Here is a 461,373-nt window from a genome sequence, read left to right as displayed (position 1 = left end):
CGAGCAGGATCGCGAGGCCGGACTCCATGGCCCCGCAGTTGTTGGAGACCACGCCGAGCCCCGAGACGCCGCGCTCGTACAGAGCCTCGATCAGCACGTTCGGCACACCGCTCAGGCCGAATCCGCCGACCGCGAGTGTCGCGCCGTCCGGCACATCGGCCACCGCCTCCAGGGCTGTGGCGACCACCTTGTCCATCCGTGAAGCCCCATCTCTCCCGAGCGCCCAGTGCCTCAATTAGTCAGGGCACTGATTATTAATTCGAGGTTTCAAACACGCTGCCATCCGCCGCCTGGCCCGTCAAGACCTTGAGGGAATGCGCAGGTGAAAGTCTCGGCATACGAGGAGACAGCTCAGCTGGGGGGCGGGTATCGTTCAGTGCACCAACGAATATGACGACAGGAGCGCACATGGCCGCAGTGGACCTCTCCGCTCACCCCGGGCACCTGGCCCGGCGACTGCAGCAGGCCCACTACCTGCTGTGGAACACGATGGTCTCCGAGGAGATCACCTCGCCGCAGTTCGCGGTCCTGAACGCGCTCGTCGCGGAGCCGGGCCTGGACCAGCGCACGGTGGGGGAGCGGGTGGGACTCGACCGGTCCACCATCGCCGAGGTCATCAGCCGGCTCGACCGCCGCGGTCTGCTCGACAAGGTGCGCGACCCGCAGGACGGCCGACGCTTCCTGCTGCGCCTCACGGACGAGGGGACGCGTACGCACCGCAAGCTGACGGTGCGCACCGCGCGGATGAACCAGGTCTTCCTGGCCCCGCTCTCCGCCGAGGAGCAGGTCATGTTCTTCGACCTCATCCAGCGTGTCTCGGACGCCGCCGAGGGGCTCCGCAACCCGACGGAACCGCTGACCGCCCAGCGCTGAGCGCACGGCCGGGCGCCGGTCTCACGCGTCGAGGCGCTCCACCTTGTCGATGAGCAGGGCGTAGGCCAGGAATCCGGCCACCGAGAGCGCGGCGACGTAGACCAGGCCGCCCGCCATCGAGCCCGTACGATCGATGATCACGCCGATGACGAGCGGGGCGAGCGCGCCGCCCAGATTGGCCGCGAAGCTGAACGTGCCGCCCGCCAGGCCCATCAGGCGGACCGGCGCGATGTCGGACAGCGCCGCCCAGCCCAGCTGCATGAAGCCCTGGGCGAAGAACGCCGCCGACATGAAGAAGATGACCAGCGGTACGGAGTCGGTGAGGTTGGCGGCCACGATGACCGGCGCCAGGCACAGACCCGTCATCACGGGCAGCTTGCGCGCCCAGGTCCGCGACATGCCGCCGCGCAGCAGCCGGTCCGAACCCCAGCCCGCGACCACGACGCCCACCATGGCGGAGAGGTAGGGCAGCGAACCCCAGAAGCCCGCCTTGATGGTGTCCATGTGCTTCTCGTCGACGAGATAGCTGGGAAACCAGGTCAGGAAGAAGAACAGCACCGACGTGTTGGCGAACTGCGCGATGTACAGGCCCCACATCCGGCGGCTGCGCACCAGGATCGCCAGCCCCTGCCGGGTGGACTCGGTGCGCCCGGCCGCCTGCTCGGCGGGGGTGCTCTCGCCGTCCTGGCGGATGTACGCGAGTTCCCCGGTGCTCACCCGAGGGCTCTGCTCCGGGGCGTCGTGGACCCGCTTGAACCAGACCGCCGAGAAGAGCAGTCCGACGACGCCGGTCGCCAGGAAGATCGACGGCCAGCCGAAGCGCACGGCCAGCAGGGAGAGCAGCGGCACGGCGACCGCGAGGCCGACGTACTCGCCCGCCGTGTACCAGGCGGTGGCCCGGCCGCGCTCCCTGCTCGGGAACCAGTTGCTGACCAGCCGGTTGTTGGCCGGGAACGCCGGCGTCTCGAAGAAGCCGAGGCCGACCCGCAGCCCGATCACCACGCCGAAGGAGCGGGCGAAGAAGAACGCGACCGTGCACAGCGACCAGCCGATCATCGCGTAACCGAACGCCAGCTTCGGCCCGATCCTGTCGACCAGCCGGCCGCCGGGCACCTGGAGCGCCGCGTACACCCACGAGAAGGCCGACAGGATCAGGCCCGCCTCGGTGGCGGACAGCTGGAACTCGTCCGTGATGCGGGGGAGGGCGACCGCCATGTTCGTACGGTCGAGATAGTTGATCGCGGTGATCGTGAACAGGGCGACCAGCAGACCGTAGCGGGCCCTGCTGCTCGCCGGGCGGGCCGTCCGATCCGCCGGAGCGGACGAGGGTGGGACGGCAGTGCGCATGGCTGCTCCTTAGCGGCCGTTCCAGTATGGGACATGACTCAGGTCCGCCCAGCGGACCAACGCGGAGTACGGTGCGGGGGCAGAGCCGTCACGGAGACCGCACCGCGGTCCGGCGTCGAGGAGGAACAGATGACAGCCGAGTCCGAACAGGCGGGCATGCGGACCGTCCAGCGGGCGATCGACATCCTCGGGCTCTTCGACGAGAGCCGCCCCGCGATGTCCATCCGCGAGATCGTCACCGCCTCCGGGCTGCCCAAGACCACGGTCCTGCGGCTCCTGGGGACCCTGCGGATGAACGGCCTGCTGTGGGTCGACGAACACGGCCGCTACATCGCGGGTCCCGCCCTGCTGCGCTGGTCCCGCCTCGCCGAACAGGCCTGGCGGCTGCCGCCCGCGGCCGGCGTGATCCTGCGCGATCTCGCCGCCGAGCACAAGGAGACGGTGCACCTGTACGTACGCCGTGACATCCACCGTGTCTGCATCGCCCAGGAGGAAGGGCCGCAGACGCTCCGTCAGGTGGTCCGCGTCGGAGACGAACTCCCCCTGTGGGCGGGCGGCGTGGCCAAGGCCCTGCTGGTGGACGCGCCGGACGCGCTGCTGCGGAAGGTCGCGGAGGCCTCACCGCACGGGATCGCCCATCTGGACACCCTGCACTCCTGGATCGCGGAGGCGCGCGAGCACGGGTACGCCGTGAGCCACGGGGAGCGCGAGGAGGGGCTGTCGGCCGTGGCCGTTCCGGTCCGGGGGAGGGGCGGGGCCGTGGTGGCCGCGCTGTCGTTCGGCGGGCCGAGCACCCGGTTCACGGCGGAGCGGGTGGGGCGGTTCGCGGAGGGACTGACGGTGGCCGCGGGGGAGTTGGCGAAGGCGGGGCTGCCGTTCGAGGGGTGAGCGTTCGCGGGGCGCCTTGGCCCCGATCTGCTGGGCACGCTCGCCGAACTCGACCGGGCGCGCCGTGCGTCGACGGCCGCCGTCGGTGCCGCGGTCGAGGCACTGCTCACCGCGGGCGCCCACTGGGAGGACATCGCGGCCGCGGTCGGACTCGACTCGGCCGACGACGCCCGGCGCGCGCTCACCGCCGCCCGCCAGGAGGCGGGAGCGGCGATCGAGCGCCGAATCGGGCACCGCGCCTGAGGCCACCCCCGGCGGGCCTGACCGGTCAGGCCTTCGCGAACACCACCCACACCTGGCCCTGCGCGAAGTTCATCGGCGCACCGTCCGTCGTCGTGAACTCCGTGCCGTCCGTCGCCCCGGGACGCGACCAGTTCGCATGGAAGACACGGCCGTCGCGCAGTACCTTCGCCGTCCCCGAGCCCACCGTCTCTGTGTACGGCGTGTTGTTGCCCAGGAAGTCGTGGAACTGGGACTCGTGCACCTTCACGTACTGCACGACGACCGTCGCCGGAGCCACCTTCGTGCCCTCGGTCGTCACGGTCGGCGTGCCGTCCATGTCCACCAGCCAGCGCTGCCGGCTGTCCGACCAGGTGAAGGTGAAGCGGGCCGCCGGGAAGCGCACGGTGCTTGAGGTCGCCGGGCTGCCGCCCGCGGGTGCCGCGCCGAAGTGGAACCCGGTGGTGAGAGCGGCGCTGCCCGGTGCGGAACCCATCAGCTGCCGGGGGCGGAGATACAGATTGTGTGGCGCGGGCTTGTCCGTGCCCCGGTAGAAGGCGCCGGACACCTTTCCCGGCGGCCGCGCATGCAGTGGGGCCTTGTCGATCAGCGGCAGCAGCTTGTGCTGCGCCCCCGAGAAGGCGAGCGTCGGCTCGTCGAACTGGCGCAGCAGCTCCAGGTCCGACTCGCGGGCACTGCGCACCGGGCCGATGACCTTCGGGAACTTGCTCGCGTAGACCGCCATCAGCCGGCTCAGACCGCCCTCGACCTGCTCCGCGTACACGACGTCGGCCGCGTCCAGGCCCGTCTGCGGCCGGGCCGCGCGCACATTGTCGATCTTCACGGCGAGCACCGAACCGCCGCTCGCCGTGGGGTGGTTGCCGTCGGTCGGCCCTTGGGTCTGGCCGCGCCCGTCATCGATCGCGCCGCCGCCCGCGCCGCCGCCGGATGTGCAGCCCGTCATCAAGGAGCCCGTCAAAGTGGCGGCCAGCAGCGCCGCCGTCATCGCGCCGCGCCGCATTCGCGCCAACTGTCGCATGCCCACCGTGCGCCCCCGTTCTGTGCCATCGATTGTGCGCTTATAGGCTTATCGATGGCCATACCCGTTCGATTCTGATTACGTGCGCAAGCCGAGCCGATGGGTCGAGGGGGCGAGCGGTCTCCGCGGGAGACGGCATCGCGGGAGGGCGGGTCGGTGGCGGTCAGCCCTGTGGTCCGGAAACGTCTTCCCTGATGCTTGAGCGTGTTCAAGCATCAGGAGAGGTGTTCGTTGAGCGAGTGCCGTGTGGTGCGGGTGCCTGATCCGGGGCGGTGGGGGACGCTGCTCGCCGCGTGGATCCGCCGCCACTGGCACATCGAGAACCAGATCCACTGGGTCCGCGATGTCACTTACGACGAAGACCGCTCCCCAATCCGCACCGGCACCGGACCACAAGTCATGGCCGTCCTGCGCAATGCCGCCATCGGCGCACTCTGCATCACCCGCGTCACCGACATCGCCGCCAACCGCCACCACGCCCGCGACAGCACCCGACCACTGGCACTACTCGGCATCATCTAACGACTTTGCCGGGGCCCTGGGTGTCCATCGCACTACTCAAGGCAGTGGATGTGGTCTCTCGGGGATACGGGCGGCGGCTGCGGCGACGGTTGCCAGGTCTTCGCTCGAGAAGCCGGCGCGGCTCAGCACCGCAAGGGATTTGTTCGTTGCCAGCGTGCACAACGCCAGCTCTGCCGCCTCCTGATCACCGGCCCCCGCCGCCAGCAACGCCTGCTCCAGCATCGCCCGCAAACCGTCGATCATGGCGCGGACCATCGCCCGGCCCTCCGCGTCGAGGGCCGGGAACTGCGTTGCCGACACCGTGAGCAGGCAGCCATCCGGGACCGTCGGGTCGGCGATGCGGTTCAGGGTGACCTGCAGGTAGGCGGCCACAACGGCGCTCGGGCTCGGGTGGGGGCCGGACAGTGCCTGGTCGTACAGCGGGTGGTAGGTCTGCGCGTACCGTTGGAGGCTTTTCCGGAAGAGGGTGCTCTTGTCGCCGAAGGTGCCGTAGAGCGAGCTGCGGCCCAGGCCTGTGCCCTCGGTCAGGCGGTCGATCGAGGCCTCCGAATAGCCCCAGCGCCAGAAGACGTGCATCGCGCGTCGTAGCGCCTCGTTTACGTCGAATTGCTTGCGGCCCGCCATGGTTCGTCAGCCTACACATCTTGCACCGATCGTTTCAAGATGTGTATGGTCGCCAGCATGACAAGTTGCACCGATCGTTCCATGATGAGTATGGCCGACGGCACGACAAGCTTGAGTTCGCTGCGGCTGCCCGACGGGTTCACCGACGTCTTCACTGGCCGGCTCGTGGAGCTGAACGGGCTGCGGCTGCACGCGGTCACCGGCGGGGACGGCCCACCGCTGCTGCTGGTCGGCGGGTGGCCACAGACCTGGTACGCCTGGCGGGAAGTGATGCCCGCGCTCGCCCGCGAGCACACCGTCGTCGCCGTCGACTCGCGCGGGGCCGGGCTCTCCGACAAGCCCGACGACGGTTACGACGCCGGCACGCTGGCCGCCGATCTGGTCGCTCTGATGGCCGCGCTCGGGCACGACCGGTTCGACGTGGTCGGCCACGACATCGGCATGTGGACCGGATATGCCCTCGCTGCCGATCACCCCGAGCGGGTGGGCCGGCTCGCCGTCGTCGACGCCATCATCCCCGGTCTCACGCCGACCCCGTCGGTCTTGAGCCCGGCCGCGGTCAACCAGCGGCTCTGGCACTTCGGCTTCAACCGGCTCACCGACCTCAACGAGGAGCTGGTGCGGGGGCGGGAGCGGCTCTTCTTCGGCTACCAGTTCGCCAAGAAAGCAGCCACCCCGGACGCGATCCCCGCGTACGCCGTCGACGTCTACGTCGATGCGATCGTCGCGGATCCTCGCGGGCTACGGGCGAGCTTCGCGTACTACCGGGCGCTGGACGAGACGATCGCGCAGAACGAGCAGCGCAAGAAGACCCGGCTGACGCTGCCGGTGCTTGCCATCGGCGGCGCGCGGTACAGCGGCCCGTTGGCCGCCGAGACGATGCGGCTGGCGGCCGACGATGTCACCGGGGTGGTCCTCGACGATTGCGGCCATTACGTGGCCGAGGAGCAGCCGGCGCGGTTTACCGAGATCCTGGAGGACTTCCTCGGTGGCAAACCGATAGTAGGCGTGCCGCACGGCTGACACATTCGTGGCGGAGTTTCGCCATGTCTGTCTTGCGCCCGATTTGCGACCTCGTTTCGGCCGAAACGAGGTCGCCAGACTTCATTCCGTTCCGTACAAAGTCGGGGAGGCCGGCGCGCGACCCGCAGGTATCCGTCAGGCACGTGTGTCCGAGGGGCACTTGCCGTACTTGCCTGATGCTTCCGCAGAACCCGAGATAACTCTGGCCCCCGGAGCAGCCTGCGGAGCCGAACACACTCACTTGACAGAGAAGATCTCCGCGAGGTCGTACCCCACCGGCTCCTCCAACTGGCTGTACGTGCAGCTCTCGGCGGTGCGATCGGGGCGCCAGCGGCGGAAGCGGGCCGTGTGGCGGAACCGCACACCGTTCTCCATGTGGTCGTACGCCACCTCGGCCACCCGCTCGGGCCGCACCGGCACCCAGGACAGATCCTTCTTCGCCGACCACCGGCTGGGCGCCCCCGGCAACCGCGCCGTCTCGTGCGCCGCCTCGTCCGCCCAGGCCGCCCAGGGGTGCTGCCCGGGATCCTCCAACCGCAGCGGCTCCAGCTCCTCCACCAGCTCCGCACGCCGCTTCATCGGGAACGCGGCGCTCACGCCCACGTGTTGCAGGGTGCCCCCGTCGTCGTACAGGCCGAGCAGCAGGGAACCGACGATCGGCCCGCTCTTGTGGAAGCGGTAACCGGCGACGACGACGTCAGCCGTCCGCTCGTGCTTGATCTTGAACATGGCGCGCTCGTCCTGCAGATAGGGCAGCGCGAGCGGCTTGGCGATCACCCCGTCGAGGCCCGCGCCCTCGTACTGCTCGAACCACAGCTGGGCGACCTCGCGGTCCGTGGTCGCGGGCGCCACATGGACCGGTGCCGTCACTCCGGACAGCGCCGTCACCAGCAGCGCGCGCCGGTCACCCAGCGGGACGTCGAGCAGTGACTCGTCGGCGAGCGCCAGCAGATCGAAGGCGACGAAGGAGGCGGGGGTCTTCTCGGCCAGCATCCGCACCCGCGAGTCCGCCGGATGGATCCGCTCCGTGAGCGCGTCGAAGTCGAGCCGTCCCTCCCGGGCGATCACGATCTCGCCGTCCATCACGCAACGCTCCGGCAGCCGCTCCCGCAGCGCCTCGACCAGCTCGGGAAAGTACCTGGTGAGCGTCTTGCCGGTGCGGCTGCCGATCTCGACCTCGGAGCCGTCGCGGAACACGATCGCGCGGAAACCGTCCCACTTCGCCTCGTAGTGCATGTCCGGCGGGATCTTCGCCACGGACTTGGCGAGCATCGGCTTCACGGGCGGCATCACCGGCAGATCCATGCTCCGATTCTGCGCGGTGACGCGGCCTCCCGCCCGGTGTGCGAGGCATGCGCGGTGCGCCTACCGTGGCTCGCATGGGCGATGCGGTGGAACTCGAGGCAGCCGGAAGGACCGTACGTCTGTCCAGCCCGGACAAGATCTTCTTCCCGGAGCGCGGTTTCACGAAGCTGGACCTCGCCCGGTACTACCTCGCCGTCGGCGACGGCATCCTGCGCGCCCTCCGCAACCGCCCCACCACCCTGGAGCGGTACCCGGACGGTGTGGCCGGCGAGTCCTTCTTCCAGAAGAGGGCGCCGAAGAACATGCCCGACTGGATCCCGACCGCCCACATCACCTTCCCCAGCGGCCGCAGCGCCGACGAGATGTGCCCCACCGAGCCCGCCGCCGTCCTGTGGGCCGCCCAGTTCGGCACGCTCACCTTCCACCCCTGGCCGGTCCGCCGCGACGACGTCGACCGCCCCGACGAACTCCGGATCGACCTCGACCCGCAGCCCGGCACCGACTACGCCGACGCGGTGCGCGCCGCCCACGAACTGCGCGAGGTCCTGCACGAGTACGGCGATCTGCGCGGCTGGCCCAAGACCTCCGGCGGGCGAGGCCTGCACGTCTTCGTACCGATCCAGCCGCGCTGGACCTTCACCCAGGTGCGCCGGGCCGCCATTGCCGTCGGGCGCGAACTGGAGCGCCGTATGCCCGACCAGGTGACCACCGCCTGGTGGAAGGAGGAAAGGGGCGAAAAGATCTTCGTGGACTACAATCAGACCGCGAGAGACCGCACCATCGCCTCCGCCTACTCGGTACGCCCCCGCCCGCACGCCCCCGTCTCCGCGCCCCTGCGCTGGGACGAGGTGGACGACGCCCAGCCCCGCGACTTCGACCTGGCGACCATGCCGGGCCGCTTCGCCGAACTGGGTGACGTGCACGCCGACATGGACGACCACGCCTTCTCCCTGGAGGCCCTGCTGGAACTCGCCAGCCGCGACGAGCACGACCACGGCCTGGGCGACCTGCCATACCCACCCGAGTACCCGAAGATGCCGGGCGAGCCGAAGCGCGTACAGCCGAGCCGCGCCAAACACGAGGACGGCTAGCCGCTGAGCGGGGTCAGGACCGGAAGAGGCCCGCTAGTCGCCGAGCGCGGCCACGATGGTCCGGCAGTCCCTCAGCAGTGCCTCGTCCGAGGCCACGTCGTAGCGCATGTTCCCTGTTGAGTTGTCGTTGTTGTGGCGGCGGACGGACGCCAACTCCTCACGTATGAGGGGGAGGGCGGGGGTGGCCGCCGGGCCCATCTCGACCAGACAGGCCGCCGTGGCCGGGCGGCTCCTGGGCGTGGCCGTCCACTCGCTCAGCAGCACCGGGAGCACCTCCTCGGCGTCGCCGGTCACCTTCCACAGGGCGACGGCCTCGGGGGCGTTCGTGCCGTGGGCCGCGATCAGCTCCCGAAGCCGCGGGGCCAGCGGGGCGCCGGCAGGGCCGAGCGAGCGCAGGATCCGCAGGGCGGCCGACCGCCCGTACCAGTGGTCCGAGTCCAGGCCCTCGCGTACGACGGGCAGCACCGGCTCGACCTCCCCCGTCACCGCCCAGAGCGCCTCCGCCGCGTCCAGCCCGACCTCGGTCGAGGCGGTCTCGTCGGTCACCAACTCCCTTAGCCGCGGAGCTGCTTCGGCCGCCGCGCGGCCGTACTGGGTGAGGGCCCGAAGGGCCGACCAGACGGTCATCCTGCCCTGCTCGTCCTGGAGCAACCCGATGAGCAGCGGCAGCGCCTCGGCCGGCGCGAGCACGCCCAGCGTGTCGATCAGGCGCCCCTTGTCCTGGCTCCGGTCATCGGACGGGAGCGCGGCCAGCCGGCGGAGCAGCACCGGGCCCAGCGGCGCCGCCGCCTCGGGGCCGATCTCCTCCACCCACCTGGCCAGGTACTCCGGTATGTCGCCGCCCTCCGCCATGACGTCGACCAGTGCCGGCACGGCCCGCTCGTCTCCCTGGAGGGCAAGCGCCTCCAGCGCCCTGCCGTAGAGCGTCCGCTGCCAGCCGCCGGGCTCCCACTCCTCGTCCCATTCCTCGACGCATGCCACGAGGACGTCCGCGACGATGCCGGCGATCGGGGCCACGTAGGACAACTCGCCCAAGGCCCGTTCGGAAAGGTCGGGTTCCTCTTCCGCGAGTTGCCGTGCGACCAGGAACACGGACAGGTCGTTCGGCGCGCGCCAGCCCGTCAGCAGCAGGCCGCTCATGCGGACGGCTGCGACGCGCTGGCCCCAGTCCGGGCTGCGCAACTGTTCGTTGAGCAGGTCGAAGCGCTCCCCGGTGCGGTCCCCGAGGGCTCTGTGCAGCTCTTCCAGCAGATCGTCGGCCAGATCGGCGTCGACGCTCTTGCGGTGCCCGGCTTCGAGCTCCCGGAGATAGGACACCATCGTGTCCGTGCGCGGCCGCTCCGGCTCCGGTGCCTTCTCCTCCTCGGCTCCGTGCTTCGTCTCGTACGCGAGCCGCATGACGTCGACCGCCAGCTCCGCGGTGTTCGCCGGCAGCAGACTCGGCGCGCAGCGGGCCAGTTGGGCGAGCCCGGTCATGCGCAGCTCGGGGTCGGTCGTGTGGTCCACGACGTCCCGCAGGACCGGCCCCGCCTCGGTGCCGAGCGTCTCCGCGTGATCGACGGCGAGTCTGCCGATGGCGCGCGCGAGGGCCCGTACCGCCTCGGAGTCGGCCTCGACGGACAGCCGGTCGCGCAGCGTGGCGAACACCCGCGCGGGGTCGGAGTGCAGATGGGCCAGCGCACCCGGAAGCGCGGCGCGCAGCTCCGCGTCCGGATCGTCGAGCAGGTCGAGGAAGAAGTCCGCGCGCCCGCGGATCAGCGCGGAGGCGTCGAGGAAGGGCCGGATCCACTCGGCGTCCTCCTCCTCGTCCTCGAAGATGCCGCCCAGTTGCCCGGGATCGGGCTCCGTCTCGCCCGCGATGCTGCGCAGCAGACCGACGATCGCGTCCCGGTCGGCCACGGTGGGCGTCGCGATCAGTTCGAAGAGGAACGGTATGCACGCGACCGTGCTGTCGTACACATCTCCCTGGTGGTGCACCGCCCCGTACATCCCGTCCAGCGCGATGTCGCGCCTGGCCGGGTCGTCCGAGGCGAGGCCCCACAGCAGGTCGGGCACGTCCGTCGCCGACTCGGTGTAGGCGTGCCCCATCGACGCCCAGTCGACCTCTTCGATCCCCGTGAACACACAGACCTCCCCGTCCCCAGCGGCGTACGGCAGCCACCGATCACAGCATGCCGCACGCCACTGACAACGGCTCGGACAGGACGGACGCCCCCGAGCGCTTACCTGATGTCCAGTACGGCCCAGTCCGTGCACGGTTCTTCCTGCACGTAGATACGGGGGCCGCGGCAGACGACGCTGCGCAGGCCGAGATCGGCGCCGTCGGGGCGGACCAGGCGCCCGTACGCGACTGGCTCCACCGCGTTCAAGGTGATCCGGCAGTCGACGATCGCGCTGTGGTCGTCCCCGTAGGGGCTGAAGAACAGGACGCGATCGGCGTGGACGGCGAACCCGCTCGCTCCCTTGACCGGATTCTTGCGTGCGCGCACGACACGGTCGCCGCGGATCTCCAGCAGCGGGAAGTTCTGGTAGGGGCAGGCCCAGACGGCCCGGGTGTCGACGTTCAGGGCGTAGCAGTCGGAGATCGTGCCGTGCTCGGGCCCGGGCTTGTACTCCCACAGCGGGACGCCGGTGCTGCTCCAGCGGCGCAGGCCTGGCCAGCTCAACTCGTCGCTTCCGTATACGCCTTCGTCGAAGTAGCCGACCCAGAGGTCTCCGGCCGCGTCGGCCAGGAGATCTTCGATGCCGTCGCCCACGCGGAAGGTCGATGAGGACCGCCCCAGGGCGTCGAAGACCTGGACGTGCTCTTCATCGCGCCGGCTGCGGGCGCTCGCGAGGACGAAACCCCCGTCGGGCAGCGCGTCGAGCTTGGTGAACCGCGCTCGCACCGCGCTGAGATGCGTCTCGTACGTGCGGCCGTCCTCGACCGTCACGACCACGGCGTCGTAGGGCTCCTGGGCGCGAGGCTCGGGCGGACGCTCGGTCAGCAGCCAGTGGGCGCGCCCGAAGGCGTCCACCGTGCTGTGCAGGATGTGCAGGTCCCGATAGGCGCGCGGGAGATGGGCGTACCCGGCCAGCCGGGTCGCGGGGCGGTCAGGCCTCATGGGCCTTTCTCGTGGTCATACGGCGATCTTCGGCGTACCCGGCTCCCTGGCGCAAGCCGATTTCGATGATCCGGGAGCGCTCTCACGAAGTGACTGGTGGCGCGGCTATCCTGACCCGCAACCGCCGATGAGGAGCCCCGAGGTGACCGATACTGCGTCGCGCCCCACACTGGAGGCCGTGGCCGCCCGGGCCGGAGTCTCCCGGGCCACCGCGTCGCGCGTCGTCAACGGCGGTGACGGCGTGCGCGAACCCCTCGTCGAACGGGTCAGGCGGGCCGTCGAAGAGCTCGGTTATGTTCCCAACCAGGCTGCGCGCAGCCTCGTGACGCGGCGGCACGACGCCGTCGCCGTCGTGATCGCCGAACCGGAGACCAGGGTCTTCACCGACCCCTTCTTCGCCCTCCAACTCAGGGGTATCAGCAAGGAGTTGACGGCACACGACTCGCAACTCGTGCTGCTGCTCACGGAGGGCCGCGACGACCACGTACGCGTGGGCCGCTATCTCGCCGGCGGCCATGTCGACGGCGCCCTCGTCTTCTCGCTGCACCTCGATGATCCGTTGCCCGGACTGATCCACGGAGCGGGCGTGCCGACCGTGTTCGGCGGCCGGCCCGGCTGGGGCGACGGCGCCCGCAACTCCGTACCCACGGTGTATGTCGACTGCGACAACCGGGGCGGAGCCCGCGAGGCCGTACGTCACCTCGTCGGGCTCGGGCGTACGCGGATCGCGCACATCACCGGCGCCCTCGACCAGACGTCCGCGGTCGACCGGCTGGACGGGTTCGGGGACGTCATGGTCGACGGCGATCCAGCGCTCGTCGCCGAGGGTGACTTCACGCCCGCGGGCGGCGAGCGCGCGATGCGGGAGCTGCTGGAGCGCCGCCCCGACGTGGACGCGGTGTTCGCCGCGAACGATCTGTCGGCCTCGGGAGCCCTGCGCGTACTGCGCGAGCGGGGACGGCGCGTGCCCGACGACGTCGCCGTGATCGGGTTCGACGACATGCTGCCGATCGCCGAGCAGACGGACCCGCCCCTGACATCGGTCCGTCAGGACATAGAGGAAATGGGCCGGTTGATGGCTCGACTCCTGCTGCGCCGCCTCGACCGCGGGACCGGGGACGAGAGCCTGGGAGGCGATCCGTCCAGTGTGGTGTTGCCGACGACGCTCGTACGAAGGGTCTCCGCCTGAGCCTGGGGGCTCCTTCTCGTTCAGTCAGTTCCGGTGTGGCCCCAAGTTCCCCAGGACGTCGCCGAGTTGGGCCGCTGTGAGCGAGGGCTCGGGCAGCGGGGCGGCGGTCGGGGAGGCGCGCAGGCCGTCGAGGAGGAGGGCGAGCGGGCGGCGCCAGGCGTCCGGTGCCGTGGCGGTGAGCGCCGGGACGGCGCGGGAGAGCGCGGCCAGCGCGAAGAGGAGGTCCTCGGTGCTGAGATCGCCGCGCACCGTGCCCTGTTCGCGGCCTCGGCGCAGGAGTGCGTCCACCGTCTCCCGGTTGTGGGCGTGCACGGCCTCCAGCGTGGCGACGCCCTCCAGTCGCGTGGTCATCAGGTCGATCGCGCCGCGGTCGGCGGCCAGTCCGGTGAAGACCGTCTCCGTGTAGTCCAGTAGCGCCGTCCAGGCGTCCTCTGCCGTCCGGGCCCGCTCACCGACCGCCATGGTCCCCGTCAGGGTGTCCTGGAAGACCTCGTCGACGAGCGCGGCGCGGCTCGGGAAGTGCCGGTACAGCGTGGCGTTTCCCACGCCGGCCCGGCGGGCGATCACGTCCAGCGGCGCGTCAAGCCCTTGTTCCGCGAACACCTCGCGGGCCGCCTCGACCAGCAGCTCGCGGTTGCGCTGGGCGTCGCGCCGCCGTGGTGCCGCATCCGGCCCGTTCGCGCCGAGCGTCATGACCTCACCCTCCGGTAGTACCGGGGACCATTCCCCGTTATCGATGATATCGTTGGCTCAGGAAGTGGGGAGTACTCCCCACTTGAGGGGGAGGGGTGGATCGATGGGGGACACGGCGCTGGTACTCGGCGGTGGCGCGTGGGTCGGCGGGGCGTGGATGGCCGGAGTGCTCGCCGGACTCGCCGAGGCCGGTGTCGAGGTGGCGGCGGCCGATGTAGTGATCGGCACCTCCGCGGGCGCGATCTTCGGCGCCCGGCTCGCGTCCGGTGTCACCGCCGCCGAGCTGTACGAGGTTCAGCTCGGCGGTGTGGACCCCATCGGTCTCACCGTCACCCTGGGGCAGACGGCTCGCTTCCTGTGGGCGGCACTCGGCTCGCGGGACCCGAGGCGTTCCGTCCAGCGCCTCGGCCGCGCCGCGCTGGCCGCCCGAACCGCCCCCGAGTCGGAGGTCTTCGGCGCCGTCGGCACCTTGCTCGGCGGCGTACGGCAGTGGCCCGAGCGGGAGTTGCGGATCACGGCGGTCGACGCGCGGACCGGCAACCTTGAGGCGTTCGACTCGTCCTCGGGCCTGACCCTCCTCGAAGCGGTCGCCGCGAGCTGCGCGGTGCCCGTGATCTGGCCGCCCGTCAGCGCCGGGGGGCGCCGCTGGATGGACGGCGGCAGCCGCTCGACCAGCAACATCCATCTCGCTCGCGGCTACCGTCGCATCGTCGCGATCTCACCCATTCCGAAGGCGGTCGGCCCACACCCGAGTGCCCAGCGGCAGGCCGCCGAACTGGCCGCGGACGGGGCCCGCATCAGCCTCCTGACCCCGGATGACACCGCCCGCCGCGCGATGGGCCGCGACATGACGGACAACTCCCGCCGCCCGGCCGCCGCCCGCGCGGGTCACGCCCAGGCCACCGCCCTCGCGGAGTCCGTGGCCGAGGTGTGGCACGGCTGATGCCCTCACAGGCCCCTGACGCATAGGCCGTTGTCCGGGAAAGGGCCTGCCCGGCGGGGAGTTGGCGTGCACCAGGCGCGTCCGGTGACGGGTGCTCTCGCCCTCGTACCAGTCGGTCCGCGTCGACCCGTCGCCGTGCGCGGGAGTCGACGACGCATCGGTGGGGCCCCGGTGTACCAGGACCCCACCGATCCGGGCCTCAGCTCTGCTGCGGCGCGCTCTTGATCACCGCGAAGCGTGCCCCGTACGGGTCGGCGAGCTTCGCGATGCGGCCCACGCCCTCCATGTCCGTCGCCGGCATCCGGACGGTGCCGCCCAGCTCCTGGGTCTTGCTGACCACGGCGTCCGTGTCGCCGACCTCGAAGTACGGCAGCCAGTACGCGCCCGACTCGGCCTCTACAGGGTCGTCGGCCAGTGGGACGACGCCGCCGAACATGGCCTCGTCCTCCGTCCCCGCGGGGTTGATACAGGTGTAGGTCCCGCCCGGGAACGGCATCGCCGAGGTGTTCCAGCCGAAGACCGAGTCGTAGAACGCGGCGGCCGCGGCGATGTCCGGGGTGTACAGCTCGACCCAGCACAGCGAGCCGGGATCCCCCGCCACGTCCAGGCCCTTGGTGCGGGCCGGCTGCCAGATGCCGAAGGGCACGCCCGCCTCGTCGGCCAGGATCGCCATGTGGCCCTCGCCCATCACATCCATGGGCTGCATGAGCACGGCGCCCTTGGCCTGCTCCGCCGCCTTGGCCGTGGCCTCGGCGTCAGGGCTCTGGAAGTACACGGTCCAGGAGGGCGGGCCCTGCTCAGGAGTGGTCTGCATGCCGCCGGCCACGGTCTTTCCGTCGAGCTGGAAGAATCCGTAGCCTCCGGCGTCCGGTCCCGCCGACTGGAACTGCCAGCCGAAGAGGCCTCCGTAGAAGGAGATGGCGCCGTCGATGTCGGATGTGCCGACATCCAGCCAGTTCGGCGCGCCCGTGACAAAACGGGTGGTGAGCATCATTGCCCTCCTTTGAGGGGTCCCGTTGCCTGCACTGCCGAGTCTTGCACCGCCCACTGACAATCGCTGCCGGAGCGCGCGGGCGGCATGGGGCGACGACCACGATTACCCTGGGTGACCGAGAGAGTTCGCCTTGTTTTCACGCTCCCCGCGCGCCGCCGTGCGCTGTCCCCTTCGGCGGCGCCATCATCAGAGGCCGCCGGGCACATCGGAACGCGCCGTTGATCGCGCGTTGATCGAACGTTTTTCGCCCCGAGGCACGATCTTGCCATGCACCTGGAAACGATCACTCCGTCCGACATCGCCTGGCAGCAGCAGGCGCTGTGCGCGCAGACGGGGGCCGACTTCTTCTTTCCCGAGCCGGGCAGCTCGGTGCGCGAGGCGAAGCGCATCTGCGGGATGTGCGAGATGCGCTCCGCGTGCCTCGAATACGCGCTGAGCAACGACGAACGCTTCGGTGTCTGGGGTGGCCTCTCCGAGAAGGAGCGCCTCGGCCTCCGGCGCACCGACCACAACTGACCGGGTCCTTGTCGCCGTACGACACCAGCTACCCCCTCAGTCGTACGACACCGTGAACTGCCACGTCCCGGCCGGTATCTGTACGTCGTTCCCCGTCACCGTCAGCTGCCGTCCGTCCGCGGCCGCCGACCGCACCGCGCCGAACCGGCACGGATAGACGAACCGCACCCGCTCCGGCGCCTGCGTGATGTCCACCGTCACCGTCCGCGCGACCGGATCGTGCGTGAGCCGGTATCCGAACGGCTCCCCGAAGAGCGTGGGCGCCGCGTCCACCGCGACCCTTTCGCCCGCCGGCACCCAGTGCGGGCGTACGCCCGGCGCGATGTACACATGCGGATCGCGGTCCTCGTCGGCCTCGAAGAAGAGGATGTCGCGGATCAGCAGCAGATACTCGGCGGCTGCCCAGCCGTGCGGCATGTCGCCCATGTACCAGTGCCGGTACGGGACTTCGGCGAAGTCCGAGGCGATGGGGAAGGCGTGCTGCTCGTTCCACGCGCCCAGCGCGGCGGGCCGCCCCGCCGTCTGCGGGAAGCCCGCGCCGACCACCCAGCCGAGCAGCTCGTCCATCCGGGATGGGTCGCCGGCGAGGAGACAGGCGTGCGCCAACTGGAGGGTGAGATACGGCCCGTACGCGTTCCAGGCCGCCTCGTGACGGTAGCCGCCGGTCACGAAGTGGGCGTACATCGTGTCGAGCGTGCAGCGTGCCGCGCGGTCCACGTCGTCGCCCAGCTTGCTGCCCATGTGCAGGCGCAGCGGATGGAAGTACGCCGCCGCGCCGATCAGTGTCGAGTCGAGCCGTCCGACGTCGTCGGGGCCGGTCGGAATGTACGTCTCCCACGCGCCGCGCGAGCGCTGCTCGCCCAGCACCCAGCGGATCGCGTCGCCGGTGGCCCGCTTCAAGTCGTCGAAGGTGCCCCAGAGTTCGGGTACTTCGGGCGCGCCGATCCGCTCGGCGAGGCGGGCCGCCTCATAGAGCCCGGCCAGCGCCCAGAAGTCGTCCCAGAAGTGCCGCTTGTCGCGTTCACCGAGGTGTTCGGCGCTCCAGCCCTGGTGCAACAGCCCATATCCGTCACGGTTGTCACGGATCCAGCGGGCGGCATCGCGCACGTACGGCACATACAGCTTCGCCCCGAAAGCCGCGGCGGCCCCGCTCGTACGGTCGAAGCGGCCGATCGCCCACAGCGCCTGGCCGTTGCTGTCCCACTCGTGGTCGTCCTTCTCGTGCGGGCCGCCGTAGAAGCCGTACTCGGCGCAGGGCCCGACGCGCCCGCCGCCCAGGTTGAACTTCAGCGGATAGTGCGTGCCCAACTGGGTTTCCGCCAGGGCGGAGTCGCCGACGAGAGAGCACGCCGTAGCCTCCACCGACGAGTCGCGGATCCAGAACGAGTCGTACACCGTGGGGCCCGGATGGATCTCACCCCCGTCGGAGAGGATCAGCAGCTGCGAGCGCGCCTGCCGGAAGAGGTCGGTCAGATGACCCACCGGGCGCGGAAGTTGGGGTTGCAGGCCTTGGCCGAGAAGCTTGGCCGTCCAGAAGTCCCGGTTGGCGGACTCCAGTTCGGCCGCCGGGGTCGCCCGCAGCTCCGCCAGATCGGCCGGCCCGCTGAACAGGTCCACAGGCAGCCGTACGTCGATCTCGAAGACCTCGTCCTCCGCGACCCGGAACGGCCAGCCGAACACCGCGCTGCACAAGCCGGCCACCTGGTCCTGCGCCTCCACCGCGCCGTTCAGCTTCCCGCCCGTCACAAGGTCGTGGAACGGGCTGTGCGAGACATACGCGTCCGGGTCGAACGAGAAGTCCGGATTGCCGTACACCCCGTACTGGTCGGGCGCGGTGTCGAAGACCGGTCCCCAGCCCGAGTTGGTCTCCACGCGCTGTTCGTCCGGCAGATGGCGCAGATACGTGAGGCGGCGGTCGGTGATCTGCCGGCCGTTGCGGTCGTGCCGCTGGAAGCCGCTCGGCCCGGCCGGCATCAGCGCCGCGCAGAGCAGCCCCTCGCGCGGCTGCCCCGTCGGGCTGCCCACGGTAACCCGCGTGACGACGAGGTCGCGCTGACGCGGGCCCACGGTCGTGGCGAACGTCCGCTGGACGAACTCCACGTCCTCCGGCGTACGGAAGGTGGTCAGCACGACCGGCAGATGCGGGGCCTCCATACGCTGCTCGACGCTTCCGGTGTCCGGCAGTTGAGGCAGCCGCAGTGCGCCGGTCGCCGGGTCGTACAGGAAGAACGAGAGACAGTACTTGTCGTAGACCGGCTCGATCTCGCCCGCCTGCCCGATCAGGGACTCCTGGCGATGGTCCTTGACGCCGACCATGTTCCAGTAGCGGTACAGGGCATTGGAGGCGAAGGCCGCCTCCTTCGAGTCGTACGTACCGGCGTCGAAGTCGTCGCTCCAGCGCCGAAAGGCCTGCTGAGCCCACCAGGGCACGGGATACGGGACCTGCGCCCGCCCCGCCCAGCTGCGCCACATGACCTCGTAGAACATCCACTCATGGGTCTGGGCCATGGTGTTCACCCCCTGGGGGCACCGTTGCACCGCGGAGGCGGGCCGTAAATCGGTACGGCGGGTCAGTGTGCGTGCGGTTAAGATCCGGGAGCGCATCCGGGCGTAGCGCAGAGGCAGGCGCACCTGCATGGCATGCAGGATTACGCCGGTTCGAATCCGGCCGCCCGGACCCGCGCGCGTCGGTCCTGTAGAGCAGAGGCAGACTCGCCGCCTTGCTCAGGCGGATACGCCGGTTCGAATCCGGCCGGGACCACTTCAGCGCACAGTCGGGGCGGGGACACATGAGTGAGGGCGGCGGGATCACGGAGGACGAGCTGGCGGCCTTCCACCGTACGGTCGGAAAGCTGCGGGCGCTGTCCGTGGACGACCCGGTGCGGCTGCGGGCCGAGCAGGTCGCCGCGTCCTTCGCGCGTGACGGGCGGGTGCGCAGGCGCAAGGTGCGCGGCGCCGAGCTGTCCGCCGCCGACGCAGCCGCCATGGCGGCGACCGCGACGGGTGCGCTCGACCGGCGGGAGGACGCGCCGCTGGCCCACCATCACGGTGCGGCCCGTGCGGGAGGCGTCTTCAGCAAGCCGCGCACCTGCTATGTCTGCAAGGCGTCCTATCGACAGGTCGACTCCTTCTATCACCGGCTGTGCCCGGACTGCGCCGCCGACAACACCGCCCGGCGCGCCCTCGCCACCGACCTGAGCGGCCGCCGTGCGCTGCTCACCGGGGGCAGGGTCAAGATTGGCTTCCAGCTGGCCCTGATGATGCTGCGCGACGGCGCCGAACTGCTGGTCACCAGCCGTTTCCCGCACGACACCGTGCGCCGCTTCCGGGCCGAGCCGGGGAGCGCGAAGTGGCTGGACCGGCTGACGGTACTGGCCGTCGACCTGCGTGACCCACGGCAGGTCCTCGGGCTGTGCGAGCAGCTGCGGCAGGAGGGCGAGCCGCTCGACATCCTGGTGAACAACGCCGCGCAGACAGTGCGACGGCCCCCGGAGTCGTACGCGTTGCTGACCGCGGGGGAGTACGCCGGGCTGCCCGAGGGAGCCCGGCAGGCACCGGGGTTCACGCCGATGCGCGCGCTGGAGGGAGGCCCCTCGGCGCTGCCCGTCCTGCTGCGCGAGGCCGACGAGGCGGGCCTGCTGCCCGATCCCTCCCCGGACAACTCCTGGTCGGCCCGGCTCGGCGAACTCGACCCGGCCGAGGTGCTGGAGACCCAACTGGTCAACGCGCTCGCCCCGGCGCTGCTCTGCGACCGGCTGCTCCCGCTGCTCCTCGCCTCGCCCCACCCGCGCCGCTATGTCGTCAACGTGACGGCCGTCGAGGGCCGCTTCGCCGTCCGCAACAAGATGGCCGGCCATCCGCACACCAATATGGCGAAGGCCGCCCTCAACATGCTCACCCGCACGAGCGCCGCCGAACTGGCGCAGCAGGGCGTGCACATGTGCGCGGTCGACACCGGCTGGATCACCGACGAGAACCCCGCTCCCAAGAAGGAGCGGATGGCGGGTGCGGGGTTCCGTACGCCGCTGGACATCGTGGACGGGGCGGCCCGGGTGTACGACCCGATCGTGCGCGGTGAGGCGGGAGAGCCCCTGTCCGGCGTGTTCCTCAAGGACTACCGGGAGGCGGAGTGGTGAGCGAGCCCGATCCGGAGACAGAGCCGGAGTCCGGGGCGAAGTTCGCGGGCGTGCCGCCGGTCGTGCCCCGCCCGGTGGCCGAACTGGCACCGCTGCTCGACTGGTTGCGCGGTGGCCGTCCGGCCGGGGAGCGGCTGGACTTCACGGCGGGTACCGCGCTGCCCGACGGCCGGCTCGACCTGTGCAAGCAGGGGATCGGAGCGCAGGGTGCCGCGCTGGTCGCCGAGGCGCTGTCCGAGCGGTCCGAAGGGCCCTCCCCCGTAAGGCACTTGCTGCTCGGAACCGACGGGCTCGGCGACGAGGGCGCCGCCGCCGTGTCAGCGGGCGCGGACGTCGAGACGCTCTACCTCGGCTGCAACGGCATCACCGCGGGCGGCGCCTGCCGCATCGCCGACAACCTGCGCGCATCGCCACGCGTCGTCACCGGGGTGTGGCTCAAGCGCAACCCGCTCGACAGCGGGGGAGGGCAGGCCGCCGCCGAACTCATCGAAGCCGCACGGTCGTTGCGCACCCTCGACCTCGTCCAGACCGGGCTCGACGCGGCGGGCACGGTCGTCCTCGCCGACGCCCTCCTCGCCGCGGCGGAGAACGGCCGCCGCATCGAGCGGCTGTTCATCGGCGGCAACCCGTTGGGCGCGGACGGCGCCGTACCCCTCGCCGCGCTGATCGTCGCGGGCGCGATCGGCGAACTCTATGTGTCAGCGGCGCGGTTGGGCGACGGGGGCGCGCTCCGGCTCGCCGCCGCGCTGGAGCGGGCGCCGCACGGACGGCTCGGCCGGCTCTCCGTCGCCAGCAACGGCATCGGGCCGGGAGCCGCCGCCCGACTGGTGACAGCGGCGACCGCGGCCGGGGTCACGCTGCTCGACCTGGGGCGCGTACGGGCGGCTGCCGTCCTCGGCGCGGCCGACAACCGTGTCGACCTCACGGCCGCCGAGGCGATCGCGGACGCCCTCGCGAGCGCCGAACACCGCCTCACCCACCTGGTCCTCACCCACACCGGCATGCGCAGCCGCGAGGCCCACCGCCTCCTCGACACCGCACCGAGCGCCGTCACGGCCACCCGCTTCGTCCTCGGACAAGGCATCGCGACCAGCGTCAAGCGGCGCCTGGAGGCGCTGAGCGCGCACGTCCCGATGCCGTCGGTCCCGGCCGACGTCGCCGCCGTACGCAGCGTGCACCGCACGGCGCCCCCGGACGGCGACGACCACCGGTGATCAGCGCCGCATGCCCATGAATATCTCCGTCCAGAACCGCTGCTGCTCCTGCGTCGCCCCCACCAGATACGTCGCCCGCAGTTTCGGCGGCAGCAGCGGCACAAGGCGGGCCACCACCTTCCGGTGCTTCTTCAGCTGGGACAGCTCGGCGTTGGCAAGCACCTGGTGCACCACATCGCTGTCATTGGCACCCTCGTCGGAGTGCTCCGCCGCGCGCCGCAGCCGGGCCTCCCAGGCGTCCGCCTCGCGCGCGAGCTCGCGCAGACCGGTCACCGGGCGTCCGCTCAGGCGGTCGACGAGCGCCGTCAGCGGCACCGGGGCGTACTCGCCGTCGCCGAGATAGACCGTCGCCATCTCCAGTGGCAGCCCGCGCCGGTGCAGCTTGATGAGGCGCTCCAGGGTCCGCTTGGTGATCCAGGCGCGGCCGTCGTCGTCGATGTCGTGCTTCCACCACTCCAGGACGGTCTCGGCGTCCGAGCCGTACCGCGCGAGCAGCCACTCATTGGCCGGGATGTCCTCGGGCTCGACCGTCAGCGAGGCCGTGAAACGGGTCGCCTGAGCGATGTTGTTCCGCGAGACCAGGAGCTTGCGGCCCAGGTGGTAGGGCGGATTCTGCACGGCTATCTGCGCCCGCAGGTTCTCGATCCGGCGCCCCGCCAGCGACCACTCCTGGGTGATCTCCATCAGCTTGGCGAAGGCGGCCTTGTCCTTGGGGCGGTTGTACTCGTCCCAGACGATCGCCTTCGGCTCGGGCCCCGTGAAGCCCGCCGCGAGCAGGTTGTCCAGCGTGCCGTCCGCCGACGGGATCGGCGCGCACAGGTCCTCGACATTGGTCACCGGCAGCGAGAAGTACAGCGGCTCCCGGCCCAGCCCCTCGCGCACCGTCTCCCGTACGAGCTCCGTCTTCCCGCAGCCCGGCGGGCCCTGCAGCAGCACCGTCCAGCGATTGCGCAGCGCGGCCCGCAGGACCTGACGGACGGGATCGGGGATCGTCGACGGATTGGACACGCCCACGTGCTCGGCGATCCGGTCCAGGATCTCGGCCGTACGGTTCTGACCGGGCTTTCCGTCCGGGCGGGGCTCGACGAGCCGCAGCCGCTCGCCGCCCACCAGCGGCAGGGCCCAGCGCAGCGGGAAGCCCTCCCGGGCGTTGGCCAGGACATGGTCCAGCGTGCGCGGCGACAGCCGTTCGCGGAGCGTGGGGCTGAGGGACGCCCACAGGGAGAACACCGGATCCAGGTCCCATTCGCGGTACTTGGCCACGAGATGGCGCCGCCACGAGGTGTCGTTCGCGGTGATCCGCATCGTGACCATGCGGTCCAGGAGCGCCAGGTCGCTGCGCCGCGCGGAGGTCTCGCCCAGCGACTCGTTGTCGGTGAGGAAGACTCCGATGCAGCCCAGGGCGCGCAGATCGTGCTCGCCCAGCGTCCAGTTGCAGGCGATCTGCATCAGCTGCGACTGGATCGTCTCACCGGCCTGGAGCGAGTCGTCGATGAGCAGCACGAACGGCGTGCCGGGCTTGAGCTGGCTCATCACCAGCTGGCGCAGCACGAGTTCGCCGGTGCGCGGGTCCCGTACCGGCGCGTTGACGAGCAGGTCGTCCGGGGTGAGGTTCGCCGCGGGTACGTAGACCAGCGTGGCGTCGGGGTGGGCGCGCGCCACATGAGAGAAGAACGTCGCCGTCTTGCCGATGCCGTGCTCGCCGAAGATCTGGCCCGTCTGCCCCATGTCGATCAGCGCGTCGATGAACGACTCGAGGCGGGAGGGCGCGGGTGCGGTGCGGTCGGGGTGGGTGGGGTTGATGGCGGTAGTCATCCGTCCTGGTCCTGTGCTGTGGGGAGTCACTAGTGCGATCCGGTGCTCACGCGATGGCAGTCCATCGCCGGTATGTGGCTGTCGGGCCACTCATGGCCGCCCTCGGTGATCAGCCAGATCCATTTGTCGGGCTCGGCGGGCGTGATCGGCGGGGCGTATCCGTCGGTCAGCATCACCACGGCGTCCGGACTCACCTCGCAGCGGCGGCCGTTCACCTCCGTACGCCCCTCCACGTAGTCCGCGACGGCCTGGAAGCTCGTGCCGCCTCCGCCGTAGACCCGGCCGCCCGGCTCGAAGGGCATCACCACGGCATCGAAGGACAGCCAGTGCGCCTCGACCCCGTCGATCCGTCCGACGAGGTCGGTGAGCCAGTCGACCACCCGGTCGGGCATGGAGCCCGAGGTGTCGTACGCGATGACGAGGACCTTGTCGCGCACCGGGCCGCGCCGCGAGAGCATCGGGTCCTGGCCCAGCGCCGCGAGCAGCGCACCCCGCTTCTTCGGGTACACCAGCCGCTCGCCGTCACGCAGTTTCGAACCGAGCACGTCGACCAGCCAGCGCTGCCACCAGTCGACCGTCCGCGTCCGCGCGGTCTCGCCGCGCAGCTCACCGGCGCCCAGCTGCCCCCAGATCTTCGCGGCCCGCGCCGAGGCGTCCTCGGTGCGGCCCATCAGATCCAGCAGCTCCTGCTCGGCGCCCGCGTGCCCGCGGCGGGCCGCCAGCAGCGCGTTGAGCAGCGCGGAGGAGGAGACCTCGTCGACCGTCTCCTGGTCGGCGGGCACGTCGGACGTCAGATGCACACACAGCCGTCCGGCGGGAACCGGAGGATGCCGCATCCTCTTCAGCTCGCCGTACACCGTCATGTCGGTCTGGGTGAACTCGTCGTACGCGACCGGCTCAAGACCCTGCGCGAGCAGGTCCTCCCGGTACGCCTCGTGGATCTCGCGCGGATCGATGCCCGTCGGACGGCCGTCCAGCAGGGGCAGGCCGTCCCTGCCGAGCCGCACCAGCGCCACATGGTTGATGGACACCTCCGTGGCCACCTCGAAGACCGGGTCCGCGCGCAGCTCCGGGTCGGCGAACAGATGCCGCTGCACCAGATGCCGGGCCTCGTGGAACAGCACGAACTTCACGCCGTCCAGGCCGAGTCGTACGAAAAAGCCCGGATTGTAGAGAAGCAGACAGGAACCGTCGCCTGAGGCCACCACGGCAGCCGTGTCCACCGCTGTCGTCGCCAGCTGGTGGTGGCACTTCGCGTACAGCCAGGAGGCCACCGCCGACTCCGTCAGCCCGAAGTCCAGCAGCGCGGCCTCCTTGAGCCGCCGCGCCTGCTCGACGACCTCCGCGTCGGCCGGCCGGAACCGCTCCAGCGCCCTGCGGTCCGCCAGATCGACGACAGGCCGTCGCCCCCGCTCTCCGTACGCCATGCCCGCCCCCGTGTCCGATCTCCCCCATTGCCTCTTTGGTACCAGGCCGCACTGACATCGGGCCAAGGCATTACCCTCGGCGCCAAGGGCGGGGCCGTAGCGCAGAGGCAGGCGCACCGGTCTCCAAAACCAGAACACGCTGGTTCGAATCCAGCCGCCCCGCCCCCTCCCGCCCCCTCGCCACAACGAAGGTGCCGGTCAGGCGATCGCCCCCGCCGTGATCACCAGCTCCGGAACGCTCCCTTGGAACGTCCCGATCAGCTGGCCGAGCACCGCCCAGGCGTCCTCACGGTCTCCCAAATGGTCCCGTACGAGCGGCCGTAGCGCGTCCTCGGCCTCCCCGACGCGCGTCGGGAACAAGGTCACGCCCAGGAACAGCACCGTCAGCACGCGGCTCGCGGGACTCCATGCCGTCGCGTACTGCGCGGGACCGTCGATGACGCCCGCCTGCCGCACCCGGTGGGTGAACTTCGCGTGCGAGCCGAACCGGGCGCGCAGCGCGGGCGGGCAGTCGGGGCGCACGGTCAGCGCCCAGCGCGCGTAACCGGGCAGCGGACGCTCCCGGTCCGCGTCGGCGACCGCCTGCCATCCCCGCCGCCCCAGAACCATGGACGCGGCCGACCTGGCGGGCCCCATGGACGTCGACGCCCGCAGCGCACCGATGAGCCCGTACGTGCTGAAGTGCCGCGGCACCGGTAGCTCCGGCTCGTGGCGCAGCACCTTGTCGACCCGTACGGCATGGGTGCGGCCGGGGCCGTGGGGCACGCCCAGCATGACGGCCCGGCGCATCGCGTCGTCCGCCGACTTGTGCCCCCACACGACGACGTTCCGCTCCGGATCGTCCTCCTCCAGTGCCCACAGCAGAACGGAGGACGGCAGGGCGATCGACTTCCAAACGGAGTACAGCACGCGGCGGTTGTGCGTGCGCTCGTCGGCATCGGGCTCGGGCAGCCCGATCCGCCCCCTCACCCGCTCGGCGTCGTCGGACCCGATCAGACCCAGCAGGAACTCGATCGCGCGTCTCGACGTACTGATGTCATGCATGGGCGCATGATGCCCCGGCCGCCCGGCGGTCCGCACCGGGAAATCAGTACGCGGTACGGCTTCCAGCAGGCACAATCCCCGCATGGCCCGCACCCCGCGGCAGGATGCCGACAGTCTGCTGAACGCCCTCGATCCGCTCCCTCACCCGCAGCGCATGCGCGAACTCGCCCTGCGGGTGAGGGAGATGGTGCCGCTGCGGCCGGTGCTGGAGGAGCTCGAAGTGCGCGGACCCCACGAACGCGGGATCGCGGTCGTCGCGGCGTCCGTCGGCCGGGACGCCGAGTGGATCGCGGACCGCGTCGCCGACCCGGACGCCTTCGTGCGCGGCCACGCCCTGCGCGTCGCCGAAAGCCTGCACGTGCCCGACTCCGCCTACGAGTCGGCTCTCGACGACGCCCCCGAGGCGGTCCGCAGAGAGCTGCTGCGCGCCATCGTCGCGGGACGGCGCACCGCACTCGCCGACCGGCTCGTGGACGGCCTGCGGCGCGACTGGGGCGACGCGGAGGCGGCCCGACTGCTCCCCGGGTGCACGGCGGAGACGGTCGGCGGACTGCTTCCCGAACTCTTCCACGCGGTCACCGGCTGGAAGACCCTCGCCAAGCGGCATCCTGGCCTCCTTCTCGACGTCGCCGAACGGGAGTTGACGGCGCTGCCCGAGGCGACGCACGCCACCTGGTGGAGCCGGTACGCGCCGGGTGTGGCCGCCACGGTCGCGGCGGAGCCGCTGCGCGTGCTCGACCTGCTCGAACGCTTCGGGCCCGCCACCCTTCCGCACCAACTCCGTGAGCGCTTCGCGGAGTTCGCGGCAGCCGACCCGAGCCGGCTGCTGAGACTGCTGCTCACGCCGACCGGATTCGCCGCACGCCGCAGCCGGTCCCTGGGCCCCGCCGTGCTGCGCAGGCTGGCCCGCTCCGGAGCGCCCGAACTCGGGTCGTACGGGCGGGCCTTGGCCGACTGGGGTGATCTCGCACCGCTCGTGAAGGCGTTGCCGCCGGCGCGACGCCACGCCTTCTACCGGGCCGCGCAGGAAGGCCGCGGAGCCGGACACGTCACCATCGACGCGGCCATCCTCGAAGTGCTGCCGCGCAGTTGCGTCGCCGAGGAGGCCCGCCGCATGGCCGCCGCCGCGCGTGAGGGCGGCGCCCAGTGGAACTCCCTGCTGCTCGCCGATTCCTTCCTGCCCGTCGCCGAGGTACGCGACCGGCTCGTCGAGGCCACCCGCCGCCCGGCCGCCGAAGACCGCGCCGAGGCCTGGCCGTTGCTCATCCGCAACGCCGCCCGCTCCGGCGACTCGGCCGCCGTCACCTCCGTACTGCGGGAGATGGGGCGGCTGCGCAACGAACACGACCCGGTGCGCTCGGCCGCGCTCGGCGCGCTCTCCGGGGTGCGGCCCGCGCTGTTCACCGAGGACGCCGAGCCGCACCTCGACCGGATCGCCCTGGACGCTGTCGAGGCCCGCGACTCCTCGCCCGCCACCCGGCAGAACCTCAGCAGGCTCGCGGTGTCCGTCCTGCGCGAGCACGCGGCAAGCGGGCGCCGGGAGTTGGTGAACTGGGCGCTGCGCACCCTGGTCCGGATATCCGGCAACACCGGCGGCGCCGACCTCGGCCGGCTCGACGCGAGGCTGCGCCGCGGCCAGGAACACCAGGTGTACGAGGCCCTGCGCCCCTGGGTCGAGGCGGGCGCCGAGAAGGCCGACTACAGCCTCGCGTTCGCACTCGCCCGCGCGGTGGGCCGCCGCGCCGCCGGTATGCCCGAGCTGCAGGAACTCCTGTGGCAGGCCATCCGATACGGCAACGACGGGACCGTGCGCTCCGCCGTCGAACTGTGGCTGGAGTCGCCCGCGACACGGGACGAGCGCGTGGCGCGCGTTCTCGCGCTCGAACCGTCGGCCGGTGCGCTGTGGCCCGTCCTCGGGATCGTCACCCGGCGCCGCACCGATCTGCTCGACCCGCTGCTCGCCGAGGCCCCGCCGTACGGGCGCTTTCTGACCAAGGGCACCCCCTGGACCGTACCGGTGGACCGCGATGTACGCCGCTGGGTTCCGCGCCAACACCTCGCGGTGGCCCGGCAGCTGACGGCGGAGGCCGAGGACGCCGGGCTGCCGCTGTACCAGCGGGCCGCGGCCGTCGCGCGGGGCGCGCTGGTCCCGGGCAGCGGCGCCGATCTCGTACGCCGGTGGACGGATTCGCCGGACGTGGTGCTCGCCGAGGCGGCCCTCGCCGCGCTCGCCCGCACCGACCGGCCCGCCGACGCGCTGCCCGAGCTGCTGGCGCACGCGGGCGGGGAGCGGGCACGGGTCGCCGTGTACGCGGCCACGCAGGCGTCCCGGTACGCGGCGCCGTCGCGCCTCGCCGAGCAGCTGCGCGCCGTGCTGTTCGCGTCGCGCGCCAAGGTGACCAGCCGCAAGGAGGCCGCCCGGCTCGCCGCCGTACGGCTTCCGATGCCGCGGGCGGCGGCGCTGCTGACCGAGGTGTACGCGGCGCCGGGCGCCCACCTCGACGTCCGCGCCGCCATCGTGGCCTTCGCGGGCGGCCTGCTCGCCGAGGAACCGGTCTGGGACCTGCTGCGCGCCGCCGCCGGCGCCGAACCGGTGCTCCGCACCGCGGTCCTGCGTGTCACCCCGCTGGACCTGCCCGAGCCGCACCGCGAGCGCTACGCCCGGCTGATCCGCGACGTGTCCTCCACCGACGACGCGGAGACGGCGACCCTCGCCTTCGACGCCCTGGCCCGCTGGGCGCCCTGGTCCCCGGATGCCCCGACGGTTCTCGCCGACGCCGTCACCGATCTGACGGGACGCACGAGCTGGCGGGCGGCGGCGGGCGGTCTGGTGACCGCGGCGGCGGGTTCGCCACGGGGTGGCCTGGGGCTTGAGCAGGCGCTGAGGGCCTTGGCCGAGGTGGACACGGAGACCGGCAGCGCGGCGGAGGCCGATGCCGATGCGGACGAGCGGCGGGACCGGCCGGCCCGGCAGCGCGTCGACCACCTCGTCGCACGCCTGGCCCTGCAGGCCAGGACGGTCCCGGGACCCATCCGTCCCGCGGCTCTCGCCGCCGGTGAGCTGCTCGCCGGGTACGACGCCTTTGTACCGCAGGCGGCCGCGATCACGGCGTACCACCTGGACCTGGACGCCGACCTGGGGCGGCTGGAGCGGCTGGCCGCCCTCACCGAGGGCCGGCCCGCGCTCGCCGCCCGGACGGCCGGGGAGCTCGGGGAGCGGCTGCGGCGGCAGGCGCACGAGGGGGATCCCGAGGCACTGCTCGTCGCGGTACGGAGGCTGACCGCGCACGGCGGGCACGGCGAGGGGCTGCTCGCGGCGGCCGTCACCGGGGCGATCGGCAGCCGTACCGGCTGGGCCGCGCCCTGGCGGCAGCAGCTGAGAGCACTGCGCCGCCACCCGGTGGCCGACGTGCGGGACGCGGCGCTGGACCAGGTGACGGCGCAGGAGTGAGGTGACGCGGAGCGGGCGCCGGGGGCGTCAGCCGGCGGCGCGTGCCGCCATGCGCGCCTTGCGGGCGGCGAGCTTCTCGTCGAACTTGGAGGCCTCCGCGTCCAGACCGCCCATGAAGAAGCCGAGCTCCTCCTGGGCCTGCAGGCCCTCGGGTCCGAGGCCGTCGATCTCCAGGACCTTGAGGTGGCGCAGCACCGGCTGGAGCACGTCGTCGTGGTGGATGCGCATGTTGTAGACCTCGCCGATGGCCATCTGCGCGGCGGCGCGCTCGAAGCCGGGCATGCCGTGACCGGGCATCCGGAAGTTGACGATGACGTCACGCACGGCCTGCATGGTGAGGTCGGGGGCGAGCTCGAACGCGGCCTTCAGCAGGTTGCGGTAGAAGACCATGTGCAGGTTCTCGTCGGTCGCGATGCGCGCCAGCATGCGGTCGCAGACCGGGTCGCCCGACTGGTGGCCGGTGTTGCGGTGCGAGACGCGGGTCGCGAGCTCCTGGAAGGCGACGTAGGCGACCGAGTGGAGCATCGAGTGGCGGTTGTCCGACTCGAAGCCCTCGCTCATGTGCTGCATGCGGAACGCCTCGAGCTGGTCGGGGTCCACGGCGCGCGAGGCGAGCAGGTAGTCGCGCATCACGATGCCGTGCCGGCCCTCTTCCGCGGTCCAGCGGTGCACCCAGGTGCCCCAGGCGCCGTCACGGCCGAAGAGCGAGGCGATCTCGTGGTGGTAGCTGGGCAGGTTGTCCTCGGTGAGGAGGTTGACGACCAGCGCGATCCGGCCGAGTTCGGTGACCTTGGACTGCTCCTTGCCCCAGGCCTCGCCGTCCTCGAAGAAGCCGGGGAAGTTACGGGCGTCGCTCCACGGCACGTACTCGTGGGGCATCCAGTCCTTGGCCACCTTCAGGTGGCGGTTGAGCTCGGTCTCGACCACTTCTTCCAGCGCGTACAGCAGTCGAGCGTCGGTCCAGGCGGCGGACGGGCTGCCGAGGTGGGGAGAAGTGATCGTCACGGGTGCTCCAGGGGGACGTGTACAACAAGCGAGGACGCAACCTACGGCATCGTAGGCTACGTATCCGTAGGTTACGAAACCGTAGGTTAAGTGTGCTGTAAAGCCCCCCTGGTCAGCGGGGGTCCCCACGGGAGATCACGCACTCCCGGAGGCCCGCGGGCAGGGGCCCTGCAAGCCCAGGTCCCAGCACCGTACGAGCGCCCGACGGACGTCCCGATCACCCGTTCAGACGTACAGTTCCCGGAGCCGGACCGAGAGACATGTCACACAGCCTTCGAGTTTCTCGAACTCACTGATGTCCACGAGGACCGGCTCGTGGCCGAGGTCCGCGAGCAGCTCCGCCGTCTTCGGGGCGCTCTCGGCCATCAGAAGTTTTCCTCCGCCCAGGAGCACGACGTGCGCCCCGGACTCCTCCGGCACCGCCAGGAAGCGCGGGAACAGCGACGGCGTGTCGACCAGTGGCTCGTGGCCGATAACCGTCCCGTCGGGCAGCGCGGTGACCGCCGACTTCAGGTGCAGCACCTTGCTCACGGGTACGGCGACGACCCGCGCCCCGAGCGGTTCGAAGGCCGCCCGCAGCTGCTGGACCCCGGCCGCGTTCGTGCGCCCGCCGCGGCCCACGTACACCGTGTCGCCGACCTTCAGGATGTCACCGCCGTCGAGGGTGCCCGGCTCCCAGATCCAGTTCACCGAGCAGCCCAGCCGGGCCACGGCCTCCTCGACCCCGGCGGTCTCGCCGCGCCGGGACTCGGCGCCGGGGCGGGAGATCAGGGCGACATTGCGGAAGACGACCACGGTGTCCTCGACGAACACCGAGTCCGGACAGTCGTCGGCGGGGTCCACCTCGACGGTCTCCCAGCCGTGCGTACGCAGTGCCTCCGCGTACGCCTCCCACTGCTCGACCGCCAGGTCGACGTCCACCTTCGCGCGCTCGATGTGCGTCACCAGCCCTTCGGCGAGGCGGGGGCTGGGACGGCGTATCAGGGCTTTCTGGCTGGGCACGGATGGATCTCCGAATCGGCAGGGGGCGTCGGCGGACATCATGCAGCGCGGGTCCGCGCGCACGAAAGCCCCCGGCTCGACGCCGGGCAGCCCCCGAATCAGACGCTAGGCGTCCCCCAGGCCCAGCGCTATGAGGGATACCCGACAGCTTCCGGCGTGATTTCTTTCAGTTCTCCTCCTTCCAGCAGCAGCCACCGCGTGATTCCGATCGACTCCAGGAAGGGCACGTCGTGGCTGGCGACGATCAGTGCCCCCTCGTAGGAGTCCAAGGCCGTCGTGAGCTGCCGGACGCTCGCCATGTCGAGGTTGTTCGTCGGCTCGTCGAGCATCAGGAGCTGCGGCGCGGGCTCGGCCAGCAGTAGCGCCGCGAGCGCCGCCCTGAAGCGTTCGCCGCCGGAGAGCGTCGCCGCGCGCTGATCGGCCTTGGCCCCCTTGAACAGGAAGCGGGCCAGGCGCGCCCGGATCCGGTTGTTGGTGGCGGCCGGCGCGTACCGGGCCACGTTCTCGGCGACCGTCCGCTCGTCGTCGAGCACGTCGAGCCGCTGCGGCAGGAAACGCAACGGCACATGGGCCCGGGCGTCGCCGGACACCGCGTCCAGCTCCCCGTGGATCGTCCGCAGCAACGTGGTCTTGCCCGAGCCATTGCGCCCGATCAGCGCGATCCGCTCGGGCCCGCGCAGCTCGAACACGCCGTCCACACGCGCGCCGTACCGCAACTCAAGCTTCTCCAGGGTGAGTACGGTGCGGCCCGGCGGCACGGCCGTGTACGGCAGGTCGACGCGGATCTCGTCGTCGTCCCGTACGGCCTCCACCGCGTCGTCCAGACGCTCCTTCGCCTCGGTGAGCTTCTCTTCGTGCATGATGCGGTGCTTGCCCGCGGATTCCTGTGCCGTACGTTTGCGCATCCTCATCACGGCGCGGGGTTCGCGCTTAATGTCGAACATTTTCTGGCCGTACCGCTTGCGCCGGGCCAACTTGACCTGTGCGTCGACCAGTTCGCGCTTCTGCTTCTTCAGATCGGCCTCGGCGACGCGCACCATGCGCTCCGCCGCCTCCTGCTCGCCGGCGAGCGCCTCCTCGTACGCGGAGAAGTTGCCGCCGTACCAGGTGACCTCTCCGGAGCGCAGATCCGCGATCTGGTCGACCAGATCCAGGAGTTCGCGGTCGTGGCTGACCACGACCATGACCCCGGACCAGGCCTCGACGGCCGCGTAGAGCCGCCGCCGCGCGTACAGGTCGAGGTTGTTGGTCGGTTCGTCCAGCAGCAGTACGTCGGGTCGGCGCAGCAGGAGCGCGGCCAGGCGGAGCAGCACCGACTCGCCGCCGGAGACCTCACCGATCGTGCGGTCCAACCCGATGTGCCCGAGCCCGAGTTCGCCGAGCGTCGCCAGCGCCCGCTCCTCGACGTCCCAGTCGTCGCCGACGAGGTCGAAGTGCTCCTCGGCCACGTCGCCCGCCTCGATGGCGTGCAGCGCGGCGCGGGCGGCGGCGATGCCGAGCGCCTCGTCGACGCGCAGACCGGTGTCGAGGGTGACGTTCTGCGGCAGGTAACCGACCTCGCCCGCGACCCGGACCGTGCCGTCGACCGGGGTGAGTTCCCCGGCGATCAGCCTCAACAGGGTGGACTTTCCTGATCCGTTGACGCCGACGAGCCCGGTCCTGGCGGGACCGAAGGAGACCTGGAGGCCGTCGAAGACGGCGGTGCCGTCCGGCCAGGTGAAGGAGAGGTCGATACAGGTGATGGAGGTGGGAGAGGTTGACATGAAGGCCTCGCGGTTGCTGGATGCGGTCAGGGGCACGCGTTCGGGACACCGCGAGGTGACGACGATCCAGTCAGGAGGGCAGCAAGAAGGCCCCGCACCGGAGGACGGCTCATACGCCGAGGTCGCACGCTGCGCACACAGAGGCCAGAAAGCACTGGCTGTGTGTGACGCGGTGTCTCAGACCTCAGACGAGCAACGTCCTTCTCCAATCGACGGCAACAGGACTGATATACACCGTAGGAGCGGCCCTGGACCCTGTCAAAGGATTAACGCCCGCCGCCCGCGTTCCTCCCTCACGTACATGTCGATTTCCTGCCAGCCCCCCACCTCGCTCCATGCTTGGCTCACCCCCATGACGAACCCCGATTCCCTCCGCGTGAACCCCGATTCCCTGCGCGAAACCGCTCTCGCCTTCCATGCCCTGCACGTGCCCGGACGTCCGCTCGTCCTGCCGAACGCGTGGGACGCGGCCAGTGCCCGGATCGTCGAAGGGGCGGGCGCGGCCGCGGTGGCGACGACCAGTGCGGGGCTCGCGTGGGGGCTGGGTACGGCGGACGGGGACCGGCTCGACAGGGACGCGGCTCTCGGCGTGGTGGGGCGGATCGTCGCCGCGGTGCGGGTTCCCGTCAGCGCGGACATCGAGAGTGGTTACGCTCAGGACGCGCAGGGCGTCGCGGACACGGTCCGTGCGGTGCTCGCGGCGGGTGCGGTGGGCGTGAACATCGAGGACGCGCTCTACGGCGACGAAGGCGGTGGCGCGCCGCTGCGGCCGGTCGCCGAGCAGGCGGAGCGCATCGCGGCGGCCCGCGTGGCCGCCGACGCGGCCGGGGTGCCGCTGTACATCAACGCCCGCATCGACACGTATCTGCGCGGCGCGGGCAAGATCGAGGAGACCCTGGAGCGGGCGGCCGCCTTTCTGGCCGCCGGAGCCGACGGTGTCTTCGTCCCCGGGACCGTCGATCCGGTGACCGTCAAGACACTCGTCGAGGGCATCGAGGGCCCGCTGAACGTACTGGTGGGCCCCGGCGCACCGTCCGTCGCCGAGCTGGCCGCGCTAGGAGTGGCCCGGATCAGCGCGGGTTCGAGCATCGCGCAGGCCGCACACGCCCTGGTCCACCGTGCCGCGCGGGAGCTGCTGGACGCGGGGACCTACGACTCGCTGACCGACGGCCTCGACTACGGCGAGCTCAACACCCTGATGGGCAGGAGCAACTGAGGGCGGGGCGCCGCTCAGCAGATGCGCCGGCGGGTGCGCTCAGCACGTACCCCGCATGAGTTCGGCCAGATCGTGGTCCAGGTCCACCTGGAGGTGTTCAAGACCGACGGGCACCAGGTCCGTCGTGCGCTGCAGGAAGCGTCGCACCTCGCCCGAGCGCACATGCACCACGGCGGTGCCCTCGGGGGCGTGGAACTCCAGGACGGTGCGGTCGTAGCCGTACGGCCGCACCCGGACGTCGCCCCGGCCCACGGCCTCCTCCAGCCCGGACGTGAGCAGCTCGCGCGCGAAGGTCCAGCACACGTCGACGCCCTCCAGCGTGGCCGGGGCCGGGAAGGTCATACGGACGGCGAAGGGATCGCTCCGGTCGTAGTGGAGCGTTGCGGGAATGCTCGGCATCCGCGGCGCGGCGGCGACGAGGCGGGCCTCTACGGGCTGCTCGATGACGGTGGACAACGCCTTGCTCCCTTGTGACGGCTGGACGAACTCCGGGCGGATGAGGCCGGTCACATGAAGAGACGAAGAAATGGGCCACCGCGTGCACCTGAGACCCGAGTGACCTCTGTCACCGAGTCCCTTCACTGGGGTGATCCCTGTAGTGATCCATTTCCCGTCCCGTGCTCTCCGGACATCCGAGAGGACACTCAGTCGATGCCCCGAGGTTCCCGGAGGACGCCATCTGGACGGCGCCGGGGGAGTGGGCTAGCTTCGCCCGCCATGAGGGGCTTGGGGAAGACGAGACGTACGAGTCGGATGGTCGCCGTGGGACTGTGCGCTGCCGCGCTCGCCACCGCGCTGACGGCGGCATCACCCGCGCAGGCACACGAGGCGGGGAAGGCGGCCCACTGGCAGCTCAAGGACAGCGGCACGGACGTACGGTTCCGCGGACTCTCGGCCGTCAGCCGGGACACGGCCTGGGTGGCCGGCTCCAAGGGCACCGTGCTGCGCACCACCGACGGCGGCGCGAACTGGCGGAACGTCTCGCCGCCCGGGGCGGCGGACCTGGAATTCCGTGACATCGAGGCGTTCGACACGCGGCGCGCCGTGGTCCTCGCCATCGGTGAGGGCGAGGCCTCCCGTGTCTTCCGCACGGACGACGGCGGCGCCACCTGGACGGAGTCCTTCCGCAACACCGACGCGAAGGCCTTCTACGACTGCCTCACCTTCTTCGACCGGCGCCACGGACTGGCGATGAGCGACCCCGTGGACGGCAAGTTCCGCATCCTGTCGACCAGTGACGGCGGCCGCTCCTGGAAGGTGCTGCCCAGTGACGGGATGCCCGCCGCCCAGGACGGCGAGGCGGGCTTCGCGGCCAGCGGGCAGTGCCTGGTCAGCTCGGGGCCTCGTGACGTGTGGCTGGCCACCGGCGGGGGTGCACGCGCGCGCGTGCTGCACTCCTCGGATCGCGGACTGACCTGGACGGCCACCGACACGCCGATCCCGGCCGGCGACCCGGCGCGCGGCGTCTTCGGCGTCGCCTTCCGCGACCCCACTCACGGCCTCGCGGTCGGCGGCGACTACCGCGCCGACCAGGCCTCACCCCAGGCCGCGGCCCTCACCTCCGACGGCGGCCGCACCTGGACACCCGCCGCCCAGCCCCCGCCCGCCTACCGCTCCGGCGTCACCTGGCTCCCGCACAGCCGTACCGCCGCGCTCGCCGTCGGCCCCACCGGCACCGACCTGACGACGGACGGCGGTCGCACCTGGCGCACCCTCGACACCGGCTCGTACGACACCGTGGACTGCACCCCCGACCTGGGCTGCTGGGCCTCCGGCGAGAAGGGACGGGTGGCCCGCCTGGAGCGCTGACCCGCGGCCCGCTGTGCGGCGGGGAGACGGCTGTGGTTGCGTGGGAACCAGGTACCTGTCCGAGGCGGCGGCGTACCCGTTCCGTGCTGCGAAAGGAAGTGAGCCGTCATGCCCCGCGGTTCGAACCCCAAGCGGGAACGCCAGTACGAGCACGTCAAGGAGAGCGCGCTCGAGCGGGGAGAGAGCAGGAAGCGCGCCGAGGAGATCGCCGCGCGCACCGTCAACAAGGAGCGCGCCCGGTCCGGCGAGTCGAAAACCGCGAGCCGCACATCCACCGAGGACATCTCCTCCGGCAGGCGCGGCGGCCTGCGCTCCCACGAAGGTGCCCAGGGTCCCACTTACGACCAGCTGTACGAGGAGGCCAAGCGGCGCAACATCCATGGCCGATCGGGCATGGACAAGAGCGAGCTGAAGCGCGCGCTGGGCGACCGGTGAACCCATGCCCGGTTCAGCCGGGCGTCTCCCGGTAGCGCTCCAGGCCGGGCGCCGTCTTGGTCGCGATGAACTCGGTGATGCGGTAAGCGCACACGCCCGCCGCGACGAACGGGTCGCCCGCGGTGATCTGCTCGATCCTCGCCCGGTCCTCCGCGACGGCGAGGATCATGCCGCCGTCGCGGGGGTTCTTGCGCCCGGAGGCGACGAAGACACCGGCCGCGTACTGCTCGTCGAGCCAGGCGACGTGGGCTTCCAGAGCGGCGTCGACGGCTTCGAGCGGCGCGGTGTAGCTCAGCTCCAGTACGAACATGATCGCGAGCCTACCCCTGACCGCTCACCCTGCTCCGCGGGCCCCTAGGCTCGTCCTCACCATGACGACCGTAAGGATTCCCGCGGGCTGGCCCGCCACCGAAGAGCAAGCCCGTGCCGTACAGGACGAGTTGCGGGAGCGGGTGGTGCTCGATGAACCGGGGCCGCCGCCCGGCACCGGCCGGGTGACGGGGGTCGACGTCGCGTACGACGACGAGCGGGACGTCGTCGTGGCGGCGGCCGTCGTGCTCGACGCGGCGACCCTCGACGTCGTCGCCGAGGCCACCGCCGTCGGCCAGGTCTCCTTCCCGTACGTTCCCGGGCTGCTCGCCTTCCGTGAGATCCCGGCCGTCCTGGCCGCACTCGACGCCCTGCCCTGCGCCCCCGGCCTGGTCGTCTGCGACGGCTACGGCCTGGCACATCCGCGCCGCTTCGGCCTCGCCAGCCACCTCGGCGTCCTCACCGGGCTGCCCACGATCGGGGTCGCCAAGAACCCCTTCACCTTCTCGTACGAGGAGCCGGGCACCCGGCGCGGCAGCGCGTCCGCACTGGTCTCCGGGGAGGACGAGGTCGGCCGCGCGCTGCGCACCCAGGACGGCGTCAAGCCGGTGTTCGTCTCCGTCGGCCACCGGGTGAGCCTCGACAACGCGTGCGCGCACACGCTCGCGCTCGCCCCGAAGTACCGCCTCCCGGAGTCCACCCGACGTGCGGACTCCCTCTGCAGGCGGGCCCTCCAGGAGGCAACCCCGTGATGGTCCCCATCCGTTGACTGAGTACGTGTTCTGAGTACCTGTACGGATGTGGCTCCACCGTCATGATCGGCAGGCTGTGCCGCATGACGACGCACCGTGCCCCGAAGACCGCCGCCCACCCCGCCCAGCCCGTCGAGCGCGCCGTGATGGCCGCACTGGTCCTCGCCGTGATCGCCGGACTCGCCTGGATAGGCGGGATGATCTACACGGTCACGGGATGGTCGTCCTGAGCTACCACTGCCTCGACCATCCCGACCGCCCGGACCTTCCCGGCCGCCCGCACCACCCCGACTGTCCGGACTGCCCCGACTACAGGACAGCCGCCACCCGGAACGTGATCCCCGCCTCGCGCAGGCGCTCCATCAGCGCGTCTCCCATGGCCACCGCCGGCGTGACCTGCCCGGACGTCTTCGGCAGGTCGTCGAAGGCGAGGGACAGGGCCGACTCGGCGAGCATCTTGGCGGTCTCGTCGTAGCCCGGGTCGCCGCCCGCGACCTCGGTGAAGACGCGGCGTCCACCGCCCTCGCCCACGAACCGCACCGAGAACCAGCTCTTCGCCCGCCGCGAGGCACTCGGCCCGTCCCCGGGCTTGACCCGGTCGGACAGCCAGCGGCGCGCGGGCGGCAGTTGAGCCGCCGCGAAGACCGCGCTCACCGCCGCGACCCCGCCCACGGCGAACGGCAGCCGCTCGACGGCCGCGTAGTGGCGGTAGCGGAAGTCGGGCCCGTACCGTTCCAGGGCCCGCGCGGACCGCTGGACCACCTGAGCGTCGATCGTGGGCAGCGGCAGCGCCCACGCCCCGACCTCCTTGGCGAACCGCGGAGCGCCCAGCGGCGCTATGGCCCGCCGCCCCATCAGACGCGGCTCATGGCGTTTGCGGTCCCGCGCCGCGGCGAGCATGTGCCGCCCGCGCGCGAACTGGTTGAGCGCCGAGGCGAAGGTGCCGCCCGAGAACATCGCCTGGGAGCGTACGAATCCGTCGACCCTCAGCGGCACCCCCTCGGGAAGCTGCCGCACGGTGAAGTACGCGCCCAGGTCGTGCGGAATCGAGTCGAAGCCGCAGGCGTGCACGAGCCGCGCCCCCGTCTCCCGCGCGCGGGCGTCGTGCCGGACGTACATCAGGTCCACGAACTCGGGCTCACCGGTGAGGTCCACGTAGTCGGTCCCGGCGTCCGCGCAGGCGGCCACCAGCTCCTCGCCGTACGTGATGTACGGCCCGACCGTCGTGGCCACCACACGCGCGTGCCGGGCGAGTTCACGCAGTGACTCCGGATCGGCCACGTCCGCCCGGAGTACCCCGGGGGCGCCGGACAGCCGCTCGCGCAGCCGCTCCAGTTTCTCCGCGCTCCGCCCCGCGATCGCCCAGCGCAGCCCCTCGGGCGCGTGGGCGGCGAGATACTCCGCCGTGAGTTCCCCGACGAACCCAGTGGCTCCGAAGAGCACGATGTCGTACGCGCGATCCGTCCCGTTCAGCCTGCTCATGACACCTCTCAGCCGTGCGCGAAGCGCCGTTGTCGGTGGCTGAGGCTAGCGTGAGGTACGAGCAGCCGGACGATGAGGTCGGAGGTAGCGGTGGCCGTGCCGAAGAACGCCCTGAAAAAGTGGGAGAAGGTACGCGAGTTCGCCCTCGGCCTGCCCGGCGCCTCGGAGGAGTTCCCCTGGGGCGAGGCCGTCGCGAAGGTGAACAAGAAGGTGTTCGTCTTCCTCGGCGTCGACGACGGCAGCTATCCGCTGGGCGTCACCCTGAAGCTCAAGGACGACGCCGCGCATGCCCACGCCCTCACCTCGCCCGGCGCCGAGCCCGCCGGATACGGCCTCGGCACGTCCGGCTGGGTGCGCATACCCCTGGCGGAGCGGGGCGCTCCGGCCGCGGAGCTGCTGTGCGACTGGGTGGAGGAGAGCTACCGGACGATCGCGCCGAAGAAGCTGATCGCCGAGCTCGACGAGCGTTGACGCGGCCCGTTCTGGCCTGTTTCGTCATCATCCGCCGACCGGAATTTAACTAAGCGCTTGCTCGTCCAGGGCTTGCCCGATGTGGAACACGTTCTTAACATCGCTGATGTCACATCAGTAGTGTCACAGTGCTGGGGGCTTGATGGCAGTGGCAGGGACGCCAGGACACGGCCCGCTCGCCGGGGTGCGCGTGGTCGAGCTGGCGGGCATCGGTCCCGGCCCGTTCGCGGCCATGCTCCTCGCCGACCTCGGCGCGGATGTCGTCCGAGTGGACCGGCCCGGCGGCGCCGGGCTCGCGATCAACCCGGAGTACGACGTCACCAACCGCAACAAGCGGTCCGTGATCCTCGACCTGAAGACCGAGAACGGCCAGGAACGCGTCCTTGACCTGGTCGAACGCGCCGACATCCTCATCGAGGGCTACCGCCCCGGCGTCGCCGAGCGCCTCGGCGTGGGCCCCGGTGCCTGCCACGCCCGCAACCCGAAGCTCGTCTACGGGCGCATGACCGGCTGGGGCCAGGAAGGCCCGCTCGCCCAGCGCGCCGGGCACGACATCGCGTACATCGCCCTCACCGGCACCCTCGGCATGATCGGCCGGCCGGACGAGCCGCCCACGGTTCCCGCGAACCTGGTCGGTGACTACGCGGGCGGCTCGCTCTATCTCGTCGTCGGCGTCCTCGCCGCACTCCACCACGCACGCGCGACCGGAGCGGGACAGGTCGTGGACGCGGCCATCGTCGACGGCGCCGCACACCTCGCCGCGATGATCCACGGCATGCTCGCCGCCGGCGGCTGGCAGGACCGGCGCGGCGCCAACCTGCTGGACGGCGGCTGCCCGTACTACGGGACGTACGAGACGGCCGACGGGCAGTACATGGCGGTCGGCGCCCTGGAGCAGCAGTTCTACGCCGAGTTCGCCGAACTGCTCGGCATCGCCGAACTGGCCTCGGCCCGCAAGGACCTGGCCCGCTGGGGCGAGCTGCGCGAGGCGGTCGCCGCCCGCTTCAAGACCCGTACGAGAGACGAGTGGACCGCGGTCTTCGAGGGCTCCGACGCCTGCGTGGCCCCCGTCCTGTCGCTGCGCGAGGCGCCCGCCCACCCCCATCTCGCCGCCCGCGGCACCTTCGTCGACCACGGCGGCATCACCCAGCCGGCCCCCGCGCCCCGCTTCTCCGTCACCCACACCGCCGTCCGCACCGGCCCCGCTCAGCCGGGCGCCGACACGGTGGACGTGGCCCGCGACTGGGGCGTACCCCACCTTCTGAAGGACAGCGACCCGATGAAAGACAGCGACCCGAGGAAGGACGGCGCCTGATGCAGCTCTCCCTTCCGCTCGACTACGCGGGCGACCCGCGCCGCGCCGCCGATGACGTCGCCGCCCTTGAGTCCGCGGGCCTGGACGCCGTCTGGGTCGCCGAGGCCTACGGCTTCGACGCGCCGACGATCATGGGCTATCTGGCCGCCCGCACCGAGCGCATGACGATCGGCGCCGCGATCCTCAACGTCTACTCGCGCACCCCCGCCCTGATCGCGCAGACCGCCGCCGGGCTCGACGCGATCTCCGGAGGCCGCGCCATCATCGGCCTGGGCGCCTCCGGCCCACAGGTCGTCGAGGGCTGGCACGGGAAGGCGTACGACAAGCCCCTGGGCCGGACACGCGAGGTCATCGAACTGACCCGTCGTATCCTGCGCCGCGAGGTCATCGACCACCACGGCATCACCGACATGCCCCGCCCCGGCGGCCTGGGCAAACCCCTGAAGATCCTCACCAAGCCCGTACGCCCCGAAGTACCCCTCTACGTCGCCTCGCTGGGCCCCGCGAACGTCCGGATGACCGCCGAACTCGCCGACGGCTGGCTGCCCACCCTGTTCATCCCGGAGAAGGCCCACCAGGTCTGGGGTGCGCCGCTCGCGGAGGGCGCCGCGCGCCGGGACCCCGAACTCGGCCCGCTCCGGACCGTCGCCGGCGGACTGCTCGCCATAGGCGAGGACGCGGCGGCCGTACGCGACCTCGCGCGACCCAAGATCGCCCTCTACGTAGGGGGCATGGGCGCGCCCGGCAAGAACTTCTACAACGACCTCGCGGTGGCGTACGGCTACGCGAAGGAAGCCCGGCTGATCCAGGAGCTGTATCTGTCCGGCCGGAAGAAGGAGGCCGAGGCCGCCGTGCCGGACGAGTTCTGCGAGCTCATGTCGCTGTGCGGGCCGGAGGGGTACGTCCGCGAGCGTGTCGAGGCCTTCCGCGCGGCCGGAGTGACGATGCTCAACGTCATTCCCGTCGGACCGGAACCGGCCAGGCTGATCGAAACCGTCAAGGGCTGGCTCTGAGAGGGGCTCGCCCGTATATGAACTCCAGGAAGGCGTTTCCCGCATGAAGCGGCAGATCTTCACCGCCGAGCACGACGCGTTCCGCGAGACCGTGCGCACCTTCCTCGCCAAGGAAGTACTGCCCCACTACGAGCAGTGGGAGAAGGACGGCATCGTCTCGCGCGACGCCTGGCGGGCGGCAGGGAAGCAGGGGCTGCTCGGGCTCGCCGTGCCCGAGGAGTACGGAGGCGGTGGCAACGCCGACTTCCGCTACAGCGCCGTACTCGCCGAGGAGTTCACGCGCGCGGGCGCCGCCGGGCTCGCCCTCGGGCTCCACAACGACATCATCGGGCCGTATCTGACGGACCTGGCGACCGAGGAACAGAAGCGGCGCTGGCTGCCCGGATTCTGCGACGGCTCCCTGATCACGGCGATCGCCATGACCGAGCCCGGCGCCGGATCCGACCTCCAGGGCATCAAGACACATGCCGAGGACCAGGGCGACCACTGGCTGCTCAACGGCTCGAAGACCTTCATCTCGAACGGCATCCTCGCCGACCTCGTGATCGTGGTCGCGAAGACGACACCCGAAGGCGGCGCTCACGGGCTCTCCCTGCTCGTCGTCGAGCGCGGCACGGAGGGCTTCGAGCGCGGCCGCAACCTCGACAAGATCGGCCAGAAGTCGCAGGACACCGCCGAGCTGTTCTTCAACGACGTACGCGTGCCCAAGGAGAACCTCCTCGGCGAGCTGAACGGCGCCTTCGGCCACCTCATGACGAACCTCGCGCAGGAGCGCATGGGCATCGCCGTCGCCGGGATCGCCGCCGCCGAGTACCTGCTGGAGATCACGACCGAGTACGTCAAGGAGCGCGAGGCCTTCGGACGGCCGCTCTCCAAGCTCCAGCACATCCGCTTCGAGATAGCCGAGATGGCCACCGAGTGCGCCGTCACCCGGACGTTCCTCGACCGCTGCATCGTCGATCACTCGAACGGCGAACTCGACGCAGTGCACGCCTCGATGGCCAAGTGGTGGTCCACCGAGCTGCAGAAGCGGGTAGCTGACCGTTGTCTCCAACTGCACGGAGGCTACGGCTATATGACGGAGTACCGCGTCGCCAGGGCCTTCACCGACGGCCGTATCCAGACCATCTACGGCGGGACCACCGAGATCATGAAGGAGATCATCGGCCGTTCCCTGCTGGGCTGACCCTCCCGGCCCGGCTCAGCCCTCCCAGCTCTCCTGAAAGGCATACCAGTGAGCACCGAAGCGTACGTGTACGACGCGATCCGCACCCCGCGCGGCCGCGGCAAGGCGAACGGCGCCCTGCACGGCACGAAGCCCATCGACCTGGTCGTCGGACTCATCCACGAGATCCAGCGCCGCTTCCCCGGGCTCGACCCGGCGGCCATCGACGACATCGTGCTCGGCGTCGTGGGCCCGGTCGGCGACCAGGGCTCCGACATCGCCCGGATCGCCGCGATCGCCGCCGGACTGCCCGACACGGTCGCGGGAGTCCAGGAGAACCGCTTCTGTGCCTCGGGCCTGGAAGCCGTCAACATGGCGGCGATGAAGGTCCGTTCGGGCTGGGAGGACCTGGTGCTCGCGGGCGGCGTCGAGTCGATGTCCCGGGTGCCGATGGCCTCGGACGGCGGCGCCTGGTTCGCCGACCCGATGACCAACATCGCCACCAACTTCGCACCGCAGGGCATCGGCGCCGACCTCATCGCCACCATCGAGGGCTTCTCCCGGCGTGACGTCGACGAGTACGCGGCCCTGTCCCAGGAGCGCGCTGCCGCCGCCTGGAAGGACGGGCGTTTCGAGAAGTCCGTCGTCCCCGTGAAGGACCGCAGCGGACTCGTCGTCCTCGACCACGACGAGCACATGCGCCCCGGCACGACCGCCGACTCGCTCGCCAAGCTGAAGCCGTCGTTCGCCGACATCGGCGAGCTGGGCGGCTTCGACGCCGTGGCCCTGCAGAAGTACCACTGGGTCGAGGAGATCGACCACGTCCACCACGCGGGCAACTCGTCCGGCATCGTGGACGGCGCGTCACTCGTTGCCATCGGCTCGAAGGAGGTCGGCGAGCGCTACGGCCTCACTCCGCGCGCGCGGATCGTCTCCGCGGCCGTCTCCGGCTCCGAGCCCACCATCATGCTCACCGGCCCCGCGCCCGCGACTCGCAAGGCGCTCGCCAAGGCCGGGCTGACCATCGACGACATCGACCTCGTCGAGATCAACGAAGCCTTCGCGGCCGTCGTCCTGCGCTACGCGCGGGACATGGGCCTGTCCCTGGACAAGGTCAACGTCAACGGCGGCGCCATCGCGCTCGGCCACCCGCTCGGCGCCACCGGCGCGATGATCCTCGGCTCCCTCATCGACGAACTGGAGCGCCAGGACAAGCGCTACGGCCTCGCCACGCTGTGCGTGGGCGGCGGCATGGGCATCGCGACCATCGTCGAGCGCCTGTAACTCCCCAGCGGACCATCAGACTTCAACGGAGACCGGAGACCCTCCTCATGACCGAGAGCACCACCATCCGCTGGGAACAGGACGAGACGGGCGTCGTCACCCTCGTCCTCGACGACCCCAACCAGTCCGCCAACACCATGAACCAGGCCTTCAAGGACTCGATCGCGGCGATCGCCGACCGCGCCGAGGCCGAGAAGGACTCCATCCGCGGCATCATCTACGCCTCCGCCAAGAAGACCTTCTTCGCGGGCGGCGACCTCAAGGACATGATCAAGGCCGGCCCGGAGGACGCCCAGCAGGCCTTCGAGTTCGGTACGGACATCAAGTCCTGCCTGCGCCGCATCGAGACCCTCGGCAAGCCGGTCGTCGCCGCCATCAACGGCGCGGCGCTCGGCGGCGGTTACGAGATCGCCCTCGCCTCCCACCACCGCGTGGCCCTCGACGCGCCCGGCTCCAAGATCGGCCTGCCCGAGGTCACCCTCGGCCTGCTGCCCGCCGGCGGCGGCGTCACCCGCACCGTCCGCCTGATGGGCATCACGGACGCCCTCCTGAAGGTGCTGCTCCAGGGCACCCAGTACTCGCCGCAGCGGGCCCTGGAGAACGGTCTCGTCCACGAAGTGGCGGCCACCCCCGAGGAGATGCTCGCCAAGGCGCGCGCCTTCATCGACGCCAACCCCGAGTCGCAGCAGCCCTGGGACAAGCCGGGCTACCGGATCCCGGGCGGTACGCCGTCGAACCCGAAGTTCGCCGCCAACCTCCCCGCCTTCCCGGCCAACCTGAGGAAGCAGCTGAACGGCGCGCCCTACCCGGCCCCGCGCAACATCATGGCGGCGGCCGTCGAAGGCTCCCAGGTCGACTTCGAGACCGCGCTGATCATCGAGGCGCGCTACTTCACCGAGCTGGTCACCGGGCAGACCTCGAAGAACATGATCCAGGCGTTCTTCTTCGACCTCCAGGCGGTCAACTCCGGCGCCAACCGGCCCCAGGGCATCGAGCCGCGCCAGGTCCGCAAGGTCGCCGTCCTCGGCGCCGGGATGATGGGCGCGGGCATCGCCTACTCGTGCGCCCACGGGGGCCTCGAGGTCGTCCTGAAGGATGTGTCGGCCGACGCGGCGGCCACGGGCAAGGCCTACTCCGAGAAGCTCTGCGCCAAGCACGTCTCCCAGGGCCGTGTGACCCGGGAGAAGGCCGACGCGCTGCTCGCCCGCATCACGCCCACCGCCGACCCGAACGACCTGGCCGGCTGCGACGCCGTGATCGAGGCCGTCTTCGAGGACACGGCCCTCAAGCACAAGGTGTTCCAGGAGATCCAGAGCATCGTCGAGCCGGACGCGCTGCTGTGCTCCAACACCTCGACCCTGCCGATCACCGCGCTCGCCGAGGGCGTGGAGCGGCAGAACGACTTCATCGGGCTGCACTTCTTCTCGCCCGTCGACAAGATGCCGCTCGTCGAGATCATCAAGGGCGAGCGCACCGGCGACGAGGCACTGGCGCGCGCTTTCGACCTGGTACGGCAGATCAAGAAGACCCCGATCGTCGTCAACGACTCGCGCGGCTTCTTCACCTCCCGTGTCATCGGGCACTTCATCAACGAGGGCGTCGCCATGGTCGGCGAGGGCATCGAGCCCGCGTCCGTCGAGCAGGCCGCCGCCCAGGCCGGCTACCCCGCCAAGGTCCTCTCCCTGATGGACGAGCTCACGCTCACCCTGCCGCGCAAGATCCGCAAGGAGTCCAAGCAGGCCGTCGAGGAGGCGGGCGGCACCTGGAAGACGCACCCGGCGGAGGCGGTCATCGACCGCATGGTCGACGAGTTCGGCCGCACCGGCCGCAGCGGAGGCGCGGGCTTCTACGAGTACGGCGAGGACGGCAAGCGCGGCAAGCTGTGGCCGGGCCTGCGCGAGCACTTCACGAAGCCGGGCCAGGAGATCCCCTTCACGGACATGCAGGAGCGCATGCTCTTCTCCGAGGCGCTGGACACCGTCCGGCTCCTGGAGGAAGGCGTGCTGACCTCCGTCGCCGACGCCAACATCGGATCCATCTTCGGCATCGGCTTCCCCGGCTGGACCGGCGGTGTCCTCCAGTACATCAACGGGTACGACGGCGGCGCCGGGGCAGGTGCTGGGCTGCCCGGGTTCGTGGCACGCGCGCGTGAACTCGCCGAGCGCTACGGGGAGCGGTTCACGCCGCCCGCGCTGCTCGTGGAGAAGGCGGAGAAGGGCGAGAAGTTCAGCGACAAGTAGGGCGCGACGCCCAGCGACGCGAAGTGACCCGGTCGGCGGACTGCCGCTGAACCGTATGGGGTCACGTATCGCTGAGTGACATGCAGGGCTTGCTCCTCGGGGGGCGGGACCGGACGCTGACCCGCGAACCGGTTCTCGTCCCCATCGAGGAGCTCCCATGGGTCGCCGCCCCGCCCTCGCCCTGCTGGACATCCTGCGCGGCGAGGGCGTGGACCGCGTCTTCGGCAACCCCGGCACCACCGAACTGCCGTTCCTGGCAGCCCTCGTGGATGCCGAGGACGCGCCCGAGTACGTCCTCGGCATCCACGAGGGCGCCGTCGTCTCCATGGCCGACGGATACGCCCGCGCGACCGGGCGGCCCGCCTTCGTCAGCCTGCACATCGCGGCCGGGCTCGCCAACGGGCTCATCGGCCTGCTCAACGCCCGCCGTTCACGCACCCCCTTGGTGGTGATGGCGGGCCAGCAGGACCGCCGCCACCTCCAGCAGGACCCCATGCTGTCGGGCGACCTCCTCGGGCTGGCCCGTCCGGCGGTCAAGGCGGCCGTCGATGTCCAGCACGCCCGTGACCTGCCGCTCGCCGTCCGCCGCGCCTTCGCCCTCGCCGTACGGCCGCCCGCGGGCCCGGTGTTCCTCTCCGTACCGATGGACCTGCTGACCGAGGACACCGAGGTCGAGGTTCCGCCTCCTACGCCAACACCGCGTACGGGGCCGGCCGTTGGTCTGGAGCGCGCCGCCTTCCTGCTCGGCGGGGCCGCCCGGCCCGTCATCGTCGCCGGGGACGGAGTGGGCCGCGACAACGCTGTCCCGGCGCTGGCGCGCGTGGCGGAGGCCTGTGGCGCCCCCGTGCACCACCAGCCGATGGCCGACTGCCTGAACTTCCCGACCACGCACCCCCTGTACGCCGGCATGCTGCCGCCGCGCCACGACGCGATCCGTACCGCGCTCGCCCCGTACGACACCGTGCTGATCGCGGGCGCACACGCGTTCACCCCGCACCACTACAGCCCTGGCCCCGCGCTGCCGCCCGGCCTCACCGTCGTCCAGCTCGACTCGGACCCCGACGAGATCGGCCGCAACTTCCCCGCCGACACCGGACTCGTCGGCGCCCTCGCCCCCTCGCTCGACCGGCTCGCCGAGCTGCTGCGCGAACGCGTGCCCGCGCACACCGCGAAAGCGCGGGTGCTGCGCGCGGGCGAGCGGCACACGGCCGAACGCGGCCGTACCGAGGCCGCCGCCCGGGCCGCGTACTCCGCGGCGCCGCTCGCACCCTGGGCCGCAGCCCACGCCGTGGCGCGCGGACTACCGCGGAACGCCGCGGTTGTCGAAGAGGCCATCACCGTCGGCCTGTTGCTGCGCCGGCTCGTACACCTCGACCGGCCCGGCAGCTATACGCACACAGTCGGCGGCGGTCTCGGCTGGGGGATCGGGGCAGCCGTCGGCCGTGCGCTCGCCGAGCCCGGGCGGCCGGTGGTCGCCGTCCTCGGGGACGGGTGCGCGCTCTTCGGCCTCCAGGGACTGTGGAGTGCGGCGCGCTGCGCGGTGCCGGTGCTGTTCGCGGTGATGAGCAACGGCGCCTACCGCACACTTCAGGACACCTACGAGGCGATGGGGGGCCACGGACCCTGTCCCGGCACGGAGCTCGGCGCACTCGACTTCACTCAGGCGGCGCGGTTCTTCGGGATCGACGCGGTGCGGGCGGGGAGCGCGGACCATGTGCGTGAACTCGTCTCCGGAGCAGCGGAGTTGACGCGCCCCCTGCTGCTCGACATACCACTTCGGCAGCGGTGACCGACTCGCAGTGACCGGCACCTTGTCAACCGTCGTCAGGCACCCGACCATCGGTCCATGACGGACGGTCCGGCGCCGAAGTCGGTGCTCGCGCGCGGGGCGGCGCTGCTGCGTGCCTGCGGGGAGTCCGAGGGTGCGCTGAGCCTTGCCGAGCTTGCACTGCGCACCGGGCTGCCCAAACCGAGCGCGCACCGCCTGATCGGCGAGCTGGTCCGGCTCGGGCTCGTCGAGCGCACGCCCGAAGGCCACTACCGGATCGGGCTCGCCCTCTTCGTCCTCGGTCAATCGGCGCCGTCCGCACGGGAGTTGCGGGACGCCGCGCTGCCCTACCTCGGCGATCTGCACGAGGAGACCCACGAGAACGTGCACCTCGCCGTGCCCGACGGGTCCGACACCCTCTTCCTGGAGAAGATCACGGGCCGTCGCGCCACCCCGATCGTCTCGCGCGCCGGGGGCCGGCTTCCCGCGCACTGCACGGCCACCGGCAAGGTCTTCCTCGCCCACGATCCCCGGCCACCGCATCTCACCCTGCCCCGCCTCACCCCGCGGACCCTCGTGCTGCCGGGGCAGCTCGCTCGCGACCTTGCCGCGACGCGCGCCCGCGGGTACGGGGTGAATCTGGAGGAGGCCGAGGTGGGTGTCTCGGCCGTCGCCGCGGCCGTGTACGAACGGGGGCGTGGGCCGCGGCCGGTCGCCGCGATCTCGGTCACCGGTGGTACGCGTCGTCTGGATGTGGACCGCATCGGTGCGAGGGTGTGTGCGGCGGCTCGGGCTCTGACCCGCGCGCTGTCGGCATAACAGACCTTCCTCGCCCCCGCCGCCCCTACCCGTCCCATCCCTGGGGGCTGCGCCCCCAGACCCCCGCTAAAAAGATTGCGCAGTTCCCCGCGCCCCTTTTAGGGGCGCGGGGAACTGCGCAATCTTTTGCACCAGCCCCCACCCACCCGCAGCCGAAGCACAAGCTCCCGGGGTCGAAGGGGCGGAGCCCCTGGGGATGGGACGGGTAGGGGCGGCGGGGGCGAAAACCCCTTCGTCAGCCCCGTCGCGTCAGTCCCGACTGCACCGCCACCGCCAACGCATGCTCGGTGAGCCGCTCCCCGTGCACCTCACCCACGATCCGCCCCCGCACGAACACCAGCACCCGATCGCACACCTCGGTCAGCTCGGCGAGGTCGGTCGAGGCGATGAGGACCGCCGCGCCGCCCGCGGCCAACTCGCCGACGATGCGATGCATTTCGGCGCGGACGCCGACGTCGACGCCCCGGGTCGGATCGTCGAGGACGACGATGCGCGGCTCGGTGGCGAGCCACTTGGCGAAGACGACCTTCTGCTGGTTGCCGCCGGAGAGGCGGGCCACGATGTCGTAGGGCCCGCCGCGCAGCCGCAGCCGGTCGGTCAAGTCGGCGGTTCGGCGCACCAGTTCGGTGCGTGAGGGCAGCACGCCGCCGCGCCCCAGGGCCAGCCAGCTCACCGCGGTCGCGTTCTCCCACACCATGCGCTCGGCCATCAGCCCGTACCGTTTGCGATCGCTGGGGACGAACGCGACGCCCGCGCGGACGGCGGCGCGCAGGGAGCGCGGCAGCCCCCGCCCGCCCACGTCGACGCGCCCCGCCGAGATCGCCGTACGCCCGCACACCACCTCCAACGCGGCGAGATGGCCCGCCCCTTGGAGCCCGGCGACCCCGACCACCTCGCCGGCGCGCACGGTGAAGGTGACGTCGGCGAGCCGCCCGGGCACGCTCACCTCGGACAGCACCACCGGCGGTGGGCCTTCCGCGACGGCGCGTGCACGGCGTACGGGCTGCGGAGGCCGGCCGCCCAGCATCGCCGTGACCAGCTCCGGCACGTCGACGTCCTCCCGTCGCGCCCCGGCCAGCGCGACCCGCCCGTCCCGCAGCACGGTCACCCGCTGCGCGAAGCGCATCACCTCCTCCAGGAAGTGGGTGACGTACAGAACGGCGATGCCCTGCCCGGTGAGGGTGCGCAGCACCTGTTCGAGGCGGTCCACGGCGGCGCCCGGCAGCGCGGAGGTCGGCTCGTCGAGCACCAGGATCTTGGGCCGCCGCAGCAGCGCCCGCGCGATCTCCGTCAACTGCTGGTCGGCCAAGGGGAGTTCGCCGAGGAGCGTGCCGGGGTCGACGTCGAGGCCGAGTTCGGCGAGGACCGGGCGGGCGGCGCGGTCCATGGCGCCCCGGTCGAGCAGGCCGAAGCGGCGTGGCGGGCGGTAGGGGTAGAGGTTCTCGCGGACGGTGAGGTCGGGGAAGAGGCTCAACTCCTGGGAGACGACAGCGATTCCATCTGCCCGCGCCTCCTTCGCGAGCAGTACCGTGCCGTCGTCGGGAGCCACCGTGCCCGACAGGATCCGTACGAGCGTCGACTTGCCCGCGCCGTTCTCGCCGACCAGCGCGTGGACCTCGCCGCCGCGCAGACTGATGCCCGCTCCGTCCAGGGCCCTGACCCCGCCGTACGACTTGACCAGGCCCCGTGCCGCGAGCATGTCGCCGTCACTCATCTCAGCGTGCGTCCTTCAAGGGCTTGAGCTGGGCCTTCTGGTCTCCGAGCAGCTTGTCGAGGGTCGGTTTGTACCAGTCGTACGCCGCTTTCGGGGACTTCTGCCGGGTGATGATCTCGTCGATGTTGGACTGGTCCACGACTCCGCCCGGGGACAGGAACCAGCCCTTGAGCAGCTTGCCGTCGTTGTCGCGTACGGCCTCGATCAGCATCGCCGTGGAGAGATAGCCCTTGAGGAAGTGCTGGGGGTCGATGGTGACGAAGTTCGAGCCGTCCTTGACCGCGTCGAGGGTCTTCGGGTCGACGTCGAAGCCGGCCGTGAGCCAGGTGCCCTTCTCGGCCTTCTTGATCTTCGCGAGGTTGTAGCTGTCGGCGTCACCGACACCGAGGAAGGCGAGCGCCTTGGGGTGCGCGTTCACCTGCGCCGACCAGGAGCTGTAGTTCTGTCCGGGATCGCTGTACGTCTGGAAGGGGCCGAGGACCTCGACGTTCGGGGCCTGCTTCTTGAAGGTGTCCGCGATGCCCTTGGCCCGGTTGTCCAGCACCGGCGTCCCGGGGTTGGGTACGCCGATGACGATCTGTCCCTTCGGGACGCTGCCCAGCCGCTTCAGCGCCTCCTTCGCCATCAGCTCGCCGAGCGCGTAGTTGTCGTTGCCCACGTAGAAGCCGACCTTGCTGCCGTCGGTCGGCGAGGTGTCCAGGGCGACGATGGGGATGCCCTGGTCGACGGCGCGTGCGGCGGGCCGGGTGAAGATCGGCGGGTCGAGGTTCTCCAGGACGATGCCGTCCTTGGCGCGGGCGGTCAGGTTCTGGAAGAGCTGCACCTCGGCAGGTCCGTCCGTGTTGGGCGGGCCGACCGCCTTGAAGTTCACGTTCCCCTCGTGGCTCGCGGCGCTCTCGGCGCCGAGGACCATCTCGTGGGCGAAGTTCAGGCTGATGTTGGCCACGGCGATACCCATGTCGAGCTTGCCGTTCTTGCCGTCGGAGCCGTTGCCGCTGCCGCAGCCGGCGGCAGCGAGGAGGGCCAGCGCGGCGGGCACGGCCAGCAGCGTACGCAATCGGGGGTGCATCACGGCCTCCAAACAGGCTCTGAACAGCTGAACAGGCTGCGGTCCAAGGGGACTTCAGTGGCGTCGGCGCCCCGTACGGCGCAGCGCGCTGTCCGCCGCGACCGCGACGAGGATCACCCCGCCCGTCGCGAACGACGTCCAGTTGATGGGTACTTCGAAGAACACGAGCCCGGAGGCGACCACGGACAGGATCATCGCTCCGGCCACCGCCCCGACCACCGAGCCGCGTCCGCCCGCGAGCGGGGTGCCGCCGATGATGCACGCGGCGATGGCCTGCAACTCGTAGCCCTGGCCCAGCGTCGGGTCACCGGCCCCGTAGAAGGCGAGCGCGAGCGCCGCCGCGCAGGCCGTGGTCAGTCCGGACAGGGCGAGCGCCTGGACACGGGTGCGGACGACGGGGATGCCGCTGAACGCGGCGGCGTCGGGGTTGGACCCGATCGCCCGCACCCGCGCCCCGAAACGCGTCCGGGTCAGCACGACCGCCAGCACCACGACCACGGCCAGCAGCACCCACAGCGCGAACGGAACCCCCGCCGCGTCGCCGCCCGCGAAGGTGAAGAACGAGTCGTCGAGCGGCAGATCGGTGATCTGCTTGCCGTCGGCGAGCGCGAGCCCGACGCCCCGGAAGAGCATCAGCGTGCCCAGCGTCACGATGAACGACGGCAGCGCGAGCAACGTCGTGACCAGCGCGTTGAAGACACCGAGGACGATCCCGGTGACCAGCATCACCGGGACCGCCAGCCAGGGCGGCGTACCGTCCCGCACCAGCAGGGCCCCGACGACCAGACACATCGCGTAGGTGCCGCCGACGGACAGATCGACCTCGCGCATGGCGAGCGCGAAGACCATCCCGCACGCCATCAGCGAGATGTAGACGGAGTTGTGGGCGGTGGTGAGCAGGTTGTCGCTGTCGAGGAAGTCGGGGTACGGGATGCCGATGCCGGCGATCAGCAGCCCGAGCACGATCAGCACGCCCAGCTCGTCCCTGATCAGCCGCCGCGCGAGCACCATATGGGTCAGCCGCCTCGGGATCGACCCGAACTGCCGTCGTCCGCCGCCCTGTTCGCGGGCGCGCTCGGTGTCGTCCACGGCACGCTCGGTCTCGGTCATCGGGCACGGCTCCCGGTACGGCTGACGCTGGGCGGTCGCCCCGCAGCGTGGGCCTCGCGAACGCCCACGGCAACAGGCCCGTTCCAGCGAGTGAAATGCGCTCTTGCCGGGCGACTGGCGGGTCCTCACACTCGGCCCATGGAGACACGTACCGCCCTGGTGACCGGAGCGGCACAGGGCCTCGGGCAGGAATTCGCCGTCGCGCTCGCCGGGCGCGGCTACCGGGTCGCCGGGATCGATCTCGTCCCGCAGCCCGAGACGGCCAAGCGGGTGCTGGACTATGTGGAGTTGATCGCCGACGTCACCGACGAGGAACAGATCGGGGCGGCACTGCAGCGCGTCATCGACCGGTTCGGGACCCTGCACGTGCTCGTCAACAACGCCGGTGTCTACCCGGAGTTGCCCTTCGAGGACACCACTCCCGAGGACTGGCGGCGGATCATGCGCGTAAACCTGGAAGCGCCGTTCCTGGTGACCCGCGCCGTCCTGCCGTATCTCAAGGCGGCCGGCTGGGGGCGGATCGTGAACATCACCTCGGCGGCCGTCCTCACCGCCCCGCCCACGATGGTCGCCTACGTCTCCTCGAAGGCGGGCCTGATCGGCTTCACGCGCGCACTGGCGTCCGCGCTGGGGCCGTACGACATCACCGTCAACGCCATCGCGCCGAGCATGGTGCGCACCGCCACCGCCGAGCGGACCGTCGGCGCGGACGGCGGCTTCGAGCACGTCCGCGACCAGCAGGCCGTACCGAGGACCCAGGAGCCGTCCGACCTCGTCTCCACCCTCCTGTACGTGGTGGACCCGGGCAGCGGTTTCCTGACCGGTCAGACCCTCAACGTGGCGGGCGGATCGGCCTACTTGTGAGGGTTTCCTGTACATACCGCGGCGACGCAACCGGATGAGCCCCTCCCACGTCCTACGCTGCCGTAGATCATGATCACGCCAACGGAGGGGCCGTACGTGCGGTGCACCACCAAGCGAGTGCTGCGAGGAGCCGGAGTCGGTGTTCTCGTCCTGTCGCTCGCGCTCACGGGATGCCAGGGCAAGAAGAGCAAGAAGAAGAGCCGGGGGAAGTCATCCACCTCCCGCAGCCGCACCGTCGGCGGGACGAGCGGCGGATCGGGCAACAAGAGCGGCGGCTCGCTGAGCGGCGCCCGGCAGGCGCAGTCCGTGCTGCCGCCCACCGACAGCATGCCCACCGCGCTGCGCACCGTCACCTCACCGCTCTCCAGCCGCGCCAAGGCCCCCACGAGCTGCAAGGAACCGTCCTCGAAGTGCAAGAACACCGTGGCGCACGGTGACGTCGGGTACAGAGGCACCGACATCACCAGCTTCGAGGTCATCGTGTACAGCAACGCGCGGGCCGCGAAGAAGGCCTTCGGTTCCTGGGACAACCACATCCGCAACAGCGCGAGCAAGTACCAGGTGCTCGACGCGGCGACCTACGACGCCGGAAGCGTCACGTTCCAGTTCAAGTCCGCCTCCGACGCGAACGTCCGGGAGACGGTGATCCTCCAGGGGAAGTTCATCGGCACCCTGGACTACCGTGACGACACCGACTTCGCGAACGCGGGCGCCTCCGACGCGCTGGCCGGTCTCGCGCGCATGTACGCCGAGCGGCTGAGGCAGGTCGTGGCCGGCGAGACGCCCACGGCGTCGGCGGCGGGGCTCAAGGTCTCCTAGGACGTGATGGCGTAGGGCGGGTGGAGTGGCTCAGGACTCCTTGAGCCACTCCCGCAGTTCCTCCTTGAGCGAGCGCTGGAACGTGGTCAGCAGCGCCTGCACCACCAGCGGCTGCATGTGCGCCGACAGCGACTTCACCGCCGCCACGGACTCCCGCCCGCCCACCGCGTCACGCAGCAGCGTGGACAACTCGTGGGCCGCCGCGCGCGAGTGCTCCAGCAGCACGGTCCGCGCCGCGAGGATCGTCTCGTGCGCGAGCGGTACGTCGAGGAGCTGTACGCCGAGCCGCAGCAGCCCCGGGTCCACACGGAAGGAGTCCGCGGTCCGCTCGATGACGTTCATCGCGGCCAGCCGTTCCAGATCCTCATCGCCCAGGGAGCGCCCGGCCCGCCGCTCCAGCTCCTCGCGCGTCACGTCCTGGGCCGCGTCGGGCGCCCAGGAGGCCACGACGGCACGGTGGATGGCGAGGTCGTGGGCGCTCAGGCCGGGCGGCAGCTGCGTCAGATGGCGCTCGATCGCGGCGAGCGTCATGCCCTGGTGCTGCAACTCCTCGATGAGCGCGAGCCGGGCCAGGTGCTCCTGGCTGTAGTGGCCGACGCGCCGGGGACCGATGACGGGCGGCGGCAGCAGGCCCCTGGCGCTGTAGAAGCGGACCGTACGGACCGTGACACCCGCCCGCGCGGCCAGCTCGTCGACCGTGAGCGTCGGCTCCTCGGTGTCCGTCGTCATGGCAGGTCCTCGCCTCTCCGGGTCGTGCCGCGTCCGCCCTCCGGGCCCGGTGGCGACGCGGTGCAACAGTATTGCTGTCCCACCGGAGTTGTGAAAGCGTCCGCCCAGCAGGTCACAGGCAACTGTCAGTGGCAGCGCCTACCGTGGCGTCATGTCGGAGATCACGTACGTCCGGGGTGACGCCACCGTTCCGTTGGGCAAGGGCGTCAAGGTGATCGCCCATGTCTGCAACGACATCGGGGGATGGGGGAAGGGCTTCGTGCTCGCCGTCTCCCGCCGCTGGCCGGAGCCGGAGGCGGCGTACCGCGCCTGGCACCGGGACCGCGCGCACAACGACTTCGGCCTGGGCGCCGCCCAGTTCGTCCAGGTCGACCGGTACGTGTGGGTGGCGAACCTGGTGGGGCAGCGAGGCATACGCACGGGCAGCAAGGGGGTTCCCGTGCGCTATGAGGCCATCGACACGGCACTCGGACGGCTCGCCGACAAGGCCGCCGAGCTCGGCGCCTCCGTCCATATGCCCCGCATCGGCTGCGGCCTCGCGGGCGGCAAGTGGTCACGCGTGGAGCCGCTCATCATCGAGCGGCTGGTGAAGCGGGGGGTGGCGGTCACGGTGTACGACCACGGGGACTGACCTGCGGCCGCAGTACGCGCACCGCAGGAGGCGTCGCGGCCCAACGGGCAGGCGGATGAAAGGACTTGCGGAAAATTCCGCAAGTCCTTGCGGTGACCGGCGGAGCCTGCTTGACTCACGGCTCGCATCCGAGGGGATCCGAGAGGACCGGAGACGGGCCGAGAGGAAGAGCCATGAGCCGCGATATCGACGTCCTCGTACTCGGCGGCGCGGGCGTGGACACGATCGTCCACGTCCCCGAACTGCCGCTCCCGTTCGCCGACAGCTACATGATCAGGCCCGGGATCGAGACCCGCGCGGGCCAGACCGGGGACTTCGTCGCGCTCGGCGTGCACGCTCTCGGCCTGCGCACCCACCACCTCGACCTGATCGGCGACGACCACGAGGGCGAGCTGGTCCGCGCACTGCACCGCGACCGGGGCATCGCGCTCACCGACGTCCTCCAGCCCGGCGGCACCAAGCGCGCGGTCAACCTCGTGGGCCCCGACGGGCGCCGGTTGTCGCTGTACGACGAGAGCCGCTCGCGGGAATCGGACCGGCTGCCCGAGGAGAAGGTCCGGGCGCTGGCCAGGGCAAGCCGCCATGCGCACGTCTCCATCACCTACCCCTGCGCCTTCGCCCTGCCGGCGCTGCGGGAGGCCGGGGTGACCCTCTCGACCGACCTGCACGACTGGGACGGCGCCAACCCCTATCACGAGCCGTTCGCCCACGCCGCCGACGTCGTGTTCCTGTCCGCCACCGCCCTGACGGACCCGGAGCGGACGATGCGCCGGATCGTCGAGCGGGGCCGGGCCGAGGTGGTCGTCGCCACGGCCGGAGCCGACGGCGCGTACCTGCTGGCCGACGACGAGATGACCCACATCCCGGCGGTCGTGCCCCGCACGCCGGTGGTGGACACGAACGGGGCCGGCGACGCCTTCGCGGCCGGCTTCCTCCTCGGCCGGCTGAACGGTGAGCCGCCGAAGCGCTGCGCCCTCTACGGCACGGTGGCCGGTGCCCATGCCTGCACCGTGCCGTCGACGCGGACCGACGCGATCGGCAGGGAGGAACTCCTCACCCGGGTAGCCGAGTTGGAGTCGGCGTCCGTGACGCACTAGGCGGCCCGGGGTGGTCGTACCCCCGGGCCGCCCTGCCGTCCTCTACCCGGCGTGCAGGTCGTTCGTCGCCTCGATCTTCTTCCACGACTTCGGCCGGGAAGGAGCCCCCGCCTTCGCCGAGCTCCGAGCGATCGACGCGCCCTGCGCCGCGGGTGCCGCCGGCTTCGACGGCTGGAACAGCCAGGTGTCGAAGAGCGAGGCGAGCGACGTGCCGGACACCTGCTCGGCGTACTTCTGGAAGTCGCCGACCGACGCGTTCCCGTACGCGTGATCCTTCGGCCACCCCTTCAGGATGGCGAAGAACGCGTCGTCCCCGACCGCGTTGCGCAGCGCCTGGACCGCCAGCGCGCCCCGGTCGTAGACCGCGATGTCGAACTGGTCGTCCGGACCGGGGTCGCCGGGCTTCACCGTCCAGAAGGTGTCGTCGGCCGGATGCGACGCGTACACGTAGTCCGCGAGCTCCTGCGTCGTCCCCTCGCCCTCGTGCTCCGACCAGAGCCACTGCGCGTACCGCGCGAAGCCCTCATTGATCCAGATGTCCTTCCAGCCCTTCAACGACACGTCGTCGCCGTACCACTGATGCGTCAACTCATGAACCACGACCGAGGTGTTGGAGCCGTTCGCGAACTGCCGCGGGCTGTAGAACACCCGGGTCTGCGTCTCCAGCGCGTACCCGGTGGTGGTGTTCGGGACGTATCCGCCGACCGAGTCGAAGGGGTAGGGGCCGAAGTACCCGGTCAGCCAGTCGACGATCTCCCCGGTCCGCTCGACGCTCGCCCGCGCCGCCCCGTCGTTGTCGCCCAGGTCCTTGCTGTACGCGTTGATGACCGGGACGCCGTCGGACGTCTGCCCGGTCGTGATGTCGAACTTGCCGACCGCGAGCGTGGCGAGATACGTGGCCTGCGGCTTGTTGGAGCGCCAGTTGTAGCGGGTCCAGCCGAGCCGTGAACTCGTCGACTGGAGCGTGCCGTTGGAGATGGCCTGGGTGCCGTCCGGGACGGCCACCGACACGTCGTACGTGGCCTTGTCGAGCGGATGGTCATTGCTCGGGAACCACCACCACGCCGCCTCGGGCTCGTCCGCCGCGACCGCCCCGTCCGGAGTGCGGTGCCAGGTCGAGAAGCCGTACGCGCTCTTCGTGGACGGCACCCCGCTGTAGCGGACGACGACCGTGATCGGTGTGCCCTTGGGCAGCGGGTTCGCCGGAGTGATCTCCAGCTCGTGCTGACCCGAGGTCGCGAACGACGCCTTCGCGCCATTGACCCGCACCTCGCTCACATCGAGCAGGAAGTCCAGATCGAACCGCGAAAGATCCTGCGTGGTGGTGGCCAGGAGGGTCGCCGTGCCCTCCAACTCGTCCGTCTGCGGCTGGTACTTGAGCCGCAGATCGTAGTGCGAGACGTCGTAGCCGCCGTTTCCGTAGGCCGGGTAGTAAGGGTCGCCGATGCCCGGCGCCCCGGGGGAGTAACTGGCCGCCGATGCCGGGATCGCCAGCAGGAGGGAGGCCGCGAGCGCGCCCGGGGCGATGAGTCTGCGGTGCACGTCAAGCTCCAAGTGGTAGGGGCATGAAGTCTGTCCGGAGCCTATTCAGTCCCTGTGGCCCCGGTCATGTCCACGGCCACCCCTGTCACACGATCGCCATTCGGCCGACATGAGTGATCGAGCCCCACAGTCCTTTCACAGACCCTCTTTTGTGCGGGAGTTGACCGGGGTACCTTCCGCGCATGCCGATACCATCGCGCCGCAGGCGCTTCACGACCTGGAGATCGCTCGCGACGGCGGCCACAGCCGCCCTGATGGCCGCCTTCCTCACCCCTGTCGCCGCACACGGCGCCCCACGGGAGAGCACCCCGGTCTACTCGTACGAGAACGCGATCCGTGAATCCGTCTGGGTGGACACCGGCCTCGACGGCGACGGCGACGGAAAGACCGACCGTGTGGCCGTCGACATCGTCCGGCCCCGCGAACTCGCCCAGCAGGGCCGCAAAATACCCGTGATCATGGACGCCAGCCCCTACTACTCCTGCTGTGGACGTGGCAACGAAGGCCAGAAGAAGACGTACGACGCGAACGGCGACGTCGTCCAGATGCCGCTGTTCTACGACAACTACTTCGTGCCGCGCGGCTACGCCTTCGTCGGCGTCGACCTGGCCGGAACCAGCCGCTCCGACGGCTGCGTGGACGTGGGCGGCCGCTCCGACGTCCAGTCCGCGAAGGCGGTCGTCGACTGGCTGAACGGCCGGGCCAAGGGCTACACCACCCGCACCGGCGGCGCCGCGGCCAAGGCGACCTGGACCAACGGCAAGACCGGCATGATCGGCAAGAGCTGGGACGGCACCATCGCCAACGGCGTCGCGGCCACCGGGGTCAAGGGCCTGAAGACCATCGTGCCCATCAGCGCCATCTCCTCCTGGTACGACTACTACTTCGCCAAGGGCGCCCCGCTCTACGACTCCGGCCCCGACTGGCTCTCCGACTACGTCGACAGCCCGGACGCCCGCGCCAAGTGCGCCGCCGTCCAGCGGAAGCTCGTCGACGAGGCGCCGCGCACCGGCGACTGGACGTCGCTGTGGACCGAGCGCGACTACGTGAAGGACGCGAGCAAGGTCAAGGCCAGCGTCTTCCTCGTCCACGGCACGCAGGACCTCAACGTCCGCACCAAGAACTTCGGCCAGTGGTGGAGCGCCCTCGCCAAGAACGGCGTCGAGCGCAAGATCTGGCTCTCCCAGACCGGCCACGTCGACCCCTTCGACTTCCGCCGCGCCGCATGGGTCGACACCCTGCACCGCTGGTTCGACCACGAACTCCTCGGCTACGACAACGGCATCGACGACGAGCCCATGGCCGACATCGAGCGCCACCCCGACCAGTGGGTCACCTCCAGCGTCTGGCCGCCCCGCACCACCGCGACGACGACCCTCCGCCCGGGCACGGGCACCGCAGCCGGCGTCGGCACCCTCGGCCTCCGTACCGGCTCCGGCACCGAGACGTTCACCGACGACCCGCAGCTGAGCGAGACCGACTGGGCCGCGCACATCGACCGGTCGACCCCCGACAAGGCGGGCTTCGTCACCAAGCCGCTCGCGCACGACCTGCGGCTGTCCGGCTCCTCCAAGGTGACCGTCACCGCCACCCCGACGACCTCGACGGCCCATCTCTCCGCGGTACTCGTCGACCTCGGCCCGGACACCATCCGCGACTACGCCGCCTCCGGCGAGGGCATCACCACGCTCACCGACCGCACCTGCTGGGGCGCGAGCACGACCGGCGACAGCCCCTGCTTCAAGGAGACGCAGGCGAACAAGACCGACGTCGACTACAACGTCTTCAGCCGCGGCTGGGCCGACCTCGGCACCTACGCCTCGGACCTGAAGGGCGTCCCGCTCACCCCCGGCACGGCGTACACCATCACCCTCGACCTGGCCGCCACCGACCACGTCGTCCCCAAGGGCCACCGGCTCGCGCTGATCGTCGCGGGCACCGACAAGGACCTCATCGATCCTCCGTCGAGCACGCCGACCCTGACGCTCGACCTGTCCCGTACGTCGGCCCGCGTCCCGCTGGTCGGCGGCGCCGACTCCTTCACGAGGGCGACGGCGGGCTCGGCCGCGACGCCGACCGCCTCCGTCCTCGACGGCGTACGCGATCCGCGCACCGCCGTCCGGGTCCCGGGGGAGACCCGTTGATCCCCTTACGCATCCGCGCCCTGGCCGTGGCGGTCTCCGCCACGGCCTTGGCCGCGCCCCTGACGACAGCACCGGCGTACGCGACACAGACCCCGCCGCGCACCGGATTCGAGCGGACCGACGGCGCACGCTGGACCAGCGAGCCCGAAGAACAGGACTTCCTGGCCGCCGTCGACAAGGCGAGCGACCAGGTGTCCGTGGCCCGGATCGGCATCACGAAGCAGGGCCGCCCCCTCCAGCTCGTCCGGATCGGCACCCACCGCACGGCCACCACCGTGCTCCTTGTGTGCAGCCAGCACGGCGACGAGCCGTCCGGCCGCGAAGCCTGTCTCACGACCATCCGCGACCTGGCGTACGCGAAGGACCGGCGCACCCGGCACCTGCTGAAGAGCACCACCGTGCTCGTCGTCCCCACCGCCAACCCCGACGGCCGCGCCGCCGACACCCGGGAGAACGGCGACGGCGTCGACATCAACCGCGACCACCTCGCCCTCAGGACGGCCGAGGCCCGCGCGATGGCCACGGTCCTGCGCGACCGTGAGCCCGACGTCGTCTACGACCTGCACGAGTACGGCGCCACACCCAAGTACTACGACAAGGACCTCTTCGACCTCTGGCCGCGCAACCTCAACACGGACACGGCCGTGCACGACGAGGCGGAGACCCTGTCGAGGGACTACGTACGGCCCGCCGCCCAGGAGTCGGGGTACTCGACGGGCACGTACGGCATCTGGACCGACCCCGTGACCGGCGACCCGGTCAAACAGACGGCCGGCGACGGGCAGGAGCGCATCCTGCGGAACATGTCAGGCGTCAAACACGCGGCCGGACTGCTCATCGAGAGCCGCGTCGATCCGATGACGGACGCCGAGAAGGCCGATCAGACGCTCAACAACCGGCGTCGCGTCCATTCCCAACTGGCCGCGCTGGGCGGCCTGTTCGGCTTCGCGGGCGAACGCGGCGGACAGGTCGCGGCCGCCACGAGCGCGGCCCGGCTCGCGGGCTACCGCGACATCGGCCCGGTCTACCTCGGCGGCGCCGACAACGACCCCGCCGAACCCGCCGAGGTGATCCAGGACCCGCCCTGCGGCTACCGGCTCACGGCGGACCAGTACGCGGACGTGAGCGACGAACTCGCCCTGCACGGCGTGCGCGTACGACCGGACGGCGACGGTGACGGCGTTCTCGTACCCCTGCGTCAGTCCCTGCGCGCCCTCGTCCCGCTGCTCCTCGACGAGCGCGCGCCGTACCACCTCACGGCCGGGGAGCCCGAGAGTGCCTGCTGAGGACGGTTACTCAGGCGGAGGTGGCCGGGCGGGCGAGCTCGGCCGCCTCCCGCGCGCACCCCCATGCCACCGTGACGCCCGCACCGCCATGACCGTAGTTGTGCACCAGCACCCGTCCGTCCGGCAGCACTTCGCGCTCCAGCCGGACCGTGTCGCGCACCGGCCGCAGCCCCACGCGGTGGTCGAGCACGCGCGCCCCGGCGATCTCCGGACAGAGCGCCGCGCATCGCTTGACGATCTCCGCCGCCACCGCCGGGTCGGGTGTCAGCGACCATGCGCCGTCGTCGGTCGTGCCGCCCAGGACCAGCCGGTCCGGATGCGGGAAGACGTATGTGGTCGTCCCGGCGTCCGAGTCCGTCGTGACGAGCCAGGTGCGGATCCCGGGGTTCTCCACGATCACGAGCTGTCCGCGCACGGGCCGTACGGCCGGATCGGGTATGAGCTCGCGGGCGCCCAGCCCAGTGCAGTTGACCACGACCGGCGCCTCGGCCTCCGCGAGGTCCGTCACCGTGCGCTCCTCGATCGTCGCCCCTGCCCGCAGGAGGCGCTCGCGCAGCCACCGCAGATGCACCGGCATGTCGATCAGTGGCAGCCGCGCCCACAGACCCGTTCCCGCGTACTCCTCGTCCGTCGCCGCTCGCAGCCCCGGCGCCCGGGCGGCCCACGGGCCCAGCGCGTCCAGCCGTGTCTCGCCCTGTACGCCCTCGACCACGCGTACGCCCGTCTCGTCGGGCCGGGCCGCCAACTCCTCGTACACGGAGAGTGATTGGATGGCCCATTCTCCGGCCAGCGCCTCGGGCTCGATGTGGTACGGCCACCACAGCGCGCCGGCAACCGCCGAGGTGGTCCGCTCGGCGGGCTCCCGCGCCCACACGCGTACCCGCCTTCCCGCCTCGGCCAGGACAACGGCCGTTGTCAGGCCGATGACACCGCTGCCGACCACGATCACTTCACCGCCGCGAGAGCTCTTCACGCGTGGACGGTAGCGGAATATGTCATGCCGTGCTCACATCACTCCCAGTCTGGGGATACTCACAGCATGTCTGCCGAGTACGCGACCTTCGGCCTGGCACCGGCGATGCGTGCCGGTGGAGTCCTCGCCAACGGTGACTACCAGGTGCACCGGGATTTCGTCGACTTCATCGTCGACGGGCGCCCGCTGCTGTTCCAGCTCTCCGACCTCGACGCGGTGTCCCCGCTCGCCTCCGACGTGCCACCCGCGATCTTCACCGCGCAGGTGCGCAGCCTCCTCCTGGAGGCCGACGCTCCGCTCGACGGCGGCCGGTACGTCATCTACGGCTGCCCAGAGTGCCAGGGCCTCGAATGCGGTGCCGTCACGGCGGTCATCGAGAAGGACGGTGACGACTATGTGTGGCGCGACTTCGCCTGGCAGACCGACGAATGGGCCGACCTGGAGCTCAACGGCTACCACGGCATAGGACCGTTCCGCTTCCATGGCGCCGAGTACCGCAGTGCGCTGAACTCCCTCCTCGACGGCGATACGGGACCCCGCCGCCGTGTCCTGCTCATCGGTGCCCGCGTCGCGCTGCTCGCCAAGCTCGCCGCCGCCCTGCGCACCATCGGCATCGGCGCCGACATCGCCCACGACGCCACGGACGTCCCGGCCGACGAACTCCGTGCGTACGGTGCGGTGGCCTTCGGCCGGGCCATCAGCGAGGAGCATCGTGCCGCCGTACGGGAATCCTTCCGGCGCGCGGACGTCGATGTCGCGTACGTCGAGGGCCTCGCCCCGATCATTCCGCTCCTGGTCGCCCAGATCGAGCACGCCCTGGACCGCAGCCCGCGGGAGCTGCGCCGGCTCACCCGGCTCGTCGCCACCGACGGCGAGGCGGGCATCGAGGTCACCTCCACATGCCGGGTCCAGCTGACCGCGTACCGGCTCGACCGCCTGTACCGCACCCACGCGCACGAGGTCTTCGACGGAATCCTGGAGGCGGGCCGGCACCGGGTCGCGCTGGATGCCAAGGCGGTGAAGGGGGAGTCGTTCATCGTGGCACGGACATCGGGGAGTGTGCTGGTGGAGGCCATGGCACGGTGATCGCCAGGGATGGGGCGGGTGGAAACCGCGGCGCGGCCCAGGGCGCCGGGCCGTTAGGATCGGCCTCCTGATGACTGCCACTCTCGTCGCCAAGAATCTCGCCGCCGGACACGGCGACCGCTCGCTCTTCTCCGGGCTCGACCTCGTCGTCGCACCCGGCGATGTGATCGGACTCGTCGGTGCCAACGGCGCGGGCAAGTCCACGCTGCTGCGGCTCCTCGCCGGCCTCCTCACGCCGGAGCAGGGGGAGCTGCGGCTGTCCCCGCCGTCCGCGACCGTCGGGCATCTGCCGCAGGAGCCGGAGCGGCGGGAGGACGAGACCGTACGGGAGTTTCTCGCGCGCCGCACGGGCGTCGCCGAGGCCCAGCGGGTGATGGACGAGGCGACACAGGCGCTCGTCGACGGGGCGCCGGGCGCGGACGACGCGTACGCGACCAGCCTGGAGCGCTGGCTCGACCTCGGCGGCGCCGACCTCGACGAGCGTGCCGAGGAGGTCACCGACTCCCTGGGACTCGCCGTCGACCTGGACCAGCCGATGACCTCCCTGTCCGGCGGCCAGGCGGCTCGCGCCGGACTCGCTTCGCTGCTCCTCTCCCGCTACGACGTCTTCCTGCTCGACGAGCCCACGAACGATCTGGACCTGGACGGCCTGGAGCGCCTTGAGCGTTTCGTGTCCGGCCTGCGCGCCGGGACCGTCGTCGTCAGCCACGACCGCGAGTTCCTGACCCGCACGGTGACGAAGGTGCTCGAACTCGACCTCGCACAGCAGCAGATCACGCTGTACGGCGGCGGATACGAGGCGTATCTGGAGGAACGCGACACCGCGCGCCGGCACGCCCGCGAGGACTACGAGGAGTACGCCGACAAGCGGTCCGCGCTCGAAGGCCGCGCCCAGATGCAGCGCTCCTGGATGGACAAGGGTGTCAAGAACGCCCGGCGCAAGGCGAACAACGACAACGACAAGATCGGCCGCAAGTTCCGCAGCGAGGCCAGTGAGAAGCAGGCCGCGAAGGCCCGGCAGACCCAGCGCATGATCGAGCGCCTCGACACCGTCGACGAGCCGCGCAAGGAGTGGGAGCTGCGCATGGAGATCGCGGCGGCCCCGCGCTCCGGTGCGGTCGTCGCCACGTTGCGGGACGCGGAGGTGCGGCGCGGCGAGTACACCTTCGGCCCGGCGACACTGCAGATCGACTGGGCGGACCGGGTCGCGGTCACCGGCGCGAACGGCGCCGGCAAGTCGACCCTGCTGGGCGCGCTGCTCGGGCGCGTCCCCCTGGACGCCGGGCACGCCACCCTCGGCTCCGGCGTGGTCGTCGGCGAGGTCGACCAGGCCCGCCGGCTCTTCCACGGTTCGGAGTCCCTGCTGGACGCGTTCTGCGCGGCGGTCCCGGACACGGAACCCGCTGAAGTCCGCACGCTGCTGGCCAAGTTCGGCCTGAAGGCGGACCACGTCCTGCGCCCGGCGGCCACGCTCTCCCCGGGCGAGCGCACCCGGTCGGCCCTCGCCCTTCTTCAGGGCCGAGGCGTCAACCTTCTCGTGCTCGACGAGCCGACCAACCACCTCGACCTCCCCGCGATCGAGCAGCTGGAATCGGCCCTCGACTCGTACGAGGGCACGCTGCTCCTCGTCACCCACGACCGCCGCATGCTGGACGCGGTACGGACGACCCGCCGCCTGGAGGTCGCGGACGGCAAGGTGACGGAACTGCCGTAACCGTCCTCGCTGTGGGCATGCGTGCCGCCAGGGGCGGCGTCCGTCCCCAAGAGAGCGGCACCCGGTAAGCGCCGGGGCTGCGCGACCCACCCCGAGCTCAGCCCCGGCGCCGGGTGCCCTGTCACCAGGGCACCCGGCGCCGAACGTCAGCGCCGACCCCGCTTGGGGTCGACCAACCCGGCCTTGCGCAACGCATCCGCCATCGCGCTGTTGGCGGGCGGCGGCGCAGCCTGACGCGACCCGCCACCGGCGCCGCCACGGCCCTGCCCTTGCCCCTGGCCCTGCCGCTGTCCCTGCCCTTGGCCCTGCCGCTGTCCCCGCTGCTGCGGCGGCCGCCCCCCACGCTGAGGCCGCCCCCCGCCTTCCTGGGCCGGAGCCGCGGCCTCATCGTCCAGCCGCAGCGTCAACGAGACCCGCTTGCGCGGAATGTCGATGTCCAGCACCTTCACCTTGACGATGTCGCCCGGCTTCACGACGTCCCGCGGGTCCTTGACGAAGGTCTTGGACATCGCGGAGACATGCACGAGCCCGTCCTGGTGGACACCGATGTCCACGAACGCCCCGAACGCGGCCACATTCGTGACGACACCCTCCAGCACCATTCCGGAGGCCAGATCGGAGATCTTCTCCACGCCCTCCTTGAAGGTGGCCGTCTTGAACGCGGGCCGGGGGTCGCGCCCGGGCTTCTCCAGCTCCTTCAGAATGTCCGTGACCGTCGGCAGGCCGAACGTCTCGTCGACGAAGTCGTTCGGCTTCAGCGAGCGCAGCACACCGGTGTTGCCGATCAGGGACGCGACCTCGCTCCCCGCCGTCTTCACCATGCGCCGCACCACGGGGTACGCCTCGGGGTGCACGCTGGACGCGTCCAGCGGATCGTCCCCGCCCCGGATCCGCAGGAAGCCCGCGCACTGCTCGTACGCTTTCGGGCCGAGCCGGGCCACGCCCTTGAGGGCGGTACGGGACGTGAAGGGACCGTTGGCGTCGCGGTGCGACACGATGTTCTCCGCGAGCCCGGAGGTGATGCCGGAGACGCGGGCGAGCAGCGGGGCGGAGGCCGTGTTGACGTCCACGCCCACGCCGTTCACACAGTCCTCGACCACGGCGTCCAGCGACCGGGACAGCTTCACCTCGGACAGGTCGTGCTGGTACTGCCCGACACCGATGGACTTCGGGTCGATCTTCACCAGCTCGGCCAGCGGGTCCTGGAGCCGGCGCGCGATGGACACGGCGCCGCGCAGCGACACGTCCATGTCGGGCAGCTCCTGCGAGGCGAACGCGGACGCCGAGTACACCGACGCCCCCGCCTCGGACACCATCACCTTGGTGAGGTTCAACTCCGGGTGCTTGGTGATGAGTTCACCGGCGAGCTTGTCGGTCTCGCGGGACGCCGTGCCGTTGCCGATCGCGACCAGCTCGACCGCGTGTTCCTTGGCGAGCCGCGCGAGCTTGGCGATGGCCTCGTCCCACTTGTTCGCCGGGACGTGCGGGTAGATGACGTCCGTCGCGACGACCTTGCCGGTGGCGTCGACCACGGCGACCTTCACACCCGTACGGAACCCGGGGTCGAGGCCCAGCGTCGAGCGGGTGCCCGCCGGGGCGGCGAGCAGCAGGTCCCGCAGGTTCGCCGCGAAGACGTTGACCGCCTCGTCCTCGGCGGTCGTCCGCAGCCGCAGCCGCAGGTCGATGCCGAGGTGCACGAGAATGCGGGTCCGCCAGGCCCAACGGACCGTGTCCGTGAGCCACTTGTCGGCCGGGCGGCCGCGGTCGGCGATCTGGAAGCGGTGGGCGACGATCCCCTCGTACGAGGAAGGGCCGGGCTGCTCGGAGGGCTCCTCGGGCTCCAGGACGAGGTCGAGGACGTCCTCCTTCTCGCCGCGCAGCATCGCGAGGATGCGGTGCGAGGGCAGCTCCTTGAAGGGCTCGGCGAAGTCGAAGTAGTCGGCGAACTTGGCGCCCGCCTCCTCCTTGCCGTCCTTCACCTTGGCGGCCAGCCGGCCCCGCACCCACATGCGCTCGCGCAGCTCGCCGATGAGGTCGGCGTCCTCCGAGAACCGCTCGGTGAGGATCGACCGGGCGCCGTCCAGCGCGGCCTGTGGATCGGCCACTCCCTTGTCGGCGTCGACGAAGGCCAGCGCCGCGGCGAGCGGGTCGACCGACGGGTCGCCGAGCAGGCCCTCGGCCAGCGGCTCCAGGCCCGCCTCGCGCGCGATCTGCGCCTTCGTACGCCGCTTCGGCTTGAACGGCAGATAGATGTCCTCAAGCCGCGCCTTCGTCTCGGCGCCCCGGATCTGCGCCTCGATCTCTTCGGTGAGCTTGCCCTGCTCGCGCACCGAGTCGAGGATCGCGGCGCGCCGCTCCTCCAGCTCCCGCAGATAGCGCAGCCGCTCCTCGAGGGTGCGCAGCTGCGCATCGTCGAGCATCTCGGTCGCTTCCTTGCGGTAGCGGGCGATGAAGGGCACCGTCGAACCGCCGTCGAGCAAGTCGACGGCGGCCTTGACCTGCCGTTCCCGTACGCCGAGTTCCTCGGCGATCCTGCCTTCGATGGACCCTACGAGGGGTGTCGTCACGATCCCGTACCGCCTTCTCCACTGGGGTTGCGCGCCAATTGTGGCAGGTGGCACCGACAACGGGGGATCAGGGCACCGCTCGGCGGTGTCAGCCCTTGCCGGTCATGCCCTCGGGGAAGGCGCCGGCCGCGAGGGCCGTCATGAGGATGCCCTTGGCCAGTTCGGTGAGGCGTTCGACACCCGCGGCGCCCAGATGCTCGTACGGGGCGCGGTCCAGCCGGTCCGTCCGCGCCTCGATCTCGCCCCGCAGGGCCACCCCCGCCTCCGTCAACTCGCCCTCGGCGTCGAGCAGTCCACGCTCCCGCAGCCGCCCGGCCGCCGCCTCCCAGTCCGCCCGGGACCAGCCGCGCGTGCCCAGCGCCCACTTCGGGGCCATGCCCTTGCCGGTCGCGGTGTGGCTCACCAGGGCCTCCACCGGGTCGAGTTCCGCGTCCAGCAGCACCGCGAGGTGACCGTCGCCGCGGTGCTCACGCAGCAGGGTGGCCGCGTGCCACAGCGCGAGGTGCGGCGCGTCGGGCACGGGGAGGTCGGCGTGGGCGGCGTACAGCGGGCGCGCGGTCCTGCCGCAGGCCTCGGCCGCCCGCAGGGCGAGCTCCGCCGCCTCCGCCATCTCCTTGGAGGCGATGACGTCCTCGCCGAGCAGCCGCCGCAGCGTCGCGTCGACGGCACGCGCGCGTGCCGCGAGCACGGCCTCCGGGGAAGCCGTCCGCCACACCTCGGGCAGGTGCTTGGCCACCAGTTCGTGGCGGAAGTTGTAGAACGTCGCCGTCACCGTGCCCGGGCCCACCGCTCCCATGGCCGCGGCCCGCACCGCGAAGTACGCGGCCCTGCTGTCCTCGATCCCGACCGCGGCCAGCTCCCGCCCCAGATCGGGCGAGAAGTAGTGCGTCGAGTGCAGCGGATTGAGGACGTTGTGGCAGCGCCGCCCGGCGCGCTCCGGCAGTGGAGTGGTCATGCCCGGCACATTACCGACTGGTCGGTACGGTGGGAACGGCAGCTCCTGGGATGGCAGGAAAGGTGGGGTATTCGGCGTTGCGGTCATCCCCGGGCCCGCGAAGAATCGAGGACATGCGAACCGTCCTGATCGTCCTCTTCGACGGGGTGCAGAGCCTCGACGTGACAGGTCCCCTCGAGGTCTTCGCGGGCGCCGAGGCCCAGCACGCCGGCTCGTACCGCATCCGCACCGCCTCCCTGGACGGCGCGCCGGTGCGCACCTCCAGCGGCCTCACGATCGTCCCGGACCACGCGCTCGCCGACGTACCCGATCCGCACACCCTGCTCGTGCCCGGGGGGCAGGGCACCCGGGTCCCCGACCCGCGCCTGACCGACTGGCTGCGCGAGCACGGCCCGCGCGCCGAACGTCTCGTGTCCGTGTGCACCGGCGCCATCCTGCTCGCCGAAGCGGGCCTCCTGGACGGCCACCGCGCCACGACCCACTGGGCCTACTGCGACAAGCTCGCCCGCGACCACCCGGCCGTCGAGGTCGCCCCGGACCCCATCTACGTCCGGGACGGCCAGGTCTCCACCTCGGCGGGTGTCACCTCCGGAATCGACCTGGCCCTCGCGCTGGTCGAGGAGGACCTGGGCCGCGAGACCGCCCTTCTGATCGCCCGCTACCTGGTCGTCTTCCTGCGACGCCCCGGCAACCAAGCTCAGTTCAGCGCCCAGCTGGCCGCCCAGACCGCGCAGCGCGAACCCCTGCGCGAGGTCCAGCAGTGGATCACCGAGCACCCCGGCGACGACCTGAGCGTCGAGTCGCTCGCCTCCCGCGCCCGGCTCTCGCCCCGCCACTTCGCCCGCGCCTTCCAGACCGAGACCGGCATGACGCCCGGCCGCTACGTCGACCGCGTCCGCCTCGAACACGCCCGGCGCCTCCTGGAGGACACCGCCGACGGCATCGAGGAGATCTCCCGCGCCTGCGGCTACGGCACGCCCGAGGCGATGCGCCGCGCCTTCGTCAGGACGCTCGGCTCGGCGCCGGCCGAGTACCGGCGCCGTTTCCGCCCGGCGCCCCTGGGCCCGATCCGCCCCGAACCCACCCACTGACCCTCTGGAATCCCACCCACTGATCCCCTGAAAGGAACCCCGATGCAGATCGCCATCGTCCTTTTCGACCGCTTCACCGCCCTGGACGCCGTGGGCCCCTACGAGACCCTCGGCCGGCTGCCCGACGCGGAGACCGTCTTCGTCGCCGAGCACACCGGCCCCGTACGCGCGGACACCGGCTACCTGGCGATCACCGCCGACAAGACGCTGGCGGAGGTGCCGAACCCCGATATCGTCCTGGTCCCGGGAGGCCCGGGCCAGACCCCGCAGATGGAGAACGAGGTCCTGCTGGACTGGCTGCGCGCCGCCGACGCCACGAGCACCTGGACGACCTCCGTGTGCACCGGCTCGCTGCTGCTCGCCGCCGCGGGGCTCCTGGAGGGCCGCCGCGCCACCTCCCACTGGCTGGCGCTCGACATGCTCAAGCAGTTCGGCGCCGAGCCGACGGGGGAGCGGGTCGTGTTCGACGGCAAGTACGTGACGGCGGCCGGTGTGTCGTCCGGGATCGACATGGGGCTCACCCTGCTCGGCCGGATCGCGGGCGACGAACACGCCCAGGCCGTACAACTGCTGACCGAGTACGACCCGCAGCCGCCCTACGACGCCGGATCCCCGCAGAAGGCGCCCGCGCACCTCGTCGAGGAGTTCCGCGCGAAGAGCCGCTTCATCCTGACGTAGTCCAGGTGAAGCGCGGCTGCCGGCGCTCCAGGAAGGCGGCGACCCCCTCAGCGGTGTCGCCGCTGCCCCGCGCCCGCTCCGCCCAGTACGCGTCCCGGTCCGTGCGCCCGTTCGCGAACTCCTTGGCCGCCGCCTGGGTCAGCAGGGAGCGCGTGGTCAGTACGCGAGTGAACTCCACGACACGCTTGTCGAGTTCGCCCCCGGGCAGCACCTCGTCCACCAGACCGGTGCGCAGCGCACGCTCCGCGTCGATCAACTCGCCCGAGAACAAGAGGTATTTGGCGGCGCCCGGCCCCACCAGGGACACCAGCCGCCGTGTGGAGGAGGCCGAATAGACGATCCCGAGGTTCGCCGGAGTCACCCCGAACAGCGCCCCTTCCTCGGCGAACCGCAGATCGCAGGCCGCCGCGAGCTGCGACCCGCCGCCCACGCAGTACCCGCGAATCGCGGCCAGCGTCGGCTTCGGGAACGCGGCGAGCGCCTCCTCGGCGAGCACGGCGAGGCTCTGCGCCTCGTCCGGGGAGCCCCGCAGCGTCGAGATGTCGGCCCCCGCGCAGAAGGTGTCGCCCTCGCCCTTGAGTACAAGTGCGCGCACGGTGGGGTCGGCGGCCAGCGCGTCGAGCAGCGGTGGCAGCGCCCGCCACATGCCGGCCGTCATGGCGTTGCGCTTGGCCGGGTGGTGGATGACGACGGTGGCGACCCCGTCGCCGGTGCTGTGCAGCAGCTGAGGCTCCATATGCCGGATGCTATCCGCACCCGCCGAACGAACGATCAAGAAGGGGGCAGGCGGACGACGAGACCCGGGGAACGAATCGGGCGAGCCCGGTGCCAAACCCGTACAACCCGAATAGTTCGCGAAGCGGGCACAACAGGGACAGGAGCAGTCTCACAACTGACCGTGTCATACGCCGACGATCAGAAGGCGTCGATACCAGCTGACTTGTGTTCAGTCATCCGGTCCGGACCAGCGCATTGTCAACACTCGACGTGTGGTGACAATCGAGCGCAAGGGTGGCGACCGGACGATGGAGAACCTCGGGCGGGGGTCCGACCCGAGCCCTGAAGGCAGCGGAGAGATGGCTCCCGAGCGGAGACCGCCGGGCCCGCTGCCGTACGAGGGGGTGTGGCGGTTCACCGCTCCCGCCATCGATGCCTCGGTGCCGCAGGCGCGGCACGCCGTCCGTGATCTGCTGGTCCGCCAGGGGGTGCCCGTCTCGGACGACCTCGTCCAGGGACTCCTGCTGATCGTCTCCGAACTCGTGACGAACGCGGTCCGGCACGCGGCCCTGCTGTCCCCGATGCTCGCCGTGGAGGTCGCCGTCGGCGCCGAGTGGGTGCGCGTCTCCGTGGAGGACAACCATCCCTACCGCCCGACCGCCCTGGAGGCCGACCACGGGCAGACCGGCGGCCGGGGCCTGCTGCTGGTCCGGGAGGTCACCAGGGAATCGGGCGGAGTGTGCGACGTCGAGCACACCGCGAGCGGCGGCAAGGTGATCTGGGCAGCCCTGCCGCTCACTCCGAGCGTCGTGTAGGGGACGCGCTACCAGCCCGCGGACGGACCCGTCAGCTCCCTGATCGCCGGACGGGCCGCGTCCAGCACGGTCATGAACCACGAAGAGAAGGTGTCCTTCGCGTGCCGCTCCGTCAGCTCGGCGGCGGTTACGAAGGCCGTCGAGCCGACCTCGTCAGGGTCGGGGCCGAGCGGCGACTGCACCATCCCGACGAAGAGGTGGTTGTACTCCTGCTCCACCAGGCCCGAGTCCGGGTCCGGGTGGTTGTAGCGGACCGTCCCCGCCTCGGCGAGCAGCGACGGGGAGACCCCGAGCTCCTCGTACGTCCGCCGGGCCGCCGCCGCGAAGGGTGCCTCGCCCGGGTAGGGGTGGCCGCAGCAGGTGTTCGACCAGACCCCGGGGGAGTGGTACTTGCCGAGGGCGCGCTGCTGGAGCAGCAGCCGCCCGCGCTCGTCGAAGAGGAACACCGAGAACGCTCTGTGCAACTGTCCCGGCGCCTGGTGCGCGGCGAGCTTCTCCGCCGTGCCGATCGTATTGCCGTCCTCGTCGACCAGCTCCAGCAAGATCGCTTCAACGGTGCCGTTCGACGAACTGTGCGTCGCGGTGGCAGGTGTGATCGGCATACCCATCCTTCGCATCGGTCTTCGAGCCCCAAGTCTGCCGTACGAAACCGGCACTCCCGGCACTTCGCGACTCCCGCATGTCCCGCCCCGGAACCCCGGAGCGGGACGTACGGCCGACGTGCGTCAGACGCCGAAAGCGGCCGGATACCTGATCGTGCCCGGTGCCACGGACAGGGAATCGCTCAGGACAAGGGCCATCAAATGTTCGGACGGCACGTCGAATCCGGGCCGGATGCCGTACTCCGCAGCGGGCCGGAATCCGAACCTCGGGTAGTACCCGGGATGCCCGAGTACGAGGACCAGCCGCTCCCCACGCGCGCGTGCCGCCTCCAGCACCGCGCGTACGACGGCCGATCCCGCGCCCCGGCGCTGCTGCTCCGGTCGTACGGCGACGGGGGCCAGCGCGGCCGCGGGGGCGCCGTCGACATGGCAGCGGGTGATCAGCGCGTACGCCGCGATCGTGCCGTCCGGCGCCTCGGCGACGTACGACAGGTCCGGGAACCACGCCCCGGCATCGGCGCGCAGAGCGTCGACCAGATCGGCTTCCGCCGCCCTCTCGAAGGCGGCGGCGGTCACGGCGTACACCTCGGCGCGATCGGCGGAGGTCTCCCGGCGGGTGCGCCAGGCAGTGATGTGTTCAGCGTTGTCGGTCAACGTGGAAACCCTTGGGTGAGGGGCCCGGCCGACGCACGGATGAGCTGCGGGTCAGCCTCGGGCCCGGGAAACGGGGACGACTGTGTCGCTGCGCGCGGCAGCGCCGAAAGCGACCGTCATCAACCCACCTCCTCCAATCGCCGGCCACGTTAGCAACACGACCGGCTGTCCCGCCCCCGAATTGGGCGGCTCCCCGCCTCCGTCAGTGGCACAGCTTCGCCTCGTGCTCCGCGTGCCCGCTCGGCTCCAGCTGGAACGTGCAGTGCTCGACGTCGAAGTGCACGCCGAGGCAGCCCTGGAGTTCGTGGAGCATCTTCTCGTGACCGATCGCGTTCAGGACGTCGGAACTGACGACCACATGCACGGAGAGCACGGGCATGCCGGAGGTGATGGTCCAGGCGTGCAGGTCGTGGATGTCCTCGACGCCCGGCAGCGCCAGGATGTGGGCGCGCACCTCCGCCATGTCGACGTTCTTGGGGGCGGCCTCCAGGAGCACGTTGAGCGTCTCCTGGAGCAGCTTCCAGGTGCGCGGGACGATCATCAGGCTGATCAGGATCGAGGCGATCGGGTCGGCGGCCTGCCAGCCGGTGGTCATGATCACCGCCGCGGCGATGATGACCGCCACCGAACCCAGCGCGTCCGCCACCACCTCCAGGAAGGCGCCGCGCACGTTCAGGCTGTCCTTCTGGCCGCGCATGAGCAGCGTGAGCGAGATCGTGTTCGCGACCAGGCCGATCAGACCGAACACGATGGCCTGAGCGCCGTCGGTGTCGGCGGGCGTCACGAAGCGCTGGATCGCCTCGTACATGACGTACCCGCCGACGACGAGCAGCAGCAGGCAGTTGGCGAGCGCGGCGAGGATCTCGGCCCGCGCGTACCCGAACGTGCGGGTCTCGCTCGGCGGGCGGCTCGCGAAGTGGATGGCCAGCAGCGCCATGACCAGGCCCAGCGCGTCCGTCGCCATGTGTGCCGCGTCGGCGATGAGCGCGAGCGAATCGGCGACGAGACCGCCGACGATCTCGACCACCATGACGGTGAGCGTGATCGACAGCGCGACGCGCAGCCTCCCGCGGTACGCCGCTGTCGCCGTACCCGTGGCGGGAGCGCCGTGCGCATGCCCGTGGTCGTGCCCAGCCCCCATGGAAGCCGCCTCCTGTGTTCTGCTCGGGCTCACAGTGAACTACGGGCGGGGGGTATCGGGCAATGCGGCACTGAACACCGTTGTCATGTGCCCTGACCTGCGGAAACGATCCGCAGGTCAGGGCATGGGGAAGATCGCTAATCCTGTGTCCGGGGGCGGTGCAGCCGCCAGCCCTCCCACGCCGACCCGACCATCTCGCGCACCCCGCGCCGCGCGCTCCAGCCGAGCTCCCGCGCGGCCAGCTCGGCCGAGGCGACCGCGCGCGGGGCGTCGCCGGGGCGGCGCGGTTCGACGAGCGGCTCCCGGGTGTCCCCGCTGACCTCGCCGATGAGGGTGATGAGTTCGCGGACCGAAACGCCTTCGCCGCGGCCGATGTTCACCGTCAGATCGCCCGTCGCGCCGTCGGCCAGCCGCCGGGCCGCCGCGAGATGCGCCTCGGCGAGGTCGGCGACGTGGATGTAGTCACGGACGCAGGTGCCGTCCGGCGTCGGATAGTCGTCGCCGAAGATCCGCGGGGCCTCGTCGCGCGTGAGGCGGTCGAAGACCATCGGGATCACGTTGAACACCCCGGTGTCGGCGAGCTCGGGCGTGGCCGCGCCCGCCACGTTGAAGTAGCGCAGGCACACGGTCGCGATGCCGTGCGCCCGGCCCGCCGCCCGCACCAGCCACTCCCCGGCGAGCTTCGTCTCGCCGTACGGGCTCATCGGGGCGCAGGGGGTGTCCTCCGTGATGAGGTCCACATCAGGGTTGCCGTAGACGGCCGCCGACGAGGAGAAGACGAACCGCTTGACGCCCGCCCCGGCGGCCGCCTCCAGGAGCGTCGCGAGCCCGCCCACGTTCTCCTGGTAGTAGCGCGTCGGCTGGGCCACGGACTCGCCGACCTGCTTGCGTGCGGCGAGGTGCACCACACCCGTCACCGCGTGCTCCGCGAAGACCCGCTTCAGCAGATCTCCGTCCAGTGACGAGCCCTGCACGAGGGGAATGCTCTCCGGAAGCCGCTTCGGCACCCCTGACGAGAGGTCGTCGAGGGCGACGACGCGCTCCCCGGCCTCCGCCATCGCCCGCGCCACGTGGGCCCCGATGTATCCGGCTCCGCCTGTGATCAGCCATGTCATGGACGCCCACCCTATGCCGGTCCCGCGCGGTGTCCGTCCTGTCCCGCTCCGGGCGGAGCGCCGGGTGCCGTGTGCGATGCCGAGAATGCGCCGGTCTGAGGGCACGGTTTGTGGCGCGGGCCCCGGATCCCTGATGATGATCTCGGCGGAGGCCATGCAAAACCGGGTGGATCGGGCCGTGAACGGGTGGTGAACGCCCGCTGCCGTCCATCCGATAACCTCTGCCGACATGCCGCCCGGACAGGCCCTGTCGCCTGGCGCGGGGCCATCCCACCACGCACTTGCCCGGCGCGGACGCGTCGGCACCCAGGGAGTGAGTTCGCTGTCGACCGCCATCCTCACCGGCCAGCCGGTTCCCGGATCGTCGCTTGAGGGCGATCTGCGGTCGCTCGGCTTCGACGTACGGCTCGCCGCCGACGCCGGTGACGCCGAGACGCTCCTTGCCGCCGTCCCCCTGGACCAGCGGGTCGCCGTCGTCGACGCCCGCTTCGTGGGGCACCCGCACGCGCTGCGCCTCGGCCTCACGGACCCCCGGTTCGCGGCCTCCGCGCTGCCCGGAGCCATATCGGTGCAGCCCGAGGCCCGCAAGGCCCTGACCCGGGCCGTGGCCCGCGAGAGCTCCGCCTCCGGCGGCCTCGCCGTCGCCACGGACCACCTCGCCGAACGCCTCACCGCGTCGCTCGACGCGGACGGCGTCGCCGTGTACCGCCCCGAGCTCGGCACGCTGGTCGCGGCCGTACCGGCCGACCCGCAGGAGCGCAACGAGGCCCGGCAGGCCGTCTCGGCCGTGGACGACGAGGCCGTACGACTGCGCAGCGCCGTGAAGGCCCGCGACGGCTTCTTCACCACGTACTGCATCAGCCCGTACTCGCGCTACATCGCCCGCTGGTGCGCCCGCCGCGGCCTGACTCCGAACCAGGTCACCACCGCCTCACTGATCACCGCGCTGATCGCAGCGGGCTGCGCCGCCACCGGCACCCGCGCCGGGTTCGTCGCGGCCGGTCTGCTGCTCATGTTCTCCTTCGTCCTGGACTGCGTGGACGGTCAGATCGCCCGCTACGCCCTGCAGTACTCGACGCTCGGCGCCTGGCTGGACGCGACCTTCGACCGCGCCAAGGAGTACGCCTACTACGCGGGCCTCGCCCTCGGAGCGGCCCGTGGCGGCGACGACGTGTGGGCGCTCGCCCTCGGCGCGATGATCCTGCAGACCTGCCGGCATGTCGTCGACTTCTCCTTCAACGAGGCGAACCACGACGCCACCGCCAACACCAGCCCCACCGCGGCCCTCTCGGACAAGCTCGACAGCGTCGGCTGGACGGTCTGGGTGCGCCGGATGATAGTCCTGCCCATCGGCGAACGCTGGGCGATGATCGCCGTGCTCACGGCGCTGACCACCCCGCGCATCACCTTCTACGCGCTGATCATCGGCTGCGCCTTCGCGGCGACGTACACCACGGCGGGCCGCGTACTGCGCTCCCTGACCCGCAAGGCGCGACGCACGGACCGCGCGGCGCAGGCGCTGGCCGACCTCACGGACAGCGGACCGCTCGCCGAGCTGCTGACGCGCTTCGCGCGCCGCGTGCCCCTGCGGGCACCGGCGGTCACCGCGCTGGCCGGCGGCGCCGTCGTCGTCCTCGCGGCCTGGCTCGCCCCTTACGGCAGCTGGTGGCCCGTGCTGGGCGCCGTGTTCTACGTACTGCTGTCGCCGCTGGCCGTCGTCCGCCCCCTCAAGGGCGCCCTCGACTGGCTGGTCCCGCCGTTCTTCCGCGCGGCCGAATACCTCACCGTTCTGGTACTGGCGGCCAACGCCGACGTGAACGGAGCGCTTCCTGCGGCTTTCGGCCTGGTGGCCGCCGTCGCCTACCATCACTACGACACGGTGTACCGCATCCGCGGCAACGCCGGAGCCCCCCCGCACTGGCTGGTGCGGGCGATCGGCGGGCACGAAGGCAGGACGCTGCTGGTCACCGTCCTGGCCGCGCTGCTCACCGCCGAACAGTTCAAGGTCGCGCTCACGGTGCTCGCCGTGGCCGTGGCGCTGCTGGTGCTCGTCGAGAGCATCCGCTTCTGGGTGTCCTCCGGGGCGCCCGCCGTACACGATGAAGGAGAACCCGCATGATCGGCCTCGTGCTGGCGGCCGGCGCCGGACGGCGTCTGCGTCCCTACACCGACAGCCTCCCCAAGGCTCTCGTGCCGGTGGGGCCCGCGGGCATAGAGGACAGCATCACGGTCCTGGACCTGACCCTCGGCAACTTCGCCGAGATCGGTCTGACCGAGGTCGGCATCATCGTGGGCTACCGCAAGGAAGCCGTGTACGACCGCAAGGCGGCCCTTGAGGAGAAGTACGGCCTCAAGATCACCCTCATCGACAACGACAAGGCCGAGGAGTGGAACAACGCCTACTCCCTGTGGTGCGGCCGTGACGCCCTCAAGGACGGTGTGATCCTCGCCAATGGCGACACCGTGCACCCGGTCTCCGTCGAGAAGACGCTGCTCGCCGCCCGCGGCGACGGCAAGAAGATCATCCTCGCCCTCGATACGGTGAAGAACCTCGCGGACGAGGAGATGAAGGTCGTCGTGGACCCCGCCAAGGGCGTCCAGAAGATCACCAAGCTGATGGAGCCGTCCGAGGCCACCGGTGAGTACATCGGTGTCACCCTCATCGAGGGCGACGCCGCCGCCGACCTGACCGACGCTCTGAAGACGGTGTGGGAGACCGACCCGCAGCAGTTCTACGAGCACGGCTACCAGGAACTCGTCAACCGCGGCTTCCGGATCGATGTCGCGCCGATCGGTGACGTCAAGTGGGTCGAGATCGACAACCACGACGACCTCGCCAAGGGACGTGAGATCGCGTGCCTGTACTGACGAGGCTCATCCCCTCGCCGGTCGTCGTCGACATCCGGCCGGGTGCCCTGGACGACCTGGCGAGTGTGCTCTCCGACCAGCGGATCTCGCATTCGGGCAAGCTCGCCGTCGCGGTGAGCGGCGGCTCCGGCGCCAGGCTGCGCGAGCGGATCGCCCCTGCCCTGCCGGGCGCCACCTGGTACGAGGTCGGCGGCGGCACCCTCGACGACGCGATCCGGCTGGCCGGTGCCATAAAGGCCGGGCACTACGACGCGGTCGTGGGCCTGGGCGGCGGCAAGATCATCGACTGCGCGAAGTTCGCCGCGGCACGCGTCGGCCTCCCGCTGGTCGCCGTGCCCACGAACCTCGCGCACGACGGCCTCTGCTCGCCCGTCGCGACCCTCGACAACGACGCGGGCCGCGGTTCGTACGGTGTGCCGAACCCCATCGCGGTCGTCATCGACCTCGATGTGATCCGCGAGGCCCCCGTACGGTTCGTGCGCGCCGGCATCGGCGACGCCGTCTCCAACATCTCCGCGATCGCGGACTGGGAGCTGGCGAACCGCGTCAACGGCGAGAAGATCGACGGTCTCGCCGCCGCGATGGCCCGCCAGGCCGGTGAGGCCGTGCTGCGGCACCCGGGCGGCATCGGTGACAACGCCTTCCTCCAGGTGCTCGCCGAGGCGCTGGTCCTCAGCGGGATCGCCATGTCGGTGTCCGGTGACTCACGGCCCTCGTCCGGTGCCTGCCACGAGATCAACCACGCCTTCGACCTCCTCTTCCCCAAGCGCGCGGCGAGCCACGGCGAGCAGTGCGGTCTGGGCGCGGCCTTCGCGATGTATCTGCGGGGGGCACACGAGGAGTCGGCGTACATGGCCGAGGTGCTGCACCGGCACGGACTGCCGGTGCTGCCGGAGGAGATCGGCTTCACCGTGGACGAGTTCGTGCAGGTCGTGGAGTTCGCTCCGCAGACCCGGCCCGGCCGCTACACGATCCTCGAACACCTCGACCTGAAAACCAACCAGATCAAGGACATCTACACCGACTATGCCAAGGCCATCGGTAGCTGAACTCCGCCCCGTCGTTCACCCCCCGGGGGTGAAGGACCGGCGCAGCGGTGAGCACTGGATGGGACGCCTCTACATGCGTGAGGTGTCCCTGCGGGTCGACCGCTACCTGGTGAACACCAGGGTTTCGCCCAACCAGCTCACGTACCTGATGACCGTCTTCGGCGTGCTCGCGGCCCCGGCCCTGCTGGTGCCGGGGATCGCGGGCGCCGTGCTCGGCGTGGTGTGCGTCCAGCTGTATCTGCTGCTGGACTGCGTCGACGGCGAGATCGCCCGCTGGAGGCAGCAGTTCTCGCTCAGCGGCGTCTACCTGGACCGGGTCGGCGCCTATCTGACCGACGCGGCGGTGCTCGTCGGCTTCGGCCTGCGCGCCGCCGATCTGTGGGGCTCCGGGCGGATCGACTGGCTCTGGGCCTTCCTCGGCACGCTGGCGGCCCTCGGCGCGATCCTGATCAAGGCCGAGACCGACCTCGTCGGCGTCGCCCGCCACCAGGGCGGGCTGCCGCCGGTCAAGGAGGCGGCGTCCGAGCCGCGCTCGTCCGGCATGGCGCTGGCCCGCAAGGCCGCCGCGGCGCTGAAGTTCCACCGGCTGGTGCTCGGGATCGAGGCGTCCCTGCTGATCCTGGTCCTGGCGATCCTGGACCAGGTGCGCGGGGACCTGTTCTTCACCCGGCTCGGCGTCGCCGTACTGGCCGCCATCGCGCTCCTGCAGACCCTGCTGCACCTCGTGTCCATCCTCGTCTCCAGCAGGCTGAAGTGAGTGCCGCGATGAAGGTCGGCGCGGTGATCATCACCATGGGCAACCGACCCGAGGAACTCCGGGCCCTGCTGGACTCCGTCGCCAAGCAGGACGGCGACCGCGTCGAGGTGGTCGTGGTCGGCAACGGCTCGCCCGTCCCGGACGTCCCCGCCGGAGTGCGGACCGTCGAGCTGCCCGAGAACCTCGGCATACCCGGCGGCCGCAACGTCGGCATCGAGGCCTTCGGCCCCGGCGGCACCGACGTGGACGTCCTTCTCTTCCTGGACGACGACGGCCTCCTCGCCACGCACGACACCGCCGAGCTGTGCCGCCGGGCCTTCACGGCAGACCCGAAGCTCGGCATCGTCAGCTTCCGCATCGCCGACCCGGACACGGGCGAGACCCAGCGCCGTCACGTTCCGCGGCTGCGCGCCTCCGACCCGATGCGCTCCTCGCGGGTCACCACCTTCCTCGGCGGCGCCAACGCCGTCCGTACGGAGGTCTTCGCCGAGGTCGGCGGGCTCCCGGACGAGTTCTTCTACGCCCATGAGGAAACCGACCTCGCGTGGCGGGCCCTCGACGCGGGCTGGATGATCGACTACCGGTCCGACATGGTGCTGTACCACCCGACCACCGCGCCCTCGCGGCACGCGGTCTACCACCGCATGGTGGCCCGCAACCGCGTCTGGCTCGCGCGCCGAAACCTTCCGGCGCCGCTCGTTCCGGTCTACCTCGGTGTCTGGATGCTCCTGACGCTGCTGCGCCGCCCCTCGAAACCGGCGCTCAAGGCCTGGTTCGGCGGCTTCAAGGAGGGCTGGACCACTCCGTGCGGGCCCCGGCGTCCCATGAAGTGGCGTACGGTGTGGCGGCTGACTCGACTGGGCCGACCTCCTGTGATCTGACAAGCTCGTTTCTGAGAGCATTCGTGGCCGTACCCCGGTCCCCGGCTCATGCCTACGCCCGTCCTGGCTGTGCGCATCTTGAAGACGAAAGTTTCCACTGTGAGTGAGACAACGCATGACGGCGGAGTCGCGGTGAGCGACCGACCGTCGCCCGATGACGGGCTCTCCGCGGCCGACTTGGCCACCAAGTACGGGCTCGCGGTCAGCGGCGCCCGGCCCGGACTCGCCGAATACGTTCGTCAGCTGTGGGGGCGGCGGCACTTCATCCTCGCCTTCTCGCAGGCGAAGCTCACCGCCCAGTACAGCCAGGCCAAGCTGGGCCAGCTGTGGCAGGTGGCGACCCCGCTGCTCAACGCGGGCGTCTACTACCTGATCTTCGGCCTGATCCTGAAGGCCAACCGCGGTATGTCGCACGACGTGTACATCCCGTTCCTGGTGACGGGTGTCTTCGTCTTCACCTTCACACAGAGCTCGATCATGGCGGGCGTCCGTGCGATCTCCGGGAACCTGGGGCTGGTGCGCGCGCTGCACTTCCCGCGCGCCTCGCTGCCCATCTCCTTCGCGCTCCAGCAGCTCCAGCAGCTGCTCTTCTCGATGATCGTGCTGTTCGTCGTGGCGATCGGCTTCGGCAGCTACCCGAGCGCGTCCTGGCTGCTGATCGTGCCGGTGCTCGTGCTGCAGTTCCTCTTCAACGTGGGACTCTCGCTGATCGTGGCCCGGATGGGCGCCAAGACCCCGGACCTCGCCCAGCTGATGCCGTTCATCCTGCGGACCTGGATGTACGCGTCCGGCGTCATGTTCTCCATCAGCACCATGCTCGCCGGCCGCCCGGAGTGGATCGCCCGCGCACTGCAGGCGAACCCGGCCGCCGTCTACATGGACCTGATGCGCTACGCCCTCATCGACGGCTACGGCTCCTCCAACCTGCCCCCGCATGTGTGGGCCATCGCCGTCTTCTGGGCCGTGGTCGTCGCCCTCGGCGGGTTCGTGTACTTCTGGAAGGCAGAGGAGAGGTACGGCCGTGGCTGAGCAGAGGACCGACTCCCACATCCCCACCGTCATCGCGGACGAGCTGCACATCGTCTACCGCGTCAACGGCGCCAAGACCGGCAAGGGCAGCGCGACCGCCGCCCTCAGCCGCATCATCAAGCGCGGCGAGTCGCCCGGCGTACGCAAGGTGCACGCCGTCCGGGGCGTCTCCTTCACCGCGTACCGCGGCGAGGCCATCGGCCTGATCGGCTCGAACGGCTCCGGCAAGTCCACGCTCCTGCGTGCCATCGCCGGCCTGCTCCCCGCCGAGAAGGGCAAGGTCTACACCGACGGCCAGCCCTCGCTGCTCGGCGTGAACGCGGCCCTGATGAACGATCTGACGGGCGAGCGGAACGTCATATTGGGCGGGCTCGCGATGGGTATGACCCGCGAGCAGATCAAGGAGCGCTACCAGGAGATCGTCGACTTCTCCGGCATCAACGAGAAGGGCGACTTCATCACCCTCCCGATGCGCACCTACTCGTCCGGCATGGCGGCCCGCCTGCGCTTCTCCATCGCGGCCGCCAAGGACCACGACGTCCTGATGATCGACGAGGCCCTCGCCACCGGCGACCGCTCCTTCCAGAAGCGCTCCGAGGCCCGCATCCGCGAGCTGCGCAAGAGCGCGGGCACGGTGTTTCTGGTCAGTCACAACAACAAGTCGATCCGCGACACCTGCGACCGCGTGCTCTGGCTGGAGCGCGGTGAGCTGCGCATGGACGGCCCGACCGAAGAGGTCCTCAAGGAGTACGAGAAGTTCACGGGCAAGTAGCCCATTTCGACCAGGGCCCCGCCGGAACTCTTCGGCGGGGCCCTGCGTCTGCAAAGGAAACGCCAACTCCGCCTGGCCTTAGGAATCTTGACATCAATCGGTGTGTTGTTGTGATGTGCAGGACACCCCGACGGAGCGTGCCGCGTTGTACAACGTAAGCTGTACCGGTGCTGATTCGCGGCAAGTAGGGCGATAATGCGCGACACCCGGCACCGCGCGCCGCGCGGACCTCCGGGCGGCGTGTCCGAAAAGGGCACTATTGGGTCGGCAGTGTAGAACGGGAGATGTGACGGCAATGGCTACGGAATCTCTCCAGCTCCGCGACGCGTGTGCCGTCCCCGCGCCGGGCGGCGAGCGGTGACCGAAGCCGGCACGGCGCGTACTGGTGATCCGGAGCGCGGCACCCTCGACAAGGCCGCGGACGAGAACTTTCCCGTGGCACCCTTCTTCCTGCCCAAGGCCTGGCGCGACGATCTGATGGCCGTGTACGGCTTTGCCCGTCTCGTCGACGACATCGGTGACGGCGACCTCGCCCCGGGTGGCGCGGACGCCCGCCTGCTCGGCGCGTCGCCCGAGGAGGCCGAGGACCGTCTCCTCCTCCTTGACGCCTTCGAAGCCGATCTTCACCGTGTGTTCGACTCGACACCGCGCCACCCGCTGCTGCGCCGGCTCCAGCCCACTGTCCGCCGCGCGGGCCTCACCCCCGAGCCCTTCCTCGGCCTGATCGCGGCCAACCGCCAGGACCAGCTGGTCAAGCGGTACGAGACCTATGACGACCTGCTCGCCTACTGTGAGCTGTCCGCCAATCCCGTCGGCCGTCTGGTCCTCTCCGTCACCGGAACCTCCACGCCCGATCGCGTCCGCCGCTCCGACGCGGTGTGCACGGCGCTGCAGATCGTCGAACACCTCCAAGACGTCGCCGAGGACCTCGGCCGCGACCGTATCTACCTGCCTGCCGAGGACATGAAACGCTTCCACGTCCAGGAGGCGGATCTCGCCGCCGCCACAGCAGGCGCATCGATGCGAGCACTGGTTGCATACGAAGCAGAACACGCCTTGAACCTCCTGAATGAAGGCACCCCCCTCGTGGGTAGCGTCCACGGCAGGCTGAAGCTGCTGCTCGCGGGGTTCGTTGCGGGAGGAAGGGCGGCAATCCGTGCGATTGCCGCCGCCGAATACGACGTACTTCCCGGCCCGCCCAAGCCCGGCAAGCTCCAGTTGCTGCGCGAGGTGGGAGTGACTCTGCGAGGAGAGGGGTGATCCGGACCGTGGAGTCGGAACAACACGTGCCCGCACCGGTACTCGCCGCGTACAGCTACTGCGAGGCAGTGACCGGTCAGCAGGCCCGTAATTTCGCGTACGGCATCAGACTTCTGCCGACGCCCAAGCGCCGCGCCATGTCGGCGCTCTACGCGTTCTCCCGGCGTGTCGACGACATCGGCGACGGCACGCTCGCAGCGGACGTCAAGTCGGCCCGCCTGGAGGACACCCGGGCACTGCTCGCCCGGGTCCGTGCCGGGTCCGTCGACGAGGACGACACCGACCCGGTCGCGGTCGCCCTCAGCCACACCGCCGAGTACTTCCCGGTGCCCCTCGCAGGCCTCGACGAACTCATCGACGGCGTCCTCATGGACGTACGCGGAGAGACGTACGAGACCTGGGACGACCTGAAGGTCTACTGCCGTTGCGTGGCCGGGGCGATCGGGCGGCTCTCGCTCGGCGTGTTCGGTACGGAACCGGGGGCGCGCGGCGCCGAGCGCGCGCCGGAGTATGCCGACACGCTCGGGCTCGCGCTCCAACTCACCAACATCCTGCGGGATGTACGCGAGGACGCCGAGGGCGGGCGCACGTATCTGCCCGCCGACGATCTGGCCAAGTTCGGCTGCTCGGCCGGGTTCAACGGACCGACTCCACCGCCCGGCTCCGATTTCGCGGGCCTCGTGCACTTCGAAGTGCGTCGGGCCCGCGCTCTTTTCGCCGAGGGCTACCGGCTGCTGCCCATGCTCGACCGGCGCAGCGGCGCGTGTGTCGCGGCGATGGCCGGCATCTACCGCCGCCTGCTCGACCGCATCGAGCGCGAGCCGGAGGCCGTGCTGCGCGGCCGGGTCTCGCTGCCCGGACGTGAGAAGGCGTACGTCGCCGTGCGCGGCCTCTCCGGCCTCGATGCCCGGCATGTGTCCCGCCGTACCGTCAGGAGGCGCGCCTGATGGACAATCCGGTCCAAGGTGATTCAACCGGCGAAAAGCGGCACGCAACCCTCCGGGGCCGGGTGGCGTCCCTGACTGCAACGGCCTGCCGTGCACCGTTCAAGCACCGCGGCACGGCCGCAGGGGAGGGTGCACGATGAGCGAGGTCACGCAGCCCGCGGGGGCTTCGGGCCGCCCGGACGGGGCGGCTGCCGTGGTGGTCGGTGGAGGGCTCGCCGGGATCACCGCGGCGCTCGCGCTCGCCGACGCCGGGGTGCGGGTCACCCTGCTCGAAGGGCGGCCGCGGCTCGGCGGTCTCGCGTTCTCCTTCCAGCGCGGCGAGCTGACGGTCGACAACGGCCAGCATGTCTATCTGCGCTGCTGCACCGCCTACCGCTGGTTCCTCGACCGCGTCGACGGAGCCTTGCTGGCGCCCCTGCAGGATCGTCTCGACGTGCCCGTTCTCGACGCCGAGGGCACACCGGGACGACGGCTCGGCAGAATCGGCCGCACGGCACTGCCCGTACCGCTGCATCTCGCGCGCAGCCTCGCCACGTACCAGCATCTGTCGCTCGCCGAGCGCGCCAAGGTCGGCCGTGCCGCGCTGGCGCTCAAGGGCCTGGATCTCTCCGATCTGGCGCTCGATGCGCAGAACTTCGGCGACTGGCTCGCCGCGCACGGTCAGTCGGAGCGTGCCGTCGAAGCACTGTGGGACCTCGTGGGGGTCGCCACCCTCAACGCGGTGGCCGGCGACTCGTCGCTGGCGCTCGCCGCGATGGTGTTCAAGACCGGTCTGCTGTCCGACCCGGGCGCGGCCGACATCGGCTGGGCGCGCGTCCCGCTGGGCGAACTGCACGACACCCTGGCCCGCAAGGCGCTCGACTCCGCGGGCGTCCGTACCGAAGTCCGTACACGCGTCACCTCCATCTCCCCCAACGAAAACGGGCGTTGGAGCGTTCAGGTTCCCGGCGAGACACTCGAAGCCGACACGGTCGTGCTCGCCGTACCCCAGCGCGAGGCCCACGATCTGCTGCCCGAGGGGGCGCTCGACGCCCCTGAGCGGCTCCTGGAGATCGGCACCGCGCCGATCCTCAACATCCATGTCGTCTACGACCGCAAGGTGCTCGCCCGGCCGTTCTTCGCGGCGCTGGGCTCCCCGGTGCAGTGGGTGTTCGACCGGACCGAGGCGTCCGGTCTGCGCGAGGGCCAGTACCTCGCGCTGTCGCAGTCGGCCGCGCAGGACGAGATCGACGAGCCCGTCGCCGTACTGCGCGAGCGCTATCTGCCGGAGCTGGAACGGCTGCTGCCCGCCGCGCGCGGCGCCGGAGTGAAGGACTTCTTCGTGACCCGGGAGCGCACGGCGACGTTCGCCCCCACCCCGGGCGTCGGGCGGCTGCGGCCCGGCGCCCGCACCAAGGCACCCGGCCTGTACCTGGCCGGATCGTGGACCGCCACCGGGTGGCCCGCGACCATGGAGAGTGCGGTCCGCAGTGGCATCAGTGCGGCGGGAGCCGCGCTGGGCGCCCTGGGCCGGCCTCGCGATCACCTCTTCGACGTCTTTGAGGAGGCGGCCTGATGCTCGATCAGCGCGCGACCGACCCCCGCACCCCCGGTACCGCAACAAGAGGAGAGACTGTGCCCACTGTGCCCCCGGCCGAAACGGCTGCCGACGCGGTGGACGTGACCGCGCTCCTGGAGCGCGGCCGGACCCTGGCCACACCGGTGCTGAAGGCGGCCGTCGACCGGCTGGCAGCGCCCATGGACACCGTTGCCGCCTACCACTTCGGCTGGATCGACGCCAAGGGCAACCCCGCGGACGGCGACGGCGGCAAGGCTGTACGCCCCGCGCTCGCCGTCCTGTCCGCGCAGGCCGCCGGCGCCGCCCCCGCGGTGGGCGTGCCGGGTGCGGTCGCCGTTGAACTGGTGCACAACTTCTCGCTGCTGCACGACGACCTGATGGACGGCGACGAGCAGCGCCGCCACCGCGACACCGTCTGGAAGGTGCACGGCCCCGCGCAGGCCATCCTCGTCGGCGACGCCCTGTTCGCGCTGGCCAACGAGATCCTCCTGGAGCTCGGCACCGTGGAGGCGGGTCGCGCCACGCGCCGCCTCACCACAGCGACCCGTGCCCTGATCGACGGTCAGGCACAGGACATCTCCTACGAGCATCGCGACCGCGTCACCGTCGAGGAGTGCCTGGAGATGGAGGGCAACAAGACGGGCGCCCTGCTCGCCTGCGCCTGCTCCATCGGCGCGGTGCTCGGCGGTGCCGACGACTTCACGGCGGACACGCTGGAGAAGTACGGCTACCACCTGGGCCTGGCCTTCCAGGCCGTCGACGACCTCCTCGGCATCTGGGGCGACCCGGAGGCCACCGGAAAGCAGACCTGGAGCGATCTGCGCCAGCGCAAGAAGTCCCTGCCGGTCGTGGCCGCGCTCGCCGCGGGCGGGCCCGCCTCCGAGCGCCTCGGTGAACTGCTCGCCAAGGACGCCAAGGCCAGCGACTTCGAGAACTTCTCCGAGGAGGAGTTCGCCGTGCGCGCCGCGCTCATCGAGGAGGCGGGCGGCCGCGAGTGGACCGCCCAGGAGGCGCGCCGCCAGCACACCATCGCCATCGAGGCGCTGGACGCCGTCCAGATGCCCGACCAGGTGCGGGCCCAGTTCGTGGCGCTCGCCGACTTCGTCGTCGTACGGAAGAGATGATCACTATCGGTCGAATAAACCTCGCGTAGTCGCCGGCCGGTGCCGCGGGACAAGGACGCACCGGCCGACGGCGGACCCACAGCAGAGACGTACCACTGCACGAAGGGGAAGCCATGACAGCGACGACCGACGGAAGCACCGGGGCCCTGCCGCCCCGCGCTGCCTCGGCCAGCGAAATCCAGACACAGACGACTCCCGTGGCGGCCGGGACAGTCGAGACCCGAGATGTCGCCACGCACGCGATGCGGCGCGCCACCGACTTCCTGCTCTCGCGGCAGGACGCCGAGGGCTGGTGGAAGGGCGACCTCGAGACGAACGTCACGATGGACGCCGAGGACTTGCTTCTCCGTCAGTTCCTGGGCATCCGTGACGAGTCGACGACGCACGCCGCCGGGCTGTTCATCCGCGGCGAGCAGCGGGAGGACGGCGCCTGGGCCACGTTCTACGGCGGACCGGGTGAACTCTCCACCACCGTCGAGGCGTACGTCGCCCTGAGGCTGGCCGGGGACGCCCCGGACGAACCGCACATGGCACGGGCGTCCGCCTGGATCCGTGAGCGGGGCGGCATCGCCTCGGCCCGGGTCTTCACCCGGATCTGGCTCGCCCTGTTCGGCTGGTGGAAATGGGACGACCTGCCCGAACTCCCGCCGGAACTCATCTACTTCCCGAAGTGGATGCCGCTCAACATCTACGACTTCGGCTGCTGGGCGCGGCAGACGATCGTGCCGCTCACCGTCGTCTCGGCGAAGCGTCCGGTGCGGCCCGCGCCGTTCCCGCTCGACGAGCTGCACACCGACGCAAACCATCCCAACCCGGTCAAGCCCCTCGCTCCGGTGGCGAGTTGGGACGGTGTCTTCCAGCGTCTCGACAGGGCGCTGCACCAGTACCGCAAGGTCGCGCCGCGCCGGCTCCGCAGGGCGGCGATGAGCACGGCCGCCCGCTGGATCATCGAGCGGCAGGAGAACGACGGCTGCTGGGGAGGCATCCAGCCGCCTGCCGTGTACTCGGTCATCGCCCTGCATCTGCTCGGCTACGACCTCGAACACCCGGTGATGCGCGAGGGGTTGGCGTCGCTGGACCGTTTCGCCGTATGGCGCGAGGACGGCGCCCGGATGATCGAGGCCTGCCAGTCGCCGGTGTGGGACACCTGCCTGGCGACCATCGCGCTCGCCGACGCGGGCTTGCCCGCCGACCATCCGCAGCTGGTGAAGGCCGCGGACTGGATGCTCGGCGAGGAGATCGTCCGGCCGGGGGACTGGGCGGTCAAGCGCCCCCAACTGCCGCCGGGCGGCTGGGCGTTCGAGTTCCACAACGACAACTACCCCGACATCGACGACACCGCCGAGGTCGCCCTCGCGCTGCGCCGCGTCAAGCACCATGATCCGGAGCGTGTGGACAACGCCATCGGGCGCGGGATCCGCTGGAACCTCGGTATGCAGTCCAAGGACGGCGGCTGGGGGGCCTTCGACGTCGACAACACCAGCACCTTCCCCAACCGGCTGCCGTTCTGCGACTTCGGGGAGGTCATCGACCCGCCGTCCGCGGACGTCACCGCACACGTCGTGGAGATGCTCGCGGTCGAGGGACTCGCGCACGACCCGCGCACCCGCCGGGGCATCCAGTGGCTGCTCGCCCACCAGGAACCGAACGGCTCGTGGTTCGGCCGCTGGGGCGTCAACTACGTATACGGCACAGGGTCGGTGGTCCCGGCGCTCATGGCCGCGGGGCTGCCCGCCTCGCATCCGGCGATCCGCCGGGCGGTGGCCTGGCTGGAGACCGTGCAGAACGACGACGGCGGCTGGGGCGAGGATCTGCGCTCCTACCGCGACGTCGCCGAGTGGAGCGGGCGTGGCGCCTCGACCGCCTCCCAGACCGGGTGGGCCCTGCTCGCGCTGCTCGCCGCGGGGGAGCGCGACTCCAAGGCCGTGGAGCGCGGGGTCGAATGGCTCGCGGAGACCCAGCTGGCGGACGGCTCCTGGGACGAGCCGTACTTCACCGGCACCGGGTTCCCGTGGGACTTCTCGATCAACTACCACCTCTACCGGCAGGTCTTCCCGCTCACCGCGCTCGGCCGGTACGTCCACGGCGAGCCGTTCGCCGAGGCCAAGGGGGGTTGATGAGCACCAAGCCCGACCCGGTCCCGCTTCTGATCGCCTGCGCGCTCGGCATCGAGCACCTCGCCCTGCGCAGCGGCGACCGGACCGGGGCCGACGGGCCCGTCACCGTGCTGCGCACCGGCATGGGGCCCAAGGCCGCGGAGCGCTCGGTCACCCGGGTCCTCGCCGATCCGGCGCTGTGCGAGGCCGCCGTCTTGGCCACGGGCTTCTGTGCCGGGCTCGCCCCGGGCATGCACCCCGGTGACCTGGTGGTCGCCGAGGAGACCCGGGACCCGCGCGGCACCACGCCGTGCGTGGGCACCGAGCTGCTGGTCAAGGAACTCGTACGGGTCCTGCCGGGGCGCACTGTCCACACGGGGCCGCTCACCGGCTCCGATCACGTCGTCCGCGGTCACGAACGGTCGGATCTGCTCGCGACCGGCGCAATCGCGGTCGACATGGAGTCGGCGTCCACACTCCACAGCGCCGTCCGCACGGGCACGCGCCCGGTTGCGGCCGTACGGGTGGTCGTGGACGCTCCAGAACATGAACTCGTCCGTATCGGCACAGTCCGCGGTGGAATATCAGCTTTCCGTGTTCTTCGTGCCGTGCTTCCCGCTTTTTTTGAATGGCACCGTTCTTTGCTGCTCCCTCGGAGGTGAGCCAGATGGCCATGCCCCTTCGGCAGACCATGAAGGTCGCTGCGTACCTGTTTGAACAGAAGCTCAGGAAGCGGGACAAGTTCGCGCTGCTGGTCGAGTTGGAACCGCTCTTCGCGTGCAACCTCGCCTGCGAGGGCTGCGGCAAGATCCAGCACCCGGCGGGTGTGCTCAAGCAGCGCATGCCCGTGGCCCAGGCGGTGGGCGCGGTGCTCGAGTCCGGTGCGCCGATGGTGTCCATCGCCGGCGGCGAGCCGCTGATGCACCCGCAGATCGACGAGATCGTGCGGCAGTTGGTGGCCAAGAAGAAGTTCGTCTTCCTGTGCACCAACGCGATGCTGATGCGCAAGAAGATGGACAAGTTCAAGCCCTCGCCGTACTTCGCGTGGGCCGTCCACATCGACGGGCTGCGTGAGCGGCACGACGAATCCGTCGCCAAGGAAGGCGTCTTCGACGAGGCGGTCGAGGCCATCAAGGAGGCCAAGCGGCGCGGCTTCCGGGTCACCACCAACTCGACGTTCTTCAACACCGACACCCCGCAGACCATCATCGAGGTCCTCAACTACCTCAACGACGACCTGAAGGTCGACGAGATGATGCTCTCGCCCGCCTACGCCTACGAGAAGGCGCCCGACCAGGAACACTTCCTCGGCGTCCAGCAGACGCGGGAACTGTTCAAGAAGGCCTTCGCGGGCGGCAACCGGCGCCGCTGGCGGCTCAACCAGAGCCCGCTCTTCCTGGACTTCCTGGAGGGCAAGGTCGACTTCCCGTGCACCGCGTGGGCGATCCCGAGCTATTCGCTCTTCGGCTGGCAGAAGCCCTGCTATCTGATGAGCGACGGGTACGTGCAGACGTACAAGCAGCTGCTGGAGGAGACCGACTGGGACTCCTACGGCCGCGGCAAGGACGACCGGTGTGCCAACTGCATGGCGCACTGCGGCTATGAGCCGACCGCGGTCCTCGCCACCATGGGCTCCCTCAAGGAGTCCCTGCGCGCCGCCCGTGAGACCTTCACGGAAAGCCGCGGGTGACGTCATGACCGCCGTTTCCTTGGGCCTCCCCGAGGTGCCGGTCCGACCGATCGCGGAGCGCCGTGTGTCGCGGCAGATCCACGTCGGACCGGTGGCGGTCGGGGGCGGCGCACCCGTGTCGGTGCAGTCGATGACGACGACGCGTACGTCGGACATCGGCGCCACCTTGCAGCAGATCGCGGAACTCACCGCGTCCGGCTGCCAGATCGTCCGTGTCGCCTGCCCCACGCAGGACGACGCGGACGCGCTCGCGACCATCGCCCGCAAGTCGCAGATCCCGGTGATCGCGGACATCCACTTCCAGCCGAAGTACGTCTTCGCGGCGATCGACGCGGGCTGCGCGGCGGTCCGGGTGAACCCGGGCAACATCAAGCAGTTCGACGACAAGGTGAAGGAGATCGCGCGGGCCGCCAGGGACGCGGGCACCCCGATCCGGATCGGGGTGAACGCCGGGTCGCTCGACCGGCGGCTGCTGCAGAAGTACGGCAAGGCGACGCCCGAGGCGCTCGTCGAGTCGGCGCTGTGGGAGGCGTCGCTCTTCGAGGAGCACGGGTTCCGGGACATCAAGATCTCGGTGAAGCACAACGACCCGGTGGTGATGGTCAACGCCTACCGGCAGCTCGCCGCCCAGTGCGACTACCCGCTGCACCTCGGCGTGACGGAAGCCGGTCCGGCGTTCCAGGGGACCATCAAGTCGGCCGTCGCCTTCGGGGCGTTGCTGAGCGAGGGCATCGGGGACACGATCCGGGTGTCCCTGTCGGCCCCGCCCGCCGAGGAGTGCAAGGTCGGCATCCAGATCCTGGAGTCGCTCGGGCTGCGTCAGCGGCGCCTGGAGATCGTCTCGTGCCCGTCCTGCGGGCGCGCCCAGGTCGATGTGTACAAGCTGGCCGACGAGGTCACGGCCGGTCTGGAGGGGATGGAGGTCCCGTTGCGCGTCGCGGTCATGGGCTGCGTCGTCAACGGCCCCGGAGAGGCGCGGGAGGCGGACCTGGGGGTCGCCTCCGGCAACGGCAAGGGGCAGATCTTCGTCAAGGGCGAGGTCATCAAGACCGTACCCGAGTCGAAGATCGTCGAGACCCTCATCGACGAGGCGATGAAGATCGCCGAACAGATGGAGCACGACGGCGTCGCGTCCGGAGAACCGGCCGTCACCGTGAGTTGATCAGCACGGACCGAGAGGGGGCCCGACGTGACGATTCTGGAGAACATCCGGGGACCACGCGACCTGAAGGCGCTGTCCGAGGCGGAGATCGGTGAACTGGCCGACGAGATACGGGAGTTCCTGGTGCACGCGGTCGCCAGGACCGGCGGTCACCTCGGGCCCAACCTGGGAGTGGTGGAACTGTCCATCGCGCTCCACCGGGCCTTCGAGTCACCCGACGACCGGATCCTGTGGGACACCGGCCATCAGAGCTATGTGCACAAGCTGCTGACGGGACGTCAGGACTTCTCCAAGCTGCGCGGCAAGGGCGGCCTGTCCGGCTACCCGTCGCGCGAGGAGTCCGAGCACGACATCATCGAGAACAGCCACGCCTCCACGGCGCTCGGCTGGGCGGACGGGCTCGCCAAGGCCCGTCAGGTGCAGGGCGAGAAGGGCCATGTCGTCGCGGTCATCGGCGACGGCGCGCTGACCGGCGGCATGGCGTGGGAGGCGCTGAACAACATCGCCGCGGCCAAGGACCGTCCGCTGATCATCGTCGTCAACGACAACGAACGCTCGTACGCGCCGACCATCGGCGGTCTCGCCAATCACCTCGCGACGCTTCGTACGACGGACAGTTACGAGCAGGTCCTCGCCTGGGGCAAGGACGTACTGCTGCGCACACCTGTCGTCGGACACACCCTCTACGAGTCGCTGCACGGCGCGAAGAAGGGGTTCAAGGACGCGTTCGCGCCGCAGGGCATGTTCGAGGACCTCGGGCTCAAGTACGTCGGGCCGATCGACGGACACGACGTGGGGGCCGTCGAGTCCGCGCTGCGGCGCGCGAAACGCTTCCACGGGCCCGTGGTCATTCACTGTCTGACGGAGAAGGGCCGGGGGTACGAGCCCGCGCTCGCGCACGAGGAGGACCACTTCCACACGGTCGGCGTGATGGACCCGCTCACCTGCGAGCCGCTCGCGCCCTCCAACGGGCCTTCCTGGACCTCGGTGTTCGGCGACGAGATCGTCAGGATCGGTGAGGAGCGCGCGGACGTCGTGGCGATCACGGCGGCGATGCTGCATCCGGTGGGGCTCGGAAAGTTCGCCGAGCGGTTCCCCGACCGGGTGTGGGACGTCGGCATCGCCGAGCAGCACGCCACCGTCTCGGCGGCCGGGCTCGCCACCGGCGGCCTGCACCCCGTCGTCGCCGTCTACGCCACCTTCCTCAACCGGGCCTTCGACCAGCTCCTGATGGACGTCGCGCTGCACCGCTGCGGTGTGACCTTCGTGCTGGACCGGGCCGGCGTCACCGGTGTCGACGGGGCCTCCCACAACGGCATGTGGGACATGTCGATCCTCCAGGTCGTGCCGGGCCTCAGGATCGCCGCGCCGCGCGACGCCGATCAACTGCGGGCCCAGCTGCGGGAGGCCGTCGCCGTCGACGACGCGCCGACGCTCGTCCGCTTCCCGAAGGAGTCGGTGGGGCCCGTGATTCCCGCGGTCGGCCATGTGGGCGGGCTCGACGTCCTGCACCGTTCCCCGGAGACACCGCAGGTCCTCCTGGTCGCCGTCGGCGTCATGGCGCCCGTCTGCCTCCAGGCCGCCGAGCTGCTCGAAGCCCGCGGCATCGGCTGCACCGTCGTCGACCCGCGCTGGGTCAAGCCCGTCGATCCGTCGCTGCCCGGCCTGGCCGCCGAGCACCGGCTCGTCGCGGTCGTCGAGGACAACAGCCGGGCGGCCGGTGTCGGCGCGGCGGTCGAGCTGGCGCTCGGGGACGCCGAAGTCGACGTACCCGTACGGCGGTTCGGCATCCCGGAGCAGTTCCTCGCGCACGCCAAGCGCGGTGAGGTGCTGGCCGACATAGGTCTCACGCCCGTCGAGATCGCCGGGCGGATCGGTGCCGGCCTGGCCGTCAAGGACGCGCTGTCGAAGGGCGCGCTGTCCGAGGATGAGTTGTCCAAGGAGAAACAGGAATGAGCGACCCTGCTGAGAAGGGGGAGTTCGACCTCGGCGCGCTCCTCGCCGAGCGTGGAGCCGAGCGCTACGAGCTGCACACCAAGTACCTGAACCACCAGCTCCCGCGCATGCTGCACACCATCGGCTTCGACAAGGTGTACGAGCGGGCCGAGGGTGCGCACTTCTGGGACGCGGACGGCAACGACTACCTGGACATGCTCGCGGGGTTCGGGGTGATGGGCCTGGGCCGCCACCACCCGGTCGTCCGCAAGGCGCTGCACGATGTCCTGGACGCCTCGCTCGCCGACCTCACCCGCTTCGACTGCCAGCCCCTGCCCGGCCTGCTCGCGGAGAAGCTGCTCGCCCACAGCCCGCATCTGGACCGGGTCTTCTTCGGCAACAGCGGTACGGAGGCGGTCGAGACCGCGCTGAAGTTCGCCCGGTACGCCACCGGGAAGCCGCGGATCCTGTACTGCTCGCACGCCTTCCACGGGCTGACCACCGGCTCCCTGTCCGTGAACGGCGAGGACGGCTTCCGAGACGGCTTCGCCCCGCTGCTGCCCGACACCGCCGTGCCGCTCGGCGATCTCGACGTCCTGGCCCGGGAGCTGAAGAAGGGCGACGTCGCCGCGCTCATCGTCGAGCCCGTCCAGGGCAAGGGCGTGCACGAGGCCCCGCCCGGATATCTGCGCGCCGCCCAGGAGCTGCTGCGCAAGCACAAGGCGCTGCTCATCGCCGACGAGGTGCAGACCGGCCTCGGGCGGACCGGGGACTTCTACGCCTACCAGCACGAGGACGGAGTCGAGCCCGACCTGGTGTGCGTGGCCAAGGCGCTCTCCGGCGGCTATGTGCCGGTCGGCGCGACCCTCGGCAAGGACTGGATCTTCAAGAAGGTCTACTCGTCGATGGACCGGGTCCTCGTCCACTCGGCGAGCTTCGGGTCGAACGCGCAGGCCATGGCGGCCGGTCTGGCCGTGCTCTCCGTGATGGAGAACGAGCAGGTCGTGGCCAACGCCCGGGCCACCGGGGAGCAGCTGAAGTCCCGGCTGGCGGCCCTCGTGGACAAGTACGAGCTGCTCAGTGACGTACGCGGCCGGGGCCTGATGATCGGCATCGAGTTCGGGCGGCCCACCTCACTGAAGCTGCGCAGCCGCTGGACGATGCTGCAGGCCGCACGCAAGGGCCTGTTCGCGCAGATGGTGGTCGTACCGCTGCTGCAACGGCACCGCATCCTCACCCAGGTCTCCGGCGACCACCTGGAGGTGATCAAGCTGATCCCGCCGCTGATCATCGGCGAGCGGGACGTGGACCGCTTCGTCGAGGCCTTCACCGCGGTGATGGACGACGCGCACAACGGGGGCGGGCTGATGTGGGACTTCGGGAAGACCCTCGTGAAGCAGGCGGTGGCGAACCGCTGAGCGAATTTTTGCCTCTGGGGCAAGAAAATTGCCCCAGAGGCAAGCGTCGGGCTCAATGAACACATGAGCCCTGCCGAGCCGGGGGCGGTCGAAGAGCCGTCCGTCGAGCTTCCCGCCGTCGCACCACAACTGCGTGAGCTGCGCCGCCGCGCCTCCCTGACCCTGGAGGCCGCCTCCCGTGCCGCCGGGCTCTCGCCCGCCCACCTCTCCCGTCTGGAGACCGGGCAGCGCCAGCCGTCGTTGCCCATGCTGCTCGCGCTGGCCCGTATCTACGGTACGACGGTCTCCGAACTGCTGGGTGAGACGGTCGCCGACCGGGACGCGATCGTGCGCGCCGCCGACATGGACCCGACCCCCGCGGGCGGCTGGACCTACTGGCAGGCGGGCGCGCCCGGTCGCGGCATGCAGGCGCTGCGCGTACACGTTCCCTACGGCTCGCAGGGCGACATCGTGCGCGTCCACCCCGGCGAGGAGTGGCTGTACGTCCTCCAGGGGCGGCTGCGGCTGCGCCTCGGGGACACCGCGCACCAGCTCGCGCCGGGCGACAGCGCGCACTTCGACTCACTCACCCCGCACCGCATCGCCGCCGCCGATCGCGGCGGTGCGGAGCTCCTGTTCGTCCACACCCTGCTGCAGAGCCCCACCGCCGCGCTGTGCCTCGGCCCGGCGACGGGGCACCCGACCTCGGGAGAGACGTCATGACCGAACCCACGGAACCTGGCACGCGACGGTCCATGGAGGAGCGGTTCCCCCGCTCCCTCTGGGTGCGACTGATCATCTACATCGCTGTCGGCCACCTCTTCGCGGCCTTCATCTTCCTGCTGTTCACGCTGGGCGCGCACAACCAGTAGATCCCTCTCGGGCAGTGGATCCCCTTCGGAGCCGGCTCAGTCCAGCAGCCGCTCGCGCAGCCGTTCCCGCAGCTCCGGGGTGATCCGCAGCGCCCGCTCCAGGTAGGGGTCGACCCCGCCCCAGGTCTCCTCGATCGTCTCGAAGGCCGCCGTCAGGTACTCGGCGCGCGCGTCGAACAGCGGGCTCAGCAGCTCCATGACCTCGGGGGAGTACGCGGAGGCGGAGCTGCCGTTGCGATGCACCTTGTAGCGGCGGTGCTTCGCGTTCGACTCCAGGTAGTCGGCCACGATCGCGTCGCGCTCGACGCCGACGGCGAGGAGCGTCACGGCTATCGACAGGCCCGCGCGGTCCTTGCCCGCCGCACAGTGCATCAGCGCCGGCACGCTGTCCTCGGCCATCGCGTGCAGCACCTGGGAGTGCTCGGCCGTGCGCTCCTTGATGATCGTGCGGTACGAGGTGATCATGCGGTTCGCGGCCTTGCCGTCCGCGAGGATCGAGCGGAGCTGGTCGATCTCGCCGTCGCGGACCATCTTCCAGAACTCGGAGCCGTCGGCCGGGTCGGTCAGCGGAAGATTCATGTTCCGCACGCCCGGCAGCTCGACGTCCGGGCCTTCCAGCTTCTGGTCGGAGGCATTGCGGAAGTCGAAGATCGTGTGCAGGCCCAGGGAGGAGAGGAACGCGGCGTCCTCCTCGGTGGCGTGCGCCAGGTGGCCGCTGCGGAACAGCTGCCCGTGCTTCACCCGCCGACCGTCCGTGGTGGGCAGGCCGCCCACGTCCCGGAAGTTGCGCACTCCTGCCAGCTCGGGCTCGGTCGACGGGACCTGCTGCGTCACTGGGGCTCCTCCCCTTCGGCCGTCGGCGCTGCTCGGCGTTGCCTGCCGACGGAGGTTGCGCTCTCGACGATACGACATGGGTTCCTGGGGCAATGAGTTGTCCACAGGCGTTGCCTCCAGGGCGCCGAGCCCATGATGATGTTGGGGCCTGATCGCACCTGTTCGAATCTGTGGGGGACTGATGATCGAGGTCGGCACGGACGGTCGTACCTGGCTTCTTTCGGGGCCGACGAGCAGCTACGCGCTACGGCTCACCGACCTCGACGAGCTGCTGCATCTGCACTGGGGCCCACGGATCGCGCTCGCCGACGCCGAGGCATTCGCCGCCCTGCCCGCGCCGCAGTACTGGCCCTTCGAGTCCCCGCTCGACGGGCGCGAGGAATACCCGGTCGAGGGCGGCCCCCGCTTCGTCCGCCCCGCCCTCTCCGTGCGGACGGACGAGCGGCGCGGCACCGAGTGGCGCTTCGAGGAGCACGAGGCGGACGGCGACGAGCTGCGGCTGCGCTTCTCGGACGCCGGGCTCGGCATCACCCTGCACTACCGGATGCGCGGCGATGTCGTCGAACGCTGGGTGACCCTCGCCAACCAGGGCCCCGCCCTGGAGCTGCTGCGCGCCGACTCCGCGACCTGGACACTGCCCGAGCGCGACGGCTGGCGGCTGTCCCAGCTGCACGGGCGCTGGGCTGCCGAGTCCCGGCTCGTGCGTTCCCCCCTCACCTACGGTGAGAAGGTCATCGGCAGCCGGCGCGGACACACCGGTCACCAGCACCTGCCCTGGGTCGCCCTCGACAGCGAGGCGACCGAGGAGAGCGGCGAGGTGTACGGGTGCGCGCTCGGCTGGTCCGGCTCGTGGCGGATCGCCGTGGCCCAGCTCCCCGACGCGCGCGTACAGATCTCCGGCGGCGCAGGGTACGACGATTCCGGGCTGCTGCGACTGGAGCCGGGGGAGTCGTTCACCACCCCCGTCTTCGCCGGACTGTGGAGCGACGGCGGCTTCGGCGGGGCGAGCCGGGCCTGGCACGCGTACCAGCGCGCGTACGTCATCCCGGACGCGGACCAGGACCGGCCGGTGCTGTTCAACTCCTGGGAGGCCACCACCTTCGACATCTCCGAGGACCAGCAGGGGGTGCTGGCGCGGCGGGCCGCCGCGATGGGCGTCGAGCTCTTCGTGGTCGACGACGGCTGGTTCGGGACGCGGACCAGCGACCGGGCCGGGCTCGGCGACTGGACCCCCAACCCGGACCGCTTTCCGGCGGGGCTCAAGCCGCTCGGCGACTACGTGCACGCGCTCGGGATGCAGTTCGGCATCTGGGTCGAGCCGGAGATGGTCAATCCGGACAGCGAGCTGTACCGCGCCCACCCGGACTGGGTGCAGTTCCAGCCGGGGCGAACCAGGACGGAGTACCGCAATCAGCTCGTACTGAACCTCGCCCGCCCGGACGTCCAGGAGTACCTGTGGGGGCAGCTCGACGGCCTGCTCTCCAGTGCGCCGATCGACTATGTGAAGTGGGACTTCAACCGTTGCTTCACGGACGCCGGCTGGCCCGGCGAGCGCTACCCGCAGAAGCTGTGGGTCGAGCACGTGGAGGCCCTGTACGCCCTTCTCGACCGGTTGCGGGCCGCGCACCCCAAGGTCGCCTTCGAGTCGTGCTCGGGCGGTGGCGGCCGCATCGACCTCGGCGTCATGGCGCGTACGGACCAGGTGTGGACCTCCGACAACACCGACCCGCTCGACCGGCTCGCCATCCAGCACGGCTTCGGTCAGATCCACCCGGCCCGGATCATGGCCGCCTGGGTCACGGACAGCCCGAACACGCAGCTCAATGGGCGGGTCAGCTCGCTGCGCTTCCGCTTTGTGAGCGCCATGGCCGGGGTGCTCGGCGTCGGCGGAGACCTGGCCGAGTGGAGCGAGGAGGAGCTCGCCGAGGCGCGGGACTGGGTGGATCTCTACAAGGAGATCCGGCCCGTCGTCCAGCGCGGCGACCTCTACCGGCTGCGGCCCCCGGAGGGCGGGCTGAGTGCGGTGCAGTACGTCCACGGCGACGAGACCGTCGTCCTCGCCTGGCTCCAGGCCCAGCGGTACGGCGAGCCGGTCGCCCCGCTGCGGCTGCGCGGGCTCGACCCGACACAAGCGTATGAGTGCCGCGAAACGGGCGAAGTGCACCGAGGTGCGGTGCTGCTGCATCACGGGGTGCGGACGGGGCTGCGCGGGGATCTCGATGCGGCAGTTATCCGGCTGCGTCGCATGTGACTGTTCTGTCCGAATTAGGGGCTTCATTCCAACTGGCCCTGGAATAAAGCATCGTGGGCCGAGGTGCGTGAGCAGCGTCATATTCGTGACGATGTGTTGCGACCCCTATTTCGCAACATGCCCGAATTCCCGGGCGGGTTGCGGGGCCGGAAAGATCGTCGATCCACGGAGGGTGACCGGAATTCCGGCGTGGATCAAGAAGGGCGGACGCGCAGAAAAGGCACATGGTTGTCGCCGCGCTCTCATCTCGCCTACGTTCGGCCCCAATCCGGACGGACGCCCAATCCTGCCGCCGCCCGGAACCCGCACACTCACCCGCACACGGCAGGAGCGGGGGACCCACAGGTTCCGTGCCTGTTCCGGTCTCCGGAACGGCTAGGGGTACAGCCGCGCACCAGCGCGGCCGGGCATCTCCAGTCCGCACCCGACAGCTCACCCCGCAGGCGCCGGAGAGGAACTCGTCATGCCCGCGAAGGGTAAGCACCGCCGTCCCAAGTCCCAGCGTTTCACCCGCTCGATCGCCGTGGCCGGAACCGGCGGCGCCGCGCTCGCGCTGCCTCTGATGGGGGCCACCGGCGCCCATGCCGCGACCCCGACGGCCACCGTCGCGAAGGCCGCCGAGAAGGCCGCGGAAAAGACCGCCACCGCCGCTCCCGCGGCCGCCAAGAAGGCGGCCGGGACGAAGACCTACGCGGTGAAGGCCGGCGACTGGCTCTCGAAGATCGCCGACGAGCAGAACGTGAGCGGCGGCTGGAAGAAGCTCTACTCCGACAACCGCTCGGCCGTCGGCAGCGACCCGTCGCTGATCCACCCCGGTCTGAAGCTGACGATCGGCAAGAAGGCCGCGTCCGGCAGCGTCACCCGGTCGTCCGCCAAGACGACGCCTTCGTCCACCAAGTCGACGACGTCGGCCGCGGACACCGCCACGGCCACCACGGCCGCCAACACCGCCTCCACCAGCAGCAGTTCCGGCTACACCCTGCCGGTCGAGGGCGCCACCGTCGGCACCGGCTACAAGGTGGCGGGCAGCATGTGGTCCAGCGGCTACCACACCGGCGTGGACTTCGTGGTCCCGACCGGCACCACGATCAAGGCCATCGCCGCGGGCACCGTCGTCTCGGCCGGCTGGGGCGGCGCGTACGGCAACCAGGTCGTCATCCAGCACGCCGACGGCCAGTACTCCCAGTACGCCCACATGTCCGCGCTCTCCGTCTCGGCGGGCCAGACGGTGACCGCGGGCCAGCAGATCGGCCTCTCCGGCGCGACCGGCAACGTCACCGGACCGCACCTGCACTTCGAGATCCGCACCACCCCGAACTACGGCTCGGACGTGGACCCGGTCGCGTACCTGCGCTCGCACGGTGTCGCCGTCGGCTGACGCCTTCCCCCTGCCGCCCCCCAAGGCGGACCACGTGCCTCCAGGGCGCGACACCCTGCCCCCCACGGCAGACTCCGTGCCCCCCAAGGCACGACCCCTGCTCCCCACAGCAGGACTCCCTGCTCCCCAAGGCAGGACAGCAGCCAAAGGCCGGACCCCACGATCCCCGGGGTTCGGCCTTTGGTCTTTCGTGAGCGATTCATGATCGGCACATTGCGGTCCTGTGGCATGCCTGCACGAGGTATCGACAGGCGTGCGACAGTGGCCCCACAGTGATCTCCGCAAGCGCTTTCTATGCCTTCGGAGGTCCCCGTGCCCGGCGTCTACCGACGCACCGTCATCAAGGGCGCCGCAGCCGCGGCCGCCACCGCTCCGTTCTCCTGGGCGCTCTCCCGAAGCGCCGCCGCCGCGCCGCCGGCCGGGGGCGACACCGCACTGCGCTGGCTGGAGGGCACGGCGCCCGACACCCACGCGGGCACCGTCTGGGGCGTGCCCTGGTCCCGCGGCACCCACCAGCCCGGCCAGACGTTCCGGCTGGCCACCGCCTCCGGCGACGAGGTGCCCGTGCAGAGCTGGGTCACCGGCCACTGGCCCGACGGCTCGGTGAAGTGGACCGCGCACGCCATCGCGCCGGGCGCGCCCAAGGCCGAGACGTACACACTCTCCGCGGGTACCCCGGCCGCTCCCTCGCAGCAGCTGAGAGTCACCCGCTCCGGCGGCCGGATCGAGGTGTCGACCGGTGTCATCACGGTGGCCTTCGGCGCGAAGGGCTCCGACACCGTCGTACGCAGTGTCCGACGCGGCGCGGCCGAGATCGCCCGGGACGGACGGCTGGTCGCCCTGCGCCAGGGTTCGCTGCGCGACGGCGTCGCGACGGAGGACTTCACGGGCCGGATCGAGAGGGCCGAGGTCGAGCAGGACGGGCCGGTCCGCGCCGTCATCCGGGTCGAGGGCAGGCACCGGCACGGCGGCCGGGGCTGGCTGCCCTTCGTGCTGCGCTTCTCCTTCCACGCCGGCGCCGAGTCCTTCCGGCTGGTGCACTCCTTCGTCTGGGACGGCGAGCAGGAGCCGGGCAAGGCGGACGGCGACTTCCTGCGAGGCCTCGGTGTCCGCTTCTCCGTGCCGCTGAGCGATCAGCCGTACGACCGCCACATCCGCCTCGCAGACTCCGGCGGGGGTCTCTTCAGCGAGGCGGTCCAGGGCGTCACAGGACTGCGCAGGGATCCCGGCGAGGCGGTGCGCACCGCGCAGATCGCCGGCGAGAAGCTGCCCGACACCTCGACCTGGGACACCCGCGTGTCGAGCCGCCTCGCGTACATCCCGCGGTGGGGCGACTTCACGCTCACCCAGCCGACGGCCGACGGCTATGTGATCCGCAAGCGCACCAAGGACGGACACGGCTGGATCCAGGCCGCGGCCGGACGGCGGGCCGGTGGCTTCGGCCATGTCGGTGGCCCGAGCGGCGGACTCTCCTTCGGGCTGCGGGACTTCTGGCAACGGCACCCCACGCAGCTCGACATCAGGGGCGCCGCCACGGACACGGCCGAGGTCACCCTCTGGCTCTACTCGCCCGAGGCACAACCGCTCGACCTGCGCTTCTACCACGACGGCCTCGGCCAGGACACATACGAGAAGCAGGCCGAGGGCCTGGAGATCACATACGAGGACTACGAGCCGGGCTTCGGGACCCCGTACGGGATCGCCCGGACCAGTGAACTGACCTTCTGGGCCCACGAGTCGACCCCGAGCGCGGCGGATCTCGCGGCGCAGGCCGCCGCCGTCGCCACCCCGCCGCTGCTCACCGCCACCCCCGAACGCCTGCACTCCGCGGGGATCTTCGGCGACTGGGCGCCGGTCGACCGCTCGAACGCGGCCCGCGAGGTCATCGAGGACCACCTCGACGACCTCTTCGCCTACTACCGCGACCAGCGCGAGGACCGCCGCTGGTACGGCTTCCTCGACTACGGCGACGTGCAGCACACCTACGACAACGACCGGCACGTCTGGCGCTACGACGTCGGCGGTTTCGCCTGGGACAACTCCGAGCTGGGCACCGACCTGTGGCTCTGGTACCACTTCCTGCGCACCGGCTCCGCCGAGGTGTTCCGCTTCGCGGAGGCCATGACGCGGCACACCGGTGAGGTCGACGTGTACCACCTGGGGAAGCGGGCCGGGCTCGGCACCCGGCACGGGGTGCAGCACTACGCGGACAGTGCCAAGCAGGTCCGTATCTCCACGGCCGCCAACCGCCGCTTCTACTACTTCCTCACGGGCGACGAGCGCACCGGCGACCTGCTGCGCGAACTCGTCGACGTGGAGCTGACGTTCCTGGAGGTCGACCCGCAGCGCAAGGTCCGTAACGACGGCTACGCGCCCGGCGACCGGCACGCCCTGTCCGTCGGATTCGGCACCGACTGGGGCGGGTTGTCGGCGGCCTGGCTCACCGAGTGGGAGCGACGCGGCCCGCACGCGGACAAGGCCCGTACGAAACTGGTGAACTCCCTGCGGACGATCGCCGCCCAGCCCAACGGCTTCTTCACCGGCACCGGTCTTCTCGACGCCGACACCGGCGAGTTCGCGGTCACGACGGACAAGGCGGTGAACGTCTCGCATCTGTCCGCCGTCTTCGGACTCGTCGAGACCAACAGCGAGATCGTGTCGCTGCTCGGCGACGACGAGCCCGAATTCGCCGCCGCCTGGCTGGACTACGCGCAGTACTACAACGCCACGAACGCCGAGAAGACCGCGCTGACCGGCTCGACCTGGAAGTCCGCGCTGCCCGCCGCGCACTCCCGGATCACGGCCTACGCGGCACGGCACAAGGACGATCCGACGCTCGCCAAGCGCGCGTGGAACGAGTTCTACACCGGCACCGACACGTACTTCCCGTCCAACGACTGGTCGCGCGTGACCATCAGGACCCCGGCCGTGCTCCGTACCACCGAGGAGATTCCCTGGATCTCCACCAACTCCTCGGCGCAGTGGGCCCTCGCGGCGATCCAGAACCTGGCGCTCATCGGCGATCGGATCCCGTCATGAGTCGTACGTTCCTGATCGGGGCGGTGACGGCCGGTGTGCTGTGCGCGCTGACTCCTGCGGTGTCCGCATCGCCCGTCTCTGTGTCTGGCACGTCGAACGTCGTACGCCCCGATGACCGGCGTCTTGCCTACGAAGGGCACTGGGGGAGGACGGCGACGTCCGCGACGACCGTCAACTCCGGCTCGCGGCTGCGCTTACGCTTCACCGGCGGCACCCTGCACGCCCTCTTCGACGTCTCGTCGATCACCGTGCCGGCACAGATCTATGTGTCGGTGGACGGTGGGCCGAAGCGGCTGTACGCCGTCGACCGGGACGACCTCGACATCGCCCTGCCGGGCCGGGGGACGCACACCGCCGAGATCTCCGTGAAGGACGTCTCCTCGCGGGCCAACCGCTGGACTCCGCCTCTGGAGACCGGAGTCGTCCTCACCGGATTGCGGCTGGACGAGGGCGCGCGCCTGCTTCCCCAACACGCCCTGCCAGGGCCCCGGTTGGCCTTCTACGGCGACTCCATCACCCAAGGCGTCATGGCGCTGTGCGAGGTGAACACCTCCGACTGCGCCGACGGCACGGCCGCCTATCCGACCCTGGTCGCCGACGATCTGCACGCCTCCCTCACCCAGGTCGGCTTCGGCAGACAGGGCGTCCTCCGGACCGGCAACGGGGGAGTCCCGGCCGCCGGGGACGCGTACGGCTGGAACTACGCGGATTCCAGGGCGGATTCGGACCGCCGCGCCGATGTGATCGTCGTGAACCAGGGGACGAACGACGCGGCGTACGGCACGGAGGAGTTCCGGGCCGCCTATCGGGCGTACCTGGACCGGCTGCGGTCGGCCGCCCCGCACGCCCGCATCCTCGCGCTGCGCCCCTTCGGCGGTGAGCACGCCGACGACATCGCCGCCGTCGTCCGTGAACTCGCCGACCCGCACGCCGAGTTCGTCGACACCACGGGCTGGATCTCCCCGGAGGACGGGGACTTCAACGGGACCGTCCACCCGAATGCCCAGGGTCACCGCAAGGTGGCCGACCGGCTCGCTTCACTGATCAAGAGCAAGGAGCACTGACATCGTGAGACCTCGAAGACTCGGAGCGATCGCCGCCGTCACGCTGCTGGCCGGCCTCGTCGCCACCCCGTCTCAGGGTGCCGAGGCCTCCACGCGCCGCGTCGTGGAGAACCTGGACCGCGGCCTGGTCGCCGTCCCCTCGGGCCAAGGCACCTTCCTGAGCTGGCGGTTGCTCGGCACGGAGTACGCCCGCTACGGGAACGCCATCGCGTTCAACGTCTACAAGGGCGGCCGACGGCTCAACCACGAACCGGTCACCAAGTCGACCACCTACCAGGACAACAGCCCCGGCACGGGCACGTACACCGTGCGCGCCGTCGTCAACGGTCATGAGCAGAAACCGAGTTCAGCGGCGCTCGGCTTCGCCGAGGGGTACGCGGAAATCCCGCTGGCCACTGCCGACGGCTACACCGTGCAGCACGCCTGGCCCGGGGACCTCGACGGGGACGGGCGGTACGAGCTCGTCGTCAGCCGCCTCGCCACCGACCGGACCAAGCCCGACCTCCTGGAGGCGTACACGCTCACCGGTGAACGCCTGTGGCGCGTCGACCTCGGGCCCGGCTCGTACACCCAGGTGTCCGGGAACGGCGCCAACGACCCGGCGCCCGCCGCGATCAGCGGCTCGACGGCGATCGGCGGCTATCGCAACGACGACAACGTCACCGTCTACGACCTCGACAGCGACGGGAAGGCCGAGGTGCTGGTGCACACGGCCGACGGGACCACCTTCGCGGACGGCTCGAAGGTGACGGCCGACTCGCCCGCGAACCAGTTCATCTCGGTGATCGACGGCGAGAGGGGCACCGAACGCACCCGGCAGCCCGTGCCCGACGACCTCGTGGCCGACGGCCCCTCCGGCGGCCACTTCGGGATCGCGTACCTCGACGGCGAACACCCCAGCCTGGTCACGAAGTTGGTCACGCGGGTCGGCGCCAGGCGTGGCTCCTTCCGGATCCTCTTCCAGACATGGGACTTCAACGGGACCGATCTGACCCGGCGTTGGAAGTACGTCGTCCCGTCCGACAGCGGCGCCACCAGCTTCCACCAGATCCGGACCGTCGACGTCGACCAGGATGGCAAGGACGAGATCGCCGACGGCAACTACGTCGTCAACAGTGACGGCACGCTGCGGTACGTGGTCGACGGCGCCGGACACGGCGACCGCTTCGACATCGCGGACCTGGACCCCGACCGGCCGGGCCTGGAGGGCTTCGCCATCCAGCAGTCCGAACTGGGCGTCGTATCGAAGTTCCCCTGGTACTACTACGACGCCGACACCGGGGAGCGCCTGGTGACCGGCGAACACCCGGCGAACCCGACCAGCGACGCCGACCTCGACGTCGGCCGGGGCAGCGCCGCCGACATCGACCCGTCCCACCCCGGCTACGAGTACTGGACCTCCACGGCCGACGTCACCCGGCCCGGCGCCGGCGTCTTCAACGTCCAGGACGGCAAGGTCTCCACGACCACCCCCAGCGTCAACTTCCGCATCTGGTGGGACGGCGACAAGGGCGCCGAACTCCTCGACTCCACGCACGTCGACGAGTGGGACCCGAAGACCGAGACCAGCGCCAGGCTCTTCGACCCGGACGGCGTCGTCTCCGGCGCCCGCAACGCGACCCCGTTCTACGGCGACCTGCTCGGCGACTGGCGCGAGGAGATCCTCGCCGAGACCGGCGACCACACCGCGCTGCGCCTCTACACCACCACCGAACCGACGAAGACCCGCCTCTACACGCTCGCCCAGAACCCTGAGTACCGCCTCGGCTGGACCGTACGCGGCTATCTCCAGTCGACGTACACGGACTACTACCTGGGCACCGGGACCCGGCGGGTGCCGAAGCCCGCGATCACCACCACCTCGACTGAAGGAGACGCCTCTCATGACAACCACTCGTAGAGCCTTCGGCGCACTCGCCGCCGGTGCCGCGCTGGCCGCGCTCGTCCCGGTCCAGGAGGCGAGCGCCTCGCCCCGTCACCGTCACGGACGGCTGCTCGCCGCCGACGACTTCCGGCACGGACTCGGACAGTGGGCCACCGAACTCCAGGACGGCGGCACGGTCACCGCCTCGCGCGGCGTCCTGGAGATCGACGTACCCAGCGGCGCGACGGTCTGGTTCAAGCGGAAGCTCGAAGGGCCGTACGCCATCGAGTACACCGCCACACCCGTCTCCGAGGGCGGCGTCAACGACCGGGTCTCCGACCTGAACAACTTCTGGAACGCCGTCGACGTGCGCTCCCCGGACGACCTCTTCGCCACACCCCGGGCAGGTGCCCTCGCGGAGTACGACTATCTGAAGACCTACTACGTGGGATACGGCGCCAACACCAACACCACGACACGGCTGCGCCGGTACGTCGGCGAGGCGGGCGTCCGTCCGCTGATCTACGACTACACGCAACCGCTGCTCACGGCGAACGAGCCGAACCGCGTGCGGATCGTCTCGGACGGCTCCCTCGTGCAATGGTGGAACAACGGGCAACTGGTCTTCGACTACACCGACCCGGAGCCTTACGCGAGCGGGCACTTCGCGTTCCGTACCGTGTGGAGCCACTTCCGGATTACGGACTTCCGTGTGTGGCGGCTGTCTCAACGCCCCTGATCAGAGGCTTATTCCGAGTTTGGACAACACTTGACGAGTGGTTTATCTCACCATCCGTCAACCCTTCCTTACGGTCGCGTAGCTCACATCGAAAGGTGAATCATGGGCCGATGTGGCAGACGATTCGAAGAGTGACAACAGATCAGTGATCGGGTCGTACGTGGCGGTGGGGGACAGCTTCACCGAAGGCGTCGGCGACCCCGGCCCTGACGGGGCATTTGTCGGTTGGGCCGACCGGTTCGCGGTACTTCTCGCGGACCGGCGGCCCGAAGGCGACTTCAATTACACCAATCTCGCCGTGCGCGGCAAACTGCTCGACCAGATCGTCGAGGACCAGCTCCAGCGGGCCAAGGAACTCGCCCCGGATCTGGTCTCGTTCTGTGCGGGCGGCAACGACATCATCCGGCCCGGCACCGACCCCGACGAGGTCGCGGAGCGCTTCGAGCGGGCGATCGCCGACCTCACCGCCGCCGTCGGCACCGTCCTGGTGACCACCGGCTTCGACACCCGTGGCGTCCCCGTGCTCAAGCATCTGCGCGGCAAGATCGCCACGTACAACGGACATGTGCGGGCCATCGCGGACCGGTACGGCTGTCCCGTCCTCGACCTGTGGTCGCTCAAGACGATCCAGGACCGCCGTGCCTGGGACGGTGACCGCCTGCACCTCTCACCCGAGGGCCACACCAGGGTCGCGCTCCGCGCCGGCCAGGTCCTCGGCCTCGAAGTGCCCGCCGACCCGGACCAGCCCTGGCCGCCGCTGCCTCCGCGCGGCACGCTCGAAATGCGGCGCGACAACATCCACTGGGCGCGCGAGTACCTGGTTCCGTGGATCGGGCGGCGGTTGCGCGGGGAGTCGTCGGGGGACCACGTGGCGGCCAAGGGGGCCCTTTCGCCCGACGACATCAAGATGCGGATCGAATCGGTCGCCTGAGCGGCAGAAGCGGCGGCGGGACGGGCCGCCGGTGGCTCGACCGGTGAGGTGACAGCGCGGGAGTGGCGTGGGGCGGGGCGCGGTCGGCGGTGCTGGGATGACCGCGAACCGCCCCGACGTCCCGAGGGGCGGCGCCGAAGGAGACTTCCGTATGCCCGCCCTCCGCGCGTCCACCGCACTCGCCGTGACCCTCCTCGCCCTCACCCTTCCGCAGACCGCGGCGGCACCCGCGTTCGCGCTGCCCAGCCGGCCCGGGCTCACCGCCGAGCCCAGCCCCTCGACGGTCACCGTCACCGGCCAGGGCAGCGCCACCGCCGCGCCGGACATCGCCGTCATCGGCGCGGGTGTCGACGTCATCGCCAAGACGTCGAAGGAGGCGCTCGCCGCGCAGAGCGTCGCGTCGAACGCCCTGCTCGACGCCGTACGCGCCCAAGGCATCGAAGAGCGGGACATCCGTACCGAGGGCATCTCGCTGTCCCCGGTCTACGAGGACCAGAACGGCGTCTCCCAGCTGAAGGGCTACGAGGCCACGCAGTCGTTCTCGGTGAAGGTCCGTGCCATCGGTACGACGGGTGCGGTCCTCCAGGCCGTCACCGACGCGACCGGCGACGCGGGCCGCATCCACTCCGTCGCCTTCGACATCGCCGACCCGGCCCCGCTGCACTCCCGCGCCCGCGAGGCCGCGCACGACGACGCCCATACGAAGGCTCTGGACTACGCCCGCCTCAGTGGACGGCGCCTCGCCCGACTCGTCTCCCTCACCGAGAGCGGCAGCGGCGACCTCCGTCCCGTGCCCATCGCGGCGGCCGCCTTCGACCAGGGCGGGTCGGGCGTACCGGTGGCTCCCGGGGAGATCCGGGACACGATCACGGTGACGGTGGTGTACGAGCTGGACTGAGGGGGACGGACGGTGGTGAAGGGGCGCGGGGCTGTGACATCACGCGGCTCCGCCGCGTGGGCGAGACCAGCCACGACGAACCCGCACCCGGCGCACCGGACTGCCGGCGGAGCGCTTGGGCACGCGTCAGCGCACCGCCGCCACCAACGCAGCCCGCTCAAGTCCCAGTTCGCGAGCGAGCGCCTCGTCCACCCATTCGTGGGTCCGCGCCCGTGACACCGCGCCCGCGTACGCCGTCATCTGGACGGCCAGTCCGTCCAGCAGCGCGGTGAGCCGCAGGGCCGTACCCGTGGGATCCGGACAGTGGAACTCGCCCGCGGCCACACCCTCCGCGATGACCTCGATGATCGCGGCCTTCCACTGCCGGTCGAGATCACGGGTGACCTCCCGCAGCGCGGGCTCGCGCAGCGCCGCCGCCCAGCCCTCGATCCACAGCCGCCAGCCCTTGGCCTGCCCGGTCGGCGCGTACCAGCGCACGGCCGCCCGCAGCCGCCGCAGCGCCGTCGTACGGCGGCCGAGCAGCTTGCGCAGATGGGCGAGGTCGTCCTCGGCCGCGTAGGTGAACGCGGCGGCGACCAGCTTCTCCTTCGTCGAGAAGTGGTACAGCACCAGCGCGTTGCTCACCCCGAGCGAGGAGGCCACGTCGGCGATCCGCACCGCCGCCACACCCCGCGCCTCGATCTGCTCGACGGCAGCCCGCAGCAATTCCTCGCGCCGCTCCGCCACGCTCAACCGCACTCTCGCCACGCGGCAACCCTATCCTCCGCCGGGGACAGCGCCGGAGGAGGCCGCTTCCTCCGGTCTCCCCGGCTGGACGGGACCGCGGCGCCCGCGCGCGGATCAGTCCACGAACTGGTAGTCGACCTTGATGCGACCGTCCTCGCCGACGACGAGGAACTCCAGGCCACCGCCCGTCGCTTGTCCCTCCCCGGTGTGGAAGGACTCCCAGCGGAACGTGATCACGTCACGCAGTTGCCGGGCGGCCTCCTGGATCCTGAACACATTCGTCCCTGGGGCGACGAACTCCTCGTAGGCGCGCGTCACGCGTGCGTGCAGCTCGTCGTGGCCGCGGGCCTCCAGCGCGGCGGTGGCGAAGCCGAGGCCCACCGCCCGCTCGTGCATCTCCTGGGGCGGCCGCAGGATGTGCAGACCGTCGTCCGCCCACAGTTCGTGGACGGTCTTGCGGCGGATCTCGGGGTCGGGCTCGTTCCACACGCCTATGTAGCGCTCGATCAGGTCCTGTGCGTCGATGGCGGACATGGTGCTCCTTGCGCGGGTCGGTACGCGAGGTCTGACGTCACCTCGGGATGGGGTTTCCGACGTCACCTCGGTTGCGGTTTCTGACACCACCGACTCTGCTTCCGCACGGCCCGCGCCTCAATTCCCCGCAGGGTATGGCTGCCCTGTGCCAGGACTCCGTGGTCGGAGCGCCCACCACGGCCACCGAGCGCGGGCCGGCACGGGCGGTCAGGCCCGCCCGTGGCGGCCCGTCCGTCATCTGTACCACCCGAACCGCTCCGCGATCACCGGCAGCCGGTCGGTGACGATGGCGTGTGCGGCGGCCCGCGCGGTGGTCCCGTCGGCCTCCGCGCGGGCCAGCATCTGGTCGATCAGGGCGCGCATGGAGCGCCGCGTGTACGCGAACGCCTCGTCCGCGTCGGCGCCGATGTCGCCGAACAGCGTCCACCACCACCAGGCGTTCGTCCCGGAGTTGACGACCACGTCCGGCAGGACGGTGACCCCGCGCGCGGCGAGCAGCTCCTCCGCCTCCGCCAGGACGGGCATGTTGGCCGCCTCGACGATCCAGCGGGCGCTGATCCGCCGCTGGTTCACGGCGTCGATCGCGTACGAGACCGCCGCGGGCACCAGCACCTCCGCGTCGACGGACAGCCAGGCGTCGCCGGGGAGTTCACGGTCCGCGGCGCGCAGGGCCGAGCGGTCGACCGTCCCGTACGCGTCACGCGCCGCGAGCAGCGCCTCGACATCGAGGCCACCGGGGTTCGCGATCGTGCCCTTGATGTCGGCGACGGCCACGACGTCGAGCCCCGCGCGCGCGAGGAAGCGGGCCGTGGCTCCGCCCATGGTGCCCAGGCCCTGGACGGCGACGCGCGTCCCCGCGTAGGCCACCGCGGCGCGGTCCAGGGCCGCGAGCACCGACTCGGCGACACCGCAGCCGCCGACCAGCTCGTCGAGGCCGATACCGTCCACCTCGACCGCGAAGGCGTCGGCGAGCCGCTGCCGGGCCGTCGCCTCGTCGTCGAGCAGCGGGTACACGGCCTGGATGGACGAGACGAGCCCCGCCTCCTCGGCGGCCCGGTCGACCAGGTCCTGGGTGAGGCCGAGGTCCTCGCCGGTGGTCCAGAAGTTCTCGATGTGCGGGCGCATGGCGCGCAGATAGCGCACCAGAAGGCCGTACGCCGCCGGGTCCTGGGGATCGCAGTCGATGCCGCCCTTGGCGCCGCCCAGCGGGATATAGCGGCCCTCGGGGTTGTAGTGCAGGGCCTCTTTCATGGTCATGCCGCGGGCGAGCCCGGCGACCTCCTCCAGCGTGCAGCCGGGACGCATCCGCAGACCGCCGCTGGAGACACCTCGCACCAGCCGGTCGACGACGAGGAAGCCCTGGCGGCCGGTGACATGGTCCGTCCAGGTGAGCGTCATCAGGGGGGCGGTCATCGGTTCTCCTCGGGGATGGCGATCAGGGTGGGGCCGGGGGTACGCAGTGCCTCGGTGAGCGCGGCGGCCGGCTCGTCCGCGCCGCGCGCGCGTGCCCTGCCCTCCGTAGGCGCGGGCCAGGGCGGGCAGGTCGACCGGCGCGTGGCCGGCCGCCGTGGGGGTGTCGCCCCGGGCGGCCATCTCGGCGCGGTTCTCGCGGTAGCCGCCGTTGTCGAACACCAAGACGGGCGGCGCGTGGCCGAGCGTGCCGAAGCCGGTCGGGTGAAGATAGCGGCCTTCGGCACCGAGCGGGAGGTACGGGATCCAGCGCGCGTCGCGTTCGGCGGTCCCGGCATCACGGGCGGCCCGCAAGGCGCGCGCCTGCGAAAGCGTCCTTGTCAGCCTCCACACGGGTCACCGGAGCGGTTACTGAATCATTGGTCAGTATCGGAACTGGCGCGGGGTCCTGTCAACGTACTGAATGGATCATCAGTAGAGGGCGGCTGGGGCGGCGCGGGCCCGGTCCGTCGGACGCACCCCTCCGAGGGGGGTCAGTGAGGGAGCGGAGCGGGTCCGCCCGGCGACTTCAGGTTGTACTCGCCTCCGTCACCGGTGAGCACCCCTGTGCCCGGGGTGCTCGAGTACGGTTCCCTGGCGCGGAAGAAGTGCGGGCGCGGTGGGGTTGAGGAGAGACAGACCCAGGGCCACGGACATCGTGCTGTGACAGGGGCGACCCGGCGCTGTCAGAGGCGACGACCATAATGAAAGCCTGACCGACTCCATATGGAGGTATCCGTGACCGGTTTCCGTACCTTGAGCTCCGGGCTCCGCTCGCTGCGGCCCGCCGCCTTCGGCGCGGATCCGGGTGGTGAGCGCATGGAGCGCATCCGCAGGTCGCCGAACTTCGCGGACGGTGTCTTCCAGAATCCGGAGAGTGCCCGGACCCGCCCCGACGGTTCCATGGTCGAGTTCGCGAAGGTCTACTTCCGCAGCGAGGAGCGCGCCCACCGCGCCCCGACTGGGACGGTGCCGGTGCACGCGACGACGCTCGCCGACCTGGCCAGGCCCGCGGCGAGCGGCCTGCGGATCACCTGGATGGGGCACTCCAGCGTCCTCGCGGAGATCGACGGGCACCGCGTGCTCTTCGACCCGGTCTGGGGCGAGCGCTGCTCCCCGTTCAACTTCGCCGGGCCCAAGCGGCTGCATCCGGCGCCCCTGCCGCTGGCGGCGCTCGGTCCGGTCGACGTCGTCGTCATCTCGCACGACCACTACGACCATCTCGACCTGCCCAGCATCAAGGCCCTGGCCGACACGGACACGGTGTTCGCGGTGCCGCTCGGCGTCGGCGCCCACCTCGAGCACTGGGGTGTCTCGGCGGACCGGCTGCGCGAGCTGGACTGGAACGAGACGACGAAGATCGGCGGAATCTCCCTGACCGCCACACCGGCGCGTCACTTCTGCGGCCGCGGTCTGCGCAACACACAGCACACACTGTGGGCCTCCTGGGCCGTCGCGGGCGACGAGCATCGGATCTACCACAGCGGCGACACCGGCTATTTCCAGGGCTTCAAGGACATCGGCGCCGAGCACGGCCCGTTCGACGCCACGATGATCCAGATCGGCGCGTACAGCGAGTTCTGGCCCGACATCCACATGACGCCCGAGGAGGGTATGCGCGCGCACCTGGACCTCCAGAGCGGGCGGCCCTCCGGAGTGATGCTGCCGATCCACTGGGCGACGTTCAACCTGGCGACGCACCCCTGGGCGGAGCCCGGCGAGGGCACGATGGCCGCCGCGCACGCGGTCGGCGCGCGCGTCGCGCTGCCGCGCCCCGGCGAGCCCTTCGAACCCACGGCCGAGACCATCCCGTCCGAACCCTGGTGGCGCGGCGTGTCCCTCCCGCCGGCGGGCGGATGGCCGGCCGTCGAGAAGGCCGTCGCCGCCACACCGGGTGACGTCGCCGCCGACGCGACCGAGGGCACCGGGGAGCCGGAGACGGTGCCCGCGGGCTGAATTTCCTGAATTTCCGATGGACGGCGAGGGCCGGGGAGCGAACTGCTCCCCGGCCCTCGCTGCCTGTTTATGACCACTCCTGACCAGCTCCGATCGGATCGACGCCCCGCTGGAACGCGTGTCCGATGGAGTTATCGGTCTGTCGTACGAGGCCTCATACCAGAGCGGGACGCTGACCGTGGGACTTTGTCAACTGCCCACCGCACATGATGCGTTGCCGACTACTGTGAGTTGCCGTCGGGCGACGCAGGGCCGATTTTTTCGGCACTCTCGACCGACACCGCGATGGCGCACGCCCGAGTCGCGCAGACCGCGGGAGCCCCCGCGCTTCCGACGCCACAGTACGAGGACACCGATGTCTCACCTTCGCGCACCGGCCGCACGCGCAGACCGCCGTGAGGGCGGACGGCACGGGCGACCGGTCGCCCATACCGCCCCCTCGCTGCCCGAGACCCACCTGCGGCCCCAGCTGCTGCGTCTGGCGGTCCTGCCACCGATCGCGGTGGCCCTCAGCGCGTGCGCGGCCGTACTGTTCACCGTCCGCTCCACCGGCGCCCGGCCCGGCCTCATCCTGTGGGCCGTACTCGCCGGAGCCGTGGGCGTGGCCCTGGCCGGCATCCTGATCGCCGCCGTGGCCGCCGACCGTGCCGCCAAGTCCGTACGGGACCGCATCGGCGCTCTGCGCCGCACCAGCGCGCGGACGGAGGACGACCTGCGCGGCCTCGTCGAGGGACTGCGCCGGGGCGAGACCCCGCCCGCGCGCAAGGCCCGTCGCCAACCCCCGGCGGACGCCGACGACTTCGAGCTGCTCGCCGCCGACCTCTCGCGGGCGCACGACGGTGCCGTCGTGGCCGTCGTGCAGGCCTCGCAGCTCTCCAGCCAGGCGGGCAGCGAACAGAAGGTCGAGGTCTTCGTCAACCTGGCCCGCCGCCTGCAGTCCCTCGTGCACCGCGAGATCTCCATCCTGGACGAGCTGGAGAACGAGATCGAGGACCCGGACCTGCTCAAGGGCCTGTTCCACGTCGACCACCTCGCCACCCGCATCCGCCGCCACGCCGAGAACCTCGCCGTCCTCGGCGGCGCCGTCTCGCGCCGTCAGTGGAGCAACCCCGTCTCCATGACCGAGGTGCTGCGCTCCGCGATCGCCGAGGTCGAGCAGTACTCGCGGGTCAAGCTGGTGCCCCCGATCGACGGCACCCTGCGCGGGCACGCGGTCGCCGACGTCATCCACCTGCTGGCCGAACTCGTCGAGAACGCCACGGTGTTCTCGGCCCCGCACACCCAAGTGCTGCTCCGCGTCAACCTGGTCACCTCCGGACTCGCCGTCGAGGTGGAGGACCGGGGCCTCGGCATGCCGCTCGGCGAGCAGAACAAGATGAACGCCCTGCTCGCCGACCCCGACCAGGTCAATGTCGCCAGCCTGCTGCAGGACGGGCGCATCGGCCTGTTCGTGGTCTCGCAGCTCGCCCGGCGGCACGGTATCCATGTCCGGCTGCAGACCAACATCTACGGCGGTGTCCAGGCGGTACTCGTCGTGCCGCAGGCGTTGCTGGGTACCCCGCCGGGCACCCCCGGGGACGTCACGCAGGGGCAGCCGCAGGAGGTGCCCGGGGGAGGGCGCCCGCCCGCGAGACCGCAGGTCACGCAGCCGGTGCCGGCACCCGCGTCGCCCGGCGGCCGCGCGGTGTCCCCCATGCCGCGGCAGTCCCGGCGGGACCAGGCACCACCGCCCGCCGTACCGGGCACGCCGCTCGCACCGGTCGTGGGCGGCAGTGGTCCCGCGCCGCTCCCCGTGCGAGGTACCCACAGGGAACGGCCCAACCCGGCGGAGGCCCTGCCCGGCATCCGCCCCGAAGACCGGCGCACCGCGGCGGAGAACGCGGCCGTGCCGCCCACGCCGCGCGGCGGCGCCGTCCGCGGCACCATGGGCAAGCCCCAACTGCCCAGGCGACGTGCCCAGGAGCACATCGCGCCCCAACTGCGCGACGGGCCCGCACCCCGCCAGGAGACGGAGTACGTCGCCGGCCACGACCCGGGCCTGATGGCGGCGTTCCAGCGGGGGATCGGTCTCGCGGAGGCGGCTCACGCGGAGACGGAGCGCATGGGGGCATCGCCCGTGCAGTCATCGTCCAAGAGCCGGGCGCACCTGGACCTGGTGCACACGGATCCGCTGCCGCCTCTGGAGGTGGTCCGGGTGGACGTGCCGCCGGTGGGCGCGGCCCACCTGGATGGTGCGCACATGGACCACGCCCACGTGACGCGCGCGCACATGGACGACTCGCACATGGACGACGCCCACATGGAGCGACCGCACCTGGATGTATTGCACATGGATGGCGTGGCCCAGATGGACGGGTCGTCCTCCGCCGCCGACACCCCCAACGTCGGTGCCCTCAGGGACGTACCGCTGATGGACGCGACACCCGCGCCCACGGCGCAGATAGCCGAAGCGCACGCGCCGGCGCCGCACGACGCGCAGGGGACGCGGGACACCGCGCCCACGCCCGGACATGACCTCACTGCCCGGCACGACGGGAGCACACCGGCCGGATGACGACGCCCCTCACCACCCCCACCCCCACTTCCTCCGCTCCCGCAGACCTTCGTACCCCAAGGAGTCGATCCACCATGGCGAGCGATGCGCCGACCGGCCATGTATCCGATCTCGACTGGCTGATGAGCGGTCTCGTACAGCGCGTACCCCACACCACCAGCGCGGTACTGCTGTCCTGCGACGGGCTCGTGAAGTCGGTCCACGGCCTCGACCCGGACAGCGCCGACCACATGGCGGCGCTGGCCTCCGGCCTCTACTCCCTCGGCCGCAGCGCGGGCGTCCGCTTCGGGGACGGCGGCGACGTACGGCAGGTCGTCGTCGAACTCGACTCGACCCTGCTGTTCGTCTCCACCGCGGGCTCCGGAACCTGTCTCGCCGTGCTCGCCGGACGCGAGGCGGACGCGGCGGTGCTCGGCTACGAGATGGCGATGCTCGTCAAGAGCGTCCGGCCGTATCTGATGACCGCGCCCCGGCAGCCCGCCGTCGGCCCCTCGGCGATGAGGCCTTGAGCGTGGCCGCGGCCGGCGACGGGCCCTGGCTCGACGACGCGGCCGGACGGCTGGTGCGCCCTTACACGGTCAGCAACGGCCGGACCCGGCCCACGACCGCGCTCGACCTCCTGTCCCAGGTCATGGCCACCGGAGCCACCCCCCTCGGCTACCTCGGCCCCGAGCACAGCCAGGCACTCGAACTGTGCCGGATGCCCGTCTCGGTCGCGGAGATCGCCGCCCATCTGAAGCTCCCGGCGGTGGTCACCAAGGTCCTGCTGTCCGACCTCGTCGACTGCGGGGCGCTCACCACGAAGCCCCCGTCCTTCCACCACAACCCCACTGACCGGTCTCTTCTGGAGGCAGTGCTCGATGGACTACGACGACAGCTCTGATCCCTTCCCCACCGCATTGAAGATCTTGGTGGCGGGAGGGTTCGGAGTCGGCAAGACAACCTTCGTCGGCGCGGTGAGCGAGATCGCGCCGCTCAGCACGGAGGAGCTGCTCACCACGGTCAGCGCAGCGACCGACAGTCTCGACGGCATCGAGAACAAGGTCGAGACCACCGTGGCGATGGACTTCGGCCGCATCACCCTCGATCCGGAACACGTTCTCTATCTGTTCGGCACACCCGGGCAGGAGCGGTTCTGGTTCATGTGGGACGAGCTCTCCGAAGGCGCGTTGGGCGCGGTGATCCTTGCCGACACCCGCCGACTGGAGGACTGTTTCGCGGCCGTGGACTTCTTCGAGCAGCGCGGCCTCGGATTCATCGTCGCGATCAACGAGTTCGACGGCTCGTACCGCTACGACCCCGCGGAGGTGCGCGCGGCCATCGACCTCGACCCCGGGATCCCCGTCGTGCGCTGCGACGCCCGGATCTCCAGCTCGGGCGTGCAGACCCTGCTCACCCTGGTCCGCCACCTGCTCGCCCACGCGCCCGCACACGCCCCGAGCCACGGAGCCCACACATGACACCCACCCCGAGCCAGGGAGCCCGCACATGAGTTACGACCCGCCGCGTACGGCCGGTCGTCTGCTGCTCACCCCTGAGGACAAGGACGCCCCGGCCCGGGTGCGGCGGCTGCGCCGACTGGGGCTGGGGGAGCGCACGGAACCGGCCTTCGACGCCTTCGCGGACCGGCTCGCCGAGGTCGCCGCGGTTCCCTACTCGATGGTCAACTTCATCGATGAGAACCGGCAGTTCTTCGCCGGTCTGCACACCCCGGACGCAGGCGGCCCGGGCGTCCTGCCCGCAGGCGGCACCGAGGACAACGCCGCCCCCCAGGTGGGCCGCTACATGACCCGCGACTACGGCTTCTGCCCCCATGTGGTGGTCCGCCGCAAGGCGCTGGTCCTGGAGGACGTCTGCGACTATCCGCGCTTTGCCGGGAACCCGGTCGTCGACGACTTCGGCGTCCGCTCCTACCTGGGCGCCCCGCTGATCGACCACACGGGCATCGCCCTCGGCACGGTCTGCGTCGTCGACGTCGAGCCGCGCCCCTGGGGGAAGGCAGGGCTGGAGACCATCAAGTCGCTGGCGGCGGAACTGGTCGAGCTGCTGGCACGGCGGGAGGGCGGCCTGGGGTTCTGACGAGGGGCCGGGCAGTCGGCGCCCGGCGTTGGTGTGTGTGATGCGCCCACATGGGATGTACGTACGGCATGTCTCCGTAGTCGCATGTCGGCAGTCGTATGTCGGTGCCCAGGAGAGGTTGACCCGCCCGGTACGGAGGAACGCTGCGCACCGAGCCTCTTCGACACCGCATGGAAAGGCACACCATGACCGACCTGCGTCTCGGTGCCCTCGGCTTCGGCCTGCGCGGTTCCCTCGCGCGCATCGCCCACCGTCCCGGCCGGGGCTCCCGCGTGACCGTCGTCGCCGAACACGACCCGGTGCTGCGGGACCGCGCCGCCGACCGCATCCCCGGCGCCCGGACCGTCGACGACCACCACAAGGTCATCGGCGACCCCGAAGTCGACGCCGTGCTCGTCCTCACCCCGGACCACACACACGCCGACATCGCGTGCGAGGCGCTGCGCGCGGGCAAGGCCGTCTTCGTCGAGAAGCCTCTGGACATCACCATCGAGCGCTGCGACCGGATCCTGCGCACCGCCTTCGAGACCGGAAGCCGGCTGTATGTGGGCCACAACATGCGCCACATGCCGGTGATCCGGCTGATGCGCGACATCATCGAGCGCGGCGACATCGGCACGGTCAAAACAGTGTGGGTGCGCCACTTCGTCGGCTACGGCGGAGACTGGTACTTCAAGGACTGGCACGCCGAACGCCGGTACACCACCGGCCTGTTGCTGCAGAAGGGCGCCCACGACATCGACGTACTGCACTGGTTGGCCGGTGGCTACACCCGGCAGGTGCAGGCGCTCGGCGACCTCATGGTGTACGGGGACATTCCGCACAGGCGGGCGCCGGGAGAGCCCAAGACGGCCGACTGGTACACGAAGGACGGCCACTGGCCCCCGCACACCCAGCGGGCGCTGAACCCTGTGATCGACGTCGAGGACGTGTCGCTCGTCAACATGCGCCTGGACAACGGGGTCCTGGCGGCCTACCAGCAGTGTCACTTCGCCCCCGACTACTGGCGCAACTACACCGTCATCGGTGACGCGGGCCGCCTGGAGAACTTCGGGGACGGGCCCGGCGGCGTGGTGAAGGTGTGGAACAGCCGCCGCTCGGGGCAGCGGGACCGGGCCGACGCCGAGTACCCGGTGCCGCAGGCCGACGAGGACACCGCGCACGGGGGTGCCGACCCGCTGCTGATCGACGAATTCCTGCGGTTCGTGCGGGAGGGCGGGCGCACCGACACCTCCCCGGTCGCCGCGCGTATGGCGGTGGCGGCCGGATTCCGGGCCACCGAGTCACTGCGGGACGGCGGCAGCGCGCGCGAGGTGCCGCCGCTCGCCGCGGAACTGGTCGCCTACTTCGAGCGGGGGCAGGTCCGCGGGGAGGCGTGAAAGAAGCCGCGGCCGCTGCTCAGGGAACAGGCGTGAAGGAAAGCTGCGGCCGCGCTTAAGAAAACCTCGATGGACCAAGAGCACCGGCGTACGGCAGATTCCTACGGGAATTCACCCCTCTCCCCGGTACGGGCTCCTTCGGCGTGCCCTGCCCCGGGACCTCACCCACAGGAGCCGTAGCGTGAAGGCGCTGGTCAAGGAGAAGGCGGAGCCCGGGCTCTGGCTCGCGGACGTTCCGGAGCCGCAGGCCGGCCCCGGCGACGTACTGATCAAGGTCCTCAGGACCGGGATCTGCGGCACCGACCTGCACATCCGCAACTGGGACGGCTGGGCGCAGCAGGCCATCGACACGCCGCTGGTGCTCGGGCACGAGTTCGTCGGCGAGGTCGTCGAGACCGGCCGTGACGTCCCCGACATCAAGGTCGGCGACCGCGTCAGCGGCGAGGGTCACCTGGTCTGCGGCAAGTGCCGCAACTGTCTGGCCGGGCGCCGCCACCTCTGCCGCGCCACGGTCGGCCTGGGCGTCGGCCGCGACGGCGCGTTCGCCGAGTACGTGGTCCTGCCCGCCGCCAACGTGTGGGTGCACCGCGTCCCCGTCGACCTCGACGTCGCCGCGATCTTCGACCCGTTCGGCAACGCCGTGCACACGGCGCTGTCCTTCCCGCTGGTCGGCGAGGACGTCCTGATCACCGGCGCGGGCCCGATCGGCCTGATGGCCGCGGCCGTGGCCCGCCATGCGGGTGCCCGCAACGTCGTCATCACCGACGTCAGCGAGGAGCGCCTGGAGCTGGCCCGCAAGATCGGCGTGAGCCTCGCGCTGAACGTCGCGCACGGGACGATCGCCGACGGTCAGCGCGAACTGGGTCTGCGCGAGGGCTTCGACATCGGCCTGGAGATGTCTGGCCGCCCCGAAGCGATGCGCGACATGATCGCCAACATGACACACGGCGGCCGTATCGCGATGCTGGGCCTGCCCGCCCAGGAGTTCCCGGTCGACTGGTCCCGGATCGTCACCTCCATGATCACGATCAAGGGCATCTACGGCCGCGAGATGTTCGAGACCTGGTACGCCATGTCGGTCCTCCTCGAAGGCGGCCTCGACCTCGCGCCCGTCATCACCGGCCGGTACGGCTACCGCGACCACGAGGCGGCCTTCGCGGACGCGGCCGGCGGCCGCGGCGGCAAGGTCATCCTCGACTGGACTGTCTGAGACCTCCACGATCTCCACGGAACTCTCTAAGGAACTGATGATGTTCGATTCCGTACGCGACGACCTGCGCACCACCCTCGACGAGATCCGCGCCGCCGGACTGCACAAGCCCGAGCGCGTCATCGGCACCCCGCAGTCCGCGACCGTGAACGTCACCGCGGGCGGCCGCCCCGGCGAGGTCCTCAACTTCTGCGCGAACAACTACCTCGGCCTCGCCGACCACCCCGAGGTCGTCGCCGCCGCCCACGAGGCGCTCGACCGCTGGGGCTACGGCATGGCGTCCGTGCGCTTCATCTGCGGTACGCAGGAGGTGCACAAGGAGCTGGAGGCGCGGCTGTCCGCGTTCCTCGGCCAGGAGGACACGATCCTCTACTCCTCCTGCTTCGACGCCAACGGCGGTGTCTTCGAGACCCTTCTCGGAGCCGAGGACGCGGTCATCTCCGACGCCCTCAACCACGCCTCGATCATCGACGGCATCCGGCTGTCCAAGGCGCGCCGCTTCCGGTACGCCAACCGTGACATGGCCGATCTGGAGGCCCAGCTCAAGGAGGCCTCCGACGCCCGTCGCCGGCTGATCGTCACCGACGGCGTGTTCTCGATGGACGGCTATGTCGCGCCCCTGAAGGAGATCTGCGACCTCGCCGACCGCTACGACGCCATGGTCATGGTCGACGACTCGCACGCCGTCGGCTTCGTCGGCCCCGGCGGCCGCGGCACCCCCGAGCTGCACGGCGTGATGGACCGCGTCGACATCATCACGGGCACCCTGGGCAAGGCGCTCGGCGGGGCGTCCGGCGGTTACGTCGCCGCCCGCGCCGAGATCGTCGCCCTGCTGCGCCAGCGGTCGCGTCCGTACCTCTTCTCGAACACGCTCGCCCCGGTGATCGCGGCGGCCTCCCTGAAGGTCCTCGACCTGCTGGAGTCGGCCGACGACCTGCGCGTCCGGCTCGCCGAGAACACCGCGCTCTTCCGCTCCCGGATGACCGAGGAGGGCTTCGACATCCTCCCCGGCGACCATGCGATCGCCCCCGTCATGATCGGCGACGCGTCCGTCGCCGGGCGCATGGCGGAGCTGCTCCTGGAGCGCGGGGTGTACGTGATCGGCTTCTCGTACCCGGTGGTTCCGCAGGGGCAGGCCCGTATCCGGGTGCAGCTGTCCGCGGGGCACTCGACGGAGGATGTGAACCGGGCGGTGGACGCGTTCGTGGCCGCACGCGCGGAGCTGGAGAGCTGAAAGGCGCGCGTGACCTGAGAGAATCGGTCACATGATCGAAGCGCGGCGGCTCCACATCCTCCGTGCGGTGGCCGACCACCGCACGGTGACGGCGGCTGCCGCCGCGCTCTATCTCACGCCCTCGGCCGTCTCCCAGCAGCTGGCCGCGCTGGAACAGGAGACGGGGCACCGGCTCGTCGAGCGCGGTGCCAAGGGTGTACGGCTGACGCCCGCCGGCGAGATCCTGCTCAGCCACACCAACGCCGTGCTCGCCCAACTGGAGCGCGCCGAAGCCGAGCTGGCCGCGTACAGCTCGGGCTCCGCGGGTACCGTCACCGTCGCCTCCTTCGCGACCGGCATCGGCCTGGTCGTCGCCCCCGCGCTGGCCCGCCTCGCCACCACGGCGCCCGGTATCCACATCCGCGTCCAGGACGCCGAGGGTGACGCCAGCCTGCCGATGGTGCTCGACCGGCAGGTCGACATCGCGGTCGCCGTCGAATACCGGGGCGGCCCGGACGCGGACGACCCGCGCCTCACGCACGTGCCCCTGTACGCCGAGCCCTTCGACGCGGTCGTCCCGGTCACCCATCGCCTGGCCGGTGCCGACGAGGTCCCGCTCGCCGAGTTGGCCAAGGACCCGTGGATCGGCCCGTACCCGGGCAACCCGTGCCACGACGTGGTCGTCCTGGCCTGCGAGAACGCCGGATTCCAGCCGCGCCTCGAACACTCCTCGGACGACTTCCGCGCCGTCGTCGCCCTCGCCTCGGCCGACGCGGGCGTGGCTCTGGTGCCCCGCTCGGCGTTGCGCGGCATGGATCTCACGGGGGTCCTCGTACGCCCGGTCGACGGCGTCGCGCCCACCCGCCGCGTCTTCGCCGCCGTACGCCGCGGAGCGGAGGGGCACCCGCTGATCCGGCCGGTACTGGAGGCACTGGCGGAGGCCGCGACCGTGGAATGACGGGCATGCCTCCCCTGTCGTGTGTTTCGCATCTGGGATAGCATCCCGGATATGGGAAACGATGTTGAGGATGCCGTCGACGTCCGGCTCGGGGCCCGGCTGGCCGAGCTGCGGGCCGAACGCAGCTGGTCTTTGGGAGAGCTGGCGGAGCGCAGCGGGGTCAGCCGCTCGACCCTGTCCCGTGCCGAGCGCGCGGAGATCAGCCCCACGGCCTCGCTGCTGAACCGCCTGTGCGGGGTGTACGGGCGGACCATGTCGCAGCTGCTCAGCGAGATCGAGGCGGAACCCGCGCTGTTGGTGAGGGCGGCCGACCAGGTGATCTGGGAGGACAAGGCCTCCGGTTTCGTACGGCGATCGGTGTCGCCGCCGCACGCCGGGCTGCGCGGCGAACTCGTCGAGGGACGGCTCGCGGCCGGCGCCGACATCGCGTACGACCGTCCTCCCGTGCCCGGCCTGGAACAGCACATCTGGGTCCTCGACGGAACGCTGGACGTGACGGCGCAGGATGTCGACCACCGCCTCGCCGCCGGCGACTGCCTCCGGCTGCGGGTGTGGGGCCCGACGCGTTTTCGCTGCCCCGGCCCCGAGGACGTGCGGTACGCGCTGGCGGTGGTGCTGCCGTGACCACCGTCTCCCGGCTCAGTGCGGCCGAACTCATCGCGTCCGCCGAGGAGTTGGCCGACGTCTTGACGGACACCGTGGCCGGCGGGGCCTCGGTCGGTTTCCTCTGGCCGCTCGACCGCGCGGCGGCCGTCGCCTGGTGGGAGGGGCGCGCGGCCGCGGTGTCGGCCGGTCATCTCGCCGTGTGGGTGGCTCTTGACGAGGCCCGGCTGCTCGGCACCGTCAGCCTCGCCTTCCCGGACAAGCCCAACAGCCGCCACCGTGCCGAACTCGTGAAGCTGATGGTGCACCGGGACGGCCGCGGACAAGGCCTCGGCCGTACGCTCCTGGCGGCCGCCGAGACCGAGGCGGCCGCCGCGGGAGTGACCCTCCTGCATCTGGACACCGAGACCGACAGCCCCGCCGAGTCCCTCTATCACTCGGCGGGCTGGACCCGGCTCGGGGCGATACCCGACTACGCGGCTTCGCCGTCGGGCGAGTTGCGCCCGACGACGATCTTCTACAAGCACGTGGGGGCCGGAGAGGGGGCAGGAGCGGGAGGAGAAGCCGGGGCGGAAGCGGCGGCCGTCGGCAGGTGACGACCTCAGCTCTTGACGGCCTCTGCGATCCGCAGGGCGGCCTGGGCGGGCGTGAGGTGCGTGGTGTCGACGACCTCGGCCTCGCCGTGGAGCCACGTGCGGGCCGCCTCGGCGTAGGGCTCAAGGTATGTGAGGCGGAACGGGGAGGGGCCAAGAAGAGCGTCCCCCTCGATACGCCCGCGGAGGGTGTCCTGGTCGGCGTGGAGGACGAAGTGCCGTACCGGAATGGCATGTTGGGCGAGGCCCGTGCTGATCTCGCGCCAGTACTCCTCGACCAGGACAGTCATGGGCATCACCAGGGTGCCGCCGGTGTAGTCGAGTACGCGGCGGGCGGTCTCGACCACGAGCTGCCGCCACGGCGGCCAGTGCTGGAAGTTGTCCGTTCTGGGCAGCCCCGGCGTGATGTCCATGAGTGTCTCGCCGACCTTCTCGGCGTCGAACACCCGTGAATCCGGGATCAGCTGCTGCACGAGTGGACTGGTCGTCGTCTTGCCCGCACCGTGGGTGCCGTTGAGCCATACGATCACGGGACCCGACGCTAGTGCAGTGCGGACCGCGGAAACGGGCACAGCGGAAATCAGGTACGGCTTCGGCGTTTCTCAGGGTGGTGCCAACCACCAGGATCAGGTGTCACCTGTCTCGAAGACCCGCACCGGGTCCGGCGCGAGCTCCGAGCAGCCGCGATGTCAGTGCCATTGGCTACGGTGCGTCTCATGCCGGATGCCGAAGACGTACGCCGTATCGCCCTCTCTTTGCCGGACACGACGGAGAAGATCGCCTGGAGCATGCCCACGTTCCGGGTGGCGGGAAAGATGTTCGCCACGCTGCCCGAGGAGGAGACCTCCATCGCCGTGCGCTGCCCGAAGGAGGAGCGCGACGAACTCGTCCTGGCCGAGCCGGGGAAGTTCTGGATCGCCGACCACGAGGCGGTTTTCGCCTGGGTCCGGGTCCGGCTCGCCTCCCTGGAGGACGACGACGAACTCCGCGACATCCTCGCCGACTCCTGGCGCCAGGCGGCCCCGCCCCGACTGCTCGACTCCTACCCGGAGTTGGGCCTCCCGTCCGGCGACTGAAATTCTTCCGGCGTTGTCAGTGCCCCGTGGCATGATCCGGCAGCAGGAGTGGAGAGCGGGACGCTCCACTCCGCGGGGGAGTGGTGGGGCATCGGCAGGACAGGGCGCGACAGGGGAGGGGTGCGAGCGGGATGGCCGGCACGTCATCGGGCGAGAAGCCGTCATGTGCTTCCGAGACACGGAGCGGAGCCTCGGAGAATCGACGCGGAGCTTCTGAGGGGCGACGCGTTGCTTCCGGAGCACCGCACGAAGACTTCGCGACGCTGCCCGGAACTACCGAGACGTCGCACGAACGTCCCGGCCGCCCTGACATCGTTGCCGAGGACGGGCCCCGTCGGCCCGTCTGGTCACGGGACTTCGCCCTGTTCTTCGTCGCGCGGGCCCTCGCCCGGCTCGGCGACACCATGCTGCCGGTGGCGCTCGCCGCGGGACTGCTGCAGTACGGGTACGGGGTGGGCGCGGTCGGCCTCGCCATGGCCGCGTCGGCCGCCTCCTTCGCCGGCCTGGTGATCTTCGGCGGGGTCATCGCCGACCGGTTCAGCACGCGCAAGCTGATGATCGGTGCCGACCTGGTGCGGCTGGCCACCCAGTCCCTCGCCGCCGTGCTGTTCTTCGCCGACCATGTGGTCCTCTGGCAGATCTGCGCGATCGGCGCCGTCAACGGAGTGGCGGGCGCGGTCTTCCAGCCCGGCGTCGCGAGCACGGTGCCGCGCCTCGCCACCGACGTACAGGGGGCCAACGGAGCCATAAGGATCGCCGAGTCCGCCGCCCAGCTCGTGGGCCCCGCCCTCGCGGGTCTGCTGGTCGCCTTCGCCTCGGCCGGCGGAGTCTTCGCGGCCCACGCGGCCACGTACGCGCTGAGCGCCCTGTGCCTGCTGCTGCTCCGGCTGCCCCCGGTCGCGCCGGGAAGCCAGGCGCACGGCGGCAGCTTCAAGGCCGATCTCGCCGAGGGCTGGCGGGAGTTCAGATCCCGGACCTGGCTATGGGGCGTCATCGTCATCTGGTGCGTCTACATGATCTCCATCTGGGGCCCGACCGTCCCACTGGTGGCGACGGAGGTGGTCCAGCAGCACGGCCCGCGCGCCTACGGCCTGGTCAACTCGGCCCTCGGCGCGGGCACCGTCATCGGCGGACTGATCGCACTGCGGCTGTGCCCCCGCCGTATGCTGCGGGCCGGCTCGTTCGCCCTCTTCGCCTTCGCCTGCTTCCCCGCGTCCGTCGGGGCGGGGCTCGGTGTGGCGGCCATGTCGGCCGGAGCGGTGATAGCGGGGGCGGGGATGTCGCTCTGGGGCGTGATGTGGGCGACCAGCGTGCAGACGCAGGTCGCGCCGGACGTCCTCAACCGCATCCACGCCTACGACGTCGCCGGCTCCCTCGCGATGATGCCCGTCGGCCAGGCCCTGGCGGGACCGGCCGCCACGGCCCTAGGCGCGGACCATGTCCTCCTCATCGCAGGCGTCATGACCCTCGTCGTCTCGACGGCCCTGCTGTCGGTGCCCGCGATACGCAACCTGGTGCGCGTCGATACCCCTATACCCCCGTCGCGTACGACCGCGGTGATGCCTGAAGCGGCTCACACGGCCCGGCGGGACGACCGTCGAGCCGTGTGAGGGACCGGGCGCGGGGATCAGACGCCGACCCGTGCCCCCAGGAAGCCGTCGATCCGCTCCCGCAGGGACCTCGCGCCGAGGCCGTGCGCGGCGACGTGTTCCTCGATGGTGCCGTACCGGCGCAGCTCACGACGGCCCACGCCGAGACCGAGGACGCGGTGGGGTACGTCGACGAGCGCGTCGTTCGCGGCCGTCGTGGACGTACCGGCCAGGTACGGCTCCACAAGGACGACATCGGTGCCCGCGGTCTCCGTCGCGCGGCGCAGCGCGGCCGTGTCGAACGGGCGCACGGTGGTGGCGTACAGCACGGTGACGTCGAGCCCTTCCGTGGCGGCCAGTACGGCGTCGAGCATCGGCCCGACGGCGACCACGACACCGGCACGGCCTTCGCGGACGGTGAGGAAGCGTGTCCCGTCGACCGCGTGCCCGTGCGTGTTGGACTGCGCGGACAGCCGCACGTACACCTTGTCGTCCCCGGCGGCGACGGCATGGCGCAGCAGTGTCTCGGCCTCGTCGGGGTGGCCGGGGACATGCACGGTCCAGCCGTCCAGCGTGTCGAGCAGGGCCACATCACCGGGCGCCATGTGCGTGAAGCCGCCGGCGGGCCAGTCGAAGGAGGCGGCGGCGCTCACCAGCACCGCGCCCACGTCCTGGTGCCCGAGGTCGAGCTTGACCTGCTCGAAGGGGCGCTCGACGAGGAAGCTGGCGAAGGTGTGGACCACGGGGCGCAGCCCGGTCAGGGCCAGTCCCGCGCCCGCCCCGATCAGGAGCTGTTCGCGAATCCCGACGTTGATCACCCGATCCGGGTGCCGGCGCTGTGCCTCCGTGAATCCGTCCTTGCCGATCTCGGCGAGGACGACCGCGACGCGCGGGTCCTCGTCGAGCAGCCGTGAGACGACAGGGGCGAATCGGTCACGCATGGTGTCCATGAGATGTCGTGTCCTTCCAGAAGGCGTACGAGAGGGGCGGGCGCGGCTCAGGCGGATTTCGGCTCGACCTGGGCGACGACCACGCGCGGGAGGCCCGGATGAGGGGCGGTGAAGGCGTCGTACAGCGCCTCGTGGTCCCGGCCGTCGACCGTCGCGGCGGACCAGCCGGCCGCCTCGAACCGGGCGGCGATCCCGCCGGGCCGGGCATGGCTGGCGGAGGAGTTGTCGATCACGACGGTGTGCAGCTGTTCGAGACCGGCGGGCCCGGCGTATGCGATCGCCTCGTGATTGCTGCCCTCGTCCAGCTCCGCGTCACCGATCAGCACCCACACATGCGGCTCGTCGAGCCCCTGCGCCCGCAGCCCGAGCGCCGTGCCCACGGCGATCGGCAGCCCGTGCCCGAGGGATCCACTGCCGATCTCGGCACCCGGCACCAGCACCCGGTCCGGGTGGTGCCCCAGCGGCGAGTCGTACGAGCCGAAGCCGGGCAGCCACTCGACGGGCACAAAACCCTTGGCCGCGAGCACCGCGTAGTACGCCATCGGCCCGTGCCCCTTGGACAGCAGGAACCGGTCGCGCCCCGGATCCTCCATCCGCCCGGGCCCGAGCCGCAGCACCCGGTCATAGAGCACCCACAGCGCGTCCATGGTGGACGTCGCCGCCGGTCCGTGCTTCTCGTCGCCCGTCATCAGCCCCATCAGCCGGGGCAGGTCCGTGTACGCGTAGCTCCGCTGAGCCGTGATCTTCATGCTGACGATCGTGCAACCTCAACCAAACTTGAGGTCAACATCGAACCGTAGCGCCGAACCCGTAGGGCGCGTTCGCCCCGAATAAAGGAGTGCGCGACCACCGGCACGAGTGCGGTATTGTTTCGGTGCACGTTCGGCCAGGGAAAACACCAGGTCAGACGGGCACCGGGACGTGGCGCAGCTTGGTAGCGCACTTGACTGGGGGTCAAGGGGTCGCAGGTTCAAATCCTGTCGTCCCGACGGTGCGAAGGGTCTTCGCGGGCGAGAGCCTGCGGAGGCCCTTTTTGCGCGGGTCGTGACCGCTCGCCGTCGCGGTCAGTGGGTGCCGGTCACTTTGAAGTCCTTGGGCACGAGGGCGACCGTGAGGACGGCGGCGACCGCCACGAGGGCGGCGGAGACGTACGCGGTTGTGGTGAGCGCGCTGTCGAAGGCGTCACTCGCCGCCCTCAGTACGGCCGCGCCCTGGGCGCCGCCGATGTCCTGGGCGACATCATGGGCGCCGCCCGCGGACTCCCTGGCGGTGCGGAGCTGTTCGCCCTCCAGGGGGAGAGGGCCGAGCCTCGCGTGATAGACGGCGGCATGGATGGAGCCGAGCAGAGCGACGCCCGGGCCCACCCCCAGCTCGTAGCTCGTCTCCGAGACCGCGCCGGCCTGCCCGGCCCGTTCGGCGGGAACCGCGGAGACCAGCACGGCCGCGGACGTGGTGATGGCCAGGCCGTCACCCAGGCCGAGCGAGGTCAGTACGACGGCGATCACGCCGTAGCCGGTGGGCTCCGGCCAGAGGGCGAGCAGCGCGAAACCCGCGGTCAGGGCGCCCAGGCCGATCGCCATCAGGGCGCGCCCCTGACGTTAGTTCGCATATGGGTGATATTGACGCATTTTGGGCCAGTTCAATCGGCGCACTGCCACTGCCGGGCACTCCTCGTATGCGCGGCGGGACACCATCACGTGCAATGGCCGTCTGCCTGCCGTCGGCCGAATGCACCAGTCCCGGCGCGCCTTGGCCAGGGCGACGTACCCGTGCGGCGGTACCGGTCGGCGCGTTCCGTGAAGGGGGGCGCGATCAGAGAAGGGAGCGCGATCGGAGAAGGGGGTGCGATCAGCGGCCGTGGCGCCGCGTCGAGTCCCGTACGACGATGTGGGTGCCGAGCACGTGGTGCTGGCTCTCCGGGAACTCCTCGCGGTGCAGCGCCAACCGGACGGCCGCACGGCCCAGCGCCTCGGCCGGTACGTGGACGGTGGTCAGCGTCGGGTACACGTCGATGGCGGTCGGGATGTCGTCGTAGCCGGCCAGCGCGACGTCCTCGGGAACGCGCACTCCGGCCTCCCTCAGCGCCTGCAGGGCTCCCGCCGCGACCATGTCGGTGCCCGCGAAGACGGCGCTGAACTCGGCGCCGGATATGAGGAGTTCACGCATTCCCTGGTAGCCGAAGCCGCGGCTGAAGGTGCCGTCGATGATCAGCTTGGGGTCGGGCTCGACGTCGAGCATCTCGTGTGCCCGGGTGAAGCCGCTGATGCGCTGGCCGCTGGTGGACAGGCCCGGCACCCGGCCGAGATAGGCGACCCGGCGGTGGCCCGCGCTCAGCAGATGGGTCGTCATGGCGAAGGCGCCGCCCTCGTTGTCGTAGTCCACGACGGTCGCGGGCACTCCCGGGCCTAGCGGCGGCCGACCGACGAGGACGAGCCGCGAGCCCGCCCGGTCGAGGGCGTGCGCGAAGTGGGTCATGCGGTCCTGGTAGGCCTGGTCGTCCCAGGCGCCGCCGACCACGATGACGGCGTCGGCGCGCTGTTCACGCATCGTCTCGACCACCGCGAGAACGCGCTGCGGGTCGTTGTGCGTGGTGCACAGCATGCACAGCCGGCCCTCGGCGGACGCCTGCTCCTCCACACCGCGAGCGATATGGGCGTAGAACGATCCGGTGACGTCGTCTACGACGAACGCCACCGTGTTGTTGGTGGAGCCGCCCAGCGCCCGGGCGTGTGCGTTGACCACATAGTCGAGCTCGCGTATGGCCTTGAGGACCTTGGCGCGGGTGGCCTTGGCCACGGGGTAGGTGCCGCCGAGCACACGGGAGACGGTGGACGCCGACACGCCCGCCCGGGCCGCGACGTCCCTGACCGTCGAGGTATCGCCCTGGGGCGAGGTCACCGCCTTCTTGCCCACCGCTCGCTTCCCTCCGCCCCGCGCACCCGCGTAGACGCTCACCCTAGTGGAGTAGTTCGGCGTGGCAGCGGGGGAGGACGGCCGGGACGGGCGCGGTGTCAGGACGCCTGGCGGGTGAAGCGCGCGGTGATCGTGACGAACGTCAGCGGCTTCAGCATGCCGGCCTGGTTCCAGGTCATGCCGAACTGCGCGCGCTCCACGGGGATCTCGGCGGTGAGGGTGACCGCGTCGGCCGATATCTCGGACGCCTCGGCGGTGAAGGACAGCTCGCGGCTCACGCCCGTCACGGTCAGTTCGCCGGTGACCTGGGCGCTGCCGTTGCCGGTCGCGGTGACCTCGTTGGCGGTGAAGACGAGCGAGGGGTGCTTGTCGACGTCGAAGAAGTCCGCGGAGCGCAGGTGCTTGTCGCGCTTGGCGTTCTTGGTGTCCAGGGAAGCGGCGTCGATCGTCACGCTGCCGTGCGCGCCGCCGCCGGCGAGCACCTCGCCGTCGCCGCTGACCTCGGTGAAGACGCCCTTGACGTTGACCAGGCCCCAGAACGTCTTGTGCTGGACACGGACCGTCGTGCCCGCCGGGTCGAGAGTCCAGCGACCGGCGGCGACCTCCGCGAGCGAACCGGACTGGGGGGAGTGCGAAGTGGTGTGGGACATGGTCGTTCATGCCTTTCGGGGGACGGGTGCGGGTTGCTTGAAGGATCAATACACCGCTAGCTATTACCTAGGCAGCTATTAGGTAGTTGGCGAGATAATAGCTGTGCGAGGTATCCTCGGCAAGCGGGTCGGGCCCCGGAATCAAGAACGGGGCAGGCCTTGGGATCAAGAACGGGGCAGGCCTTGGGATTGGACGACGGGAGTCAGCGCATGGGGGAGTCCCAGCAGTCAGCCGAAGAGGTCGAGTGCCCCGGCGCTGCCGACGAGGCGTGCCCGAGCGCCGAGTTGACCGAGCTGCTGCAGCGCTGGAATGCGTTGGCGTCGGGATTCCGTGACCTCACCGACGAACTGCTCGCCGAGGCGCAGCGCGAGGTCGGTCTGCCGCCCTCGTCGCTCGAAGTGCTCTGCTTCCTGGTCACCGCGCCCGATCAGGCCGCCCCCATGCGGCTCCTCGCCCAGACGCTCGGCTTCTCCACCGCCGGGACGACCGGAGTCGTCGACCGGCTGGCCGACGCCGGATTCGTCGAGCGCCGCCCGTCCAGCTCCGACCGCAGGGTGACGTACGCCGCGCTGACACCGCTCGGCCGGGAGACCGCCACGACTGCGGCCAAGGTGTTCGCCGAGGCGGTCCGCCGACGTGTGGTGGAGCCCCTGGGCGAGGAGGGCTTCATGTCGTTCACCCGCGCCTTTGTCACGCTCGGGATCGTGGACGAGTCGTGCGCCGGGGCGGAGGAGTCCTGCTGACACTGCTGTCCGACTCGCGCGTACCACTGCTGTCCGCTCGCGCAGCCCGTCAGCCGTACGGTTCTCACCGTCAGCCGTACCGTCTTCGCCGTGATCCGGCCGGGCGCGGCCCGCGGGCCCGCCATCAGGCAGCTGATCGGGGTGCTCCAGGAGATCGAGATGCTCCAGGAGGCTGTCGCCGTCCGTGCGGCACAGCGTTTTTGGACCCCGACATCGGGGACCTGCCCCAGGGCGACGTCCTCACCGAGGACGGGAGGATCGCGGCGATGGAGCGCGAGATCACCGCCGATGCCGAGGTGCTCGACATGACGGGCCGCACCGTCGTCCCGGGATTCGCCCCCGTGCCGCCTTGGGGCCGAGGGCCCTGCTAGGCCTTGAAACCGACTCCGCCGTACAAGGAGACAGGCGCGTCGCCGATCGGGGTCTCGCCCTCCCCGAGTTCCGGATGCCAGTCCTTCACGGACACGATTCCCGGCTCGACCAGGTCAAGTCCCTTGAAGAAGCGGCTCACTTCGGTGCGCGAGCGGCCCACGAGGGTCACGCCTCCCTTCGCATACGTCTCGATGCCCCGCCGCACGTTCTCGGGCTCGAAGTCGGCGGTCATCGCGGACAGAACCAGACAACTGCCCGGCGCCAGCGCCTCCACGAGGGTCTCCACCAGCTCGTACGCGCCGCTCTCGTCGGCGATGAAGTGCATCAGGGCGATGAGCGACAGGGCTACGGGACGGTCGAAGTCGAGTACGCGCCCCGCCTCTTCGAGGATCTTCCGCGGCTCGCGCGCGTCGGCCTGGACGTACTCCGTCACTCCCTCCGGGGTTCCGCGCAACAGGGCCTCGGCGTGCGCAAGGACGATCGGGTCGTTGTCGACGTACACGACCCGTGCGTCCGGAGCGGTGAACTGGGCGATCTGGTGCAGGTTGGGTTCCGTGGGAATGCCGGTGCCGACGTCGAGGAACTGGCGGATGCCCGCCGCGCGGACCAGGTGGCGGGTGGCCCGCTGCATGAACCAGCGGTTGCTGTGCGCGGCACGCTTGGCGCCCGGATCGAGCGACATGATGTGCTGCCCGAGCTGCTCGTCGACCGGGTAGTTGTCCTTGCCGCCCAGGTACCAGTCGTACACCCGCGCCGGATGCGGCTTGCTGGTGTCGATCTGGTGGGCGGCGGGCTCGGTCCCCGTCATGCGTCAACTCCTCTGCTCGGCTGTCCAGTTCGCCCTGCCGACCCGCGTTCGACACGACGTGCGAGCAGTCTGCCACCCCCGGGCGACTCGCGGCCGCCCGGCTGACCGCGAGGGCATGCGGAACCAGAGCCGCAGCAAGGAACGGAGACATCCGACCCGACGACATGGCGCTCGGCGCGCTGCCGCAGTTCCACGCCTTCGGCCGAGCCGCACGGAGAGGAGGCGTGCGCGGTCGTCGTACGCGCCCCGGGAACCACTTCGGACGCGGCGGAGATCACCGACTGGTCCAAGGAGCACCTGGGCCGCCACACGTACCCGCGCCGCGTGGAGTCCACCGACGCGCTGCCGCTGGGCCCGAGCGCGAAGGTCCTCAAGCGGGAGCCGCGGGCGCGCCACGGGAGCTGACGCGGGGGCACCAGGCGTCGGCGGGACGGTCCGTCGGCGGGACCGCCGCGACGTGCCGCGGAGGTCACCTGGCGAGACGCTGCTTACGCGGTGAGATGCGTGCGCATAGCATCGGTCCCCGCATGAACACGATGACGCTCTGGCACATATCCATCTGGGAGTTCGCCGCTCTCGCCGCCGCGGCCCTGCTCGTCGGTTTCTCGAAGACCGCCGTGAGCGGGGCCAACACGGTCAGCCTGGCGATCTTCGCCGCCGTGCTGCCCGCCCGCGCCTCGACCGGGGTGCTCCTGCCCATCCTGATCGTCGGGGACGTGCTCGCCGTACTCACCTACCGGCGGCACGCCCACTGGCCGACGCTCTGGCGGCTGTTCCCGGCGGTCGCCGCGGGCGTCGTCCTCGGCACGCTGTTCCTGGTGTGGGCCGACGACGGGGTCGTGCGGACCTCGATCGGCGCGATCCTGCTGCTGATGGCGGCGGTCACCATGTGGCGTCGCCGGGCTGCCGCCCAGGACGACGAACCCGACTCGGTGGCGACCCGCACCGGCCGGATCAAGGCGCGTTCGTACGGGGTGCTCGGCGGCTTCACGACGATGGTCGCCAACGCGGGCGGCCCGGTGATGTCGATGTATCTCCTCTCGGCGGGCTTCCGCAAGCTGGGCTTCCTCGGCACCTCCGCCTTCTTCTTCCTGATCGTCAACGTCTCCAAGGTGCCCTTCAGCGTGGGCCTCGGGCTGATCGACGGCCACTCGCTGCTGCTGGACGCGGCGTTGGCGGCGTTCGTCGTGCCGGGGGCGTTCATCGGCAAATGGGCTGTGAACCGGATCAACCAGCTGCTGTTCGAACGGCTGGTGATCGCGGCGACGGTGGTGGGCGGAGTGCAGCTGCTGCTGCGCTGACCGCTACCGGCCGGCGGCGGCGTTCAGCAGGGCGGGGAGATCCGCGAAGGAGTCCAGCACGTGGTCGGGCTCGCCGCTCGCCGCGCGATGGCTCTCCGGCAGGTACTTGCCGGTCTTGACCAGGACACCCGTGATGCCGGTGCGCTGCGCCGCGAGTACGTCCGACTCGATGTCGTCGCCGACCATCAGCGCCTCCCCGGGACCGACCCCGAGACGTGCCAGCGCCGTCTCGAAGAACGCGGGCGCCGGTTTGCCGGTGATCTCCGCCTCGGTGCGGGCCGCCCGCTCCAGACCGAGCAGGAACGCACCACTGTCGAGCTGTAGCCCGCGGTCCGTCCGCCAGTACAGATTGCGATGCATGGCGACCAGCCGGGCGCCCCGCTGGAGGTGCCCGAAGGCCCGGTTGAGCGCGGCATAGCCGAACTCGGGACCCGCGCCGCCCACGACGACCACATCCGGCACGGTGTCGGTGTCGGAGTCGGCGCCCGTGTCTGTGTCGTCGAGCAGCGTGACGCCCGCCAGGTCCTCGGCGATGTCACCGCTGTTCAGCAGGGTGCACCGGGCGCCCGGATGGCGCTCGGCGAGATACGCGGCGGTGACGGCGGGTGCGGTGAGGATGTCCTCGGCGTCCACGGGGAAGCCGGCTCCGGCCAGGGTCGCGGCGATCGACGCGCGTGTACGGGACGTCGTGTTGGTGACCAGGGCGACACCGAGCCCGGACGCCCGGATCCGCCGTAGCGCCTCGACCGCACCGGGCAGCGGCTCCCACGAGACCGTGAGCACACCGTCGATGTCGATCAGGACCGCGCGTACCGACTCCATGTCCGGACGATACCGATCAGCGACCGCGACGCACGTGCACGCAGGCGCCCTGCGCCGCCGACTCACTCCGCCGGACCCGCCGGACCCGCCGGACGCCCGCACCTACTAGTCCACCCGAACCTCCGCTCCCCACCCCACCCCCGTACGCTCGACCCCATGTCCCCCCACGTCCTGGTCCTCGGCGGCACCACCGAGGCGCGCGAGCTCGCCGCCGGGCTGGCGGCGCGTCCCGGGGTGCGGGTGACGACCTCCCTCGCGGGACGGGTGTCCCGGCCCGGGGCGCTCGAAGGGGACGTACGGATCGGGGGATTCGGCGGGTCGGAAGGGCTGGCGGAGTGGCTGCGCGAGCACGGCGTGGCTGCCGTGGTGGACGCGACGCACCCGTTCGCCTCCGGCATCACGGCGAACGCCGCGCGGGCCGCTGCGGTCACCGGAGTTCCGGCCGTGGTGCTGCGCCGCCCGGGCTGGCGCCCCGGCCCCGGCGACCGGTGGCACTCGGCGGCCTCCCTCACCGAAGCCGCCGCACTGCTCCCGGCGTTGGGCCGCCGCGTCTTCCTCACCACGGGCCGGCTGGGCCTGGCGGCCTTCGCACATCTCGCCGGACTCCACTTCCTCGTACGTTCGGTGGAGGCGCCCGAGCCGCCGCTGCCCCCCGACGCCGAAGTGCTGCTGGCGCGCGGCCCGTTCACGCCGGACGGAGAGAAGGCCTTGCTCCGCGAGCACCGCATCGACGTCCTGGTCACCAAGGACAGCGGAGGCGATGCCACGGCGGCCAAACTCACCGCCGCCCGTGACCTCGGCCTCCCCGTGGTCGTCGTACGCCGCCCACCACTCCCGGAGGGTGTGACGGCGGTACCGGACGTGGCATCGGCCCTGGCCCGGCTGGACCTCAGCCCGCGCTGACGGACCCCCGGATCCGCTCGACGGCCCGCAGCACCTCGTCCCGGTTCTTCGCACTCTTGATCCACACCGGCAGCCGGGCGACCACCGTCATCTTCTGGCCCGTGTCGTACCAGGGCGCCCGCTCCCGCAGCGAGGCCGCGACGAACTGCCGGAGGAATGTGAGGTGTTCGAGGTTGTAGGCCCACAGCCAGCCGTGCCGGGTCTCGGTCTGGAGCCAGAGGGGGGTGCCGAAGTAGGGGTCCAGGGCGGGCCCGGCGGAACTCCGCCACAGAGCGATGCGATTGCTGTCCGTCTGCCGTGAGAGCCCGCAGCCCCGGCAGATCAGGCGCCGCGGCGCGAAAACCCCGCCGGGTCTGCCCTGTCGCTCCTCGTCCGGCGCCGGCTGTACGTGAGCGATCCGCTCGCACCGCGGACACCGGACCAGGATCGACTCGGTGAAGTCGTACTTGGTGCGCCGCGGGTCGCGGAAACGGACGGGAGCGGAGGACTGGGGCCTGGCCATCGCACGAGTATGGCGACCGCGGGCGGCGGGAAGCACGTCGTTTTCCTGCGGTGGCGGTGGCGGTGGCGGTGGCGGTGGCTCCGCCCGTCAGCTCGTCGTGATGGAGGCCGGCTCCCGGGTCTGGGTCGGCAGGCCGTTCGTCAGGTCCTCGACGAGGAGACGCTTGGCGATGGTGTCGACGGCGGCGCGGAGGTCCTTGCCGGAGGGGCGCCCGATGTCCTGTTCCACGCACTCGGCCAGCCAGGTGCCCCAGGCGTCGCTGAGGACCCGGGCCTCGCGCTCGCCCGCCTCGGTGTGCGAGAAGAGCGAGCCGTGGCGGGTGAGATAGCCCTCCTCGACCATGCGGTCGAAGACCGGCACGAGGACCTCCGGCGGCAGATGGCGGCGAGTGGCGATCAACCCGAGGTTGGCGTGGCCGACCAGCCGCGTGAGCAGCTCCACCTGCATCACGGCCCAGGCGCCCGCCATGTCGAGACGGGTGTTGGAGCCGGTGACGATACGGCGCGCGGTGTCCATTTCGGTGGTGCCGATGATCTTTCCGACCGAGGCCTCCAGAAGCCGCTGCGAATCGGCGGTGGACGGGGAGGCGAAGCCCTCGCCCATGTCGGTCGAGCCCATCCGCGCGCTGTCGCGCAGCTGCACCTGCTTGAGGAAGAGCGCCACGACGAAGCCGAGGAGCGCGACCGGCACCGTCCAGAGGAAGACCGTCTGGAGCGTGTCTGCGTACGCCTCGATGATGGGCTGGGCCGCGGCCGACGGCAGTTGGTGCAGCGCCTCCGGGCTCTGCGCGGCCTGGGTGATCGTGGCCACGTCCGCCGCGCCCGTCGCCGCGGCCTCCTTGACCCCGTCGGCGAGGTTCGGCTTCAGCGTGTTGGTGTAGATCGTGCCGAAGACGGCCGTGCCGAACGAACTGCCCAGCGTACGGAAGAAGGTGACGCCGGACGTCGCGGTGCCGAGGTCGACGTATTCGACGGTGTTCTGCACGGCGATCGTCAGCACCTGCATGCACAGGCCGATCCCGGTACCGAGCACGAACATGTACAGCGACGCCAGCCAGGCACCCGTGTCCGGACCCATGAGCGAGAGCAGGTACAGCCCGACGGCCATCACCAGCGAGCCGATGATCGGGAAGATGCGGTACTGCCCGGTCTTGCTGACCACGTTGCCGCTGAAGACGGACGCGATGAGCAGACCGATGACCATGGGGAGCGTGCGGACACCGGAGACGGTGGCCGAGTCCCCGTCGACGTACTGCAGATACGTCGGCAGAAACGTCATCGCGCCGAGCATCGCGAAGCCCACGATGAAGCTGAGGATCGAGCAGACCGTGAAGACCGGGTTGCTGAACAGCCGCATCGGCAGCATCGGCTGGGCCGCGCGCGTCTCGACCCAGCAGAACAGCCCGAGCGCGAGCACACCGCCCACGAACAGGCCGATGATGGTGGCCGACCCCCACGCGTACTCGTTGCCACCCCAACTCGTCGCCAGGATCAGTGAGCTGGCGCCGACCGCGACGAGCGCGATGCCCAGATAGTCGATGACGGGGCGGACCGCCGACTTCACCACGGGGATGGTGCGGGCCGCGGCGAAGACCACGAGGATCGCGATGGGCACGTTGATGTAGAACGCCCAGCGCCAGGACAGATGGTCGGTGAAGAGCCCGCCGAGCAGCGGCCCGATGACGGTGGCCACGCCGAAGACGGCACCGATCGCACCCTGGTACTTGCCCCGCTCCCGCAGCGGAATGACATCGGCGATCAGCGCCATGGCGGTCACCATCAGACCGCCCGCGCCGATGCCCTGCATGGCCCGCCAGGCGATCAGCAGCGACATGTTCGTGGCGAGGCCGCACAGGAAGGAACCGGTGATGAAGATGATCGCCGACGCCTGGAAGACCACCTTGCGGCCGAACAGATCACCGAACTTGCCGACCAGCACCGTCGCCACGGTCTCGGCCAGCAGGTACGACGTCACCACCCACGACATATGTGCCGCGCCGCCCAGATCCGACACGATCGTCGGCAGGGCGGTGCCCACGATCGTCTGGTCCAGCGCGGCGAGGAGCATGCCCAGCATGATCGTCACGAAGACGACGTTGCGGCGCCGTTTGTCCAGCAAGGGCGGCCCGGGTGCCTCCGCCGCGGGCGGCGCGGTTTCCTCGATGGTCGTCACATTCGCCACCATCACACCGGCGGACGCCCGCTGCATGCGGGGTCACCCGCCCGGCGTACCGTCGCCGGGGCGTGCGCTACCCCCGCGGATGCCTGCGCAGCAGATACGTGTCCATGATCCAGCCCTTGCGTTCCCGGGCCTCGGCCCGCAGGCGCTCGATACGGGGAGCCGCCTCGGCTATGGGGCCGGAGGCGAGGATCTCGTCGGGCGTGCCGATGTAGGCGCCCCAGTAGATGTCGATGTCCTCGTCGGCGTACTGCCGGAACGTCTGGTGGGCGTCCAGCATGACGACCACGTCGTCGACGCCGTCGGGGAAGCCCTCCGCGAGGCGGCGGCCCGTGGTGATCTGGACGGGGCGGGCGACCCGGTTCAGCCCCGTGCGGTGCCGGGCGACGAGTGCGGAGACGCTGCTGATGCCGGGCACGACGTCGTAGGTGAACGCCACCGCGCCCCGGTCCAGGATCTCCTCCAGGATGCCGAGCGTGCTGTCGTACAGCGCGGGATCGCCCCACACCAGGAACGCGCCGCTCTCGTCCTCGCCCAGCTCCTCGGCGATCAGCTGCTCGTAGATGTCCGCGCGGGCGCTGCGCCAGTCCCCGACGGCCGGCGAGTACGCCGCGCCCCCCGCGGAACGGTCGCGGTCCGGGTCGCGGGCCTCGACCAGGCGGTACGCCCCCTCCGGTATGTGCGCGTCGAGGATGTCACGGCGAAGCTGGACGAGGTCGGACTTCACCTCGCCCTTGTCGAGGATGAAGAACACGTCCGTGCCCTTGAGCGCTTTGACCGCCTGCAGCGTGAGCTGATCGGGGTCGCCCGCCCCGATGCCGATGACATGAATCTTTCGCACACCGAGAGTCTGCCGCACGCCACTGACAGTGGACGCACCGCACCCGGGATCGGACCGGTGACCCGGCACGGGGATTCCTGGTCAGACGCCCCGCCCGCGCAGCCGTGGCGCCCACTCCCGCGCGCTGACCGCCGTGCCGTCCCGTTCCACGACCCCCGCCAACTCCCGTGCCCAGGCGCCCAGTTCCGCGAGATCCAGCCCATACGGCCGCTCGCGGCCGTTACCCGACGCCCATTCCTCGACCGCCCCGGCGCCGCGCCGCAGCAGCCGGGCGCCGCCCGTCGTGTTCCCGCGGGCCGCGTGCGTGAGCCCCACCGCGAGCTGGGCCAGCCCCTTCCAGAGCGCCCGCTCGTCCTCGGGGCCGGTCTTCCAGGCGTCCTCGAAGACCTCGTGCGCGTGGAACGGTTTCCCCGCCTCCAGCAGCGCCTGCGCCTCGGTGACCGTCTCCTCGGGGCCGCGTACGACACCTTCCGGCTGCCGTTCCACCCCGTCCGCTCCGTACGGCAGGGGGCGCCCCAGCCCGTCGCGCGGCCGGGCGCTCCGCGCCCGCCCCTGCGTGTCTCGATCGCGCCCGTCGCCCTGCCGCGCCTCAGATGTCCCGCTCATACGCCGATTGTCGCGCGTCCCGCGCCCCCTTCGGAGCAGCCCCCGACGTGGGGTAAAGTTCTGTTCGCACGATCACGCGGGGCACCGCGGGTGAAACGCATCGGGACGTGGCGCAGCTTGGTAGCGCACTTGACTGGGGGTCAAGGGGTCGCAGGTTCAAATCCTGTCGTCCCGACCAGCTTTTGAGCAGGTCGGAGGCCGTTTTCTCAGCGATGAGAAGACGGCCTTTCCGCATGCCCCCGTTCAGGACAGGCAGCCGACATGTGCCAGGGCCTGCTTCAGCAGCACGCCCTGCCCGCCGGGCATCTCGTCGATGACCATCGGTGACGAGGCCTCCTCGGGGCTGAACCAGACCAGGTCGAGCGCGTCCTGCCGGGGGCGGCAGTCGCCGGTCACCGGGACGATGTACGCGAGGGACACGGCGTGCTGGCGGGGGTCGTGGAAGGGCGTGACTCCCAGCGTCGGGAAGTACTCGGCGACGGTGAAGGGCTGCAGGGAGGCCGGGACCCGCGGCAGTGCCACCGGGCCGAGGTCCTTCTCCAAGTGGCGCAGGAGGGCGTCCCGGACCCGCTCGTGGTGCAGCACTCGGCCGGAGACGAGGGCGCGGGTGACCGTCCCGTCCGGCCCGATGCGCAGCAGGAGTCCGATGTGGGTGACTTCGCCGTTGTCGTCGACGCGTACGGGTACCGCTTCGACGTACAGGATCGGCATGCGTTCGCGGGCCATTCCCAGCTCGTCGGGAGACAGCCAGCCGGGCGTGGTTTCGGTCATGTCAGACATTGGTTGATCATACTTTCCGTGTCTCCTGCCGTGCGCGTGCCGCTCCAGGTCAACCGTTCCCCACGGAAGCCGTCACCGAACACCCCTTGCTTTGAGCCAGTCGCTGTCCGACCACTCCACTGTCTTCGGAATCCGGTTCGCGTAGTCCGGGTCCTTCTCGATGCGGGCACGGACACTCGCGTGCACGTGTGAACCCTGCGGCGGTCTGCGGCGCCGGTAGGTGAGCAGGGACCAGATCCAGCCCATCCGGTGCACCTTCCCCAGGGCGTCCTCGGGTACGAGGGTGACCTCGCGCGCGTAGGCCCCGGGCTTCAGCAGCAGGTGCTCGTCGAGAGCGGCGTCCACGATCCACTTGAGGGTGATGGTGGGGAGCCGGGGATCGTCCTCGAAGGTCCCGCCGACGTCGGAGTGCACCCCGGCGAACCACACCTGCTCGACCGAGCCGGGCGCGGGGTGCTTCTTGTCGGGTGTGACCAGGTACTCGCGGTAGGGTCTGCGTTTCTCGTCGAGGGACACGGCGTGGCGGACGCGGCGGACGTTCGGGAGCTGACGGGTGTACGGCCACCGAAGGTTCCAGCGCAGCACGCCGGCCGCCTTCACGGAGTCCCAGATCCCCAGGTAGGTGACGGAGATGCCGACGCGCCCCTCGACCGCGTTGCTGAAGGCGCCCGCGAAATGGTGGAGTTGGTCCCAGTCCTGCCGGGTCCAGTCCTTGTTCTTGGCGTAGACGGACACGGCGTACGGGACGAGGTTCTCCATACCGGGCCGCATCAGGCCGACCGCCTTGAGCATGCCCACGAGTGCGCGGGCCGTGTACGCGCCGCGGCTGAAACCGAAGACGTAGATCTGGTCGCCGGGCTCGTAATGCCCCATCAGATACGTGTACGCCTCGGCGAGGTTCTCCCTCATGCCGGAGCCGACGGCGAGGCCGAGGAGCTTCGACAGGCGCCGGGCGAGGGGTGTCCAGGCGCCCGCGGTGGAGAAGGTGCCGACGCCGGGGTCGTAGTAGGCGATCTGCCGGGCGGGATCGGAGAGGTCCAGCATTTCGTAGAGCCGGACGACGTTGGTGTTCCCTTTCGCCTTCAACTGATTGCCCGTGCCGTCCAGACAGACGACGAGATTCTTGGCCATGCCGGGCCTCACGTTCACTGACAGACCAGGACGCTGATGGGTCGGGACATACCAGGACATACAGGACTTACAGAAATATAATAAGGGAAATGCTGCTCGTGGGCGTCTCCGTCCTTCCGGGCAGCGTCCGGCGCAGTCGGGTTCCGGAGGATCCATGGCCGGTTCCATAGTTCACCTCGAAGAGGACACCGGCCTTCCGCGTACCCACGCGCTGGTCATCGGCGTCGGAAAGTACCCGCATCTCGCCGGTGGCGAGGCGCCGGTGGCGGACTCCGACGGGATGCGGCAGCTCAGCTCGCCCCCCGTCTCCGCCCGGGCCCTGGCGACCTGGCTGCTGGCCGAGTACAACGATCCGCAGCGACCGCTCGGCAGTGTGGCCCTGTTGCTGAGCGAGGAGCAGCCGGCCCCGTTCAAGGACCCCCGCACCCAGACCGCCCACGACGTCGACGTCGCCACCATCGACAACATCCTCGCCGCGATCACGGAGTGGTACGACCGCGGTGACAGCAACGTCGACAACCGGCTCGTCTTCTACTTCTGCGGACACGGCGTCTCGCAGGGTGACGACATGGCGCTCCTTGCGGCCGACATCTTCGCCGACGAGCACAACCCCCTCAACGGAGCACTGGACTTCGGGGGGCTGATGAACGGGCTCAAGCGGTGCAAGGCCACCCAGCAGGTGTTCTTCGTCGATGCCTGCCGGTCCAACTCCGATGTGTTGATCCAGAGTTCGGGCACACGGTTCGCCGGACGGACACCGCTCGGGGCCGGTGCGCGCCCCCTCGATCTCCCCAGACGGTTCCACATTCCGTACTACGCCACGCTGGCCGGGGACCGTTCGCACGCGCGGCCCGGACAGGTGAGCGTGTTCACCGAGGCCCTGCTCAAGAGCCTCGCCGGGGCGGCGAGCGACGATCCCGAGGGCGACTGGCGGGTCAACACCTCCCATCTCCTCGAAGCCATCGACCACTTCATGCACCAGCCGCAGTTCGCCGGAGCGGTCGCGGGTGTCCAGGTCCCCTCGGTCGGTGAACTGCCCGTGTTCGTCCTCCACGAGCTGCCCGGGCCACCGGTCGTCCCCGTGTACGTGAGCTGCGAGCGCGCGGAGGAGAACGCCGACGCCGAATTCGTCTGCCGCGAGGACGGCCACGAGCGCCTGCGGCGGGCACCCGGTGACGTCAACGGGTCGGATCCGCAGAGCGAATGGGCCATCGAACTCCGCTTCGGCAACTACGACTTCGAGGCGAGACTCGGTGAGAGGGACGTGCGGACCAAGTCCATCACCGTACGACCGGTCTTCCGGCGTGTGCATCTGGTGAAGCCATGAGCGCCGCCCTGCGCGTGCGGGTCGCCCTGAGCCTCGACGAAACCGATGTCTCCGACGGGGCCAAGGTCGTCGGCAACATCTACCCGGCCGGCGGCACCGGTGTCGCGCACCGCAACGTCCTGTTCCCCTGCGGGGCTTCGGCCACACCGGCACGCTTCGAGGTCGAACCCGGCCCCCACATCGTGACCGCAACGCTGCCCTCCGGGGTCGTGCTCTCCAAGGACGCCGAGGTGCGGGAAGGCGCGGACACGAACGTGACGCTCCGCACTGCGCGCTCGCCCTATGAGTCGCACTCCTGGCAGTACCTCATGGGAAACATCGAGTCGTACGGGGCCTACCACGACGGCGAGGCGATTCCGGTGCCCCGCTCCCAGGGGTCGAGCTCCGGGGTCTGGGAGTGGAACTCGGTCGTCGAACCCGGCCACGCGGCCTGGGTCGGCGATCCGAAGCCGTCGAGCTGGCAGTTCGCCTCCATGCTCAAGCTGGCCGAGGAGCCCCCGGAGCGACCGGTCGTGTTCGAGATCGCCCACTCCGCGCCGCACTCCATCCCCAGCCTCGATCTGGGCGACGCGGCCGCGCGGCTCTACCGCTTCGGCCCGAACGGCCCGGTCGACGAGCACGGCGAGCCCACGCACGACGGACCCACCGGCCCCCGGCAGTTCCTGGTCGTCTCGCTGGCAGGCAGCGACTATGTCGTCACCCTCCCAGCACCGTGGGGCACCGCGCAGATCGAGGCCCTCGTCAACGAACGCCAGAGCCCCACCGGCAGTGCCGTCTCGGTGACCGTGCGCGACAGCCGGGTGGGACCCGCCCTGGGCTACATGGTCCGCGGCGCCTTCGACTCGGCGGCGACCCTCGTCAAGGACGCGGAGAGCATGCTCTACGGCAAGATGACGAACCCGCTCGCGGCGGTGGCCGGTGCGTACGTCCTGGTCGGCAGCGAGCTGTCCGAGCGGCCGCACCGCTGGGACCCGTGGCTGTCCCGGCTGCGGCACGAGTTCGACTGGATGAGCGACGGATCCCTGCTGTGGGCGATGCGCCATCTGCGCCGGGCGCACAGCGAGGCGGAGCGGGAGGCGGCGCGCGACGCGCTCCTGGAGGCCTTCGACCGCGGCGTACCGGTCTTCACCCTGGGCCTGAGCCGCCTCATCCACGGCCTCTCCGAGTTCCCCGACGACCCGGAGTGCGCCGCCCGGCTCGACCAGGCCCGCCGGCTGTCGTGGCGCGTCGACACGCGCGAGCCGTTCGTGATTGTCACTCTGCGCGGGAGGACGCCATGACCGCTCGGCACCGGGGACGCGATGACCGCTCCGCACGGGAGGCCATGATGACCGGCGTGTCCGGGAGGCCGCGATGATCAGGTTCACCATGATGCCCGGCGAGGACGGCGACTGCCTGCTCCTGGAGTACGGCGACGACACCTTCGTACGCCGAATCCTCGTCGACGGCGGCCGTTCGGGCACGTACCCGCTCATCAGGCCGACGCTCGCCGGGCTCGACGGCCTGGTCGACCTCCTCGTCGTCACCCATGTCGACCAGGACCACATCCTCGGGGTGCTCGCCCTGATGGACGACCCCGACAGGTCGGTGGAGTTCGCGGACGTGTGGTTCAACGGCTTCGACCAACTCCTCGACAGCGAGGGGTTCGGCGCCGTGGACGGCGAGAAGCTCACCAGTGCCCTGCTGGCCCAGAAGGTGCCGTGGAACGACGCGTTCGGTGGGCGCAGCGTCGAAGTCGGGCGGGAGCTCGCCTGGTTCGACGACGGCTCCACGATGGAGGTGCTCTCGCCCGACCGCGGGCAACTGGAGCGGCTGGCCCCGCTCTGGAGCGCGGAATGCGCCAAGAACGGGCTGATCCCGGGCCGGGATCCCGACGAACTCCCGCCGGTGGAGGGCTTCGAGCACTTCGGCGCCCCCAACGTGGAGCAGCTCGCCGCGTCACCCTTCAAGCCGGACACCTCGAAGACGAACCTCACCAGCATCGGCCTGCTCTTCGAGTTCGAGGACAAGCGCATCGTGCTCACCGGCGACGCGGACGACCGCAGACTGGTGGCGTCGATACGGCCGCTGGCCGAGGCGGCGGGCGGTCGGCTCCACCTCGACGTCCTCAAGGTCGCCCACCACGGCAGCGACCACAACCTCTCGAACGAGCTGCTCGGCCTGATCGACTGCGACCGCTATCTGATCTCCACCAGCGGCGCACGGCACGACCACCCCAACGAGATCGCCGTCGCCCGCATCCTCCAGCACGGCGGAGACGAGAAGGAGATCGTCTTCAACTACCGTGACCGCGCGGCGATATGGGACGTCACCGCCCTCAAGAACCGCTTCAACTACACCGTGACGGCGCCGGAGCCGGACGCGGAGGACGGGTTCGTCAGCTTCGAACTATGAGTTCCGACAGCCTCGTAGCCTGAGGCGCATGCCTGGCAGGATGATCTGTGGGACCAGGGGAGCGGCATGACCACGGAATTCACGACGGACATCACCGGCGCGGTCGTCGACAGCCTCAAGGGCACGGCCGATCCGCGGCTGCGCGAGCTGCTCGGCGCGCTCACCCGTCACCTGCACGACTTCGTCCGCGAGACGGAGCCGACGACGGAGGAATGGGAGCGCGCCATCGGCTTCCTGACGGCGACCGGGCAGAAGTGCACCGACACCCGGCAGGAGTTCATCCTGCTGTCGGACGTGCTCGGCGTCTCGATGCTCGTGGAGACCCTCAACGGCCACCGCGATCCGGCTGCCACCGAGTCGACCGTCCTCGGTCCCTTCCACATGACCGAGTCACCGGTACGCGCACTCGGCGCCGACATCGACCTGGTGGGCAGCGGCGAGCCGTGCGTGATCAGCGGCCGGGTGCTGTCCCGCGACGGCACTCCGCTGCCCGGCGCCGTCCTCGACGTCTGGCAGGCCGACGCCGAGGGCTACTACGACGTGCAGCGGCCGGACGTCCAGCCACCCGGCAACGGACGCGGGCTCTTCACGGCGGACGCCGAGGGCCGCTTCTGGTTCCGCACCTGCGTGCCGAGCCCGTACCCGATCCCCACGGACGGCCCGGTCGGCGACCTGCTCCGGGCCACCGGCCGCCACCCGTACCGCCCCGCGCACATCCACTTCATCGCCACGGCCGACGGCCACACCCCCATCACCACACACATCTTCGTGGCGGGCAGCGACTACCTCGGCTCCGACGCGGTGTTCGCGGTCAAGAAGAGCCTGGTCCACGACTTCGCCGAGACCGACGATCCTTCCCTGGCACGGGAGTTCGGCATCCCCAACCCCTTCCGGCACGCACGCTTCGACCTCGTACTGGAGCCGCAATGACTGGACTGGCTGGAGGAACCGGGATGAGCACCCCCCTCGACTTCTCGTACGAGACCCGGCCCGCGCGTGTCGTCTTCCGTCCCGGTGCCTCGGTGTCCGCGACGCCGGGCGAGGCCGCGCGCCTCGGTCTGCGCAGGGTGTTGGTGGTGTGCGGCAGCCGGGGCGAGGCCACCGCGCGGGCGGTCGCGGACGCGCTCGGCGACCACTGCGCGGGGCTGCACGCCGAGGCCCGTATGCATGTGCCCGTGGAGGTCGCCGACCGGGCCGTCGAGGTGGCGCGCGAGATCGGTGCCGACGGCTGTGTCGCGGTCGGCGGCGGCTCCGCGATCGGCCTCGGCAAGGCGATCGCCCTGCGCACCCGCCTGCCGCTGATCGCCGTACCGTCCACCTACTCCGGCTCCGAGATGACCCCCGTCTGGGGCCTCACCGAGCACGGCGCGAAGCGCACCGGACGCGACGCCGCCGTCCAGCCCCGCAGTGTCGTCTACGACCCCGAGCTCACCCTCACGCTCCCGGTCCCGCTCGCCGTGACCAGCGGCATCAATGCGCTCGCGCACGCGGCCGAGGCCCTCTACGCGCCCGACGCCTCGCCCCTCGTCTCCCTGATGGCCGAGGAAGGCGTACGGGCCATGGCCGGGGCCCTTTCCCGGGTGGCCGCCGCGCCCGACGACCTCGACGCCCGCAGCCGTGCCCTGTATGCCGCGTGGCTCTGCGGTGCCTGCCTCGGTGCCACCACCATGGGCCTGCACCACAAGCTCTGCCATGTTCTCGGCGGCACCTTCGGCCTGCCGCACGCCGAGACCCACACCGTGGTCCTCCCGTACGCCCTCGCCTACAACGCGTCCGCCGCACCCGGGGCGATCACCGCCCTGTCCCGCGCCCTGGAGACCGACGACGTCCCGCACGCCCTCCGCGCGCTGGCCCTGGGTCTCGGCGCTCCCCGTTCCCTCGCCGAACTCGGCCTGAAAGAGGCCGACTTGACGGTCGCGGCCGCCCAGGCCGCCACCGAGGCGTATCCCAACCCCCGCGAGGTCACCGCGAACGGTGTGCTCGGCCTGCTGACAGCCGCGTACGAGGGCTGGGAGCCCCGAAGCGACACCCTGTAGGCGTGGCGCACATCACCCGGGAAGTGTGCGGAAACGTGAAGCGGAACTTCACAGGTTCATGACACGCTCGCCACTGGTTACCCGCTGGTAATCCATAGCCACCCCCCACCCCCCTCAGGACTGATCTTGCGTATCCGCAAGCGGCCCTTGCGCGCCGTCATGCCCGCGCTCGCCGCAACCGCCCTCTTTCTCGCCGCCGGTTGCTCCGCAGACCCCGGAACACACTCCTCCTCCGGCGCCGAACGCGCCCGGAACGCCGACGCCTCCGCCGCCGCGACCGCGGACGCCGGCCAGTCGCTCGCCGTCGCCGCCGCCCCCGAGGCGGCAGCCACCTCGACCGCCGTCGCGCGGCCGGGCGCGGCGGGCGGCAAGGCCCGTAAGGCCGCGCTGAAGGTCTCGTCGTACGACAGTCGCACCCGACGGGCCGTCATATCCCCTGTCAGTAAGGGGACTTCATCCCAGCCCCCGTCCCAGTCCCCGTCCCCGTCCGCCGCCAGTACGGCGAAGCCGCACGGCACCGCCGTCGGCGACGTCATCGCCAGCGCCCCCGCGCCCGGCGCCCCGGACGGACTTCTCGCCAAGGTCACCAAGGTGATCGGCGAGAGCGGTGACGGCACCGAGGTCCAGACCGCGCCGACGACCCTGGACACGCTCCTCGGTGACGACGACGCGAAGGGCTCCGTCCCCGTCGACCCCTCGTCCTTCGACGTGGAGCGGCTGCTGCCCGATGTGAAGGTCTCCTGGGCGAAGACGGGAGACATCCACTCCGGACCCGAGGGCACGAAGGTCCCGCTCGGCAGCCTGCGGATCGATGTCGGCGCGAAGGTCGGCACCGCCGAGGGGGCACCCGCCTCCGCGACGGCGTCCGTGTCCGGCTTCGTGCAGGTCGCACCCGAGGTCGACTTCTCCTACGGCGGTGACGCGGCCGACTCCGGGCCGGGGGCCGCCTACCTCGGTCTCTCCGGCGACTGGACCTCGCAGTGGGCGGTCAAGGGCCGCGCCGCCGCCTCCGCCCAGCCGGTGCGGCTGCCGTTCGCGAAGCTGCACGCCGACCCGGTGCTCCAGGTCGGCCCGATTCCCGTCGTGGTGAACCTCGATCTGACCTGCTACTTCCAGATCAGCGCCGACGGAAGCGTCACCGTCGACATCGAGCAGGATCTCAAGGGTGACTTCAAGGCCGGCGGCACCTTCGGCCAGGCCAAGGGCTGGTCGCCGGTCAACGAGTCGCACATGTCGAGCACGCCGGTCCGCACCTCGGTCACCACGGCCGGAAGCGTGAAGGCGTCCCTCGGCGCGGAGGCCACCGTCGGTCTGTACGGCACGGTCGGTGTCACCGCAGACCTGGCCCCGTATCTGCGCGGTGAGGCCGCGGGCTCGGCCGACGCCACGTCCGCGTCCGGCTCCACGGCGAAGACCGGGGCCGGCGCGACAGGTTCCTGGGCCGTCTACGGCGGAGTCGACCTGACCGGCACCCTGCGCATCCAGCTGTCCATCTTCGGCACACCCGTCCTCGAACACGGCATTCCCCTGGGCACATTGCACCGGGAGTGGAAGCTGGCAGACGGCAAGGTGTAGCCGTACGAGCAGGCCCTTCCGTGTCCGGTGGCAACCAGGCCACCGGACACGGGAGTTGAGCGACGAGCGCGCGTCCTGGGCGCCCAACGGGCGGTGCCGCTCACCTCATTGGTTGATCCTTCATCACTAGGACACCTCCAGACACTGGCGTTTTCCGCACCGCCCCGGAAAGCTGAGCTGGGCATGCCAACGCGACCCTGGTCTGCCCCGCCCCCACACCGCGGTCGATCAGGAGGACGCAGTGAAGAAAAGCTCGCGGATCCGCAAGGTCTCACTCATACTCGGCAGCGCCGTCGCGCTGGTCGTCGCCTTCCCCGGCAGCGCCCTCGCCGACCCGCCGAAGGCCTTGCCCGCGAACGCGGACGGACTGGAGCAGACGTTCCAGCCGGCCTACGACTACGACACGGACGGCTGCTACCCGACCCCCGCCATCGGCCCCGACGGCACCATCAACGGCGGCCTCAAGCCCTCCGGGGCCCTGAACGGCCAGTGCCACGACTCCTGGGACCTCGACAACACGAACGGCTACTCGCGCGAGAAGTGCAACAACGGCTGGTGCGCCATCATGTACGGCCTGTACTTCGAGAAGGACCAGGCTGTGGCCGGCAGCGGCCTCGGCGGACACCGCAACGACTGGGAACACGTCGTGGTGTGGGTGCAGGACAACGAGGCCAAGTACGTGTCCACTTCGGCCCACGGCAACTTCAACATCTACGGCCGTGACCAGATCCGCTGGGACGGCACACACCCCAAGGTCGTCTACCACAAGGACGGCATCAGCACGCACTGCTTCCGCCCGGCCAACTCCAACGACGAACCGCCGGAGAACGACTACCACACCTGGCAGTTCCCCAGCCTGGTCGGCTGGGACGGCTACCCCGCGGGTCTGCGCGACAAGCTGAGCGCCTACGACTTCGGCAGTGCCGTCTTCGGACTCAAGGACGGCAACTTCAACTACCACCTGGAGAAGGCCAAGCCGGCCGGAATCGCGTTCGACCCCAACGCCTGATCGGCGGGTACGGGGTGGGTGGCGCGTGCGTCGCCGCCCACCCCGACCGACCGGCACTCCTGATCACTCGGCGAGGAGTCGTTCTTGGTGGCCAGGCGGCCGTCCCTCCTGCCAGGGCACGACCTCCCCGAAGCGCACGAGTTCCCCGTACGCCGTCGCGTCGGCCTTCTCGGAGAGCAGCAGGTCGAGTACGGCCACCGCGGCCCGCCCCGGGGTCTGCGCCTGGCTGAAGTCGGGGAACCACGGCCGGGACAGCGGTGTGTCCACGAGCCCGGGGCAGACCGCCGCGACCAGGGTGTTCCGGTCCAGGTCGGTGGCCCGGCGCTCGGCGGCGACCGCCCGCACCGCGGCGACCTGGGCCACCTTGGAGGGCACGTTGATCCAGTGGGGCCAGCCGAGTTCCTCCGAGGTGCCGGCACGGACGGCCGCGCGCCAGGACTCGACCGCCTCCTCGACCTCGTCGAGCGAGGCGCCGTCGAACAGGTGGTGGAAGCGAGGATCCAGGTGGCCGAGCGTGCCCAGGGAGCTGGCCACGACGATCAGCCGTCCACCGGGACGCAGCACCGGGCCGAACGAGCGCAGCACCGCGTGCGCGCCCCCGTTGGCGACGTCGATGAACTCGTCCGCCTGCTCGGCCTGCGACCGGTCCGGGGTGAGCAGGGCGCTCGCGTTGGAGACCACGATGTCCACCCCGCCGTACCGGGTGCGGAGTTCGGTGGCGAGCCGGTCCACGGCCGGCGCGTCGGTGACATCGAGCACCCGGCCCTCCACCCGGCTCCTGGTGCCGGGGGCCTTGGCGACGAGCGAGACGGCATCCGAGACGCGCTGGGTGTCGCGCCCGGTGAGCAGGACCAGGTCGTCGGGCTCCATCCGGGCGGCGAGCCCCTCGACGAGAGCGAATCCCAGCCCCTGGTTGGCGCCGGTGACGAGAGCGATACGTGCAACTGTCATGCCCACCACGCTAGGAACACCTGTGCCATGCGTCCAACGAAAGTTGCTCACGTCTGGTATGCGTAAACGTCATGGACTTCACGGATGTCTCTCTCGTCGGGCTCCGCGTCTTCCGCGAGGTGGCCGAGCGGTCCACGCTCACCTCGGCGGCCGCGGCGCTCGGCTACACCCAGTCCGCGGTGTCCCGGCAGATCGCCTCGCTCGAACGGGCGGCGGGGGCGCCGCTGTTGGAACGGCGCCGGGACGGGGTACGGCTGACCGCCGCCGGGCACATCGTGCTGCGCCGGGCCGTGACGGTGCTCGACCAGATCGACGCGACGGCGCGCGAACTCGCCGGGCTGCCCGCCGAGGCCGGGACCGTGCGCCTGGGCTGGTTCGCCAGCGCGGGCTCCGTGCTGCTGCCCCGGGCCATCGCCGCGCTGCGCCGCAGCCACCCCGCGATCACGGTGAGCACCCGGGAGGGCAGCACCCCCGCCCTGGTCCGCGCGCTGCGGGCCGGCACCCTGGACCTGGCGCTGCTCGCCTCGATGCCGCCGTTCCGCCCCTTCGACACGGAGTCGCCACCGCTCACCGTGCGGACGCTCAGTGAACGCAGCCTCCGTCTTGCGGTGCCCGCCACGCATCCGCTCGCCGCCGGCGACTCAGTCGACGTCGCCGACCTGCGCGGACAGCGCTGGATCGCCGGTTCCTCCTCGGGCGACGAGAAGCTGATGGGCGTCTGGCCCGGCCTGGACGAGCGCCCCGTGATCGCGCACACCGCCCGTGACTGGCTGGCCAAGCTGCACCTCGTCGCCGCGGGCTGCGGCCTGACCACCGTTCCCGCCTCGCTCGCCCCCGCCGCACCACCCGGCGTACGGATCCTGTCCGTGCACGGCGGCCCCGAGGAGCGGCGCCGCCTGGTGCTGGCCCGTCTCCCGCGCCCCCTGCCGGAACCGGCCGCCCGCCTGGCCGACGCGCTCCGCGCCGCCGCCGCCGAATGGAACACTCCGGCCTGACGATGTCCCCGCGCACCAGGGACGATGACCGCCCGTGCACGGCCATCCACCCATGTGCGGTAGGGTTTACCTGCACGATCACGCGGGCGACCGCGAGTGAAACGCATCGGGACGTGGCGCAGCTTGGTAGCGCACTTGACTGGGGGTCAAGGGGTCGCAGGTTCAAATCCTGTCGTCCCGACGGTGCGAAGGGCCCCCGCAGGCGAGAGCCTGCGGGGGCCCTTTCCGTTGTCCGTCAGGCCTTGCCGAGCAGGCGCCAGATCTGGTTCTTCTTGGTGCCGAGCACGCTCGCGGCATCGCAGGTCCATTGGTGGACCTTCGCGCCGGCCGTGGTCGAGACGTCGCTGACGTCGACGCACTTGCCGCTGTGGACCGCGGTCAGCTGGTAGTCGTGGCTGTTGCCGAGCGCGGTGACAGGGGTGAGGGTGAACTGCTGGTTGGTGGCGCCGTTGCAGGTGTACTGGATGACGGCGGCGCCGTCGGCGGTGGACGCGCCCGAGACGTCCAGGCACTTGCCGCTGAGCTCGTCGACCACGGCGTACGTGTTGCTCTTGCCGCTCACCGGCTTGAGGTCGAGCATCTGCTGGTAGCCGCCCTCGCAGTAGTACTGCTGATACTGCGTGCCGTTGGCGGTACTGACGTTGGTGTCGTCCAGGCACTGGCCGCTGTTCTGGCTCACGGCCACCGTGGAGACGGTGGTGTTGGACGGCGGCAGCAGGGTGACGGTGTAGCCGTCCTTCGCGCTCGTCCAGGGAAGGCTCACCGAGGCGGCGTTGCCGCTCACCGTCAACGTGGTGTCGGAGACGGTCTCCGGGCCGGTGACAGCGCCTCCGCTGTTGTAGGGGATGCGCTGTACGACGGCCCGGACCTGGCCGCTCTCCACCACCGATGTGGTGTTCAGGCCGGTGAGGTTGACGGTGACGGTCCCGGTGTTGCCGCTGCTGCCGAGCAGCACCTTGGCGTTGCCCGCGGAGTTGTCCTTGGTGGCCAGGCCGTCGGTGCCGGTACCCGGGGTGAGCTTGACGATGTTGCCGGTCTGGGAACCGTAGTAGCGGTACATGAACCACTCGCCGAGCGGCAGGTACTGGCCCGCGCTGTTCTTGGTGAGCAGATTGGCCTCGTTGTCGTGCAGCGCGGTGCCCGAGGCCCAGTTGCCGCGCAGGCCGTCGGCGCCGGCCCGTTCCAGCCGGCCGATGAACCAGGCGCCGCCGCCCGGGGACTGCATGGACAAAGTGGCGTACTCGTTGATCTGGTAGGCCCGGGTGTTGGTCAGACCCGCGGCGGAGAGGGTGGAGTTGGCGCGGCCGACATCGGTGGCGGGGTCGCCCGGTTCGTCGTGCCAGCTGTAGATGTCGGGGGCGACGTTGTTCGCCTTGACGTAGGTCAGGTATGTCGTCCACCAGCTGTTGGAGGAGTTCGGCTGGCCGGCGATGCTGGGGCCGACGATGAGCTGGGAGGGGAAGGCGGTACGCACCTTGGCGTAGAAGCGCGACCACATCTCCAGGTACTGCGTCTGCGACGCGCCCCAGAAGCCGCTTCCGTCGGGCTCGTTCCACAGATCCCACTGGACGGTCATGTTGTTGGCCTTGACGTCGCTGATGAGCTGGGTGACGAAGGCGTCGAACTGCGTCCAGTCACCGTTGTCGCCGGGCCAGCCCTGGCTGGTGGTGCCGTCCGCGCCCCAGAGGTCGTGCGGCAGCAGGACGAAGGTGCCGCCGAGGGCCGCGGTGCGCTGGTACTGGGCCAGGGTGGAGGCCCATCGGGTCTGGTAGTCGGCCAGGCTGGTGGCGTAGCCGCCGCTGTTGAGCTGGGCGCCTCCCGCCCGCATGAAGTGCCACTTGATGTCTTTGAAGAAGTGGTCCTGGGGCAGCGAGCCGTCCGGAGTCATCCCGTAGATCATGCCCGAGGCGTGGTACGTCGGGGCGCCTCCGGCGGTGGAGAAGTCGACGGTGACACTGGTGTCGGCAGCCTGCGAGGGAGTGGTCGGCAGCAGGGTCCCGGCCAGTGCGGCCAGCAGGACGGAGACGGCTGAGACCGCTCGGCGTCCGGGTCGGGTTCTGCGGCGGGGAAGTGGGCGTGGCGCGTGCATGTGCGGCTCCCGATGAGGTGGGGTGGGCCGGGTCCGTGCTCGTACGGGCCCGGGCTGTGGGGAACGCGGCCGGCCGGTTCGGTCAGTGGTCACCGCCGCGTACGTGCGCTTCGGCCAGCAGGAGATAGCTGCTGGCGGTCCAGGTGTAGGCGCGGTCGCGCAGGCCCGTGCCGGTCAGGGCGTCGAAGTTCTCGGCGAAGCCATGTGTTTCGCACAGGGCGCGGAAGCGTGCGCTGATGTCGTCCGCCAGCCGGTGGTGGCCGGCGCGGCGCAGGCCGTCCTCGATGAGGACGGTGGCGGGCGCCCAGATCGGCCCGCGCCAGTAGCCGTCGGCGAGGTAGTGCGGTGAGGTGGGCAGTTCGGTGGCGAGGCCGTACGGGGTCAGATGGGTCTCGATGCGGTCGGCCAGCACGCCGGCGATGTCCTCCGGCAGGTGCTCGCCCAGCGCGATGGGCATCAGGTCGAGCAGGCTGGAACTGCTCCAGGTGTTCTCGTCGCCGACTCCCCGGGCGACGAACCGGTCGCCGGTCCAGAGCCGGTCGAGCAGGGTGGCCTGGGTCGCGTCGGCGGTGCGCGTCCAGCGGAGGACGTCGTCCGTACGCCCCAACTCGGCTGCCAGGTCGGCGAGTTCCCTCAGCTGGAGGATGAGGAAGGACGCCAGGTCGGCGGTGACGACCACTCGCTCGGGGTCGAAGGTCGTGGCGTTGTCCCAGCCGCTGTCGTTGCCGTGCTGGTAGTGGGGCAGGGCGGCACCGGGCGCGCACCGCATGGTGAGCCAGAAGTCCGTCCAGCGCTCCAACCTGTCGTACGCCACGGCCAGTTCCGCCTGACGGAGAGGCTCGGGCAGGCGCCCGCGCAGGCGGCGCAGGGCCCAGCCGTGGATGGGTGGTTTGACGAAGTTGTGAAGGACCTCGGAGTGGGTGACCGAGTCGGGCAGCGCCCCGCCCCCGTCCTGGTGGTCGAAGGGCAACGCGAACTGGTCCCAGGCCAGCTCCGGACAACCAGGCGCCAGAGCAAGGGCGTTGAAGCAGTGGTCCCAGCTCCAGACCTTGTCCATCCAGTGCTTCGACATCAGCACCGCGGGCCGGGTGACCAGGCCCGCCGGGCGTACGGTCGCGGACCACACCACATACGCGGCGAGTTCGGCGGCCGGAGTGGCCGACGAGCGCCAGGGCGCGACCGCGTCGACGAAGTCGGCGAAGGAGTTCCGCGCGGCCTCCGCGACCTTGCCGAACGCCGCGGACGGGACATAGGGGCGACGTCCGGTCTCGTACTCCTCGACGGCGATCTCCCAGACTCCGCCGTCTTCGGCGGTGACCGTGACACCGCGGTCCCCGGTGCCCAGCGCCTGGGCACCGGTCACGTCGGACACGGTCCCGGACAGCACGGTGATCCCGTAACGGCGCCCGGTCTCGTACGAGGTGAACACGTACCCGCCGCTGACGGGCTCGGGGAAGAAGTACGTGCCGCTGAACGGTGTCAGAGCCTGTGCCGCGGCGGCCACGCGCAGGCCGATCCCGGTGCCGCGCAGGCGCACGGTGTCCGGCGACTCGTAGGCGAGGTCGATGCGTCCGCCCGGGTGGATCCAGCTGAGCAGGCCGGGGGTCGCCTCCACGCGGGCGGCGGCCCGGTCGCCGGTCGCGGTGTCCAGCGGGACCAGACGCAGCACGGCGTGCATGCCGTTCTGGTGGGAGACCAGATGGAGGTCCTCCGCGTATGTCTGCTCCGCCACCACGGGGGAGATGCCGAACCAGGATCCGTGCGTGCTGAACGGGATGTCGTGGACGGAGAAGGCCGGGCCGGGTGAGGCGGCGGTCATGAAGTGTGACTCGTTTCTTCAACGGGGGGCGCACAGCGGAAAGGTGACGGAGTGTCAGTCCTTCACGGCTCCGGCGGTCACGCCGGCGGCGACGTAGCGCTGGGCGAGGACGAGGATGATCGCGGCCGGCAGCGAGGCCACGACGGCGGTGGCCATGATGGCGTTCCACTGCTGGTTGTTGTTGCCGATGTAGTGGTAGATGCCGAGGGTGATCGGCTCGTGGGCGCCACCGTTGACGAGCGTGCCGGCGAAGACGAAGTCGGACCAGGACCACAGGAACGCGAACAGGGACACCGTGACGACCGCGTTGCGGCTCATCGGCAGGACGATCGACCGGAAGGTACGCCACGGGCCGGCGCCGTCGGTCTTCGCGGCCTGGAGCAGTTCGCCGGGGATGCCGGACATGAACGCGGTGAAGATGAGCACGCCGAAGGGGACGGCGAGCGTGGAGTCGGCGACGATCAGGCCGGGCACGGACTGCAGCAGGCCGAGGCTCAGATAGATGGCGTAGAAGCCCATCGCCATGATGATTCCGGGGATCATCTGGGCGGCCAGGAGGACGAAGTTCAAGATGCCGCCGCCGCGTGGCCGCAGCTTGGCCAGCGCGTATCCGGCGGGTGCGGACAGGGCCACGGTCAGGGCGACGGTGCCGAGGCCGATGACGAGGCTGGTACCGAGATACGGCAACTGCTGGTCCACGACGGCCCGATAGCCCTCCAAGGTGCCGTGGACCGGGAACAGGTCCGGCGGCGACTTGCGCATGTCCTGGTCGCGGGTGAAGGACACGTTGAGCATCCAGTAGACCGGGAAGAGCATGATCGCGGTCAGCAGGACGCCGAGGACCGCCTTCCAGCCCGTACGGCTGTGCCGGTTCATGAGGACGCCTGCTTTCTCTGGGCCCGCACATGGACCAGGCCGAACATCAGGGCGGCGACGACGAGCAGGTTTCCGACGGCCGCGCCGGGGCCGAAGGCGGGGAGCAGGTTGCCGAAGCCGAGTTGGTAGGACCAGGTGGCGAAGGTGGTGGACGAGTCCGCGGGACCGCCCTTGGTCATGATCCAGATGATGTCGAAGACCTTGAGCGTGTAGACCAGGCCCAGCAGCAGAGTGATCGCGGAGACCGGGCGCAGCAGGGGGAAGGTGATGCGCCAGAACCGCTGCCAGGCGTTCGCGCCGTCGAGGGCGGCGGCCTCGTACAGGCTGGCGGGGATCGACTGCAGACCGCTGTAGAGGACCACCAGGTTGAAGGGGACACCGATCCAGATATTCGCGATGATCACCGATGCCAGCGACCAGGACGGTGAGGTCAGCCAGTTCACCGGGCCGATACCGACCGCGTGCAGGGCGGCGTTGACGACACCGGAGTCGCTGTTGAGCATCCACGACCAGGTGGAGGCCGACACGATCAGCGGCAGCAGCCAGGGCACCAGGAACAGGGCGCGCAAGGTCGCCGACAGCCGGAAGTGCTGGTTGAAGAAGACCGCGAGGGCCAGACCGATGGCGTACTGGAAGAGCAGGCACACGGCCGTGAACACCACGGTGTGGAGCAGCGCCGGGGCGAACGTGGGGTCGTCGAAGACGGTCAGGTAGTTCTTGAGGCCCGTGAACGGCGCGTTGCCCTGGACGAAGGAGCGCACCGTGTAGTCGCGCAGGCTCAGGTCGATGTTGCGGTAGAGCGGATAGGCGTAGAAGAGGGCGAGATAGACGGTCACCGGGGCGAGGAACCCCCAGGCGGCCCACTGCTGGGAAGCGGGACGGCGTCGCGGCCGGGGTGGCGGTGCCGTGTCGGCCGCACCGCTGTGGTGGCGTACGGCCCGGCGGGCTTCGGTCGTCGGGCTCATCAACGGGCCTCGGCTACCGGTCACTTGACCGCGGACTGGGCCGCGGTAAGCGCGTCCCCCGGCGACTTGGAGCCGCTGAGGGCGGACTGCATCGCCTTCCACAACTGCTCGGAAATCTTGGGGTACTTGGTGCCCAGGTCGTCACTGGTACGCCCCTTGGCGGCCTTGACCGCGTCGACCCACGGCTTCAACTGGGCGTCGGCCGATACCTGCTTGTCCTGGACCTCGCCGGTGGGCGCCACGTAGGAGAGGGTGGTGTCGGTGTCGTACAGGTTCTTGGTGCTGGTGAGGCAGGTCGCCAGCTTCTGCGAGGTGGTGTAACGGCCGGTGGAGCCCTGGACCGGGAGGGTGACGAACTCGCCGCCCGTCGGGGCCGCGGCGTTGCCTCCCGAGGCGCCGGGGACGGGGATGACGCCGTAGTCGAAGCCCGCCTTGGCGGCGTTCGCGAGCTGCCAGGTGCCGTTCTCGCTGAACGCGTAGTCGCCGGTCGCGAACTCCTGCCAACTGGTCGTCTGGGTGTTGTTGAGCACGGAGTTCGGGGCGTAGCCCTTGGCCAGCCAGCCCTTCCACAGCGACAGCGCGGAGACGGCCTGGTCCGAGTCGAGAGCGGTGAGCTTCGCGCCCGAGCCCCAGAACCACGGCAGGAACTGGAAGCTGCCCTCCTCCGTCCCGATCGCGGAGAACGTGATGCCCTTCTTGCCGGCCTTCTTGACCTTCGCCAGTGCCGCGGTGAGTGACGTCCAGTCCTTGACCGAGGTGACGTCCACCCCGGCCGCCTTCAGTACCTTCTTGTTGTAGTAGAGGGCGAGCGTGTTGGCGCCGATCGGCGTGCCGTACGTCTTGCCGCCCGACTGGCCGGCCGCGAGGAGGTTGGGGTCCACGGCCGAGGTGTCCAGCTTGCTGTCGTCGGTCGTGGTGAGCACGCCGGCCTCGGCCAGGGTCGACACCACCGGGTTGTCGACGATGAGGAGGTCGGGGGAGTTGTCCTGCTGCGCCGCGAGCAGCGCCTTGTTCGGCAGGTCGCTGGTGTCGAAGGCGGTCCGCTTGATCTTCACGCCTGCCTGGGTGCCGCAGGCGTCCAGCAGCTTCGCCCAGGCCGAGCTCTTGTCGAACTGGGGATACGGGTCCCAGATCGTGTAAGTGCCGCTGTTCGAGGACGAGTTGGAGGTGCTGCCCGAGCCGGAGGAGCAGGCGGTCGCGGTGGTGGCGACGGCGACGACGGCCACGGCTGCGGCGGTGAGACGGCGTCGTCTTGAGGAGCTGTTCATGGCGGGTCCCTCTTGGTTCTGGGCACAGCTGTGCCGTAGGAGAGGCGATGGGGGTGATCCGGGCATGCCGAGGGCCCCGATGGGCGGTTCGGCGGCCGGTGTTGGGGAGGCGCCGGGGACGGGGTGTCCGTCTTCCGTGGCCGGGCGGTCGTTCCGGGGAGGAGCGGGGAAGGCCGGGGAGAGGCGTCAGACGGTCGTGTCGGCGGCGCGCGGAGCGACGCCGGCGGGCCCGGTGCTGGCCCGCAAGGAGATCGGTGGCGCGAGAAGGTGGTGCCGACCGGGCGCGTCGGGATGGTCGAGCCGCTCGACCAGCAGGTCGACGGCGCGGCGGCCCATCTCCTCGGCGGGTACGTCCGCCGCCGTGAGCTGCGGGGTCACTGTCTCCGCCCACCGGCTGGCCACCACGCCGGTCACGGAGAAGTCGCGTGGCACATGGCGGCCGGCCTGGGCCAGCCCTCGGTAGAGGCCGCCGAGCGCGGCCTCGTTCAGTGTGACCAGGGCTGTGGTGGCCGGATCGTCGTACAGGATCCGCTCCACGCAGGCCTGGCCCGAAGAGGCGTCGTCCCCGCAGCAGTACGTCCGGACGGTCAGCCCGCGCTCGGCGGCGGCTTTGGTGAATCCGTCCAGACCCCGGTGGGCCGACTCGTACCCGGCCCGCAGCAGCTGCTCGGGCCGGTTGACGAAGGCGACCCGGCGATGGCCCAGGTCAGCGAGGTGATGGACGCACGCCTCCACCAGCGCGGTGTGGTCCAGGCCGACCCACCAGCCGTCCTCCGGATGCGCGGTGCGGCCGATGGCGACGGAGGGGAAGCCCAGCGAGGTGAGGTGGTCCACCCGGTCGTCCTCCAGCCGGATCTCCATCAGGATCGCGCCGTCGACCCGGCGTTCTCCCAGCAGCCGCTGGAACGAGCGGTCGCTGTCCACGCCGCTGGGCGAGAGCAGCACGTCGTAGTCGTAGGCCGCGGCGGCCTCCACGACACTGCCGATGAAGTCGAGCTGCATGCCGGTGTAGTGGTTCCCGGCAGGCGGGAAGACGAGACCGATGGTGCTGGTCCGGCCGTTGGCCAGGGCACGCGCGCTGGCGTTGGGCCGGTAGCCCAGTTCGTCGATGACCTGCTGGATCTTCCGGCGGGTGTCGTCCGACACGGGGCGCTTGCCGCTCAGTGCGTAGGACACGGTGCTCCGCGAGACACCGGCCCGCTGGGCGATCTCTCCGATGTTCACGGGGGCTCCTAGCTCGGACCGGTTCGATGAGCCCCGGGAGGGCGTCATCGCCGGTCGCAGGATACGGGGGACGGCGGGCGGGTCACGATGGCGACCCGTTGTCGAACCGGTTCGCGTGAAGGGAAGGTAGGAGCAACGCGAACGACGTGTCAACGCCTTGCGCGGTACTTTCCGCAATGACGTGGAAACCGGCAGGTAAGGCGGCCGTGCGGAGCCGGGGGATCTGGGCCGTGCGTATTGCTGGCCGGTTTCCCCGGTGCTAGCTTCGTCGAACCGGTTCGATGTGGTGGGTCGGTGTGCGGGCGTTGGCGCAACGTCGGCACCCGCCACCCCGATGGGTGCCCGGACAGGCGGAGAGTTCAATGGGTGGTCGTGGCGCCGACGGCTTTTCGACTGCCGCCCGGGCCGACGCCGGCTTGATCACCGCGTTGAGCCGGAACCACGACCGAGAGGGACAACACCTGTGAGCGAGTGGCAGCTGACCCGGACATTCCGCAGCACCTCGGGTGACGTTCGCTGGGACGGCCTCGGACAACTCGGCCAGGATCCGGTGGTCCTTCTGCACGGCACACCGTTCTCTTCCTATGTGTGGCGCGCCGTCGCCCGCTCACTCGCCCGCCGGCACCAGGTGTTCGTGTGGGACATGCCCGGTTACGGAGCATCGGAGAAGTACGCCGGGCAGGACGTCTCCCTGGCCGCCCAGGGCAAGGTCTTCACCGAACTCCTGGCCCATTGGGGCCTGGACGAGCCATTGGTGGTCGCCCACGACTTCGGCGGTGCCGTCTCCTTGCGGGCGCATCTGCTGCACGGCGCCCACTACCGCGCACTCGCTCTGGTAGACCCCGTCGCACTGGCGCCCTGGGGGTCTCCGTTCTTCCGGCTCGTCGGCGAGCACTCCGAGGTGTTCGAGCAGCTGCCATCCGCGCTGCACCGCGCCCTGGTGCGCGAGTACATCAGCTCGGCCAGCAGCCCGGGCCTGCACCCCGCGGTGCTCGACGGACTCGTCCGGCCCTGGCTCGGCGACGTCGGCCAGGCGGCCTTCTACCGGCAGATCGCTCAGGCCGACCAGCTCTACACGGACGAGATTCAGGACCGGTACGGCGAGATCGGCATCCCCACGCTGGTGTGCTGGGGGCAGGACGACACCTGGATTCCCGCGGAGAAGGGACGGGAGCTCGTCGCCCGCATCCCGGGCGCGCGACTTGAGCCGATCAGCGGCGCGGGCCACCTGGTCCAAGAGGACGCGCCCGCCGAGCTCACCGCCGCTCTCATCGCCTTCCTCCAGCAGTCCCTCTGAAGGGTCCTGTCGCGGCGCTTGGCCGTACGGCGGGGTAGCCGCGCCCGCGGTGAGGAGAACCGCCCTGTGCGGTCGGCGTTCTCCGTGCCGAATCCTTGACCGCCGCCCGCCCCTCCACGATGCTGTGTTGCGGCACATGAGATGCGTGCCGTAATGAGCAACGTTCGACTCAGGTCTCGTACCAGCCGAGGAGTGGCCATGACTCACCAGGTCCGTGCTGTCGTCGCGCGGGGGAAGGGTGCCCCCGTCAGCCTGGAAACGATCATCGTGCCCGACCCCGGACCGGGCGAGGCGCTCGTGAAGATCGAGGCCTGCGGGGTCTGCCACACCGATCTGCACTATCGCGAGGGCGGTATCAACGACGACTTCCCGTTCCTGCTGGGTCATGAGGCCGCGGGTGTCGTGGAGTCGGTGGGGGAGGGCGTCACCGATGTCGCCCCCGGCGATTTCGTCATCCTCAACTGGCGTGCCGTGTGCGGGCAGTGCCGGGCCTGTCAGCGCGGACGGCCGCAGTACTGCTTCAACACCCACAACGCGAAGCAGAAGATGACCTTGCTCGACGGCACCGAGCTGTCCCCGGCCCTGGGAATCGGCGCGTTCGCGGAGAAGACGCTGGTGGCGGCGGGGCAGTGCACCAAGGTCGACCGTGCGGCATCGGCGGCCGCCGCCGGACTGCTGGGCTGCGGAGTGATGGCGGGCATCGGCGCGGCCATCAACACCGGCAACGTCGGACGCGGTGACACCGTGGCGGTCATCGGCTGCGGCGGGGTCGGCGACGCGGCGATCGCCGGTGCCCGGCTCGCGGGCGCGGCGAAGATCATCGCCGTTGACATCGACGAGCGGAAGCTCGACACCGCGAAGAAGATCGGCGCGACCCACACCGTCAACTCCAAGCACGGCGATCCCATCGAGGCCGTACGCGAGCTGACCGGCGGCTTCGGCGCCGACGTGGTGATCGAGGCGGTCGGCCGCCCCGAGACGTACAAGCAGGCCTTCTACGCCCGCGACCTGGCGGGCACCGTCGTCCTCGTCGGCGTGCCGACCCCGGAGATGAAGCTCGAACTGCCGCTGCTGGACGTCTTCGGGCGGGGCGGCGCACTGAAGTCGTCCTGGTACGGCGACTGCCTGCCCTCCCGCGACTTCCCGATGCTCATCGACCTGTACCTCCAGGGCCGACTGGACCTCGACGCGTTCGTCACGGAGACCATCGCGCTGGAGGATGTCGAGAAGGCCTTCGAGCGGATGCACGGCGGAGATGTGCTGCGCTCGGTGGTGGTGTTCTGATGACCGCGCGCATCGAGCATCTGGTCACCTCGGGGACGTTCTCCCTGGACGGCGGTACCTGGGACGTCGACAACAACGTCTGGATCGTCGGCGACGACACCGAGGCCGTCGTCATCGACGCCGCGCATGACGCCGCGGCGATCGCCGAAGCCCTCGGCGGACGTGCGCTGCGGGCCATCGTGTGCACCCACGCCCACAACGACCACATCGACGCGGCCCCCGAACTCGCCGACCGTACCGGCGCTCCGATCCTGCTCCACGGCGACGACCTGCCGCTGTGGAAGCAGACCCACCCGGAGCGGTCACCCGACGGCGAACTGGCCGACGGGCAGGTCGTCACGGTGGCCGGTGTCGAGCTGACCGTGCTGCACACCCCCGGGCACGCCCCCGGCGCGGTGTGCCTGTACGCGCCGGGCCTGAAGGCACTCTTCAGCGGTGACACGCTCTTCGCGGGCGGACCGGGGGCGACGGGAAGGTCGTACAGCCATTTCCCGACCATCGTCGACTCGATCCGGGTCCGGCTGCTGACGCTGCCGGGCGACACGGTCGTGCACACCGGCCACGGGGACACGACCACCGTCGACGCCGAGGCCCCGCATCTTCAGGAGTGGATCGACCGCGGGTTCTGACCGCTGCCGACCGTGCGGCGGCCTCGTCTCAGCACTCGATGGCGTTGACGGCGAGGCCGCCGCGCGAGGTCTCCTTGTCCTTCGCTCTCGCTATACGCGGCCTGCAGGCGCAGCCATGTGCAGCAGCCGTTCGGTGATCTCCCGGTACTGCTTGAGCGCGAGCCGTAGTTCCTCGGTCTGCGCATGGGTGTCCGGGTTGTGCCAGCCTGTGCGCAGGACGCGCCGGCGTTCTGCGAGGGTGTGGGTGAACTGGGTGGCGGCCTCGCCGAAGACGGCGTCGGCTTCTTCCACCGCCTGGCGCGGGCTGTCGACGAAGGTGCTGAGAACCTGCTGGAGGCGCAGGGTGAGCTTGTCCCGGTCGCCCTGCGGGATCAGGTCCGGGCCGAGTTCGCGATCGGGGCTGTCGGCGCTGGTGCCGGGCTCACGCGGTGCGTGAGCGGGTTCGGTGCGGGGTGCCTGCGGAGCGCGCTGCATCGCGGGATCCGGGGCCCCGGGCTGGGGGTGCGGTGCGTGTTCGGCGTTGTGCGACATCATGTGCTGCTTCCCTTCGCGTGGCGTCGGGTCAGTGCCCACGGCGCATGGCCCTGGTCGTCGCGGGACGACGCGTCGCGCCGGTCCGGGTCGGCCGGCTGTTCGCCGACCAGCGCCTCGAAGAGGCTTCGGGCTTCGACCATGGCCTCCCGCATTTCCTCGGTGCCGCTCTGGTCGCGGGCCGCTGCGTGCATGGCGCGGTAGCCCTGGACATAGTGGGCGTGGTGGACGGAGAGAGCGGCGATCTGTTCGTCGAACTGCTCGCCGTCGGGGAAGCCGCGGTCCCCTGCCAGGCGCGCCAGCAGCGCGTCCGCCTCGGTGACGGCCTTCTGCGGTGATTCGACGAACTGCTCCTGGACGGAGGCCCATTGCGTCACGTAGTGCTCGCGGACCTCGGGCGACAACGGCAGCTCCGTGAGGAAGCCGTGCTCCTTCAAGCGCTCGCCGAGTTCCCGCTCGGCAGCCTTGGTGTCGCCGTCGTGGTCGGCGACGGCACGGTCGTACTCGGGGCCGAAGCGCCGCTTCAGCCCGTGCCCGCCACCGCCCCGCACTCGTCCACGTCCGAGGTAGAGGAGGGCGGCCAGAGCGATGACGATCACAGCGATGATCACGACGGTGAACATGGCCGCCTTCTTTGACTCTCGGTTCGCACGTTGGTCTGCTTCATTGCCGTCAATTCCTGTCGGCTCATTGAGCGTTGAGGTCTGCCGGGTGGTGTCCACACGGTGTGGGAACGGCCCGGGGCACCTTCTGTCACAGCCTGGAGCCGCCCTTGGCGTTGTCGCCGGTTGCGGGTGGTCCGGCCGATGCGTTCGGTGACCAGGCCCTTGATGCCTGCGTCTTGTGCTTGATCGTCCGTCCGGCACTCATGGTCGGCGCCTCCTACTGGTGTGCCGAGTGGGCTCCCGCGTGTGATCGCCGTACAGGCCGCTGTTCCCGCGGGCGGGATCGAGCCTCGGAGCGGACTACCTGCGGCTGTACCGGCGCCTGCCACCGCCGCGCCCGCGCATCGCGAAGCCGGCGATCCAGACGATCAGCAGGACGGCGGCGACCCACCAAAGGACCTGCAGGGTGAAGCCGAACCCGAACACCACCAGGATCAGCAGAAGGAGAAGGATCCACAGGATCATTGCCGGGCCTCCAGATCGCGGGAATTTCCTGGTTCCGCGGGGTCCGGGCGAAGCGGGGGAGGTGGAATGCGTCACCCGAGTGATCCGGAGTGGCATAGCCCTACGCCGTGCTGTCAGTCAACGCCGGGCGACTTCCCTTGTCAACGGGGTGTCGACACTGAGGAGTTCTGTGAGCGGGGCAGGGGGCATCGGGGTGAGCGGAGCCTCGGCGGGGGCTTCGACCGGCTCGACCCGCTCGGCCGTCGGCAGGATGCGGTCCTCCCACCAGGACAGGCCCAGCACGGTGGCGAGCAGGACGAAGGGAGTCGAAGCCGGAACGATCAGCGCGTACATGTGTACCGCCTGCGGTGGGATGCGTGCGACGCGGCGGACAGCAGAAGGGTGCCCGCATGGGGCGCATCGATGCTGCGCCAGGATCGAGTGGCGACGGCGGATGCGGGAGCGGCCCGTTGATGACGGGACGGCTTCCGGCACTGATGCGCGAGGAGCGCCCCCGAAGGAGCACGAGAGGTGATCGACACTGCCGGGGGCTCGGGCTGTACCGCGTACGCTAACCGTCGCCGCACTCCCCGGACAGATGCCAAGTGGCCATTTGGTTCCCACCAGTTCCGCCGAAGCCGCGGACATGGTCGCTATCCGTAACCTCTGGGCAGGGCTACGCTGTTCGCACAGGCCCCGGCCCCCGGCAGTGATGTCTTGCTTCGTTCCGGGGAGGCCCGCCGTGTTCGTTCTGCTTCTCATCCTGATCGTGGTTCTGTTCGGCCTCGGTTTTCTCCATCCCCTCTGGTGGGTGGCCGCGGCCGTGATGGTCTTCGGTGCCACCCGCTACGGTCGCGATCGTGGGGGAGGCTGGATCCGTGGTGACGGTTCCGATTTCGGGGCGTACCGGGACTACGAGAACCGCTCGGACCGTCAGGACCGCTGGGACCGTCGCTACAGCCGTCAGTACCGGGCGCGCTGGAGGCGCGAGGACCGTCGGGACCGCGAACACCGCGGGTGACCGATGAACCGGCCTGGCATCGAGAGGTTCCGGGGCGGCTTCAGCCGCGCCGGACGCGCGGAAATCATGGAGAGGTAGATGCCATGCATCGCACAGCCATGCTTCCGAAGGACTGGTGGAATCCGCGGGCCGAGACCTCGGCGGAGGACCCGGCGGGTCAGGATGATGTCGTGGCGCTGCGCGCCGAGATCGATCAGCTGCGGCGGACGCTGGCCGGCCGTGCGGTCGTCGACCAGGCCTGCGGCATGGTGATGATCCTGGCCCCCTGCCGCCGTGAGCCGGCCAAGAACCTGCTGGTGGACATCTCGCGGCAGTGCAACACCAAACTTCCGGACGTGGCAGCGGCTCTGGTCGCCGCCTGGGAGGGGGAGCCGCTCTCGCGGGTGATGCAGCGGGGGCTGCGGCGTGCGCTGCGGCGGCTCTACGGGGAAGACCGAGGGTGTGACTCGCCACCGGTGGATGAGCCGTCCGGAAAGGGAAGGTCATGATTCACGCAGCGGATGTCCGAGAGTGGCCCAACTGCGACATCGTCGATACCTGAGGGCCACAAGATCGGTGCGCTCGCCGGGTTGTCTCAAGGTCGGTTATGTCAGAACGCTGGTGAAGCAGGCTCCTTCGATGCAGCCGGTAAGAGGCAACTCCTCGAACTGCGGGACAGGAATGAGCAGTTGAAGAGAGCGCCGGCACGTCGTGCAGTGATCGACCGGGCGTGCGGCATGGTGATGGCCATGGCGCCGTGTTCCAGCGAGCGGGCGTGGGACCTGCTGGTGGACGTGTCGCAGCACTGCAACGACAAGCTCCGGGACGTGGCCCTTTGCGCAGCCCGCCTCCTGGAACTCGAACACCGGCCTGGGCCCCCTCGCCCCCAAAGCCACGGACAGTAGGGTTGAGGAGGTTTCAACTCTGCTTTCAGGGCTAGTCGTTGGATATGTCCAGACGCTACGGCGGAAACCCCGCGGGGACGGTCATCTCCATCATCGCGGACATCGCGGCACTGATCCTGATCCTGTGGATCGCCCTCTACCTGTTCGACGCCAACACCGCCAACAGTACGGTTTCCTGGGTCCACGACGCGGCGAACTGGCTCTCGGGCTGGTCGCGCAATCTCTTCACCATCCACTCGGACAACTGGCGCACCGTGGTCAACTACGGTCTGCCCGCTGTCGTCTACCTGCTGATCGGTCACGCGGTGGCCGGCCGGGTCAACCAGACCTAGCCCTCTCCGCCGACGCGCAGCCGCGCGCACAGCCTTGGCTGTCCGCAAGGTGCGGGCGTCACCTCCTGCGACACCCTGGGCCTCGGGCTGCTCGTCGCCACGGCACGCAGGGGCCTAGGCGCACAGATGACCGATGGACATCCTCAACCGATGAGACGGCCGCGCCCAGGCAACCGCGTCAGGCGCCCGGTCCGTCGTCGTCAGCGGAGAGGACGCCGCCGAGCGCGCCGGGACAACCGCACGGCGAATACGGAAACATCGGCCACGAGAACCACGATGCCGATGATCAGCAGATAGCCCATACCTTCGGCTGTCGCGCCGATGATTCCCAGAACGACGGCAACGAGGACGAACAGGAGGAAGAACGCCACGACTCGGACACCTCCCTTGGGCCGTGCCGCCGCTCAGCGGCGTGCGAGCTTTCGTTCGCCGCCCGCGCCCGGCTGGTATGTCATGCCGTAGTACTGGAAGATCGCTTCCTCCTGCTCGGCGGGCAGGATGTCGTCCGTGCCGATCGAAGGAGCCTTCCTCACCAGGCTCCTGGTGTAGGAGATCTTTACGTAGTCCGGCCCCAGGAGTGCGTCGTCGAGGGGTACGAAGACCAGGCGTCGGCGAGCCGGCAGCCCGGTCCGTACGGTGATCACGGCTGGTTCGTCGGTGGTGGTGTCCACGTAGACCGCTTCGAGCACGCCGATCTTGTGCCCCTTCGGGTCGACCACGTCATAGGTGCGCCACTCGCGGATGTCGGCTGCCTGGATCATGCGCTGTCCCTCCTGAGCGGGACACCCGTCGATGCGGGCCGCGTCCCTTGGAAGGTCGCGGCCTGGCCGGAACCGCCAGTGCGGCTGTGACAACGACTCCGGCGCAAACACGCCGGAGTCGCCCTTCCGGGCGGCTGCACATGAGAGTGAGCCAACCCACGGTCCATGTTACTGCGGCTGGTGCGGCGCGCACTATTCCGAGCGTCGCATCCACCACGCTCTGCTACGGCTTCCGTGATCCGTCCGGCACCGCGTGCCGAAGGACGCGGCCCCACATGGACGCGTACTGGCGCCACAGCGGCCCGCTCGCGTACGTGATCTCGTGCCGGGCGCAGATCTCGCGCACCCGTGGCGCGAGTTCGGCGTAGCGGTTGCTGGGCAGGTCGGGGAAGACGTGGTGCTCGATCTGGTGGCTCAGGTTGCCGGTGAGTATGTGGAGGAGGGAGCCGCCCTCGATGTTCGCCGAGCCCTGGATCTGGCGCAGGTACCACTGGCTGCGGGTCTCTCCGTCAAGCTGTTCCTCCTCGTAGGAGAAGGTCTGGACGTCGCCCGGGAAGTGGCCGCAGAAGATCACGGTGTGCGCCCAGATGTTGCGAAGCCCGTTCGCGGTGACGTTGCCGGCCAGGCAGGGCAGCGCGGACGGGCCCGCGAGCAGGGGGAAGAGGACGTAGTCCTTGGCCGCCTGGCGCACGGCCTTGCGGGCCAGGCCGGCCAGGTCGCCGAGGAAGGCCCGCACGCTCTTGCGCCCTGACGGCAGGGCGTCGGCCTCCAGGTCGTAGACGGCGATGCCCCACTCGAAGACGGGGGCGAGCAGTGCGGTGTACAGCGGCTGGAGGAGGTGGACCGGATGCCAGGGCTGGTCCGGGCTCATGCGCAGGATCGTGTAGCCGAGATCCCGGTCGAGGCCGACGACGTTGGTGTAGGTGTGGTGCAGGTGGTTGTGAGTGTGCTTCCAGGCGTCGGCGGGGGTGAGGAAGTCCCACTCCCAGGTGGTGGAGTGGATCGCCGGGTCGCCCATCCAGTCCCACTGGCCGTGCAGGATGTTGTGGCCCAGCTCCATGTTCTCCAGGATCTTGGCGATGGTCAGCATCGCGGTGCCCACGAGCCAGGCGGGCGGAAAGAGGGATACGGCGAGGGCGGCGCGGCCGCCGGTCTCCAGGCCGCGCTGGACGGCGATCACCGTACGGATGTAGCGGGCGTCCTCCGCGCCGCGCGCCGCGACGATCTCGGCGCGGATCCGGTCGAGCTCCTCGCCGAGCGGCTCCATGTGATCTTCGAGCGACTCAAAGAGGGTGACTGGTACGGCAGTTGTGGACATCGCAGGCTCCTTGAGGGGCCTAGAGAGCGAGGGCGAGCGGACCTGCCGCAGCATTGACGCAGGTCTGGATCAACTCGCCTGGTTCACCGTGCAGTTCACCGGTCCGCAGATCGCGGACACGGCCGTGGACCAGCGGGACGAGGCAGCCGAAACAGATCCCCCGGCGGCAGCCGTACGGCATCGCCACACCCGCCGCCTCCCCGGTCTCCAGGAGGGGCACGGCCGCGGACGCTTCGACCTCGACGCCGCTGTGCTCGAACCGGACCCGGCCGCCGGTCGTGCCGACGCCCGGCGACAGCACGGGGGCCGGCCGGAAACGCTCCACGCGCAGCCGCTCACCGGCGCCGGCCGCCGCCCAGTGCCGCTCCAGTGCGTCGAGCAGTCCGTCCGGACCGCAGGCCCAGGTCTCCCGGTCGTACCAGTCCGGACAGAGCACGCCCATGTGCTCCGGAACCAGCCGGCCCGCGGTACGGGTGTACCGCGCGTGGACGCTCAGCCAGGGCAACCGTGCTGCCAGCCCGGCCAGTTCGGCACGGAAGAGGAACTCGTCCGGGCCGGGTGCGCAGTGCAGGAGTACGACGTCGGGGGCGGGCCCGGGGAAGCGGCGGCCCGCGAGGGCGCGCAGCATCCCGGCCACCGGGGTGATGCCGCTGCCCGCCGTCACCATCAGCATCCGCGGCGGCAGCGGATCCTCCGGCAGTGTGAACTCGCCCTGCGCGGGGCCGAGTCGGAGCACCGCGCCGGGACGGATCCGGTGCACGAGGTGCGGGGAGACCCGGCCGCCGGGTTCCTCCTTGACCGTGATCGTCAGCGCTCGGCCTGGCGCCTCGGGGGGTGAGGTGATCGAGTACGTACGCCAGTGCCGTACGCCGTCGATCTCCACTCCCACCGGCAGGTACTGCCCGGCCCGGTGCCCCGCCCAGCCGCGGCCGGGACGGATCTCCAGCGTGGCCGCGCCGGCGCACTCCGGCCGCACGGTGACCACCCGGCCCGCGGGATGGCGGGCGGACAGCAGCGGGTCGATCAGGCCGAGGTAGTCGTCCGGGGCCAGGGGACTCACCAGAGGGCTCATGAGAGCACCGGTGATCCGGCCCGCCACCGTCGGCACAAGGCCGCCGCCCCACTCGGCGAGCCTGTCGGCGAGACCGACGAGAGCAGCGAACAATCCGGCCGTCGTACCGGACACGGCCGACGGCGTCGGCGCGCGCAGAACCGGCATGGGAGGGAACCCTTCTCTCACCACAGGGCACACGCGGGGGCCGGGCGCGTCGGGCACGTCATCTCGTAGGGCGCATCACCGCATCACGTACTCGGGACCGCCTCGGTCACGTACGTCGGCCCCTGGGTGGCGGGCCGCGGCCGGCGTCCCGCCAGAGAACCACAACGACACGACGCGCGGCGGACGCGGAACGAGATTTGGCCAACCCACACGCCACTCCCTCCACTCGCGCCGAGCGACGCGGGTGATCCCGCCCGGCGCACGTGGAAGGACTTCGGAAGCAAGGCGTACGAATTCCGCGCCCGTCCGTCGCACCATGGCCGAATCCCGTTTGAGCGCACGCCGTGTCCGTGCACGTGCGGCCCGAATTGTTCCGCCGATGTGGTCCACGTACCGGCTCGCTGCGGCGACTCTGCTTCTTGCGGAGTGACAGCGTCACTGACCACCAGGCGCTGACATGTGCGGCCGTTCGGTGGTCTCCGGGTACTGCCTCAGCGCGAGCCGTAGTTCCTCGGTCTGCTCTGCGGTGTCCGGTTCCTGCCAACTCTCGCGGAGAACGCGCCGCTGTTCCGTCAGGGTGTGCCTCGCCGCGGTTCGTTCGCCGACGGGAAGGACCAGCACCCGGAGCAGTGTGGCGCTGACCGGCTTCCAGATCTCTCCCACGTCACGCCACCCCCCGGAATGGAGCGCGGTGAGGGCGGGGTGATCGGCCTGGTCCACCAGGGTGACGCCGAGTGATGCCTGGTGGTCGGTCAGCAGCCGCTCCTGTAACCGGCGGGCCACGTGCTCGTCCTGCAGGTGCGGGCGGACCAGGATGTCGGTGATCGCGAAGACGCCGCCGGACGCGGTGAGTTGCTCGATGCTGCGCGGTAGTGCCCCGCCGAACCCGAGCCGCCAGAAGCCGTCGCCGCGCACCGGGAATCCGAAAGCGCATCCCACCAGGCCGTCCGTCTCCGCGATCACCATGGCGAACCCCGGCCGCCGGATCTCGGCGGTGAGACGGTTCAGAAACTGCTGGCGGCTGGGACGGCGGTACGCCTCCGGAGGTGACGTCTCGCGGGAGTCCACGTACAGATCCACCACCTTCCCGCTCAGGCCCTGTGCCAGCTGGCGGTTTACCCGGCGTAACCGGACCGCGTCCATGGTGGACGAATCCCCGCCACGGGGCTTTCGTGGCTGCCCTCGCCCCGACCGGGCCGTCACCGCACTTCACCCGAGAGGAGGGAGGTGAGCGGAACAGTCCGGTGCGGCGGGGGTTGGGCGGTCGGGGCTGGGACACCCCCGAGAGGAGGTGACAGATGCCCGAACGGAACGCCGAGGAGCAGGAATCCCGAGCCGGTGGTGTCGAGGATCAGGCGCAGTGCCGGTGACGGGTGGTGCAGTCGCAGGGTTCCGTCGGCCTCGGTGGTCTTCTGCGCGGCGTGGAGGAAGGCGTTGAGGCCGCTGCAGTCGCAGAAGGTGACAGGGGTGAGGTCGACGTCGACGGTGCGGATGCCGTCGCTCAGACACCGCGCCAGTGCCATGTGCACCAGCGGGGCCGATTCCAGGTCGATCTCGCCGGCCAGGGTGATCAGCGCCCGTTGCCTTCGGTCATGGCGGTAGACGGTGAGCTGCGGGAGGGGCATGACGCCTCGGTTCAGAAGACCATTCGGCAGCGGACGTGGCGACGCCGGGTTTCCCGGCCCCCTGGGCGCGCTCCCGGGAGGGGCGTACGTTCGGCGGAGGCGGAGCAACGGCCGGTCCGACAGCCTGTGCGACAGGACAGCGGATCCACCCAGTTCCCTCCAGGGATGCGCCGGGTGACGGACGAAAGATCCGCTTCCCGCAGCCATCTGTGTTGAGCGACGACAAGCCGCCGGGGTCTGGGACGTCCTTACAGCAGCATAGTCCTCAACCGGTCCGACGGACGGCCGGAAGCGGTCCGTGCCTCGTATCCGGGCGACGCCAGGACTGATGCCGCGCGGGCATATCCGGTGCCCTGCACGGTACTTGGGCAGGCAACGCGAAACACGGTGACCGACGGGCGGCGGATTCACTCGCACCATGGGAGCCGTGCGCGACCGTGCCCCGGGCGGGCGCGCGGGCGCGGGGCGTGACGGGCGATGGCTTCGGTGGGCCGGGGGGGGGGCTCGGGGACTTTCAGCACTCGATGATGTTGACCGCCAGCCCGCCCCGAGCCGTCTCCTTGTACTTCACCTTCATATCGGCGCCGGTCTCGCGCATCGTCTTGATGACCTTGTCGAGCGAGACCACATGGGTGCCGTCGCCGCGCAGCGCCATCCGTGCCGCGTTGATCGCCTTGACGGAGGCGAGGGCGTTCCGCTCGATGCAGGGGATCTGGACCAGGCCTCCGACCGGGTCGCAGGTCAGCCCGAGATTGTGCTCCATGCCGATCTCCGCCGCGTTCTCGACCTGTTCCGGTGTGCCGCCGAGTGCCTCGGCGAGACCGGCGGCGGCCATGGAGCAGGCGGAGCCGACCTCGCCCTGGCAGCCGACCTCGGCGCCGGAGATCGACGCGTTCTCCTTGAACAGTGCACCCACCGCGCCGGCGGCGAGCAGAAAGCGGACGACGCCGTCCTCGTCGGCCCCGGGAACGAAGCGCGTGTAGTAGTGCAGCACCGCGGGCACGATCCCGGCCGCGCCGTTGGTGGGCGCGGTGACCACACGGCCGCCCGAGGCGTTCTCCTCGTTGACGGCCAGCGCGAAGAGGTTGACCCAGTCCAGGATGTGCAGCGGATCCACATCCTGGGAGTCGTCCTCGGCGAGGCTGCGCAGCAGTTGCGGGGCACGGCGTGGCACCCTCAGCCGCCCGGGCAGGGTGGTCTCGGTCCGGGAACAGCCGCGCTCCACGCACTGCTGCATCACCGCCCAGATCCGCAGCAGACCGGCGCGCACCTCGCTCTCGCTCCGCCGGGCCAGTTCGTTTGCGAGCATCACCCCGCTGATCGGCAGGCCGGTCTCGTAGGCGCGCAGCAGCAGTTCGGACGCGGAGCCGAAGGGGAGCGGTACGGGAGTGTCGTCGGGCTTGACGCGGTCGGCGCCCGTCGCGGTCTCGTCGACGACGAAGCCCCCGCCCACCGAGTAGTACGTGCGCGCCCTCAGCTCGCCGCCTTCGCCGTCCGTGGCGGTGAACCGCATGCCGTTGGGGTGGAACGGCAGCGCGCGGCGACGGTGCAGCACCAGGTGTTCGCGCTCGCGGAACTCCACCTCCCGGCGGCCCAGCAGCCGCAGCCGGCCGGTCGCATGGATCCGGTGCACCCGGTCGTCCACGGTGCCGGTGTCGACGGTTTCCGGATCCTCGCCTTCGAGGCCGAGGAGTACGGCCTTGCCGCTGCCGTGGCCGTGCCCGGTGGCGCCGAGCGATCCGAAGAGCTCTGCCCGGACCGAGGCGGTGCGGGGGAACAGGCCGTCCTCGTACAGTCCGGTGGCGAAGAGACGGGCGGCCTTCATTGGCCCCACGGTGTGGGAGCTGGACGGACCGATGCCCACCTTGAACAGGTCGAAGACGCTGATCGCCACGCCGGCTCCTTCATGCGATGTGTTGTTTATGGCGCAAAGCGTTGCGTAAAAAGCAACATTGAACAAGGGGTCGGCCTGTCCTCTGGATGCCTTGACAAGGGTTTGGGGCCGCCCTCAAACTGGCGTTGCGCTTACCGCAATCCGTTTCGCTATACGCACCGAGGTGTCATGATGATTCCCGCGTGCCTTCTCGTGGATCTGCCGCGAGGCGAGGCCTACCGGCTCGACATCGATCCGCCGGTTTCGGTGTTCCACACCGACGACGGCGAGGTCTTCGCCATCGATGACACCTGCACCCACCAGGACGCCTCGCTCGCCGACGGCTGGCTGGAGGGCTGTGAGGTGGAATGCCCGCTGCATGCTTCGAAGTTCGACCTCCGGACCGGAGCCGTCGACTCTCCGCCGGCCAAGCGCCCGGTCCGCACCCATGAGGTCATCGTCGCGGACGGCATGATCTACGTCCGGCCGTCCACGGAGGCCCCCAACCTGCCGCCGTGCGTCGCGTCCCGGCTCGCCGGAGGCGCCGCGTGAGGACAGTGGCCGTGGTGGGTGCCTCGCTGGCCGGACTGTCGGCGGCGCGCTCATTGCGGAAACAGGGGTACGACGGACGGCTCGTCATCATCGGCGACGAACCGCACCGCCCGTACGACAGGCCGCCGCTGTCCAAGGAGTTCCTGGCCGGCGGCATCGGCGAAGCCGATCTCGCGCTGGAGTCGGACGACGAGGACCTGCGAGCGGAGTGGCTGCTCGGCGCCCGTGCCACCGGGCTCGACACCGACGGCGCGGACCGTGTCGTCCGGCTCGCCGACGGCCGCGAGGTCCGGGCCGACGGCATCGTCATCGCGACCGGTGCGGTGGCGCGGACGCTGCCGGGCACCGACGGTCTGGCCGGGGTGCACACCCTGCGCACCCTCGACGACGCCCGCGCCCTGCGGGACGAACTGGCCCTGGGCGGGCGGCTGGTGGTGATCGGCGGCGGATTCATCGGTGCCGAGGTCGCCTCCACGGCGTACGCCCTGGGACTTGATGTGACGGTGGTCGAGGCGGCGCCCACGCCACTGGCCGGACCGCTCGGCGAGACCATGGGCGGGATCGTCTCCGCCCTCCACGCGGACCACGGCGTACGGCTGTTGTGCGGCGTGGGAGTCAAGGGGCTCAGCGGTGAGACCCGGGTCGACGCCGTCCTGCTGGACGACGGTCGCAGCATCCCCGCCGACATCGTCGTCGTCGGTGTGGGCGCGCGCCCGTGCGTCGAGTGGCTGGAGGGCTCCGGCGTCGTCCTCGACAACGGCGTCAAGTGCGGCGCGGACGGCCGCACCAGCCTGGCCGGTGTGGTCGCGGTCGGTGACTGCGCCTCCTGGTACGACCCGCACGCGGGGATCCACCGTCGCGTCGAGCACTGGACCGGTGCGCGGGAACGGCCCGACGCGGCCGTGGCCACGCTGCTGGCATGGGGTGCGACGGAACCGGGTGTGCCCCGGCCGCCGTACTTCTGGTCGGACCAGTACGGCGTGAAGATCCAGTTCGCCGGTCATTCGGCCGGTGCAGACAGTGTGACGGTCGAAGAAGGCGCCGCGGGCGACCGCAGCTTCCTGGCCGTCTACCGGCGTGCCGGGCAACCGGTCGCCGTGCTCGCGATGAACCAGCCGCGGCTGTTCATGCGCTGGCGCAAGCAGCTCTCCGCCGCGACATCTTGACACCGCCGACGCGGCATCTCATGCTGCGGTTGCGTATGGCACGCAGCGTTGCTCTATGCAAAACGCCCCATGTGAATCGCAAAATCGCTCCACCTAAAACGCCGTCCGGAGTCGCTCTTCCCGGCGCGTGAATGACCGATCCACGACGTTCTCCGAGGAGTGCACTGTGACCTCGACCAGCCTGCCGGACAGCCTGATCGCCACCCTGCCCGGCTCCTCCTACACGGATCCGGAGATCTTCGCCCAGGAGCAGGAGCGCATCTTCGAAACGATGTGGTTCTGCGCCGTGCGCTCCTCGGACCTGGCCAAGCCCGGCGCCTTCCGGACCGTCGAGGTGGGCCGCGAGAGCATCCTGATCACGCGCGCACGGGACAACTCCATACGCGCCTACTTCAACGTCTGCCGGCACCGCGGCGCCAAGCTCTGCACCGAGGAGGCCGGCGAGGTCAAACGCGCCTTCCAGTGCCCGTACCACGCCTGGACGTACGACCTGAACGGCAAGCTCGTCGCGGCGCCCAACCTCACGAAGATGCCCGACGTCGGCCGCACCGAGTTCGGCCTGGTGAGCGTGGCCGTCCGTGAATGGCTCGGCTACGTCTGGGTCTGCCTGGCGGAGAACCCGCCGTCCTTCGAGGAGGACGTCCTCAGTGAGGTCGTCACCCGTCTAGGCGACGTGGAGTCGCTGGAGCACTACGACGTCGACAACCTCTCGGTGGGCAAGCGCATCGTCTACGACGTCAAGGCGAACTGGAAGCTCATCATCGAGAACTTCATGGAGTGCTACCACTGCGCCACGATCCACCCCGAACTCACCGAGGTGCTCCCCGAGTTCGCCGACGGCTACGCCGCCCAGTACTACGTCGGCCACGGAGCCGAGTTCGGTGAGGAGGTCCAGGGCTTCACCGTCGACGGCTCCGAGGGTCTTGACCGCATACCCGGCGTGTCCGACGACCAGGACCGCCGCTACTACGCGATCACCATCAAGCCGCAGGTCTTCATCAACCTCGTCCCCGATCACGTGATCTTCCACCGGATGTACCCGGTGGCCGTCGACCGCACGATCGTCGAGTGCGACTGGCTCTACCTCCCGCACGTCGTCGAGAGCGGCAAGGACGTCAGCCGGTCCGTGGAGCTCTTCGACCGGGTCAACCGCCAGGACTTCGAGGCCTGCGAGCGTACGCAGCCCGGCATGAGCTCCCGGATGTACGCCAAGGGCGGGGTCCTCGTGCCCAGCGAGCACCACATCGGTGCCTTCCACGACTGGGTGAACGAGCGTCTGGGGACGCCACAGGGGTGACTCAGCCCAGGTAACCCATGCGGTGGCTGATCTCCTCCGCGCCCTTGACCAGCACCGGAGCCAGCTCGTGCATGCGCTCCTCGGTGAACCGGTACGAGGGTCCGGAGGCGCTCAGTGCCGCCATGACCTCTCCGTCCCGGTCGCGGACCGGTGCGGCCATGGCGTGCAGCCCTATCTCCAGCTCCTCCAGGGTCCAGGCGTAACCGCGCTCCCGGGCCTCGGCGAGGTTCTTCTCGAGCTTCACCTTGGAGGTCAGGGTCTGCGGAGTCAGCTTCTTCTGGCCGGCGTCGGCCAGCAGCGCGGCGCGCTCCTTGGCGGGCATGTGGGCCAGCAGGATCTTGCCGCTGGAGGTGGCGTGCAGCGGGGTCAGTTCGCCGACCCAGTTGTGCGCGGTGACGGCCCCCGGGCCGCGCACCTCGTAGAGGTTGATCGCGTACTGCTCCTGCATCACGGCGATGTTGACGGTCTCGCCGATCTCCTCGGCGAGGCGCTCGCAGACCTGGCGGCCCTGCTGGGTGATGTCGATGCGACCCGTGACCGCGCCCGCCAGGCGTACGATGCCGAAACCGAGGCGGTACTTGCCGCGCTCGCCCGCCTGCTCGACCAGACCGCGCGCCTCCAGGGCGCCGAGCAGCCGGAACGCGGTCGACTTGTGAACATCGATCTCGCCGGCCACCTCGCTGACGCCGGCCTCGCCGCGCTGGGCCAGGATCTCCAGCACGCTGATGGCGCGGTCGACGGACTGGACGCCGCCGGACTGCGAACCTGTCGTTTCAGTATCTGGACTGTAGTTGCTCACAGCGAAACTATACGCGCAGTAAACAACACCGTGGCAAGAAACAGCTCGGAAACGTAGACCTTTCAAGTTGCGTTCCTCGCAACCTAGTGCGTATAGCGATACTCGTACTAGCATGCCTCGCGTATCTACGGCGCGAGCGAGACGAGGCACCATGGCTCCCCTGCAATACGACTTCGTCATCGTCGGCGGTGGATCGGCCGGCAGCGCACTGGCGAACCGACTCTCCGCCGACCCGGGCAACCAGGTACTGGTCCTGGAGGCCGGCCGGCCCGACTACCCGTGGGATGTCTTCATCCACATGCCCGCGGCGCTGACCTATCCGATCGGCAGCCGGTTCTACGACTGGAAGTACGAGTCCGAACCCGAGCCCCACATGGGCGACCGGCGCATCTACCACGCGCGCGGCAAGGTACTGGGCGGCTCCAGCAGCATCAACGGCATGATCTTCCAGCGCGGCAACCCCATGGACTACGAGCGCTGGGCCGCCGACGCCGGCATGGAGTCCTGGGACTACGCGCACTGCCTGCCGTACTTCAAGCGCATGGAGAACTGTCTCGCGGCCGACCCCGACGACGAGTTCCGCGGCCACGAAGGCCCGCTCGTCCTCGAACGCGGCCCCGCCTCCAACCCGCTGTTCACCGCCTTCCTCAAGGCCGTCCAGGAGGCGGGCTACCCCCGCACCGACGACGTCAACGGCTACCAGCAGGAGGGCTTCGCCCCCTTCGACCGCAACGTCAGCCGGGGCCGCCGGCTGTCGGCCTCGAAGGCGTACCTGAAGCCCGTGAAGAAGCGGCCCAACCTCACCATCACCACCCGCGCCCTGGTCACCCGCGTCCTCTTCGAGGGCAAGAAGGCCGTAGGCGTCGAGTACCGGCGGCGCGGCAAGGTCCAGCAGGTGCGCGCCAAGGAGGTCATCCTCTGCGGCGGCGCGATCAACTCCCCGCAGCTGCTCCAGCTCTCCGGCGTCGGCAACGCCGAGGAACTGAGCGCGCTCGGCATCGACGTCGTCCACGACCTCCCGGGCGTCGGCGAGAACATGCAGGACCACCTGGAGGTGTACATCCAGTACGCCTGCAAGCAGCCCGTCTCCATGCAGCCGTACATGGCGAAGTGGCGTGCCCCCTTCATCGGCCTGCAATGGCTCTTCCGCAAGGGACCCGCCTCGACCAACCACTTCGAGGCCGGCGGCTTCGCCCGCAGCAACGAGGACGTGGACTACCCCAACCTGATGTTCCACTTCCTGCCGATCGCGGTCCGCTACGACGGCTCCTCGCCGTCCGGCGGCCACGGCTACCAGGTGCACGTCGGGCCCATGTACTCCGACGCCATCGGCTCGGTGAAGATCAAGAGCAAGGACCCGCAGGAGCACCCGGCGCTGCGCTTCAACTACCTGTCCACCGAGCAGGACCGCCGCGAGTGGGCCGAGTCCATCCGGGTCGCCCGCAAGCTCCTCAACCAGCCCGCGCTGGCCCCGTACAACGACGGGGAGATCTCGCCCGGCCCGTCCGTGGCGAGCGACGAGGAGATCCTCGACTGGGTCGCCAAGGAGGGCGAGACCGCCCTGCATCCCTCGTGCACCTGCAAGATGGGTACCGACGAGATGTCCGTCGTCGACCCCACGAGCATGCGTGTACACGGCGTGGAGGGGCTGCGTGTCGTCGACGCGTCGGTGATGCCCTACGTCACCAACGGCAACATCTACGCGCCGGTGATGATGATCGCCGAGAAGGCCGCCGACCTCATCCTCGGCAAGGAACCGCTGCCCGCCTCCAAGGCCGCGTACTACCGGTACCGCGACGCCCAGAAGCAGGCCGGGTAACCCTTGGGCGGCGAAGGTTTCCGGGCGCTGCTGTCGAGCGTCCGCTACGAGGTGCTGCCCGCGAAAGCGACCGAGGACAAGGTCCTCGCCCATGTGCCGCGCGACGTCGTCGTCACCGTGACGGCGTCGCCGGTCAAGGGCCTGGAACCGACCCTCGACCTCGTCGGCCGGCTGGCGGCGCACGGTTATCGCGTGGTCCCGCACCTGCCCGCGCGGCTGCTGCGGGACGACGCTCACCTGAAGGACGTCGTCGAGCGGCTACGGGAGGCGGGCGTCGACGACGTGTTCGTCCCGGCGGGCGACGCCGATCCGCCGGCCGGGGCTTACGACGGGGCTCTGCCGGTGCTGCGCAGGCTGAGCGAGCTGGGCGGCCCGTTCGCCCGCGTCGGCATCACCGGCTATCCCGAGAGCCACCCGCTCATCCACGACGACCTCACCATCCAGGCCATGTGGGACAAGCGCGCGCACGCCACGTACATCGTGAGCAACCTCTGCTTCGACCCGCGTGTGCTCGGTGACTGGGTCGGCCGGATACGGCGTCGCGATGTCATCCTGCCCGTCCATGTGGGCGTCGCGGGGCCCGTGCAGCGGGCGAAGCTGCTGTCCATGGCGACGAAGATCGGGGTGGGGGAGTCGACCCGCTTCCTGACCAAGCACGCCTCCTGGTTCCTGCGCTTCGCGACCCCCGGCGGCTACTCGCCCGACCGCCTGCTCGCCCGCAGCGCCGAGGCACTCAGCGCGCCCTCGGCGGGGGTGGCGGGCCTGCATGTGTTCACGTTCAATCAGGTCGCCGAGACCGAACGGTGGCGCTGCGCTGTGCTGGAGCGGTTGGGCGGCTGAGGGAGTCTCGCTCGTGCTGCTTGGCTGCAGTGGGCCTCGCTGGGGGCTGCGCCCCCAGACCCCCCTATCGGCCTGAACGGCCTCGTCCTCAAACGCCGGACGGGCTGGATGATGCCGGCCTGCGCCCGAGTGGTGCGGCCTGCGCCCAAGTGGTGCGGGCCGCGCCCAAGTAGTGCTGGCCTGCGCCCAAGTGGTGCGGGCCTGCGCCCTCAAGACATCCACGGGCTCCGGCCGGAGCCCGTATACAACGGCGGGGCGGGGCTGGAATCAATCCAGCCCCGCCCCGCGATCGTGCGCACCGCTCAGCGGAACACCACCGTGCGGTTGCCGTCCACCATCACGCGGCTCTCGCTGTGCCACTTCACCGCGTGCGCCAGCACCTGCGCCTCCACGTCCCGCCCGACCGTGACCAGTTCCTCGGAGTCGAGCGAGTGGTCCACCCGGACGACGTCCTGGTCGATGATCTGTCCCTCGTCCAGGTCCGGTGTCACATAGTGTGCCGTCGCGCCGACGAGCTTCACCCCGCGGTCGTACGCCTGCTGGTAGGGGCGGGCGCCCTTGAAGCTGGGGAGGAAGGAGTGGTGGATGTTGATGGCGTGCCCCTCCAGCTGCTTGCACAGGTCGTCGGAGAGGATCTGCATGTAGCGGGCCAGCACCACCAGGTCGATGTCCAGCTCGCGTACGAGCTCCAGCAGGCGGGCCTCGGCCTCGGCCTTGGTGTCCTTGGTCACCGGGATGTGGTGGAAGGGGACGCCGTAGGTCTCCGCCAGCCCCTCGAAGTCCCGGTGGTTGGAGACGATCGCGGGGATCTCGATGTTGAGGGCGCCGGTGCGCCGGCGGAAGAGCAGATCGTTGAGGCAGTGGCCGAACTTGGACACCATGATCAGCGTCCTGGTCGGAGTGGAGGCGTCCCGGAGGGTCCAGGAGATCCGGTAGGCCTCGGCGACGGGGCCGAATCGGTAACGCAGAGTTTTCAGATCGGCGTTTGGATCGGAAACGTCGAAGTGGACCCTCATGAAGAAACGGCCCTTGAGCCGGTCATCGAACTGCTGGCTCTCCAGGATGTTTCCGGAGTTCCTGACGAGAAAGCCGCTCACGGCGTGGACCAGTCCGGCGCTGTCCGGACACGAGAGAGTGAGGACGTACTCACGGCCAGGATGCGGTCGAGGGGACATGTGCAGCCTCCGTCGGTGCGTATTGCACAACATGGTGAGCGATACGCAACATGGTTGGGCTACGCGCGGCTTATGGTCAAGAGCGGCCACGCAACTGCCCGCATGGTGAAATCGTCATCCGCCAACCCCTTGACGTATGTCCGCACATTCGCCAGGGTGTTCCACCACAAGCAATACGGTGCACGATGCGCAACGAAATTCGCTCGAAGGGCTCCACGCGTGGAAGACCTGTATGTGGACGGAGAATGGCGCGATGCGGTGGCCGGAGGCCATCGCGAGATCCGCTGTCCCGCTGACGGCACACTTGCCGCGACCGTGTCCGAGGGGACGCGTCCCGACACCGAGGCCGCGATCGCCGCGGCCCGCCGGGCCTTCGACGAAGGACCCTGGCCGCGCACCCCCGAGCGGGAGCGCGGTGCGCTGCTGCTGCGCACCGCCGATCTCATCGAGCGTGACGCCAAGGAGTTCGCCCGCGCCGAATCGCTGGACACCGGCAAGCGGCTGGTGGAGAGCGAGTACGACATCGCCGACGTCGTCTCCTGCTTCCGCTACTACGGCGGGATCGGCGGCACCGATGCCGGCCGGGTGATCGACACCGGCCGCGACGACGCCGTTAGCCGCGTCGTCTACGAACCGGTCGGCGTGTGCGGGCTCATCACCCCCTGGAACTACCCGCTGCTCCAGGCGTCCTGGAAGGTCGCGCCCGCCCTGCTCGCGGGCAACACGATCGTCCTCAAGCCCAGCGAGCTCACCCCCTCCACCTCGATCCTGCTGATGCGGGCGCTGGAGGAGGCCGGGCTCCCGGCCGGCGCCGCCAATCTCGTCCTGGGCACGGGCCCCGAGGTGGGCGCACCGCTCTCCGAGGACCCGGCCGTCGACATGGTCTCCTTCACCGGGGGCCTGGAGACCGGCAAGCGCATCATGGCCACCGCTGCCGCGACCGTGAAGAAGGTGGCGCTGGAGCTGGGCGGCAAGAACCCCAATGTCATCTTCGCCGACGCCGATTTCGAGACGGCCGTGGACTTCGCTCTCACGGCCGTCTTTCTGCACTCGGGGCAGGTCTGCTCGGCCGGCGCCCGGCTGATCGTCGAGGACTCGCTGCACGACCGCTTCGTCGACGAGGTGGTGCGTCGCGCCCGGCAGATCCGGCTCGGCGGGCCCTTCGACCCCGAGGCCGAGACCGGTGCGCTGATCTCCGCACCGCACCGGGAGAAGGTCGAGGCGTATGTCGCGGCCGGGCTCGCCGAGGGCGCCGTACTGCGCTGCGGCGGCGAACGGCCGGGCGACCCCGCCCTCGCGGACGGCTACTACTACCCGCCGACCGTGCTCGACGCGTGCACGCAGGACATGCGGGTGGTGCACGAGGAGTCCTTCGGGCCCGTGCTGACCGTCGAGCGCTTCACCGACGAGGACGACGCCGTACGGATCGCCAACGACACCGAGTACGGACTCGCCGGCGCCGTCTGGACGCAGGACGCCGGCAAGGCCCAGCGGGTCGCCCGGCGGCTGCGCCACGGCACGGTGTGGATCAACGACTACCACCCCTACGTGCCGCAAGCGGAATGGGGTGGCTTCGGGCACTCGGGCGTGGGCAGGGAACTGGGACCGACCGGCCTGGACGAGTACCGAGAGCCCAAGCACATCTGGCAGAACATCCAACCCCGGCCGCAGCACTGGTTCCGCGGCTGAACGCCGAAAAGAGGTCGATCGTGACCCCAGCACAGACCGAGGTGCCGCAGCGGCGCGGCACGCCCCAGGACTCGGCACCCACCCCGGTCATATCCGTGCGCAACCTGTGGAAGGTGTTCGGGCCGAAGGCCGACCAGGTACCGGAATCCGAGGAGCTGTGCGGGCTCACCCGCCGCGAGCTGATGGACCGCACCGGATGCACCGCCGCCGTACGCGATGTGAACTTCGAGGTCTCGCCCGGCGAGGTCTTCGTCGTCATGGGCCTGTCCGGCTCCGGCAAGTCCACCCTGGTGCGATGTCTGACCCGGCTGATCGAACCCACCGCGGGTGAGATCGTCTTCGAGGGCGAGGACATCCGTGACGCCGACGACAAACGCCTGCGGGAACTGCGCCGCCGCAAGTTCTCCATGGTCTTCCAGCACTTCGGGCTGCTGCCGCACCGCAGGGTCGTCGACAACGTCTCCTTCGGCCTGGAGATACGCGGCATGAGCAAGGCCGAGCGCACCAAGCGAGCCCTGGAGGTCGTCGAACTGGTCGGACTCTCCGGCTACGAGAACTCCTACCCCGACCAGCTCTCCGGCGGTATGCAGCAGCGCGTCGGCCTCGCCAGGGCGCTGGCCGGCGATCCGGACGTGCTCCTCTTCGACGAACCCTTCTCGGCGCTCGACCCGCTGATCCGCCGTGACATGCAGAACGAGGTCATCCGGCTGCACCACGAGGTCGGCAAGACCATGGTGTTCATCACCCACGACCTCTCCGAGGCCCTCAAGCTGGGCGACCGCATCCTCATCATGCGCGACGGCAAGATGGTCCAGTGCGGCACCGGCGACGAACTGGTCGGCGCCCCCGCCGACGACTACGTACGGGAGTTCGTCAAGGACGTGCCGCGCGGCGACGTACTGACCCTGCGGTGGATCATGCGTCCGGCGGTGGACGGCGACGCCCTGGACGGTCCCGAGCTGGGCCCGGACGTCGTGGTGCGGGAAGCCACCCGGGCCGTACTGGCGGCGGACAAGCCGGTCAAGGTCGTCGAGAACGGCAAGCTGCTCGGCATCGTCGGCGACGAGGAGATCCTCGCGGTCGTCGCCGGGCAGGAAGGCGACATGTGATGACCGTCGCCCTGGAGAAGCCGGAGAACGCCGACACGGCGGAGCAGGCGGAGAAGACCGCGCCCGTCGTGGGCGTGCGCAAGGTCAGCCGCCGCATGATGGTGGCCGCGATCCTGGTCGTCTGGCTGCTGCTCTTCGCCGTGCTGCGCGGAAAGCAGACCCTGACGCTGGCGGCGGCGGACCTCACCGGTCTGCACCGCTGGTTCAACGACGTCAACGACTCGATCGGTGCCGACCGCAACTCCAACCCGCTGTTCCTGTACTTCTTCAACGAGATCCGTCTGGTCATCGACAACCTGGTGACCTTCATCCAGCACCTGATCTCCCAGCCGCCCCCCGGCCGTCCTCTGCCGCAGATCGGCTGGCTCGGCGTCGTCGGCATCGTCGGCTACATCTCCTGGGCCGTGGGCAACTGGCGGGTCGCCCTCCTGGCCGTGGCCGGGTTCACCTTCTTCGGGTTCCAGGGCCTGTGGCAGGAGAGCATGGACACGCTGGCGCTGACCCTCTCCGCGGTCTTCGTGGCGCTGCTGATCGGCATCCCGCTGGGCGTGTGGGCGGGACTGTCCGACCGGTTCAACCGGATCATGACGCCCTTCCTGGACTTCATGCAGACGATGCCGACCTTCGTCTACCTGGCCCCCCTGACGCTGTTCTTCCTCATCGGCCCGGCCTCCGCCACGATCGCCACCCTGATCTACGCGGCACCGCCGGCGATCCGCATCACCGCGCACGCCATCCGTTCCGTGCCGGAGACCACCGTCGAGGCGGCCGACTCGCTGGGCTCGACGCGGCGGCAGACGCTGCTGAAGGTCCTGCTGCCGATGTCCAAGCGGACCGTGGTGATGGGCGTCAACCAGACCATCATGGCCGCCCTGGCCATGGTGACCATCGCGGCCCTGATCGACGCGCCCGGCCTCGGAAAGACCGTCGTGCAGGCCCTGCAGTCGCTGGACGTCGGCACGGCGTTCAACGCGGGCCTGGCCATCGTCGTGATGGCCATCTTCCTCGACCGCGTCACGACCGCGGCGAGCGGACGGGCGGAGGCGGCCCGGCGCTCGGGGAACCGCTTCCTCAAGTGGCGACGGCAGCTGCTGGTGGCAGGCGGAGTGGCGGCGGCGGTGCTGGCGTATCTGTCGCACACCTACGTATGGGCGGCCGAGTTCCCCGGGGAGGGCAGCACCGGCAGCACCATCGCGAGCGCGGCGGACAACGTGACCACCTGGGCGCAGGACAATCTGTCGGGCGTCACGAACGCCTTCCGCGACGCCATCACCAACGGCCTTCTCAATCCGTTCCAGACGCTGCTGACCGACTCCCCGTGGTGGCTGGTCGGCGGGGCCCTGGTCGCGTTCGGCGCGGTGCTCGGCGGATGGCGCGCCGGGGTCACCACGGCCGTGTGCGTGGGACTGCTGGTCGGCACGGGCATGTGGTCGGACAGCATGACGACGCTGGCGTCGACCTTCGTGGCGACGGTGCTGGTGATGCTGCTCGGTGTCACCTTCGGGGTGTGGATGGGGCGCAGCCAGCTCGTGGACCGGCTGCTGCGGCCCACCCTGGACGCCGCGCAGGTCATGCCGCCGTTCGTCTATCTCGTGCCGTTCCTCGCGCTGTTCGGCGCGACACGCTTCACGGCGATCGTCGCCGCGGTCGTCTACGCGGTCCCGGTCGCCATCAAGATCGTCGCGGACGGGATCCGGGCCGTGCCCGAGACCACCGTCGAGGCGGCCACGGCTGCCGGGTGCAACACCTGGCAGATCATCACCAAGGTTCAACTGCCGATGTCACGCAGTGCCCTGACGCTCGCGACCAACCAGGGCCTGATCTACGTGCTGTCGATGGTTGTTGTGGGCGGCCTGGTAGGAGCGGGCGCCCTCGGCTACGACGTCGTGGCCGGATTCTCGCGGGGAGAGCTGTACGGCAAGGGGCTGGCGGCGGGGCTCGCCATCGTACTGCTCGGTGTCATGTTCGACCGGATCACTCAGGCAGCGGCGCGACGTACGAGCGCATAAGGGAGCACGGACCATGGCAACGCAAGCAAAAAAGTGGAGAGTCGGCGCGGCCGGCATAGCGGTCCTCGGCCTCACACTCACCGCCTGCGGCGGTGCGAAGGTCGGTGACAGCTCCGCCGGCTCGGACAGCAGCTCGGGCAAGTGCGGCACCTTCAACCTCGCGGTCAACCCGTGGGTGGGCTACGAGGCGGACGCGGCGGTCGTCGCGTATGTCGCGCAGCACGACCTCGGTTGTACGGTCAACAAGAAGGACCTGAAGGAGGAGATCGCCTGGCAGGGCTTCGGGACCGGCGAGGTCGACGCCGTCCTGGAGAACTGGGGTCACGACGATCTGAAGAAGAAGTACATCTCCGGGCAGAAGACCGCCGTCGAGGCCGGCCAGACCGGCAACAAAGGCATCATCGGCTGGTACGTACCGCCGTGGCTGGCGAAGGCGCACCCGGACATCACCGACTGGAAGAACCTGGACAAGTACGCGTCCAAGTTCAAGACCTCGGAGTCGGGCGGCAAGGGCCAGCTGCTCGACGGCGACCCGTCGTACGTCACCAACGACGAGGCGCTGGTGAAGAACCTGAAGCTGGACTTCAAGGTGGTGTACGCGGGCAGCGAGACCGCGCTCATCCAGGCCTACCGGAAGGCCGAGAAGAACAAGGAATGGGTGATCGGCTACTTCTACGAGCCGCAGTGGTTCCTGTCCGAGGTGCCGCTGGTCAAGGTCAATCTGCCGACGTACAAGACGGGCTGTGACGCGGATGCGGCGAAGGTCGCCTGCGACTATCCCGTGTACGACCTCGACAAGGTCGTCAGCGCGAAGTTCGCCAAGTCGGGCAGCCCGGCCTATGACCTGGTGAAGAAGTTCAACTGGACGAACGACGACCAGAACACCGTGGCCAAGTACATCGCGGTGGACAAGATGTCGGCCGACGCCGCGGCGAAGAAGTGGGTCGAGGCCAACCGCGACAAGGTCGACGCCTGGATCAAGTAGAACGCGAGGCGGCACCGTCTCCGGCCCCCGGGCCGGCGGCGGAGCCGTTGCCGCACGAGTGACCCGGAAACCCGCCGGAGGGGCCCGGCAGGCTGCGCTGGCAGCCTGCCGGGCCTCGTCGCGTTTCGGGCTGTTTTCCGACGTCACGGACCTCTTGACACTCATCCCCGCGACGGGCACATTGAGTTGCGCAACCTGAAGCATGTTGCGCACACAGCAACTGGATGGCTTTCAAGCCGGAGGTGCGGCGATGGCGGGACCCCGAGTGGTCATCATCGGAGCGGGCGTCGTGGGAGCGGCCCTCGCCGACGAGATTTCCGCGCGAGGCTGGACCGAAGTGACCGTGGTCGACCAGGGCCCGCTGCCCGCCACCGGGGGGTCGTCGTCGCACGCCCCGGGCCTGGTCTTCCAGACGAACTCCTCCAAGACCATGACCGAGTTGGCCCGCTACACCGTCGAGAAGTTCTGCTCCCTCGACGTCGACGGGCAGCCCTGCTTCCTCCAGGTCGGCGGCCTCGAGGTGGCGACCACCCCCGAGCGTGTCGCGGAACTGCACCGCCGCCACGGCTGGATCACCGCCTGGGGCATCGAGGCCCGGCTGCTGAGCGCCGAGGAGTGCGTCGAACAGCACCCGCTCGTGAACCCGGACAAGGTCCTCGGCGGCCTCCTGGTACCGACCGACGGCCTCGCCAAGGCCGTCCTCGCGGTCGAGGCCCAGATCCGCCGGGCCACCGAGCGCGGCGTACGCTTCCTCGCCCGCCACGAAGTCCTCGACGTGCGGCAGAGCGAGGGCCGGGTGACCGGCGTCCTCACCGACCAGGGCGAGATCCCCGCCGACATCGTCGTGTGCTGCGCCGGCATCTGGGGCCCGAAGATCGCCCGCATGGCCGGCATGAACCTCCCGCTCACCCCGCTCGGTCACCAACTGGCCTGGACCGGCCCGGTACCGGCGCTGGCGGGCCAGACCGAGGAGGCCGTGCGCCCGATCCTGCGCCACCAGGACGCCGACCTCTACTACCGCGACCGCTACGACACCCTGGGCATCGGCTACTACGGCCACCGCCCGATGCCGATCTCCGCGGACGACATCCTGTCCGTGGACGAGGCCAACGAGATGCCGTCGGTCCTGAAGTTCACCGAGGACGACTTCGAGGACGCCTGGAGCGAGACCCAGTCCCTGCTCCCCGCGACGAGGGAGGCCAAGGTCGAGGAGGGCATCAACGGCCTGTTCTCCTTCACCACCGACGGCCTGCCCCTGCTCGGCGAGTCCCCGGACGTCAAGGGCTTCTGGGTCGCCGAGGCCGTCTGGGTCACCCACTCCGCCGGAGTGGGCCGGGCCATGGCCGAATGGCTGGTCGACGGCTACTGCTCGTCCTTCGACCTGCACGAGTGCGACGTCAACCGCTTCGAACTGCACCAGCTCGCCCCGGAGTACGTCCTGGCCCGCGACTGCCAGAACTTCGTCGAGGTCTACGACATCCTGCACCCCCTCCAGCCGTCCGGGGACCCGCGCCCGATCCGCACCAGCCCCTTCCACGCCCGCCAGCAGGAGCTGGGCGCCTTCTTCCTGGAGGCGAACGGCTGGGAGCGCCCGCAGTGGTACGAGGCCAACGCGAGCTTGGTCGAAGGCCGTTCCATACCCACCCCGAACGACTGGGCCGCACGCTACTGGTCGCCCATCGTCGGCGCCGAGGCACAGGCCACCCGCGAGACCGTCGCGATGTACGACATGACGGCCCTCAAGCGCCTGGAGGTCGCCGGACCCGGGGCCGCCGCCTTCCTGGAGCGGCTGTCCACCGGCAAGATCGACAAGTCCGTCGGCTCCGTCACCTACACCCTCCTCCTGGACGAGGACGGCGGCATCCGCAGCGACGTCACCGTCGCCCGGCTGGCCCGCGACCTCTTCCAGGTCGGCGCCAACGGCAACCTGGACCTCGACTGGTTCACCCGCCACCTCCCCGCCGACGGCACGGTCCAGGTCCGTGACATCACGCCCGGCACCTGCTGTATCGGCCTGTGGGGCCCACTCGCCCGCAAGGTCCTCCAGCCCCTCACGGACGAGGACTTCTCGAACGACGGCCTGAAGTATTTCCGCGCCAAGCGCGCCCACATCGGCTCCGTCCCCGTCACCGCGATGCGCCTGTCGTACGTCGGTGAGCTCGGCTGGGAGCTGTACACCACCGCCGACCTGGGCCAGAAGCTGTGGGACACCCTGTGGCAGGCGGCCAAGCCGCTGGGCGGCATCATCGCCGGGCGCGGCGCCTTCAACAGCCTCCGCCTGGAGAAGGGTTACCGCTCCTTCGGCACCGACATGACCTACGAGCACGACCCCTACGAGGCCGGCGTCGGCTTCGCCGTCAAGCTCGACAAGGGCGACTTCCTCGGCAAGACGTCCCTTGAGCGCCGCAAGGCCGACGTACGACGCAAGCTCACCTGCCTCACCATCGACGACCCGCGGTCCGTCGTCATGGGCAAGGAGCCGGTGTACGACGGTGACCGCGCCGTCGGCTATGTCACCAGCGCGGCCTACGGCTACACGATCGGCAAGGGCATCGCCTACGCCTGGCTCCCGGCGGAACTCGCCACCCCCGGCACCACCGTGCACATCGGCTACTTCGACCAGCGCGTCGAGGCCGTCGTGGCCGAGGAGCCCCTGTTCGACCCGACCATGTCCCGCCTCCGTGGCTAGCACTCAGCGTCAGCTTCGAGAGAAGGAGCACCGCCGGTGACAGCACAACTGCTCGACGGCAAGGCGACCGCCGCCGCGATCCGCGGCGAACTCGCCGAGCGCGTGGCCAAGTTGACCGCCACGGGCGCCCGTCCGCCGGGGCTCGGTACGGTCCTGGTCGGCGACGACCCCGGCAGCCGCGCCTACGTCGGCGGGAAACACCGTGACTGCGCGCAGATCGGTGTCGCCTCCATCCGCCGTGAACTGCCCGCCGACGCCACGCAGGAGCAGGTCGAGGACGTGATCGACGAGCTCAACGCCGATCCCGCCTGCACCGGCTACATCGTTCAACTCCCGCTCCCGCGCCACCTGGACGCCAACGCCGTACTGGAACGCATGGACCCGGCCAAGGACGCCGACGGCCTGCACCCCGTCAGCCTCGGCAGGCTCACCCTCGGCGTCGACGCCCCGCTGCCGTGCACCCCGCGCGGCATCGTCGAACTGCTCCGCCGGTACGACGTGCCCATCGCCGGAGCGCGGGTGTGCGTGATCGGCCGGGGCATCACCGTCGGACGGCCCCTCGGACTGCTGCTCACCCGCAGGTCCGAGAACGCCACCGTCACCCTCTGCCACACCGGCACCAAGGGCCTGGCCTGGCACGTACGCGAGGCGGACATCGTCGTCGCGGCGGCCGGCTCGCCCGGGCTGATCACCAAGGACATGCTGCGCCCCGGCGCGGCGGTCCTGGACGTCGGCATCACCCGCACCGACCACGGGCTGGTCGGCGACGTGCACCCGGACGCGGCCCAGGTCGCCGGGTGGCTCGCGCCGATGCCCGGGGGCGTGGGCCCCATGACCCGAGCCATGCTGCTCGCCAATGTCGTCGAGGCCGCCGAGAGGAACGCGAACGCCGTATGAACGCGCTGAACACCCCCCTGGCGGAACTGGACCCCGAGGTCCACGCCGCACTCCGCGCCGAGCTGCACCGCCAGCAGTCCACCCTCGAAATGATCGCCTCCGAGAACTTCGCACCCTCCGCCGTGCTGGAGGCCCAGGGCTCGGTCCTCACCAACAAGTACGCGGAGGGCTACCCTGGCCGCCGCTACTACGGCGGCTGCGAACACGTCGACGTCACCGAGCGGTTGGCCATCGAGCGCGTCAAGTCCCTCTTCGGCGCCGGATTCGCCAACGTCCAGCCGCACTCGGGCGCCCAGGCCAACACCGCCGTCTTCTTCGCCCTGCTCCAGCCCGGCGACACGATCCTCGGCCTCGACCTCGCGCACGGCGGGCACCTCACCCACGGCATGCGCATCAACTACAGCGGCAAGATGCTCAACGTCGTGCCGTACCACGTGGCCGAGACGGACAATCTGATCGACATGGACGAGGTGGAGCGCCTCGCCAAGGAGCACCGCCCCAAGATGATCATCGCGGGCTGGTCGGCGTACCCCCGGCAGCTGGACTTCGCGGCCTTCCGCCGGATCGCCGACGAGGTTGGCGCCCTCCTCATGGTCGACATGGCGCACTTCGCGGGCCTGGTCGCCGCCGGGCTGCACCCGAACCCGGTCCCGCACGCCCACGTCACCACGACGACCACGCACAAGACACTCGGCGGCCCGCGCGGCGGAGTCATCCTCACCAACGAGGCCGACCTCGCCAAGAAGATCAACTCGGCGGTGTTCCCCGGGATGCAGGGCGGCCCGCTGGAGCACGTCATCGCCGCGAAGGCGGTGTCCTTCAAGGTCGCCGCGTCACCCGGGTTCGCCGAACGCCAGGCCCGTACGCTGGCCGGCTCCCGCATCCTCGCCGAGCGGCTCACCCGGACCGACGTGGCGGCCACCGGGGTCAAGGTCCTCACCGGCGGCACGGACGTCCACCTCGTCCTGGTCGACCTGCGTGATTCCGAGCTGGACGGCAGGCAGGCGGAAGACCTGCTCCACGAGATCGGCATCACCGTCAACCGCAATGCCGTGCCCTTCGACCCGCGCCCGCCCATGGTCACGTCCGGGCTGCGCATCGGCACTCCGGCGCTGGCGACCCGCGGCTTCACGGAGCAGGACTTCGAAGAGGTCGCCGACGTGATCGCGTCGGCCCTCCAGCCGGAGCCCGACATCGCCGCCCTGCGCGCCCGCACGGAGGCGCTGGCGGCCAAGCACCCGCTCTACCCGCACCTTTCAGAAGCAGAAGCAGAAGCAGAAGCAGAAGACGCAGCAGCAGCTACAGGAACAGAAGCCGGAGACGCCCGATGAGCCCCCGCACCCCCGGCGCCGAGCTCCCCGAACACCCCGACTGGCTGTGGCGCACACCCGAGCCCAAGCGGTCGTACGACGTGGTGATCGTGGGCGGCGGCGGCCACGGCCTCGCCACCGCCCACTACCTGGCGAAGAACCACGGCATCACCAACGTCGCCGTGCTGGAGAAGGGCTGGCTGGCGGGCGGCAACATGGCCCGCAACACCACGATCATCCGTTCCAACTACCTGTGGGACGAGAGCGCGGGCATCTACGAGCACGCGCTCAAACTGTGGGAGGGACTGGAGGAGGAGCTCGACTACCCGATCCTCTTCTCCCAGCGCGGTGTGCTGAACCTCGCCCACAGCCTTCAGGACGTCCGCGACAGCGTGCGCCGCGTCGAGGCGAACCGGCTCAACGGCGTGGACGCCGAGTGGCTCGACGAGCGGCAGGTCAAGGAGGTCTGCCCGATCGTCAACATCTCGCCCGACGTGCGCTATCCGGTCATGGGCGGCACCTACCAGCCGCGCGCCGGCATCGCCAAGCACGACCACGTCGCCTGGGGCCTGGCCCGCTCCGCCGACGCCGCCGGCATCGACATCATCCAGAACTGCGAGGTCACCGGCCTCGACATCGTCGGCGGCCGGGTGGTCGGCGTACAGACCACGCTCGGCCCGATCGCGGCGGGCAAAGTGGCGCTGTGTTCGGCGGGCCACTCCTCGGTCCTCGCCGCCATGGCAGGCATCGAACTCCCGCTCCAGAGCCACCCGTTGCAGGCACTCGTCTCCGAACTCCTGGAGCCGGTGCACCCGACGGTCGTCATGTCCAACGCCGTCCATGTGTACGTCAGCCAGGCCCACAAGGGCGAGCTGGTGATGGGCGCGGGCATCGACTCGTACAACTCCTACACCCAGCGCGGCGCCTTCCACATCATCGAAGAGCAGATGTCCGCCGCCCTGGAACTCTTCCCGGTCTTCGCCCGCGCCCATGTGCTGCGCACCTGGGGCGGCATCGTCGACGTCAGCCCCGACGCCTCACCCATCGTCGGCCTCACCCCGGTGGACAACCTCTACTTGAACTGCGGCTGGGGAACCGGCGGCTTCAAGGCCACTCCGGGCGTCGGCTGGGTCTACGCCCACACCATCGCCCACGACACCCCTCACCACCTCAACGCCCCCTTCTCGCTCGACCGTTTCACCACCGGCGCGCTCGTCGACGAGCACGGCGCGGCCGCGGTGGCCCACTAGGGAGCCGAACCCATGCTGCTGATCCCCTGCCCCTGGTGCGGGCCCCGTGACGAAGCCGAGTTCCACTACGGCGGCCAGGCCCATGTGCCGTATCCGGAGAACTCCGCGGACCTGACCGACGAGGAATGGGCGAGCTACCTCTTCTTCCGCGACAACCCGAAGGGCCCGTTCGCAGAACGCTGGAGCCATGCGGCGGGGTGCCGCCGCTGGTTCAACGCGGTGCGGGACACGGGGACGAACGAGATCCTGGCCGTGTACCGCTCGGGCGAGCCGCGGCCGGACAATCCCACCCGGCCTGGGGTGTGGGCAGGCGTTCCGCAGGGCGATGGGGGTCCCCCCGGTCGAGCGAAGTCGAGACTGGGGGAGGGTGGGCACACCCCATCCACCGGCTCGCACTCGACGACGGACCTCGCGGGGTCTGGGGCGGCAGCCCCAGTTTCGGGAAGGGGTGGGCTTGGGGAAGAAACCACTCCCACCGCCACCCAACCGTTCCGGCTCCCCACCGGCGGCCGTGTCCACCGCGACGAGCGCCTCCGCTTCACCTTCGACGGCACGGAGTACGAAGGCGTCCGCGGCGACACCCTCGCCTCCGCCCTCCTGGCCAACGGCATCATCCAGACCGGCACCAGCATCAAACTCGGCCGCCCGCGCGGCATCTTCTCCGCCGGAGTCGAGGAACCCAACGCCGTCATCCAGATCGAGGAACCCTTCCCCGAGCCGATGCTGCCCGCGACGACCGTGGAGCTGTACGACGGCCTGGTCGCGACCAGTCTCCCCGGCCAGGGACGCCTCGCGACCGAACCGGACCCGGCCCGCTACGACGCCGTGCACGCACACTGCGACCTGCTCGTCGTGGGCGCGGGCCCGGCCGGCCTCGCCGCCGCCGCGGCAGCCGCCCGCAGCGGAGCCCGCGTCATCCTCGCCGACGACCAGCCCGAGCTGGGCGGCAGCCTGCTGGGTACGGGTCAACTCCTCGACTGGGTGGAGGAGTTGAACGAGCAGCTCGGCGCCGCGCCCGAAGTGCGCGTACTGCGCCGCACCACGGTCTTCGGCCACTACGACGACAACCACCTCCTCGCCGTGGAGCGCCGCACCAACCACCTGGGCGCCGAGGCCCCCGAGCATGCCTCCCGAGAGCGCGTCTGGCGCATCCGCGCCCGTCGCGTCGTCCTCGCGACCGGCGCCCACGAGCGCTCGCTGGCCTTCGCGGACAACGACCGCCCCGGTGTGATGCTCGCCGCCTCGGCCCGCGCCTACGTCAACCGCCACGGTGTCCTGCCGGGTCGCCACGCCGTCGTCTTCACCACCAACGACAGCGCCTACGCAGCCGCGCTGGATCTCGCGGCGGCGGGCGTGCAGGTCGCGGCGATCGTCGACACCCGGCCGTCCGAGCCGGGGGAGTGGGCGCGCCGAGCCCGCGAGGCCGGCATCGAGGTGCTGACCGGGCACGCCGTCGTCGGCACCGAAGGCGCCCCGCGGCTCACCGCCGTGACGGCCGCCCCCTACGGCGAGTCCGCGGGGACGCGCGAATTCGCCGCCGACCTCCTGCTGGTCTCCGGCGGCTGGAACCCCGTGGCCCACCTGTTCAGCCAGGCGGGCGGAAAGCTGCGCTACGACGAGACGCTCGGCTCCTTCGTCCCCGACACCTGCCGCCAGGCGGTCGAGGTCGCGGGCAGCGCGAACGGCGTCCTCGACCTCGCCGGTGTCCTCGCCCAGGGCGCCGCCGCCGGAGCCCGGGCGATCGAGGCCGAGGGCTACGCCTCCGAGGCACCCCGTCTCCCCGACGCGACCGCCGAGCCGCAGACTCCACCCATGCAGGTCTTCCTCGTCCCCGGAGCCACCGACGCACCCCGCTTCGTCGACCTCCAACGCGATGTCACCGTCGACGACCTGACCCGCGCGACCGGCGCCGGCATGCGCTCGGTCGAGCACACCAAGCGCTACACCACGGCGGGCACCGCCAACGACCAGGGCAAGACCTCCGGGGTCCTGGCCAGCGGTGTCGTCGCCGAACTGCTCGGCGTGGACGTCTCGGCCCTCGGCACGACGACGTTCCGCCCGCCCTACACGCCGGTCTCCTTCGCCACGCTCGCCGGCCGCGACCGCGGCGCGCTGCACGACCCGGTTCGTACGACCGCCCTGCACGACTGGCATGTCATGCACGGAGCCCTGTTCGAGAACGTCGGCCAGTGGAAGCGCCCCTGGTACTACCCGCAGGACGGCGAGGACATGGAGACCGCCGTGCTGCGCGAGTGCGCCGCCGCCCGCGAGGGCGTCGGCTTCATGGACGCCTCCACCCTCGGCAAGATCGACGTACAGGGCCCGGACGCCGCCGCCTTCCTCGACCTGCTCTACACCAACATGATGAGCAACCTGAAGGTCGGCATGATCCGCTACGGCGTCATGTGCCGCCTGGACGGCATGATCTTCGACGACGGCACGGTCATCCGCCTCGCCCAGGACCGCTTCCTGGTCACCACCACGACGGGCAACGCGGCCGCCGTACTGGACTGGATGGAGGAATGGCTCCAGACCGAGTGGCCCGAACTGCGCGTCCACTGCGCCTCCGTCACCGAGCAGTGGGCCACCGTCGCCCTGGTGGGCCCGCGTTCCCGTGAGGTCCTCGGCGCGCTCGCGCCCGAACTGGCCGTGGAAAACCAGGACTTCCCGTTCATGGCATGGCGGGAGACGACCGTCGCGGGCATCGAGGCCAGGGTGTGCCGGATCAGCTTCTCCGGCGAACTGGCCTACGAGATCAACGTGTCCCCGTGGGAAGCCCTCGTCCTGTGGGAGGCGCTGTACGAGGCGGGTGCCCCCTTCGGCATCACCCCGTACGGCACCGAGACCATGCACGTCCTGCGCGCGGAGAAGGGCTACCCGATCATCGGCCAGGACAGCGACGGCACGGTCACGCCGCACGACCTCGGCATGAGCTGGGCGGTGTCGAAGAAGAAGCCCGACTTCATCGGCAAGCGCTCCTACGCCCGCGCCGACGCCGTCCGCCCCGACCGCAAGCACCTGGTCGGCCTGCTCCCCGAGGACCCCGGCACCTTCCTCCCCGAGGGCACGCAACTAGTGGCGGACAGCGTGCTGCCGGCCCCGCCCGTCCCGATGCTCGGCCATGTCACCTCCAGTTACCGCAGCGCGGCGCTCGGCCGGACCTTCGCGCTCGCCCTGATCAAGGGTGGCCGGGACCGCATCGGAGAGCGGCTCTACGCCCCCGTGGGCGACCGGCTGGTCCCGGTGACCGTCGCCAGCCCCGTCCTCTACGACCCCGAGGGAGCCCGCCGCGATGGCTGACACCGCCCTTTCCGTCCCGCGCCGCAGTCCCCTGGCAGGGGCCGCCGACCGGCTGGCCGCCGTGACGCGTGCCTCCGGGGGCGCGGTCCGGCTGGCCGAACTTCCCTTCCTGGCCCAGGTCAACGTCCGGCTCGACGCCAAGGGAGCGGCAGCGGACGCCATCGCGCTCGCGCTGGCGCTCCCACTGCCCCTCGAACCCAACACCGTCGTACGCGCCGGCGAGCTGACCGCTGTGTGGCTCGGCCCAGACGAGTGGCTGGTGGTCGGCCCGGCGGGCACTCAGCGGGACGTCGAGAGCCGGATCCGGGCGGCGGCCGGTGCCGAGCCCGTGTCCGTCACCGATGTCTCCGCCCAGCGCACCACCCTCCTCGTCGCGGGTCCCCGCGCCCGCGACCTGCTGGCACACGGCTGCCCGCTGGATCTGCACCCGCGTGCCTTCGGGGCCGGACGCTGCGCCCAGACCACCCTGGCCCGGGCACAGATCGTGCTGGTCGCCCGGGACGAACCCGGGACCGGATTCTGGGTGCTGGTCCGTTCGTCCTTCGCCGGCTATCTGGCGGACTGGCTGCTGGACGCGGCCGCGGAATACGTCTGAATCAGCCCAAAACTCCCGGGCAGAGGGTGGCGTCCCCACCGACCTCGATACGCCCCCCGGCCTCGATACGCGCGCCGCGTCCCGCACGGAGCGGGGCGCGGCGCGCGTGCCGATGGCTGAGAAAAACGCTTGGACGGTGCGCGCGCCCTCGCGGGACACTGCGCTTCCTGGCCTGCCCGTACTCGCACGTCGGCGCCGCCGCGAACTGCGCGGGGGCTCCGTCGTCGTGCCGAAGCTCCGCACGGTCATTGAGGCAACGGCATCTCTCCGGAGAAGCACAGGGCGGGCCGCCGTACAACACCACAGGGTTGAGATGGGATCGCCTGAATCGCGCGAGGTTCCGCCGGGCAGGGGCCCGGTGCTGCTCGCACTTCGTTATTACGGACGGGAGTTAGCCCGCCTGCGGCGGCTGACCGTCCCCGGGATGCTGCTGCCGGCGATGGGCAACATCGGCATCAACTACATCGCGCCACTGATCGTCGCGAAGCTCGTCGGCCGTATCGCCGGGGATGCCGATATCTCCATCGGCTCCACGATGCCGTACGTCCTCGGCTTCGCCGGAGCCCTGCTCGCCGCGGAGTTGCTGTGGCGCATCGGTCTGCACTGCCTGAACCGACTCGACGCCCTTGGTATCGAGCAGCTGTACGTGATCGGCATGGACGAGCTGTTCGCCAAGGACGCCGCGTTCTTCCACGACAACTTCGCCGGATCGCTGACCAAGCGGGTCCTGAGCTTCGCCTCCCGCTTCGAGGAGTTCGTCGACACACTGACCTTCTCGGTCATGGGCAGCCTCGTGCCGCTGCTGTTCGGGTCGGTGGTGCTGTGGCGCTACGAACCGCTGCTCGTCGTCGGACTCCTGGCGATGATCGCCCTGACGGCGCTGTGCGTGATACCCCTCATCCGTCGCCGCCAGGCGCTCGTCGTTCAGCGCGAGGCGGCGATCGCCCGGGTCTCGGGTCACGTCGCAGACAGCCTGATGAACATGGACACGGTCCGGGCGTTCGCGGCGGAGGAACGCGAGGCCGCCGAGCACCGGTCCCGCGTCGCGGCGTCGCGACGGCTCACGCTGAGGTCGTGGGACTACGGCAACCTGCGCATCGACACGCTGGTCGCGCCACTGTCCGTGCTGACCAACGCGCTGGGCCTGCTGCTCGCGGTCGCGCTCGGCGGGGGCGAGCACGGCGTCGAGGCGGTCGTGGTCGCTTTCACGTACTACTCCAACGCGACGCGGATCATGTTCGAGTTCAACCAGATCTACCGTCGCCTGGAGAGTTCGATGACCGAGGCCGCGCAGTTCACGGAGCTGTTGCTGTCGCCGCCCACCGTACTCGACCCGGAGTCACCGGAGCCGCTGCGGTCCCGGGCCGCCGACGTCCACTTCGAGCGGGTGACCTTCGCCCACGCGGGCGCGGAGCCGCTCTTCGAGGGCCTCGACCTGGCCGTGCCCAGCGGCGCGAGGATCGGTCTCGTCGGCCGGTCCGGCGGGGGCAAGACCACCCTCACCCGGCTGCTGCTGCGGCTGACGGACATCGAGGCCGGCCGGATCCTGATCGGGGGTCAGGACATCAGCAGGCTGCGCCAGAGCGACCTGCGCAGCCTGATCGCCTACGTGCCGCAGGACCCGGCGATGTTCCACCGCACGCTGCGGGACAACATCGCGTTCGCCAGGCCGGACGCCACCGACGCCGAGATCCGTCGCGCGGCCGACGCGGCGCACGTCACGGAGTTCGCCGACGCGCTGCCGGACGGGTTCGACACGATGGTGGGCGAGCGCGGTATCAAGCTGTCCGGCGGACAGCGCCAGCGGGTCGCCCTCGCCAGGGCGATCCTGCGCGACGCGCCGATCCTGCTGCTCGACGAGGCGACCAGCGCCCTGGACTCCGAGAGCGAGATCCTTGTCCAGGAGGCGCTGTGGCGGCTCATGGAGGGACGGACCGCGCTCGTGGTGGCGCACCGGCTGAGCACGGTCGCCGGTATGGACCAGCTCGTCGTCCTCGACCACGGACGGATCGTCGAGAAGGGCACGCACCAGGAGCTGCTCGCCTCGGAGGGTGCCTACGCGAAGCTGTGGCAGCACCAGTCGGGCGGCTTCCTCGACGACACCCCCGCGCGGGCCGACCTGCATTGAGACGGAGGTCAGGGCCCTGCCTCACTCACGTGATGCAGGGCCCTCGACCATTCTCCCGGGCGGTCGGGTCACGCTTTCGGACTCTCAGCCGGACCGTGCGGTGAACGGGTTCACGGCGACGTTCTCGGCGTTCACGAGCACCCAGAAGTCATCCGCGAGGCCCTTGGTGACGTAGTCGTACGGCAGGTAGCCGTAGCCGTGGTCGCCCCAGGACGTGCCCCAGGAGTTGCGGATGATGAGTGCGCCCGTCGTGGTGCTGCTGTCGACGGGGTTGGTCACCGTGCGGCTGTCGTCGTAGCCGACGGCGACGATCGCGTGGCCCCCGAGAACGCTCTCGCCGTGCGAGGCGGGGAAGGGGATGTTGCCCCCGGTGGCCTGCCGAATACTGGTGTAGACCGGGAAGCCGAACATGGCCGGCAGCCCGCCCGCGAGGGTGGCCTTGATGTCGGTGAGCAGTTCGTTGAGGTTGATGCCCGGCGGGTCCAGCCGGTAGTACAGCAGTGCCTGGTAGTTCCCGCCGAAGGCGTAGCAGAACGCGGGCGGTTCGTCGTCGAAGTGCGTGATGTCGTAGGACCAGAACTTCTCCGGGGGGACGCCGAAGAGCGCGAGGGCGCCCATGGTGGAGCGGAGGTACGCACCGGTGTCGCCGTGGAGGTCGAGGAAGTTGCGCGTCGCCTTGTAGATGAACCGGCGAGAGGCGGGGGTGTACGAGCCGGAGGACTGGATCTCGAAGTACTCGAGTACTCCGGCGGCCGCATTGGCCGTACAGGAGCCGAGGTTGCCCTGGTCCACGATGGGCGAGCACCTGGGCCGCAGGTCGACGAGCGGAGGCGGCGCACTGATGGCCCGGGAGAGTATCCCTGCCGAGCCGAGGAACTTGTCGACCTGCGGTGCGTCCTTGGTGTAGTCGCGGATGTCGGGGTGGTCGGGTATCCAGCCCATCCCGCCGACCTGTCCATTGAGCGGAGCGTCCATGAGCGGACCTTCTCTCCGAGAGGGAACTGCGGAAGATGTGAGCCCAAATGGGTGAAATTCTCCCCTCCCGTTCTAGGGTCCCCGGGGTGGGGTCGCAAACGGGACTGGGCCGAATGGGTGATGTGTGCTCTGCCGTCGATCGCTTCCACGGCGCAGGTCAGAGGCCGTATCGGAAAACACCGATACGGCCTCTGGAGGGTGGTGCGGAGTGTTCAGCGCCGGTCCAGGACCGCCTCGAGGGCCTCCCGCAACGCCGTGGTGGGATCAGCTGAAGCCCCTTCGGACCTCCAGGCGACGAATCCGTCGGGGCGGACCAGCACCGCACCGTCCGCGGTGACGCCGTGGACCTCCGCCCAGTCCATCTCGCTCGCGGGGGACAGCTCCGCGTCGGACCCGCTGCCGACCCGGTACGAGTCGAGCGGCACGGAGAGCTGTTTCGCGACCGCCTTCGCCGCGGCGTGCCACCCGCCGGCGCCGTCCGCGCAGCTCAGCAGCACCAGGGACCGCTCGTACAGGTCGAGGGTGGAGATCCGGGCGCCCGCGTCGGTCAGCCACATGTGGGGTGCCCGGCTCCCGGGCTCGCCCGTCAACCGCATGCCCTCGGGCACGACCGGCATCGTCTGATCGGCGCCGAGGACCGCGCCGCGCGGATAGCGGTAGCCCAGCGCCACGTTCAGGATTCCGCCCTTGCCACCGGGGCCGCCAGGACCGCCAGGACCGCCGCCGGGGCCACCGGGTCGGCCGGGGCCACCAGGGCCGCCGGCGGCACCAGGTGCCCCGGGGCCACCGGGTCCCCCAGGTCGGCCGGGGCCGCCGGTGACACCGGATCCACCGGGTCCGCCAGGCCTGCCGGCTTCGGGGCCGGGCGTGTACCCGGGGTGGCTGTGCTCGACCGAGCGCGACGAGGCGCGTGCGCTGGTTGCCTCCGCGACCGGGCGGCGCTCCGCGTCGTAGGACTTCAGCAGTCCGGGGCCGGCCCAGCCGCCCACCACGGCGGCCAGCTTCCAGGCGAGGTTGTGCGCGTCCTGGATACCGGTGTTGGAGCCGAACGCCCCGGTGGGGGACATCTCGTGGGCCGAGTCGCCGGCCAGGAACACCCTGCCGTCCGCGTACCGTTCGGCGACCCGCTCGGCGGCGTGCCAGGCGGCCCTGCCGGTGATCCGCACATCGAGGTCGGGTACGCCCACGGCTCGCCGGATGTGTTCCTCGCACCGCTCGTCGGTGAACTCCTCCAGGGTTTCGCCGTGCTCGGGGTGCCAGGGAGCGTGGAACACCCAGTGCTCCTTGTTGTCGACCGGCAGCAGGGCCCCGTCGGCCTCCGGATTGGTCAGGTAGCAGACGATGAAGCGCCGGTCACCGACGACGTCCGCGAGGCCGCGGGAGGTGAAGGTGACGCTCACGTTGTGGAAGAGGTCGCCCGGTCCGGTCTGCCCGATGCCGAGCCGCTCGCGGATGGGGCTGCGCGGACCGTCCGCCGCGACGAGGTAATCCGCGCGGATGGTGCTGTGCTCGCCGGTGTCCCGGCTCTTGACCTGCGCGGTCACCCCCTGGGAGTCCTGCTCGAACGACATCAGCTCCGTGTGGAACCGCAGATCTCCGCCCAGCTCGCGCGCGGTCTCCAGCAGCACCGGCTCCAGGTCGTTCTGGCTGCACAGACACCAGGCGCTGGGGCTGAAGCGGGCCAGACCGCCGCCGGGGTCGATCTCCTTGAACAGCCATTCGCCGGCATCGCCCACCAGGGTCGGCGTCTGGAGGATGCCGTGGTTCTCGGCCAGGACCGACGCGGCCTCCTCGATGCGCCGCTGAGCCCCGGCCACCCGGAACAACTCCATCGTGCGCACGTTGTTTCCGCGTCCGCGCGGATGGATCGAGGTGCCCGAGTGGCGCTCGACGAGCATGTGCGGCACGCCGAGTCGCCCCAGGAACAGGGAGGTGGACAGGCCCACCAGAGAGCCGCCGACGATGAGGACGGGCGTGTGGTGACCGACCTCGCCGGCCTCTTTCAATCGGTTCATTGCTTGCCTCCAGCGTCACCTGCGACGTGAGTCAGGAATGGGATGCCCGGCCGACTTGAACGGCCACCAGGTTCCATGCCCTGTGTGGACCGGTTCGCGCGCTCGGGGCACCCGGATGGCACGCGGTTCACTCGTCCGCCCCGTGGGGCTCGCGCGCATCCGGGCTCCCGTCAACGATCGGCACATGGCGACCCCGGCCTTTCGGACACGGCGGTCGTTTCCTGACCTTCTGTGGAAGAAGAGGAGAGGTGTGCCGGATGACCATCTCGGGACGCATATCGCAGTCGGCATTCGACGGTTCCAGGCTGCGGGTGATCCTGCTGCTCGATCTGTACGAAGGAGCCCAGCAGCAATTCCTCGACGCGTACGAGCACATGCGCAATCAGGTCGCGTCGGTCCCCGGTCACCTCAGTGACCAGCTCTGCCAGTCGATCGAGAACCCCTCGCAGTGGCTCATCACCAGCGAGTGGGAGAGCGCACCGCCCTTCCTCGCGTGGGTGAACAGCGAGGAGCACGTCGAAACGGTCCGGCCGATGCACAGCTGCGTCCGCGACACCCGGTCGATGCGCTACAGCATCCTCCGGGAGACGACCCCCGCTCAGCCGCTCACGCCGGAATCGGCCAGGTCGGCGATGCAGGTGGAGGCCCGCGTGGGTGACGGTGTGGCACGCCACGCCCTCACGTTCACCGTCAAGCCGGGCTCCGAGTCGAAGGTCGCGGAGATCCTGGCCGGGTACAAGTCACCCCAGGCCCAGGTCGACGACACCACGAAGCTGCGCCGTACCTCGCTCTTCATGCACGGCAACCGCGTCGTGCGGGCCGTCGAAGTGGAGGGCGACCTGCTCGCGGCACTGCGCCACGTGGCGCGCCAGCCCGAGGTGCGGGCGGTCGAAGAGGCCATCAACCCGTACCTGGAGCAGGACCGGGACCTGACCGACGGCGATTCGGCGCGGGTCTTCTTCACCCGGGCCGCGCTCCCGGCCGTGCACCATGTGGTGTCCGGCCGTAAGGCACCCGCCGACCTGCGGCGTCACGCGCTCTACTACCCGGCCAGAGCGGGCTGCGGTATGGAGCTGGCCCGGTTGCTCGCCCATCAGGACGAGGCCGCGGCGGAGGACCCGAAGAGCCCGGTGTACGGCAGCACGGTCTTCCAGCGCGACGACATCGTGGTGCGCCTCATCGACATCACGGGCGAGCTCGACCTCGACCCCGTCGCCTCCCTCGGCCTCAGCGGCCGCAAGAAGGCCGCGGAGCTGGAGCGCCTCCTCGATGGTGCCGCGATCGGCGTCGAGGGCTCCCTGGAGACGGAACGCAACATCAACCGCCTCCTGTCGCACGCCGACATGATGCCCATCACCGACCGCAGCTCGACGGATTCCTGACGGACCACGACGGCCCCTGACCGGGGCCGTCTCACCCGGACGTCACTGCCACACCCGGAGGTATCAACCATGTTCAAGAAGCATCCACGCATCGTGGACCTGAGCGAGACGGAACCCAACCGCAGGCGCGGAGGTGACCTGCGGGCCATGCTCACGCCCGCCACCGCGGGTTCCACCAGCGGCTTCATGGGCCTGGCCATCGTCCAGCCCGGCGAGCGCATCGGCGAGCACTACCACCCGTACTCCGAGGAGTTCGTGTACGTCGTCACCGGCGCGCTCGAAGTGGACCTGGACGGCGACACGTACGGGCTCAAGCCCGATCAGGGCCTCTTGATCCCGATCAACATGCGGCACCGCTTCCGCAACATCGGCGACACGGAAGCCCGCATGGTCTTCCACCTGGGCCCGCTCGCCCCGCGTCCGAGCCTCGGCCACGTCGACACGGAGGTGACCGACGACACCGCGCCCGGCCCCGAGTTCGCCACCGCCGGGGCGGACCTGTCCGCGCCGGACCACGGACAGCCGTCCGAGCGAAGTGGGGCCATAAAGTGACCCGGCGGGTGGCCGTCACCGGTATCGGTGTGGTCGCTCCGGGCGGCACCGGGGCGGAGGCGTTCTGGGACCTCCTCGCAGGCGGCCGTACCGCGACCCGCGGCATCACGCTGTTCGATCCGGCGGGCCTGCGCTCGCGCATAGCCGCCGAATGCGACTTCGACCCGCTCGCGCACGGCCTGGACCCGGAGCTGAGCGAACACGCCGACCGGTACATCCAGTTCGCCGTGGTCGCCGCCGGTGAAGCCGTACGCGACTCCGGACTCGACGCCGACAGGGAAGACCCCTGGCGGATCGGAGTATCCCTGGGCAGCGCCGTCGGCGGTACCACCCGCCTGGAACACGACTACGTCCTGGTCAGTGAGGGCGGCCGGCGGTGGGACGTGGACCACCACGCGGCCGACCCCCAACTGCACATGGCGTTCTCGCCCAGCACGCTCGCCTCGGTCGTCGCCGAGCAGTTCGGTGCCCAGGGACCGGTGCAGACCGTCTCCACCGGCTGCACCTCCGGACTCGACGCGGTCGGCTACGCCTTCCACACCATCGAGGAAGGCCGGGCGGACGTCTGCATCGCCGGGGCGTCGGACTCGCCGATATCACCGATCACCATGGCCTGCTTCGACGCCATCAAGGCCACATCCCCCAACAACGACGACCCCGAGCACGCCTCCAAGCCCTTCGACGCCCACCGCAACGGCTTCGTCATGGGCGAGGGCGCCGCGGTGCTGGTCCTGGAGGAGTACGAGCACGCCCGAGCCCGCGGCGCGCACATCTACTGCGAGATCAGCGGCTACGCCACCTACGGCAACGCCTACCACATGACCGGTCTGACCGGTGAGGGGCTGGAGATGGCCCGGGCGATCGACACCACGCTCGACCAGGCCCGCCTCGACCCCACGCTGATCGACTACGTCAACGCGCACGGCTCGGGCACCCGACAGAACGACCGGCACGAGACCGCCGCGGTGAAGCGGTCCCTGGGCGCCCACGCCTACGACACGCCCATGAGCTCCATCAAATCCATGGTGGGGCACTCGCTGGGCGCGATCGGCGCGATCGAGGTCGTCGCCTGCGTGCTTGCTCTCAAGCACCAGGTGGTACCGCCGACGGCGAACTACGAGACCCCCGACCCCGAGTGCGACCTGGACTACGTGCCGCGCACCGCACGCCCGCGGAAGCTGAGGAACGTGCTCTCCGTGGGCAGCGGATTCGGCGGTTTCCAGTCCGCGGTCCTGCTGACCAGGCCGGGCGGGAGGACACGATGAGCAATCAGCGCCCCCGGCGCGCGGCCCTCACCGGCATCGGTGTGATCGCGCCCAACGGACTGCGCGCCGACGCGTACTGGAAGTCCATCAGGGAAGGCCTCGGCGTCCTGGACCGGATCACCCGCGAGGGATGCGAGCACCTGCCGCTCCGTGTCGCGGGCGAAGTCCGGTCCTTCGACGCCGCGGCCCTCATCGAGGAGCGGTTCCTGGTCCAGACGGACCGCTTCAGCCACTTCGCGATGGCCGCCACCGTCCTCGCCCTCGACGACGCCGGCCTCGGCGGCGGTGACCTCGACGACCCGTACGACATCGGCGTCGTCACCGCGGCCGGGTCCGGCGGCGGCGAGTTCGGCCAGCGGGAACTCCAGAAGCTGTGGGGCCAGGGCTCCCGGTACGTCGGCCCGTACCAGTCCATCGCCTGGTTCTACGCCGCCAGCACCGGACAGATCTCCATCCGGGGCGGCTTCAAAGGGCCCTGCGGAGTGGTCGCGAGCGACGAGGCGGGTGGCCTGGACGCCATCGCGCACGCCGCCCGGGACGTACGGCGCGGAACCGGCGCGGTGCTCGTCGGAGCCGCGGAGGCGCCCCTCGCCCCGTACTCGATGGTGTGCCAGCTCGGCTACCCCGAGCTCAGCACCGTCGAGGACCCCGACCGCGCCTACCGGCCCTTCACCGCGGGAGCCTGCGGCTTCGCTCCCGGGGAGGGCGGCGCCATGCTCGTCGTCGAGGACGAGAACCGCGCCCGCGAGCGCGGTGCGGCCATCCGGGCCACCGTGGCCGGCCATGCCGCGACGTTCACCGGCGCCTCCCGCTGGGAGCGGTCCAGAGAGGGGCTCGCCCACGCGATCCGGGGCGCCCTCGACGAGGCCGGCTGTGCCCCGGAGGAGATCGACGTCGTGTTCGCCGACGCCCTGGGCGTACCGGAGGCGGACCGCGCCGAAGCACTGGCCATCGCCGATGCCCTGGGCGCGCACGGCACCCGCGTACCCGTCACCGCGCCCAAGACCGGAATCGGACGGACCTACTGCGCGGCACCCGTGCTGGACACCGCGGCCGCGGTGCTCGCCATGGAGAACGGCCAGGTACCCCCCACCCCCAACGTGTTCGACATCTGCCACGACCTCGACCTGGTGATGTCGAGCGCTCGCCCCGCCGAGCTGCACACGGCCCTGGTCCTCAGCAGGGGACTCATGGGCTCCAACGCGGCGCTGGTAGTGCGCCGCGGCAGCGAATCCGCCCGGTAGGACCGGGCGGGAAGGAGAACACACACATGATCATCGAAGTGACTGTCGACGAACTGGCCAAGCTGATGAAGAAGGCCGCCGGAGTCTCCGTCGACCCCAAGGACCTCAAGCACGCGTCGGATTCGCCGTTCGGCACCCTCGGCCTCGACTCGCTCGGCCTGCTCGGCATCGTCGGCGAGCTGGAGAACCGGTACAGCAAGCCGCTCCCGCCCGACGCGGAGCGCTGCAAGACCCCCAGGGAATTCCTCGACCTCGTCAACAGCACCCTCAAGGCTGGAGCCTGAAGTGGCCGGACACACCGAGAACAGCATCACGATCGACGCCCCCCTCGACCTCGTCTGGGACATGACCAACGACATCGAGAACTGGCCGCAGCTCTTCAGCGAGTACGCGTCCCTGGAGGTGCTCTCCCGCGAGGGCGACACGACGACGTTCCGCCTGACCATGCACCCGGACGAGAACGGGAAGGTCTGGAGCTGGGTCTCGGAGCGGACCATGGACCGCGCCGGGCGGACCGTCCTGGCCCGCCGCGTCGAGACCGGCCCCTTCGCCCACATGAACATCCGGTGGGAGTACAAGGAGACCCCGCAGGGCACCCACATGCACTGGGTGCAGGACTTCGCGATGAAGCCCGAGGCCCCGGTCGACGACGCCTGGATGACGGACAACATCAACCGCAACTCCGTCACGCAGATGGCCCTCATCCGGGACAAGATCGAGCAGGCCGCCCGCGACCGCCAGAACGCGCCCCTGCCCCGCTGACCCCCGGCTCAGGAAGGACACCCGATGCACCACGCCCTGATCGTCGCCCGCATGGCGCCCGACTCGGCCCCGGCGATCGCTGACGTGTTCGCCGCCTCCGACCGCGGCGAACTCCCGCACCTGATCGGCGTCAAGCGGCGCAGCCTCTTCCAGTTCGGTGACGTGTATATGCACCTCATCGAAGCCGACCAGGACCCGGCGCCCGCCATCGCGAAGGTGGCCGGGCATCCCGAGTTCCGCAGCATCAGCGAGGAACTCTCGGCGTACGTCAGCGCGTACGACCCGCAGACCTGGCGCAGCCCCAAGGACGCCATGGCGCACTGCTTCTACCGCTGGGAGCGCGACGCCGCCTCCTGAAGCGAGCGCCGGGACACAACCCGAGGCCGCCGACCCCGCGCAGAACGCGGAGCCGGCGGCCTCGGGTTTTACCGGGTCTCCCGGGCTAGCCCGGGATCGTGCACTCGAAGGCGTGCAGATACGCGTTGACCGGACGGAACTCGTCGATGACGAGCCCCGCGTCCGTCAGCCGGTCGACCATGCTCTGCCGGGTGTGCTTCGCACCGCCGACATTGAGGAGCAGCAGCAGGTCCATGGCCGTGGTGAACCTCATCGACGGGGTGTCGTCCACCAGGTTCTCGATGACGACGACACGGGCACCGGGCCGTGCGGCCTTGCGGACGTTCGCCAGCGCCCTGCGGGTGCTGTCGTCGTCCCACTCCAGGATGTTCTTGATGATGTACACATCCGCCTGGACCGGGATGTCCTCGCGGCAGTCCCCGGGCACGATGCGCACCCGCTCGGCCAGCGAACCGCCCTTCCGCAGGCGCGGATCGGCGTTCTGCACCACTCCCGGCAGATCGAGCAGCGTGCCGTGCATCCCGGGGTGCTTCTCCAGCAGGCTGACCAGGACCTGTCCCTGGCCGCCCCCGATGTCCGCGACCGAGGACACGCCCCGCAGTTCGAGAAGGTTCGCGACGTCCCGCGCGGACTGCTCGCTGGACGTCGTCATGGCCCGGTTGAACACGTACGCCGATTCCGGGGCCTCTTCGTTGAGATAGTCGAAGAACTCCCGCTCGTACACGTCCTCGAAGACGTTCCGGCCGGAGCGCACCGCCTCGTCGAGCTTCGGCCAGACGTTCCACGTCCACGGCTCGGTGCACCACAGGGCGATGTACCGCAGGCTGTGCGGATCGTCCTCGCGGAGCAGCCGGGACATCTCCGTATGCGCGAAGCTGCCGTCCGGGAGCTCCGTGAAGACTTCCCGGCAGGACAGCGCGCGCAGCAGCCGCCGCAGGGTCTTCGGCTGGGTCTTCACCGCCGCCGCCAGATCCTCCACGCTCATGGGCGTTTCTGTCAGGGCGTCGGCCACACCCAGGCGGGCTGCCGCGCGTACGGCGGCGGCGACCGCCGCTCCGAAGACCAGCTCCCTCAGCCGCATGGGCGGCGGGGGAGCCGCATCCACTCTCGTCACCGGGTCAACGGTCGTCATCTGTTGCCTCGCTTCTGCTGTCGTGCTGTGTGGGGGGACTCGGGAGCGGGCCGGTCAGCACATTCCGGCGGGCTGGGAGACCGCGCACGTGTTGCCGTGGAATGTGTTGCCCTTGCCGGTGGTGTCACGGTTGGCCAGATCGGCCGGGCTGTTGCGCGCCAGCACGTTGTCGCGGATCTCGTTGTGCTGGCTGAGGGCGCCCACGAAGCTCTTGAACAGCACGATGCCGCCCGACAGCGGGGAGGTGCCCGCGTTGTCCTCGACCCTGTTCTCCGTCACCTTCGCGTCCTCGGCGCCGGTGAGGACGATGCCGGAGCCCTGCAGGAAGGGCAGCCGGGCGGTCTTGGGACAGAGCTTGTTGTTGGCGTGGATGTAGTTGCGGCGCACGCTCAGTGCCCCGACGCGCGGCTTGTTCTCGTCACCCACGATGAACACCGCGGTGCAGTTGCCGGTCGCCTCGTTGTGATCGACGGTCAGGTTCCGCAGCCGTCGCACCGTGACGCCGATCCGGTTGCCGGCCAGACGGTTGTGACTGACCACGGTCCCCTTGGCGTCCCGGGCTCCCTCCTCGGTGTCGACCGTGTTGGAGAGGAACAGGCCGGCGTCGCCGTTGTTCTGGGCGAGGTTGTGGCGGAACACCCCGCGCACGGACCTCTCCTGGGCGAGGCCCCACTGGCCGTTCTTCTCGGACGTCACGCCCTGGACCGTCAGCCCATCGGTCCCCGACGCCCACAGGCCCTGCTTGGTGAAGCCTCTGAGGGTCAGTGAGCGTACGGTGACGCCCTTGACGGGACTCTTGTCCGTCCCCGTCACGCAAATGCCGTTGCCGGCCTTGGCGCACGTGCTGTCGGCGGTGGCGGCGCCCGGCACGATGACGGTGTACTGGGCGCCGGAGCCCCGCAGGGTCAGGTTCGGCACCGTGATGCGGACGCTCTCGTGGTAGGTGCCGGGGGAGAGGAACACGGTGTCCCCCGGTCGCGCGGAGTTCACGGCCTTCTGGATCGACTCGCCGGGGTTCACCAAGTGCACCGTCTGGTGGTCGGCGGACGGGGCTGCACCCAGCCCCGACGCCACGACGACCACGGTGCAGGCGAGGTAGGCCATCTGTCGTTTGGTCATATTGCCGAAGCTATGAGCGGCTGTTCCGGCCCGCCACCGCTGATCACCCAGGTGGGCCGCCGCTGTCACCTCCCTGCGCGCGTACGGGTGAGTTGGACGTCACCGGAGAACACGACCGCCCCGGCCGGAAGATCCGGCCGGGGCGGTGCGGTGGTGGCCCGGGGGCCGCCGACGGTGTGTCAGGCGAGGGTCGCCAGCGACTCGTTCCAGGTGGCCGACGGGCGCATGACGGCCGCGGCCTTGGCCGGGTCGGGCTGGTAGTAGCCGCCGATGTCGGCCGGGGAGCCCTGGACGGCGATGAGCTCGTCGACGATCGTCTGCTCCTGCGCGGCGAGCGTCTCCGCGAGCGGGCCGAACGTCTTGGCGAGGTCCGCGTCGTCGGTCTGCCCCGCCAGCTCCTGCGCCCAGTACAGGGACAGGAAGAAGTGGCTGCCGCGGTTGTCGATGCCGCCGACGCGACGGGTCGGCGACTTGTCCTCGTTGAGGAAGGTCGCCGTCGCGCGGTCGAGGGTGTCGGCCAGGACCTGGGCGCGCGCGTTGCCCGTGGTCGTCGCGAGGTGCTCGAAGCTGGACGCCAGCGCGAGGAACTCGCCCAGGCTGTCCCAGCGCAGGTAGTTCTCCTTGACCAGCTGCTGCACGTGCTTCGGCGCGGAGCCGCCGGCGCCCGTCTCGAAGAGGCCGCCGCCCGCCATCAGCGGGACGACCGACAGCATCTTGGCGCTGGTGCCCAGCTCCAGGATCGGGAACAGGTCGGTCAGGTAGTCACGCAGCACGTTGCCGGTGACCGAGATGGTGTCCTCGCCACGGCGGATGCGCTCCACGGAGAGCTTGGTGGCGTCCTCCGGGGAGAGGATGCGGATGTCCAGGCCCTCGGTGTCGTGCTCGGGCAGGTACTGCTTGACCTTCTCGATGAGGACGGCGTCGTGCGCGCGGTCCTCGTCCAGCCAGAACACCGCCGGGACGCCGGTGGCGCGGGCGCGGCTGACGGCCAGCTTCACCCAGTCCTTGATCGGGGCGTCCTTGGTCTGGCAGGCGCGGAAGATGTCGCCGGCGGAGACGGCCTGCTCCAGGACGACGTTGCCGGCCTGGTCGACGAGCCGGACCGTACCGGTGGCCGGGATCTCGAAGGTCTTGTCGTGGCTGCCGTACTCCTCGGCCTTCTGCGCCATCAGACCGACGTTCGGGACCGAGCCCATGGTCGCCGGGTCGAAGGCACCGTTGGCGCGGCAGTCGTCGATGACGACCTGGTAGACACCGGAGTAGCTGCTGTCCGGCAGGACCGCGAGGGTGTCGGCCTCCTGGCCGTCCGCGCCCCACATGTGGCCCGAGGTGCGGATCATCGCCGGCATGGAGGCGTCGACGATCACGTCGGACGGGACGTGCAGGTTGGTGATGCCCTTGTCCGAGTCGACCATGGCGAGGGCCGGGCCCTCGGCGATCTCCGCGTCGAAGGAGGCCTTGATCGCGTCGCCCTCGGGCAGCGCCTGAAGGCCCTTGAGGATGCCGCCGAGGCCGTCGTTCGGGGACAGACCGGCCGCGGCCAGCGTCTCGCCGTACGCCGCGAACGTCTTCGGGAAGAAGGCGCGCACCACGTGACCGAAGATGATCGGGTCGGAGACCTTCATCATCGTGGCCTTGAGGTGCACCGAGAACAGCACGTCCTCGGCCTTGGCGCGGGCGATCTGGGCGGTGAGGAACTCGCGCAGCGCGGCGACGTGCAGGACGGACGCGTCCACGACCTCGTCCGCGAGGACGGGTACGGACTCGCGCAGCACGGTGGTGGAGCCGTCCTCGCCCGCCAGCTCGATACGGAGCGAGCCCGCCTCGGAGATCACCGCGGACTTCTCGGTGGAGCGGAAGTCGTCGACGCCCATGGTGGCGACGTTCGTCTTCGACTCGGACGACCACTTGCCCATGCGGTGCGGGTGGGTCTTGGCGTAGTTCTTGACCGACGCGGGGGCGCGGCGGTCGGAGTTGCCCTCGCGCAGCACCGGGTTCACGGCGGAGCCCTTGACCTTGTCGTAACGGGCGCGGATGTCGCGCTCCTCGTCCGACTTCGGCTCGTCCGGGTAGTCCGGAAGCGCGTAGCCCTGCCCCTGCAGCTCGGCGATCGCGGCCTTCAGCTGCGGGACCGAGGCCGAGACGTTCGGCAGCTTGATGATGTTCGCCTCGGGCGTCTTCGCCAGTTCGCCGAGCTCGTGGAGGGCGTCGGCGATGCGCTGGCCCTCCTGGAGGAACTCGGGGAAGAGGGCGATGATGCGCCCGGCCAGCGAGATGTCACGGGTCTCCACAGTGACACCCGCCTGCGAGGCGTATGCCTGGACCACCGGCAGGAACGAATACGTCGCCAGGGCCGGGGCCTCGTCAGTGTGCGTGTAAATGATGGTCGAGTCAGTCACCGGGTGCTCCGCTCCACGTCTGCAACATTGCTCGACATCAAGATATCTCGTGAGCGACCCCCTCTCGACAGGGCCCTCGGGGTGGATGTCCCGCGGTGTCGACGTCCGGGATGATCCGTACCCTCCCAGGCACCGGTCGCCGGCAGCCGAGGCGCGGCCGCCGGTCCGGTGCCGAAGGCGGGAGTCGCCGAGGACCAGGCGCGACGCGCTTCACCCCTTCGGCGCGTCGCGCCTGCGCACCCCCGGCCGGGCTCGCTCCGTATCCCCGAGGGCGGGGCTGCCCTGCCTGGCGGTGTCGTACTACCGCGCGACCCACCGGCCCACCGCCCGAGCGGCGGCCATTCGACTCGGCTTTCCCGCCCCTCGTGGGGCCCGCCGAGTTGGGGCGAACCGCGGGCCGGCGGGCCGTTCCTGCGCCCCTTTGAACCGTTCGGCGGCGGTGCGAGACCGCGGGCCTAGAGCCGCTCCGCCATCGCCGCGAGCTGCGCCCCGTCGTGCTTCTGGAGCAGCGCGCGCAACGCGTCGCACGCGTGCTTGTACCGCTCGTCCTGGAGGGCCGTGCGTGCGCGGGCCTCCTCCCACGCCTTGTCCTCATGCCTGGCGAGGGCCAGCCAGTGCAGTCCGGGGCGCCCGTCCACCGGTCGCCGGAGGTGGGACTGGAGGGCGGGCCACCGGGCGGCGATCTCGGCGAGCACGACCAGGTGGAGGGCCTGCTCCACGTCGAGCTGGTCCGCTCCCCGCTCCTTGTGGCCGACGACCCGGAGGTAGAACTGCCAGATCGTCAGCAGGCGCTTGGTCTCCCGGATGGACAGGTCGGGCTGGTCGTAGAGCCGTTGCTGGATGAGGGCACGGACGACGGGGTTGGTCTCCAGGGCGCGGGCTCGGATGTCCGGCTCGGGGTCGGCTGCGGGCGCGAATACGAGCGATGCCGTCTGGGGGGCCTCGGCCGTGGGCTGCGCCGCCGGCTCGGTCTCCCCGCCGCCCGTGGGTGCCGCCGACTGTGGCGTGGGCGGCGCCGTGGGCTGCGCGACGGACCCCAGCAGTCCCGACAGCGCCTCGTCTATCCCGGTGTCGGTGATCGGCGGCAGAATCACCGGGAGCTGGATGAGCTTGCGCAGAAACGTCCAGCCCCAGGAGGGGTCCCCGTTGGACGGACGGGACTTCTCCGGCTGGAGGTCCTTGAACGCCTGGTCGAGATGACCGGCGACCACGGCTGGGTCGAGCCCGATGACGAACCGGCATTGTGCCCGCGCGTCCGTCGCTTTCGGTGTCTGCTGGGCCTGCTCCGCCTTCGTTGTCTTATGCCCTGTCTTCTCCCTTATCTCCCGCCATACCTTCACTATCCACTTTGTCTTCTCTGCCTGGTCGGCGGTCTGACACGGCGCGGCGTCCTGCAGGGCTCCCGACAGGAACAGGTTGATCGCCTCGAAGACCTGGGCGGTCGTGCCCGGCGAGCATCGGTCGAGGTCGTCGATGAACACGATCAGCTCATGACCGCGGCCGCGCAGGCTCGCCAGAAGTTCACGGATGTCGTGCTGGACCAGGTAGAGGTATCCGGAGCGAGCGTTGAAGTAGGGGTCGCGCAGAGCGGGGTCGGCGGCGCCGCCCATCCCCGGGGCCAGCGCGCCGCTGAGTACGGGGCCGTCGAGGACGTCTCCCGGCAGGAAGGACCTGGCACGGCCGAAGAGGAACCGGCCGACGGTGTGGAAGAGCCCGGCTGCGAGGAGCCCGGCGGGGATGGCCAGGGCCAGTTTCGGTGCGGTGAGCGTGAATCCCCACACGGTGTAGGTCTGATCCGCCTTCACCAACTGCGCGATCAGCGGGGGCAGCAGGGCGAACACGGCCAGCCGCAGCAGCGGAGAGGCCAGACTCCGCCAGAGCTTCCGCCTGAGGTGGCGGCGCTCCAGACGCAGCCGGTTGCGGAACAGCCAGTACCTTTCGCGTGCCCTGTCGTCCGCCCCCAGCACGGGGTGCGCGGCCTCGATGATCGAGCGCGTCAGGCCCGCCCAGATCTGCTCGTTGGACTGATGGGCCCAGGGATTGAAGTGGGCGATGACAGGCAAGCCCCGCAGGGCCTCGGCGCGATGTCGGCCCCGACGAGTGGTCTCCTTCCTGCCCGACCCCAGGATGCGCAGTGCCGATCTGACGGAGAGATGCCGGGGCATCGGCAAGCGCCACCACCAGGACCACCACCAGCGCCGCGACCAGCGTTCGGGCTTCGGCTCCGGCTGTGGCCGACGGCGGATCAGCTCCTGCTCGATGAACCGCATCGTGGTCGACTTGCCCGAACCCCACGGTCCTTCGAGCGCTACGACGGTAGGGCCGTGGGCGTCGGCTCCGGTGGCGGACTCGTCCGGCTCCGGCGGGGCGAGCAGGTCGGTGATGGCGGCGACCATGGCGGTTCTGCCGATGAGGTCGGCCTCGGCGAGGCGGTCTCCGAAGCCCCGGGTGTGGAGCGAGCCTGGGGAGGAGGCGGGGTCCTGGGCGGACTGGCTTTCGGGCAGGGCTTGCGGAGGATTGTGGCTGCGGGATACGAACTCGTCGAGGGAGCGGAGCAATTCGTCGGTATCCGGTGCGGCCGCCAGCAACGCGCGGAGCGCGGCTACTTGAAGGCTGCCCACCGTGTCGAACGCGGGGTTGTCCAGCGGCGGTTTGGAGATCGTCTCGGCGATTCCCTGCCAGTGCCGGTTCGACAGATCTGGAATCTGTGAGAGCAGCGGTATGAAGCCGCGTACCGCATTGTCGAACGCCTCGGCCCTGCCCGGCTCCGAGATGTGCTGAAGCGGCAGCGGCATGCCGAGTGCTGTGCTCAGCGCTTCTCGTGCCCCGGCGTCGTTGGTTCTCTTGATGAGAGCGTCCCACCACGGGCCTTCCTCACGCGCCAGGACCAGCAGACGGAACGGCGTTTCGGAAGTGCGGCGCGCAGCCTGTTCGAGCACAGGGAGCAGCTGGTCCGTCTGCGCTTTGCCGTCGTCGACGATCAGCAGCGTGGGCGCCTGAAGTTCGGCGATCCTGGCCAGTCGATGGGAGGGCGCATCCGGCCGCAGTACGCCGACGGCCCACTCACGCCGGCCCAGTTCCACGGCGAATTGGAGGGCCAGCCGACTCTTGCCGAACCCGGCCGGAGCCGTGCACAAGCACACCTGGATGCCGGAACCCCCGGACCAGTCCCTCAGCCTTTGGAGTTCCTTCTCTCGTCCGCTGAAGGGCAGGACCCGCGCCTCGGGGGCGAGGAGCGACACGAGTGATGTGAACGTACGCACAGGGAGTGGTGGTCGGGCGATGCGCGTGAGCTCCACGGCCTCGGGCACCAGCGGCACACCGGTCCGGGACGACACCAGCTGGGCGAACTCATCGTCGCGCGCCAGCTGAGTCGTACGCGCCGCCCGCAATCGGCCGTCGGCGCCGAGCGCGCTGACCACGCCGATCATGAGGTCGTCGACGAAGACGGGAGCTCCCGTGATCCCGTCCAGAGGACCACCGCCGGGAACGTTGTCCGGAACACCCCGGATGATCCAGCCCGACGTGGCGGATCCCTGCATCGGCTCGATGCGGCCCGTCAGCAGTTCGATGTCCCTGAGGCCGGTCCGCCGCTGGGCGAACTGTGGAAAGCCCGTCACCGTGCATTCCACTGTGTCCCTGCCGGCGAGAGTCCCCCACCGGGTCGAGACATGCCGTCGGCCGCGAAGCCACCGCTCATCGGTGATCTCCAGCAGCGCCGCGTCCAGACGCTCGGAACTGCGCCACCGCACGGCGCACGCGATCCAGTCGTCCTCGTCCGTGAAGCGCACCGCGAGACGGTCGCTGTTGGTGCTGTTCAACCCGACGACGTGTTGCGCCGTCAGGACCAGGCCGTTGGCGACCAGGTAGCCGGATCCCGTCAGTCGTGCGCCGACGGTGATCTCCGCCACCCGGCTCTCGTCCACGCCCATCGCCCAGAAATACCAGACTTACGAGAGCGGTGTACTGCCCTCTCGCTGATGCGGGACGGCAGCGCTTCCCGGCTGCAGCGCCACCGTCCGGGTGGGCGCCGGAATCCGGATGCCCTCCTCCCGGTAGCGCTTGTGCACACGCTTGATGAACTCGTGCTTGATCCGGTACTGGTCGCTGAACTCGCCCACGCCGAGGATCACGGTGAAGCCGATACGGGAGTCGCCGAAGGTGTGGAAGCGGACGGCGGGTTCGTGGTCCGGGACGGCGCCGGTGATCTCGGTCATCACCTCGGCGACGACCTCGTTGGTCACCCGCTCGACGTGCTCCAGGTCGCTGTCGTAGCCGACGCCGGCCTGGACCGTGAGCGTCATCTGCTGCTCGGGCCGGGTGAAGTTGGTCATGTTGGTGCCCGAGAGCTGGGCGTTGGGGATGATGACCAGGTTGTTGGAGAGCTGACGGACCGTGGTGTTGCGCCAGTTGATGTCGACGACGTAGCCCTCCTCGCCGCTGCTGAGGCGGATGTAGTCGCCGGGCTGGATCGTCTTCGACGCGAGGATGTGGACGCCCGCGAAGAGGTTGGCGAGGGTGTCCTGGAGAGCGAGGGCCACCGCGAGACCGCCCACGCCCAACGCCGTCAGCAGCGGGGCTATCGAGATGCCCAGCGTCTGCAGCATGACGAGGAAGCCCATCGCCAGCACCAGGACGCGGGTGATGTTGACGAAGATGGTGGCCGAAGCGGCGACGCCCGACCGGGACTGGGCGACGGACCGGACCAGGCCGGTGATCACCCGTGCCGCCGTGATGGTCGACACCAGGATGAGCAGAACGGTCAGCGACCGGTTGACGTTGCGCCCGACCTGCGCGGTCAGCGGAAGCACCGCGGCCGCCGACGCGATCCCGCCGGCGATCGCCGCCCAGGGCACCAGGGTGCGCAGCGCGTCCACGATCACGTCGTCGCCGCTCCAGCGGGTGCGCAGCGCGTGCTTGCCCAGCCAGCGCAGCAGCATGCGCAGCAGGAACGCCGCCAGGAGACCCGCGGCGACGGCGATCCCGGCGACCATCAGATCGTCCAGGGTGAGGGAGCGCTTCACCGGTGACCTCCGTTGCGGCCGTGGAGAAGGCCCGAGGGCCGGATGTGCTGTGTCGTCACTTGCCACCTGCTCGAATCCGGGAACGCACGATCACACCCGGACGGATGTTCGTCGTCCGGGGCGACCGCTCATCCTGCCGCATGCGCCTGCCCACCCGTCACCAGGCCTGCGCGGACCCGCCCTTGACGGCCGCCACCGACGCGGGATGTGCTCATGGACGGTCGGGTGCGTCCCGCAAGGGGCCGGCACGAGGTGATCGTGGAGCGGGGTCATGACCGGCGGTGGCATCGGTTCCGGGACCGCTCCCGCACGCCCCCGCCATCTGCCCGCCGGACCCGTCCGCGTCACAGCCCGCTGAACGAACCGTGCCGCCCGGCTCCCGACGCGAAGCGGGCGGCGCCCTCCAGGCTCTCGGTCAACACGCCCATGCCGTAGTGGAGTTCCGTGCGCAGGGCGACCTTTTCCACCAGGCCCTCCTGGTCGAGGACGGAGGCGCGGTCGCTGCGGAGGCAGGACTGCGGGAAGCCGGCGATCTCGGCGGCGAGCCGCTCGGCCTCGGCGCGGGCGCGGCCGGTCGGGACGAGGCGGTTGGCGAGGCCCATCCCGTACGCCTCGGGGGCGGGGACCGGGCGGCCGGTGAGGATCATGTCCATCGCACGGCTCGTGCCGATGAGACGGGGGAGCCGTACCGTGCCGCCGTCGATCAGCGGGACGCCCCAGCGGCGGCAGAAGACGCCGAAGACGGCGTCCTCCTCGGCGACCCGCAGATCGCACCAGAGCGCCAGTTCCAGGCCCCCGGCCACGGCGTGCCCCGCGACCGCCGCGATCACCGGCTTGGTCAGGCGCAGCCGGGTGGGGCCCATCGGCCCGTCGCCGTCCTCGGTGACCTGGTTGCCGCGCTCGGTGCCGATCGCCTTGAGGTCCGCGCCCGCGCAGAACGTGCCGCCCTCGCCCCAGAGCACCGCGACCCTGGCCGACTCGTCCGCGTCGAACTCCCGGAAGGCGTCGGCGAGTTCGGCGGCGGTCGGCCCGTCCACCGCGTTGCGGGCCTCGGGGCGCGAGAGGACGACCGTGGTGACGTATCCCTGACGTTCGATCCGGACCGGCATCGTGCTGTCCCCTTCCGCTGGCTGGCGTACGCCGAGGTTACTCCGGGGTAGTGCCGCCACCCTGACGTCGGCTCAGATCACCTTCCAGCGGACCAGCGCCCCGAGCGTCAGCGCCCCCGGCAGCAGCGGCAGCCACACCGTGATGATCCGGTACGCCAGCACCACCGCCGTCGCCACGGCCACCGGACCGCCCGCCGCGACCAGCGCGACGACCAGCGCGGCCTCCACCGAACCGATCCCGCCCGGCGTCGGCACCAGCGCGACCGCGGCCGTCGCCGCCAGATAGGCGATCGCCATGTGCGCGGGCGGCACCGCCAGCCCCAACGCCTGCCCCACCGCGGCCAGCCCGGCCGCCTGGAGCAGCGGGAAGGCGAGCGAGCCGCCCCACAGGGCGAGCGCGCGGGACGGGCGGGAGTGCACGGAGCGCGCCTCGCCGAGCGCGGTGCGCAGGAAGGAGAAGACGGCCGTACGCAGCCGGCGCACGAGAAGAAGCGTCGTCACCGCCGCGCACAGCACCAGGCCGGCGCCGAGCAGCAGCGGGCCGATCGCACCGTCCGGAAGGAGGCTTCCGATCCGCAGTGCCCCGGGGAACGCGATGAGCAGGCCCAGCAGCAGGCCGAGCCGGGCGATCGACTCCGCGAGCATGTACAGCGCGAGCGCGGCCGACGAACGGGCGAGCGGCACGCCGCACACCGTCATGAACCGCAGATTGACCGCGCTGGCGCCCAGGCCCGTCGGCAGCAGATGGTTGGCCGCGCCCGCCGCGAACTGCGTGGCGAGCAGCCGGCGTGCGGGCAGCCGCTCCATCACCGCGCCCTGGCGGGTGAAGGCCGCCGCGACCCAGGTCAGGCAGGTCGCGAGGACCGCGGCCGCGAGCCAGGGCCACTCCGCCGACTCAAGATGGCCGAAGCCCTCCATGAGCACGGACCGGTGGCGCACCCCGACCACCAGGACCAGGGCGAGCGGGAGCAGGCACAGCGCCGGCCGGACGGCAGGCCGGAGGGAGAAGCGTCTGGGGAGTCCCTGGGGGAGTCGTACCGCGGTCACATCGGGAGAGGTTTTCCACACCGCACCAACGTGGGGTTGCGGGAGCGGAGACGGCGGCTGACACGCCGGGCAAGGTGCGGGAGGGTCCGGCTTCGTCAAGTTCTTTGCGTAGCGCGTCAACTTCTTCCTGTAGTCATTGACCTCAATAATGCTTGAGGTCATACCGTCTCTCTTATGAGCATGGAGACCACAGCCTGGACACAGCTGCACAGTGTCATGAACGCGCAGCAGGAACGCCGACCCTTCGCCCGCGCGACGCTGCGCCGCATCGCCGCCTTCGCCCGCCCACACCGCCGCCGTATCGGGCAGTTCGTGGTGCTCAGCGTACTGACCGCGCTGCTCGCCGTCGCGACGCCGGTGCTCGCGGGGCGCGTCGTGAACGCCATCGTGTCCGGCGGCGACGAGAGCACCGTCATCCGCCTTGCCGTGCTCATCGCCGTCATCGCGCTCGCCGAGGCGGCGCTCGGGATCCTTGCCCGCTGGCTTTCGTCGACGCTCGGCGAGGGACTCATCCTCGATCTGCGTACGGCTGTGTTCGATCATGTGCAGCGCATGCCGGTCGCGTTCTTCACACGTACTCGTACGGGCGCGCTGGTCAGTCGACTCAACAACGACGTCATCGGTGCCCAACGCGCCTTCAGCAACACCCTGTCCGGAGTCGTCAGCAACCTCGTGACGCTGCTGCTCACCCTCGCCGTCATGCTCACGCTGTCCTGGCAGATCACCCTGCTCGCGCTGGTCCTGCTGCCGGTGTTCGTGATTCCCGCCCGCCGGATGGGCAGTCGGATGGCCAAGCTCCAGCGGGAGGCCGCCGACCTCAACGCCTCGATGGGCACCCGGATGACCGAGCGCTTCTCGGCACCCGGCGCCACCTTGGTGAAGCTCTTCGGGCGGCCCGAGCAGGAGTCCGTCGAGTTCGCGGCGCGGGCCCGGCGGGTGCGGGACATCGGGGTGCGTACGGCGATGGCGCAGTCCGCGTTCATCACCGCCCTGACACTGGTGTCGGCCCTGGCCCTCGCCCTCGTGTACGGGCTCGGCGGCTGGTACGCGCTGCGCGGCACTCTGGAGCCGGGCGCCGTCGTCTCGCTGGCGCTGCTGCTGACCCGCCTGTACGCGCCGCTCACCTCGCTCGCCGGGGCCCGCGTCGAAGTCATGAGCGCCCTGGTCAGCTTCGAGCGCGTCTTCGAGGTGCTCGACCTGAAACCGCTCATCGAGGAGAAGCCGGACGCCCGCAAGGTGCCCGAAGGACCGGCGTCCGTGGAGTTCGACGACGTCCGTTTCGCCTACCCCTCCGCCGACAAGGTCTCCCTCGCTTCGCTGGAGGAGGTCGCCGCCCTGGACACCCGCGGCGGTGCCGAGGTCCTGCAGGGCGTCTCCTTCCGCGCCGAACCCGGCCAGACCGTCGCGCTCGTCGGCTCCTCCGGCGCCGGCAAGTCGACCATCGCGCAGCTGCTGCCGCGGCTGTACGACACCGACGAGGGCGCCGTCCGCATCGGCGGCGTCGACGTCCGCGATCTGAGCGCCGAGTCGATGCGCGAGACCCTCGGCATGGTCACCCAGGACGGGCACCTCTTCCACGACTCGGTACGGGCGAACCTGCTGCTGGCCCGCCCCTCCGCGACCGAGGAGGAACTGTGGGACGTACTGCGCCGGGCCCGTCTCGAAGACCTCGTGCGCTCCCTGCCCGACGGCCTGGGCACCGTGGTCGGCGAGCGCGGCTACCGGCTCTCCGGCGGCGAGCGCCAGCGCATGACCATCGCCCGGCTGCTCCTCGCCCGCCAGCGCGTCGTCATCCTCGACGAGGCCACCGCCCACCTCGACAACACCTCCGAGGCGGCCGTCCAGGAGGCGCTCACCGAGGCGCTGGAAGGGCGGACCGCCGTGGTGATTGCCCACCGGCTGTCCACCGTGCGGGCGGCCGACGTGATCCTCGTCGTCGAGGCGGGGCAGATCGTCGAGCGGGGCACCCACGAGGAACTGCTGGCGGCCGACGGGCGGTACGCGGAGCTGTACCGGACGCAGTTCGCCAAGCCGGGGACGGGTGACGCGGCGCACACCGCCGGCGTGATCGATGTCGCGGCCGCGGAAGAGGCCGTCGCGTAGGGAGCGACCCGGCGCCCGCCGTACCCCGGCGGGCGCCGGCGCGTACCCGTCACCGGGGCGCGACCCTTCTACTGCCGCAGGCACATGCTCGACGCGATCCGATACGTGGCGGACAACGGCGTGAAGTGGCCTACATCGCCTACGGATTACCCGCCGTGGAAGGCGGTGCACCAGGTCTTCACCCGCTGGCGGAGGCAGGGGCTGGTCGGCGAGTTCCACGACCGGCTCCGCGCCGCGACCGGTGAAGCGGAGGGCTGGGATGCGGAGCCGACGCCGAGGGCGATCGACTCGCGGTCCGCGAAGGGCACTTCGACGGTCGAGGCCGCGCTGGGGAGCAGGACGAGGCTGACGATGATCCCGGCGAGGCCGAGGCCGAGGCCGACGCGGCCGACGCGCTCAGCAGGGGGTGACGTTGATGCTGCGCCGGTGGGTCGGGTGCACGGCGGTGGGACGGATGACTATGGCGTCTCCTCCTCGGCTGTGGCGATCACGGCGTCCTTGGTTCGGGTGGTGGCCGACGTGTCATCCCTGTTTTGTGGAGGGTGGGGAGGCGCGCAGGGTGGCAAGGCGCCGCTGGTACTCCTCCTCGTCGATCTCGCCGCGGGCGAACCGCTCGGCGAGCAGCTGCTCGGGCGAGGGCCCAGCCGGGGTGTGGGTGTAGGGGTGCTCGGCGGTGCGGCCCAGGGCCCGGAAGAGCAGCACGCCGACTCCGATGATCACCGCCCAGAACAGGACCATGCTCACCGACATCGCGAACCAGCCCCAGCCGCCGTCGTGGCCATACCAGAACATCGCTTTCACTTCCCCAGGTTTCCAGGGGCCGCAGGCGCGGAGCCCGCTGTCCTGCCGACGTTCTCTGTTGTTTCCACAGTCGCTCGCGCCGGATCGCGGGCACAGGGCCGTCTGGCCCCGTGCACGGGGCCGTATAGCTCTTACCTACGACACTGCGTCCAGGAAGCCGTCCGGGCCGACCCAGCCGCGGGCGAGGCAGATACGCGGGTCGGGGTCCGTGCGGTGTGCGGTACCCCCATGTCGAGCGGAATCCCGACGGCGAGCCATGGGTGGAACCAGATCGTCTTGAGGACGAGTCCACTCGCGGCTGCGACGATCGCGGTGCCGGCCCACCAGTCGCTGCCCGCAGCCACACCGACACCAGCGACGACGTACAGCAGGGCGGTGTACCAGGAGAGCGCCGACGACGCGGCCCTGACAGGTGCCGTGGAGACGTGGGCCGCCGTCAGGGCCCACGAGTGTCCGGGGTCGAAGGGAGGCGGCTTGTCGGACGGTACCGGTGCCGTCCAGGCGCCGGGTGCAGCAGCCCGTGTACGACCAGGAATCCCGACACCAGCGCGGTGATCACGGCTGATCCTCCGGGGTGTTCGGTTCCGAGCCGCCCATGTCCAGGCGGAACGGCGGGTACTGGTCCGTCATCAGGGAGGTGTACGCGGCGACCCGCAGCACCCACCGGTTGAGGCCGAGGACCAGGTCGTACAGGTCCTTCGGATATTCCTCGGTGAAGGCCATGATCACGGCGGCGATGATCGTCAGCACCAGGATGAGTCCGCCGTACCACCAGCCGAGATGGGCGCCGCCGAGGAAGAATCCGATGACGATGTAGTGCGGGATGGCCAGGAGCCACCACTTCACCAGCACCAGACCGCGGGAGAGCCGCTCCGGGTAGGCGACGTCGAGCCGCGCGGGGTAGTCCGGTTCCTCGCCCAGGCTGAACGGCGGGTAGGTGTCGGTGCCCAGGGCGCCGTACGAGTAGTAGGCGACCCGCCAGCTCCAGCGCAGCACACCGAGGTTGAAGTCGAACAGTGCGCGTGGATAGCGCTCGGTGAACAGGATGGCGAAGAACGCGATCACGCACACCACGGTGAAGGCGATCCAGAGGAAGAACAGCACCACGTAGTGCGGAATGGCGAGGATCCATTTCACGAGCCACAGCCACCGGGACAGCGGCGCGTCGAGACGTGCGTTCACCTGGACCGGTCGGTCCGGGAATCCCACCAGGGTCGTCATCGAGATCAGCTCCTTCACCTCGGCATATGAGTTGCCAGGGTGGGCTCGTGGCCGGCCTGGCCGTTGCCCGTGCGACGCCGCGAGGGTTGTGTGGGCCGGACCGGAAGGCCTGTCGGCCCCCCTTGGCCCAACCGGCCCCGGATCAGGTGGTCCGGCGCCCCCACTGAGGTCCGACCTGGCCCCACTCGCGGTCCCACTGCTCGTAGCGCCGCTGGTCGAGTCGCCACTGTGCGACGCGTCCGGCGGCGAAGACCAGACCACCGAAGGCGAGCGCGGCCCCGGCGCCGAACATGGCCGCCTCGGTGGCCGCCGCCGAGGCCGTCGGCGGCTCGGTGGTGACCTGTCCCTTGCTGTTCACCCAGATCAGGACGTTCGATCCGGCCTTCTGCCCGGAGTCCACCAGGGCCCGGCCGGACCGGAGGGAACCGTCCGACGCCGTCCAGCGGACCTTCGCTCGGACATGGCCGTTCCTCGTGCCGTCCCCTGTCGACACCGCCCGGGCCGTGCTCTCGGCGAGGACGGCTCCGACCGTGTGCCGGTCATGGCGCAGTTGTGCGAGGGATTCATCGGTTGCGTGGGCCGTCACCGCGCCGATCAGGGCGCCGCCCAGCGCGATGGCCGCCCAGACGACCAGCATGATCCAGGCCTCGACGACGTCGTCGTGCCGTCGCAAGGGATTGTTCCGCCACCGCCACAACAGTTGCCTCGGACGCTTCGTACGCCGTGCCTCGGGCATCGGGCTGCACCTCCTCGTCCTCACAAACAGGAAGGTGACACCTGAGCCGGAGCGGTGGCAGGGGCCGATCGGACGGCATCGCGGGGCCGTCCGGGCACACTTTCGTTCGGCGGCGGGCCGTTCGGCACTGGTCCGCAAAGGGTGGCTGGCCACCGTACCGAGCAGGGCGGATGCGCCGGGATCCGACGGGGGACCACCGGCTCCAGCACATTCGGTTCAGCGATCGGTCGGTCTGAACGGTCCCGCCCGGACCCGCGATGGGGACCGACCGGCCCATGCGGACACCGTCTGTCACGGTCAGGGTGGAAATGGGAGGTCACTCTGTTCGAGGAGGGGCCGCCAAGCGGCGTCCCACCTTCGTCGGAGCCGACGGTTCCGACGGGGAACGGGTGGCTGAGCGTGGGGGCCGCCTACTCGCTGGCGTCCTTCACGACTGGCACCCGGAAGGCCCAAGCATCCCAAGGCCCAAGAAGGGATCGTCATGAAGGCACTTGTTTTTCACGGCTCCGGAAAGGCCGCATGGGAGGACGTGGCGGACCCCGGCATCCAGGACGCCACTGATGCGATCGTCCGCGTCGACGCGGTGACCATCTGCGGGACGGACCTGCACATCCTCAAGGGCGATGTGCCGGAGGTACGCCCGGGGACGGTGCTCGGGCACGAAGCCGTCGGGGAGATCGTCGAGGTGGGCGGCGACGTCCGCACGGTCCGCCCCGGTGACCGTGTCCTGGTCTCGTGCATCACGGCGTGCGGCCGCTGCCGGTTCTGCCGGGAAAGCACGTACGGGCAGTGCCGCGACGGCGGGGGCTGGATCCTCGGCCATCTGATCAACGGCACCCAGGCCGAGTACGTTCGTGTGCCCCATGCGGACCTGTCCACGCATCTTCTGCCCGGCGCGGTGGACAGCAAGGACGCCGTCCTGTTGGCCGACATCTTCCCCACCGCGTACGAGATAGGTGTGCTCAATGGATGTGTGCGGCCCGGTGACACCGTCGCCGTGGTCGGAGCAGGGCCCATCGGGCTCGCCGCGATCACCACGGCGCGGTTCTACACCCCCGAGATGATCATCGCCGTGGACCTCGCCCCGGCCCGGCTGGACGCCGCCAAGCACCTCGGCGCCGACGCCGTGGCAGTGGCCGGCGAGGAGGCCGAGCAGCTGGTCGCCGACCTCACGCAGGGCCTCGGAGCCGACGTGGTCATCGAAGCGGTCGGGGTGCCGGAGAGCTTCGAGATGTGTACGCGCATGGTGCGGCCAGGTGGGCACGTTGCCAACGTCGGCGTGCACGGAAAGCCCGCGACCTTGCACCTCGAAGACCTGTGGATCAAGAACGTGACGATCACCACCGGCCTGGTCGACACCCACTCCACTCCGACCCTGCTGTGCATGATGGCCGCCGGCCGCCTGCCGGCGTCGTCCCTGGTCACCCACACCTTCCCGCTGGGCGCCATGGAGGAGGCGTACGACGTCTTCTCACGGGCCGCCGACACCGGCGCGCTCAAGGTCGTTCTCGGTGGGCCGCAGCACGACGCCCTGACGGTGAGGACGTCCTGACAGGAAGAAGTGACGGGCCATGTCCGAACAGACACCGCTGAATCCGGGGGCTACAAAGGCGAGCAGCGCGCGGGGCGACACCGGGCGCCGCATCGCCACGCGACGAGGGGAGCTCGGCCTGACCCGGGAGGAAGTGGCCGACAGGGCGGGCACGGCCGTCGGCTACATCCAGTACCTGGAGGAACAGCCCAACGCGATGCCGGGCGTCAGCGTTCTCATCCGACTCGCCGACGTCCTGCAGACCAGCGTGGCAGCCCTGCACGGCGGCGACGCCGACCTGCCACCCGGAATGGGCCAGGCCGCCCGCCGCCCCGAGCTGATCGAAATGAGCGCCGAGGAGTGCCAGGCACGGCTGTCGACGCACGGCGTCGGAAGGCTCGCGATGGACACCCCCGACGGTCCTTTCGTCGCGCCTCTGAACTACACCGTCGTCGACGGTGCGATCACCTTCCGGACGGCACCCGACGCGACGCCCGCGACGGCCGTCGGAACCGACGTCGCCTTCGAGGTCGACCACATCGACGAGCCACTCAGCCAGGGCTGGAGTGTGCTGGTACGCGGCCGCGCCCGGGCCGTGACGGACCCCGACACCGTGCGTCGGCTGAAGGCGCTCGCGTACAGCGGTCCTTGGGCGGGCGGCGAACGCGACATGTGGGTGAGTGTCGATCCCCTCAGCACCACCGGGCGCCGGATCGTGGTGCGCTGATGGTTCCGTGCCAAACGTCGAGGTCGCTGGGGGCCACTTTCCAGCCGTGCTGGACCGATGGGCCCTCGCCCCTGAACTTCTCCGCCGCGCAGGATGAAAAGCGTGCGGCTCTACGGCGTGAAAGTTGAATCCGGTTATGTATCCCCAAGACGGTTTCCGTGAACTCGATCGGCATGAGTGTCTGGGCCTGCTGGCCACGGCACCCGTCGGCCGCATCGTTCACACGCGCCACGCCTTGCCCGCGGTCCTGCCGGTCAACTTCTGCCTGGACAACGATTTCGCAGTACTGCTGCGCACTTTGGCGGACTCGGAACTGGCCGAAGCAATCGACGGTGTGGTCGTCGCCTTCGAAGCGGATGTCGTCGATGCCGCGGCGCACTCCGGCTGGAGTGTCGTCGTCACCGGCCGCGCCACGGTGGTGACCGACCCCGTCGAGCACGGTCGGTTGTCGCGGACCGGTCCAAGCTCCTGGGTGGCCTCACCGAAGGAGGTCTTCATACACATCGAATCCGAACTGGTCACCGGCTGTGAACTCGTCGGTGGGCGCACGGTCTATGGGGTGGATCTCCAGCCCTGAGAACGGAGTGGACCTCTAGTCCCGGTCAACCGCGAGCCGCGGACCCCGTCCACGGGGCGCGTCGTCCTCGACCGGGCGGAGAGCTCCGCAACCGGGCTGAGCACGGGCTGCACACCAGCAAGGCCGTGCTCGTGGCCACCCTGGAGGACCGATTCACGCGCATCGTCGTCGCCCTTGGCGGCAACGCCCTGCTGCACGGTGCGAACGCCCCGACGCGCAGACCCAGCGGGCCCACATCGACCGAGCCGTCACGGCCCTCGCGGCTCTCGCCCATGAGAACGACCTCGTCATTACCCACGGCAACGGGACCCAGATCTGCCTGCCATGACCGTTCCGGGCGGGATGGCGAGGCAGGGCGGACGGCGGGTGCAGGCGGTCGGGCGCCGTCACGATCGCTCGTTCTGAATGCCGATCTCCGCCCAGATCGACTTCCCTCCGGGCAGGTGGCGCGTGCCCCACCGATCGGCGAACTGGGCGACGAGCAACAGGCCGCGCCCGCCTTCGTCGAAGATGCGGGCTCGCCGCATGTGCGGGGCGGTGCTGCTGCCGTCGGAGACCTCGCAGATGAGCACGGTGTCGCGGATAAGGCGCAGCTGAATGGGAGGGCCGCCGTAGCGGATCGCGTTGGTGACCAGCTCGCTCACCACCAGCTCGGCGGTGAAGGCGACCTCGTCCAGTCCCCAGTTCGCCAGGAGACGGGAGACCTCGCCCCGTGCGCCCGCCACGGCGGCCGGGTCGGGAGGCAGATCCCAGGTGGCGACCCGACCCGTATCGAGGGCCCGGGTGCGCGCGATGAGCAGGGCGACATCGTCCGACGGCTGCGCGGGGAGCAGGGTTTGGACCAGGTCGTCGCAGAGGGCCTCCAGCGAGCGAGCGGGCCGTTCCAGGCGTCGGCGCAGCAGCGCCATGCCCTTGCCGAGGTCGTGCTCGGGGACCTCGACGAGGCCGTCCGTGTACAGCGCGAGCAGGGTGTCTTGGGGCACCTCCCATTCGACCGCTTCGAAAGGAAGTCCGCCCATTCCCAGTGGAGGGCCGACAGGCAGGTCGATGAACTCCGCCGTGCCGTCGGGCGTCACCACGGCGGGCGGGGGATGGCCTGCCCCGGCGGCGGTGCAGCGGCGCGAGACCGGGTCGTAGACCAGGTACAGACAGGTGGCGACGAGATCAGTGACGATCTCGAGCTCCGAATCCGTGGCGGTGCCCTCCTCCGTCCTGAGGTGGGTGACCAAGTCGTCCAGGTGGACGAGGAGCTCCTCGGGAGGCAGGTCGACGTCCGCCAAAGTGCGTACCGCGGTCCGCAGCCGCCCCATGGTGGCGGAGGCGCGCAGACCATGGCCCACTACGTCTCCGACCACCAGGGCGACCCGGGCGCCCGACAGGGGGATCACATCGAACCAGTCACCGCCCAGCCCGGCCCGGGAACGAGCCGGGAGGTAGCGGTAGGCAACCTCCACGGCCTCCTGGGCAGCGAGCCGCTGCGGAAGCAGACTCCGTTGCAGGGCCAGGGCGGTGGTCCGCTCGCGGGTGAAGCGGCGGGCGTTGTCCACGGCCACGGCGGCGCGTGCGGCGATCTCTTCCGCGAGGAGCAGATCGTCCTCGTCGAAGGGCTCCCGGCGCCGGTGGCGGACGAGTACGGCCACCCCGAGCGTGATGCCTCGGGCGCGCAGCGGGACGACCATGATGGAGTGCATTCCGAAGGCGCGGACCTTCACTGCGCGCTGAGGGTCGGCCGTCTGCCAGCTCTCGATGGCTTCGTCCAGGGTGCGGTGCAGCGAGGGCAGCCCCGTGACCAGGCAGCGGGCGGGGGGCGAGGACTCTGGGTAGTAGTCCACATCTCCCGGCTGGATCACCGACTCGGGGATGCCGGGGAGGACGGACTGCTGCGCTGCGCGGCGCAGAGCGACGGAGCCCTCGGCGGAAGGCCTGGGCTCGACACCGCGGAACAGCGAGTCCAGCAGGTCGATACTGATGAAGTCGGCGAGTCGGCCCACCGCCACGTCGGCCATCTCCTGGGCCGTGTGCGCCACGTCGAGGGTGCTGCCCACCTGTGTGCTGACGTCGTTCAGCAGGGCGAGTCGCTCTCGGGACCGGTGCTGTTCGGTGACGTCGAGCGCGATGAGCTGCACGTGTCGCACCTGTCCTGCCGGGTTCCTGAGGGGGGACACGGTGACGGCCCAGTACCTGTCGTGGGCTCCGCGCCGCGGTCGGCCATGCACCTGAAACAGCTCCGGTTCTCCCGTCTCGAACACCCGGCGCATGCCCTCTTCGACCGTGGTGCAGATATGGGGAGGCAGGATGTCGGTGACACGCCGACCGCGTATCTGCCCCTCCGTGAGGCCCAGTTCGCGGGCCGCGCCGGCGCTCCCGCGCAGGGCCCGCAACTCGGCGTCGTAGATCATCACAGGTAGGTGGGACTGCGCGAAGGCTTCCTCTGTCGTCGCCTCGCCCTCATACGGATGTGGCTCCTGACGCGGACGCGTCTGCTGTGGCGGCGTGGCCACGACGAGCCACTGTGCGTTGCCCTCGTGGTCGAGTGACGGGTACGCCCGCAGCTCGACTTCCATGGGGTGGCCGTCCTGGTGTCGCAGCGGGGTCGTCCGGCTCCGTTCGTCGAGAACCTCTGAGAAATCCCCCATGGCGTCGGCGTTCCAGCCGAGCAGACGCTTCGCGGGACGCCCTACAACGTCCTCGTACGGATACCCGAGCAACCGGTGTGCGCCGGTACTCCACCCCGTCACGGTCCCCCGCGCGTCGACCACTGCCGTGGCCGAGGTGACCGGATCCGGAAGCTGACCGAGGCCGTTTCCGAGGGGGCTCGCGTTCTCCATGTCCATTCATCGCCCATCCTGCCCCCCAGACTCTCGGGTCCTGGGGAGACACAGCAGAGGCCGCAGGGCGGCGAAACGTCGCATCCCGTCGCGTCGGCTCCTTTCCTCACTTGTATCTCTCCTTGAGCGCACACGCAGGTCGGCGGGCGGCGCGGAGGGGGACGCCGCACCGAGACTGCCGCGTACCTGCCGGACTAGGCGGGCACCTGGCCCCCGGGCGACCAGTCCGGCCGTGGGCCGTCCGCTCGTCGAGGACGACGGCAAGCGGACCTGTCGCGTCGTCCGGGACTGCGCCAGCCGACACGCCTGGTGGCGCTGGGCCGATCGCCCGCACGATGCCCTGGAGCGCTGCCCGCCTCCGGAGATGTTCAGCCGCTGACATCCACACCTCACATCAACGGTGCTGAACACCAGCAGCCGTGAGCCGCTCGACAGACGCGGTGCACAAGGCCGCCGCGCGCGGGCTTCGGCGGCGCAAGGGCCCTTCCATACCTCAGATCGAGCCGCTCGGCTCATGCGCCGTGTCCTCTATCGGAGTTGGCTGAGAGTGAAGGAAGCGACGCCGACTCGAAGGGAGTGAGGACAGTGGGTACGAGTCTCACGCCAGAATTCTGGAAGCTGTTTGCGGTGCTGCTCGTTGTGGCCATGGGCGTGACGTTCGTCGCCGCGGCGGCGCTCGACGCGCTCGCCGTCCGGCTGCTGCGCCCTCGCGTATGCAGGCCACTAGCGGCAGCGCCGTCGAGGCCGGCGGACACGGATCACCGTATTCCTGTCGGCCGGTGAGGTGTCTGAACCGAACCGGAAGCCGGGAAGGCGGGCGTCCCCGGGCTCCCTTCGCTCCTCCGGGGGCGGCCGTCCTCTGGCCCTCCGCCTGGGACAGGACGGGCCGAACGTCCCCGGCAAGGGTCGAACCGCCCCTACTTCCCCCCGGCCGACGGTGCGACGGTGACAGTGAACCCCCTCGGCTGTGCTAGGTCCGCAGTCGGACGAAAGGCGGTGGGAAAGATGGAACTGCCCCTGGTCGTAGGTGTCGACGGATCGGATTCAAGCCTTCTTGCGATCGACTGGGCAGTGGACGAAGCTGCCCGGCTCGGTCTCCCGCTGCGGCTCGTGTACGCGTCACTGTGGAAGCGCTGCGAAAGCGCCGCGCTACCGGGCAGCCGGGAACGTCCCTCTGAGCAGGTGATGGCGGAGAACATCGTCGGATCCGCGGCGGAGCGCGCCCGACGGCGGAACCCGGAGGTGAAGGTCTCGGCCGAGCTACTGCCTGAAGAGGCGGTGTCCGCGCTGCTGCGCGAAGGCGGCAGTGCGACGGCTCTCGTGACGGGATCACGCGGCCGCGGCGAGCTCAAGGGCCTTCTCCTCGGCTCGGTCGGCCTGGGGGTGGCGGCTCGAGCCCATTGCCCGGTGATCGTGGTCCGCGGCGACAAGGCCGGACTGGAGGGCACCCACGAGCGGATCCTGCTCGGTGCGGGAGACCCTTCCACCGGTGTGGAGGCGGTGCGGTTCGCCTTCCGCGAGGCCGAGGCGCGCAAGTGCACGCTCGATGTCGTACGTGCCTGGCGCTGCCCCTCGTACGAGACGACTGACCATCCCCGGCTCGCCGACGAACCGGAGCACCATCACGAGGAGCGGGCATCGGTCCTGCTCGACGCCGTGCTCCACGACGCGGTGGCAGACCATCCGGGTGTCCGGGTCCACTGGACGACGGTCGAAGGGCCGGCCCGCAACGTGCTCCTGCACCGCTCCGCCGCCGCGGACCTTGTGGTCATCGGGGCCCAGCGCAGGCACAGCCACTTCGGCTTTCAGCTCGGCCCAGTGGGGCACACCCTGCTGCATCACGCGGACTGCCCGGTGGCGATCGTGCCGCAGGGCGCGTGACAGTGCGCCGGGCCCAGCCTCCGGGCCCAACCTCCGGGCCCGGCCGCTGGTCAGGTATGTACGGATCACGAGGGTACGAGCCCGGTACGAGCCCGTACCCACGTCGCCTGCGGGCCTCCACGACGAGGAGGCCGGCTTTCAAGGCGTTGGTCCAAGACCTCCTCCTTGGGCTGGACCCTGCGCCGGCCCGAGCCCTGCCGCACCGGTGTCCGCATGCGCCGCAAGAAGATTTCGGGTACTCCTCGGATGAGAAGCAACCGACGGAGGCAGTCGCCATGGAGTCAGCAGTCACCGTGGGCCTCGACGGCTCACCCGAGAGCCTTGCCGCCGCCCATTGGGCAGCCGACGAAGCCGAGCGGCGGAATCTCACGCTGCGTCTGCTGCATGCGTGGCCCCTGCTGGTGCCGGAACAGACCCGCATCCCCGCCGAGGTGGATCAGAACTACTGGGCGAATCGCATCGTGCACAACGCGCGGGCGGAGCTCCAGGCGCGACACCCGGGCCTCTCCATCGTCGGCAATCTTGTTGCCGACGACGCGCAGGACGCACTCCTGCAAGCGGCATCGGAGTCCGAGATGACCGTGGTCGGCTCGCGCGGTCTGGGGGCCATCGGGAGCTATTTCCTGGGCGACATCAGCATGGCCGTTGTGGCACGGGCCGAGGGGCCGGTGGTCCTGGTACGTGCCGAAACCAACGAAACGGGTCCACTGCCCCCTCCACGTACGGCGGGCAGCGTAGTGGTGGCATTGAAACTGCATGGCCCATGCGACGACCTGCTCGAATTCGCCTTCGGCAGCGCCGCGGCGCGGGGCGTGCCCCTCCGGGTCGTCCATGGCCGGAGCCTGCCCGTCAACGCTTACGTTCCCTGGGGCGTGGACCACGACGTCACCGAAGAGATCAAGCATGAGGCACAGAAGGACCTGAGCCAGGCCCTCCGCCCCTGGCGCGAGAAGTTCCCGGGCGTCGAGGTCGCCGACCTCATCGTTCTCGAAAGCCCCGCCAAGGCCGTCGTACGGGCCGCCGACGGCGCCGGGCTGCTGGTCGTCGGCCGACGCAAGCACCGTCCCGGCCTGGTACCACGCGTGGGCCCCGTAGCCCAGGCCGCCGCCCACCACGCGCGCTGCCCTGTCGCCGTCGTCCCCCATGACTGAGCTGAGCCGCGACGGGGAGCCGATGACGCCGGCGTATCGGACCGAGGCGTCCGTCCTTCGGCACAGCGCTGCCCCACAGACTCCGCCGCTCCCGCGTGCGGAGGTACGTGAGACCCATACCGCGGTGGTGTTCTTCGTCGGGGATCGCGCCTACAAGATCAAGAAACCGGTTGACCTGAAGTTCCTGGACTACACCGCCGTGGCGGCTCGCCGGGCCACGTGCGAGCGGGAAGTCGCCCTCAACCGTCGCTTCGCCCCCGACGTCTACCTCGGGCTGGGGGAATTCCACAGCCCGGACACGGATACGCCCGAACCCGTCGTCGTGATGCGCCGTATGCCGGCGGAGCGCCGCCTCTCCCGGCTGGTGAGAGAAGGCAGGGCCGTTGACGATGCCCTGCGGGCTGTCGCCCGGCTGCTCGCCACCCGTCACGCCGAGACGTCCCGCAGCCGGGATGTGGACGAGCAGGGGACGCGGGATGCTCTGTCGTCGCGGTGGGAGGCGAGCTTCGCGCAGGCCCGCGCGCTGGCCGACGAAGGCCTCGCGCCCGACGGCGTGGAGGAGATCGAGCGGCTGGTGCGCGGCTATCTCGCCGGCCGCAAGCAGCTTTTCGACATGCGCATCGAGCAGGGGCGGGTGGTCGACGGCCACGGCGACCTGCTCGCCGACGACATCTTCTGTCTCGACGACGGCCCCCGCGTCCTGGACTGTCTGGAGTTCGACGACCGGCTGCGCTATGTCGACGGCCTCGACGATGCCGCCTTCCTCGCCATGGACCTGGAACAGCTGGGCGTCCCGGAAGCCGCGGCGTTCTTCCTCGCCGAGTACAGCGAGTACTCCGGCGACCCGGCACCGCCCTCTCTTCGTCACCACTACGTCGCCTACCGCGCGTTCGTCCGTGCCAAGGTCGCGCTGATCCAGTCACGCCAGGGCGCGCCGGGCGCGCAGGCTGCGGCACGCCGACTGATCACAACCACCCTGCGCCACCTGCGTACGTCCGCTGTCGGCCTGACGCTCGTCGGCGGGCTCCCGGGCAGCGGGAAGTCCACGCTCTCCGGCGCACTGGCCGACCGCCTGGGAGTCACACTGCTCAGCAGCGACCGTCTCCGCAAGGAGCTGGCGGGCATCCCGGCCGAGGAGCCCGCGCCCGCCGGCTATGGCGAAGGCCTGTACACGCCGGAGTGGACCAACAAGACCTACGCGGCCCTGCTCGACCGCGCATCCGCCCTGCTGTCCTGTGGTGAGTCCGTCGTCCTGGATGCCACCTGGTCCAATGCGGGACAGCGTGAAGCCGCCCTGCGCATGGCCGAACACGCCAGCGCCGACCTGGTGGCCCTGCACTGCCAGGTTCCGGGCGATGTGTCGGCCACCCGCCTGACCACCCGCACGGTCGGGGCATCCGACGCCGGCCTGGACGTGGCCGCCGCCATGGCGGCCACGGAACCGCCATGGCCGGAAGCCGTCGTCGTCGACACGAGCGGCCCCCTGGAGGCCGCGGTCGTCCGGGCGATGACAGCCGTACGCCCTTACGCCACCGACCAGGCCCCGGTCTTTCGCCGCCCCTACATGGAGCCGGATTAGGAGGCGAACTGCGACCATGCGGCGGCGACCTGTGTGCCGGAGTGGACGGCCTCCTCAGGAGGGCCCGGACGACCTGAGCGGCTGCTGCCCTCGAAAGAGCCCGACAGTCCCTGTTGCCCGGTAGTCCTTCGCGGGCGACGGTGGAAGGGGGCAGCCGAGGGAGCACCATGCGAGCATTCGTCTACCACGGCCCCGAACAGACCTCCTGGGACACGGTCACGGATCCGGTGATCGAGGATCCGACCGACGTGATCGTGCGGGTCGATGCCACCACCGTCTGCGGTACTGACCTGCACATCGTGCGCGGAGAGCTCCCCGAGGTGAAGCCAGGGACGGTCCTCGGCCACGAGGCCGTCGGCGAAGTAGTGGACGTCGGCCGCGAGGTTCACTCCGTCCGCGCGGGGGAGCAGGTGATCGTGCCGTCCGTCTCGGCTTGCGGCCGCTGCCGGTTCTGCCAGGACAGCATGTACGGACAGTGCCGCGGCGGGGGCGGATGGATTCTGGGAAATCTGATCAACGGGACACAAGCCGAGTTCGTGCGGGTGCCCTTCGCCGACCATTCCACCCACCGGCGGCCCGGCACCCTGGCGCTCGATGACGCCGTCCTGCTCGCCGAACTCCTCCCCACCGCCTACGAGGTCGGGGTGCGGAACGGACACGTGGAATCCGGGGACACCGTGGTCGTGGTGGGTGCCGGGCCCGTGGGGCTTGCGGCGGTTATCACCGCGCGGATCTACTCGCCCCGCAGAATCATCGCGGTGGACCTGTCTCCTTCCCGGCTGGAAGCAGCCACCCGCCTGGGTGCCGACGCCGCCGAGCTGCCCGGGCGGCTGATCGCCGATCTGGCCGAGGGGCTCGGCGCCGACGTGGTCATCGAGGCCGCAGGAGATCCCGACAGCTTCGTCCTCTGCACCCGGGTTGTGCGGCCGGGCGGGCGCATCGCCAACATCGGCATGCACGGCAAGCCGGCCACGCTCCACCTCGAGGCACTGTGGCGCAAGAACGTGACGATCAGCACCGGTCAGGTCGACACTTCCTCCATTCCCTGGATGCTCGACCTGGTGACGTCCGGACGCCTGCGCGTCTCCCCGCTCGTCACCCACACCTTCGGCCTCGACCGGATGGAGGAGGCCTACGAGGTCTTCTCCCACGGCACCGACACCGGGGCGCTCAAGGTCGTGCTGCACCGCGAGTCAAGCGCTGGAAAAGTCGTGGAGGCTTCCTTGTAGACCCGGCTCCTGGACATGTGAAGCAACGCAGCGACCTCTGCGGTGTCCATGAGCAGAGACTCGGTCGGTTGACGGCTCAGTCGCTGCTTGGGGATGGAGCGCGTTTCCTCGGGGGGGAGCCGTGGCTGCAGGGCGGTCCCGCCAGCGCAGACAACTGAACCGTGCAGGATGGCAGTGGCGAAGGTCACGGAGGCCAGTGAAGGCGGGTGCGTAGGCTGGTCGCCGTCGTTGTGGATAAGGTGAGGAAACAGCCCTTGACCTGCAAAAACGCAGGCAGGGAGCCTATGTCCGGGAGTACCTCCATGCTGCGCACCATGTTCAAGTCCAAGATCCACCGTGCCACGGTCACCCAGGCCGACCTGCACTACGTCGGGTCCGTCACCATCGACGCCGACCTGCTCGACGCCGCCGATCTGCTGCCGGGCGAACTCGTCCACATCGTCGACATCAGCAACGGCGCCCGCCTGGAGACGTACGTCATCGAGGGCGAGCGCGGCTCCGGAGTCATCGGCATCAACGGGGCGGCGGCCCATCTCGTCCATCCCGGAGATCTGGTGATCATCATCAGTTACGCTCAGGTCTCCGATGCCGAGGCGCGGGCGCTGCGGCCGCGGGTCGTGCACGTGGACCACGACAACCGGATCGTGGCCCTCGGCGCCGATCCGTCCGAGCCGGTACCGGGCTCGGACCAGGAGCGCAGCCCGCAGGCGGTCACCGTCTGAACCCCGACCGACGGCGGCCGAGGACGCGGCGGACCTGACGACCCGAGGAGTTGTTCATGAGTGACACAGAGATCCGCGACGACCGGGCGGGCGGTCGCCTGGAGGCGTTCGCCGGGGAGGAAGTCGTCGGCCACATCGCGTACTTCGTCCTCGAAGCGCCCGCCCGCGCCCTCGTCCCCGTGCACACCATCGTGGAACCCGAGCACGAGGGCCAGGGCATCGCGGGTTCTCTCGCCCGTGAGCTGTACGCCATCGCCGCGCGCGAGGGCATCGTGGTCGCCCCGCTGTGCCCGTACGTCGTGAAGTGGGCGGCACGCCACCCCGAGGAGGCGCCGGCGGCCGACCCGCGGCTGCTGGAAGCGGCGGTGGAGTGGCTCAAGGCGCACCCGGGGCGTTTCTGATGACGGAGAGCCTGCCGGTGATGTCCCGGCGCGGACCGCTCGCCCTGCTGCACACCTCGCCTTTGCACGTTCCCGTCTTCGACACGCTGCGCGACGAGGACCACCCGGGGCTGGAACTGCGGCACGTGGTCGTCGAGGAGCTGCTGGCCCGGGCCCGGCGCGAGGGTCCCGAAGCGGTGGCCGACGAGGTACGGGCGCTGCTCGACCAGGCCGTCGCGGAGGGGGCCGGGGCCGTGCTGTGCACCTGCTCGACCATCGGCGATGTGGCGGAGCGGGCCGGCGCCGGGGCGGTGCCCGTGCTCCGAGTGGACCGCCCGATGGCCGCCGCCGCGGTGGCCCTGGGCCCGCGCGTCGTCGTTCTCGCGACGGTGGAGAGCACCCTGGAGCCGACCGTCGCTCTCGTCGAGGAGGAGGCCCGGAGCGCCGGGCGCCCGGTCGACGTCCGTACGGTGCTGGTCGAGGGCGCATGGGCGCTTTTCGAAGCGGGCGACATCGACGGCTCCGCCCACGTCGTGGCGGCCGCCGCCGACGCGGTCACCGACGCCGACGCGATCATCCTCGCCCAGGCGTCCATGACTCCGGCCCAGCAGCTGGCCGTGACCTCGACCCCGGTTCTGTCCAGCCCCCGCCTGGGGCTGGCCGCCGGGGCCGAAGCGGCGCGGGACGGTCGGCCGGGCAGGGTGGCGCACGTCCAGTAGGCCCACCTGGCCCGCATCCCTCGCGCGACGGGGTGAGTGGGCGTGCGGGGGCCGGGTAGCGTGGGACAAGTCCAGGGCCGACGTACGACTGGCTGGAGGACACCATGACGCATCCGATCCCCGACCCGGTGAAGCCGAGCCCCACCCCGGGCCCGGGCCCCGACCACCCGCAGCCCTTCCCGGAGCCGCCGCCGTTCCCGGACCCGAGCCCGAACCCGGGTCCCTCCCCGGAGCCTGTCCCGTCTCCGCCTCCGTCTCCGATCCCGAAGCCGCCGGGCCCCGACCCGGTTCCGGAGCCGTCGCCCTACTCCTGAGCGGCCATTCACGCTCCTGAGCGCACACTCACGGGGGCATCCGACGGAGGACGCATCCGCCCCATGGGGGCCGACGGGTGACCGCACCGGGTCGCCCATCGGCCCCGCTGGCTGCTAGGAGGACACTTCCGAGCGGTCCCCGCCCCACAGCGTGTGGAACGACCCCTCCCGGTCCGTACGCCGGTATGTGTGCGCCCCGAAGAAGTCCCGCTGCCCCTGGGTGAGTGCGGCGGGCAGGCGCTCGGCGCGCAGGGCGTCGTAGTAGGCGAGCGCCGCGGCGAAGCCGGGGGTGGGGACGCCCTGCCGGGTGGCGGCCACCAGAACTTCGCGCCAGTCGTCCTGCGCGGCCGCGATCTCCTGCGCGAACGTGTCGTCGGACAGCAGGCTCGGCAGGTCGGGCCGGGCGTCGTAGGCGGCGCGGATGCGGTCGAGGAAGGCCGCCCGGATGATGCAACCGCCGCGCCAGATGGTGGCGACGGAGCCGAGGTCGATGTTCCAGTCGTACTCGTCGCTGCCCGCGGTGATCTCGTGGAAGCCCTGCGTGTACGAGACGATCTTCGACGCGTACAGCGCCTGCTCCACCCGGTCCGCGAACGCCGCCGCCTCGGACTCGCCGAGCGGTGACGCCTTCGGCCCGGCCAGCCCGCGCGAGGCCTCGCGCAGCGCCGCGTGGCCGGACAGGGAGCGGGCGAAGACCGCCTCCGCGATACCGGAGACCGGGACACCGAGGTCGAGGGCGATCTGGACCGTCCAGCGGCCCGTGCCCTTCTGCTCCGCCTCGTCCACCACCACGTCCACGAACGGCTTGCCCGTCGCCGCGTCCACGTGGGACAGGACCTCGGCCGTGATCTCGATCAGGTACGAGTCGAGCCGGCCGGTGTTCCAGGTGCGGAAGATGTCGGCGATCTGCGCGGGGGAGTACCCGGCGACATCACGCAGCAGCTGGTACGCCTCGCCGATCAGCTGCATGTCGGCGTACTCGATGCCGTTGTGGACCATCTTCACGAAGTGCCCGGCGCCGTCGGGACCCACATGCGTCACGCACGGCGCGCCGTCCGCCGCCTTCGCGGAGATCTTCTCCAGCATCGGACCGAGCGACTGGTACGACTCCGGCGAGCCGCCCGGCATGATGCTCGGCCCGTTCAGCGCGCCCTCCTCACCGCCGGAGACGCCTGTGCCGACGAAGTGGATGCCCTGGTCGCGCAGTGCGCGCTCCCGGCGCCGGGTGTCCGCGAAGTGCGCGTTGCCGCCGTCGATGATCATGTCGCCGGGCTCCAGGAGCGGGGCGAACTCCTGGATCACCGCGTCGGTCGGCTCGCCCGCCTTCACCATGATCACCAGGCGCCGCGGCCGCTCCAGGGCCGCCACGAACTCCTTCGCGGTCTCCGCCGCCACGAACTCGCCCTCGTGGCCGAACTCCTCCACCAGCGCGTTCGTCTTCGCCACGGTGCGGTTGTGCACGGCGACCGTATAGCCGTTGCGTGCGAAGTTGCGGGCGAGATTGCGCCCCATGACCGCGAGTCCCGTGACGCCGATCTGGGCTGTAGTGCTCATACGGTTGGCTCCTAAGAGGTCCTGGTAAGAGGTCCTGGTATCGGTGATGCCGGTCGTGCTCGTCCGTACTGCTGGTCCTGCTCGTCAGTATTGCCCCCGGCCATCCTGACGCGTCGGGGAGGTGTACGCAGAAGAACCCCTCGGTGCCTCATCGGCCGACGTCGCGGGACAGGGGTGATTTTCAGTCACGCCCTTGCTGCCGGTCCGCTGCCGGGCGCCTGCCGGTGCCGCCGTCGCCGCGGCTTCTGTCATGCGCGTATCAGGTGTGGCGGCACGGTGCGGCGGCCTGCCGGTGCAGGAATCGGCGCAATTCGTCTGCCGCCCAGCTGGCGGGATATCACCCGACCGCTCTGGACGCTTCATAGAGCGTTGAACTACGGTCAGCCGCGCCAGAATTAAGACTTCTCGAAGAAATGGAGTCCCCATGTCCGAGGGAATGGAAATGGAATTCGAGGAATCCGCCTTCGACAGCTTGGTCGAGGACGAGTACGCGGTCGCCCAGACCTGTCAGCTTCCGACGGCGGCCTGAGACTGCACGGTGCGACTGCGCATATCACGCCTGTGCGTCTTCACCTGGCGCGACGGGCAGTTGGTCTGCGACGACCCGGTGCGGCGCCGCCAGATGGCACTGAGTTCAGGTGCCCAGCGGCTGCTGCACCGGTTCGCGGACTGGATGGACGTCGAGCGGGCCGAGGACGCGGAGTCCCGCCTGATCGGGCAGCTGCTCGCCGCGCACGTCCTGGTCGAGCAGGGCTCCGCGGAGCACCGCTTCGAGGAGGCCCGGGGCCCGTGGGCGCAATGGGGCACCGCCGCCACGTATTACCACCTGGCGAGCCGCAATCCGAGCGACGAGAAATTCACGTCCGCGGCCGAGGACACCGCCTGGCTCGTGGAAAACCTGCCAAATCGCCCGCAGCCTTCGGGACTCAAGGAATATCCGGACGCCGAGCGAATTCCGCTGTCCCGTGGCGACGACAGTCCGCTCGCGCGGTCGGATCTGGCGCAGGTGCTGCGCGCCCGGCGTTCGACACGGAAATTCGACGCCGGCAAGCCGCTGTCGGAGGGCCAGCTCGCTGCCCTACTGCGTTGGGTCGGTGGCCCACTGCACGAAGTGCGGCCCGAGGGGCTGCGGCCCGCCGTGCTGAAGGCCAGCCCCTCTCCGGGCGCCCTGCACGCCCTGGAGATCTACCCCGTCGTCCTGAACGTCACGGGCGTCGCCCCGGGGATCTACCACTACCACTCCGGCGCGCACGCCCTGGAAGCCCTGCGGCCGGGCCCCCTCGACCGCGAGCGGATCACCCACTGGTGCGGTGACCAGACCTATCTGGGTGACACCGGCGTGCTCCTGCTCTATACGGCGGTGCTGGAGCGCACGGCGTGGAAGTACCGGACGGGACGCGTCTACCGCACCCTCTTCATGGAGCTCGGCCACTTCAGCCAGACCGCGTATCTGGTCGGCACCGCCCTCGGTCTCGGCATGCTCTTCACCGCGGCGACCCGCGACGCCGAGATCGAGGACGCCCTCGGTCTCGACTGGACCAAGGAGATCCTGCTCGGTCTGAACGGCGTCGGTATCCCCGCCGAGGACGAAGTCGCCCGGCAACGGGCCATGCTGGCGGGCGGCACCGCCGACTTCTCCTTCGCCGGGGACGCGTGGGACGGACGCGACGCGTGAGTGATGACGCGGGGCGCCCGAGCCGTCCCCTGTTGACGGCGTACGTCGATGTCGACCGCCTGGAGCGCAACCTCACCCGCTTCCACGCCCTCGCCGCCGCGCACGGTCCGGCCGTACGGGCCCATGTGAAGGCCCACCGCACCGTGGAGATCGCCCGGCGTCAACTGCGGGCGGGCGCCCGGGGCATCGCGGTGAACCAGGTCGCCCAGGCCCGGAGCTATGTCGCCGCCGGGATCACCGACGTGGTGATCGCGCACCCCTGGCGCGATCCCTGGCGGTGGCGGCTCATCGCGGAGCTGGCACGTGACTGCCGGGTCGCGGTCCACGTCGACAGCCTCGAGTCCGTCGCCGGGCTGTCCGCCGCCGCGGCATCGGCCGACAGCGTCGTGGGGATCCGCGTACAGCTGGGCACCGGCGACGACATCACCGCCACGCCCGACGACACCCTGCTCGACCTGGCCCGTGCGGCTGCCGCCGCACGCTCCCTGAGCCTCGACGGCATCACCGGATACCAGGCCCTCACCACCGCCGAGTCCGCGCCGGACCGCGAGGCCGTCGGCCGGGCAGCCGCCGAGTACGCCGTACGCAGCGCGGGACTGCTGCGGGCCCACGGGATCGCCTTCCGGACGGTCGCCGTCGGCGGCACCCCCACGGCGGAAGGCGCCATGGCGGTGGAGGGGGTGACCGAGGTGTGCTCCGGGGCCTACGCCCTGCAGGACGCCGGGATGGCCGCGATCGGCGTGTGCGCGCCCGATGACGTGGCCGTGTCGGTGACCGCCGAACCGGGTGCCGGCGACGCCCAGCTCGACGCGTATCCCTACCCGTGGCAGACCCCCGGCGAGCGGATGCCGCGCCCGGGGTCCGGGCCGGTTCACCTGCTGCCCCCGCACGTCTGCGCGCTGATGCCGCAGATCGACCATGTCACCGCCCGCGAGCAGAAACGGCCCGACAGCACATGGCACGTACTGAACCAGATGGACGAGCCGGACCGGGCGGCCCGGCCGGCGACGCGGTCACCCCAGGCGGCGCGGACACCCCGGCGGTAGCGGCCTCCCGGCTGTCGGTCCTGCGGATCGCGCCCTACCGCTGGTTCTTCCTCGGGCAGTTCACCTCCGCGTTCGGCGACTACGTGGTCGGACCGGCGCTCGCGTTCGCGGTGCTCGACCTCACCGGCTCGGTCGGCGACATCGGTCTGGTGCTCGCCGCCCGCACGGTGCCCATCGTGTTGTTCATGCTGGTCGGCGGAGTGCTCGCCGACCGGCTGCCCCGGCATCTGGTGATGATCGGCGCCGATGCGGCCCGTGCGGTGACACAGGCGGTCACCGCCGCGCTGGTGCTGTCCGGGCACGCCGAGATCTGGCAGCTGATGGCCTTGCAGGCCGTGCACGGCACCGCGAGCGCGCTGTTCACCCCGGCCGTCTCCGGCCTCATCCAGCAGACCGTGCCGTCCGGGCAGCTCCAGCCCGCCAACGCGCTGCGCGGCATGGCCCAGTCGGCCGCGATGATCGCGGGCCCGTCGGCCGCGACCCTGCTGGTCGTGACCGTCGGTCCGGGCTGGGCCGTCGGCGCCGACGCCCTCACCTTCGTGGTGAGCGCGGTCTGCCTCAGCCGGCTGCGGCTGAGCCGTACGGAGCGCGTCGGCGGACCGGCGGCCAGGGACCTGGTGGGTGATCTCCGGGCGGGCTGGCGGGAGTTCACCTCCCGGACCTGGGTGTGGAGTCTGATCTCGGCGGCCTCGCTGACGAACGCCTGCTACGCCGTCTTCATGGTCCTGGGACCGGCCCTGAGCGAGCGTGAACTCGGCGGCCCCGGCGCCTGGGGCGCGATCCTGACGGCCTTCGGAGCCGGTGCGGTGAGCGGCGGGGCGATCACCCTGGCGCTGCGACCGCGACGGCCGCTCAGATTCGCCGTACTGGCGGTGTCGCTGTTCGCGACTCCCGCACTCGTGATGTCGCAGTCGTCGTCCGCGGTGCCCGTCGCCGTCGCCGCGTTCCTGGGCGGCATCGGCCTGATGGTCTTCAACCCCTTGTGGGAGACGGTGCTCCAGCAGGAGGTGCCGTCCACCGCGCTGTCGAAGGTCAGCGCGTACGAATGGCTCGGCTCCTACGCCGCACAGCCCTTCGGCATGACCCTGGCCGGGCCGGCGGCCGCCGTGCTGGGGATCCGGCGCACGCTGCTCGCCGTGGGCCTCTCCCATCTGGCGATCGCGCTCGCCCCGCTGGCCGCACGTGACGTACGTGAGCACCAGGTGCCGCGGGCCGTACCCACCGAACGGAAGGACTGACACCATGGCGAGGTCCCAGGGGAACGCCCCGGGCGCGGGGGAGAACCGGCCCTGGACGGACAGTCTTCAGCGCGGCCGGGTCCCCGGCCCGCGACTGCCCCAGCAGCGGGTGGTGGACGGCACCGGGCCCAGCACCCGCAGTGTGCACGCGGGCACCTACGAGGACCCGATCACCGGGGCGGTGGGCACCCCGGTGTTCCAGAGCACCACGTTCACCTTCACCGAGGACACCTACCAGGCGTTCGACCAGGGGCACATCCGCGACGTGCCGATCTACGGCCGGTACGGCAGCCCCAACCAGTGGTCGGTCCAGGAGAAGATCGCCTCGCTGGAGAACGCGGAGAGCGCCCTGATGTTCTCCTCGGGCATGGCCGCGATCACCACGACCCTGCTCGCGCTCACCAACCGCGGTGGCCACATCGTCAGTTCACGGGACGTGTACGGCGGCACCTTCAATCTGCTGCGCGAGGATATGCACCAGCTCGGCAGGTCCGTGACCTTCACCGACCCCACCGACATGGCCGCCATCCGGGCCGCGGTGCGCGACGACACACAGGTGCTGTTCTTCGAGACGCTCACCAACCCGCTCCTCAAGGCCGTGCCCCTGGTGGAACTGGGGGAGCTGGCCCGCGAGCGCGGCCTGCTGCTCGTCGTCGACAACACCTTCCTGTCGCCCGTCCACCTGCGACCGCTGGAACACGGCGCGCACCTGGTGATCCACAGCGCCACCAAGTACCTCAACGGGCACAGCGACGTGACGGCGGGCGTCGTCGCGGGATCGCGCAAGTACGTGGACCGGACCTGGTCGCAGCTCCTGAAGTTCGGCGGCTCCCTGGACGCCATGATGTGCTTCCTGCTGGAGCGGGGACTGAAGACCCTGGCCCTGCGGATGCGCCGCCACAGCGAGAACTCCACGACGCTCGCCGCGTTCCTCGCCGAGCACCCCGCGATCCGGGCCGTCCACCATCCGTCGCGCCCCGAGTACCCCTACCGCTGGCTGCACGACATCTGTCCCGACGGCTGGGGCGGCATGGTCGCGTTCGAGCTGCACGGCGGCGACGAGGCGGCCCTGAAACTGCTCGACCGGCTGGAGCTTCCCGTCGTGGCCACCAGCCTCGGCGGTGTGGAGTCACTGGTGAGCCTGCCGTTCAACACCTCCCACAGCTTTCTGACCGCGCGCCAGCGGCGTGAAGTGGGCATCGAACCCGGCCTGGTCCGCTTCTCCGCCGGTATCGAGGACCCCGACGACCTGCTGGCGGACCTCGACCAAGCACTCTCAGGACTGTGACGAAGGGCCCGCAGGCATGCGCAACGGACTGAACATCACCGGAGTCTCGGAGACCGTCCACGAGCTCCGCGAGCACCCCGAGGAGGCGATCGCCGACTTCGCCGTCGCCGCGAGCGCCCGCACCGACGACCACGGCGTCTTCCGGGCCAGGGCACAGACCCTGCGCGCCGGCACGATCCGGGTCGCCCGCGACTTCCGCCTGAAACAACGGTCGTTCACCGTCGAAGCCGCCGGCGATTGCACGCCACACGGCTCGGACGCCGATGGCATCCCCACACCGTACGAGTCCGCGCTCGCGGCACTCGGCGCCTGCGTGCTGATGACCAAGGTCAACGGCTACACGGCCCGCGGAGTCACCCTCGGCGCGCTGCGCGTCACCGTACGGGCCGACCTCGCGCTCGACGCGGACGGGAAGCCGGCCGCGGGCGCACCCCTGAGCCGCCTCGCGTGGCACTGCGCGCTCGACGGCGACACGTCCACCGACACGGTCACCTCGATCAACCGGCTCGTCACCGCCTTCAGCCCCAACCACCGGGTGTTCCTGGACGCGTCACCGATCACCGTCAGCGCGCGTGTGGAACGCGGCGACGGCACCACCGTCGACGTCTCGGTCCCCTGGACTCCCGCGGCGGCGGAGACGGCCGCCGTCTGCCCGGTGGAGGCCGACGTCGTCTGGGAGAACGGCTCCGAGGCGGTCTACCGCACGGCGCTCACCGTGAACGGCGTACGCAGGCGGTCCGCGCCCCTGATCGCGGACCAGCCCAAGCAGCTGGTGGGCATCGACAAGGGCCCCAACTCCCAGGAGATCCTGCTCTCCGCGCTCTGCGGCGAGCTGGCCGCGCTCCTTGAGGAAGAGGCCGCCGCCGACGGCACGGAACTCCACGACCCGGTCCTGCGCGCCGACGGCCGGATCGACACCCGGGGCATGCTCAACGTCCACCGCGAGATCTCCAGCAGCTTCCACAACCTGGCCATCCGCCTCACCGCCCGCGGCGACGCCCCCGAGGCACAGCTGAGAGGGGTGCTCTCCCGCGCCCTGTCCCGCGCGGTCCTGCCCGCCACGCTCCTCGCCGAACGCGCCATCACGGTCACCGTGGCGCACGGGGACGAGCCCCGACTGACGTACCACAGCACGGTCGAGGACGCGGAGGGGATCCGTGACGAGGTGACGCGACGGCAGCGGGAGGCGGCCGCCTCGTAGGTCACGGGAGGGGCACAGCATGACCGATTGCTCTCTTGTCATGGCCTGTTCGCAGCGCTTACTTTTGCCGCTCCTGACGCATGTCGAGGGGGGCTCGCTCATGGCCGTACGCGGTCGGCACCGCCGGTACCAGCCCAACAGGATCAACCGCGCCTCGCTCACCGTCACGGCGGGCGGCGCGGGCATCGCGCTCCCGCTCGTCAGCGCCGGTGTCGCCCACGCGGCCGATGTCGGCACCTGGAACAAGGTCGCCGCCTGTGAGTCCAGCGGCAACTGGAGCATCAACACGGGCAATGGCTACTACGGCGGGCTGCAGTTCACCCAGTCCACCTGGGAGGCGTACGGCGGCAAGGTCTACGCCCAGCACGCGAATCAGGCCACCAAGGACCAGCAGATCGCCATCGCCGAGAAGGTGCTGAAGGGCCAGGGGCCCGGCGCCTGGCCGGTGTGCTCGGTGCGTGCCGGACTGACCAGAGGCGGCGACACCCCCGACATCAGCCCGTCCGGCACCTCGCCCCAGACGACACAGCGCTCCGTACGGGACGTGAAGCCGCAGACCACGCCCCAGTCGCAGGCGGGCACCGCCGAGATGTACACCGTCGTCCACGGCGACACGCTCTCCGGCATCGCCGACTCCCGGCACGTCCAGGGCGGCTGGGAGCGCTTGTACGCCGCGAACCGCACGACCGTGGGCTCCGACCCGGACCTGATCCTGCCGGGGCAGCGGCTGAACCTGCGCGGCAAGGCCCAGGCGCCCGTGCACACCCAGAGTGCGCCGACGTCGACGAAGAAGTCCTCGGCCGACAAGACCTCCTCGGAGAAGACCAAGAAGGCCCCGTCCTTCGTCGCCCCCGTGAACGCCGCGACCGGCACGCCCTACCGTGCCGCCGGTTCGTCCTGGTCGAAGGGCTACCACACGGGTGTCGACTTCCCGGTGCCCACCGGCACGTCCGTGAAGGCGGTCGCGGCCGGTCATGTCGTGAGCGCGGGCTGGGGCGGCTCCTTCGGCTACCAGGTGGTGATCCGGCACGCCGACGGCCGCTACACGCAGTACGGCCATCTGTCCGCGATCTCCGTGAAGGCCGGGCAGAGCGTGGTGGGCGGCCAGCGCATCGGCCGCTCGGGGTCCACGGGCAACAGCACAGGGCCCCATCTGCACTTCGAGGTGCGGACGGGGCCCGGCTTCGGAACCGACATCGACCCGGTGGCCTACCTGAGGGCGGGCGGGGTCAGGATTTGACGCGCGTGCGGTGGTGGCTGACGAACGGCACCGGTAGATAGGGCCCGCCGTACAGGGCGGTGTAGTACGGCAGCTCGTCCTCCGCCACCGTGTCCCGCGACGCGCCCTCCACCGCCGGCACCCTCGTCGGAGCCGGTACGAAGATGTCGTTGCCGACGGGCTGCCCGGGGAGCCCCGCGAGCAGCTCCGCCTCGGCGGCCGTGAGCGCGGCCAGGTCCGACTCGACCGTGCCGGGCAGCGGGCCCGGACCGGCCGCTTCGGCCACCGGAGCCGATGCGACGGCGACAGGAGCCGGTTCGCCGACGAGATCGTCGGGGTCCGACTCGACCGCGAGCGCGGCGGGTGCGGTCGCCGGCCGCGTGCCGCTGATCCGCTCCGTCGTCAGCAGGATCAGACCGCCCGCCGCGACGACTCCGCAGCCCAGTGCGAGAACGGTGCCGGTCGTGCCGTAGCGGAAGGTTTCGCCGAACATCGTGATGCCTACGGCGGCCGCCACGACGGGGTTCACGACCGTCAGCGTGGCCAGCGGCGCCGCCAGACCGGCGCCCCGGTAGGAGGCCTGCGAGAGCAGCATGCCGGCCGTCGCGAAGACAGCGATCACGGCGAGGCTGGACAGGTCGGAGAGCGAGACCTGCTGCGACCAGTCCACCGCGACCGTCTTCGTGAACACCGAGGACATGCTGAAGGCGATGCCCGCCGCGACCGCGAGGAGCACACTGCGCACGGCCGGGTGCCGGTGCGCGGCGCGGCCCGCCACCATCAGGGCCGCCACCGAGCCGCCGGCCACCACGGCCAGCGCCACCCGCTGGGCGTCGCTCAGGGACTGCGCGTCGGAGGCGCCGACCAGCGACAGCAGGCCCGCGAGGCCCACCGTGGCCATGATCGCGCCGCGCCAGGCGGTCGCCCCGGCCTTGCGGCCGACGAACAGGGCCGCCATGGGAAGGGCGAAGACTATGGTCAGCGCGCCGAGCGGCTGTACGAGGCTCAGCGGGCCGTAGGCGAGGGCCACCACGTGCAGCGACCCGCCGAGCCCGGTCAACCCCACGGCTGCCCACCAGCCCGGCCTGCGCAGCGGTGCGTAGGCCTGGCCGGGGGAGGTCAGGGCGACCTGCTCCTGAACGATCGCTCCGCCCGCGTACGCCACGGCGGAAACGAACGAGAGCAACACGGACAAAGCGAGGGCGCTCATGAGTCCCTCCTCTGCGTACGGCGCGGGCCATCGGCCCGGCGCGGCGAACGGTCGGCTTCCATGCAAACAACTCTGCCCCGCGATTTAGTTCTCGTCGTCGTACCTGAGCAGGCATTGGGTCCTACTGCCGATGGAGTACGAATCGCCCACTGTCCTCCCCAGGGTGGGTTACACGGAGCTCCGACCCGCTGGTGGAATCCCCTAGGGGGCTTGGTACTACTGCTCTTCGTGGACCTCGACCCCGAACTCGCGGCGCTCGACGCGCTCGGCGGATTCTTCGTACTACGCACCGGCGTACCGCCGCGCGGCCCGCTGCCGACCCTCGCGCAGGCGTACGGTTCGCCACAGGTTGACGCCCGCGATGATGTTTACGCGGATCCGCTAACTTTTCGTGTGCGCAAGGTCACGCAGAGTATTCATGCGCCGGAATCGCGGATCGCGGCCTCGATCGCGCACCAGGCCCTCGCGGCCCGGCTGTGGTCGATCGCGGTCGGCGCCGCCGCACTGTACGGCCGGCTGCCCGACCTCGATCCGAAACTGCTCCACTGGGATCCGGACGGCAGCACTCCGGACGATCTGTGGCTGTCCGAGGTGCGCGCCCTGCCCGTCACGGCCGCCGACGAGGTCGTACGAGCCGGTCACCTCGTCCCGCTGGCGGCGGCTCTGCACTCCCGGTACCGCGTCTCACCAGGCCTTTTGTGGGGCAACGCGGGCTCCGCCCTGGCCGGCGCCGTACGCCAGCTCGACCGCTGGGCGCGGGCCAACAACCGTACGGAGGTGGGCGATCGGGCCCGCGGCCTCGCCTCCGCACTCTTCACGCACCCCGACCTCTCCCGCACCCTCGACCCCCGCACACTCCGCCGCCGCAGCTGCTGTCTCTACTACCGCCTGCCCGGCGGCGGACTGTGCGGCGACTGCTGCTTCGACCGCCCGCCGCGGCCCGCGCCCCGCCGTTCCTGACGGCCGCGGTCCCCGTGTGCTCTTCCCCAACTGCCCCATCTGAGTGACCATGAGGGACACCAGTCGCTATGACGGGGGGTTCTGTGTGCGCGTGGGACTGCTGACCCGGGAGTACCCGCCGGACGTGTACGGCGGTGCGGGCGTCCATGTCGAGTTCCTCGCACGCGAGTTGCGCGGCCTCACGGACCTGGATGTGCACTGCTGGGGCGAGGGCGCCGCGGGCGGAGTCTTACGCCACCGGCCCTGGCCCACGCTCGACGGCGCCAACGACGCCCTGCGCACCTTCTCCGTGGACCTCTCCATCGCCGCCGCCCTCGAAGGCCGCGAGCTCGTCCACTCGCACACCTGGTACGCCAACCTCGCCGGACACTTCGGCAAGCTCCTGTACGGCATCCCGCACGTCATGACCGCCCACTCGCTGGAGCCGCTGCGCCCCTGGAAGGCCGAGCAGCTCGGCGGCGGCTACGCCCTCTCCAGCTGGGCCGAGCGCACCGCCATCGAGTCCGCGGACGCCGTGATCGCCGTCTCCGGCGCCATGCGCGAGGACATCCTCAGCTGCTACCCGGCCCTGGACCCGGCCAAGGTGCGCGTGGTGCACAACGGCATCGACACCTCCCTGTACCAGCCGGACCACGGCACGGACGTCCTCGACCGCATCGGCCTCGACACCGGCCGCCCCTACGTCCTGTTCGTCGGCCGCATCACCCGCCAGAAGGGCGTGCCCCACCTCCTGCGCGCGGTACGGGACATCGACCCGGCCGTGCAGGTGGTGCTGTGCGCGGGTGCCCCCGACACTCCCGAGATCGACCGGGAGTTCCGCGACCTCTTCCAGGAGCTGAGCCGCGTACGCGAGGGAGTCCACTGGATCCCGCAGATGCTGCCGCGCCCCGACGTCATCCAACTCCTCACCCACGCCGCCGTGTTCGTCTGCCCCTCGGTGTACGAGCCGCTCGGCATCGTCAACCTGGAGGCGATGGCCTGCGGAACGGCCGTGGTGGCCTCGCGGGTCGGCGGGATTCCCGAGGTGGTCGAGGACGGCGTGACGGGTGTCCTCGTGCCCGTCGAGGGCAACTTCGAGGCGAGTCTGGCGATCGCCCTCGACTCCGTGCTCGCCGACCCGGGGACCGCCCGGCGGATGGGCGAGGCCGGACGGGAGCGCGCGGTGCGGGAGTTCGGCTGGGACGCGGTGGCCCGGCGGACCGTGCAGCTGTACGAGGAAGCCCTCAAACCGGGGTAACCATCGGACAGGCGTAGTTCAGCGAGGGGGCCGCCCCGGTACAGCGGGCGCGGCTCGACCGGGCGTAGAGGGGCGGCGGTATGCGGCGCGGTGGGCCTTCGGTGCTGGGAATCGTACTTGCGGGTGGAGAGGGCAAGCGTCTGATGCCCCTCACCGCGGACCGCGCGAAACCCGCGGTCACCTTCGGCGGTACGTACCGCCTCGTCGACTTCGTGCTCTCCAACCTCGTCAATGCCGACATCCTGCGCATCTGCGTCCTGACGCAGTACAAGTCGCACTCCCTGGACCGGCATGTGACCACGACCTGGCGGATGTCGAGCCTGCTCGGCAACTACGTGACTCCCGTCCCGGCCCAGCAGCGGCTCGGCCCCCGCTGGTATCTGGGCAGCGCGGACGCGATCCTGCAGTCCCTCAACCTCGTGCACGACGAACGGCCCGACTACATCGCGGTGTTCGGCGCCGACCACGTCTACCGCATGGATCCGCGGCAGATGCTCGCCCAGCACATCGAGGGCGGCGCGGGCGTGACGGTCGCCGGGATACGGGTGCCGCGCGCCGAGTCGTCGTCCTTCGGGGTCATCAGCCCGGGCTCCGACGGCCAGACCGTACAGGGATTCCTGGAGAAGCCCGCCGATCCGCCCGGGCTGCCGGACGACCCCGAGTGCGTCTTCGCCTCGATGGGCAACTACATCTTCACCACCAAGACCCTGGTCGAAGCGCTCCAGCGGGACGCCGAGGACGGGCACTCCGTGCACGACATGGGCGGTTCGATCCTTCCCATGCTCACCGACCGGGGCGAGGCGCAGCTGTACGACTTCAGCGACAACCACGTACCCGGCGAGACCACCCGCGACCAGGGCTACTGGCGGGACGTCGGCACCCTCGACGCGTACTACGACGCCCACATGGACCTGATCGCCGAACGCCCCGCCTTCAATCTCTTCAACCGCAGCTGGCCCGTCTACACCAGCTCCGGGCAGCTCTCGCCGGCGAGATTCAACGCCGGTGGCATCGCCAGCGAGTCCATCATCAGCGCGGGCTGTCTGATACGGGGGCAGGTCACGAGGTCGGTGCTCTCCCCGGGCGTCGTCGTCGACCCGGGAGCCGTCGTCCAGGGCTCGGTCCTGCACGACAACGTCAAGATAGGCCGGGGTGCGGTGGTGCGCGGCGCGGTCCTCGACAAGAACGTCGAGGTGCCGCCGGGCGCGACCATCGGCGTCAATCCGGAGCGGGACTCCGACCTCTACACGGTGTCGAAGGGCGGGGTGATCGCGCTGGGCAAGGGCCAGCGCGTCTCGTAGCCCACCGTGCAGGGACAACGGCCCCGGTCGCCGGGGCCGTTGTCCCTGCGCCCTTTGTGCCTCTTTTATCTCCCTTTTCATGTCCTTGCCGGGGAACCCGGGCCCCAGCCACGACCATGCGGGAAGACAACGATGTCGATCCATCGGAGGCTCCCGCATGAGATGGACCCGGCGCCTGCGCCTGTGCGCGGCCGGGCTGGTGACGGCGTCCGCACTGTTCGCCCCGCCCCCCGCCCAGGCCGCCGAGCCGCGCGACGGTCAACTCACCGATCTGGTGAACCCGTTCATCGGCACACAGAACGAGGGCAACACCTATCCCGGCGCCGCGGTGCCCTTCGGGATGGTGCAGTTCTCGCCGGACACCGGCCACTACACCGGCTACGACTACTCCCAGAACCACATCCGCGGCTTCTCCCTCGTCCATCTGTCAGGCGTCGGCTGCGCCATCGGTGGCGACCTGCCCGTGCTGCCGACGACGGGTGACGTCATCGGTACGGACTACGCCAAGTACCAGGCCGAGTTCAGCCATGACACCGAGAAGGCGAGCCCCGGCTCCTACAAGGTCGGCCTGAAGACCGGCATCGTCGCCGAGCTGACGGCCACCGCGCGCACCGGGGTGCAGCGCTACACCTTCCCGGCCACGGACAAGGCCAACGTGCTGCTCAACGCCGGGCAGTCGCTGCACAGGGCGGTCTCCGCCAAGGTCGAGATCCTCGACGACCGGACCGTGCGGACGACGATCACGGGCAGCGGCTTCTGCCGGGCGACCAAGCCGTACACCGTGTACACCATCACCCGCTTCGACCGGCCGTTCATGACCTCGGGAACCTGGAACGGCGACACCGTCACCGAGGGCTCCAAGGAGTCGGTGAGCACGGGACGGGGCGGCGCCTTCGTCCGTTTCGACACGACGAAGGACCGTACCGTCGAGGCGACCACGGCGCTCTCGTACGTGGACGCCGCCGGCGCGGCCGTCAACCTGCGCTCCGAGGGCGGCCGTTCGTTCGACGCCGTCCGCGACGAGGCCCGCCGCGCGTGGGAGGACCGGCTCGACGACGTACGCGTCCAGGGCGGCGGCGACACCTTGCGCCGGACGTTCTACTCGTCGCTCTACCGGTCCTTCCTCGCGCCCAACATCGGCAGCGACGCCGACGGCCGCTACACCGGCTGGGACCTGAAGGTCCACCGCGCGGAAGGCTTCACGTACTACCAGAACTGGTCACTGTGGGACACCTACCGCACCCAGTGCCAGCTGCTCGCCCTGCTCGCGCCGCGCGAGTCCCGGGACATGGCGATCTCCGTCATCCGGATCGACGAGGAGAGCGGCTGGCTGCCCAAGTGGGGCTACGCCACGGTCGAGACGAACATCATGACCGGCGACCCGGTCACCCCGTTCCTCACCAACGCCTACCAGCAGGGCCTGCTGAAGGGGTACGAGGCCCGGGCCTACCGCGCGCTGAAGAAGAACGCCGACGGGATGCCGCCCGCCGATTCCCCGGCGGTGGGCCGCGATGCCAACGCCGAGTACATCGGACACGGTTACGCGCCCTACATCAAGGGCCGCCCGAACCTGAAGCCCGGCCACTCGGACTTCGGCCACGGCGCCTCCGCGACCCTGGAGTACGCCCTGTCGGACGGCGTGCTGGGTGAGATGGCGCGGGACCTGGGCCACGACGCGGATGCCGCACGCTATCTGGCGCGCTCCCGGAACTACCGCAACCTCTACGACAGTTCGACCGGATTCTTCCGCGCCCGGGACGCCTCCGGCGCCTTCACCGGACCGGCGGACCCGGCCGAGAGCGAGGGCTTCCACGAGGGCACGGCCTGGCAGTACCAGTGGCTCGTGCCGCAGGACCTGCCGGGCATGGTCGGCCTGATCGGCGGCCGGCGGACGGCCAACGACCGGCTCGACTCGTTCTTCGCGTACGAGCAGCTGCTCAAGGACCCGGCGAAGACCGCCCGCGAGGTGTGGGTGAACGGCCCGTACGACTTCTACAACGCGGACAAGTACAACCCGCAGAACGAACCCGACCTCATCGCCCCGTACACCTATCTGTCGACCGGCCAGCCGTGGAAGACGACCGATGTGGTGCATGCCGCGTTGACCCTGTTCACCGACACGCCGACCGGGATGACCGGCAACGACGACCTGGGCACGATGTCCGCCTGGAATGTGCTCTCGTCCATTGGGATCTTTCCGGTGCAGCCCGGTGACGACACCTGGGGCCTGTCGACGCCCGTCTTCGAGCGCGTCGACCTCACGCTCGACCGGGGCTACTACCCGCACGGCGCTCTGACCGTGACGGCGCCGGGCACCTCGGGCGGCGACCGGTACATCCAGTCGGTCCGGGCCGACGGATCCCCGTACGCTCGTACGTATCTGACGACCGAGGCGCTACGACGTCTGCGCTCGCTGTCCTTCACCGTCGGCCCCGAGCCGTCCGACTGGGGGACATCCGCCGAGGCCGCGCCGCCCGCCCTGAAATGACCGCAGACGGGTTAACGCGCACCTCGGGCACCACCTGAGACCCTTGGGCCCCGCCCCTTCCGCGAGGGGCGGGACTTAATCTGCTGTTAACTATGCGTAGCTTGATCGTACTTGACCGTAATCGCCAGTCGGCGATTGACTGCTTTCTCACCCGTTTGTCGACGCGAGAGCAAGCCTTTGACTCCTGATCTCCTCGCTCCACTCGACCTGGCCTTCTGGAACATCGAGTCCGCCCAGCACCCCATGCACCTGGGCGCCCTCGGCGTCTTCGAGGCCCACTCGCCCACCGCGGGCGCGCACGCCGCCGACCTGCTCGCGGCCCGTGCGGCCGCCGTTCCCGGGCTGCGTATGCGGATCCGTGACGTGTGGCAGCCACTCGACCCGTTGGCCTTCGGGAGCGCGGCCCGCGAGCCCGCGCCCGACTTCGAGCCGCTCGACCACGTACGGCTGCACGCGCCGACCGCGGACTTCCACACGGTCGCGGGCCGGCTGATGGAGCGCCCGCTCGAGCGCGGCCGGCCGCCGTGGGAGGCGCATGTGCTGCCCGGCGAGGACGGCGTGTCGTTCGCCGTGCTCTTCAAGTTCCACCACGCGCTCGCCGACGGGCTGCGGGCACTGATGCTCGCCGCCGCCATCATGGACCCGATGGACATGCCGGAGCCCCGCCCGCGCCCCGCCGAGCCGCCCCGGGGGCTCTTCCCGGACGTCCGCAAGCTTCCGGGCCTGGTCCGCGGCACCCTCTCCGACGTGGGCCGCGCCCTCGACATCGGCACCTCCGTCGCCCGCGCGACCCTGGGCGTACGGTCCACGCCCGCCCTGACCTCGCAGCCCACCGGCACCCGGCGTACCGCGGGCGTGGCCCTCGACCTCGACGAGGTGCACCGCGTCCGCAAGACCGTCGGCGGCACCGTCAACGACGTCCTGATCGCCGTCGTCGCGGGCGCCCTGCGCCGCTGGCTCGACGAACGCGGCGACGGCAGCGCCGGGGTCACCCCCCGTGCCCTGATCCCCGTCTCCAGGCGCCGCCCGCGCACCGCGCATCCCCAGGGCAACCGGCTCTCCGGCTATCTGATACACCTCCCGGTCGACGACCCGGACCCGCTGGGACGGCTGCGTACGGTGCGTACGGCGATGGACCGCAACAAGGACGCGGGGCCCCACCGCGGAGCGGGCGCCGTCGCGCTGCTCGCCGACCACGTACCGCCGCTCGGGCACCGGCTCGGCGGGCCCGTCGTCGGTCAGGCGGCCCGGCTGCTGTTCGACATCCTCGTCACCAGCGTGCCGCTGCCCAGCCTCGGCCTGAAGCTCGGCGGCTGCCCGCTCGCCGAGGTCTATCCGTTCGCCCCGCTGGCCCGCGGGCAGGCGCTGGCGGTGGCCGTCTCGACGTACCGCGGACGCGTCCACTACGGCCTTGTCGCCGACGCGGAGGCCGTGCCGGACCTCGATCTGCTGGCCCGTGCGCTGTCCGAGGAGGTCGAGACGCTGATCATCGCCTGTGGTTCCTGAGGGCCGTTGATCATCTCGGGTTTGGTGCCGCGAACGATTGGTCCGTAAAATTCCGCCTTCGAAAGCGAGCGCGGTTCGAACGCGGCGCACAACCCGAGGAACGGCAACGGCGATGACGGTGACAGAGGACAGCCAGGCGACCCCCGCCGTGGACACGGCAGAGGTCGCGGAGGCCTCGTACGGCCCCGGCATCGACCCGGAGCGGCTGGCGGTCTGCCTCGGCGTGCTCGACGAACTCGAGAAGATCGACGTCGACCACCCCGACGCCATCGCCGTGCGCCGCGCCACCGCGGGCGTCTACCGCATGGTCAAGCAGCGCCGTCGCCAGGAGCGCCGGGCCGCCAAGACCGCCCACGACAGGGCGGTCACGGAGTCCACGGCGACCGGCTCCGCCCAGCGCATCGACGACGAGACCGAGGGCATCCTTCCGTCGTCGGTGACCGAGGAGGGGCAGATCGCGGGGATACTCCAGCGCCCGCGCTCCTGCTACACCTGCAAGACGCGGTACGTCGAGGTCGACTACTTCTACCACCAGCTCTGCCAGGACTGCGCCGCCCTGAACCGCTCTCGCCGCGACGCCCGCGCCGACCTCACCGGCAAGCGCGCGCTGCTCACCGGCGGCCGCGCCAAGATCGGCATGTACATCGCGCTGCGGCTGCTGCGCGACGGTGCGCACACCACGATCACCACGCGGTTCCCCAAGGACGCCATCCGCCGTTTCAAGGCCATGGACGACTCGGCGGACTGGATCCACCGTCTGGAGATCGTCGGCACCGACCTGCGCGACCCGGCCCAGGTCGTGGCCCTGGCCGACCGGATCGCCGAGCAGGGTCCGCTCGACATCCTGATCAACAACGCGACACAGACGGTGCGCCGCCTGCCCTCCGCGTACGCCGCGCTGGTCGAGGGCGAGAGCGCCCCGCTGCCGGCCGGTGAGCTGCCCGCCCACCACGTCATCGGCGCCTTCAACTCCGGCGCGGTCGACGGCCTCGCCGCGCTGCCCCTCGGGACCAGCGGCCTCGACGCACAGAAGGTCGCCGAGCTCGCCCTGGTCGCGGGTAACGCCAGCGTCGCCCGGCACCTCGACGGCACCGCCATCGACGCGGGCGGCCTCGTCCCCGACGTCGTCGACACCAACACCTGGGTGCAGACCATCGAGCAGATCTCCCCGGTGGAGCTCCTCGAGACCCAGCTGTGCAACTACACGGCGCCGTTCATCCTGATCAGCAATCTGCGGTCGCTGATGGCCGCGGCCGCGAAGCAGGCGACGAGCGGACGCGCGTACGTCGTGAACGTCTCGGCGATGGAAGGCGTGTTCGGCCGCGGCTACAAGGGCGCGGGGCACCCGAACACGAACGCCGCGAAGGCTGCCATGAACATGGTGACGCGGACCAGCGGCCAGGAGATGTTCCAGACCGACGGCATCCTGATGACCTCGGTGGACACCGGTTGGATCACCGACGAGCGCCCGCACTACGACAAGCTGCGCCTGGCCGACGAGGGCTTCCACGCCCCCCTCGACCTCGTCGACGGCGCGGCCCGCGTGTACGACCCGATCGTGCGTGGCGAGCAGGGCGAGGACCTGTACGGCGTCTTCCTGAAGGACTACGCGCCCGGCAAGTGGTAACCCCGGAGGGTCTCATGGCCGGGTGAAGGTGCCCAGGCCGTCCTGGTCCCAGGCCTCGACGGTCACCTCGGTCGCCCGCCCGCCGCCCTTGAACGTGACGCCGGACAGTCCGGTCGCGTTCTCGCCGACCGTCTCGAAGCTGAACGTGTCGCCGTCGTAGTGGGTGAGCCGGAACCTCATCGGCTTCGGGCCCAGGCTCATGGTGAGTCCGCCCTGGTCGGTTGTGACGGTGAGCGGGCCGTAGAAGTCGTTGGCGTACGTGCCCGTGTACGCGCTGTCGGGCCGGGCGGCGGCAGCGTTCTGCGGGGGCTTGGCGTAGTCGGTGGGGGAGCGGCCCGCCCGTTCCTGCTGCTGGTACACCTGGTCGACCAGGCTGAGCCAGTCGGCCGTGGGCTTGCCGTACTGGGCGGTGTCGAAGAAGTTCAGCGCGATCGAGTCGGCGAGCCCCACCGGTGCTCCGTTGGTGAGGACGACGATGCCGAGCTGTTCGCCGGGCAGCATCGTCACATTGGTGTTCGCGCCGAGATCGAAGGCGCCGGAGTGGTTGAGGCGCAGTCGGCCCTGGTCGTCGTAGCCGACGTTCCAGCCGAGGCCGTAGAACCCGGCGCGGCCCGCCGGGGCACGCGGGGGCTGGGCCACGATCTCGGGCAGATGGGTGCGCTCCAGCGGGTCGGCGGGGATGATCTGCTTGCCGTCGAGCTTCCCGTTCGCGAGCTGCAGACGCAGCCAGGTGCCCATGTCGCGGGCCGTGGAGCTCGCGCCGCCGGCGGGCGACTGGGCGTCGGCGTCACGGACGTACTTCGCCTGCCAGGTGCCGTCCGCGCTCTGCACATGGTTGACGGCCCTGTCCTTGGCCCGGTCGTAGTCGGCGAAGCGGGAACTGGTGGCGTTCATGCCGGCGGGGCCGTACAGCGTGTCCTCGGCCAGCTTCTCCCACGTCGTGTCCTTGACGTTCGCGGCCGCCTGGCCCGCGGCCGTGACCCCGTAGTTCGTGTACGCGTAGCTCGCGCGGAACGGGCTCAGCGGCTCGTGGCGCAGATGGTCCAGGATGTACGTCCGGTCGTATCCGAGGTCCTCCAGCAGGTCACCGGCGTGGTCGGGCAGACCGCTGCGGTGCGAGAAGAGGTCGGCGTACGTCACATGCCTGGTGACCCAGGGATCCTTGAGCGCGAAGCCGGGCAGCTGCCCTGCCACGGGGTCGTCCCAGCCGATGGCCTTGCCGCCGACGACACCGGCGACCACGGTCGAGGCCAGTGGCTTGGACAGGGAGGCCAGCTCGAAGACCGTGTCCGGGTCGACGGCGGCGGACTGCCCCACCTTCCGCTCGCCGAAGCCCTTCAGGTAGAGGACGCGGTCCTTGTAGACCACGACGACCGCCACGCCGGGCACGCCGGTCTTCTTCATGCCGTCCTGGACGATCCCGTCGAGCTTGCCCACCGCGTCGTCCACCTTCGACTGGGTGAGCTGGGGCGGAGGCTGGGGCGGCGGAGCCGCGGCCGACGCGGATCCGGGGGCGGCGTAGCCCGCCGAGAGCAGGGAGGCCACCGCGGCTGCCGTCAGCGCCGTTCGTCCGTGGTGTCTCGCCCGTCGCCGAACACCCATGGTCACCATTCAACGCGCGGTCACGGTCGTTGTCCTGCCGAGTCGGCGGGCCCCTGGACACCGGGCGTCCGCGTCCGCAGGCGCTCCTGGACGGTGGGGCCGGTGGCGGCGGTGTACGCGGCCCTGACCCGCGTCCCTCCGTCGACCAGGAGGTCGGCGCCGGTGATCCACTCGGCCGCGTCCGATGCCAGCCACAGCACCGCCCGGGCGATGTCCTCGGGCCGCCCGATGCGACCCAGCGGGAGTCCGGCACCCAGCTCGTCCTCGCCGTCCTCCCACACGAAACGGGCCATCTCGGTGCGGACGAGGCCGGGGGAGACGGAGTTGACCCGCACCTTGGGGGCCAGTTCGCCCGCGAGCTGCTGGGTCAGATGCAGCAGGGCGGCCTTGCTGGTGCCGTACGCGCCCACGTGGGGGCCGACATGCCCGGCGCCCTCCGTGCAGATGTTGACGACCGCCCCGCCGTGCTCGCCCATCCAGGCCCGCCAGACGTACTGCACCAGCCGCAGCGGTGCCTCGACGTTGACCGTGAACGCCTCGCGCCAGCGGTCCGGTTCGGCGTCCATGAGGGGGCCGTACGGCTGATTGGTCGCCGCGTTGTTCACCACGACGTCGATGCGCCCGAACTCCCGCAGCGCGAGCTCGGTCAGCTCCCACAGATGTGCGGGGTCGGCGACCGAGCCGGCGAGCCCGATGCCCCCGACCCGCTCGGCGGCCCGGGCCACCCCGTCCGGGTCCCGGGCGGTCACGCACACCCGCGCTCCCGCGTCCGCGAGCGCCTGGGCGACGGCGAGACCGATCCCGCGCGAGGCCCCGGTGACGATGGCGGCCCTGCCCTCGATCCCGTACGGCGACATCATCCGCGTACGGTCTCATGACGGGCCGTCAGTCAACAGCCCCCGGCAGTGAGCGCTGCCGGCCGACAGTCCCCGGCCATCGGTGCCGCCGGTCGACGGCCCCCAGCCGTGAGTGCCGCGCCGCCACCAGCTCCAGGACCGTACGCCAGTCCTCCATGACCCCGGCGTCCAGCCCGACGACCTTGCCCGCGTCGTCGGCCTGCCGCAGGGTCACCGCGTCCTCGGCGAGCGGATCGCGCTCGAACGCCGCCGCCTCCCACGGTGTCATGGCGCCGCCCTGCACGGTCAGGGTCAGCGCGCTCTGCGGGGACAGTCCACGGCCCGGCGACGTGGTGGCCAGATAGCGCTTCGCCGCCACGTGCAGTCGTACGAGACGGGAGACCCGCTCACCGAGCAGGGGCCGTACGGCGTCGGCCGCGCAGTCGGCGTGACCGGCGTCGTCACCCGGCCTGAGCAGATGGCCGATGTCGTGCACCAGGCCCGCCACCTGGAGTTCCTTGTCGCTGGGATGGCCGCGGCGCAGCAGCGCGGCGGTCTGCAGGGCGTGATCGTGCAGATCGACCGGGTCGCCACCGCGATCTGGGGTGTCCCAGGCGCCCCGGCAGGCGTGCAGCAGATCCATCAGCTCCTCGACGCTGCGCAGCTCCATGCGTCAGTCCTCCCGAGTCCTCGCGCGGGAAAAGCCGTTGCCGGGGGTCAGCAGATCATGACTGCCTTGCGAATCGGCCAACGGGACCTGAACTGCGTGCCGTGTTCAGTGATGGCCGGGATGGCCGTGATGGCCCGGATGGTCCGCTTCCGGTGCCCCGCCCATCATCCGCAGCATGGCCACTCCTCCCGTCCGCACGAACCGCCACACCAAGGTGGCCGCGAGCAGCAGGAAGACGATGTTCAACCAGGTCGTGTAGTTCCAGGAGACGCCCTCCATGGGGATCTCCGCGTCGGCCTGGTCGGGGATGAGCCCGAGGCCGCCGAAGACGAACTCCACGACGTATCCGGCGAGCACCATCGCCGTATAGAAGGTGACGAGCAGGAAGCCGGTCATGCGTGGCCCGTAGTACTTCCGGTAGATGTTCAGGATCGGCAGGATCAGCAGGTCGGCGAAGATGAACGCGACGACGCCGCCGAAGCTGATGCCGCCCTTCCAGAGGACCACGGCGAGCGGCACGTTCCCGATGGAACACACGAACGAGGCGATCGCCACCAGCGGTCCGACGAGCGGGCCGATCACCTTCGCGGCGAGCGGATGCCCGTCCAGGAAGAGGGAGCTCCAGAACGCGTCGGGCACCCAGGCCGCGATCGCGCCGGCGATCAGCAGACCGATCACCAGGTCGCGCAGGATCGCCGCCCACTCCATGACGAAGACATGCGAGACCGAGGTGAAACCGTCGCCCGACAACAGTCGCCGTGCGAATGACCCTTCGCCCTGGACCGACATGTCCATCGCCGCATGCCCCTCCATGGACCCGGCGATCCCGCGGTCCGCCTGCTCCCGGGCCTGCCGCAGCAGCCGCTCGCGCAGGAAGCGCCGGAAGAGCACGGCCAGCAGCACGATCATGACGGGTCCGCCGACGAATTCCGCGAGTGTGAACTGCCAGCCCATCAACAGGGCCAGGATCACTCCGAGTTCGACCACCAGATTGGTCGAGGCGATCTCGAACGCCATCGCCGCCGTGAAGTTCGCGCCTTGGCGGAACAGCGACCGCGCGAGGGCGACGGCCGCGTAGGAGCAGGAGGAGGAGGCCGCTCCGAGCCCGGCGGCGAGCGTGAGTGTCCGTGGCCGGTCGTCGCCGAGCAGCCGTACGACCGTCGCCCGGCGCACCACCGCCTGGACGATGGCGGACAGACCGAAGCCGAGGATCAGCGCCCAGGTGATCTCCCAGGTCATCGAGCCCGTGAGGGACAGTGCGTGGAGGATCGCGTCCATGGGTTCGACTCTCTCCCGATCGGTGGAATCAGACATGACCCGTGGCCGGTTCAGTGACCCTGCTCACCGTCGGTATTGAGCCGAATGGGTGGTGTCGAAGAGGGCATCATGTTTCAAATCACCGCAGATCGGGGCCTGATGGGCGCCCGGTGACTTGAGACAGTAACTTCTTGTTTTCAGCCCCATCGAGCGGGCGGCCGCTCATTTGGTTAACCTGTACCGGACGGGCAGCCTTTCTGGGTTCCACCCACACCCATGGTCCGTCCCGGGACAAGCCGGTCACCACGGCCTGCTCTCATACGAGTTACCGGCGCCACCGCGTCCCTAACTGCCTTCCACTCAGACCCGAGCGGGCGTCAGGCGACCGGCAGTAGACCGGTCCTGTACGTCCCGAGGGTGACCCGACACATAAGGAGTGCGCGGTGACACCGGAGAAGACGAATCGCGATAAGCGCCCCAAGGAACGCACGGAGCGCGCGAGCCGTGGGCCCGAGAAGCTCGGCAGCCTGGAGGTGTGGGCCAGGTCCGCGCCGATCCGCCTCGCGGGGTACGAGGACGACCTCGCCGAGCCCCACATCCTGCCCAGCGTCGACTGACCGGCCCCGGCAGGACCCATCGCGATCGATGACGGCATGGGCGTGTCAGACTCACGCCCATGCTCATCAGAGAAGCCGCGGCCGACGACTGGCCGCGGATCTGGCCTTTCTGGCACCGGATCGTCGCCGCCCGCGAGACCTACGCCTGGGACCCGGACACCTCCGAGGAAGCCGCTCGCGCCCTGTGGATGGCTCCGGGCAAGCGGGTGTACGTCGCCGAGGACGACACCGGAGCCGTCGTCGGCTCGGCCTTCGTCACCCCCAACTACGGCGGTCCCGCCGCCCGGATCGCCAACGCCGGATTCATGGTCGACCCGGAGCGGTCCGGACGTGGCATCGGCCGCGCCCTCGCCGAACACATCCTCGCCGCGGCGAAGGCCGACGGCTACCGAGGCATGGTGTTCAACGCCGTCGTGGAGACCAACCCGGCCGTCAAGCTGTGGACTTCGCTCGGTTTCACGATCCTGGGCACCGTGCCGGACGCGTACGAGCACGCACGGCACGGGCTGGTGGGGCTGCACATCATGTACCGGGCGCTGTAGGGAGAGTGCCGATGCGACTGGCGCGGGGAGCGACCGGGTTCTGGGGCGGGCGTGATGTGCCGCTCGCACCGGCGGACAGGGCGTCGTTCAGAAGTGCCTGCTTCGAGGCCGCGCGGGAAATCGGGGCTCGCGTCGACGAGCTGTCCTTCGCCGGAGTCTCCAGCTTCCACGCGGTCACGATCGCCGGACGTGGGGCCTCGCTCGTCGTCCTGTGCCACGATCACCTGCCCGTTGTCGCCTTCACCGGCACTCCGCCGGTCCCCGGCCGGCCGGTGGCACGTTTCGTCGACCCGCCGGCCTGGGCTGGATGCTTCGGGACTGTCGGATATCGGGTCCTGCACGCTCGTGATCTGAGCGCGCCGATGACCGAGGTGGACCTGAGCGAGCTGGCGATGGCGGAGCTCGCCCAGGTCCGCCACTGGCGCCCCGAGGCAGTGGGAGACCTGCTGTTCAACTGGTGGGACTGATCAGCTGCCGGCCACGACCTGGTCGAGGGGAGCCGTCCGCCGCCATGGCCGCAGCTCCTCCAGCTGTCCCGCCACATCGAGGAGAGCCGACTCGGAGCCGGGACGGCCGACGAGCTGTACGGCGCAGGGGGCACCGCTCGGCAGCGTCCCGAACGGCACCGACATCGCGGGCCAGCCGGTCAGGTTCCACGGCGGAGTCAGCGGCGAGTAGTTCGTGTTGGCCATCAGATTGCGCAGCCAGCCCCGCTCGTGCCAGGCCGCGGCGGCGGGACCGCGCCGGGCGAGCGCCGGCGTGAGCAGTACGTCGTACTCCTCGAAGAACGGCTCCAGACGCTTGCGCAGCTGCTCACGGCGCTCGCCCTCGCGGACGCCGGCCACGAAGCGGCGGCCGACGGCGGCGTGCACGCGGGTACGCCGGGCGAGCCGGCGCGGGTCGAGCTCCTCCGCGTCGACCGCGGTGCCCGCCGTCCAGTGCGCGAGCGAGGTCGTGCTCAGCCACAGCGGGTACGGCGGGTCGGCGGGACGCACCTGGTGGCCCGCCCCGGCCAGCAGCCCGGCCGCCTCCCGGGCCGCGGTCGTATACGGTCGGCCGACGCTCACACCGGCCAGGGGGCTGCGCACCGAGACGGCGATCTTCCGGGTGACGGGCTCCGAGGGGCGGAGCACCTCGGTGTCCGCGAGGAGGGAGAACATCAGCCGCGCGTCCTCGACCGTGGTCGCCAGCGGACCGTTCTCCGACATGCCGAACCAGTCGCCGTGACCGATCCCGGCGGGCACCACGCCGTGGCCCGGCTTCAGGGTGACAAGGCCGCAGTTGGCGGCCGGGATGCGCAGCGAGCCCATCCCGTCGTTGCCGAGCGCGACCGGCACCATCCCGGCGGCGACCGCGGCCGCGCTGCCGCCCGACGAACCGCCCGCCGTGCGGGAGAGGTCCCACGGGTTGCGGGCGGTGCCGTGCACGCCCTCCGTGGTGCCGAAGATGCAGAGCTCGGGCACGTTCGTCAGACCCACGACCACGGCGCCCGCCGCGCGCAGCCGGGCCACGGTCACATGGTCGTGGTCGGCGGGCGTGTCCGGGGTCGCGGCGGAGCCGTTGCGGTTCGACTCGCCGCGCACCGGGAGGTTGTCCTTGACCGCCAAGGGCACGCCCGCGAGGGGGAGTTCGCCCAGATCCCTCGTGGCCAGCTCGTCGGCCTCCGCGAGGGCCGCCGCCGCCCGAACGGTGCGGAAGGCGCCGACGCGGCCGTCGAGCCGCTCGATCCGTGCGAGGTGTTCGGCCACCACTTCGCGGGGGGTGACCCGCTTCTCGCGTACGGCTGCGGCGATCTCGACGGCGGTCCGGCCGACCCAGCTGGTCACGGGCGCTCCTTGTCGTACTGGTGAGTAGTGCGAGGAGCACTCTGCCCGGGGGCGGGGTGCCGCGTCGAGGGCTGCCGCGCCCGGATATGCGGTCCGAGGCTCCTGGACTTTCGTGCGGGGGCCGTCCGGTGTCTCCACGCTGCGAGAGATCATCCGATCACTGACTCAACTTCTCTGACTGCATGCCCCATTGACAGCTTTTGGTGGTCGCTCGATCATCAGACATCCGATGAATGGGAGCCGCTCATGAGCATGCATCCAAGACGTCAGGTACTGGGAGCCGCGGCCGGAGTCGCCGTCGCGGCCACTCTTCCCCTCGCCGCCACGGCCGAAGCGCGGGCCGTGGGCGAGGTGCCCTCCGCAGGCGGGCAGGAGGGCCAGTGGGTGCCCGTCCCCGACCCGGTACCCGTACCGCTCGACACCTACGTCGACAACGACGGCATCGACACCGCCGCGGCACGCGGCGGGAACTTCGACGGTTCCGGCTACACGTTCCCGGGCGAGGAACTCCCCGCGGGACGCGTGGAGGTCGACGGGACCGCGTTCCAGTTCCTCTCCTCCGGCGCGGGCGCCAAGAACAACGTGGTGGCGATGGGCCAGCGCATCGACCTGCCCAAGGGCCGTTATCTGTCGGCCCTGTTCCTCACCGCGGGCAGCTACGGCAACGCTTCCGGCAAGGCCACCGTCCACTACGCCGACGGCTCGACGACCACCGCCGGGCTGGGCGGCTCGGACTGGTACGCGGCGGGCGGCTCACTGTCGGCCGCGTACCGCTACAAACCGGACGGCACCAAGGACGAGCATCGCGTCGGCATCGGCACGGCCGAGGTCTGGATCGATCCACAGCGGGACGCGGTGGCCCTGACCCTGCCGACCACCAACCCCGCCGAGGCCAACAAGGCGTCCCTGCACATCTTCGCCCTGTCCCTCCAGCCGGCCGCCCAGGGACGGGCGTTGGCCCTGCGGGACGCCCACTCCACCTTCTCCCTCCTGGAGTCGAGCGGCGCCCAGAGCGTCGAGGCCACCGTCGTCAACGCGGGCACGGTCGCCGTCCTCGCCGGTGACCGTGTGTCGGTCGGCGTCGACGTGGCGGGCGCCCGCACGGTCGAGCCCGCGCGCGTGACGCGCCTCGACCCCGGTGAGCAGGCGCGCGTCCGCGTCGGCATCCGCAGCCGGGTGGGTACGGCACCCGGAACCACCCAGGTCGGCGCGGTCGTCGTCACCGGACGCGGCGAGCGAGTCACCTCCAGCAGCCGCGAGTTGACCATCGGCGTGCCCGACTACCAGCCCAACGAGGAGTCACTCTCCGGACACCAGGCCCCCTACTGGTTCCACCGCGCGAAGTTCGGCATCTTCATCCACTGGGGCGTCTACTCCGTGCCCGCGTGGTCACCCGTCGGCAAGCAGTACGCCGAGTGGTACTGGAACCACCTGCAGAGCCCGGACAACGCCGTGTACGCCTACCACCGGGAGAAGTACGGGGAGAACTTCGCCTACGACGACTTCATCCCGATGTTCACGGCGAAGAACTTCGACCCCCGGGCGTGGGTGGAGCTGTTCCGGGACGCGGGAGCCCAGTACCACGTCCTGACCTCGAAACACCATGAGGGATTCGCCCTCTGGGACACCAAGGTCGCCGACCGCAACGCCGTGAAGATGGGGCCGAAGCGCGATCTGATCCGCGAACTCTTCGACGCCTCCCGGCAGTTCACTCCGGAGCTGCACCGGGGCCTGTACTTCTCCATGCCCGAGTGGTTCAACCCCGACAACCCGTGGATGGGCCACGCCCCGCGCAATCCGTACACCCAGGAGCCGGTCCCGTACACCGGATACACCGCGGGCAAGGACTATGTGAAGGACTATCAGGCCCCGCAGATGCTGGAGCTGATCCACGGCTACGACCCGTCCGTGCTGTGGTGCGACATCGGCGGGGCGAACGACAGTGCTCGTGTCCTCGCCGAGTACTTCAACCACGGCAAGAACCGGCCGAAGCCGTACGAGGTCACCGTCAACAACCGCTCCGGCATCGGCTTCCACGACTTCACGACACCCGAGTACACGACGTACGAGAACACCGTTGTCGCCAAGTGGGAGTCCAGCCGGGGGCTCGACCCCTTCAGCTACGGCTACAACCAGGCGACGCCCGACGCCGCGTACATGACCGCCGAGGAGGTCGTCCGCAGCCTGGTCGACATCGTGTCGAAGAACGGCAACTTCCTGCTCGACATCGGCCCGCGCGCCGACGGCACCATCCCGGAGATCATGCAGACCCGGCTGCGCGAGACCGGCCGCTGGCTGCGGACCAACGGCGAGGCGATCTACGACACGACGTACTGGTCACGCATGGCCCAGCTCGGCGAGGACCTGCGGTTCACGGTCCGGCAGAACAAGGCGTTCTACATCCACTCGCTGACCGCGCCCGGCAACAAACTGACCGTCGAGGCGCCGGTGCCGATCCGCGGCGGGGACAAGGTCACCCTGCTGGGCCACGACCGTCCGCTGACCTGGACGGTGAGCAACGGTTCGCTGGTGATCGACGTACCGGAGGCGGCCCGCAAGGCCGGGCAGTACGTGTGGGTGTTCAAGGTGGAGTGGCAGGTCTGACTCCCGCGCGCGGGCCTGGTCCGACTGCCGCCGTCTCAGGGGTGGACGTCCGCACGACGTCCACCCCTCCCGCTCCACCCGAACCCCGCTTCGGCCCCGCGCCGCTGTCACGCCCCGCAGGGACCCGTGCTGTCCCGCTCGATCAACCGCGGCACCGGCACCTGCACCGTGCGCGCCGGACCGCCGTCCAGCAGCGCGGTCAGTTCCTGCGCGGCCGTGCGCCCGAACTGCACGGTGTCGCGGGAGAGGGCGGACAGCCATGGCTTGACCATGCGGCACAGTGCGGAGTCCTCCCAGGCCACCACCGAGACGTCACCCGGAACGGAGAAGCCCAGCTCCGTCGCGGCGGCGACGCCGGCGACGGCCATCACGTCGTTGTCGTAGACCAGCGCGGTCGGCGGTGTGCCGCTCTCCAGCACGCGGCGCGTGACGGCCGCCCCCTCCGCGTCCGAGTAGTCGGTCGGCACCGAACGCACCTCGGCCAGGCCCCGCCGGCGGGCCTCCGCGCGCAGGGTACGCATCCGGCGCTCGGTGTGGGCGAGCCCCGGCAGGCCCGCGATGTGCACGATCCGACGGTGGCCGAGCGCGTACAGCTCGTCCACGACCGCGGCCATGGCGCCCGCGTCGTCCGCCCAGACGACGGACAGCCCGGGATGCCGGGCGTCCGGCGCACCGCCGATGACCACGGCGGGCAGGCCCAGCTCGTCCAGGAGGTCCGGACGAGGATCGTCGACGCGCGGGTCCACGACCATCACGCCGTCCACGCGGTGCTCCGCCCACCAGCGACGGTAGACCGCGCACTCGGCGTCCACGTCCTCGACCACCTGGAAGAGCAGGCCGAGATGACGCTCCGCCAGCACTTCCTGGATGCCGGAGATCAGCTGGAGGAAGAACGAGTCCACGCCGAGCGTGTCGGCGGGGCGTGCCACGACCAGACCGACCGTGGCCGCACCTTCGCCGGACAGCTGACGCGCCGCCGTACTGGGCCGCCAGCCCAGCTGCTCGGCGACCCGGCGCACCCGGTCGCGGGTGACCTCGGAGACTCCGGGCCGGTCGTTGAGCGCGAAGGAGACCGCGCTTTCGGAGACTCCGGCGCGCCGCGCGATGTCCTTCATCGTCGGCCGGCGCGCGGGAGACCGCTTGGCTGGCACGTTGCTCACCATTCTGCTGGGGCGGAGTACTAATGCGCTTGAGTGGCTGCACTCTAAAGCGCATTAGTGATCTGTTTCAAGGGGCCTGTCATAGATCCCTGACCAGCCATGTTGTGCCGCTAATGAATTTAGCTGAACCAAATCCATTGACTTCCCTGGTGAGTTGCATGCAAGGTCTGGCGCGGCACCGTTCACCCACCGTTGCGAAGGAGCCCGGTCACCGTGCGAAAGCCTCGCAGAGCACCCGCACTTGTCGTCGCCGCCGTCGCCCTCGTCCTGCCGCTGAGCGCCTGCGGTTCCGGTGACGACGGCGGCGGTTCGACGGACGCCTCCGGCAAGGTCGAGGGCAACATCACCTTCCAGACCTGGAACCTGAGGGCCAACTTCAAGCCGTACTTCGAGGGTGTGATCGCCGACTTCGAGAAGAAGTACCCCGGCACCCATGTGAAGTGGATCGACCAGCCCGCCGAGGGGTACGCCGACAAGATCAGCGCGGACGCGGCCGGCGGCACCCTGCCCGACGTCGTCAACGTCTCGCCGGACCTCGTCGCCCCGCTCGCCAAGGCGGGCCTGGCCCTGGATCTCGACAAGTCCGCCGGCCAGTACAAGAAGGAGTACCTGGACGGCGCCTGGGCCAGCCACCGGATACCGGGCATGACCGGCACGTACGCCTTCCCCTGGTACCTCAACACCGGCCCGCTCTTCTACAACAAGTCGCTCTTCAAGGAGGCCGGACTCGACGCCTCCAAGCCGCCCACGACGTACGACGAACTCTTCGCCGACGCCCTGCAGCTGGCGAAGAAGAGCGACGGCAAGGTCGCCACCCTCGCCAATGTGCCCACCGTCGAGGACTTCGGCCGCTATGGCGTCGAGCTGATGAACAAGGAAGGCACCGGCTTCGCGTTCAACGACACCAAGGGGGTCGAACTCCTGACCAAGTACAAGGAGTTGTACGACGCCAAGGCGCTCGACCCGCAGGCGCTGACCGCGACCCCCGAGTCGTCCGGCAAGAAGTTCCTCACCGAGGCCGTCGCCATGAACCCGGGCAGCGCCCTGGACCTCGGCAACTTCAAGAAGCAGGCGCCCAACCTGTACAAGAACATCGGCATCACCGACCAGATCACCAGCACCGGCAAGGTGAACATGTACGTGATGGGTGTGATGGTCAACTCCCGCACCAAGCACACCCCGGCGGCGGTCGCCTTCGCGCACTACGTCACCGACGCCCAGAACCAGATGTCGTTCGCCAAGAAGGTCGCCATCTTCCCGAGCACCGCCGGCTCGCTCGACGACCCGTACTTCACCAAGGAGGACGGCACCGACGAGACCCGCGTGCGGATCGCGGCCGCCAAGTCCCTGAAGAACGCGGTCAATTACACCCCCGTCCTCTTCAGCGAGCAGATGAAGACCGCGCTGCGCAACGAGGTCGCCAAGGCGCTCCAGGGCAAGGAGAGCCCCAAGACGGCTCTTGACAACGCTGTCAAGGCCTGCGACACGCTGCTCCAGCAGCAGGGCTGATCCGGCATGGCGAGTTCTTCCACCGTTTTCGGCGGACCCCGGCGTGCGGCGCGGGTGCGGCGCCATCTGCCCAGCAGCCCCTGGCTGTTCGCCGCTCCCGGGCTGCTGATCACCGGCGTCTTCATCCTGTACCCGTTCGCCTCCACGCTCATCAACGCCTTCACCGACCGCCGCACCCTGATCCCGGGCAGGTTCGTGGGCCTCGCCAACTTCCGCGAGCTGCTGCACGACGACATGTTCTGGACCGGTCTGCGCAACAGCACGCTGTACGTGCTCGGGGTCGTCCCCGCGCTCGTCCTGCTGCCGCTGCTGCTCGCCCTGCTGGTCCAGAAGAACATCCCCGGCATCACGTTCTTCCGGTCGGCCTTCTACACCCCGGTCGTCGCCTCGATCGTCGTGGTCGGGCTCATCTGGGTGTGGCTGCTGGACGAACGCGGGCTGGTGAACGCGCTGTTGGAGGCGATCGGTGTCGGCAGGGTCGGCTTCCTCAGCGATCAGTGGCTGCTCCTGCTGAGCGCCATGGCCGTCACGGTGTGGCGGGGCCTCGGCTACTACATGATCATTTATTTGGCCGCGCTGGCGAACGTGCCCCGCGAACTGCACGAGGCCGCGATGGTGGACGGCGCGGGCGCGGTGCGCCGCTTCTTCACGGTCACCGTGCCCGCCGTCCGCTCCACCATGGTCCTGGTCGGCGCGCTCTCCTCGGTCTCCGCGTTCAAGGTGTTCTCCGAGGTGTATCTGATGGCGGGCCCGGACGGCGGTCCCGCGGGCGAGGACACCACCCTCGTCATGCTCGTCCAGCGCACCGGTACCGGGCTGAGCGGCCGGGTCGGCTACGCCTCCGCCATCTCGGTCGTCGTCTTCGCCGTCACCGTCGTCCTGATGCTGCTGGTGCTGCGCGCCGACCGGAAGGAGGAGGCGTGAGCGTCGCCGAGAAGACACGACCGGTGGAGCGTCCGGCGGCCGCGCGGGAGCCCCGTGTCGCCGACGAGCACGGCCGCCGCATCCGCGCCTGGGAACTTGCCCTGCGCTACCTGCTGTTGCTCGCCGTACTCGCCCTGACGGTCGGACCGTTCCTGTGGCAGCTGTCGACATCCCTCAAGGGGCCGCACGAGGACATCTTCAGCTCACCGCCCAAGTTTCTGCCGAGCGAGCCAACTCTCCACAATTACAAGCGAGTTGCCGACACCATTCCGGTCTGGGACTACGCCCTCAACTCGCTGAAGGTCGCCACCGCCAACGTCGTGACGAACTGCTTCGGTTCGGCGCTCGCGGGCTACGCCCTGGCCCGGCTGCGCTACCGCGGCCGGCGCGTCGCGACACTCGTCTTCATCCTGGCGATGCTCGTGCCCGCCGAGAGCATCATCATCGCCCAGTTCACGACCATGCGGGAACTCGGTCTGAACAACACGCTGATCGGTGTCGTGCTGCCCGCCTGCATCAGCGCCATGAACGTCCTGCTGATGCGCAACGCCTTCCTCAACCTTCCCTACGAGATCGAGGAGGCGGCCTTCGTCGACGGGGCGAACGCCTGGCAGCGGTTCCTGAGGATCGCGCTGCCGTCGGTGAAGGGCACCCTCGCCGTCGTCGCGATCTTCGCCTTCATGGGTTCCTGGGACGACTTCCTGTGGCCGCTCATCGTCCTCAGCGACCCCTCGAAGTTCACCCTGACCATCGGACTCAACTATCTGCACGGCACCTTCGCCAACGACGAACGGCTCGTCGCCGCGGGCACGATCATCGCCGTGGCGCCGCTGATCGCCCTGTTCGCCTGTCTCCAGCGGTACTTCTTCCGTGGCGTGGGTGAGGGCGCCGTCAAGGGCTGACCTCCCGTACCTCAGATCCGCAAGGAATCCGCATGTCTGCTGCCGTGCGCTTCGGCGTCAACTACACCCCGAGTCAAGGGTGGTTCCACCACTGGCTCGACTTCGACCTCGACGCCGTACGCGCCGATCTCGACTCGATCGCCGCGCTCGGCCTGGACCACATCCGGGTCTTCCCGCTGTGGCCCTACTTCCAGCCCAACCGCACCCTGATCCGCCCGCGCGCCATGGAGCAGCTCGTCGCGCTCGCCGACGCGGCCGCCGAACGCGGCCTCGACGTCAACGTCGACGGACTGCAAGGGCACTTGTCGAGCTTCGACTTCCTGCCCGCCTGGACGCGGACCTGGCACCGGCGCAACCTCTTCACCGACCCGGAGGTGGTGGAGGGGGAGGCGGAGTATCTGCGCACCCTGGCCGCGGCGCTCGCCGACCGGCCGAACTTCATCGGCATGACCATCGGCAACGAGGTCAACCAGTTCGCCGCCGGCCCGCACCCCGACCCGGACCGCGTCACGCCCGAGCAGGCCGGGGCGTGGCTTCGGCGTCTGCTCACCGCCTGCGCGGAAGGCGCCCCCGGCAAGCTGCATCTGCACGCCTCGTACGACGCCGCCTGGTACCAGGACGACCAGCCGTTCACGCCCGAGCACTCGGCACGGCTCGGCGCGGTCACCGCCGTGCACTCGTGGGTGTTCAACGGGACGGCCCAGCGGCACGGCCGCACGGGTGTCGCCACCGAGCACCACGCCGCGTACCTCATCGAACTCGCCAAGGCCTGGGCGGACGACCCGCACCGCCCGGTCTGGCTCCAGGAGGTCGGTGCGCCCGCCCCGCTGATCCCCGCCGAGCACGCGGCCGCCTTCACCGAGGCGACCGTCGCGAACGCCCTCGACTGCCCCGATGTGTGGGGCGTGACCTGGTGGTGCTCGCACGACGTCAGCCGCGACCTCTCCGACTTCCCCGAACTCGAGTACAGCCTGGGCCTGTTGACCAATGACCGGCAGACCAAGCCGGCCGGGGAGACCCTCGCCCGGATCGTCAAGGAGGGCCGGCCGCAGACACCCGCCGCGCGCACCACCGCGCTGGTCGTCGACACCGCGCCGGGCCGTTCGGTCTGTGCGCCGGGAGGCCCGGTGTTCGAGGCCTTCGCCCGGCTGACCGCCGACGGGGTCCGTCCCACCACTGTCCTCGCGAGCCGTGCCGACGACAAGGAGCACCTCGTCGCTCGCGGTATCAGCGAGGTCGTCACACCGGGTCAGGCCATCGCGTGACCCCAGCACCGTAGTCCGTCCCCCAACGAATACGGAGCACACAGTGAACCTCAGCAGACGCACCGTCCTGCTCGCCGGAGCCGGCGTCGCCGCGGGGCTCGTCCCCGGCCTGTCCGGCACGGCGGCCGCGGCCACCCGCGACCTCCAGCCGTACGCCTCCTACTGGTATCCCGACTCGCTTCCCTCGGGCACCCCCGGCACCGGCATCACCTGGCGCAGCCTCAATGCCTGGCGCGCCGACGGCGACACGGATCTGGCGTTCAACGCGGCGTCCGTGCCGCTCGCCGCACGCTTCACCCCGACCCCCGCGAACACGACGGCCCGCTCAGGCCAGGCCCGCATCCAGTCCCTGGTCTCCTTCGGCCCCACGTCGGGCAACCCTTCGCAGGGCGCGGCCACCGCCGACTACTACGCCCTCACCCACTGGGCGTACGTCGACGAACTCGTCTTCTGGGGCGGCTCGTCCGGCGAGGGCCTGATCCTCGCCCCGAACGCCCCGATCGTGGACGCGGCCCACCGGCACGGCGTACCCGTCCTCGGCAATGTCTTCCTGCCGCCCGTCGCCTACGGCGGCCAGCTCCAGTGGACCCGCGACCTGGTGCAGAAGGACTCCACCGGGCACTACCCGCTCGCCGCCCAACTCGTCGCCGTAGCCGCCGCGTACGGCTTCGACGGCTGGTTCATCAACGCCGAGACCGGCGGCGGGAACACCGCGCTCGCCACCGACATGCTCGGTTTCCTCAAAGAGCTGAAGACGCTCGGGGCGGCCAAGGGCCAGCGCGTCACCTGGTACGACTCCATGACCGTAAGCGGCTCGGTGAGCTGGCAGGGCGCGCTGAACAGCCAGAACAAGACGTTCTTCCAGGCCGCCGACACCATGTTCATCGACTTCCGCTGGTCCCAGAGCAGTCTGGCGTCCTCGGGTACGACGGCCCAGCAACTCGGCCGCAGCCGCTACGAGTTGTGGGCGGGCGTCGACGTCGAGGCGGGCGGCACCGGCACGTCCGTGAACTGGGACGCCATCGTGCCGACCACCAGGACGCACGTCACCTCCATCGGCTTCTACCGGCCCGAGTGGACCCGCAACCACCTGCCCGCGAGCCGCACGCCCGGCGACTTCCACGCCGCCGACGACACGTTCTGGACCGGCAGCTCCCTCGACCCCGCCAAGCCGGACCCGACCGCCGGCTGGCGCGCCCCCGCCGTCTCCGTCGCCGACCGGTCCACCGTGAGCTCCGTGCCCTTCGCGACCGTCTTCAACACCGGGCACGGACTGAAGTGGTACGAGGACGGCAAGGTCACCTCGGGTGCCGCCTGGAACCACCTCGGTCTCCAGGACCGGCTGCCGTCCCGCCGCTGGGTGGTGCGGACCACCGGCGGGCGCCCCTCGGTCACCTTCGACTTCGCGGACGCCTGGCGCGGCGGCAGCAGTCTCCTGGTCGACGGCGCCCTCGACGCGCCGGCCGCGCTGGACCTTTACGCGACACGGCTGCCGCTCGGCGCGGACACGGTCGTGGAGCTCACCCACCGTCTCGACTCCGGCAGCGCACGGGTCGAGCTCGCCGTCGCCACCGCCGAGCCGGGCACGGCGGGTGGGGCGCCCCCGTACACGTACTTCCCCGTGAGCGCGAGCGGCAGCTGGGGTACCTCGACCGTGCGGCTGACGGGCCTGTCGGGGACCGTGCACGCGATCGGCGTCCGGCTGACCGCCGCCGGCGGGCCCGTGCGCTGGCGCCTCGGCGGGCTCGCCGTCCGGGACGCGGTGGTGACCCCCGCCGCGCCCACCGACCTGCGCGTCACCGACGCCGACGGAGGCGGCCTGCGCTTCGCCTGGCAGGGCGCCACCGGCCCCGTACGCCACTACGAGCTGTACCGGACACTCCCCGATGGCACGCGCCGCTTCCTCGGTGGCACCTGCCAGCGCGCGTTCTACGCCGGCGGGCTCGTCCCCGAGCAGGGCGAGACCGCCGCACGGTTCGAACTGCGCGCGGTGGGGGAGCTGTTCACCATCTCGACCGCCGCCACGACCACCCACACCTGGTAGCCCGCACCCTCACCCCACGGAGCACTCTCATGCATGACGACCGCACCCTGGTCGAAGCCCGCCTCCGGCGCGTCCTCGACGAGCGCATCCGCCCCGCCGTGTACCCCGAGTCCGTACCGCTGGAGGTGGCGGTGTGGCACGCGCCCGGCGAGCCGGTGCCGGTCGCCGAAGGGCTGGCCGCCGCGCCGGAACCGATCGAGGTGGGCGCGCGCTGGGGTGCTCCGTGGGGCACCAGCTGGTTCCGTGTCACCGGGACCGTGCCCGAGGCGTGGGCCGGCCGGACCGTCGAGGCGCTGCTGGACCTCGGCTTCGACGAGAACATGCCGGGATTCCAGTGCGAGGGGCTCGTCTACCGGCCCGACGGCACTCCGGTGAAGGGCCTCAACCCGCGCAACCAGTGGGTGCGGATCGGCGCCCCGGTCGAGGGCGGCGAGGAGGTGAGGCTGCACATCGAGGCCGCCTCCAACCCGGTCATCCTCGACTACCACCCCTTCCTGCCCACGCGGTTGGGCGACAAGGAGACCGCGGGAAGCGAGCCGCAGTACAAGCTGGAGCGCATGGACCTCGCCGTCCTCGACGAGGCCGTCTGGCAGCTGGTCATCGACCTGGAGGTACTCGGCGAGCTGATGGCCGAGCTGCCGGTGGAGTCCGCGCGGCGCTGGGACATCCTGCGCGCCGTCGAGCGGGCACTGGACGCCGTGGACCTCCAGGACGTGGGCGGTACGGCGGCCGCGGCCCGCGCCCGGCTGGCGGAGGTCCTGGCCGTGCCCGCCGTCCCCTCCGCCCACCGCATCAGCGCCGTCGGACACGCGCACATCGACTCCGCGTGGCTGTGGCCACTGCGCGAGACCGTCCGCAAGGTGGCCCGCACGACCTCCAACATGACCGCGCTCCTGGAGGACGAGCCCGAGTTCGTCTTCGCCATGTCCCAGGCCCAGCAGTGGGCCTGGGTGAAGGAGCACCGCCCCGAGGTGTGGGCCCGGGTGAAGAAGGCGGTGACCGACGGGCGGTTCGTGCCCGCCGGCGGTATGTGGGTCGAGTCGGACACCAACATGCCGGGCTCGGAGGCGATGGCCCGTCAGTTCGTGCACGGCAAGCGGTTCTTCCTCGACGAGTTCGGCGTCGAGAACGACGAGGCCTGGCTGCCCGACACCTTCGGTTTCGCCGCGGGGCTGCCGCAGATCATCAAGGCGGCCGGCTCCAAGTGGCTGCTGACGCAGAAGATCTCGTGGTCGCAGACCAACAAGTTCCCGCACCACACCTTCCAGTGGGAGGGCATCGACGGCACCCGGATCTTCACTCATTTCCCGCCCGTCGACACCTACAACTGTTCCATGAAGGGCAGCGAAATCGCCCACGCGGCCCGAAACTTCAAGGACAAGGGCGTCGCCCGGCACTCCCTCGCCCCCACCGGCTGGGGCGACGGAGGCGGTGGCACCACGCGCGAGATGGTCGCCAAGGCGGCCAGGCTCCGCGACCTCGAAGGCTCCGCGACCGTGGTGTGGGAGACCCCCGCCGAGTTCTTCGAGAAGGCGGCGGCCGAATACCCCAACGCACCCGTGTGGACCGGCGAGTTGTACCTGGAGCTCCACCGCGCCACGCTCACCAGTCAGGCGAGGACCAAGCAGGGCAACCGCCGCAGCGAACACCTCCTGCGCGAAGCCGAGCTGTGGGCGGCGACCGCGGCCGTACGGACCGGGTTCCCGTATCCGTACGAGGAGTTGGACCGTATCTGGAAGACGGTGCTGCTCCACCAGTTCCACGACATCCTGCCCGGGTCGTCCATCGCCTGGGTGCACCGGGAGGCGCGCAAGACGTACGAGAAGGTCGCCGAGGAGCTGGACGGCATCATCGGCACGGCCCAGCGCGCCCTGGCCGGGGAGGGCTCGGCGGCCCTGGTCTTCAACTCGGCGCCGCACAGCAGGGACGGGGTTGCGGCGGGCGGAGCCGGTGCGGCCCTCGTCGAGGGTGAGGCCGCGCTCGCGCCGCGCGTGAACGGCGGCTACGTCCTCGACAACGGCCTGCTGCACGTCGAGATCGACGCACGGGGGCTCGTCGTCTCCGCGTACGACCTCCTCGCCGACCGCGAGACGATCGCGCCCGGGCAGGCGGCGAACCTCCTCCAGCTCCACCCCGACTTCCCGAACATGTGGGACGCCTGGGACGTCGACGAGTTCTACCGCAACACGGTCACCGACCTGGTCGACGCGGACGAGGTCGTGCCTGGTGAGGACGGCGTGTCGGTGCGGATCGTACGGTCCTTCGGCGTGTCGCGGGTCACCCAGGTGCTGTCGCTCGCTCCGGGGGAGCCGCGGCTCGGCATCTACACCGAGGTCGACTGGCACGAGACCGAGAAGTTCCTGAAGCTCGCCTTCCCGCTCGACGTGCACGCCGAACGGTACGCGTCCGAGACCCAGTTCGGGCACTTCTACCGGCCCACGCACACCAACACGTCATGGGAGGCCGCCAAGTTCGAGGCGTGCAACCACCGGTTCGTGCACATCGAGGAGCCCGGCTGGGGCGTCGCCCTGGTGAACGACTCGACGTACGGCCATGACGTCACCCGGACCGTCCGCGACACCGACTCCGGTACGACCACCACCGTGCGCGTCTCGCTGCTGCGCGCCCCGCGCTTCCCCGACCCCGAGACCGATCAGGGCGTCCATCGCTTCCGGCACGCGCTGGTGCCGGGTGCGGCGATCGGCGACGCGGTGCGCGAAGGGTGGCGGATCAATGTGCCGGAGCGGCGGCTGACCGGTTCCCAGGAGGTCGCCCCGCTGGTGACCGTCGACCAGGACGCGGTCGTCGTGACGGCGGTCAAGCTGGCCGACGACGGCAGTGGCGACGTGGTCGTCCGCTTCCACGAGTCCCGCGGCGGCCGTACGCGCGTCTCGCTCACGGCGGGCTTCGAGGTCGCGGCCGTCGCGGTCACCGACCTGCTGGAGCGGCCGCTCGCGGACGCGGCGGCACCGGGGCGGGAAGGCGACCGGATCACGCTGCGGCTGCGCCCGTTCGAGCTGGTGACACTCAGGCTGAAGCGCGCCTGACCGGGGCGCTTCGCCACGAGGGGAAGCGGATGCCGGATCGAGGCCGCTCCGCCACCGGGCGCAGAGGTCGCCTGATCGAGGCCGCGCCGCCCCCGTACGAAGCAGGTCCCAGCTCAAGCCACTACGGCTTGAGCTGGGTCCGCAGCCACTCCTCCACCTCGCCCACGTGCGCGGCCGCCGCCGCCCGTGCCGCCTCCGGATCGCGCGCCACCAGCGCGCGGTGGATCGCCGCGTGCTCGCGCCGGGTGCGCTCGAAGGCGCCCTCCTCCTGGTAACCGCGCCAGACGCGGGCGCGGAAGGTGCGTGAGGAGAGGCCCTCCAGGATGGCCGCCATCGTCTCGTTGCCCGCCGCCGCCCCGATGGCGCGGTGGAAGGCCAGGTCGTGGGCGAGGATCTCCTCCGGATCGTCCGTCGCGTTCATCGCCGCGAGGTGTTTCTCGACCTCGGCGAGCTCGTCCGCCGAGATGCGGGCGGCGGCGAGCGCGGTCGCCGTCGACTCCAGGATCCGGCGGATCTCCAGCAGTTCGACCAGGCGCGGGCCCCGGGACAGATCGGCCACCACACCGAAGGTCTCCAGGAGGTCCCCGGCCTCCAACTGCGTGACGTAGATGCCCGATCCGTGCCGTGCCTCCAGGACGCCCATGACCGTGAGCGCGCGGATCGCCTCGCGCATCGAGCTGCGGGAGATGCCCAGCTGGGCGGCGAGATCACGCTCGGTCGGCAGCCGCTGGCCCGGCTCGAGACGGCCCTCGCCGATCATCGCCGTGATCTGCTCGATGGCGCGCTGTGTCACGGTGCCCTTCTGCGGGGCGGACTCGTCCACGCCGTTTCCTCCTGTCGCCGGGTGCGCCGCAGTCTAACCACCGGAGTGGTCGGACCACTATCGCTTGAAAGCGGGGAAATTTGGCTCCGGAGGGTGTTGCGGCAGCGAAGTGGTCTGATAAATATGCGGTCACCTGCTCGATCTCGCTCAACGAGGAGCTGTTAGATGGCCGGCAGAAAACTGCGAAACAGGCGGATCTCCCTCAGTGCGGTGGCTGTGGCCGCCTGCGCGACCCTCGCGCTCACGGCGTGCGGCAGCACCAAGGACACCGGGGCCTCGGGCGGCGGTGGAGGCGGCACCGGCAAGGTCGGGGTGATCCTGCCCCTGCTGACCTCACCGTTCTGGCAGTCGTACAACGACTACGTCCCGAAGATGGCGACGTCCGAGGGCGTGGACGCGCTCAAGACCGTCAACTCCAACAGTGATCCGTCGCAGCAGATCACCGACATCAACAACCAGCTCAACCAGGGTGTGAAGGGCCTGGTCGTGGCTCCCCTGGACAGCGCCGCCATCGCCGCCGGCCTCGACCAGGCCGAGCGCAAGGGCGTCCCCGTGGTCGCCGTCGACGTCGCGCCCGAGAAGGGCAAGGTCGCCATGGTCGTACGCGCCAACAACGTCGCGTACGGCGAGAAGGCCTGTCAGTACCTCGGCAAGCAGATCAGCTCCGGCAAGGTCGTGCAGATCATGGGCGATCTGGCGTCCGTCAACGGCCGTGAGCGTTCCGAGGCGTTCCGCACCTGCGTGCGGAAGAACTACCCGAAGCTGAAGGTCCTGGAGATCCCCGCCAAGTGGGAGTCCGACACCGCGGCCTCCAAGCTGGACACCCTGCTGAACGCCAACCCCGACATCAAGGGCATCTACATGCAGGCGGGCGGCGTCTACCTCGCTCCCACCCTCCAGACCCTCAAGTCCAAGGGCATGCTGAAGAAGACGGGCCAGGCGGGCCACATCGCGATCGTCTCGAACGACGGCATCCCGCAGGAGTTCGACGCCATCCGCAAGGGCGAGATCGACGCCACCGTCTCGCAGCCCGCCGACGCGTACGCCAAGTACGGCATGTACTACATCAAGGCCGCGATGCAGGGAAAGACGTTCAAGACCGGCCCGACCGACCACGACTCCGAGATCGTCAAGCTGCCCAGCGGCATCCTGGAGGACCAGCTGCCCGCGCCGCTGGTGACCAAGGACAACGTCGACGACCCCAAGCTCTGGGGCAACACGGTCACATGAGCACCCCACTGGTGGAGGCGCGGGGCGTGGCCAAGCGGTACGGCCCCACCGTCGCACTCCAAGACGGCCGACTCACCGTCCTGCCGGGCGAGTCGCACGCCCTCGTCGGGCGCAACGGCGCGGGCAAGTCCACCCTCGTCACCATTCTGACCGGCCTCCAGGCCCCCGACGAGGGCACGGTCCGCTTCGACGGCGAGCCCGCACCCCCGCTCGCCGACCGCGACGCCTGGCGCCGCAAGGTCGCCTGCGTGTACCAAAAGCCCACCGTCGTACCGGAGTTGACGGTCGCCGAAAACCTCTTCATCAACCGGCAGCCGGTCGGCCGGGGCGGCTTCATCAGCTGGCGCCGGCTGCGGGCCGAGGCGGCGGAGGTCCTTCAGACCTGGGACGTGCGGGTCGACCCGGAGGCGCGGACCGCCGACCTCAAGGTCGAGGACCGCCAAATGGTCGAGATCGCTCGGGCGTTGAGCTTCGGCGCCCGGTTCATCGTCCTCGACGAACCGACCGCGCAGCTCGACAACCGGGAGATCGAGCGGCTCTTCACCCGCATGCGGGCACTCCAGGAGTCCGGCGTCACCTTCCTGTTCATCTCGCACCACCTCCAGGAGGTGTACGAGGTGTGCCAGACCGTCACCGTGCTCCGCGACGCCCGCTGGATCACCACCGCGCCGGTCGCCGAACTCCCGCGCCCGGCGCTGGTGGAGGCCATGGCGGGGGAGTCGATCACCGAACACGGGGACACGCGCCGGTCCGTGGCCGCCGGAGCCCGGGTGATGCTCGACGTCCAGGGGCTGACCTCGCACGCGTACGACGGCATCGACCTCACCGTCCGCCGCGGTGAGGTCCTCGGCCTCGCCGGGTCCAGCGGCAGCGGCAAGATCGAGCTGGCCGAGTCGTTCGCCGGACTGCACACCCCGACCGGTGGAACCGCTCGACTCGACGGCGAGCGGCTGCCGTTCGGCGATGTGCGTGCCGCGCTCAAGGCGGGCGTCGGCTGCGTTCCGCGCGACCGGCACGACCAGGGTCTCGTCTCCGGGATGAGCATCGGCGACAACGCCACCATGAGCGTCCTGGGCCGCCTCGGCCGCTACGGCTTCATCGGCACCGACCGCAGACGCGGCTTCGCCACCGAGCTGATCGAACGCCTCGACATCCACACCGAGGGACCCGAGCAGCCCGTCTCCGACCTCTCTGGCGGCAACGCGCAGAAAGTCGTCATGGCCCGCGCCCTCGCCTCGGACCCGCGCCTGCTCGTCCTCATCAACCCCACCGCGGGCGTCGACGTGAAGTCCAAGGAGTCCCTGCTCTCCCGCATGGACAGCGCCCGGGAGGACGGCACCGCCGTGCTCGTCGTCTCCGACGAACTCGACGACCTGCGCCGCTGCGACCGCGTCCTCGTCCTCTTCCACGGCCGTGTCGTCGCCGAGCACCCGGCGGGCTGGCACGACCACGAGCTGATCGCCTCCATCGAAGGAGTGGACCATGGCTGACACCAAGGCCCCGCCGCTCACCCCACCGCGGACTCCGGACCCCCGCACCGCCAAGGCCGTACTCCTCCGCCGCGCCCGCGAACTCGCCCTCGTACCAGCCCTGTTGGTGCTCATGGTGCTCGGCGCGATCGTCAACGACTCGTTCCTCACCGAACGGAACCTGATCTCCATCCTGGGCGCCTCGGCAGCGCTCGCGATGGTGGTCCTCGCCGAGTCGCTGGTACTGATCACCGGCAAGATCGATCTGTCGCTGGAGTCGGTGGTCGGCATCGCACCCGCCATCGGCGCCCTGCTGGTGCTGCCGGCCGCGCAGTCCGGCTGGGGCACCCAATGGCCGGCGGCGCTCGCCCTCCTCGCGATCCTCGTCGTGGGCGGACTCATCGGCGCCTTCAACGGCATCCTCGTCGTGAAGTTCAAGCTCAACGCCTTCATCGTCACCCTCGCGATGCTGATCGTCCTGCGCGGCCTGCTGGTCGGTGCCACCAAGGGCAAGACGCTGTTCGGCATGCCCGACGCGTTCTTCTCGCTGGCCACCTCCACCTTCCTGCGCGTCCCGCTGTCGGTGTGGCTGGCCGCGGTCGCCTTCGGTGTCGCCGGGCTGATCCTCAAGTACCACCGGATCGGCCGCGCCCTGTACGCGATCGGCGGCAACGCGGAAGCGGCCCGCGCGGCAGGCATCCGTGTCGACCGGGTGCTGCTCGGGGTGTCCGTCGTCGCGGGCGTCCTCGCCTCGGTCGGCGGCATCATGCAGACCGGCTACGTCGGTGCGATCAGCGCCAACCAGGGCAACAACATGATCTTCACGGTGATGGCGGCCGCGGTCATCGGCGGCATCAGCCTCGACGGCGGCAAGGGCACCATGTTCGGCGCTCTCACCGGCGTACTCCTCCTGGGCGTCGTCCAGAACCTGCTCACCCTCGCCCAGGTGCCGTCCTTCTGGATCCAGGCCATCTACGGCGGAATCATCCTGGTCGCCCTGATGATCGCCCGCGTGACGACAGGACGCGCCCAGGACTGACTTCTCGGATCCCCGAGTCCGAGGATCCCTTGCCACCGATCGAAAGGCCTTCCGTGTCCCCGACCCCCGCCCGCATCACCGCGGTCGACACCTACGACATCCGTTTCCCCACCTCGCGCGAGCTCGACGGCTCCGACGCGATGAACCCGGACCCCGACTACTCGGCGGCGTACGTCGTGCTGCGCAGCGACGCGGCCGACGGCGCCGAGGGGCACGGCTTCACCTTCACCATCGGGCGGGGCAATGATGTCCAGGTCGCCGCGATCGACGCGCTGCGCGGGCATGTGGTCGGACGGTCCGTCGACGAGCTGTGCGCCGACCCGGGCTCCCTGGGCCGGGACCTGATCGGCGACAGTCAGCTGCGCTGGCTCGGACCCGAGAAGGGCGTGATGCACATGGCGATCGGCGCCGTCGTCAACGCCGTATGGGATCTGGCCGCCAAGCGCGCGAACAAGCCGCTGTGGCGGCTGCTCGCCGACGCCGAGCCCGAATGGCTGGTACGCCAGGTCGACTTCCGCTACATCACGGACGCGCTCACGCCGGAGGAGGCGCTGGAGCTGCTGCGGCACGGGCGGGAAGGCGCCGAGGAGCGCAGGGCCCGGCTCGTCGAGCGGGGTTTCCCCGCCTACACCACCTCGCCCGGCTGGCTCGGCTACAGCGACGAGAAGCTGACCCGACTGGCCGCCGAGGCCGTCACCGAGGGGTTCACCCAGATCAAGCTGAAGGTGGGCGCGGATCTCGCGGACGACGTGCGCCGCTGCCGGGTCGCCCGCTCGGTGGTCGGCCCGGACATCCGCATCGCGATCGACGCCAACCAGCGCTGGAACGTCGACGAGGCGATCACCTGGACCAAGGCGCTCGCCGAGTTCCAGCCGTACTGGATCGAGGAGCCGACCAGCCCCGACGACGTCCTCGGCCATGCCGCCATCCGCAAGGCCGTCGCCCCCGTCAAGGTCGCCACCGGCGAGCATGTCCAGAACCGCATCATCTTCAAGCAGCTCCTCCAGGCAGGCGCCATCGACGTCCTGCAGATCGACGCCGCCCGCGTCGGCGGCGTCAACGAGAACCTCGCCATCCTGCTGCTCGCGGCCAAGTTCGGGGTGCCCGTCTGCCCGCACGCCGGCGGTGTCGGCCTGTGCGAACTCGTCCAGCACCTGTCGATGTTCGACTTCGTGGCACTCTCCGGCACCACCGAGGACCGGGTCATCGAATACGTCGACCATCTCCACGACCACTTCCTCGACCCGGTCGTGATCCGCGAGGGCCACTACACGGCACCCGCCGCGCCGGGCTTCTCGGCCACCATGCGGCCCGGGTCCATCGAGGAGTTCACCTACCCCGGCGGCACCTTCTGGGCCGCCGACCTGGCACAGCAGAAGCTCAACGACAAGAAGGGCGCAGCAGTATGACGGACCCTCAGGACTTCGCCGGCCTCCGGGCGCTGGTGACCGGCGGCGCCTCCGGCCTCGGCCGGGCCACCGCCGACCTGCTCGCCGCGCGCGGCGCCCAGGTCGCCGTTCTCGACCTCGACCCGTCGTCCGTCGAGAAGCCACTGCTCGGCTATCGCGCCGACGTCACCGACGACGCGTCCGTACGGGAGGCCGTGGCCGCGGCGGTCGCCGACCTCGGCGGACTCGACGTACTGATCAACAACGCGGGCATCGGCGCCCAGGGAACCGTCGAGGACAACGACGACGAGCAGTGGCACCGGGTCCTGGACGTCAACGTCCTCGGCATGGTCCGTACGACCCGGGCCGCCCTGCCCCATCTGCGGGAATCCGAGCACGCGGCCATCGTGAACACCTGCTCCATCGCCGCCACCGCGGGCCTGCCCCAGCGCGCCCTGTACTCCGCCTCCAAGGGCGCCGTCCTCTCCCTCACCCTCGCCATGGCCGCCGACCACCTCCGCGAGGGCGTCCGCGTCAACTGCGTGAACCCCGGAACGGCGGACACCCCGTGGATCGCCCGTCTGCTCGACGCCGCCGACGACCCGGTCGCCGAACGGGCCGCGCTGGAGGCCCGTCAGCCCTCCGGCCGGCTGGTCTCGGCAGCCGAAGTCGCGGGCGCGGTCGCCTACTTGGCGAGCCCGCTGTCCGGCGCCACCACCGGCACGGCACTCGCCGTCGACGGCGGAATGCAGGGACTGCGACTGCGCCCGGTGGGCCAGTGAGCACGCTCGGGAGAAGCGGCGTCGAGGTCAGCGAGCTGTCCTTCGGCGCCGCGGGCATCGGCAACCTGTTCACCGCGGTGAGCGACGAGCAGGCGTACGAGGCGGTCGACGCGGCCTGGGCGGCAGGCATCCGCTACTTCGATACCGCGCCGCACTACGGCATCGGCCTCTCCGAACGGCGCCTCGGCGCGGCCCTGCGCGAGCGGCCCCGCGCCGAGTACACCGTCTCCACGAAGGTGGGCCGCCTCCTGGAGCCCACGGACGCGGGCGGCGACGACCTCGCCGACGGCTTCGCCGTGCCCGCCACACACCGCCGCGTCTGGGACTTCAGCGCCGACGGCGTACGACGCGGCCTGGACGCCAGCCTCGAACGGCTCGGCCTCGACCACGTGGACGTCGTCTACCTGCACGACCCGGACGACCACGCCGAGCAGGCCTTCCGGGAGGGTTACCCCGCCCTGGAGAAGCTGCGCTCGGAGGGCGTGATCGGGGCGATCGGCGCGGGCATGAACCAGACCGAGATGCTCACCCGCTTCGTCCGCGACACGGACGTCGACGTGGTGCTGTGCGCGGGGCGGTACACCCTGCTCGACCACCGCGCGCTCACCGGCCTGCTGCCCGCCGCCCAGCAGCGCGGCACGTCCGTCGTCATCGGCGGCGCCTTCAACTCCGGGCTGCTGGCGGACCCGAGACCTGGAGCGACGTACAACTACACGGCGGCCTCCGGTGAGTTGCTGGAGCGCGCTCTGCGCCTCAAAGCCATCGCCGAGCGGCACGGCAGCACCCTGCGTGCCGCCGCGCTGGCCTTCCCCGCCGCACATCCGGCCGTGGCGAGCGTCCTGGTGGGTGCGCGTTCCCCGCACGAAGTCCGCGACTGTGCCGAGCAGTTCGCGGCGCCGGTACCCCTGGAGTTCTGGGAGGAACTGCGTGCGGAAGGCCTGCTGCCCGCCGCCGCTCCCGTACCCGCACAGGAGCCGTCATGAGAGTCGCGCTGCACACCACGGTCCGCGCGGACCGCGTCGCCGAGTACGAGACCGCTCACCGCGAGGTCCCCGAAGAGCTCACCGCGGCCATCAAGGCCGCCGGAGCCACCTCCTGGACGATCTGGCGCAGCGGAACCGATCTGTTCCACGTCCTGGAGTGCGAGGACTACGCGCGGATGCTCGCCGCACTGGAGAAGCTGCCGGTCAACATCGCCTGGCAGGCCCGCATGGCCGAACTCCTCGACGTCGTCCACGACTACTCCGGCGAGGGTGCCGGCGCCGGGCTGCCCGTCGTGTGGGAGCTGCCGTGAACGTGGACGCGCACCACCATGTGTGGGACCTCTCCGTCCGCGACCAGGACTGGATCACCGGGCCCGAACTCCTGCCGCTGCGACGGAACTTCACCCTCGCGGATCTCGAACCGCAGGCGCGGGCCGCCGGGTTCGGCCGCACGGTCCTGGTGCAGACGGTCACCGTGGCCGAGGAGACCCCGGAGTTCCTCGCCCTCGCGGAGGAGAGCGAACTGGTGGCGGGGGTCGTGGGGTGGACCGACCTGACCCGCCCGGACGCCGCCGACGAGCTGGCCCGGCTGCGGGAGATGACGGGCGGCCGGTACCTCAAGGGCATCCGCCATCAGGTGCAGGGCGAGCTCGACCCCGAGTGGCTGCTGCGTCCGGACGTCCGGCGCGGACTCGCGGCGGTCGCCGGGGCCGGCCTGGTCTACGACCTGGTCGTGCTGCCCCACCAGCTGTCCGCCTGCGTCAAGGCGGCCGAGGCTCTGCCGGAACTCACGTTCGTTCTGGACCACTTGGGCAAACCGCCGATCGCGTCGGGCGAACTCGAACCGTGGGCATCGGACGTCCGGGCGCTGGCCGCGCTCCCCAACACGGTGGGCAAGCTCTCGGGCCTGGTGACGGAGGCGAACTGGAGGTCCTGGCCGCAGGGGACGTATCCACTGGCCGAGCTGCGCCCCTACGCGGACACCGTGCTGGACGCCTTCGGTTCGAACCGCCTGATGTACGGCTCCGACTGGCCGGTGTGCACACTGGCGGCCACATACTCCGGAGTCGGTGACATCGCGGCCGGGCTGATCGTCGAGCTGAGCGACGACGAGCGCGCCGAGATCTTCGGGGGCACCGCCACCCGCGTGTACGACATCTGACCTTCGGCCGAGGCGTCAGCGCCGCTCGCCCCGCACCCTGCGTCTGCCCTGGTACCTGTCCACCAGTCTCGACCTGGGCCGACGGACCGGCGACGTTCCCGGCACGGCCGCGCTCGCCCGCCGGTATCCGTGAATCCAGGGGGAACCGTCTAGTACCGGACACGGCGCTCGGCCTCCGTCTCCAACCGTGTCGGCGGCAGGAAGTCGCGTACGTACGTCCGGTGCCAGCACGCGCCCGTCTCCCGCAGTTCGCGCCAGGTCGTGTACCGGTAGCGGAAGAGCCGGGCACGGACATAGCGGGGCGGGGCGTCGGCCGGGAACGGGGAGCGGCGCAGCAGCCGCAGTGTGTCGCGGTCGTTCTCCAGGAGTCGCTCCACGAGACCCGCGAACCACTCACCGGCGTAGGCGGGGGAGAGCGCCGCGAACCACATCAGCCAGTCGAGCCGCAAATGGTACGGAGCGAACTGGCGCGGCCAATGCCGTGGATCACCCGGCTTGCCCTTGAACTCGTACTCCCGCCACTCCGCATCCTCCAGCGGGATGCCGTCCGCCGTGCCCTCGACGATCACCTCGTACCGCACCCGGCTGATACTGCCGAACGCCCCGTAGGTGTTGACCAGGTGGAGCGGGTCGAAGGAGCGGTTCATGACCTGGCGCCGGGAGAACAGATTGCGCACCGGGCGGTAACTGAGGGCCACCAGGCCCGTGGCCACCGCGAGGACCACGATCTCGAACCAGAGGGGTGTCCCGGCCACGTGCGGGGCGGTGGTGGGGAACTCGACCGCCGACAGGGCCAGCACGATGGTGATCCAGTTCAGCCAGGAGAAGTTGCCGGACAGGACCAGCCACAACTGGGTGAGGATCATCAGCGAGGCGGCGGCCGTCGCGATCGGCTGCGGGGTGAACAGCAGGATGGGGACGACGAGTTGGGTGACGTGGTTGGCGGCCACCTCGGCCCGGTGGAACGGCTTGGGGAGATGGTGGAAGAACCAGCTCAGCGGGCCCGGCATCGGCTGTGTCTCATGGTGGTAGTACAGGCAGGTCAGCTTCCGCCAGCACGCGTCGCCCCGCATCTTGATCAGCCCGGCGCCGAACTCCACCCGGAACAGCACCCAGCGCAGCAGGAAGAGGACGACGACCGGTGGGGCCACCTCGTCGTTGCCGAGGAAGACCGCGAGGAAACCCACCTCCAGCAGCAGCGACTCCCACCCGAACGAGTACCACGTCTGGCCGACGTTGACGATCGACAGATACAGCGCCCAGGGAACGAGCCACAGCAACATTCCGCCCCAGAGCGGCAGTTGCGAGTCCAGGCCTGCGATCAACGCCACCGACACCGCGCAGCCCGTCCAGGCCCAGGCCGCGTAGAAGCGGTCCGAGTAGTGCCAGTGGAACACGCTCGGCGCGTGACGGAACGCCACGCGCTCCACGAAACGGGGGACCGGCAGCATCCCGCGCTCCCCGATCAGCGCGCGGAACTGCACCGCCGCGCCCAGGAACGCGACGAGGTACACGACGGCCAGCGCCCGCTGGAAGACCAGCCGGCTCAGCCAGTACTCGGGGGCGACGAACCACTGCACGTCGAGTGCTCCTCTCCCTTCCATTGTGACGCTGGGTGACTGCCTCCGCTTGCGTGAGCCAAGCGAGGGACGCAGACAATGGTGGGCGAAATCGGCGGGGGATCAACGCATAGCCCGGCAGGAACGGGAGAACGCGGTGCACATACCCACCAGAACCCTCGTCACGGCCTGCGCACTCTCGGCGGCGCTCCTCGTCGCCGGGTGCGGCAGCGACAACCAGAAGGACAAGGTGGCATCCGGCGGATCCGGCAGCGAGGTCTTCCTCCAGCCCGTCGCGGACCAGGGCCCCCACCCCTTCACCGACTCCTCCGCGACCCCGCCACCCGTCACCCGAATGCCGCAACCGGCGTCCACCGGCGCCGCCTCCGGCGGCCAGGGCGAGCGCTCCCTCTCGGGCTCCACGCCGGGCCTCTACGGCGGCACCCAGAACGCCGGCAGCTGCGACGTCGAGAAGCAGATCGGGTTCCTCGCCGCGGACCGGAGCAAGGCGCGTGCCTTCGCGCAGGCCTCGGGGATCTCCCAGGCCTCCGTACCGGACTTCCTGCGCGGACTGACCTCGGTGCTGCTGCGCGCCGACACGCGGGTCACGAACCACGGGTTCAGCAAGGGGGAGGCGACCAGCTACCAGTCCGTGCTCCAGGCGGGCACCGCCGTCCTCGTCGACAACCGGGGCGTGCCCCGCGTCCGCTGCGCCTGCGGCAACCCGCTGAACCCGCCCTCCGCGCTGGAGGGGAACCCGGGCACCCAGGGGCGGGCCTGGGACGGATACCGGCCGGCCCAGGTCGTCGTGGTGACCCCGGCGCCCACCGTGATCACCAACATCACGATCATCAACATCGTCGACAACACCTGGATCGAGCGCAGGATCGGCGACGACGGCCACCACGACCACGTCGTTCCGCCGGCCGACGACTGGACGCAGACGCAAGCCCCGAGGCCGGACCACTCGGCCGGCACCGCCCCGCACGACGAGAGCCCCCGGCCCGACGCATCGGCGTCCGACTGCGTCACGCCCACCGAGACGGTGACCGACATGCCGGGAGCGACCGAGAGCGCCCCGGGCGAGACCCTCGACTCCGACTCCGCGCTCTCCGACACGGCGAAGCTCCAGTCCCCGGCGGACGAATCGATGGACCCGGCGGACGAGCCGATGGACCCGGCGGACGAGCCGACGGACCCGGCGGACCGGGCGGCAGAGCCCCCGGAGTGCCCGACGGCCACCGTCACGGCCCCGCCGACCGCGGACCCCGGGTCCACGCCGCCCCCTTCGGACCGGACGCCGTCGAACGGGACCCCCTCGGACCGGAGCACCGCTCCGGAGACCGGCACGACCTCCCCCGACCGGTCCGCGTCCGACGAGCCCTCCTCGCCGCCGGCCCCGTCGAGTGAGCCGGACACATCCAGCCCCTCGGGCGAGGACATCGGCCCCGACACCGTTCCGGACAGCCCCGACGTACCCGACGGCGGCGGTCTGATCCCCGACGACCCGTCCACGTCGGACAGCATCTTCGACGCCCCGACCGACGTCTTCGACAGCTGAGCTCCCGCTCGGCGGGGGAGCCCGGAAACGGGCTCCCCAGAAGTCGAACAATCGAGCAAATCCTGGCAAGGTGGCCCCATGGTTGATCGGGGTGCGAGCGCCCTGTCACTCCCGGACGACTGGCCCGCCCACCCGGATCCGATCCTGGCGCTCAACCGCATGGGCAGCTTCGACTGGGACCTGGACACCGGTCTGTTCCACATGGACGCCCAGGCCCACGAGATCTTCGATATGCGCCCCGACGAATACGACGGCCAGCCGGAGAGCCTGGGGATCCGCGTGCCCCCGACGGAGGGCCGCAGACTCGACGCCGTGGTGTCGCAGGCCATCAAGGACGGCAGCGAGAACTACGGCGCCTACTTCCGCGTCCGCCGCCGCGACGGCTCCCTGCGCTGGACCCACACCCAGGGCTACATCCGCCGCGACGAGACCGGCCGCCCGCGCCGGATCATCGGCATCGTCCGCGACGCCACCGAGGAGCTGGGCGAGAGCGCGGCGCGCCGTGATCAGGCCGCCCAGGACGAGGCCCGGCGCCAGCAGACCAACGTCGTCCAGATCACCACGGCGGCCCTCGCGCACGCCCGCACCGTTCAGGACGTCATCGACGTCCTGGAGGACACCCACGGCCTCACCCACCTCGGGGCGAAGAGCCTGGTCATGGGCCTGGTGGAGGCCGGCCGCATCCGTATGGTCGCCGCGGGCCCCTCGGACAGCTACGTGCCCGGCACCCGGGTCACGCGCATCGACGCGCAGTACCCGATGAACGAGGTCGTACGGAACCTCGCGCCGCACTTCATCGAGTCGCCGGAGGAGTTCGCCGAGTCGTATCCCCTGCTGTGGCCGAACATCACCGATCTGAAGATCACCTCGGCCGCGTATCTGCCGCTCATCGTGCAGGCCAGACCCATCGGCGCGATCGGCCTGCTCTACAACGACCGGCGCGGCTTCTCGGCGGACGAGCGCAACGTCCTCGTCGCGCTCGGCAGCAGCATCGCGCAGAGCCTGCAGCGGGCCATGTTCTACGAGCAGGAGAAGGACCTCGCCCAAGGCCTCCAGCAGGCCATGCTGCCGCGCTCCATCCCCAGCGTGCCCGACGCCGACATAGCCGTCCGCTATCGCTCCGCCTCCCTCGGCCGGGACATCGGCGGCGACTGGTACGACGTGATCCCGCTGCCCGGCGGCCGCGTCGGCGCCGTCATCGGCGACGTCCAGGGCCACGACACACACGCCGCCGCCGTCATGGGCCAGCTGCGCATCGTGCTGCGCGCCTACGCCGCCGAGGGCCACACCCCCGCGACCGTGATGGCCCGCGCCTCGGTCTTCCTGCACGAACTCGACACCGACCGCTTCGCGACCTGTCTGTACGCGGAGGCCGACCTGTCCACCGGAGTCGTCCAGCTCGTCCGGGCCGGCCATATCGACCCGCTGATCCGGGGGACCGACGGAAGCTGCCATCGGCTCGCCGTCGACGGGGGCCTGCCGCTCGGCCTGTCCGCCGAGTTCGGCCGCCTCGAATACCCGGTCGACACCGTCGAACTCGACCCGGGCCAGAGCCTGCTGCTGTTCACCGACGGCCTCGTCGAGCAGCCCGGCATCGACCTCGACGACGGCATGCACACCCTCATGGAGCTCATCCGCTCGGGCCCGGACGACGTCGCCGACCTCGCCGAGCGGCTCATCGACATGGCCGAGGAGCGCGGCGGCGACGACGACGTGGCGCTGCTGGTCCTGCGCCGCCGCGGCGCCACCACCCAGCAGTCCGGCGGCCGGCTCCAGCAGCGTGTGGCGCCCGGCGACCCCGAGGCGCTCACCGAGGCCCGCCACATGATCCGCGCCGCCGTCCGTGCCTGGGGTGCCCGCGAGCGCTCCGACGAGATCGAGCTGGTCGCCGACGAACTGATCACCAACGCCCTGATGCACACCGAGGGCTCCGCCATCGTCACCCTGCGCGTCCTCGCCGGCCCCGACCGCAGGCTGCGCGCCGAGATCGAGGACTCCTCCAGCGCCCTGCCGCGCCGCCGCGAGGCCGGCGAGTCCGGCGTCTCGGGCCGCGGCCTCCTGCTCGTCGACCGGCTGGCCGACGTCTGGGGCGTCGAGGCCCGCGGCGGCGGCAAGTGCGTGTGGTGCGAGTTCATCGTCCCGGAACGGAACTGAGCTCCCTCGCCTGGTGTTGTCGGTGGCGGATGGCACTCTGGACGTATGCCGGAACTGCCCGAGGTCGAAGCGCTCAAGGACTTTCTGGCCGACCATCTCGTCGGTCGTGAGGTCGTGCGCGTGCTGCCCGTCGCGATCAGTGTCCTGAAGACGTACGACCCGCCCGTCAGCGCCTTCGAGGGGCGCGAGGTGACAGCCGTGCACCGGCACGGCAAGTTCCTCGACATCGAGGCGGACGGCCTGCACTTCGTGACGCACCTGGCCCGTGCGGGCTGGCTGCACTGGAAGGACACGCTGCCCGACGGACCGCCCCGTCCGGGCAAGGGCCCGCTCGCGCTGCGGGTCGCGCTGGAGACCGGCGAGGGCTTCGACCTCACCGAGGCCGGCACCCAGAAGCGGCTCGCCGTGTATGTGGTGCGGGACCCGGAGCAGATCCCCGGCGTGGCCCGGCTCGGCCCCGACCCGCTCGCGGACGACTTCGACGAGGTGCGGTTCGCCGAGTTGCTGAAGGGCGAGCGGCGACAGCTCAAGGGCGCGCTGCGCGACCAGAGCCTGATCGCGGGTGTGGGCAACGCGTACAGCGACGAGATCCTGCACGCCGCCAGGATGTCGCCCTTCAAGCTCGCCTCCTCGCTGAGACCCGAGGAGACACGACGCCTGTACGAGGCGCTGCGCTCCACGCTCACCGAGGCCGTCGAGCGCTCCCGCGGACTGGCCGCCGGACGTCTGAAGGCGGAGAAGAAGAGCGGGCTGCGGGTGCACGGCAGGGCGGGCGAGCTCTGTCCGGTGTGCGGCGACACCATCCGCGAGGTCTCCTTCAGCGACTCCGCGCTGCAGTACTGCCCGACCTGCCAGACGGGCGGCAAGCCGCTGGCGGACCGCCGGATGTCCCGCCTCCTCAAGTAGCCGGTCAGCGGGACTTGAGCGTCACCAGGTGCTTGCCGTCCGTCGTGCGCACCTCGAACCGGCTGATCTCCTCGGACCGGAGCGCGGCGCCGCCCCGCACGCTGATGGCCTTGCCGTCGTGCGAGTGCACCATCCAGCTCGCCACCGTCTGCTCCGAGCCGTCCTTGCCGACCACGACGAGCTGACAGGGGCGAGGGCCCCCGGCGTCCTTGACCTTGACCTCGACCTCGCTGCCCCAGTCCCGGTCCTCGGCCGTGACCTGGGCCCATACACCGGTCTTCGCGTCTGTCGCGGCCACCGCGGCCGACTGGTGACCCTGCGCGGTGACCATCGCGATCGCGGGCCCGCCCGCCGCGAACACCACGGAGGCCGCCACCGCGTACAGGAAGCGCCTGCGCCCGCTCCTGTGCCGTGTCGCCACCTCGCCGAGCAGCCGGTCCAGCAGCCGGGGACCGGGGGCGGCGAAGGGGTGCACGGAGCGCGGTGTGGCTCGCCGGTACAGCATCAACTGCCGTGCGGCGGGCCGGAACTCACTCACGTACGCCGTGCAGCTACGGCACTCCATGAGGTGGTCCTCGAAGCGGAAGGCCTCCGCCTCGTCCAGCACGCCGAGCGCGTAGGCGCCGACGTCACGATGCCGTTCCAGGGACCTCATACCGAATACCGAATCCTTGTGGCGATGGTGCGGGGTGGGGTGGTGTTGCTGTTGCCCACCGGTACGCACCAGACCGTCGAATCACTCAAGCCCCGTCCGGAATAGCGGCCAAGACATTCGGAGCACGACGGCCCGCGGATTGGTACGAGCGCGAAAAATTTGCCCGGACGTGCGGTCGGACAGGGTGGTCAGAACAGATGGATCGCCAGATGCCCCAGCGGCAGCCCCAGCCGCCAGGCCGGCGTCCACACCTTCGGACCGTCGTCCTCGCCCGGCACCGGCCCGCCACCAGGCACCGCGTCCAGGTCGGGGGCGAGCAGCTCGGTCTCCTCCAGCCAACGCCAGGCCGCCGACGCCAGCTCCAAGTCCGGCGCGGGAGCGCCGGATTCGACCGCCTCCGCCGCGAGCCCCGCCATCCGCTCGCGCACCCAGTCCTGCCACGGCTGGTCGTACGCCGTCAGCGAAAGCCACGTCTCCAGCTGCGTGACCACCCGGATCCCGGAGAGTTCACCGCCACTGTCGGAGAGGAAGATGGTCAGCGCCAGCGCGTCGCGTCCGGCGCGGAACTCGAAGGACGTGGGCGGCATCAGGTCGCCGGTCCGCAGCAGTTCGTCGGCGATGTATTCGGCGTACAACCACGCCATGGGGACGGTGAGTTCCCCACCGCCGGTGCCGTCCGTGCTCTCCTGGCCTCTGTGCAGCATCCCTTCCTGCCTTCCTCCGGTGTGCGTGCGCGTCGCCCGACCCCGGGCTCTCGGTCCGGAACACGGATGAGGACAAGCGGAATACTCAACCATGGTCCTCGGCAGGCGCTTTACGGAGGTTTGACTCGGCCTTCGGTTTCACCGCAGGTCGGCCGCATATCCTGGAAGAACCCGGCGCAGGGCGCGGAGCGCGTAGTACGCGCGGGACTTCACGGTACCGGGCGGAATTCCCAGCGCCGCGGCGGCTTCCGCCACACTCGCCCCCTGGAAGTACACCTGCACCAGGACTTCACGGTGCTCGGGAGTGAGAGTCTTCACAGCCTCCCGTACATCGAGCGTCGCCGCGGACCGTTCGGCGTGATCGGCGCAGACACGCGCACTCTCCAGCACCGCGTCCCCGACCTCCGCGGGCCGTGCCTGGCGCGCCCGCCGCGCGTCGATCGCGAGCCGCCGTCCGACGGTGAGCAGCCAGGGGCGTACGGAGTCGAAGTCGTCGGCACGCAGCGCCTCGGGATGCTGCCAGGCGCGTACGAAGGTCTCCTGCACCAGGTCCTCGGCGCGTTGCCGGTCGCCGTCGGACAGGCGCAGCAGCAGCGCGAAGAGGGGGCGGCCGTGCTCGCGCTGCAGCGCGGCCAGCTCGTGCTCGGCGGTCGTTCCGCGGGTGATGGTGATGGTTCCGGCCGTCATGGCGTGTATGCCAGCGGGTGCCGCCCCACGGGGACAGGGGCGGGGCACGGTTGTGCGGTGGGCGGTCGAAGCCGTCGGTGAACGGTGCGCCGAACGGTTCGGTGAGCCCCGCCGGGGCTCCGCCCCGAGACCCCCGTTCGCCCTGACGGGCTCGTCGCAGGCGCCGGACGGGCTAGCAGTGGGTGTTGCTCCTTGACTCTTGGCCGCCCTCGTATGTGGATTCGTGTCAATTCATAGGTAGATATGACCGCATCGGGGCGAGGCTGATGACCACACGCAGGCGACACACCACCGCGGCCCTCGCGGCCGTACTCATCGCGGCCACCGCGGGCTGCCAAGCGCAGCAGGCCCCGGCGACACATGCCCCGCAGAGCGGACTCCCCGGGGCCCCGGCCCCCTCCGCCCCACCCGGGTTCACCCTCGTCGCCTCCGGCGACGTGCTGCCGTACACCTCGGTCATCGAACGGGCGAACTTCGACGCGGGAGGTCACGGGTACGACTTCCGGCCGATGTTCGCGGCGGTCATGCCCGTCGTGTCCGGTGCCGATCTGGCGATCTGTCACATGGAGACCGTGTACGGCGCGGACGGCCACTACACCGGCTACCCGACGTTCAAGTCCCCGCCGCAGGTGGCCGTGGGGCTCGCCGCGACCGGCTACGACGCCTGCTCCACCGCCTCGGACCACAGCCTGGACGACGGCGCCGCCGGCATCCGGCGCACTCTGGACGCCTTCGACCAGGTGGGCCTACGGCACGCGGGAACGGCGCGCACGGCGGACGAGGCGAACAGCGTCACCATGATGCGCGCGGGCGACGCCAACGTCGCGCATCTCGCCTATACCTACGACACGAACGGGTTGCCGCTTCCGATGGGGCAGCCCTGGGCCGTCAACCTGATCGATCCGGTCAGAATCATCGCGGACGCCCGCGCCGCCCGGAAGGCGGGCGCCGACGTCGTCGTCGTATCCCTGCACTGGGGCACCGAATGGCAGGACGCGCCGAACGAGCAGCAGCTGAGGCTGAGCAAGGAGCTGACCGCCTCCGTGACGAACGGGAGGCCCGACATCGACCTGATCCTCGGCACCCACGCACACGTCCCGCAGGCGTACGAGAAGGTCAACGGCACCTGGGTCATCTACGGCATGGGCGACCAGGTCGCCGGCGAGATGTACAACCACCAGGGCGTCCAGGACCCGCGCGGCAACGAGAGCACCATGGGGCGGTTCACCTTCGCCCCGCCCGCGCACAAGGGCGGGCGGTGGGAGGTGACGAAGGCCGAGTTCATTCCGCAGGCGTACGACCTCGACGCCGGTCGCGTCGTCAACCTCAACGCCGCCCTGGACCAAGGGGCCGGGGTCGGCGGCGTACGCGACCGGATCAGGGACGTCGTCCTGAGCCGGCGCGCGGCCCAGGACGGGCTCGTCATGGGCCAGTAGCCGTCGCGCCCGGCGGGAACCCGGGCGCTCGTCGGCCGGTCTACGGCACGACCGTGACCGGCCAGTGCCCGGCCTTCACCAGCCGGATCGCCACCGAGCCGATGATCCGGTGTCCCGCCTGCTCGGAGGCGCCGACCACCACGGCGTCCGCCTTGAGCTCGTCCGCCGCGGTGACCAGTCCGTTGTAGGGGTCGCCGCGGAAGGTGTGGAACTCCCAGCGCACCTCGAATATCCCCTTCACCCGCTCGGTCGCGTCGCGGATGTACTGGACCAGGTCCTCGGCGATCTCGTCGGTCGTCTCCGCGACCGGCACCCCGAGCGCCGCCCCCGCCGCCATCACGGGCTGGACGTAGACCACGGCGAGCAGCGCGTGCTGCCGTCGGGCCAGGCCACCGGCATAGGCCGCGGCGCGCAGCGAGGAGTCGGAGCCGTCCACGCCGACGAGGATGACCTTGGGACCGTCCGTGCCCCGCTCGAAGCGATGCGAGCCCTGCTGTTCCGTCACGGCTGTGAGGCTATCGGAAACCGCAGGTCCCGCCCCCGCCGGGGAGCCGGGCACGCCGCTCGACGGGCGGCCACGCGCCGCTCTTCCTACAGTCGACACCATGAGTGCCACCGTGGAGGCCCGCGCACCGAAGGACGCCACAGGTCCGATACGGCCGTCCCGGGGCGGGTTCCTCAGCAAGGTGCCCGAGGGCTTCGCGGCCTTCTTCGGCGCCCTCGGACTGCTCTGCGCTCTGCTCGCCTTCATCGAGCCGCTGCGGCGGCTGCTGCGCCCCGTCGTGCGCTTCCTCGACCTGCTGACCGTCCCGGTCAGCGCCAACCTCGCGTACGCCGTCTTCCTCTTCCTGCTCGCCGGCGCGACCGCCGCCCGCAAGAAGGTCGCCTGGTGGCTGGTCGTCGTCTACCTGGGTCTCCTCGTCCTCGGCGACATCCTCGGCGTCGCGCTCGGCCTGTACGGCTCGTCGGTCCCGTCCCTCGTCGTCTGCCTGCTCGCGCTGGCGCTGCTGATCGTGGCCCGTGAGGAGTTCTACGCGGCCCACCGGCGCGGCGCCGTCTGGCAGGCCCTCACCGTGCTCCTCCTCGGGCTCGCCGTGGCCATCCTGGTCGGCTGGGGCCTGGTCGAGCTGTTCCCGGGCACGCTGCCGCGCGGCCAGCGGCTGTTGTGGGCGGCCAACCGGGTCTGCGGCGGCATCGTCTCCGGACACTCCTTCGACGGGCGCCCGCCGAAGGCCCTGTCCTTCGTCCTCGGCCTGTTCGGCGCCCTCGCCCTGCTCAACGCCGCCACCACGCTCTTCCGCTCGCAGCGCCTGGAGGCGGCCCTGCACGGCGACGAGGAGTCCCGCATCCGGGCGCTGCTCCAGGCGTACGGCGCCGACGACTCCCTCGGCTACTTCGCGACCCGCCGCGACAAGGCCGTCGTCTTCTCGCCCAGCGGCAAGGCCGCCGTCACCTACCGTGTCGAGGCCGGTGTCTGCCTCGCCAGCGGCGACCCCGTAGGCGACCGCGAGGCCTGGCCGCACGCCATCGGCGCCTGGCTCGACGCGGCCCGCCACTATGCCTGGGCGCCCGCCGTGATGGGTGCCTCGGAGGACGGCGCGAAGGCGTTCGTGCGCTCCGGGCTCGGCGCGCTCCAACTCGGCGACGAGGCGATCCTGTACGTCGCCGGCTTCGACCTGGAGGGCCGCGACATGCGTGTCACCCGCCAGGCCGTCAACCGGGTGAAGCGCACCGGTGCCACCTGCCGGATACGCCGCCACTCCACCCTCACCGACGAGGAGATGGAGGAGATCGTGGGCCGGGCCGACGCCTGGCGCGACACCGAGACCGAACGCGGCTTCTCGATGGCGCTCGACCGGCTCGGCGACCCCGAGGACGGGGACTGTCTCCTCGTCGAGGCGATGACCGCCGACGGCAAGCTCCTCGCGCTGCTCTCCTTCGTGCCCTGGGGCCTGGACGGCATCTCGCTCGACCTGATGCGCCGCGACCGCAGCGCCCCCAACGGGGTCATGGAGTTCATGGTCGCGGAGCTGTGCGCGGCCGCCGGGAAGTTCGGCGTACGGCGTATCTCCCTCAATTTCGCGGCCTTCCGCTCGGTCTTCGAGGAGGGCGCCCGCATCGGCGCGGGGCCGGTGCTCAGGCTCTGGCGCAGGCTGCTGCTGTTCTTCTCCCGGTGGTGGCAGCTGGAGGCCCTGTACCGGTCCAACGCCAAGTACCACCCCGAGTGGTACCCGCGCTTCATCTGTTACGGCGAGACCGGCGCCCTCGCTCGCATCGGCCTGGCGTCCGGCATCGCCGAGGGCTTCGTCTCCGTGCCCTCGCTGCGCAAGCTCTGGGGCAAGGGACACGCCAGGAGCGGACCCAGGCCCGCCGGCACCGAAGGCCTGCCGTCGCTGTCGGCCCTCGGGCTCGACGGAGGGGACGCGGCCGGGGCCGGAGATCCCACCACGGGCCTGCCCGAACAGGTCCGCATCCGGCACCAAAAACTCCACCGGCTGCGCGCCGACGGCACCGACCCCTACCCGGTGGGCATCCCCCCGCGCACCCACGCCCTCGCCGAGGTCCGCGAGGGCGCCCAGGTGACCGTCGCCGGGCGCGTCATCCTCGTACGCGACTTCGGCGGCATCGTCTTCGCCGTGCTGCGCGACTGGTCCGGGGACCGCCAGCTCGCCCTCACCCGCCAGGACTCCGGAGCCGCCCTCGACCGGTTCCGCAAGGACATCGACATCGGCGACCACATCACCGCCGACGGCCTCGCGGGCGTCAGCGACAAGGGCGAACTGACCGTCTTCGTCACGTCCTGGCAGCTCACCGGCAAATGCCTGCGCCCGCTGCCCGACAAGCGCCGGGGCCTCGCCGACCCCGAGGCGAAGGTGCGCCGCCGCTATCTCGACCTGGTCTCCAGCCCCGACGCCCGCCAGGTCGTCCGGGCCCGCTCCACGGCCGTACAGGCGCTGCGCCAGGGCCTGCTGGACCGCGGTTACCTGGAGGTCGAGACCCCGATGCTCCAGCAGATCCACGGCGGCGCCAACGCCCGGCCCTTCACCACCCACATCAACGCCTACGACCTGAACCTCTATCTGCGCATCGCACCCGAGCTCTACCTCAAGCGGCTGTGCGTCGGCGGCCTGGAGAAGGTCTTCGAGATGGGCCGCACCTTCCGCAACGAGGGCGTCTCCTACAAGCACAACCCCGAGTTCACGATGCTGGAGGCCTACCAGGCCTTCGCCGACTACGACGTCATGCTCGACCTCACCCGCGAACTCATCCAGGGCGCCGCGACCGCCGCCTTCGGCGCGCCCGTCGCACGCAAGGACGGCACCGAGTACGACATCTCCGGGCTCTGGCCCGTCAAGACGGTGTACGGCGCGATCTCCGAGGCCCTGGGGGAGGAGGCCGACGCCGATACGCCGCTGGAGACGCTGCAGCGGCTGTGCGACCGCGCGGGCGTGCCGTACACCGCCGACGACGGACGCGGCGACGTCGTACTGGAGATGTACGAACGACTGGTCGAGGAGAAGACCCGGCTGCCCACGTTCTACAAGGACTTCCCGACCGACGTCTCCCCGCTCACCCGGCAGCACCGCGTCGACCCGCGCCTCGCCGAGCGCTGGGACCTCGTCGCCTTCGGCACCGAACTGGGCACCGCCTACTCGGAGTTGACCGACCCCGTCGAGCAGCGCCGGCGGCTGACCGCGCAGTCGCTGCTCGCCGCCGGGGGAGACCCTGAGGCGATGGAGCTGGACGAGGACTTCCTCGACGCGCTGGAGTACGCGATGCCGCCCACCGGAGGGCTCGGCATCGGTGTCGACCGGCTGGTCATGTTCCTCACCGGGCTGACGATCCGTGAGACGTTGCCGTTCCCCTTGGTGCGCCGTCGCTGAAATGGGCCGGGCGGGTGTTTTCGTAGGTCCGCGCCGGTGTTGCTGAGCTGCGCCGCCCCTCTTTGGGGTGACTGATGAGTCATGAAAAAGGATCAGCTGCTCACCCGGCGCCGGGCGTTGATCGCCGGCGCCGCCGTCCTGGGAGCGGCCGGGGCGGCGGGCACGGCCCGCGTCCTGACCGCCGAACCGGCCGTGAAGCCGGTACGCAGTGCCCGTGCGGTATCGGGCCCACCGGCGCACCGCGCCCTGAAGCCGTCCGCCTACCGCCTCCAGCCGATGGCCGGATACGGCCCACCGCACAGCGCACACCCGCGCACCGCCGTCCGGCACGAGCCGATCCTGAGCGTGTCCGGCCGAGGCCGCCGCATGGTGCTGACCTTCGACGACGGCCCCGACCCGCGCTACACCCCGGACATCCTGCGCACCCTGCGCGAGTACGACGTGCGCGCGATGTTCTTCGTGTGCGGGGAGATGGCCGTCGACAACAAGGACCTGCTGAGCGAGATGGCCGACGACGGCCACATCGTCGGCAACCACACCTGGACCCACCCGCTGCTGACCAAGCTCTCCCGCTCGGCGATCCACTCCGAGATCGAGCGCACCTGCGAGGTCATCGACGACGCCTACGGTGAGCCGCCCGTCTGGTTCCGCGCGCCGTACGGGGCCTGGAACCGGGCCACCTTCCAGATCGGCGCCGAACTGGGCATGGAGCCGCTGGCCTGGACGGTCGACTCCCTCGACTGGGAGACCCCGGGCACCGGCACCATCATCGACCGGGTCGAGAGCGGAGCCGCCCCGGGCGTCGTCGTCCTCTCGCACGACGCGGGCGGCGACCGCTCGCAGACCGTACGGGCGCTGCGTCGCTATCTGCCGCGGCTGCTGGATTCCGGCTATCACCTCACCGTGCCGCGACGGCAATTCGTGTAGCGACCGCCGACGGGCCGACGGTCCTCCACGTCGGCCCGTCGGCAGGACAGGGAAAAGGCCCACCGACGGGCTTTCGCCCGCCCGGTCGGGGAACGCTCAGCGAACCTCGACCAGGCGGGCGAACACGACGACGTTTCCGTCGTAGCCGTGCTGCTTGGAGAAACCGCCCCCGCAGGTGATGACCCGCAATTCGGGAGCTCCCTTGCTGCTGTACACGCGGTCGCCGGGGAAACCGCTCTTCGCGAAGACCTCGATGCCGTAGATCTCGAACACCGCGGTCTTCCCGTCCTTGCGCGGGACCTCGATCCGGTTCCCCTTCTTGAGCGCCCCGAGCCCGTAGAAGACGGCGGGGCCCTGCATGTTGTCGACATGGCCCACGATCACGGCCGTGCCCTTTTCGCCGGGCGAGACCGCGCCGGTGAACCAGCCCGCGAGGTTCGGGTTGTCCGGCGGCGGCGCCCCGACCCATCCGTCGACGTCCAGGCCCACCGGCATGACCGGGGCGTCGACCTGGATCGCCGGGATCCTGATCCGGTCCGCCACGGAGTACGGCAGCGGGGCCGGCACGCTCGAGAAGGTGCCACCGGAGGTGCGGCTGTCTGCTGCCGCCGCCGAAGCGGGCTGCGGAGGGCCCACGTCGAACTCACCGGAACCATTCCGGATGAGTGCGAGGCCGGTCAGCAGGACAAGCGCTATCACGCCCCACGGGGCGCGCTTCCGCTGCCGTTCCTCCTCTTCGGCCAGCTCGGACGCAGACATTCGCAATCCCCTCTCGACGCGGCCGTCGCCGCGTCCGTCGCGCATATGAGAACGCTAAGTGCAGCACGTCCGGCGGGCGACGGGGCGCGGGCGAACGGGTGGCGGAGTACATCCGTCGTGAGCCATCCGAGTTGCCACGGGCAGGAATTTTCTGACGGTCCGTGACCTGCGGCAATATCCGATTGTGTGGAATTCTCTCGGCGTGTCCTCTCACCAGGACGGACCATTCTCGAAATGCGGCCCTGTGCACGGCATCTGAGGGTCTGTCTGGGAGGCGCTTTCTCGCCGATCGACCGGGGACGGTTCCCGGGGCGTCTTCCGCGGAGGATCACATGCGAAACTCACGTGCCCTGGCGGCCGCGGCCACAGCGGTCGCCGTCCTCGGGCTCGCCGCCCCCGCGGCCGTCGCGGACGGTATGGGCGGGGCGGGCAGTCAGAGCGACAACAATGCGGGTGACTTCGGGAACAACAACGAGGGCGTGTTCGGCAACAACGACGGGGGCCGGCCGGGCAACAACAACGGGGGTGGGTTCGGCAACAACGACGGGGGGCGGCCGGGCAACAACAACGGGGGGTTCGGCAACAACAATGGGGGGTTCGGCAACAACAACGGGGGGTTCGGCAACAACAACGGATTTGGCAATAACAACGGGGGGTTCGGCAACAACGACGGGGGCCGACCGGGCAACAACAACGGGAACGGGCTCGGCAACAACAACGGGAACGGGTTCGGCGGCAACAACGGGAACGGGCTCGGCGGCAACTTCGGGGGCATTTCGAGGAACATCGTCGCCACGCCCAGCGTCATCGCCGCCGGCGGCCAGCTGACGGTGACGGTCGACGGGTGCCGGAACGGCGGCACCATGACCTCGCCCGCGTTCCGGCGCGCGACTCTCTCGCGGATCCCGACCAACGGCGACAGGGCGAGCGGAAGGGCGACCGTGAACCGTGACGCGCGCCCCGGCTCGTACGACATCACGGTCAACTGCGTGGGTGCGGGCGCGCTGACCCGTCCGTCCGCCTTCACGGTGATCGGCGGTGTCCGCGGTGGTCTCGGCGGCAGCAGCTCGACCGGCGCCACGCCCACCGACATGGCCATCGGCGGCGGCCTGCTGGCCGCGGCCGTCGTCGGCGGCGGAGTGTTCTGGTTGCGCCGCAGGTCCGAGAAGAGGACCTGACCGGCATCGCCCCGAAAGGCCGGTCCTCCCCCTTCGGGACCGGAACCCCCTTCGGAAGCCGCACGAGACAGCCCTTCGCCCCGGACCCTCCCGAGGGGGTCCGGGGCGAAGGGCTGTCTCACAGCGTCAGGAGTCGTCGGACGCGCCGCAGCGGCGCGACATGTACCACGCCACACCGACGGAGCCGCCGACGAGCGCGGCTCCCAGGCCGATCGCCTTCACGTCGAAGCCGCCGACACTGCCGCCGACACCGGCCCTGACACCCTGTTGCGCGGGGACCTGGACGGGCGACAGGTCGTCGGAACGGCCGGTGCCGGTGCCGGTGCCGATGGTGATGTCCGTGTGGCCGCTCACGCCGTCGCACAGGAACGTCACCTCGTACACGGCGCCCTGCCGGGCGTCCCGGTCGACCGTGGCCGTGGCCGAGGACCGGCCCGAGGGGATGGAGACGGTGTCGAAGACACCCGAGGAGATCCTGACGGTCCCGTTGCAGCCCCCGTCTCTCTTCAGCAGCAGCGAGAGCCGGCCGCCCGCGGCGATGGTCGACGGCTGGACGCTGAAGCCGAACGGGGTGATGTTGTGGGTGTCCCCGTCATCTGCGAAGGCGCTGGGTGCGGTGAAGGTCAGGGCGGTCAGGCCCAGCAGTGCGGCCGAAGCGACGCGTATCGCGCGCATGGTGAGCCTCCAGGTCCCCGAGGAGCCGTGCCGCGGACCTTTTCCGCTTGCGCCAGAAATGCACCTCGATGAGCGGAACGCTAGGAAAGGGTGCGCGGGCGCGCGATCGCAGTCGCGCGAATGGGTCAACCGTGTGGGCCGCACGGGGGACGGTGTGCGTGTAGTCGGGGGACGGACGCGGCGTGGCGCCCGCCCCCCTCGGCGCCGAGCGCCTACTGAGCGTCCGTCACCCGGGAAGGTGCGGGAACAGCGCGGTGAACGGTTCCGCCGAGGCGGTGATCCCCCGGCTGTACGGCGCGTCGAAGTCCCAGATCAGGAAGAGCAGGAAGGCGATCAGGGCGGAGAACAGCCCGGCGAGGATCAGCTCGCGGGTGGTGCGCCGGATCTGCAGGGCGAAGATCATGCCGACGGTGACCACGGCGCCGGTGATCAGCCCGAACCACACCACTCCCGGCATGGTCGCCCCCGTCGAGTCGGCGCGGGAGTTGCGCGCGGCGTCCGCCGCCGTGACCTGGTCGACGAGCGGCTGGTACGCCTGGGCCTCGAAGTCCGTCTTCGGCTCGTAGTCGGTGACGTCCTGACGGATACGGTCGAAGAGCCGGCCGCCCTGGGCCGTCACATGACCCTCGTCCGCCATGGTCTTCCACTCGGTGTGGACCACGTGGCTGACATACGTGTTGACGTCGGCGCGGATGCGGTCGCGCACGTCGGGCGGGTAGACGCGGACCCGCTCCGAGATCTCGTGCAGGGCCTGGGCCTCCGTCTGCACATGGTCCTGGGCGACGCCGCGTCCCTCCCAGACGCCGGCGATGGCCAGGCCGAGGACGATGGCGTACACCACGCCGATCATCATGCTCATGTACTCGATCACGTCCGGGGTCTCGGACGGATCCTCGTCCACCGGGGCCGCCCGATGGCGTACGAGGGTCACGATGAGGACGACGACGCATGCGGCCGCCATCGCGAGGACGAGAACAAGCCATTCCGACAAGGATGCCTCCAGGGTCAGCGCGGGCGCAGCGCCGCTACGGCGAGCACCGCGGGCGCGGTGATGAGCAGGGTGAGCGAGACCAGCGACGGGCCGCTGCGGGGCGGGTGCTTGCGCGGCGGGATGCGGTACGCCGGATAACTCACCGGAGACGGCGACGGCTTGGGGCGCGCGCTCGGTGTGGGCGTGGGCATGGGCGTGGGCTTCGGCGGCGGGGTGGGCCGCGGTGCCACGGGCCGTGGTGTCGGCGTCGGAGGAGGCGGGGGTGGGGGAGGCGGTGGTTGGGGTCTCGGCGAATGGGTGGGTGTGGGCGTGGGTTTGGGCGTCGGGGTCGGTGTGGGCGTCGGCGTAGGGGTCGGAGTGGGCGTCGGGGTCGGGCAGGGTGGTGTCGGGGTGGGGGTGGGGGTGGGGGTCGGGGTCGGGCACCAGGTGGTGTTCCCGGCGACCGCCACCGCGCCGCTCCCCGCGACGGCCACCGCCGTCGTCCCTTCGCCGTCCGGGCCCGTGGAGGCATACGCGCAGGAGTCGGCCGCGGCCGTTCCGCTCGGCGCGCCGCTGAGAATCCAGGTGAGCGTCAGCAGCGCCAACACCCGTATGACGAGGGCGGATCGGGTCCGCGTGAGTCCATGCACGACGGAGATCATGGGGCGCGCAGCGCCCGCGCACGCCGGAGTGCCGGGGGATTGCCCCCGAAGGGAGGACGTGCACCCCCCGGTGGTTTGACGAACCGGGCGGGAAACGCCGGTGCGTGCGCACATGTGTGCGAACCTCGCGGTTCGCGTCACAGGTTCCGGAAAGAAATTTGTGAGCCGGTTGAACACTCCCGCCACTCCCGCCCGTACCTAGGGCCATGCGCGGCGCAGCAGGGCGCTGCAACACTTATGCGAACAGCGGGAGTTACCAATGAAGACCTCCTGGCGGAGCGCCTCACTCGTAGCGGCAGCTGCGGCCGTGCTGGCGCTCACGACGGCGTGCGGTCAGGAACAGGGCACCCAGTCGACGGGGAGCCAGAACGTGGGTGCGACCGCCGCCGCCGGTGATTACGGAACGAGCACGACCGCCGGCAATGGCTACGGCGCCGATTCCAAGGACCAGCAGAGCGCCGCGGCCCAGGCGGAAGCCGCGGGTCAGCTCACCGTTGCGGAGAGCACGCAGCTCGGCAAGGTGCTGACCGACAGTGCCGGCTTCACCCTCTACCGCTTCGACAAGGACACGGCCGAGCCGCCCAAGTCGAGCTGTGACGGTGACTGCGCGAAGGCCTGGCCGCCCGTGCCCGCCGAGGGTGCCGAGGCCGCCACCGGTGTGGACAAGGCGCTTCTTGGCGAGGTCACGCGGTCGGACGGCACGAAGCAGCTGACCATCGCCGGCTGGCCGATGTACCGGTACGCGAAGGACACCAAGGCCGGGGACACCAACGGCCAGGGTGTGGGCGGCACTTGGTTCGCGTCGGCCCCCAACGGCAAGAAGGCGACGCTGGCCGACCTGCCCGGCCTGTCGGTCCGCAACGACCCGAAGCTCGGTGACATCGTCGTCGACAAGAACGGCATGACGGTCTACCGCTTCATGAAGGACCAGGCCTGGCCGGTCTCGAAGTCGGCCTGCACCGGTGCCTGCCTGGAGAAGTGGCCCGCGGTCGCGCCGGTCTCCGCGAACGACACCAAGGGCGTCAAGAAGAAGGGCCTCATGGGCTTCACCCGCCCGGACGGCATCAAGCAGATGACGGTCAACTGCTGGCCCATTTACACCTTCTCCGGTGACACGGCTCCCGGGGACACCAACGGTCAGGGCGTCGGCGGCACGTGGTACGCCGTCTCGCCCGAAGGAAAGCCGGTCGGCGCGTCGGAGTAGCGGATCACCTCCCCAGGGTTGATCGCCTCACCCGGAAGACAACGGAACGCGGAAGGGAGTGGAACAGACAGGCAAGTGTGCCGGACGAACACAGCAACGCGCGCGACCCAAGGTCCGCCCCCTCCGCACCGCACGGAGGGGGCGGGCCGCTTGGCGTGTCCGGGCGGGAAACCCCCCGGAGCTTTTTGGAATGCTTCGGAGCGATTTCGCAGGGGCGGTGAGAGGCGTGTTCGGGTGGCGCTCACGGGGCGCCAATTCGGCACTTGCCGGAGGCAGTGACCGGGAACGGACGGTCAATTTCCGTTTTGGCTCGCTCCTTTGGCGGGCGATCAGTAGCCTCAGCTCGAACACTGGATCGCCTACACCGTCGACTACGCCTTGGAGAGATAGATGGAGCGTCCCGCCTGGGCCCCCCGGAGCATCGACATCTCGGTGCCGAGCGTGTCCCGTATCTATGACTACTACCTGGGCGGTTCGCACAACTTCGAGGTCGACCGGGAAGCGGCACGCAAGGCGATGGAGTTCCTGCCGGGACTTCCCAAGATCATGCAGGCGAACCGCGCGTTCATGCGCCGCGCCGTGCGCTTCGCGGCCGACGAGGGCATCGACCAGTTCCTGGACATCGGTTCGGGCATTCCGACCTTCGGCAATGTCCACGAGGTCGCCCAGGCGGCACGGCCCGGCGCGCACGTCGTGTACGTCGATCACGACCCGGTGGCCGTCGCGCACAGCCAGTCCGTACTGAAGGGTAACGAGGACGCGGACGTCGTCGCCGCCGATCTGCTCAAGCCCCAGGAGATCCTGGCGAGCCCTCAGTTGCAGCGCCTGATCGACCTGAACCGGCCGGTCGCCCTCCTTCTCGTTGCCATACTTCACTTCGTGGAAGACGCGGACGACCCGTACAGTGCGGTGGCCGAACTGCGCGACGCGCTCGCGCCGGGCAGCCTGCTCATTGTCACGCATGCCTCGTTCGAGGGAATTCCGCTCCCCCCGGAGCGGGCCGAGGGCACGGTCGACGTCTACAAGAGCATCCGCAATCCACTGATCATGCGCACGCGCGACGAGATCGCGCGGTTCTTCGAGGGGTACGACATGGTGGAACCCGGACTGGTGCCGATGCCGAACTGGCGGCCCGACACGGCACCCGAGGACGAGGATCCTTATTCCTTCTCCGGGTTCGCCGGCGTGGGGCGCACGGCGTGACCGCCGAGCCGGACGGACCGGAGGACAGACTGCGCCGGTTCGCGACGATCTGGAGCCGGGCGGTCTTCCCGGTCACCTCGACGTCGCTGACCCGGCCGGAGTTCGAGCAGCAACTGGTGCCGCTCGCCCGGCGGTTGAGCGACGCGCTGCGGGCCAGGGCCTTCGACGCGGCCGAGGGCCAGGCGGTCGGCGCCGCGCTCATCGCCGCGCACTGCACCGACCCGGAGGTGCTCAGCCGCACCCTCGACTGCGTGGACGCCTATCTGGTGCTCTACTGCGGCGAGGACGGGCCCCAGGACGCGCTGCGGACCCGGTCGGCGCGGCTGCAGCACGCCATGGCCGCCGGGTTCGCGCAGGCGCTGCGCGAGCGGACGCTGACCGAGCAGGAGGCCATCGCTCAGGCGACGTTGAACGCCCGCAGCGCGGTCGCCGAGGCGCTGCACGCCAGCGAGGCCCGCTTCCGCGCGGTCTTCGAGGGCGCGGCCATAGGAATCGGCATCGCCGACCTCGAAGGCAACATACTGCAGGTCAACGGAGCACTGCTGCGGATGTTCGGCGGCTCCGAGCAGGGGGTCCGCGGACGCAAGGTCCCCGAGTGGACGCACCCCGAGGACGCTCCCCAGGTCTGGCGCCTGTACGAGGAGTTGGTACGCGGCGAGCGCGAGCATTACCACGTCGAAAAGGCCTTCTACCGTCCCGACGGCACGGCCCTGTGGACCAACCTGACGGTCTCTCTGCTGCGCGACGCGGACGGCGAACCCCAGTACCAGCTCGCGCTGATGGAGGACACCACCGAGCGGCGGCTGCTCAATCTGCGGCTGCGCTACGAGGCCACGCACGACGCGCTCACCGGACTGCCCAACCGCACCCTGTTCTTCGAGCGCCTGGAGAAGGCGCTGTCCGCGGGCGAGGGCCAGCGCTTCGGGCTGTGCTACCTCGACCTCGACGGTTTCAAGACCATCAATGACAGCCTCGGGCACGCGGCCGGCGACCGGCTGCTCGTCGAGGTCGCCGACCGGCTGCAGTCCTGCGCGACCGCCCCCGGCGAGATGGTCGCCCGGCTCGGCGGCGACGAGTTCGTGGCGCTGACCACCGGTCCCGACACCGAGCGCGAGGTCGACGCGCTGGCCGACCGCATCATGAACGCGCTCGTCACCCCCGTCCGTATCGACGGCCGCGAACTGACCGTGCGCGGCAGCATCGGCATCGTCGAGGGACCGGCCGGTGAGCGCGGCCCCGCCGAGGTGCTGCGCAGCGCCGACATCACGATGTACCGGGCGAAGTCCGCGGGCGGCAACCGCTTCGAGCTCGCCGACCCCGAGGCGGACGCCCGCGCCATCACCCGGCACGGACTCACCACCGCGCTGCCCGCCGCCCTGGAGCGGGGCGAGTTCTTCATCGAGTACCAGCCACTGGTGCACCTCGGCGACGGCAGTGTGCACGGCGCGGAGGCGCTGGTGCGCTGGCTGCACCCGCAGCACGGCGTCCTCGGCCCCGACCAGTTCATCCCGCTCGCCGAGCACACCGGCCTGATCGTGCCGCTCGGCCGCTGGGTCCTGGAGCAGTCGGTGCGCCAGGCCCGCGCGTGGCAGGAACGACACTCCGACGCGGGCCCGCTGCGGATCAACGTCAATCTGTCGCCGTGCCAGCTGACCCATCCCGGCCTGGTCCAGGACACGGTCGACATCCTGGAGCGCGAAGGGCTCGACGCGGACGTGCTGTGCCTGGAGGTCACCGAGTCCGCGCTGATCGGCGCCGACGACGACCTGCTCAAGCCGCTGCGCCGGCTGGCCGAGATGGGCGTCGACATCGCCCTCGACGACTTCGGCACGGGCTACTCCAACCTCGCCAACCTGCGCCGCCTGCCGGTCAGCATCCTGAAGCTGGACCGGTCCTTCACCCAGAGCATGCAGCAGTTCCCCGCCGACCCGGTCGACCTGAAGATCGTCGAGGGCATCGTCTCCCTCGCCCACAGCCTCGACCTCGCGGTCACCGTCGAGGGCGTGGAAACGGGCGCCCAGGCCGAGCAGCTGCGGATACTGGGCTGCGACACCGCCCAGGGCTGGTACTACGCCCGGCCGGGACCGCCGGAGCGGCTGCACGAGTTGGCGCTGGTGGACGCGACGGGCTGAGACGTCGTAGGCGGCGTGGTCTCCTCCAGCGGGAGCCACGCCGCAGCGCTGTCCGGGCACATGGAAGCCGTCGGTGTCAGCCGGAGCGCAGGGGGAGAGAGGGCCGATGGCGGACGCAGGGCCTCTGGTCGGCCGGGAGCCGGAGATCGCCGAGGTCTCCCGGCTCGCCACGTCGTCCGACGGGCGGGCCCCGCTGCTGCGCGGAGAGCCGGGAGCCGGCAAGAGCGTCCCGCTGGAGGTCGCCGCGGCACGCGCCGCCGAGCTGGGCCATCGGGTGATCCGCGAGGCCGGTGTGGAGGCGGAGACCGAGCCGCGGTACTCGAGTCGCGGCGACACCTTGAGGCCGTCGCGGGACTCGGGGTCGACGAGGTCACCGACCACTACGCGGGGATCATCCGCCCCCTCGACCGTCCGCCGGTTCTCACCGGGCACTCCTTCGGCAGCCTGGTCGCCCAGCGGCTGCTGGGCGCGGGCCTGGGCAGGGCCGCCGTGGCCATCGACCCGGCCCCGATCAAGGGCGTCAAGGCGGTGCCCCTGGCGCAGCTGCGTGTGGGCCTCCCGGTCCTGGGCAACCCCGCCGACCGGCGCCGGGCCGTCTCCCTGACCGCCGCCCAGTTCCGCTACGGCTTCGGCAACGCGCTGCCGCCGGCCGAGTCCGACGACCTGTACGAGCGGTTCAGTGTTCCCTCGCCGGGCCGACCGCTCTTCGAAGCTGCCTTCGCCACCTTCAGCCGGAACTCCTCGGCGGCCGTGGCCACCGACAACCCGCGGAGCGCGGCCCGCTGTTGATGATCTCCGGCCAGGCCGCCCACACCGTGCCGGACGTCGTGACGCGCTCGGCATACAAGCTCTACGGCGACTCGTCCGCCGTCACCGACCTCAAGCGGTTCCCCGACCGCGGGCACTCGCTGGTCGTCGACCACGGCTGGCGGACGGTGGCCGAGTACACGCTGCGGTGGCTGGCCCGCCAGGGCGTCTGCGGCCGGGACACGTCGCGCGCCTGACGGAAAGGAGGCCGACGGCGTCGGACGATCGACGAGCCACCCCTACCGCCGGCCAACGGCCGGACCGCCGGAACGAACACCACCAGGCGCCCCGAATCAGGCGCCGTAGCAATGGAGTTGAGGACGATGAGCACGGAACTGCAGGGCCGGACCGCCGTGGTGACCGGAGCCAGCAAGGGCATCGGACTGGCCGTCGTGGAGGCGCTGACCAGGGCGGGGGCGACGGTCGTCGCAGGGTCCCGCACCATGTCGGCGGGGCTGGACGCGCTGGTGAAGGAGGGCTCCGTCACCTGGGTGCCCGTCGATCTCGCCGAACCCGGTGCGGCGGAGCGGCTGGTCGAGGCCGCGGGAGGGCGCGTCGACGTCCTCGTCAACAACGTGGGCTCGGCCCCGGCTCGCACCGGCGGCTTCCTCACTGTGACCGACGAGGACTGGGCGCGCACCGTCGATCTGAACCTGCTCACGGCCGTACGGGTCACCCGGGCCGCCCTGCCCCTGATGCTGGAGGCCGGCCAGGGCTCCGTGGTGACCGTCGGCTCGGTCAACGCGACGCTGCCCGACCCTATGGTGATCGACTACAGCGCGGGTAAGGCCGCCCTGGTCGCCTTCTCCAAGGCGCTGTCGAAGGAGGTCGGGCCCCGGGGCATCCGGGTCAACACCGTGAGCCCCGGCCCGGTGGAGACGGAGCTGTGGCTCGGTGGGGACGGAGTGGCCGCGACCGTGTCGGCCGCCGCCGGCATCGCTCCCGACGACGTGGTCGCGCAGGTGGCCGGGTCCACCGTGACCGGCCGCTTCTCCCAGCCCGCCGAGGTCGCCGAACTGGTCCTCTTCCTCGCCGGTGACCGCGCACGGAACATCACCGGCAGTGACCTGATCATCGACGGCGGCTTCGTTCCGACCTGGTGACCCACCCCCTGCCCCTGTTCCCCTCCGAGCCGAGCTGACGGTTCAACGCTCCAGCAGCATCCTCTGCAGCTCCCTCGCCGCGCGCGGGGGAGCTACATCGCTGCGGTGGGCCAGCGCGATCGTCCGGTGCAGTCCGGGCCGGGCCAGCGGTGTCACCCGTAGCCCCCGCCCGGACCGCGTCGCCACCATGCGCGGCACGACGGCCACGCCCAGCCCCGACCGGACGAAGCCGAGGACGGCGTCCATCTCGCCGCCCTCCACGGCGAAGTCGGGTTCGAAGCCCTCGGCGCGACAGGCGGCGACGGTCAGTTCCCGCAGGTCGTAGCCGTGCCGGAACATCACCAGACGCTCGCCCTCCAGATCGGCGACACGGACCGTGCGCCGGCCGCGGCCAGGTGCGGGGGCCTCCGGCGACGACACCACCACCAGGTCCTCGCGCAGCAGCTCCACCGTGGTCAGTGCGGGGGACGGCGTCGGGAGGGGGAGGACGACCAGGGCGAGGTCGAGGGCGCCGCGCGCGAGTTCCCGTACGAGATCGTGCGAACCGCCCTCCTCGATCAGCAGCCGGATGCCCGGATAGCGGTCGTGGAAGGCGCGCAGCACGTCCGGGAGCAGACCGGTGCACAGGCTCGGGGTCGCACCGAGGCGGATCCGGCCGCTGCGCAGCTGGGCCAGCTCCTGCACCTCGTGCCGGGCCGTGTCCGCGTCGGCGAGGATGCGCCGGGCCAGTGGCAGCAGCGCCTCGCCCGCGTCCGTGAGCGTGATGTTCCCGCGCGCCCGCAGGAACAGATCCGCCCCCAACTCCCGCTCCAGCGCCTTGATCTGCTGGGACAGGGACGGCTGTGCCACATGGACCAGATCGGCGGCCCGGGTGAAGTGCCGGGTCTCGGCGACGGCCACGAAGTATTGGAGCTGCGTGAACTGCACACAGCCACGATAGGGCATGCCTATGGAATCGAGCCGCACCATGTCTTGGACCGATCGGCCCCTCGGGCCCTAGCGTTCCGTGACATGGCTCTGGCAACGCGGACGGACCGACGGCCGTCCATGGCGCGCACCGTGTGGGACAGCTCCGTCGGCAAGAAGACCGTGATGGCCGTCAGCGGCCTGATCATGGTGCTGTACCTGGTCGCCCACATGATCGGGAACCTGAAGATCTACTTCGGGGCCGGCGAATTCAACCACTACGGGCACTGGCTGCGCACGGTCGGTGAGCCCTTCATGCACTACGAATGGACGCTCTGGCTCGTCCGCGTGGTGCTGGTCGTCGCCGTCGTCGCGCACGCCGTCTCCGCGTACCAGCTCAGCCGCCGCGACATCAAGGCGCGCCCCAGCAAGTACGTGCACAAGAAGCCGAGGTCCAGCTACGCGACGCGCACCATGCGCTGGGGCGGGACCATCCTCGGCCTGTTCATCGTCTGGCACATCCTCGACCTGACGACCGGCACCGTGCACTCCGGCGGCTTCCAGGAGGGCCACCCGTACCAGAACGTCGTGGACACCTTCTCCACCTGGTACGGCAACGTCATCTACATCGTCGCGATGCTCGCGCTCGGCCTGCACATCCGGCACGGCTTCTGGAGCGCGGCCCAGACCCTCGGCGTCGGCAGCCGCACCCGCGACCGCGCCTTCAAAACCGTCGCCAACGTCCTCGCGCTGGTGCTCACGGCGGGCTTCATCTCCGTACCCGTCGGTGTCATGACCGGAGTGGTGAGCTGACATGACCACATACGCCGAATACCCGACCGGTGAGCCGGTCGCCGACAGCAAGGCCCCGCGGGGCCCGGTCAAGGAGCGCTGGGACACCCGGCGCTTCGAGGCCAAACTGGTCAACCCGGCCAACCGCCGCAAGCACACGGTGATCGTCGTCGGCACCGGCCTCGCGGGCGGCTCGGCCGGCGCCACACTCGCCGAACAGGGCTACCACGTCGTCCAGTTCTGCTACCAGGACTCGCCGCGCCGCGCCCACTCGATCGCCGCCCAGGGCGGCATCAACGCGGCGAAGAACTACCGGAACGACGGGGACTCCATCCACCGGTTGTTCTACGACACCGTCAAGGGCGGTGACTTCAGGGCGCGCGAGTCCAACGTCCACCGCCTGGCGCAGATCTCGGTGGAGATCATCGACCAGTGCGTCGCGCAGGGCGTGCCCTTCGCCCGCGAGTACGGCGGCCTCCTCGACACCCGTTCCTTCGGCGGCGTCCAGGTCTCCCGCACCTTCTACGCCCGGGGGCAGACGGGCCAGCAGCTGCTGCTCGGCGCGTACCAGGCGCTCTCCCGGCAGATCGCCGCCGGCAACATCGAGATGCACCCCCGGACCGAGATGCTCGACCTGATCGTGGTCGACGGACGGGCGCGCGGAATCGTGGCCCGCGACCTGATCACCGGGAAGATCGACACGTACTACGCGGACGCGGTGGTCCTCGCGAGCGGCGGATACGGCAACGTCTTCTACCTCTCGACGAACGCCATGAACTCCAACGCCACCGCCATCTGGCGGGCCCACCGGCGCGGCGCCTACTTCGCCAACCCCTGCTTCACCCAGATCCACCCCACCTGCATCCCGCGCACCGGCGACCACCAGTCCAAGCTCACCCTGATGAGCGAGTCGCTGCGCAACGACGGCCGCATCTGGGTCCCGAAGGCCAAGGGCGACACCCGCCCGCCCAACGAGATCCCCGAGGACGAGCGCGACTACTACCTGGAGCGCATCTACCCGTCCTTCGGCAACCTCGTGCCCCGCGACATCGCGTCGAGGGCCGCGAAGAACGTCTGCGACGAGGGTCGCGGCGTCGGCCCCGGCGGCCAGGGCGTCTACCTGGACTTCGCCGACGCCATCCGGCGCATGGGCAGGGCGAAGGTCGAGGAGAAGTACGGCAACCTCTTCGACATGTACGCCCGGATCACCGCCGAGGACCCGTACAGCGTGCCGATGCGGATCTACCCCGCCGTGCACTACACGATGGGCGGACTGTGGGTCGACTACGACCTCCAGACCACCATCCCCGGCCTGTTCGCGATCGGCGAGGCCAACTTCTCGGACCACGGCGCGAACCGGCTCGGCGCGTCGGCCCTGATGCAGGGGCTCGCCGACGGCTACTTCGTCCTGCCGTCGACGATCAACGACTACCTCGCCCGCCATCCGCACCACGAACAGGTCACCGACGAACACCCCGCCGTACAGGAGGTGCTGGCCGACACCGAGGACCGGCTGCGGCTGCTCCTCGCCGTCGACGGCGACCGCACGCCCGACTCCTTCCACCGCGAAGTCGGCGAACTCATGTGGGAGTTCTGCGGCATGGCCCGTACGGAGACCGGGCTGCGCAAGGCACTTGAGCGCATCCCGCAGATCCGCGAGGAGTTCTGGCGGCGCATCAAGGTGCCAGGCACCGGCGAAGAGTTCAACCAGTCGCTGGAGAAGGCCAACCGCGTCGTCGACTACCTGGAGCTCGCCGAACTCATGTGCCTCGACGCACTGCACCGCTCCGAGTCCTGCGGCGGCCACTTCCGCGAGGAGTCACAGACCCCGGACGGCGAGGCCGCCCGCAGGGACGAGGAGTTCTCGTACGCGGCCGCCTGGGAGTTCACCGCCACCGGTGACGCGCCCGTCCTGCACAAGGAAGACCTGGTCTTCGAGTACGTCCACCCCACCCAGCGGAGCTACGCATGAAGCTCACCCTGCGCGTCTGGCGGCAGAAGAACGCCGGCGCCGACGGAGCGATGTCCACGTACGAGGTGGACGACATCTCGGCCGACATGTCCTTCCTGGAGATGCTCGACACCCTCAACGAGGAGCTCATCCTGAGCGGCGACGACCCCGTCGCCTTCGACCACGACTGCCGCGAGGGCATCTGCGGTGCCTGCTCGCTCGTCATCAACGGTGACGCACACGGACCCGAGCGCACCACCACCTGCCAGCTGCACATGCGGTCCTTCCAGGACGGCGACACGATCGACATCGAGCCGTGGCGCGCCTCGGCCTTCCCGGTGGTGAAGGACCTGGTGGTGGACCGGTCGGCCTTCGACCGGATCATCCAGGCCGGCGGCTACATCACCGCCCCGACCGGCGCCGCGCCCGAGGCACACGCGACGCCCGTACCCAAGCCGGACGCCGACTTCGCCTTCGAGCACGCCGAGTGCATCGGCTGCGGCGCCTGCGTCGCGGCCTGCCCGAACGGCGCGGCGATGCTGTTCACCTCGGCGAAGGTCAACCACCTGAACGTCCTGCCGCAGGGCGCGCCCGAGCGCGAGACCCGCGTGCTCGACATGGTGGCGCAGATGGACGACGAGGGCTTCGGCGGCTGCACCCTCACCGGCGAGTGCGCGACCGCCTGCCCGAAGGGCATCCCGCTGGTCTCCATCACCAGCATGAACAAGGAGTGGCTGCGCGCGACCCGCAAGGCGGGCAAGCGTTAGCCGACACGTCGTTCGCCGTATGGTGCGGACGGGCGGGACCGGGTGTGGTGCTCAAGCCCCGGTCCCGTCTCGCGTTCCCGGGCACCCCTGGCATTCAACATCCTCACATCCGCCCTCCTGGCGCAGGTCACGCGCACGCCAACCGGCATCGGAAGAACAGGAGCGCGCAGACCGCACCGATCCGGTCTGCCGCCGATGAGCCGAAACCGGCCCGTGACCAGGAGAGTGCCATGACCGGCGTTTCCACCCTCGACAGCCCCCCGCAACCCGTCGCCCCGACCCGCTACACCGTCACCCTCGCCCGCGACGAGGCCGACGTCCGTGCCGCCCAGCGGCTGCGCCACGACGTCTTCGCCGGGGAGATGGGCGCCCTCCTGACCACCCCGGAGCCCGGCCACGACATCGACGCCTTCGACGCGTACTGCGATCACCTGCTGGTCCGCGACACGGTGACCGGCCAGGTGGTCGGCACCTACCGGCTGCTGCCGCCCGAGCGTGCCGCGATCGCCGGACGCCTGTACTCGGAGAGCGAGTTCGACCTCGGCCCGCTGGCCGCCATCCGCTCCGGGCTCGTCGAGGTCGGCCGCTCCTGCGTCCACCCCGACCACCGCGACGGCACGGTCATCGGGCTGATCTGGGCCGGCATAGCCCGCTACATGGTCGAGGGCGGCCACGAGTGGCTCGCCGGCTGCTGCTCCATCCCGCTCGCCGACGGCGGCGCGCTCGCCGCCGGCACCTGGGACCGGGTCCAGGACAAGCACCTGGCGCCCGAGGAGTACCGGGTACGTCCGCTGCTGCCCTGGAGCGCGGAAGGCGTAGCCCGGCCACCGGCCCGCGTGGAGCTGCCCCCGCTGCTGCGCGGCTATCTCCGGCTCGGCGCGTGGGTCTGCGCCGAACCCGCGCACGACCCGGACTTCGGGGTCGCCGATCTGTACGTGCTGCTGTCGATGCGCCGGGTCAACCCGCGCTATCTGCGGCACTTCCTCTCACTCGTCCCCGCCTGATGAGCGCGCCCCGCCTCGCGGTCATCCGCCGCCCACGCCTCGGTGGCGGGCCGGGCGTCGCGGTGCTTCCCGGTCCCGTGCCCACGGTGCCGCGGCTTGTGGCGCCCCGCCCCGCCCCGCAGACCAGTGCCTGGCTGCCCACCGCACCCTGCTCCCCGCACGGCTGCGTGGAGTCCACGACATCCTGGGCGGCGGTGCCGCGCGCCGTTCTGCGGCTCGCCGCGGTGCTGCTGGTGGTCCTCGTCGGCGTCCTCCTGACCCCGCTCGCGGCACGCATGCGGGCGGTACCGCGCGACCGGTGGATCCGCCGCTGGTGCCTCGCCGTCGTGCGCGCCGCCGGTGTACGGACACGGATCACCGGAGCCGCCGGGCCCACCGGTGGACTGCTGATCGTCGCCAACCACATCTCGTGGCTGGACATCCCGCTGCTCGCCGCCGTCCGCCCGGCGCGGATGCTCGCCAAGACCGAGGTCCGCGGCTGGCCCGTGGCGGGCGCGCTGGCGGCTCGCGGCGGCACCCTGTTCATCGAACGCGACCGGCTGCGCGCCCTGCCCGCCACCGTGGACCGGATCGCCCAGGCGCTGCGCGGCGGGGCGGCCGTGGTCGCCTTCCCCGAGGGCAGCACGTGGTGCGGCCGGGCCCAGGGACACTTCCGCCGGGCCGTCTTCCAGGCCGCGCTCGACGCCGGCGTGCCCGTCCAGCCGGTGCGCCTCCATTACCGGCTCACCGGGGGAGCGGCGAGCACCGCGCCCGCCTTCGTCGGCGACGACTCGCTCCTCGCGTCGCTGTGGCGGGTGGCGTCGGCGCGGGGGCTGGTGGCCGAGGTGGAGCTGCGGCCCGTGCTCGCGGCCGGCGCCCACAACGACCGACGTGCTCTCGCGGACGCGGCACAAGGGGGCCCGCGACGAGCCTGTTCACCGGCCGGCGCACACCCCTGACGGCCGTGCCCATGGGCTCGGGGACCTGCCGGCTACCGCCCCTGTCCGAGCGCACGGGCGAGGTAGGGCGCCGTCCGGCTCTCTGCCGCCGCCGCCACCTCCGCCGGCGGCCCCGCCGCCACGATCCGCCCGCCCGCGTCGCCCCCGCCGGGGCCCAGGTCGATCACCCAGTCGGCGCCCGCGACCACCGTCATGTCGTGCTCGACGACCACGACCGTGTGGCCCGCGTCGACCAGGCCGTGCAACTGGCGCATCAGCACCTCGACATCGGCCGGGTGCAGCCCCGTCGTCGGCTCGTCGAGGAGATAGAAGGTGTGGCCGCGACGCACCCGCTGCAACTCGCTGGCCAGCTTGATGCGCTGGGCCTCACCGCCGGACAACTCGGTTGCGGGCTGGCCGAGTCGCAGATAGCCGAGGCCCACGTCGAGGAGCGTGGTGAGGCTGCGCGCGACGGCCGGGGTGTCCGCGAAGAAGTCGGCCGCGGCCTCCACCGTCAGGTCCAGGACCTGTGCGATGTTCCGTTCCCGGTACGTCACTTCGAGCGTCTCGGAGTGGTAGCGCGCCCCACCGCAGTCCGGGCACGGCGTATAGGTGCTGGGCAGGAACAGTAGCTCCACGCTGACGAAGCCCTCGCCCTGACACGTCTCGCACCGTCCGCCCGCGACGTTGAAGGAGAAGCGCCCCACGCCGTAGTCACGCCTTCTCGCCTCCGGAGTCGCGGCGAAGACCTTGCGTACGACGTCGAAGAGGCCGGTGTAGGTCGCCAGATTGGAGCGCGGGGTACGGCCGATGGGCTTCTGGTCGACGGAGACGAGACGCCCGACACCGGGGAGCTCCTCCGTGATCTCGCCGATCAGCGTGGACTTGCCGGAGCCGGAGACGCCGGTGACCGCGGTGAACACGCCGAGCGGGAACTCGGCGGTGACCCCGCGCAGGTTGTGCCGGGTGACCGGCCCGATCTTCAGCTGGCCGCCGGGTGACCGGACGTCGCGTACCGCAGCGGGGGAGCGGTCGAAGAGGAAGCGTGCCGTCGCGGACTCCGCCACGCGCTCCAGCTCCGCGACCGGGCCGCTGTGCAGCACGCGCCCGCCGTGCTCGCCGGCGCGCGGACCGACGTCGACGAGCCAGTCGGCGCCCCGTACGACATCGAGGTGGTGCTCCACGACGAACACCGAGTTGCCCGCCGACTTCAGCCGCTCCAGGACGGTGAGCAGGGCCTCGGTGTCCGCCGGGTGCAGTCCCGCGGACGGCTCGTCGAGGACGTACACGACCCCGAAGAGACCGGAGCGCAACTGCGTTGCCAGACGCAGCCGTTGGAGTTCCCCCGCGGAGAGGGTGGGGGTCGCCCGGTCGAGGCTCAGATAGCCGAGGCCGAGCTCGGCGACGGGCGCGATACGGGATCTGAGGTCGGCGGTGAGGACCCGGGCGGCCTCGCCGGTTCCCCGCAGCGCACGAGCCAGCTCCGCCAACGGCAGCGCGGCCAGCTCGGCGATGTTCCGTTCGGCGAACGTCACCGCCAGCGCCTCGGGACGCAGCCGGCTGCCGCCGCACGCCGGACAGGGGGCGCTGCTGAGAAACCGCTCCGCCTTGGCCCTGAGCGTCGGGCTCTTCGTGTCGGAGAAGGTCTTCATGACATAGCGCCGGGCGCTCATGTACGTACCCTGGTAAGGGCGTTGGATCCGCTCCGCGTCGCGCACCGGGTGCACGGTGACGACCGGCTGGTCGTCCGTGAAGAGGATCCACTCCCGTTCCTCGGCGGGCAGTTCCCGCCAGGGCCGGTCCACGTCGTGGCCGAGCGTGTCGAGGATGTCCCGCAGGTTCTTGCCCTGCCAGGCACCCGGCCACGCGGCGATCGCGCCCTCGCGGATCGACAGCGCCGGATCGGGTACGAGCAACTCCTCGGTCGTACGGTGCACTTGACCGAGACCGTGGCACTCGGGGCAGGCCCCGGCCGCCGTATTGGGTGAGAACGCGTCCGAGTCGAGCCGCGCGGCGCCCTCCGGATAGTCGCCCGCCCGCGAGAACAGCATGCGCAGCGAGTTGGAGAGATTGGTGACCGTCCCCACGGACGAGCGCGACGTCGGCGCCGACCGCCGCTGCTGCAAGGACACCGCGGGCGGCAGCCCCGTGATCTCCCCGACCTTCGGCGCCCCCACCTGGTGGATCAGCCGTCGCGCGTACGGGGCGACCGACTCGAAGTAGCGGCGCTGCGCCTCCGCGTAGATGGTCCCGAAGGCCAGCGAGGACTTGCCGGAGCCGGAGACGCCGGTGAAGACCGCGAGGACGTCACGCGGGATGTCCACGTCCACGCCCTGGAGGTTGTGCTCGCGGGCGCCCCGGACGCGGACGTACGGGTCGTGGGGGCTGTGCATGGGGTGGACTCCTGCGGCTTGGGACAGAGCCCACGATACAAGGCCATCGCATGCGTAATAACAAAACTCTTGCTCTTGCAAGTAACATGCAACAAGCTTGACCGGTCCTTACCGCCTGCCCGAATGCGGAGCCCCTTCATGCCCCGTCTGATCCCGGACGCCGGACCGCAACGCGTCATCGCCGCTTCGAACTTCGTCTACACCGTCGGCAGCGGCCTCTACCTGACCGCCGGGGTGCTGTACTTCACCCAGTCGGTGCACCTTCCGGCAGGCCAGGTGGGCCTCGGACTCGGCATCGCCGGTCTCGTCTCACTGGCCGTGGGCATCGTCGTCGGCCATCTCGCGGACACACGCGGAGCGCGCGGCGTCTACGCGGCCACCCTGGTGGTCCAGGCGCTGGCAACGGCCGGCTTCGTGCTGGTGGACAGCTTCTGGACGTTCGTTCTCGCGGTCTGCGCGGCCACCGGGGCGAAGGCGGCTGGACTGGCCGCACGCAGTCCGATCATCAGGCGCTACGGAGGGGACCGGCCGCAGGAATTCCGCGCCCATCTCCGTTCCGTGACCAACATCGGCATATCCCTCGGTGCTCTGCTGGCAGGCTGGGTCGTCCAGGTGGGCACCCACACCGCTTACCAGCTCCTTGTGGTCGGCAACGCGATCGGCTTCGCGGCTTCCGCCGCCGTCCTGGTCCTCCTCCCGCCGGTCACCCCCGGGCCCACCGTCGGCGGCCCTCGGTGGATCGCCCTGCGGGACCGCCCCTACCTCCTGATCACCGCCCTCGACGGCATCATGGCCATCCAGTTCAAGGTGCTCACCGTGGCCGTTCCGCTGTGGCTGGTCGCGGCGACGACCGCTCCGCCCTGGCTCATCTCGGGCACCATGCTCATCAACACCGTCATCGTCGTCGCGTTTCAGGTACGGGCCGGCCGCAGCATCGATTCCCCCCTGACCGGCGGAGCCGCCTACCGGCGGTCTGGCGTGGCCTTCCTCGTCTCCTGCTCGCTGATCTCGCTGTCCGCGGGGGCACCGGCCTGGGCCGCCGCGACGCTGCTGATGACGGCGGTGGTGATCCACACGGTCGGCGAGCTGTGGCACTCCGCCGGAGGCTTCGAGGTGTCCTTCGCCCTCGCTCCGGAGCACGCCACCGGCCAGTACCTGGGCGTCTTCGGCCTGGGGGCCGGACTGGCCGAAGCCCTCGGGCCAGGCCTGCTCATCGCGCTCTGCATCACCTGGGGCCGCCCAGGGTGGTACGTCGTCGGAGCGCTGTTCGCCCTGACGGGCCTGGCGGCGCCCTTCGCCGTCCGCTGGGCACAACGCCACCAGGGCGCTCACCCGACGCACATCGAATCCCCGCTGAAGGAACTGGCCGCCTGAACTCTCGCCCCGGGCAGGCGCGTTACCGTGTGCGGGGGCCGGTCCTCTCTCTTCACCTTCGGATGGGCGAACTGGTTCCAGGTTCCAGGGCCTGTCTCCTGGATCAGGCCTGGGCCGGGTCCGGGTCAGGCCTGGCCCCCGGGAACGCGGTCAGCCCAGCCACCCGGGCGAGTCTCCGGTAGGAGTCGAGGAGGGCGTCCCGGTCGTACGAACTGGTGGTGACCAGCACCTCCTGGGCGCCGGTCTCCTTGATCACCGTCTCCAGCTCGTGGGCGACCTGCTCCTCGGTGCCCGCGATCTGGCCGGTGAGCCCGGACTCGTAGAAGCCGCGCTCCTTGGCGGTCATCGTGAGCGCCTCGACGCGCTCGGCGGGCGGCAGCGGCGGGAAGGTGCCGTGCGTGCGGGAGTACGCCATCGACCAGGCCTCCGGGAGCAGCAGACGGCGCGCCGCCTCCGGGCTCTCGGCGACCGCGATCGTGCCGGAGATGACGACGTACGGCTCGCGCGCCCAGACGGACGGGCGAAAGGCCGCGCGGTAGTGGTCGATGCCCCGCCGCAGCTTCTCCCGGTTCCTGAGGTCCCCGATGACCATCGGCAGGCCCGCCCGCGCCGCGATCGTGGCGCCCTCGCCCATGGCGAGCACGAAGGGCGGCACGGTCAGGCCCTCCGCGGGGCGCGCGTGGACGCCGGTCGGGGAAGTCCCCCGGAACCACCCGAGGAGTTCGGCGAGCTGCGCCGCGAAGTCCTCGGCGACGTCCTTGTCCCGGCCGAGCGCCTTGCGCACACCGTCCGTGAAGCCGACGGAACGGCCCAGACCCATGTCGATCCGCCCCGGGAACAGCGACTCCAGCACACCGAACTGCTCGGCCACGACGAGCGGTTGGTGGTTCGGCAGCATCACACCTCCGGTGCCGACCCGGATCGTCCGCGTGGCGGCGGCGACCGCGGCGGCCAGCACGGTGGGCGCGGAGCCGGCGACGCCGGGCACTCCATGGTGTTCCGAGACCCAGATCCGGTGGTAGCCGAGCTTCTCCAGATCCTGAGAAAGCCGCACGGTGTCGCGCAGCGCCTCGGGTGCCTCGTGCCCCTCGCGGGTGCGCGAGCGGTCGAGTACGGAGAAGCGCGCGGCTTCCGCGCGCGGGCCCGGCTCCTGCGAGGAGCCGGGATTCTGCTGACTCTGCATGACTGCTCCGGGGCCTCGGTGCCTGTCGTCTCAGCTGTCGCTCCGCTGAGGTCCTTGCGGCTTCCATGATCCGCGCGGTGTCCGGGGCGGGCAAGGTCGTCATGATCTCCGCGCAGTACAACTCCTCGTTCCACCGGATCGTCAGCAGCCGCTCTGTCTCCCGGGCAAGAAGACCAGGGCGGCGCGGATCCGGGAGCCGGTCGGCCCGGACCCCGGGCCGACCGGCCCTCGCGGCGGACCGACCGCGGGGCGATGCTGAAGGGGGTGACGAAAGGAGCCCCATGTCCGAGCGCCCCAAGGAGGCGGCCGGGGAACGCCGACGCGGTCTCGTGCGGCGGCTGGCTCCCGGTCTCGCCGTACTGGCCGGCTACCGGCGCTCGTGGCTGCGCGGTGACCTGCTGGCCGGAGTGACCGTCGCGGCGTATCTCGTTCCGCAGGTGATGGCCTACGCGGGTCTCGCGGGACTGCCGCCGGTCGCCGGGCTGTGGGCGATCATCCCCGCCCTGCTGCTGTACACGCCGCTGGGTTCGTCGCGGTTGCTGTCCGTCGGGCCCGAGTCCACCACCGCACTGATGACGGCCACCGTGGTGGGGCCGCTCGCCGCGGGCGATCCGGACAAGTACGCCGTGCTCGCCGCCGCTCTCGCTGTCGTGGTCGGATTGATGTTCCTGGTCGCGTGGGTGGCACGGCTGGGCTTCCTCGCCGACCTCCTGTCACGGCCGATCCTGGTCGGCTACATGACGGGCGTGGCGCTCATCATGATCGTCGACCAACTCCCCAAACTGACCGGTGTCAGCACCTCGGGATCAGAGTTCTTTCCTCAACTGCTCTCCTTCGTAAGGAATCTGGGGGAAGCCCATCTCGCCACGGTGATCTTCTCCGTGGCGGCCATCGCCTTCCTCTTCGCGGTTCCGCGGTTCTTCCCCCATGCCCCGGGCCCGCTGCTGGCCGTGGTGCTCGGCACCGCGGTCGTCGCGGCCTTCGGACTGGAGGACCACGGCATCGCCGTCATCGGCGCGGTACCGTCCGGGCTGCCAACACCTGGCCTGCCGGCACCGGGTGACCTGCCGCAACTGGTGCTGCCGGCGCTCGGGGTGCTCCTCGTCGGATACACCGACGTCATCCTCACGGCGCGCGCCTTCGCGGTGCGGGGCGATGAACTCGACCCCAACCAGGAGCTGTTGGCCCTGGGGGCCGCGAACCTTGGTGCGGGCGTACTGCACGGCCTTCCCGTGAGCAGCAGCGCCAGTCGCACCGCCCTCGCCCGCTCGGCCGGGGGCCGCACCCAGGTGTACTCGCTCGTCGCCTGCGCCGCGGTCCTCGCCGTACTGCTGTTCCTGAGCTCGCTCCTGGCGCACACCCCGGTGACCGTTCTGGGAGCCCTGGTCGTCTACGCAGCCGTCCGCATGATGGATCTGGCCGGGTTCCGGCGACTGGCCGCCTTCCGGCGCCGGGAGCTGCTGCTGGCCCTGGGCTGCATGGCCGGAGTGCTCGCCCTGGACATCCTGTACGGCGTGCTCGTGGCGGTCGGGCTCTCGGTCGCGGAGCTGCTCACCCGGGTGGCCCGCCCGCACGACGCGGTCGAGGGCCTGGTGCCGGGCCTGGCCGGCATGCACGACGTGGACGACTATCCGCAGGCCCACACGGTCCCCGGTCTGCTCGTCTACCGCTACGACTCGCCCCTGTTCTTCGCCAACGCCGAGGACTTCAAACGGCGGGCCCTGGTGGCGGTCGATCACCACGAAGGTCCTGTCGAGTGGTTCGTCCTCAACACCGAGGCCATCGTCGAGGTGGACATCACCGCGCTCGACGCGGTCGAGGCCCTGCGCCAGGAATTCGAGCGGCGCCACATCGTCTTCGCGCTCGCCCGCGTCAAGCAGGACCTGCTCGACGACCTGGACGCCTTCGGGCTGACCCGGACCATCGGCACCGGCCGGATCTTCCCGACCCTGCCCACGGCCGTGGCCGCCTACGTCGAGTGGCACCGAAGCGGAGGCCCTCACGAGCCGAGGCAGACGTAATGACAAGCCCAACAGGCCTTGCAGATAGGGCCGTTCAGCCCCACGGTCGCGGCCCTTCGGCACCCGGCAGGGACGGTCCCGCGCCAGCAGAGTGGTTGTTGTCGGGCACCGGTCCGGCACTCTCCGATTCCCTGAAGGGATCACCACCATGGCCGTGCACGAGCACCCTCACCGGAGCCCGGGGTTCCACCTGCCGTCGTTCCGCACGAGCCGGACCGCGTCCACCTCTGAGTCCGCCGTGTCGGCGAGCACCGACACGCACACTCTGCGGGCCTACTCCTTCGCCTCGCTGCGGCTGCTGACGGGGTTCGTCTTCCTGTGGGCGTTCCTCGACAAGACCTTCGGCTTCGGTTACGCCACTGCGTCGGGCAAGGGCTGGGTGGACGGCGGCTCGCCGGCGAAGGGCTTCCTCGGTGGCGTGGCCGCGGGTCCGATGGAGTCCACCTTCCACTCCTGGGCGGGTGACACCTGGGCCGACTGGCTGTTCATGGCGGGCCTGCTGGGTATCGGGCTCGCCCTGATCGGCGGGATCGCGCTGCGTCTGGCCGCTGTCGCGGGCACGGCGTTGATGGCGCTGATGTGGATCGCCGAGTGGCCGCCCGCCAGGCACCTCTCGGACGGTTCGGCCAGCATGTCCACCAACCCGTTCGTGGACTATCACCTCATCTACGCCGTCGTCCTCATCGCCCTGGCACTGGTCGCGGCAGGCGACACCCTGGGCGTCGGCAAGCTCTGGGCCAAGCTGCCCTTCGTCCGGAACCACGGCTGGCTGCGCTGAGCACGGCAGGGAGGGCGGCACCCGGTCGGGGCTCCGCCCTCCCGCGCCGACGGCGGCTCCATTGGGCCGATCGGTCCCTTCCGGGGACCTGCGGCCCCTGCATCACGAACCCCCCGCGATACGACGATGGAATCGGATCGCTCGATTCAGGAGGTGAAGACCATGCCCCGCACCGTCACCGTAGGGCTCGACGGCTCGCACGAGAGCCTGGCCGCTGCCGAATGGGCGGCCCGTGAGGCGAAACTCCGCGGACTTCCGCTGAAGGTCGTCCACGTCTGGGAGCCGGTACCGGAGCCCATGGCTCAGGCCCCGCTCCTCGGAGCCGAGACGCAGCAGCACTGGAGTGAAGGGATTCCTCGCGAAGCGACCGACGGACTCCGGATACGCCACCCAGAGGTCGACGTAGTCATGGAGCAACTTTCCGGGCGGCCCGCAGAGGTGCTGCCCGGCGCCGCGAAGGATGCCGAGCTGCTGGTTCTCGGCTCCCGCGGAATGAGCGGAGTGGGCGGTTTCATGGTGGGCTCCGTCGGCCTGGCCGTGGTGGCTCACGCCGAGTGTCCCGTCGTCCTCGTACGGGCCGGAGAACAGGCAGCCGACGAGCACGCGATGGACCCGGCCGGCATCCCTTCCGCCTCGGCCCCCTTCCGGCCCGTCGTGCTGGGCCTCGACGCCACGAACCCGGACGACGCCTTGATCGGCTTCGCCTTCGAGGCGGCCCTCCTGCGCGGAACCTCCCTGCGTGTCGTGCACGGCTGGAACGAGCCGCCCTACATCGCCTACGGCATGCCCCCCGACCTCGAAATGAACGCCCGTATCGCCGCGGAGGAAGCCGCCGCCGTGGCCGAGGTGCTGCGCCCCTGGCGCCAGAAGTTCCCGGCCGTCGAAGTCGTCGAGGACTCCCTGTCCGGAAGGGCGGCCAACCACCTGGTGGATGCCTCCCGCGAGGCCTCCCTGGTCGTCGTGGGCCGCCGCGTCCGCCGCTCACCACTGGGCGCGCACATCGGGCCCGTCACACATGCCGTACTGCACCATGCCACCGCCCCCGTCGCCGTGGTCCCGCACGACTGACGCCCGACACGACTCACCACCATCCGAGGAGAGACACCCCATGAAGGCAGCAGTCGTACGAGCCTTCGGTGAGCCCCTGGTCATCGAGGAGCGCCCCGACCCCGAGCCCGGCCCCGGCCAGGTCCGCGTCCGGGTGGAAGCCTCCGGGCTGTGCCACACCGACATCCACGCCGCGCACGGCGACTGGCCGGTCAAACCGAACCCGCCGTTCGTCCCCGGCCACGAGGGCGTCGGCCTCGTCGAGGCCCTCGGTGACGGCGTCACGCACCTTGCCCTGGGGCAGCGGGTCGCGGCGCCCTGGCTGGGCAAGGCCTGCGGACGGTGCGAGTACTGCCTCTCCGGCTGGGAGACGCTGTGCGAGCAGCAGATCAACACCGGGTACGGCTGCGACGGCGGCTACGCCGAGAAGATGCTGGCCTGGGCGGACTTCGCCCAGCCGGTGCCCGACGGGATCTCCCCGCTCGACGCGGCCCCGCTCACCTGCGCCGGCGTCACGACGTACAAGGCGCTCAAGGTCGCCGACGTCAGGCCCACCCAGCTGGTCGCCATCTCGGGGGTGGGAGGGCTCGGCCATCTGGCCGTCCAGTACGCGAAGATCGCCGGGGCCGCCGTGGCCGCGATCGACGTCACCGACGAGAAGCTCGAACTCGCCGCAGAGCTCGGCGCCGACCTCGTGATCGACGCCCGCAAGGAGGACCCCGGCGAGGTGCTCAAGCGGTACGGCGGTGCCCATGCCGCCATCGCGCTCGCGGTGAACGAAGCGGCGTTCTCAGCGGTGTACACCGGGCTTCGGCGGGGCGGCAAGCTCGTGATGGTCGCCCTGCCGGCGCACGGCACGATCCAGGTCCCCGTCTTCGACACCGTGCTGAACGGCACCTCGGTGATCGGCTCGATCGTCGGCACGCGGCAGGACCTTGCCGAGGTGTTCCACCTGCACGCGGCGGGCCGGACCAGGGTCATCCGGGAGTCCCGGCCCCTGGAGTCGGTCAACGAGTCGATGGACGAAGTCCTGCGCGGTCACGTCAAGGCCCGGATCGTCTTCGACTTCGGCGAAGGAAGGTGAAGCGCGTGGAGACGTGGGAGCCGCCCCTGGTCGTGGGCGTCGACGGATCCGGGTCGAGCCTGCGCGCCGTGGACTGGGCGACGGACGAGGCCGCGCTGCACGGTGCACCGCTGCGCCTGGTGTACGCCTCGCTGTGGGAGCGCTACGAGGGCGCCGCACTCGCCGAGGGGCTGGGCAGGTCCTCGGAGCAGGTGATGGCCGACAACATCGTCGAGGCCGCCGCGCGGCGCGCCCACCGTCGCAACGCCGACGTCAAGGTTTCCACCGAGGTGCTGCCCGACGACGCCGTGAGCGTGCTGCTGAAGGAGGGGCACAGCGCCTTCGCGCTGGTCCTCGGGTCCCGTGGGCGCAGCGGCATGGCCGAGATGTTGCTCGGCTCGGTCGGTCTCGCCGTCGCGGCCCGCGCGGTCTGTCCGGTGATCGTGCTCCGCGGCAGCCACGACAACCAGGTCAGGGCCGGGACACACCGGAGCGTCGTCCTCGGGGTCGGCGAGGAGTCACGCGCCTCGGCGGCCACGCGCTTCGCCTTTGACGAGGCGGAGGCCCGCAACGCCGTTCTGCACGCCGTACGGGCATGGCGGTGGCCCGCGCACGAGAGCACCGACCATCCTCTGCTCGCGGGAGAACCCGCCCGTTTGCACGAGGAGCAGGCGGTGAAGGTTCTGGACTCGGCGCTGAGCGAGGCGGCGGCGAACCATCCGTCCGTGGATCTACGCCGACGCACCGCGGAGGGCACGGCCCGCCGGGTGCTGCTGGACGCTTCTGCCGACGCCGACCTGCTCGTCGTCGGCGCGCGGCACCGCCAGGGACACTTCGGACTTCAGCTCGGCCGGGTCGCGCACGCGGTCCTGCACCACTCCGCCTGCCCGGTCGCGGTCGTACCACAACGCGCGTGAGCGGCTCACAGGCCCGCGGCGTGATCGGGGACGTACGTCTGCAGATCGCGCGGCGGCCGCACATAGCCGGTCGACGGCGGCCTCGGCGGCAGCTCCAGAACGGGCGGCGACACCTCCTTGTACGGAACGGAGCCGAGCAGGTGCGCGATCATGTTGAGCCGCGCCCGGCGCTTGTCGTCGCTCTCGACGATGTACCAGGGCGCCTCGGAGACGTCGGTGTGCACCAGCATCTCGTCCTTCGCCCGGGAGTACGCCTCCCAACGGGTGATCGACTCCAGGTCCATCGCGGAGAGCTTCCAGCGCCGCGTCGGGTCCTTCAGCCGCCGCCGGAACCGCTTCTGCTGCTCCTCGTCGCTCACCGAGAACCAGTACTTGCGCAGCAGGATGCCCTCCTCGACCAGCATGCGCTCGAAGATCGGGCACTGGCGCAGGAAGAGCTGGTGTTCCTCCTTGGTGCAGAAACCCATCACCCGCTCGACGCCGGCGCGGTTGTACCAGCTGCGGTCGAACAGCACGATCTCCCCGGCGGCCGGAAGATGTTCGACGTACCGCTGGAAGTACCACTGCGTGCGCTCGCGCTCGGTCGGCTTGGGCAGCGCCACCGTCCGGGCGATGCGCGGGTTCAGATGTTCCGCGACCCGTTTGATCGTGCCGCCCTTGCCCGCCGCGTCCCGTCCCTCGAAGACGACCACGAGCCGGGCCCCCTCCGCCCGTACCCACTCCTGAAGCTTCACCAGCTCCGTCTGCAGACGCAGCAGCTCCCGCTCGTACGCCGCACGCGGCAATGTCGCCGTCTTCTTGTCGGCCATGCCGCCTCCTCCGCCCGATGACTACGGAGTCACCATGCCCCAGGTCGAACACCAGGACAGCACCGTACTGACCGACGACGAACTGCGCACCCTGGACGCCCACTGGCGGGCAGCCAACTACCTTGCCGTGGGTCAGATCTACCTCTTGGCCAACCCGCTCCTCACGGAGCCCCTGACCCCCGCGCACATCAAGCCGCGGCTGCTCGGCCACTGGGGCACCTCGCCGGGTCTGAACCTCGTGTACACGCACCTCAACCGTGTCATCAAGGCCCGCGGTCTCGACGCGCTGTGCGTATGGGGCCCCGGACACGGTGGGCCCGCCGTCCTCGCCGGCTCCTGGCTGGAGGGCAGCTACAGCCAGACGTATCCGGACGTGTCGCGTGACGCGGAGGGTATGGACAAGCTGTTCCGGCAGTTCTCCTTCCCCGGCGGAGTACCCAGCCACGTGGCACCTGAGACGCCCGGTTCGATCCACGAGGGCGGTGAGCTGGGCTACTCGCTGGCGCACGCCTACGGTGCCGCCTTCGACAACCCGGATCTGCTGGTCGCCTGTGTGATCGGCGACGGCGAGGCGGAGACCGGACCGCTGGCCGCGTCCTGGCACTCCAACAAGTTCCTCGACCCGGTCCATGACGGGGCCGTCCTGCCGATCCTCCACCTCAACGGCTACAAGATCGCCAACCCGACCGTGCTGTCCCGGCTGCCGGAGACCGAACTCGACGAGCTGCTGCGCGGCTACGGCCACGAGCCGATCCACGTCACCGGCGACGACCCGCGGCAGGTCCACCACGCGATGGCGGACGCCTTCGACCGGGCCCTGGACCGCATCGCGCTGATGCAGCGCACCGCCCGCGAGGACGGTGTGTCCGAGCGCGTGCACTGGCCCATGATCGTGCTGCGCACGCCGAAGGGCTGGACCGGCCCCGCGGAGGTCGACGGGGAGCCGGTCGAGGGAACATGGCGCGCCCACCAGGTTCCGCTGGCCGCCGTCCGTGAAAACCCCGAACATCTGCGCCAGTTGGAGACCTGGCTGCGCTCGTACCATCCCGAGGAGCTCTTCGACGTCGAGGGGCGGCCCGTCGCCGACGTCCTCGCCTGCGTTCCCGACGGTTCGAAGCGTCTGGGCGCCACCCCGCACGCCAACGGCGGCCTGCTCGTCCGCGATCTGCCGATCCCGTCCCTGGACCGCTTCGCCGTGCCCGTCGACAAGCCGGGTGCCACCCTGCACGAGCCCACGCGGGTCCTCGGCGACCTCCTCGAACAGGTCATGAAGGACACCTCGGGCCGCCGCGACTTCCGGCTGGTCGGCCCCGACGAGACCGCCTCCAACCGGCTGGGAGCCGTCCTCAACGCCAGCGGCAAGGCCTGGCAGGCGCAGACCCTCCCGGTGGACGAGCACCTGGACCGGCACGGCCGGGTGATGGAGATCCTTTCCGAACACCTCTGCCAGGGCTGGCTGGAGGGCTACACACTGACCGGCAGGCACGGACTGTTCTCCTGCTACGAGGCGTTCGTGCACATCGTCGACTCGATGGTCAACCAGCACATCAAGTGGCTCAGGACATCGAGGGAGCTGGCGTGGCGCGCCCCGATCGCCTCCCTCAACTACCTGCTCACCTCGCACGTCTGGCGCCAGGACCACAACGGCTTCTCGCACCAGGACCCCGGATTCGTGGACCACGTCCTCAACAAGAGCCCGGAGGTCGTACGGGTCTATCTGCCGCCGGACGCCAACACCCTGCTGTCCGTGGCGGATCACGTCCTGCGCAGCCGTGACTACGTGAATGTCGTGGTCGCGGGCAAGCAGCCGTGCTTCGACTGGCTGTCGATGGACCAGGCCAGGGCCCACTGCGCCCGAGGCGCCGGAATCTGGGAGTGGGCGGGCTCGACCGACGGGGACCGCGAACCGGATGTCGTCCTCGCCTGCGCCGGCGACGTCCCCACCCAGGAGATCCTGGCCGCCTCCGCTCTGCTGCGGCGCCATCTGCCCGAGCTGGCCGTGCGGGTCGTGAACGTCGTGGACATGACCCGGCTGCTGCCGCGCGAGGAACACCCGCACGGGATGAGCGACTTCGAGTACGACGGGCTGTTCACCACCGACAAGCCGGTGATCTTCGCCTACCACGGCTATCCCTGGCTGATCCACCGCCTCGCCTACCGGCGCACCGGCCACGCCCACCTCCACGTCCGGGGCTACAAGGAGATGGGCACCACCACGACCCCCTTCGACATGGTCGTCCGCAACGACATGGACCGCTACCGCCTGGTCATGGACGTCATCGACCGCGTCCCCGGCCTCGGCGTCCGCGCCGCCGCCGTACGCCAGCTGATGGCCGACGCCCGTACCCGCCACCACGCCTGGATCCGCGAACACGGCACCGATCTGCCCGAGGTCGCCGACTGGACCTGGATCGCCTGAAAACCCCTGTCACACAAAGGAGTTCACCGTCATGACGGCATGCGTCGGCATCAGCGGCCTCGGCCGCACCAACCGGCTCCTCGGCCTCACGGCACCGGTGGTGGACGACTGATGAGCACGGACCGGAGCGGCACGCCTGCCGTGCCCCGCGCGCTGCGGGGTACGGCAGGCGTGGTCCTCGACACCGACGGCGTCATCACGGACTCCGCGCGGGTGCACGCGGCCGCCTGGAAGACGGCGTTCGACGGCTTCCTGCACGACCGCGGTCCAGGGGAGCAACGCCCCTTCGACGTACGCGACGACTATCTGACGTACGTCGACGGCAAGTCGCGCCTGGACGGGGCCGCCGCGTTTCTCCGCGCCCGGGGGCTGCGGCCCACCGACGCCGAGATCCAGTCCGTGGCCGCCCGCAAGGAGCGGCTGTTCACGGAACACCTGCGCGCCGAGGGCGTCGACGCCTATCCGGGCACGGTCCGGCTGCTCCGCACCCTGCGGGCCGCGGGCATTCCGCTGGCCGCCGCCTCCGCCTCCCGGCATGCCGGCGAGCTCCTCGGACAGGCGGGAGTGCGGGAACTGTTCGACACGCTCGTGGACGGCACCGAAGCCGCCCGCCTGCACCTGCCCGGCAAACCCGACCCCGCCCTCTTCCTGGAGGCGACCCGCCGCCTGGGCGTCCCCGCCGACCGTGCGGCCGTCATCGAGGATGCTCTCGCCGGAGTCGAGGCCGGGCGACGCGGGGGCTTCGGCCTTGTCGTGGGCGTCGACCGCGCCGACACCCCGGACACCCGGGCCGCTCTGCTGAAGCACGGCGCGGACCTGGTGGTCGCCGACCTCGCGGAGCTATTCGTATCGGAGGACTGACGATGGCCGACTGGACGTGGGAGTACGAGGGCTACGACCCCGCGCAGGAGCGGCTGCGCGAAGCGCTCTGCACCCTCGGCAACGGCTACTTCGCCACCCGCGGCGCAGCCCCGGAGTGCACGGCGGATTCCGTCCACTACCCGGGCACGTATGCGGCGGGCTGCTACAACCGCCTCGCGTCGGACGTGGCGGGACGCCGGGTCGAGAACGAGGACATGGTCAACCTCCCCAACTGGCTGCCGTTGCGTCTGCGTACGGGCTCGGGCACCTGGCTCTCGCCCGACACCCACAAGGTCCTCGACCACCACCAGAACCTGGACCTCCGGTCGGGCACCCTGGAGCGCACCGTCCGCTACGAGGACGAGGACGGCCGGTGTCTGGCCGTGCGGCAGCTGCGGCTGGTCCACATGGCCGACCCTCATCTGGCCCTGCTGCGCACGCAGGTGACCGCCGAGGGCTGGTCCGGGGAGATCGACGTCGAGTCGGCGCTCGACGGGACGGTCACCAACTCCGGAGTGGAGCGCTATCGCTCACTCTCCTCCCAGCACCTCACCGATGTCCGGACCGGCACATCGCCGCAGGACACGGTCTGGCTCCGCTGCCGCACCAGCCGCTCCGACATCCGTATCGGCATGGCGGCGCGTACCGTCACCGACGCACCCGCCGGGACTGGCGTCGCACACGACAACGCCCGGGCTGTTCAGCTGCTGCGGCTCTCCCTGACCGACGGCCGGACGGTGACCGTGGACAAGACGGTCGCCCTGCACACCTCCCGCGACCCGGCGATCAAGGACCCGCTGCACGCGGCCGTCGAGCGGGTCGGCCGGGCCCCGGACGCCGAGACGCTGCTGGCCTCGCACCGCACGGCCTGGCAACAGCTGTGGCGCAACGCCGAGTTGGACGTGCCGAACAGCGCGGGCCCGGTGCTGCGGCTGCATCTCTTCCACGTGCTCCAGACGCTCTCGCCGCACACCGCCGACCTGGACGTCGGCGTCCCGGCGCGCGGTCTGCACGGTGAGGCCTACCGCGGACACGTCTTCTGGGACGAGCTGTTCGTCCTGCCCTACCTCAATCTGCACCTCCCCGAGGTCTCCCGGGCCCTGCTCACCTACCGCCACCGCCGGCTGGAGCAGGCCTGCCGGTCCGCCCGCGACGCCGGGCACACCGGCGCGATGTACCCGTGGCAGAGCGGCAGCGACGGCAGGGAGGAGACCCAGCAGCTGCACCTCAACCCGCGCTCCGGGCGCTGGCTGCCCGACCACTCACGGCTCCAGCACCACGTCGGCTCGGCGATCGCGTACAACGTCTGGCAGTACTGCGAGGCGAGCGGCGACACCGAGTTCCTGCACACCAAGGGTGTCGAGATGCTGGTGCGGATCGCCCGGTTCTGGGCCGGCATCGCGGCGTACGACGGGACGCTCGGCCGGTACCGGATCCGCGGTGTCGTCGGCCCCGACGAGTACCACGACGCCTACCCGGGCGCCGACCGGCCGGGGCTCGACGACAACGCGTACACCAATGTCACCGCCGCCTGGGTGCTCGCCCGCACCCTCGACGTCCTGCACGAGCTGCCCGAACTGCCGCGCCGGGACCTCTGTGAGCGCACCGGTCTCGACTCCGCCGAGCTCGACCGGTGGGAGGACGTCTCCAAGAAGCTGTACGTGCCCTTCCACGCCGGGGTGATCAGCCAGTTCGAGGGTTACGGCGCTCTGGAGGAGCTCGACTGGGCCGGGTACCGGGAGCGGTACGGCGACATCCGGCGGCTCGACCGGATCCTGGAGGCCGAGGGCGACACCGTCAACCGCTATCAGGCGTCCAAGCAGGCGGACGTCCTGATGCTGGGCTACCTCTTCTCGCCCGCAGAACTCGGCGACCTGTTCCGCAGGCTCGGACACGAACTGGACGACACCGCCTGGCGGCGCACGGTCGACTACTACCTGCGCCGTACGAGTCACGGCTCGACGCTGAGCAGCGTGGTGCACGGCTGGGTGCTCGCCCGGGCCCGGCGCGCGGAGGCGTGGACGTATGTGCACGAGGCCCTGGCCGGGGACATCGCGGATCTGCAGGGAGGCACCACAGGCGAGGGCATCCATCTCGGCGCCATGGCCGGCACCCTCGATCTCGTGCAGCGCGGCCTGACGGGGCTGGAGACCCGCGGCGGAGCGCTCCGGTTCGACCCGGTGCCGCTGCCGGAGCTGTCCGAGTACGGCTTCGCCATCCGCTACCGGGGCCATCGCGGCGTGCGAGTGCGTTTGAGCGCCGACGAGTTGCGGATCGCGGTGCCCGAGTCCGACAGGGAACCGATCGACGTCGCCCTCGCGGACCGCACCGTCTCCTTGGCTCCGGGGGAATCGTGCGTGCTGACTCTGCATACGTTCCGTGAAGACGGGTGACCATGAGTCACTGTGCGCGGCGCTTCGCCGACCCGGCCGCCACCCGGATCGCCTGAACTACGTTCAGGATTCCTGTCTTGGGCCCCATGTGCAGTGATGCCGGGGCATCCCGAGCAGTACGGTGAGGTCAGGAGAACTGGTGCGTGGTCTCTTGTCCGCTGAACGGCCGGAGGAAGCGATGGGCGCGGAGGCGCGCGGAGGCTCCGAACAGCATCTGCCCAAGCTTCGGCTCGACGAGTTGCTGGGTGAGCTCCAGGTGCGCATCGACGCGGTGCGGGGTACCCGGGACCGCCTGCACAGCCTGCTGGAGGCCGTTCTGTCGGTCGGACGGGAGTTGGACCTGCCGCAGGTGCTGCGCAGCATCGTCGAGGCCGCGGTGGTCCTGGTGGATGCCGAGTACGGGGCGCTGGGCGTGATCGGCGGCGACCGGAAGCTGTCCGAGTTCCTCACCGTCGGCATCGACGAGGAGCAGCGGTCCGAGATCGGGGCGCTGCCCAGCGGGCACGGGCTCCTCGGCGAGCTCATCCGGCACCCGGTGCCGCTGCGGCTGCCGGAGCTCTCGGAGCATCCGGAGTCGTACGGTTTTCCGGCCCATCACCCCCCGATGCACTCCTTTCTCGGCGTGCCGATCCGGGTACGCGAGGAGGTGTTCGGCAACCTCTACCTCACCGAGAAACGGAGCGAGCGGGAGTTCGACGCGGAGGACGAGTCCGTCCTGTCGACGCTGGCCGTGGCCGCCGGGGTCGCCATCGAGAACGCGCGGCTGTACGAGGAGACCAGGCTCCGCGAGCGCTGGCAGCGGGCCAGCGGCAAGGTCACCAGTGTTCTCCTGACCGGGGCGCCCAGCGCCGAGGTGCTGGAGCTGATCGTCGACGAGGCCCGGAAGATCGTCTCCGCGGACATGGGCATGATCGCGGAACGCCAGACGGGTGACGAGGCGCTGCGGCCGGTGCTTGCGGTCGGCCTGGGCGCGGAGCAGCGCAGCGGACTGGTGCTGCCCGCCGGGGACAGATTCGTGGCGGCGGCACTGAGCTCCGCGGAGCCGGTGGTCAGCACCGACATCGAGCACGACTCCCGCACCGGTGAGGGGGAGCCCCAGTGGGCCGGGCTCGGACCCGTGGTCGCGGTGCCGCTCGGCACCAGCGGGAAGGCCAGGGGCGTGCTGCTGCTCGGGCGCGGACCGGGCGGTACGCCGTTCGGCGACGCGGACACCGGGCCGCTGCTCGGGTTCGCCGACCAGGCGGCGCTCGCACTGGAGCTGGCCGAGCGACGGCGGGACGCGGAACAGATCACGCTGCTCCAGGACCGCGACCGTATCGCTCGTGACCTGCACGACCTCGCCATCCAGCGGCTCTTCGCGGCCGGGATGACGCTGCAGAGCGCCCAGCGCTTCATGGAGCACCCCGAGGGCATGGAGCGGCTGACGCGAACCGTCGACGACCTCGATGACACCATCAAGATCATCCGGTCCACGATCTTCGGCCTGCGCACACACGGCGGAAGGGGCCGGGAGGGCAACGGATTGCGCGGCCGGGTGTCCGAGGCGGTCACGGCATCCGCCACGTCGTTCGGTTTCGCGCCCGCGCTGCGGATCGAGGGGCTCGTCGAGACGGACGTCCCCGGCGACATCGCGGACCACGCGGTCGCGGTGCTCGGCGAGGCGCTGAGCAACGCGGCCCGGCACTCCGGGGCGCAAGCTGTCGACGTCCGACTCCGGTGCGCCGGGGGCGAGTTGACGCTCACCGTGACGGACGACGGATGCGGAGTGCCCAGCGACGTCCAGCGCAGCGGGCTCAAGAACCTGGAGGAGCGGGCCGTGGGACTCGGCGGAACACTGACGCTCGCCGAACGGCCGGAGGGCGGCGGCACACGGCTGGTGTGGCGGGTTCCCGTGAGCCCGGACGGCGGCGCGGCGGGACGCTGACCTGTCGGAGGGCGCGGTTCGTGCCGAGGGCCAGGACGAAGAGGGAGGGCCGGGGGCTCAGCGCGTCGGATGGTCGGTGGAGTCGGGCTGTTCGAGGTGACTGGCCAGGACGGCCGCCTGGACTCGGCGCTGGACACCGAGTTTCGCGAGCAGCCGGGAGATGTGGTTCTTGACCGTCTTCTCGGACAGATAGAGCTTCTTGCCGATCTCACGATTGGTGAGTCCGTCACCGATCAGCGCGAGAATGTCCCGCTCGCGGGGCGAGAGACTGGCGAGCTCCGGTGAGAGGGCCGGTGCCTCGGTGGGGTCCGCGCGCAGGGAGCGCATCAGCCGGGCGGTCGTCGTGGGGTCCAGCATCGACTGCCCGGATGCCACCGTGCGTACCGCCGCGACCAGGTCGGAACCGCGGATCTGCTTGAGCACATAGCCCGAGGCTCCGGCCATGATGGCGTCGAGCAGGGCTTCCTCGTCGTCGAACGAGGTCAGCATCAGACAGGACAGCTCCGGCATCTGGCTGCGCAGCTCCCGGCAGACACTGATCCCGTCGCCGTCCGGCAGACGTACGTCGAGGACGGCCACATCGGGGCGCAGCGCCGGCCCGCGCACCAGTGCGTGCTCGACGCTGTCGGCGTCGCCGACCACTGCGATGTCCGGCTCGGCGTCCAGCAGGTCCGTCAGACCGCGGCGCACCACCTCGTGGTCGTCCAGCAGGAAGACCCGGATGGGGTTCTGTTCCGAAAAGGTACGCGCCTCGGCCATGACGACCCCTTGTTCAGTGGTGGACTGCGGACCACGAGCTGACTGTGACGACGATCATCGGCGTGCGGGACCGGATGCACTAGGGCCGACCGGCCCAACCAGAGCGTAGTTGTCCGTTCGCCACGGGTCACGGCTACGTCGCGGTATTCCTCCCCGCACGGTGACTCCTCGGTGGATTCCGACGCGGTCAGCGAAGACTTCCGCTGCCGTAGGGCGCGTACAGGTCCAGCAGCCGGTTCCTGGCCGACCGCAGACGGCGGGCGACGATGTCACCCGCCCACTGGGCCACTGCCATTCCCAGCGCGGGATCGGCCTGGCACATGGCCCGTACCGTCTCGGCGTCGAACTCGTACGCGCGCACCGGGCTCGTGGCCTCGGCGCCCAGATGCCAGGTGTGCGGTCCGAACAGCCAGGACCAGCCGATGAGTTCGTTGTGTCCGAGGACCTCGATGACCGCCGCGCGGCGGCCGGGCACATGCATGTCGAGGGCCACCGTGCCGCTCCGGATGATCCAGAACCGGTCCGCGCGCCGTCCCTCCTCGAACAGGCGGGTTCCCTGGGGGAACGACACCTCCCGGGCGATGCCCATCAGCCGCCCGCTGTGCTCGGCGGACAACGCTCGCAGCTTGCCGGCAGTGGGGGAAGCGTTCATGATCCTGGCCTCTTCCTGGAGCGTGGTTCTGCCCACTCCAATCTCGCTCCGACACCTCGCCTTCGCCATGGGCCACCCGGCCCCGGGGCCGGGCCGCATGGCATCCGGAAGGGTCTGCCCGGCCCCTGCACCCGTGATCGCGCCGGTAGCAGGCTGGAGGGCACAAGAGGAATCCACGGGCATGCGCGCAGGAGGTGCGGGCCGGTCGTCCTCGGCGGTCCGCGGCACGACGCCCTGGCAGTGAGGGCTTCCCGCAAGAAAGGAAGTGAGAGGCCATGTCCGAACAGACACCGCCGAACGCGGTGTCCGCCACAGCGGACCGCGCACAGAGCGACATCGGGCGTCGCATCGCCCGGCGACGCGAGGAACTCGGCCTGACCCGGGAAGAGACCGCCAAAAGGGCGGGTGCGGCTCCCCGATACGTCGAATACCTGGAGGAGAACGCCACCGCCACTCCCGGCACCAGCGTGCTCGTCCGGCTCGCCGACGTCCTGGATACCAGCGTGGCGGCCCTGCGCGGCGGCGACGCCGACCTGCCACCCGGTATCGGACGAGCCGCGGGCCATCCGGAAATGATCGATCTCAGTGACGAGGAGTGCCGGGCGCGGCTGTCGACACACGGCGTCGGCAGGATCGGCATGGACACGCCCGACGGACCGTTCATCGGGCCACTGAACTACAGCGTCATCGACGGTGCGGTCGCCTTCAGGACGGCACCTGGGGCAACGCCTGCCATGGCCGTCGGAACCCGGGTCGCGTTTGAGATCGACCACATCGACGAGGCCCTGAGCCAGGGCTGGAGCGTCCTCGTACGCGGCCGGGCCCGGGCCGTGTCCGCCCCCGACACCGTGCGCCGACTGGAGGAACTCGCGTACAGCGCGCCCTGGGCGGGCGGCGAGCGCGACATGTGGGTGTGTATCGATCCGGTCGACATCTCCGGACGCCGGATCGCCGTGCGCTGAACGCCGACGCCGAAGGGCGGCCAGTCTTCGGCCGCCAGGGACCGACGGCCCCTGCTCCTGACCACCGTCGCCCCGCAGCACGCGAGACGCGCGCGGCAGTATTCGTGAAAGTTGACCCCGGTGATGAATCCCCATGACGGCTTCCGTGAACTCGACCGGCAGGAGTGCCTCGGTCTGCTGGGCACCGCGCCTGTCGGCCGCATCGTGCACACGCGTCACGCTCTGCCCGCGGTGCTACCGGTCAACTTCTGCCTGGACGCGGATTCCGCCGTACTGCTCCGTACGGCGGCGGAATCGGAACTGGCCCAGGCGATCGACGGTGTGGTCGTCGCCTTCGAAGCGGACGAGGTCGACGCCCGCGCGCACTCCGGCTGGAGTGTCGTCGTCACCGGTCGCGCCACTGTGGTGACCGACCCCGTCGAGCACGGCCGACTGTCCCGGACCGGCCCACGCTCCTGGCTGGCCTCGCCTCAGGACGTCTTCATACGCATCGAGCCCGAGTTGGTCAGCGGCCGCGAACTCGTCGGAGGGCGCACACGGCCGCCCCCGCGGGCGCTGCGCGGCTGAGGTCGCGCGCCGCCCCGTACTGGCACACGATGCGAAGACGACCCGACACACACTTTTCTGGAGTCCTCATGGTCTGGATCCCGCAGATCGCCGATCTCGCCGACCGTCTCGGTGCCGCCGACCTGGCCGCCGCCCTGCGCGACCCGGAGGCCCTGCACCATGCGACAGCGGCCACGGTTCCCGTCGCACTCGACGACCCGGAAGCCGGCCGTATCAGCGGCGCGGGCGTGCTCGCCGCCTGGCTGGCCGAGCAGGAGAAGTGGCGCGCGGAGCACGAGGTGGACATCGAGCCGGTCGCCACCACCGTCACCGAGCCGCGGGCCGTCGGCGAATGGGTCGTGCACCTGCGCGGTCCGGACGGCACACGCATCGGGCTCCCCGTCGCCGTCGCCGTGGAGCCCGCGGCCGCGCTGCCGGTGCGGATCTACCACTCCCGGTGGCCGCTGCTCGGCCATCACGTCGTACGTTCTCCGGTGCTGCCGTACGACCCGGACGCGCACGCCTCCGATGTGGTGGGCGCCTACAAGGCGGCCCTCGGAGCGGGCGACGCCGCTGCCGTCGTCGCCACCTTCGCGGCCGACGGCTACTTCCGCGAGCCGTCCGGAGACGCCTACCGGTATGCCGGCACCGAGGTGCTGTCCAGCTTCTACAAGGGCTTCTTCTCCGCGGGCGGCGGTATCCCGCTCAAGCTGTGCACGGTCACGGAGGACGGCACCCGCAGCGCGTTCGAGTACATCTGCGACCGCTGGGGCGACGCCGACCTGCCGCCGCAGGCGGGCCTCGCCGTCTACACGCGCGGCGGCGACGGCCTGATCACGGCCGCGCATGTGTACGACGACGTGGCGGCCCCCGTGGAGTAGGGCTTCGCGGCGCTCGTGGCGGGCAGGGAACAAGTCGTCGGAGTTCCCCACCCCACCGCCGGCGAGAGCAGGAGTGAGCATGCAGTACGTGAAGCTCGGTTCGACGGGCCTGGACGTCTCCCGGATCTGCCTGGGCTGCATGAGTTTCGGTCTTCCCGACCGCGGCACCCACGAGTGGACCCTCGACGAAGAGGCCTCCCGCCCGCTGATCCGCCAGGCGCTGGAGGCCGGGATCACCTTCTTCGACACCGCGAACGTGTACTCCGACGGCACCAGCGAGGAGATCGTCGGCCGGGTGCTCGCCGGCCACGCGCGCCGCGACGAGATCGTCATCGCGACCAAGGTGAACGGCGCGATGCACGACGGCCCCAACGGCCGCGGCCTGTCCCGCAAGGCGATCATGACGGAGATCGACAACAGTCTGCGCCGCCTCGGCACCGACTACGTCGACCTCTACCAGATCCACCGCTTCGACCCCGCCACGCCCGTCGAGGAGACGATGGAGGCGCTGCACGACGTGGTCAAGGCGGGCAAGGCCCGTTACCTCGGGGCGAGTTCGATGTACGCCTGGCAGTTCTCCAAGGCCCAGTACACGGCCCGGCTGCACGGCTGGACGCGGTTCGTCTCCATGCAGAACCACTACAACCTCCTCTACCGCGAGGAGGAGCGGGAGATGCTGCCGCTCTGCGCCGACCAGGGCGTCGGTGTACTGCCCTGGAGCCCGCTCGCCCGCGGTCGCCTCACCCGCGACTGGGACACGGACACGGCGCGCAGCCGGACCGACGAGTTCGGCAGGAGGCTCTACCGGGACGGCGACCGCGAGATCGTCGACGCCGTCGCCCGTATCGCCGCCGAGCGCGAGGTCCCGCGCGCCCGGGTCGCTCTCGCCTGGCTGCTGCACCAGAGCACCGTGACCGCACCCATCGTCGGCGCCACCAAGCCGCACCACGTCGAGGACGCGGTCGCCTCCCTCGCCCTGGAGCTGACGGACAAGGAGATCGAGGAACTGGAGCGGCCGTACACGCCTCGGGCGATCAGCGGGCACTGAGGCGCAAGCCGGCGGGGTGCGTGAGAGCGCTCCCAATGTGGTGAGTTGTGTGGCGGTTCGTGGCGGCTACGGGAATCCGAATTTCCTTTGCGAGTCTCCTGCTGACGTTTGGTCAATATCCCGTCCGGTGACGGGAAAGGGAAAAAGGCGAGACAGCTTGTTCCGGCTCGCCGCCCTGTGCAAAGGTGTGCGTTGTCGGCGTGCAGACAAACTTTCAACTTCCTTCTGTGCGCGTACGGTGCGCCCGTTCCCCCCTCGCTTCAAAAGAGCTGCCAGAGGCGGTCGTTCGCGGCGCAACCCCCCATGGGTAGTCCCTCCGCCTCGGCGGGCGGGCTACATACCCATTGGTATGGACTAATTCCTGCGTTACCTTTGGGAGGAAAGTGGACGTGAATGACGCATCGCTGTCTCATTCCCCAACGCCCGCTCGATCGTTCGAGGTTTCGGATGAGAGGCTTGCGGCAGACCTGAAGAAGAGCCCGGCGACCACGCCCGCGCACCATCCCGTCGGAGAACTCCTGGACCGCCACTGGGAAGCGGTCTTCTCTTATGCGCGCCTGTGCACCCACGGTGTGCGTCCCGCCGGAATACTCACCACGGCCTCATTCACGCGCCTGTTCGGCGAATCACTGCGGCAGGCCGGGCCGACGGCGGCGTGGCGTCCGCAGCTGCTGGTCACCGTCCGCCGCATAGCCGCCGAGTGGCTCATGGACCAGCGCAGCGAGCTGCTCCATCCCGAACTGGTCTCCGGCTCCGACCGTGAGGGCCGGGCCGCGGCGCGCCTCCTTCCGCCGGAGGGCAGACGCCTGCTCTCCCGGGCGTTCCAGCGGCTCCCCGAGCCCGCCCGCTGTCTGCTCTGGCACATGGAGGCGGAGGCCGAACAACTCGAGGTGCCCGCAGCCCTGTTGGGCCTAGCCGTCGAGGACGCCGCCGTAGAACTGCGGCGGGCCCGTGAACGCCTGCGCGAGGGCTGTCTGGAGATCCATCGCGAACTGGCCCCCGAGCAGGAGTGCCGCCGCTACAGCCGCATGCTGGACGTGTCCCTCCGGCGCGGCGGAGTCGAACTCGATCCCGATCTGCGGCGCCACATGGCCAGATGCGCGCATTGCCGGTACGCCGCCGACCAGTTGAACCAGTTCAACGGTCAACTCGCCCTCCCGCTGGCCGAAGCCGTGCTCGGCTGGGGTGCGCGCGCCTACCTCGACACCCGCGTGGGACGAGCCACCGCGATCGTGGAGGTGACGGAACCGCCCGGGGCCGTCGAGGCCGCCGTGGGCGCGACGTCCGAACTCGCCGCCGCACAGGGAGAGTTCCCCTCTCCGGCAGATGTCCCTCGCCGCCCCGACGTTCCCCCGCGCACCGCGCGGCGCGCCCAGTCGCCCGCCGGCTCCCGCCCGTCGACCCACCGGGCCACGACGCACAAGGCCCCCCGACGCGCCCCGCGCCGCCGGAACGTCACCCTCGGCGTGCTGACCGTGAGCACGCTGATCCTGGTCCCGCTGGTCCTGTGGGTGGCCGGTTCCCGTTCCGAGGGCCGGAACGGCATGGTCGAGGGCACCAACTCCTCGGAGGCGCCCAGCTCCGGCTCGGGCACGGTGCCCGGCGCCAACCCGTCCTGGGTCGGTACCGGCAACCATGCGAACGGCACCGGGGGCCGCCTGCGCAACGCCGCGACCGGGCTGTGCATCGGCATCGTGGGCGAGAAGCCCGCGAAGGGCATGGAGACCGAACTCACCTCGTGCACCTCGAAGTCGGCCCAGCGGTGGACGTACGAGGCGGACGGGCTGCTGCGCGACGTGGCCGACCCCGGCCTCTGCCTCGACTCCCACCTGGGCTACTCGGTCCAACTCGCTCCCTGCTCGGGTGAGTCGCAGCCCGGCACCAAGAACGTGCGCTACGACTTCACCCTCCAGGGCACGCTGGTGCCGCGCTGGAACCAGGACCTGGCCCTCGCACCCGCCTCCGCCAAGGCCGAGGCGGCGCTGGTCCTCAAACTCCGCAAGGACGAGCCGGCCGAGCGCTGGACCCTCGACACCTCCTCGCCCTCGCTCCAGCTGGAGGTGGTCAACTGGGACTCCGCCGCTGAATCGGCCGCGCCCGCGACCCCCGCCCTGCCCAAGGCGTCGACGACTCCGTCGCCGGCCGCCACGGACAAGGCCTCGGCGACGCCGACCCCCCAGCCGGCTCCGTCGTCCGCCGTTCCGTCGTACGGCTACTGCTCCTACCCGTACTACGACTACTGCCAGGGGAGCGGGCAGTACGGCTCCGGAGACGGCTATGGGTACGGCGGATACGGCTCCGGAGACGGGGGAGGCCAAGGAGGCCACCGCTGATCGTCAGGACGCGGTGGCGCCGGACGGTGCGGAAGCCGTGCCCAGGAAATCCGCCCAGCCGCCGAGCGGCGACTGACCGGGGCTGAGCGTGCGCAACTTCCGCAGCACCGCCGGGTCCTGAGCCGCCAGCCACTCCACGAGCTGCCGGAAGGAGACCATACGTACGTCGTCATGCGTGGCGATCTCGGTGATGGCCTGCTCGACGGCGTCCATGTAGATCCCGCCGTTCCACCGCTCGAAGTGGTTGCCGATGAAGAAGGGGGCCCGGTTGCTCTCGTAGGCGCGACGGAAACCGGCGAGGTAGCTGTCGCGGGCCTGGGTGCGCCAGGCGTCGTACTGGGAGCGGTCGCCGAGCGGGTTCGCGTTCGACTGGTTGGCCATCAGGTTGTAGTCCATCGACAGGACCTGGAAGGAGTGGCCGGGGAAGGGGATGGACTGGAGCGGGAAGTCCCAGATCCGGCCGCCCTGGACCTTGCCCGGCCATATCTGGAGGCCACCTGGCGAGCTGGCGTCGTACTTCCAGCCGAGCTGGGCGGCGGTGGGCAGCAGGTTGGCCTGCCCCTCCAGACACGGGGTGCGGCCGCCGATCAGTTCCTTGCGGTAGTCGAAGGGGAGCGGATCGAGGTCGGTGAAGCCGGTGTTGGTCTTCCACTCGGTCACAAAGCGCGTCGCCTGCTCGATCTCGCTGCGCCACTCGGCGGGGGACCAGCGGCGGACCCCGTCCGTGCCGCAGAAGTGGCCGTTGAAATGGGTGCCTATCTCGTGGCCCTCCAGCCAGGCCGCGCGTATCTGCTGGAGCGTGTCATGGATGTGCCGGTCGGAGAGGTATCCGATCGCGGAGGCGCCGACGGGGTGCTGCGGCGGCCTGTAGAGGTGCTTCTTCGACTCGGGCAGGGTGTAGATGCCGCTGAGGAAGAACGTCATCGAGGCGCCGTGGTCGGCGGCGACCTTGCGGAAGCGCGAGAACAGCTGGTTGCTGAGCTCGCCCGCGCCGTCCCAGGAGAACACCACGAACTGCGGCGGGCGTTCGCCGGGCTTCAGCCGCTCCGCCTTCGGCTGCTTGGGCTGGGCTCCGGTGTCGGCGGTGGAGCCGTCGCCGATGAGCTTGGGCCGCCGGCTCGGCGCCGAGGTGTGCCCGCCCCCGTTGCTGGTCCCCACGGACCAGTCGTTCGCGGAGCAGGCGGAGAGCGCGCCCAGGGCGCCCGCCGACGCCGTCGCGGTCAGCAGCCGCCTGCGTGAGATACCGCTCATGATCATCCCCCGATTCCTCGGTACGGCCCCCGCCGTACGGCGGGAGCCTGTGTTCCTGTGACGCGCCGTTCTGCGGGGTGCGTCAAACGGTGGGATGCGCGGAATTCCGGAAAGGGTCGTGTGATTCAGGCCATGTAGCCGTTCCGTGACAAACCCCGCCGACCTGCGGGGCAGGTGGCGGGGCAGAGGGGAATGAGGCCGGTGGGTTCAGGCTCCGGTGCCGGCCTGGACGACCGTCAAGGAGACCGACGAGGCGTTGCCGGACACCGGCACCTTCCCCTGCGTCCACGTCACCTTGAGCGAGTCCTTCTCGTCGGGCGGTGTGACGAGCAGCGCGGCCGGCGTCGCCGTACCGGCCCCGCTGATCTCCGGGTTGGAGAACGTCAGGCCGGACCACGCGCTCTGCCCGGGCGCCAGCGTGACGGTCGTCGGTGTGCCCGAGGAGCGCCGCGGGTCGGGGCCCAGCTGCTTGCCGGACGCGTCGACGAACGCCGCGCCGGGGTAGCCGCGCAGGGTGCAGCTGCGCCCGGAGCCGTTGGTCAGGACGACGGGGAAGTTCTCCTGCCCCGCGCCCGGGTCGTTGTTCCCGACCGACGCGCGCAGTTCGGAGGTGTGGCAGCGGGTGCCGGTCGAGCCGCTCCCGGAGGAGGCGGACGCCGATCCCGACGTCGTACCGGATCCGGTCGGGGCGGCACTCCCGGTGGGGTTCGCCGTGGTGGGCGAACCGGCGTCCGTGGTCCGGTCTCCGGAGGCCGGCTCGGCCGTGCCGGGCAGCTTCTGCGGCGTACCGGCCCCGCTGTTGTCGGTACCACAGGCGGTGAGCACGCCCAGCAGCGCGACACCCGCAAGCAGCGCCGCCCGCCGGGCGGGAGTCGAAGTGCGGGGTGCGGGAACCGCGCCGAGCCGGTCCGTGTCCGCCGCGCCGCGCCGGAAGGTCGCCATGTCACCACTCCTTGAGCATCACCGCACGCGTCCTGACGCGTGCGCACGGCGCCTTGTGCCCCGTCATCAGTCTTCGATGCGGCGGGACCCGGAAAGGTTCGCGGGATCGTCGGGGAATTTTCGCCGCGCTCGCCCTCCCGGTCAGTCTCCGACTCGTACGGACCCGAGCACGCGGTCGGTCGCGTTCCGGTCGCCGTCGTCCTGACGGATCTGGACGTACACCTGGGGCTGCTCGGCGCCGCCCGCCGGTGTGAGACCCGCCTCCGAGAGGGAACCGCCGCTGCCCGGGCAGCCGCTCCAGGTCCGTATCAGACCGTGCCACTGCGCGCCGGTGTAGGTGCGGCTGCCGTCGTAGTGGCATCCGGTGTGCGCGACCGCGCGGACCTCGGCCGTGACGTCGCCCTGCTCGCTCAGGCCGATGAAGGCTCCGTTGACGTCCGAACCGAGGTCCTGCCATGCGGTGAGGTCGTCCGCGACGGCGAGACCGGGTTCCTTCGCGGCCTTGAGGCCCAAGGCCCGTGGATTCCATCCGGAGTCGCGCAGCTGGTGGCCCCACGCGGCGGGCACCTCGGCCGTGACCCGGCCGGTGCTGTCCTCGACCCGGACGGTTCCGGCGGCGGATCCTCGCGTCACGATCGCGGCGGTGACGCCGACGGCGCAGGCCACGACCGCGGCGGCCAGCACCGTGATCACCGCCCGCCGACGGCGCCGGGGAGGCCGGGGGCCGGCGCCGGGGTCGGCCAGCCGCTCCAGCTCCGCGGCGAAACCGGCGGCGGTGGGCCAGCGCCGCTCACGGTCGGGTTCCATGGCGCGCAGCAACGCCCGCTGGACGTCGGGGGCCAGGTCCGTACGGAGCCGGTCGGGCCGTACGACCTTGCCGGGCGGGCCGGGGACCGTGCCGGTGACGAGGTGGTAGCCGAGGGCGCCCAGGCTGTACACGTCGGCCCGGGCGTCGATGCCCGACCCGGGCGCGGCCTGCTCGGGCGGCGTGTAGCCCGCGGAGCCCGCCGCCATCGTCAGCCCGGATGCCTGGGCCAGGCTCTTGGCCAGACCGAGGTCCGCCAACAGCACGCGGTCGAGGCCCCCGGGCGCGGTGCGCAGCAGCACGTTGGACGGCTTGATGTCCCGGTGCACGATGCCGGCCTCGTGCAGCGCGGCCGCTCCCCGCGCCGCGAGGGCCGTCAGCCGCAGGGCCTCGGCGACGGGCAACGGTCCGGCCTCGAGCCGGTCGGCGAGGGTGCCCCCGTCGGCGTACTCCATGACGAAGTAAGGCCTGCCGTCGGGCAGCTCGCCGATGTCGTAGACCTGGACGACCCGGCTGGAGTCGGCGCGGCGCAGCAGCCGTGCCTCGGAGAGGAAGCGTTCCCGGATGTCCAGGTGGTCGACCCAGTTCTCGGACAGCACCTTCACCGCGACGGCCGCCTCAAGGACGTCGTCATGGGCGAGCCAGACCACGCCGAAGCCGCCCGCGCCCAGGCGCCGGTCCAGACGGTAGCGGCCGATGCGCTCCAGGGGATCCCTCAGCATGGACAACCCGCCGGAAGACCCGTGAGCAGGGGCTCACCCAGCTGGAGCCGACGTGGGGGTGCGCAGTGGCTGTGCCCTGTTGGTCGCGGCCGGGGCGGCGTACGCCTCCTGTTTTCACCAGCGGGCATTGGCTCTCCAGGGCGAGGCGGATGCCACGAGCGCGGCGCTGTGGCCGCTGTCCGTAGACGGGCTGCTGCTCCTGGCAACGGTCGGGTTGTTGAACCCTACCTGTCACGTCAGTCGGGACCTTACCGAGAGGGCCGCGATGTCGTCGTCGAGCCCTCCGCCGCTGAAGTGGAGCAGGTCCGAGTGAAGCCGCTCGAGCAGCTCGCGGGGCGGCTCCGGGCCCTGCCGCCGCAGCCAGTCCGGCAGCGGAAAGAACTCGCCGGCACGGTCCCGGGTCTCCGACACGCCGTCGGTGTAGAGCAGCAACTGGTCGCCCGGGGCGAAGGGAACCGTATCGACGCAGTAGTGGTCACCGATGAGCGCTGAGAGGTTGAGAGGCGGCGAGGGGACGGTGGGGTCCAGGACGCGGATGTTCCCGTGGTGCGCGAGCAGCGGCGGAGGGTGTCCGCAGTTGAGAAGCCTGACGAGGCCGCCGCCGTGCGGGATCTCGGCGATGAGAGCCGTGGCGAAGCGTTCCGGCAGATCCGGGCCGGGGAACGCGGCGCTGTGGCGGGCGATGCTGGTCTCCAGGCGATGGACGATGCCCCGCAGGTCGGGCTCCTCGTATGCGGCCTCCCTGAAGCAGCTGATCACCGCCGAGGCCGCCCCCACCGCGGACAGGCCCTTGCCCCGTACATCGCCGATGAGCAGCCGGACTCCGAACGGTGTGCCGGCCGCCTCGTAGAAGTCGCCGCCGATCCGGGCCTGCACTTGGGCCGCCAGATACAGCGACTCGATCTCGACGTTCTCGATGTGGCGTGGCAGGGGGCGCAGCAGCACTTTCTGGGCCGCGTCGGCCACGAGGCGGACCTGGAGGAGTATTTCCTCCCGCTGAAGCCGGACGTGGCTCCCGTACGCGGCCGCCAAGGTGACCGCGACGATCGCGGCCGACGTGTACTGCGTCCCCAGGTCGGCGTAGAAGAAGCTGAGGATGATCATGATCATCAGGCAGAACGTCCCCAGCAGAATCGTGGGGAGCACGGCCCACATCGCGGCGGCGAGTGCGGGGGCGGCGGGCAGAAGGCGACTGACGGCGATCTGCCGCGGTGTGGAAAAGGCCAAGCCGGCGATGAGGACGGTGAGGATCACCGGTGACAGCTGGGCGGCTTCCCATCGGCCGCGGTAGGACGGACGACGGCGCCGCAGCCGCCCAGACATGGTCACAAAGTGCATTGTATCGGTCAAAGCCGACATTGGGCTCGGGGGGATCATGCTTTAGGTGCGGCGATCAGGGGCGCACGCCCGCATCCACCTGTTGCCGCCCACTGCCTCGATCGCCCCGCCGCCCGTTCTCGTCCGGCCGACGGCGCGGTCGGGAAGCGGTACGGGAGCGTCCAGGATTTCCGTCGGCCGGGGCGCCGTGGTGGCCACAGGGTGGAAGCCGTGCGGTACATGCCCGAGCGGTCGCCCGAGGGGGATCCGGGTGGGCATCGCTCCTCGGGCGAGCTCTGGTCACTCGGGATCACCAGTGCTAGAAAGGTCGCATGGCGAGCTTTTTCGCCCTTTTTCGACGCAAATCGCTGAAGTCACTGGTGAGCAGGAGCCCGCGAAGCGTTGCCGGGCAGGTGCTCGTTCTCCAGGTGGCGCTGGTCGTGGTGCTCGTGGCCTGCGGCGTGTTCGCCGTCGCCCTGCAGTCGAAGCGGGACACCAACGCCGAGGCCAGGCGCCGCTCCGTGGCCGTGGCGGAGACCTTTGCGCACTCTCCCGGTGTCCTCGCGGCACTGCAGACCCCCGACCCGAGCAAGATTCTCCAGCCGCTCACCGAGGCGGCGCGCAAGGCTGCCGGAGTCGACTTCATCGTGGTCATGGACACCCATGGCATCCGCTACACCCACCCCCTGCCGAGCCGGATCGGAAAGCGGTTCGTGGGCACCATCGGGCCGTCGCTGGCGGGCAAGGTCTACGTGGAAAGCGTCCACGGCCCGCTCGGCCAGGAGGTGCAGGCCACGGTCCCGATCGATGACTTGAAGGGCAAGGTGGTGGGCCTCGTCTCCGCCGGGCTGAAGGTCAAGAACGTGACCAATCAGGTCGACCGGCAGCTACCGATCATCCTGGGCGCCGGGGCCGGGGCGCTCCTGGTGGCCACCGGCGGGACGGTACTGGTGGCCAAGCGGCTGCGACGGCAGACCCACAGCCTGGCCCCGGACGAGATGACCCGCATGTACGACCACCACGACGCGGTGCTGCACTCCGTGCGCGAAGGGGTGCTCATCGTCGCCGGCGACGGGCGACTGCTGCTGGCGAACGACGAGGCCAGACGGCTGCTGGAGCTGCCCCCGGACGTCGAGGGACGGCTCGTGTCCGAGCTGTCGAGCCTCGACCCCGAGACGATGGAGCTGCTCGTCTCCGGGCGCGAGGCCACTGACGAGGTGCACTTCGCCGGAGAGCGGTTGCTGGCGGTCAACCAGCGCCCCACGGATCGCGGCGGAGGTCCCAAGGGAACGGTGGTGACGCTGCGTGACTCCACCGAGCTCCAGGCATTGACCGGCAGGGCGGAGGTAGCACGGGAGCGGCTCAAGCTGCTGTACGACGCCGGACTCGGCATCGGCACCACCCTGGACGTGCTCGGCACCGCCGACGAGCTGGCGCGGGTCGCCGTCCCCCGCTTCGCCGACTACGTCACCGTGGACCTGGCCGACGCCGTGCTGCACGGCGAGGAGCCGGCGCCCACGGCAACGGATATGCGACGCACGGCCGTGTGCGGCATCCGAGACGACCATCCGCTCTATGAGATGGGCCGGCTGATCAACTTTCTGCCTTCCACGCCTCAGGCGCGCGGTTACGGCAGTGGCCACTCCGAGCTGGTGGCCGACTTGTCGACCGCCACGGGCTGGCACGCGCAGGACCCGGAGCGCACCAAGGCGATCATGGACTACGGCATCCATTCCCTCATCACCGCTCCGATCCAGGCCCGCGGTGTCGTGCTGGGCATGGCCAACTTCTGGCGCTGCGAGCAGCACGAGCCCTTCGACGAGGAGGAGCTGTCACTGGCGGAGGAACTGGTGGCCCGGGCCGCGGTCAGCATCGACAACGCCCGCCGCTACACCCGCGAGCACGCCCTGGCGGTCACCCTCCAGCGCAGCCTGCTGCCGCGGGCCCTGCCCGAGCAGAGCGCCCTCGACGTCGGCTACCGCTACCTCCCCGCCCAGTCGGGCGTGAGCGGAGACTGGTTCGATGTGATTCCGCTGCCGGGGGGCCGGGTGGCGCTGGTCGTCGGCGATGTGGTCGGCCACGGCCTCCATGCCGCCGCCACGATGGGGCGGCTGCGCACCGCGGTGCACAACTTCTCCACACTGGATCTGCCGCCCGACGAACTGCTGAGCCATGTGGACGACCTGGTCGGCCGCATCGACGAGGACGAGGCGGGTACGGAGCGTGCCGCGGGCGTCGTGGGCGCCACCTGCCTGTACGCGATCTACGACCCCGTGACGCGCCGTTGCGCCATGGCGAGTGCGGGGCATCTGGCCCCGGCGCTCGTCCACCCCGACGGAACCGTCACCTTCGCGGACCTGCCGGCCGGGCCTCCCCTCGGCCTCGGCGGTATGCCGTTCCAGACCGCCGAGCTGGACCTCGCGGAGGGCACCCAGCTCGTGCTCTACACCGACGGCCTCATCGAGGACCGCAGGCGCGACCTGGACGTGGGAATGGAGCTGCTGCGTGATGCGCTGGCGGGCCACCCCGACCGGTCACCCGAGGACAGCTGCCAGGCCGTGCTGGACGAGCTGCTGCCCGGGCGTCCCCAGGACGACGTCGCCCTGCTCATCGCCCGCACCCGGGTGCTGGCGCCCGACCGGATCGCCGACTGGGATGTGCCGCTCGACCCGGCCGCCGTCGCGGGGATGCGCGACGTCATGTCCCAGAAGCTGGACGAGTGGGGCCTGTCCGAGCTCGGCTTCAGCATGGAGCTCGTCCTGAGCGAGCTCGTCACCAACGCCATCCGCTATGCCTCCGAGCCGATCCACGTGCGGCTGATCCTCGACCGCACGCTGATCTGTGAGGTGGCCGACGGCAGCAGCACCTCGCCCCATCTGCGGTACGCCGCGACGATGGACGAGGGAGGCCGGGGCCTGTTCCTGGTGGCGCAGATGACCGAGCGCTGGGGCACCCGGTACACCCCCCAGGGCAAGGTGATCTGGGCCGAACAGGCGCTGCCGGACGCCATCGAGGAACCCGGCCTGACACCGGTTGACGCGGACGACCCCCTGGACGAGGGCGCGGCCGGCCAGTAAGCCCCGGCGTGCAGCGGGCGGCGGGCGGATAGGATGCCTGGCCTCTGATCGACACCGAGGGGAGCGACCGGTGCAGGACGTGGCGGAGACCGAGGAGCTCGCTCTGCGTGCGGCCGCCGGTGACGGGCCGGCACTGAACGCGCTGCTCCAGAAGGTCCGGCCCGAGGTGGTACGGCGCTGCGGTCGTTTCCTGCCCTGCCGTGAGGACGCCGAGGAGGCGGCCCAGGACGTGCTCCTCCAAGTGGCCCGGAAGATCACCACCTTCGAGGGCCGCAGCCGGTTCAGCACCTGGCTGTACACGGTCGTCGCCAACTGCGCCCGCCAGAAGTACCGCGAGCTGAAGCGGCGCGCGGCCGAGCAGCCGGGCGCGATCGACGCGTCGCAGCATGTCGATCCGCGCACCACGAGCGTCATCGCCGGCTCCCGGGTCGACCTCCTGGAGGCGCTGGAGCGACTGGAGCGCGAACATCCGCACCTGGTCGCGCCGTTGGTCTACCGGGACATCTGCCAGCTGGAGTACGCCGAGGTCGCCGAGCGCGTCGGCATCCCGATCGGCACGCTCAAGTCGCGTCTCCACGAGGCGCGCAAGCAGGTCAGGCCCTGGCTGGCCGACGTTTCCTGACGGAGCGTCAATTCACCCTTGCCGTGGGGTGGTTGTGTCGCACGGTAAGAGCTTTCTAAGAAGTGGCGTACGGGTCTCCCGGTGCCCGTGATCTTGTGTGTACTGTCCACGCCTGTGTCGAGCGGCAGTTGTTCAACGGCCGTTCTACGCGCGCAGATCGGCGACCCGCACCGCCTCTTCCACCGTCCCCCCACTCATGGAGGAATGCCGGATGCTCACCCCCACCAAGCCCCGCCACAGACTCGCCACCGCTCTCACCGCGCTCGGCGTGCTGCTCACGGGCGCCGCACTCCAGACGACCTCGGCCGCCCCCGCCCACGCGGCCACCACGCACCGCGTCCTGTTCGACAACGGCCACGCCGAGACGGCCGGCAACGCCGACTGGATCATCTCCACCAGCCAGCCCGACCCGCTCGGCCAGGACTCCTCCCCGTCCTCCGAGACGGACTGGACCGGCGCTCTCTCGTCCTGGGGCGTGGCGCTGCAGCAGACCGGCGACTACTCGCTGGACACGCTGCCTTCGGGCTCCAAGCTGACGTACGGCGGTACGGCCGCGACCGACCTGTCGAACTTCGACACCCTGGTGCTGCCCGAGCCGAACACCCTCTTCACGACCGCCGAGAAGACCGCGATCATGACGTTCGTGAAGAACGGCGGCGGTCTGTTCATGATCTCCGACCACACCGGCGCCGACCGCAACAGCGACGGTTACGACGCGGTCGAGATCCTCAACGACCTGATGACCAACAACAGCGTCGACGCCACCGACCCGTTCGGCTTCTCCATCGACTCGCTGAGCATCAGCTCCGGCTACCCCGCGGCGATATCGGACAGCACCAACGCGGTCCTGCACGGCTCGTTCGGCACGGTCACCAAGAGCCTGATCGCCAGTGGTACGACGGCCACGCTCAAGCCCGCCGACAACTCCGCCGTCAAGGGCCTGCTCTACCGCAGCGGTTACTCCGGCAACACCGGCGCGTTCTTCGCCACCAGCACCTTCGGCAGCGGCAAGGTCGCCTTCTGGGGCGACAGTTCGCCGATCGACGACGGCACCGGCCAGTCCGGCAACACGCTGTACGACGGCTGGAACGACACCGGCGCCACGAACGCCTCGCTCGCGCTGAACGCCACCGAGTGGCTCTCTTCGTGAGGTAGCACCACACACACGGCCCTCCCCGCCACGCGTGAACGAGTGTGGCGGGGAGGGCCGTTGCCGGGTACGGAGAACGGTCAGCGCTGGGTGTAGATGAAGCCGATCTTGTCGACCTCGTCGCCCGTGCGGCCGTGGAAGCCGGCGATCTGCCAGCCCGACGGCGCGGTGCGCGTGACGCAGTCCGACGTCGTCGTGCCGCCCGCGAGAGTGCGGCCGAGGTTGGTGGTGAACTTGGCGTAGAAGATCCTCGTCTGGCTGTCCTTCTGGCCCTCGCACAGCTGCGCCGACGTGACGTACTCGCCGCTGCCGAGGGTGAGTGACGAGGCGGTGCCGCCCGTGCCCCCGTGCGCCAGCGTCGTGCCGTTGCTGAGCGTCAGCCCCATCTGGTCGACGCGGGAACCGGCGTGCAGCGAGACGGTGATGGCCCGGGCGCCCGCGGGCACGCTGTCGATGTCGTTGAAGTAGTCCCCGTGCGGGCCGCCGAACTGGTCGCTCAGCTGGAAGGCGGAGGTGCGCGACCAGCTGAACTTCGCGGTGATCGGGTCGTGGTCGGAGAGCATCAGCCCGTCGGAGGTCAGGAAGCTCGCGTGCTCGTTGTTGTAGCCGGTGGCGTTCAGCGAGACGAGCTTGCTGCCCCGGTAGAGGATCTTGTCGACGACCTCGCAGGTGTTGGGCACGGTGGCCCCGGTCTGGTCGCAGACCAGCGCGTCGCTGCCCTTGACGGGCGGGGTGCCGCCGCGGATGAGCTGCACCCAGGCGTCGGTCAGACCGTTGGCCGCGCCGAACTCGGCGATGGTGTCACCGGAGCGGGTGTAGCGGGTGTTGGTGTCACCCATGACGACGACGGCGTTGCCCGCCGAGTGGCTCTTGATGAACGCGGTGAGCTGGTTGAGGTTGTCCGCGCGGGAGGCCAGGTCACCGTCGTTCGTACCGGCGTTGGTGTGCAGGTTGTAGAAGTCCACGTACACGCCCTCGGCGAGGCGCTCCCGCATGAAGGTGAAGCCCTTGGGCGTCAGGCAGTCACCCGAGTCGATCTGGCAGGAGTTCCAGCCGACCCGCTCGAAGTCGTCGGTGTCGTAGGAGATCTTCGAGAGGGTGTTGAGTCCGCTGCCTATGCCGGCGCCGCCGCTGGTGGGGGTGCGGTAGGCGTGCGCGGTGTCGGCCGCGTAGAGGTAGGCGTGGTAGTTGAAGTCCTCCTCGACGTGGACGATGTCGTACGGGGCGATCCGCTGGCCGATCGCCGTGGTGCTCGTGTCGCGGGGCGTGGACGCGCTGGAGAGGCTCTCCGGCAGTCCGGCGACGTTGTAGCTGAGCACGCTGAAGGTGCCCGAGTCGGCGGCGGCCGCGGGGGAGGCGATCGCCGTGAGCCCGCCGACAGCGGCCGTTGTCGCTGCCAGACAGGCGAGAACTCTGCGGAGGGGGGACATGGGGGGTGCCTCCTGGGGACGAAGGGGGGTCAGTAGCCGACCGAGAACGTCGCGTCGGACTTTTCCGTGGAGGTGGAGATCGGATCGATGCGCAGTACGTAGTTTGAGTGACGGATGTAACGCGTGGGGTAGTTGTAGGAGCGGAAGGATGACCACGAGGTGTCGGCCAGCCCCGCGGTCCGGTAGAACGTGGCGTCCTGGGCGAACGTCGTGGTGCTGTCGTTCACGTCCAGCACCAACTGGTAGTCGGAGTGCCGCAGATAGCGGGTCGGGTAGTTCACCGACTGGAAGGACACTCCGGAGCTGTCGGCCAGACCGGGCACGAGCTTCCACTGGGAGTCGGTGTACGGGTCGAACGGGTACGCGTCGATGCGGCCGACGTAGTTGGAGTGACGGACGTACCGGTCCGGGTAGTTGTACGACTTCAGCCGGTTCCAGGCAGGCGCTCCGTACGCGGCCAGCAGGTTGTTGTACTCCGTCGTCGTGATGGGCTGGATGGTGCCGTGCTTGGAGTTGAGCGGCTGGGTGTAGAGCTTCTGGTCGACCGCCGTCCAGGTGCCGGTGGAGAGATCGGTCGACTGCCAGGCGTAGAAGACGCCGTTCGGCGTATAGGTGTCTCCCCAGAGGTACCAAGCGCTGGTTGTCTGGGACTTGACGAGGATCGGCGCCTCGGTGCCACCGTGCGCGACCGGCGTGCTGAACACGGTGAAGCTGCCCGGGTCCAGGGTGCTGGACTTGGCGCCCACCAGCGTCTGGTCCTTCTTGAAGTACAGGTAGTTGACACCGTTCACGCCCACGGCGAGGTCGCCGTCGATGATGTCGTAGCCGGGGTCGAAGAAGACCTGAGCATCCGTCACCGTCACGAAGTCGGTGGTGTAGTTGACCATGATGACGTTGTGGCCACTGGAGTTGACGGCCGAGTAGACGATCCCGTACTGGCTCCGGCCCGCGTCCCAGAACGCCTCCGGTGCCCAGCTGTGTGTGGCCATCTCGTGCAGCTTCAGCCGGTGGTAGCCGGTGAAGGACCGCAGGTCGGTGGAGTTCCAGACGTGGATGTACTGGCTCTGCAGGCTCCAGTCGGTGCCCTTGAGGTCGGTGGCGAGCACCACGAACGTGCCGTCCTGCTTGCGCAGGATGAACGGGTCGCGGAGTCCGCCGGTGCCCTCGGTCGGGGTCACCACGGGGTTGTTCTGGTTCAGCGGCGTCCACTGGAGCGAGTCGGGGCTGACGGCCAGGTGGAGGCCGTAGTCGGAGCCGTTGCCGCTCGGGGACTCGGTGAAGTAGCCCATCACGTACGCGGATGTGGTCGCCGCGCGGGCGGGCGTGGAGCCGATGGCGAAGGTCGCGGTCAGGGCGGCCATCGCCCCGAGCACGGTGCGGCGGGACGGCTGGAGCGGGCTTTCACTCATGGGGGTCTCCCTCTCTCGTGCGGTGTCGGTCAGGCCCAGGCGGTGACGGGGACGAAGGAGCCGTCCTGCCGGAAGAGGTCGGTGCCGTCAGCGATGTCCACGCGGAGCTGGTAGTTGTAGTGGCGCAGGTAGTAGCCCGGGTAGTTGTACGACTCCAGGCGGATCGAGCCGCTCGCCGTGCCGGTCCGGGCGATGAAGGTGGCGTCCTTCGCGAACGTCGACGTCCCGTCGTTGGCGTCGAACCGGCCCCGGTAGTCGTAGTGCCGCAGGTAGTTGCCCGCCGCGTCCCGGAAGGAGTAGCCGTTCGCGTCGGCCAGGCCCGCCACGACCGTGAACGTGGACGCCTGCTTCTCCGCGGTGGTGCTGGAACTGGTCACCACGGGCAGGTTGAGCAGGGAGGACTGCTCCTGCCAGTAGCGGGTGGTGTAGTTGCCCGACCGGAGGGAGCGGGTGACGCCGGTCGACAGGGTCGGTCCTGCGGAGACCGTCTCCTTGATGACGGTGAAGTGGCGTGCGGTGCCGGAGATGCCCGGCAGCTTCTTCGGGGCGCTCCAGGTGGCGAAGGTGTCGTAGCTGTCGCTGTAGTAGTAACTGCCGTCGCCGTAGCCGTCGAAGAAGATCCGCCAGCCGCCGTTGTCGAGCTGGATCAGGGCCGGCCCCTCACGGGTGCCGCCCCAGCCCGCCCAGTCGCCGGTCTTCTGGATGGTGTACGAGCCGGTGAGGCTGGAGGCGGTCGCGTACTCGATGTACTTCGTCGTCTCGTTCTTGGTGAACGCGTGGTACGTCGACCCGGTCTTCACGATGAAGGTGTCGATGTGGTTGGTGCCGATGCCGGACAGCGCCACGGGTGAACTCCACGTGGTGAGCGCGGAGTTGGTGGCCTTCAGCAGATACGGCGTGAAGATCCACTCGTCGCTGGTGAGCGAGCAGGACACGATGATGTTCACGCTGCCGTCGCTGTCCACGAACCACTCCGGCGCCCAGGCGCGGGACAGGCTGGTGATCGGGACCGTGTAGTCGTACAGGAACGTCCAGTTGACCCGGTCGGAGCTGCGGGCGAAGCCGATGGTGGTGCTGACGTCCTGCCAGGTGTGCGTGGTGTACGTGACGTAGTAGTAGCCGTCGGTGTGCTTGAACACGCTGGCGTCGCGGATGCGGTTGCTGGGCGGCGTGTACGCGGATGCCTTCAGGAGCCGGAAGTCGGTGGCGTCGTCGGACTCGTAGACGTTGACCGTGCCGTCGTCGCTGTTGAGGAACGGCACGATGGTGTAGCGGGTGGCGTAACCCTTGGCGGGTGCCGCCGCCGCTGCGGTGCCGAGCAGTCCGGGCAGTTCACCGAGGACGAGGGCGGTGGCGGGCAGGGCGACCAGCGCGCGGAGCAGGCCCCGGCGGGACGGCTGAACAGGGCGTGGTGGACTGTCTGGTGTGGTCATGTGCGGCTCTCCTTGGTTCGCTCACTCAGTCGGCGCGGCGACTTCCGCGGCGGTGAGGGTCTTGCCGTACACGCGGAAGTCGTCGACGGGGAGGGAGCCACGTCTGTCGAGAGGGGGGTACACCAAGACCTCCGCATGCCGAAGAACCGGGCGGTGGTGTCCCTCCACCACCCTGCTCTTGTTCGAAATACCGAATGTTGTGCGACATGCTGTGCGAGGCATTACGGTAAGGGCTTGCTGGGTGATGTGAACAGAGCCTGACGAGGCAGAAGTTGGACGTGTTCACGAGGGAGATCGGCCGCCGCGGTGCGCGGGGCGTCCCGGGCCCTGTCTAGGGTGGTCGGCGTGAAGGAGAAGATCAGCAGACCGCTCGCCGTGTTCGACCTCGACGGCACACTCGCGGACACCGCGCATCGGCAGCGGTTCCTGGAGAGCAAGCCACGGGACTGGGACGCGTTCTTCGCGGCCGCGTCGCAGGATCCACCGCTGGCCGAGGGCATCGCGCTGGCGCAGGAGAGCGCACAGGAGTGCGAGGTGGTCTACCTCACCGGCCGCCCCGAGCGGTGCCGCCGCGACACCGAGGAGTGGCTGGCCGCGCAGGGGCTGCCGGCCGGGCGCATCTGGATGCGGCGCAACGACGACCGCAGGCCGGCCCGGCGCACCAAACTGGAGATCCTCCGCCGGCTGGCCCGCGACCGCGAGATCCGCGTCCTCGTGGACGACGACGAGCTGGTCTGCGAGGACGCGGAGCGGGCGGGCTTCAGGGTCGTCAGGGCGCGCTGGGCGGCCGCGTCCGCGGCGCTGAGGGACGCGCAGGAGCGGGAGGGGCGGACCTGAGGGGTCCGCGCAGGGGTGATGGCCCCGGGAGCCGGGGCCGCGTCACTCGCCTTCGTCGAGCCGGAAACCGACCTTCAGGCCGACCTGGTAGTGCTCGATCTGCCCGTTCTCGATCTGGCCCCTGACCTGCGTGACCTCGAACCAGTCCAGGTTGCGCAAGGTCTGCGAGGCGCGGGTGATCCCATTGCGAATGGCCTGGTCGATGCCCTCGTGGGAGGTGCCGACGATCTCGGTGACCCGGTACGTGTTCTCGGACATGCGGGTACTCCTCTCGCCGTGGCGGGTGTGCCACGCGTCATTCCACGGTGCCCCACAGCGCGGCGGTCCGCGAGATGTCGGGGATGCCCTGGGTGAAGTCGTCGGGCGCGTCCCGGGCCGTACGGCCGTGGTGCGCGGCCAGCGACAGCCGCGAGACGATGCGGTAGCGGTCGCCCCGGTAGAGGGAGTGGACGTACTCCACCGGCCGGTCCGAGGTGTCCGTGGTGAGGCGCTCGATCAGCAGAGCGGGGGAGAGGACCGGGACCCCCAGCACCTTGGCCTCGGCCTCGCTGACGACGGTCGGCTCGATCGACTGGGTCGCCTCGTGGACCTGGATCCGGTGGTGTTCCCGCAGGTGGGCGTAGAGGTCCCCGGCCTCCAGCTCGGCGGGCGTGAGCGAGGGCACCAGCGCGGCCGGGATGTGCAGATGCTCGATCGCCATGGGGGAGCCGTCGACCAGTCGCAGCCGCGCGATGTAGATCAGCTCGGCGGCCGGTGACATCCGCAGCTTCCGGCCGATCCTGGCGCCCGCCCGGATGGTCGCGAGCTCCAGTACGCGGCTCGACCAGCTGCCGGTGGCGAGCGGCACGCTCGCCGTCTGCCGGTCCGGGACGATCTCCTGGGTGATCTTCGCCGGCGCCACGAACATGCCGCGCCCGTGCTCGCGCACCAGCAGCCCCGTGGCGACGAGTTCGTCGACGGCGGCCCGCAACGTGGGGCGTGAGACGCCGAGTTCGGCGCAGAGCGTGCGCTCGGAGGGAATGGCGGCCCCCGGACCGCGGTCCTCGACCAGACCGAGCAGGAAGTCGCGGACCCGCTCCCGCTTGAGTACGCCGTCCATGTGCTCCCCACTCCGTGCTCGATGACGCCGATCAGCGCCCGGCGGTCCTTCGGCTGGTCAGCCCCGATGGTAACCGCCCACCTGACCAGTTGACGATACGAGGGGACCCCAGGTTCCCCAATCTCCGTCCCTGCACGGCCTCTTGACGCGCCTATTGGTCTATGCCACCTTCAAGTCGCGCAAGAGGTCAGGTGACCAATTGGTAAGGTCGCGCCCCGCCGCGAAAGGGTTCTCCGTCATGCCCGCAGCCGACGTCTCGCTTCTGCCCGCGCCCGGCGGACTCGTCGTACTCCCCGGACGGTTCACCCTTGACGGGCGTACGGCAGTCACGGCGGCCCCAGGCGCCGAAGCGGCCGTCACGCTGCTGCGTGAGCTCCTCGCCCCGGCCACCGGACTGCCGCTGCCCACGGCGACCGACGGGCAGATCGCCTTCACCCTCGACCCGACGCTCACGGCCCTCGGCCGGGAGGGGTACGGGCTGAGGGTCACCCCCGACGCGGTACACCTGCACGCGGCCGGCCCCACCGGTCTGCTGCGGGGGGTGCAGACCCTGCGCCAGCTGCTGCCGCCCGCCGCTCTCACCGACAGCCCCGTACGCGGTGTCGCCTGGACCCTCCCCTGTGTACGGATCACCGACGTACCGCGCCACGTGTGGCGCGGGGCGATGCTCGACGTGGCCCGGCACTTCCAACCCGCCACGTACATAAGGCGATTCATCGACCTGCTGGCGCTGCACAAGCTGAACACCCTGCATCTGCACCTGACCGACGACCAGGGCTGGCGCATGCCGGTCGCCGCGTACCCGAAGCTCACCGAGATCGGCGCCCGGCGTGCCGAGACCGCCGGGGACGGCATCCCGCACGGCGGCAGCTACACGCAGGCCGAGCTGCGCGGCCTCGTCGCCCACGCCGCCGCGCGCGGTGTCACCGTCGTACCCGAGATCGACATGCCCGGCCATGTCCGGGCCGCCCTCGCCGCCTACCCCGAGCTCGGCAACGATCCGGACCGCCGGCTGGACGTGTGGACCCAGTGGGGCGTGTGCGAGCAGGTGCTGGGCGTCCACGACCGGGCCCTGGACTTCTGCCGCACCGTCCTCGACGAGGTCATGGACACCTTCCCCTCGCCGTACGTCCACGTCGGCGGCGACGAGTGCCCCACCACCGAATGGGCGGCGCATCCGGCCGCGCGGCGGCGGGCGCGCGAGGAGGGGCTCGCCGGGCCCGAGCAGCTCCACGGCTGGTTCATGGGGCAGATCGGGGAGTTCCTCGTCCGCCGGGGGCGCAAGCCGCTGGGCTGGTGCGAGGACGGCGTGACCCTGCCGCGCTCGTTCACCGTGCTGCCATGGCGGGACGCGGCCGACGGTCTCGCCGCCGCCCGGCGCGGCCACCAGGTGGTGATGGCGCCCCACCGGTCCACCTACTTCGACTACCGGGAGTCCGGGCGGCGCGGCGAGCCGCCCGCTCAGCCGGGCCCGCCGATCGGCCTCGACACCGTGCACGCCTTCCGTCCGGCCCCCGCTGACTGGGAGCCCGAGGCTGCAGCCCAAGTCCTGGGCACCCAGGCCCAGTTGTGGACCGAGTACCTGCCCACGCCCGCGCACATCGAGTACCGGGCGTTCCCGCGGCTGTGCGCTCTCGCCGAGAACGCCTGGTCGGCGCCCCGGCCCTGGCCGGACTTCGCGCACCGGCTGCGGCATCACCGCGTACGCCTGCACGCCCTCGGCGTACCGCTTCATCCCCCACACCGGGAGCCACGGCTGCCGGCCCTCCGAGAGGAGACACATCCATGAACCGACAAGGCAACAGAGTACGTACGGCCATCGCCGTCGCGGCGGCAGCGGGGCTCGCCCTCGCCGGACTCACCGCTCAGCCCGCGACCGCCGCCGCCGACGGGCTCAGCGTGCAGTACCGCACCAGCGCGACCGGTGCGAGCGCCGACCAGAGCGAACCCTGGCTGAAGGTCACCAACACCGGCAGCGGATCGGTGCAGTTGAGCGAGGTCAGGGTCCGCTACTACTTCAAGGCCGACTCGGCGAGCACCGCCTACCGCTTCGCGTGTTCGTGGGCCGTGAAGGGCTGCGCGAACATCACCGGCACCTTCGGCACGCTCACGCAGCCGACGGCGACGGCCGACCGCTATCTGGAGATCGCCTTCACCTCCGGCGCGGGCAGTCTCGCGGCCGGCGCCGACACCGGTGACATGCAGCTGCGCTTCTACCGCTCCGACTGGCAGACCCTGAACCAGAGCGACGACTACTCCTTCGGCGCCGAACGGACCTCGTACGCGAACTGGGACAAGGTGACGGCGACCCGCGCGAACACGCTCGTCTGGGGGACCGCGCCCGCGGGCAATGAGCCCGGCCCGGACCCCGATCCGACCGACCCGCCCACCGACGGCGCCGCGCTCTTCGACGACTTCGCCTACACCGGCCACACCGACCCGAGGATCTCCGAGCACGGCTGGAACGTCCGCTCCAACTCCGGTGGCCCCGGCGTCTCCGGTGCGACCTGGGCCCCCGAGAACGTCACCTTCACCGGCTCCGGCGCCGGCTCGGTGATGAACCTGGAGACATCGACCGCGGGGACCGGCGACTCGACGAAACAGACCGAAGTCCTCACCAAGGCCATGAAGTTCAAGAACGGCACGTACGCGGCACGCGTCAGGTTCTCCGACGCGCCCAAGACCGGGCCCGACGGCGACCACCTCGTCCAGACGTTCTTCACCATCAACGACCTCACCGCGCCGATGGCCGACGACTACGCCGAGTACGACTTCGAGTATCTGCCCAACGGCGGCTGGGGCGAGCCCTCGAACATCCTCTACACGACGTCCTGGGAGACCTACAACCCGGACCCGTGGCAGGCGGTCAACCAGCACACCGAGGGGCGCCGGAGCTACGACGGCTGGCACGACCTGGTCCTGACGATCGACGGCAGCGGCATCACGTACTTCATCGACGGACAGCTCTTCGGTACGCACGACGCCGCGTATCTGCCGGAGCGGCCCATGTCGATCAACTTCAACCAGTGGCTCATCGACCTGGCCGGGCAGACCAGTACGACACCCCGCGCCTACGACGAGCAGGTCGACTACGTGCTGCACGTCAAGGACCAGGTTCTCAGCCCCGCCCAGGTGGCGGCCAAGGTCGCCGCGTACCGGAGCGCCGGGACCACCTTCCAGGACACAGTGCCCGGAACCTGAACCCCTTGACGGGGCTGATTGGTCCATACCAAAATCAGAACTCCCGTACGAGCGTTGAGCTCGTCCCCCACGCCGGGCCCCTCATCCTTGTCCGCAAGGCAGAACAGGACCCCTCGTGAGACATCGCCTCCTCGCCGTCGTATGCGTCACCACCTCCCTGCTCACCGCCTGCGGTGCCCTGCCGGAAGCGGGGTCCGGGCGGCGGACCGTCACGGTGTGGCTGATGAAGGACAGCGCGTCCAAGGAGTTCCTGAAGCGGTTCACCGCGGACTTCGAGCGGACGCACAGTGACCTCCGGCTCGACATCCGCATCCAGCAGTGGACCGGGATCGGCGAGAAGGTCCAGTCGGCGCTCAAGCGGGAGGACAAGGGCGCACCCGACGTCATCGAGGTCGGCAACACCCAGGTCGCGCAGTACGTGGACGGGGGAGGTCTGAGTGACCTGACCCTTGAATCGATGCGCGACTGGGGCAGGGAGGACTGGCTGCCGGGCCTTGCCCAGCCCGGCAGCTTCGGCTCCCGCCAGTTCGGCATCCCCTGGTACGCGGCCAACCGCGTCGTCATCTACCGCAAGGATTTGTTCGCACGGGCGGGCATCAAGCAGCCGCCGAAGACCCGCGACCAGTGGCTCGCGGACACCGAACTGCTCAACTCCTCGGGCAACCAGGGGATTTATCTGGCCGGGCAGGACTGGTACACCCTCTCCGGGTTCATCTGGGACGAGGGCGGTGACCTCGCGAAGGAGGCTTCCGCCGGGGTCTGGAAGGGCACTCTGCAGACACCGGCCGCCCTGCGGGGCATGGACTTCTACCGGCGGCTCCAGGCGCTCGGAGACGGGCCCGTGAACGCCGACGAGGAGCATCCGCCGCAGGCCGGGGTGTTCGCCAAGGGGCGGGTCGCCCAGCTCGTCGCCGTGCCCGGGCTCGTCCAGGCCATCGAGCGGACGAATCCCGACCTCAAGGACAAGCTGGGCTTCTTCCCGGTGCCGGGCAAGACCGCTGCCGCGCCCGGCGCGGTCTTCACCGGCGGCTCCGACCTCGTGGTGCCCAAGAACACGGACGACCGTCCCGGTGCCACGGCCGTCGTCTCGGCGCTCGCCGGCGCCAAGTGGCAGACCGAACTGGCCCGGACGATGAACTACGTGCCCAACAAGACGACCCTCGCCGGAGCGGTGGCGGGCGAGGAGGGAGCCGCGGCCATGGCGGCGGGCGCCGCGCAGGGCCGCGCCACCCCCGCCTCGCCCGAGTGGGCCGCCGTCGAGGCCGACAACCCGATCAAGGACTACATGACCAAGGTCCTCACCGGATCGGACCCAGCGACCGAGGCCCGGCGCGCCGCCCGCCGCATCACGGAGACGCTGGCGGGGAACACCGGGTGAATCTGTGGCGCCCCCTCGGCCATTTGCTTCGGCGCGAAGTCGTGATGTCTGCCGACATGACCAGCTTGCGGTCGCCGTAGTCTCACGGTCGGCCGGCAAGCCGATCATGTTGGCAACAGACATCCGTATGTGACAACCGTCGTGAGTGGTCACATCCCGCGCACTGGCAGCCGCTATCCGGCCATGCTCAGCGACAGCGCGAAGCGGCCCTCCTCGTCCGTCCACCAATGCGTCAACTCAAGGCCGGCGACGGCCAGTTCGTCGCGCACTCCCTCCTCGCGGAACTTCGCCGAGACCTCGGTGCGCAGCTCCTCGCCGTCCGCGAAGTCGACGGCGAGGTCCAGGGCGGGAATCTTCACGGTCTGCGCGGTACGCGAGCGCAGCCGCATCTCGATCCACTCCTGCTCGGTGTCCCAGAGGGCGACATGGTCGAAGGTGTCGGGGTCGAAGTCGGCGCCCAGCTCACGGTTGACGACGGCCAGCACGTTCTTGTTGAACTCGGCCGTCACTCCGGCCGCGTCATCGTACGCGGCGACGAGGACCGACTCGTCCTTGACGAGGTCCGTGCCCAGCAGCAGCGCGTCGCCGGGCGACAGCAGCGCCCGTACGGACGTCAGGAACGCGGCGCGTTCGGTGGGCAGCAGATTGCCGATCGTGCCACCGAGGAACGCCACGAGCCGTGGTCCGGGCGTGCCCGGAAGGGCGAGACCGCCGGTGAAGTCGGCGATCAGTGCGTGCACATCGAGGCCCGGGTGCTCCTCGATCAGGGCGTGCCCGGCCTGGGTGAGCGCGCTCTCGCTGACGTCGACGGGCACGTAGGTATGCAGTCCCGGCAGCGCGTCCAGCAGATACCGCGTCTTCTCGGACGAGCCGGAACCCAGCTCGACGAGGGTGCGTGCCCCGGTCGTCGCGGCGATCTCCGGCGCGCGGCGGATCAGGATCTCGCGCTCGGCGCGCGTCGGGTAGTACTCGGGAAGTTCGGTGATCTTCTCGAACAGCTCGCTGCCGTACGCGTCGTAGAACCATTTCGGCGGCAGCGTTTTGGGCGTGCGGGTGAGGCCGTGCAGGACGTCGGCGCGCAGGGCGGCCTCCGTGGCGTCCTCGGGCAGGGTGCGGGTGAGAAGGAACGGACTCACGTACGGGGCTCCTTCGACGGTGCGGATGCCATGTCGTCGTTCATGTCCTTGAGCGGAGTGAGCAGCACTTCGGTGCGGCTCGCGGTGAGCAGTGTGCGGTCGGGGACCTCCTGCCAGAGCGGGTCGTCGTCGTACGGCTCGGAGGCCACGACAGTGCGCCGGCCGGGCTCGGTGAGATACCAGAGGGAGTCGCCCCAGGCCGTAGCGGTGATCGTCTCGCCGTTGGTGAGCAGCAGGTTGAGCCGGGACCCGGGGGCCGCCTCGGCGACCTCCAGGACCGTGTCGGCCAGCGCCTGACTCTCGTCGTCACCGCCGTGCAGCCGGTGCAGGACCAGCGCCCAGACGAGTGCCGAGTCGCAGCGGGCCTCCAGCGACAGCAGCTCCAGCGCGGGCAGTGTCTGGACGAGCGGCGCCAGGGAGCCTGGCCATCCGGGCACGGCGCCGTTGTGGCTGAACAGCCAGGGGCCCGCGGCGAACGGCGCCGCCGCGGCCTCCCCGTCGGCCCCCGCCACGGTGGCGTCGCGCACCGCGGCGAGCAGTGCCCTGGTCCTGACGACACGGGCCAGGTCCGCGAACGACTGGTCGCCCCAGATGGGCCCGGCACGGCGGTACCGGGCGGGCACGGCATCCCCTTCGGCATACCAACCCACCCCGAAACCATCGGCGTTGACCGTCCCGTGCCGCTGTCGCCGAGGTGCCCAGGACTGCCGGAACAGGCCGTGCTCCGGCTCCACGAGGAGCGCGCCGAGCGGCTCCTCGGGTCCCAGGAACGCCAGATGGCGGCACATCAGGAACTCCCGGGCGCGGCGTCCCGGGCTGTCCGGAACCCGGAGAAGATCTGCCGCCGTATCGGATAGTCCCAGTTGCGGAACGTGCCCCGGCAGGCCACCGGGTCCACCGCGAACGAGCCGCCGCGCAGCACCTTGTACTCCGGCCCGAAGAACACCTCCGAGTACTCCCGGTAGGGGAAGGCCACGAAGCCGGGGTAGGGCAGAAGATCGCTCGACGTCCACTCCCACACGTCTCCGATCAACTGCCGTACGCCCAGCGGTGATTCGCCCGCCGGATAGCTGCCGGCCGGGGCCGGACGCAGATGGCGCTGGCCGAGGTTGGCGTGTTCCGGGGTGGGGTCGGCGTCGCCCCACGGATAGCGGGTGGAGCGGTCGGCCGCCGGGTCGTGGCGGGCCGCCTTCTCCCACTCGGCCTCGGTGGGCAGCCGTCGCCCCGCCCAGCGCGCGTACGCGTCGGCCTCGTACCAGCAGACGTGCAGCACGGGCTCGTCGGGCGGTACGACCTCGGTGACACCGAAACGGCGTCGCAGCCACTGCCCGCCCTCGCGACGCCAGAACAGCGGCGCCTCGATGTCGTGCGCCCGGATGTGGTCCCAGCCCTCCGGAGTCCACCAGCGCCGGTCGCCGTAGCCGCCGTCCTCGACGAAGGCCTGGTACGCGGCGTTCGTGACCGGCGTGGTGTCGATGAAGAACGCCGGGACCATACGCCGGTGCGCGGGCCTTTCGTTGTCCAGGGCCCACGGCTCGGTGGACGTGCCCATCACGAACGGGCCCTCGGGCACCAGGACTTCGGCGGGCCCGGTGAACAGGGGAGCGGGATCGGGGTCCGGGGCTGTCAGGGCGGCGGGCCCCCTGCGGAGCTGATGGGTGATCAGCATCGTCTCGTCGTGCTGCTGTTCGTGCTGCGCGATCATCCCGAAGGCGAAGCCCGCCTCGGTCAGCCGTGTGCCCTGGAACGCGGCGCTCTCCAGGACGTCCAGCGCCCGGCCGCGCACCTCGGCCGCGTACTGGCGGGCCTCGGCGGGCGGCAGCAGCGGCAGCGAGGGCCGCGCGGCGCGCGGATGCTCGAACGCGTCGTACAGCCCGTCGATCTCGGGCCGCATCGCCTCACGCCCCGCGACCTCGCGCAGCAGCCACAGCTCCTCCTGGTTGCCGATGTGCGCGAGGTCCCACACCAGCGGGGACATCAACGGCGAGTGCTGGGCGGTCAGTTCGGGATCCTCCACACAGGACGTGAGGAGCGCGGTGCGATCGCGGGCCGTGGTCAGCGCGTCCAGCGCGCGTGTCCTGAGCGACTCAGGATCCGTGAGCGAATCGGGCGCGGTCATGTGCGGATGTCCTTCCCGTGGAACTGGCCGTGGGACCGGCCATGAGATTGACCGTTGAACCGGATGAGCAGATCGTCGGCGGGGCAGCGGCCCCGCGCCACATAGCGGTCGGTGAACTCCGCCACGGCGTCCAGGACTTCGGTCGTGGCGCCCAGCCGGGGCAGAGCCTCCGACGCCGCCGCGAAACAGGTGACGGCGGCCTCCCGCAGCTCAGGGTCGGCCAGGCCGTACCGCGCGGCGTCCCGCCACAGCGGATTGCACGGGGCCGGCCGCGCGTCCGCCCGCTCGGCCAGGGGCTTCACGGTCCGATAGGCGGTCTCGGCGGCCTCCGCGTCGTCGAAGAGCGCCGCCGCCACGGCGAGCGGCACGATCCACCCGTCGTCGCCCGGCTGGGCATCGATCATGCGGAGCTCCAGATGACCGCGCGGACGCACCGGCGGGAACAGGGTCGTCAGGTGATAGTCGAGGTCCGCCCGGTCCGGCGGCGCGCCGGACCGGGTCCACGCCCGGAAACTCATGCCCTCCGGTACGTCCCAGGGCCCGCTCGGCGCCCGTACACACATCACGGGCGCGTCCAGCACATGCCGGGCCCACGCGGCGCGCGGCTCGCCGCCCTGAGGAGGTGCGCTGCTCCGCCCGGGATCCATCGCCGCCCAGAGCGACTGCCGCGTGGAGCGCCAGCCGGTCTGCCGCCCGTGGGCCACAGGGGAGTGCGCGAACGCGGCCACCAGGACCGCGCCCAGCTGGTGCGCCAGCCACCAGCGGCGCCCGTGCCCCAGCGGGCCCGGCTCCTCGTACCCGGCGTCCAGGCACACCTGGACGGAGGCGGAGCTGCACATCATCGCGCGGCCCTCGGGCCCCGCACGGTCGAGATACCGCTCCATGGCGTCGTACCGCGGTTCATGGAGGAAGCGGCTCGGGGGGTTCCAGGGATCGTGGCCGTAGCCACTGAGGCCGAGGCCCGCCTCGCGCAGCGTGGCGCGTACGGCGTCGAGGTCGGCGGAGACGGACCCGATGCACTCCATGAGGGAGGCGGCGGGAGCGGAGCTGAGCTCCAGCTGGCCGCCGGGTTCGACGGTGAGCGCCGAACTCAGGGGCAGGGTCCGCAGTGCGGCGTAGGCCGCTTCGAGAAGTGCGGGTGGTACCGGGAGCCGCGGTTGCCGCAGCTCGTGGACGAGCCATTCCACTTCGACACCGAGGAAGCGGGGTGGACCGGTCTTGAAGCAGATGCCACGGACCAGCGCCTCCACCTCGGCCTCGGTGACAACGGAGCGGTGCTCCGTACAGCCACTTACCGAATCGGACATGTCGGGATCCTCCTGAGATTCCACCATGTCGCCGGCCCGGCGTCCTGTTGGGCCGAACCGGCAATCGCTCGTCCCACCCAAGACCTTCTCGGCGGTTCGCACAAGGGTGCGGATCGCCGCTTTCGGGACCGGGAAACACTGTTTGCGGAGCCGCGAAACTCTGTTGCGCCGCACGACCAGCATCGCTCACGATGCGTTCATGGGCACGACGGGGGAGATCGCGCGGGGGGCGCTCGTGGCGCGTACGGGGGTCGCGCCATGAGCGCGCGCCTGCGTGCGATCGCCCAGCAGACGGAGGAGATCGTCGCGGCGGGCGGGTACCGCGCGTCCCATGGGCGCGAGGTACCGATCGCCGCGGCGGTCGAGGCCGCGCGGGCCGGGACGCGGATGTACGGCCCGGATCCGGTGAAAACACCGGAGATCGCTGCGGAGGGCGCGTCGGCCGCTCTCCCGGACACATTGTTCGAGGTCACGGCCGAGAGCAGCCTGGAGGCCGCCCGGCGCCTCACGGCCCTGGCCGACGACCCGGTGGCCGTCCTGAACTTCTCCTCCGCGCGCAATCCCGGCGGCGGTTATCTGAACGGCGCGCAGGCCCAGGAAGAGGCCCTGTGCCGGGCCTCCGCGCTGTACACGTGCCTGCTGGGGGCCAGGGAGTTCTACGACCACCATCGCGCCCACCGCGACCCGTTCTACACGGACCGTGTCATCCACTCGCCCGCCGTGCCCGTCTTCCGTGACGACCGCGGCCGGCTCCTGGACGAGCCGTACCCGGCCGGATTCCTGACCGCGGCGGCCCCCAACGCCGGAGTGGTCCTGCGCACCGCCCCGGACCGCGCGCACGACCTCCCACGCGCCCTCGCCACCCGCGCCGAGCGCGTCCTGGAGGTGGCCGCGGCCCACGGCTACCGCCGCCTGGTCCTCGGCGCCTGGGGCTGCGGCGTCTTCCGGAACGACCCGGCCCAGGTGGCGAAGGCCTTCCACGACTTGCTGATCAAGGGCCGCTTCGAGGCCCACTTCGAGCACATCGTCTTCGGAATCCTGGACCGCACGCCGGGCAGTGCGACACGCAGTGCCTTCGAGCAACAGTTCGCATCTAGTCTCCGGCCCCGTAACGCGCCCCTTTTTTAGGGGCGCGGGGAACTGCGCGACCAGCCACAACGGACCCGCAGCATCCCACCGGCCTTTACCGCGCCCCGCTCAACGCCACCCGTACCGCTCGCGCAACCGATGCACCACGAGATTGAACCGCATCCGATCCAGCGCACACGCCTCGCGCCGCATACCGTCCTCGTACAACCGCAGCACACGATCCACGTCCACCCACGAATCGCGCCCTGACCGGTCCCACGGACCGGAGCCGATCGGCACCCACTCCCGGTCCCCGTCGTGCCGCTTGCTGGACAACTGCACGGCAAGCAGCGTCCCCCCGTCCTCGCGAGCGACCACCAGCACCGGCCGGTCCTTGCCCCGCCCGTCGTTCTCCTCGAACGGCACCCACGTCCAGACGATCTCGCCGGGATCCGGATCGCCGTCGTGCGCGGGGGAGTACTCGGTCTTGACCCGGCCGACCTCGCGGGGCTCGGCTTCGGTGGTCGCGGTGGGCCCGTAGCGGCCGGGCACGTCTTCGTCGATAGAGGCAGTCACGGGGCACACGTTACTTCGGGGGTACGGAAGCCAACTCCCGTACCCCCGAAGCCTCACCGACTCATGGCCTCACGGCCTCAACGGCTCACCTCTCGTCCTTCTCCACCGTCACCTTCTCCGTACGCGGCGGCACGACCCCGTTGAGCCCAGCCGCGGCCCCCGCACCGTTGCCCGTCGCGCCGTCCTGGTTCATCGACGCGAGCAACTGGCGTGCCAGGCCCAGGCCGGTGCCGCCCATGGTGAGCGCCTTGGCGAACATGTCCGCCATGCCGTCGGCACCGTTGAGCAGCACCATGTGGTCGACGTTGCCGAACGCGCTCGCGCCCGCCTGGACGATCTCCGGCCAGTTCTCGGCGAGTTGCTGGGCGACCACGGCCTCCTGGTTCTCGGCGAGGGCGGCGGCCCGTGCCTTGATGGTCTCGGCCTCCGCCAGACCCTGCGCACGCGTCGCCTCGGCGGCCGCCAGACCCTTGGCCTGCGCGGCGGCGGCCTCGGCCTCACCGGTGGCACGGGTCGCCGTCGCCGCGGCCGCACCCCTCGCCTTGGTCGCCTCGGCCTCGGCGTTGGCGGCCGACTTGACCCGGCTCGCCTCGGCCGCGGCCGCGAGTTCGGTCTCCTTGGCCTTGGCCTGCGCCGAAGAGATACGCGCGTCACGCTCGGCCTCGGCGTGGGCCCGGATCTCGTACGCCCTCGCGTCCGCGGGCTTGCGGACGTCCGCCTGGAGCTGCTGCTCCCGGCGGAGGGCGTCGAGTTCGGCGATGCGGGTCTCCTGGACGACGACGTCCTGCCGGGCGGCCGCGTCGGCGAGCGGTCCGGCCTGCCGGGCCTTCGCCGCCGCCTTGTCGCGCTCGGCCTGGTAACCGGCCTGGAGGATCTCGCTGTCCCTGGTGGCCTCGGACATCCGGGCGAACGACTTCTGCTCGGCCTCGGTGGCGAGACGATTCGCCTCCGCCTGCGCGATGCGCGCGTCGCGCTGTACGGCGGCGGCGTGCGGCATGGCGAGGTTCTTGATGTACCCGGTCGGGTCCTCGATCTCGTGGATCTGCAGTGAGTCGACGATCAGGCCGAGCTTCTCCATCTCCGTACCGCACGCGGCCCGGGTCTGACCGGTCAGCTTCTCCCGGTCGCGGATCATGTCCTCGACGGTCAACCCGCCGACGATGGACCGCAGATGACCGGCGAACACGTTGTGCACCCGCTCGGCCATCATCTTCTGCTGGTCGAGGAAGCGGCGGCCCGCGTTGGCGATCGACACGAAGTCGTCGCCCACCTTGAAGATGACCACGCCCCGCACCTTCAGCGGAATGCCCTGGTGGGTCACGCAGTCCACGTGCAGCTCGGTCTCGTTGAGGTCGAGCGAGATCTTGCGCACCGCCTGCACACCCGGCAGGACCAGCGTTCCGCGCCCCGTGACGATGCGGAATCCCATGCCCTCTTCAAGGCCTTCGGTCCGATGCTTCGAACCGGAGATGATCAGTGCTTCGTTGGGCTCCGCGACACGCCACATGAGCTTGAAGACCACAACGATGAAGATCAGTGCGAGGACAACCGCCCCCGCCACGACGCCGACAACCATCGGCATACGCCCCCTTTGCATGGTGCCCTATCGGCACCGAACGAACGGGAGTGTGCTCCTGTGCAAGGCCGGGGTACAGACGCTGACGGATCCTTGTTGCAATCTTGACGCGTACGGCTCTCACCTGGGGCGAACCCGTCACAGACGAGCTGTCAACTGGCGTGTGCGGGGCGTGTGTCAGGCGTCGTACGCGGCCGACACGTACACCGTTCGCGGCGGCAGATACTCCACCACCATCACCACCGTGCCCCGCTCGATGCGGTCCTTCGCGGCGGCGGGATACGCGAGGAAGTGCTCGGCGCCGCCGCGCACCCGGACGATCACCTCGCCGACGAGCCCGGGTCCGACCGTGCCGGTCACCCGCCCCATCAACCCGACCATCGACGCATCGTCCATGGTCACAGAGTACGGCCGGAACTCGCTTACGCCGCCGGAGAGTCCGCCGGAGCCTGGTGCGGCGGCCACCATTCGTGCCAGCGCCGGTCCGCCTCCAACTGGGCGGCCAGCGACACGAGAAGCGGCTCGCTGTTCGCCGGGCCGAGCAACTGGGCGCCGACGGGCAGGCCGTCGCCCACGAAACCCGCGGGGACGTTCACGCCGGGCCACCCGAGGATGTTCCACGGCCAGGCGTACGGGCAGGCGGCGATCATGGCCCGGTCGGTGCCGAGACCGTTCAGGTTCACCATCGAGCCGATCCGCGGCGGGGGAGCGGCGGTCGTCGGCGCGAGCAGCACGTCGTAGGTGTCGAAGAGCGCGCCGATCCGCCGGTGCAGCGTGGCCTCGGCCCGCCGGGCCGCCCGCAGCGGCGCGCCGCCGAGCAGCCGGCCGAGGCGGGCGGCGTCACGGGTGCGCCGGTCGAGGAGATGGGGGAACGGCGCATCGCGCACCCGCTCGGCGAGACCGGCCGTGGCACGTGGGATGAACGTGAGGCCGATCTGCCCGTACCGCGGCTCGGCCTCCTCGACGACATGCCCGAGCGCCGCGAGCCGCTCCGCGAGCGCGAGGACCTTCGCCCGTACGACGGGGTCGAGCCGGGCGGGCAGCGCGGTGAACGGCGGTTTCAGCGACAGCGCGATCCGCAGCCGGCCCGGATCGCGGCCCACCGCGTCCGAGACGCGCAGCGCGGGCGGGCGGTGCAGATCGCCGTCGTGGCTGCCGCCGGCCGCGTCCAGGAGCAGGGCCGCGTCCGCGACCGTGCGGGCGAGCGTTCCGTTGACCGTGATGCCCTGGAAGGACTCCGGGCGCGGCCAGGTCGAGATCCGGCCGCGCTGCGGCTTGATGCCGATCAGATGGGTCCAGGAGGCCGGAATGCGCACCGAGCCCGCGCCGTCCGAGCCGAGCGCCGCCGGGACCAGACCCGCCGCCACCGCCGCCGCGGAGCCCCCGGACGAGCCGCCCGGGGTGTGATCGCTGTGCCACGGATTGCGGGTGGAGCCGAAGGCGGGACCCTCGGTGAAGGGCCACTGGCCGAGCTCGCAGGTGTTGGTCTTGCCGACGACGACGGCCCCGGCCGCCCTCAGCCGGCGTACGGCCTCACCGTCCTCGGCCTGCGGCGGATGGTCGCCCCGGCAGCCGAACGCGGTCGGCTCGCCCGCCACGTCCATATCGTCCTTGACCGCCACCGGCACCCCGAGCAGTGGCCGCCGCACACCGGCCGCCAGCTCCTTGTCCGCCGCGTCGGCCTCGGCGAGAGCCGCCTCGGCGCGCACCAGCCGGAAGGCGTTCAGGGTGGGCTGGGTCGCCTCGATCCGGGCCAGCGCCCGCTCGACCACCTCGCGCGCGGTCACCTCGCCGTCGGCGAGGGCGCGGGCGCACTCCGCCAGACCTGCGGCACGGTCGGGAGCCATCCGGGTCACCTCCGAAGCATGTCGTCTACCGAACGGTAACCTCCGGACGGGCCATCCGACACCGGACGCGGAAGTTCCTTTGTGGAAGCGGGAGTTCCGCCGTCCGGGGTCCCTGGACTCCCCCCGGCACAGAACGGCACGCAGTGCCTCTGCAAGGATGCGATACGTCATGGTGCAGATACCGAAGCAGTCCGCCCCGCCGTCACCCGCACAACGACCCGTGCCGACGAGCGCCGATGTGGCGCGCCTGGCAGGCGTCTCCCGCGCGACCGTCTCGTACGTCCTGAACAACACCAGCGCCGTCCGGATCAGCGAACCCACCCGCCGCCGCGTCCACGAGGCCGCCAAGGAGCTGGGGTACGTCCCGCACGCCGCCGCCCGCAGTCTGCGCGCCGGGCACAGCCGCATGGTCCTGATGCCCGCGCCGTCCGTGCCCGTGGGCCCCCTCTACAGCCAGTTCTTCAACGAACTCCAGTGGGCGCTGAGCCGTCTGGACTACACCGTCGTGCAGTTCGGCAGCGTCGGCCTGCACGGCGACGAGGCCGCCCGCGCCTGGGCGGAGCTCAGGCCGGTCGCCGTACTGGTCCCCGGCAGCGGGCTCGGCCCGCAGGGCGTGGCCGTCCTCAAGCGCTCCGGCGCCCGCGCCGTCGTCACCCTGGGCCCCGAGCGCGTCGAGGGCGCACACGCGCTGCTCATGGACCACGACCGGGTCGGCCACAGCGCGGGCGCCCACCTGGTGGCCCGCGGCCGCCGCCGCATCGGCGTAGTGGTGCCCGAGGAAGCCGGCCTGGAGATCTTCTCCAAGCCCCGCCTCGAAGGCGTACGCCGCGCCCTGCACGGCACCGACGCGTCGGCGACCGAGTTGCCGCTGGCGTACGAGGAGGAGGCCGCCGCGCGGCTCGCGGCGCGCTGGCGCTCCCTCGGCCTCGACGCCGTGTTCGCGTACAACGACGAGTACGCGATGCTCCTGATGCGCGCCCTGCAGGACGAGGGCATCGGTATCCCGGACGAGACGGCCGTCATCGGCGCCGACGACCTGATGCTCGGCCGGCTGCTGCGGCCCCGGCTGAGCACCGTCCACATCGAACTGCCGTCCGGACGCGACCTCGCCGAGCTGGTCGACAGGGCGGTCCGCGAACCCGGCGCCGGGCCCGAGACCCACGAGGTACTGGGAGCGCGGGTCGTGCACCGCGAGTCGAGCTGAGAGAGGCTGGATCTGGTCCCCCGACCGCATCGGACACCGGAGGCGCTTCATGCGGACCACGGTCGGCATCATCGGCGGCGGCCCCGCCGGGCTCCTGCTGGCCCGGCTGCTGCACCGAACGGGGATCGACTGCGTCGTCCTGGAGAGCAGAACGCGCGCGTACGTCGAGCAGCGCCAGCGGGCCGGGATGCTGGAGCAGGGCACGGTGGACGCGCTGCGCGAGTGCGGCGCCGCCGACCGCCTGGACGCCGAGGGCCTGATCCACCAGGGCATCGAGCTGCGCTTCGACCGTGAGCGCCACCGCATCGACTTCCCCTGGCTCACCGGCGGCCGTACCGTCACGATCTACGCCCAGACGGAGATCGTGAAGGACCTCGTGTCCCTCCAACTCGCCGCGGGGCCACCGCTGTTGTTCGAAGCCGAGGCGCTCGCCGTCGAGAAGCCGGAGAGCGACTCACCTGTCGTGCGGTTCCTGCACGAAGGCCGCGAGCAGACCCTGAGCTGCGACTACGTGGTGGGCTGCGAGGGCTCCCACGGCGTCGCGGCCGACGCGTTCCCTGCCGAGGTGGGCCGCGTCTACGCGCACGAGTACCCGTACTCCTGGCTGGGGATCCTCGCCGATGTGCCGCCCTCCTGCGATGAGCTGATCTACGCGCGCGGCCCGGGCGGCTTCGCGCTGCACAGCATGCGCTCGCCGTCCGTGTCACGGCTGTACCTGCAGGTCCCGAACGGCACCGACGTCCGCGACTGGCCCGACGAGCGGATCTGGGACGCGCTCGACGCGCGCTTCGCGATCGACGGCGACTGGCGGCTGGCGCGCGGCTCCATCACCTCCAAGTCCGTGACCCGGATGCGGAGTTCCGTCCACGAGCCGATGCGGTACGGACGCCTGTTCCTCGCCGGGGACGCGGCCCACATCGTGCCGCCGACCGGCGCCAAGGGCCTCAACCTCGCCGTGTCCGACGTCCGGGTCCTGGCGCGCGGCTTCGCCGAGCTGCACCGCACGGGATCGACCGAACTCCTGGACCGCTACTCGGAGTTGTGCCTCGCCCGGGTGTGGCAGGCCACACGGTTCTCGTACGACATGACTAGGATGTTGCACGCTCAACCAGATGGGGATGCCTTCGAACACCGGATGCAGCTCGCGCGACTGCGCCGGATCACGGCATCCCGCCCCGCGGCAGCCGAACTGGCCGCGAACTACACGGGACTTCCGCTGGCTTTATGAGCTCGAAGGGCCGCAGGGGATCCACGAGTCCTACGAGCCCGCTGTGCCCCGCTGGTGATCAGTGAACGATCGGAGAGCCGTCATGCCGTTGCTCGACCCCACGACCTGGCAGTCCCGCACCCTGTCGGGCGGTGAGTACACCGTCACCGAGCCCGCCACCGGCGAGCCGCTCGGCGCCGTCACGCTCGCCGCCGCCGAGGACGTCGCGACGGCCGCGCGGACCGCCCGCGCCGCCCAGACAGAGTGGGCCAAGGCCCCGCACTTCGTCCGCGCCGCCGTGCTGCGCAAGGCGGGGGACCTGTTCGCCGCGCACGCCGGCGAACTGCGCGACTGGATCGTCCGCGAGTCCGGCTCCATCCCGGGCAAGGCCGACTTCGAGCTGCACGTCGCCGCCCAGGAGTGCTACGAAGCCGCGGCGCTCGCCTCGCGTCCGACCGGCCAGGTCCTGCCGTCCGAGGCGCCGCGCCTGTCGTACACGCGGCGCGTCCCGGTCGGTGTCGTGGGGGTGATCGCCCCCTTCAACGCCCCGCTGATCCTCTCGATCCGCTCGGTGGCCCCGGCGCTCGCGCTCGGCAACGGAGTCGTACTGAAGCCGGACCCGCGCACCGCCGTGTGCGGCGGCCTCGCACTGGCCGCGGTCTTCGCCGAGGCGGGCCTGCCCGAGGGGCTGCTGCACATCCTGCCCGGCGGCCCCGAGGCCGGTCAGGCGCTGGTCGCCGACCCTCAGGTGCCGGTGATCTCCTTCACGGGATCAACTGCCGCCGGACGCGCGGTCGGTGAGGCCGCGGGCCGTCATCTCAAGCGCGCGCACCTGGAGCTGGGCGGCAACTCCGCCCTGATCGTCCTGGAGGACGCCGACATCGACGCGGTGATCTCCACGGCGGCCTGGGGCTCGTTCTTCCACCAGGGCCAGATCTGCATGACGACGGGGCGACACCTGGTCCATGCCTCGCTCTACGAGGAATACGTGGAGCGGCTCGCCGCTAAGGCCGACGCGCTCGCCGTGGGAGACCCGTACCGCGAGCAGGTGCACCTCGGGCCGATCATCGACAGCGCCCAACTCGCCAAGATCCAGGGGCTGGTGGAGTCCAGCACGGCACGCGGCGCCAAATTGGCGGCGGGCGGAACGCACGAGAAGCTGTTCTACCGGCCGACGGTCCTCGCGGGAGTCGACGACACGACTCCGGCGTACGCGCAGGAGGTGTTCGGTCCGGTCGCGCCGGTCCGTGCGTTCGGCGCCCTGGACGAGGCCGCGGCCCTCGCCTCGGCGGGACCGTACGGCCTGTCGCTGGGCATCGTGACCCGGGACACCGCGCGCGGCCTCGAACTCGCCGAGCGCATCCCCACCGGCATCGTCCACATCAACGACCAGACCGTCAATGACGAGGCCGTGGCGCCGTTCGGCGGGATCGCCGCCTCCGGCACCGGCGCCCGCTTCGGCGGTGAGGCCAACCTGGAGGCCTTCACCGACGTGCGCTGGACGACGGTGCGCGGAGATGTGGCGGCGTACCCGTTCTAGACCGCGTACGCGGCCTTACTGACCGTCCTGCTGGGCCTGCTGCTCCGCGATGGACTTGCGGACCTCGTCCATGTCCAGCTTCCGGGCCTGCCCGATGACGTCGTCCAGGGCGGCCTGGGGCAGCGCCCCCGGCTGGGCGAAGATCGCGACCTGGTCGCGGACGATCATCAGCGTCGGGATCGACTGGATGTCGAAGGCCGCGGCCAGCTCCGGCTGCGCCTCGGTGTCGACCTTGGCGAACACCAGGTCGGGGTTGGCCTCGGCGGCCTTCTCGTAGACGGGGGCGAACTGACGGCACGGCCCGCACCAGGACGCCCAGAAGTCGATCAGGACGAACTCGTTGTCCGTGACCGTCTGGTCGAAGTTCTCCTTGGTGAGCTCCACGGTGCTGCTCATACGTCTATCCCTCTTCCTCGCGTCCGGGTCATGCCGGTTTGCACAACGCCACCTCCCGGGGGCGTATTCCGCGTGCGTACCCGTGTGGCCACGGCGCACACCAGGAACCAGACTGGGCCCATGACGGAAACGGAATCCATCGCGTACGACGTCGTGGTGCTCGGGGCCGGGCCCGTGGGGGAGAACGTCGCCGACCGCACCCGCGCGGCAGGTCTGTCCACCGCGGTCGTGGAGAGCGAGCTGGTCGGCGGCGAGTGCTCGTACTGGGCCTGCATGCCCAGCAAGGCACTGCTGCGCCCGGCCATCGCCCGCGCCGACGCCCGCCGTGTGCCCGGACTCAGGCAGTCCGTGCAGGGCCCCCTCGACGCCCCCGCGGTCCTCGCCCACCGCGACTACTACGCGTCCCACTGGAAGGACGACGGCCAGATCGCCTGGCTGGACGGCATCGGCGCCGATCTGTACCGCGGCCACGGGCGGCTCGACGGGCCGCGCAGGGTGACCGTCGAGGGACCGGACGGCGAGCGGCAGGTGCTGACCGCCCGGCACGCGGTCGTCGTCAGCACCGGCAGCCGCGCCCTCCTCCCCAATCTGCCGGGACTCGCCCAGGTCAAACCCTGGACCAGCCGCGAGGCCACCAGCGCGCACGCCGTGCCCGGACGGCTGATCGTGGTGGGCGGCGGTGTGGTCGCCGCCGAGATGGCCACGGCCTGGCGGGCCCTGGGCTCCGAGGTCACCGTCCTCGTCCGCGGCAAGGGCCTGCTGCCCCGCATGGAGCCCTTCGCCGGGGAGCTGGTCGCCGAGGCCTTGCAGGAGGCGGGCGCGGACGTGCGCACCGGCACCTCGGTGTCCGCGGTGACCCGGGAGGGCTCCACGGTGGTTGCGCTGACCGACTCCGGCGACCGGATCGAGGCCGACGAGATCCTCTTCGCCACCGGGCGCGCGCCCCGCACCGACGACCTCGGCCTCGACACGGTCGGCCTGGAACCCGGTTCCTGGCTCGACGTCGACGACAGCCTCCAGGTGGTCGGCAGCGAGTGGCTGTACGCCGTCGGCGACGTGAACCACCGCGCACTCCTCACCCACCAGGGCAAGTACCAGGCCCGGATCGCGGGCTCCGCCATCGCCGCCCGCGCCGCCGGGGTGCCCCTCCTGGAGACCGACCCCTGGGGAGCCCATTCCGCGACCGCCGACCGCGCGGCCGTCCCCCAGGTCGTCTTCACCGACCCGGAGGCCGCGGCCGTGGGCCTCTCCCTCGCCGAGGCGGAAGCCGCCGGGCACCGCGTCCGGGCCGTGGACGTCGACATGTCCTCGGTGGCGGGCGCGGGCCTGTACGCGGACGGCTACCGCGGCCGGGCCCGCATGGTCGTCGACCTCGACCGCGAGATCCTCCTCGGCGTCACCTTCGTCGGCCCCGGCGTGGGCGAACTGATCCACTCGGCATCCATCGCGGTCGCCGGTGAGGTGCCGATCGGCCGCCTCTGGCACGCCGTGCCGTCCTACCCGACGGTGAGCGAAGTGTGGCTGCGGCTGCTGGAGGGGTACCGGGACGCGTAGCCGCGGCAGCCGCCCGCCACCTCGTCAGGCCAGGGAGACGAGCTCCAGGTACTCCTCGCTCCACAGATCCTCGTCCGCGTCCGGGAGCAGCAGCACCCGGTCCGGACGCAGGGCCTCGATGGCGCCCACGTCGTGGGTGACCATGACGATCGCGCCCGGGTACGTGCCCACCGCGGCCAGGACCTCGGCCCGGGAGACCGGGTCGAGGTTGTTGGTGGGCTCGTCGAGGAGCAGCACGTTCGCGCCGGAGTGGACCAGACCCGCCAGGGCGAGGCGGGTCTTCTCGCCTCCGGACAGGACGCCGACGCGTTTGTCGGCGTCGTCGCCCGTGAACAGGAACGAGCCGAGCACCCGCCGCACCTCGCCGTCCGTGAGATGCGGCGCCGTGGCGGCCAGCTGCCCCCGGACCGTGTCGGCGGGGTCGAGCGTGTCGTGCTCCTGCGCGAAGTAGCCGAGGCGCAGCCCATGACCGTGCACCACACGCCCGCTGTCCGGGGTGTCGTGGCCGGCGAGGAGACGCAGCAGCGTGGTCTTGCCCGAGCCGTTGAGGCCGAGGATCACCAGCCGGCTGCCCCGGTCGACGGCCAGGTCGACTCCGCCGAGGACACGGAGATCGCCGTACGCCTTGGTCAGGCTGATCGCACCGAGCGGCATCCGTCCGCAGGGGGCGGGCTCGGGCAGCCGGATCCTGGCCGCCTTCTCCGTCTGCCGGACCGGTTCGAGCTCGGCGAGCATGCGGTCGGCGCGGCGGGCCATGTTCTTCGCCGCCACGGCCGTCGACACGTACGCGCGCATCTTGTCCGCCTGCGCGTGCAGCGTCGCCGCCTTGCGCTCGGCGTTCGCCCGCTCCCGGGCCCGGCGGCGCTCGTCGGCGTCCCGCTGGGCGAGGTAGGCGTGCCAGCCCGTGTTGTGGACGTCGAGCGTGGCGCGCGAGGGGTCGAGGTGGAAGACGCGGTTGACCACGTCGGCCAGCAGCGAGGTGTCGTGGCTGATGAGCACGAGCCCGGCCTGATGGTTCGTCAAGAAGGCGCGCAGCCAGCCGACCGAGTCGGCGTCCAGGTGGTTCGTCGGTTCGTCCAGCAGCAAGGTGCCGTGGTCCGCGAACAGGATGCGGGCCAGCTCGACCCGGCGGCGCTGACCGCCGGACAGAGCGCCGACCGGCTGGTCCATGACCCGGGTCGGCAGCCCGAGGCCCGCGGCGACCCGGGCCGCCTCCGCCTCGGCCGCGTACCCGCCACGCGCCAGGAACTCGGCCTCCGCCCGCACATAGGCGTTCATCGCGCGCTCGGAGCCGTCGGCCATCGCGGCCTCCGCCGCGCGCAGCATCCGTACGGCATGATCCAGGCCGCGCGCCGACAGGATCCTGTCCGTGACCGTCACCGCGGGGTCGGCCGCGCGAGGGTCCTGGGGCAGGTAACCGAGCGCCCCCGTACGGGAGATGGACCCGGCGGCGGGCCGCGCCTGCCCCGCCAGGGTGTTCAGCAGGGTGGTCTTGCCCGCGCCGTTGCGGCCGACGAGACCGATTCGGTCGCCGGGGGAGACGTGGAAGAAGATGTCGGACAGCAGCAGACGGGCGCCCACGCGCACGTCGACACCGCGAACGGTGATCATGGGAAAACGCTCCGGGGAATCAATCGGCAAAAGGACACACGGGTGGCGTGGAAGCGGGTCCTTGAGCTAAGAGATGCGGGGCGTAGACATGCGGCCAGGCTAGTGAAGGGACTTGGGCCGGCGCCACGGGATTTCCGCGGGCGCGAGCCTTCCGTCAGTCCCTGCCGGGCCTCGACTCGCGCCGTGGTGCGGCCGAGGCCGGTGTTCAGCCGGGCAGCGTGAAGCCGAGAGCCGCGGCCGCCCGCTCCGGCGTCGGCTGGTTCCAGCGGTCCGCCATCGCCTGGTTCGAGGACAGTGAGCGAGGCTCCGCGCGGTCGAGGTAGAGCATGCCGTCCAGGTGGTCCGTCTCGTGCTGGACGATGCGCGCGGGCCAGCCGGTGAACACTTCGTCGACCGGGCGGCCGTGCTCGTCCAGCGCCGTCAGCCGCACCTCGGCGTGCCGGACCACCAGCGCCTGCCAGCCCGGAACGCTCAGACAGCCCTCGAAGAACGCGGCCCGACCCGCGCCGACCCCTTCGTACGACGGATTGACCAGCACCCGGAACGGCAGCGGAACCCGTCCGCGCGCGAGGCGCACCTCATCGGGCACCGGCGCCGGATCCTCGATGACGGCGAGCCGCAGCGGTACGCCGACCTGCGGCGCGGCGAGGCCGACGCCCGGCGCCGCGTGCATCGTCGCGCGCAGGGCCGCGACGAAGCGGGCCAGCAGCCCGGGGTCCAGCTGACCGTCGAAGGGCTCGGCAAGCCGGCGCAGCACCGGGTCACCGGCGGCGACGATCGGCAACGGGCCTTCGTGGGAGAGGAGTTCCTCGACCAGGTCGCTCAGGGGGCGGGAGGTGCTGGGGTCACGTTCGGATGCCATCGCGCCAGGATGCCAAGCCGGCCCGCGCCGAGCGAGGCGGCGCCGGGCGAGTCCCGCATCTTCCCGCATGTGACGCACGCCACTCACGCGCCCGGGAACTCGACCGCTTCGCGCCCCGACTACTGGACCGCCACCGGCGAAGGGAGCCCAACTCCCAGGCCCACGGCCCGTTTCCGTCCCCTGCCCGACCGGAGAACCCCGCCGATGTCCACCGCTCCCTCGACCACGACGGACGAGTCCCCGCAGTCCGTAGCGCCGACACCGTCCCGAAGAATCTGGTCCCCGCTGCGCCCCCTGATCCTGCGCCTGCACTTCTACGCCGGACTGCTCGTCGCCCCGTTCCTGCTGGTCGCCGCCACGACCGGCCTGCTGTACGCCGCCTCGTTCCAGGCCGAGAAGATCGTGTACGCGCATGAGCTGACCGTCCCGGCCGGCGACCACAAGCTTCCGCTGTCCCAGCAGGTGGCCGCCGCCCGCAAGGCCCACCCCGAGGGCACGGTCTCCGCCGTACGCCCCTCACCGGAGGCGGACGCCACGACCCGCGTACTGCTCTCCGGCGTCCCCGGCGTCGGCGCCGACCACACCCTCGCCGTCTTCGTCGACCCGTACACCGGGAAGGTCCGCGGAGCCCTGGAACAGTACGGGTCCACAGGTGCGCTTCCGCTGCGCACCTGGATCGACGGGCTGCACGCCAACCTCCAGCTCGGCGAGAACGGCCGCCTCTACAGCGAACTCGCCGCCAGCTGGCTGTGGGTGATCGCGGGCGGCGGCCTGGTGCTGTGGTTCGGCCGCCGCCGTGCCCAGCGCAAGGTGCGCGGCACCAGTGGGCGCCGCCGCACGCTCGGGCTGCACGGCACGGTCGGTGTCTGGGCTGCCGCCGGGTTCATCTTTCTCTCGGCGACAGGTCTGACCTGGTCGACGTACGCCGGGGCGAACATCGACACCCTCAGGACCTCGCTCGGCCAGGCGACGCCCTCGGTCTCGTCGGCGACCGGCGGCGAGCACGCGGGCCACGCCGGCATGGGGACCGCGGAGGCCACGACACCGGACATCGCCCTCGACGTCGACAAGATCCTCGCGGCCGCCCGCGCCAAGGGCCTCGGCGACCCCGTCGAGATCGTCGCGCCCGCCGACGCCTCCTCCGCCTACGTCGTGAAGCAGATCCAGCGCAGCTGGCCCGAGAAGCAGGACTCGGTGGCCGTGGACCCGGCGACGGGCAAGGTCATCGACGAACTCCGCTTCGCCGACTACCCGCTGCTCGCCAAGCTGACCCGCTGGGGCATCGACGCGCACACCGGGGTCCTGTTCGGCCTCGTGAACCAGATCGCCCTGATGGCCCTCGGGCTCTCGCTGATCCTGCTCATCGTGTGGGGCTACCGCATGTGGTGGCAGCGCGGCCGCGCCTCCGCGTTCGGCCGGCCCATCCCGCGCGGCACCTGGCAGCAGGTCCCGCCGCAGATCCTGGTCCCGGCCATGGCGGCCGTCGCCGTCCTCGGCTACTTCGTCCCGCTGCTCGGCATCCCGCTCGCGGTGTTCATCGCCGTGGACGTCCTCCTCGGCGAGATCGCGTACCGGAAGGGGAAGCGCACCTACGGCGGCCCGGTGGCGTGACCGGACGGGCGAACGCCGGAGGGAGACGCGAAGAGGCGAACGCCGGAGGGAGACGCGAAAAGGCCGGTCACCGAGGTGACCGGCCTGTCGTCGAAAGGGACCTGAACGGTGTGATCACACCTGCTCGAAGTCGCCCGCCAGTGCCGAGGCGATCCGCAGATGCGACTCCGCCTCGTCATGCCGACCCTGGCGCTGCAGCGTGCGCCCCAGCATCAGCCGGGCGTAGTGCTCGACCGGGTCGAGCTCCACGAGCGCGCGCAACTCCGTCTCGGCGCGGCGCAGTTGAGCCGAGTGGTAGTAGGAGCGCGCCAGCAGCAGCCGGGGTCCGACCTGCTCCGGCACCTCCTCGACCAGCCCGCCCAGAATCCGCGCCGCGGCGGCGTAGTCCTTGGCGTCGAAGTACATCCGCGCCCGCTCCCAGCGCTCCGCGGCCGTCCCGTGGTCGTAGTACGTCGTTTCCACTGCTGACCTCCTTCGGAAGGCCACAACCGCCAGGGTTGGTTGAATATTCCACAACAGGTCCTTGCCCGCTGTGCTGCGGGCATTTGCTTACGCGTCCGCCAGCTCCGCGTTGGCCCGCTCCGTGACGAGGGTCAGTACGCGGCCTGCGGTCGCCAGGTCCTCGGCCGGAATGTCCGCGTACAGCCGGGCCGCGATCTCGTTGCCGGCGGTGCGGATCCCCTCGAACAGCTCCCGGCCGCTGTCCGTGAGCGACACCCGTTCGGCCGTCGGCTCCTCCAGCAGCTTCACGGCCGTCATCTCGTCGACGGTGGTCCGGGCCGCGGGCTCCTCGATCTTCAGTGCCCCGGTCAGCCGACCCACGAGCCAGTCGCGCTCGACGGTCCCGCCGTTGTCGGAGACGGCCCGGAGGGCCACCGACTGGTTGAAGGTGGTGCCGCTGCGGGCGAGCACGCTCTCCAGAAGGGCTCGGCTCGCGTAGTGCGCCAGACCTATGACCTGGCCGCCAACGGGGGGAGTGGTGATGGTCATGACTGCTCCTTGTCGGGATGTCGGTCGTTGTCACGGTGCGGGCCGATGCCGCGATGCGCGTCGATCTCGGCCTGCGGATCGAGTGGTACGTCGAGCAGGGTGGCCAGCTCGCGGCTGAACGTCCTCGTGCGCTCGCCGTTGAGCCCGCCCAGGGGTTCGAGAAGCTGCTCCAGGAGTCCCTGGACCACCCGGATCGCACGGCGGGCGATCTCGCGTCCCTCGTCCGTGAGGGTCAGCTGGATCGCCCGGGGGTCCGCCGGATCCCGGGTGCGGTCGACGATGCCTGCCGCCTCCAGGGCGCGGGCCAGCTTCGACACGTAGAGCGCTTCGAGTCCGGTGTGGTCGGCGAGCCGGCGCTGACTGGGCCGCAGCCCCTCCCTGTCCATGCCGTACAGCGACGCCACCAGCGAGTACTGCGCGTGGGTCAGGCCCAGCGGGGCGACCGCGCGGTCGACGGCCACACGCCATTTCATCGACAGGCGCCAGACCAGGAAACCTGGCGTCGCCTTCTCAGGTACCGAACTCATGAGAGAAACCGTACATGGCTACTATATCCATGGCTACTATTTTCGGACGGGTCCGACCAACGGCGTACGCGCCTGCGACCGAGGTCCTAGGCCCCGCGCCGTTCTGAGCCAAGTGCCCCTCGATGGGCGGGTCGATGGCCTGACGGAGGGTCCCCGACGGGGCTAGGTTGGGCGCCATGAGCAATCTTGATCGCGAGGCGGTTCCCGCACTCTGCGGTGGCCGCGGTTTCGTGGTGGCCGAGCCGGTGCGTGAACTCCTCAGCCCCCGCCGGGTCAAGCTCGGCGAGTCCACCGAAGTCCGCCGCCTGCTGCCCAACCTGGGCCGCCGCATGGTCGGCGCGTGGTGCTTCGTCGATCACTACGGGCCCGACGACATCGCCGACGAGCCCGGCATGCAGGTCCCGCCGCACCCGCACATGGGCCTGCAGACGGTGAGCTGGCTGCACGAGGGCGAGGTGCTGCACCGCGACTCCACGGGCAGCTTGCAGACCATCCGCCCGCGCGAACTGGGCCTCATGACCTCGGGCCGCGCCATCAGCCACTCCGAGGAGAGCCCCAAGTCGCACGCCCGCCTCCTGCACGGCGCGCAGCTCTGGGTCGCCCTCCCCGACGGCCACCGCCACACCGACCCGCGTTTCGAGCACCACGCCGAACTGCCCGTCGTCACGGCTCCCGGCCTCAAGGCCACACTCATCCTGGGCACCGTCGACGGCACCACCTCGCCCGGCACGACGTACACCCCGATCGTCGGCGCCGACCTGGCCCTGGCGAGCGGCACCGACGTACGACTGCCGCTGGAACCCGACTTCGAGTACGCCGTCCTGTCCATGTCCGGCGAGGCCCACGTGGACGGCGTACCGGTACTCCCCGGCTCGATGCTCTACCTCGGCTGCGGCCGAAGCGAACTCCCTCTGCGCGCGGAGTCGGACGCCGCGCTCATGCTCCTGGGCGGCGAGCCCTTCGAGGAGGAGCTGATCATGTGGTGGAACTTCATCGGGCGGTCCAACGAGGACATCGAGCAGGCCCGTTCGGACTGGATGACGGGCTCCCGATTCGGTGAGGTCGTGGGCTACGACGGGGCTCCCTTGGCTGCTCCTGAACTCCCGCCCGTACCGCTGAAACCGCGCGGAAGGGTGCGCTGACCTGGGGTTCCAGTTCCTGTGAAGGCCTCGCGCGGGACGCGGCTGTCTCTGTCCGCCGTGCCGTTCTGCGTGTCGAGCGCCGGATTCCTCGGCTGCCGCCGTGCCGCCCGGCGGGGCGAGCGACGTCCGCTCACAGCGCCGGGCCCGCCATCATCCGGTCCATCGACGGACCGCTCATCTGCAGACCGGGCAGCAGCCAGTCCTGGAACGGGGCGAGCACGGCCAGCACGAGGAAGGCGAGGCCGACCGCCCAGCTGAGCCAAGGACCCCCGCGCCACAGCTTCTCCAAGAAGATCACGGCGGCCAGTCCCGCCATCGCCGCTACGTTCATCACGCCGAGCGGGATCAGGACGATCATCAGGCCCCAGCAGCAGCCGACGCAGTAGAGCCCGTGGTGCGCGCCCACCCGCAGATCCTTCGCCCACGGCCGGAAGCGCGCGTACCGCAGCAACTGGAACATCGGGTTGCGGCAGTGTCGCAGACAGACCCCCTTCAGCGGCCCGAACTGCTGCACTCCCGCGAGCAGGAAGGCTGCCGCGCCGATCCAGCGGCCCGCGTCGGGGTGGCTGTCGACCAGCTGCCCGGTCGCCGCCAGGGCCGCGTACACGAGCAGCCCGAATCCGGCCCAGGCCAGCAGATAGCCGCCGATGAACTCGCTGATGCGCAGGGCCCGGACACCGCCCGCCGCGCTGCGATTGATCGCCTGGACCCAGGTGAGGGCGACGGGCGCCAGCGACGGCAGCATCATCGCCGCCATCATGACCACCCACAGGAGCAGGAAGAGTGGGAGTGCCAGGCCCATGGTGCCCGGCTCCATTCCCATGTCGCGGGACTGAGCGACCGTGAGCACCCACGCCAGAGCGGCGATGAGCGTCAGCAGAGTCCAGCCGAGGGCCAGATCACGCCTCGGCAGCAGGACCCCGGGCCGGGTGGGCTCCGGCGCGGCGAGGTGAGGATGCAGCATGGCGTGCCTCCCGGGAACGCCCACCACGGACAGCGGTGGGCAGTCCGAAGACACCTCCAGCAGAGCACAGAATCGGAGGGCCCAAAAGCGGACGGAGGGGAAGCGGCTCTCGGCGGTGACCGGACCTCCCCTGTGCCGTGGCCGGCACCGCCCAGGACTGGGGTTTCCTCGCCGCGCAGGCGCATGCTGGAGATGAGGCCGATCCGCTCGGCTTCGTGGCCGGCGGGCTCTGTGCGGGACAGCTCCGCTGCCCCCAGGACCTTGCGGTAACGGGGGACGAGGAGGTCAGCGAGATGACCGAAACAACCACCAGCCCTGCCTGGCGTCTGGTCGGCGACTGGTTCGACACCTGCAAATGCGCCATACCCTGCCCCTGCACGTTCGCTCAGCCCCCGACCGAGGGCGACTGCGAGGCAGTGCTCGTCTGGCACATACGCGAGGGCCAGTACGGGGACGTCCGGCTCGACGGCCTGAACTTCCTGATGCTCGGGTCCTTCACCGGCAACATATGGGCCGGCGCCGCCACCGACTCGTATGCCGCCTTCTTCGTCGACGAGCGCGCCGACGACCAGCAGCGCGCCGCGCTCGGCACGATCTTCAGCGGTGAGGTGGGGGGCTGGCCGAAGGAGTTCGGCGAGCTCGCCCCCTTCGAGGCGCGCGGCATGGAAGTCGCCCCTGTCATCGTGGAGATCGACGAGGACCTGGGATCGTGGAGCGTCGAGGTCCCAGGCCGGGTCACCGCCCGCGTCGAGGCCCTGGCCGGTCCCACCACGCCCGCCGGCGCGCGGGTGCAGGTACACAACGCCGGCGGTGCCGAGGTCGGCCCGGGCCAGATCGCCACATGGGGCCGCGCCACGACGGACCGGGCCGACGCCTTCGGCTTCAGCTGGGACCGCAGCGGCAAGTCGAGCAAGCATTTCCCGTTCGACTGGAGCGGCCCCGACTGATCAACCCCGCTGTACGGAAACGGAATCCGGATCCCTGCCCGCAGGCCGGGACCTGACGGCCATTCAGGCCTTGCCGTACTCGTCGTGGCGGCGCAGCCAGAGGGCTTCCTCGCCGTCCTCGTGGCGGCCCAGCGGTGTCCGGTCGAGGAGGCCGTAGTAGGCCATGGCGGGTTCGAGGCCGCGCGCGGTGGTGACGTACGTCCGGTGGACGCTGCCGTCCGAGAGCGCGTAGGCGCTCATCCCGGGCCCTTCGGTGACGTACCCGAGCACGTCCGTGCCGGAGAGTTTCGCCATCTGATTCACGGTCGGCGGGATGTCGCCGTCGAGGAACGGCCTGAGCTCCTCCTCGGTGTACTGCAGGCCGAGGTCGCGGTGGAAGTCGCTGCCGCCGGCGGAGACCCAGTCGAAGCTCCAGCCCATTCGCTCCCGGTAGGCGAGGAGCTTGTCGATCGGCGCCCGCGAGGAGCAGATCAGCGTCACGTCGCGGGCCTTGAGGTGGATCACGTTGGGCGCGAGGGTGTCCGCGATCGAGGAGCAGACCGTGCATCCGGCCTCGTACGGCGGACCGAACATGAAGTGGTAGATGAGCAGCTGCGAACGTCCGTCGAACAGGTCCGCGAGGGACTTGGTCCCGCCCTCGGTCTCGAAGCGGTAGTCCTTCTCGACCGGCACCCACGGAAGCTCCCTCCGCTTCCGCGCGAGCTCGTCGCTGCGCCGGGTGAGTTCCTTCTCCTCCACGAGCAGCTTCTGGCGGGCTGCCTCGAATTCCTCCTGTGTGCCGACCCTGTGTTGTGGCATTGCCTTCTCCCTCCTGTGCGGGAGCACCATCGGGCTGTGTGCGGTCGCCTGCGGCGGCTGCCGGCAGTGCCTGCACCGGCGGTCCCGTCAGGCCTCATGTCCACCGTACGCGCGGCGGCGGGCCCTTGCCCTACAAGATCATTACCGTGGCCCCGGCGGCCGGCGCCTCCGTGCTGTACGCGGTCGCGGAGAGTCTCGGCCGGCTGTGGGCGGCTCGCCTCGGCCAGGGCGCCGCGGCCTCCGCCCTTTCTCCTTCGGCCTCGGCCATGGTCGCCCGCCTGAATCCGGCGGCCAAGCGAGGCCGAGCGTTCGGCAGTTACGGCGGGTGCCGCTTCAGCTCGGGGACGCGCTCCCGTCGGCGCGTCAGCTCGGCTTCAGTGCCGACGGCGCCAGAACGGCGTGTCCCAGCGTTGTTCGCGTCGGTACTGGGCGGTGCGTGCGTTCAGGTACTCGGCATGTACGGCTGCGATGCGCCGGGCGTAGGCATCCAGCGCGCCGGTCTCTCCGGCCCGGTCGGCCAGGATCGCCCGTGCTGCCACCAAGCCGGTGGCCAGCGCGGTGACGATCCCCCGGGCGGCCAGGGGGTCGGTAGCGGTGGCGGCGTCACCGACGGCTACCCAGCCCGGGCCGGCCGCAGGGCTGGCGCAGGCGGAGCCGGCGGCCAGCACCCGCAGTCGCCGGGGTGGACCCTCCCAACGGGCGGTGCGGTCCCGGATGTGACCGGCGAGCTGCATCTGGGCCCACCACACGCCCGGATCGAGCAGATGCAGATCGGTGACGAGGTCGGCATCCGTCATGGCCATCACGATCCGTTCACCACCGGGCAGGGGGGCGGTATACCACCAGCCCCAGGGAGTGGACTCCACCAGCGACGTTCGTTCCAGCTCAGCCGCCGCCGCCCTCGGCGCACCCAACAGCCCGGCTACCGCGATCAGATGGTCGGATCGGACCAGCCCCGCTCCGGCCCGGCGGGCCGGCCGCGCCGCCCGGCCGGTGGCGTCGACGAGATGGCCGGCTCGCAGCACGCTGCCGTCATCTGTGGTGACCTGCCAACGGTCCTGCTGCCGTCGGACACTGCGGACGCGCCCGGCGTGCCGGCCGGCACCACCGGCCAGGGCTGCCTGCAGGAGGGCGGCATCGAACCGGGCTCGGTCAAGGTGCCAGCCGTCGCCGTACGGCCCGAACTGACAGCCCGCGACGCTGAGAGCGTCCTCGCCCCAAGCGGCCAGGTTGCCGTGACAGGGCGCGTGCCCATCGGCGGCGATACGGTCGAGCACTCCCAGCCGTTGCAGCAGTGGACGGGCGGTGGGAGCAAGACTCTCCCCGACCCTCCAGCCGGGGGAGACCACCGGGGTGACGATGACGACCTCCGCACCGGCCCGGACGAGGCTCAGCGCGGCCGCACACCCGGCAGGGCCGCCACCGGCCACCAGAACGTCGCAGTGCCGCGTCCCCGCGCCGCTGGTCGATCCGCTGCCGCTCAACGCTCCGCTCCGGCCTCTGCCCGGCCTACTCGGGCTCGGGAGCGGTCCGTTCGGTCTCCACCAGGATCTCGCGGCCGTCCGGACCGGGCCGGGCGACGACGAACCCGAGAGTGCTCCACTTCGCGACCATCTCGTCAGCGTCGGCGATCCCGCGGTCCCACTCCCTGAACGCGTCGGCCGCGACCTGAATGAGCGCGTCGTGCTCCGGCTCGGGAAGCACTTCGTCGGGACGGGAAGCAGGCCACCAGTGGGTGTGGCACGCGTCGAAGTCGGCCTGCCAGGGCAGGGCCATGTACTTGGTGACATCTCCGGCGAACAGGTCTTCGCGCAGCCGGAAGGGCGCGGCCCAGGTGGCCGGGTTGTCAGCGATGTACGTCATCTCGATACCCGGGAAGAATCCCCCGCCGCTGCAGGCCTCCAACGCGGCCCGGACCAGGGCGTGCGGCTGGTCCGCAGGCGCGAGGGCCTCGAGCGGGACCTCGGGGGCGGGCGCGCCTGGCCAGTCGGCCAGGAAGTCGCCGACGGCCCAGCGCCGCATTCGCTCGTACTGGCCGGGCAGGAGCGTCAGCCAGGTCTGCGGATGCTCGGGGTCTCGATCGCCGCCGTCGCCGGCAAGGACGGGCATGAATCCGGCGTCGGCCTGGCCGATGTCCAAGAGCCCGGGCTTCGGCGTACGCAAGCGGTCGAAGACGGCTTGCCGGTGTTTGGCGTTGACGTCGGCGTCCGAGGACAGCTGGGCGAGGCGGTCGGACGCGAGGAAGTTCCGTGCGACGCCGTGCTTGATGCGCGCGACCGCGTTGACCCAGGCGAATCCGACCGGCCGGGCGAGCAACGGGTAGATGTCCCGGGTGAAGGAGACCTCCGGCGGTATGGGCAGCCTGCCCAGCGCGCGGGCGGTCTCCAAGGCGACGTCGTACAGGGTGATCAGGCTTGCTGTGTGGGGGGCGTAATCGGGAGGGGCCGCCAGGACCCAAGCGGGAGTCACCGGCACCGGGCGACCCTGCGGCCCCAGGCGGACGGTCGCGCTGACCGGACCGTCAGAGATGTCGTCGAACCAGAAATCGTTGTTGGCGAAGTGGCTGATCGGATTGGCGGGCTTGACCGAGGCGGACTTCCCGAAGCCGCCGAGGACGAGGAGCCGGCCGGCCTCGTCCGTGCGCAGTTCACCCAGCGGTACCGGGGTGCCCAGGAAGGTTCCGGTGTCGAACCGGGCACCCGTGCCGTCCTGGGAGGGGCCGGTCACGCTGCGGGGGCCGGGCCGGACGACCAGCCGCGCCCGAGCGGAAGGATCGGCGGGATCGATGTGCCGGTTACGGCGGTTGGCGTCCGCGGCGGACTCGTGGAACCGCCCGGCGAAGTTGAACCACTCGCCCTTGGCGTTGGCCGGCTCGACGGTCCAGGTGACCTGCGCGTCGGCCGAGGTGAGCTCGCCCAGAACAGTGCCGGCCCGGTCATAGGCGTACAGGCGGAACCGGGCGGCCTGGCGCTTGATCCGCCCGGCGGTGTCCTTGAAGCCGCCGTCCGGCCGCGGCGGAACGCCGGGGGCCTCCGGACCGATGAAGAAGCCGTCGGGACTGTCGCCCAACCTGGCGATGCCGACCGTGGGGTGGATCTCGCAGTGGGAGATGTCATCGAGGTTCATGTGCGCTCAGTGGAAATGCATCTCGGTGGCCAGATCCCCTTCTTCTTCGTAGAACTCCCGCCCTATCGCGAGCTGCAGATCAACGCCAACCGGTCCGCCGTCCAGAAACTTCGCGGTCACCTGGTTGCTCTCGTGCAGTCTGTCTGCCGGGCGATCTGCCCTTCCGGCGATCTCAAGCCGCGGGCCCTTCCGGAGGATGTCATCGGTGAGCACAGTGCCCCCGTTGCCCGAGGCTTGCCGAATCGCGATGTGATGATCGAAGTCCGGGGCCTTGGTGATCCAATGCGCGAGGAAAAGATCATTTCCCTTCCCGAAGGCCAGGTAATTCAGGGCCGGGGGCCGGGAGTCGTGATGGTCGAAATGCCGGAAATTGATGACGCGTTGCACCTCGACGGTCACCGGGTCGATGATTTCGGTGCCGCCTCGCTCGAAATGACCTCGAAACAACGTACCGGTGAATGAGGTGAGTTGGGGCTCTTGGCCTTCCGGGGCGACGAGATCGGAGATGCGGAACGGTTCGGGGGCCAGCGTGTAGACAGCTGTTCCCGTCGTCCGGCGGTCATCGGCGTAGATCTGCCGCGCGTCACCTGTCGCGCTCTTCAGGGTGACTTCAAGAACGTACTGAACGGCGTGGGGATCCATGAACATGGGCATGTGGGACAGATAGACGGTCCCCTCACCCAGTACCACCATTCCATGGGAAGCCTTCGGCTCGACGATCGGCATCGGGATCATCTCCGTTGCGAAGTTCGTCCGTCGTTCCCGTGAGGGACTTCTCCTTGGCCTCTCTCAGGCTTGCATGTGGTCTGGAAGATCGCCATTCATGGTCGGATCACGCCGGTTGAAGCGGCACCGTGACGTGGTTACTGCAACTGCTCGGTCCGGCCGGCGGCGAGCCGGCCGGACCGAGCAGTTGCAGCCGGGCCGACTGTGCGGTTGTGGCGTCCGGCACGGTGACGTCGGCCTGGCCGCGGGCGAGAGCCGACCATCAGGGGGTCAGCGTGATGTCCAGGTCGTCGTGGTCTCCGACGTCCTGCATGCGGTAGCCGATCTGCGTGGAATCCGTGCTGCTCGTCCACTCGCACCAGTCGAACGCGCGAGACGGAGCCTGCCGGGCGAGGTCGCCGGCCCAGAACGCGCCGTCCGCGGCGTGTGCGAAGTAGCACCAGTAGCGGTTGATGTCCGACAGATCACCGCCGTGGACGACAGCGCTCTGTCCCGGAGCCAGATTCCACCAGGCCTTCTTCGTCCAGTCTCCCCCGTCAACGCAGTTGGGCGTGTACCACATGATGGTCACGGCGAGCTTTTGCGGGTACTGGTTGATGAATTTCAGCATCAGTCGTTCCCCTCAACTTGCGGTCGTACGGCAGGCCCTCTGTTTTCCGCCCCTGCGGTCTGCTCGGACCAGCTGGGGGAATGCTCCGACCCGCTCAGTCCGGGACGGTGCGACACGCTCAGCGACTTCCGGACCTTGGGACCGTCTGACGATGCGCCGAAATCGGCGGTCGGGCTCACGCTCACCGTGAATTCGGTGGCATCCTTACCGGCATTTATTCCGCTCTTTACGTCAATTGCCCGCAGCGAAGAGGCATTTCCTGTTGCGGTGCCTGCGGCGGCATGGTCACGGCTGCCCAGGTGATCGCGTTGCAGGTGTCGTACATGTGTGCGTCACTGGCTGTAGATGCAACCAAAACGTCCCTTTTGGGAAGGATTTGACATGGTTGATCTTTCTACTGTGCAGGATTCCACGGTCGCCGTCTGGTCGGATTTCTGCGCCATCGCGCCCAGTCCGGAACTGCGCGCCAGGACGCTGCAGGAACTGGAGCGAGTCCGAAGCGAATCGGACGTGGCGAGTATGTTCCGGCCTGGTGGTGCCCCGCGCATGCTCGGCTTCGACGACGGCACCATCATCCCGGCCGACGAATTCCCGCCGGGCACACCGCACGAGGCCATCCGCACCGCGGCCGCCACCCGCGCCTCGCTGACCGGCGCGATACGGGTCGTCGTCGTCCTGGCGGACTTCGCGGACAAGCCGATGACCGCGGACAGGGAGCACTTCGAGAAGCTGTTCTTCTCCCTCGGTGAGCTCCCGCACGGCAGTGTCCGGGACTACTACCGCGAAGTGACGCACGGTCTGGTGGACATCGTCGGCGAGGTCACCGGTCCCGTACGGCTGCCGCAGAAGCTCTCCTGGTACGCCAACAACAACTTCGGCATCGGCCGCCCGGCAGGGCAGGCGCGCGCGCAGATCATGGCCCGGGACGCCGCCGTCAGCGCCGACCCTCTCATCAACTACGCGCCGTACGACAACGACGGCAACGGTTTCGTCGACGCCTTCATCGTCCTGCACGCCGGCGCGGGGGGCGAAGCCACCGGCAACCGCGGGGACATGTGGTCGCACAAGTGGGTCCTGCCGAACGCGTACAACGCCGACGGCGCCCGGATCTACGGTTACCTCACGATTCCCGAGGACGCCAAGATCGGCGTCTGTGCCCACGAGTTGGGGCACCTGCTGTTCGGTTTCCCCGACCTGTACGACATCGACGGATCGTCGGAAGGGGTCGGCAACTGGTGCTTGATGGGCGCCGGTTCGTGGGGCGGCGGCGGTGACATCCCGACGCATCCGTCGGCGTGGTGCAAGATCCAGCAGGGCTGGGCCAAGGCCGTCAACGTCACGAGCAACGGGACGCTGTCCATCCCTGACGTCAAGAGCAGCTTCGAGGTGCAGCGGCTGTGGAGGGACGGCCTGCCGGGGAAGGAGTACTTCCTGGTGGAGAACCGTCAACAGACGGGATACGACAGCTCGTTGCCCGCCTCGGGCATGCTGATCTGGCACGTAGACGAAGGCCAGTCGGACAACACGAACGAGAACCACTACATGGTGGGCCTGGTCCAGGCGGACAACCAGCGCGACCTGGAAGGGGCGACGAACCGCGGTGACGACGGCGACACCTACCCCGGGAGTACTGGCAACAGCTCGTTCAGCCCGTCGAGCCAGCCCAGTTCCCGGTCGTACACCGGGGCTGCGACCGGTGTCTCCGTCACGGACATCTCGGCGCCGGCCGCCACGATGACCGCCACGGTGTCGGTCTCGGCGGCGGGTGCCGTGCGCGCGCCCGTCCATGCCGTGACGAGGCACGAGACGGAGGACGTACCCGGGCTGGTCAAGACGATCCACGATCTTCAGGACCGGCTCACCGCTCTGGAGCAGGCCGTGGCGCCTTGGGCGGGCGCCGAGGCGTTCCTCGAACAGAGTCTGCGGTCCGAGCTCAGAGGTACGACGGGCGGCCCGCAGCCTTTCGCCAGGGCGAGCGACGCGCACGCCACGCACCGGCACGAGGGACCGCCCCAACGGTGACCGTCGGACATGGTGCAGTCGATCGACAACCGCACTGATCTGGTCGCGCGGCTGGTCAGGACAGGCCCCCATCCGCGGCTGGCAGGCTGGGACCAGGCAGAAGTCGAGGTACTCGACGCGGAGCCGGTAGCCGGCTACGCCGACCTGCTGTCGGGCAACGTCGGGCAGCGCATGCCGCTCGCCGTGCCCAGCCCGCTCCTGGCGGACGCGGTGCCGGGGTCCACCATCCGTGCGAGGGCCAGACTGGCCGCCTCGGGTGAGGCGATGGCCGAGAACAGGCCTGCTCCGGGCACCTTCGTCGTCGAACCGCCGAAGTGAGGGGATGCGTCAGCGAGGGGGCCGACCCAGGGTCGGCCCCCTCGCTCCTGTCCCCCTGTAATGTCGGATACAGGACTTTCGTCTGGTCGGGAGGTTGCTGATGTACGGTCCCATTCCCCCGGCAGAGTGGGAGGCGCGCGTCCCTTCCGAGGTTCCACCGCGTCCGGAGGTGGTCGAGGTCGCGGAAGCGGAGCCCGCCCAGGACGATGAAGGCCCGGCCGGCCACGAGGGGCATCCGGGTCCCGAGGGGAATCACCCTCCACGGATGACGTCGGCACCGCTTCCTCCGGAGGGGGAGCGGCGGCCCCTGTGGCGCCGTCCCGCTGGTCAGCGGGACGACAAGGGCGAGCCGACGAGTACGGGCGGCTGACGCCGACAGGCGGCGCCGGCGCGGGTCAGGGCTCGGTCGAGATCGCGTACGAGATCAGATCCGGCAGTGACCGCCCGCCGCCGGCGGCGTTCGGTCCTCCGGCCATGTTCCAGTTCTCCGCGCTCTGCTCCGCGACCACGCGCGGGAAGTTCTCGCCCGGCCACCAGCCGAAGTACGGACCGCCCGACTGGCCGGGCTTGACGTCGTTGCGGTGCATGATCCGCAGCGCGTTGTGGCCGCCGAAGGTTTCGCTCACCGTGCTGTCCATGATGCCGTTCGTCGTGTAGACCGGCCGCATGCTCGCACCGATGTCGACCGGGTAGCCGATGTGCGCCCACAGGGCCTGTCCGTTCCAGCTGCCCGAGTACTCGCGTGAGCCCATCCATCCGGTGGTGTCACCCAGGCCGCTGCTCAACACGCAGACCGCGTAGTCGAACGCCGCCTCGTTGGACTGGATCCCGTCCGATCCGTTCACGTGCTGCCAGACGTAGATGCGTGTGGCGTAGGCGGATCCGTAGGGAGTGCTCGTGTCGTACTGCATAGGCGTGAAGGTGACCCAGTCCGACCCGCCCCCGGCCAGCCAGGGGATGGCGTGGCCGGCGGTGATCATGTGACGGCGTCCCACCATGACGCCCGAGGCCGAGCCGCCGGGAGTGGCGACGCGGCCGCAGGTCCGCCACGGGTACGACGTGTCGTAGATGACGGTGCGGTCGTCCGGCGGGTAGACCGTGGACGGTTCACCCACCTCGTCCTGTGTCCCGGGCACACGGCGCCACAGGGGCGCCCTCACGGCCTCCGGGCGCAGCAGCTGCGGCACCGCTCGCAGTGGCGCGCCGTCCGGACGGTAACCGTCGTGTTCGGACGGGGCGCATTTCCCTGACGGGCCCTCAGTCAGGAGAAAGAGGAGGCATTCTGACGCTCAGTTGATGATGGGCGAAGCGATGACGACGGTGATGTCCGCGGCATCCGTGCCGGTGCGGTAGATGTGGGGGGCGTCTCCGGCGAAGGCCAGGAGATCTCCCGGGCCCAGGCGATGGGGGGCGTCGGCGGGTCCGGCGGTGACGTGACCGGAGGCGACCAGCAGGTGCTCGACCGTCCCGGTCGCGTGCGGCACGCCCTCCAGTTCGGTGCCCGGCGGCATCCGCAGCCGCCAGATCTCCAGGCTGTTGCCGCTGCTGATCCGGCGCAGCAGTTCCCGTCCGACCTCGCCTTCCACCGTGGCCGTACCGGCCACGAACACCGGGCCGGGATCGGTGTCCCGGGTCAGCAGGTCGGTCAGCGGAATCCGCAGCGCGACGGCGAGCGCGTCGAGTGTCTCGATCGTGGGATTGCCCTTGCCGGCCTCCAGCTGTGACAGCGTCGCCTTGCTCAGACCGGCGCGCCGGGCCAGCTCGGAACCGCTCATGCCGCGCTGCTCACGGCGCCGCCGGATCTGCGCGCCCACCGCGGCGGCGGTGCTGCTGGCCGGCCGCCGGTCGGCCGCTGCCCCCGCCATCAACGGGGCCTGTGCGTGGCGGTGTAGGAGACGCGGATACGGCCCTTCTTGACCTTCAGTGTCGGCAGGGCCACCTCGGCGAGGTCGGCGAGGCTGCGCACATGGGTACCACCGCAGGGCGCGGCGTGCAGGGCCCCCAGGCGCACGATGCGCTGCCCCTGCTCGTCGTGGTCCGCGGTCACGGGCAGGTCCTCGGCGATGGCCGCCGCGACCGTCTCCCGCAGGGCGGCGGTCAGCTCTTCCCGCCCCTGCGGGTCGGCCGGCCGGGCATCCGGCCGGTCCGCGGTGAACTCGATCCGCGCCTGACCGGGGAAGTGGATGTTCCCGGCACAGGTCCATCCCTGGGCGCGGCCGGCCGCCTCGATCAGGTGCCCGGCCGTATGCAGCGCCGCATGCGTCTTACGCGCCTCCAGGTCGATCCGGGCCTTGACCGGCTGTCCCTCCGTGAAGACCGGCAATCCAGCCCCTTCGGGCGCCCTCACCACGATCAGCCCGGACTCGTGGTCCCGCACCGGGACGACCTCGCTCCCGTCCAGCCACCCCCGGTCGGCGGGCTGGCCACCACCCTGCGGGTGGAACAGGCAGTCCGCGACCGCCACCCATGGCGCTCCCTCCTGGCTTCCCACGGCGATCACCTGTGTGTCGGCCTGTTCCCGGTAGGTGTCCTTGAGGTATGTGCTGACCTGCATGCCACTCTCCACTTCACCAAACGATGCGTTCACTATAACGAACGATCGGTGGAAAGGAGCACCTCCCGTGCGTCTCCTTGAGGGGATCGGCACCCTAGGCTTCCACCCGGCACCGGCACCGACCCCAGGAGCGCACACCGTGTTCGACCCCGCACCGGAGCACCCGTACCCCGACGCCGACCGGCCGGACGAGGCGCCCACACCGCACGCACTGCTCAAGCCCGTGCTCGGCCTCTTGGGCACTTGGTACGGCCGGGGTCGGGGCGGGTACCCGACGCTCACCGAGGAGTTCGCGTACGCGCAGGAGGTGACCTTCAGTCACGACGGCCGCCCCTTCCTGCGCTACGAGGCCCGGGCCTGGCTGCTCGACGCCGATGAGGCACCGCTGCGTCCGTCGGCCCGCGAGAGCGGCTGGTGGCGGCTTCAGCCCGACGGCCGGGTGGAGGCGCTGATCACCCAGCCCACCGGCATTGCGGAGATCATGGTCGGTCGTGCGGCCGACAACACGGTCGACCTTTCCACCCACGAGGTGGCCCTCGCCCCCACCGCCAAGAAGGTCAGCGCCACCCGCCGCCACTACACGCTGGCCGACGACGGCACGCTCACGTTCGTCCACGACCTGGAGGCGGTCGGTCAGCCGTTGCAGCACCATCTCTCGGCACGGCTGCGACGCAAGGGCTAGGACGCAGGAGCCAGGACGCTCCTCTCGGGAAGGCGACGTACGCGTCCATGGCGTGACGCCGCGTAGGCCGCGTAGTCGCGAAGGGTCGCGCGCCTTGCCCGCGCCGCGCGCCCGGCGCACGCTGGTCGTATGGCTGGTCACGACGGGCCTACGCTCATCACGTCCGTACGGCGGGCCTTCCGCCTGCTGGAGGCGGTGGGCGAGCACGAGAACGGCGTGCCGGCGAAGCAGCTGGCACGTGAGACGGGTCTGCCCCTGGCCACCGCCTATCACCTGCTGCGCACGATGGTCCACGACGGATACGTACGGAAGCTGGACGACGGCGGGTTCGTCCTGGGTGACAAGGTGCAGACACTGCACACCACAGGGCGCGGGCAGGCGCTGCTCAGCCGGGTCCGTCCCACGCTCGCCGCTCTGCGGGACGAACTCGCGACCGCCGCCTACCTCACGTTCTACGAGGAGGGCGAGATCCGGGTCGCCGAGATCGTCGACGGCCCCCGGGCGCCCCGGGTCGACCTCTGGGTCGGATTCGAGGACGCGGGGCACGCCACCGCGCTCGGCAAGGCGGTGCTGCGAGAACTGGATGACGGCTCCCGCGAGGACTACCTCTCCCGGCATCACCTCGCCGACCTCACGCCACGCACCATCACCAGCCGTCCGGAACTGCTCCGGCGCCTCGACTCCTCACCCTTGGCCCCCGCGGTCACGGACCTGGAGGAGTACGCCCTCGGCACGGTCTGTGTCGCCGTGCCCGTCTACAGCGGGGACACGCTCGGCTCGCTCGGTGTCTCCATGCCGGCCAACCGGCTCGCCCAGCTCGAGGACGTCCTGGAGCGACTGATCCCGACGGCGAATCGTGTGACCAGGGGCCTGTCGCTCACTATCTGAAAATCCTGTTCTTGTGACACCCGAGCCAAACCCGTTTGCTGGATGAAACAGACATTTCAGGAGTGCGGCCGGCGCACAGATGAGGACTGCGGACAAGACATGAGCCAGGCCCGAGACCATGGTCGCGACCACTGGCCGATGCGGTCGTTCAGGGACCGAGTGGCCGGTCCCGGGGCGCCGGTCCGGAGGCGTATCGCCGTACAGATGGCCGCCGCTGCGCCCGTCCTGCCCGTGCTGTTCGTCTGCGCCATCGTGCTCATCGGCGTCGTCGGTGTGTCGGGCATGATCTGGCTGCCGCTGTTCGCGGTCGGCCCCGCGCTGGCCGCCACCACCAGCGGGCCGCGCGGAGTCCTCTGTGTCGGCCTGCTCGCCGCGGTGCTGGGCGCGACGCTCGGAGCCAGGGACGGTGTTCCGGCCCACGAGCTGTCGGCGGTGCTGTCCGCCCTGGTGGCCGTCACTCTGGCGAGTGGTCTGGCCAGTGCGCTGCGCGGGCGTCGTGAGCGGGTGCTCGCGGCCGTCCGTTCGGTCGCGGAGGCCGCCCAGCACGCGCTTCTCAAGCCGGTACCCGCGACCGTGGGTCCGTTCCAGGTGGCTGTCCGCTACAGCGCCGCGGCGGCGGAGGCCCGTATCGGCGGGGATCTCTACGCACTCGTGCCCACCCCGTACGGAGTCAGGCTGATCGTCGGCGATGTGCGCGGCAAGGGGCTGCCGGCCGTGAGCACCGCCGCACTGGTGCTCGGTGTCTTCCGTGAGGCCGCCTACGACGAGCCCGATCTCCTCGCCGTCGTCGACAGGATCGAGCGGAGCCTGGCGCGCAACCTCGGTCCCGACGACTTCGTCACCGCCGTGGTCGCCGGATACCCGCAGGCAGGGCATCTGGAGCTGGTCAACTGCGGACACGCGCCTCCGCTGCTGGTTCGCGCGTCCGGGTGCGTCGTGGCGGTCGAACCCGTCGATCCGGCCCCGCCCCTGGGGCTGCGCGCCCTCACGAGCGAGACTCCCAGCCTCCATGTGCTGCCCTTCGCCGACGGGGATCAGCTGCTGCTCTACACCGACGGGGTCACCGAGGCCCGCAACCACAGCCGTGAGTTCTACCCGCTCGCCCAAGGGCTGGCACGCCACTTGTCCGACGAGCCCGCGCGCACCCTCACCGCGCTCCACGACGAACTGCTGGCCCATGTGGGCGGCCGGCTGCACGACGACGCGGCGCTGCTTCTGCTCCAGAAGCCGGCCGCTCCCGGGCCGGCGGTTCCCGGACCGGCCGTCCCGGAACCGGCGATGCCGACGCAGCTGTAGGCCCGCCCGCTACGCGGGGCGACCGTCAGCTGTCGTAGTCCACGCTCAGGGTCTCGGAGACGGGGAAGGACTGGCAGGTAAGGACATAGCCGGCGTCGACCTCGGCGGGTTCGAGGGCGAAGTTGCGGCGCATGTCGGCCTTGCCGTCGGTGACCAGGGCCCGGCAGGTGCCGCACACGCCGCCCTTGCAGGCGAAGGGCAGGTCGGGCCGCGTCTTCTGGGTGCCGTCGAGGATGCTCCGGTCGCGGCGCAGGGCGGAGGCCGTGGAGCGGCCGTCGAGTGTGATGGTGACCTGGCTGACCGGGCCCTCGGTGGCCGCGTCCTGGTGGTGCACTTCCCGTACGGGCTCGTCGTCGGCGTAGAACAGCTCCTGGTGGACCCGGTCGCCGGGCACGCCGAGCCCGGCCAGCACCTGCTGGGCGTCACGGACCATGCCGTGCGGGCCGCACAGCCACCAGTGGTCCGCGCCCGCCACGTCGACCAGCGAGTCCACGAGCGCGGACAGCCGTTCGGCGTCCAGCCGGCCGGAGAGCACCTCGGCCTCGCGCGGTTCGCGGGAGAGGACGTGGGCGAGCTCGAACCGGGCCGGGTAGAGGTCCTTCAGGTCGGCCAGCTCATCGGCGAACATCACGGTGCCGGCACGCCGGTTGCCGTAGAAGAGGGTGACCGTCGAGCGGGAGTCCGCGGCCAGGACCGACTCGGCGATGGACACCATGGGGGTGATGCCGGAGCCCGCCGCGATCAGCACATGGTGGCCCGGGGTGGTGAGGTCGGGCGTGAAGGCGCCGGTCGGGGCCATGACCTCGACCGTGTCACCGGGGCGCACCTCCTTCACGAGCCAGGAGGAGAACAGCCCGCCCGGCACCACCCGCACCCCGATGCGCGGTACCGATCCGGCCGGAGAGCAGATGGAGTACGAGCGGCGCTCGTCGCGGCCGTCGATCGCGCGCCGCAGGGTGAGCGACTGCCCGGGGGCGAAGGCGAACTCCTCGGCCAGCTCCGCGGGGATGTCGAAACTGACCGCCGCCGCGTCCTCGCACAGGGGCTGCACGGCGGCGACCCGCAGGGAGTGGAAGGCCGGCCGGCGGCGGGTACGCGGGCGTACCGCCGGGGCGCCGGCCGGCTCCATCAGGTCGTCCATCAGATCTCCTTGACGTACTCAAACGGTTCCAGGCAGGCGCGGCAACGCCACAGCGCCTTGCAGGACGTGGCGGCGAAGCGGGACGTCTCCTCCGTGTCCACCGAGCCGCAGCGCGGGCAGGCCACCGTCCGGCGGGCGGGGGTCAGCACCAGCGGTACCGGACCGGCGGTCCGACGGGGTGCGGCGCCGGGCGGGGCGATCCCGTGTTCGGCGAGCTTGCGGCGGCCCGTCGGGGTGATCCAGTCACTGGACCACGGCGGGTCGAGCACGGTGCGGATCTCCACGCGCGCGTACCCCGCGTCCTTCAGCCGCGCGGCGACACCCGCCCGCATCTCCGCCATTGCCGGACAGCCCGAGTAGGTCGGCGTCAGGCTCGCGACGACCGTGCCGTCGGGGCCGAGCGACACCTCGCGCAGCACGCCCAGGTCGGCCAGCGTCAGCATGGGCAGCTCGGGGTCCGGCACCTGCTCGGCGATGTGCCGGGCCCGCCGCACGTCGGTCAGTACGGTCACCATGTCGCCCCCGGGTGGGCACGGGCCACGCTCTGCAACTCGGCCAGCAGCGGCGCGAGATGCTCGGTGTGGTCACCGGAGCGGCCGGCTCCGGGCAGCGGCCGGTACACGGGCATGGGCAGTCCGCCCGCCTCCGTGACCTGACGCAGCACGGCGACGACCTCGTCCCGTACGTCGTACGCCGTGAACAACTCACCCAGGTACGGGGCGACTTGCTCCAGAGCCGTACGAGTCCGGCGGTGCGACTCCTCCGTGCCGTCGCCCAGCCGGACCACCCACTCGGCCGCGTACTGCCGGTGGTAGGTCAGTTCCTTGACGCCCTTCGCGGCGATCGCCGCGAGGACGGGGTCGGGGGAGGCCGTGAGCCGCTCGAAGTGCGCGAGCCGCCAGCTGGACAGCACCAGGAGCCGCACGACGCAGAACGCGAAGTCCCCGCACGGGAGTTCGGCCAGACGTACGTTGCGGAAGTCGTCGGCGTCGCGGAAATAGGCGTACGCGTCCTCGCCGCGGCCCGAGCCGTCGACCTGGCCGGCGCGCGCGTAGAGCAGGCGGGCCTGGCCGAGCAGATCGAGGCCGATGTTGGCGAGCGCCACCTCCTCCTCCAGCTCGGGGGCGCGGGTGGTCCACTCGGCCAGTCGCTGGGCGGAGACCAGCGCGTCGTCGGCGAGCACGACGCAGGAGGCCGCCAGCTCCCCGGCGTCGACCCCCTCGGGCACGGTGGTGTCGACTCCGTGCAGGGGGTCCTCGAAGCCGGTGCCGTACGCCCAGCGGGCGTCGTCCTCGTGTCCCTCGGCGAGGGTCAGGTAGACGTGGTCGTCACTCATGCCCTGCTCCTCAGATGTGCGGGACGTCATCGGGGATGTCGTAGAAGGTCGGGTGGCGGTAGACCTTGTCGGCGCTGGGGGCGAAGAACGGGTCCTTCTCGTCGCGGGTGGAGGCGGCGATGTGCTGCGAGCGCACCACCCAGATGCTGACGCCCTCGTTGCGACGGGTGTACAGGTCACGGGCGTGGGTCAGGGCCATCGCGTCGTCGGCGGCGTGCAACGAGCCGACGTGTACGTGGTTCAGGCCGCGCTTGCCCCGTACGAACACCTCGTACAGCGGCCAGCCGTCCTTCTTGCCGTCGGTGTCGCTCATGCCGCCGCTTCCTTCCGGGCTCGCTCGTTCTGCTTGGCCGCGTGGGCGGTGGCCGCCTCGCGGACCCAGGCGCCCTCCTCGTGGGCTGTGCGCCGCCGGGCGATCCGCTCGGCATTGCACGGTCCGTCGCCCTTGATGACGCGCATCAGCTCGTCCCAGTCCGGGGTGCCGAAGTCGTGGTGTCCGCGCTCCTCGTTCCAGCGCAGCCCGGGGTCGGGCAGGATCACGCCCAGCTTCTCGGCCTGCGGGACGGTCATGTCCACGAAGCGCTGGCGCAGCTCGTCGTTCGAGTGCCGCTTGATCTTCCAGGCCATGGACTGGGCCGAGTTGGGCGAGTTGTCGTCGGGCGGACCGAACATCATCAGCGACGGCCACCACCAGCGGTCCACCGCGTCCTGGACCATCGCCCGCTGGGCGTCGGTGCCGCGCATCATCGTCAGCAGCAGCTCGTACCCCTGGCGCTGGTGGAAGGATTCCTCCTTGCAGATCCGCACCATCGAGCGCGCGTACGGCCCGTACGAACTCCTGCACAGCGGTACCTGGTTGCAGATCGCCGCGCCGTCGACGAACCAGCCGATCACGCCGACGTCGGCGAAGCTCAGGGTGGGGTAGTTGAAGATCGACGAGTACTTCTGCCGGCCCTCGATCAGCCGCTCGGTGAGGTCCGCGCGGTCGGCGCCCAGGGTCTCCGCCGCCGAGTACAGGTACAGCCCGTGTCCGGCCTCGTCCTGGACCTTGGCGAACAGGATGGCCTTGCGGCGCAGCGACGGCGCGCGGGTGATCCAATCGCCCTCCGGCTGCATGCCGATGATCTCCGAATGCGCGTGCTGGGCGATCTGCCGGATGAGCGTCTTGCGGTAGCCGTCCGGCATCCAGTCGCGCGGCTCGACCCGCTGGTCGCGCGCGATGGTCGCGTCGAAGTGCTCCTGGAGCTGCTCTTCGGCCGCCGGCCCGACGCCGTCGGCGCTCGCGGCGGCGGAGTGTGTCGTGGTCATCGATACCAGCTTCCCTACCGACCATTCGTTCGGTTCTAGTGTGACGGTTTTCTTCCGGCCGGGCAAGACTTTCGCCCGGCCGGGCAGGACCTGAGCACGATCAAGGCCGGGCACGATCAGGGCCGGGCACGGTCGGACCCGTGCGGCTCACGGCCAGGCGTAGAAACCCTGTCCCGTCTTCCGCCCCAGCTCGCCGCGCGCGACCTTGTCACGCAGCAGCCGCGGCGGCGCGAAGCGCTCCCCGAGCGTGGCGTGCAGGTGTTCGGCGATGGCGAGGCGTACGTCGAGTCCGACCAGATCGGTCAGGCGCAGCGGGCCCATGGGGTGCCGGTAGCCGAGACTCATGGCGTCGTCGATCGCCTCCGGCTCGGCGACCCCCTCCTCGACCATGCGGATCGCCTCAAGGCCCAGGGTCACTCCGAGGCGGCTGCTGGCGAACCCGGGGGAGTCCTTGACGACGACGTCCTTCTTGCCCAGCGCGCGTGTCCAGTCGAGGGCCAGCCGCAGGGTCTCCTCCCCGGTCTCCGGCGCGACGACGATCTCGATCAGCTCGGAGGCCGGCACCGGATTGAAGAAGTGCATGCCGAGGAAGCGCCCGGGGCGGGAGAGGGCCGCCGCGAGGTCGGTGACCGACAGGGAGCTGGTGTTGCTGGCCAGCACGGTCGCCGGACTGACGACCCGCTCGGCGGCGGTGAGCAGGCGGGCCTTCAGCGACGCGTCCTCGGGGACGGCCTCGACGACGAGGCCGCACGTACGCGGCAGCTCGTCGACCGAACCCACGACGGAGACCCGGCCGAGCGCGTCCGCGGCGGGCTCGCTGAGCCTGCCGCGCCCGGCGGCCCGCTCCATCCCGGTGGCGACCCGCTCCAGAGCGGCGGCCGCGGCTCGCTCACCGCTCTCCACGACGGTCACGGACGAGCCCGCGGCCGCGAACGACTGGGCGATGCCCGCCCCCATCCGGCCGCCGCCGATCACGCCCACGACGGCGGGTGCGGACGGAGTGCTCATTGCGGCGCTGCTCATGCCCTGCTCCTCTTCTCCAGGAAGCGGCTCATCCGCTCCCGCTTGTCCTCTCCCTCGAACAGCACGGCCTGCGCCAGGTCGTCGGCGACCGGGTGGGCGCCCGGCGAGTCGACCACGAGCTTGGTGAGACGCAGGGCCGCGGCCGAGGAGCGCGCCATGCGGTCCAGCAGCGCGTGCGCCGCGTCGAGGAGCTTGTCGCCCGGTACGACATCGATGACCAGCCCCGCTGCCAGCGCCGCCCGCGCGTCCAGATTCCGCCCGGCGAGCAGCACCTGCTTGGCCACCGACTCGCCGACCAGCTCGGGCAGCCGCCAGCAGGCTCCGGCCGCGGCGAGGATGCCGAGTCCCGGCTCGGGGTTGCCGAACACGGCGTCCGGTCCCGCGATGCGCAGATCGCAGGCGTACGACAGTTCCGCGCCCCCGCCCAGCGCCCAGCCGTCGACCGCGGCGAGGGTCGGCATGGGCAGCCTGCGCACCCGCTCGAAGAGACGGCTGTTGATGCCCCGCAGGGCCTCGTCGCGGCCGCGCCGCAGCAGCTCCGCGATATCGGCGCCGCCGGCGAAGACCCCGCCGTGCCCGGTGAGCAGCAGGAGCTTCGGGTCATGTTCCAACAGCTCGCAGACGGCGTGCAGTTCGCGGATCATCAGCCCGCTGATGGCGTTGCGGGCCTCGGGCCGGTGCAGGGTGACGACGACCCGGTCGTCGCGCTCCTCGACCAGGAGCGTCTCGTACGTGGTGCTCATACACGCCCCTTGGCCGGCCGGGACTCGTCAGCGGCGCTCATACGCGTTCCACGAGCATCGCGACGCCCTGCCCGACGCCGACGCACAGTGTCGCCAGGCCCCGGCGGGCGTCCTCGCGCTCCAGCCGGCCGAGCAGCGTGAGCAGGATGCGGGCGCCGGAGCAGCCGAGGGGATGGCCGAGCGCGATGGCGCCGCCGTCGGCGTTGACCTTCTCCTCGTCGAGCTTCAACCGCCGTATCACCGCGAGTGCCTGCGCGGCGAACGCCTCGTTCAGCTCGACCGCGTCCAGGCTGCCGGTCTGCCATCCGGCGCGGGCGAGGGCCTTCTCGGTGGCGGGGACCGGGCCGAGACCCATCAGGTTCGGCTGTACGCCGGCCGAGGCGGAGGTGATGATCCGGGCGCGCGGGGTGAGCCCGTACCGCTCGACCGCCGCCGCGCTCGCCACCACCAGCGCGGCGGCGCCGTCGGACAGCGGGGAGGAGGAACCGGCGGTGACGATGCCGTCCGGGCGGAAGATGGTCCGCAGGCCGGCGAGTTTCTCCAGCGTCGTGCCCGGGCGCGGGCCCTCGTCGCGTACGACCGCGCCGTCCTTCACCGGCACCGCCACGATCTCGCGGTCGAACCGGCCGGCCTCCCGCGCGGCCACCGCCCGCTGGTGGCTGCGCAGCGCGAAGGCGTCGGAGTCGGTGCGGGTGATGCCGTCGAGGGCGGCGACCTCTTCGGCGGTTTCCCCCATCGACAGGGTCACTTTCGCCGTCTCGGGGCCCGCGTCGGCGGCCATGGCCCGGTCGGCGGCCGTGAAGCGCGGGTTGGTGAAGCGCCAGCCCAGCGAAGTGTCGTGCACCTCGCCCGGCTTGGCCCAAGGGGTGCCGGGCTTGGCCATCACCCAGGGCGCGCGGGTCATCGACTCCACCCCGCCCGCGACGACCAGGTCGGCCTCACCGGACCGGATCGCCTGGGCCGCACTCGCGACCGCCGTCAGCCCGGACGCGCACAGCCGGTTCACGGTGTAACCGGGCACGGTGTCCGGGAGCCCGGCGAGCAGCACGGCCATGCGGGCCACGTCCCGGTTGTCCTCACCGGCCTGGTTGGCCGCCCCGAGGATCACCTCGTCCACGGCGTCGCCCGGTATCCCGCTGCGCCGCACCGCCTCGCCGACGACCAGGGCGGCGAGGTCGTCCGGCCGTACGGAGGCCAGCGCGCCTCCGTACCGGCCCTGCGGGGTGCGGGCTCCGTCGATCAGAAAGACCTCGTCAGGCATGGACGGACTCCTCTGTGGACTCCCCGGCCTGCCCCAGCGGGGTGCGCTGGCGGGCGAAGAAGTCCGGACGCTCGGGGGCTTTCCTGGGCATGCGTTCCACCTCTTGACAGGCAGTGGTGATGCTGGATTACTTGGCCGTGCCGCACGCTAACCGAATGTTCGGTCGGGCCACAAGGTGGTGGAAAAGGTGACGCAGACCACGGACGCGACATCGGCGGGGGAGACACCCACCGAGGCGATGTTCGCCGCGGACGAGGCGTCCCGGGCGCTGGGCATCGAGCTCCGCGAGCAGGGCGAAGGAACCGCCACGCTCCGGATGACCGTGACCCCGGCGATGGTGAACGGACACCACATCGCCCACGGCGGCTATCTGTTCCTGCTCGCCGACACCGCCTTCGCCTGTGCCTGCAACAGCCACGGACCCGTGACCGTCGCGGCCGGAGCCGACATCGACTTCGTCGCCCCGGCGTACGAGGGCGACGTCCTGGTGGCCACGGCCCGGGAGCGCGTCCGGTTCGGCCGCAGCGGCATCTACGACGTGAGCGTTCTGCGCGGCGACGAGGTGATCGCGGAGTTCCGCGGACGCAGCCGCAGCATCCGGAGCACGACGACGAAGGAGTCGCGATGAGTACCGCACCGACGCCCGGCGCGGCCACGGGACCGAGCCCGGCCCGCCTGGGTGAGCCGCTTCCCCAGGATCTGCTGGACGAGGGCGAACGCCTCACCCGCGAGCAGCTGAGGGAGCTTCAGCTCGACCGGTTGCGGGCGACGTTGCGGCACGCGTACGACAACGTGGAGCTGTACCGCAAGAAGTTCGACGCGGCCGGGCTCAAGCCCGACGACTGCCGTTCCCTGGAGGACCTGGCCCGGTTCCCCTTCACCACCAAGGCGGATCTGCGGGAGACGTACCCCTTCGGCATGTTCGCCGTCCCGATGGCGGACGTGCGGCGCATCCACGCCTCCAGCGGCACCACGGGCCGCCCCACGGTCGTCGGCTACACGGAGAACGACCTCTCCATGTGGGCGGACGTGATCGCCCGCTCGATCCGCGCGGCCGGCGGCCGCGCGGGCCACAAGGTGCACATCTCCTACGGCTACGGCCTGTTCACCGGTGGCCTGGGCGCGCACTACGGCGCCGAGCGGGCCGGCTGTACGGTGATCCCGGCCTCCGGTGGTATGACGGCCCGCCAGGTGCAGATCATCCAGGACTTCAAGCCCGAGATCATCATGGTCACCCCGTCCTACATGCTCACCCTGCTCGACGAGTTCGAGAGGCAGGGCGTCGACCCGCGCACGACCTCCCTTCAGGTGGGCATCTTCGGGGCCGAGCCGTGGACCGAGGCGATGCGCCGCGAGATCGAGGAGCGCATGGACATCCACGCGGTCGACATCTACGGCCTGTCCGAGGTGATCGGCCCGGGGGTCGCCCAGGAGTGTGTCGAGACCAAGGACGGGCTGCACGTGTGGGAGGACCACTTCTACCCCGAGGTGGTCGATCCGTTCACGGACACGGTGCTGGCCGAGGGCGAGGAGGGCGAAGTGGTGTTCACGTCCCTCACCAAGGAGGCCCTGCCGATCATCCGCTACCGGACCCGCGACCTGTCCCGGCTGCTGCCCGGCACCGCCCGGCCCGCCTTCCGCCGCATCGAGAAGATCACCGGCCGCTCCGACGACATGATCATCCTGCGGGGAGTGAACGTCTTCCCCAGCCAGATCGAGGAGATCGTGCTGGCAACGCCCGCAGTCGCGCCGCACTTCCAGGTGCAGTTGACCCGCCGCGGCCGGATGGACCACATGACCGTCCGTGTCGAGGCACGCCCCGGGGCCGGGCCCGAGCAGCGGGAGGCGGCCGCGAAGGCGATCGTCCAGGGTGTGAAGGACGGGGTGGGGGTCACCGTCGAGGTGGCGATCGTCGACCCCGAGACCTTGGAGCGCTCGCTGGGCAAGCTCCGCCGGGTGAAGGATCTTCGCGAGCAGTGACCGGCTGGTGACCGGCTCGGGAAGCCGGGCCGACGAGCGTCGCGGCCCAGGGTTCGAGGCCGGTCGTCAGGGCGCCGGGGTCAGGAGAGTTCGCCGAGCTAGTAGTCGAACCAGATCCGGTGCGTGCCGTCGGCGTCGATCGCCATCCCGCCGGCGCCGTAGATCCCCGGCAGCTCCCCCGTGCCGCTGGAGGGGACGATGGTGAAGAACTCGGCGGTGCGGTCACTGCCGGAAGTCGTCGCCGAGTGCGCGAAGTTGAAGGCACCGCCGCGGCCGTGCAGGGAGCCTTCGAAGGACTCCATCGCCACGTATGTGCCGACTCCGGTGGCCTGGTCGAACGCGGCGGTGAACAGGGTCGCGGAGCGGCCGGCGACCTCGCCTTCGTAGTGCTTCTCCATCCGCGCGACGCCGACCGGAAGTCCGGTGGGCACGGCCGGGTCCGGGCCCAGTTCCGTCGGCACGAAGGCTTTGACGCTGAACATTCCGGCAGCTCTCATACGACGGATCGTATCGGCGCCGCCCGGACGCGACCGGGGCGAGTGCGGGTACCTCCCACGCCCTTGAGGCAGTGGGGGAGCGCGCATGGCGCCGCACGGCGGGCGGGAATGTGACGACAGGGCCTAGCGAGCGGTCAGGCCCGCGGGCTTCGCCGACGGGCCGGGGCGCGTGCGCGCCTGCGGGGGAGTGAGCGCACCGTGCCCCGCGGTGCAGACGACCACGGCTTCGACCGGCTCGCCGCAGTCGGCGTGCGTGACCTCCAGGGGTGGACCTTCCGGATCCGCCGCGTAGCGGTCACCCCACTGCTTGAGGGCGATCATCGCCGGCCACAGTTCCCAGCCCTTGCGGGTGAGCCGGTACTCGTAGCGGGTGCGGCTGCCGGGCTCGCTGTAGGGGACGGTGTCCAGGATCCCGGCCGCGACCAGTTTGCGCAGCCGGTCCGCCAGCACGGACTCGGACAGCCCGACGTGCCGCCTGAAGTCGTCGAAGCGCCGTACGCCGTTCATGGCGTCCCGCAGGACCAGCAGCGACCACTTCTCGCCGACCAGGTCGAGGGTGCGCTGGACCGTGCAGTTCTCCGTGCTGGTGTCGAGCCACGTCATGCCCCCCATCCTAGGTTGGCTTCGACATTGACATCCAGGCCTGACGCTGGCTAGCTTCGAATGCAGAAGCTAGATCATTTGAGGAGCGCCATGGGCAGGTCACGCACAGTCGACTGGGAGGACCCGGCCGTCTCGGCCGGCGCGGTCGGACAGCACAGCGGTCTCGACTTCCTCCGCGAGATGCAGGCCGGGCGGCTCCCCGCGCCCCCGATCTCGGCGACCCTCGGCATGACGCTCGAGGAAGTCGAGTACGGCCGGGTGGTCTTCGCGCTGGTGCCCGGTGAGGAGCACTACAACCCCATCGGCAGCGTTCACGGCGGCGTGTACGCCACCATGCTGGACTCGGCGGCGGGGTGCGCGGTGCAGTCGGTCCTGCCGCAGGGCACGGGGTACACCTCGCTCGACCTGAACGTGAAGTTCCTGCGTCCGGTCACCGTGGACACGGGCAAGATCCGAGCGGTCGGCACCGTCCTCAACAGCGGGCGCCGCACGGCCCTCGCCCAGGCCGAGCTCTTCGACTCCGCCGACCGACTGCTCGCCCACACCACCAGCAGCTGCCTGCTGTTCCCCGTCTGACCGGGCACGGCGAGCCGTGTCGTCGAAGCCCACGAGCGAGACGTTGCCGGATTCGTGTCCAACGCCGTCACGCCCGAGGGGATGGGGGCGCCGCGCTGGTCACCCCCTCACAGCTACCGGTCCTGCCCCAACAGACCCTGAGAGCAGGGGGTAGGGGTGCGGGGAAGAGGTCAAGGCCGGGTTCCCATCCCGGCGCGGCGGCCGCCGGGTGTGCCGGGGCGGGGTGCGCGGCCCGTGCCTTCCTTGCGGTCGAACTCGGACTTCCAGACCCGGAAGCCGTCCTCGGACCTGCCGCGCCGCCAGTAGCCCGAGATGGACACCTGGTCACGGGGCAGGCCGCGCTCGGTGAGCAGGTGGGGCCGCAGCCCGTGCATGACCTCCTGCGCCTCACCGTGGACGAAGGCGTGCACCCGGCCGGGCAGCCAGTCCATGTCCCGTACGGCGGCTTCGAGTGGGTTCTCCTGGTCTGTGCCGCGCCGGTGGACGTAGGTGACCTCGCCGTTCTCCGGCAGAGGGAGGGCGGGTTCGTGCGCGGGGGAGTCGACGAGGGCCACGACCCTGGCCACCGCGTCACGGGGCAGTTCCGCCAGGGCGGCGGTGATCGCCGGCAGGGCCGACTCGTCGCCCACCAGCAGGTGCCAGTCGGCGGACGGGTCGGGTCGGTATCCGCCTCCGGGGCCGTTGACCATGAGCCGGTCACCCGGGGCGGCGGCCGCGGCCCAGGGGCCGGCGACGCCTTCGTCACCATGGACCACGAAGTCGATGGCCATGGTCCCCGACGCGACGTCCGGGAAGAGCGCGGTGTAGGTACGGACGGCGGGCAGGTCCTCGGGCGGCAGCACACGGCGCAGGGCGCGCACGTCGAGCGGTTCCGGGTAGCTGACCCCGGGCTTCGGGAAGACCAGCTTGACGTAGCGGTCCGTGTGGACGCTGTCGGCGAAGGCCGACAGATCCTCACTGTGGAACCACACCCGGCGCAGGCTGGGCGTCATCATCTCTGTGCTCGTCACGGTCAAATGCGTTGTCACCAAGGCTCCTTCATCGACAACACCCCTCAATTCGTCATGCATGTGCCGGCGCATCGTGGGGAAGGGGTGGCCACGGACCGGGGGAGGGGGCCTTCGGCCGCGGCGGGGCGCCGCACCAGGCCGTGGACGATGATCCGGACCGGGACGCGCCGTCCGGGAATCGGCGCGTCGGACGTGGACGCCTCGTCGGACCGTCCTCCTGCGGAGCCCGGCGTGCACCGGGTGTGCCCGGTGTGGTGAAGCGCCGCCTCCGCGCACGACCCTCTCAGCGGCGAAAGGCACCGGCAAGGCCGGCGCGGGGAATCAATGGTTGCGGGGAACGCGTCTGCCGGGCGCCGGCCGTGCCCGCTGGTCAGGCGACCGGGGTCGCGGGGACGTAGCCCGCTCGCGGTCAACGCCACCGACAAGGCCCTCAACCTGCTGGAATCCGCCGCGGCGCCCGGCCACCCGCACCACCTGGGCGACATCGCCGCGGCCGCCGGAGCACCCAAAGCCGGCGCCCACCGCCAAGTGCATCCTCGCCGGCCTGGGCGATGACGAACTCGGTGCGCTGGTGGAGCGGGTGGGGCGCAGAACGGCACCATCCGTCCCCCCCCCCCCCAGGACTCCGACGTGCTTACGCGGCGCCGGGCAGGGAGTCCGCGGTGTCCTGGACATCGCCTCGTGAGACGGCCAGGTAGCCGACGAAGCCGATGATGGCGACGGTCCAGGACACGGTGACGGGTCCCAGCCCCAGGGCGAGGCCGCCGCGGGAGTGGCCGAGCGCCATCCAGTCGGCGACGGAGGCGCCGAGCGGACGGGTGATGACGTACGCGGACCAGAAGGCGGCCACCGCGTTCAGGGAGCCCCAGCGGTGCAGGACGGCCGGGACGGCGATGGCGACGGCGTACAGGACGGCCGAGCCCAGGTAGCCGAGGCCGATCGTGGCGGAGAGGTCCCCGGCGGCGGTGCCGAGCGCGAAGGTGGCCAGCACGGTGGCCCAGTAGAAGATCTCACGGCGGCGGGTGCGGATGCTGTGGATGGAGAGCGTGCGTTCGCACGCGTACCAGACGGCGAACACGGCGGCCAGCGCGATCATGAAGAAGGGCGTCGAGAGCGTGTACGGGACGCCGAGACCCACGTGCAGCACGTCGGCGGCCATCGTGCCGAACACACTGACCATGACGATCGCCGTCCAGTAGATCCAGGCGACATAGCGGCGGACGGCGAACTGCACGGCCAGCGAGAGCGCGAGGGCCACGCCGCCGAGGCCGACGGCGGGGACGGGGCCGAGGTTCTGGGCGAGGAAGTCGGAGGCCGTCTCGCCCATGCCGGTGGTCAGCACCTTGATCACCCAGAAGTAGACGGTGACTTCCGGAACCTTGCTCGCCAGGGCGGTGGCGGAGGGGGCGGCGAGGCGACGGTGACGGGTGAGGTGCTCTGTGCTCATGCCCGCACGATGACATGGCGAACAGACGTTGCCACAGGGGTCTTTGCCATCGCTTGGGGGCTTCTGGTGCAGGAGTTGCCAGGGGCGGCGACGGGCCTGAACACAACCTGAACACCTGAACGGAACACCTGGTCAGCGGCGTGATCGCGGTGATACGAAGAGCGGTTGCCCGGCGGCCGAGGCGACCGCGCGGTGGTGCGCGGGCGTCACCCGCCGATGGGGCACCCGCTCGGGCGGGTGCCCCATCGGCGCATCGGGCGTCCGGTCACGCGGCAAGCGTCACCGCCGCCACCGCGGGCGTCCGCAAGGAGCGCCGGGCCGTGAACAGGCTGGTCCCCAGTGTCACCGTCGCCGCGACCGTCACGACGGCGAGCCAGATTCCCAGGCCCCGGCCCGGCCATGTCGTGTCCGTACGGACCAGGGTGAACGGGAGGATCCCCGCGAGCCCGGCCACGGTGCCCAAGAAGACTCCGGTGACCGTCAGGATCACACCTTCGGTGCCGACCATGGCGAGCACCTGGCCCGGTGTCGCACCGGCCAGCCGCTGCTGGCCGAACTCCTGGCCGCGGTAAGTCGTCGCCGCGTACAGGGAGTTGATCAGCATGACGCAGGAGAAGACCACGATGATGCCGACGACCACGAGGTTGAGGGTCTGAAGGTTCTTGGCGTCGATGGACTTGGGTACGCCCGCGGCGTCGATCGCCTCGTTCTCGGCCGCCTGCATGCACAGCGTCGCCGTCGCCATGCAGGTGAACAGGATCAGCGGCATCAGGACGCCGGACAGCTCGTCGGCGCGCCGCCGTAGATTCCGTACGGCCAGACTGCCGCTCGGGCCCGGCAGCGGGAGCCGGTCGAGCAGCCCCTTCAGCAGCCTCGGGGACAGCAGCGCGAGCCCCACCGACAGCAGGATCGCGCCGTACGCGGGAGGCGCCATCAGCGCGGCGTCGTTCGCGGAGAAGGCGAAGGTCGAGCAGACGGCCACGACGCCGACGGTCAGGGCCGCGTACGTGAAGAACTTCCGTGCCCCGCCCCGGGGTTGGCGCCGCCGCGTCGCCCGTCGCACCGCGAGGAACGCCGCGCCCGCCGCCGCCGGCACCGTGATGCCGATGCCCGACACGAGGGCGATGGGACCGAAGGAGTAGTCCACGGACCGCGCCACCTGACCGCTGTCCTGGAAGACGGTGAGCAGGGCCCGTCCGCCGAGCATCGCGGGACCGGTCGCCAGTACCGAGCCCACCAGCGCGACCGCCACCGACTCACCGACGACCATCCGCCTGATCTGCGCCGGAGTCGCCCCCGAGCACCGCAACAGCTCCATCTCGGCGCCGCGTTGACGGACATTCACCGTCAGCGTCGAGGCGACCGCGAAGAACACCAGCAGGGTGCCGTAGCCGCCGACGACACTCGCCGCGGTGGACAGCGACTCCGCGCTCACCGGGTCGACGCCCGACTGCCCGGCCGTGTCGTGCATCGAGTTGAACGTCATGATGATCGCCGCGCCGAGGAACGCGGACAGCAGCGTCGCCGTGAAGCGCCCGGGGCGCTTGCGGATCGAACGCAGGGCCAGAGCGAACATGACCTCACACCCCCAGCAACGCGTCGTCGCCCAGGTGCGCCAGGCGCTCGGCCACCGCGTCCACCGTCGGCGCCTGCATCCGGCCCGCCGGCCGTCCGTCCGCGAGGAACACCACGGAGTCGGCGTACGAGGCGGCGACCGGGTCGTGCGTCACCATGACCACGGTCCTGCCGTGCACCCGTACCGCCTCCTGCAGCAGGCGCAGCACATCGCGCGCACTGCGTGTGTCCAGCGCACCGGTCGGTTCGTCCGCGAAGATCACCCGGGGCTCGGTGACCAGCGCACGGGCGATGGCCACACGTTGCCGTTGTCCTCCGGAGAGCTGGTCGGGCAGGTGGCCGAGCCGGTCACCGAGACCGACGGCCGTCAGGATCTCCTGGACCCGTGCACGGTCGACGCGCCGCCGGGCGAGCCTGAGCGGCAGGACCGTGTTCTGCGCGACGGTCAGCGTCGGCAGCAGGTTGTACTGCTGGAACACGAAGCCGATCCGGCCGCGCCGGAACCTCGTCAACTCGGCCTCGCCGCCGCCCGTCATCTCCGCGCCGTCCACCATCACGATGCCGCTGTCGGGCCGGTCGAGCCCGGCCGCGCACTGCAGCAGCGTGGACTTGCCGGACCCCGAGGGCCCCATCACGGCGGTGAACGTGCCCCGCGCAAGGCTGAGCGTCACCCCGTCCAGGGCGGTCACGGCGCTCTCCCCGGCGCCGAACGTCCTGCTGACCTTGACCAGCCGCAGAGCCTCCGGGGCGGGTCCCGAGTCGTGCGTACGTCGCGCTTGGCGAAACATCGTCATCACTCTCCGTCCGGCACGCCCTGTGCCTCGCCCACGACGCTACGGAGAGCCGGGCCGGGCCACATGGGGCGCAGAACCCGTATTCCGGGGTGTACTCAGTGACACCCCGTACGGGTCACCAGAACGCGCCGACCTCCCGGCGGCCCCGATGCAATGGACAGATGACGGCGCCCCCGGACGACTGCCTCGCGCGCAACGAGTGGATCTGCGGCGAGTATCTGAGCACGCGCCGCCAGATCCTCCTCGACGCCGTCGGCCAGCACCTCCAGCTCACGGCGGTCTCTGTCCTCATCGGGCTCGCCCTCGCGGTGCCGCTGGCCGTGCTCGCCCGCCGCTGGGGCTTGGCGGCGGGTCCGGTCCTCGGGGTGACCACGGTCCTCTACACGATCCCGTCGCTGGCGATGTTCTCGCTGCTCCTGCCCGTCTACGGACTGTCGGGCGCCCTGGTCGTCGCGGGCCTCGTCCTCTACTCGCTGACCCTCCTCGTACGGAACATCCTCGCGGGCCTGCGCGCCGTTCCCGAGGACACCCGGCAGGCCGCGCGTGGCATGGGATACGGGCCCATCCGGCTGCTGCTCACCGTGGAGCTGCCGCTCGCGGTGCCCGCCGCGATGGCCGGGCTGCGGATCGCCACCGTCTCGGCCGTCTCGCTGGTCACGGTCGGCGCGATCGTCGGCTTCGGCGGGCTCGGCAACCTCATCTACGCGGGCATGAACACCTACTTCAAGGCCCAGGTCCTCACCGCGTCCGTGCTGTGCGTCGTCATCGCCGTCGCTGCCGACCTCGTCCTGCTCGGCGTGCAGCGGCTCATCACCCCCTGGACCAGGGCGGCCCGCGGATGACCACCCTGACCGACGCCTGGGACTGGCTCACCGACCCCGCGCACTGGTCGGGCGACGACGGCATCTGGCACCGCCTCGCCCAGCATCTCGTGCTGACCGTCGTCTGTCTGATCGTCAGCTGTCTGATCGCGCTGCCGGTCGCCCTCGCCCTCGGCCACCTCGGCAAGGGCGGCGCACTCGCCGTCAACATCTCCAACGTCGGCCGCGCCGTCCCCACCTTCGCGGTCCTGGTCCTGCTGCTCCTGACCCCGCTCGGCAAGTACGGCGAGGGCCCGACCGTCGTCGCCCTCGTCCTGTTCGCCGTGCCGCCCCTGCTCACCAACGCGTACGTCGGGATGCGCGAGGTCGACCGCGACGTGGTGCGGGCGGCACGCGGGATGGGGATGACCGGGCGACAGATGCTGTTTCACGTGGAACTGCCCCTTTCGCTCCCGATGGTGATGAACGGGGTACGGATCGCCGCTGTCCAGCTCGTCGCGACCGCCACCATCGCCGCGCTCGCGGGCGGCGGCGGGCTCGGCCGGATCATCACCGCGGGCTTCAATCTGGCGAGTACGCCCCAGGTCGTCGCCGGTGCCGTCCTCGTCGCCGTGTTCGCGCTGATCGTCGAGGGGATCTTCGAGGTCACGGAACGGCTGGCACCGCACTGGGTGAGGGGCTCGCGATGAGCCGTCGCCTCGCGCCGCACAAGGGGCTCGCGACGAGACGGCGCGGCGCCGCCCTGCTGACGCTGCTCCTGCTGAGCGGCTGCACCACAGGCCCGGCCCTGGAGAACCAGAGCGCGGTCACCGCCGCGCCCGGCGACAGCAAGCACCTGACCATCGGCTCGGCCGGCTTCACCGAGAGCGACCTGCTGGCCCAGATGTACGCGCAGCTGCTGAACCAGGCCGGCTACCGGACGTCCATGCTCACCGTCGCCAACCGGGAACTGTACGAACCCGCCCTGGAATCGGGCCAGATCGACGTCGTCCCCGAATACGCGGCCACCTTCGCGGACTGGCTGAACGCCAAGACCAACGGAGCGGGCGCGCCACCCGCGGGCTCGCCCGACCTCGACACCACGATGGCCGCCCTGCATGAACTGGCCACGCCTCGCGGCCTCACCGTCCTCGACCCCGGCAGGGCCGTCGACCAGAACGCCTTCGCGGTGACCGGGGAGTACGCCCGCGAGCATCACCTCAAGACGCTCGGCGACCTCGGAAGGTCCGGCCTGGAGGTGCGGCTCGCCGCGGGCGACGAGTGCGTGCAACGGCCGTACTGCGAACCGGGGTTGAAGAAGACGTACGGCATCGACATCACCGCCGTCGACCCGAAGGGTGTCGGCACCACCCAGGCGAAGCAGGCCGTGCAGAGCGGCCAGGACCAGATGGTGCTGACCACCACGACGGACGCGACCCTGGACGACTTCGGGCTGGTCCTGCTCGCCGACGACAAGCACCTGCAGAACGCCGACTACATCGTCCCCGTCGTCAACCGCTCCCGCGCGGGCGGCGAGGGCGTCACCAAGGCGCTCGGCAGGCTCAACGACGTACTGACCACCGCCGATCTGGCGTCCATGAACCAGCAGGTGGACAGCTGGCGACGGCTGCCGGCGGACGTGGCGCGGACCCGTCTCAAGGACAAGGGCCTGCTGAAGTGACAGGTCCGTGACGTCCGTGACCGGACTGGTGCGGTGCGGTGGGTTCCCGCCAGGGCCGGTCCTCGGTACACGTTCTCCATGGGGGATTACGGGGGATTCCGCCGGACATGGCGGCAGACATTACGTGAAGCGGTCCTGGGGGCCCGCACCGACACCAAGGCCGACGGGCTGGCGAATCTCGTCGAGCCCGGCCGCGAGACGGCGTACGAGCGGTTCGAGAGCGTCTATCCCAAGCAGCAGGTGCAGCTTCAGCTGCTCTACGGCGCATCGCAGCGGGCCTTCGAGTCGCAGACCAGACAGTCGCTGCGGATCACCGTCGGCAGCGTGCTGAGCAACGTGCTGCGCGACGGGCGGCTGACCGACACCGAACCCGACCGTCACCTGGCCGACTATCTCCACAAGGAGATCTCAGGACTGCGGGCGCGCATCGACGAGGACTGCGCGCTGGCCGTCAGCCGTGGCCTCAACGTGGGGCTCAGTCTGGGGGCGCTCATCAGCGTCGTGCTGCTGATGGTGCCCTTGGTGGTGGGAGCCGCGGGGCTGCTCGACCTGTTGCGGGTCGAGGTGGGCTGCACCGACCGCTGGAGCCTCATGGGCGCCTTCGTCTGCGGAGGAGTGGGGGCCTTCGGCGCGGTGCTCAGCGTGCTCGTACGGCTGCGCAACAGCGGCGAGGAGTTGACGCGCCGCAGGACGAACGGCGACCGGGGTGCGGTCGCTCCCGGCCAGCTGGCCCGCGGTATGCGGCACGAAGGCGTCTACCGGGTCTTCGTCGGCTGGATCCTGGCGCTGGCCGTCTACTTCCTGCTCAACGCGGGTTTCATCACCCTGTTCGACATGCCCGCCACGCCCGCCGAGATCTGCGCCGACAACACGGAAGGACAGGGCACCGCCTTCTGGGGTTTCTGGTGCGCCGTCGGTTTCCTGGCGGGCTTCAACGAACGCTGGGCCTTCGGACTCCTCGACCGCTCGAACCGGCCGGACCGCACCGCCCGGTCCACGACTCAGGCGTCCGCCACCGAGTCGAACTCCACCTGACCCCGCGGCACGCCGCGCGCGTCCGCGTCCACCGAGCGTCGCAGCGCCTCGTGCAGCTTCGCCGGGGTCAGCACGCCGAGGAAGCGCGCCCCGTCCAGCACGGCGACCCAGCCGGCGTCGTGCTGGAGCATCACGCCGAAGGCCTGCTTCAGCGGGGCACCCACCGGTACCCACGAGTTCATATGGTGGGCGAGGTCGCCGACAGCACCGCCCGCCCCGAGCTCGTCGACGCCGACCCATCCGTGCAGATCGCCCTGCGTGTCGAGCACGACGGCCCAGCGCGCACCCTCCGCGTGCAGTCGGGAAGCCGCCTGCGCGGCGGGTTCGTCCAGGCGTGCGATCGGTGGCTGCTCCAGGTCGTCGACCTCGATCGTGGTGACCGACAGCCGCTTCAGACCGCGGTCGGCGCCCACGAACTCGGCGACGTACGGCGTGGCGGGCGTGCCGAGCACCGCGCCGGGCGTGTCGAACTGCTCGATGCGCCCCTGCCCGTACACCGCGATCCGGTCGCCGAGCCGCACCGCCTCCTCGATGTCGTGCGTGACCAGCAGCACCGTCTTGCGCACCGCCTGCTGCATCCGCAGGAACTCGTCCTGCAACTGCTCGCGCACCACCGGGTCGACGGCCCCGAACGGCTCGTCCATGAGCAGCACGGGCGGGTCGGCGGCCAGCGCCCGCGCCACCCCGACCCGCTGACGCTGACCGCCCGACAGCTGGTCCGGATAGCGCGATCCGTACGTCTTCGGATCCAGGCCCACCAGATCGAGCAGTTCGGCGGCGCGCGCCCGTGCCTTCGCCTTCTTCCAGCCGACCAGTGTCGGCACGGTCGCCGTGTTGTCGAGAATGGTCCGGTGCGGGAACAGGCCGGCCTGCTGGATGACATATCCGATGCGTCGCCGCAGCCGCACCGGGTCGACGGTGGCGATGTCCTCACCGTTCACGAGGATCCGTCCCGACGTCGGCTCGATCAGCCGGTTCACCATCATCATGGTCGTCGTCTTGCCGCAGCCCGACGGACCGACGAGCGTGACGAGTTCACCCTCGGCGACCTCGAAAGAGAGACCGTCCACGGCGGTCGTCCCGTCCGGATAGCGCTTGGTGACCTGCTCGAACCGGATCATTCCCTCACGCTAACCGCGGCCCTCACTCCCCGCTCACCAGCACCACCTCCAGGGTGCGCGGACCATGCACCCCCTCGACCCGGTCCAGCTCGATGTCACTGGTCGCCGACGGCCCGGAGATCCACGTCAACGGGCGGGCCGGGTCGAGGCGCTCCAGGGCCTGGGGCACGGAGGAGACGACCTGGTCGGGGACCCGTACGACACAGATGTGATGGTCGGGGACCAGGGTGATGCGGCGGCGGCCCTGGTCGGGGGAGCCGTCGAGGACGAGGGTGCCGGTCTCCGCGATCGCCACCGCACACGCCGTGACCACGCTGTCGACGGCGTCCAGCTCATGCGGCGTGTTGTCGAGCCGGTCGGGGACACGCGTCACCTCGGTCGCCGCGAGCCACGCCTCGTCCAGCCCCGCCGGTACGACCACCGACGCCGAACCCCGCTCGGCGAGCAGCCCGGCGATCGTCGCCGCCAGACCGTCGGCGTCGCAGTGGTGCACGAGCGCGCGATAGTCCGCCAGGTTCTCGGCGAGCAGATCCACCGTCTCCGCGACACTCCGAGCCCCGTGCTCGCGCAGATAACTCCGGTCGACGGCCTGCTCGTACGGCGTGTCGTCCTGTCGTACGTCGGCGATCGCCCGCCGCACCCGGCCCAGGATCACATCCCTGCTGCTCACTTCGCCTCCGCCTCCTTGCCGCCCTGCGTACGCTGCCACCAGTCGCGGAACGGCTCCGCGGGCACCGCCGGCAGATCACGGGTCTCGCTCCACGCCCTGCCGGGGCCCGGCAGGGTCCGCGGATGGAAGCGGCGTGTCCGCGAGGCGAGCCGCTGGCCGGTGCGCAGCGCGCCGGGATGGCTGAACGCCCAGCGCGCCGCCCGCATCGCCGCCCGCTCGGCGGCATGCCCCTTCGCGGGCTTGAGGACGACCCTGTTGCCGCCCCGTGTGGCCTGACCGCCCTCGGCGACCCGTTCCCGCAGATGGACGAGGACTTCCGGGATGTCGATGGCGACCGGGCAGACCTCGTAGCAGGCACCGCACAGCGTGGAGGCGTAGGGGAGTGAGGCGTCGATCTCGCTTCCGGTGCCCCGGAGCTGGGGGCTCAGGATGGCGCCGATCGGGCCCGGGTAGACCGAGCCGTAGGCGTGACCGCCCGCCCGCTCGTACACCGGGCACACGTTGAGACACGCCGAGCAGCGGATGCAGCGCAGCGCCTGGCGGCCGACCTCGTCGGCGAGCGTGTCGGTGCGGCCGTTGTCGAGGAGGACCAGGTGGAAGGTCTGGGGTCCGTCCCCTTCCCCGGCTCCGCCGTCCCTCGTGCCCGTCCAGGTCGAGGTATACGGGTTCATGCGCTCGGCCGTCGAGGAGCGGGGAAGCGTCTGGAGGAACACCTCCAGGTCCTGCCAGGTTGGCACGATCTTCTCGATCCCGACGACCGAGATCAGGGTCTCGGGGAGCGTCAGGCACATACGGCCGTTGCCCTCGGACTCCACCACGACGAGCGTGCCGGTCTCGGCGACCATGAAGTTGGCGCCGGAGACACCGACCTTGGCGCGCAGGAACTTCTCCCGCAGATGCAGCCGGGCGGCCTCGGCCAGCTCGGCGGGCGTGTCGGTCAGTCCCTCGGGGGCCGGCCGGCCCCACTCGCTCATCTCACGGGCGAAGATGTCGCGGATCTCGCCGCGGTTGCGGTGGATCGCCGGGACCAGGATGTGCGACGGCCGGTCCTTGCCCAACTGCACGATGAGTTCGGCGAGATCGGTCTCGTAGGCGTGGATGCCCTCGGCTTCGAGGGCCTCGTTGAGTCCGATCTCCTGCGTGGCCATCGACTTGACCTTGACGACCTCCGTCTCGCCGGTCATCTTGACCAGTTCCACGACGATCCGGTTGGCCTCGTCGGCGTCGGCGGCCCAGTGCACGATGCCGCCGGCCGCCGTGACCGACTCCTCCAACTGGACGAGATAGTCGTCGAGATGACGCAGGGTGTGGTCCTTGATCTGTTTGCCCGCCTCGCGCAGCGCGGCCCAGTCGGACACCTCCGCGACCGCCTTGGCACGCTTGGAGCGGATCGTGTGGGTGGCGTGGCGCAGATTGCCGCGCAGGGTGGCGTTATGCACCGCTTCGTGCGCGGCCTTGGGAAACGCCGGCATGCCGACGAAGGTCCCGCTCATACCAAGGGCTCCTCTTCCGTGCTCGCCAGGATCTCCGCGATGTGCACGGGCCGCATGCCCGTGTTGAGGCGGCCCATCGTGCCGCCGATGTGCATCAGACAGGAGTTGTCGGCGGCGCACAGCACATCGGCGCCCGTCGACTCGGCGTTGCGCACCTTGTCGGCGCCCATCGCCGCGGAGACATCGGAGTTCTTGACGGCGAAGGTGCCGCCGAAGCCGCAGCACTCGTCGGCGCCGGGCAGCTCGCGCAGTTCAAGTCCCTTGACGGCCTGGAGCAGTCGGCGCGGCCGGTCGCCCAGACCCAGACTGCGCAGGCCGTGACAGGTGGGGTGATAGGTCACCGTGTGCGGGTAGTACGCCCCGACGTCCGTCACACCGAGGACGTCGACGAGGAACTCCGTGAGCTCGTACGTCTTCGGTACGACCGGCGCCAGCGTCTGGGCCAGGGTGTCGCCACGCCCCTCGGCGCGCGCCCGCTCACCCATCCGCGGATACAGCTCCCGCACCATCGCCCCGCACGAGCCGGACGGTGTCACGATCGCCTCGTACTCCCCGAAAACATCGGAGAAATGCCGGGCCAGCGGCTCGGCCTCATGGCGATACCCGGTGTTGTAGTGCGCCTGCCCGCAACATGTCTGACCCATCGGGAAGTCGACGTCGACACCCAGCCTGGTCAGCAGTTTCACCACGGCGCGGCCGGTGTCCGGATACAGCGTGTCGTTGACACAGGTCAGGAACAGAGCGACACGCATCGCGGCTCCTCGTTCTCGATCATCGGATGAGTGCAGACTACGCGGCCGGTGCGCGGTACGGGAGACACCGCGCACCGCCGCGTACGCGCCTCGCGGTTCATTACGGGGCGAGCCTCGCCTCGGCCGCCCGCCAGGCCGCCGTGTCACCCCGCGGCTCGTACCGCCGCAACGGCTGGGTACGGGCGAGCAGTTCACGCATCTCCGCGCGGTCGCCCACCAGCCCGTGGGCCCGGGCCTGGACGAGGACGTTGCCCAGCGCGGCCGCCTCCGCCGGACCCGCCACGACCGGCAGGCCGCAGGCGTCGGCGGTCAGTTGGCACAGCAGGGCGTTGCGGGTGCCGCCGCCGACGATGTGCACGACGTCGACCGGGTGGCCGGCGAGCGACTGGGCCTCGGTGACCGCCCGGCGATGGGCGAGCGCGAGGGAGTCGAGGATGCAGCGCGTGACCTCGGCGGGCGACTCGGGCACCGGCTGCCCCGACTCCCGGCAGGCGTCGGCGATCCGGGACACCATCCGGCCCGGTGCCAGGAACGCCGCGTCGCCCGCGTCCACGACGGACCGCAGCGGCGCGACCTCGGCGGCGGCCGACAGGAGATCCCCCAAGTCGGGGTGTCCCCATTCCCGTACGCACTCCTGGAGCAGCCACAGCCCCATGATGTTCCGCAGATAGCGGACCGTGCCGTCGAGGCCCAGCTCATTGGTGAAGTTGGCCGCCCGGCTCGCCTCGGTGAGCACCGGCGCGTCCAGCTCCAGGCCCGCCAGGGACCAGGTGCCGGTGCAGATGTACGCGAACCGCTCCCCGGTGGCGGGCACGGCGGCCACCGCCGAGGCGGTGTCGTGGGAACCGACCGTGGTCACCGGGACCGGACCGGTCAGCCCGGTCTCCTCCAGCACGTGCGGGAGCAGCAGACCCGCCGGGTCGCCGGGGCGGCGCAGCGGCGCGAACAGCTTGAGGTCGATGCCGAGCCGCGTCGCCAGGTCGTACGACCAGTCGCGCGTGCGCGGGTCGATCAGCTGGGTGGTCGAGGCGTTGGTGAGCTCGGTGCCCGCCTCGCCCGTGAGCCAGTACGTCAGCAGGTCCGGGACGAGCAACAGGCGCTCGGCGGAAGCGAGTTGTGCCGAATGGCGGGCCGCCGTCAACTGGTACAGCGTGTTGAACGGGGCGTACTGGAGCCCGGTCGCCGCGTACAGCTCGGTGGCGGGCACGGTGGCCCACACCTTCTGCGCGACGCCCTCCGTGCGGGCGTCGCGGTAGTGCACCGGGTTGCCGAGCAGCGCCCCGTCGGCGTCCAGCAGGCCGTAGTCCACGGCCCAGCTGTCGATGCCGACCGAGTCGACCTGCCCGGCCGCGCGCAGACCGTCGAGGACGCCCGCGTACAGGGAGAGGATGTCCCAGCGCAGGCCTTCGGGGACACGCACCGGGCGGTTGGGGAAGCGGTGCGCCTCGGTGAGTTCCAGGGTGTCGGGGCCGACGCGGCCGACCATGACGCGTCCGCTGGACGCGCCGAGGTCGACCGCGGCGTACGACTTCGCAGCCGTCACCGGGTTCCTCCGAGGATGCGCCGGCCTTCAGGTCGGGGAGGGATCGGACCTCTGCGGAGCAGGGCGGGGAAAGGTGAATCGCCGTCAGGGCGATTCGCTGTCTGGCTCGACGGTGGTGCGCTCGCCCTCCAGGCGGTACACGATCTCGGAGTTGAGGGACCTGCGGGCGGACTTGGCCTGAGCGGCCAGCCAGGCATGAAGGTCGGCGGGCAGTCTGAGCGTGATGCGTACTTCATCGGTCATGTCCCGAATCGTAGTGGTAGTTTGGTGTCATGACGACACCAGCGGCGGTGGAGGGTATCGGGCATGCCCGGTACACCTACCGGCTCCGCGTGTCGTCGACCGCTCGCCCGCGGTTGCTTGCGGAGTGGGACCGGTGCCGGTGGGTGTGGAACGAGTGCGTGGCCAAGTCCCAGGCCGTGCACGCGCACAACAAGGCGCCCCCCGAGGACAGGCAGACCTGCGGTCCGGCCCAGCTCGACATGATGCTGACCGATGCCCGCGCGAGAACGCCGTGGCTGCGGGAGGGTGCCAGTGTTCCGCAGCAACAGATCATCCGGGACTTCGGCAAGTCCCGCGCGAAGGCGCAGAAGGACATCAGGGAACGCCTGCCGCAGCGGCAGCGGGCCGGGATGCCGAAGTGGAAGAAGAAGCGCGAGGCCGACCCGACACTCAACTACACCAAGCGCGGGTTCCGGCTGAAGGACGGCCGCCTGTACCTCGCGGGCGGCATCGCCCTGACCGTGGTGTGGTCGCGCGAGCTGCCCGCCGCCCCGTCCAGCGTGCGCGTGTACCGCGACAGCGTCGGCCACTGGTACGCCTCCTTCGTTGTCCCCGCCCAAGCCCAGCCGCTCCCCGCAACCGGCCGCGTGATCGGGATCGACTGGGGCGTCAAGGAGACCGCCACCACCACCTCGGACGCTCATGACCTCCCCCATGCCCAGCACGGCCGGAAGGCCAAGGCGAAACTGTCGCGGTACGACCGGATGATGGCCCGCCGCAAACCCGCCAAGGGACAGGCTGCGTCGAAGGGCTACCGCGAAGCGAAGAAGCTGCGGGCGAAGGCGTACAAGAACGTCGCCCGGCAGCGGCAGGACACCGGCCGTAAGTGGGCCAAGGGTGTCGTGACCGACCACGACGCGATCGCCGTGGAGGACTTCCGCCCAAAATTCCTCGCCAGAACCACCATGGCCCGCAAGGCCGCCGACGCCGCCATCGGCGCCACCAAGAAGGCCCTGCTGGAGATGGGCCGCAAGCACGGGCGGGACGTCCGCCTCGTGCACCCCGCGCACACCACCATGGACTGCGCATCGTGCGGAGCGAGAACCAAGCACGCACTTCCTCTTTCGGAACGTACCTTCACCTGCACCGCGTGCGGAACCGTGTCCCCCAGGGACAAGAACTCCGCCCGCGTGATGCTCGTCCGGGCTGGTCTGAACCCGGCTGGTGTCGAGGGCGTGAGACCTCCCGGAGCGCTGCTCCAGGAGGCAGCCTGAGCCAGGATTCCTCTCCCTTCAGGGAGGGGAGCAGTCAATTGAGTCTCCGTGTCACCCGCGTCACCCGCGTCACCGAAGGAACGCGGCGGCGACGCCGGCGTCGACCGGGACGTGCAAGCCCGTGGTGTGCGTCAGCTCTCCGCCCGTCAGGGCGAACACCGCGTTCGCGACGTGCTCCGGCAGCACTTCCCGCTTGAGGATGGTCCGCTGGGCGTAGAACTCGCCCAGCTTCTCCTCCTCGATGCCGTACGTCGCCGCCCGCTGCGCGCCCCAGCCGCCCGCGAAGATCCCCGAGCCGCGCACGACCCCGTCGGGGTTGACGCCGTTGACCCGGATCCCGTGTTCGCCCAGCTCGGCGGCCAGCAGGCGCACCTGGTGGGCCTGGTCGGCCTTGGTCGCGGAGTAGGCGATGTTGTTGGGGCCGGCGAAGACCGCGTTCTTGGAGGCGATGTAGATGATGTCGCCGCCGAGGCCCTGCCGGGTCATCACCCGGGCTGCCTCGCGCGAGACGAGGAAGGAGCCGCGGGCCATGATGTCGTGCTGGAGGTCCCAGTCCTTCGCGGTGGTCTCCAGCAGCGGCTTGGAGATGGAGATGCCCGCGTTGTTGACCACCAGGTCCACCCCGCCGAAGGCCAGCACCGCCGCCTTGAACGCCTCGGCGATCTGTTCCTCGGAGGTCACGTCGACGGTGACGGCGACGGCCTTGTCGGGACCGCCGAGGGCCGAGGCGACCGCGTCGGCGTTCTCCCCGTTCAGGTCCGCGACCACCACGCACGCGCCCTCGGCCACCAGCCGCTCGGCGATCGCCTTGCCGATGCCGCTGCCCGCGCCCGTCACCAGCGCCACCCGCGTCGCGAGCGGCTTGGGCTTCGGCATCCGCTGGAGCTTGGCCTCCTCAAGAGCCCAGTACTCGATCCGGAACTTCTCCGACTCCTCGATCGGCGCGTATGCCGAGACGGCCTCGGCACCGCGCATCACGTTGACGGCGTTGACGTAGAACTCGCCGGCCACGCGCGCGGTCTGCTTGTCCTTGCCGAAGGAGAACATGCCGACACCGGGCACGAGCACGATCGCCGGGTCGGCGCCGCGCATCGCGGGGGAGTCGGACAGGGCATGCCGCTGGTAGTAGGCGGCGTACTCCTCGCGGTACTCGCCGTGCAGCTCGTTCAGCCGGGCGATGGCCGTGTCCAGGTCGGCGGCCGGCGGCAGGTCGAGGACGAGCGGCCTGACCTTCGTCCGCAGGAAGTGGTCGGGGCAGGAGGTGCCGAGCGCGGCGAGCCGCGGGTGCTCGGCGCGGGCGAGGAAGTCCAGGACGACGTCCGCGTCGGTGAAGTGACCGACCTGCGGGCGGTCCTGGGAGGCGATGGCCCGGATGTACGGGGCGAGGGCCGCGGCCCGCTCCCGGCGCTCGGCCTCGGACAGGGCCTCGTACCCCTCGACGACCGGCCCGAACGGCTCCGCCTTCCCCTGCTCGGCCAGGAACGCCTCTGCGGTGCGGATGATGTGCAGCGAGTTGCGCTCGCACTCCTCGGCGGTCGCGCCCCACGCGGTGATGCCGTGCCCGCCCAGGACACAGCCGATCGCCTGCGGGTTGGCCTCCTTGACCGCCGCGATGTCCAGGCCGAGCTGGAAGCCCGGCCGGCGCCACGGCACCCACACCACGCTGTCACCGAAGCACTCGGCGGTCAGCTTCTCCCCGTCGGCCGCGCAGGCCAGCGCGATCCCGGAGTCGGGGTGAAGGTGGTCGACGTGCGGCGCGTCCACCAGACCGTGCATCGCGGTGTCGATGGACGGCGCCGCGCCCCCTTTGCCGTGCAGGCAGTAGTCGAACGCCGCGACCATCTCGTCCTCGCGCTCGACACCCGGGTAGACGTCCTTCAGCGCCAGCAGCCGGTCCAGCCGCAGCACGGCCAGCCCCGCCTCCGTGAGCGTGCCGAGGTCACCGCCCGACCCCTTGACCCACATCAGCTCGACATCACCACCGGTCACGGGATCGGTATCGGTGCCTTTCGCGGACGCGTTGCCACCGGCGTAGTTGGTGTTACGGGGGTCGGCGCCGAGCCGGTGCGACCGTGCCAGCAGAGCGGCGGCCTCGGGATGGGTTGCCATGGTGTTCTCAGTCCTTAGTAGATCAAGAGGGTGGATATCTCAGCCGCGGGCCGAGGGGAGCGCCCCTTCAGGGGCGCGGGGCTGCGTCGTCATGCGGCTCCGCCGCGTGGGCGCGACCAGCCACATCCGGCCCGCAGCCTGCAACCGGCGTCACCCGGCAGACGCGATGCAGCCCGCTACGCCCCCCAACCCGCCTGCTGCCCACCCACCCGCTCCGCGGCGATCTTCTCCGCCCACCCGCAGCGGCGGTACGCGGCAACCGGGTCCGGGTCCAGCCCGAGCTCGGCGCGGACCTCGGCCAGTAGCGGCCGCACGTCAGTGTTGTACGCATCCATCAGCACAGCATTCGCCGCCAGCACATCCCCGCTCCGCTGGGCCTCGCCGAGCGCGGAACGATCGACGAGGAGCGCCTTCGCCGTGGCCTCCTGGACGTTCATGACGGAACGGATGATCGCCGGGATCTTCGCCTCGATGTTGTGGCACTGGTCGAGCATGAAGGCCACATCCGGCGTGAACCCACCCCCACGGATCACCTCGTACATGATCCGGAACAGCTGGAAGGGATCGGCGGCCCCCACCATCAGGTCGTCGTCGGCGTAGAACCGCGAGTTGAAGTCGAACCCGCCGAGCTTCCCCTCCCGCAGCAGCGTGGCGACGATGAACTCGATGTTGGTGCCGGGCGCGTGGTGTCCGGTGTCGACGACGACCTGCGCCTTGTCGCCGAGCTTGAGGCAGTGCGCGTACGCCGTGCCCCAGTCGGGGACGTCCGTCGAGTAGAAGGCGGGCTCGAAGAACTTGTACTCCAGCAGCATCCGCTGGTCGTCCCCGAGCCGCTCGTAGACCTGGGCCAGACCCTCGGCGAGCCGGTCCTGGCGCTCACGGAGGTCGTCCTGCCCGGGATAGTTCGTGCCGTCCGCGAACCACAGCTTCAGGTCCTTGGACCCCGTCGCGTCCAAGATGTCGACGCACTCGAACAAATGGTCGATGGCCTTGCGTCGCACCGCCGCGTCCGGGTGGCAGATGGAGCCGAGCCTGTAGTCGTCGTCCTGGAAGGTGTTGGAGTTGATCGTGCCCAGCTTCAGGCCGCGGTCCTCCGCGTACTTCGCCAGGGCCGCGTAGTCGTCGACCTTGTCCCAGGGGATGTGCAGGGCGACGGTCGGCGCCGCCCCGGTGAGCTCGTGCACCTTCGCGGCGTCGTCCAGCTTCTCGAAGGGATCGCGCGGCACTCCGGGTTGAGCGAACACCTTGAAACGGGTTCCCGAGTTCCCGTACGCCCATGACGGCGTCTCGACGGCCTGGGTCTTGAGCGCGGTCTTCACCGCTGCGAGCTCGGTCACTTCGGGGCTCCTACGACTTCGAATGTGAAAGGGCTTCTTGAAAGCTCACTCTGAAACGATTCAGGAGCCGAAGCTATGAGCCCCCCGAAGGGCTGTCAACCCCTGCGGCGCAGGCCGTTGACCGTGACTCGGTTGTGACCGTCGGGCATCGAAAAATTTCGACACGAACCCATTGACGCGACCTGGGTGACCTGCCTAACGTCCCGGCAACCCAATTGAAACCTTTCACGACGCTGTGAGGGCAGTCCTGCCGGCGTCGTCGAGGAGCCCCTCATGACCCACCCGTCCGATACGGGACCGGCCCCCGTGCTGGCGCTCAAGGACATCTCGAAGTCCTTCGGCGCCGTACGAGCCTTGCGGGACGTGTCCCTGGAACTGTTTCCCGGCGAGGTGCACGCGCTCGCCGGAGAGAACGGCGCGGGCAAGTCGACCCTCATCAAGACGCTCGCCGGCGTGCACCGACCGGACGCCGGTCAGGTGCTGCTGGACGGCGAACCCACCGTCTTCCACGGTCCCGCCGACGCCCGCGACGCGGGCATCGCGGTGATCTACCAGGAGCCCACGCTCTTCCCCGATCTGTCGATCGCCGAGAACATCTTCATGGGCCGTCAGCCCCGGCGGGCGTTCGGCCGGATCGACCACAAGGCCACCCACGCGGCGACCGCCGCCCTGATGAAGCGCCTCGGCGTCGAACTCGACCCCGACCGTCCGGCGCGCGGTCTGTCCATCGCCGACCAGCAGATCGTCGAGATCGCCAAGGCGCTCTCCTTCGACGCCCGCGTTCTGATCATGGACGAGCCGACCGCCGCCCTGACCGGCAGCGAGGTGGCCCGGCTCTTCGGCGTCGTCCGCGCCCTGCGCGAGCAGGGCTCGGCGGTGCTGTTCATCTCGCACCGCCTGGAGGAGATCTTCCAGATCTGCCGGCGGGTCACGACCCTGCGGGACGGCGCCTGGATCTCCAGCGAGCCGCTGGAGGGCATGACGGAGGACGACCTGGTACGCCGGATGGTCGGCCGCGACCTCGACGAGCTCTACCCCAAGCAGGACGTCGAGGCGGGCGAGGTCGCCCTGAGCGTGCGCCGGCTGACCCGCGAGGGCGTCTTCACCGACGTCTCCTTCGACGTCCGGCGCGGCGAGATCGTCGGTCTCGCCGGACTCGTCGGCGCGGGGCGCACGGAGGTCGCCCGGGCCGTGTTCGGCGTCGACCGCTGGGATGCAGGTGAGGTCGAGGTCGACGGCACAACGCTGACCAACGGAGCGCCCTCCACGGCCATGGCCGCCGGGCTCGCCCTCGTCCCCGAGGACCGGCGCGCCCAGGGTCTGGTGATGGACATGTCCATCGAACGCAACATCGGCCTGACCGGGCTGCGTACGACGGTCAAGGCGGGCCTGATGGACCGCGGCGCCGAACGCAGCCGCTCCCTCGACTGGGCGGTCAAGCTCCAGGTGAAGTACGCCCGGATCGCCGACACCGTCTCCACGCTCTCCGGCGGCAACCAGCAGAAGGTCGTCCTCGCCAAGTGGCTCGCCACCGGCCCCAAGGTGCTGATCGTCGACGAGCCGACCCGCGGTATCGACGTCGGTACGAAGGCCGAGGTGCACCGGCTGCTCAGCGAGCTGGCCGCCGACGGGGTGGCCGTCCTGATGATCTCCTCCGACCTGCCCGAGATCCTCGGCATGGCCGACCGCGTGCTCGTGATGCACGAGGGTCGGCTCACCGCCGAGATTCCGCGCTCCGAAGCCACCGAGGAAACCGTGATGGCCGCAGCCACCGGGAGGGCCGCCGCATGACAGTCATGGAGAGGGCTGCCCGTATGACCCCGAACATCCCCCGGAGGGCCGCCGTATGACGGTGACCGCGCCCAACCCCGCTCCCGCCGCCGAGGTGCCCAGGTCGAGCGGCACCCGGCTGGTGGACCGCGTCTTCAAGATGCGTGAACTCGCCATCCTGGTCGTCTTCCTGGTGATGATCGCCATCACCCAGATGGGCAACAGCCAGTTCCTGTCCGAACAGGGCATCAAGGACCTGCTGCTGAACGCGACCATCCTGGTGCTGGTCGCCACCGGCCAGTCGTTGGTGGTGATCACCCGGAACGTCGACCTGTCGGTCGGCTCCACGCTCGGCATCAGCGCCTTCGCGGCCGGCACCTATCTGCAGGGCGGCGGAAACCCCGTGGTGGCCGTCCTCCTCGCGGTGCTGCTCGGCGTCGGCTGCGGACTGGTCAACGGGCTGCTCGTCAGCCTCGGTCAGGTGCCCGCGCTCGTCGTCACCCTCGGCACGCTCTACATCATCCGCGGCATCGACTCCATCTGGGTCGGCTCCCGGCAGATCACGGCGGCCGACCTCCCGGGCGGCTTCGTCGACTTCGGCTCCGGCGGCATCTCGGCCGTCCCGTACCTCGCCCTGATCGCCCTGGCGGTGCTGCTGGTCACCGCGTACTACCTCAAGCACTTCGGCAGCGGCCGAGAGCTGTACGCGCTGGGCTCCAACCCCGAGGCCGCCCGGCTCGCCGGCATCCCGGTCCGCAAGCGGATCCTGACCGCGTACGTCGTCTGCGGCGGGCTCGCCGGACTCGCGGGCGCGATGTATCTCGCCCGGTTCGGCAGCGTCGATTCCAGCACCAGCACCGGCTATGAACTCACCGTCGTCAGCGCGGTCGTGGTCGGCGGTGTCGTCTTCACCGGCGGCTCCGGCAGCGTCTACGGCGCGGCCCTCGGCGCACTGCTGCTGACCTCCATCAACAGTGTGCTGCCCGCCCTCGGCGTCAGCTCCGTCTGGGTGCTCGCCATCAACGGCATCCTGCTCATCCTCGCCATCGCGGTCGACCGGATCGTCGCGCTGCGCGTGGCCTCCGCCCTGAAGAAGAGGAACGCCCGCCATGGCTGACTCCGCTCTCGCGCGCGCCGTCCGCTGGGACACGGTCGTGGGCGCCCTCCTCATCGTCCTGCTGCTGTTCTCCTTCGGCTTCGTCGACGGCTTCGGCAACGCCCTCAACCTGTCGTTCCTGATCGGCAACACCCTGCCGATCGCGCTGGTCGCCCTGCCGATGACCCTGCTGGTGGTGGCCGGTGAGATCGACCTCTCGGTCGCCTCCACGGCAGGCCTGTCGGGCTCGGTGATGGGCGCCCTGTGGAACCAGGGCATGTCGATCGAGTCGATCATCCCGCTGTGCCTGCTGCTCGGCGTGGTGTGCGGGCTGGTCAACGGTCTGCTGGTGACCCGGCTCGGGCTGCCGTCGCTGGCCGTCACCATCGGTACGCTCGCCGCCTACCGTGGCATCGCGCAGATCGTGCTCGGTCAGGACTCGGTGACCGACTTCCCCACCCAGTACCTGGACTTCGCGGCCGGACGCCTCGGGAACACCTTCCTCCCGCAGGCCTTCCTGCCCTTCCTGGTGCTGCTGGCCATCGCCGTGGTAGTACTGCACGCCACCCCGTTCGGACGCTCGGCCTTCGCGATCGGCGCCAACGAGGAGGCCGCCCGGTTCGCCGGCATCCGCGTCAAGCGGCAGAAGCTGATCCTCTTCGTCGCCACCGGCGTCATGGCTTCCCTGACCGGCGTCTTCTGGACGCTGCACTACGCCAGCGCCCGCTACGACAACGCCACCGGCCTCGAACTCTCCGTCGTCGCGGCCGTGCTGCTCGGCGGCATCGACTTCGACGGCGGCAAGGGCACGCTCGGCGGCGCGATCGCGGGAGTCTTCCTGCTCGGCGCGCTGCAGAACGTGATGAGCCTCCTGAATGTCTCCGCGCAGTCGCAGATCGTCGTCACCGGCGTGCTGCTCGTCGTCTCCGTGCTCGGCCCCCGGGTCGCGCGGCAGATCTCCCTGGCAAGGGCGGGCCGCAAAGCCGCGTAAGCGCTCCGCTGGATCGGCCGTTCGAAAAGCCGCCGGCCGTCCGTGGCTGGTCGCGCAGTTCCCCGCGCCCCTTCGGGGCGCACCCACTCATCCCCGGTAAAGGACCCCGCCATGCGCAAGTCATCGATCCGTCGCAGTTGCGCGGCGCTCGCCGCCGTCACCTCGCTCGCCCTGGCCGCCACCGCCTGCGGCGGCACCACCAAGAACGACGTCAAGGACGAGGGCGGCTCGGCCGCCGCGACCGGCAAGGCCGACCCGAACGCGGCCACCAAGAAGGGCCTGACCGTCGGCTTCCTGCCCAAGCAGGTCAACAACCCCTACTTCACCTCCGCGGACAAGGGCGGCGAGAAGGCCCTGACGGAGCTGGGCTCCACGTACAAGGAGGTCGGCCCGAGCAGCGCCACCGACACCTCCGGCCAGGTCAGTTACGTCAACACGCTCACCCAGCAGCAGGTCGACGCGATGGCCGTCTCCGCGCAGGACCCGGGCGCCCTGTGCACGGCGCTCAAGCAGGCCATGACCAACAAGATCAAGGTCGTCACGTACGACTCGGACACCAAGCCCGAGTGCCGCAACGCCTTCGTGTCGCAGGCCAGCGCCGAGGACCTGGGCCGTACCGAGGTGCAGCTGCTCGCCGAGCAGATCGGCTACAAGGGCGAGATAGCGATCCTCTCCGCCGCGCAGACCGCGACGAACCAGAACACCTGGATCGACTTCATGAAGGACGAGCTGAAGGGCTCCAAGTACAAGGACGTCAAGCTGGTCAAGGTCGCGTTCGGCAACGACGACGCCCAGCAGTCCTTCCAGCAGACCCAGGGCCTGCTCCAGGAGCACCCGAACCTCAAGGGGATCATCTCCCCGACCACCGTCGGCATCAAGGCGGCGGCCCAGTACCTGTCCGGCTCCAAGTACAAGGGCAAGGTCAAGCTGACCGGCCTCGGCACCCCCAACGACATGCGCAAGTACGTCAAGAACGGCACCGTCGACGGCTTCGAGCTGTGGGACCCGGCGAAGCTGGGCGAGCTGGCCGCGCGGACCGCCGTGGCGCTGTCCTCGGGGCAGATCACCGGCAAGGAGGGCGAGACCTTCAAGGCCGGTGACATGGGCTCCTTCACCATCGGCAAGGACGGCGTGATCAGCCTGGGCAAGCCGACCGTGTTCAACGCGAAGAACATCGACCAGTTCAACTTCTAGACGTTCACCTTGTAGGGCCCGGAGGGTCATTGATGCAGCGTGTGTGCTTTCTGCTGAAGGTCCGTGCGGACCGCCTCGACGAGTACCGCGAGCGGCACGCCGCCGTGTGGCCCGAGATGCTTCAAGCGCTCTCCGCCACCGGCTGGCACAACTACTCGCTCTTCCTGCGCGAAGACGGCCTGCTGGTCGGCTACTTGGAGACCGAGGACTTCGCGGCCGCACAGGCAGGCATGGAGGCCACCGGCATCAACGCCCGCTGGCAGGCGGAGATGGCGCCGTTCTTCGAGTCGCTGGACGGCGCCAGACCCGACGAAGCCATGAAGCCCCTCACCGAAGTGTTCCATCTAGCCTGACCAGGAGCTCCGCACGATGAGACGACGCACACTGCTCACGACGGCACTGCTGGGCGCGGTGGCAGGCCCCGGTCTGGGAGCCGGTACGGCGCGGGCGGCCGACCCCGGCCCGTCCGTCACGCTGACCGGCACCACCCAACTCGACGCCCAGGCCCTGTTCTTCGTGTCCTACGACGGCCTGGTCAACAACAACTCGTTCCAGAAGAACGGGCTGTTGACCTACAAGGGCTACCAGTACGCGGCCTGGTACACCACCGACCGCAGCGCGGTCGTCGCCCGCCGGGTGCTCGGCGCGTCGAGCTGGTCGACGGTCACCCTCGCGCACACGCTCAAGAGCTCCGACTCGCACAACGTCATCTCCATGGGCGTGTCGAAGACCGACGGCCGGCTGCACCTCAACATGGACTCCCACAGCGACGGCTTCTTCTACGTGAAGTCGGTGGCGGGCCTGCTCGACAACCCGGCCTCCACCAGCTGGACCTCCGCCGTCTTCGGCTCCGTACAGACAACCCTCGACGGCCTCGCGCTCACGACGCAGTTCACCTATCCGCAGTTCATCTCGACACCGGAGGGCAAGCTCCAGCTCAGCTATCGCGTCGGCATCTCCGGAAACGGCCGCAACGCCCTCGCGGAGTACGACGGTTCGTCCTGGACGGCTCTCGGGGAGTGGTCCAGCTCGACCGGTACGTACACCAGCTCGCACGGCTCCAGCACCGTCCGCAACATGTATCTGCACGGCATCGACTACGACGTCAACGGCCGGCTGCACTCCTTCTTCACCTGGCGCGAGCAGAACGCCGCCGTGATGTGCAACAGCGGCGGCATCACCAACCACGACACGGGCTACGTCTACTCCACCGACCGCGGCCGCACCTGGCGCAACGACGCGGGCACCCTCGTCGGCACCACCGGGGCGTCGGACACCGTCGCCGTCACCGACAGCGGACTCGTCATCGACTCCCTCAACCCCGACCACTCCCTGATGAACCAGGAGAGCCAGGCCACCGACTCCACCGGCCTGCCGCACGCGATCATCAGCTACGTACCCGGCCGCTTCGGCCAGTGCACGACCAACTACGTCACCGACCGGACGGCCAACGGGCGCGCCTTCCACGTCCGCAAGAACTCCTCCGGCACCTGGACCAAGACGGAGATCCCGATCGCCCTGAACTCCAGCCAGCGCACCAAGCTGGTCCTCGACAAGTACGACAACGCGTACGCGATCATGCCGTTCGGCCGGATCGCCGGCGCCTCGAAGTCGTCCGGGTACACCGACTGGGCGCTCCTCTACGACGGCAGCGCCCTCAACGCCTTCGGTGAGGTCGTGATCGACGAGATGCGCGTCTCGCAGGATGGAACGCTGTCATTCATGTACCAGGAGAAGTCCAGCGGTACGACGCCGTCGGCCCTGCACGTCGTCGATTTCAAGTTGCCTTCGTGACCACCGGGCGCGGCCCTCACGCGGGTAGTGTGAGGGCCGCGCCCGCCGCTTCTCGTTTCCCTGGAGGTTCCCGCCCGATGGCCCAGTCGGTGGGTATCAAGGACGTCGCCCGTGCCGCCGGAGTCTCCGTCGGTACGGTCTCGAACGTGATCAACCGCCCCGACTCGGTCGCCTCCGAGACCCGGGCGCGGGTGCTGTCCGCCATCGACCGGCTCGGCTATGTCCGCAGCGAATCCGCGCGACAGCTGCGGGCCGGGCGCAGCCGGATCATGGGCCTGCTCGTCCTCGACATGGGCAACCCGTTCTTCGTGGACGTCGCGCGGGGCGCCGAGCGCGCCGCGCGGGACACCGGGCTCGGCGTGATGGTCTGCAACAGCGCGCAGAGCTCCAGCGAGGAGGCCGACTATCTGTCGCTCTTCGCCGAGCAGCGGGTGCGCGGGGTGCTGCTGACGCCCACCGACGCGAGCGGGCGCAACATCGAGGCGTTCCGCCGCAACGGCATCCCGTTCGTGCTGGTCGACCGGGTCGCCGAGGGCACCACCGAGTGCTCCGTCTCGGTCGACGACGTGGCCGGCGGCGCGCTCGCCGTACGGCATCTCGTGGACGCCGGTCACCGCTCCATCGCGTACGTCAGCGGGCCGCCCGGACTCAACCAGGTCAGGGACCGCCGCACCGGCGCCCTGAACGCCCTGGCCGAGGCGGGACTCGGCCCGGACTGCCTGCGCGAGCTGCCCACCGAGCGGCTCGACGTGGCCGCGGGGCGCGACGCCGGAGCCCGGCTGCTCGGCCTCGCCGAGCGCCCCACCGCCGTCTTCTGTGCCAACGACCTGCTCGCCCTCGGCGTCCTGCAGGCCATGTACGCGGCCGGGGTCGGCGTACCCGACGACCTCGCGATCGTCGGCTACGACGACATCGAGTTCGCCGCCGCCGCGGCCGTCCCGCTCACCTCCGTACGCCAGCCCGCCGTGACCATGGGAGCCCTCGCCGCCGAGCTGCTCCTTGAGGAGATCGAGGCGGAGACCGCGCCCGCGCCGCACGAGCACCGGCGGGTCGTGCTCCAGCCGGAGCTGGTGGTGCGCCGCTCCAGTCTGTCGGCGCGCTGACCGCCGGTTCAGTGCGAGCAGGGGCTGCCGGGCGGCCCCCGCCGGCGAGCGGGCTGAGCCGGTGTTCAGTAAGTTTTCTTGATCCCCGGGCTCCGCCGCCCGCGGAACATGTGCTCAACTGGGACGCAGCCTGGAATCCGTTCGTCTCGGGAGCCCTGTTGACCGTCAGCTACCGCCAGCCCGGTGTCGTCCTCACCGACCACCGCTTCACCGTGCCCCTCGACCACGACGACCCGGCGGGGGAGAGCATCGAGCTGTTCGCCCGTGAGGTCGTCGCGAGCGACAGGGCCGACAAAGCGCAGCAGGACCTTCCCTGGCTGGTCTACCTCCAAGGCGGCCCCGGCTTCGGCGCCAACCGCTTCGTCGGCAAGCAGGCCTGGCTCGGCCGCGCGCTGAAGGAGTTCCGGGTGCTGCTTCTCGACCAGCGCGGCACCGGCCACTCCACGCCCGCCAACCGGCAGACCCTCCCGCTGCGCGGCGGCCCGCGCGAACAGGCCGACTACCTCACGCACTTCCGCGCCGACTCCATCGTCCGCGACTGCGAGGCCATCCGGCCCCGGCTCACCGGCGGCGCCCCCTGGACCGTCCTCGGCCAGAGCTTCGGCGGTTTCTGCGCGGTGCACTACCTGTCGACCGCGCCGGAAGGACTGCGCGCCGCCGTGATCACCGGCGGGCTGCCCACCCTCGACGGGCACGCGGACGACGTCTACCGGGCCGCGTACCCCCGCATCGAGCGCAAGGTCGCCGCGCACTACGCGCGCTACCCGCAGGACGTCGAGCGGGCCCGCCAGATCGCGGACTACCTGCTCCAGCACGAGCCGGTCCTGAACGGCGGCTACCGCCTGACCGTCGAGGCCTTCCAGTCGCTCGGCATCGTCCTCGGCGGCAGCGAGGGCAGCCACCGCCTCCACTACCTCCTGGAGGAGGCCTTCGTCCGCACCCCGCAGGGCCCGGCCCTCTCCGACGCCTTCCAGGAGGACGTCCAGGGCCTCCTGTCGTACGCCGGCCACCCGCTGTACGCGCTCGTCCACGAGGCCTGCTACGCCCAGGGCGACCGCCCCACCGCCTGGTCCGCCGAACGGGTGCGCGGCGAGTTCCCGCAGTTCGACGCGGCCAAGACCCTCGCGGACGACGGACCGCTGCTGTTCACCGGCGAATCCGTGCACCCCTGGACATTCGAGACCGACCCGGCGCTGCGCCCGCTGCGCGAGACCGCCGAGCATCTGGCCGCCCGCACCGACTGGCAGCCGCTGTACGACCCCGCCCGCCTCGCCGCCAACGAGGTGCCGATCGCCGCCGCGGTCTACCACGACGACATGTACGTGGACGCCGAACACTCCCTGCGCACGGCACGGGCGATTCGCGGCCTGCGCACCTGGGTGACGGACGAGTTCGAGCACGACGGCGTACGTGCGGGCGGGCCCCGCGTCCTGGACCGCCTGCTGGCGCTGACGCGCGACGAGGTCTGAGGTCTCCGAACCCCTCTAAAATTCTGACGCACTGTCAGAAGCCTTAGGGGGTACGGATGATCGACACCACGCGTACGGACATCCCGGAGGGCGAGGAGCGGCTGCGCCTCGACGTCGAGGACGGCATCGGCGTCCTCACCCTCTGCCGCCCGGCGAAGCTCAACGCGTGGAGCTGGGAGTCCACGCGTCAACTCGGGCTGTTCGCCGACCGGATCCGCTTCGACGAGTCGATCCGGGTGGTCCTGCTGCGGGCCGAGGGGCGGGCCTTCTGCGCGGGGATCGACGTCACGGCACCGGGCGGCGCGATCACCGGCCGGTCCGCCGCGGAGCGTGCCCGCGCCTACTACGAGGGCATCCGCTGGGCGCACGAACGGTTCGCGGCCTTCGCCCGGCTGCCGCAGCCGGTCGTCGCGGCCGTACGGGGCTACTGCCTGGGCTTCGGATTCGAACTCGCGCTGATGGCGGACCTGCGCGTCGCGGCCGACGACGCGGTGTTCGCGCTGCCGGAGGCACAGCTCGGGGTCGCGGTCGACGCGGGCGGTGATCTGCGGATCGCCCGCGAGGCGGGCGCGGGCTGGGCCAAGTTCCTCGCGCTGACCGGGCGCCGGCTGGACGCGGTCACGGCCGAGCGTCTCCATCTGGTCCAACTCCTGGTCGCCCCCGAGGAGTTGGACAAGACGGCCCGCTCTGTCGCCGCCGAGATCGCGGCCAACGGGCCCCTCGCCGTGCAGGGCATCAAACACGACATCGACACCTACGCGGATGCCGGCCTCGCCGCGGCCCTCGACCGCACGGCCATGTCGGCGGCGCTCACCCTGACGTCCGAGGACGCCCGCGAGGGGTACGAGGCGAAGGGTGCCCGGCGCGTGCCGCGTTTCGAGGGAAGGTGACCGGCATGTTTTGATCAGTCACTGTTCTGCACGCGTTCTGTACGGCGTTCCGTACGACGGAGGATGGGGGAGGACCGATGCACGACAGTGAACTTCTCGCGGACCGGTTCGAGGCGCACCGGGGCCACTTGAGAGCGGTGGCCTACCGGATGCTCGGCTCGCTCAGCGAGGCGGACGACGCGGTCCAGGAGGCCTGGCTGAAGCTCAGCCGGACCGACGCCGAAGAGGTCAGGAACCTTGGGGGCTGGCTGACCACCGTGGTCGGCCGGGTCTGCCTGGACATGCTGCGCTCCCGGGCCTCGCGCAGGGAGGATCCCATCGAGGACACCTTCGTCCCCGACCCGGTCATCAGTCCCTTGACGCGGATCGACCCCGAGCAGGAGGTGCTGCTGGCCGACTCGGTCGGGCTCGCCCTCCTCGTGGTCCTGGAGACACTGGAGCCCGCCGAGCGGCTCGCGTTCGTGCTCCACGACATGTTCGCGGTGCCCTTCGACGACATCGCGGCCATCGTGGGCCGCTCCCCGGCCGCGACCCGGCAGCTCGCCAGCCGGGCCCGCCGCCGGGTACAGGGAGCCGCTCCGGAACCCGAGCCCGACCTCGCCCGGCAGAAGAAGGTCCTCGACGCCTTCCTCGCGGCCTCGCGCGGCGGAGACTTCGAAGCCCTCCTCTCCGTCCTCGACCCCGATGTCGTGCTGCGCGCGGACTCGGGCCCGCTGGTCGGCGGAGCGGCGGCTTCCAAGCTGGTCCGCGGTGCGGCGGCCGTGGCGCGACAGGCGCTCACGTTCGCGCGGTTCGCGGCGTCCTCGCGGCTCGTGCTCATCAATGGCGAGGTCGGTGTCGTCGCGCTGCTCGACGGGCAGCCGATGTCGGTCATGGGTGTCACGGTCGCCGACGGGAGGATCGTGGCCATGAACATCCTGGCCGACCCCGAGCGGCTCGCGCGGCTCGACCTCGGGGCACTGGCCGGGTGACGGCCGGCCGGTGCAGGGGCCGGGTGACGGTCAGCCGGTGAAGGGCCCACGCCCCATCTGCTCCCGCACTGGCACCACCGGCGGGCTGACGAGCCCCCTGCGCTGCCAGTTCGCGCCGTCCACCACCAGCGTGTGGCCGGTGATGAAACGGGCGTAGGGGGACGCCAGGAAGGTGGCGGCCCAGCCGAGTTCGCGCGGCGCGCCGACCCGGAGGGCGGGCTGGCGCGCGTCGTGCGCGTCGGCCCGGTCCAGGTTCCCGCGGATGTCGTCGGTCATGTCCTCGTGCGGCATCAGCCCGGGCACCAGGCCGTTGACCTGGATGCCGTACGGCCCCCACTCCACGGCCAGTGTCCGGACCAGGGTGCGCACACCCGCCTTGGCCGCCGCGCTGTGCGCGAAACCGGGGCCGCCCGTCCAGGCGTACGACGCACCGACGTCGATGATCGAACCGGGCGTACCCGCGGCCAGATGGCGGCGGCCGAACTCGCGGCTCATCAGAAACGTTCCGGTCAGGGTGATGTCGACGACCGCCCGCCAGGCGTTCGGGGACATGTCCTCGGCGGGCACGGGGAAGTTGGCGGCCGCGTTGTTGACCAGCACGTCGGGCAGCCCGCACGCGTCGAACACGTCGGCGATGCGCTCCGCGTCCCGTACGTCGCACACGGCCGTCGTCACCTGCGTGCCCAGCGCCGCCAACTCCCGCCGTGCGGACCGCAGATGCTCCTCACCGCGGCTGACGAGCACCAGATCGGCGCCCAGTCGCGCGAACTCCGCCGCGACCGCCCTGCCGAGCCCGGTCCCGCCGCCGGTGACCAGGACGAGCGAGCCGTCGTACGTCCCCGGCGGCAGCGCGCTCGCGCCGGGCGGGGGAGGGGCGGGCAGACCGGGGAGAGGGGTGTCGTCCATGGCCGTCTCGATACCCGCTGTCCCCGCAATCCGCCAGAGACACCAGGACATCGGCGGGCATCCGCCTTCGGCGCGCTTCGCTCGGCTCAGTCCACGACGATGCCCAGGCACACCTCCTGAGCACCGAGGGCGAGACGGAGCGGGATCGTGCGGCCGCGAGCAGCACGCTCCGGCCGAGGGCCCGGCACAGGAGGTGACGAAGGGTGGGCTGGGTGTTCCAGTGCATCGTTGCTCCTGAAAGGTCGTACGGGTGTGACGTGGGCGTAGGGGCGGACCGGCCGGAGTCCTCAGCCGAGCCGCACCCTGACGGTGTGTGTCGCGCCGGCGGCTCCGGTCAGATCGCCGAAGGTGAGCTTGAGACCGTGCCCGGTGCGGGCGGCGGCGACCGCCGGGGACTGGAAGAGCACTTCGCGGACCGGGCGGTGCCACACGACGTCGAGGGCGGTGGCTTCGCGGGCCGGGTCGGCGACACACACAGTGGCCGTGCCGTCCCGGTGTTCCCGCACGAGGACGGCCGCCGGGGCACTGGCCGTGAGGAGGCCGAGGCTGCCGGGCTCCCAGAAGTTGACGGCGGTGACGCCCAGTTGAGGGCTGCGGATGCCCTGCTGGCGGGCGGTGTTGGCGAGGATCCTCAGCCGGCCCGCGTCCTGCGCGCGATGCGCCGTGGCCCTTGCGCTCGCGCCGGGCATGAGGACGTAGGCGTAGCCGGCGTTGGTGGGGAGGAAGCCGTGGTCGGTCCAGAGGGTCAGATAGCGGCGGGTGAGCGCGGTGGTGGAGCCGCCGGTGTTGATGTCCCGCCAGGCGCCGGTCCGTTCCTCACGCACCGCGTTGAACGCGGCCCCACCGGGGAAGACGTAGCCGGCGTGCCCCTCGATGTGGGCCCAGGAAGCGTTCCCGAACTTCCCTGCCCAGCCCTGGGTGTTGGGCTGCGTCTCGCCGTCGACGGTGAGAGCGGGTGAGCCCGACGTGCCCAGCGCGCGGTTGTCCACGGTGGTCTCGATCGCGTACCCGTCGGCGGCGGAGATGCCCGCGCCGAGACAGACGACCGAGTCGTCCAGGAAGAACCAGGACTTCCGTGCGCTCATCGTGCTCGACAGACCCTTGAGGTGCTGGCCGACCGCCGCGTACTCGCCGTCGGTGGCGCCGCCGACCCAGGCCGCGTCGGGCTTCGGGTTGCCCCAGTTGCCACCCTCGCCGTCGGCCAGGGGCTTCCTGGAAGCGGTGATGCCGGGCAGGCGGTACGGGTCGACGGTGGGCCAGAAGGCGTCCGAGTACTGCGCCTCGCCGAAGTCGTCGCCCCACCAGGAGACCCAGCCGGCGCCGGTGTGGAAGCCGCGCGCGTTCTCGCCGTTGCCGTACTCGTAGTGGGCGATCCGCTTCGAGGCCATGCTGAGCGAGGCGGCCCAGCCGGGGCGGCGGTGCGTGACCCGGTCCATGCTCGCGAAGATCCGGTGTTCGACCGGTTCGGGAGCGGCCTCGACCGACGTGTCCGCGAGCAGGGCGCGCAGCGGCGCGAGGCGCACGATGCTGAGATTGAGGTTGCTCGTGGCGGGCTCGTGGCGGTCGCGCTCCAGCCACCCCTTCACCAACGCCCGCCAGCGGGCCTCCTGTTCGGGGCTCGCGCCCTGGCCGAGCAGCAGGATCGAGCCGAGCAGTCCGTGGGCGCGGGTGTGGTCGTCGGCGGCGCTGCGGCTGATGCCGCGGCCCGCGACGTTGTCCATGATCAGACCGTTGTAGAGGAACGGCGCCACGGCCTTCTCGATGGTGTCGAGGAACAGCGCGCTGTTCGGGTCGGTGACCTCCCAGCTGGAGCCGCGCAGCAGCGCGAAGAGCCGTCCGAGGCCGTCGTTGAGGACCGTTCCGTACCCGCCGATGTAAGGGATCGAGGTGTGCTGGATGTACGAGCCGTCGGCGTAGAAACCGTCGCCCGTCGTGACGTAGGGGAAGACGGGGGAGAGGGCGTCCCGGGCGAGGGCGATCTTCGCCGGGCTGCGCCCGACCACCCCGCGCACCATCATCGCGCGGCACAGGTCGACCCGGTTGGCGCCGGTGCTGGTGCCGGTGTAAGCGCCGACCGCCGAGTCGGGCACGAAGGCGTCGACCGCCGTGCAGTGGCCGGCGATCTGAGCCTCCGTCAGCGCGTCGTACACGAGTACACAGACGTCCATCAGGTTCTGCGGGGCGCCGATCTGCCAGTCCCACCAGTTGCCGTAGCGCGTGGTGTTCTCGTTGTAGACCTGGGAGTTGATGTGGTCCAGGCCGGTGACGATCCCGTTCAGGAGCGCCGGGTCGCCGGTGAGGCCGGTGCCGGGCTGCGCGTATGCCTGGGCGAGTGTGCTGAGCCTGCTGTAACTGCCGGAGATCTTCGAGGAGTACGCGTACGACTCCGCGTCGGTGTCGGGCTCCGGGTCCGCCCAGACCAGGTCCGGCCAGAGTGATCCCGTCGCCGGGGCCATCGCGGCCAGATGACCCGCGGCCGTGCTGCCGAGGGTGGCGAGCTGGGTGCGGAACGGCTCGGAGGCGGGGTCGAAGTCCGTGCCGAGGATCAGGTCGCGCCACTTGGCGCGAAGGGCGGCGAACTCGTCGTCCTCGGAGGCGGCGGCAGAGGGGAAGGAGGCGGTGCTCACAGCGCCGAGGGCGAGAGCGGTCGCCGTGGATCCCTGGAGGAATCGTCGGCGGGACCAGGAAGAAGGCATGACTGAGTCCTCTGCGGGAGGGATGGTGAGCCGGCGGAAGAATCCGACGGCGTGCTCGGCAGCCGGGCGGCGTGGGCGGTCCAGGGGTTCTAACACGCTCATCCACGCGCCAGCAATGGTTAACACACGGAATTCTTGCTTTACCTTCGTTCGAAAGAAAACGTCAGGGTGGGTGCGGAAGCGATAGTCTGGCCCTGATCAGGGCATGCGAGCAGAGGGGAGCCGCCGTGCACGCGGAAGAGAGGCACCAGGTGATCCTGCGCCGGGTGCGCGAGCAGGGATCGATGCGTGTGACGGACTTCGCCGCCGAGCTGGGGGTCTCCCCGGTCACGGTGCGCAAGGACGTCGAAGTGCTGGCCGAGCAGGGGTTGCTGGTGCGGGTGCACGGCGGCGCGATGCTTCCGAAGGACTGGACGGAGGGTGCGTCTCCCGCCGCCGGGGCCGAGGCCGTGGAGCGGCGAACGCAGACCCTGGGGCTGATCGTTCCGTCCTCCGCCTACTACTACCCCGAGGTGATCAAGGGTGCCCGCGAGGTGGCCGAGGCGCGCGGAATCCGGCTGCTGCTCGGCGTCTCCGCCTACGACCCCGAGACGGAGAAGGCGCAGGCCGAGCAGTTGATCGCGGAAGGCGTGGCGGGCCTGCTGCTCGCCCCGTCCGAGACGCGGGGCGCCGTGGGCCGGCAGTGGTACGAGGATCTCGACGTGCCGGTCGTGCTGGTCGAGCGCCGGCCGGAACAGGGTGACGCCGCAGCCGAGCACGTGGGCACCGACCACGCCTACGGCGCCCGTCTCGCCGTACGGCATCTGCTGGACGGCGGACGGCGGCGCGTCGCCCTGCTGCTGCGCTCGGGGACTCCGACGGCGCCCTGGATCCGGGAGGGATACCTGGCCGGGATGCGTGCCGCGGGCCTCGACGCCCCGGAGGACACCGCGTTCATCGACCTCAGCAACTACGACGTGGGGGAGCCCGCCTACGAACGGGCGTTGGAGGAGTTCGTGCGGGGCGTGCGGGACAGGGCGATCGACGCGGCCCTGGTCCACACCGACAACGACGCGATGCTCCTGCTCCAGCGCCTGCGCGCCGCGTCCCTGTCGGTTCCCGGCGACGTCGCGCTGGTCTCGTACGACGACGAGGTGGCCGAACTCGCCGATCTCCCGCTCAGTGCGGTGGCCCCGTCGAAGCACGAAGTCGGCGCCACGGCGGTCGAGTTGCTGCTGTTGAGGCTGGCGGAACCGGGGCGTCCGCGGCGCCGTATCGCGATCCTGCCGGAGCTGCGCGTGCGCGCTTCCAGTGAAGCGTAAGTGAAACGCTGCTTCACTTTTGTTTCCTTTCGGAAATCTTGCTTTTCTATTGACTCCTTGTGGGGCTGGGCCCAAAGATGTGCCTCACCCGCCGCGACGTGCAGTTCCGCGGCCCGCCCTCTGAGGAGCCGAGCAGTGAAGCTCACCTCTCGTACGTCCCGTTCCGCCCTTGCCGCGGTCACCGTCTCGCTCTCGCTGGCGATGTTCGCCACCGCCTGTGGCGGCGACGACGGCTCGGACAAGGCCGGCACCGCCGCCAAGCCGGTCACCCTCACCTACTGGGGATGGAGCCTCGGCGCCCAGCAGGTGGCCGACGAGTTCAACAAGACCCACAAGGACATCAAGGTCAAGTTCTCGGCGATCACCGGCGGCCCCGACGGCTACGCGAAGATCACCAACGCGATCAAGGCGGGCAACGCCCCCGACGTCGTCGGCATCGAGTACCCGCAGCTCCCCGAGTTCGCCAGCCAGGGAATGCTGGAGGACATCAGCGGCGAGGTCGGTGACACCGTCAAGGCCAAGTTCTCCCAGTCCATCCAGGACCGGGTGACCCTCGGCGGCAAGACCTGGGCCGTGCCCTACGACGCCACCCCGAACCTCCTCTACTACCGCAAGGACATCTTCAAGAAGGCCGGCGTCGCCGTCCCCACCACCTGGGACGAGTACAAGGCGGCCGCCAAGAAGATCAAGAAGGCCGACAAGAACGTCCGTATCGGCGACTGGGCCAACGACGACCCGGCGCTGCTCCCCGCGCTCGCCTGGCAGGCCGGCGCCAAGTGGTACGGCACCGAGGGCGACGCCTGGAAGGTCGGGATCAACGACGCCGCGTCGAAGAAGGTCGCGGACTACTGGCAGGGCCTGGTCGACGACGACCTCGTCGCGACGGCCGGCTTCACCAGCCCGGAGTTCACCAAGGCCAGGAACGACGGCACGGTCGCCAGCTACATCGGTGCCTCGTGGAGCGCGGGCGGCCAGATGACGGCCTTCCCGAAGCAGTCCGGCAAGTGGGGCATCGCCCCGCTGCCGAACTGGGGCACCGCCGCCTCCGGCATGTACGGCGGCACCTCCTACGCCGTGCCGAAGGGCACCAAGCACGTCGAGGCGGCGGCCGAGTTCGCCGCGTGGGCGGCCACCACGCCGGCGGCCGTGAAGGCCCGGCTGAGCAAGCTGGAGACCCCGAGCAGCGCCCTGCCCGCCAACGCGGAACTCCGTGACGTGGCGGCCGGAGTCTTCGACGACCAGGGCTACTTCGGCGGCGACGACGTCTACAAGATCGCCGGTGCGGCGGCCGACACCATCGTCCCGGACTGGACCTGGGGCCCGGTCCAGACCGCGACCAACACCGCCATCACGGACGCCTCGTCCAAGGGCACCGTCGCCGACGGTCTGAAGGCCGGCCAGTCGGCCGCCGAGAAGGCGATCAAGGACCGCGGTCTCAACCTCGCCCAGTAGAGCCGGGCGGGTCCGGGGAAACGGGACCCGGCCCCTCCCGCCGTCGTCGGGCACTCACTCAGCCGAGTGCCCGGCGACGCCCAGTCCCTCACGGCAGCCGAAGCCCCCCATGTCCGAAGGAGCCCCCGTGGCACTCTCCCTCCAGCGGTCGACGCGCCGTCACCCCCGGCCGAGACCGGGCCAGCGCAGCGCGGTGGCTGTGTTCCTCGTCCCGTTCTTCACTCTCTTCGCCGTCGTCCTGGTCGCGCCCATCGGCTACGCGATCTGGATGAGCCTGCACGAGGAACGCTCCTCCGGCCTCGGCTTCGGCGGCAGCGAGCGGGTCTTCAGCGGACTGGGCAACTTCACCAAGGCCCTGAGCGACGAGGGCTTCCTCTCGTCCTTCCTGCGCCTGGCCGGGTACTGCGCGCTCTACATCCCGGTGATGATCGGCGCGGCCCTCGCCCTCGCCCTGCTCGTCGACTCCGCGGCAGCCCGCGCCAAGCGCTTCGTCCAGCTCGCGGTGTTCCTGCCGCACGCCGTTCCGGGCATGATCGCGGCGATCATCTGGATCTATCTGTACACGCCGGGCCTGAGCCCGGTCCTCGACTGGATCCAGGCCGCGGGCGGCAGTTGGAGCTTCTTCGCCAAGGGGCACACCCTGCCGTCGGTGGTCAACATCGCCGCCTGGCAGTGGACCGGCTACAACATGATCATTTTCTATGCCGCCCTCCAGGCCGTACCGCGCGAGATCATCGAGGCGGCGGTCGTCGACGGCGCGGGCGGACTGCGTACCGCCCTCCAGATCAAACTGCCGATGATCCGTTCCGCGGTGGTCCTCACGCTGATGTTCACCTGCGTCGGCGTCGTCCAGATCTTCAACGAGCCGAAGCTGCTGGCCGACCGGGCCCCCTCGATGGGCTCCGACTGGGCGCCGATGATGTACGTCTTCAAGGCGGCCTTCGAAAAGCACGACTACGGCCTCGCCGCCGCCGCGTCCCTCCTTCTCGCCCTCGTCGCGGGCGTCCTCTCCTTCATCGTCACGAGGCTCGGGAACCGAGGTAAGGCAGCATGAGCACACGCACTCTTTCCTCGACGTCGACTTCGGCCTCGCCCAGCGACTCGCCGGTCACCACGCCCCAAAAGGCCGGCCCGGAGCGGGAGTTCACCGGGCGCCGCCGCCGCGTCACCGGCGGCGGAGCGGTCTCCAGGGCGGCGGTCAACGGGGTCCTCCTCGTCGCCGTCCTCTACACGCTCATGCCCCTGACCTGGCTGCTCATCGCGGCGACGAAGAACTCCGGGGACCTCTTCGGGACTTCGGGCTTCGCGTTCGGAGACTTCAACCTCGTCGACAACCTCCACGCCGTGTTCACGTACAACGGCGGGATCTTCCTGCGCTGGATGCTCAACAGCCTGATCTACTCCGTGATCGGCTCGCTGCTCTCCTCGCTGATCAGCGTCGCCGCCGGGTACTGCTTCGACAAGTACGAGTTCCGCGGCAAGGAGAAGCTCTTCGGGCTCGTGTTGGTCGGCACGCTCGTCCCCGCCGTCGTCATCACCCTGCCCCAGTACCTGCTCGCCTCCGACGTGGGCATCGTCAACACCTACTGGGCCGTGCTCATCCCGTCCCTGGTCAACCCCTTCGGCGTGTATCTGGCCCGGGTCTTCTCCGAGGGCTATGTCCCCGGCGAGGTGCTGGAGGCCGCCCGGGTCGACGGCGCGAGCGAGCTCAAGACGTTCCGCTCGATCGCCCTGCCGATGCTCACGCCCGGCTTCATCACCCTGTTCCTGTTCTCGTTCACCAGCAGCTGGAACAACTTCTTCGGCCCGCTGATCATGCTCAACGACGAACACCTCTACCCCGCCGGCCTCGGTATCTACAGCTGGAACCAGATGGTGCTGCAGAACCCCGAGATGTACCGGCTCGCCATCACAGGCGCCCTCGTCGCGATCATCCCGCTGATCCTCGCCTTCGTCGGACTACAGCGCTTCTGGCGTTCGGGCCTCACCGCAGGAGCCGTCAAGTGAACCACCCCCCGTCTCCGTCCGGGCGCACCCACCGCCCCCGCGCCGTCCTCGCCATGGACGCGGACTCCCGGGCGGCCGTGCTGGACGAGCGGGCCCTGCTGCGCCTGCGCTCACTCGCCCGCCTCGACCCGGATCTGCTGGTCACCGACTTCACCGCACCCGAGGCCGCGGCGGCGCTGCGCGAGGCCGAGGTCCTGGTCACCGGCTGGGGCTGCCCGCCGCTCACCGCGGAGGCCCTCGCCCTGATGCCCGCCCTGCGTGCGGTCGTGCACACCGCGGGCACGGTCAAGGGTCTGATGACCGAGGCGGCCTGGGAGCGCGGCCTGAGCGTCACCAGTGCCGCCGAGGCCAACGCCCGTCCCGTCGCCGAGTACACCGTCGCCGCGATCGTCTTCGCCAACAAGCGCATCCTCGACGCTGCCCGGGCCTACGCCGCGGCCCGCGCCCAGCTCGACCCGCTGCGCCTCTACCCCGCGATCGGCAACTACCGCAGGACCGTCGGTGTCGTGGGCGCCTCCCGGATCGGCCGGCGCGTCATCGATCTGCTGCGCTCCTACGACGTCGAAGTGCTGGTGTACGACCCCTACCTGGACCGGCAGGACGCCGCCGCCCTCGGCGTCGAGCAGACGACTCTCGACCAACTCGCCTTCCGCAGCGACGTGGTGACCGTGCATGCCCCCGAACTCCCCGAGACCCGGCACCTGCTGGACGCCCGGCACATCGCTCTGATGCGTGACGGCGCGACCCTCATCAACACCGCGCGGGGCTCCCTCGTCGACACCGAGGCGCTCACCGGGCACCTGGTCTCCGGCCGTCTGCACGCGATCCTCGACGTCACCGACCCGGACGTCCTGCCCGCCGACTCGCCGCTCTACGACCTGCCGAACGTCCTGCTCACCCCGCACATCGCGGGCTCCCTCGGCACCGAACTGACCCGGCTCGCCGACGCCGCGGCCGACGAACTGGACCGTTACACACGGGGGTTGGCCTTCGCTCACGCCGTCCAGCCCACGGCCCTGTCCCGCTCCGCATGAACGGCACGTGACCCAAGGAACCACCTCGTGACGATCGCCCCCACCCCTCAGCAACTCGCCTGGCAGCTAGACGGGTTCGGCCTCTTCCTGCACTTCGGCGTCAACACCTTCAACGGCGAGGAATGGAGCGACGGAACCCTCGACCCGGCGACCTTCGACCCCACCGGCCTCGACGCGTCCCAGTGGGCGCGGACGGCCCGGGCGGCCGGAGCGAAGTACGTCGTCCTCACCGCCAAGCACCACGACGGCTTCTGCCTGTGGCCCACCGCGACCACCACCTACTCGGTGGCGTCCTCGCCCTGGCGCGAGGGCCGGGGCGACGTCGTCGCCGAACTCGCCGAGGCCTGCCGGGGGGCAGACCTCGGTCTGGGGCTCTACCTCTCGCCCTGGGACCGCAACGCCCACTGCTACGACGACCCGGCCGCGTACGACGACTTCTACCTCCGCCAGCTCACCGAACTCTGCACGCGCTACGGACCGCTGTACGAGCTGTGGTTCGACGGCGCGGGCTCGGAGGGCCGGACCTACGACTGGGACGCGATCATGGCCGTCGTGGACCAGCACCAGCCCGACGCCATGGTCTTCAACATGGGCCGTCCGACGATCCGTTGGGCCGGAAACGAGGACGGTCTGGCCGAGGACCCCTGCCGGTACGTCACCGAGTCCACCGGCATCAGCGTCTACGACGACGGCCGCGAGGCGCTCGACACGGCCCGCTATCTGCCGCCCGAGTGCGACGTCCCGATCCGCGCCAACTGGTTCTGGCAGCCCGGTGACCTCGACACCCTCAAGAGCCGCGACCAGCTGCTCGACATCTGGTACCGCTCGGTGGGCCTGGGCGCCGGTCTGCTCCTGAACGTGCCACCGGACCGCCGCGGTCTGATCGACCCCGTCGACCGCGACCGCCTGCTCGACTTCACCGGCGAACTCGCCCGGCGCCTGGCCGAGCCCCGGACCTGCGAGCTGTCGGTCGTCGACGAGGGTGACGTGCTCGCGCGCTTCCCCGAACCCGTCCGCATCGACCACCTCGAACTGCGTGAGGACCTCACCGCCGGCCAGCGCGTCACCCACCACGAGGTACTCGCCGACGGTGAGCCACTGCTGAGCGGCCACACCGTCGGCGTCCGGCGAGTCCACGCCTTCGAGCCCCGCACCGTACGCGAACTCCGCGTCCGGCTGACGGGCGACGGCGCCACCCTGACCGAGGTGAACGGATACGCCGCCAAGTGACCGAGATCAGCCCGCTGACCCTGACCACGAACGAGACCGGCTTTCTGCGCAACGGCCGGCCCCACCAGTTCGTCCGGTGAGCGAGTGCCGCATCGAGACGCACACGGTGGCCTGGTTGCGCTACGAGATCCGGGTCCACTTCGTGACGGCTCCCGCGGGATGGGGCGTCCGGGACGGCGGCTACAGCCTGGCCTCCCCGACCGCCCCCGAGACATGCGATACGCGACACTGGCGGGCCGCGGTCACGGACGACGGCACGACGAGCGCGATCGCCTCGCTCTGGGGCTTCGAGCACGGCGGACTGCACCGGGACTCAGGAGCCGACGCCATGGGGAGGGAGTCCGCGGTCCCCTATCTCACCGCTCGTCACGCCGGCGGCACGAGGACGTACGTGTCTTGTGTGCTGCTCGCTGCCGACGGCTTCGGTCCCGTCGGCCCTGCGCGCGTCGGCGTGGACAGCGTCGTAGAGGAGGGCCGGGTGACGCTGAGCCTTCCGGGCCTGCCGGGCGGCACAGTGCTGCCGGGCCACGCCCCGTGCCGTGATCCCCACGCCCCGGCGTGCCCGAACGCGTCGGGCGCCGGGCCGAAGAGGCCCAGCTCGGTCTGCAGGAGGGGGCTCTGGGGGCGCAGCCCCCAGGGATGGGACGGGTAGGGGCGGCGGGGGCGAAGAAACCACCGTCAGGCATGCGGAGAGGCTACCGATCTCCTCGGTAATGGTCCAGACCATGACATCGAGCCTGTTCAGGGCACCCTCCGGGCTCAGTACGCTGGGGGCATGCATGAAGACAGCGGAACAGTCCAGGACGACCGACGCCTCGAACTGCGGGCCGACTGCGGTGAGTGCTTCGGGCTGTGCTGCGTCGCGCTCCCCTTCGCCCGCTCCGCGGACTTCGCCATCGACAAGGACGCCGGAAAGCCCTGCCCCAACCTGAAGACCGACTCCCGCTGCGGCATCCACACCCAGCTGCGCGACAAGGGCTTCACGGGCTGCACGGTGTACGACTGCTTCGGCGCAGGGCAGAAGGTCTCCCAGGTCACCTTCGGCGGCAAGGACTGGCGCTCGGGTTCGAAGGAACGCGCCCGGCAGATGTTCGACGTGTTCCCCGTCGTACGCCAGCTCCACGAACTGCTCTGGTACCTCAACGAGGCGCTGACCCTCCCCGCCGCCGGCCCCGTGCACGCCGACGTCCGCCGCGCGCTCGACAAGACGGAGCGGCTCACCCGCCAAACCCCCGAAGAGCTCGGAGAGTTGGACGTGGGCGCACACCGGCAGGACGTCAATGTGCTGCTGCTGCGGACCAGTGAACTCGTACGGGCGGGAGCCGGTCGGGGGAAGAAGGGCCGCCCCAAGGACCGCCGGGGAGCCGACCTGATGGGCGCCCGTCTCAAGGGAGCCGATCTGCGGGGAGCCAACCTGCGCGGCGCCTACCTCATCGCGGCCGACCTGACCGGCGCCGATCTGCGCGGCGCGGACCTGATCGGCGCGGACCTGCGGGACACCGACCTCACGGACGCCGATCTGACCGGTGCGTTCTTCCTGACCCAGCCCCAGCTGAACGCGGCCCGCGGCAGCGTCGGCACCAGGCTCCCGGAGTCAGTCACCCGCCCGGGCCACTGGTCGGCCCAGGGCTGAGGAGTCCCGCTCGGCGGGCACCCGGCGTTCCAGGTGCAGGCGCAGCCCCTCCGGCATCAGTGTCAGCCGTTCGGCCACGCGCAGCCGGTACTCCGGGTCGGCCCGCAGCTCGTAGCGGCGCAGCAGCAGCCCGAGAACCAGCGTCGCCTCGTGCAGCGCGAACTGGCGGCCGATACAGGCCCGCGCCCCGGTGCCCCACGGCTTGAAGGTGTGCGCGGGCCGGGCCCGTACCGACTGGGCGTCGAAGCGGTCCGGGTCGAACTTCTCGGCGTCGGCGCCCCACACCTCCGGATCCCGGTGCAGCAGTGGCGTCAGGACCAGCGCCCACGCGCCCTGCCGCATCGGGTGGACGCCGCCCAGCACCGTGTCCTGGCGGGCCTCGCGCGCGAAGGCCGGCGCCGTCGGCCACAGGCGCAGCGACTCGTCGAGGACCCGGCGGACGTAGCGCAGCTTGGCGATCTGGTCGTAGCCGGGCCGGTCGGTGTCGCCCCAGACGCGGTCGACCTCGGCCCGGGCGCGCGCGGCGATGTCCGGGTGCCGGGACAGGTAGTGCAGGGCGAAGGAGAGCGCGCCCGAGGTGGTCTCGTGGCCCGCGATGAGGAAGGTGATGACCTGACGGCGGACGTTCTCCGGCGCCAGACGCTCCCCGGTCTCCGGATGAGCGGTCTCCAGCATCCGGTCGAGCAAGTCCCCTTCCCCGCTTGAGGTTTGGCGTGCCGCCACCACCGCGTCGACCGTGCGGTTGAGGAACGCCATGTCCGCCTCGTTGCGGCGGAAGGCGCCGCGCAGCAGCAGCGGGGCCAGCGGCGCGGGGACGGCATTGAGGCGCTGCGCGTACGTCAGGGTGCCGACCATCGCGTTCACGAAGGGATGCGGCCTGGAGCGCTCGAAGGAACCGAAGTCATGGCCGAAGCCGGTCCGGGCGATCGTCTCCAGTGTCAGCTTCGTCATGTCGCCGGGCACGTCCACGTCGCGCCCCGCCGCCTGCTCCCGGTCCCAGCGGTCCGTCAGCCGCTCGGCCACGGCCAGCATCATCGGGTGATAGCCCTCCATGGCCTCACGGCTGAAGCCGGGCGCCAGGACGTCGTGGGCCAGCTGCCAGTTGGGCTCGTGGTTGTACGCCGTGAACAGGCCGTCGCCGGCCACCGGGCGGAGGTTGGCGACCCCGAGGCCCACGTGCTTGGCGAACCGCGACTCGTCCGCCAGCTCGGCCGCGAGGTCCGCGCCCCAGACGAAGACGATCTCCTTGCCGAAGGCCTTGCGCCGGAAGACCGGTCCGAGCCGGCGGCCGAAGCGCATCGAGTCCTGGAGCGGCGTACGGACGTTGACGCCGAGTACGTCGCCGGCCAGGGGGACGCGGCGCGGCGGATGCGGAATGCGGTGCAGCTCCGGCCAGCCCAGTTCCGCGCTGCGGAACCCCTTGGGCAGCGCGGTCCCCGTCGTCTCCGTCATGACGCCATCTCCCTTGTGCCCGGGGCGGATTGAGTCTGTTGTACGTGGGTTCAATAATGGAAACCAGTCTGGTCCCGTTGTTGAACCGACGTCAAGTAAAGTGCGGGCATGGCCGGGAAACAGGGGGAGCGCGCGCGTCGTCGGCTCAGTACCGAGGAGCGCCGGGAGCAGCTCCTGTCGGTCGGGGCCTGTCTGTTCTCGGAGAGCCCGTACGACGAGGTGTGGATCGAGCAGGTAGCGGAGATCGCCGGAGTCTCGCGTGGGCTGCTGTACCACTATTTTCCCACGAAACGGGACTTCTTCGCGGCCGTCGTCGAGCGCGAGAGCGGGCGGATGCTGCGAATGACGGCGGCCGTGCCCGGAATCCCGGTGCGCGAGCAGCTCGGTGCGGGTCTCGACACCTTCCTCGGATACGTCGAGGAGCACGCGCACGGCTTCCGTGCCTTCCACCGTGCCGACGCGGCGGGCGACCAGGCCGTACGCAAGGTCTACCGGCAGGCGCTGGCCGCACAGGAGCGGCAGATCCTGGAGGCGCTCGCCGCGGACCCCGAGCTCGGCTGGGCGCCCGAGGACCGCCCCGAACTCCGGATCGCGGTCCGGGGGTGGCTGGCCTTCACCACGGCCGTGTGCCTGGAGTGGCTCAGGGGGGCGGAGCTGACCCGGGAGCAGGTGCGCGAGCTGTGCGCGCGGGCACTGCTGGGCGCGATCACGCCCTGAGTCAACATTCATCCCGCCCGGTCGCATCCTGAACAGAGTGCTCACAGCTGGCGAGGCGTGGTTGGCGTACACCCGGATCTTCGATAGGTTAGGCAAGCCTTACCTAAGGAGGAACTGATGGGTGACCGTCACACCTGGACGGCCGCGCCTTCCGCGGCGGAACGCGCCCGCTCGGTACTCGCCGCGGCATGGTCCTGCGCGGTGACCGCCGAAGGCGGCCGGGAGGAG

403 protein-coding genes, 6 tRNA genes, 5 pseudogenes and 1 riboswitch (2 of these 415 only partly in view) are annotated in these 461,373 nt (G+C 70.6%); of the genes and pseudogenes, 251 read left to right on the top strand and 163 right to left on the bottom strand.

Features of this window, described 5'->3' with window-relative positions; translation table 11 throughout:
- Positions 1-196, bottom strand: partial view of a CoA transferase subunit A gene (locus tag OIC96_RS05845; RefSeq protein ID WP_330308943.1) — the 5' end (the start) only. 587 nt of this gene lie to the left of the window's left edge; the window shows 196 of its 783 coding nt (coding positions 1-196); its start codon is at positions 194-196; its stop codon lies beyond the left edge, outside the window.
- Positions 197-408: 212 nt separating this feature from the next.
- Here OIC96_RS05845 and OIC96_RS05840 point away from each other — a divergent pair, with 212 nt between their 5' ends.
- Entirely contained in the window at positions 409-873 is a 465-nt protein-coding gene (locus OIC96_RS05840) for a MarR family winged helix-turn-helix transcriptional regulator (RefSeq protein WP_330308944.1), read from the top strand.
- 21 nt (positions 874-894) lie between these two features.
- Here the strand turns inward: OIC96_RS05840 and OIC96_RS05835 are convergent, their stop codons facing one another.
- Positions 895-2,220, bottom strand: a complete 1,326-nt coding sequence (locus OIC96_RS05835; RefSeq protein WP_330308945.1) for an MFS transporter — start codon at positions 2,218-2,220, stop codon at positions 895-897.
- Between the two features lie 129 nt (positions 2,221-2,349).
- On the opposite strand from OIC96_RS05835, the gene OIC96_RS05830 reads away from it, so the two are divergent.
- Positions 2,350-3,108 carry an IclR family transcriptional regulator gene (locus tag OIC96_RS05830; protein ID WP_330308946.1) on the top strand — a complete coding sequence of 253 codons (759 nt, stop codon included), beginning with the start codon at positions 2,350-2,352 and terminating at the stop codon, positions 3,106-3,108.
- A 268-nt stretch (positions 3,109-3,376) separates the two neighbouring features.
- Here OIC96_RS05830 and OIC96_RS05825 read toward each other — a convergent pair whose 3' ends face one another.
- Entirely contained in the window at positions 3,377-4,366 is a 990-nt protein-coding gene (locus tag OIC96_RS05825; protein ID WP_330308947.1) for a DUF3048 domain-containing protein, read from the bottom strand.
- 231 nt (positions 4,367-4,597) lie between these two features.
- On the opposite strand from OIC96_RS05825, the gene OIC96_RS05820 reads away from it, so the two are divergent.
- A complete protein-coding gene (locus OIC96_RS05820; RefSeq protein ID WP_330308948.1) occupies positions 4,598-4,888 on the top strand; it encodes a hypothetical protein in 291 nt (96 codons plus the stop codon).
- A gap of 36 nt (positions 4,889-4,924) precedes the next feature.
- Here the strand turns inward: OIC96_RS05820 and OIC96_RS05815 are convergent, their stop codons facing one another.
- Entirely contained in the window at positions 4,925-5,512 is a 588-nt protein-coding gene (locus tag OIC96_RS05815) for a TetR/AcrR family transcriptional regulator (RefSeq protein WP_330308949.1), read from the bottom strand.
- Positions 5,513-5,569: 57 nt separating this feature from the next.
- On the opposite strand from OIC96_RS05815, the gene OIC96_RS05810 reads away from it, so the two are divergent.
- Positions 5,570-6,535: an alpha/beta fold hydrolase gene (locus OIC96_RS05810; protein ID WP_330308950.1), complete on the top strand. Its 966-nt coding sequence runs from the start codon at positions 5,570-5,572 to the stop codon at positions 6,533-6,535.
- 237 nt (positions 6,536-6,772) lie between these two features.
- Here OIC96_RS05810 and OIC96_RS05805 read toward each other — a convergent pair whose 3' ends face one another.
- Positions 6,773-7,840 carry an ATP-dependent DNA ligase gene (locus OIC96_RS05805; RefSeq protein ID WP_330308951.1) on the bottom strand — a complete coding sequence of 356 codons (1,068 nt, stop codon included), beginning with the start codon at positions 7,838-7,840 and terminating at the stop codon, positions 6,773-6,775.
- 74 nt (positions 7,841-7,914) lie between these two features.
- Here OIC96_RS05805 and ligD point away from each other — a divergent pair, with 74 nt between their 5' ends.
- A complete protein-coding gene (gene ligD, locus OIC96_RS05800; protein WP_330308952.1) occupies positions 7,915-8,931 on the top strand; it encodes a non-homologous end-joining DNA ligase in 1,017 nt (338 codons plus the stop codon).
- Between the two features lie 33 nt (positions 8,932-8,964).
- On the opposite strand, the gene OIC96_RS05795 is transcribed toward ligD, so the two are convergent.
- Positions 8,965-11,055 (bottom strand): HEAT repeat domain-containing protein, encoded by a 2,091-nt coding sequence (locus tag OIC96_RS05795; protein WP_330308953.1) that lies wholly within the window; start codon positions 11,053-11,055, stop codon positions 8,965-8,967.
- A gap of 98 nt (positions 11,056-11,153) precedes the next feature.
- Positions 11,154-12,035, bottom strand: a complete 882-nt coding sequence (locus OIC96_RS05790) for a hypothetical protein (RefSeq protein WP_330308954.1) — start codon at positions 12,033-12,035, stop codon at positions 11,154-11,156.
- A 142-nt stretch (positions 12,036-12,177) separates the two neighbouring features.
- Here OIC96_RS05790 and OIC96_RS05785 point away from each other — a divergent pair, with 142 nt between their 5' ends.
- Positions 12,178-13,224, top strand: coding sequence for a LacI family DNA-binding transcriptional regulator (locus OIC96_RS05785; RefSeq protein WP_330308955.1), 1,047 nt, complete (start codon positions 12,178-12,180; stop codon positions 13,222-13,224).
- A 24-nt stretch (positions 13,225-13,248) separates the two neighbouring features.
- On the opposite strand, the gene OIC96_RS05780 is transcribed toward OIC96_RS05785, so the two are convergent.
- Positions 13,249-13,917 (bottom strand): TetR/AcrR family transcriptional regulator, encoded by a 669-nt coding sequence (locus OIC96_RS05780; RefSeq protein WP_330308956.1) that lies wholly within the window; start codon positions 13,915-13,917, stop codon positions 13,249-13,251.
- Between the two features lie 103 nt (positions 13,918-14,020).
- Here OIC96_RS05780 and OIC96_RS05775 point away from each other — a divergent pair, with 103 nt between their 5' ends.
- On the top strand, positions 14,021-14,860 hold the full coding sequence (locus OIC96_RS05775; RefSeq protein WP_330308957.1) for a patatin-like phospholipase family protein: 840 nt from the start codon (positions 14,021-14,023) through the stop codon (positions 14,858-14,860).
- A gap of 199 nt (positions 14,861-15,059) precedes the next feature.
- Here OIC96_RS05775 and OIC96_RS05770 read toward each other — a convergent pair whose 3' ends face one another.
- Positions 15,060-15,851: a VOC family protein gene (locus OIC96_RS05770; RefSeq protein ID WP_327435308.1), complete on the bottom strand. Its 792-nt coding sequence runs from the start codon at positions 15,849-15,851 to the stop codon at positions 15,060-15,062.
- A gap of 270 nt (positions 15,852-16,121) precedes the next feature.
- Between OIC96_RS05770 and OIC96_RS05765 the strand changes: the two genes are divergently transcribed.
- Positions 16,122-16,370, top strand: a complete 249-nt coding sequence (locus tag OIC96_RS05765) for a WhiB family transcriptional regulator (protein ID WP_327433618.1) — start codon at positions 16,122-16,124, stop codon at positions 16,368-16,370.
- A gap of 36 nt (positions 16,371-16,406) precedes the next feature.
- Here the strand turns inward: OIC96_RS05765 and OIC96_RS05760 are convergent, their stop codons facing one another.
- Positions 16,407-18,878: a hypothetical protein gene (locus OIC96_RS05760; protein WP_330308958.1), complete on the bottom strand. Its 2,472-nt coding sequence runs from the start codon at positions 18,876-18,878 to the stop codon at positions 16,407-16,409.
- 96 nt (positions 18,879-18,974) lie between these two features.
- Between OIC96_RS05760 and OIC96_RS05755 the strand changes: the two genes are divergently transcribed.
- From OIC96_RS05755 to OIC96_RS05740, 4 genes are all read left to right on the top strand, one after another.
- Positions 18,975-19,047 (top strand) — tRNA-Ala (locus OIC96_RS05755).
- 12 nt (positions 19,048-19,059) lie between these two features.
- Positions 19,060-19,131, top strand: a tRNA-Ser gene (locus OIC96_RS05750).
- Positions 19,132-19,159: 28 nt separating this feature from the next.
- Positions 19,160-20,506 carry an SDR family oxidoreductase gene (locus OIC96_RS05745; protein ID WP_330308959.1) on the top strand — a complete coding sequence of 449 codons (1,347 nt, stop codon included), beginning with the start codon at positions 19,160-19,162 and terminating at the stop codon, positions 20,504-20,506.
- Positions 20,503-21,720: a ribonuclease inhibitor gene (locus OIC96_RS05740; protein WP_330308960.1), complete on the top strand. Its 1,218-nt coding sequence runs from the start codon at positions 20,503-20,505 to the stop codon at positions 21,718-21,720. The genes OIC96_RS05745 and OIC96_RS05740 overlap by 4 nt, the downstream gene beginning before the upstream one ends.
- On the opposite strand, the gene OIC96_RS05735 is transcribed toward OIC96_RS05740, so the two are convergent.
- Both OIC96_RS05735 and OIC96_RS05730 read right to left on the bottom strand, forming a co-directional pair.
- On the bottom strand, positions 21,721-23,535 hold the full coding sequence (locus OIC96_RS05735) for an AAA family ATPase (protein ID WP_330308961.1): 1,815 nt from the start codon (positions 23,533-23,535) through the stop codon (positions 21,721-21,723).
- Between the two features lie 29 nt (positions 23,536-23,564).
- Complete coding sequence (locus OIC96_RS05730) at positions 23,565-24,962, bottom strand: DUF2201 family putative metallopeptidase (protein ID WP_330308962.1); 1,398 nt, start codon at positions 24,960-24,962, stop codon at positions 23,565-23,567.
- 88 nt (positions 24,963-25,050) lie between these two features.
- Between OIC96_RS05730 and OIC96_RS05725 the strand changes: the two genes are divergently transcribed.
- Positions 25,051-25,126, top strand: a tRNA-Trp gene (locus OIC96_RS05725).
- Between the two features lie 34 nt (positions 25,127-25,160).
- Here the strand turns inward: OIC96_RS05725 and OIC96_RS05720 are convergent.
- Positions 25,161-26,006 carry a hypothetical protein gene (locus tag OIC96_RS05720; protein WP_330308963.1) on the bottom strand — a complete coding sequence of 282 codons (846 nt, stop codon included), beginning with the start codon at positions 26,004-26,006 and terminating at the stop codon, positions 25,161-25,163.
- An 82-nt stretch (positions 26,007-26,088) separates the two neighbouring features.
- Here OIC96_RS05720 and OIC96_RS05715 point away from each other — a divergent pair, with 82 nt between their 5' ends.
- Positions 26,089-29,457, top strand: a complete 3,369-nt coding sequence (locus tag OIC96_RS05715; RefSeq protein WP_330308964.1) for a hypothetical protein — start codon at positions 26,089-26,091, stop codon at positions 29,455-29,457.
- A gap of 27 nt (positions 29,458-29,484) precedes the next feature.
- Here the strand turns inward: OIC96_RS05715 and OIC96_RS05710 are convergent, their stop codons facing one another.
- The 3 genes from OIC96_RS05710 to OIC96_RS05700 all read right to left on the bottom strand — a co-directional run bounded on the left by OIC96_RS05710 (position 29,485) and on the right by OIC96_RS05700 (position 33,227).
- A complete protein-coding gene (locus OIC96_RS05710) occupies positions 29,485-30,462 on the bottom strand; it encodes an acyl-ACP desaturase (RefSeq protein ID WP_330308965.1) in 978 nt (325 codons plus the stop codon).
- 225 nt (positions 30,463-30,687) lie between these two features.
- Positions 30,688-31,464, bottom strand: coding sequence for a dimethylargininase (gene ddaH, locus OIC96_RS05705; RefSeq protein WP_327433627.1), 777 nt, complete (start codon positions 31,462-31,464; stop codon positions 30,688-30,690).
- Between the two features lie 128 nt (positions 31,465-31,592).
- A complete protein-coding gene (locus OIC96_RS05700) occupies positions 31,593-33,227 on the bottom strand; it encodes an ABC-F family ATP-binding cassette domain-containing protein (protein ID WP_330308966.1) in 1,635 nt (544 codons plus the stop codon).
- A gap of 352 nt (positions 33,228-33,579) precedes the next feature.
- On the opposite strand from OIC96_RS05700, the gene OIC96_RS05695 reads away from it, so the two are divergent.
- On the top strand, positions 33,580-34,443 hold the full coding sequence (locus OIC96_RS05695; RefSeq protein ID WP_330308967.1) for an isocitrate lyase/PEP mutase family protein: 864 nt from the start codon (positions 33,580-33,582) through the stop codon (positions 34,441-34,443).
- A 39-nt stretch (positions 34,444-34,482) separates the two neighbouring features.
- On the opposite strand, the gene OIC96_RS05690 is transcribed toward OIC96_RS05695, so the two are convergent.
- Complete coding sequence (locus tag OIC96_RS05690) at positions 34,483-34,899, bottom strand: SsgA family sporulation/cell division regulator (RefSeq protein ID WP_330310371.1); 417 nt, start codon at positions 34,897-34,899, stop codon at positions 34,483-34,485.
- Positions 34,900-35,196: 297 nt separating this feature from the next.
- On the opposite strand from OIC96_RS05690, the gene OIC96_RS05685 reads away from it, so the two are divergent.
- Positions 35,197-36,252 (top strand): WD40/YVTN/BNR-like repeat-containing protein, encoded by a 1,056-nt coding sequence (locus OIC96_RS05685; protein ID WP_330310372.1) that lies wholly within the window; start codon positions 35,197-35,199, stop codon positions 36,250-36,252.
- 108 nt (positions 36,253-36,360) lie between these two features.
- Positions 36,361-36,687, top strand: a complete 327-nt coding sequence (locus OIC96_RS05680) for a plasmid stabilization protein (protein ID WP_330308968.1) — start codon at positions 36,361-36,363, stop codon at positions 36,685-36,687.
- Positions 36,688-36,700: 13 nt separating this feature from the next.
- Here OIC96_RS05680 and OIC96_RS05675 read toward each other — a convergent pair whose 3' ends face one another.
- Complete coding sequence (locus OIC96_RS05675; RefSeq protein WP_330308969.1) at positions 36,701-36,997, bottom strand: YciI family protein; 297 nt, start codon at positions 36,995-36,997, stop codon at positions 36,701-36,703.
- A gap of 61 nt (positions 36,998-37,058) precedes the next feature.
- Between OIC96_RS05675 and OIC96_RS05670 the strand changes: the two genes are divergently transcribed.
- Positions 37,059-37,748, top strand: coding sequence for an endonuclease V (locus OIC96_RS05670; RefSeq protein WP_330308970.1), 690 nt, complete (start codon positions 37,059-37,061; stop codon positions 37,746-37,748).
- An 83-nt stretch (positions 37,749-37,831) separates the two neighbouring features.
- Positions 37,832-37,978 carry a morphogenic membrane protein MmpA gene (gene mmpA, locus OIC96_RS05665; protein WP_330310440.1) on the top strand — a complete coding sequence of 49 codons (147 nt, stop codon included), beginning with the start codon at positions 37,832-37,834 and terminating at the stop codon, positions 37,976-37,978.
- Positions 37,979-38,057: 79 nt separating this feature from the next.
- On the opposite strand, the gene OIC96_RS05660 is transcribed toward mmpA, so the two are convergent.
- Positions 38,058-39,230 carry a saccharopine dehydrogenase family protein gene (locus OIC96_RS05660; protein ID WP_330308971.1) on the bottom strand — a complete coding sequence of 391 codons (1,173 nt, stop codon included), beginning with the start codon at positions 39,228-39,230 and terminating at the stop codon, positions 38,058-38,060.
- A 72-nt stretch (positions 39,231-39,302) separates the two neighbouring features.
- Between OIC96_RS05660 and OIC96_RS05655 the strand changes: the two genes are divergently transcribed.
- The 8 genes from OIC96_RS05655 (at position 39,303) to OIC96_RS05620 (ending at position 49,305) form a co-directional block, all read left to right on the top strand.
- The gene (locus OIC96_RS05655) at positions 39,303-39,701 is read left to right on the top strand and encodes an MmcQ/YjbR family DNA-binding protein (protein ID WP_330308972.1); all 399 of its coding nucleotides are present in this window, start codon (positions 39,303-39,305) and stop codon (positions 39,699-39,701) included.
- A gap of 142 nt (positions 39,702-39,843) precedes the next feature.
- A complete protein-coding gene (locus OIC96_RS05650) occupies positions 39,844-41,016 on the top strand; it encodes a CaiB/BaiF CoA transferase family protein (RefSeq protein WP_330308973.1) in 1,173 nt (390 codons plus the stop codon).
- The gene (locus OIC96_RS05645) at positions 41,016-42,029 is read left to right on the top strand and encodes an LLM class F420-dependent oxidoreductase (protein ID WP_330308974.1); all 1,014 of its coding nucleotides are present in this window, start codon (positions 41,016-41,018) and stop codon (positions 42,027-42,029) included. Before OIC96_RS05650 ends, OIC96_RS05645 begins: the two co-directional genes overlap by 1 nt.
- A gap of 43 nt (positions 42,030-42,072) precedes the next feature.
- Positions 42,073-43,215: an acyl-CoA dehydrogenase family protein gene (locus OIC96_RS05640; RefSeq protein ID WP_330308975.1), complete on the top strand. Its 1,143-nt coding sequence runs from the start codon at positions 42,073-42,075 to the stop codon at positions 43,213-43,215.
- 48 nt (positions 43,216-43,263) lie between these two features.
- Positions 43,264-44,478, top strand: coding sequence for an acetyl-CoA C-acetyltransferase (locus OIC96_RS05635; RefSeq protein WP_330308976.1), 1,215 nt, complete (start codon positions 43,264-43,266; stop codon positions 44,476-44,478).
- A 47-nt stretch (positions 44,479-44,525) separates the two neighbouring features.
- On the top strand, positions 44,526-46,718 hold the full coding sequence (locus OIC96_RS05630; RefSeq protein ID WP_330308977.1) for a 3-hydroxyacyl-CoA dehydrogenase NAD-binding domain-containing protein: 2,193 nt from the start codon (positions 44,526-44,528) through the stop codon (positions 46,716-46,718).
- 157 nt (positions 46,719-46,875) lie between these two features.
- Positions 46,876-48,507: a thiamine pyrophosphate-binding protein gene (locus OIC96_RS05625; protein ID WP_330308978.1), complete on the top strand. Its 1,632-nt coding sequence runs from the start codon at positions 46,876-46,878 to the stop codon at positions 48,505-48,507.
- Between the two features lie 57 nt (positions 48,508-48,564).
- Entirely contained in the window at positions 48,565-49,305 is a 741-nt protein-coding gene (locus OIC96_RS05620) for an IclR family transcriptional regulator (RefSeq protein ID WP_330308979.1), read from the top strand.
- Between the two features lie 235 nt (positions 49,306-49,540).
- Here OIC96_RS05620 and OIC96_RS05615 read toward each other — a convergent pair whose 3' ends face one another.
- The 3 genes from OIC96_RS05615 to OIC96_RS05605 are packed head-to-tail and all read right to left on the bottom strand — an operon-like array spanning position 49,541 to position 53,198.
- Complete coding sequence (locus OIC96_RS05615; RefSeq protein ID WP_330308980.1) at positions 49,541-51,019, bottom strand: sugar ABC transporter ATP-binding protein; 1,479 nt, start codon at positions 51,017-51,019, stop codon at positions 49,541-49,543.
- A gap of 1 nt (position 51,020) precedes the next feature.
- A complete protein-coding gene (locus tag OIC96_RS05610) occupies positions 51,021-52,088 on the bottom strand; it encodes a sugar ABC transporter substrate-binding protein (protein WP_330308981.1) in 1,068 nt (355 codons plus the stop codon).
- A gap of 54 nt (positions 52,089-52,142) precedes the next feature.
- Complete coding sequence (locus OIC96_RS05605) at positions 52,143-53,198, bottom strand: ABC transporter permease (protein WP_330308982.1); 1,056 nt, start codon at positions 53,196-53,198, stop codon at positions 52,143-52,145.
- Positions 53,199-53,336: 138 nt separating this feature from the next.
- Between OIC96_RS05605 and OIC96_RS05600 the strand changes: the two genes are divergently transcribed.
- A complete protein-coding gene (locus tag OIC96_RS05600) occupies positions 53,337-54,062 on the top strand; it encodes an SDR family NAD(P)-dependent oxidoreductase (RefSeq protein WP_330308983.1) in 726 nt (241 codons plus the stop codon).
- 69 nt (positions 54,063-54,131) lie between these two features.
- Positions 54,132-54,881 (top strand): hypothetical protein, encoded by a 750-nt coding sequence (locus OIC96_RS05595; protein WP_330308984.1) that lies wholly within the window; start codon positions 54,132-54,134, stop codon positions 54,879-54,881.
- Between the two features lie 30 nt (positions 54,882-54,911).
- On the opposite strand, the gene OIC96_RS05590 is transcribed toward OIC96_RS05595, so the two are convergent.
- Positions 54,912-55,610, bottom strand: a complete 699-nt coding sequence (locus OIC96_RS05590) for a MerR family transcriptional regulator (protein WP_330308985.1) — start codon at positions 55,608-55,610, stop codon at positions 54,912-54,914.
- Positions 55,611-55,761: 151 nt separating this feature from the next.
- On the opposite strand from OIC96_RS05590, the gene OIC96_RS05585 reads away from it, so the two are divergent.
- Positions 55,762-56,241: a macro domain-containing protein gene (locus OIC96_RS05585; protein ID WP_330308986.1), complete on the top strand. Its 480-nt coding sequence runs from the start codon at positions 55,762-55,764 to the stop codon at positions 56,239-56,241.
- Positions 56,242-56,414: 173 nt separating this feature from the next.
- Positions 56,415-57,338: an adenosine kinase gene (locus OIC96_RS05580; protein ID WP_330308987.1), complete on the top strand. Its 924-nt coding sequence runs from the start codon at positions 56,415-56,417 to the stop codon at positions 57,336-57,338.
- 42 nt (positions 57,339-57,380) lie between these two features.
- Here the strand turns inward: OIC96_RS05580 and OIC96_RS05575 are convergent, their stop codons facing one another.
- Entirely contained in the window at positions 57,381-58,880 is a 1,500-nt protein-coding gene (locus tag OIC96_RS05575) for a M1 family metallopeptidase (protein ID WP_330308988.1), read from the bottom strand.
- A 182-nt stretch (positions 58,881-59,062) separates the two neighbouring features.
- Between OIC96_RS05575 and OIC96_RS05570 the strand changes: the two genes are divergently transcribed.
- Positions 59,063-61,024, top strand: a complete 1,962-nt coding sequence (locus OIC96_RS05570; protein WP_330308989.1) for a Xaa-Pro dipeptidyl-peptidase — start codon at positions 59,063-59,065, stop codon at positions 61,022-61,024.
- Entirely contained in the window at positions 61,024-62,310 is a 1,287-nt protein-coding gene (locus OIC96_RS05565) for a M14 family metallopeptidase (protein ID WP_330310373.1), read from the top strand. The genes OIC96_RS05570 and OIC96_RS05565 overlap by 1 nt, the downstream gene beginning before the upstream one ends.
- Before the next feature lie 10 nt (positions 62,311-62,320).
- On the opposite strand, the gene OIC96_RS05560 is transcribed toward OIC96_RS05565, so the two are convergent.
- Positions 62,321-63,283, bottom strand: coding sequence for an FAD-dependent oxidoreductase (locus OIC96_RS05560; protein WP_330308990.1), 963 nt, complete (start codon positions 63,281-63,283; stop codon positions 62,321-62,323).
- 66 nt (positions 63,284-63,349) lie between these two features.
- Between OIC96_RS05560 and OIC96_RS05555 the strand changes: the two genes are divergently transcribed.
- Both OIC96_RS05555 and OIC96_RS05550 read left to right on the top strand, forming a co-directional pair.
- Complete coding sequence (locus tag OIC96_RS05555) at positions 63,350-64,369, top strand: oxidoreductase (RefSeq protein ID WP_330308991.1); 1,020 nt, start codon at positions 63,350-63,352, stop codon at positions 64,367-64,369.
- Between the two features lie 70 nt (positions 64,370-64,439).
- Positions 64,440-66,083: an ABC-F family ATP-binding cassette domain-containing protein gene (locus OIC96_RS05550; protein ID WP_330308992.1), complete on the top strand. Its 1,644-nt coding sequence runs from the start codon at positions 64,440-64,442 to the stop codon at positions 66,081-66,083.
- A 146-nt stretch (positions 66,084-66,229) separates the two neighbouring features.
- On the opposite strand, the gene OIC96_RS05545 is transcribed toward OIC96_RS05550, so the two are convergent.
- A complete protein-coding gene (locus tag OIC96_RS05545; protein WP_330308993.1) occupies positions 66,230-68,650 on the bottom strand; it encodes a Tex family protein in 2,421 nt (806 codons plus the stop codon).
- Positions 68,651-68,738: 88 nt separating this feature from the next.
- On the bottom strand, positions 68,739-69,605 hold the full coding sequence (locus tag OIC96_RS05540; protein WP_330308994.1) for an SCO6745 family protein: 867 nt from the start codon (positions 69,603-69,605) through the stop codon (positions 68,739-68,741).
- 113 nt (positions 69,606-69,718) lie between these two features.
- On the opposite strand from OIC96_RS05540, the gene OIC96_RS05535 reads away from it, so the two are divergent.
- Together OIC96_RS05535 and OIC96_RS05530 are read left to right on the top strand one after the other, a co-directional pair.
- On the top strand, positions 69,719-70,696 hold the full coding sequence (locus OIC96_RS05535) for a GlxA family transcriptional regulator (RefSeq protein ID WP_330308995.1): 978 nt from the start codon (positions 69,719-69,721) through the stop codon (positions 70,694-70,696).
- A 42-nt stretch (positions 70,697-70,738) separates the two neighbouring features.
- Entirely contained in the window at positions 70,739-71,374 is a 636-nt protein-coding gene (locus OIC96_RS05530) for a DJ-1/PfpI family protein (RefSeq protein WP_330308996.1), read from the top strand.
- Here the strand turns inward: OIC96_RS05530 and OIC96_RS05525 are convergent.
- Positions 71,361-72,110 carry an enoyl-CoA hydratase/isomerase family protein gene (locus OIC96_RS05525; protein ID WP_330308997.1) on the bottom strand — a complete coding sequence of 250 codons (750 nt, stop codon included), beginning with the start codon at positions 72,108-72,110 and terminating at the stop codon, positions 71,361-71,363. The two genes, OIC96_RS05530 and OIC96_RS05525, sit on opposite strands and share 14 nt — an antisense overlap.
- Before the next feature lie 289 nt (positions 72,111-72,399).
- On the opposite strand from OIC96_RS05525, the gene OIC96_RS05520 reads away from it, so the two are divergent.
- A complete protein-coding gene (locus tag OIC96_RS05520) occupies positions 72,400-72,906 on the top strand; it encodes an ATP-binding protein (RefSeq protein ID WP_330310374.1) in 507 nt (168 codons plus the stop codon).
- 8 nt (positions 72,907-72,914) lie between these two features.
- Here the strand turns inward: OIC96_RS05520 and idi are convergent, their stop codons facing one another.
- The 4 genes from idi to galE form a co-directional block, all read right to left on the bottom strand.
- The gene (gene idi, locus OIC96_RS05515; protein ID WP_330308998.1) at positions 72,915-73,508 is read right to left on the bottom strand and encodes an isopentenyl-diphosphate Delta-isomerase; all 594 of its coding nucleotides are present in this window, start codon (positions 73,506-73,508) and stop codon (positions 72,915-72,917) included.
- Between the two features lie 123 nt (positions 73,509-73,631).
- Positions 73,632-74,162, bottom strand: a complete 531-nt coding sequence (locus tag OIC96_RS05510; protein ID WP_330308999.1) for a GNAT family N-acetyltransferase — start codon at positions 74,160-74,162, stop codon at positions 73,632-73,634.
- Between the two features lie 202 nt (positions 74,163-74,364).
- Positions 74,365-75,303 carry a cation diffusion facilitator family transporter gene (locus tag OIC96_RS05505; protein WP_330309000.1) on the bottom strand — a complete coding sequence of 313 codons (939 nt, stop codon included), beginning with the start codon at positions 75,301-75,303 and terminating at the stop codon, positions 74,365-74,367.
- A 137-nt stretch (positions 75,304-75,440) separates the two neighbouring features.
- On the bottom strand, positions 75,441-76,418 hold the full coding sequence (galE, locus tag OIC96_RS05500; protein ID WP_330309001.1) for a UDP-glucose 4-epimerase GalE: 978 nt from the start codon (positions 76,416-76,418) through the stop codon (positions 75,441-75,443).
- 322 nt (positions 76,419-76,740) lie between these two features.
- On the opposite strand from galE, the gene OIC96_RS05495 reads away from it, so the two are divergent.
- The 20 genes from OIC96_RS05495 (at position 76,741) to OIC96_RS05405 (ending at position 97,815) form a co-directional block, all read left to right on the top strand.
- Positions 76,741-78,537 (top strand): DUF5941 domain-containing protein, encoded by a 1,797-nt coding sequence (locus OIC96_RS05495; protein ID WP_330310375.1) that lies wholly within the window; start codon positions 76,741-76,743, stop codon positions 78,535-78,537.
- Entirely contained in the window at positions 78,534-79,286 is a 753-nt protein-coding gene (locus OIC96_RS05490) for a phosphocholine cytidylyltransferase family protein (protein WP_330309002.1), read from the top strand. Before OIC96_RS05495 ends, OIC96_RS05490 begins: the two co-directional genes overlap by 4 nt.
- On the top strand, positions 79,274-80,335 hold the full coding sequence (locus OIC96_RS05485; RefSeq protein WP_330309003.1) for an iron-containing alcohol dehydrogenase family protein: 1,062 nt from the start codon (positions 79,274-79,276) through the stop codon (positions 80,333-80,335). Before OIC96_RS05490 ends, OIC96_RS05485 begins: the two co-directional genes overlap by 13 nt.
- Positions 80,313-81,092, top strand: coding sequence for a CDP-alcohol phosphatidyltransferase family protein (locus tag OIC96_RS05480; protein ID WP_330309004.1), 780 nt, complete (start codon positions 80,313-80,315; stop codon positions 81,090-81,092). Before OIC96_RS05485 ends, OIC96_RS05480 begins: the two co-directional genes overlap by 23 nt.
- Positions 81,089-81,973 carry a glycosyltransferase family 2 protein gene (locus tag OIC96_RS05475; RefSeq protein ID WP_330309005.1) on the top strand — a complete coding sequence of 295 codons (885 nt, stop codon included), beginning with the start codon at positions 81,089-81,091 and terminating at the stop codon, positions 81,971-81,973. Before OIC96_RS05480 ends, OIC96_RS05475 begins: the two co-directional genes overlap by 4 nt.
- A 99-nt stretch (positions 81,974-82,072) precedes the next feature.
- Complete coding sequence (locus tag OIC96_RS05470; RefSeq protein WP_330309006.1) at positions 82,073-83,002, top strand: ABC transporter permease; 930 nt, start codon at positions 82,073-82,075, stop codon at positions 83,000-83,002.
- Positions 82,995-83,774: an ABC transporter ATP-binding protein gene (locus OIC96_RS05465; protein ID WP_330309007.1), complete on the top strand. Its 780-nt coding sequence runs from the start codon at positions 82,995-82,997 to the stop codon at positions 83,772-83,774. Before OIC96_RS05470 ends, OIC96_RS05465 begins: the two co-directional genes overlap by 8 nt.
- 357 nt (positions 83,775-84,131) lie before the next feature.
- Positions 84,132-85,034 carry a squalene synthase HpnC gene (hpnC, locus tag OIC96_RS05460; RefSeq protein WP_330309008.1) on the top strand — a complete coding sequence of 301 codons (903 nt, stop codon included), beginning with the start codon at positions 84,132-84,134 and terminating at the stop codon, positions 85,032-85,034.
- The gene (hpnD, locus tag OIC96_RS05455) at positions 85,031-85,981 is read left to right on the top strand and encodes a presqualene diphosphate synthase HpnD (protein WP_330309009.1); all 951 of its coding nucleotides are present in this window, start codon (positions 85,031-85,033) and stop codon (positions 85,979-85,981) included. The genes hpnC and hpnD overlap by 4 nt, the downstream gene beginning before the upstream one ends.
- On the top strand, positions 85,981-86,121 hold the full coding sequence (locus OIC96_RS49810) for a DUF6380 family protein (RefSeq protein ID WP_406502203.1): 141 nt from the start codon (positions 85,981-85,983) through the stop codon (positions 86,119-86,121). The genes hpnD and OIC96_RS49810 overlap by 1 nt, the downstream gene beginning before the upstream one ends.
- Positions 86,118-87,536 carry a hydroxysqualene dehydroxylase HpnE gene (hpnE, locus tag OIC96_RS05450; RefSeq protein ID WP_330309010.1) on the top strand — a complete coding sequence of 473 codons (1,419 nt, stop codon included), beginning with the start codon at positions 86,118-86,120 and terminating at the stop codon, positions 87,534-87,536. The genes OIC96_RS49810 and hpnE overlap by 4 nt, the downstream gene beginning before the upstream one ends.
- Positions 87,536-88,663 (top strand): polyprenyl synthetase family protein, encoded by a 1,128-nt coding sequence (locus OIC96_RS05445; RefSeq protein WP_330309011.1) that lies wholly within the window; start codon positions 87,536-87,538, stop codon positions 88,661-88,663. The genes hpnE and OIC96_RS05445 overlap by 1 nt, the downstream gene beginning before the upstream one ends.
- Before the next feature lie 113 nt (positions 88,664-88,776).
- A complete protein-coding gene (gene shc, locus OIC96_RS05440) occupies positions 88,777-90,780 on the top strand; it encodes a squalene--hopene cyclase (protein ID WP_330309012.1) in 2,004 nt (667 codons plus the stop codon).
- On the top strand, positions 90,780-91,421 hold the full coding sequence (locus tag OIC96_RS05435; protein WP_330309013.1) for a phosphorylase family protein: 642 nt from the start codon (positions 90,780-90,782) through the stop codon (positions 91,419-91,421). The genes shc and OIC96_RS05435 overlap by 1 nt, the downstream gene beginning before the upstream one ends.
- 5 nt (positions 91,422-91,426) lie before the next feature.
- Positions 91,427-92,449: an adenosyl-hopene transferase HpnH gene (gene hpnH / locus OIC96_RS05430; RefSeq protein ID WP_330309014.1), complete on the top strand. Its 1,023-nt coding sequence runs from the start codon at positions 91,427-91,429 to the stop codon at positions 92,447-92,449.
- A 4-nt stretch (positions 92,450-92,453) separates the two neighbouring features.
- Entirely contained in the window at positions 92,454-93,611 is a 1,158-nt protein-coding gene (gene ispG / locus OIC96_RS05425) for a flavodoxin-dependent (E)-4-hydroxy-3-methylbut-2-enyl-diphosphate synthase (protein ID WP_330309015.1), read from the top strand.
- 27 nt (positions 93,612-93,638) lie between these two features.
- Positions 93,639-95,567: a 1-deoxy-D-xylulose-5-phosphate synthase gene (gene dxs, locus OIC96_RS05420; RefSeq protein ID WP_330309016.1), complete on the top strand. Its 1,929-nt coding sequence runs from the start codon at positions 93,639-93,641 to the stop codon at positions 95,565-95,567.
- Positions 95,564-96,964 carry an aspartate aminotransferase family protein gene (locus OIC96_RS05415; protein ID WP_330309017.1) on the top strand — a complete coding sequence of 467 codons (1,401 nt, stop codon included), beginning with the start codon at positions 95,564-95,566 and terminating at the stop codon, positions 96,962-96,964. Before dxs ends, OIC96_RS05415 begins: the two co-directional genes overlap by 4 nt.
- A gap of 63 nt (positions 96,965-97,027) precedes the next feature.
- Positions 97,028-97,666, top strand: a complete 639-nt coding sequence (locus OIC96_RS05410; protein ID WP_330309018.1) for a helix-turn-helix domain-containing protein — start codon at positions 97,028-97,030, stop codon at positions 97,664-97,666.
- A gap of 32 nt (positions 97,667-97,698) precedes the next feature.
- Positions 97,699-97,815: a DUF6126 family protein gene (locus OIC96_RS05405; RefSeq protein WP_330310376.1), complete on the top strand. Its 117-nt coding sequence runs from the start codon at positions 97,699-97,701 to the stop codon at positions 97,813-97,815.
- 36 nt (positions 97,816-97,851) lie between these two features.
- On the opposite strand, the gene OIC96_RS05400 is transcribed toward OIC96_RS05405, so the two are convergent.
- Entirely contained in the window at positions 97,852-98,649 is a 798-nt protein-coding gene (locus tag OIC96_RS05400) for a tyrosine-protein phosphatase (RefSeq protein ID WP_330309019.1), read from the bottom strand.
- Positions 98,650-98,830: 181 nt separating this feature from the next.
- Here OIC96_RS05400 and OIC96_RS05395 point away from each other — a divergent pair, with 181 nt between their 5' ends.
- From OIC96_RS05395 to OIC96_RS05360, 8 genes are all read left to right on the top strand, one after another.
- On the top strand, positions 98,831-100,900 hold the full coding sequence (locus OIC96_RS05395; protein ID WP_330309020.1) for an alpha-galactosidase: 2,070 nt from the start codon (positions 98,831-98,833) through the stop codon (positions 100,898-100,900).
- Positions 100,901-101,206: 306 nt separating this feature from the next.
- Positions 101,207-101,359: riboswitch (cyclic di-AMP (ydaO/yuaA leader) on the top strand.
- A 4-nt stretch (positions 101,360-101,363) separates the two neighbouring features.
- The gene (locus OIC96_RS05390) at positions 101,364-102,278 is read left to right on the top strand and encodes a LysM peptidoglycan-binding domain-containing M23 family metallopeptidase (RefSeq protein ID WP_330309021.1); all 915 of its coding nucleotides are present in this window, start codon (positions 101,364-101,366) and stop codon (positions 102,276-102,278) included.
- 294 nt (positions 102,279-102,572) lie between these two features.
- Positions 102,573-105,317 (top strand): exo-rhamnogalacturonan lyase family protein, encoded by a 2,745-nt coding sequence (locus OIC96_RS05385; protein ID WP_330309022.1) that lies wholly within the window; start codon positions 102,573-102,575, stop codon positions 105,315-105,317.
- On the top strand, positions 105,314-106,381 hold the full coding sequence (locus tag OIC96_RS05380) for a GDSL-type esterase/lipase family protein (RefSeq protein ID WP_330309023.1): 1,068 nt from the start codon (positions 105,314-105,316) through the stop codon (positions 106,379-106,381). Before OIC96_RS05385 ends, OIC96_RS05380 begins: the two co-directional genes overlap by 4 nt.
- Positions 106,382-106,385: 4 nt before the next feature.
- A complete protein-coding gene (locus OIC96_RS05375; RefSeq protein ID WP_330309024.1) occupies positions 106,386-108,281 on the top strand; it encodes a rhamnogalacturonan lyase family protein in 1,896 nt (631 codons plus the stop codon).
- The gene (locus OIC96_RS05370) at positions 108,265-108,984 is read left to right on the top strand and encodes a DUF6250 domain-containing protein (protein ID WP_330309025.1); all 720 of its coding nucleotides are present in this window, start codon (positions 108,265-108,267) and stop codon (positions 108,982-108,984) included. Before OIC96_RS05375 ends, OIC96_RS05370 begins: the two co-directional genes overlap by 17 nt.
- 145 nt (positions 108,985-109,129) lie before the next feature.
- Complete coding sequence (locus OIC96_RS05365; RefSeq protein ID WP_330309026.1) at positions 109,130-109,915, top strand: SGNH/GDSL hydrolase family protein; 786 nt, start codon at positions 109,130-109,132, stop codon at positions 109,913-109,915.
- 151 nt (positions 109,916-110,066) lie between these two features.
- On the top strand, positions 110,067-110,813 hold the full coding sequence (locus tag OIC96_RS05360) for an SIMPL domain-containing protein (RefSeq protein WP_330309027.1): 747 nt from the start codon (positions 110,067-110,069) through the stop codon (positions 110,811-110,813).
- Between the two features lie 126 nt (positions 110,814-110,939).
- On the opposite strand, the gene OIC96_RS05355 is transcribed toward OIC96_RS05360, so the two are convergent.
- The 3 genes from OIC96_RS05355 to OIC96_RS05345 form a co-directional block, all read right to left on the bottom strand.
- The gene (locus tag OIC96_RS05355) at positions 110,940-111,560 is read right to left on the bottom strand and encodes a TetR/AcrR family transcriptional regulator (protein WP_330309028.1); all 621 of its coding nucleotides are present in this window, start codon (positions 111,558-111,560) and stop codon (positions 110,940-110,942) included.
- Positions 111,561-111,653: 93 nt separating this feature from the next.
- The gene (locus OIC96_RS05350; RefSeq protein ID WP_330309029.1) at positions 111,654-112,073 is read right to left on the bottom strand and encodes a hypothetical protein; all 420 of its coding nucleotides are present in this window, start codon (positions 112,071-112,073) and stop codon (positions 111,654-111,656) included.
- Between the two features lie 234 nt (positions 112,074-112,307).
- On the bottom strand, positions 112,308-113,486 hold the full coding sequence (locus tag OIC96_RS05345) for a Glu/Leu/Phe/Val dehydrogenase dimerization domain-containing protein (RefSeq protein WP_330310377.1): 1,179 nt from the start codon (positions 113,484-113,486) through the stop codon (positions 112,308-112,310).
- A 774-nt stretch (positions 113,487-114,260) separates the two neighbouring features.
- On the opposite strand from OIC96_RS05345, the gene OIC96_RS05340 reads away from it, so the two are divergent.
- The 12 genes from OIC96_RS05340 (at position 114,261) to OIC96_RS05285 (ending at position 126,070) form a co-directional block, all read left to right on the top strand.
- Positions 114,261-115,478, top strand: coding sequence for an MBL fold metallo-hydrolase (locus tag OIC96_RS05340; RefSeq protein ID WP_330309030.1), 1,218 nt, complete (start codon positions 114,261-114,263; stop codon positions 115,476-115,478).
- A 355-nt stretch (positions 115,479-115,833) separates the two neighbouring features.
- Complete coding sequence (locus OIC96_RS05335; protein WP_330309031.1) at positions 115,834-118,032, top strand: ATP-binding protein; 2,199 nt, start codon at positions 115,834-115,836, stop codon at positions 118,030-118,032.
- 74 nt (positions 118,033-118,106) lie between these two features.
- On the top strand, positions 118,107-118,541 hold the full coding sequence (locus OIC96_RS05330; RefSeq protein ID WP_327433695.1) for a roadblock/LC7 domain-containing protein: 435 nt from the start codon (positions 118,107-118,109) through the stop codon (positions 118,539-118,541).
- Positions 118,542-118,543: 2 nt separating this feature from the next.
- A complete protein-coding gene (locus tag OIC96_RS05325) occupies positions 118,544-118,915 on the top strand; it encodes a DUF742 domain-containing protein (RefSeq protein ID WP_330310378.1) in 372 nt (123 codons plus the stop codon).
- A complete protein-coding gene (locus tag OIC96_RS05320; protein WP_330309032.1) occupies positions 118,893-119,492 on the top strand; it encodes a GTP-binding protein in 600 nt (199 codons plus the stop codon). The genes OIC96_RS05325 and OIC96_RS05320 overlap by 23 nt, the downstream gene beginning before the upstream one ends.
- 28 nt (positions 119,493-119,520) lie before the next feature.
- On the top strand, positions 119,521-120,111 hold the full coding sequence (locus OIC96_RS05315; protein WP_330309033.1) for a GAF domain-containing protein: 591 nt from the start codon (positions 119,521-119,523) through the stop codon (positions 120,109-120,111).
- 185 nt (positions 120,112-120,296) lie between these two features.
- Positions 120,297-121,490, top strand: a complete 1,194-nt coding sequence (locus OIC96_RS05310; RefSeq protein ID WP_330309034.1) for a Gfo/Idh/MocA family protein — start codon at positions 120,297-120,299, stop codon at positions 121,488-121,490.
- Positions 121,491-121,671: 181 nt separating this feature from the next.
- The gene (gene tdh, locus OIC96_RS05305; protein ID WP_330309035.1) at positions 121,672-122,700 is read left to right on the top strand and encodes an L-threonine 3-dehydrogenase; all 1,029 of its coding nucleotides are present in this window, start codon (positions 121,672-121,674) and stop codon (positions 122,698-122,700) included.
- A gap of 40 nt (positions 122,701-122,740) precedes the next feature.
- Positions 122,741-123,934: a glycine C-acetyltransferase gene (locus OIC96_RS05300; protein WP_330309036.1), complete on the top strand. Its 1,194-nt coding sequence runs from the start codon at positions 122,741-122,743 to the stop codon at positions 123,932-123,934.
- Between the two features lie 31 nt (positions 123,935-123,965).
- Positions 123,966-124,871: a LysR family transcriptional regulator gene (locus tag OIC96_RS05295; RefSeq protein ID WP_330309037.1), complete on the top strand. Its 906-nt coding sequence runs from the start codon at positions 123,966-123,968 to the stop codon at positions 124,869-124,871.
- Positions 124,872-124,922: 51 nt separating this feature from the next.
- Entirely contained in the window at positions 124,923-125,495 is a 573-nt protein-coding gene (locus tag OIC96_RS05290; protein WP_330309038.1) for a helix-turn-helix domain-containing protein, read from the top strand.
- Positions 125,492-126,070 (top strand): GNAT family N-acetyltransferase, encoded by a 579-nt coding sequence (locus OIC96_RS05285; protein WP_330309039.1) that lies wholly within the window; start codon positions 125,492-125,494, stop codon positions 126,068-126,070. Before OIC96_RS05290 ends, OIC96_RS05285 begins: the two co-directional genes overlap by 4 nt.
- A 5-nt stretch (positions 126,071-126,075) precedes the next feature.
- On the opposite strand, the gene OIC96_RS05280 is transcribed toward OIC96_RS05285, so the two are convergent.
- On the bottom strand, positions 126,076-126,597 hold the full coding sequence (locus OIC96_RS05280) for an ATP-binding protein (protein ID WP_330309040.1): 522 nt from the start codon (positions 126,595-126,597) through the stop codon (positions 126,076-126,078).
- 186 nt (positions 126,598-126,783) lie between these two features.
- Between OIC96_RS05280 and OIC96_RS05275 the strand changes: the two genes are divergently transcribed.
- Positions 126,784-127,143, top strand: coding sequence for an MmcQ/YjbR family DNA-binding protein (locus OIC96_RS05275; protein WP_330309041.1), 360 nt, complete (start codon positions 126,784-126,786; stop codon positions 127,141-127,143).
- Positions 127,144-127,454: 311 nt separating this feature from the next.
- On the top strand, positions 127,455-128,753 hold the full coding sequence (locus OIC96_RS05270; RefSeq protein ID WP_330310379.1) for an MFS transporter: 1,299 nt from the start codon (positions 127,455-127,457) through the stop codon (positions 128,751-128,753).
- Positions 128,754-128,770: 17 nt separating this feature from the next.
- On the opposite strand, the gene OIC96_RS05265 is transcribed toward OIC96_RS05270, so the two are convergent.
- A complete protein-coding gene (locus OIC96_RS05265) occupies positions 128,771-129,682 on the bottom strand; it encodes a transketolase family protein (protein WP_330309042.1) in 912 nt (303 codons plus the stop codon).
- Positions 129,683-129,729: 47 nt separating this feature from the next.
- The gene (locus tag OIC96_RS05260) at positions 129,730-130,431 is read right to left on the bottom strand and encodes a transketolase (RefSeq protein WP_330309043.1); all 702 of its coding nucleotides are present in this window, start codon (positions 130,429-130,431) and stop codon (positions 129,730-129,732) included.
- Positions 130,432-130,597: 166 nt separating this feature from the next.
- Here OIC96_RS05260 and OIC96_RS05255 point away from each other — a divergent pair.
- Positions 130,598-130,671 (top strand) — tRNA-Pro (locus tag OIC96_RS05255).
- A 75-nt stretch (positions 130,672-130,746) separates the two neighbouring features.
- Here OIC96_RS05255 and OIC96_RS05250 read toward each other — a convergent pair.
- The 3 genes from OIC96_RS05250 to OIC96_RS05240 form a co-directional block, all read right to left on the bottom strand.
- Positions 130,747-131,262, bottom strand: coding sequence for a hypothetical protein (locus tag OIC96_RS05250; RefSeq protein WP_330309044.1), 516 nt, complete (start codon positions 131,260-131,262; stop codon positions 130,747-130,749).
- A 268-nt stretch (positions 131,263-131,530) separates the two neighbouring features.
- Positions 131,531-132,595, bottom strand: coding sequence for a LacI family DNA-binding transcriptional regulator (locus OIC96_RS05245; RefSeq protein ID WP_406502298.1), 1,065 nt, complete (start codon positions 132,593-132,595; stop codon positions 131,531-131,533).
- Between the two features lie 98 nt (positions 132,596-132,693).
- The gene (locus OIC96_RS05240; RefSeq protein WP_330309045.1) at positions 132,694-133,245 is read right to left on the bottom strand and encodes a YceI family protein; all 552 of its coding nucleotides are present in this window, start codon (positions 133,243-133,245) and stop codon (positions 132,694-132,696) included.
- A 210-nt stretch (positions 133,246-133,455) separates the two neighbouring features.
- On the opposite strand from OIC96_RS05240, the gene OIC96_RS05235 reads away from it, so the two are divergent.
- Together OIC96_RS05235 and OIC96_RS05230 are read left to right on the top strand one after the other, a co-directional pair.
- Positions 133,456-133,989, top strand: a complete 534-nt coding sequence (locus tag OIC96_RS05235) for a MarR family winged helix-turn-helix transcriptional regulator (RefSeq protein WP_330309046.1) — start codon at positions 133,456-133,458, stop codon at positions 133,987-133,989.
- A 200-nt stretch (positions 133,990-134,189) separates the two neighbouring features.
- Positions 134,190-134,324 (top strand): annotated as a pseudogene (locus OIC96_RS05230) (amidohydrolase family protein); the annotation flags it as partial.
- Between the two features lie 32 nt (positions 134,325-134,356).
- Here OIC96_RS05230 and OIC96_RS05225 read toward each other — a convergent pair.
- A complete protein-coding gene (locus OIC96_RS05225; protein WP_330309048.1) occupies positions 134,357-135,169 on the bottom strand; it encodes an SAM-dependent methyltransferase in 813 nt (270 codons plus the stop codon).
- A 204-nt stretch (positions 135,170-135,373) separates the two neighbouring features.
- On the opposite strand from OIC96_RS05225, the pseudogene OIC96_RS05220 reads away from it, so the two are divergent.
- Both OIC96_RS05220 and OIC96_RS05215 read left to right on the top strand, forming a co-directional pair.
- A pseudogene (locus tag OIC96_RS05220) lies at positions 135,374-135,574 on the top strand (AMP-binding enzyme); the annotation flags it as partial.
- A gap of 122 nt (positions 135,575-135,696) precedes the next feature.
- Positions 135,697-136,470: a sulfite exporter TauE/SafE family protein gene (locus tag OIC96_RS05215; RefSeq protein ID WP_330309049.1), complete on the top strand. Its 774-nt coding sequence runs from the start codon at positions 135,697-135,699 to the stop codon at positions 136,468-136,470.
- A gap of 3 nt (positions 136,471-136,473) precedes the next feature.
- Here OIC96_RS05215 and OIC96_RS05210 read toward each other — a convergent pair whose 3' ends face one another.
- Positions 136,474-137,292, bottom strand: a complete 819-nt coding sequence (locus tag OIC96_RS05210) for an HAD-IIA family hydrolase (protein WP_330309050.1) — start codon at positions 137,290-137,292, stop codon at positions 136,474-136,476.
- Between the two features lie 156 nt (positions 137,293-137,448).
- Here OIC96_RS05210 and OIC96_RS05205 point away from each other — a divergent pair, with 156 nt between their 5' ends.
- On the top strand, positions 137,449-138,195 hold the full coding sequence (locus OIC96_RS05205) for a cobalt-precorrin-6A reductase (protein ID WP_330309051.1): 747 nt from the start codon (positions 137,449-137,451) through the stop codon (positions 138,193-138,195).
- Here the strand turns inward: OIC96_RS05205 and OIC96_RS05200 are convergent.
- The 4 genes from OIC96_RS05200 to OIC96_RS05185 form a co-directional block, all read right to left on the bottom strand.
- On the bottom strand, positions 138,182-138,697 hold the full coding sequence (locus OIC96_RS05200) for a hypothetical protein (protein WP_330309052.1): 516 nt from the start codon (positions 138,695-138,697) through the stop codon (positions 138,182-138,184). The genes OIC96_RS05205 and OIC96_RS05200 overlap by 14 nt on opposite strands.
- A gap of 87 nt (positions 138,698-138,784) precedes the next feature.
- Positions 138,785-140,905: an MDR family MFS transporter gene (locus tag OIC96_RS05195; protein WP_406502204.1), complete on the bottom strand. Its 2,121-nt coding sequence runs from the start codon at positions 140,903-140,905 to the stop codon at positions 138,785-138,787.
- 40 nt (positions 140,906-140,945) lie between these two features.
- Positions 140,946-141,716, bottom strand: a complete 771-nt coding sequence (gene cobF / locus OIC96_RS05190; protein WP_330309053.1) for a precorrin-6A synthase (deacetylating) — start codon at positions 141,714-141,716, stop codon at positions 140,946-140,948.
- 81 nt (positions 141,717-141,797) lie between these two features.
- Positions 141,798-142,322 (bottom strand): DUF309 domain-containing protein, encoded by a 525-nt coding sequence (locus OIC96_RS05185; protein ID WP_330309054.1) that lies wholly within the window; start codon positions 142,320-142,322, stop codon positions 141,798-141,800.
- A gap of 101 nt (positions 142,323-142,423) precedes the next feature.
- Here OIC96_RS05185 and OIC96_RS05180 point away from each other — a divergent pair.
- Positions 142,424-142,500 (top strand) — tRNA-Pro (locus OIC96_RS05180).
- A gap of 65 nt (positions 142,501-142,565) precedes the next feature.
- Here the strand turns inward: OIC96_RS05180 and OIC96_RS05175 are convergent.
- A complete protein-coding gene (locus OIC96_RS05175; protein ID WP_330310382.1) occupies positions 142,566-143,093 on the bottom strand; it encodes an NUDIX hydrolase family protein in 528 nt (175 codons plus the stop codon).
- Between the two features lie 81 nt (positions 143,094-143,174).
- A complete protein-coding gene (locus tag OIC96_RS05170; protein ID WP_330309055.1) occupies positions 143,175-144,233 on the bottom strand; it encodes a DUF2235 domain-containing protein in 1,059 nt (352 codons plus the stop codon).
- 154 nt (positions 144,234-144,387) lie between these two features.
- Here OIC96_RS05170 and OIC96_RS05165 point away from each other — a divergent pair, with 154 nt between their 5' ends.
- The 7 genes from OIC96_RS05165 (at position 144,388) to OIC96_RS05135 (ending at position 152,574) form a co-directional block, all read left to right on the top strand.
- The gene (locus OIC96_RS05165) at positions 144,388-145,560 is read left to right on the top strand and encodes a caspase family protein (protein WP_330309056.1); all 1,173 of its coding nucleotides are present in this window, start codon (positions 144,388-144,390) and stop codon (positions 145,558-145,560) included.
- A complete protein-coding gene (locus OIC96_RS05160) occupies positions 145,557-146,840 on the top strand; it encodes a hypothetical protein (RefSeq protein ID WP_330309057.1) in 1,284 nt (427 codons plus the stop codon). The genes OIC96_RS05165 and OIC96_RS05160 overlap by 4 nt, the downstream gene beginning before the upstream one ends.
- A 73-nt stretch (positions 146,841-146,913) precedes the next feature.
- On the top strand, positions 146,914-147,954 hold the full coding sequence (locus OIC96_RS05155) for a ComEC/Rec2 family competence protein (protein ID WP_330309058.1): 1,041 nt from the start codon (positions 146,914-146,916) through the stop codon (positions 147,952-147,954).
- Between the two features lie 66 nt (positions 147,955-148,020).
- Positions 148,021-148,884: a dioxygenase family protein gene (locus OIC96_RS05150; RefSeq protein ID WP_330309059.1), complete on the top strand. Its 864-nt coding sequence runs from the start codon at positions 148,021-148,023 to the stop codon at positions 148,882-148,884.
- 23 nt (positions 148,885-148,907) lie between these two features.
- Positions 148,908-149,990, top strand: coding sequence for a maleylacetate reductase (locus OIC96_RS05145; RefSeq protein ID WP_330309060.1), 1,083 nt, complete (start codon positions 148,908-148,910; stop codon positions 149,988-149,990).
- A gap of 132 nt (positions 149,991-150,122) precedes the next feature.
- Positions 150,123-151,565 carry a hypothetical protein gene (locus OIC96_RS05140; RefSeq protein ID WP_406502299.1) on the top strand — a complete coding sequence of 481 codons (1,443 nt, stop codon included), beginning with the start codon at positions 150,123-150,125 and terminating at the stop codon, positions 151,563-151,565.
- 241 nt (positions 151,566-151,806) lie between these two features.
- A complete protein-coding gene (locus OIC96_RS05135; RefSeq protein WP_330309061.1) occupies positions 151,807-152,574 on the top strand; it encodes an NPP1 family protein in 768 nt (255 codons plus the stop codon).
- Positions 152,575-152,637: 63 nt separating this feature from the next.
- Here OIC96_RS05135 and OIC96_RS05130 read toward each other — a convergent pair whose 3' ends face one another.
- On the bottom strand, positions 152,638-153,525 hold the full coding sequence (locus OIC96_RS05130) for an SDR family NAD(P)-dependent oxidoreductase (RefSeq protein WP_330309062.1): 888 nt from the start codon (positions 153,523-153,525) through the stop codon (positions 152,638-152,640).
- A gap of 71 nt (positions 153,526-153,596) precedes the next feature.
- Here OIC96_RS05130 and OIC96_RS05125 point away from each other — a divergent pair, with 71 nt between their 5' ends.
- Together OIC96_RS05125 and OIC96_RS05120 are read left to right on the top strand one after the other, a co-directional pair.
- Positions 153,597-154,520, top strand: coding sequence for a LysR family transcriptional regulator (locus OIC96_RS05125; protein WP_330309063.1), 924 nt, complete (start codon positions 153,597-153,599; stop codon positions 154,518-154,520).
- A gap of 107 nt (positions 154,521-154,627) precedes the next feature.
- Positions 154,628-154,701, top strand: a tRNA-Pro gene (locus OIC96_RS05120).
- A gap of 54 nt (positions 154,702-154,755) precedes the next feature.
- Here OIC96_RS05120 and OIC96_RS05115 read toward each other — a convergent pair.
- The 6 genes from OIC96_RS05115 to OIC96_RS05090 all read right to left on the bottom strand — a co-directional run bounded on the left by OIC96_RS05115 (position 154,756) and on the right by OIC96_RS05090 (position 162,761).
- Positions 154,756-156,609: an RICIN domain-containing protein gene (locus tag OIC96_RS05115; protein WP_330309064.1), complete on the bottom strand. Its 1,854-nt coding sequence runs from the start codon at positions 156,607-156,609 to the stop codon at positions 154,756-154,758.
- Between the two features lie 82 nt (positions 156,610-156,691).
- Positions 156,692-158,428 (bottom strand): amylo-alpha-1,6-glucosidase, encoded by a 1,737-nt coding sequence (locus OIC96_RS05110; RefSeq protein ID WP_330309065.1) that lies wholly within the window; start codon positions 158,426-158,428, stop codon positions 156,692-156,694.
- A 54-nt stretch (positions 158,429-158,482) separates the two neighbouring features.
- On the bottom strand, positions 158,483-159,304 hold the full coding sequence (locus OIC96_RS05105; protein WP_330309066.1) for a carbohydrate ABC transporter permease: 822 nt from the start codon (positions 159,302-159,304) through the stop codon (positions 158,483-158,485).
- The gene (locus OIC96_RS05100) at positions 159,301-160,269 is read right to left on the bottom strand and encodes a carbohydrate ABC transporter permease (protein ID WP_330309067.1); all 969 of its coding nucleotides are present in this window, start codon (positions 160,267-160,269) and stop codon (positions 159,301-159,303) included. The genes OIC96_RS05105 and OIC96_RS05100 overlap by 4 nt, the downstream gene beginning before the upstream one ends.
- Before the next feature lie 20 nt (positions 160,270-160,289).
- Positions 160,290-161,537: a sugar ABC transporter substrate-binding protein gene (locus tag OIC96_RS05095; RefSeq protein WP_330309068.1), complete on the bottom strand. Its 1,248-nt coding sequence runs from the start codon at positions 161,535-161,537 to the stop codon at positions 160,290-160,292.
- A 186-nt stretch (positions 161,538-161,723) separates the two neighbouring features.
- The gene (locus tag OIC96_RS05090) at positions 161,724-162,761 is read right to left on the bottom strand and encodes a LacI family DNA-binding transcriptional regulator (protein WP_330309069.1); all 1,038 of its coding nucleotides are present in this window, start codon (positions 162,759-162,761) and stop codon (positions 161,724-161,726) included.
- Between the two features lie 463 nt (positions 162,762-163,224).
- Between OIC96_RS05090 and OIC96_RS05085 the strand changes: the two genes are divergently transcribed.
- The 3 genes from OIC96_RS05085 (at position 163,225) to OIC96_RS05075 (ending at position 165,971) form a co-directional block, all read left to right on the top strand.
- Positions 163,225-164,058, top strand: a complete 834-nt coding sequence (locus OIC96_RS05085; protein ID WP_330309070.1) for an alpha/beta fold hydrolase — start codon at positions 163,225-163,227, stop codon at positions 164,056-164,058.
- Between the two features lie 198 nt (positions 164,059-164,256).
- On the top strand, positions 164,257-165,342 hold the full coding sequence (locus tag OIC96_RS05080) for an S-(hydroxymethyl)mycothiol dehydrogenase (protein ID WP_330309071.1): 1,086 nt from the start codon (positions 164,257-164,259) through the stop codon (positions 165,340-165,342).
- Positions 165,342-165,971, top strand: coding sequence for an MBL fold metallo-hydrolase (locus tag OIC96_RS05075; protein ID WP_330309072.1), 630 nt, complete (start codon positions 165,342-165,344; stop codon positions 165,969-165,971). Before OIC96_RS05080 ends, OIC96_RS05075 begins: the two co-directional genes overlap by 1 nt.
- Positions 165,972-166,061: 90 nt before the next feature.
- On the opposite strand, the gene OIC96_RS05070 is transcribed toward OIC96_RS05075, so the two are convergent.
- The 4 genes from OIC96_RS05070 to OIC96_RS05055 form a co-directional block, all read right to left on the bottom strand.
- On the bottom strand, positions 166,062-166,505 hold the full coding sequence (locus tag OIC96_RS05070) for a hypothetical protein (protein WP_330309073.1): 444 nt from the start codon (positions 166,503-166,505) through the stop codon (positions 166,062-166,064).
- A complete protein-coding gene (locus tag OIC96_RS05065) occupies positions 166,502-167,125 on the bottom strand; it encodes a hypothetical protein (protein WP_330309074.1) in 624 nt (207 codons plus the stop codon). The genes OIC96_RS05070 and OIC96_RS05065 overlap by 4 nt, the downstream gene beginning before the upstream one ends.
- A gap of 342 nt (positions 167,126-167,467) precedes the next feature.
- Complete coding sequence (locus tag OIC96_RS05060) at positions 167,468-167,632, bottom strand: hydrophobic protein (RefSeq protein WP_330309075.1); 165 nt, start codon at positions 167,630-167,632, stop codon at positions 167,468-167,470.
- 117 nt (positions 167,633-167,749) lie between these two features.
- Positions 167,750-167,965 carry a hypothetical protein gene (locus OIC96_RS05055; protein WP_330309076.1) on the bottom strand — a complete coding sequence of 72 codons (216 nt, stop codon included), beginning with the start codon at positions 167,963-167,965 and terminating at the stop codon, positions 167,750-167,752.
- Between the two features lie 388 nt (positions 167,966-168,353).
- Between OIC96_RS05055 and OIC96_RS05050 the strand changes: the two genes are divergently transcribed.
- The 4 genes from OIC96_RS05050 (at position 168,354) to OIC96_RS05035 (ending at position 169,848) form a co-directional block, all read left to right on the top strand.
- Positions 168,354-168,632, top strand: a complete 279-nt coding sequence (locus OIC96_RS05050; RefSeq protein WP_330309077.1) for a hypothetical protein — start codon at positions 168,354-168,356, stop codon at positions 168,630-168,632.
- 83 nt (positions 168,633-168,715) lie between these two features.
- Positions 168,716-169,120: an ANTAR domain-containing protein gene (locus OIC96_RS05045; protein ID WP_330309078.1), complete on the top strand. Its 405-nt coding sequence runs from the start codon at positions 168,716-168,718 to the stop codon at positions 169,118-169,120.
- A gap of 12 nt (positions 169,121-169,132) precedes the next feature.
- Positions 169,133-169,516 (top strand): ANTAR domain-containing protein, encoded by a 384-nt coding sequence (locus OIC96_RS05040; protein ID WP_330309079.1) that lies wholly within the window; start codon positions 169,133-169,135, stop codon positions 169,514-169,516.
- 44 nt (positions 169,517-169,560) lie between these two features.
- Positions 169,561-169,848 (top strand): hypothetical protein, encoded by a 288-nt coding sequence (locus tag OIC96_RS05035; RefSeq protein WP_330309080.1) that lies wholly within the window; start codon positions 169,561-169,563, stop codon positions 169,846-169,848.
- 200 nt (positions 169,849-170,048) lie between these two features.
- On the opposite strand, the gene OIC96_RS05030 is transcribed toward OIC96_RS05035, so the two are convergent.
- From OIC96_RS05030 to OIC96_RS05000, 7 genes are all read right to left on the bottom strand, one after another.
- Positions 170,049-170,219 carry a hypothetical protein gene (locus OIC96_RS05030; RefSeq protein WP_330309081.1) on the bottom strand — a complete coding sequence of 57 codons (171 nt, stop codon included), beginning with the start codon at positions 170,217-170,219 and terminating at the stop codon, positions 170,049-170,051.
- Between the two features lie 33 nt (positions 170,220-170,252).
- Positions 170,253-170,609 carry a PRC-barrel domain-containing protein gene (locus OIC96_RS05025; RefSeq protein WP_330309082.1) on the bottom strand — a complete coding sequence of 119 codons (357 nt, stop codon included), beginning with the start codon at positions 170,607-170,609 and terminating at the stop codon, positions 170,253-170,255.
- A gap of 223 nt (positions 170,610-170,832) precedes the next feature.
- Entirely contained in the window at positions 170,833-171,927 is a 1,095-nt protein-coding gene (locus OIC96_RS05020) for a fatty acid desaturase family protein (protein ID WP_330309083.1), read from the bottom strand.
- Between the two features lie 19 nt (positions 171,928-171,946).
- The gene (locus OIC96_RS05015; protein WP_330310384.1) at positions 171,947-172,999 is read right to left on the bottom strand and encodes a ferredoxin reductase; all 1,053 of its coding nucleotides are present in this window, start codon (positions 172,997-172,999) and stop codon (positions 171,947-171,949) included.
- Between the two features lie 582 nt (positions 173,000-173,581).
- Positions 173,582-174,289: a hypothetical protein gene (locus OIC96_RS05010; protein WP_330309084.1), complete on the bottom strand. Its 708-nt coding sequence runs from the start codon at positions 174,287-174,289 to the stop codon at positions 173,582-173,584.
- Between the two features lie 56 nt (positions 174,290-174,345).
- Complete coding sequence (locus OIC96_RS05005; RefSeq protein ID WP_330309085.1) at positions 174,346-174,771, bottom strand: STAS domain-containing protein; 426 nt, start codon at positions 174,769-174,771, stop codon at positions 174,346-174,348.
- A 514-nt stretch (positions 174,772-175,285) separates the two neighbouring features.
- Positions 175,286-176,665: an L-serine ammonia-lyase gene (locus OIC96_RS05000; protein WP_330309086.1), complete on the bottom strand. Its 1,380-nt coding sequence runs from the start codon at positions 176,663-176,665 to the stop codon at positions 175,286-175,288.
- Positions 176,666-176,833: 168 nt separating this feature from the next.
- Here OIC96_RS05000 and OIC96_RS04995 point away from each other — a divergent pair, with 168 nt between their 5' ends.
- The 3 genes from OIC96_RS04995 to OIC96_RS04985 all read left to right on the top strand — a co-directional run bounded on the left by OIC96_RS04995 (position 176,834) and on the right by OIC96_RS04985 (position 179,659).
- On the top strand, positions 176,834-177,196 hold the full coding sequence (locus OIC96_RS04995; protein WP_330309087.1) for a bifunctional 3-phenylpropionate/cinnamic acid dioxygenase ferredoxin subunit: 363 nt from the start codon (positions 176,834-176,836) through the stop codon (positions 177,194-177,196).
- On the top strand, positions 177,193-178,362 hold the full coding sequence (locus OIC96_RS04990) for an NAD(P)/FAD-dependent oxidoreductase (RefSeq protein WP_330309088.1): 1,170 nt from the start codon (positions 177,193-177,195) through the stop codon (positions 178,360-178,362). The genes OIC96_RS04995 and OIC96_RS04990 overlap by 4 nt, the downstream gene beginning before the upstream one ends.
- A gap of 166 nt (positions 178,363-178,528) precedes the next feature.
- Entirely contained in the window at positions 178,529-179,659 is a 1,131-nt protein-coding gene (locus OIC96_RS04985; protein WP_330309089.1) for an aromatic ring-hydroxylating oxygenase subunit alpha, read from the top strand.
- A gap of 1 nt (position 179,660) precedes the next feature.
- On the opposite strand, the gene OIC96_RS04980 is transcribed toward OIC96_RS04985, so the two are convergent.
- Positions 179,661-180,458 carry an IclR family transcriptional regulator gene (locus OIC96_RS04980; RefSeq protein ID WP_330309090.1) on the bottom strand — a complete coding sequence of 266 codons (798 nt, stop codon included), beginning with the start codon at positions 180,456-180,458 and terminating at the stop codon, positions 179,661-179,663.
- Between the two features lie 151 nt (positions 180,459-180,609).
- Here OIC96_RS04980 and betA point away from each other — a divergent pair, with 151 nt between their 5' ends.
- Both betA and OIC96_RS04970 read left to right on the top strand, forming a co-directional pair.
- The gene (gene betA, locus OIC96_RS04975; protein WP_330309091.1) at positions 180,610-182,277 is read left to right on the top strand and encodes a choline dehydrogenase; all 1,668 of its coding nucleotides are present in this window, start codon (positions 180,610-180,612) and stop codon (positions 182,275-182,277) included.
- A gap of 3 nt (positions 182,278-182,280) precedes the next feature.
- On the top strand, positions 182,281-183,117 hold the full coding sequence (locus tag OIC96_RS04970; protein WP_330309092.1) for a 5,10-methylenetetrahydrofolate reductase: 837 nt from the start codon (positions 182,281-182,283) through the stop codon (positions 183,115-183,117).
- 302 nt (positions 183,118-183,419) lie between these two features.
- Here the strand turns inward: OIC96_RS04970 and purU are convergent, their stop codons facing one another.
- Positions 183,420-184,292, bottom strand: a complete 873-nt coding sequence (purU, locus tag OIC96_RS04965; RefSeq protein ID WP_330309093.1) for a formyltetrahydrofolate deformylase — start codon at positions 184,290-184,292, stop codon at positions 183,420-183,422.
- 219 nt (positions 184,293-184,511) lie between these two features.
- Between purU and OIC96_RS04960 the strand changes: the two genes are divergently transcribed.
- The 11 genes from OIC96_RS04960 (at position 184,512) to OIC96_RS04910 (ending at position 202,253) form a co-directional block, all read left to right on the top strand.
- Positions 184,512-185,981, top strand: coding sequence for an aldehyde dehydrogenase family protein (locus OIC96_RS04960; RefSeq protein ID WP_330309094.1), 1,470 nt, complete (start codon positions 184,512-184,514; stop codon positions 185,979-185,981).
- A 20-nt stretch (positions 185,982-186,001) separates the two neighbouring features.
- Positions 186,002-187,090 (top strand): quaternary amine ABC transporter ATP-binding protein, encoded by a 1,089-nt coding sequence (locus OIC96_RS04955; RefSeq protein WP_327433749.1) that lies wholly within the window; start codon positions 186,002-186,004, stop codon positions 187,088-187,090.
- Positions 187,090-189,099: an ABC transporter permease gene (locus OIC96_RS04950; RefSeq protein WP_330309095.1), complete on the top strand. Its 2,010-nt coding sequence runs from the start codon at positions 187,090-187,092 to the stop codon at positions 189,097-189,099. The genes OIC96_RS04955 and OIC96_RS04950 overlap by 1 nt, the downstream gene beginning before the upstream one ends.
- A 13-nt stretch (positions 189,100-189,112) precedes the next feature.
- The gene (locus OIC96_RS04945) at positions 189,113-190,084 is read left to right on the top strand and encodes an ABC transporter substrate-binding protein (RefSeq protein ID WP_330309096.1); all 972 of its coding nucleotides are present in this window, start codon (positions 189,113-189,115) and stop codon (positions 190,082-190,084) included.
- Positions 190,085-190,334: 250 nt separating this feature from the next.
- Positions 190,335-192,773: a GcvT family protein gene (locus OIC96_RS04940; RefSeq protein ID WP_330309097.1), complete on the top strand. Its 2,439-nt coding sequence runs from the start codon at positions 190,335-190,337 to the stop codon at positions 192,771-192,773.
- A gap of 36 nt (positions 192,774-192,809) precedes the next feature.
- Positions 192,810-193,670, top strand: coding sequence for a bifunctional methylenetetrahydrofolate dehydrogenase/methenyltetrahydrofolate cyclohydrolase (locus OIC96_RS04935; RefSeq protein WP_330309098.1), 861 nt, complete (start codon positions 192,810-192,812; stop codon positions 193,668-193,670).
- Positions 193,667-195,001: a serine hydroxymethyltransferase gene (gene glyA, locus OIC96_RS04930; protein WP_330309099.1), complete on the top strand. Its 1,335-nt coding sequence runs from the start codon at positions 193,667-193,669 to the stop codon at positions 194,999-195,001. Before OIC96_RS04935 ends, glyA begins: the two co-directional genes overlap by 4 nt.
- Positions 194,998-196,230, top strand: coding sequence for a sarcosine oxidase subunit beta family protein (locus OIC96_RS04925; protein WP_330309100.1), 1,233 nt, complete (start codon positions 194,998-195,000; stop codon positions 196,228-196,230). The genes glyA and OIC96_RS04925 overlap by 4 nt, the downstream gene beginning before the upstream one ends.
- A 12-nt stretch (positions 196,231-196,242) precedes the next feature.
- Positions 196,243-199,530 carry a sarcosine oxidase subunit alpha family protein gene (locus OIC96_RS04920; RefSeq protein WP_330309101.1) on the top strand — a complete coding sequence of 1,096 codons (3,288 nt, stop codon included), beginning with the start codon at positions 196,243-196,245 and terminating at the stop codon, positions 199,528-199,530.
- Positions 199,523-200,125 (top strand): sarcosine oxidase subunit gamma, encoded by a 603-nt coding sequence (locus OIC96_RS04915; protein ID WP_330309102.1) that lies wholly within the window; start codon positions 199,523-199,525, stop codon positions 200,123-200,125. The genes OIC96_RS04920 and OIC96_RS04915 overlap by 8 nt, the downstream gene beginning before the upstream one ends.
- A gap of 313 nt (positions 200,126-200,438) precedes the next feature.
- Positions 200,439-202,253, top strand: a complete 1,815-nt coding sequence (locus OIC96_RS04910) for an ABC transporter ATP-binding protein (protein WP_330309103.1) — start codon at positions 200,439-200,441, stop codon at positions 202,251-202,253.
- A gap of 84 nt (positions 202,254-202,337) precedes the next feature.
- Here the strand turns inward: OIC96_RS04910 and OIC96_RS04905 are convergent, their stop codons facing one another.
- Complete coding sequence (locus tag OIC96_RS04905; protein ID WP_330309104.1) at positions 202,338-203,228, bottom strand: C1 family peptidase; 891 nt, start codon at positions 203,226-203,228, stop codon at positions 202,338-202,340.
- A 212-nt stretch (positions 203,229-203,440) separates the two neighbouring features.
- Positions 203,441-205,243 (bottom strand): FAD-dependent oxidoreductase, encoded by a 1,803-nt coding sequence (locus tag OIC96_RS04900; RefSeq protein WP_330309105.1) that lies wholly within the window; start codon positions 205,241-205,243, stop codon positions 203,441-203,443.
- 257 nt (positions 205,244-205,500) lie between these two features.
- Between OIC96_RS04900 and OIC96_RS04895 the strand changes: the two genes are divergently transcribed.
- The 7 genes from OIC96_RS04895 to OIC96_RS04865 all read left to right on the top strand — a co-directional run bounded on the left by OIC96_RS04895 (position 205,501) and on the right by OIC96_RS04865 (position 210,805).
- The gene (locus OIC96_RS04895) at positions 205,501-206,625 is read left to right on the top strand and encodes a SchA/CurD-like domain-containing protein (protein ID WP_330309106.1); all 1,125 of its coding nucleotides are present in this window, start codon (positions 205,501-205,503) and stop codon (positions 206,623-206,625) included.
- Positions 206,626-206,694: 69 nt separating this feature from the next.
- Positions 206,695-207,177 carry a cupin domain-containing protein gene (locus tag OIC96_RS04890; protein WP_330309107.1) on the top strand — a complete coding sequence of 161 codons (483 nt, stop codon included), beginning with the start codon at positions 206,695-206,697 and terminating at the stop codon, positions 207,175-207,177.
- Positions 207,174-208,442 carry a beta-ketoacyl-[acyl-carrier-protein] synthase family protein gene (locus OIC96_RS04885; protein ID WP_330309108.1) on the top strand — a complete coding sequence of 423 codons (1,269 nt, stop codon included), beginning with the start codon at positions 207,174-207,176 and terminating at the stop codon, positions 208,440-208,442. The genes OIC96_RS04890 and OIC96_RS04885 overlap by 4 nt, the downstream gene beginning before the upstream one ends.
- Entirely contained in the window at positions 208,439-209,686 is a 1,248-nt protein-coding gene (locus OIC96_RS04880; protein ID WP_330309109.1) for a ketosynthase chain-length factor, read from the top strand. Before OIC96_RS04885 ends, OIC96_RS04880 begins: the two co-directional genes overlap by 4 nt.
- 26 nt (positions 209,687-209,712) lie before the next feature.
- Positions 209,713-209,970, top strand: coding sequence for a phosphopantetheine-binding protein (locus OIC96_RS04875; protein WP_330309110.1), 258 nt, complete (start codon positions 209,713-209,715; stop codon positions 209,968-209,970).
- Between the two features lies 1 nt (position 209,971).
- Positions 209,972-210,448 carry an SRPBCC family protein gene (locus OIC96_RS04870; RefSeq protein ID WP_330309111.1) on the top strand — a complete coding sequence of 159 codons (477 nt, stop codon included), beginning with the start codon at positions 209,972-209,974 and terminating at the stop codon, positions 210,446-210,448.
- A 24-nt stretch (positions 210,449-210,472) separates the two neighbouring features.
- Positions 210,473-210,805: a TcmI family type II polyketide cyclase gene (locus OIC96_RS04865; protein WP_330309112.1), complete on the top strand. Its 333-nt coding sequence runs from the start codon at positions 210,473-210,475 to the stop codon at positions 210,803-210,805.
- An 85-nt stretch (positions 210,806-210,890) separates the two neighbouring features.
- Here OIC96_RS04865 and OIC96_RS04860 read toward each other — a convergent pair whose 3' ends face one another.
- From OIC96_RS04860 to OIC96_RS04830, 7 genes are all read right to left on the bottom strand, one after another.
- Positions 210,891-211,937, bottom strand: coding sequence for a methyltransferase (locus OIC96_RS04860; RefSeq protein WP_330309113.1), 1,047 nt, complete (start codon positions 211,935-211,937; stop codon positions 210,891-210,893).
- A gap of 54 nt (positions 211,938-211,991) precedes the next feature.
- Positions 211,992-213,056 (bottom strand): right-handed parallel beta-helix repeat-containing protein, encoded by a 1,065-nt coding sequence (locus OIC96_RS04855; RefSeq protein ID WP_330309114.1) that lies wholly within the window; start codon positions 213,054-213,056, stop codon positions 211,992-211,994.
- Between the two features lie 179 nt (positions 213,057-213,235).
- Positions 213,236-215,455, bottom strand: a complete 2,220-nt coding sequence (locus OIC96_RS04850) for an NADP-dependent isocitrate dehydrogenase (RefSeq protein ID WP_330309115.1) — start codon at positions 215,453-215,455, stop codon at positions 213,236-213,238.
- 455 nt (positions 215,456-215,910) lie between these two features.
- Positions 215,911-219,387 carry a P-loop NTPase fold protein gene (locus tag OIC96_RS04845; RefSeq protein WP_330309116.1) on the bottom strand — a complete coding sequence of 1,159 codons (3,477 nt, stop codon included), beginning with the start codon at positions 219,385-219,387 and terminating at the stop codon, positions 215,911-215,913.
- Positions 219,388-219,405: 18 nt separating this feature from the next.
- A complete protein-coding gene (locus tag OIC96_RS04840; protein ID WP_330309117.1) occupies positions 219,406-220,479 on the bottom strand; it encodes a mechanosensitive ion channel family protein in 1,074 nt (357 codons plus the stop codon).
- A 344-nt stretch (positions 220,480-220,823) separates the two neighbouring features.
- Entirely contained in the window at positions 220,824-221,588 is a 765-nt protein-coding gene (locus OIC96_RS04835) for a crotonase/enoyl-CoA hydratase family protein (RefSeq protein ID WP_330309118.1), read from the bottom strand.
- 72 nt (positions 221,589-221,660) lie between these two features.
- A complete protein-coding gene (locus tag OIC96_RS04830; RefSeq protein ID WP_330309119.1) occupies positions 221,661-222,635 on the bottom strand; it encodes a lysylphosphatidylglycerol synthase transmembrane domain-containing protein in 975 nt (324 codons plus the stop codon).
- Between the two features lie 180 nt (positions 222,636-222,815).
- On the opposite strand from OIC96_RS04830, the gene OIC96_RS04825 reads away from it, so the two are divergent.
- Complete coding sequence (locus OIC96_RS04825; protein ID WP_330310385.1) at positions 222,816-224,738, top strand: ABC transporter ATP-binding protein; 1,923 nt, start codon at positions 222,816-222,818, stop codon at positions 224,736-224,738.
- Between the two features lie 57 nt (positions 224,739-224,795).
- A pseudogene (locus OIC96_RS49805) lies at positions 224,796-224,942 on the top strand (transposase); the annotation flags it as partial.
- A 318-nt stretch (positions 224,943-225,260) separates the two neighbouring features.
- Here OIC96_RS49805 and OIC96_RS04820 read toward each other — a convergent pair.
- The 3 genes from OIC96_RS04820 to OIC96_RS04810 form a co-directional block, all read right to left on the bottom strand.
- Positions 225,261-225,530, bottom strand: coding sequence for an SHOCT domain-containing protein (locus OIC96_RS04820; protein ID WP_330309120.1), 270 nt, complete (start codon positions 225,528-225,530; stop codon positions 225,261-225,263).
- 564 nt (positions 225,531-226,094) lie between these two features.
- The gene (locus tag OIC96_RS04815) at positions 226,095-226,760 is read right to left on the bottom strand and encodes a DUF4389 domain-containing protein (RefSeq protein ID WP_330309121.1); all 666 of its coding nucleotides are present in this window, start codon (positions 226,758-226,760) and stop codon (positions 226,095-226,097) included.
- A 142-nt stretch (positions 226,761-226,902) separates the two neighbouring features.
- Entirely contained in the window at positions 226,903-227,496 is a 594-nt protein-coding gene (locus tag OIC96_RS04810; RefSeq protein ID WP_443058305.1) for an Rv1733c family protein, read from the bottom strand.
- A gap of 481 nt (positions 227,497-227,977) precedes the next feature.
- On the opposite strand from OIC96_RS04810, the gene OIC96_RS04805 reads away from it, so the two are divergent.
- From OIC96_RS04805 to OIC96_RS04790, 4 genes and pseudogenes are all read left to right on the top strand, one after another.
- Positions 227,978-229,048: a zinc-dependent alcohol dehydrogenase family protein gene (locus OIC96_RS04805; RefSeq protein ID WP_330309123.1), complete on the top strand. Its 1,071-nt coding sequence runs from the start codon at positions 227,978-227,980 to the stop codon at positions 229,046-229,048.
- Between the two features lie 19 nt (positions 229,049-229,067).
- Positions 229,068-229,754: a helix-turn-helix domain-containing protein gene (locus OIC96_RS04800; protein ID WP_330309124.1), complete on the top strand. Its 687-nt coding sequence runs from the start codon at positions 229,068-229,070 to the stop codon at positions 229,752-229,754.
- Positions 229,755-229,890: 136 nt separating this feature from the next.
- On the top strand, positions 229,891-230,331 hold the full coding sequence (locus tag OIC96_RS04795) for a pyridoxamine 5'-phosphate oxidase family protein (RefSeq protein WP_330309125.1): 441 nt from the start codon (positions 229,891-229,893) through the stop codon (positions 230,329-230,331).
- Positions 230,332-230,471: 140 nt separating this feature from the next.
- Positions 230,472-230,653 (top strand): annotated as a pseudogene (locus tag OIC96_RS04790) (carbamate kinase); the annotation flags it as partial.
- Between the two features lie 64 nt (positions 230,654-230,717).
- On the opposite strand, the gene OIC96_RS04785 reads toward OIC96_RS04790, so the two are convergent.
- Entirely contained in the window at positions 230,718-233,165 is a 2,448-nt protein-coding gene (locus OIC96_RS04785) for a SpoIIE family protein phosphatase (RefSeq protein WP_330309126.1), read from the bottom strand.
- Between the two features lie 999 nt (positions 233,166-234,164).
- Between OIC96_RS04785 and OIC96_RS04780 the strand changes: the two genes are divergently transcribed.
- The 7 genes from OIC96_RS04780 to OIC96_RS04750 all read left to right on the top strand — a co-directional run bounded on the left by OIC96_RS04780 (position 234,165) and on the right by OIC96_RS04750 (position 240,820).
- Positions 234,165-235,040 carry a universal stress protein gene (locus OIC96_RS04780; RefSeq protein ID WP_330309127.1) on the top strand — a complete coding sequence of 292 codons (876 nt, stop codon included), beginning with the start codon at positions 234,165-234,167 and terminating at the stop codon, positions 235,038-235,040.
- 275 nt (positions 235,041-235,315) lie between these two features.
- Positions 235,316-236,191 (top strand): universal stress protein, encoded by an 876-nt coding sequence (locus OIC96_RS04775; RefSeq protein ID WP_330309128.1) that lies wholly within the window; start codon positions 235,316-235,318, stop codon positions 236,189-236,191.
- Positions 236,184-237,770, top strand: coding sequence for a bifunctional aminoglycoside phosphotransferase/ATP-binding protein (locus tag OIC96_RS04770; RefSeq protein WP_330309129.1), 1,587 nt, complete (start codon positions 236,184-236,186; stop codon positions 237,768-237,770). Before OIC96_RS04775 ends, OIC96_RS04770 begins: the two co-directional genes overlap by 8 nt.
- A gap of 167 nt (positions 237,771-237,937) precedes the next feature.
- A complete protein-coding gene (locus OIC96_RS04765; RefSeq protein WP_330309130.1) occupies positions 237,938-238,999 on the top strand; it encodes an alcohol dehydrogenase catalytic domain-containing protein in 1,062 nt (353 codons plus the stop codon).
- 302 nt (positions 239,000-239,301) lie between these two features.
- Entirely contained in the window at positions 239,302-239,721 is a 420-nt protein-coding gene (gene panD / locus OIC96_RS04760) for an aspartate 1-decarboxylase (protein WP_327433801.1), read from the top strand.
- 56 nt (positions 239,722-239,777) lie between these two features.
- The gene (locus tag OIC96_RS04755) at positions 239,778-240,122 is read left to right on the top strand and encodes a GNAT family N-acetyltransferase (protein WP_330309131.1); all 345 of its coding nucleotides are present in this window, start codon (positions 239,778-239,780) and stop codon (positions 240,120-240,122) included.
- Positions 240,122-240,820, top strand: coding sequence for an aspartate/glutamate racemase family protein (locus OIC96_RS04750; protein WP_330309132.1), 699 nt, complete (start codon positions 240,122-240,124; stop codon positions 240,818-240,820). Before OIC96_RS04755 ends, OIC96_RS04750 begins: the two co-directional genes overlap by 1 nt.
- Before the next feature lie 428 nt (positions 240,821-241,248).
- On the opposite strand, the gene gndA is transcribed toward OIC96_RS04750, so the two are convergent.
- Positions 241,249-242,688: an NADP-dependent phosphogluconate dehydrogenase gene (gene gndA, locus OIC96_RS04745; RefSeq protein WP_330309133.1), complete on the bottom strand. Its 1,440-nt coding sequence runs from the start codon at positions 242,686-242,688 to the stop codon at positions 241,249-241,251.
- Between the two features lie 538 nt (positions 242,689-243,226).
- On the opposite strand from gndA, the gene OIC96_RS04740 reads away from it, so the two are divergent.
- From OIC96_RS04740 to OIC96_RS04715, 6 genes are all read left to right on the top strand, one after another.
- Positions 243,227-244,363, top strand: coding sequence for a SagB/ThcOx family dehydrogenase (locus OIC96_RS04740; protein ID WP_330309134.1), 1,137 nt, complete (start codon positions 243,227-243,229; stop codon positions 244,361-244,363).
- Positions 244,360-245,409, top strand: coding sequence for an alanine racemase (locus OIC96_RS04735; RefSeq protein ID WP_330309135.1), 1,050 nt, complete (start codon positions 244,360-244,362; stop codon positions 245,407-245,409). The genes OIC96_RS04740 and OIC96_RS04735 overlap by 4 nt, the downstream gene beginning before the upstream one ends.
- Complete coding sequence (locus tag OIC96_RS04730) at positions 245,319-246,647, top strand: MFS transporter (RefSeq protein WP_330309136.1); 1,329 nt, start codon at positions 245,319-245,321, stop codon at positions 246,645-246,647. The genes OIC96_RS04735 and OIC96_RS04730 overlap by 91 nt, the downstream gene beginning before the upstream one ends.
- 4 nt (positions 246,648-246,651) lie before the next feature.
- A complete protein-coding gene (locus tag OIC96_RS04725) occupies positions 246,652-247,935 on the top strand; it encodes a trans-sulfuration enzyme family protein (RefSeq protein WP_330309137.1) in 1,284 nt (427 codons plus the stop codon).
- A gap of 16 nt (positions 247,936-247,951) precedes the next feature.
- The gene (locus OIC96_RS04720; RefSeq protein ID WP_330309138.1) at positions 247,952-249,136 is read left to right on the top strand and encodes an OsmC family protein; all 1,185 of its coding nucleotides are present in this window, start codon (positions 247,952-247,954) and stop codon (positions 249,134-249,136) included.
- A gap of 100 nt (positions 249,137-249,236) precedes the next feature.
- Positions 249,237-250,376, top strand: a complete 1,140-nt coding sequence (locus OIC96_RS04715; protein WP_330309139.1) for a transglycosylase family protein — start codon at positions 249,237-249,239, stop codon at positions 250,374-250,376.
- Here the strand turns inward: OIC96_RS04715 and OIC96_RS04710 are convergent.
- Positions 250,366-251,565 (bottom strand): DMT family transporter, encoded by a 1,200-nt coding sequence (locus OIC96_RS04710; protein ID WP_330309140.1) that lies wholly within the window; start codon positions 251,563-251,565, stop codon positions 250,366-250,368. The genes OIC96_RS04715 and OIC96_RS04710 overlap by 11 nt on opposite strands.
- Positions 251,566-251,775: 210 nt before the next feature.
- Between OIC96_RS04710 and OIC96_RS04705 the strand changes: the two genes are divergently transcribed.
- The 6 genes from OIC96_RS04705 to OIC96_RS04680 all read left to right on the top strand — a co-directional run bounded on the left by OIC96_RS04705 (position 251,776) and on the right by OIC96_RS04680 (position 260,684).
- On the top strand, positions 251,776-252,525 hold the full coding sequence (locus OIC96_RS04705; RefSeq protein ID WP_330309141.1) for a (2Fe-2S)-binding protein: 750 nt from the start codon (positions 251,776-251,778) through the stop codon (positions 252,523-252,525).
- Positions 252,526-252,610: 85 nt separating this feature from the next.
- Positions 252,611-253,762 (top strand): glycogen synthase, encoded by a 1,152-nt coding sequence (glgA, locus tag OIC96_RS04700; protein ID WP_330310386.1) that lies wholly within the window; start codon positions 252,611-252,613, stop codon positions 253,760-253,762.
- 80 nt (positions 253,763-253,842) lie between these two features.
- Positions 253,843-255,063 (top strand): glucose-1-phosphate adenylyltransferase, encoded by a 1,221-nt coding sequence (gene glgC, locus OIC96_RS04695; protein ID WP_330309142.1) that lies wholly within the window; start codon positions 253,843-253,845, stop codon positions 255,061-255,063.
- A 157-nt stretch (positions 255,064-255,220) separates the two neighbouring features.
- Positions 255,221-257,551: a GH92 family glycosyl hydrolase gene (locus OIC96_RS04690; RefSeq protein ID WP_330309143.1), complete on the top strand. Its 2,331-nt coding sequence runs from the start codon at positions 255,221-255,223 to the stop codon at positions 257,549-257,551.
- A 177-nt stretch (positions 257,552-257,728) separates the two neighbouring features.
- The gene (locus OIC96_RS04685) at positions 257,729-259,057 is read left to right on the top strand and encodes a wax ester/triacylglycerol synthase family O-acyltransferase (RefSeq protein WP_330309144.1); all 1,329 of its coding nucleotides are present in this window, start codon (positions 257,729-257,731) and stop codon (positions 259,055-259,057) included.
- Positions 259,058-259,169: 112 nt separating this feature from the next.
- Entirely contained in the window at positions 259,170-260,684 is a 1,515-nt protein-coding gene (locus OIC96_RS04680) for an SDR family NAD(P)-dependent oxidoreductase (RefSeq protein WP_330309145.1), read from the top strand.
- Positions 260,685-260,696: 12 nt separating this feature from the next.
- On the opposite strand, the gene OIC96_RS04675 is transcribed toward OIC96_RS04680, so the two are convergent.
- The 4 genes from OIC96_RS04675 to OIC96_RS04660 all read right to left on the bottom strand — a co-directional run bounded on the left by OIC96_RS04675 (position 260,697) and on the right by OIC96_RS04660 (position 265,070).
- Positions 260,697-262,286: a serine hydrolase gene (locus tag OIC96_RS04675; RefSeq protein WP_330309146.1), complete on the bottom strand. Its 1,590-nt coding sequence runs from the start codon at positions 262,284-262,286 to the stop codon at positions 260,697-260,699.
- A gap of 20 nt (positions 262,287-262,306) precedes the next feature.
- Positions 262,307-263,146, bottom strand: a complete 840-nt coding sequence (locus OIC96_RS04670; RefSeq protein ID WP_330309147.1) for an SDR family oxidoreductase — start codon at positions 263,144-263,146, stop codon at positions 262,307-262,309.
- Between the two features lie 25 nt (positions 263,147-263,171).
- Entirely contained in the window at positions 263,172-263,792 is a 621-nt protein-coding gene (locus OIC96_RS04665) for an HD domain-containing protein (RefSeq protein ID WP_330309148.1), read from the bottom strand.
- A gap of 105 nt (positions 263,793-263,897) precedes the next feature.
- Positions 263,898-265,070 (bottom strand): permease, encoded by a 1,173-nt coding sequence (locus tag OIC96_RS04660; protein WP_330309149.1) that lies wholly within the window; start codon positions 265,068-265,070, stop codon positions 263,898-263,900.
- Between the two features lie 422 nt (positions 265,071-265,492).
- Here OIC96_RS04660 and OIC96_RS04655 point away from each other — a divergent pair, with 422 nt between their 5' ends.
- The 3 genes from OIC96_RS04655 to OIC96_RS04645 are packed head-to-tail and all read left to right on the top strand — an operon-like array spanning position 265,493 to position 266,675.
- Complete coding sequence (locus OIC96_RS04655; protein ID WP_330309150.1) at positions 265,493-265,666, top strand: hypothetical protein; 174 nt, start codon at positions 265,493-265,495, stop codon at positions 265,664-265,666.
- A 59-nt stretch (positions 265,667-265,725) separates the two neighbouring features.
- Positions 265,726-266,208: a GNAT family N-acetyltransferase gene (locus tag OIC96_RS04650; protein WP_330309151.1), complete on the top strand. Its 483-nt coding sequence runs from the start codon at positions 265,726-265,728 to the stop codon at positions 266,206-266,208.
- An 11-nt stretch (positions 266,209-266,219) separates the two neighbouring features.
- On the top strand, positions 266,220-266,675 hold the full coding sequence (locus tag OIC96_RS04645) for a hypothetical protein (RefSeq protein ID WP_330309152.1): 456 nt from the start codon (positions 266,220-266,222) through the stop codon (positions 266,673-266,675).
- Here OIC96_RS04645 and OIC96_RS04640 read toward each other — a convergent pair whose 3' ends face one another.
- The gene (locus tag OIC96_RS04640; RefSeq protein ID WP_330309153.1) at positions 266,676-268,034 is read right to left on the bottom strand and encodes an amidase; all 1,359 of its coding nucleotides are present in this window, start codon (positions 268,032-268,034) and stop codon (positions 266,676-266,678) included.
- A 246-nt stretch (positions 268,035-268,280) separates the two neighbouring features.
- Here OIC96_RS04640 and OIC96_RS04635 point away from each other — a divergent pair, with 246 nt between their 5' ends.
- On the top strand, positions 268,281-270,638 hold the full coding sequence (locus OIC96_RS04635) for an alpha-L-fucosidase (protein WP_330309154.1): 2,358 nt from the start codon (positions 268,281-268,283) through the stop codon (positions 270,636-270,638).
- A gap of 107 nt (positions 270,639-270,745) precedes the next feature.
- On the opposite strand, the gene OIC96_RS04630 is transcribed toward OIC96_RS04635, so the two are convergent.
- Positions 270,746-271,789, bottom strand: coding sequence for a LacI family DNA-binding transcriptional regulator (locus OIC96_RS04630; protein WP_330309155.1), 1,044 nt, complete (start codon positions 271,787-271,789; stop codon positions 270,746-270,748).
- Positions 271,790-272,011: 222 nt separating this feature from the next.
- On the opposite strand from OIC96_RS04630, the gene OIC96_RS04625 reads away from it, so the two are divergent.
- Genes OIC96_RS04625 through OIC96_RS04600 form a run of 6 tightly spaced genes read left to right on the top strand, consistent with a single transcriptional unit; the run spans position 272,012 to position 281,489 of the window.
- On the top strand, positions 272,012-273,307 hold the full coding sequence (locus OIC96_RS04625; protein ID WP_330309156.1) for an ABC transporter substrate-binding protein: 1,296 nt from the start codon (positions 272,012-272,014) through the stop codon (positions 273,305-273,307).
- A 6-nt stretch (positions 273,308-273,313) separates the two neighbouring features.
- Complete coding sequence (locus OIC96_RS04620; protein ID WP_330309157.1) at positions 273,314-274,231, top strand: carbohydrate ABC transporter permease; 918 nt, start codon at positions 273,314-273,316, stop codon at positions 274,229-274,231.
- Positions 274,228-275,133 (top strand): carbohydrate ABC transporter permease, encoded by a 906-nt coding sequence (locus OIC96_RS04615; RefSeq protein WP_330309158.1) that lies wholly within the window; start codon positions 274,228-274,230, stop codon positions 275,131-275,133. Before OIC96_RS04620 ends, OIC96_RS04615 begins: the two co-directional genes overlap by 4 nt.
- Positions 275,134-275,165: 32 nt before the next feature.
- Entirely contained in the window at positions 275,166-276,398 is a 1,233-nt protein-coding gene (locus OIC96_RS04610; protein ID WP_330309159.1) for a glycoside hydrolase 5 family protein, read from the top strand.
- A gap of 43 nt (positions 276,399-276,441) precedes the next feature.
- Positions 276,442-278,442 carry an endo-beta-N-acetylglucosaminidase gene (locus tag OIC96_RS04605; RefSeq protein WP_330309160.1) on the top strand — a complete coding sequence of 667 codons (2,001 nt, stop codon included), beginning with the start codon at positions 276,442-276,444 and terminating at the stop codon, positions 278,440-278,442.
- A 29-nt stretch (positions 278,443-278,471) separates the two neighbouring features.
- Positions 278,472-281,489 (top strand): alpha-mannosidase, encoded by a 3,018-nt coding sequence (locus OIC96_RS04600; protein WP_330309161.1) that lies wholly within the window; start codon positions 278,472-278,474, stop codon positions 281,487-281,489.
- 121 nt (positions 281,490-281,610) lie between these two features.
- Here the strand turns inward: OIC96_RS04600 and OIC96_RS04595 are convergent, their stop codons facing one another.
- Positions 281,611-282,312, bottom strand: coding sequence for a FadR/GntR family transcriptional regulator (locus OIC96_RS04595; protein ID WP_330309162.1), 702 nt, complete (start codon positions 282,310-282,312; stop codon positions 281,611-281,613).
- 165 nt (positions 282,313-282,477) lie between these two features.
- Between OIC96_RS04595 and OIC96_RS04590 the strand changes: the two genes are divergently transcribed.
- The 8 genes from OIC96_RS04590 to OIC96_RS04555 are packed head-to-tail and all read left to right on the top strand — an operon-like array spanning position 282,478 to position 290,365.
- Positions 282,478-283,542: a sugar ABC transporter substrate-binding protein gene (locus tag OIC96_RS04590; protein WP_330309163.1), complete on the top strand. Its 1,065-nt coding sequence runs from the start codon at positions 282,478-282,480 to the stop codon at positions 283,540-283,542.
- Positions 283,539-285,032, top strand: a complete 1,494-nt coding sequence (locus OIC96_RS04585; protein ID WP_330309164.1) for a sugar ABC transporter ATP-binding protein — start codon at positions 283,539-283,541, stop codon at positions 285,030-285,032. Before OIC96_RS04590 ends, OIC96_RS04585 begins: the two co-directional genes overlap by 4 nt.
- Positions 285,025-286,050 carry an ABC transporter permease gene (locus OIC96_RS04580; RefSeq protein WP_330309165.1) on the top strand — a complete coding sequence of 342 codons (1,026 nt, stop codon included), beginning with the start codon at positions 285,025-285,027 and terminating at the stop codon, positions 286,048-286,050. Before OIC96_RS04585 ends, OIC96_RS04580 begins: the two co-directional genes overlap by 8 nt.
- Positions 286,051-286,103: 53 nt before the next feature.
- Positions 286,104-287,459 (top strand): L-fuconate dehydratase, encoded by a 1,356-nt coding sequence (locus OIC96_RS04575; RefSeq protein WP_330309166.1) that lies wholly within the window; start codon positions 286,104-286,106, stop codon positions 287,457-287,459.
- Positions 287,456-288,220 carry an SDR family NAD(P)-dependent oxidoreductase gene (locus OIC96_RS04570; RefSeq protein ID WP_330309167.1) on the top strand — a complete coding sequence of 255 codons (765 nt, stop codon included), beginning with the start codon at positions 287,456-287,458 and terminating at the stop codon, positions 288,218-288,220. Before OIC96_RS04575 ends, OIC96_RS04570 begins: the two co-directional genes overlap by 4 nt.
- The gene (locus OIC96_RS04565; protein ID WP_330309168.1) at positions 288,217-289,203 is read left to right on the top strand and encodes an aldo/keto reductase; all 987 of its coding nucleotides are present in this window, start codon (positions 288,217-288,219) and stop codon (positions 289,201-289,203) included. Before OIC96_RS04570 ends, OIC96_RS04565 begins: the two co-directional genes overlap by 4 nt.
- Positions 289,200-289,514 (top strand): L-rhamnose mutarotase, encoded by a 315-nt coding sequence (locus OIC96_RS04560; RefSeq protein ID WP_330309169.1) that lies wholly within the window; start codon positions 289,200-289,202, stop codon positions 289,512-289,514. The genes OIC96_RS04565 and OIC96_RS04560 overlap by 4 nt, the downstream gene beginning before the upstream one ends.
- Complete coding sequence (locus OIC96_RS04555) at positions 289,511-290,365, top strand: amidohydrolase family protein (protein WP_330309170.1); 855 nt, start codon at positions 289,511-289,513, stop codon at positions 290,363-290,365. Before OIC96_RS04560 ends, OIC96_RS04555 begins: the two co-directional genes overlap by 4 nt.
- Positions 290,366-290,514: 149 nt before the next feature.
- Here OIC96_RS04555 and OIC96_RS04550 read toward each other — a convergent pair whose 3' ends face one another.
- Positions 290,515-291,945, bottom strand: a complete 1,431-nt coding sequence (locus OIC96_RS04550; protein ID WP_330309171.1) for a lipase maturation factor family protein — start codon at positions 291,943-291,945, stop codon at positions 290,515-290,517.
- A 136-nt stretch (positions 291,946-292,081) separates the two neighbouring features.
- On the opposite strand from OIC96_RS04550, the gene OIC96_RS04545 reads away from it, so the two are divergent.
- The 3 genes from OIC96_RS04545 to OIC96_RS04535 all read left to right on the top strand — a co-directional run bounded on the left by OIC96_RS04545 (position 292,082) and on the right by OIC96_RS04535 (position 296,545).
- Positions 292,082-293,485 carry a DUF6777 domain-containing protein gene (locus tag OIC96_RS04545; RefSeq protein ID WP_330309172.1) on the top strand — a complete coding sequence of 468 codons (1,404 nt, stop codon included), beginning with the start codon at positions 292,082-292,084 and terminating at the stop codon, positions 293,483-293,485.
- Between the two features lie 78 nt (positions 293,486-293,563).
- Positions 293,564-295,639, top strand: coding sequence for a SpoIIE family protein phosphatase (locus tag OIC96_RS04540; protein WP_330309173.1), 2,076 nt, complete (start codon positions 293,564-293,566; stop codon positions 295,637-295,639).
- Positions 295,640-295,684: 45 nt separating this feature from the next.
- Positions 295,685-296,545 (top strand): Fpg/Nei family DNA glycosylase, encoded by an 861-nt coding sequence (locus tag OIC96_RS04535; protein WP_330309174.1) that lies wholly within the window; start codon positions 295,685-295,687, stop codon positions 296,543-296,545.
- 4 nt (positions 296,546-296,549) lie between these two features.
- On the opposite strand, the gene OIC96_RS04530 is transcribed toward OIC96_RS04535, so the two are convergent.
- The 3 genes from OIC96_RS04530 to OIC96_RS04520 all read right to left on the bottom strand — a co-directional run bounded on the left by OIC96_RS04530 (position 296,550) and on the right by OIC96_RS04520 (position 298,591).
- Positions 296,550-297,200, bottom strand: a complete 651-nt coding sequence (locus OIC96_RS04530; protein WP_330309175.1) for a zf-HC2 domain-containing protein — start codon at positions 297,198-297,200, stop codon at positions 296,550-296,552.
- 188 nt (positions 297,201-297,388) lie between these two features.
- Positions 297,389-297,904, bottom strand: coding sequence for a hypothetical protein (locus OIC96_RS04525; RefSeq protein ID WP_330309176.1), 516 nt, complete (start codon positions 297,902-297,904; stop codon positions 297,389-297,391).
- Between the two features lie 138 nt (positions 297,905-298,042).
- Complete coding sequence (locus tag OIC96_RS04520; protein WP_330309177.1) at positions 298,043-298,591, bottom strand: sigma-70 family RNA polymerase sigma factor; 549 nt, start codon at positions 298,589-298,591, stop codon at positions 298,043-298,045.
- A gap of 266 nt (positions 298,592-298,857) precedes the next feature.
- On the opposite strand from OIC96_RS04520, the gene OIC96_RS04515 reads away from it, so the two are divergent.
- Positions 298,858-300,027, top strand: a complete 1,170-nt coding sequence (locus OIC96_RS04515) for a CapA family protein (protein ID WP_330309178.1) — start codon at positions 298,858-298,860, stop codon at positions 300,025-300,027.
- A gap of 40 nt (positions 300,028-300,067) precedes the next feature.
- On the opposite strand, the gene OIC96_RS04510 is transcribed toward OIC96_RS04515, so the two are convergent.
- The gene (locus tag OIC96_RS04510) at positions 300,068-300,532 is read right to left on the bottom strand and encodes a universal stress protein (protein WP_330309179.1); all 465 of its coding nucleotides are present in this window, start codon (positions 300,530-300,532) and stop codon (positions 300,068-300,070) included.
- A gap of 100 nt (positions 300,533-300,632) precedes the next feature.
- Here OIC96_RS04510 and lysX point away from each other — a divergent pair, with 100 nt between their 5' ends.
- On the top strand, positions 300,633-303,911 hold the full coding sequence (gene lysX, locus OIC96_RS04505; RefSeq protein ID WP_330309180.1) for a bifunctional lysylphosphatidylglycerol synthetase/lysine--tRNA ligase LysX: 3,279 nt from the start codon (positions 300,633-300,635) through the stop codon (positions 303,909-303,911).
- Positions 303,912-303,992: 81 nt separating this feature from the next.
- Positions 303,993-304,838, top strand: a complete 846-nt coding sequence (locus tag OIC96_RS04500; protein ID WP_330309181.1) for a polysaccharide deacetylase family protein — start codon at positions 303,993-303,995, stop codon at positions 304,836-304,838.
- A 96-nt stretch (positions 304,839-304,934) separates the two neighbouring features.
- Here the strand turns inward: OIC96_RS04500 and OIC96_RS04495 are convergent, their stop codons facing one another.
- Positions 304,935-305,597: a class F sortase gene (locus OIC96_RS04495; RefSeq protein ID WP_330309182.1), complete on the bottom strand. Its 663-nt coding sequence runs from the start codon at positions 305,595-305,597 to the stop codon at positions 304,935-304,937.
- 782 nt (positions 305,598-306,379) lie between these two features.
- Between OIC96_RS04495 and OIC96_RS04490 the strand changes: the two are divergent.
- A pseudogene (locus OIC96_RS04490) lies at positions 306,380-306,775 on the top strand (hypothetical protein); the annotation flags it as partial.
- A gap of 126 nt (positions 306,776-306,901) precedes the next feature.
- Here the strand turns inward: OIC96_RS04490 and OIC96_RS04485 are convergent.
- The gene (locus OIC96_RS04485) at positions 306,902-307,450 is read right to left on the bottom strand and encodes a hypothetical protein (RefSeq protein ID WP_330309183.1); all 549 of its coding nucleotides are present in this window, start codon (positions 307,448-307,450) and stop codon (positions 306,902-306,904) included.
- A gap of 226 nt (positions 307,451-307,676) precedes the next feature.
- Positions 307,677-308,441: a bestrophin-like domain gene (locus tag OIC96_RS04480; protein ID WP_330310387.1), complete on the bottom strand. Its 765-nt coding sequence runs from the start codon at positions 308,439-308,441 to the stop codon at positions 307,677-307,679.
- Between the two features lie 900 nt (positions 308,442-309,341).
- Here OIC96_RS04480 and OIC96_RS04475 point away from each other — a divergent pair.
- From OIC96_RS04475 to OIC96_RS04450, 6 genes are all read left to right on the top strand, one after another.
- Complete coding sequence (locus OIC96_RS04475) at positions 309,342-310,286, top strand: SCO0930 family lipoprotein (RefSeq protein WP_330309184.1); 945 nt, start codon at positions 309,342-309,344, stop codon at positions 310,284-310,286.
- Positions 310,287-310,676: 390 nt separating this feature from the next.
- Positions 310,677-311,489: an SAM-dependent methyltransferase gene (locus tag OIC96_RS04470; protein WP_330309185.1), complete on the top strand. Its 813-nt coding sequence runs from the start codon at positions 310,677-310,679 to the stop codon at positions 311,487-311,489.
- The gene (locus OIC96_RS04465; protein ID WP_330309186.1) at positions 311,486-313,621 is read left to right on the top strand and encodes a putative bifunctional diguanylate cyclase/phosphodiesterase; all 2,136 of its coding nucleotides are present in this window, start codon (positions 311,486-311,488) and stop codon (positions 313,619-313,621) included. Before OIC96_RS04470 ends, OIC96_RS04465 begins: the two co-directional genes overlap by 4 nt.
- A gap of 489 nt (positions 313,622-314,110) precedes the next feature.
- Entirely contained in the window at positions 314,111-314,410 is a 300-nt protein-coding gene (locus OIC96_RS04460) for a hypothetical protein (protein ID WP_330309187.1), read from the top strand.
- Between the two features lie 38 nt (positions 314,411-314,448).
- Positions 314,449-314,625: a hypothetical protein gene (locus OIC96_RS04455; RefSeq protein WP_330309188.1), complete on the top strand. Its 177-nt coding sequence runs from the start codon at positions 314,449-314,451 to the stop codon at positions 314,623-314,625.
- A gap of 126 nt (positions 314,626-314,751) precedes the next feature.
- Positions 314,752-315,531 carry an oxidoreductase gene (locus OIC96_RS04450; RefSeq protein WP_330309189.1) on the top strand — a complete coding sequence of 260 codons (780 nt, stop codon included), beginning with the start codon at positions 314,752-314,754 and terminating at the stop codon, positions 315,529-315,531.
- A 42-nt stretch (positions 315,532-315,573) separates the two neighbouring features.
- Here OIC96_RS04450 and OIC96_RS04445 read toward each other — a convergent pair whose 3' ends face one another.
- The gene (locus OIC96_RS04445) at positions 315,574-316,458 is read right to left on the bottom strand and encodes a LysR family transcriptional regulator (protein WP_327433859.1); all 885 of its coding nucleotides are present in this window, start codon (positions 316,456-316,458) and stop codon (positions 315,574-315,576) included.
- 120 nt (positions 316,459-316,578) lie between these two features.
- On the opposite strand from OIC96_RS04445, the gene OIC96_RS04440 reads away from it, so the two are divergent.
- From OIC96_RS04440 to OIC96_RS04420, 5 genes are all read left to right on the top strand, one after another.
- Positions 316,579-317,250: a succinate dehydrogenase gene (locus tag OIC96_RS04440; protein ID WP_330310388.1), complete on the top strand. Its 672-nt coding sequence runs from the start codon at positions 316,579-316,581 to the stop codon at positions 317,248-317,250.
- 1 nt (position 317,251) lies between these two features.
- Complete coding sequence (locus OIC96_RS04435; protein ID WP_330309190.1) at positions 317,252-319,201, top strand: fumarate reductase/succinate dehydrogenase flavoprotein subunit; 1,950 nt, start codon at positions 317,252-317,254, stop codon at positions 319,199-319,201.
- Complete coding sequence (locus OIC96_RS04430) at positions 319,198-319,947, top strand: succinate dehydrogenase/fumarate reductase iron-sulfur subunit (RefSeq protein WP_330309191.1); 750 nt, start codon at positions 319,198-319,200, stop codon at positions 319,945-319,947. The genes OIC96_RS04435 and OIC96_RS04430 overlap by 4 nt, the downstream gene beginning before the upstream one ends.
- Before the next feature lie 230 nt (positions 319,948-320,177).
- Entirely contained in the window at positions 320,178-320,951 is a 774-nt protein-coding gene (locus OIC96_RS04425) for a GNAT family N-acetyltransferase (protein WP_330309192.1), read from the top strand.
- Positions 320,951-321,889, top strand: coding sequence for a lysophospholipid acyltransferase family protein (locus OIC96_RS04420; protein ID WP_330309193.1), 939 nt, complete (start codon positions 320,951-320,953; stop codon positions 321,887-321,889). The genes OIC96_RS04425 and OIC96_RS04420 overlap by 1 nt, the downstream gene beginning before the upstream one ends.
- A 32-nt stretch (positions 321,890-321,921) precedes the next feature.
- Here OIC96_RS04420 and OIC96_RS04415 read toward each other — a convergent pair whose 3' ends face one another.
- Positions 321,922-324,261 carry an excinuclease ABC subunit UvrA gene (locus OIC96_RS04415; protein WP_330309194.1) on the bottom strand — a complete coding sequence of 780 codons (2,340 nt, stop codon included), beginning with the start codon at positions 324,259-324,261 and terminating at the stop codon, positions 321,922-321,924.
- A gap of 138 nt (positions 324,262-324,399) precedes the next feature.
- Between OIC96_RS04415 and OIC96_RS04410 the strand changes: the two genes are divergently transcribed.
- On the top strand, positions 324,400-325,635 hold the full coding sequence (locus tag OIC96_RS04410) for an MFS transporter (protein ID WP_330309195.1): 1,236 nt from the start codon (positions 324,400-324,402) through the stop codon (positions 325,633-325,635).
- A 103-nt stretch (positions 325,636-325,738) separates the two neighbouring features.
- Here OIC96_RS04410 and OIC96_RS04405 read toward each other — a convergent pair whose 3' ends face one another.
- Positions 325,739-326,818, bottom strand: coding sequence for an LLM class flavin-dependent oxidoreductase (locus OIC96_RS04405; RefSeq protein WP_330309196.1), 1,080 nt, complete (start codon positions 326,816-326,818; stop codon positions 325,739-325,741).
- A gap of 281 nt (positions 326,819-327,099) precedes the next feature.
- On the opposite strand from OIC96_RS04405, the gene OIC96_RS04400 reads away from it, so the two are divergent.
- From OIC96_RS04400 to OIC96_RS04380, 5 genes are all read left to right on the top strand, one after another.
- Positions 327,100-328,839 carry a SulP family inorganic anion transporter gene (locus OIC96_RS04400; RefSeq protein WP_330309197.1) on the top strand — a complete coding sequence of 580 codons (1,740 nt, stop codon included), beginning with the start codon at positions 327,100-327,102 and terminating at the stop codon, positions 328,837-328,839.
- Positions 328,840-328,987: 148 nt separating this feature from the next.
- Positions 328,988-329,617, top strand: coding sequence for a hypothetical protein (locus tag OIC96_RS04395; protein ID WP_330309198.1), 630 nt, complete (start codon positions 328,988-328,990; stop codon positions 329,615-329,617).
- Between the two features lie 162 nt (positions 329,618-329,779).
- On the top strand, positions 329,780-330,685 hold the full coding sequence (locus tag OIC96_RS04390) for a universal stress protein (protein WP_330309199.1): 906 nt from the start codon (positions 329,780-329,782) through the stop codon (positions 330,683-330,685).
- A gap of 40 nt (positions 330,686-330,725) precedes the next feature.
- Positions 330,726-331,748, top strand: a complete 1,023-nt coding sequence (locus OIC96_RS04385) for a zinc-dependent alcohol dehydrogenase (protein WP_330309200.1) — start codon at positions 330,726-330,728, stop codon at positions 331,746-331,748.
- A 5-nt stretch (positions 331,749-331,753) separates the two neighbouring features.
- Positions 331,754-332,644, top strand: a complete 891-nt coding sequence (locus OIC96_RS04380) for a universal stress protein (protein WP_330309201.1) — start codon at positions 331,754-331,756, stop codon at positions 332,642-332,644.
- Positions 332,645-332,649: 5 nt separating this feature from the next.
- On the opposite strand, the gene ppk2 is transcribed toward OIC96_RS04380, so the two are convergent.
- Entirely contained in the window at positions 332,650-333,453 is an 804-nt protein-coding gene (gene ppk2, locus OIC96_RS04375) for a polyphosphate kinase 2 (protein WP_330309202.1), read from the bottom strand.
- Between the two features lie 34 nt (positions 333,454-333,487).
- Between ppk2 and OIC96_RS04370 the strand changes: the two genes are divergently transcribed.
- From OIC96_RS04370 to OIC96_RS04355, 4 genes are all read left to right on the top strand, one after another.
- Positions 333,488-335,872: a phosphoketolase family protein gene (locus OIC96_RS04370; protein ID WP_330309203.1), complete on the top strand. Its 2,385-nt coding sequence runs from the start codon at positions 333,488-333,490 to the stop codon at positions 335,870-335,872.
- A 111-nt stretch (positions 335,873-335,983) separates the two neighbouring features.
- Positions 335,984-336,733, top strand: a complete 750-nt coding sequence (locus OIC96_RS04365; RefSeq protein ID WP_330309204.1) for an HAD family hydrolase — start codon at positions 335,984-335,986, stop codon at positions 336,731-336,733.
- A 2-nt stretch (positions 336,734-336,735) separates the two neighbouring features.
- Complete coding sequence (locus OIC96_RS04360; RefSeq protein ID WP_330309205.1) at positions 336,736-339,126, top strand: glycoside hydrolase family 65 protein; 2,391 nt, start codon at positions 336,736-336,738, stop codon at positions 339,124-339,126.
- Between the two features lie 178 nt (positions 339,127-339,304).
- The gene (locus OIC96_RS04355; RefSeq protein WP_330310389.1) at positions 339,305-341,050 is read left to right on the top strand and encodes a sensor histidine kinase; all 1,746 of its coding nucleotides are present in this window, start codon (positions 339,305-339,307) and stop codon (positions 341,048-341,050) included.
- Between the two features lie 57 nt (positions 341,051-341,107).
- On the opposite strand, the gene OIC96_RS04350 is transcribed toward OIC96_RS04355, so the two are convergent.
- Together OIC96_RS04350 and OIC96_RS04345 are read right to left on the bottom strand one after the other, a co-directional pair.
- The gene (locus OIC96_RS04350) at positions 341,108-341,809 is read right to left on the bottom strand and encodes a response regulator transcription factor (RefSeq protein WP_330309206.1); all 702 of its coding nucleotides are present in this window, start codon (positions 341,807-341,809) and stop codon (positions 341,108-341,110) included.
- A gap of 187 nt (positions 341,810-341,996) precedes the next feature.
- On the bottom strand, positions 341,997-342,461 hold the full coding sequence (locus OIC96_RS04345; RefSeq protein ID WP_330309207.1) for a Crp/Fnr family transcriptional regulator: 465 nt from the start codon (positions 342,459-342,461) through the stop codon (positions 341,997-341,999).
- Between the two features lie 275 nt (positions 342,462-342,736).
- Between OIC96_RS04345 and OIC96_RS04340 the strand changes: the two genes are divergently transcribed.
- The 5 genes from OIC96_RS04340 to OIC96_RS04320 all read left to right on the top strand — a co-directional run bounded on the left by OIC96_RS04340 (position 342,737) and on the right by OIC96_RS04320 (position 348,231).
- Positions 342,737-343,423 (top strand): helix-turn-helix domain-containing protein, encoded by a 687-nt coding sequence (locus tag OIC96_RS04340; RefSeq protein WP_330309208.1) that lies wholly within the window; start codon positions 342,737-342,739, stop codon positions 343,421-343,423.
- 123 nt (positions 343,424-343,546) lie between these two features.
- Positions 343,547-343,990 carry a pyridoxamine 5'-phosphate oxidase family protein gene (locus OIC96_RS04335; RefSeq protein WP_330310390.1) on the top strand — a complete coding sequence of 148 codons (444 nt, stop codon included), beginning with the start codon at positions 343,547-343,549 and terminating at the stop codon, positions 343,988-343,990.
- 68 nt (positions 343,991-344,058) lie between these two features.
- Positions 344,059-344,850 (top strand): nuclear transport factor 2 family protein, encoded by a 792-nt coding sequence (locus OIC96_RS04330; RefSeq protein WP_330309209.1) that lies wholly within the window; start codon positions 344,059-344,061, stop codon positions 344,848-344,850.
- 79 nt (positions 344,851-344,929) lie between these two features.
- Complete coding sequence (locus OIC96_RS04325) at positions 344,930-345,898, top strand: aldo/keto reductase (protein ID WP_330309210.1); 969 nt, start codon at positions 344,930-344,932, stop codon at positions 345,896-345,898.
- 572 nt (positions 345,899-346,470) lie between these two features.
- Entirely contained in the window at positions 346,471-348,231 is a 1,761-nt protein-coding gene (locus tag OIC96_RS04320; protein ID WP_330309211.1) for an RICIN domain-containing protein, read from the top strand.
- A gap of 3 nt (positions 348,232-348,234) precedes the next feature.
- Here the strand turns inward: OIC96_RS04320 and OIC96_RS04315 are convergent, their stop codons facing one another.
- The 3 genes from OIC96_RS04315 to OIC96_RS04305 all read right to left on the bottom strand — a co-directional run bounded on the left by OIC96_RS04315 (position 348,235) and on the right by OIC96_RS04305 (position 351,951).
- Positions 348,235-349,482 (bottom strand): hypothetical protein, encoded by a 1,248-nt coding sequence (locus OIC96_RS04315; RefSeq protein ID WP_330309212.1) that lies wholly within the window; start codon positions 349,480-349,482, stop codon positions 348,235-348,237.
- Between the two features lie 207 nt (positions 349,483-349,689).
- Positions 349,690-350,424, bottom strand: coding sequence for a DUF4232 domain-containing protein (locus OIC96_RS04310; protein ID WP_330309213.1), 735 nt, complete (start codon positions 350,422-350,424; stop codon positions 349,690-349,692).
- Between the two features lie 141 nt (positions 350,425-350,565).
- Positions 350,566-351,951: a serine/threonine-protein kinase gene (locus tag OIC96_RS04305; protein ID WP_330309214.1), complete on the bottom strand. Its 1,386-nt coding sequence runs from the start codon at positions 351,949-351,951 to the stop codon at positions 350,566-350,568.
- 52 nt (positions 351,952-352,003) lie between these two features.
- On the opposite strand from OIC96_RS04305, the gene OIC96_RS04300 reads away from it, so the two are divergent.
- The gene (locus tag OIC96_RS04300) at positions 352,004-352,264 is read left to right on the top strand and encodes a DUF2637 domain-containing protein (protein ID WP_330462119.1); all 261 of its coding nucleotides are present in this window, start codon (positions 352,004-352,006) and stop codon (positions 352,262-352,264) included.
- On the opposite strand, the gene OIC96_RS04295 is transcribed toward OIC96_RS04300, so the two are convergent.
- The gene (locus OIC96_RS04295) at positions 352,183-353,274 is read right to left on the bottom strand and encodes a PP2C family protein-serine/threonine phosphatase (protein WP_330310392.1); all 1,092 of its coding nucleotides are present in this window, start codon (positions 353,272-353,274) and stop codon (positions 352,183-352,185) included. The two genes, OIC96_RS04300 and OIC96_RS04295, sit on opposite strands and share 82 nt — an antisense overlap.
- Positions 353,275-353,600: 326 nt before the next feature.
- Between OIC96_RS04295 and OIC96_RS04290 the strand changes: the two genes are divergently transcribed.
- The 3 genes from OIC96_RS04290 (at position 353,601) to OIC96_RS04280 (ending at position 358,117) form a co-directional block, all read left to right on the top strand.
- Positions 353,601-356,345: a SpoIIE family protein phosphatase gene (locus tag OIC96_RS04290; protein ID WP_330309215.1), complete on the top strand. Its 2,745-nt coding sequence runs from the start codon at positions 353,601-353,603 to the stop codon at positions 356,343-356,345.
- A 70-nt stretch (positions 356,346-356,415) separates the two neighbouring features.
- The gene (locus OIC96_RS04285) at positions 356,416-356,967 is read left to right on the top strand and encodes an RNA polymerase sigma factor (RefSeq protein WP_330309216.1); all 552 of its coding nucleotides are present in this window, start codon (positions 356,416-356,418) and stop codon (positions 356,965-356,967) included.
- A gap of 211 nt (positions 356,968-357,178) precedes the next feature.
- Positions 357,179-358,117, top strand: coding sequence for a hydrolase (locus tag OIC96_RS04280; protein WP_330309217.1), 939 nt, complete (start codon positions 357,179-357,181; stop codon positions 358,115-358,117).
- An 80-nt stretch (positions 358,118-358,197) separates the two neighbouring features.
- On the opposite strand, the gene OIC96_RS04275 is transcribed toward OIC96_RS04280, so the two are convergent.
- Genes OIC96_RS04275 through OIC96_RS04265 form a run of 3 tightly spaced genes read right to left on the bottom strand, consistent with a single transcriptional unit; the run spans position 358,198 to position 362,389 of the window.
- Positions 358,198-359,547 (bottom strand): jacalin-like lectin, encoded by a 1,350-nt coding sequence (locus OIC96_RS04275; protein ID WP_330309218.1) that lies wholly within the window; start codon positions 359,545-359,547, stop codon positions 358,198-358,200.
- A gap of 29 nt (positions 359,548-359,576) precedes the next feature.
- Positions 359,577-360,956, bottom strand: coding sequence for a glycoside hydrolase family 43 protein (locus tag OIC96_RS04270; protein WP_330309219.1), 1,380 nt, complete (start codon positions 360,954-360,956; stop codon positions 359,577-359,579).
- Positions 360,957-360,985: 29 nt separating this feature from the next.
- Positions 360,986-362,389, bottom strand: a complete 1,404-nt coding sequence (locus OIC96_RS04265; protein WP_330309220.1) for a glycoside hydrolase family 43 protein — start codon at positions 362,387-362,389, stop codon at positions 360,986-360,988.
- 345 nt (positions 362,390-362,734) lie between these two features.
- On the opposite strand from OIC96_RS04265, the gene OIC96_RS04260 reads away from it, so the two are divergent.
- The gene (locus OIC96_RS04260; RefSeq protein ID WP_443058304.1) at positions 362,735-363,226 is read left to right on the top strand and encodes a phosphatase domain-containing protein; all 492 of its coding nucleotides are present in this window, start codon (positions 362,735-362,737) and stop codon (positions 363,224-363,226) included.
- Between the two features lie 42 nt (positions 363,227-363,268).
- Here OIC96_RS04260 and OIC96_RS04255 read toward each other — a convergent pair whose 3' ends face one another.
- Entirely contained in the window at positions 363,269-363,484 is a 216-nt protein-coding gene (locus OIC96_RS04255) for a dodecin (protein ID WP_330309222.1), read from the bottom strand.
- 37 nt (positions 363,485-363,521) lie between these two features.
- Positions 363,522-364,325, bottom strand: a complete 804-nt coding sequence (locus tag OIC96_RS04250) for a GntR family transcriptional regulator (RefSeq protein WP_330309223.1) — start codon at positions 364,323-364,325, stop codon at positions 363,522-363,524.
- A 238-nt stretch (positions 364,326-364,563) separates the two neighbouring features.
- On the opposite strand from OIC96_RS04250, the gene OIC96_RS04245 reads away from it, so the two are divergent.
- From OIC96_RS04245 to OIC96_RS04235, 3 genes are all read left to right on the top strand, one after another.
- Positions 364,564-366,114, top strand: coding sequence for a beta-N-acetylhexosaminidase (locus tag OIC96_RS04245; RefSeq protein WP_330309224.1), 1,551 nt, complete (start codon positions 364,564-364,566; stop codon positions 366,112-366,114).
- On the top strand, positions 366,111-367,526 hold the full coding sequence (locus OIC96_RS04240) for a cellulose binding domain-containing protein (protein ID WP_330309225.1): 1,416 nt from the start codon (positions 366,111-366,113) through the stop codon (positions 367,524-367,526). The genes OIC96_RS04245 and OIC96_RS04240 overlap by 4 nt, the downstream gene beginning before the upstream one ends.
- Positions 367,527-367,641: 115 nt before the next feature.
- Positions 367,642-368,904, top strand: coding sequence for an extracellular solute-binding protein (locus OIC96_RS04235; RefSeq protein WP_330309226.1), 1,263 nt, complete (start codon positions 367,642-367,644; stop codon positions 368,902-368,904).
- Between the two features lie 173 nt (positions 368,905-369,077).
- Here OIC96_RS04235 and egtD read toward each other — a convergent pair whose 3' ends face one another.
- The 4 genes from egtD to egtA are packed head-to-tail and all read right to left on the bottom strand — an operon-like array spanning position 369,078 to position 373,466.
- Complete coding sequence (gene egtD, locus OIC96_RS04230) at positions 369,078-370,040, bottom strand: L-histidine N(alpha)-methyltransferase (RefSeq protein ID WP_330309227.1); 963 nt, start codon at positions 370,038-370,040, stop codon at positions 369,078-369,080.
- On the bottom strand, positions 370,037-370,828 hold the full coding sequence (gene egtC / locus OIC96_RS04225; RefSeq protein WP_330309228.1) for an ergothioneine biosynthesis protein EgtC: 792 nt from the start codon (positions 370,826-370,828) through the stop codon (positions 370,037-370,039). Before egtC ends, egtD begins: the two co-directional genes overlap by 4 nt.
- A complete protein-coding gene (gene egtB, locus OIC96_RS04220; protein WP_330309229.1) occupies positions 370,828-372,159 on the bottom strand; it encodes an ergothioneine biosynthesis protein EgtB in 1,332 nt (443 codons plus the stop codon). Before egtB ends, egtC begins: the two co-directional genes overlap by 1 nt.
- Positions 372,156-373,466 (bottom strand): ergothioneine biosynthesis glutamate--cysteine ligase EgtA, encoded by a 1,311-nt coding sequence (gene egtA, locus OIC96_RS04215; protein WP_330309230.1) that lies wholly within the window; start codon positions 373,464-373,466, stop codon positions 372,156-372,158. Before egtA ends, egtB begins: the two co-directional genes overlap by 4 nt.
- Positions 373,467-373,724: 258 nt before the next feature.
- On the opposite strand from egtA, the gene OIC96_RS04210 reads away from it, so the two are divergent.
- Entirely contained in the window at positions 373,725-374,594 is an 870-nt protein-coding gene (locus tag OIC96_RS04210) for a TIGR02452 family protein (RefSeq protein WP_330309231.1), read from the top strand.
- Between the two features lie 69 nt (positions 374,595-374,663).
- Here OIC96_RS04210 and OIC96_RS04205 read toward each other — a convergent pair whose 3' ends face one another.
- The 4 genes from OIC96_RS04205 to OIC96_RS04190 form a co-directional block, all read right to left on the bottom strand.
- Positions 374,664-375,110, bottom strand: a complete 447-nt coding sequence (locus OIC96_RS04205; RefSeq protein WP_330309232.1) for a type II toxin-antitoxin system PemK/MazF family toxin — start codon at positions 375,108-375,110, stop codon at positions 374,664-374,666.
- A gap of 85 nt (positions 375,111-375,195) precedes the next feature.
- Positions 375,196-376,692, bottom strand: coding sequence for a flotillin family protein (locus OIC96_RS04200; RefSeq protein WP_330309233.1), 1,497 nt, complete (start codon positions 376,690-376,692; stop codon positions 375,196-375,198).
- A gap of 171 nt (positions 376,693-376,863) precedes the next feature.
- Positions 376,864-377,088, bottom strand: a complete 225-nt coding sequence (locus OIC96_RS04195) for a hypothetical protein (protein ID WP_327433913.1) — start codon at positions 377,086-377,088, stop codon at positions 376,864-376,866.
- 20 nt (positions 377,089-377,108) lie between these two features.
- Positions 377,109-378,533: an amidase gene (locus OIC96_RS04190; protein WP_330309234.1), complete on the bottom strand. Its 1,425-nt coding sequence runs from the start codon at positions 378,531-378,533 to the stop codon at positions 377,109-377,111.
- Positions 378,534-378,702: 169 nt separating this feature from the next.
- On the opposite strand from OIC96_RS04190, the gene OIC96_RS04185 reads away from it, so the two are divergent.
- The 3 genes from OIC96_RS04185 (at position 378,703) to OIC96_RS04175 (ending at position 382,484) form a co-directional block, all read left to right on the top strand.
- A complete protein-coding gene (locus OIC96_RS04185; RefSeq protein ID WP_330309235.1) occupies positions 378,703-379,737 on the top strand; it encodes a LacI family DNA-binding transcriptional regulator in 1,035 nt (344 codons plus the stop codon).
- 49 nt (positions 379,738-379,786) lie between these two features.
- Positions 379,787-380,965 (top strand): 4-hydroxybenzoate 3-monooxygenase, encoded by a 1,179-nt coding sequence (locus OIC96_RS04180; RefSeq protein WP_330309236.1) that lies wholly within the window; start codon positions 379,787-379,789, stop codon positions 380,963-380,965.
- An 82-nt stretch (positions 380,966-381,047) separates the two neighbouring features.
- Entirely contained in the window at positions 381,048-382,484 is a 1,437-nt protein-coding gene (locus OIC96_RS04175) for an aldehyde dehydrogenase family protein (RefSeq protein ID WP_330309237.1), read from the top strand.
- Positions 382,485-382,499: 15 nt separating this feature from the next.
- Here the strand turns inward: OIC96_RS04175 and trxA are convergent, their stop codons facing one another.
- Positions 382,500-382,979 carry a thioredoxin gene (gene trxA, locus OIC96_RS04170; RefSeq protein WP_406502206.1) on the bottom strand — a complete coding sequence of 160 codons (480 nt, stop codon included), beginning with the start codon at positions 382,977-382,979 and terminating at the stop codon, positions 382,500-382,502.
- Between the two features lie 21 nt (positions 382,980-383,000).
- Here trxA and OIC96_RS04165 point away from each other — a divergent pair, with 21 nt between their 5' ends.
- Complete coding sequence (locus tag OIC96_RS04165; protein WP_330309239.1) at positions 383,001-384,434, top strand: dihydrolipoyl dehydrogenase family protein; 1,434 nt, start codon at positions 383,001-383,003, stop codon at positions 384,432-384,434.
- Positions 384,435-384,458: 24 nt separating this feature from the next.
- On the opposite strand, the gene OIC96_RS04160 is transcribed toward OIC96_RS04165, so the two are convergent.
- Positions 384,459-386,045: an ABC-F family ATP-binding cassette domain-containing protein gene (locus tag OIC96_RS04160; protein ID WP_330309240.1), complete on the bottom strand. Its 1,587-nt coding sequence runs from the start codon at positions 386,043-386,045 to the stop codon at positions 384,459-384,461.
- Between the two features lie 205 nt (positions 386,046-386,250).
- Positions 386,251-386,907: a peptide deformylase gene (locus tag OIC96_RS04155; protein ID WP_330309241.1), complete on the bottom strand. Its 657-nt coding sequence runs from the start codon at positions 386,905-386,907 to the stop codon at positions 386,251-386,253.
- Positions 386,908-387,111: 204 nt separating this feature from the next.
- Between OIC96_RS04155 and OIC96_RS04150 the strand changes: the two genes are divergently transcribed.
- Positions 387,112-388,518: a PepSY-associated TM helix domain-containing protein gene (locus OIC96_RS04150; RefSeq protein WP_330309242.1), complete on the top strand. Its 1,407-nt coding sequence runs from the start codon at positions 387,112-387,114 to the stop codon at positions 388,516-388,518.
- 114 nt (positions 388,519-388,632) lie between these two features.
- Here OIC96_RS04150 and OIC96_RS04145 read toward each other — a convergent pair whose 3' ends face one another.
- The 3 genes from OIC96_RS04145 to OIC96_RS04135 all read right to left on the bottom strand — a co-directional run bounded on the left by OIC96_RS04145 (position 388,633) and on the right by OIC96_RS04135 (position 390,035).
- Complete coding sequence (locus tag OIC96_RS04145; RefSeq protein ID WP_327433923.1) at positions 388,633-388,980, bottom strand: tetratricopeptide repeat protein; 348 nt, start codon at positions 388,978-388,980, stop codon at positions 388,633-388,635.
- A gap of 87 nt (positions 388,981-389,067) precedes the next feature.
- Positions 389,068-389,508 carry a MarR family winged helix-turn-helix transcriptional regulator gene (locus OIC96_RS04140; protein WP_330309243.1) on the bottom strand — a complete coding sequence of 147 codons (441 nt, stop codon included), beginning with the start codon at positions 389,506-389,508 and terminating at the stop codon, positions 389,068-389,070.
- Positions 389,505-390,035, bottom strand: a complete 531-nt coding sequence (locus OIC96_RS04135) for a MarR family winged helix-turn-helix transcriptional regulator (protein WP_330309244.1) — start codon at positions 390,033-390,035, stop codon at positions 389,505-389,507. Before OIC96_RS04135 ends, OIC96_RS04140 begins: the two co-directional genes overlap by 4 nt.
- A 176-nt stretch (positions 390,036-390,211) precedes the next feature.
- Here OIC96_RS04135 and OIC96_RS04130 point away from each other — a divergent pair, with 176 nt between their 5' ends.
- Complete coding sequence (locus OIC96_RS04130) at positions 390,212-391,177, top strand: pirin family protein (protein ID WP_330309245.1); 966 nt, start codon at positions 390,212-390,214, stop codon at positions 391,175-391,177.
- 130 nt (positions 391,178-391,307) lie between these two features.
- Here the strand turns inward: OIC96_RS04130 and OIC96_RS04125 are convergent, their stop codons facing one another.
- Complete coding sequence (locus tag OIC96_RS04125) at positions 391,308-392,141, bottom strand: DUF2182 domain-containing protein (protein ID WP_330309246.1); 834 nt, start codon at positions 392,139-392,141, stop codon at positions 391,308-391,310.
- A 293-nt stretch (positions 392,142-392,434) separates the two neighbouring features.
- Here OIC96_RS04125 and OIC96_RS04120 point away from each other — a divergent pair, with 293 nt between their 5' ends.
- Complete coding sequence (locus tag OIC96_RS04120) at positions 392,435-393,088, top strand: DUF1326 domain-containing protein (protein WP_330309247.1); 654 nt, start codon at positions 392,435-392,437, stop codon at positions 393,086-393,088.
- A gap of 63 nt (positions 393,089-393,151) precedes the next feature.
- Here OIC96_RS04120 and OIC96_RS04115 read toward each other — a convergent pair whose 3' ends face one another.
- From OIC96_RS04115 to OIC96_RS04095, 5 genes are all read right to left on the bottom strand, one after another.
- Positions 393,152-393,886, bottom strand: a complete 735-nt coding sequence (locus tag OIC96_RS04115) for a DUF899 domain-containing protein (RefSeq protein WP_330309248.1) — start codon at positions 393,884-393,886, stop codon at positions 393,152-393,154.
- Positions 393,887-394,260: 374 nt separating this feature from the next.
- Complete coding sequence (locus tag OIC96_RS04110; RefSeq protein WP_330309249.1) at positions 394,261-395,370, bottom strand: NAD(P)/FAD-dependent oxidoreductase; 1,110 nt, start codon at positions 395,368-395,370, stop codon at positions 394,261-394,263.
- 25 nt (positions 395,371-395,395) lie between these two features.
- Positions 395,396-397,012, bottom strand: coding sequence for a LodA/GoxA family CTQ-dependent oxidase (locus tag OIC96_RS04105; RefSeq protein WP_330309250.1), 1,617 nt, complete (start codon positions 397,010-397,012; stop codon positions 395,396-395,398).
- A 6-nt stretch (positions 397,013-397,018) separates the two neighbouring features.
- Entirely contained in the window at positions 397,019-397,738 is a 720-nt protein-coding gene (locus tag OIC96_RS04100) for a hypothetical protein (RefSeq protein WP_330309251.1), read from the bottom strand.
- A 262-nt stretch (positions 397,739-398,000) separates the two neighbouring features.
- Entirely contained in the window at positions 398,001-398,348 is a 348-nt protein-coding gene (locus tag OIC96_RS04095; RefSeq protein WP_330309252.1) for a DUF1036 domain-containing protein, read from the bottom strand.
- Positions 398,349-398,729: 381 nt separating this feature from the next.
- On the opposite strand from OIC96_RS04095, the gene OIC96_RS04090 reads away from it, so the two are divergent.
- Both OIC96_RS04090 and OIC96_RS04085 read left to right on the top strand, forming a co-directional pair.
- Positions 398,730-400,370 carry a M6 family metalloprotease domain-containing protein gene (locus OIC96_RS04090; RefSeq protein ID WP_330309253.1) on the top strand — a complete coding sequence of 547 codons (1,641 nt, stop codon included), beginning with the start codon at positions 398,730-398,732 and terminating at the stop codon, positions 400,368-400,370.
- Between the two features lie 9 nt (positions 400,371-400,379).
- Positions 400,380-400,688, top strand: coding sequence for a hypothetical protein (locus tag OIC96_RS04085; RefSeq protein WP_330309254.1), 309 nt, complete (start codon positions 400,380-400,382; stop codon positions 400,686-400,688).
- Between the two features lie 395 nt (positions 400,689-401,083).
- Here the strand turns inward: OIC96_RS04085 and OIC96_RS04080 are convergent, their stop codons facing one another.
- The 3 genes from OIC96_RS04080 to OIC96_RS04070 form a co-directional block, all read right to left on the bottom strand.
- Positions 401,084-401,875, bottom strand: a complete 792-nt coding sequence (locus OIC96_RS04080; RefSeq protein WP_330309255.1) for a trypsin-like serine peptidase — start codon at positions 401,873-401,875, stop codon at positions 401,084-401,086.
- A gap of 102 nt (positions 401,876-401,977) precedes the next feature.
- On the bottom strand, positions 401,978-402,553 hold the full coding sequence (locus OIC96_RS04075) for a helix-turn-helix domain-containing protein (protein ID WP_330309256.1): 576 nt from the start codon (positions 402,551-402,553) through the stop codon (positions 401,978-401,980).
- A complete protein-coding gene (locus OIC96_RS04070) occupies positions 402,553-403,242 on the bottom strand; it encodes a metal-dependent hydrolase (RefSeq protein ID WP_330309257.1) in 690 nt (229 codons plus the stop codon). Before OIC96_RS04070 ends, OIC96_RS04075 begins: the two co-directional genes overlap by 1 nt.
- 139 nt (positions 403,243-403,381) lie before the next feature.
- Here OIC96_RS04070 and OIC96_RS04065 point away from each other — a divergent pair, with 139 nt between their 5' ends.
- From OIC96_RS04065 to OIC96_RS04055, 3 genes are all read left to right on the top strand, one after another.
- Positions 403,382-403,924 carry an FABP family protein gene (locus tag OIC96_RS04065; RefSeq protein ID WP_330309258.1) on the top strand — a complete coding sequence of 181 codons (543 nt, stop codon included), beginning with the start codon at positions 403,382-403,384 and terminating at the stop codon, positions 403,922-403,924.
- A 129-nt stretch (positions 403,925-404,053) separates the two neighbouring features.
- Positions 404,054-404,812: an IclR family transcriptional regulator gene (locus OIC96_RS04060; RefSeq protein WP_327433939.1), complete on the top strand. Its 759-nt coding sequence runs from the start codon at positions 404,054-404,056 to the stop codon at positions 404,810-404,812.
- Between the two features lie 204 nt (positions 404,813-405,016).
- Positions 405,017-406,108 carry a PP2C family protein-serine/threonine phosphatase gene (locus OIC96_RS04055; RefSeq protein ID WP_330310393.1) on the top strand — a complete coding sequence of 364 codons (1,092 nt, stop codon included), beginning with the start codon at positions 405,017-405,019 and terminating at the stop codon, positions 406,106-406,108.
- 25 nt (positions 406,109-406,133) lie between these two features.
- Here OIC96_RS04055 and paaE read toward each other — a convergent pair whose 3' ends face one another.
- The 8 genes from paaE to OIC96_RS04015 all read right to left on the bottom strand — a co-directional run bounded on the left by paaE (position 406,134) and on the right by OIC96_RS04015 (position 412,920).
- A complete protein-coding gene (gene paaE / locus OIC96_RS04050; RefSeq protein ID WP_330309259.1) occupies positions 406,134-407,249 on the bottom strand; it encodes a 1,2-phenylacetyl-CoA epoxidase subunit PaaE in 1,116 nt (371 codons plus the stop codon).
- On the bottom strand, positions 407,249-407,764 hold the full coding sequence (gene paaD / locus OIC96_RS04045; protein WP_330309260.1) for a 1,2-phenylacetyl-CoA epoxidase subunit PaaD: 516 nt from the start codon (positions 407,762-407,764) through the stop codon (positions 407,249-407,251). Before paaD ends, paaE begins: the two co-directional genes overlap by 1 nt.
- The gene (paaC, locus tag OIC96_RS04040; RefSeq protein WP_330309261.1) at positions 407,758-408,585 is read right to left on the bottom strand and encodes a 1,2-phenylacetyl-CoA epoxidase subunit PaaC; all 828 of its coding nucleotides are present in this window, start codon (positions 408,583-408,585) and stop codon (positions 407,758-407,760) included. The genes paaD and paaC overlap by 7 nt, the downstream gene beginning before the upstream one ends.
- A 10-nt stretch (positions 408,586-408,595) precedes the next feature.
- Positions 408,596-408,898 carry a 1,2-phenylacetyl-CoA epoxidase subunit PaaB gene (paaB, locus tag OIC96_RS04035; protein WP_327433944.1) on the bottom strand — a complete coding sequence of 101 codons (303 nt, stop codon included), beginning with the start codon at positions 408,896-408,898 and terminating at the stop codon, positions 408,596-408,598.
- The gene (gene paaA, locus OIC96_RS04030) at positions 408,895-409,893 is read right to left on the bottom strand and encodes a 1,2-phenylacetyl-CoA epoxidase subunit PaaA (RefSeq protein WP_330309262.1); all 999 of its coding nucleotides are present in this window, start codon (positions 409,891-409,893) and stop codon (positions 408,895-408,897) included. The genes paaB and paaA overlap by 4 nt, the downstream gene beginning before the upstream one ends.
- 147 nt (positions 409,894-410,040) lie before the next feature.
- Positions 410,041-410,916 (bottom strand): 3-hydroxyacyl-CoA dehydrogenase family protein, encoded by an 876-nt coding sequence (locus tag OIC96_RS04025; protein WP_330309263.1) that lies wholly within the window; start codon positions 410,914-410,916, stop codon positions 410,041-410,043.
- The gene (locus OIC96_RS04020) at positions 410,913-411,659 is read right to left on the bottom strand and encodes an enoyl-CoA hydratase/isomerase family protein (protein ID WP_330309264.1); all 747 of its coding nucleotides are present in this window, start codon (positions 411,657-411,659) and stop codon (positions 410,913-410,915) included. The genes OIC96_RS04025 and OIC96_RS04020 overlap by 4 nt, the downstream gene beginning before the upstream one ends.
- Before the next feature lie 37 nt (positions 411,660-411,696).
- Complete coding sequence (locus OIC96_RS04015) at positions 411,697-412,920, bottom strand: thiolase family protein (protein ID WP_330309265.1); 1,224 nt, start codon at positions 412,918-412,920, stop codon at positions 411,697-411,699.
- Positions 412,921-413,095: 175 nt separating this feature from the next.
- Here OIC96_RS04015 and paaI point away from each other — a divergent pair, with 175 nt between their 5' ends.
- A complete protein-coding gene (paaI, locus tag OIC96_RS04010) occupies positions 413,096-413,548 on the top strand; it encodes a hydroxyphenylacetyl-CoA thioesterase PaaI (RefSeq protein WP_406502207.1) in 453 nt (150 codons plus the stop codon).
- Complete coding sequence (gene paaK / locus OIC96_RS04005; RefSeq protein ID WP_330309266.1) at positions 413,545-414,900, top strand: phenylacetate--CoA ligase PaaK; 1,356 nt, start codon at positions 413,545-413,547, stop codon at positions 414,898-414,900. The genes paaI and paaK overlap by 4 nt, the downstream gene beginning before the upstream one ends.
- Positions 414,901-414,998: 98 nt before the next feature.
- Here the strand turns inward: paaK and OIC96_RS04000 are convergent, their stop codons facing one another.
- Both OIC96_RS04000 and OIC96_RS03995 read right to left on the bottom strand, forming a co-directional pair.
- Positions 414,999-415,397, bottom strand: a complete 399-nt coding sequence (locus OIC96_RS04000; protein ID WP_330309267.1) for a DUF3224 domain-containing protein — start codon at positions 415,395-415,397, stop codon at positions 414,999-415,001.
- A gap of 123 nt (positions 415,398-415,520) precedes the next feature.
- Entirely contained in the window at positions 415,521-416,000 is a 480-nt protein-coding gene (locus OIC96_RS03995; protein ID WP_330309268.1) for a winged helix-turn-helix transcriptional regulator, read from the bottom strand.
- Between the two features lie 90 nt (positions 416,001-416,090).
- On the opposite strand from OIC96_RS03995, the gene OIC96_RS03990 reads away from it, so the two are divergent.
- A complete protein-coding gene (locus tag OIC96_RS03990; RefSeq protein ID WP_327433952.1) occupies positions 416,091-416,576 on the top strand; it encodes a PaaI family thioesterase in 486 nt (161 codons plus the stop codon).
- Positions 416,577-416,746: 170 nt separating this feature from the next.
- Here the strand turns inward: OIC96_RS03990 and OIC96_RS03985 are convergent, their stop codons facing one another.
- The 4 genes from OIC96_RS03985 to OIC96_RS03970 all read right to left on the bottom strand — a co-directional run bounded on the left by OIC96_RS03985 (position 416,747) and on the right by OIC96_RS03970 (position 421,396).
- Positions 416,747-417,586: a siderophore-interacting protein gene (locus OIC96_RS03985; RefSeq protein ID WP_330309269.1), complete on the bottom strand. Its 840-nt coding sequence runs from the start codon at positions 417,584-417,586 to the stop codon at positions 416,747-416,749.
- Between the two features lie 634 nt (positions 417,587-418,220).
- Positions 418,221-419,033 (bottom strand): COG4705 family protein, encoded by an 813-nt coding sequence (locus tag OIC96_RS03980; RefSeq protein WP_330309270.1) that lies wholly within the window; start codon positions 419,031-419,033, stop codon positions 418,221-418,223.
- A 265-nt stretch (positions 419,034-419,298) separates the two neighbouring features.
- Complete coding sequence (locus tag OIC96_RS03975; RefSeq protein ID WP_330309271.1) at positions 419,299-420,609, bottom strand: FtsX-like permease family protein; 1,311 nt, start codon at positions 420,607-420,609, stop codon at positions 419,299-419,301.
- 4 nt (positions 420,610-420,613) lie between these two features.
- On the bottom strand, positions 420,614-421,396 hold the full coding sequence (locus tag OIC96_RS03970; protein WP_330309272.1) for an ABC transporter ATP-binding protein: 783 nt from the start codon (positions 421,394-421,396) through the stop codon (positions 420,614-420,616).
- 167 nt (positions 421,397-421,563) lie between these two features.
- On the opposite strand from OIC96_RS03970, the gene OIC96_RS03965 reads away from it, so the two are divergent.
- The 4 genes from OIC96_RS03965 (at position 421,564) to OIC96_RS03950 (ending at position 424,918) form a co-directional block, all read left to right on the top strand.
- Positions 421,564-422,244: an ABC transporter permease gene (locus OIC96_RS03965; protein WP_330309273.1), complete on the top strand. Its 681-nt coding sequence runs from the start codon at positions 421,564-421,566 to the stop codon at positions 422,242-422,244.
- Positions 422,241-422,912, top strand: a complete 672-nt coding sequence (locus tag OIC96_RS03960; RefSeq protein ID WP_330309274.1) for an ABC transporter permease — start codon at positions 422,241-422,243, stop codon at positions 422,910-422,912. Before OIC96_RS03965 ends, OIC96_RS03960 begins: the two co-directional genes overlap by 4 nt.
- The gene (locus OIC96_RS03955; protein ID WP_330309275.1) at positions 422,909-423,883 is read left to right on the top strand and encodes an ABC transporter substrate-binding protein; all 975 of its coding nucleotides are present in this window, start codon (positions 422,909-422,911) and stop codon (positions 423,881-423,883) included. Before OIC96_RS03960 ends, OIC96_RS03955 begins: the two co-directional genes overlap by 4 nt.
- A 78-nt stretch (positions 423,884-423,961) precedes the next feature.
- Positions 423,962-424,918, top strand: a complete 957-nt coding sequence (locus OIC96_RS03950) for a hypothetical protein (RefSeq protein WP_330309276.1) — start codon at positions 423,962-423,964, stop codon at positions 424,916-424,918.
- On the opposite strand, the gene OIC96_RS03945 is transcribed toward OIC96_RS03950, so the two are convergent.
- The 6 genes from OIC96_RS03945 to OIC96_RS03920 form a co-directional block, all read right to left on the bottom strand.
- Positions 424,885-426,039: a betaine/proline/choline family ABC transporter ATP-binding protein gene (locus OIC96_RS03945; RefSeq protein WP_330309277.1), complete on the bottom strand. Its 1,155-nt coding sequence runs from the start codon at positions 426,037-426,039 to the stop codon at positions 424,885-424,887. The genes OIC96_RS03950 and OIC96_RS03945 overlap by 34 nt on opposite strands.
- 22 nt (positions 426,040-426,061) lie before the next feature.
- The gene (locus tag OIC96_RS03940) at positions 426,062-426,709 is read right to left on the bottom strand and encodes a LutC/YkgG family protein (protein ID WP_330309278.1); all 648 of its coding nucleotides are present in this window, start codon (positions 426,707-426,709) and stop codon (positions 426,062-426,064) included.
- The gene (locus tag OIC96_RS03935; RefSeq protein WP_330309279.1) at positions 426,706-428,202 is read right to left on the bottom strand and encodes a LutB/LldF family L-lactate oxidation iron-sulfur protein; all 1,497 of its coding nucleotides are present in this window, start codon (positions 428,200-428,202) and stop codon (positions 426,706-426,708) included. The genes OIC96_RS03940 and OIC96_RS03935 overlap by 4 nt, the downstream gene beginning before the upstream one ends.
- Positions 428,199-428,954: a (Fe-S)-binding protein gene (locus OIC96_RS03930; protein WP_330309280.1), complete on the bottom strand. Its 756-nt coding sequence runs from the start codon at positions 428,952-428,954 to the stop codon at positions 428,199-428,201. Before OIC96_RS03930 ends, OIC96_RS03935 begins: the two co-directional genes overlap by 4 nt.
- Positions 428,955-429,054: 100 nt before the next feature.
- Positions 429,055-430,440 carry a rhamnulokinase gene (locus tag OIC96_RS03925; protein WP_330310395.1) on the bottom strand — a complete coding sequence of 462 codons (1,386 nt, stop codon included), beginning with the start codon at positions 430,438-430,440 and terminating at the stop codon, positions 429,055-429,057.
- A gap of 141 nt (positions 430,441-430,581) precedes the next feature.
- Entirely contained in the window at positions 430,582-430,740 is a 159-nt protein-coding gene (locus OIC96_RS03920) for an Arc family DNA-binding protein (protein ID WP_330309281.1), read from the bottom strand.
- Positions 430,741-430,769: 29 nt separating this feature from the next.
- Between OIC96_RS03920 and OIC96_RS03915 the strand changes: the two genes are divergently transcribed.
- A complete protein-coding gene (locus OIC96_RS03915; protein ID WP_330309282.1) occupies positions 430,770-431,993 on the top strand; it encodes an RNA-guided endonuclease InsQ/TnpB family protein in 1,224 nt (407 codons plus the stop codon).
- Positions 431,994-432,062: 69 nt separating this feature from the next.
- Here the strand turns inward: OIC96_RS03915 and OIC96_RS03910 are convergent, their stop codons facing one another.
- Positions 432,063-434,102, bottom strand: coding sequence for a bifunctional aldolase/short-chain dehydrogenase (locus tag OIC96_RS03910; protein ID WP_330309283.1), 2,040 nt, complete (start codon positions 434,100-434,102; stop codon positions 432,063-432,065).
- A gap of 176 nt (positions 434,103-434,278) precedes the next feature.
- Positions 434,279-435,439, bottom strand: a complete 1,161-nt coding sequence (rhaI, locus tag OIC96_RS03905) for an L-rhamnose isomerase (RefSeq protein WP_330309284.1) — start codon at positions 435,437-435,439, stop codon at positions 434,279-434,281.
- Between the two features lie 273 nt (positions 435,440-435,712).
- Here rhaI and OIC96_RS03900 point away from each other — a divergent pair, with 273 nt between their 5' ends.
- The 10 genes from OIC96_RS03900 (at position 435,713) to sigJ (ending at position 446,717) form a co-directional block, all read left to right on the top strand.
- Positions 435,713-437,230 (top strand): sugar ABC transporter ATP-binding protein, encoded by a 1,518-nt coding sequence (locus OIC96_RS03900; RefSeq protein WP_330309285.1) that lies wholly within the window; start codon positions 435,713-435,715, stop codon positions 437,228-437,230.
- Between the two features lie 55 nt (positions 437,231-437,285).
- The gene (locus OIC96_RS03895; protein ID WP_330309286.1) at positions 437,286-438,326 is read left to right on the top strand and encodes an ABC transporter permease; all 1,041 of its coding nucleotides are present in this window, start codon (positions 437,286-437,288) and stop codon (positions 438,324-438,326) included.
- Positions 438,319-439,296: an ABC transporter permease gene (locus tag OIC96_RS03890; RefSeq protein ID WP_330309287.1), complete on the top strand. Its 978-nt coding sequence runs from the start codon at positions 438,319-438,321 to the stop codon at positions 439,294-439,296. The genes OIC96_RS03895 and OIC96_RS03890 overlap by 8 nt, the downstream gene beginning before the upstream one ends.
- 111 nt (positions 439,297-439,407) lie before the next feature.
- On the top strand, positions 439,408-440,490 hold the full coding sequence (gene rhaS / locus OIC96_RS03885; protein WP_330309288.1) for a rhamnose ABC transporter substrate-binding protein: 1,083 nt from the start codon (positions 439,408-439,410) through the stop codon (positions 440,488-440,490).
- Positions 440,491-440,522: 32 nt separating this feature from the next.
- Complete coding sequence (locus OIC96_RS03880) at positions 440,523-440,843, top strand: L-rhamnose mutarotase (RefSeq protein ID WP_330309289.1); 321 nt, start codon at positions 440,523-440,525, stop codon at positions 440,841-440,843.
- A 16-nt stretch (positions 440,844-440,859) separates the two neighbouring features.
- Complete coding sequence (locus OIC96_RS03875; RefSeq protein WP_330309290.1) at positions 440,860-442,284, top strand: BNR repeat-containing protein; 1,425 nt, start codon at positions 440,860-440,862, stop codon at positions 442,282-442,284.
- A gap of 77 nt (positions 442,285-442,361) precedes the next feature.
- Positions 442,362-443,387: a LacI family DNA-binding transcriptional regulator gene (locus OIC96_RS03870; protein WP_330309291.1), complete on the top strand. Its 1,026-nt coding sequence runs from the start codon at positions 442,362-442,364 to the stop codon at positions 443,385-443,387.
- Positions 443,388-443,545: 158 nt separating this feature from the next.
- Positions 443,546-444,856, top strand: a complete 1,311-nt coding sequence (locus OIC96_RS03865) for an alpha/beta fold hydrolase (RefSeq protein ID WP_330309292.1) — start codon at positions 443,546-443,548, stop codon at positions 444,854-444,856.
- A gap of 56 nt (positions 444,857-444,912) precedes the next feature.
- On the top strand, positions 444,913-445,746 hold the full coding sequence (locus tag OIC96_RS03860) for an enoyl-CoA hydratase/isomerase family protein (RefSeq protein WP_330309293.1): 834 nt from the start codon (positions 444,913-444,915) through the stop codon (positions 445,744-445,746).
- Between the two features lie 77 nt (positions 445,747-445,823).
- Positions 445,824-446,717, top strand: coding sequence for an RNA polymerase sigma factor SigJ (sigJ, locus tag OIC96_RS03855; protein WP_330309294.1), 894 nt, complete (start codon positions 445,824-445,826; stop codon positions 446,715-446,717).
- A gap of 30 nt (positions 446,718-446,747) precedes the next feature.
- Here the strand turns inward: sigJ and OIC96_RS03850 are convergent, their stop codons facing one another.
- Both OIC96_RS03850 and OIC96_RS03845 read right to left on the bottom strand, forming a co-directional pair.
- Positions 446,748-447,623 (bottom strand): SDR family oxidoreductase, encoded by an 876-nt coding sequence (locus tag OIC96_RS03850; RefSeq protein WP_330309295.1) that lies wholly within the window; start codon positions 447,621-447,623, stop codon positions 446,748-446,750.
- 287 nt (positions 447,624-447,910) lie between these two features.
- A complete protein-coding gene (locus OIC96_RS03845) occupies positions 447,911-450,319 on the bottom strand; it encodes a polysaccharide lyase 8 family protein (RefSeq protein WP_330309296.1) in 2,409 nt (802 codons plus the stop codon).
- 227 nt (positions 450,320-450,546) lie between these two features.
- On the opposite strand from OIC96_RS03845, the gene OIC96_RS03840 reads away from it, so the two are divergent.
- The 8 genes from OIC96_RS03840 (at position 450,547) to OIC96_RS03805 (ending at position 458,976) form a co-directional block, all read left to right on the top strand.
- Positions 450,547-451,620 (top strand): substrate-binding domain-containing protein, encoded by a 1,074-nt coding sequence (locus OIC96_RS03840; RefSeq protein WP_330309297.1) that lies wholly within the window; start codon positions 450,547-450,549, stop codon positions 451,618-451,620.
- Positions 451,621-451,755: 135 nt separating this feature from the next.
- The gene (locus tag OIC96_RS03835) at positions 451,756-453,072 is read left to right on the top strand and encodes an ABC transporter substrate-binding protein (protein WP_330309298.1); all 1,317 of its coding nucleotides are present in this window, start codon (positions 451,756-451,758) and stop codon (positions 453,070-453,072) included.
- A gap of 109 nt (positions 453,073-453,181) precedes the next feature.
- Entirely contained in the window at positions 453,182-454,126 is a 945-nt protein-coding gene (locus OIC96_RS03830) for a carbohydrate ABC transporter permease (protein WP_406502208.1), read from the top strand.
- The gene (locus OIC96_RS03825; RefSeq protein ID WP_330309300.1) at positions 454,123-455,079 is read left to right on the top strand and encodes a carbohydrate ABC transporter permease; all 957 of its coding nucleotides are present in this window, start codon (positions 454,123-454,125) and stop codon (positions 455,077-455,079) included. Before OIC96_RS03830 ends, OIC96_RS03825 begins: the two co-directional genes overlap by 4 nt.
- Before the next feature lie 53 nt (positions 455,080-455,132).
- On the top strand, positions 455,133-456,113 hold the full coding sequence (locus OIC96_RS03820) for a hydroxyacid dehydrogenase (protein ID WP_330310396.1): 981 nt from the start codon (positions 455,133-455,135) through the stop codon (positions 456,111-456,113).
- Between the two features lie 27 nt (positions 456,114-456,140).
- Positions 456,141-457,343 carry an alpha-L-fucosidase gene (locus OIC96_RS03815; protein ID WP_330309301.1) on the top strand — a complete coding sequence of 401 codons (1,203 nt, stop codon included), beginning with the start codon at positions 456,141-456,143 and terminating at the stop codon, positions 457,341-457,343.
- A 76-nt stretch (positions 457,344-457,419) separates the two neighbouring features.
- Positions 457,420-457,995: a hypothetical protein gene (locus OIC96_RS03810; protein ID WP_330309302.1), complete on the top strand. Its 576-nt coding sequence runs from the start codon at positions 457,420-457,422 to the stop codon at positions 457,993-457,995.
- A 123-nt stretch (positions 457,996-458,118) separates the two neighbouring features.
- Positions 458,119-458,976 (top strand): pentapeptide repeat-containing protein, encoded by an 858-nt coding sequence (locus OIC96_RS03805; RefSeq protein WP_330309303.1) that lies wholly within the window; start codon positions 458,119-458,121, stop codon positions 458,974-458,976.
- Here the strand turns inward: OIC96_RS03805 and OIC96_RS03800 are convergent.
- Complete coding sequence (locus tag OIC96_RS03800) at positions 458,938-460,428, bottom strand: cytochrome P450 (RefSeq protein ID WP_330309304.1); 1,491 nt, start codon at positions 460,426-460,428, stop codon at positions 458,938-458,940. The two genes, OIC96_RS03805 and OIC96_RS03800, sit on opposite strands and share 39 nt — an antisense overlap.
- Before the next feature lie 108 nt (positions 460,429-460,536).
- Here OIC96_RS03800 and OIC96_RS03795 point away from each other — a divergent pair, with 108 nt between their 5' ends.
- Both OIC96_RS03795 and OIC96_RS03790 read left to right on the top strand, forming a co-directional pair.
- Positions 460,537-461,145 (top strand): TetR/AcrR family transcriptional regulator, encoded by a 609-nt coding sequence (locus OIC96_RS03795; RefSeq protein WP_327433992.1) that lies wholly within the window; start codon positions 460,537-460,539, stop codon positions 461,143-461,145.
- A 117-nt stretch (positions 461,146-461,262) separates the two neighbouring features.
- Positions 461,263-461,373 carry the beginning of a DUF2470 domain-containing protein gene (locus OIC96_RS03790; RefSeq protein ID WP_330309305.1) on the top strand. It continues 615 nt past the right edge of the window, so 111 of the gene's 726 nt are visible here — the first part of the coding sequence; it begins with the start codon at positions 461,263-461,265; its stop codon lies off the right edge, out of view.

Origin of the sequence: Streptomyces sp. NBC_00775 (genome assembly GCF_036347135.1) — a bacterium.
Classification (GTDB): domain Bacteria; phylum Actinomycetota; class Actinomycetes; order Streptomycetales; family Streptomycetaceae; genus Streptomyces; species Streptomyces lutosisoli.
Note: the sequence above shows the minus strand (reverse complement) of the source record. Positions and strands in the feature narration are given on the sequence as shown.

Coding starts and splice junctions, on each gene's coding strand:
- OIC96_RS05840 (WP_330308944.1), top strand. CDS start 409: ATGGCCGCAGTGGACCTCTCCGCTCACCCCGGGCACCTGGCCCGGCGA.
- OIC96_RS05835 (WP_330308945.1), bottom strand. CDS start 2,220: ATGCGCACTGCCGTCCCACCCTCGTCCGCTCCGGCGGATCGGACGGCC.
- OIC96_RS05830 (WP_330308946.1), top strand. CDS start 2,350: ATGACAGCCGAGTCCGAACAGGCGGGCATGCGGACCGTCCAGCGGGCG.
- OIC96_RS05825 (WP_330308947.1), bottom strand. CDS start 4,366: ATGCGACAGTTGGCGCGAATGCGGCGCGGCGCGATGACGGCGGCGCTG.
- OIC96_RS05815 (WP_330308949.1), bottom strand. CDS start 5,512: ATGGCGGGCCGCAAGCAATTCGACGTAAACGAGGCGCTACGACGCGCG.
- OIC96_RS05810 (WP_330308950.1), top strand. CDS start 5,570: ATGACAAGTTGCACCGATCGTTCCATGATGAGTATGGCCGACGGCACG.
- OIC96_RS05805 (WP_330308951.1), bottom strand. CDS start 7,840: ATGGATCTGCCGGTGATGCCGCCCGTGAAGCCGATGCTCGCCAAGTCC.
- ligD (WP_330308952.1), top strand. CDS start 7,915: ATGGGCGATGCGGTGGAACTCGAGGCAGCCGGAAGGACCGTACGTCTG.
- OIC96_RS05790 (WP_330308954.1), bottom strand. CDS start 12,035: ATGAGGCCTGACCGCCCCGCGACCCGGCTGGCCGGGTACGCCCATCTC.
- OIC96_RS05780 (WP_330308956.1), bottom strand. CDS start 13,917: ATGACGCTCGGCGCGAACGGGCCGGATGCGGCACCACGGCGGCGCGAC.
- OIC96_RS05775 (WP_330308957.1), top strand. CDS start 14,021: ATGGGGGACACGGCGCTGGTACTCGGCGGTGGCGCGTGGGTCGGCGGG.
- OIC96_RS05770 (WP_327435308.1), bottom strand. CDS start 15,851: ATGCTCACCACCCGTTTTGTCACGGGCGCGCCGAACTGGCTGGATGTC.
- OIC96_RS05765 (WP_327433618.1), top strand. CDS start 16,122: ATGCACCTGGAAACGATCACTCCGTCCGACATCGCCTGGCAGCAGCAG.
- OIC96_RS05760 (WP_330308958.1), bottom strand. CDS start 18,878: ATGGCCCAGACCCATGAGTGGATGTTCTACGAGGTCATGTGGCGCAGC.
- OIC96_RS05745 (WP_330308959.1), top strand. CDS start 19,160: ATGAGTGAGGGCGGCGGGATCACGGAGGACGAGCTGGCGGCCTTCCAC.
- OIC96_RS05735 (WP_330308961.1), bottom strand. CDS start 23,535: ATGACTACCGCCATCAACCCCACCCACCCCGACCGCACCGCACCCGCG.
- OIC96_RS05730 (WP_330308962.1), bottom strand. CDS start 24,962: ATGGCGTACGGAGAGCGGGGGCGACGGCCTGTCGTCGATCTGGCGGAC.
- OIC96_RS05720 (WP_330308963.1), bottom strand. CDS start 26,006: ATGCATGACATCAGTACGTCGAGACGCGCGATCGAGTTCCTGCTGGGT.
- OIC96_RS05715 (WP_330308964.1), top strand. CDS start 26,089: ATGGCCCGCACCCCGCGGCAGGATGCCGACAGTCTGCTGAACGCCCTC.
- OIC96_RS05700 (WP_330308966.1), bottom strand. CDS start 33,227: ATGTCAACCTCTCCCACCTCCATCACCTGTATCGACCTCTCCTTCACC.
- OIC96_RS05695 (WP_330308967.1), top strand. CDS start 33,580: ATGACGAACCCCGATTCCCTCCGCGTGAACCCCGATTCCCTGCGCGAA.
- OIC96_RS05685 (WP_330310372.1), top strand. CDS start 35,197: ATGGTCGCCGTGGGACTGTGCGCTGCCGCGCTCGCCACCGCGCTGACG.
- OIC96_RS05680 (WP_330308968.1), top strand. CDS start 36,361: ATGCCCCGCGGTTCGAACCCCAAGCGGGAACGCCAGTACGAGCACGTC.
- OIC96_RS05675 (WP_330308969.1), bottom strand. CDS start 36,997: ATGTTCGTACTGGAGCTGAGCTACACCGCGCCGCTCGAAGCCGTCGAC.
- OIC96_RS05670 (WP_330308970.1), top strand. CDS start 37,059: ATGACGACCGTAAGGATTCCCGCGGGCTGGCCCGCCACCGAAGAGCAA.
- mmpA (WP_330310440.1), top strand. CDS start 37,832: ATGACGACGCACCGTGCCCCGAAGACCGCCGCCCACCCCGCCCAGCCC.
- OIC96_RS05660 (WP_330308971.1), bottom strand. CDS start 39,230: ATGAGCAGGCTGAACGGGACGGATCGCGCGTACGACATCGTGCTCTTC.
- OIC96_RS05655 (WP_330308972.1), top strand. CDS start 39,303: ATGAGGTCGGAGGTAGCGGTGGCCGTGCCGAAGAACGCCCTGAAAAAG.
- OIC96_RS05650 (WP_330308973.1), top strand. CDS start 39,844: ATGGCAGTGGCAGGGACGCCAGGACACGGCCCGCTCGCCGGGGTGCGC.
- OIC96_RS05645 (WP_330308974.1), top strand. CDS start 41,016: ATGCAGCTCTCCCTTCCGCTCGACTACGCGGGCGACCCGCGCCGCGCC.
- OIC96_RS05640 (WP_330308975.1), top strand. CDS start 42,073: ATGAAGCGGCAGATCTTCACCGCCGAGCACGACGCGTTCCGCGAGACC.
- OIC96_RS05630 (WP_330308977.1), top strand. CDS start 44,526: ATGACCGAGAGCACCACCATCCGCTGGGAACAGGACGAGACGGGCGTC.
- OIC96_RS05625 (WP_330308978.1), top strand. CDS start 46,876: ATGGGTCGCCGCCCCGCCCTCGCCCTGCTGGACATCCTGCGCGGCGAG.
- OIC96_RS05620 (WP_330308979.1), top strand. CDS start 48,565: ATGACGGACGGTCCGGCGCCGAAGTCGGTGCTCGCGCGCGGGGCGGCG.
- OIC96_RS05615 (WP_330308980.1), bottom strand. CDS start 51,019: ATGAGTGACGGCGACATGCTCGCGGCACGGGGCCTGGTCAAGTCGTAC.
- OIC96_RS05610 (WP_330308981.1), bottom strand. CDS start 52,088: ATGCACCCCCGATTGCGTACGCTGCTGGCCGTGCCCGCCGCGCTGGCC.
- OIC96_RS05605 (WP_330308982.1), bottom strand. CDS start 53,198: ATGACCGAGACCGAGCGTGCCGTGGACGACACCGAGCGCGCCCGCGAA.
- OIC96_RS05600 (WP_330308983.1), top strand. CDS start 53,337: ATGGAGACACGTACCGCCCTGGTGACCGGAGCGGCACAGGGCCTCGGG.
- OIC96_RS05595 (WP_330308984.1), top strand. CDS start 54,132: ATGATCACGCCAACGGAGGGGCCGTACGTGCGGTGCACCACCAAGCGA.
- OIC96_RS05590 (WP_330308985.1), bottom strand. CDS start 55,610: ATGACGACGGACACCGAGGAGCCGACGCTCACGGTCGACGAGCTGGCC.
- OIC96_RS05585 (WP_330308986.1), top strand. CDS start 55,762: ATGTCGGAGATCACGTACGTCCGGGGTGACGCCACCGTTCCGTTGGGC.
- OIC96_RS05580 (WP_330308987.1), top strand. CDS start 56,415: ATGAGCCGCGATATCGACGTCCTCGTACTCGGCGGCGCGGGCGTGGAC.
- OIC96_RS05570 (WP_330308989.1), top strand. CDS start 59,063: ATGCCGATACCATCGCGCCGCAGGCGCTTCACGACCTGGAGATCGCTC.
- OIC96_RS05555 (WP_330308991.1), top strand. CDS start 63,350: ATGTCTGCCGAGTACGCGACCTTCGGCCTGGCACCGGCGATGCGTGCC.
- OIC96_RS05550 (WP_330308992.1), top strand. CDS start 64,440: ATGACTGCCACTCTCGTCGCCAAGAATCTCGCCGCCGGACACGGCGAC.
- OIC96_RS05540 (WP_330308994.1), bottom strand. CDS start 69,605: ATGACCACTCCACTGCCGGAGCGCGCCGGGCGGCGCTGCCACAACGTC.
- OIC96_RS05535 (WP_330308995.1), top strand. CDS start 69,719: ATGCGAACCGTCCTGATCGTCCTCTTCGACGGGGTGCAGAGCCTCGAC.
- OIC96_RS05530 (WP_330308996.1), top strand. CDS start 70,739: ATGCAGATCGCCATCGTCCTTTTCGACCGCTTCACCGCCCTGGACGCC.
- OIC96_RS05525 (WP_330308997.1), bottom strand. CDS start 72,110: ATGGAGCCTCAGCTGCTGCACAGCACCGGCGACGGGGTCGCCACCGTC.
- OIC96_RS05520 (WP_330310374.1), top strand. CDS start 72,400: ATGGAGAACCTCGGGCGGGGGTCCGACCCGAGCCCTGAAGGCAGCGGA.
- idi (WP_330308998.1), bottom strand. CDS start 73,508: ATGCCGATCACACCTGCCACCGCGACGCACAGTTCGTCGAACGGCACC.
- OIC96_RS05505 (WP_330309000.1), bottom strand. CDS start 75,303: ATGGGGGCTGGGCACGACCACGGGCATGCGCACGGCGCTCCCGCCACG.
- galE (WP_330309001.1), bottom strand. CDS start 76,418: ATGACATGGCTGATCACAGGCGGAGCCGGATACATCGGGGCCCACGTG.
- OIC96_RS05490 (WP_330309002.1), top strand. CDS start 78,534: ATGATCGGCCTCGTGCTGGCGGCCGGCGCCGGACGGCGTCTGCGTCCC.
- OIC96_RS05480 (WP_330309004.1), top strand. CDS start 80,313: ATGCCAAGGCCATCGGTAGCTGAACTCCGCCCCGTCGTTCACCCCCCG.
- OIC96_RS49810 (WP_406502203.1), top strand. CDS start 85,981: ATGGACAATCCGGTCCAAGGTGATTCAACCGGCGAAAAGCGGCACGCA.
- hpnE (WP_330309010.1), top strand. CDS start 86,118: ATGAGCGAGGTCACGCAGCCCGCGGGGGCTTCGGGCCGCCCGGACGGG.
- OIC96_RS05445 (WP_330309011.1), top strand. CDS start 87,536: ATGCTCGATCAGCGCGCGACCGACCCCCGCACCCCCGGTACCGCAACA.
- shc (WP_330309012.1), top strand. CDS start 88,777: ATGACAGCGACGACCGACGGAAGCACCGGGGCCCTGCCGCCCCGCGCT.
- OIC96_RS05435 (WP_330309013.1), top strand. CDS start 90,780: ATGAGCACCAAGCCCGACCCGGTCCCGCTTCTGATCGCCTGCGCGCTC.
- hpnH (WP_330309014.1), top strand. CDS start 91,427: ATGGCCATGCCCCTTCGGCAGACCATGAAGGTCGCTGCGTACCTGTTT.
- ispG (WP_330309015.1), top strand. CDS start 92,454: ATGACCGCCGTTTCCTTGGGCCTCCCCGAGGTGCCGGTCCGACCGATC.
- OIC96_RS05415 (WP_330309017.1), top strand. CDS start 95,564: ATGAGCGACCCTGCTGAGAAGGGGGAGTTCGACCTCGGCGCGCTCCTC.
- OIC96_RS05410 (WP_330309018.1), top strand. CDS start 97,028: ATGAGCCCTGCCGAGCCGGGGGCGGTCGAAGAGCCGTCCGTCGAGCTT.
- OIC96_RS05405 (WP_330310376.1), top strand. CDS start 97,699: ATGGAGGAGCGGTTCCCCCGCTCCCTCTGGGTGCGACTGATCATCTAC.
- OIC96_RS05395 (WP_330309020.1), top strand. CDS start 98,831: ATGATCGAGGTCGGCACGGACGGTCGTACCTGGCTTCTTTCGGGGCCG.
- OIC96_RS05390 (WP_330309021.1), top strand. CDS start 101,364: ATGCCCGCGAAGGGTAAGCACCGCCGTCCCAAGTCCCAGCGTTTCACC.
- OIC96_RS05385 (WP_330309022.1), top strand. CDS start 102,573: ATGCCTTCGGAGGTCCCCGTGCCCGGCGTCTACCGACGCACCGTCATC.
- OIC96_RS05380 (WP_330309023.1), top strand. CDS start 105,314: ATGAGTCGTACGTTCCTGATCGGGGCGGTGACGGCCGGTGTGCTGTGC.
- OIC96_RS05370 (WP_330309025.1), top strand. CDS start 108,265: ATGACAACCACTCGTAGAGCCTTCGGCGCACTCGCCGCCGGTGCCGCG.
- OIC96_RS05360 (WP_330309027.1), top strand. CDS start 110,067: ATGCCCGCCCTCCGCGCGTCCACCGCACTCGCCGTGACCCTCCTCGCC.
- OIC96_RS05350 (WP_330309029.1), bottom strand. CDS start 112,073: ATGTCCGCCATCGACGCACAGGACCTGATCGAGCGCTACATAGGCGTG.
- OIC96_RS05345 (WP_330310377.1), bottom strand. CDS start 113,486: ATGACCGCCCCCCTGATGACGCTCACCTGGACGGACCATGTCACCGGC.
- OIC96_RS05335 (WP_330309031.1), top strand. CDS start 115,834: ATGTCTCACCTTCGCGCACCGGCCGCACGCGCAGACCGCCGTGAGGGC.
- OIC96_RS05330 (WP_327433695.1), top strand. CDS start 118,107: ATGGCGAGCGATGCGCCGACCGGCCATGTATCCGATCTCGACTGGCTG.
- OIC96_RS05320 (WP_330309032.1), top strand. CDS start 118,893: ATGGACTACGACGACAGCTCTGATCCCTTCCCCACCGCATTGAAGATC.
- OIC96_RS05315 (WP_330309033.1), top strand. CDS start 119,521: ATGAGTTACGACCCGCCGCGTACGGCCGGTCGTCTGCTGCTCACCCCT.
- OIC96_RS05310 (WP_330309034.1), top strand. CDS start 120,297: ATGACCGACCTGCGTCTCGGTGCCCTCGGCTTCGGCCTGCGCGGTTCC.
- OIC96_RS05300 (WP_330309036.1), top strand. CDS start 122,741: ATGTTCGATTCCGTACGCGACGACCTGCGCACCACCCTCGACGAGATC.
- OIC96_RS05295 (WP_330309037.1), top strand. CDS start 123,966: ATGATCGAAGCGCGGCGGCTCCACATCCTCCGTGCGGTGGCCGACCAC.
- OIC96_RS05290 (WP_330309038.1), top strand. CDS start 124,923: ATGGGAAACGATGTTGAGGATGCCGTCGACGTCCGGCTCGGGGCCCGG.
- OIC96_RS05275 (WP_330309041.1), top strand. CDS start 126,784: ATGCCGGATGCCGAAGACGTACGCCGTATCGCCCTCTCTTTGCCGGAC.
- OIC96_RS05265 (WP_330309042.1), bottom strand. CDS start 129,682: ATGGACACCATGCGTGACCGATTCGCCCCTGTCGTCTCACGGCTGCTC.
- OIC96_RS05260 (WP_330309043.1), bottom strand. CDS start 130,431: ATGAAGATCACGGCTCAGCGGAGCTACGCGTACACGGACCTGCCCCGG.
- OIC96_RS05250 (WP_330309044.1), bottom strand. CDS start 131,262: ATGGCGATCGGCCTGGGCGCCCTGACCGCGGGTTTCGCGCTGCTCGCC.
- OIC96_RS05240 (WP_330309045.1), bottom strand. CDS start 133,245: ATGTCCCACACCACTTCGCACTCCCCCCAGTCCGGTTCGCTCGCGGAG.
- OIC96_RS05235 (WP_330309046.1), top strand. CDS start 133,456: ATGGGGGAGTCCCAGCAGTCAGCCGAAGAGGTCGAGTGCCCCGGCGCT.
- OIC96_RS05225 (WP_330309048.1), bottom strand. CDS start 135,169: ATGACGGGGACCGAGCCCGCCGCCCACCAGATCGACACCAGCAAGCCG.
- OIC96_RS05215 (WP_330309049.1), top strand. CDS start 135,697: ATGAACACGATGACGCTCTGGCACATATCCATCTGGGAGTTCGCCGCT.
- OIC96_RS05210 (WP_330309050.1), bottom strand. CDS start 137,292: ATGGAGTCGGTACGCGCGGTCCTGATCGACATCGACGGTGTGCTCACG.
- OIC96_RS05205 (WP_330309051.1), top strand. CDS start 137,449: ATGTCCCCCCACGTCCTGGTCCTCGGCGGCACCACCGAGGCGCGCGAG.
- OIC96_RS05200 (WP_330309052.1), bottom strand. CDS start 138,697: ATGGCCAGGCCCCAGTCCTCCGCTCCCGTCCGTTTCCGCGACCCGCGG.
- OIC96_RS05195 (WP_406502204.1), bottom strand. CDS start 140,905: ATGCAGCGGGCGTCCGCCGGTGTGATGGTGGCGAATGTGACGACCATC.
- OIC96_RS05185 (WP_330309054.1), bottom strand. CDS start 142,322: ATGAGCGGGACATCTGAGGCGCGGCAGGGCGACGGGCGCGATCGAGAC.
- OIC96_RS05175 (WP_330310382.1), bottom strand. CDS start 143,093: ATGACCGAAACCACGCCCGGCTGGCTGTCTCCCGACGAGCTGGGAATG.
- OIC96_RS05170 (WP_330309055.1), bottom strand. CDS start 144,233: ATGGCCAAGAATCTCGTCGTCTGTCTGGACGGCACGGGCAATCAGTTG.
- OIC96_RS05165 (WP_330309056.1), top strand. CDS start 144,388: ATGGCCGGTTCCATAGTTCACCTCGAAGAGGACACCGGCCTTCCGCGT.
- OIC96_RS05160 (WP_330309057.1), top strand. CDS start 145,557: ATGAGCGCCGCCCTGCGCGTGCGGGTCGCCCTGAGCCTCGACGAAACC.
- OIC96_RS05155 (WP_330309058.1), top strand. CDS start 146,914: ATGATCAGGTTCACCATGATGCCCGGCGAGGACGGCGACTGCCTGCTC.
- OIC96_RS05150 (WP_330309059.1), top strand. CDS start 148,021: ATGACCACGGAATTCACGACGGACATCACCGGCGCGGTCGTCGACAGC.
- OIC96_RS05145 (WP_330309060.1), top strand. CDS start 148,908: ATGAGCACCCCCCTCGACTTCTCGTACGAGACCCGGCCCGCGCGTGTC.
- OIC96_RS05130 (WP_330309062.1), bottom strand. CDS start 153,525: ATGACAGTTGCACGTATCGCTCTCGTCACCGGCGCCAACCAGGGGCTG.
- OIC96_RS05125 (WP_330309063.1), top strand. CDS start 153,597: ATGGACTTCACGGATGTCTCTCTCGTCGGGCTCCGCGTCTTCCGCGAG.
- OIC96_RS05115 (WP_330309064.1), bottom strand. CDS start 156,609: ATGCACGCGCCACGCCCACTTCCCCGCCGCAGAACCCGACCCGGACGC.
- OIC96_RS05110 (WP_330309065.1), bottom strand. CDS start 158,428: ATGACCGCCGCCTCACCCGGCCCGGCCTTCTCCGTCCACGACATCCCG.
- OIC96_RS05105 (WP_330309066.1), bottom strand. CDS start 159,304: ATGAACCGGCACAGCCGTACGGGCTGGAAGGCGGTCCTCGGCGTCCTG.
- OIC96_RS05100 (WP_330309067.1), bottom strand. CDS start 160,269: ATGAGCCCGACGACCGAAGCCCGCCGGGCCGTACGCCACCACAGCGGT.
- OIC96_RS05095 (WP_330309068.1), bottom strand. CDS start 161,537: ATGAACAGCTCCTCAAGACGACGCCGTCTCACCGCCGCAGCCGTGGCC.
- OIC96_RS05080 (WP_330309071.1), top strand. CDS start 164,257: ATGACTCACCAGGTCCGTGCTGTCGTCGCGCGGGGGAAGGGTGCCCCC.
- OIC96_RS05075 (WP_330309072.1), top strand. CDS start 165,342: ATGACCGCGCGCATCGAGCATCTGGTCACCTCGGGGACGTTCTCCCTG.
- OIC96_RS05070 (WP_330309073.1), bottom strand. CDS start 166,505: ATGATGTCGCACAACGCCGAACACGCACCGCACCCCCAGCCCGGGGCC.
- OIC96_RS05065 (WP_330309074.1), bottom strand. CDS start 167,125: ATGTTCACCGTCGTGATCATCGCTGTGATCGTCATCGCTCTGGCCGCC.
- OIC96_RS05060 (WP_330309075.1), bottom strand. CDS start 167,632: ATGATCCTGTGGATCCTTCTCCTTCTGCTGATCCTGGTGGTGTTCGGG.
- OIC96_RS05055 (WP_330309076.1), bottom strand. CDS start 167,965: ATGTACGCGCTGATCGTTCCGGCTTCGACTCCCTTCGTCCTGCTCGCC.
- OIC96_RS05045 (WP_330309078.1), top strand. CDS start 168,716: ATGCATCGCACAGCCATGCTTCCGAAGGACTGGTGGAATCCGCGGGCC.
- OIC96_RS05040 (WP_330309079.1), top strand. CDS start 169,133: ATGTCCGAGAGTGGCCCAACTGCGACATCGTCGATACCTGAGGGCCAC.
- OIC96_RS05035 (WP_330309080.1), top strand. CDS start 169,561: ATGTCCAGACGCTACGGCGGAAACCCCGCGGGGACGGTCATCTCCATC.
- OIC96_RS05025 (WP_330309082.1), bottom strand. CDS start 170,609: ATGATCCAGGCAGCCGACATCCGCGAGTGGCGCACCTATGACGTGGTC.
- OIC96_RS05020 (WP_330309083.1), bottom strand. CDS start 171,927: ATGTCCACAACTGCCGTACCAGTCACCCTCTTTGAGTCGCTCGAAGAT.
- OIC96_RS05015 (WP_330310384.1), bottom strand. CDS start 172,999: ATGAGCCCTCTGGTGAGTCCCCTGGCCCCGGACGACTACCTCGGCCTG.
- OIC96_RS05010 (WP_330309084.1), bottom strand. CDS start 174,289: ATGGACGCGGTCCGGTTACGCCGGGTAAACCGCCAGCTGGCACAGGGC.
- OIC96_RS05005 (WP_330309085.1), bottom strand. CDS start 174,771: ATGCCCCTCCCGCAGCTCACCGTCTACCGCCATGACCGAAGGCAACGG.
- OIC96_RS04995 (WP_330309087.1), top strand. CDS start 176,834: ATGATGATTCCCGCGTGCCTTCTCGTGGATCTGCCGCGAGGCGAGGCC.
- betA (WP_330309091.1), top strand. CDS start 180,610: ATGGCTCCCCTGCAATACGACTTCGTCATCGTCGGCGGTGGATCGGCC.
- purU (WP_330309093.1), bottom strand. CDS start 184,292: ATGTCCCCTCGACCGCATCCTGGCCGTGAGTACGTCCTCACTCTCTCG.
- OIC96_RS04950 (WP_330309095.1), top strand. CDS start 187,090: ATGACCGTCGCCCTGGAGAAGCCGGAGAACGCCGACACGGCGGAGCAG.
- OIC96_RS04945 (WP_330309096.1), top strand. CDS start 189,113: ATGGCAACGCAAGCAAAAAAGTGGAGAGTCGGCGCGGCCGGCATAGCG.
- OIC96_RS04940 (WP_330309097.1), top strand. CDS start 190,335: ATGGCGGGACCCCGAGTGGTCATCATCGGAGCGGGCGTCGTGGGAGCG.
- glyA (WP_330309099.1), top strand. CDS start 193,667: ATGAACGCGCTGAACACCCCCCTGGCGGAACTGGACCCCGAGGTCCAC.
- OIC96_RS04925 (WP_330309100.1), top strand. CDS start 194,998: ATGAGCCCCCGCACCCCCGGCGCCGAGCTCCCCGAACACCCCGACTGG.
- OIC96_RS04920 (WP_330309101.1), top strand. CDS start 196,243: ATGCTGCTGATCCCCTGCCCCTGGTGCGGGCCCCGTGACGAAGCCGAG.
- OIC96_RS04915 (WP_330309102.1), top strand. CDS start 199,523: ATGGCTGACACCGCCCTTTCCGTCCCGCGCCGCAGTCCCCTGGCAGGG.
- OIC96_RS04910 (WP_330309103.1), top strand. CDS start 200,439: ATGGGATCGCCTGAATCGCGCGAGGTTCCGCCGGGCAGGGGCCCGGTG.
- OIC96_RS04905 (WP_330309104.1), bottom strand. CDS start 203,228: ATGGACGCTCCGCTCAATGGACAGGTCGGCGGGATGGGCTGGATACCC.
- OIC96_RS04900 (WP_330309105.1), bottom strand. CDS start 205,243: ATGAACCGATTGAAAGAGGCCGGCGAGGTCGGTCACCACACGCCCGTC.
- OIC96_RS04895 (WP_330309106.1), top strand. CDS start 205,501: ATGACCATCTCGGGACGCATATCGCAGTCGGCATTCGACGGTTCCAGG.
- OIC96_RS04890 (WP_330309107.1), top strand. CDS start 206,695: ATGTTCAAGAAGCATCCACGCATCGTGGACCTGAGCGAGACGGAACCC.
- OIC96_RS04880 (WP_330309109.1), top strand. CDS start 208,439: ATGAGCAATCAGCGCCCCCGGCGCGCGGCCCTCACCGGCATCGGTGTG.
- OIC96_RS04875 (WP_330309110.1), top strand. CDS start 209,713: ATGATCATCGAAGTGACTGTCGACGAACTGGCCAAGCTGATGAAGAAG.
- OIC96_RS04865 (WP_330309112.1), top strand. CDS start 210,473: ATGCACCACGCCCTGATCGTCGCCCGCATGGCGCCCGACTCGGCCCCG.
- OIC96_RS04860 (WP_330309113.1), bottom strand. CDS start 211,937: ATGACGACCGTTGACCCGGTGACGAGAGTGGATGCGGCTCCCCCGCCG.
- OIC96_RS04855 (WP_330309114.1), bottom strand. CDS start 213,056: ATGACCAAACGACAGATGGCCTACCTCGCCTGCACCGTGGTCGTCGTG.
- OIC96_RS04845 (WP_330309116.1), bottom strand. CDS start 219,387: ATGGGCGTGGACGAGAGCCGGGTGGCGGAGATCACCGTCGGCGCACGA.
- OIC96_RS04835 (WP_330309118.1), bottom strand. CDS start 221,588: ATGCCGGTCCGGATCGAACGTCAGGGATACGTCACCACGGTCGTCCTC.
- OIC96_RS04825 (WP_330310385.1), top strand. CDS start 222,816: ATGGAGACCACAGCCTGGACACAGCTGCACAGTGTCATGAACGCGCAG.
- OIC96_RS04820 (WP_330309120.1), bottom strand. CDS start 225,530: ATGTTCTGGTATGGCCACGACGGCGGCTGGGGCTGGTTCGCGATGTCG.
- OIC96_RS04815 (WP_330309121.1), bottom strand. CDS start 226,760: ATGACGACCCTGGTGGGATTCCCGGACCGACCGGTCCAGGTGAACGCA.
- OIC96_RS04810 (WP_443058305.1), bottom strand. CDS start 227,496: ATGCCCGAGGCACGGCGTACGAAGCGTCCGAGGCAACTGTTGTGGCGG.
- OIC96_RS04805 (WP_330309123.1), top strand. CDS start 227,978: ATGAAGGCACTTGTTTTTCACGGCTCCGGAAAGGCCGCATGGGAGGAC.
- OIC96_RS04800 (WP_330309124.1), top strand. CDS start 229,068: ATGTCCGAACAGACACCGCTGAATCCGGGGGCTACAAAGGCGAGCAGC.
- OIC96_RS04795 (WP_330309125.1), top strand. CDS start 229,891: ATGTATCCCCAAGACGGTTTCCGTGAACTCGATCGGCATGAGTGTCTG.
- OIC96_RS04785 (WP_330309126.1), bottom strand. CDS start 233,165: ATGGACATGGAGAACGCGAGCCCCCTCGGAAACGGCCTCGGTCAGCTT.
- OIC96_RS04780 (WP_330309127.1), top strand. CDS start 234,165: ATGGAACTGCCCCTGGTCGTAGGTGTCGACGGATCGGATTCAAGCCTT.
- OIC96_RS04775 (WP_330309128.1), top strand. CDS start 235,316: ATGGAGTCAGCAGTCACCGTGGGCCTCGACGGCTCACCCGAGAGCCTT.
- OIC96_RS04770 (WP_330309129.1), top strand. CDS start 236,184: ATGACTGAGCTGAGCCGCGACGGGGAGCCGATGACGCCGGCGTATCGG.
- OIC96_RS04765 (WP_330309130.1), top strand. CDS start 237,938: ATGCGAGCATTCGTCTACCACGGCCCCGAACAGACCTCCTGGGACACG.
- panD (WP_327433801.1), top strand. CDS start 239,302: ATGCTGCGCACCATGTTCAAGTCCAAGATCCACCGTGCCACGGTCACC.
- OIC96_RS04755 (WP_330309131.1), top strand. CDS start 239,778: ATGAGTGACACAGAGATCCGCGACGACCGGGCGGGCGGTCGCCTGGAG.
- OIC96_RS04750 (WP_330309132.1), top strand. CDS start 240,122: ATGACGGAGAGCCTGCCGGTGATGTCCCGGCGCGGACCGCTCGCCCTG.
- gndA (WP_330309133.1), bottom strand. CDS start 242,688: ATGAGCACTACAGCCCAGATCGGCGTCACGGGACTCGCGGTCATGGGG.
- OIC96_RS04730 (WP_330309136.1), top strand. CDS start 245,319: ATGGCACGTACTGAACCAGATGGACGAGCCGGACCGGGCGGCCCGGCC.
- OIC96_RS04725 (WP_330309137.1), top strand. CDS start 246,652: ATGGCGAGGTCCCAGGGGAACGCCCCGGGCGCGGGGGAGAACCGGCCC.
- OIC96_RS04720 (WP_330309138.1), top strand. CDS start 247,952: ATGCGCAACGGACTGAACATCACCGGAGTCTCGGAGACCGTCCACGAG.
- OIC96_RS04715 (WP_330309139.1), top strand. CDS start 249,237: ATGGCCGTACGCGGTCGGCACCGCCGGTACCAGCCCAACAGGATCAAC.
- OIC96_RS04710 (WP_330309140.1), bottom strand. CDS start 251,565: ATGAGCGCCCTCGCTTTGTCCGTGTTGCTCTCGTTCGTTTCCGCCGTG.
- glgC (WP_330309142.1), top strand. CDS start 253,843: ATGCGGCGCGGTGGGCCTTCGGTGCTGGGAATCGTACTTGCGGGTGGA.
- OIC96_RS04690 (WP_330309143.1), top strand. CDS start 255,221: ATGAGATGGACCCGGCGCCTGCGCCTGTGCGCGGCCGGGCTGGTGACG.
- OIC96_RS04680 (WP_330309145.1), top strand. CDS start 259,170: ATGACGGTGACAGAGGACAGCCAGGCGACCCCCGCCGTGGACACGGCA.
- OIC96_RS04675 (WP_330309146.1), bottom strand. CDS start 262,286: ATGGGTGTTCGGCGACGGGCGAGACACCACGGACGAACGGCGCTGACG.
- OIC96_RS04670 (WP_330309147.1), bottom strand. CDS start 263,146: ATGATGTCGCCGTACGGGATCGAGGGCAGGGCCGCCATCGTCACCGGG.
- OIC96_RS04665 (WP_330309148.1), bottom strand. CDS start 263,792: ATGGAGCTGCGCAGCGTCGAGGAGCTGATGGATCTGCTGCACGCCTGC.
- OIC96_RS04660 (WP_330309149.1), bottom strand. CDS start 265,070: ATGGACGCGATCCTCCACGCACTGTCCCTCACGGGCTCGATGACCTGG.
- OIC96_RS04650 (WP_330309151.1), top strand. CDS start 265,726: ATGCTCATCAGAGAAGCCGCGGCCGACGACTGGCCGCGGATCTGGCCT.
- OIC96_RS04645 (WP_330309152.1), top strand. CDS start 266,220: ATGCGACTGGCGCGGGGAGCGACCGGGTTCTGGGGCGGGCGTGATGTG.
- OIC96_RS04635 (WP_330309154.1), top strand. CDS start 268,281: ATGAGCATGCATCCAAGACGTCAGGTACTGGGAGCCGCGGCCGGAGTC.
- OIC96_RS04620 (WP_330309157.1), top strand. CDS start 273,314: ATGGCGAGTTCTTCCACCGTTTTCGGCGGACCCCGGCGTGCGGCGCGG.
- OIC96_RS04610 (WP_330309159.1), top strand. CDS start 275,166: ATGTCTGCTGCCGTGCGCTTCGGCGTCAACTACACCCCGAGTCAAGGG.
- OIC96_RS04600 (WP_330309161.1), top strand. CDS start 278,472: ATGCATGACGACCGCACCCTGGTCGAAGCCCGCCTCCGGCGCGTCCTC.
- OIC96_RS04590 (WP_330309163.1), top strand. CDS start 282,478: ATGGCCGGCAGAAAACTGCGAAACAGGCGGATCTCCCTCAGTGCGGTG.
- OIC96_RS04585 (WP_330309164.1), top strand. CDS start 283,539: ATGAGCACCCCACTGGTGGAGGCGCGGGGCGTGGCCAAGCGGTACGGC.
- OIC96_RS04580 (WP_330309165.1), top strand. CDS start 285,025: ATGGCTGACACCAAGGCCCCGCCGCTCACCCCACCGCGGACTCCGGAC.
- OIC96_RS04570 (WP_330309167.1), top strand. CDS start 287,456: ATGACGGACCCTCAGGACTTCGCCGGCCTCCGGGCGCTGGTGACCGGC.
- OIC96_RS04560 (WP_330309169.1), top strand. CDS start 289,200: ATGAGAGTCGCGCTGCACACCACGGTCCGCGCGGACCGCGTCGCCGAG.
- OIC96_RS04540 (WP_330309173.1), top strand. CDS start 293,564: ATGGTTGATCGGGGTGCGAGCGCCCTGTCACTCCCGGACGACTGGCCC.
- OIC96_RS04535 (WP_330309174.1), top strand. CDS start 295,685: ATGCCGGAACTGCCCGAGGTCGAAGCGCTCAAGGACTTTCTGGCCGAC.
- OIC96_RS04530 (WP_330309175.1), bottom strand. CDS start 297,200: ATGAGGTCCCTGGAACGGCATCGTGACGTCGGCGCCTACGCGCTCGGC.
- OIC96_RS04525 (WP_330309176.1), bottom strand. CDS start 297,904: ATGCTGCACAGAGGCCAGGAGAGCACGGACGGCACCGGCGGTGGGGAA.
- OIC96_RS04520 (WP_330309177.1), bottom strand. CDS start 298,591: ATGACGGCCGGAACCATCACCATCACCCGCGGAACGACCGCCGAGCAC.
- OIC96_RS04515 (WP_330309178.1), top strand. CDS start 298,858: ATGACCACACGCAGGCGACACACCACCGCGGCCCTCGCGGCCGTACTC.
- lysX (WP_330309180.1), top strand. CDS start 300,633: ATGAGTGCCACCGTGGAGGCCCGCGCACCGAAGGACGCCACAGGTCCG.
- OIC96_RS04500 (WP_330309181.1), top strand. CDS start 303,993: ATGAAAAAGGATCAGCTGCTCACCCGGCGCCGGGCGTTGATCGCCGGC.
- OIC96_RS04495 (WP_330309182.1), bottom strand. CDS start 305,597: ATGTCTGCGTCCGAGCTGGCCGAAGAGGAGGAACGGCAGCGGAAGCGC.
- OIC96_RS04485 (WP_330309183.1), bottom strand. CDS start 307,450: ATGCGCGCGATACGCGTCGCTTCGGCCGCACTGCTGGGCCTGACCGCC.
- OIC96_RS04475 (WP_330309184.1), top strand. CDS start 309,342: ATGAAGACCTCCTGGCGGAGCGCCTCACTCGTAGCGGCAGCTGCGGCC.
- OIC96_RS04470 (WP_330309185.1), top strand. CDS start 310,677: ATGGAGCGTCCCGCCTGGGCCCCCCGGAGCATCGACATCTCGGTGCCG.
- OIC96_RS04450 (WP_330309189.1), top strand. CDS start 314,752: ATGAGCACGGAACTGCAGGGCCGGACCGCCGTGGTGACCGGAGCCAGC.
- OIC96_RS04440 (WP_330310388.1), top strand. CDS start 316,579: ATGGCGCGCACCGTGTGGGACAGCTCCGTCGGCAAGAAGACCGTGATG.
- OIC96_RS04435 (WP_330309190.1), top strand. CDS start 317,252: ATGACCACATACGCCGAATACCCGACCGGTGAGCCGGTCGCCGACAGC.
- OIC96_RS04430 (WP_330309191.1), top strand. CDS start 319,198: ATGAAGCTCACCCTGCGCGTCTGGCGGCAGAAGAACGCCGGCGCCGAC.
- OIC96_RS04425 (WP_330309192.1), top strand. CDS start 320,178: ATGACCGGCGTTTCCACCCTCGACAGCCCCCCGCAACCCGTCGCCCCG.
- OIC96_RS04420 (WP_330309193.1), top strand. CDS start 320,951: ATGAGCGCGCCCCGCCTCGCGGTCATCCGCCGCCCACGCCTCGGTGGC.
- OIC96_RS04415 (WP_330309194.1), bottom strand. CDS start 324,261: ATGCACAGCCCCCACGACCCGTACGTCCGCGTCCGGGGCGCCCGCGAG.
- OIC96_RS04410 (WP_330309195.1), top strand. CDS start 324,400: ATGCCCCGTCTGATCCCGGACGCCGGACCGCAACGCGTCATCGCCGCT.
- OIC96_RS04405 (WP_330309196.1), bottom strand. CDS start 326,818: ATGCAGAGTCAGCAGAATCCCGGCTCCTCGCAGGAGCCGGGCCCGCGC.
- OIC96_RS04400 (WP_330309197.1), top strand. CDS start 327,100: ATGTCCGAGCGCCCCAAGGAGGCGGCCGGGGAACGCCGACGCGGTCTC.
- OIC96_RS04395 (WP_330309198.1), top strand. CDS start 328,988: ATGGCCGTGCACGAGCACCCTCACCGGAGCCCGGGGTTCCACCTGCCG.
- OIC96_RS04390 (WP_330309199.1), top strand. CDS start 329,780: ATGCCCCGCACCGTCACCGTAGGGCTCGACGGCTCGCACGAGAGCCTG.
- OIC96_RS04385 (WP_330309200.1), top strand. CDS start 330,726: ATGAAGGCAGCAGTCGTACGAGCCTTCGGTGAGCCCCTGGTCATCGAG.
- ppk2 (WP_330309202.1), bottom strand. CDS start 333,453: ATGGCCGACAAGAAGACGGCGACATTGCCGCGTGCGGCGTACGAGCGG.
- OIC96_RS04370 (WP_330309203.1), top strand. CDS start 333,488: ATGCCCCAGGTCGAACACCAGGACAGCACCGTACTGACCGACGACGAA.
- OIC96_RS04365 (WP_330309204.1), top strand. CDS start 335,984: ATGAGCACGGACCGGAGCGGCACGCCTGCCGTGCCCCGCGCGCTGCGG.
- OIC96_RS04360 (WP_330309205.1), top strand. CDS start 336,736: ATGGCCGACTGGACGTGGGAGTACGAGGGCTACGACCCCGCGCAGGAG.
- OIC96_RS04355 (WP_330310389.1), top strand. CDS start 339,305: ATGGGCGCGGAGGCGCGCGGAGGCTCCGAACAGCATCTGCCCAAGCTT.
- OIC96_RS04350 (WP_330309206.1), bottom strand. CDS start 341,809: ATGGCCGAGGCGCGTACCTTTTCGGAACAGAACCCCATCCGGGTCTTC.
- OIC96_RS04345 (WP_330309207.1), bottom strand. CDS start 342,461: ATGAACGCTTCCCCCACTGCCGGCAAGCTGCGAGCGTTGTCCGCCGAG.
- OIC96_RS04340 (WP_330309208.1), top strand. CDS start 342,737: ATGTCCGAACAGACACCGCCGAACGCGGTGTCCGCCACAGCGGACCGC.
- OIC96_RS04335 (WP_330310390.1), top strand. CDS start 343,547: ATGAATCCCCATGACGGCTTCCGTGAACTCGACCGGCAGGAGTGCCTC.
- OIC96_RS04330 (WP_330309209.1), top strand. CDS start 344,059: ATGGTCTGGATCCCGCAGATCGCCGATCTCGCCGACCGTCTCGGTGCC.
- OIC96_RS04325 (WP_330309210.1), top strand. CDS start 344,930: ATGCAGTACGTGAAGCTCGGTTCGACGGGCCTGGACGTCTCCCGGATC.
- OIC96_RS04315 (WP_330309212.1), bottom strand. CDS start 349,482: ATGAGCGGTATCTCACGCAGGCGGCTGCTGACCGCGACGGCGTCGGCG.
- OIC96_RS04310 (WP_330309213.1), bottom strand. CDS start 350,424: ATGGCGACCTTCCGGCGCGGCGCGGCGGACACGGACCGGCTCGGCGCG.
- OIC96_RS04305 (WP_330309214.1), bottom strand. CDS start 351,951: ATGCTGAGGGATCCCCTGGAGCGCATCGGCCGCTACCGTCTGGACCGG.
- OIC96_RS04295 (WP_330310392.1), bottom strand. CDS start 353,274: ATGTCTGGGCGGCTGCGGCGCCGTCGTCCGTCCTACCGCGGCCGATGG.
- OIC96_RS04290 (WP_330309215.1), top strand. CDS start 353,601: ATGGCGAGCTTTTTCGCCCTTTTTCGACGCAAATCGCTGAAGTCACTG.
- OIC96_RS04280 (WP_330309217.1), top strand. CDS start 357,179: ATGCTCACCCCCACCAAGCCCCGCCACAGACTCGCCACCGCTCTCACC.
- OIC96_RS04275 (WP_330309218.1), bottom strand. CDS start 359,547: ATGTCCCCCCTCCGCAGAGTTCTCGCCTGTCTGGCAGCGACAACGGCC.
- OIC96_RS04270 (WP_330309219.1), bottom strand. CDS start 360,956: ATGAGTGAAAGCCCGCTCCAGCCGTCCCGCCGCACCGTGCTCGGGGCG.
- OIC96_RS04265 (WP_330309220.1), bottom strand. CDS start 362,389: ATGACCACACCAGACAGTCCACCACGCCCTGTTCAGCCGTCCCGCCGG.
- OIC96_RS04255 (WP_330309222.1), bottom strand. CDS start 363,484: ATGTCCGAGAACACGTACCGGGTCACCGAGATCGTCGGCACCTCCCAC.
- OIC96_RS04250 (WP_330309223.1), bottom strand. CDS start 364,325: ATGGACGGCGTACTCAAGCGGGAGCGGGTCCGCGACTTCCTGCTCGGT.
- OIC96_RS04245 (WP_330309224.1), top strand. CDS start 364,564: ATGCCCGCAGCCGACGTCTCGCTTCTGCCCGCGCCCGGCGGACTCGTC.
- OIC96_RS04240 (WP_330309225.1), top strand. CDS start 366,111: ATGAACCGACAAGGCAACAGAGTACGTACGGCCATCGCCGTCGCGGCG.
- egtC (WP_330309228.1), bottom strand. CDS start 370,828: ATGTGCCGCCATCTGGCGTTCCTGGGACCCGAGGAGCCGCTCGGCGCG.
- egtB (WP_330309229.1), bottom strand. CDS start 372,159: ATGACCGCGCCCGATTCGCTCACGGATCCTGAGTCGCTCAGGACACGC.
- egtA (WP_330309230.1), bottom strand. CDS start 373,466: ATGTCCGATTCGGTAAGTGGCTGTACGGAGCACCGCTCCGTTGTCACC.
- OIC96_RS04210 (WP_330309231.1), top strand. CDS start 373,725: ATGAGCGCGCGCCTGCGTGCGATCGCCCAGCAGACGGAGGAGATCGTC.
- OIC96_RS04200 (WP_330309233.1), bottom strand. CDS start 376,692: ATGCCGATGGTTGTCGGCGTCGTGGCGGGGGCGGTTGTCCTCGCACTG.
- OIC96_RS04190 (WP_330309234.1), bottom strand. CDS start 378,533: ATGGCTCCCGACCGTGCCGCAGGTCTGGCGGAGTGCGCCCGCGCCCTC.
- OIC96_RS04185 (WP_330309235.1), top strand. CDS start 378,703: ATGGTGCAGATACCGAAGCAGTCCGCCCCGCCGTCACCCGCACAACGA.
- OIC96_RS04180 (WP_330309236.1), top strand. CDS start 379,787: ATGCGGACCACGGTCGGCATCATCGGCGGCGGCCCCGCCGGGCTCCTG.
- OIC96_RS04175 (WP_330309237.1), top strand. CDS start 381,048: ATGCCGTTGCTCGACCCCACGACCTGGCAGTCCCGCACCCTGTCGGGC.
- OIC96_RS04165 (WP_330309239.1), top strand. CDS start 383,001: ATGACGGAAACGGAATCCATCGCGTACGACGTCGTGGTGCTCGGGGCC.
- OIC96_RS04160 (WP_330309240.1), bottom strand. CDS start 386,045: ATGATCACCGTTCGCGGTGTCGACGTGCGCGTGGGCGCCCGTCTGCTG.
- OIC96_RS04155 (WP_330309241.1), bottom strand. CDS start 386,907: ATGGCATCCGAACGTGACCCCAGCACCTCCCGCCCCCTGAGCGACCTG.
- OIC96_RS04150 (WP_330309242.1), top strand. CDS start 387,112: ATGTCCACCGCTCCCTCGACCACGACGGACGAGTCCCCGCAGTCCGTA.
- OIC96_RS04140 (WP_330309243.1), bottom strand. CDS start 389,508: ATGACCATCACCACTCCCCCCGTTGGCGGCCAGGTCATAGGTCTGGCG.
- OIC96_RS04135 (WP_330309244.1), bottom strand. CDS start 390,035: ATGAGTTCGGTACCTGAGAAGGCGACGCCAGGTTTCCTGGTCTGGCGC.
- OIC96_RS04130 (WP_330309245.1), top strand. CDS start 390,212: ATGAGCAATCTTGATCGCGAGGCGGTTCCCGCACTCTGCGGTGGCCGC.
- OIC96_RS04125 (WP_330309246.1), bottom strand. CDS start 392,141: ATGCTGCATCCTCACCTCGCCGCGCCGGAGCCCACCCGGCCCGGGGTC.
- OIC96_RS04120 (WP_330309247.1), top strand. CDS start 392,435: ATGACCGAAACAACCACCAGCCCTGCCTGGCGTCTGGTCGGCGACTGG.
- OIC96_RS04115 (WP_330309248.1), bottom strand. CDS start 393,886: ATGCCACAACACAGGGTCGGCACACAGGAGGAATTCGAGGCAGCCCGC.
- OIC96_RS04105 (WP_330309250.1), bottom strand. CDS start 397,012: ATGAACCTCGATGACATCTCCCACTGCGAGATCCACCCCACGGTCGGC.
- OIC96_RS04100 (WP_330309251.1), bottom strand. CDS start 397,738: ATGCCGATCGTCGAGCCGAAGGCTTCCCATGGAATGGTGGTACTGGGT.
- OIC96_RS04095 (WP_330309252.1), bottom strand. CDS start 398,348: ATGCTGAAATTCATCAACCAGTACCCGCAAAAGCTCGCCGTGACCATC.
- OIC96_RS04090 (WP_330309253.1), top strand. CDS start 398,730: ATGGTTGATCTTTCTACTGTGCAGGATTCCACGGTCGCCGTCTGGTCG.
- OIC96_RS04085 (WP_330309254.1), top strand. CDS start 400,380: ATGGTGCAGTCGATCGACAACCGCACTGATCTGGTCGCGCGGCTGGTC.
- OIC96_RS04075 (WP_330309256.1), bottom strand. CDS start 402,553: ATGGCGGGGGCAGCGGCCGACCGGCGGCCGGCCAGCAGCACCGCCGCC.
- OIC96_RS04070 (WP_330309257.1), bottom strand. CDS start 403,242: ATGCAGGTCAGCACATACCTCAAGGACACCTACCGGGAACAGGCCGAC.
- OIC96_RS04060 (WP_327433939.1), top strand. CDS start 404,054: ATGGCTGGTCACGACGGGCCTACGCTCATCACGTCCGTACGGCGGGCC.
- OIC96_RS04055 (WP_330310393.1), top strand. CDS start 405,017: ATGGCCGCCGCTGCGCCCGTCCTGCCCGTGCTGTTCGTCTGCGCCATC.
- paaE (WP_330309259.1), bottom strand. CDS start 407,249: ATGGACGACCTGATGGAGCCGGCCGGCGCCCCGGCGGTACGCCCGCGT.
- paaD (WP_330309260.1), bottom strand. CDS start 407,764: ATGGTGACCGTACTGACCGACGTGCGGCGGGCCCGGCACATCGCCGAG.
- paaC (WP_330309261.1), bottom strand. CDS start 408,585: ATGAGTGACGACCACGTCTACCTGACCCTCGCCGAGGGACACGAGGAC.
- paaB (WP_327433944.1), bottom strand. CDS start 408,898: ATGAGCGACACCGACGGCAAGAAGGACGGCTGGCCGCTGTACGAGGTG.
- paaA (WP_330309262.1), bottom strand. CDS start 409,893: ATGACCACGACACACTCCGCCGCCGCGAGCGCCGACGGCGTCGGGCCG.
- OIC96_RS04025 (WP_330309263.1), bottom strand. CDS start 410,916: ATGAGCAGCGCCGCAATGAGCACTCCGTCCGCACCCGCCGTCGTGGGC.
- OIC96_RS04020 (WP_330309264.1), bottom strand. CDS start 411,659: ATGAGCACCACGTACGAGACGCTCCTGGTCGAGGAGCGCGACGACCGG.
- OIC96_RS04015 (WP_330309265.1), bottom strand. CDS start 412,920: ATGCCTGACGAGGTCTTTCTGATCGACGGAGCCCGCACCCCGCAGGGC.
- paaK (WP_330309266.1), top strand. CDS start 413,545: ATGAGTACCGCACCGACGCCCGGCGCGGCCACGGGACCGAGCCCGGCC.
- OIC96_RS04000 (WP_330309267.1), bottom strand. CDS start 415,397: ATGAGAGCTGCCGGAATGTTCAGCGTCAAAGCCTTCGTGCCGACGGAA.
- OIC96_RS03995 (WP_330309268.1), bottom strand. CDS start 416,000: ATGACGTGGCTCGACACCAGCACGGAGAACTGCACGGTCCAGCGCACC.
- OIC96_RS03990 (WP_327433952.1), top strand. CDS start 416,091: ATGGGCAGGTCACGCACAGTCGACTGGGAGGACCCGGCCGTCTCGGCC.
- OIC96_RS03980 (WP_330309270.1), bottom strand. CDS start 419,033: ATGAGCACAGAGCACCTCACCCGTCACCGTCGCCTCGCCGCCCCCTCC.
- OIC96_RS03975 (WP_330309271.1), bottom strand. CDS start 420,609: ATGTTCGCTCTGGCCCTGCGTTCGATCCGCAAGCGCCCCGGGCGCTTC.
- OIC96_RS03970 (WP_330309272.1), bottom strand. CDS start 421,396: ATGTTTCGCCAAGCGCGACGTACGCACGACTCGGGACCCGCCCCGGAG.
- OIC96_RS03965 (WP_330309273.1), top strand. CDS start 421,564: ATGACGGCGCCCCCGGACGACTGCCTCGCGCGCAACGAGTGGATCTGC.
- OIC96_RS03960 (WP_330309274.1), top strand. CDS start 422,241: ATGACCACCCTGACCGACGCCTGGGACTGGCTCACCGACCCCGCGCAC.
- OIC96_RS03955 (WP_330309275.1), top strand. CDS start 422,909: ATGAGCCGTCGCCTCGCGCCGCACAAGGGGCTCGCGACGAGACGGCGC.
- OIC96_RS03950 (WP_330309276.1), top strand. CDS start 423,962: ATGGGGGATTACGGGGGATTCCGCCGGACATGGCGGCAGACATTACGT.
- OIC96_RS03945 (WP_330309277.1), bottom strand. CDS start 426,039: ATGATCCGGTTCGAGCAGGTCACCAAGCGCTATCCGGACGGGACGACC.
- OIC96_RS03935 (WP_330309279.1), bottom strand. CDS start 428,202: ATGAGCGGGACCTTCGTCGGCATGCCGGCGTTTCCCAAGGCCGCGCAC.
- OIC96_RS03930 (WP_330309280.1), bottom strand. CDS start 428,954: ATGCGTGTCGCTCTGTTCCTGACCTGTGTCAACGACACGCTGTATCCG.
- OIC96_RS03925 (WP_330310395.1), bottom strand. CDS start 430,440: ATGGTCGGCCGCGTCGGCCCCGACACCCTGGAACTCACCGAGGCGCAC.
- OIC96_RS03920 (WP_330309281.1), bottom strand. CDS start 430,740: ATGACCGATGAAGTACGCATCACGCTCAGACTGCCCGCCGACCTTCAT.
- OIC96_RS03915 (WP_330309282.1), top strand. CDS start 430,770: ATGACGACACCAGCGGCGGTGGAGGGTATCGGGCATGCCCGGTACACC.
- OIC96_RS03910 (WP_330309283.1), bottom strand. CDS start 434,102: ATGGCAACCCATCCCGAGGCCGCCGCTCTGCTGGCACGGTCGCACCGG.
- OIC96_RS03900 (WP_330309285.1), top strand. CDS start 435,713: ATGACCCACCCGTCCGATACGGGACCGGCCCCCGTGCTGGCGCTCAAG.
- OIC96_RS03895 (WP_330309286.1), top strand. CDS start 437,286: ATGACGGTGACCGCGCCCAACCCCGCTCCCGCCGCCGAGGTGCCCAGG.
- OIC96_RS03890 (WP_330309287.1), top strand. CDS start 438,319: ATGGCTGACTCCGCTCTCGCGCGCGCCGTCCGCTGGGACACGGTCGTG.
- rhaS (WP_330309288.1), top strand. CDS start 439,408: ATGCGCAAGTCATCGATCCGTCGCAGTTGCGCGGCGCTCGCCGCCGTC.
- OIC96_RS03880 (WP_330309289.1), top strand. CDS start 440,523: ATGCAGCGTGTGTGCTTTCTGCTGAAGGTCCGTGCGGACCGCCTCGAC.
- OIC96_RS03875 (WP_330309290.1), top strand. CDS start 440,860: ATGAGACGACGCACACTGCTCACGACGGCACTGCTGGGCGCGGTGGCA.
- OIC96_RS03870 (WP_330309291.1), top strand. CDS start 442,362: ATGGCCCAGTCGGTGGGTATCAAGGACGTCGCCCGTGCCGCCGGAGTC.
- OIC96_RS03860 (WP_330309293.1), top strand. CDS start 444,913: ATGATCGACACCACGCGTACGGACATCCCGGAGGGCGAGGAGCGGCTG.
- sigJ (WP_330309294.1), top strand. CDS start 445,824: ATGCACGACAGTGAACTTCTCGCGGACCGGTTCGAGGCGCACCGGGGC.
- OIC96_RS03850 (WP_330309295.1), bottom strand. CDS start 447,623: ATGGACGACACCCCTCTCCCCGGTCTGCCCGCCCCTCCCCCGCCCGGC.
- OIC96_RS03845 (WP_330309296.1), bottom strand. CDS start 450,319: ATGCCTTCTTCCTGGTCCCGCCGACGATTCCTCCAGGGATCCACGGCG.
- OIC96_RS03830 (WP_406502208.1), top strand. CDS start 453,182: ATGTCCGAAGGAGCCCCCGTGGCACTCTCCCTCCAGCGGTCGACGCGC.
- OIC96_RS03825 (WP_330309300.1), top strand. CDS start 454,123: ATGAGCACACGCACTCTTTCCTCGACGTCGACTTCGGCCTCGCCCAGC.
- OIC96_RS03820 (WP_330310396.1), top strand. CDS start 455,133: ATGGACGCGGACTCCCGGGCGGCCGTGCTGGACGAGCGGGCCCTGCTG.
- OIC96_RS03805 (WP_330309303.1), top strand. CDS start 458,119: ATGCATGAAGACAGCGGAACAGTCCAGGACGACCGACGCCTCGAACTG.
- OIC96_RS03800 (WP_330309304.1), bottom strand. CDS start 460,428: ATGACGGAGACGACGGGGACCGCGCTGCCCAAGGGGTTCCGCAGCGCG.
- OIC96_RS03795 (WP_327433992.1), top strand. CDS start 460,537: ATGGCCGGGAAACAGGGGGAGCGCGCGCGTCGTCGGCTCAGTACCGAG.